The sequence below is a fragment of the Pseudomonas sp. TE21394 genome (assembly GCF_054057835.1).
This window is the reverse complement of the sequence record NZ_JBSRZR010000001.1, coordinates 1,772,501-2,220,525: the sequence shown is the minus strand read 5'-3', so window position 1 is coordinate 2,220,525 and position 448,025 is coordinate 1,772,501. Positions and strand designations below refer to the sequence as shown.

The window sequence follows — 448,025 nt, the reverse complement described above, 5'->3', positions numbered from 1 at the left end:
GACCTGCCAGGCTTTGGACAGCCAGGGCATACACCCTTCAGGCCGCCAGATCCGCATTCGCGCGCGCCACTATGTTCTGGCCGGGGGCGGTATCAACAGCCCGGCGCTACTGCTGCGGTCCGCCGCGCCCGACCCGCACGGCCGCCTGGGCAAGCGCACCTTCCTGCACCTGGTGAACTTCAGCGCAGCGCGCTTCAACGAGCGTATCGACCCTTACTACGGTGCCCCGCAATCCATCTACAGCGACCACTTCCAATGGCAAGGCGGCGTCGACGGCCCGATTGGCTACAAGCTGGAGGTACCGCCGTTGCACCCGGCCCTGGCCAGCACCCTGCTGGGTGGGTATGGCGAGGACAATGCCCGGCGCATGGCCGAGCTACCACATACCCACGTAATGCTGGCGCTGCTGCGCGACGGCTTTCACCCGCAAAGCCAGGGTGGGACGGTGGAGCTGCGCGGTGATGGCTCACCCGTGCTCGACTATCCGCTCACCGGCTACCTGTATGACGGCTTGCGCCGCGCCTATCGCAGCATGACGCAAATCCAGTTCGCCGCCGGCGCCATCCAGGTAACCCCCGTGCACAGCGATGCCAGTGCCGCGTCCAGCCTGCAACAGGCCTTGGCCATGATCGACAGCTTGCGCTTGGAGCCGTTCCGCACGCTCCTGGGCAGCGCCCACGTAATGGGCGGTTGTGCCCTGGGGAACGACCCGCGCCAGGCGGTATGCGACAGCCTGGGCCGCCATCACCAGCTGGAAAACCTGTCGATACACGACGGTTCACTGTTCCCCACCAGCATCGGCGCCAACCCGCAATTGTCGGTGTATGCCATCAGCGCCATGCTCAGCGAGGCGCTGATTGCCCGCCTGACACACAGCGCATGACAACGATCGCGGCCCCTGTCTATAGTGCCATCAGCTGGCCGCATGACTTGGCCGGGCGCAGTCGCTGCGCTACCATCCGACTCCCCAACGCACTCCAGCCAGGATGACGCGATGAACCGAGTGTTGTACCCGGGTACTTTCGACCCCATTACCAAAGGCCATGGCGATCTGGTCGAACGCGCCTCGCGGCTGTTCGACCACGTGATCATCGCCGTGGCGGCCAGCCCCAAGAAGAACCCGCTGTTCCCGCTGGAACAACGGGTGGAGCTCGCCCGTGAGGTCACCAAGCACCTGCCCAATGTCGAAGTCATCGGCTTCTCCTCGCTGCTGGCGCACTTCGCCAAGGAACAGGGCGCGAACGTGTTCCTGCGTGGCCTGCGGGCGGTATCCGACTTCGAGTACGAGTTCCAGTTGGCGAACATGAACCGGCAATTGGCGCCCGATGTCGAGAGCCTGTTCCTCACGCCTTCGGAACGTTATTCGTTCATTTCCTCGACTTTGGTCCGGGAAATCGCCGCACTGGGGGGTGATATCAGCAAATTCGTCCATCCTGCGGTGGCCGAAGCGCTGACCGAACGCTTCAGGAAGTAAGCCAGACAGCTGATTGTCGCGCCCGCGTGCACTGCGGGCGCGAATGCGGCACAATTGTGCCCACTGCGTTGAACATGCCCGGGCGCAGAGCCCCGGCCGGAGTCCCCATGTCCCTGATCATCACCGACGATTGCATCAACTGCGACGTCTGCGAACCCGAGTGCCCGAACGAGGCCATCTCCCAAGGCGAAGAGATCTACGTGATCGACCCGAACCTGTGCACCCAGTGCGTGGGCCATTACGACGAGCCGCAATGCCAGCAGGTTTGCCCTGTCGACTGCATCCCGCTGGATGAGGCGCACCCGGAAACCGAAGAACAGCTGATGGCCAAGTATCGCCGGATCACCGGCAAGGCCTGAATCTGCAGGCCTGCGCGGTACCTGCAGGAGCGCAGCGCCTCAGCGTTGGCAGCGCGGGCAATACACGCTGGCCCGCTGCCCCAGCTTGACCTCGCGCAATTGCGTGCCGCACACCTTGCACGGCTGCCCGCCCCGCCCATACACGAACAATTCCTGCTGGAAGTACCCCGGCTGGCCATCGCCGCCGATGAAGTCGCGCAGGGTCGTGCCGCCCTGCTCGATTGCCGCCGCCAGCACCCGCTTGATCTCTATCGTCAGCTTCAGGTAACGCGCCCGTGAAATCCCGCCGGCCGCGCGGCGTGGGTCGATTCCGGCGGCAAACAGCGCCTCGGTGGCGTAGATGTTGCCCACCCCCACCACCACTGCGTTGTCCATGATGAACGGCTTGACCGCCATCGAACGCCCACGGGACAACTGGAACAACCGCTCGCCGTCGAACAGGTCGGTCAGTGGCTCCGGCCCCAGGCGCAGCAGCAGCTCGTGGTTCAACGGGTCCTGGCTCCACAGCATCGCGCCAAAGCGGCGCGGGTCGGTGTAGCGCAGCATCAGCCCCGACTCCAGTTCGATGTCGACGTGCTCGTGCTTGGCCGCCGGCAAACCCAGCGCGACCAGGCGCAGGTTGCCCGACATGCCCAGGTGGCTGATCAGCGTACCGACCTCGGCATTGATCAGCAGGTATTTCGCGCGCCGCTCGACACTGACGATGCACTGCCCTGACAGGCGCACGTCCAGGTCTTCGGGAACCGGCCAGCGCAGGCGCCGGTCACGCACCACCACCCGGCTGACCCGCTGGCCTACCAGGTGCGGCGCGATACCGCGCCGGGTGGTTTCTACTTCGGGTAATTCCGGCATGTGTCAGTGCCCGCCCAACTCGCGAATGTTCTGCTTGAGGTTTTCGAAATCGTATTCCGACAAGCCGATGTAATCGAGCACCAGCGGGCCGACCACGCGCCATTCATGGTCCAGCGACTGGTTGCCCAGTACCCGGTAGGAGGCACAGATGTGCTCGGCCATTTTCAGTACCGCCAGCAGGTTCTTCAGCTGGCTCTGGGTATTGCGCGAGCTTTCGTCGCGGAATACCGCCAAGGCATTGTGGTGGTTGGCGATGGCCGCGCTGAGGTGCTCGGGCAGGCGCCAGGACTTGGCGGTGAAATAGCCGACCACCGCATGGTTGGTGTTGAAGGCCCGGTTTTCGGTGTCGACGATCCGGGTCTCTCCGTCGGCCGTGGCATAGGCCTGCTCCAGCACTTCCATGTAGTCGGGGAAGCGCTTGAGCATCAGCGGCACGCCACAGTCATGGAACAGGCCGAGGGTGTAGGCCTCGTCCGCCGGCTGGATGCCGGTGCGCTTGGCCAGGGTCAGGCAGGTCATCGCCACATCCTGGGCGGTATCCCAGAAGCGGTTGAGGGTGACGATGGTCTCGTCGCTCATTTCGCCCTTGATCGACTGGGCGTTGATCAGGTTGATGATCGAACGGCTACCTAGCAGGTTCACCGCGCGCTGGATCGAACCGATCTTGTTGGAAAGGCCGAAGTGCGGGGAGTTGACCAGCTTGAGCAAGGCGCCGGAAAGCCCCGGGTCCTGGGCAATCAGCTTGGCGATGGTTTCCAGATCAGGGTCTGGCATGTACTGCTCGAACTGCAGATCGACCATGATTTGCGGTTGCGGCGGGATGGTGATGCCTTGCAAGGCTTGCTGAATCTGTTCGGCGCTGAGTTCCTGGGACATATGTGCACACTCGTTCGGGACGAGCGATTCTAACCCCCCGGACCGGCAAGGGACCAACCACTGAATCGTAACGCCGGAACTTTCCTTGAGCGCCACGGGCCTCTTTTTTCACATCCATCGAAAAAGGAGCAATGACCATGAGTGCGGAACTGAACGGCAAGCGCGTAGCCTTTCTGGTCACCGACGGCTTCGAGCAGGTGGAGCTGACCGGCCCCCGCGAAGCGCTTGAACAGAGCGGCGCGGTGGTGGATATCCTCAGCGACAAGGAGGGCACGGTACGCGGTTGGAACCATGACCAGCCGGCGGATGAGTTCGCCGTGGATGCCACTTTCGAAGGTGCCCACCTGGACCTCTACGATGCGCTGGTGCTCCCTGGCGGCGTGCAAAACTCCGACACGATTCGACTCATACCTGCGGCGCAGAAACTGGTGAAAAGCCACGACGCGGCCGGCAAGCCGCTGGCCGTGATCTGCCACGGTGGCTGGTTGCTGGTGTCATGCGGGCTGGTCAAGGGCAAACGGATGACCAGCTACAAGACCCTGCAGGACGACATTCGCAACGCCGGCGGGGAGTGGGTGGATGAAGAGGTGGTGGTCGATGGCAAGCTGATCAGCAGCCGCCAGCCCGATGACATTCCGGCGTTCAGCCAGCAGTTGATCAAGGCACTCGCGGCCTGATTGTCTCTACCGGCCCGATCACCGACAAGCCGGTGATCGGGCTGGCAGCTTGTCGAGCCTGACACCGATAGGTAGGCAGACAGGCTATAATCCCGCTCTTTTTTCCCGGAGCGACGTCATGTCCCTGCCCAGCCTTCGCCTCAAAGCCAATGCCGATCGCCGCCTGCGCGCCGGCCACCTGTGGGTCTACAGCAACGAAGTCGATGTCACCGCGACCCCGTTGCAGGGCTTTCAGGCCGGCCAGCAGGCCATACTCGAGGCGGCCAACGGCAAGCCGCTGGGCATCGTGGCACTGAGCCCGAACAACCTGATCTGTGCCCGCCTGTTGTCGCGCGATGCCAAACTGCCGCTGGACAAGTCGCTGCTGGTGCACCGCCTGAACGTGGCCCTGTCACTGCGCCAGCGCCTGTTCGAGCAACCCTGCTACCGCCTGGTCTACGGCGATTCCGACCTGCTGCCAGGCCTGGTGGTAGATCGCTTCTTCGACATTCTCGTGGTGCAACTGGCTTCGGCCACCATGGAAGCGCACAAGGACGACGTGATTGCGGCGCTGGTCCAGGTGCTCAAGCCCAGCGGCATCCTGTTCAAGAACGACTCCTCGGCGCGCGACGCCGAAGGCCTGCAGCGCTATGTCGAGACGGTCTATGGTGAAGTCCCGGATTGGGTGCCGCTGGAAGAGAACGGCGTCAGGTTCGAAGCCCCGGTGCGTGACGGCCAGAAGACCGGCTGGTTCTACGACCACCGCATGAACCGTGCCCGCCTGGCACCGTACGTGAAAGGCAAGCGTGTGCTCGACCTGTTCAGCTACATCGGTGGCTGGGGCGTGCAGGCGGGTGCCTTTGGCGCCAGCGAAGTGTTCTGCGTCGATGCCTCGGGCTTTGCCCTGGATGGCGTGGAGCGCAACGCCGCGCTGAACGGCATTAGCGAGAAGCTGACCTGCATCGAAGGCGACGTTTTCGAGGCCCTGCGCGAGCTCAAGGCCGCCGAAGAGCGCTTCGACGTGATCATTGCCGACCCACCCGCGTTCATCAAGCGCAAGAAAGACCTGAAAAACGGTGAAGCGGCCTATCGCCGCCTGAACGAGCAGGCCATGCGCATGCTGACCAAGGACGGTATTCTGGTCAGCGCCTCGTGCTCGATGCACCTGCCTGAAGACGACCTGCACAACATCCTGCTGACCAGCGCCCGCCACCTCGACCGCAACATGCAGTTGCTCGAACGCGGCGGCCAGGGCCCGGACCACCCGGTGCACCCGGCCATCGCCGAAACCCGCTACATCAAGAGCATCACCTGCCGGTTACTGCCCAACAGCTAAGCGCTGGCAACCGGGGGCCTTCATGCCCCCGGTTCGCTTCAGATGCCCAATACCTGCGTCGCAATTCCGAAATACACCAGCACGCCTGCGGCATCAGCAATCGATGTGATCAACGGGCCACTGGCCGTGGCCGGGTCCAGCTTGAAGCGGCTGAGCAGGAACGGCAGGCTCATACCGATCAGGCTGCCGACCAGCACGATCAACACCATGCTGCTGGCAACGATCAGGGCAATCTGCGGCCCCCCGCGTAGTACCCCAAGGGACGCTACGGCCACCGCCATGGTGCATCCAAGCAGCAGCGCCACCGCGAATTCCCGCCCCAGCATGCGCCACCAGTCACGCATGACCACTTCACCTGTGGCCAAGCCCCGCACCATCAAAGTTGCAGACTGGGCACCGGCATTACCGCCGCTGTCCACCAGCAGTGGCAGAAAGAACACCAGAGCGATGTGGGCGGCGATGGTTTCCTCGAAGGCAGCAATGCCCGCCCCGGAAAAGAGGTTGCCGAACACCAGCAGAACCAGCCAGAACACGCGTTTGCGGTAAAGCAGACCAAGGGTCGCGTGTCGCAGATTGCCTATGTGATTGGTGATCGAGGCGCCCTTGTGGAAATCTTCGGTCGCCTCACGCCGTTGTGCCTCCAGGGCTGCCTGGGTGTTCAGATCGGAGGTATTTCTATCGAGCGATTGTTGCATGAGTTTCTCCAGGCGCCGACCCAGGCGCCCACAGACCTCAGCCCCTTGGACTCAAGCCTTCGGCAGCCCTGGCGACGGCGCGCTCAGTGCCAGATTTCAGGTTCGTGTGGAACCGGTAACTGGGAAGGTCCATTGAGTGTTTTCTCGCAAAGCCGCACATGCGGCGCCGGCATGATAGAAGCTCGGGAACTGCTGGTCAGCCCCGTCAGCAGCGATTCAGAAAGGTCCTACAAGCAACCGACCAACAGGCCAAAGCCACCGCCTGGCCACATCGCCATTCCCTCACCGCCTCAGCGGTGTAGAATCGGCCTATTCATCGCCAGTCATCCCCGGCGGGTTTATGAGCTCTGGCCAGGCACGCGGCGATCCCGCGCAGTCCTCGGCCCCATCCGTGCCAGTGGCAACCGGCCTGCGGTACAAAGGACAAGAGAAGCTCACTCCCCTTTCTGTGACCTGATTAAGCCGCCAGGAGTGTTTCATGCCTGATTACCGTTCAAAGACTTCCACCCAAGGCCGCAACATGGCCGGCGCCCGTGCCCTGTGGCGCGCCACCGGGATGAAGGACGAAGACTTCAAGAAACCCATCATCGCCATCGCCAACTCGTTCACCCAGTTCGTCCCAGGCCACGTGCACCTGAAGGACCTGGGCCAGCTGGTCGCCCGCGAAATCGAACGCGCCGGTGGCGTGGCCAAGGAATTCAACACCATCGCGGTCGATGACGGCATCGCCATGGGCCACGACGGCATGCTGTACTCGCTGCCAAGCCGCGAGATCATCGCCGACGCCGTTGAATACATGGTCAACGCCCACTGCGCCGACGCCATCGTGTGCATCTCCAACTGCGACAAGATCACCCCCGGCATGCTGATGGCCGCACTGCGTCTGAACATCCCGGTGATCTTCGTATCCGGCGGCCCGATGGAAGCCGGCAAGACCAAGCTGGCCAACCATGGCCTGGACCTGGTCGACGCCATGGTCATCGCTGCAGACTCTTCGGCCTCCGACGAAAAGGTCGCCGAATACGAGCGCAGCGCCTGCCCGACCTGCGGCTCGTGCTCCGGGATGTTCACCGCCAACTCGATGAACTGCCTGACCGAAGCCCTGGGCCTGGCCCTGCCGGGCAACGGCTCGACCCTGGCCACCCACGCCGACCGCGAGCAACTGTTCCTCACTGCCGGCCGCACCATCGTCGAGCTGTGCAAGCGTTACTACGGCGACAACGACGAGTCGGTCCTGCCGCGCAACATCGCCAACTTCAAGGCGTTCGAGAACGCCATGATGCTCGACATCGCCATGGGCGGCTCGACCAACACCATCCTGCACCTGCTGGCCGCAGCCCAGGAGGCCGAGGTGGCGTTCGACCTGCGCGACATCGACCGCCTGTCGCGCAAAGTACCGCAGCTGTGCAAGGTGGCGCCGAACATCCAGAAATACCACATGGAAGACGTGCACCGCGCCGGCGGCATCTTCAGCATCCTCGGCTCGCTGGCCCGTGGCGGCCTGCTGCACACCGACCTGCCGACCGTGCACAGCCGCAGCATGGAAGAAGCCATCGCCAAGTGGGACATTACCCAGACCGATGACGAAGCCGTGCATACCTTCTTCAAGGCAGGCCCTGCCGGCATCCCGACCCAGACTGCATTCAGCCAGTCGACCCGCTGGCCGAGCCTGGACCTGGACCGCGCCGAAGGCTGCATCCGCAGCGTCGAGCACGCCTACTCGCAGGAAGGCGGCCTGGCCGTGCTGTACGGCAACATCGCGCTGGATGGTTGCGTGGTGAAGACCGCCGGCGTCGACGAATCGATCCTGGTGTTCGAAGGCACCGCGAAGATCTTCGAGAGCCAGGACAGCGCCGTGCGCGGCATCCTCGCTGACGAAGTGAAGGCCGGCGACATCGTGATCATCCGCTATGAAGGCCCGAAAGGTGGCCCGGGCATGCAAGAGATGCTGTACCCGACCTCGTACCTGAAGTCCAAAGGCCTGGGCAAGGCCTGCGCCCTGCTCACCGATGGCCGCTTCTCGGGCGGTACCTCGGGCCTGTCGATCGGCCACGCCTCGCCGGAAGCCGCGGCTGGCGGTGCCATCGGCCTGGTGCGCGACGGCGACAAGGTGCTGATCGATATCCCCAACCGTTCGATCAACCTGCAAGTCAGCGACGAAGAACTGGCCCAACGCCGCGTCGAGCAGGACAAGAAGGGCTGGAAGCCAGCCGAAGTGCGCCCACGCAAGGTGACCACTGCGCTGAAGGCCTATGCCCTGCTGGCAACCAGTGCCGACAAGGGTGCTGTGCGTAACAAGGCGATGCTGGAAGGGTTCTAAGGCCTGACAGAGAGAAAAAACCGGCGTCCTGGGCGCCGGTTTTTTTATGCCTGTGAGGTTCCTTCGCAGGTAAACCCACACAGGTGCGGCACAGCATCGGAAACCTGTGCAGTACCTGTGGGAGCGGGTTCACCCGCGAAGAGGCCGGAGCTGGCAGCGCAAGGCTTACTGAATCTGCTCCGGCGTCACGATCACCCAGTTCTTGTCCGCTGTAACCGGCAAGCCCTCCTTGGCCTGCGCTGCCGCATTCCTGGCAATCATCCCGTTGATCTGCTCCATGTACTTGGCTTTGCGGTTGATCCACAGGTGGATGCCGCCCTTGTCCACGTCCACGCCATGGAATTGCATGTAGCCGTCACTGGTTGGCGTATCACCTCCCACCAGTACCGGTTTCTTCCACTCATCGATATAGGTCAGGATGGCCGCGTGCTTGCCGGCCATCCAGGTGGCCGGAGTCCATAGGTATGGGGTCAGCTCCAGCCCGACGTTGGCCTTGGCATCGTAGTGCCCGGCAGTGATCTGCTTGCGAGCCGTGGTCAGTTGGCCGCTGGCCCGGTCCTTCAGCAGCAGGCTCACACCAATTACATTCTCTGGTTTCACGTTGTAGCCATACTTGGGGTCGGACGCGACCATCCGTACCAGCTCCTCGGAGGCAGCGGAAATCACGTAGACCTCGATACCGTTCTCCATCAGCTTGTTGTACAGCTCAGTCTGGCCCTTGAAGACCTTGGGCGGCTGCACTTCGATGGTCTTGACCTGGTCGCCTTCGTAGTAAGTGCTGGGGATCGGCTTGCCGGAGGCCATCATTTCATCCACCTGCACCTTCAGTTCCTGCAGGGTGAAGCCCGAGAACACCTGAGCTACCCACGGGTAGCAGACCATGTCGTCGACTTCACACAGCCGGTAGTAATAACTGAACAGGCTTTCCTTGTGGTCGGCGGTGTCCTTGAATGGCATCAGCTTCAACGAGGGGTCGAGCTTGTCGCGGCTCAGCAGGCCCTTGTTTTCCATGAATGGCAGCAAGGCCTCTTCAAGGTCATAGCGGTAACTGGTGTTATCCATGTCGAACACCGCGTAATTACCCTTGTTGGCGTTGGCGGTGATCAGGGTATCGAGTTGCTTGGCAGCCTCGGCCGGCCAGTGCTTGAGCTCGGTGGCGAAGGTTTCGATACTGAACAGCAGGGACAGGGCGACAGCGACAGCCTTCGGAGCAGATTTCATCGACGAATCTCCTGAAATGACCCCGAAACGCTAGTGCAACGAGGGTGGCAGGCGGCCTTTCATAACGACCCTCATACAACTGCAAACGCCGCGTTCATTGCAATGCGCGACATAGCGTTATTCCATAAACGACTATGCACATTCCATATGTGTATAAATTCGTTTGTTTTCAGGCTGTTAGCATTTCCGTTCGCAATCGCTCACAGAGGCGATGCCTCTATTGCCTTTTTTCCGCTGGAGCTTCAATGAACCTGCCGCTGTCCCTTAATCTGCTGGCATTCCTGGCCCTGTTGCTGGGCCTGGCACAAACCCGCCGCACCCACTGGAGCCTGGCCAGGAAGGTACTGCTGGGCCTGGTGCTGGGTGTGGTCTTCGGGCTGGCCCTGCACACCCTGTATGGCGCAGGCCACCCGGTGCTCAAGGCCACCATCGGCTGGCTCGACCTGGTCGGCAACGGCTATGTTGGCCTGTTGCAGATGATCGTCATGCCGCTGATCTTCGCCTCGATCCTCAGCGCTGTAGCGCGCCTGCACAATGCCTCGTCGCTGGGCCGCATCAGCGTGCTGAGCATTGGCACCCTGCTGCTGACTACCGCCATCGCTGCATTGATCGGCATCGTCCTGACCAACCTGTTCGGCCTCAGCGCCGAAGGCCTGGTGGCTGGTGCCCAGGAAAGCGCACGCATGCAGGTAATCCACAGCGACTATGCCGGCAAGGTCGCCGACCTCAACATCCCGCAGCTGCTGCTGTCGTTCATTCCCAGCAACCCGGTGGCTGACCTGGCGCGGGCGAAACCGACCTCGATCATCAGTGTGGTGATCTTTGCCGTATTCCTCGGCCTGGCCGCGTTGCAACTGATCAAGGACGATGCCGAGAAAGGCCAGCGCGCGCTGTTGGCCGTCGACACCCTGCAGGCCTGGGTGATGCGCCTGGTGCGGGTGGTGATGAAGTTGACCCCATATGGCGTGCTGGCGTTGATGGCCAAGGTAGTGGCCAGCTCGAACATGCAAGACATCCTCAAGCTGGGCAGCTTCGTGGTGGTGTCGTACCTGGGCCTGGGGCTGATGTTCGTGGTGCACGGCGTTATCCTCGCTGTCACCGGCGTGAACCCGCTGCGCTTCCTGCGCAAGGTGTGGCCGGTGTTGACCTTCGCCTTCACCAGCCGCTCCAGCGCCGCCAGCATTCCGCTGAACATCGAAGCGCAAACCCGCCGCCTGGGCGTGCCGCAGTCGATTGCCAGCTTCAGCGCCTCGTTCGGTACCACCATCGGGCAGAATGGCTGTGCCGGCCTCTACCCTGCCATGTTGGCGGTGATGGTGGCGCCGGCGATCGGCATCGATACCTTCGATCCGCTGTGGATCGCCACCCTGGTGGCCATCGTTACCCTGAGTTCGGCAGGGGTTGCCGGCGTAGGTGGCGGTGCCACGTTCGCCGCCCTGATCGTGCTACCGGCCATGGGCCTGCCGGTGGAACTGGTGGCGTTGCTGATTTCGGTAGAACCGCTGATCGACATGGGCCGCACGGCATTGAACGTGAATGGCTCGATGACCGCGGGCGTGGTGACCAGCCAACTGCTGAAAGAGACCGACAAGAATGTGCTGGCCGACGATGAGCATGTCGAGCTGAGCCATACCTGACAGATCGACGGGGCTGCGTTGCAGCCCCAAAACCTCAAACCTTGTCCCAAACCTCGAAGTGATACCCAGGCTTGCCTTCTTCGGCCTGAGCCTCGCTCGACACCAGTTTCCACTGCCCGTCATCAAACTCGGGGAACCAGGCATCTCCTTCCGGCGCCAACTCTACCCGTGTCAGGTACATCCGGCTGACCAACCCCTTCTCCAGGGCCTGCGCATACAGCTGTGCCCCACCAATCAGCATCAATTCACCGGCACCTTTCTCACGTGCCCACTGCTCGGCTCGCACCAGGGCTTCCTCCAGCGACCCAAACACCTCGGCACCGGCCAGCTCCAGCCCTGCCTGGCGGCTGACCACGATGTTCAGCCGCCCGGGCAGTGGCCGCCCCAGCGAATCCCAGGTCTTGCGCCCCATGATGATCGGCTTGCCCAGGGTGGTGGCCTTGAAGTACTTGAAATCCCCCGGCAGATGCCAGGGCATGGAATTGTCGATGCCGATCACGCGGTTTTCGGCGTGCGCCGCGATCAGGCTGAGGGGGAGTGATGTATTCATGCCAGCGAGGATAGCATCGGGCGTGTGGGTTATGCTTCTGCCCTGACCTGTGCAATGGAAGACCTTGTGACTGCTCCGACTTCCCTGGACAAGCGCTGGCTCACCGAAGCGGTACGCCTGCGCGAGGAACATGCTGGCCCCCTGGAGGACCAGGAAGCCAACCGTCGCGCCCGCCAGGCAGGCGGTGACCTGACGACCCGCCTTGAAACCCGTGCGTTGTTCCTGGCTGAACGCGATGGTATGAGCACCGCCCTGCGCCACTGGAAACAGGGTGCGCGCCTGGCGCTGCTGGCCTTGCTGATAATGGCCATGCTCAGCGGCGCAGGGCTGGCCCTGGCGGCCCTCGGTGATGGGCAACGCCCGGTGAATGTGTTCTGGGCACTGGGCAGCCTGCTCGGGCTTGACCTTCTGATGCTGCTGGGCTGGGCCATCGGCTTTGCCGCCAGCGGCGAATATAGCGCCGGGCTGGGCCGCCTGTGGCTTTGGCTGAGCGAACGCTTCGCCCGTGACGCCAAGGCCGCGCACCTGGCCCCGGCACTGCTGGTGCTGTTGCAGCGCCAGCGTCTCAGCCGCTGGTTGCTCGGCCTGCTGGTGCACGGCCTGTGGCTGCTGGCAATGCTGAGCGCGCTGGGCATGCTGTTGGCCTTGCTGGCCACCCGACGCTATGGTTTTGTCTGGGAAACCACCCTGCTCGCCGCCGACCCGTTCATCGAACTGACCCAGGCCCTGGGCGCCCTGCCCTCGCTGCTGGGCTTCGGCGTACCCGACGAAACCATGATCCGCGCGAGCGGCGGCAGCCTGCCGGCCCTGGACCCGGCCCGCCAGGCCTGGGCTAGCTGGCTGCTCGGCGTGGTGCTGGTTTATGGCCTGCTGCCACGTCTGCTGCTGGCCGGGTTGTGCCTGTGGCGCTGGCGCCAGGGCCGTGAACGCCTGGCCCTGGATCTCAGCCTGCCCGGCTACGCGCAGCTGCGTGATGCGCTGATGCCACGCAGCGAACGCATCGGCGTACAGGACGCCGCGCCCGAAGCCTTGCCGCAGTTCACCGCCGGCCAGTTGGAAAGCGGCAGCAGCGGCGCGCTGCTGGTCGGCCTGGAGCTGGATGATCAGCGGCCTTGGCCACCAGCCTTGCCGAAAGGCGTCACCGATGCCGGCGTGCTCGACAGCCGTGAATCGCGTAACCGGCTGCTGGAGCAGCTCGGCCGCTTCCCTCCGGCACGCCTGGCCATTGCCTGCGACCCACGCCGCTCGCCCGACCGGGGCAGCTTGGCGTTGCTCGCCGAACTGGCGCGCAATGCCGGCGCAACCCGCATCTGGCTGTTACAGACCGCACCGGGCCAGGCCCTCGACGCCCAGCGTCTGGGTGACTGGCACGAAGCCCTCGACCGGCTTGGCTTGCCACATGCCGATACCTCGCCCCTGACCTGGCTGGAGCATGGCCATGACTGAGCCGCTGAAACTGGCCGTGGTCGGCCACACCAACGTCGGCAAGACCTCGCTGCTGCGTACCCTGACCCGCGACGTCGGCTTTGGCGAGGTGTCCCATCGTCCCAGCACCACCCGCCATGTGGAAGGGGCGCGGCTGTCGGTGGACGGTGAGCCCCTGTTGGAGCTGTACGACACCCCAGGGCTGGAAGACGCCATCGCCCTGCTCGACTACCTTGAGCGCCTGGACCGTCCTGGCGAGCGCCTGGACGGCCCGGCCCGTCTGGAGCGATTTCTGCAAGGCAGCGAAGCGCGCCAGCGTTTCGAGCAGGAGGCCAAGGTGCTGCGCCAGCTGTTGGCCAGCAATGCCGGCCTGTATGTGATCGATGCCCGTGAGCCGGTACTGGCCAAGTACCGTGACGAGCTGGAGGTACTGGCCAGCTGCGGCAAGCCGCTGCTACCCGTGCTCAACTTCGTCGCCAGCCACTCGCATCGCGAAGCGCAATGGCGTGAAGCCCTTGCCCGGCTTGGCCTTCACGCATTGGTGCGGTTCGACAGCGTGGCGCCGCCAGAGGATGGCGAGCGCCGGTTGTACGAAAGCCTGGCGCTGCTGCTGGAAAACGCTCGCCCGGCCCTGCAGCGGCTGATCGACGATCAGCAAGCGCAGCGCCTGGCTCGCCGGCACAGCGGCAAGCGCCTGATCGCCGAACTGCTGCTGGACTGCGCCGCCTGCCGACGCAGTGTCGAGGCCGAGCCGGCTGCCGAAGCCCGGGCCATCGAGGCACTGCGTCAGGATGTGCGTCAGCGCGAACAGCGCTGTGTCGAAGCATTGCTCAAGCTGTACGCCTTCCGCCGCGAGGATGCCCATGCAGGCGAACTGCCGTTGCTGGATGGCCGCTGGGGCGATGACCTGTTCAATCCGGAGACCTTGAAACAGCTCGGCGTACGCCTTGGCAGCGGAGTGGCGGCGGGTGCTGCAGCCGGGGCCGGGGTCGACTTGCTGGTGGGTGGCCTGACCCTGGGCGCGGCGGCCCTCGCCGGGGCGATTGCCGGAGGCGCGCTGCAGACCGCTCGCAACTATGGGTCACGGCTGATAGGCAAGTTGAAAGGCAAGCGTGAGTTGACCGTGGACGATACGGTGTTGCGTTTGCTGGCCTTGCGTCAGCAGCAGTTGCTGGTCGCGTTGGAAAATCGCGGGCATGCAGCGCAGGACAGCATCAGGCTGGGCGAGCTGAAAGAACAAGCCTGGCGCGAGGGCAAGTTGCCGGAGGCCCTGGTAAAGGCCCGGGCGCATCCGCAATGGTCCACGCTGAATCCTGGGGCGAAGCTGAACCAGGCGGAGCGGCAGGCGCAGTTAGAGATGCTGGTTTCACAGATCTGAGCCAGCAGGCGGGCAAGCCCGCTCCCACAGCTACGCGCAAGCGTGATGCCTGTGCGATCCCTGTGGGTGCGGGCGTGCCCGTGAAGAGGCCTGGGGCAGCTTACTGCTGGGCCACCTTCTCCGACTTGCCGTCATAGCGCTTGCGCCATTCGGCCAGGATCTGGTCACGGTTCTGCGAAGCCCAGGCAAAGTCGTTCTTGATCAACCGCTGTTCATAATCCGCCGGCAACTCGGTCTGTGGCTTGGCGATACCCGGCGCGGCCAGCACGGCAAAGTTCTCCTTGTACAGCTCCATGGCCGCCGGGCTGGCCGAGAAATCAGCCAGGCGCCTGGCCGCATCCGCCTTGGGCGAACCCTTGATCACTGCGGTCGCCTCGATCTCCCAGCCCAGGCCTTCCTTCGGCAGCACGATGTCCAGCGGCGCGCCCTGGCGCTTGAGCTGCACGGCCGGATACTCGAACGAGATACCGATCGGGAACTCGCCCGCCGCGGCCAGCTTGCACGGTTTGGACCCGGAATGAACGTACTGACCGATGTTCTGGTGCAAGGCATCCATGTAAGCCCAGCCCTGCGGCTCGCCAAAGGTCTGCAACCAGGCACTGACATCCAGGAAACCGGTGCCGGACGAGGCCGGGTTGGGCATGACGATCTTGCCCTTGTACTCGGGCTTGGTCAGGTCCTGCCAGCTGACCGGCTTGCTCAGGCCCTGTTTCTCGGCCTCGATGGTATTGAAGCAAAGGGTGGCAGCCCACACGTCCATGCCGACCCAGGCTGGCGGGTTGGCCGCATCGCGATAGTTGTTGGCGATCTTGTCCAGGTCCTTGGGTGCATAGGCTTCGAGCATGCCGTTGTGATCGAGGATGGCCAGGCTCGATGCCGCCAGTCCCCATACGGCGTCAGCTTGCGGGCGATCTTTCTCGGCCAGCAGCTTGGCGGTGATGATGCCGGTGGAGTCACGGACCCACTTGATCTCGATGTCCGGGTTGGCCTTCTCGAAGGCCTGCTTGTAGCTCTTCAGCTGTTCGGCTTCCAGCGCGGTGTAGACCGTCAACTGGGTGGCCGCGGCCGAAGCCTGCAGGCTGAACACGGCAGAGACAGCAGCGGCAAGTGCAAGGTGCTTGTGCATGGGTAGGTTCCTTACAGGTCAGACGGTCGCGGCGCGTTGGCGCCAGGCTTGGGAGCGGCGCAGCAGGCCGCGTGAGGCTGCAGCCAGCAACAGTGAAGCGCCGGCACTGGTCAGCAGGATCAGGGTGGACATGGCGGCGGCTCCGCCGACGTTGCCAGCATCGTCCATGTTCAGCACGGCGACGGCAGCCAGGATGGTGTCGGGGCTGTACAGGAAGATCGCCGCCGATACCGTGGTCATCGCCGAGACGAACAGGTAGCGGATGATGTCCAGCAGCGCCGGCAGGCAGATCGGCACGGTCACCCGCAGGAAGTGCCGGTACAGCGGGGCCTTCAGCGACAGCGCGGCGGCCTCGAACTCGTCGTCGAGCTGGCGCAGGGCGGTGGCCGCGGTCATCTGCGCGGTGGTCAGGTAATGGGCAATGGTGCACACCACCAACAGCCCCATGCCGCCATAGAACACGTGCAGGGGGTTGCCGTTCAGGTTGAAGAAGAACACGTAGCCCAGGCCCAGGACCAGGCCCGGCACAGCCATGGGGATGAAACTGAGCAAGCGCAGCGCCTGGTTGAGCGGGCGTTGGCCCTGGGTCTTTTCCATCAGGTAGGCACCAGTAAAGATCACGATACTGCCGATCAGCGCAGTACCGATGGCCATTGTCACGCTGTTGCGGTAGGCCAGCCAGCCGCCCCCGGCGGTGTCCTCGAACAGGTAGTGACGCAGCGACAACGTCAGGTTGTAGGGCCAGAAGGTAACCAGGGAGGAATACACCGCCATGCCGATCACCAGCAGCAACGCCGCGCACACCAGCAGCACGATCGCCAGGAAGCAGGCATCGCGACTGCGCGACGGCTTGGGCTCGAACACCTGGGCGCGGCCACTCATGGCCTCGCCCTGGCGTCGGCGCAGCCAGGCGTCGACGGAAAAGCTCAAGAGCGCCGGCACCAGCAGCACCATGCCAATCAGCGCTCCACGGCCAAACTGTTGCTGGCCGACCACTGCCTTGTAGGCTTCCAGCGCCAGTACCTGATAATCGCCGCCGACCACGACAGGGACACCGAAGTCGGTGATGGTCAGGGTGAACACCAGGCAGAACGCCGCGAACACTGCCTGGCGCGTGGCCGGCCAGGTAACACTGGTGAAGGCCCGCCACGGCCCGGCGCCCATGCTGGACGCGGCGTCGAACAGGCGTGCATCGGCCAGCGACAAGGCTGACAGCAGGATCATCAGCGCATGCGGAAAGGTGTAGATTGCCTCGCCCAGCACGATCCCCCAGAAGCCGTAGATGTTGTCGTCGAGCAAGCCGCGCAGCAGGCCCTGGTTGCCGAACAGGTAGACCAGGGCAATGGCCGGCAGCATCGATGGCGCCAGCAGCGGTAGCAGGGAAATCCCCCGCCACAGGCCCTTCCCCGGGATCAATGTGCGTTGCAGGGCATAGGCGAACACATAGGCCAGTGGCACGACGATGGCCGCGACGGTGAAGGCTACTGCCAGGCTGTTGCCCAACAACCAGTGGAAGTTGGCGCTGGTAAACAGCTCGCGCGCTGCCACCAGGCCGCCTCCCTGGCCCGCTTCAGCGCTGAAGCCGCGCCAGAAGATCGCCAGCAGCGGCATCAGCACCGCCACCAGCAGAAGGATCAGCAGCAGGCTCTTGCCGCCGACGACGAACAACCGGTCACCCCGGGCGACGCCAGCGTTGTGAGCGGCCTGGGCCTGGTTCAACGGCAGGGACATGGGCGCGGCCATCTCAGGCAAACACCTGCAGGCGCTGCGGCGGCAGTGCCACCCAGATGTCCTGCGAGCCCAGCCGTGGCATGGCCTCGGGGGCCAGCTCGGCCAGCAGCGCATGACCTGGCAGGGCCTTGAGTTCGAAGCTCATGCGGCAGCGGTTGCCGAGAAAAGTGATCTCGCGGACCAACGCCGGGAACAGGTTGTCTTCGTGCACCGTCGGGTTGACCGTGATCGCCTCCGGGCGACAGAACAACCGGCCACTGTTGGCCAGGGCTGAACCCGGCACCAGGCGCATGTTCATGTCACCAACCCGGGCATGGCTGTCGCCACTGCGCCGGAACGGCAACCAGTTGCCCTGGCCGACGAATTCGGCGACGAATGGCGTGGCGGGCCTATCGTAGATGTCCTGTGGCGTGGCGTACTGCTCGACCTGGCCGTTGTTCATCACCGCAATGCGGTCGGCCATCAGCATGGCTTCGTCCTGGTTGTGGGTCACCATCAACGTAGTGATGCCCAGCTGGCGCTGCAGCTGGCGCAGTTCGCTGCACAGGTGCTCACGCACCCTGGCATCCAGCGCCGACATCGGCTCGTCGAGCAGCAGCAGGGAGGGCGACGGCGCCAGCGCGCGGGCCAGGGCCACGCGCTGCTGCTGGCCACCCGAGAGCTGGCCGGGATACTTTTTCTCGCTACCGACCAGGCCTACCAGCGCCAGCATTTCCGCCACCCGTTGACGCGCCTGGTCGCGGCCGTTACCGGTCAGCCCGTAGGCAATGTTGGCTTCGACGGTCAGGTTGGGAAACAACGCGTAGGACTGGAACAGGATGCCGTAGTCACGTGCCTGGGGTGGCAGCCTCGAGACATCGCGCGCGCCGATGTACAGCGTGCCGCTGTCCTGGCGCTCCAACCCGGCGATGCAGCGCAGCAGGGTGGTCTTGCCGCAGCCGGACGGGCCCAGCAGGCACACCAGCTCGCCGGCGGCGATGTCCAGCGAGACATCATTGAGCGCGGTGAAGGCACCGAAGCGCTTGTGGATGTTGCGCACTTTCATCTGTGCGCCAGGGGTGGAGGAATTCATGGCAGGGCCTCATCGAAGAGATGGGGGCCATGCTAGGAAGGCTGTGCGAAGGTTCTGTGGCTTTAGGGCAAAAGCCGGTGATAGTGATATAGGCAGATTTTGCAGTGGCCTTCGCGGGCCTCTTCGCGGGTAAACCCGCTCCCACGGGGATCGCGCCGGATCTGAAGGCTGTGCAGTACCTGGGGAGCGGGTTTACCCGCGAAGAAGCCAACACAAATCTAGAACTGTGAACCGGCCACTTCCTGCGCAACCCCGAGGAAGGCCGCCGGCAACCGGGCCTGGCGCCGCTCCTTCAGGCAATACAGGTACTCGTGCATCACCGGCGCGTTTTCCAGCGTCAGCACGCGCAACTCGGGGTTGTGCGGCACCTCGTGCCGGGCAATCACACTGATGCCGATATTGCGCAAAACCGCCTCGCGGATCGACTCACGGCTGCCGATTTCCAGCAACGTTCCAGCCATCACCCCTGCGTCCCGCAGCATCTGTTCGGTCAGCTTGCGTGTGGTCGAACCCTTTTCGCGCAGCAGCAGGCAATGCCCGGCCACCGCCTCGATCGACACCGCCTGGCGTTGGGCCAATGGATGATTGCGGTGCACCGCCACCACCAACGGGTCGGTCCCCAGCACCCGCCGCACCAACCGCGCATCCTCCACCAGCTGCGACGAAGCAGCAATATCCACTCGGTACTCCTCGAGCATTTCCAGTACCTGCTGCGAGTTGCCGATTTCCACCGCCACATCCACCTGCGGCAGGCGTTCACGGTAGATTTTCACCAGGTCGAGAATGTAGTAAGGCGCCGTGGCGGCAATGCGCAAGCTGCCCTGAGCCTGGCCGCTGTTGCGCAATTCGAACTCGATGTCGGCCTCCTGCTGCAGCAGCGCCTTGACCATCGGCAGCAGGCGCCCGCCCTCCTCGCTCAACACCAGGCGCCGTCCGCCGCGGTAGAACAGCTCCACCGCGTACTGGCTTTCCAGGTTACGAATCTGCGTGGTCACCGTGGGCTGGCTGAGTCCGAGCTTCTTCGCCGCAAGGGTGATGCTGCCCAGGCGGGCTACCATGTAGAAGGCTTTGAGCTCAGAACTCAGCATGCAGGTCCTCTATTTGCGCAACAGGCGCAAGCCGTTGAATACCACCAGCAGGCTGACGCCCATGTCGGCAAATACCGCCATCCACATGGTGGCCATGCCGGCAAAGGTGATCGCCAGGAATATCGCCTTGATACCCAACGCCAGAACGATGTTCTGCATGAGGATCGCCGCACTTTGCCGCGACAGCCTGACGAAGGCAGGGATTTTCCGCAAGTCGTCGTCCATCAGCGCAACATCGGCGGTTTCGATGGCGGTGTCGGTACCGGCCGCCGCCATGGCAAAACCGATCTCGGCGCGGGCCAGTGCCGGGGCATCGTTGATGCCGTCGCCGACCATGCCCACCCGATGGCCTTGGGCGTACAACGCTTCGATGCTGCTCAGCTTGTCGGCAGGCAGCAGGTTGCCTTCGGCGCGGTCGATCCCGACCACGGCAGCGATGGCCTGTGCGGTGTGCGGATTGTCACCGGTCAACATCACGGTCTTGATGCCCAACTCGTGCAGTTCGACGATGGCCTGACGGCTGCTGTCCTTGACCGTATCGGCCACGGCAAACAAGGCCAAAGGGCCGGTGCGGTCGAGCAGCAGCACCACGGTCTTGCCCTGACGTTCCAGCGCATCCAGCTGAGCTTCCAGCTGCGGCGAGCACAGGCCCAGCTCCTCGACCATGCGGTGGTTGCCCAGGTGGTAGACCTCACCCGCAATGCTGCCTCGCACACCTCGGCCGGCCAGGGCGGCGAAGTTCTCGACCTCGGCCAGGGCCAGGCCTTGTTGCTTGCCGAACTGGGCGATGGCGCGGGACACCGGGTGGTCCGAACGCTCGCCCAGGCTGGCGGCCAGGGCCTGGGCGCGGCCTTCGTACAGCGGCTCCAGCACCTTGGCGTCGGTCTGCACGGGCTTGCCATGGGTGATCGTGCCGGTCTTGTCCAGCGCCAGTAAGTCCAGATGGCGGCCGCCCTCCAGATACACGCCGCCCTTGATCAGGATGCCTTTGCGCGCGGCGGCGGCCAGCCCGCTGACGATGGTTACCGGGGTCGAGATCACCAATGCACACGGGCATGCCACCACCAGCAGCACCAGGGCGCGATAGACCCAGTCGAACCAGGCGCCGGCCATGAACAGCGGCGGTATTACCGCCACGGCCAATGCAATGGCGAATACCACCGGCGTGTAGATGCGCGAGAAGCGGTCGACGAACCGCTGGGTAGGCGCCCGAGCACCTTGCGCTTGCTCGACCGCCTTGATGATCCGCGCCAGGGTCGATTGCCCGGCAGCTGCGGTAACGCGAAACTCCAGTGCGCCCGCCTGGTTGATGGTGCCGGCGAACAGTTTGTCCCCCACCGCCTTCTCCACTGGCAGGCTTTCGCCGGTGATCGGCGCCTGATCGACGCTGGATTGCCCGCTGGTCACTTCGCCGTCCAGGCCAATCCGCTCGCCGGGGCGCACCCGCACCAAGGCACCGATGGTCACCTCACGCACCTCCACTTCACGCCATTGGCCATCGGCTTGGCGCACGGTGGCCATGTCCGGGGCGAGCTGCATCAGGCCGCCGATGGCATTGCGCGCCCGGTCCAACGAACGGGCTTCGATCAGTTCGGCGACGGTGAACAGCACCATCACCATGGCGGCTTCCGGCCACTGACCGATCAGCACGGCGCCGGTCACGGCAATGCTCATCAGCGCGTTGATATTGAGGTTGCGGTTCTTGAGAGCGATCCAGCCCTTCTTGTAGGTACCCAGGCCACAGCCAAGGATTGCCGCCAGCGCCAGTGCCGCCACCACCCATTCCGGGGCTAGCGCCGCAAAGTGCACAATTTCGGCGGCGAGCGCGGCGACAGCCGACAAAGCCAGCGGCCACCAGCGAGCCCTGGCCGATTGCGGCGCGCTGGCGGTGCCGTCATCTGCACTGCCAAGCGGCTCGGCTTTCATGCCCAGGCTGTCGATCGCCTGCTCGATTTCGGCAGTGCCGTTCAAGGTGTGACGCACGCCGAGTACGCGATTTATCAGGTTGAATTCCAGCTGCTCGACACCCGCAAGCTTGCCCAGCTTGTCCTGGATCAGCGTTTGCTCGGTCGGGCAGTCCATGGCCTCGATGCGGAAGCGGCTGAGCTGGGCATGGCTGCTGGCCTTTCCGCTCACCTGTACCTTGGCGGGCGCAACGGTGGCTCCACAGCAGCTGTGGGCGTGGTGGTGATGCTTGTGTTCGTGGCTGACAGGCTGGTTCATGGGTTCGTCCTTAATATGAGCCTGTTGCCAAGTGAACACCCTGTAGCCACTATAGGGTCAAGCCACTTGCTGGAGATTTGCTGATGAAGATCGGAGAACTGGCCAAGGCCACTGATTGCGCCGTGGAAACCATCCGCTACTACGAACGCGAACAGCTGCTGCCGGAGCCGGCACGTACAGAAGGCAACTACCGGTTGTACACCCAGGCTCACGTCGAGCGGCTGACCTTCATCCGCAACTGCCGCACCCTGGACATGACCCTCGACGAAATCCGCAGCCTGCTACGCCTGCGCGACAGCCCGGAGGGTTCTTGCGGCAGCGTAAATGCGTTGATCGACGAGCACATCGAGCACGTGCAGGCGCGGATCGATGGTCTGGTGGCGCTGCAGCAGCAACTTGTGGAATTGCGCAGGCGCTGCAATACGCAAGGGGCAGAATGCGCGATTTTGCAGCAGCTGGAGACGAATGGGGCAGTATCGGTGCCGGATACCGAGCATTCGCATGTGGGGCGAAGCCACGGGCATTGAGAATTCCGGGGCTGCTTCTGCGCCCCGGCGATTCAGAACATCACACCGCCATCGGCGCCGTCATCGGCGCATGGTGCTCATACCCTTCCAGCCAGAAATCACTCGGCTCGATCTTCTCCAGCCACTCCGGCTCGTACCTGCCCGTATCGGCGAACGCCGGCACGCGGTCGCTGATCACCAGCTTCGGCGCTTCCAGCGGCTCGCGCCTGAGCTGCTCGTTGAGCATGTCGAGGTGGTTTTCATACACATGGGCATCGCCGATGAAGTAGGTGAACCAACGCGGGGTGTAGCCGGTCAGGCGGCCGAACAGCGACAGCAGCGCCGCACCTTCGGTGAGATTGAACGGTGTACCCACGCTCTTCCTCCGACGCCTTTTCTGCACCAGCAGCCGCAACTCGTGGGCTGCACAGGAGAACTCCCCGTGTGCATTTCCAATTATGCACATTTCGATAAGCACTGTCCAGCTTTCTCTATATAAGTCAGTAGCTTAGGCAGCCAAGGCCCCAGCCCATGTGGGCTGGGGCCGCTTGGTCGGTCGGTTTGTATTATCATCGTGCCAGCACTGGATTGCGTAACGGTAGAAATGATGAAAATTGACGTAATGATGAGGGATATCCGAGTCATCCCTCTGGACAAGATCAAGCTCGACCAGGAGAACGTCCGCTTCGGCAACGACGTCGCACAGAACCAACGCGAGGCGATCAAGCTCATGCTGTCCGCCCCGGAAGACGCGAAGAAGCTGCTCCGTCTGGCCGAACACATCGCTGAGCATGGCCTGGATCCGACAGAGCTCCAGCTCGTAACCCCCGACGACGATGGCAACTTCATTGTTCTGGAAGGAAACCGCCGCCTCACGGCATTGAAGCTTCTGCAACGACCTGATCTCTGCCCCTCAGATCGTGGCTATAAAGGCTTTCTAAAAGCTCATAACTCGCTGGCGAATGGCGTACCTGAAAGCCTGCAGTGCAGTGTTGTAGCAACGCGTGTTGATGGAGACATGTGGATTGAGCTTAAACATACCGGCGAAAATCGTGGTGTAGGCCGGGTAGGCTGGGACAGCGACATCCGAGACGAACGACGGGCCCGAACTACCGGTATTGAATCCATCGGTCGACAAGTTCGCAACTTGATCACTGAGAACCAGCACATCTTCTCCAGCAAAGCGGAACTCGATGTATTCGAGGTCGACGTCACGACCCTTACACGTATTTTTTCCTCCAGCCTGGGGCAAAGCACCTTCCGCCTGAAAGTCGAGAATAAGCTGCTTGTGCCACAGCTCCCACTCGAACATATCGCTCCATCCCTGGAGTTCTTGCTGGACATGTTTGTATCTCATGGATACAACGTCAACGATGTCCGCAAACACGAAAACCAAGTAATTACACTTGGTCACATCCCCCCTGAAATTTTGCCACACAAACTGGCGGAAGCTGCAAAGGTTAAACCTGCTCCATTACCCCGGCCAACTCCGGAACCAACAAAGCCCGAAGTAAGCCCAGCTACCGGAACGACTGACCAGGGAACTTCAGACGTCAATAGCCCGCCGCCTGAAATCACTCCGAGCGCGCCCAGCGGAGATAATAGCCAAGTTATTCCCCCTAATGTCGGCGTACCTACTGAAGGGAAAGGCACCGAGCAGGAAAATGGAAGTAAGGGTGTAGATGCCAACACACCTCCAGCTCAACCAGGCGTACCTCAAGCACCTCAACTTCCGGCTGGCGGCTCAGGCACTCAAGGTGGTAACGCTAAGCCTGTTCCTGAACCACAGCAAGAGCCTGGCATACGTGCAAAGCCACAGGTTCGCGCCCGGAAGTATTTGACCCCATTCTCTTTGAAGATTACCAACTCGAGAATTAACTCGATCTACAATGAGCTTCGCACTGTACTGCGTGTTGATGAATGCCCCAATGCGACCGCAATTACTTTCCGAGTCTTCATGGAAACTACTTGCGACGAGTACATTCAACTTCAGAAAGATGCAGGCACGCCGATCAAACGCTGGGATACTAACCAGGAATTAAGAGGTGGTGGCAATGGCGACAAACTGGTGCTAAAGGTACAGTCGGTCGTTAAACATTTAGAGGCGGAAAAACGCATGCCCGCGCCGGCAGCCAAAGCCATCTTCAAGCGTGCCAGCTCCTATGATCAGCCAGGATCTGTAGACCACTTCAACCTATTCGTTCATGGCACGCATAGTATCCCTTTGCCATCAGAATTGAAGGACATTGCGGAAGAATACCGCCCAATGCTTGAAGCTATCTGGAGATAAGGCATTGGAAAATACCTTGTTATGTGTTTTCATGTGCGGCTTGATAGGCTGGGGTCAGATTCATGGGCGCTTCTAAGGTATTTTCCACTCCGCTACGCTACCCTGGTGGTAAAGGAAAATTTGCTCACTTCATTAAACGCATGTTTGAAGTGAACAACTTGCTGGACGGCCATTACGCTGAGCCATATGCAGGTGGTGCTGGAGTTGCCTTGGAATTGATGTTCCATGAGTACGCTTCAGTTATTCACATCAATGATCTTGATCCGGCCATTTACGCGTTCTGGAAATCGGTGGTTCATCATACCGACGAGATCAGCAAAGTTATCCATGACACACCCGTCACCATGGAAAACTGGCACAAATTCAAGGCAGTCCTGGCTAATCCTCAGGACTGCTCTGTCGTCGACCTGGCCATGGCCACCTTTTTCCTGAATCGCACCAACCGCTCTGGAATTCTCAAAGCTGGCGTTATTGGCGGCCAAGAGCAAGCCGGAAAATGGAAACTCGATGTACGCTTTAATAAACCCGAACTCATCAAGCGAATTGAGCTGATCGGCAAGTTCAAGAATCGCATCAAGATCTATAATGAAGACGCTCTGAGCTTCATCAATAACGTAATACCCACCCTCCCCCAGAAATCCCTCACGTATCTCGACCCGCCCTACTACATCAAGGGATCCGGACTCTACCGTAACTTCTACGTTCACGACGACCACGTTCAGATTGCCAAGGCACTTGGCAGTGCTGACAAGCCGTGGATCGTTTCCTACGACAACGTGGATGAAATCAAAGAGATCTATGCCGATTACCGGCAGGATGAGTATTTCCTGAGCTACACAGCCCAAGAAAAGAAGAAGGGTTCGGAAGTGATGATTTACGGGCCGGGGATTGTTGCCCCAGAGAGCGGCCTGAACAGAAAGGCGTCCTAGACCAATTGAAACGATAAGTCAGCCCTGGCGCACCATCTGATGCAGTGCGCCAGGAACCGTGGTCATTGCTGAGCGTTAGGTACTGCTTCTAACGTAGGCCGCGCCTCTTCCGCCTCTGCGGAAGCCGACTTCTGGGCCGACTGAACCACGGTCACAAGCTCACCGATAGCCTTGACCAACTGGTCTTTAGCAGCCTTCTCCTTCGCAGCGTCCTCGCTCTCCCTCTCCGCATCAAGGCGCTTGAACGTCTCGCGGATCTCTTCGCTGAACACGCTGACGGAGACGATGTTCTCCTGCCGGAATCCAACAGGCTCCAGCGGGATATCGCCCGGATAGTCGGTGGTGTACACCACTTTGAGGGTGTCCTTGTCCCGATAGCCGCTGACGGTCGGAATGAGCAGAATCTCAAGATTCACGCCCGTCACCTCGGTCGGAGCCCCTACGTCCATGATGTAGCCGACGTAGACCTTCCGATCCTCCATCGTGATCATCACTTCGTTTTTGGTAACAAAGGCCTCAACGAGAGTCGAGCCGATAGGGCTATGCTGCGCCGACTCGCCCAGCAGATAGGCCGCGATGGCGTCATCCCTGGAAACGCCCAGCTGCCACTTCATGATCCGGACGGTTAAAAACTCCCAGATGCTCGGCATGAGGAGCGTCAGTAGCCCGGAGAGCATAAGGAACACCGCGACAGGACTAAATTTGTCGCCGGCAATGTCCCACTCTTTCACCAGGGCAGACAATTTACCCATAAAGTCGGTGTTTACGGGGTAGCAGGAGGCAGCTGCTGCCTCCGCGCCTTGGGCCCATTTGGGGCAGAACGTACCCCAGTCATGAGAGACGAGCCCAATCAGCACCGCCGTAAGCATCATGGCCGACAGGAAGCAGTAAATGCCGTAGCGCCCTACCTGTAGATACAGCAGCTGACCGTCATAGCGGTGCAGCTTGCAGTACACCATGGGATCTTTCAGGCACACCAAAAAGCCACTCACCAGGAGCGGCAGGAGGAGTAATAGAGCCATTTAGTCGGTATCAGCGTCCGTGTTAACCAGTTTCTTGGCTTTCTCGCGAGAGGAGCGAACCAAGTCTTCGATCTCTTTGACGTCCATGGACATGCGACCATCCCTCACCACAAGGGTGTCGATGTTCTTGATCGCTTTCATGAAGGCCTCGTCTTCGGCCTTCTTCGCATCGCTACGATGTCCAATTCGATTGAAAAACATAAGTGATTCCAGTGAAAAGGATCAGGGGACTTGCGCCCGGATTATAGCATATGCAGTAAAAATGCGTTTTTAAGGCTTCGGTAGCGCTCCGGCGAAGCTCTTCAGCACCGCTTCCACCTGCGGAGGCACCTCGAATGGGTGCTTAGTGAACGCATTGCTGAGGTGCCCCAGGATGAAATCGTAAATGCGCCCGCGACTCGCCCTATGCACCAGCAGGTCGTGCTGAGCGATACCGGTTGCATCGAAAAGCAGATCGATCTGGAGCTCATCGTCTGTCCGCATGATGACTCGCCACATGAAGCGCGGCAGGCTTTTGTACAGCGTGTCGTGAAGCGGAATGCCCAACGCCGGGTACTCTTCGCGAGCCGACGTCTTGTAGTCACTCGCGTTGGTCAGGAAGATATCCCACTCCACTCGTGGGATGTCAGTGTCGGCACGAACTTCCTCGATCAACGTATCCAGATACAAAATCGCTGCATGGATCTCGCCGTATGGGATTCGGATTTTGTGGTACAGCGGAATCATGACAAAGCGGTTATGAATATCCGCGAACACCTCCCCTGGCCACGACGTCTTCAGCATCGTCATGTCACTGGAGTGAGATGGGCCAACCATGCTCGCCGCACACCAGGTCATCCGAGCAAATGGCCCAGCCTGGTCGTCGTGCGCGTACAGCCTGTCGATTCGCTCAGCACGCAACTGGAAACCAGTAGTCCGCTGAGGCAGAGGAGGCCCGTCGCTGAGCGAGTAGCCGGTGATCGCCACCGCGTGCAGCCCCTCAAACGAGAACCTGTCATCACCCTGGTATTCCCTGAGCGCGAATGCGAGCACGCAGGGGATTTTGCCCTTGAGGAAAGCGTATGCCACGCCGTTAAGGGTATGGCGATCAATGGTACTGATGACCATTGGCTCGAGCTCTAGCTTCCGAACCGCTGCAGCCATTTGGCTCGCTGTCAGGCCGTTGTTCGGGAATGCACGAGCGCTGGCCAAAGCCAGGTTCTCAGGCATGTGTTCCGCAGCCCAGTCGGTGATCACTACCGGAGGCGGGATTTGATGCTGGAACAGCTTCCCGGTGCCCTGGAAGCATGACCACAAGGCGCTGGTAGCACATGCCGCAACCACAGTGTCCTGCTCTTGGTAGGCCAGGCTTTGAACCTCGAGCCTCAAACCGAAAAGGTGAACCTCGTAGGTACGCAGACTCGGGAAATGGCGCCGTCCGCCATCTGAGGGATAAGTCCGCAAGCAGGTACGACCGATGATCGATTGCGGTAGCGGCTTGACCACCACAAAACCAAGGTAGGCATCACTAAGCGCTTGCTCGCTTAGCCCACCCTCGCCGACAGTGATGCAGTTGTCGAAATCTTCGGAGCTGAAGGCAATATCGAAGAAATGCAGACGATGCGTCCGCCGCTCATAGGCGCGGAAGCATCGATCATAGTAAGCCGCGTAATCCTCAAGGTAGTCCTTGTCGATGTACTCGGTCTCGACAACTATGGTTTTGGCCTTGAGCTCTTTGAAATATTCTTCGAAGTAGTTTCGATGAATTTTCCGACCAATCTGACCATGAGATGCTCCGGCAGAGCCGTTAGCAAAGCACTGGATCAGGTTTGAGATAGTGTAAGGGTGGACTGCAAACGCCAAAGATCACCTGCCGACGTCAAGCCAGGGTGATCGGGCGGTTCAGCTCCTCAGGGGGAATGACGCTAGCCCTGTTGAAGTCCTCGATAACACCTCGAGCAAACGCAGCGGCTTGAGCCAGCTGACGCCCGGCATCCTCAGACTGAAACCAACGAGCTACAGCCTCACGGTCTGTAGCAGACACGAGTGGAGCGGGCGCGAGGGCATCCAACTGATTATTGACCATGGCTATCAACCGTCCTAAAAAATGATTTCAGGGATCTCGGTACAATATCATTGCACCGTGCAAACCAACAAGTAGACCCCACGTGCTAGCTAAGTAACAGGTAGGGAAAATCTGACGAAAGGCGTGCGGAGCCTAGAACAAAAAGCAAAATGCCGCCATAAAATTTTTCGCCACCCGACCAGTAACCGCTTACCAAATGTATCGACCGTCGCTGAGCACGCTTTAGACGGCTTACCACCACCATCTTCGTACTTCTAACGACCACGCTCGATGGGGAAATGCTCCCAGAATCGTTCGAAGCAGGCTCCGTCATCGCACCGCGTAGTGATCCCATCTGGGAACATTAGGGGCCAGAATCAAGGCTAATGTGCCTTTTCGGGAACATAGCAGGGTGGCCTGGCTGCTTGGCCCTTCGGGCACGGCTGTGGTGAACCAAACCCGGCTGCGCCGGTTTTGGCCCTCCGGGCGTGCATCCTCAAGTCTTTGGCCCATCTTGGGCCGGCGCGCTCCGCTTGCGATTTGCCCACAAACCTCAGGGTAGCAAGCTTAAAGAACGGCTGTGGCGCAAGGGCGGAGACAGCACTCGAAACCTACGAAAAAATTAAATCGGATTCCTTGAGCGAAAGCGAATGGCGGTTCGGACGACACTGGCGTCGCAATTCCAACCAACCGAAACGCTGAGGTAATTCATGATCAAGAAAACCCTTTCCTTTGCCTGGACAGCAGGTAGCGACTCCTACCATCTCCAGCAAGCGCGCCAGAACCACTCGGAGCCCGAGTACCTGAACGCCCTTGCTCAGGCGATCCAGGAAGTGAAGCCGGACACCTGCTTCCGTGATGCCATGCGCCAAGCCATCACGGTGGATGAGTACACTGTGGGCGTGCTCGGCGGCCAGGAGCTGGGCAAGCGCACTCGGGCGATCCTCGAAGCGCAACCTGAAGCGATTCCTGCCGTTTAACAAAATCCGGTGAAGACAAATGCATGACAAGGGAACCCAGAAGCTCGCTGATGGAGAGCTGGCTCGAAAGAGCCGCGCTATCCAGAGCCTCAAAGAAATCCTTGGCCTTGATGAGGGCGCCTACCAGGCGCACCTCGACAGCCTGAATGAAGCTGAGCGAGCGACCTACGAAACTGAGCTCAAAGCGTATATCGAGACATGCACGATCATGTCCGGTGAATACCTGCAGTGGTCGAGCCAACTGCTACTAGCGGCCCCGGAAGGCGTAGAGTCAGAACGCAGCTACCAATCGAGCCTCCTAGCACCAATGGGCGCCATCCTGCTCAACGTGCTGCAGAAGAACCCTGACAAGTCGGTGCCACAGTACCTCCGTGGCGCTGCTGGCAAAATCGAGAGGCTGGTAAAGGCCAAACAACGCTTCCTCTCAGAGCTTCACAAGCTTCTGCGTGATGACGAAAAGAAGGATTACGGCGACTTACTGGAGCTTTGCGAGCCCTTCCTCTGCGCAATGCCAGATCTCAAGCTCTATGAGACGTTCTACAGGTTGAACCTTGCCTGGGACACTCGAGCCAAGACGCTTGTGAAACCACAGGTTGGCGTACCCGAACATGAAATCGATGCTGCTATTGCCAAGGCCTACCGACGCACAACCGAGATCTGCAGTGGCTTGTTACAGCCGATGCTCAATGCTGCGGCCACTCCGGCAACAAACTCGCTTGCCGCAAGGCTGATGCTGGCAAGCATGGTGAATCGCTCCCATTGGGAGCTCCTTGAATACGAACGTTTGGAGCAGGTAGCGACCCAAAGCCTGTCCAGTTTAGTCCAAGGGCTCCAGCAGAAGGGAAACCGGCTCACACCGGCCCACCTCACAAAAAATGCCTTCAAAGATTGGCTGATTAAGCAGTTCTCCCAAACCGACTTCCCTGGCGAAGATAAGTGGCGCCCGCTGAAGCCTCATCACCTGGAGCGGTTCTATACCCAGGCAACGTGGGTTCTCCAGTGGGAAAAGCTAAATTTCGTGAAGCACGAGGAAACGAAAGAGGAACTGCTCAACATGTGCGTCCTCCACCTTGCCTGGAGCTACTGCACTGATGAAAAGCATGACCTCAGGGTGCCAGACGTAAAAGACTTCGATCTCGTAAACGGTCGCGACATTGAGACCGGTGAGCAGGTGCCGTTTACTCGGATCATCTACCAACAGCGACAACTGAATACGATGCTCAAGAGCTACCAGCATTTCGAACTCGACGTGCACAAGCTGGAAACTTATACAAAGTGCAACAGCGATGGCCGGCGTCAGAAAATGCACTACCTCCGCTCGAACCTGCACAACGTGTCCTTAGCTCAGTGGAAACGCCTTAAGCAGGGCGTATGGGAACTGCTGCCTCTCTACAGCTGAATACCGACGAATCGAGATCACGCCCCGGCGAGAGGCTATGCCCAATCGCCAGCGGACTAATACATCAGGGCCAAAAGCATGTACCAGAAAGACCACTCCCCTCACGAAACTCCCAGCGAAACGCTTGATGAAAACGGCAATCGCGTCAGAAACCCGAACAGAATCACGGTCAATCAGCACGTAATTCCCCAAGCCCACCTGAAAGAATGGCTGGGAGATGAGAACCTCCTCACCATCCACAAAAAGGGGGGTGGCGACCCCATAGCACGCTCACCCAAGAGCGCCTTTGTAGTTGCTAGGCTATGGGATCAGCCTGCTGAGCAGGGAATGATCAAGTCGACCGAAGACAACTACCTAAAGCAGATAGATGGTTTCCGTAGGAGCGGGAGCATCGAGAGATCCCCCATCGTCACCGAGTATTTCGTCATGTTGGCAGCACGGGCTTACTGCGTAGCCAAAGAAAGGCCGCTCTACGACTCGATCATGGAGCCGCCGCCATGCATACCCTCGCAAGCACAGCTTGAAAAAGATGAGGTTGAGCAGGTAAATGATACCGTCCGAATCTTCAACGGAACTGGTGACCCACATGCTACAGCCCGCATGGTTGTGGGTATGGCGCTCACACAGTTCTTCATCAGGGGGCGCGAGCTGCTGAAGGACACTGTATGGGTGCCCTTTACGACGACGGAGGAGAAATTCATTCTTCCCGACTCAAACGTTGCACTTTACGTGCAAGGTTTCCCAGCACTGCCCGTGAGCCCGGAGCTCGTGCTGCTTGACGAGAGGCTACTTGCCAAACTCCAAAAGGCCGGCAAGCTCACGCCGGAGTACCTCAACGAGCGCTTTTTGGAGTCGTCGGTTCGCTACTACGTTTCCCCCAAGTGAATCCTGCAGGCCCTCCGCGCTTCTCTCGCAGCCAGAACAATTACACTCTGGCTGCTCGCTCCATCTCCTGCCTACTTCTAGCTTGTCGTACTACTCCTTAAAATCTCCACGCGACGTTCATTCCCTGAGCATGAGCCGCTGAGCTACCATCGAGATACACCTGATCAGCCAGGCTCCAGGGAGGGAATACATGCCGAGCGTATGGTCGAAGTTGCCAGAGATCATTGGCGCCTGGCTTGGCCTGGCAATAGGCCTATTCCTGGCGCCGCTCTTCCTCATCCTCTTCTTCTTGTTCGGCTGGATCATGTGGGACTGGGCTTCGCCGGCAGCGATCTACTCGTTCATCTACGACAAGACCTTCATGACCGTCGTTGGGGTAGCCCTGCTGCTGCTCCTGATCTGGACGGAGGGGTTCAAGGCATCGCTGGACGAGGCACCGGCCTTGGCCAAATTCCAATACGATACGCCGAACCCCAATTGGCTGTGGCGCTACTACCTTCGCCGGAACAAGGATCTCATCGAGGCCTACTGGCGCGTCTACAACTTCGAGGTGAAGGAAGACTCGCTCGCGGTGTACCTGCAGCAGTACATGCCCGAGGTTTATCGGCGCCACACACAGGCGATGTCCTTTTTCCCTGAGTGGTTGAGGCTTCAGCATGTCAGCGGTCATTACCGGAGCGGTCACGTTCGATACACGCGTAACGGGCCGGTGAATGTGAGGTCGCACTACGTGAGCGACCACTCGAGATCAAGACGTCGCTGAACGGGCGCATGAACAGGAAAATGTCGAGATGCAGGTGCTTAGCGTGACGCAGGCGAGAAGGCGCTTCAGGCGGCTCATGAAGCTCCTGCAGCAGGGGCACTCGTTCGTGATCACCAAGAACGGTAAGCCGGCCTGCAAGCTTGTGCCGCCTGAGGTTCCGTGACAAGCGCACGGTGTGCGGAAAAACCCGCAAAAAATCCAAAAAGACGGGGAGAATTCCTCGCTGTAAACCCGGCGTGGCGAGGGCTCCAGGGATTTCTTGAATCCGCAAACCTGCTGGCTCGCCCCTGCGGGGACAGCTGTCGTGAACCAAACCCCGGCTGCGCCCGGTTTTGGCCCTGCGGGCGTCCATCTTCGAGCCTCTGGCCCACTGGGCCGGCGCGCTCCGCTTGCAAATTTGACGACAACCGCAAATCACCACTGCCCGGTGATCACAGCCGCTCGCTTCCCCTGAGCCAATGGGAGCGATAATCAGCCCAAAACAAAGAAAGCCCTTGATAGGGCTTTCCCGGCAGCTCCGCCACCGATGATCAGGCGGCGCGCCAATGATCGGGCTTACCGATATCGGTATGGCGCACCCTGGCTACGTTGGGGCTATGGCCAAGCTCCCGCGCCTTATCAATGGCTTCTTTCTGGGTTTTAAAAGTGGTTTCCACCAACTTCTTACCACCGGCCAACTTCAAGTGATACCCCGTGATAGGGTCACCTTCTGGACGGCCTGTCGGCTGCGGTTCAACATAAACGTTAGGCATGGTTCGATCTCATATTTGCCAAAATTGGCTATCCGAATATCCGACAGGAGCACCTTACTTACAACTAGGCATTATCCCAACCTACGTACTATTGACAACAGCCTGGCGCAACCGCTTGAGTTGAGCGGCAAGCTGAAAGCACTCATTCAGATTTATTCTAGCCGACAGGACAGCCAGTCGTTCTTGATCACTAAAACAGTAGACCAACCTGCAAGTTAGTGCCACCTAGTGTTCCGTCTCAGATAAAACGTTCTCTTTTATCGTGCCCGTCATCGCCTCTTTGGCGCGATGAATCTTGCGCAAAATGTCCTCACCTTTTGCGCTCCAGACGTATCGGCAGGGTTGAGCGTTGTGCAGCGCTAAAAACGTCGTGATTGAGGTGGCCAGTTCGCGTGTGGAGCTGAAGCTGCCGTCACGTAAGTAAACGGTGATGTCCCGGAAGAAGCGCTCAACCATGTTCATCCAGGAGCTTGAGGTCGGGGTGAAATGCATGTGGAATCGTGGGTGCCGCTTGAGCCAGTCCTTGACCACCGGGTGCTTGTGCGTGGCGTAGTTATCCACGATCAAATGCAGTTGCAGCGTTTTCGGAGTTTCCCGATTGACCTTTTTCAGGAAAGCCAGCCACTCCTGATGTCGGTGCTGTGTTTCGATGCTGCTGATCAGCCGGCCTTGCAAATAGTCCATGGCGGCGAATAGCGTGAGGGTGCCGTGACGGACATAGTCGTGGGTTTGCGTGCGGATATGGCCAATGCCCAGTGGTAGACCGGGCTGCGTGCGTTGCAGGGCTTGAACCTGGCTCTTTTCATCGCAACATAGCACCAGCGCTTTTTCAGGAGGCGCCAGATATAGCCCGATGACGTCCCAGAATTTCTCTTCGAAGTCAGGATCATTGGACAGCTTGAAGGTGCGGGTCAGGTGCGGCTTGATGTCGTTGGCCGCCCAGATTCGCTGAACGCTGGCCGGAGAAATACCCGCGACACGGGCCATGCTGCGACAGCTCCAACGGGGCTGACCAATACGAGGTTGGGTCACTTGCTCAAGGGTTCGCTTCAAGGCTTCGGCAGGTAATGATGGCTTGCGACCTCGTCCCGGCAGATCCACCAATCCTTCCAGGCGTAGTGCCTGGAAACGCTTGCACCAGCGAGTGACGGAAACAAGTGAGAGCCCCGTCAGCTCGGCGATTTCTTTACGTGAATGACCTTGGACTGCCAACAGAATCACGCGTGCTCGACGACCGTCGCGTTGGCTAATGGTGGCCGAGCGAACTCGCCGATTTAACTCGACCTGCTCATCATCACTGAGCACGATGTCTTGAGAATTCATAGTTCACCCCACACCCCGGCTGACTATGGAAGCGTAGCTCAAATGGAATATTTATTTTTGAGACAGAACACTAGCCTCCGGCCATGCTTAGGCCTTTCCCTTATTTCTCTTTTTCGACTCTTTGTCCTTCGCATCTTTAGCGACAACTTCCTTTGCCTTTGTGACATCCTTGTTCAAGCTTGGGAGCGCTTCAATCTTCTCCAGGAAACCCGGAAATTTAGTTCTAGTAGAATGATTACTAGGAAAACCCAAGAACGACTCTCGGGCTAACCGGTAGCGTTCATGCATCCAGATATATTTAGCCAATACTCCGGGAGCCTCATGCTTCAAGCCACTGCTTATCAGGCCAGCTATTGTAGCAAGATACTGAGGGTAGAAATCGAACTCACCCGCAACCCTTTCTGCTACTGACTCGCATGAAAAATAGTCGAAGTACCAGATCCCATCAGTCGTCTTGCACGAGAATTTGCTTAATCGTCTCCACCGCCTCTTCATCTGAGTGTTCCAATAGCTCGTTGAAAACCTCAGGATCGAGAATCACCCGTGGGCTCTTTGCGACCACTGACTCTAGATGATATGCACGGTTCATGGCTGGCCCTAGGATCGCTTTATCAGAGTGATATAGCTTCCCAAAGGTGAGCCCCCCACGTAACAGGTAGCCCCGGCCAATTATCCTAATCACAATCAGACTGAGCTTATTCACGATATCGAACAAAGCAGCCCAACTCTTAATTTTATAAGAAATTACAAGACAATCAGAGAACTGAGAAACGTGAAAGTCAGACTTATTTCCGATTTTCGCTGTGCTTGCTGCATCTTCTAGAGCAGCGACCAGCTTGTTCAGCGCCTCATTATCTATCGCTGTTTCTTCAACGATATCCTTGAAACCCAGGAAATCAATGAACAGAGCCAGACGTTCTTCGTACTCAACAGCGCTAGCCATACACCCCCCGATAAACCTTGCAGCTTTCATTCATTTAGCTATCCGCTTTAACGGCGAGTAGAACTTGCTTGTGAAACAATACCATTTTCACGAACGGGTTAAAGACTGGACAACCTGAAAATGACCATGGTAGGTTTGCCGCCCCCTGATCTCCCCCCTGGATCAAACGGTCGGCTCGTGAAGGCTTAGCCACAGGGCGCTCTAACCTCTTCTCTCGCACGCATCTCATCGAGTCAGCGGGCAGCCGGCACCCTGACGACCGGAGATTTGCATGCGCATTCCTGTCCACCCCGACGACCTCACCAGCAACCGTGGCTTCAAGAGCATGGCCAAGCAGCTACGCAAAATCTTGCATGGGCCAACGAGAATCCAGCTCGCGTTTGCTCAAGACGTTCTCGCGAAAGGCTTCGGTTATGAGAATTACCACGACCTGGAGAAAACGGCGCAAGCAGCCACACCGGCTGTGACGGCCATGGAGCACAGTACCGCGAGGCAAGTAATTCTCTCCGGCCTCCAAGCTGCCCTTGCCCATGGCGATGTGAGCACCAGCGAAGAGGAGTTGCAGGGCCTGATACGTTCGCTCCCCCTCAACTCGCTGACTGCGTTTCGCCGCACGCCCGCGCGTCCATCATCGGCGAGACAAGGACTCACCAAAGCCAGCGTCGAGGCGATTGGACGAGTAGCCAACGCCTCTGGCAGCCTGCGAGACAAAGCCTTGTTCGCCTGTATGCAAGCAGGTGTTCGACCTGTGGAATATTGTTCGGCGATTTACCTCAACCGCATCGGGGTGTACCAGAGGGCCAAGGCAGAGTTCGGGCACACACCACTCCCTAATAGCTGCCAGGGTGCGATCAAGAAGTACGCCCGGGTGACAAAGCTTTCGAAGGGTGATTTTCTTTTCCCATCCGCCGAGGATTCGAGGCGCCCGATGTCCGCTCATGAACTGAACAAGCTGCTGCGCACCTGGGCTCGGAGCGCTGACATTGAAGACGGGGTTGTGACTGCTCACGGCATTCGGACAGCCACTGTGGCTTACGAAGTGGACATGCTGGCTCGCATCCGTGAATTGACAGGCCACTTCCCAATCCGCGCTACGCTCAACTACATCGACCGATCCCTGTTGCCGCTGCAGCGCGACTAAGGCTCGACCATCGTCCTGCGCGGATTAGTTGATCAGTGCAAGGCCTCATCACGTGTGCCGGCCTTGTGCAATTGGTAGTCGATAACGGTTTGGTACAGATGCTCCGCCTCGGATGCGAAGCCGCTCCACCACATCGGCTGGTTGCCCCTCGTCCACAGCCTGCTGATGGTCACGGATCGCTTGGAGGGCTTGCCGTAGTAGCGGCTCTCCTGCGTCGGCCATTCCCAGAATCGTCCTCTTCACTTCGAGCACCTATCCTGCCGACTGGAACGGTGTGCGTTCAGGTGCTCAAGCTCTCTCTGCCAGGCCAGAACAAATTTCTCGAAGTCGAGGAAGTACGCCCCCGCAGTCAGGCGAGTGGATCCCACACTCGCTGCCCTAAAGCGCTGACGCCATGGCTCTGGAATACTGTCATCAACGACTAGGTGAATACCGTTGTGGTACTGAGTTGTAACGGCTGCCATGAGCTCATGGCTCGAAAGTTCACGACCCGTCACCAAGCCCTCGAGAGCCTGATCAACCTCATCGAGCTCCACCAACACCTTCACAGCGGCGGGGTCGCCAGGCTTCAACTCGGCAAGGGCCCACAAGGCTCTGCGCTTCGCAACTTCGAGTTTGCGCAGTTGGTCGTCGGTCATCACGCAGCACCTCGGTTTGTAACCAGCATCACCTCATATGCCCATTTCATCATTGATGCGGTCTCCCTTCATCCTGTGAGTGAGCTGGTTCATCGGCAGTCGAGCCATGAGGCCATCGGCCAAATCACTGGCGTGTCGTGAGTACAGCGTGACAGTGCCAGGTACTGCATCACGTAGCGGTACGAATGCTCCGACTCTGCCTTGGGCAATTTTCAGTATATTCAACACCTGGTGGCCCAACGTAACCGTGGACAGATGATCAACCGTGGCATGCTCCGGGTAATCAAAAGTGCCCCACAGCTCCACGACGATCTCGAGCAGTAACTCAGGGCCAAAGTGTTCCAGGGCAATCTCCCAAAGCAGGCGCTCCTGCGCGAGGGATAGGCGTTTGCTAGGCATAGAGGATATTCGACTGTGAGACTCTTTCTGGACTGCGAATTCACCGGACTCAGCCAGCAGGCCAGGCTCATCTCCCTGGCGTTAGTCGCCGAGGATGGCCGGGAGTTCTACGTGGAAGTGGTCGACGCATGGCGAGAAGAGGACTGCAGTGATTTCGTGAAGGAGATCGTACTGCCGCAACTCTGGGGAGGTGAGTACGCCATGCCGATCCTCGAGGCAAGGTCGGCGCTCCTCCGGTTCTTGGCTACCTACGACGAAGAGCTCGAGATTGCCACTGACGCACCTGCCTACGACTGGGAGCTGTTCTGCGAGCTCGCCTATGACAATGGGAAATGGCCCCAGAACGTCAGAAATTTCCCCACCGATGCCACGACCCTAACTGCGACGAACGATGGGGAGGAATTGCCTCACCATGCCCTGCTGGACGCCAGGATCATCGCAAGCATGTTCACAGCTAGAGCGTAACCATCTCCCGCTCGATGGATGGCCTGAGGTGCTCAGGCATGTTGTTACGGACGTGGAAGTCGACCGGTACGCCCAGCATGGCCTGAAGCTCGTCTTCGAGCTCGGCGATGTCGAACAAGGAAATTTTGCCAGCCATTGCTGGAGGAATAGTGGCGAGCAGATCGAGATCACTCCCTTCGTGATCATCGCCTCGAGCGGCAGAGCCGAAGAGTTTGGGCTCAATAAAGCCATAGGCCTCGATTAGGTGCCGGATGTCCCCTTCCTTGCCTCGTATCGCGTCAGTGGGCCTCATACCTTTTTCCTTGAGCCACAGGCGCTCATCGATGCCCCCGGCGAATCAGCATTTTGGGGCCCGCCTTTCCGGAGCTCAAGCGGCTCGTTAGACTCGGTATAGCGATGCGAGGTGTTCAAAACTGCTTTGGTAGAGCCCCATCCGTAGGGCCATGAACCGTTAAGTAGTGGCCCCACCCCAGGCCCAATTCTCGCCCACGACAATGAAGATTTCGGAGGTGAACCCCCGGTTGGCGAACGCCTTTTGAACAGAGCTGCAAACCGAATCGCGCACGGCACCTGCTCCCGATCCGTTGAAGAAGCCCATCGTCGAAGTCGTTGGAATCACCACGTTTTGGCCAGCATCTGCTTTAACAACCTTGGCTAGGCCAATCGCATTCAAATCCTCATACGCCTTCTCATAATCTCTCGAGGACGCATTCTTCAGATCAAACGTGCAGTAAACGAGATAGCTCATGGAATTTTCTCCCCGGTGAGCTCGGCGGTCGTAGGTGGGCCCGCCATGAAGCGGGCAGCACCTGGTTTGGTCTTCAGCTAGGCCACGACTACTGCGTATGGCACACGGAAGAACAGGTTTTGCAGCCGTTGGACTGGGGGTATGTGTTGCGAGCCTGGCGCACAGCGGTCAAACACGTTGTGTGGTAACCGAGGTCGAGGCGGTTGTGAGGAGCAGGCAGGTACACGCAAGAACTGGTATGCACCTCATGGTCGCCATTGGCCTGCTTGTTCCGGTTCACGAAATACTGGGCCATGTCAGTTGCCTCGCTCTTTGTTCGATTGAGAAAGCACCGACCCCGCAAGGGCTTTGGTGGTGGCGTTGTACTTGTCGCTTTCCAGAACCCGGCTGGCTTTGGTCTCCATTTCGGCACTCGTTTGCTTACCAGTGGATGCCTGCGACATAGCCGAGCCGGCCAGCTCCTTCTGGATCGCAGACGAACTGCCGCTGCGAAGGACTTCGGAAGCCAGAGTGGCTACAGTGGAGGAGGTTTGCTTCGTATTTTTCGGCACGATGAAGTGCTCCTGTATTGATATTGGATCAGATAGGCAGGAGCAACCCTTGAGCGGAAAACCGGGCTGGATGGTTGACAGCCAGACTCGGTTTTTCTCTAATGCGCGTCCCACCAATGTCCGCATTGGCTCAGGGAAGGCGGTTATGCGTGCTCGGCGACCAAACTTTGCACGCATACCCGCTGCCTTTCTGAATCCGCAGCGTGCCCGCCAAAAACACAAGATGTGGGGTTTCTGGCGGAACGAGATACAAGATAATGGGGTCATTTTGGCAATGCAAGGTATCCCCCTTGTGGATAACTTGTGCGCAAATTGTTAGTTGGATCCAAAAATCGTGCTGTATGGATGCACAGCCCTTCAAACATGCGGGTTTCAGCCTCGCCGGGCTGTAACATTTGGCAATACTTTCCCGTTTTGTCCCCTACCAGAGCTCCGCGATATGGCGAACTTTCGCAACCGTGTCGGCCCTGAGCCTGCAGTTCGACATCTACATCCGCATGTTTGTGAAGCCAAATGACTACTGGCCAAGAGAGTGCCTCGTCCTGGCTCGAATTGGCATCACAAAGGAACGTGCAGGCCATGGGTGAGCGCTGGTGCAGCCTGGTGGAGCTGGCTCCCCAATTAGGCTATCGATACCTGGCCATCGAGTCTGCTAATGCCCACGCATCAACGTTCGCCGAAAGGCTGGGATTCAGCCCACGCGACAATGGCCGGCACTGGATCGGTGCGGTCGACGACGTGCAGAAAGTCTTGAATAACTGATAGGTAGGACGTGGTCGGCCAGAGCTCAATGGCCTTTCTCTGCCGGCCCGCCAAGGGCTCAAAGCTGATAATCAGTGACGGCTTGAAAACGATGCTCAGCCATTAACCGCAGACGCTCCAGCTCAATCCCCACGACTCCATCAGCCTGGGCCTGATGGTAAACCTTCAGCGCTTCCACAGCCTCGGTGTACAAGGGGTGGTCGGGCATAAGCACCTTGCTCAGATCTCTTTTCACGATCTCTCCCTTTCGCCGTGGCAATCCCACTCGCTGCCATGCCAGCATTGCGCAATCCAAGCAACGTGAGCCTGGGAAGGATAGTCGATGAAGAACGTCAGGTTGATACGCCATGGTGAGAGCGCCGCCAACGCTGGCGAGCCTACCAGGGATCACGCAAGCATTCCTTTGACGGCAAAAGGCCTGGAGCAGGCCCGAATCGTCGCTCACTCTCATACGAGCGCTCCTGGTCTAATCATTGCCTCGCCGTTCCTGCGCGCCCAAGCGACCGCGCTGGCCACCACGGCCCTCTATCCAGGCGCCGCTTTCGAAACTTGGCCTATTCACGAGTTTACCTACCTGGCGCCGGCACGTTGCGTAGATACTACGGTTTCACAGCGGCGGAGCTGGGTCGATGCTTACTGGCAGAGATCAGATTCTGCCTTTTCGGACGGTGAAGGCGCAGAGTCGTTCCGCGATCTCGTGGCCAGGGCGATGGAATTCCTCGAGCGGCTGGAGAAGCAATCGGCGAATGCAATTTTGGTGTTTACGCATGGGCAGTTCATGAACACCGTGCGCTGGCTACTCGAGAGAAGGCCCCAGGAGATCAACAGTGACGCGATGCTGGATTGGCGCCAGTATGAGATCGCGAACCATGTTCCGAACTGTCAAGGGTTCAAGCTCAGCAGGGATGTGAACGAAAAACTTTGGGCCCTCGTTCGTTGAGCATCCTGGGCCGCCTTCAGGATTTTGATGATGGGAAACCACCAAAATCCAGGCACAAAAAAACCGCCTTTAAGGGGCGATTCAAACTTCTTCGGCCCTCGGAGGAAAAATTGCGTCTTGCAGGAGATCAGCTCATCTCAGACACAGCTCTGAAAGTCCATTGTGGGTTTTGAGCATTTTGCAAAATCATGCAAACCCTGCCCGATGACACAGCTTGGAGGCTGTGAAAATTGCACTCGCAACTGGTCGTGACAGCACGATCAGCAGTTCACACAGCAAGCGAGGCCATGATGGCGATACAACCGAAAAAAAATCTCGATTTACCCTGGTCGGAAAAAATTCTGCCGTTAAACCGATTGTTGTCCCCGAAAAAAAAGGAGGTGGGCAACTGATGGGTAAGAACGTATTGAAGAGCGCCCTGATTGATATCGTCGTAGGCGTGGTAATCGGGCACATCCTGGCATTGAGCACAGGCTATGGTGACATGCCACCCACACATCATGAGGCTCAGCCGAAACTGATGTATGTGGAACGCCAGGCGCCGGCATCTGACGGCGACCTAGCCATGGTGGCACGACGTTGGTAGCCCTTGACCGGATCCTTGGAGTGATTTCAGACTCAGGCCAACTCTCGATAGTGATGGGCAAGCATGCTTCGACTGGTTGGCAATATTGAGGACATCGCCTCTGCAATCGATGATTTCAGACCGTCCTACCACCTGGACTTCAGCAATGTGCAGGTGATCGCTGAGCGATACCTTCAGGCTGAGCCAACCTCTGAGCATGTCGCATTGCTCGCTCAGGCACTCTGCACGGCTCTTCGTAACTGGGGAGCTTGCAGGCGTAGGAGCCCGAGACTTCGACCTTCTGCGCAGATTGAGAGCTTCCTGAGGAATAAGCAGGTACATAAGAGCTTGGTTAAGCTCAGTCAGCACAGCCTCGAATCGTTCAGCCTGAGTCGAGGGGGTGACCGAGTTTTTAACCCAGGCGCTTCTTTCAGCGATGCCAGAAAGTTCGACATCGAGATCCTGAACACACTCGCTTGTTTGGCATCCGGGCTTTTTATCAACAACACCAGCGTCACCTATCCCATGAAAGCGCTGCTGCTGATCACGGGGCTGATGCCTGCACTGGATAGCCAGGTAAGGAAAGGGTTGAGGCTCGCGGGAAAAGTGGGTTTCACAGGCCAGCAGCTACTGCCCAAGAGCACGTATCAGGCCGGGGGGCGCCGAATCTGTCACCTGCCATTTGAGCTTGGTCAATGCTGGGAACTGAACCGCGTAACGCTGAGAGAGGGAGTCAGAAACAGCCTCCACCCTGAGCTCGAGTCAGCACTTGGCAGAGTCTTCGATATCCTGCTTTTCATGCAGGCTCAGACTAAACGAAGATTGATTTTGAAGGCTGATAGGTAATGGTAGGAGCTACTGCGATAGAGCCATCAGATCGAGTCATAAAATCTGTCTGATGACCAAATAGAAAAAACCGCCGTATAGGCGGTTTTCAGGGTCTTGCTCGGGGTCTCCGACTCTCCACGGAGGGGTTTAAGGTGCCGTTAAAGAGGTCTTTTCCTCAGAGAGGCTTTGGTGTCGGACACGTACACGATGAGGCTACCTATCGTGAACTCATCGCGTCAAGGCTCAATACTTACTGACGCCAGGACTCGACGGTTTCAGCGCCGTGCTCAGCTTTCCACGCCTTCAGAACTGCGTGATTCCCACCCTTGGTCTGAACCAGCTCGCCGTTGTGCGGGTTTTTATAGACCTTCAACTCACGAGGCTTACGGCTGCCTTTCTCTTGTGCGCCTGGGGCCGCAACACGAGTCATTGCCTTGGGATCGAGGATGCTGATCACGTCGCGCAAGCTGTAGCCATACTCACCGAGCAGGGCACGCAGCTTCTCTTCGAACTCCATCTCAGCCTTGATGGCCGAGTCACCTTTCATGGCTTCGAGTTCTGCCAATTGCTGAGCGAGTTGCTGCTCTAGACGACGGAATTCAGCGAGGCGGGACATTGTTAGCTTCCTAATTGGTTGGACGTCAAAGAGTATATGCTGAGACCCGCGACCGCCACCCCAGGCTTGAAGATAACTCGGCCTAGAACAGGTCTGTCACCTCGACAAATACCAGGCCAGTCTCAGCAGCAGCTCTAACTTTGCGGTCGATAACGTCAGCAAATGGGATCTGCTTATCGAGAGCGTCGCGGATATCCTTGCCGGAAATGCATACCAGGCTCTTCCCACGACCGAAGGCTTGCAACCCAACATCGGTGAAGCCGTAATAGCTGATAAACACCCCTCGTGTCCAAGTTGCCTTTTCGCTGATCTTGCCCTGAAGGATATGAAGTTCACCAGCTCCAACTCGACTGGTTACCCACTTCGCCTCGACGAGGTAGATATCACCGCGACAGAGGAAGCTCCCGTCAATCTGCTCACCTGTATTCCGGAATGGTGCGCGAGGCTGCAAATTGGAGGCCTCAAACAGCTGCTGTAGGAATGTTTCGAATGCATACCCACGTACCTGGGGGGCAAGCTTATGGATACTCAGCAAGTCCTGTTTCAGCTTGGTCGCTTGATCGATGCTCACTTTGCGTACTGCGGCAAATGGATCGCCCGCAACGCCATTACCGGAGGTGCCTGACTCTAGGTCTTGGATGAGGGTCAAAAAACGCCCCTCGGCATTTGCTATGGGATCATCTCGACCTTCGTGCAACAGGAGAGCCTGTCGATGCGCCCACATCGCTTTCAATGCTCGAACACACGTCGGTGTATCTGCAAGCGCAAGGAAACTACGGAAACGCTTTGCCTTAGACGTGCCGTCCGCTGTGAAAAGTGGATCGTCTATATCGATCTCCAGCTCACCGAGGAAAAACCGGCTGAACGTAGCGTTCGAAAAATCCAAAACGTACCCCCCTTCCATTTCGAAGAGGAGATCCAGAAGCTTCATATCAAACGGTTTTATCTTCGGCATGCCCAGCGTCCTTGATCAAGCACAGCGAATCGAGCATACGACATCGCTGTGAAAGACCCAACGGGCTACCGAGCTCAAAGCCCACCATCCGGAACGTTAGTACGCCTGGGCTTCGGCTAAGAAGTCAGAGAAGAATTGCTGCTATGTGCGGAGCAGAGCGTACTGACCCAGGTCGTACCCACCTGCCTTCCAGGAGAGCCACAGTAGGAGCAAGTCTTCAGCGATAGCTCGGTGGCAACATCCACCGCTCCTCGGCAGTAGGCATCCCCGCCATCGTAGAAGAAGTGCAGCTCGCCGAACTTTGATTTGATCTGCGCGACGGTCACCGGGACAACCTCTGGATGCCGAGCTAGGTGATCCCGCAGCGTATCGCACAGTGCGAGGAGGAGGTTTTTCCAGCCAGGCCCGCAGTAGATCACATCGACGCCAGGATCAGAAAACAGCTGCGGATAGCGCTGACGGAACTCTCCAATGTCGATCTCGGGTAGGGCTTCAGGCGGCGTCTTCATAGTGCTTAAGGTTCACTGTAGGGGTAGAGGCTCGGCCATGTGATTTGCGATCAAACCGCAAGCGGAGCGCGCCGGCCCACGACGGGCCATAGGCGTGAGGATGGAAGCCCGCAGGGCCAGGCCGCACGAACGTGTGGCCTGGTTCACGACAGCCGTCCGCGAATGCGGCACGCCCGACAGTTAGCGGTGCAGTTTGCTGAAGCGCTCTACCAGCGTGGCGGGTGCAATCGACTGCCAGGTATCGAGGACTGAAGTTTTATGGAAGAGGTAGATACCGCACCCGACAAAGAACCCTCCAGTCAGAATTCCTATGACCGAGGCTCCCGAATTTACAAAAGCCCACTGTTGTGACATCGAGCGGCTGCCGCCGATCAAAAAGTCTGCCCCGAAGACCAACGCAATCCAGCTTGCAACAAATGCCACCGCAGCCCAAATCGCCGCGATCACCCAGAAGTGAAGCTGCACCTTGTAGCGCATGCTCGGCACACGCAGGAGCCTTCCGCTCGCGGTCTTGGCTGCAAGGACAATTGCCGTGTTCTTCACTTTGTTTTTTGAGTTCTGCACGAGAGCATAGAACTCAACATGAGACCCTTGCTCCAGGTCTTCATAGATCTGGATTGGGATCTTGCAGTTAGGGATTAACACCCCGTCGATTTTCATGATGACTTGCACGAAACCCGAGAGATGCTCGAAAACTCGTATGTCCTCTAGGCAGCCAGCAAATTTCAGGTATTCAAACTTTATAAACACTTACAGCTCCTTGCTCGGGCCCAAATTTCAGGCAGGGGGAGGCCTTGGGCACACCTTGGCGTGCTCAGCCTCGATCTAAATCAGTGCAGTTGAGTATTGGGGAAGCGGTCACCCACCAAGCGGCAAAAATCCCTCAGGCTGCGGCGCCCACCATCACGGCGAAAGGTAGCCACGACGTACTTGGAGTTCATGGTCGTGATCACCCAGAACTTACCTTCTTTCTTGATAGCCACGATGTCGGAGGTTTGGATCAAGTGCCCATCGGCGAATCGGCCATCAGGCCCTTGCCGCACATGCCCGAAGACGACGCCAACGGCACTGAGTCGATGAATGTGGACATTCACCAGAAACGCAGTGATGTCGTCCTCGTACACTTGGCCTACAGCTCGAGCAATACGCAACAGGTCGAAGTCCGAGTAGCGCTTCACATAGTAGTCCACCTTCACCGTGTTGACCTCTGACATCCCTAAGCCCTCCGAGGCTCCGCTGCAGCACCGGCCTGAGCCATACCGCGTCGATAGAGCTCTTTGACCCCGTTTAGCGAGTCGACACCGAGACCCTGCTCATGCGTATCGATGTACACAGCACCACCCTCTACTTCCAGAACGCAGACGGCCACACCAGCCTGGTTGTGTCCCATCGAGAGCGACGTGAGCTTCTCCATCTTCCAACAGCCATCCTTGTTCATCCAGGATGGGGTGACGGATTGGACTTCCTGCACCACCAGGCTCTCGTCTTGCGCTACCAGCAGCTCGACGAGGCGCATCTCATCGTTGAGCATCTCTTCATAGGCAACGAACCGATCCTCATGCCGGCGCTTGAGGCTGACGTGATACCAGTGAGTGGCCAGAGATCGTGTGACGGCATGGAAATGAGCCAGACCGTCTCCAAACATGCCTACCGGGCCGGCTTGATCTTGCGTGCTAATGCGGAACATCGTGAATCTCATCAGGGCAAGCCCGCCAGGCGGAACCTGCGATTAACATAAAGCGAAAATTGCCTTCAGCGTCGCAGTGATCTCGCGTCCTTGCCCCATGAGCACGTAGACCGTGTTGCACAACGTCGAGCGCACCCAGCCTCCTGGCGGAAATCGACCCTGCTCGTCATAGATGACGCAGTGGGCGTACATGAAGATCGGCTCAAGGCCTAAAGATCGCACCCTGGCCAACGACTCAGGTGGCTCGTCCACGTGGAAGAGGATCCAGTCCTCAACCAGGCAGTAGGCCTTCCTGGGAAACCGCTCAGCGACCATCGCCTCGATCTCTGCCCTCGGCAACAACGTGCCGGCAGACGAGACCTCACCTTCCGGGAGCTCTTCACGCTCCGGGGAATTACCCATCAATTGAGGCTCCTCAGGGCTGCCCAAAAATATCCACAGGCACCCACGCACGGGCGCTCTGCACCCTGGGCCAGGGACCAAATTCCCATTCCCATGACTATATACATTTGAATGGGAACGATCAAACCCGGCATACCGTCTCCTTTTAGGGGAGGGCTGCCTGGATGTCCTTGCGGAAGGCATACGCAGCAACGTTGCAGTGGCTTAGAATTCGGAGGGGCTTATCGCAGTCCGACCTTCAAAAACAGGCTGACCAGGCCCACATCAGCCGCCTGGAGGCATCGACGACCTCGGCCACGGTCGACCTCACCTCCGATCTAGCAGATGCCCTAGGGGTCACGCCGCTGTCGTTCTTTACGCTGCTCGCCGCAGCGAATGAAGGTAAAACGCCGCGCGCGGCCTTGATCGAGACCCTCGCCGAGTTGCAGATCCAGGGTCTCCTGGATGAGAAGCTTCCCGCCGAGCCGCAGAAGCTCCCTCCCCCGCGCCAGGCAGCTGCGGCTGAGAAGATCAGGGCGATACGAGAGTTGAAGGAAGCCGGCCTCAGTCAGGCCGAGGTCTGCAAGAAACTGGGGCTGCCAAGTAGCACGGTTGGGCGCATGTGGCATAGCGGCGAGTAGCTAAACAGGCTTCCCCCCGATGCCACACTATCCCCGCCATACGATGTAGCGACGGATAGGTTATGGAACAGCCTTTTCGTCGAAGTCGCCGGGTTTTGCTCTCAGAAGCGTCATTGCTGTGCGGGACTGCAGGCAGTTGTCCGCCTGCTCATGTAGCAGCTCGTGACAATCGCGATCTGCCCAGATTTGCACCACACCCTCTCGCCGGAATACCTCTAGGGGCAAAGGGTTCGTGGCGTAGGGATTGTGATAAATCCTCAAGCCATCGGTGATCTTCTCTGGGCCTTCGCTGGCTTTGACCACAACAGGCCTCATCCCGTCAGGCGTCGACCAGATTGAGCGAATGATCGCGTCAGGGTTTCCACACATGGCGTCCACCTTCCCCCAGGTTGCCAAATGACTGAAGGCCACCGCGCTGATGTGGCTGAACCTTGGGTCGAGAAAAAGACCCAGCTCGATCTTCGCGCCGTTATCCTTCGCCACAGTGCCGAGGGATCTCGCTACAGGCCCATCTGGGAAGCGTTCGGGGTTAGCCAGGTACTCAGCCTCGTTCACGTAATAGTCGAACAGCAACGCCTCAATAGGCCGATAAGCCTGAAGGTGAAACCCTGGCTGCTCAAAAGGCGCAACGGCCAGGACAAACGGGCGTCCTTTCACGTGGCCGTGATTCGCATACTTGTCCAGGTATTTCTTGGACTTGCTCATGAACGCGTTGGCCAGGCGAATAATCGCAATCCGATTGAGCTCGTTGAAATCGACGTTATCGTAGAACTCTGGCGTGAGGGGCTCCCCCCACTCAGGGGTTCCATCGGCTGCGTGATTCGCCGTGGTGGCCTCTACCGTAAATGTCGTGTCTGCTGCGGTGACCAAAAAGTCAGGCGCGGCGTGCTTCCAGTCAAACGAGAAACCGTACTCGCGGAAAGCCGCGTACAGATAGATCTCCCAAAAGCTCGAGTTGAAGGTGGTCTGAAACTCATTGACGAACTTTTTATCCCTGTCCGGGAAACCTTCAAGCCACCGCAAAATTTCATCGCGCTGGTAGTGCCGACCAATGCGTCCATCAGAAATCGTCTTGAAGTGCTGATGAAGCTTGTCTTGATCGAAAAGAGGCGTAAGTAAGTCCATTTTACGTCACCAAGTCTAAACTAAGTTAGGATTAATGCTCTCTAGTGCAAGCTTACTCCTCACGAACAGACTTTGGAAAGGTCTCGAATATTAGCTCACGGCTTATGATCACCACCAAGCCTCTCACACACCCATAAGTCCAACGTATAGTGAAACTGCGAGTCGGACTACGACCAATGGTGTAGACACCAGAGAGTACACTAGCAAATCGTAGCATGTAGTGGCATATTGCCCAGTAACGAAGCACCCTTTGACATAAACCTGGCGGAGACGGAGAACTCGAAACGTCTCCCAAGAAATCTAGCAGACAAGGATCATCACCGATGCGATTTCAAATTGAAAAAGTCCAAGCTGATGGAGAGTGGGTTCCATTAAGTGACAGGCGCATCAGCAGCGAAAACGAAAACATATTTACTATGGTTGTCGGACAAAACGCAGTTGGAAAAAGCCGGCTACTACGAAAAATCGTTAGCAACTACATATTTTCACATGTAGAAGCCGGTCAACATCATTCAGAAAGTGCCGAAAATTACGTTAGTCTACTTCCTCGACCAGTTGAGAGTTTATTCACCTACGAACAACTCCCCAGCCATATCTCCATACCTAAAACAGATGATATTGCTTTAACAATACAGCCGGGCATTCATAGAAAGGAAATTCCTTGGAGCATACCACCAACAGAAATTCGATCAATAAGCTCTTACAGAATGCCAAAAGAACTCGCCGTAGACTCACATGGGATACATAAGGGTGAGGTTTTGCCTTCACTCGACTCCAAGTGGCACCCAGCCCATGTAATAGCCGTATCAACCGGTAGACATGATAGATTCCCAAGCACTCTGCAGTATAAAAGACGCGCGGCACCCATTAATTATAGCTACATTGGTACAGAGCGGCCTCATGGCAGCAGCGTCCCGAGCAGTCTGGCCTCATTAATCGACGGTCTAATTAAAGGCCATCAGAACATAAAGAAACTTTCTAAAATATTTGAATACCTTGGATTTATTCCCTACCTTGATTTAAAAATATCTTTAGACATCAAGCAACTATACAAGCTATCCGAAGCTGAAAGACTAGAAATCTACCAAAATTGCGACTACGAAATACTGGCATACTTATCTGAATATGGTGATTACCCACCGCATGTTTCGCCACAAGAACTACACTTTTATGAGTCTTTAAAAAGACAGAAGAGATCGCATATAGAAGTAAACTTCTGGAATATAGAGTCAGGAAGGGGGCACGGAGTTCTGGGCAACATCGCCCCACTTCTGAAAGCCGGTCTTATTAAAATCTATGATGTCACGCTAATCAAGAGCGCAGACAAGTCACGCTTGCGATTAAGCCAAGCCAGCTCTGGCCAACAATGCATGATCACCATCATGCTCGGAATTGCTGGATCTATTCAAAACTGCTCACTGATTTGCATCGACGAACCGGAAATTAGCTTACACCCACAATGGCAATCGAATATGGTACAACAACTGCAGGAGGTTTTCTCAGACTTTCACGGTTGCCATTTTGTCATAGCCACCCACTCTCCACAACTTGTATCCGGGCTTGTCACGGAGAGTGGCTATGTATTGAATTTGGAAGAAAAAAAACTATACCACTCATTCGAGTATGCTCAGAGATCTGCTGATTTTCAGTTAGCAGAAATTTTCCATACACCTGGTAAAAATAACGAGTACCTGCTGCGCATAACGCTGCTATTGCTTACAAAAATAACAAGGCGCGAACAGCTTAACAAAGAAGACATTGAAACAATCAGCAAGCTATACCAACTAAGAGGAAAAATGAGTGACACCGATCCAGTATATCACCTAATCGGCCAGATCGAGGCGCTCTATTAATGCGCCCTATAATATTTGAAGGATCAAATTTAGAATTCGTATCCTGCTATGACGGCATAAATCATAGCATCTGGAATACCATTACAGGCCCCATGGTTCCACTTAGAGCGGCCATTCGCGATCATTACATAAGAGAACAAGGTTACAAATGCGCTTACTGCAGACAGATAAAACGAGAGACACATGGTTCAAGCTGGGACGTTGAGCATATTATTGCAAAATCCGAACATCCTAGGTTTTTATTTGAACCAGAAAACCTAGCTCTGGTATGCAAAGAATGCAACTTGAGCAAAAGCAATAAAGACGTCCTAACTAAACGACTAAGAAAAAAATCACCCTATCCGAGAGACAAAGAAAGCTTCAGCATTATACACCCTCACTATGACACATACTCCGACCACATGGATATATCTATATTATCTGGCAAGATAATATTTATCCCAAAGAACAAACACAAGGGCAGGGAAACATTTGACATGTGTAACCTAGTCAGATTTTCTTATGAGTATGGTGGGTGGGACAGCTTTAATTACGGACTAACTAAAGAGGTTAGTAACTTTCTGAAAAACTGCCCCGCAAATGCAACACCACAGAAAATCTCAGAACTTTTAGGCTTTCTGAACACTACGGTAGACTCAAGCTTTTCCGAGCTGATTTCTACCTAGGTATTAATTTAGATTTATATCCCAACTTCTTAGAAAAAATTTACATTTATGCATGGATCCAAAAAACCGGCCCTAAGGCCGGTTTTGGGTTTGCTGCTAGGTGAATCAGACAGAGACCGCACCCGCGATGTGCGGATGAGGATCGTAGCCAACGAGCTCGAAGTCTTCGAACTTGTAGTCGTAGATCGACGCCGGCTTGCGCTTGAACTGCAGGATCGGCAGAGCACGCGGCTCACGAGCCAACTGAGTCTGCACCTGCTCCAGATGGTTGGAGTAGATGTGAGCATCGCTCAGCGTGATGACGATCTCGCCCACGTCCAGGTCGCACTGCTGGGCAAGCATGTGGGTCAGGCAGGCCAGGGACGCCGTGTTGTATGGCAAGCCAAGGAACATGTCCGAAGACCGGATGTAGAGGTGCGAGGAGAGCTTTCCGTTGACCACATAGAACTGGTACAGCAGGTGGCACGGAGGTAGGGCCATCTTGCCGTTCTTGGCGTTTTCCTGCGGGCTGACCTTCTCGTCGGGCAGGTACTCAACATTCCAGCCGTGGAAGATGATCCTCCGGCTGTTCGGGTTGTTCTTGATTGCGTCAACCACGTAGTCGATCTGGTTGATCGAGCCGCCATCTTTGGTTGGCCAAGCTGTCCACTGCTTGCCATAGACTGGGCCCAGGTCACCTTCTTCGGTGGCCCACTCGTTCCAAATTTTGACGCCGTTCTCGTTGAGCCACTTGATATTGGTATCGCCATTCAAGAACCAGATCAGTTCATTGACGATACTTTTGAAGTGCAACTTCTTAGTAGTGAGCAGCGGAAAACCTTTGGATAGATCGTGACGGTACTGCCGACCAAAAACACTTACAGTGCCAGTCCCAGTACGATCCCCTTTCCGAGCACCACTCTCTAAAACATCTTTCAACAAATCTAAATAACTTCTCATAAACTCTTCTCCGCCTGCTCGGACTGCAAGACATCGATAACCTGCCGGAGTCTAGCAATTTCACCCCTCAGCTCCAACAGCTCGTCGTCCTTTCGATCCTTTGCCGCCTCTAGCCTAGGGACGGCGTCCTTGATGAAATTGACACGCGCGTCCAGCTGATCGGCGCGATCATTGGCTTTGTGGTACATGTCAAACCAGTGGAGCACCTCCCGCCGGGAGGCTTCCAGCTTGGAGGTAAGCACGCTCACTGGATCGGCGGCTTTGGCCTTTGTCTGGCGTCGACGAATCTCCTCGATCACCCGGTTTTCTTTGATCGCCTTGAGGCGCTGCAGAGGCCAGATGCGCTGACGCAGAGTATTCCGGTGAATCCCGGTGATGCGGCTCAGCTCTGCTGCAGTCGCTTTTATCGAGCCGTTAGCCGCGATGGCCATCAACCCCTTAGTGATAACCTCTGTGTTCCGGTCAAAATCTTCCTGGTTCTTCTTATCAAATGCATTACCAGCAGTGACTACATCCGTCATTCTTCTACCTCGATTCCGAGACTCAGCAATACCATCCTGGCCTCCTCCATAGCCGCTTTATAGTTTTCATAACTTGCCTTAAAAGAAGGATCAGAAAGCTTACTTTTGTTCTCGTCGTAGATATTTTTCCAAGCCGGCGCATGGGCCTCAGTTACAACTGCCTCTTTGCATCGAGTTGGATTACAGCGAAGACCACCAATACAAGGCAAACTTGGATCAAAAGATTCGTTCTTCTTACCATAGCAAAGAGTGCTACCAATACTCACGACAGCAATATTTTGCTCTGCCATAAACTGAAAGACTTCTTCCTTTGTGTAGCCTGCCGCCATATAACCCGAAAAAGCCTTCTCCAGAGAAGCTTTATGCTCCCCCGCCAAAGGCCCCGTGTAGTTACCATCAGGGTCGTAAGAGGCTCGGATAAGCTCGTCCTCGGCTTGACGTTTAATCGCACCTACGCTGTTACGGGTGCCACCCTTAGATAAAACTTCCCCGATTTCGCCATATGAAAGAGTAGTTTTACTGAACGACCTGCCAATTTCAACTTGACCTACAAGCTCACCAAAGTGCTTCAATTGGTGCGAAATAAAAGGCAGCCCAAGACCTGCCCTACGCATCTGAAAAGCAAGCGTATGTCTTAACATGTACGGAAAAAAGCCAATTTCTTCAACTTCCTGCTCGCTCAAAAACCCCTTGAAGAACTTATTCATAGGATAATCAAATCCAGCACCGCAGAGTGCGAGAGGAATTTCTCCGTTAGGAATGGTATAGGCTCGAGAGAAAACGTATGGGTTGTTTTTAAGACTACTGAGAATCGCGCTCGCCCGGATCGCATCTTGAACAATCGGGATTGCCACCCAGTAATCATCGAAGAGAGCTGTCAAATTTTGCTGGTGTTTCTCGACCTTGCCTGCAATCAACCAAAAACCAGTCTGGCTATCTTTTTTGAGGCACGAAGCCCCCACCAGTCGCACCAACTCTCCTGGCCTCATACCTGTGTATTGGGCAACAACGTACATGCAAGCATAACCGACGTAATTGACATATTCTTTAAAAGAAACATCAAACTTTGAGCCGATCAATTTTTCACATCGTCGCCTTAAAGAAGTTCTATCATCTCCTATAAAAATTTCATTCAACACCCCTAGCCTGCCAGGCCAGAACTCCTCAAATGAACTCAAAGGATAGCCAGCTATATAAAGCCTGTAACACGCATACACATTGAATTTATCGAGCGACAAATCATTATCCGCACTCAAATAAAAGCGCTTGCTATTTCGCACTCCTAAACTTTCTTTATCTTCAACTGCTTCCCCAACAGCTTCGAGAAAATCCACGACAACCATAGAGGCTACGTGTGACGAGTGCTCGAACAGATCATTGCGAAGCAACTTCCCCTTTTTTTCCTCGTCTGCTTTCGCTGATGGATTTTTTTCAGCAGACAAACGAAGCCAAGGTAGATTATCAAAGATCACCGTTGGAACGGTTTCAGGGAATAGCGTCCCCTGGAGTCCGGGGGACTGAATAGCCCGAAAAAAAAGTTCAATATTCGAATGGTAGGCCCACGGATACCTAGCTGCAGCGACATGGTAGTAGTGCGACGGAATCAGGGACAGAGATTGCAACGTAGTATCGATGTAGAAGTTACCCAACTCCTCCCGCAAAACCAGGTAAAGCTGCTCGATAAATTTCAGAGCCTGATCAACGCTAGGAACATTTGTTTGCGGCTTACGCAGCTTAACTGGTTTTTTATCAAGCTCATACTTGAAAAAGCCAGGCACATAAATATATAAGTAGGCAACGCACTTAATTTCGAGAATCACAGATTCCGGAATACTGCGATAGCGGCCAAAATCGATTTTTAGACGACCCCCTTTTACCAGACGAGATACATTAGGATTATCTTCATTAAAATCCCACACCATATCGTTGAATAGCGAAACCTTCGAAACTCTAGTCGAGTTCAAAGCATTCAGAATCTGGAGGGCGTAAGCAGATTCATCTTGCACCTCCGCCCCTGAGAGGAGGCCAATGATGCCTTTGTTGTGAGCGCCAACTGACAACAAAGCCTTCACTGCAGGCTCGCTAAAATTCACAATCCAACCCCGTCTACCAAAACCGTACTACTAATATAATCCGAACGGCGCTTCGCCTCAGAAAGCTCCTCTTCAGAAAAGTCTGATATGCTCGGATCTAAAATACCCTTCAAAATACTCATATTTTCGCGAACGACCGCCCCATATGGAGTATCCATCACTCTCGAAACTTCAACAAGCCTACTGTAATCGCGATATAGCGCGAAAAGTTGTGGCAAATGGGCCACTGTGATCATCGCATTTTCACAAGACAAACACTTATTGTAGAGTGAGCATGGAGTACCAGGGACATAAGAGCTGAGACTTTTGACAAAGTCCGGTGGATTCAAGATATTCTTGCAATCTGCCAAAGGGGTTCTGAATACAACACCATAAGTATTCTCCACCAACGACCTTGCCGCAACATCTTCGACCTGCACCACCTTAATCAAACTCTGTTGCCTTTGATTAACCGCATCAGAGTGAATAGACGTAAGTGCTTCATTAAGCTTGGTTCGCGCTACTCGGTTAAAATCCATACGATCCAGATAGGCCATCGTCGTTCGAAGATTGGCATGCCCCATGATGACCTGAATTTCTTTGGCCGTAACACCTTTATCAACCAACTCACTTACGAAGCTTGGCCGCAAACGAGAGGCCGAAAGACTCAGCGGCGTACCATCGTCTGCCAAGATACATTTGGACTTCGTGTAAGTCGATAGAAGCCTTGAAACAATACTATGGCCAGCAGACGCCAAGCTTATTATTGTACCCCTAGTACGACCGGTGCCTGACCTCCAGATGAATAGTTTTTTTGCAATTTCATCGGGTGCTTCACGCCGAACGCCTTTAGTAAGCGCAATAACAGATGCAAAGACCTTGGCAACTTCGGCTGACTGAGCGCCTGTCAACCAAGCTATATCGGCGTTAACCAAATCAAGATGCTGCTCTTTCTCACCAGTCGACCGCTCTTTCCAAAACTTAAGGCATGGTCGCCGGGTAATAGGATGGCATGGCTGATAGTCATCAACATCCAATCCTTTAAGAGAATCCGCGTTCAGACCGGTAACCTGCGCCAACTTAACGAGATACGGCGTAATGAAATTATTATCGACATTCGTCTGAACTCCCCAAGAGCGGTAAACATCGACGGGACTAAGTCGTAGTTTACTCAGGGTATGCATGAATGTCCTTGCGTACCGGCATTGCTTCATACCTTCCCGCGTAGGCGGCGTACAATTCAGTCGATTCTCGAAAACCCAACGCATGTTATCAAGCGTCGCTAATCCTCGACAAATCTGTGTTTGATCTTCCTGGAACGGATCAACGCCTATACCTGACTTTACGTAAGGTTTGATCAAAGAGTCGTAGACCTTGATGTCCCCATTAACTGTTTCAGCAATACGCTCGCGCTCTCCTGGAGAGTATGGACGATACGTATCCGTCGCTCTTTGCGTATCAAACCCTCCAACATCATAAAATGCGAATCCGTCTAACTCAGAGATAGCGCGCAGACTTTTAAAAACCGTGCGCGTCTTGCTGAGTATAGAGTTGGCATAGTGAGAAGATATTTCTCCGACAATCAACAAGCCCTCGAGCCAAGAGCGAAATTTAATCAATGCATACGGGCCAATCAATACGAATATAGGCTCAGCACCACTATACCCACTACTGGCTAAGAAACTGGCAAAAAACATATAGGACTGCATCGCCATCCGCCATGTTGGCTTGCCAGCATTGAAAGATGATGCATAGGCAAATAAATGCATTACACAAAGGAACGGTTTGTTTTCTACTGAAACCTCAAGCTCAGATGATGTAACTACACGAGCCTCACGGAGCCTCGTGAACTCGTCACTTAGCCGCTCCTCTGATTCTTGGCCTTCAATCCCGGCTTCGCCGCCTCGCTCTTTGACCGGCACATACTCATCTGATAGGTAACCTGAATCCTTATGACTCTGGTTTATGATCTCAAGCGCCGCTTTGACACCCGGATAATCAACCAGCTTCGAAAGCTTTGAGAATCGGGACTCGTAATCAGCAAGTCCTCGCACACCAATTTTATTACCAAAAATTGGAATCTCGTTTTTATCACCATCGGACAGGCCTTCATACCAACCCAAAAGCTTTAGGCCCCAGTTATGACCTGCGGCAGATCTCTCATCAAGACTGAGAAAACCACTCACGAACAGTTGTGTTATGAGGCAGCGCTCAGCCAGAGCAAATAGCTCTTCGTTTTCCGGGAGACCCAACTTAGAAATATATTCGTCAGTGAGGTAAAGCTCATTATCGTATGCGTCCCGCTCCAGCTCTAGGTCGAAAAGAGCAGGAAGGGAATCTTTAGTCCCGTCATATCACTTCAAGACTTTCGCCTTATCTAAAATAGGGACACTCATTTCTTAGCTCTCAGATCGATACGGACGGACGTTCGCTTCCATAACTGAGCCATCATCTCGGCTCGTGTCATAAGCCCCGATTCATCAGTACAAAGGTAACGGTACGCTTCTAGGGTAATCTGGGTATAGATATCAGTCGTATCCATATGTGCATGACCCAGTGATCGCTGTACAGCCAGCATTCTTTCCAGAACATCATTACCCATATCAGGGCTTCTTAGAATTGCATAAGCATGTCCATGACGGAGTTTATGCGGTGCGACTGGCTTTTGAAGGAGGCCTAATTTTACCCCTCGCTCAGAGATACGCCGAAGGACGCCGCTGACCGAGTCGGCGTTATAAGCATCGCCATCGGCATTGAAGAAGGCGGGAGTAGTCTCCGGGCTTTCAAATCGGGATGCATGCCGCTTATACAACGGCGTTGCTTGGTACTTGGCAATACGCTCCAGAGTTGCCCGACTTACGATTGCATACCGGGCCTTATACTCATCCCCACGCCCCTTGCTGCCGTAAACAAACAATGGGCAATAGGCGGGCTTACTTGCGGCCTCTGCCTGATACACCATCTGAGTTTGAGAGAAACGCAGAGCATCTTTTATGGACTGAAGACTAACGCGCCCAACTTCTGATCGACGTAGGCCAGCATCGAAAATGAACTGGAGTAAGCAGCGCTCCCGCTCGCTATCGGTTGACTGGATAAGCCCGCTCAAATCTTCAGGTGAACAGGCATGAACCAATTTACGATTTGGACTGGGAGAGATAAACCCTAACGCGTAGGGATTATCCTTTCTACGTGCTGGCTGATCTGCGTCGGCAACGCATAGAAACTTATTGAAGAATGAACGAAAGCAAGCATCGCGATTTCGAATGGTGACAGGGTCAATCCCATCGAGTCTACGAAGATCAGCTATGTAGGCGGCAAGTGTAGGCCGAGTGACTGTGAGTAAGATTTCGTCCGGCGAGCTGCCTTTGAACTGAGGCAATTGAGCCAAACTACCCACCAGATAACCCAGGTTACGACCGTAGGTCTCTTGCGAATCCCGCGAAAGGGCAGATGTTTTAGCCGCTCGTGTTAGGTACTCGGACACCAGCGGCAGAAGACGCTCATGCTCATCGAAAACCCCGCACCCAGTGACTGTGACCTTCCCCGAGACCACTGGCGCTTCATCGTTCAGGGCTGAGGCGCTTAGATCCAGCACCGAATCGTTTTCTACCACTACCTTCACTGCTACCCCCTTCGACAAGGCGGCACATACTATTCAGACTGTGCGCAATGTCAACATCCAGATAAAGCCGGAGGGGTAGGCAAATTTTTTTATGCAGCCGCTAGGTAATGTGCATTTTCCTGGCCGTCTGATAAAAGGCCCAGGTCGTTGGAACGGATGTAGAGGGTCAGGGAAATTTCCTTTGTCTCTACATTCGGGTGGAACTGGTACAGCAGGTGGCAGGGCGGCAGCGCCATTTCGTCCAGCTGCGCGCAGTTCCAGCCGTGGAACAGGATGCGCCGGCTGCCCGGGTCATTGGCGATGGTGTCCAGGCACTGACGCACCTGGTCGATGGCTTTGTACAGGATGACGAAGGCGACGCCGTTTTCCTCGTCCTGGGCGATGCGGCGGAAACCCGCCTTCTCGGCCATCTCGATGGCTGCCGGGTTGCTCAACGGGATGCGCTTGTAGCCAGGCCACTGGCGCCACTGCACGCCGTAGATCTCGCCCAGGTCATCCTCGCCCTGGCGGAACGGGTTGGCCAGCCACTGGGCGTTTTCGTTGGCGTTCTGGTCCCAGACCTTGCAGCCGAGCTCGCGGAATTCACCGGCGTTCTTCACACCGCGCAGGAAACCGACCATTTCGCCGATCGCCGACTTGAACGCCAGCTTGCGCGTGGTGATGGCCGGGAAGCCCTTCTGCAAATCGAAACGCAGCATGGCGCCCGGCAGGCTGATGGTGCGGATGCCGGTGCGGTTGCCCTGCAGCGTGCCGTTTTCGATGACGTCGCGGACCAGGTCCAGATACTGTTTCATGGCTTACCTGTAGCAAGAACGGCTGGGGGATCGCCCCAGCCGTGGGATTAGTCAGGCGGGTTTCGCCGTGGGCTTGCGATTATAAGCCCACCAGATCAGGCCGAGGCCAGCGAGGACCATCGGTACGCACAGAATCTGACCCATGGTCAGCCAGCCCCAGGCCAGGTAGCCGAGCTGGGCATCCGGTACGCGGACGAATTCGACGATGAAGCGGAAGATGCCGTAGAACAACGCGAACATCCCGGAAACCGCCATGGTCGGTCGCGGCTTGCGCGAGAACAGCCAGAGGATGACAAACAGCGCCACGCCCTCAAGGGCGAACTGGTACAGCTGCGACGGATGGCGCGGCAACTGTGCAGGGTCGCTGAACGGCGGGAAGATCATCGCCCATGGCACATCGGTCGGCTTGCCCCACAGTTCGGCGTTGATGAAGTTGCCGATGCGCCCGGCGCCGAGGCCGATTGGTACCAACGGGGCGACGAAGTCCATCAGTTCGAAGAACGACTTGTTGTTGCGCTTGCCGAACCACAAGGCCGCCAGCATCACGCCAATGAAGCCGCCGTGGAACGACATGCCGCCTTTCCAGACCTCGAAGATCAGCGTCGGGTTGGCCAGGTAGGCGTGCAGGTCGTAGAACAGCACATAGCCCAGCCGGCCACCGACGATCACCCCCATCGACAGCCAGAACACCAGGTCGGAGAGTTTTTCGCGCGTCCAGGTGGGGTCGAAACGGTTCAGCCGGCGCGAGGCGAGCAGCCAGGCACCCCCTATGCCGATCAGGTACATCAGGCCATACCAATGGATTTTCAGCGGCCCGATGGCTACGGCCACGGGATCTATCTGCGGGTAAGGCAGCATGGAACTTCCTCTCGGTTCAAATCAGAAAGCTGAGCCCGACGCAGAACAGCAAGGCTGCGAACAGGCGCTTCAACAAACGTGGCGACAACTTGTGCGCCAGGCGCGCGCCGAAGCGGGCGAAAAACATGCTGGTCACGGCAATGCCGACCAGCGCCGGCAGATACACGTAACCCAGGCTATGGGCCGGCAGGTGCGCCTCGTTCCAGCCCAGCAGCATGAAACTCAGGGCACTGGCCACGGCAATCGGCAGGCCGCAGGCCGAAGACGTGGCCACTGCCTGCTGCATGGGCAGGCTGCGCCAGGTCAGGAACGGCACGGTCAGCGAACCACCGCCGATGCCGAAAATCGCCGAAGCCCAGCCGATCACCCCGCCGGCACCGACAAGCGCAGGTTTGCCGGGGATGCCACGGCTGGCCTTGGGCTTGAGGTCGAGCGCCATCTGCGCGGCAATGACCAGGGCGAACACACCAATGATCTTTTGCAGCAGCGGCCCCTGGATCAGCGAGGCGGTCTTGGCGCCGACACCGGCGCCGATGAGGATGCCCAGGGTCATCCAGGCGAAGATTGGCCACTGCACCGCACCTTTGCGGTGGTGTTCGAGCACGGCGTTGATCGAGGTGAAGACGATGGTTGCCAGCGATGTGCCGACCGCCAGGTGAGTCAGCACCGACGCATCAAACCCCTGCAAGGTGAAGCTGAACACCAGCACCGGCACGATGATGATGCCACCACCCACACCGAACAACCCGGCCAGCACACCGGCACAGGCGCCCAACACCAGATAGAGCACGAATTCCATTCGTCTTCCCCGAAAAATCAATCCGGCATGGTAACGGAAGCCGGGCTCGGCGCTCTAGTGAAGTCTGTGTCAGGATGGATCAGTCCCGCCGCTGTGAGTACAGTGGCAAAAACACACAGAGGCTCGAACGATGTGCCTGATCGTATTCGCCTGGCGACCAGGGCATGCCCTGCCATTGGTCGTGGCGGCCAACCGCGACGAGTTCTATGCTCGCCCTACCCAGGCCCTGGCAGCCTGGGAAGACGCGCCGGGGGTATATGCCGGGCGTGATCTGGAAGCCGGCGGAACCTGGTTGGGGGTGGGGCCGCAAGGGCGTTTCGCGGCGCTGACCAACATCCGCGACCCACGGCAACCGTTGGGTCCACGTTCACGCGGCGAACTGGTAGCCGCCTACTTGCAGGGTGAGCTGGAGGTCGAGGCCTACCTGGATCAGGTGGCCAGCCGTAGCGATCAGTATTCGGGGTTCAACCTGTTGGTCGGCGATGGCCGACAGCTTGGCTACCTGCATGCGCGGGATGCCGCACCGTGTTTGCTTGAGGCCGGGGTGTACGGGGTATCCAACGCCGGGCTGGATACGCCGTGGCCGAAGCTGCTGAAGGCGCGTAGCGGGCTGCAGCGGTTGCTGGAGACGGCAGACCCGCAGCGGTTGCTGGCCTTGCTGGCCGATGCCGAACCTGCGCCGGAGGGCGAGCTGCCGGAGACCGGGGTGGGATTGGCGACCGAGAAACTGTTGTCGAGCGTGTTCATTGCCAGCCACAACTATGGAACCCGGGCGAGTACCGTGCTATTGGTCGATGATCAAGGCAGAAGGCGGCTGATTGAGCGCAGTTTCGGCCCGTTTGGCGGGCATCTTGGAGAAGTTGACCTTTTGCTTTGAGGGCCATGGGGCTGTTTTGCAGCCCCAGCACTTCAGAGGGTTTTATTGGCTCCAGGCCCGATCATGCGCGCCAGCCCCAGGTTCTTCAGGGCCAGCTGCAGCGAGCTGTGGATAACCTGCGGGTTGTCATGGCTCAGGGCTTCCACCAGCAGCTCCTTGGCCTTGCTCAGGTTCACCTGACGCAACATCCATTTCACTTTCGGCAGGTTGGTGGCGTTCATCGACAGACTGTCGAAGCCCATTGCCATCAACAGGATCGCCGCCGCCGGGTCACCGGCCATCTCGCCACAGATACTCACCGGCTTGCCTTCGCCATGAGCGTCGCGCACCACCGTGTTGAGCGCTTGCAGCACCGCCGGGTGCAGGTAATCGTACAAATCAGCCACTCGCGGGTTGTTACGGTCTACGGCCAGCAGGTACTGGGTCAGGTCGTTGGAGCCGACCGACAGGAAGTCGACCTGCCGCGCCAGCTCCTTGGTCTGGTACACCGCCGCAGGAATTTCCACCATCACGCCCACCGGCGGCATGGGCACATCAGTACCTTCATCACGCACCTCGCCCCAGGCGCGGTGGATCAGGTGCAGCGCCTCTTCCAGCTCATGGATGCTGGAGATCATCGGCAACAGGATGCGCAGGTTGTTCAGGCCCTCGCTGGCCTTGAGCATGGCGCGGGTCTGCACCAGGAAGATTTCCGGGTGGTCGAGGGTGACGCGGATGCCACGCCAGCCGAGGAACGGGTTTTCTTCCTTGATCGGGAAGTACGACAGCGATTTGTCACCGCCGATGTCGAGGGTACGCATGGTCACCGGGAGCGGATGGAATGCCGCCAGCTGCTCGCGGTAGATGGCCAGTTGCTCCTTCTCGCTGGGGAAGCGCTGGTTGATCATGAACGGCACTTCGGTGCGGTACAGGCCTACCCCTTCGGCGCCGCGCTGCTGGGCACGGGCCACGTCGGCGAGCAGGCCGGTGTTGACCCACAGCGGCATGCGGTGGCCATCCGGGGTCACGCATGGCAGTTCGCGCAAGGCATCCAGGCCGCGCGCCAGCTGGCGTTCTTCTTCGACCACATCGCTGTACTGCTTGCGCAGTACTTCGCTGGGGTTGGTGAACACTTCGCCCTTGTAGCCGTCGACGATCATCTCGATGCCGTCGACCTTGGAATAGGGCAAATCGACCAGGCCCATCACCGTCGGGATGCCCATGGCACGGGCCAGGATGGCGACGTGGGAGTTGCCCGAGCCCAGCACCGAGACCAGGCCGACCAGCTTGCCTTCCGGCACTTCGCCGAGCATCGCCGGGGTCAGCTCTTCACTGACCAGAATGGTGTTGTCGGCATACACCAGCGACTGGGAGCGGGCTTCCTGCAGGTAGGCCAGCAGGCGTCGGCCAAGGTCCTTGACGTCGGAGGCGCGCTCGCGCAGGTAGTCATCGTCCATCAGCTCGAAGCGGTTGACGTGCTCACCCACCACCTGGCGCAGCGCGCCCTGGGCCCACTGGCCGGTCTTGATGACTTCGGTCACTTCACCGCCCAGGGCCGCGTCTTCGAGCATCATCAGGTAAACGTCGAACAACGCGCGTTCTTCCGGGCGCAGCTGGGTGGCCAGCTTGGCGGACAGCTTGCGCATGTCGTCGCGCACGCCTTCAAGGGCGTTCTGGAACAGGTTCAGTTCGGCGTCGATGTCATCGACGGTCTTGTCCGGCACCACTTCCAGGTCGGCCGGCGGCAGCATCACCACGGCGCGCCCCACGGCGGCGCCAGGCGAGCCCGGCACACCGACGAAGCGCGCTTCCTGGATGCCCTTGCCCTGGCGGCCCAGGCCGCGGATCGAGCCGGTCGCCTCGGCGTGGGCGATAACCCCGGCCAGTTGCGCGCTCATGGTGACCAGGAAGGCTTCTTCGCCCTCGTCGAACTGGCGCCGCTCCTTTTGCTGAATGACCAGTACCCCGACCACGCGGCGGTGGTGGATGATCGGCGCACCAAGGAAGGAGGCGAATTTCTCTTCACCGGTTTCGGCGAAGTAGCGGTAACGCGGGTGATCGGCAGCGTTTTCCAGGTTCAGCGGCTCTTCCCGGGTACCGACAAGGCCAACCAGGCCTTCGTTCGGGGCCATGCTGACCTTGCCGATGGAGCGCTTGTTCAAGCCTTCGCTGGCCATCAGCACGAAGCGGTTGGTTTCCGGGTCGAGCAGGTAGACCGAGCAGACCTGACTGCCCATGGCCTCCTTGACACGCAAGACAATGATCCCCAACGCCGACTTGAGATCTTTGGCGGAGTTTACTTCCTGGACGATCTTGCGCAGCGTATTGAGCATGGCTCGGGGTCGAACTCCGTCGTCAGTCGCGCGTCAGCAGACGCGGTGCTAGCTCTTTCAGGGCGCGTCGGTACACCTCGCGCTTGAATGTCACAACCTGGCCCAGCGGGTACCAATAGCTGACCCAACGCCAGCCGTCGAACTCCGGCTTGCCGGTCAGGTCCATCCGCACCCGCTGTTCGTTGCTGACCAGGCGCAGCAGGAACCACTTCTGCTTCTGGCCGATGCACAGCGGCTGGCTATGCGTACGCACCAGCCGCTGAGGTAAACGATAACGCAACCAGCCACGGGTGCAGGCAAGAATTTCCACATCATCGCGTTCCAGGCCAACTTCTTCGTTCAGCTCGCGGTACAGGGCGTCTTCCGGCGTCTCGTCAGGGTTGATGCCACCCTGGGGAAATTGCCAGGCATCCTGGTTGATCCGTCGAGCCCATAGCACCTGCCCGGCATCATTCGTGAGAATGATCCCGACATTGGGGCGAAAACCATCCGGGTCGATCACGGCAGCAACCTCGCAAACGCATGTCACCGCATTGTTCCACAAAGCTTGCGAGCGCAGCAACGCGCCCGCCAAGCTTATGTGCAGCCGTGCGAAAACTCCGTATTCTGCGGGCCTATCTTGTGGCTGATGCGAGTGACCGCAATGCGCCTGGCTTTATTCGACCTGGACAATACCCTCCTCGGTGGCGACAGCGACCATGCCTGGGGTGATTACCTGTGCCAACGCGGCATCGTCGACCCGCTTGCCTACAAGCAACGCAACGATGCTTTCTACCAGAACTACCTGAACGGCACGCTGGACCTGCAGGCCTACCTGGCCTTTTCCATGGAGATCCTGGCGGCAACGCCCGTGGCCCAGCTCGACGAATGGCACCGCGACTTCATGCGCGACTGCATCGAGCCGATCATCCTGCCCAAGGCGCTGGCCTTGCTGGAGCAGCACCGTGAAGCGGGCGACCAGCCGGTGATCATCACCGCCACCAACCGCTTCGTCACCGCGCCGATTGCCCGGCGCCTGGGTGTTCGCGTATTGCTGGCGACTGAATGCGAGATGCGTGATGGCCGTTATACCGGGCGTAGTACCGATATACCCTGTTTCCGTGAAGGCAAGGTGACGCGGCTGGAACGCTGGATGCTGGAGAACGGCTTCGATCTTGAGGACAGCTACTTCTATAGCGACTCGATGAATGACTTGCCGTTGCTGCGGCGGGTGACGCATGCGGTGGCGGTGGACCCGGACCCGAAGCTGCGGGCCGAGGCCGAGAAGCGCGGGTGGCCGGTGGTCTCGTTGCGGGATTGAGGTTTTCCTGTTCCGGCCTTCAGACTGGCTTGGCCCCCATCAGCCCGGCAATGGACAGGAAGCAAACCGCACTGAACACCGCCAGTGCCAAGGTAAAACGCAACCCTGCCACCTCAGCCTTGCGCAGCCGGTTCAGCCGCACCAGCAGCCACCATACGGCAAACGCGCCGAATATATAGATGACGCTGGAAGCCAGCACCCAGGCTTGCCCCAGCGGCCAGCCCACCAGGTGTACCAGCCACCAGCCGGTGATCGGCATGCTTGCCAGGCACAGGCCCATCACCAGCCAGACGAACACCAGCGGCCGGCGCAGCAGCTTGGCGTAGGCCTCGGCATCGCCCTGGCGACGGGCGCGTACAGTCCAGATCGCCAGGCCCAGGGCACCCAGCAACAGGATTGCGCTGGCGAGGATGTGCAGGGTCTTGAAGGTGGTCAGGTGTTCCATGTCCGAATTGTCCTTTATCAGGCCATGTTGGCAGCAGCCTTTTTCCTTGCAGGAGCAGCCTTGCGGCCCTTTCGCGACACAAGGTCGCTCCTGCAAGGCGAGAGATCTGGCTTAGCTTAGCCGCTCAGCCCAAAAACAGCTTGTAGGCCGGGTTATCAGTCTCGTCCCAGTACGGGTAGCCGATCTTGGCCAGCGCCGCCGGTACCAGGTGGCGCTCGTCCTCCGGTACCTGCAACCCTGCCACCACGCGCCCGTCTGCCGCGCCATGGTTGCGGTAGTGGAACATCGAGATGTTCCAGCGCCCGCCCAGCTTGTTGAGGAAGTTGAATAGCGCCCCCGGCCGTTCGGGAAACTCGAAGCGCAGGACCATTTCGTCGCTGGCACCCGCCGAATGCCCACCGACCATGTGGCGAATATGCAGCTTGGCCAGTTCGTTGTCGGTCAGGTCGGTCACCGGGAAGCCCTGCTCGGTCAGCTGCTGTACCAACGCCGCGCGCGGGTCGTTTTCCGGGTGGGTCTGCACGCCAACGAAGATGTGCGCTTCGTCAGAGGTATGCTTGCGGTAGTTGAATTCAGTGATCTGACGCTTGCCGACAGCCTCGCAGAATGCCTTGAAGCTACCCGGGCGCTCCGGGATGGTGACGGCAATGATCGCTTCGCGCTTTTCCCCCAGCTCGGCACGTTCGGCCACATGGCGCAGGCGGTCAAAATTGACGTTGGCGCCCGAGTCGATGGCCACCAGGGTCTGGCCGGTGACGCCGTACAGCTCGACGTACTTCTTGATGCCGGCCACGCCCAGGGCCCCGGCAGGTTCGGTGATCGAGCGGGTATCGTCATAGATATCCTTGATTGCGGCACAGATCTCGTCGGTGCTGACAGTCACCACCTCGTCTACATGATGACGGCAGATATCGAAGGTGTGCTGGCCGATCTGCGCCACCGCCACGCCGTCGGCAAACAGCCCGACCTGCGGCAGTACCACGCGTTCGCCAGCCGCCATGGCAGCCTGCAAGCAGTTGGAATCATCCGGCTCGACACCGATCACCTTGATTTCCGGGCGCAGGTACTTCACGTAAGCAGCAATACCGGCGATCAGGCCGCCACCGCCCACGGGCACGAAGATCGCATCCAGCTGGCCAGGGTGCTGACGCAGGATCTCCATGGCCACGGTGCCCTGCCCGGCAATGGTGTGCGGGTCATCGTAGGGGTGGATGTAGACAAAGCCCTTTTCATCCACCAGCTTCAGCGAATAGGCCAGTGCCTCGGGGAAGGAGTCGCCATGCAGCACCACCTTGCCGCCGCGCGAGCGCACGCCTTCGATCTTGATCTCCGGGGTGGTCTTGGGCATCACGATGGTGGCCTTGATACCCATTTCACGCGCAGCCAGGGCCAAGCCCTGGGCGTGGTTGCCGGCCGAGGCGGTGACCACGCCACGGGCCAGTTCTTGCGCAGTCAGTTGGGCCAGCTTGTTGTAGGCCCCGCGGATCTTGAACGAGAACACTGGCTGCAGGTCTTCACGCTTGAGCAGGATCTGGTTGCCCAGGCGCTTGCTCAGCTGCCCGGCGCTCTGCAGCGGGGTTTCGACCGCAACGTCGTAGACGCGCGAGGTGAGGATCTTCTTGACGTACTGTTCGAGCATCGGGAAAGCATCACTGGGCCGCGGGACAAGGGCTTGGAGTCTACCCCAGCGCTACGTCGGGCGACCACAGCAAAGCCGTGCGAGCCGTTATACTAGGCTCCTTTCAAAACCGCCCTGCCCCTCTCGGAGCCCGCATGACCCAGGACCAACTCAAACAGGCCGTCGCCCAGGCCGCTGTCGACTTCATTCTGCCCAAGCTGGATGAAAAGAGCGTTGTCGGCGTCGGTACCGGTTCGACCGCCAACTTCTTCATCGACGCCCTGGCTCAGCACAAGACCGCCTTCGACGGAGCGGTCGCCAGCTCCGAAGCCACCGCCCAGCGCCTGAAAGGCCATGGTATCCCGGTCTACGAACTCAACAGTGTCAGCGAACTGGAGTTCTACGTGGACGGTGCCGACGAGAGCGACGCGCACCTGAACCTGATCAAGGGCGGTGGTGCAGCCCTGACCCGCGAGAAGATCGTTGCCGCGGTGGCCAAGACCTTCATCTGCATCGCCGATGCCAGCAAGCTGGTACCAGTGCTGGGCGCGTTCCCGTTGCCGGTCGAAGTGATACCCATGGCCCGCAGCCACGTGGCGCGCCAGTTGGTCAAGCTGGGCGGCGACCCGGTGTATCGCGAGGGTGTGGTCACCGATAACGGCAACGTGATCCTCGATGTGCACAACCTGCAGATCACCAACCCGGTGGAGCTGGAAGCACAGATCAACGCCATCGTTGGCGTGGTCACCAACGGCCTGTTCGCTGCGCGGCCGGCGGACCTGCTGCTGCTGGGCACCTCCGAGGGCGTGAAAAGCCTGAAGGCCGAGTAACCCTCCGCGAGGGCCCTCGTGTCGCGACACAAGGCCGCTCCTTGTGTCGCGATGGGCTGCACAGCAGCCCCGCCCCTTACTCTACGACCTGCTTGAACACATAGAACAGGTTCGGCTCACTGACCAGGTAAATGGTCCCCGCTTCATCCATCGCAATCCCCTCCGCCTGCGGCACCGTCGCCTGCAACCCTTGGAAACCCTTGCGCAACGACAGGGTGCTCAGCGGTCGGCCTTCCACATCCAGCTCCAGCACCAGCCGCGACTCGTCAGACAACGCCAGCAGATGCCCGCTGCGCTCATCGAACTGCAAACTCGACAGGTCGCGCACGAACAGCCGTGAATCACGCTTGCTGTCCTGCACCACGTGTACCGCATAAGGCTGGTCGGGCTTGTCATGCGGAAAACCATGCACTTCGTAGATCAGCATCGGATCGCGCTCCTTGGCCACGAACAGGCGCTTGCCTGCCGAATCGTAGGCCAGCCCCTCGAAGCCCTTGTTGCCGTTCAGGCCTATGCCCAAGGTCAGCTGCTCGGCATCGCCGGCATCGAGGAACGTGGTGTCATCATCGAGGCGCACGCGAATCAGCCGTTGCTGGCGCTCGTCGGTAATGACATAGCTGTTCGGCCCGACATACTCGACGGCTTCCGGGTCGCCGAAACCGGTCAGCGGTACCCGGCGCAGGATGCGACCGTCCAGCGACAGTTCGATCAGTTCGGAACGGGCATTGGTGACCGTGAACAGGGTCTTGCGGTCGGGGTCGTAGGTCAGCGCCGAAAGGTCATCATCCAGGCCTTCGACCGGCTGCGCCTCGACCACTACCCGGTAGCGGTCCAGGCCGATGCCCTGCTGCGCAGGCTGCCACCAGGCCTTGAGGTTGAACCAGCCACGCTCGAACAGGCGGAACTCCTGCCCGGCCCATCCGAGCAGAAGGAAGCCGGCAACGGCTACGACAAGAGAAAGGCGAACAAAACGACGCATGCGTACAGACTCGACATAGGGGTGACGAATCTAACCACGAACAACTGAAACAAAGCTTAATGCCAGCATCCGAAAAGTCGGATGTTCAGGCTAGTTTTTTCTGAAGCGATAGAACAGGGCCGGCTCGCTGACCATGTACAGGTTGCCCTTGTCGTCCATGGCCACCCCTTCGGCGCGCGGGATGGTATCTCGCAGGCCATTGAAACCGCCCAGCAAGGTCATGAAGCTGACCTGCTGGCCCTGCTCGTCCAGTTCCAGCAGTATGTTCGAATCCGCCGACAGCACCAGCAGATGGCCAGTTCGCGGGTCGACACTCAGCGCCGAGAGGTTGCGCAGGTCCAGTTCATCGCTGGGCAACACCTGCTTGTCACCCGTGAGCGGGCTGCGGCCATCGGTGTTCCAGGTGTGCAGCTTGGGCGGGCGCTCCTCGCCGATGACCAGGCGCTGGCGCAGCGGGTCCCAGGCAACCGCCTCGAAGCCCTTGTTGCTTTTCACCGACTGGCCCAGGTCGTGGCTCTGGAAGTCATCATGGTTCAGGGCGGTGGTCTGGGCATCCACCTTGACCACGGTCAGGTCGTGCAGGCGCTCGTCGGTAATGGCCAGGTAGCCGTCCTCCAGCACCGCGACGCCTTCCGGGTTGTTCCAGCCGTTGAGCGGGATCTTGCGCAGGACCTCGCCATCCAGGTTCAGCTCGACCAGGAACGGGTTCTTGCCCATCACTGCAAACAGGGTGCGGGTATGCGGGTTGAAGGCCACATCGGAGGCTTCGTCATCGTCCATCCCCGGCAGCGGCTTGGCATCGATGTCGACACGGTAATCCGGCAACCACACGCTTTCGCTGCGCTCGGCGGTGCTTTCAAAGCTTTCCTTGAGCCACAGCGCGCCGCGGTCATCCCAGTGCATGGCCACAGCCACGCCATAGCCAATCACGGCCGCCACGGCCAGGCCGAAGGGCCAGCGCAGGTAGAAACGACGCTTGGGTGTTGCCGAGGCGCTGGAGGGTGATGACATGCGGGGTTCCTGGGGTAATGGGCGGAGATCCGCGCATTATCCGGATGAGGTGTGAAAAAACGGTCAACAGCGCTGGCTTCTTCGCGGGTGTACCCGCGAAGAAAGCGATGCGGTTTCGCTTCAGAGCACCCGGCTTTCGAAGCGGCTCACACCTGGCAGCTCCAGCACCAGTTCGTCACCGACATTGAACGGCCCCACCCCCGCCGGGGTACCGGTAAGGATCACATCCCCCGCCTGTAGCGAGAAGTGCGCGGATATGTGCTGAATCATCGGCACGATCGGGTTGAGCATCATCTTGCTGTTGCCGTCCTGGCGTACTTCGCCGTTGACGGTCAAGCGCAGCGGAATGTCGGCCAGGTCTTCGAAGCTGGCAGCCGATACGAACGGCGGCAGCACACAGGCGCCGTCGAAGCATTTGGCCAGTTCCCAGGGTAGGCCCTTTTCCTTCAGCCTGGCCTGCACGTCACGCAAGGTCAGGTCCAGCGCAGGGGCGTAGCCCGATATGGCGTCCAGTACCTCTTCTTCGGTCGGGTGGGTCGACAGCGGCTTGCCCAGCAGCACTGCGATTTCAGCCTCATAGTGCACCGAACCTCGTTCGGCCGGGATCTTGAAGCCACCTTCGGCCGGTACCACGCAACTGCCCGGCTTGATGAACAACAGCGGTTCGGTGGGGATGGGGTTGTCCAGTTCCTTGGCATGCTCGGCATAGTTACGGCCGATGCACACCACCTTGCCCAGCGGGAAGTGAATGCGCGTGCCGTCTACGTACTGGTGCTGGTAACTCATGGCCGACTCCTCTGGATACTGCTTTTATTCGGGTGGGAAGATCTTACCCGGATTCATGATGCCGTTAGGGTCGAACACGGCCTTTATTGCCTTCATGCAGGCGATTTCCTCGGCTGAGCGGCTGTAGCCCAGGTAGTCGCGCTTGGTCATGCCCACCCCATGCTCGGCGGAGATCGAGCCGTTGTAGCGTTCGACGATCTCGAACACCCATTTGTTGACCTTGGTGCACGAGGCAAAGAAATCGTCCTTGCTCATGTGCTCGGGTTTGAGGATGTTCAGGTGCAAGTTGCCGTCGCCAATGTGGCCGTACCACACCACTTCGTAATCCGGATAATGTTCGGCGACGATAGCGTCGATGTCGCGCAGGAATGCTGGAACTTTCGCAACGGTTACCGAGATATCGTTCTTGTAGGGCGTCCAGTGCGAGATGGTTTCCGACAGGTATTCGCGCAGCTTCCACAGGTTTTTCAGCTGGGTCTCGCTCTGGCTCATCACGCCATCCAGCACCCAGCCTTGCTCGACGCAGTGCTCGAAGGTGGTCAAGGCTTCGTTGGCCACCTCTTCGGTACTGGCCTCGAACTCCAGCAGCGCATAGAACCGGCAAGAAGTCTCGAACGGTGCCGGCACGTCGCCGCGTGCCAGGATCCTGGCCAGGCCCTTGTCGGAGAAGAACTCGAAGGCGGTCAGGTCCAGCTTGCCCTGGAAGGCATGCAGCACCGGCATGATCGAATCGAAGTCCGGGGTGCCCAGAACCATGGCGGTGAGGTTGCGCGGCATGCGGTCCAGGCGCATGGTGGCTTCGACCACGAAGCCCAGCGTGCCCTCGGCACCGATAAACAGCTGGCGCAGGTCGTAACCGGTGGCGTTCTTGACCAGGCCCTTGTTCAGCTCAAGCAATTCGCCCTTGCCGGTGACCACCTTCAGTCCGGCCACCCAGTTGCGGGTCATGCCGTAGCGAATCACCTTGATTCCGCCGGCATTGGTGCCGATATTGCCGCCAATCTGGCTCGACCCACTGGAAGCGAAGTCCACCGGGTAATACAGGCCCTGCTCTTCGGCGAAGCTTTGCAACTGCCGGGTGATCACCCCAGGCTGGCAGACCACGGTGCGGTCGAAGGCATTGAAGCCGAGAATCTGGTTCATGTAGTCGAAGGCGACCACCACTTCGCCATTGGCCGCCACGGCCCCTGCGGAAAGCCCGGTGCGCCCGCCAGACGGCACCAAGGCTACCTTGTGGGTATTGGCCCAGCGAACAATCGCCTGCACCTGCTCCACTGTCTTGGGAAACACGATGGCGCTGGGTGCCGGTGGGTAATGCTTGGTCCAGTCCTTGCCATAGGCTTCGAGCGAAGCCGCGTCGGTCAGGACCTTGCCAGGGTCGACCAAGGTCATCAGTTCATCAATTACAGCGGGATGGGTCATCGCTGGAACTCTCGACTTATTCATAGTCACCCTGAGCACTCTTCACCTGTCGGGATAAGCTCAGATTGTGTCGCGTATGCTAGCATAGCCCTCCCGCTGTTCATGCTAAGGCAGCCCTGGCGCCTGGCATCACCCCTCGCCATTTTTTCTCCGGGATACAGGTTTACGCAGATGAGCAAGACTTCTCTCGACAAGAGCAAGATCCGGTTCCTTCTTCTTGAAGGTGTGCACCAGAACGCGGTCGATACCCTCAAGGCCGCCGGCTACACCAACATCGAATACCTCACTGGTTCGCTGCCGGAAGCCGAGCTGAAGGAAAAGATCGCCGATGCCCATTTCATTGGCATCCGTTCGCGTACCCAGCTGACCGAAGAAATCTTCGACTGCGCCAAGAAGCTGGTCGCGGTTGGCTGCTTCTGCATCGGCACCAACCAGGTCGACCTGGAAGCTGCCCGCGAGCGCGGTATCGCCGTATTCAACGCGCCGTACTCCAACACCCGTTCGGTAGCCGAGCTGGTACTGGCCGAAGCTATCCTGCTGTTGCGCGGCATCCCTGAGAAAAACGCCTCCTGCCATCGTGGCGGCTGGATCAAGAGCGCGGCCAACTCGTTCGAGATCCGTGGCAAGAAGCTGGGCATCGTCGGCTACGGCTCGATCGGTACCCAATTGTCGGTCCTGGCCGAGAGCCTGGGCATGCAGGTGTACTTCTTCGACCCGCTGACCAAGCTGCCGCTGGGCAACGCAGTACAGGTGACCAGCCTGCACGAACTGCTGGGCCTGGCCGACATCGTCTCGCTGCACGTGCCTGAGCTGCCGTCCACCCAGTGGATGATCGGCGAGAAGGAAATCCGTGCAATGAAGAAGGGCTCGATTTTGATCAACGCTGCCCGTGGCACCGTGGTCGAGCTGGACCACCTGGCCGCCGCGATCAAGGACAAGCACCTGATCGGCGCCGCCATCGACGTTTTCCCGGTCGAGCCGCGCTCCAACGACGAAGAGTTCGAAAGCCCGCTGCGTGGCCTGGACAATGTGATCCTGACCCCGCACATCGGTGGCTCCACCGCCGAAGCTCAGGCCAACATTGGCCTGGAAGTAGCCGAGAAGCTGGTCAAGTACAGCGACAACGGCACCTCGGTGTCCTCGGTCAACTTCCCTGAAGTGGCCCTGCCGGCGCACCCGGGCAAGCACCGCCTGCTGCACATCCACGAAAACATCCCGGGCGTGCTCAGCGAGATCAACAAGGTCTTCGCCGAGAACGGTATCAACATCTCGGGCCAGTTCCTGCAGACCAACGAGAAGGTCGGCTACGTGGTGATCGACGTCGACGCCGAGTACTCGGACCTGGCGCAAGAGAAGCTGCAACAGGTCAAGGGCACCATCCGTTCCCGCGTCCTGTTCTGATTTGCTGGCAGCATGAGAAAGGGAGGCCCTGGTGGCCTCCCTTTTTTTATTTCACTTCGACAGTGATCTTCTGCGACTCGACGCTCGGCTTGAACGGCACATGATACTGGTCACCCAGTATTAGTTGCAGGGTGTGCTTGCCGGGGGTCAGGGTGATGGTGGTTTCGGTCTGCGCCTTGCCGAAGTGCAGCACCTGCGGCCCATCTGGCAGGGCCACGCCGTTTTCCGGCATCAGGCTGGTCGGCAGCGGCATATCGGCCACCGGCTCCTTGTCCACGTCAACCAGCAGGTGGTGATGGCCGGAATGCGGGGTGTGATCACCGGCCGGCTTGAGTGCAATGCCCTCGATACCGAACTTGACGGTGAAGGTCTTGTCCACCGTAGCGCCGTCGGCGGGGGAAACGATGAAGACCTTGGCCTCCTTGGGCGGTTCCTGGCTCGTCAGGGCGTCTGCTGCACTGGCCAGCACCGATGCCCCCATCAGCAGACCCGCAACGGCAGCACGCGAAAATAGGCTGTTCATTCACTTCTCCTGTGATTCACTTGTCGGCCCCCGCCTGCGATCCAACGGCGGCGGTGATTCACCTTAGTTGATGTGAACGCCCATATGTTCAAATCGACAGTAGAAATATTTCAGTCACGGTTAAACATCGCCGAGGCTTCAAGGTCATAGGCTGCGCCCGACCATGGCGAGGAAAAAAGCCGTGGCGGGCGTTATTCACCTGCCAAAGAAAAAAAGGGGCTTTCATGCGTTCGACCATTGGACTACTGCTGGCGGTACTGGTCTCGCCATTGGCTCAAGCCGAGCTGATAGATGAAATCGCCGACCGGGGCGAACTGCGCATTGCCGTACAGGCTGACAACTCGCCGTACGCCTTCAAGGAAAACGACCACCTGACCGGTTTCGAAGTGGAGTTTGGCCAGGACCTGGCCAAGGAGCTGGACCTGCGCGCCGAATTCATCGAAGCCCCCGCAGCCGAAGTTCTGCCTGGTGTCGAGAGTGGCAAGTACGACATTGCACTGACCCCGCCGAATGAGTCGCCCCAGGCTGACGGCCCCCTCGACGTGAGCTTGCCATTTGGCCAGAAGCAGCTGGTGATCCCGTTCCAGAAGGACAATCCGGCTTTCGAAAGTGCGGTGAACAACGCATTGCAGCGGCTCAAGGACAGTGGGCGGACTGCCGAGCTTGAGCAGAAGTGGTTCAAGGGCGTGCCGACGACGGCAGCCGGGCAGTAATTTCCTTGTCGCTGCACCGGCCCTTTCAAGGGCGCCCGCGAAAGGGCTGGTACAGGCTCAAACTGAAAACGCAGCCAGCGCCTGTTCCGCCAGTTCCAGCTCCAGTTCGCTGAACACCTGCACCCCAGCCCGCCGCAGCAGTGCCGTGGTTACTCCCTCCCCGGCCACCTTCACGCCACTGAACGTGCCGTCATAGGTCAAGCGGTTACCACACGAGGGGCTGCCGGCCTTCAGCACCGCCACGCGAATGCCATGCCGACGCACCAGTTCCAGCGCCTGCTGCGCCCCGGCAATGAACTGCTCGCTGACATCCTCACCGCTCACCGTCAGCACCTGTACAGCACCATCAAGCACCGCTGCCCCCTGCCCGCCGGTTATCTCTGCAGCCGGGCGAGGGGTCGGCAGGCCGCCTGCCATCTCTGGGCACAATGGCACCACACGCCCTTCGGCCTGCCAACGCTGCAACAGGTCGGGGTAGCCACTGGTACGGCCGTCATAACGCACCGGCTGCCCCAGCAGGCAGGCGCTGACCAGCACCTTGGGCAGGTCAGAACGGGTCATTGCCACGGCGCCGGAACCAGCCGGTCAACGACAGCCGCTCGCGCCCGGCCGGCAGCACTTCGTGCGGCACCTCACCAGACAGGAACACCACCAGGCAACCGGCCACCGGTTGCACATCGTGCTCGACGCCGTCCGCCAGGAACATGCGCAACTGGCCACCGTCGTTTGGCTGCCAGCCTTCATTCAAGTACAGCACCGCTGACACCATGCGCCGGTCATCGTCGCGAAAGCGGTCCAGGTGGCGACGATAGAATGCCCCCGGCGGGTACAGGGCGAAATGGCACTCGAAATCCTCCAGGCCGAGGAACAGGCCCCGGTTGATGGCCTGACGCAGCTGCTCCATGGCGGCCAGGTACTGGTCGCAAGCCTCGGCCTGCCCAGGGTCGATCCACTGAATCTGGTCGCCGCGAATGGCTTCGCGTACCTCTTGGGCAACACCGCGCCCAACCCCCGCAGGGTTGAGTTCGCCTTCGGCATCACGACGCCGGCATTCGGCCGCCAGCGCACGCACCAGGTCGGCAGGCAGAAACAGCGCCTGCTGCGACCAGCCACGGGTGGCCAGATCGTCGACGACGGCCGCAAGCATCGGGTGTTCGGGGGTAATGTGCATGGCGCGCATCATATCCATTAGCCATGCCGCCGCACAGCGCCACTTGGCCGAGAAGCACGCAGATATCTCGACAAACCAGCGCCAGGCCAAGGACAATAGCCGCCTGCCGACAGGAGTCCTGAATGCGCCGTCTGTTTTCCCTGATTCTGTTGATGATCTGCACCGTGCCTGTCTGGGCAGACAACCTGGATCAACTGTACAAGGCTGCTGGCTGGCCCGACCAGCGTGCCCATTTCAACGATGCCCTGACCGCTGCCCAGGAACGCTACCGCAACAGTTTGCCACCCGCCGTGTACCAGGCGCTGGTCAACAACAGCAACCAGCGCTTCCAGGCCCAGGCCGTGGACCGTCGCGCCCAGGCAAAACTGCGTGCCAGCCTGGCCGACCCGGCACCGGCGCTGGCCTTCTTCCAGTCGCCGCTGGGGCGCAAGGTGGTGGCAGCCGAACTCAAGGCCACACGCAAGGATGAACTGGCCAGAAATGCCAAAGGCCTGCCGAAGATCCAGGCCAGCGACGACCGTCTGCTGATCATCGGCCACCTGGCCCAGGCCCTGCCGGCACGTGAGGCCGGCGCCGAAGTCAGCCTGGCCATCGCTGGCGTGGCGGCCGACAGCCTCAGTTCGATGATCCCCGGGCTGTTCGGTAACGGCCAGGCCCAGAGCCTGCTCGATGGCCAGCGCCAGCGCCTGATGAGCCAGATCGGCGAAGACCTCAACAATACCCTGTTGTATGTCTACCGCGACCTGTCCGACGCCGAGCTGGAAGAGTTCGCGACCTTTGCCGAATCGCCTGACGGCAAGGCCTATTACCAGGCCGCCCTGGCAGCCGTGCGCGCAGGCCTGGCAGTGGGCCAGAGCAGCAGCGACCTGAAGTGATCAGCCCAGGCGCTGGTCGATGAAGTCGAAGTAGCGCTGGCGAATCCCCGGCAGCTCGTTGGCCAAGTGGTGGCGAGCTTCGGGCAGCAGCAGAATCTGCGGCTCGGCGAACTTGGCCTTGAGTACTTCGAGGTTGTAGGGCCAGTCCACCGTGCCATCCGCCTCCCCTTGCACGATCAATGGCCGCCGCGTACTGCACGGGGCGGCTTCGATGCGTTTGACCCAGGCGATCAAGGCACCGACCCAGGCCGTTGGCAGGCGACGGGGTTGCAGCGGGTCGGCCTCTAGAAACGGCAGGAAGGCCGGGTCATTGGTGTTCTCGCTGAAGCGTCGCTCGATGCCATTGACGAAGTGGCGCAGCAGGCGATAGCTCAACTTCGACCAACGCCAGGCACAGGGCCGCACCAATGGCGCCAACAGGATGACCTGGCCATCGATGGGGCTCTGTGCGCCCTGGTACAGCAGATGGTCCACGGCAATCGCACCACCGGTGCTCTGCCCGCACAGATGCCACGGGCGTGGCAGTTGCAGCATGCGCGCTTGCTCGAACAAAGCCTCCAGCGCCTGCTGGTACAGCGCAAAATCACTGATGCTGGCTCGCTCGCCGCTGGACAGGCCATGGCCGGGCAGGTCGCAGCTGATGACGGCGAACCCCTGCTCGAGCGCCCACTCGATCACGTGCCGATAGAGGCCCATATGGTCGTAATAGCCGTGCAGCAAAAACAGCGTCGCGTTGGCCCGCTCGGGTAACCAGACCTGCCCGACCAGATCGAATCCCGCAGCCTGGAAGCCGCCCAGCCAGCTTTGTGCCGGCAGGTTCAGGCCATAGAAGCGCTGGTATTCCTGAGCCTGGGCCGACAGCGGCTGGCGAGCGGTCAGCGCCGCCAGGCTGGTGCGCAGGAGGTCGGGATGAAAGGCAGCGGGCATCGGTACATCCAAAGCGAAGCAATGTATTGATCTGCGATATTCAGCTCTGGCCGGCGTCGTGGCAAGCTTGCTCAGCGTCGAACGACCAGCACCGCTCCTAAATGGGCACCGCGGAAGAACTGCATGAATAACCGGATCATCAAACCGCTGTGCACAGCAATCGCCCTCCTGGCCGGTGCCGCCATCCTCTGGCAGGCCTACACCACGTTCCAGGCTCGTTACCTGCGGCCGTTCGACAACCAGGCCACGCTGTTCGACGGCAGCCTCCTGCAACTCCCCGCCAAACTGGCCGGCCCCGGCCCGATCCGCGTGGTGCACTTCTGGGACCCGACCTGCCCGTGCAACGTCGGTAACCAGCAACACCTGGGCGAACTGGTCAGCCAGTTTGCCGAGCGCGGGGTGACCTTCCACGTACTGCAAAAGCCAGGCAGCCATGGCCAGTTGCCTGCCAACCTGAGCAGCCTGCAGCCCATCGCCGGTTTGCCCGGCAGCGAACGGCTGCCGGCCTCTCCGGCCGTGGCCATCTGGGACCGGCAAGGCCGCCTGGCTTACTTCGGCCCGTACAGCGAAGGTGCGGTGTGCAACTCCAGCAACAGTTTCATCGAGCCCATCCTGAAGGCCCTGCTCGACGGTCGACAGGTGAGCGCCTCGAATACCCTTGCCGTGGGCTGCTACTGCCCCTGGCGCGGTTGACGCACCCGCGCCGGGTTACCCATCACCGTCGCCCCGGCCGGTACATCCCGCGTGACCACGCTACCGGCACCCACCACGGCGTTGTCGCCAATGCTCACGCCGGGCAGGATGATCGCCGCACCACCAATCCACACATTGTTGCCGATTGTCACCGGCCGCCCGCTTTCCAACCCTGTGCGTCGCACCTCGGGGTCGAGCGGATGGTCGGCGGTGTAGATCTGCACGTTGGGGCCGATCTGGCAGTCGTCGCCGATCCGCACCGGCAACACATCGAGAATCACGCAGTTGAAGTTCATGAAGGTATTGCGGCCGACACTGATGTTGTAGCCATAGTCGCAATGGAACGGTGGGCGGATCACCGCGCCTTCGCCAACCTGGGCAAAATGCTCGGCCAACAGCCCATGCCGTGCTTCGTTGAGCAGCTCGACACTGTTGTTGTAACGGTGCATCCAGTGCTTGTTGGCGATCTGCTCGGCCTGCAGCTCGGGGCAACCGGCATGGTAGAGCTGGCCTGCAAGCATTTTCTGTTTTTCGCTGAGGGACATGGAAACTCCTTCCTGGGACTATGCTCTGTTCGCGAATCCGCCGATCATCGGACCACACTTTTCGCTGGAATGCACAAGGAGCCTGAATGAAGCGCAGCCTGACCCTGTTGGCGGTGGTGGTTACCGTGGCCGCCGGCGCTGGATACTGGTATGTGCAGGGCAAACTACCGCAGCGCGAGGGCGAGGTGGCCGTCGCCGGCCTGCAGGCGCCGGTCAGCGTACGCTACGACGCCCGCGGCGTGCCGCACCTGCAGGCGCAGAGCGAGACGGACCTGTACCGGGCACTGGGCTATGTGCATGCCCAGGACCGGCTGTTCCAGATGGAGATCCTGCGCCGCCTGGCCCGTGGCGAACTGGCCGAGGTGCTGGGCGCCAAGCTGCTACCCACCGACACCCTGTTCCGCAGCCTGCGCATTCGCGAACAGGCCGCCCTGATGGCCAAGCGTCAGGATCGTCAGTCCCCGGCCTGGCAGGCCTTGCAGGCCTACCTCGATGGCGTGAACAGCTGGCAGGCCGGCCATCCCAAGCCCGTCGAATTCGACCTGCTCGGTATCACCCCGCGCGCGTTCACCGCAGAAGACACGCTCAGCATCGCCGGCTACCTGGCCTACAGTTTCGCCGCCGCCTTTCGTACCGAGCCGGCACTGACCTATATCCGTGACCAGCTGGGCCCCGAGTACCTGGGCATCTTCGATCTCGGCTGGCAGCCGGAGGGCGCCCTGGGTACACCACTGGCCGCTGGCGACTGGCACAGCCTCGAGGCCCTCGCCCGCCTTGGTCGTGACGCGCTAGGCGAGGCCGGTATCCCCCAGTTCGAAGGCAGCAACGCCTGGGCCGTGGCCGGCAGCCGCACCCGCAGCGGCAAGCCGCTGCTGGCCGGCGACCCGCACATCGGCTTTGCCGTGCCGGCAGTGTGGTACGAGGCCGAACTGTCAGCGCCCGGTTTCAACCTGTATGGGTACTTCCAGGCCCTTAACCCGTTCGCCCTGCTCGGCCACAATCGCGACTTCGGCTGGAGCCTGACCATGTTCCAGAACGATGACGTCGACCTGGTCGCCGAACGCAGCAACCCGGCCGACGCCAACCAGGTCATGATCGATGGCCAATGGCAGGCGCTGGAAAAGACCGAACAACAGATCGCCGTGAAAGGCGAAGCACCGGTCACCCTGAGCCTGCGCCGCTCACCCCACGGCCCGATCGTCAACGACGTGCTGGGCGCCACCGCCGGCCCCACGCCGATCGCCATGTGGTGGGCATTCCTGGAAACCGAAAACCCGATCCTCGATGGTTTCTACCAGATCAACCGTGCCGACACCCTGAGCAAAATGCGCGAAGCCGCCGCCAAGGTGCACGCGCCTGGGCTGAACTTCGTCTGGGCCAATGCCCGTGGCGACATTGGCTGGTGGGCGGCGGCGCAGCTGCCGATCCGCCCCGACGGGGTCGACCCGGCCTTCATTCTCGACGGCGCCAGCGCCCAGGCCAACAAGCTCGGCTTCTACCCCTTCAGCGTCAACCCGCAGCAGGAGAACCCAGCGCGCGGCTATATCGTGTCGGCCAATTACCAACCGCCGGCAGCGGTGCCGATACCGGGTTACTACAACCTGCCGGACCGCGGCCGTCAGCTCGACAACCAGCTGGCCAACCCCGAGGTGAAGTGGGACACGCAAAACAGCCAGACGTTGCAGCTGGGCACCGCCAGCGATTATGGCCCGCGAACCCTTGCCCCGCTGCTGGCAACGTTGCGCGCGGTAGCCGAGGGTGACGAAGAGAAGGAGCTGGTGGAGCAACTGGCCGCCTGGGCAGGTGACTATCCGCTGGATTCGGTCAGTGCCACGCTCTTCAACCAGTTCCTCTACGAACTGGCATTCGCCGCACTGCATGACGAATTGGGCGATACCTGGTTCCCGGTGCTGATCAGCACCCGCGTCATCGACGCCGCCCTGCCACGCCTGGCGGTGGATGCCGATTCGCCCTGGTGGAACACCCGTGGTGGCAACCAGCGCACCGACCGCAGCGCCATCGTGCGCGCGGCCTGGCAGAACAGCCTGAAGCACCTGCGCGACACCATGGGCAACGACTCGGCCAGCTGGCAGTGGGGCAAGGCGCACACCCTGACCCACAACCACCCGCTTGGGGTGAAGAAGCCACTTCACCTGCTATTCAACGTCGGCCCGTTCGCCGCGCCGGGTACCCACGAGGTGCCGAACAATCTTTCGGCGAAGATCGGCCCAGCGCCATGGCCGGTGAACTATGGGCCGTCTACCCGACGGCTGATCGACTTCGCCGATGCCGGGCTGGCGCTGACCAGCAACCCGGTCGGGCAGAGTGGCGTGCCGTTCGATGAGCACTACGCGGACCAGGCCGGGGGCTATGTGCAGGGGCAGTACCAACGGGCGCAGATGGGCATAATTCCGGCGCAGAGCACCTTGCGATTGGTGCCAGAGCCTTAAGGGCGGCACAGCGGCCCCGACAATTTCGAATACTCTACAGACCTTCCAGCCGAGACCCACTCCATGCAAAGACATTTCATCGAAATCGACGGCGCCCGCATGAGCTACGTCGACCAGGGCCAGGGCTTCCCGGTGCTGCTCGGCCATAGCTACCTGTGGTCCGCCGACATGTGGCGGCCACAGATCGAGGCACTGTCGGCCCACTTTCGCGTCATCGTGCCCGAGCTGTGGGGCCACGGCAGCTCCGACGCTCCGCCTGCCACGACCACCGACATGAGCGCCCTGGCCCGCCAGCACCTGGCGCTGCTGGATGCCCTGGATATTGGCCAATGCCACCTGGTCGGCCTGTCGGTCGGTGGCATGTGGGGTGCACAGCTGGCCCTGGAGCACCCCCAGCGGGTCGACCGCCTGGTATTGATGGATACCTACCTCGGCGCAGAACCGGAGGCGACCCGGCTCAAGTATTTCGGCCTGCTGGACGCGGCCAGTGGCGCAGGCATGTTCCCGGAGCCGTTGCTGGATATCGTCGTGCCGATGTTCTTCCACGCGGGTGGGCAGACGGTGCCGCAGGTCAGGGAAAGCTTCCGGGCAGCGCTGAAGGCGAGCAGTGCCGAAGTCATTCGGCAAAGCCTCGATCCACTGGGGCGGGTGATTTTTGGCCGACCGGACCTGCTGTCGCGGTTGGGTGAGCTGGCCAGCGAGCGGACCATCGTGGTCTGTGGCGACCGGGACATTCCACGGCCGCCTGCAGAATCCAACGAAATGGCCCAGGTCATTGGTTGCCTGGCGGCGCAGATCCCCTTTGCCGGGCATATCTCCAGCCTGGAGAACCCACGGGTGGTCAATGAATTCCTGTTGAACTGGTTGCCGCGCAATCAGTGAAATTACCGGGCCTGCTTTGCAGTGCATCACCGGCAAACCAGCTATCACCCTGCAGCTTCCCTCAGGCCTGTGAATATCCTGGGGAGCTGGCTTGGCGGCGATAAGGCCATCACAGGCAACACAAGACAGGTGCCGCCGCAGGATCTCCTCAATGTTCAAGCGTGTGGTAGTCCTGTAGATACAAAAACGCCGACATGAATGCGTCGGCGTTATCTCCATACAGCTTGCGGATCAGAAGGCCGGCAGTACCGCACCTTCATACTTCTTGGCGATGAAGGCCTTCACTTCCGGGCTGGTCAGGGCCTTGGCCAGTTTCTGGATGGCTTCGCTGTCCTTGTTGTCCGGGCGGGCGACCAGGAAGTTCACGTACGGCGAGTCGCTGCCTTCGATCACCAACGCATCCTTGGCCGGGTTCAGGCCGGCTTCCAGGGCGTAGTTGGTGTTGATCATGTCCAGGTCGACCTGGTCCAGCACGCGCGGCAGCATGGCCGATTCAAGCTCGCGGAACTTCAGCTTTTTCGGGTTCTCGGCGATGTCCTTGGGTGTGGCCAGGGCATTTTTCGGGTCTTTCAGGGTGATCAGGCCAGCCTTCTGCAGCAGCAGCAAGGCACGGCCGCTGTTGCTACCTTCGTTGGGAATGGCAACGGTGGCGCCGTCTTTCAGCTCGCTCAGGTTCTTGACCTTCTTCGAGTAGCCACCGAACGGCTCGACGTGAACGCCGATCACGGTTTCCAGGTGGGTGCCCTTGCCTTCGTTGAAGTTCTGCAAGTACGGCAGGGTCTGGAAGTAGTTGGCGTCCAGGCGTTTCTGGTCAACTTGCACGTTGGGCTGCACGTAGTCGGTGAACACCTTGATCTGCAGGTCCACGCCTTCCTTGGCCAGGGTCGGCTTGATCAACTCGAGAATTTCAGCGTGCGGTACCGGGGTGGCGGCAACCACCAGTTTCTCGGCGGCAGCAGCCAGGCCGGCGAACGACAGGGCGGCAGCCAGGGCGGTGGTCAGCAGGGTCTTCTTCATGGTGGTCCTTGTTCTGGTTCTGGCCATCGACGATGGCGAATCGGGTGCCCAACCGGTTCATCAGCGGGCATAAGGCGGACAATACCTAGATTTTTTATTCCGCAACAATATCTTTTATTTAGCTGCTTATGCCAAAAGCAAATCGCCATCAGCGACTTTGTTCATGAGCGTCGTCTAGCGCGCAGGGCTGGGCAAATCCAGGTCCTTCGGCAGAATTTCCTCGCCGTCATTCACCAGCAGGGCGAAGTGAATAATGTTCTCCAGCTCGCGGGTATTGCCCGGCCAGAAGTGCGCTTCCAGTAGCTGTTGTGCGGCCTCGCTCAGCAGCGGCACCGGCCTTTGCAGGCGCGCGCTGTAGATACCGACGAAATATTCGGCCAACGGCAGGATGTCGCCCGGCCGCTCACGCAGTGGCGGCAGCTCCAGCGCCCCTTCGCGCAGGTACTGGTACAAGCGCTCGTTGAAGCGCCCCGCGCTTACCACCCGGGCCAGGTCGATGCTGGTGGCGGCTACCAGGCGTACATCCACCGGCTGCGGCTGCTGCGCGCCTACCCGGGTAACCTCGCGGTTTTCCAGGGCGGCTAGCAGCTTGCCCTGAATGGCCAGCGGCAGGTCGGCGATCTCGTCCAGGTACAGCGTGCCGCCGTTGGCCGAGCCAAACCAGCCGGCGCGGCTGCTGGCCGTGCCTGCGTGGCTACCGGCGCTGTAGCCGAACAGCTCGGCATCGGCATAGGTGGGGCTGATGGCCGCGCAGTTGACCGACACGAACAACCCTCCGCGGTCGCTGGCGCGGTGAATTTGCCGAGCCAGCAGCTCCTTGCCGGTGCCGGTTTCGCCACGGATCAGCACCGGCAGGGGCTGTGGCGCCAGGCGCTCGAGTTGCTCGCGCAGCCGTTGGGAACGCGGGTCGATGAATACCAGCGCCTTGGCGCGTATGCTCAGCGGGCTTTTGTCCAGTTCGGGGAAAGTCAGCAACGGCTGGCCAAACGGGTTTTGAAAAGTCATGACGAACTCCCGCCCCTGGCCTGCAGTGGCCGGGCGTCGCAAACGGTAAACAGTAGGGTGATCAGGCGCGGCGCAGCGCGCGCTGCTCGACCCGGTTCTGCAAGCGATACAGGTAAGCGAACCCCTGCTCCCAACGCTCATGGCCGGACTTGACGTTGATGTGTCCGGCGTTGGTCAGCAGCCCCGCTTCGGCGCCCCACGCCTGGGCCAGGTACAACGCCCGTGGCACGCTCACGGCCGGGTCGTTGTCCGAGCTGACCACCTGGCTGGGGAACGGCAGCGCCTCGGTCGGGATCGGCGCGAAGTTGCGCAAGGCGGGTGCGCAACCGGGCCGTTCGACATCCGCCGGCGCCACCAGCAAGGCACCACGCACCCGCCGTAGCAAGGCCGGGCTGGCTTGGGCGGCCCAATGGGCGACCGTGACGCAGCCCAGGCTGTGGGCAATAAGGATGACCGGCGAGCGCTCGGCGGCAATCGCCTGCTCCAGCGCCTGCACCCAGTCCTGGCGCTGCGGGGTCAACCAGTCCTGTTGCTCGACCCGCGCACTGTTGGGCAGGGTGCGCTGCCAGTGGCTTTGCCAATGATTGTCTGGCGATCCTTGCCAGCCCGGCACAATCAGGTAACGGATCGACTCGTTGCGCATGGGGACGCCTCCAGTAAGTTTGCGTGCTTGGAGACCAGTATAGGGCGGCAGTTATATCGGTAAAGGAATAAGAAGCTATTTGTTAATAACCAAATAACAAATCGAAGCGATCGTTGGACGGGCGCTTATGGCAAAAAAAATGGGCCATCCCCTGCCAAGAGATATGGCCCATAAGCACTTGCCTGAAGGGGGTTGCCGGGGTTCAGCGCGCGGTAATCACCGCCAGCTTGCTGATGCCCGCACGTTCGATCGCCGCCATGGCCCGTGCCACTTCGCCGTAGTTGACACCGTCGTCGGCCTGCAGCTGCACACGCACTTGCGCGTCCTTGTCCTTGGCGGCCTTGAGGCTGGTTTCCAGCAGATCTGGCTGGATCGGGTCCTTGTTGATGAACAGCTTGCCACCACCATCGATGCTGACCACCAGCGGGTCCTTCTGCTCCACCGGCGCCACGGCCTCGGTCTTGGGCAGGTTCACAGGAATCGCGTTGGTCAGCAGCGGCGCGGTGACGATGAATACCACCAGCAGCACCAACATCACATCCACCAGGGGCGTAACGTTGATTTCACTGAGGACTTCGTCATTGTCCTGGGTCGAGAAGGCCATATCAGGAAGCCTCCTTGACTGGCTGGGTGAACCCACCCTGGTGCGCGTGCACGGCCGGGTGCACCAGTACGCGGAAAGCACTCTTCTGCGCCAGGCTGTAGAAATCATGGGCGAAGTCATCGAGGTCGGCTGCAGTGAGCTTGAGCCGGCGCAGGAAATAGTTGTAGACCAGCACCGCCGGTACCGCGACGGCGATACCCACACCGGTGGCCACCAGTGCCGCACCAATCGGCCCGGCGACGGTTTCCAGGCTGGCAGAGCCGGCCGCACTGATGCCCTTGAGCGCTTCCATGATGCCCCACACGGTGCCGAACAGGCCGATGAAGGGCGACGTGCTGCCGATACTGGCGACTACCGCCAGGCCGGTTTCCAGCGAGCGGCGCTCCCGCACGATCTGCTGGCGCAGTGCACGCTCCAGGCGGTCCTGGTGGTTGATGGCGTGGCTCAAGTCGCTGGCCTGGGTATCGCCCACAGCGATGGCGGCGTAGCCGGCCTGGGCCACGCGTGCAGCCGGGCCCGGCAGCTCGTGGCTGGGCTCGGCGGCCGAGTCCAGGCTCGAGGCGGCCCAGAACTGCTGGTGGAAGCGCTTGTCCTGGTGCTTCAAGCGCACGAACTGAGAGGCCTTGACCAGGGCCAGGCCCCAAGTGACGACAGAGAAACCAACCAACAGCCAGATGACTGCGCTTTCAACGGACTCGAGTGGGGATGCCAGCAGGCTCATGATGATGTCTTCCTGTGTTCTGCGGAATAGTTAGCGAAGCTTGAAATCGATCGGCACACTGACCCAGCCGGTCTGGGCCACGTCGCCCTGCCTGGCCGGAACGAAACTCCAGCGCTTGACTGCCGCCAGCGCGGCGGCGTCGAGGGCATCGCGGCCACTGCTCTTCTGGATCTGGATCTGTCCGGGCGCGCCACTGGGCAGCACCTCGACGCGCAACAGCACGGTGCCCTCCCAGCCACGGCGCTGGGCCAACTGCGGATATTCCGGCGCCGGGTTCTTCAGGTACGCGGCGTTCGCCGATGCCGGGGTTATCGGGGCGGGCACGGCAGGCGCGGGTGCCGGTGCTGCCGGGGCGGCTACGGGGACCGACGGCGCAGCTTCGACCGGCTTGGGTTGTTGCTTTACCACCGGCTTGGGCACGGGTTTGGGCTTGGCCTTGGGTTTGCTGGCCAGTTCGTCGATCACTTCAGGCGCTGGCGGCTGGACCACAGGCGGTGCCGGGGCAGGTGGCGGCGGCTCGACCACAGGCGGGGCAGGCGCGGCGAATTCGATGGTCATGGGCAGCACCTGCGGCGGGACTACCGGTAGCTCGGGCGTAGGCGCCCGGCTGATCCAGTAGGCCACCGCAGCATGCAGTGCCAGCACCAGCAGGCCCAGCGCCAGCTTGTCGCGGCGCTTGAGCGCGCTGACAGGCGTGCGTTGCAGGCGCAGCTGGCCGAGCGGGAGGCGAAGCGTGCGCCCAAGCTCGATCAGGTCACCCGGAGCGGTGCGCCATGGCTGGGCGTAGGCCTTCATGGCCGACTGGACATTACCCATTGATAAAACTCCCAGGGTCTCGATTCAGGGTGTGTCTGAATCATGGAACCAGGGTCTTATCCCTTAAAGGAATGTTTAAAATTAAACTTAGAACTTAAATGAATATCTCTTTTTCGCGATGACTTCGACGCCGCGGATTCCGTGGGCTGTGGCTGTGGCGGGAAAAAACGGTGCATCAGGCGCATGCAAAATATGCGCGCAATGCATGGGATTTCCAGGCCTGCGAAGCGGCCACGGACACCCGCCAGGCATGAAAAACCCGGGACAGAGCCCGGGTTTTTCATGTTCGAAGGCGGCTCAGATATCCGCCACTTTCTGCCAGACCTTCGGCCGGAAGAACAATGTCTCGCCCCGCGCCAACCCGGTCAGGCTGTCATGGTCCTTGACCACCTCGGCCTCGATCAGCTCGCTCTGCCCTTCCACCTTCAGGGTCACCCGCGTGGTAGCGCCCAGCGGTCGGATATCGCGCACCTCGGCGGCATGGTGCCCCTCGGTCTCGTGCCGCGACAACGACACTTCGTGCGGGCGGAACAGCACATGGTGTCCCTCACTCAAGGCCAGGCGGTTGGAGTCACCCAGGAAGTGGTAGACGAAATCGTTGGCCGGGTGCTCGTACACCTCGCCCGGCGAGCCGATCTGCTCGATCACACCCTTGTTCATCACCACGATGCGGTCAGCCACTTCCATGGCTTCTTCCTGGTCGTGGGTGACGAATACCGACGTCAGGTTGATGTCCTCGTGCAGACGCGCCAGCCACCGGCGCAGTTCCTTGCGCACCTTGGCATCCAGGGCACCGAACGGCTCGTCCAGCAGCAGTACCTTGGGCTCCACCGCCAGCGCACGGGCCAGGGCGATACGCTGGCGCTGGCCACCGGACAACTGTTCGGGGTAGCGGTCGGACAGCCAGTCCAGCTGCACCATGTTCAGCAGCTCATGCACCTTTTCGGCAATCCTGCTTTCGCTCGGGCGCTCGCCCTTGGGCTTCATGCGCAGGCCGAAGGCGACGTTGTCGAACACGCTCATGTGACGGAACAAGGCGTAGTGCTGGAACACGAAACCGACGTTGCGGTCACGCACGTCATGGCCGGACACGTCTTCGCCATGGAACACGATATTGCCCTGGTCGGGGGTTTCCAGCCCGGCAATGATGCGCAGCAGGGTGGTCTTGCCACAGCCGGACGGGCCAAGCAGGGCCACCAGCTCGCCGCTGTTGATGTCCAGGTTGATGTTGTCCAGTGCCTGGAAGCTGTTGAAGCGCTTGCTGACGTTACGAACTTCGATCGACATGAATCATTCCTCCGCGGCGCTGTGGCGCAGGCGGTTAATACGGTTCTCGCTCCACTGCTTGAGCAGCAGGATGAAGAGCGCCATGATCAGCAGCAGGCTGGCCACGCTGAAGGCCGCCACGTGGTTGTACTCGTTGTAGAGGATCTCCACGTGCAGCGGCAGGGTATTGGTCACGCCACGAATATGGCCCGACACCACCGACACGGCGCCAAACTCGCCCATGGCCCGCGCGGTGCACAGCACCACGCCGTAGATCAGGCCCCATTTGATGTTCGGCAGGGTCACATGCCAGAACATCTGCCAGCCATTGGCGCCGAGCAGGCGCGCAGCCTCCTCCTCTTGCGTGCCCTGTTCCTGCATCAACGGGATCAGTTCACGGGCCACGAACGGCACGGTGACGAATATGGTGGCGAGGACGATACCCGGCAAAGCGAACACGATCTGGATGTCGTGGTCCTGCAGCCACGGCCCGAACAGGCCCTGCGCGCCGAACATCAGCACGTACACCAGGCCGGCGATCACCGGCGACACCGAGAACGGCAGGTCGATCAGCGTGACCAGCAGGCTCTTGCCGCGGAACGTGTACTTGCTCACGCACCAGGCGGCGCTGACCCCGAACACCAGGTTGAGCGGTACCGAAATGACCACCGCGATCAAGGTCAGCTTCAGCGCCGACAAAGCATCCGGCTCGAGGATCGCCTCGAAGAACGTGCCAAAGCCGTTCTTCAGTGCCTGCGATACCACGATCACCAGCGGCAGCAGCAGGAACAGCGCGAATACCAGCCAGCCAAGGCTGATCAGGACGCGCCGCGAAGTCGCACTGCCACGGCGGGCGGCGTTGGCGGCGGCGGTTGCATTCAGGGTTGAACTGGACATGCCGGCCTCCTTCAAGGGGTTTCGATGCGGCGCTGCAGCAGATTGATCAGCAGCAGCAGGATGAAGGAAACCACCAGCATCAATACGCCGATGGAGGTCGCGCCGGTGTAGTCGTACTGGTCGAGCTTGACCATGATCAGCAACGGCAGGATCTCGGTCTTCATCGGCATGTTGCCGGCAATGAAGATCACCGATCCATACTCGCCCACACCGCGGGCAAAGGCCAGGGCAAAGCCGGTGAGCCAGGCGGGCAGCAGCGCCGGCGCCAGCACATGGCGGAACACCTGCAACGGCTTGGCGCCCAGGCAGGCAGCGGCCTCCTCGACTTCGCGCGGGATGTCGGCCAGCACCGGTTGTACCGTGCGCACCACAAACGGCAGGGTGACGAAGGTCAGGGCCAGGGTGATGCCCAGCGGGGTGTAGGCGATCTTGAAGCCAAGGTCGGTGGCGAACTGGCCGACCCAGCCCGAAGGCGCGTACAGGGCAGTCAGGGCGATGCCGGCAACGGCGGTGGGCAGGGCAAATGGCAGGTCGATCATCGCATCGATGACCTTGCGCCCAGGGAAGGTGTAGCGCACCAGCACCCAGGCCAGCAAGGTGCCGATCAGGCCGTTGATGATGGCGGCGAACAGGGCGGTGCCGAAACTCAGCTTGAGCGCGGCGATCACCCGCGGAGCGCTGATGACATTCCAGAACTGCTCCCAGGTCAGCTGCGCGGCATGCACGAACATGGCGGCCAGCGGTATCAGCACGATCAGGCTGAGGTACACCAAGGTGTAGCCCAGCGTCAGCCCGAAGCCGGGTATGACGGGGGAAATGCGACGTGACATAAATATCCCTGGTTGAACGCACGAAGCCCGGGATCAATCCCGGGCCGGTGCAGGCTTGTGAATCCTGGGGCTGCCTTGCAGCCCCGCTTTTCCCTGGCGCTTACTGTGCCTGATAGATCTGGTCGAACACACCGCCATCATTGAAGAACTTGGGCTGTGCAGTTTTCCAGCCACCGAAGTCCTTGTCGATAGTCACCAGGTCCAGTTTCGGGAACTGCTTGCCGAACTCGGCGGCTACCTTGGCATCACGCGGACGGTAGAAGTTCTCGGCAGCAATCTTCTGCCCGGCCGGGCTGTACAGGTGCTTGAGGTATTCGCTGGCAATCTCGGTATTGCCCTTCTTCTCGGCGTTCTTGTCGACCACCGCCACCGGCGGCTCGGCCAGGATCGACAGCGACGGCACGACGATTTCGAACTTGTCGGCGCCACCGTCCTCCTTCAGCGCCAGGAAGGCCTCGTTTTCCCAGGCCAGCAGGACGTCGCCCTGGCCGTTGTTGACGAAGGTGATGGTCGAGCCACGCGCACCGGTGTCCAGCACCGGCACGTGCTTGAACAGCTCCTGCACGTAGGCCTTGGCCTTGTCTTCGCTCCCCCCGGTCTTCAGGCCGTAGGCCCACGCGGCGAGGAAGTTCCAGCGGGCGCCGCCGGAAGTCTTCGGGTTCGGGGTAATGACCGATACATCCTTCTTGATCAGGTCGCCCCAGTCCTTGATGCCTTTCGGGTTGCCCTTGCGCACCAGGAACACGATGGTCGAAGTATAGGGCGTGCTGGCGTCCGGCAGACGCTTCTGCCAGTCCTCGGGCAAACTCTTGCCGAGCTTGGCAACTTCGTCGATGTCGCCGGCCAGGGCCAGGGTCACCACGTCGGCGCGCAGGCCGTCGATCACCGCACGGGCCTGCTTGCCCGAGCCACCATGGGATTGCTGGATCTTCACCGTGTCGCCCGGGTGGGCCTGTTGCCAGTGCTTGATGAACTCGGCGTTGTACTGCTGGTAAAGCTCACGGGTCGGGTCGTAGGACACGTTGAGCAGTTCGTAGTCCTTGGCGATGGCGGAACCGGCAAAAACAGCGCTGGCCAGGGCGGCGAGCGCATAACGGCGGATGGACATGGTGAAGCTCCCAATTGGCATTTTTCTAGTTTTGAATGGGTGGCGCGTCAGCCGGTCTTGTTGCCGGGCTGTTGCAAGCGGAATTTCTCCTTGCGCTCGATCTGTACGACCTGAGCGTTGTGCACAGTGATCTCCACCGCACCGAAACGCAGGTCGCGCAGGGCGCTCTGGATTTCCCGCAGAATGGTGGCTTCGTCCTGACCGTCGATGCTACGCAGGGATGCACTCATGCTCGTTCTCCTTGGAGTGAGGTTGCCGGGCTGAGGTTTGAATGGGGGATTACGCCTGGCTTGGGGCAATAGTAGTGAGGCAAGGTTATTCTTAAAAATACTGTTTAAGAATTTTTATATAACCAAATTCAGACACTCACTTTTAGCCCCACAAAAACCCTGTGGGAGCGGGTTCACCCGCGAATGCGGCGGTAAATCCACCATCGCATTCGCGGGTAAACCCGCTCCCACAGGGTTTGTGCAGGGGGCTTCAGTTTTGTTTCTGTGGCTCGCGGATCTTGTACCAGGCCACATACAGCGCTGGCAGGAACAGCAGTGTCAGCAGGGTGGCCACGATGATCCCACCAATCATGGCGTAGGCCATCGGCCCCCAGAACACCTCGCGGGCGATCGGGATCATGCCCAGGCTCGCCGCCGCTGCAGTCAACAGGATCGGTCGGCGGCGGTGATTGGTAGCCTCCACCACCGCATCCCAGGGCGACAGGCCTTGTGCCTCGAACTCGTCGATCTGGGTCACCAGGATCACCGAGTTACGAATGATGATGCCCGCCAGCGCGAGAATCCCGAGAATCGCCACGAAGCCCATCGGCGTGCCGGTGGGCACCAGCGCCAGCACCACGCCGATAAGCCCAAGCGGTGCCACGCTGACCACCAGGAACAGCTTCTGCACACTGTGCAGCTGAATCATCAGGAAGGTCGCCATCAGGAACAGCATCAGCGGGATCACCTTGCGGATCGGGCCTTGCGCCTTGGCACTCTCTTCCACCGTACCGCCAGTGGCCACTTCGAAGCCCACCGGCAGCTTGCTGGCGAACTCGTCGATCTTCGGCTTCAGCTGGGCAACCAGGTCGGTGGGCTGGATGTCGCCATTGACCGAGGCCTTGATGGTAATGGTCGGCTTGCGGTCACGGCGCCACACCAGCGGCTGCTCCAGCTCGTAGCGCACCGTGGCAAACGACAGCAGCGGGATCGCGGTGCCGTTGGGGGTAAGGATCTGCAGGTTCTGCAGGGTATCGGGCGATCCACGCTCGCTGTCCTGCGCACGGGCAACCACGTCGACCAGGTAGATGTTGTCATTGACCTGGGTGATCTGGACGCCGCTGACGATGCTGTTCATCACATTAGCCACGTCTTCCGATGACAGGCCCAGCTGGCGCGCCTTGTCCTGGGCAATTTCCACCCGTAGCACCTTACCTGGCTCGTTCCAGTCGTAGATCATCTCGCCAATGTATTGGTTCTGGTCGAGCAGGGTGGCCAGCTCGATGGCATGCTTGCGCACCTCGTCGATATTGGCGCCGCTGACCCGGTACTGGATCGGCCGGCCCACCGGCGGGCCCATTTCCAACGACTGCACGTTGGTACCGATGCCGACGAATTCCTCATGCAGGATCTTCTGCAGCCGCTCCATCATGCCTTGGCGCTCTTCGAAGCTCTTGCTGACGATCACCAGCTGCGCGTAGTAAGGGTTCTGCAGTTGCTGGTCGAGCGGCAGGTAGAAGCGGACAGCGCCCTGGCCGATGTAGGTACTCCAGTGCACCAGAGCCGGGTCGTCCTTGATCCGCGCCTCGAAGCGGTCGACCACCTTGCGTGTCTCTTCGATCGAGGCGTTCTGCGGCAGGTTGAGGTCGACAAGGATTTCCGGGCGGTCCGAGGACGGGAAGAACTGGTTCTGCACGAAGCGCTGGCAGAAGATCGCCAGGGCGAATAGCAGCACGGTGCCGATGATGGTCAGCCAGCGGTTGCGCATGCACCACAGCAAGCCGTGCTCGAAGGCCCGGCCGAGCCTTCCAGGCTCGGCATCATGCGCCTTGAGGTTGCTGCTTAGCATATGCACACCCAACACCGGGGCAAAGAACACCGCCACGATCCACGACACCAGCAGGGCCACGGCAATCACCGCGAACAGGGTGAAGGTATATTCGCCCGCCGAGCTGGCGTTGAGGCCAATGGGCACGAACCCGGCCACGGTGACCAAGGTGCCGGTGAGCATCGGGAACGCCGTCGAGGTGTAGGCGAAGGTCGCCGCCTGCTCCTTGCTCTCGCCCATTTCCAGCCGCGTGACCATGACCTCCACGGTGATCATCGCGTCGTCCACCAGCAGGCCCAGGGCGATGATCAGCGCACCCAGCGAAATACGCTGCATGGTGATACCGCTGTATTCCATGAACACGAATACCATGGCCAGCACCAGCGGGATCGAACAGGCCACCACCAGGCCGGCGCGCACCCCCAGGCTGACAAAGCTCACCCCGAGCACGATCACCACTGCCTCGAACAACGCGCTGGTGAAGCCACCCACCGCCTGCTTGACCACCACGGCCTGGTCGGAAACGGTATGCACCCCGACGCCAATAGGCAGGTCTTCGACCACCCGATCCATGCGTTTTTTCAGTGCCGCGCCGAACACCTCGATGTTGCCACCGGCTTTCATGCCGATAGCCAGGCCCAGCGCTGTCTGGCCGTTGTAGCGGAACATCGGTGAAGGTGGGTCGACGTAGCCGCGCTCGATGTCGGCGATGTCGGCCAGGCGGAAGAAGCGGTCGTTGATCTTCAGGTTGACGGTTTGCAGGTCCTTTTCCGAGGCGAACTGTCCGGTGGTGCGCACGGAAATGCGCTCCGGGCCCGCCTCGATCACACCGGCCGGAGTCACCGCGTTCTGCGATTGCAAGGCCTGCATCACCTGGCGCTGGTCGATGCCCAAGGCTGCCAGCTTGCGGGTGGAGAAGTTCAGGTACAGCACTTCGTCCTGAGTGCCGATCAGCTCGATCTTGCCGATGTTGGGTACGTCGCGCACCTCAGCCCGCGCCTGCTCCACATAGTCACGCAGCTGACGCAGGGTCAGGCCGTCGGCGGTGAAGGCATAGATCGAACCAAACACGTCGCCGAACTCGTCGTTGAACCCCGGGCCCTGGATGCCTGCCGGGAACTCACCGCGGATGTCCTGGATCTTCTTGCGTACCTGGTACCAGATTTCCGGAATGTCCTTGGCCTTGGTGGTGTCGCGCAGGTACACGTAGACCGTGGATTCACCCGGGCGGGTGTAGCTTTTGGTGTAGTCGAGCGAGTCGAGTTCCTCGAGCTTCTTCTCGATGCGGTCGGTGACCTGGTACAGGGTCTCGTCCTGGGTCGCACCCGGCCAGCGAGTCTGGATCACCATGGTCTTGATGGTGAACGACGGGTCTTCCTCACGGCCCAGGTTGAAGTAGGAGAAGATCCCCATCAGCAGCCCAACGAACATCAGGTACCAGACGAACGATTGATGCTTGAGTGCCCAGTCGGACAGGTTGAAGCTTCCTTTCATCGCGCATCCTCGTCGAAGGTGACCTTCTGGCCAGGCTTGAGGCTGTTCACGCCCGCCGTCACCACCCGCTCACCGGGCTGCACCCCGGAGGTCAGGATGATGCTCTGGTCGGTGCGGTCGATCAGGGCCACGTCACGGGTGGCCACGGTTTTCTGTTGCGGGTCGATCACCCACACCTGGGTCTTGCCATCCCGTTCGAGCAAGGCACTCAGGGGCAGCTCGCTGCGCGGCGTCACCGCCGAACTCAGGGTCACGCTGATGGCGGTACCCAGGTGGAACGCCGCCGGCGTGCTGGCCAGGGTCAGGCGGGCGCGGCGGGTACGGGTGGTGGCGTCGGCCTGGGGTTCCAGTTCGCGCAGACTGGCCGTGGTGTTGATGCTCGGGTCGAGTTGCGAGGCAACGGTAAAGGTCAGGCCTTTGTTCAACTGCTCGGCCAGGCCGATCGGCAGGTCGATTACCGCTTCCTTGACGTCCGGCCGGGCCAGGGTCACCACGGCCTGGCCAGCGGTGACGGTTTGCCCGGCTTCGGCTTTCCAGTTGGTAATCACCGCGGCATGGTCGCTGCGCAGGGTGCTGTAGTCGAGCTGGTCACGGGCCTGGCTGACGGCCGAGCGCGCCTGCTCCAACGCGGCACTGGTGGTTTTCAGGTTGGTCTGGGCGATGTCCAGTTGGGCCTGGGCGCCAACACCCCGGTCGTACAACTGTTGCTGGCGGCGAGCATCGGCCTGGGCGTTGATCCATTGCGCCTGCACCTTGGCCAGGTCGCCTTCGGCGGCGCGCAACTGGTTCTGCTGGTCGGTTGGATCGAGCGTGGCAAGCGTGTCACCCGCCTTTACCTGGGCGCCCACATCCAGCCAGCGCCGGGCGATGCGCCCGGACACGCGAAAGCCCAGGGTGCTTTCGAAACGCGCCTGGATAGAACCGGCAAAGCGGCCCAGTTGCGATTGAACCTGGGGCTCGACCTTGACCGACAGCACTGGCCGAATCGGCTCCGGCGCCTCGTCCTCGCTACTGCAGCCGACCAACAGCATGCCGGCCGACACCATCATCAGCAGGCGCTTCATAGCTCACCCCCCTTGGCCTTGGCATCGATCTTCTGTACCTGCATGCCGGGGTGCAGCAACTGCCCGCCATTGACCACCACGGTTTCGCCACCTTTCAGGCCGCTGGCGACCACGATCCTGCCGGTGAGGTAGCGACTGACTTCAACCTTGCGCAGTTCCACCTTGTCGCCCTCGCCTACCACCCACACCGCGGGTTCATGCAGTGCCTTGGTCAAGGCGGACCAGGGCAGCTCGATGCTGGGCCGCCCCTCGGCATTGGTAGTGGCGGTAACCGGTGCACCCAGCTGCATCGCCGCAGGCACGTCCCTGAGGCCGACCTTGATCTGAACCGTGCCGCTTTGCTCGGACACCGTAGGGGTGATTTCGCGGACAAAGCCATGCGCCTTTACCTTGGGATCGTCCAGCAGGCTGACGATCACCCCGGCGTCGCTGGCCGGCGCCACCAGCAGCGACTCATAGACGTTGAACACGGCATCGCGGTCGCCGTCGCGGGCCAGGCTGAAGATCGGCATGGTTGCTTGCACCACTTGGCCAACCTCGGCCTGGCGCTCAGTGATTACGCCATCGGCTTCGGACACCAGGGCGGTGTAGCCGAGTTGCTCATTGGCATCGGCCAATTGCGCCTGGGCGGCCTTGAGTGCGCTCTGGTCGCTGCGCAGGGCGGCCTCGGCAGCGTCGTATTCGCTCTGGCTGGTGTAGCCCTTGGGAAGCAGTTTTTGCTGGCGTACGAAAGCGGCGCTGCTCTGGGTGACCCGCGCCTGCGCAGCGAACACCTCGGCCTTGGCCGAGTAGACGTTGTTCTGCAGGTCTTTCGGGTCCAGGCGCGCCAGTACCTGGTTGGCCTTGACGTGGTCGCCGACATCGACGCTGCGCGAGATGATCTTGCCGCCGACGCGGAACGACAGGTCGGTCTGCACGCGTGCCTGTACGTCGCCAGTCAGGGTGACCCTGGCGGCGAAGTCGGTCGGCTGGACCTGCTGCACGCCCACCCGGGGCAGTGTCTTGGGGACTTCTTCCTTGCTACAACCCGTGAGCATGTACAACAGCCCCAGGCAAACGACCGACAGCGGACGCAACAACGTCATGCAGGCTCCTTGCTTGCGCACAAATGATGTGTGGGATGCGACTGTCAGCGTAGTTCAGGGTTCGATAAACAGCACTGACAGGAGCCAGATGTGGCCAGTTCAGGTGCATGCCATGGCATTTTCGATGCCTGTGAAATCGAGCGCCGCGCGGGCGGCGCTCACAGTTGCAGAAGATGTTGTGCCAGGCCCCTGGCGGCCCAAACACACAAGACAGGCCAACAAGGCCTTCAATGACCAGGCGCTCCACAGAGTCAACCCCTGCAGGGCGCCCTCAAGATCAGGCCGAAGCAGCCACCGACGCCGGACGCTTGACCTGCGGTTGCGAAGCGTTGGCTGCCGCACCCTCCTCGATCGCCTGCTGAATCGCCTTGCGGCGACGCTCTTCGGCCTGGCGGCTGAAGTACCAGACCAGGAAGGTCACCAGGGACACCGACAGCAGGATCAGGCTGGCCACGGCATTGATCTCCGGCTTCACACCCAGGCGCACCGCCGAGAACACCTCCATCGGCAAGGTAGTCGAGCCCGGGCCGGAGACGAAGCTGGCCAGCACCAAGTCATCCAGCGACAGCGCGAACGACATCATGCCGCCCGCCGCCAGCGACGGCGCAATCATCGGGATGGTGATGAGGAAGAATACCTTCCACGGCTTGGCACCCAGGTCCATCGCCGCTTCTTCGATCGACAGGTCCAGCTCACGCAGGCGCGCCGACACCACCACCGCCACATAAGCCGCACAGAACGTGGTGTGGGCGATCCAGATAGTGACAATGCCCCGCTCCTGCGGCCAGCCGATCATCTGCGCCATGGCCACGAACAGCAGCAACAGCGACAGACCGGTGATCACCTCGGGCATCACCAGCGGCGCGGTGACCAGGCCGCCGAACAACGTGCGGCCCTTGAAGCGGGTGACGCGGGTCAGCACGAATGCCGCCAGGGTACCCAGCGCGACTGCCGCCACCGCCGTGTAGCAGGCGATTTCCAGCGAACGCATCACCGACCCCATCAGCTGGGTGTTGTCGAGCAGGCCGACGTACCACTTCACCGACCAGCCGCCCCACACGGTCACCAGCTTGGAGGCGTTGAACGAGTAGATCACCAGGATCAGCATCGGCAGGTAGATGAACAGCAAGCCGAGCACCAGCATCAGCTTGGAGAAACTGAAGCGCTTCATGCCCTGCCCTCCATTTCCTTGGCCTGGCTGCGGTTGAACAGCAGGATCGGCACGATCAGGATCGCCAGCATCACCACCGCCAGCGCGGATGCCACCGGCCAGTCACGGTTGTTGAAGAATTCCTGCCACAGCACCTTGCCGATCATCAGGGTTTCCGGGCCGCCAAGCAGTTCCGGAATCACGAACTCGCCCACCACCGGGATGAACACCAGCATGCAGCCGGCGATGATGCCGTTCTTCGACAGCGGCACGGTAATCTTCCAGAAGCTGTTGAAGGTGCTCGAACCCAGGTCGGATGCGGCCTCGAGCAAGCTCGGGTCGTGCTTCACCAGGTTGGCGAACAGCGGCAGGATCATGAACGGCAGGTACGAGTAGACCACGCCGATATAGACCGCCAGGTTGGTGTTGAGGATCTGCAGCGGCTGGTCGATCAGCCCGGTCCACAACAGGAAGCCGTTGAGCAGGCCGTTGTTGCTGAGGATGCCCATCCAGGCATAGACGCGGATCAGGATCGCGGTCCAGGTCGGCATCATGATCAGCAGCAGCAGGACCGTCTGGGTCTCCTTCCTGGCATTGGCGATGGCATAGGCCATCGGGTAGCCGATCAACAGGCACAGCAGGGTGCTGAAGAAGGCCATCTTCAGCGAACCCAGGTAGGCCGAAATGTACAGCTCGTCTTCGGTCAGCAGGCCATAGTTGGCCAGGTTGAGCACGAGCTGGACCTTGTCCTCGACGTAGCTGTAGATCTCGGTGTAGGGCGGGATCGCCACATCGGCTTCGGCGAAGCTGATCTTCAGCACGATGAAGAACGGCAGCATGAAGAACAGGAACAGCCAGATGAACGGCACGCCTATCACCAGGTGCCGCCCCTCCGGAATGATGCGCTGGAAGGCTCGCTTGAGCTTGCGAAGTTTCATGACCGCAGTACCACGCCGCTGTCGTCTTCCCACCACACGTACACTTCATCGCCCCAGGTCGGCCGGGTGCCCTGGCGCTCGGTGTTGGCCACGAACGACTGGACGACCTTGCCGCTCGGCAGCTCGACATAGAACACCGAGTGGCCACCGAGGTAGGCGATGTCGTGGACCTTGCCGCGCGACCAGTTATGCTCGCAGGTTGGTTGCTGGGTGGTGACCAGCATCTTTTCCGGGCGCAGGGCGTAGGTGATGTGCTTGTCTTCCACCGAGGTGGTGATGCCATGGCCCACGTAGATCTTGCGCTCAAGCTCGGGGCTGGCAATGATCGCGTGGCCCTCGGCGTCGTCCACCACTTCACCGTCGAACAGGTTGACGCTGCCGATGAACTCGCACACCAGGCGGCTGGTAGGGGTCTCGTAGATGTCTACCGGCGAGCCGATCTGGGCGATCCAGCCCAGGTGCATGATGGCGATGCGCTGGGCCATGGTCATGGCCTCTTCCTGGTCGTGGGTCACCATCACGCAGGTCACGCCCACGCGCTCGATGATTTCCACCAGCTCCAGTTGCATCTGCGAACGCAGCTTCTTGTCCAGCGCGCCCATCGGCTCGTCGAGCAGCAGCAGCTTGGGGCGCTTGGCCAGCGAGCGGGCCAGGGCCACGCGCTGGCGCTGGCCACCGGACAACTGGTGCGGCTTGCGCTTGGCATACTGGGTCATGTGCACCAGCTTGAGCATCTCAGCCACGCGGGCATCGATCTCGGCTTTGGGCATCTTGTCCTGCTGCAGGCCGAAGGCGATGTTCTGCGCCACGGTCATGTGCGGGAACAGTGCATAGGACTGGAACATCATGTTGATCGGCCGCTCGTAGGGCGGCATGTCGGTGATGTCGACGCCATCGAGGAAAATCCGCCCTTCGGTCGGGCGCTCGAAACCGGCGAGCATGCGCAGCAAGGTGGACTTGCCGGAACCGGAGCCACCCAGCAGGGCAAAAATCTCACCCTTGCGGATTTCCAGGGACACATCGTCCACGGCTACCGTTTCGTCGAATTTTTTCGTGACCCGGTCGATCTTGACCAGCACCTGCTTGGGTTGCTGGCCACCCTCGAGGGCTTTTTTATAGGCACCGGAGGCAACTGCCATGAGTGAAACTCCCAACAAGATTTTTGTGCCCGCGTGGCCTGCTCTGCAGGTGCCGCCACGGGTCTGGATTTTTACTTGCCCGACTTGACCTTGGTCCAGCTACGGGTCATCAGCCGTTGCACCTTGGGTGGCAACTCTGCATTCACGAACATCTTGTCCAGCACTTCCTGCGGTGGGTAAACCGCGGCGTCAGTCCTCACGGCCTGGTCCATCAGGTCGCCAGCCTTGGGGTTCGGGTTGGCGTAACCGACATAATCACTGACCTGGGCGATAACCTCAGGCTTCAGCAAATAGTTGATGAAGGCGTGCGCCTCTTTGACATTCCTGGCGTCCTTGGGGATCGCCAGCACGTCGAACCAGAGGTTGCCGCCTTCCTTGGGAATGGCGTAGGCCAGGTTCACACCCTTTTTCGCTTCTTCAGCGCGGGTCCTGGCCTGGAACACATCACCCGAGAATCCTGCCGCGACGCAGATGTCGCCGTTGGCCAGGTCGGTGATGTACTTGGACGAGTGGAAATAGGTCACGTATGGGCGTACCGCCAGCAACTTCTTCTCGGCGGCCTGGTAGTCCTTGGCGTTGCTGCTGTTGGGGTCCAGCCCCATGTAGTTGAGCACCGCCGGCAACATTTCGTCAGCCGAGTCGAGGAACGCAACGCCGCACTTGGCGAGCTTCTTCATGTTCTCCGGTTCGAACAGCACGGCCCAGGAGTCGATGGTGTCCACGCCCAGCGCGGCCTTCACCTTGTCGACGTTGTAACCGATGCCGTTGGTGCCCCACAGGTACGGCACGGCGTACTGATTGCCCGGGTCGTTCTTTTCCAGGCGCTTCATCAGCGCCGGGTCGAGGTTGGCGTAATTGGGCAGCAGGCTCTTGTCGAGCTTCTGAAACGCGCCCGCCTTGATCTGCTTGCCGAGGAAATGATTGGACGGCACCACCACGTCATAGCCGGTGTTGCCGGCCAGCAGTTTGCCTTCCAGGGTTTCGTTGGAATCGAATACGTCCTGCACGGGCTTGATGCCCGTCGCCTTTTCGAAGTCCGCGAGTGTGGTCGGGCCGATATAGTCGGACCAGTTGTAGAAGTGCACCGTAGGCGCCGCTTGGACGCTGCATGCCAGCGTCAGGCCCGCACCAGCCATCAAGGCTTTGCGGAATACAGAAATGGACAAGTGGGTGCTCCTTTACAATCAGTGTCCGGGTAGCGACAGTGCTGCCGCACACGCAAAACCGGCGCGCAACTTACCTTCGCAGCTTCGATGCCGCAATCATCAATTGCCTTTTACTGGCTCTGGGCCGGGTATCCCGGCCCAGAGGTGCTGCATCGGGCTTACTTGCCCGACTTGATCTTGGTCCAGCTACGGGTGATGTCACGCTGGGCCTTGGCTTCAGGAGCAGCGATGGCATACAGCTGTTTCTTCACTTCAGCTGGCGGATAGATGCTTGGATCGCTGGTGATCTCCTTGTCCACGAACTGGGTGGCGGCAGCGTTGCCGTTCGGGAAGCGCACAGCGTTGGTGATCTCGGCCATGATTTCCGGCTGCATCAGGAAGTTCATGAACTGGTAGGCAGCATCTTTGTGCTCGGCATCCTTGGGGATGGCGACCATGTCGTAGAAGGTACCGGCACCTTCCTTCGGAATGACGTATTCGACCTTGACCTTGTCGCCGGCTTCGTGGGCACGGGCCTTGGACTGCTCCAGGTCACCCGAGTAACCGACGGCTACGCAGATGTTACCGTTGGCCATGTCGCCGATGTACTTGGACGAGTGGAAGTAGGTGATCGAAGGACGGATCTTGAGGAACAGGTCCTCGGCGGCCTTCAGGTCTTCCTTACTGGTGCTGTCGGTCGGCTTGCCCAGGTAGTGCAGCGCAGCCGGAAGCATTTCGGTCGGGGCATCGAGGAAGCTCACGCCGCAGCTCTTGAGCTTGGCGATGTTCTCAGGCTTGAACACCACGTCCCACGAGTCGATCTTGTCCACGCCCAGCGCGGCCTTGACCTTCTCCGGGTTGTAGCCGATGCCGATCGAGCCCCACATGTACGGGAAGGCGTGCTTGTTGTCCTTGTCGCTGGCATCGCCAACGGCCTTGAGCAGGTCCGGGTCGAGGTTCTTCCAGTTCGGCAGTTTGGAGCGGTCCAGTTCCTCGTATACGCCAGCCTTGATCTGCTTGGCCAGGAAGTTGTTGGACGGCACCACGATGTCGTAACCCGACTTGCCGGCCAGCAGCTTGGCCTCGAGGGTTTCGTTGCTGTCGAACACGTCGTACTTGACCTTGATACCGGTCTGCTTCTCGAACTTGGCGATGGTGTCCGGCGCGATATAGTCCGACCAGTTGTAGACGTTCAACACCTTGTCTTCAGCCTGAACAGCGGTGGCCATGGCACCCATCAGGGCTGCGGCCAGCAACGTCTTGCCCATTTTATTCATGCGTAATGCTCCGGAATTTTTATTTAGCCATCTGTTCAGTAGCCAGGACCCACGGTGCAGAGCGCGCGGCGACTGGAACAGCCGCTAGTCTGGCAAGTTACAAGGCTCTGTTTCAACAAAAGCAGGGCCTTGTAACCACTTAATGTCACACCGCTAGCCTAGCAAACGCCTAGCGAATCGCTTCAAGCGTCAAGTCGAGACATTTGCGCGCCTTTTCCACCAGCTCATCGATCTCTGCGTGGCTGATGACCAGCGGTGGCGCAATGATCATGGTGTCACCCACTGCGCGCATGATCAGGCCGTTTTCAAAGCAGAACGTGCGGCAGATCATGCCTACGCCCTTGCCTTCATGACGGCTACGGGTGGCCTTGTCCTTGACCAGCTCGATCGCGCCGAGCAAGCCCAGGCCGCGCACTTCGCCCACCAGCGGGTGGTCCTGCAACTCACGCAAACGCTTTTGCAAATACGGTGCCGCTTCGCTGCGCGCCTTCTCGACGACGTGCTCGTCGCGCAGGATGCGCAGGTTTTCCAGGCCCACTGCAGCCGCCACCGGGTGTCCGGAGTAGGTGAAGCCGTGGTTGAAGTCGCCACCTTCGCTCAAGACCTGGGCCACCTTGTCACGGACGATCACACCACCCATGGGGATGTAACCGGAGGTCAGGCCTTTGGCAATGGTCATCAGGTCCGGCTTGAGGTCATAGTAGTCGGAGCCGAACCACTCGCCGGTACGCCCGAAGCCGCAGATCACTTCGTCGGCGACGAACAGGATGTCGTAACGGGCGAGAATCTCCTTCACCTTCGGCCAGTAGGTGTCCGGCGGAATGATCACGCCACCGGCGCCCTGGATAGGCTCGGCGATGAAGGCAGCGACGTTGTCTTCGCCAACTTCGAGAATCTTCTTCTCAAGCCGCTCGGCCGCCCACACCCCGAACTGGTCCGGGGTCATGTCGCCGCCTTCGCCGAACCAGTACGGCTGCGGAATATGCACGATGCCGGGAATCGGCAGGCCGCCCTGCTCGTGCATGCCGCTCATGCCGCCCAGGCTGGCACCGGCCACGGTGGAACCGTGGTAACCGTTGATACGACCGATGATGGTCTGCTTCTGCGGTTTGCCTTTCAGCGCCCAGTAGTGGCGGACCATGCGCAGCACGGTGTCGTTGCCTTCGGAGCCGGAGCCGGTGAAGAACACATGGGTCATGCCTGGCGGTGCCACGTCGGTGATCGCCTTGGCCAGCTCCAGCGCCGGCGGGTGGGCGGTCTGGAAGAACAGGTTGTAGTACGGCAGCTCGCGCATCTGCCTTTCTGCCGCCTGCACCAGTTCTTCACGGCCATAGCCCACCGCCACGCACCACAGGCCAGCCATGCCGTCGAGAATCTTGTGCCCCTCGCTGTCCCACAAATGCACACCTTGCGCCTTGGTGATGATGCGCGGTCCCTTCTCCTTCAGTTGCTTGTAGTCAGAGAAGGGGGCCAGGTGGTGCTCGCCGCTCAGGGTTTGCCATTCACGGGTTTGCGGGTTGTTGACGCTCATGTGCCTCTCCAGTTTCCGGCGGCCGCGCGGCGGCCTCAGGGTTGATCAGACAGCGAACAGCAGGAACTCACGCTCCCAGGAGCTGATGACGCGTTTGAAGTTCTCGTGCTCGGCGCGCTTGGTGGCGACGTAGCCGGTGATGAATTTCTTGCCCAGGTACTGCACCAGTGCGCGGCTGTTTTCCATGCGCTCCAAGGCGTCCTCGATCGTCAGCGGCAGGCGCAGGTTGCGGCGTTCATAGCCACGGCCCTGCACCGGCGCACTGGCCTCGATGCCTTCGACCATGCCGATGTAGCCACACAGCAGGCTGGCGGCAATCGCCAGGTACGGGTTGGCGTCAGCGCCCGGCAAGCGGTTCTCGACCCGGCGGCTTTGTGGGCCGGCATCCGGCACGCGCAGGCCGACGGTGCGGTTCTCTTCGCCCCATTCCACATTCACCGGAGCCGAGGTGTCGGGCAGGAAGCGGCGGAACGAGTTGACGTTGGGCGCAAACAGCGGCAGCGCCTCGGGGATGAACTTCTGCAGCCCGCCGATGTGGTGCAGGAACAGCTCGCTCATGCTGCCATCTTCATTGCTGAAGATGTTCTTGCCGGTGGTCACGTCGACCACGCTCTGGTGCAGGTGCATGGCACTGCCTGGCTCGCCGGTCATGGGCTTGGCCATGAAGGTGGCAGCCACGTTGTGCTTGAGCGCGGCCTCGCGCATGGTGCGCTTGAACACCAGGATCTGGTCGGCCAGGTGCAGGGCATTGCCATGACGGAAGTTGATCTCCATCTGCGCCGTGCCGTCTTCGTGGATCAGCGTGTCCAGGTCCAGTTGCTGCAGTTCGCACCAGTCGTAGACATCTTCGAACAGCGGGTCGAACTCGTTGGCGGCTTCGATAGAGAACGACTGGCGGCCGGTTTCCGGGCGGCCCGAACGGCCTACCGGGGGCTGCAGGGGGAAGTCCGGGTCTTCGCTACGCTTGGTCAGGTAGAACTCCATCTCCGGCGCGACAATCGGCTGCCAGCCCTTGTCAGCGTAGAGCTTGAGGACTTTCTTCAGCACGTTGCGCGGCGACAGTTCGACCGGGTTGCCCTTCTTGTCGTAGGTATCGTGAATGACCTGCGCGGTCGGCTCGATGGCCCACGGCACCAGGAACACGGCGTTCTCGTCGGGACGGCAGATCATGTCGATGTCGGCCGGGTCGAGCAGTTCGTAATAGATGTCGTCGTCAACGTAGTCGCCGGTCACGGTCTGCAGCAGCACGCTCTCGGGCAGGCGCATGCCTTTTTCGGCGATGAACTTGTTGGTGGGCGAGATCTTGCCGCGCGTGATGCCGGTCAGGTCGCTGATCATGCATTCGACTTCGGTGATCTTGTGCTCTTTCAACCAATCGGTGAGCTGGTCGAGGTTGTTACTCATAAATACCTCAGGAGGTAAGGTGGGCCGCGCACTGATTCTGGATGGAGTAGATTGCTAAAGCAAAAACCCCCGCGCAGAGCCACACTGGATACACTGAAAACAAGTGCATCGGTAATGAGTTCGAAGGGCAGGAAGACGAAACGAAGGGCGGCAAGCCGCTGCGAGGGCGAGTCCGGAGCTGCCAAACGTCAATTATTGCGGCCATGGCGGCCACGCCATTGACGAAGCTTGCAAAATTGACGGAGGTACCCGATGGCACTGCGCAGGCAGCGCTTTCAGGTCGCGGCAAGCGGACCATGTGACCCTCGTATTATTGTGTTCTGGGTTGAGACCGAGCTTAGCCTTGTTCATTTTTTTACACAACACCTCCGTAAAAAATAAAACACGGCTTGTCGGAGATAGCCCTTCATGAGGGAAATAGCGGATAATGGCTTGCCCCGATATGCAGCAAATCTGCCGTCGATGAGCCATTTCAGGGCATCATGGGGTTGGCTTGACATCAGTTTGGGTTTTCGATTGACTGGTCCTGCAAGCCCCCCTTGATTGATATTTTTAACAACAAAGGTGTTGCATCATGTCGGTACCCCCGCGTGCCGTTCAGCTTAACGAAGCGAACGCGTTCCTTAAGGAACATCCTGAGGTTCTCTACGTTGACCTTCTGATTGCAGATATGAATGGTGTGGTGCGTGGCAAGCGCATCGAGCGCACCAGCCTCCACAAGGTTTACGAGAAGGGCATCAACCTGCCTGCCTCCCTTTTCGCCCTGGACATCAACGGTTCCACCGTCGAAAGCACAGGGCTTGGCCTGGACATCGGCGATGCCGACCGCATCTGCTACCCGATCCCTGGCACCCTCTCCAACGAACCCTGGCAGAAGCGCCCGACCGCCCAGCTGCTGATGACCATGCACGAGCTCGAAGGCGAACCGTTCTTCGCCGACCCGCGTGAAGTACTGCGCCAGGTCGTGAGCAAGTTCACCGAGATGGGCCTGACCATCTGTGCCGCGTTCGAGCTGGAGTTCTACCTGATCGACCAGGAGAACGTGAACGGCCGCCCGCAGCCGCCGCGCTCGCCAATTTCCGGCAAACGCCCCCAGTCGACCCAGGTCTACCTGATCGACGACCTCGACGAATATGCCGACTGCCTCCAGGACATCCTCGAAGGCGCGAAGGAACAAGGCATCCCGGCCGACGCCATCGTCAAGGAAAGCGCCCCGGCGCAGTTCGAAGTCAACCTGCACCACGTGGCCGACCCACTCAAGGCCTGCGACTATGCCGTACTGCTGAAGCGGTTGATCAAGAACATCGCCTACGACCATGAAATGGACACCACCTTCATGGCCAAGCCCTACCCGGGCCAGGCAGGCAACGGCTTGCATGTACACATTTCCGTGCTGGACAAAGATGGCAACAACATCTTCACCAGCGAGGATCCCGAGCAGAACGCCGCGCTACGTCACGCTGTCGGCGGTGTGCTCGAGACCCTGCCCGCGTCCATGGCGTTCCTGTGCCCGAACGTCAACTCGTACCGGCGCTTCGGTGCGCAGTTCTATGTACCGAACGCGCCAAGCTGGGGCCTGGACAACCGCACCGTGGCCCTGCGCGTGCCGACCGGCTCGCCGGACGCCGTGCGCATCGAGCACCGCGTGGCCGGTGCCGACGCCAACCCTTACCTGATGATGGCTGCCGTGCTGGCTGGTGTGCACCATGGCCTGACCAATCAGATCGAGCCAGGTGAGCCGATCGAAGGCAACTCGTACGAGCAGCTGGAGCAAAGCCTGCCGAACAACCTGCGCGACGCCCTGCGCGAGCTGGACGACAGCGAAATCCTCAACAAGTACATCGATCCGAAGTACATCGACATCTTCGTCGCGTGCAAGGAGAGCGAGCTGGAGGAATTCGAGCATTCGATTTCCGACCTCGAGTACAACTGGTACCTGCATACCGTGTAAACGAAAACGCCGCCCATCAGGGCGGCGTTTTTTTTGGATCGAAGTCGCCGGCTTACAGCGGTTTCTCGAAGATCTTCGAATTGCGCTGGTAGTTGTACAGCGACGCCCGCGCCGCCGGCAGCCGTTCCACGCCACTCGGCGCAAACCCGCGCTCGCGGAACCAGTGCGCAGTGCGCGTAGTCAGCACGAACAGGGTCTTTAGCCCTGCCTGCCGCGCCCGGCCCTCGATTCGCGCCAGCAGCTCATCGCCGCGCCCGCCATGGCGGTACTCCGGGTTCACCGCCAGGCACGCCAGCTCACCGGCGTCAGAATCGGCAATCGGGTACAACGCCGCGCAAGCGATGATCATCCCTTCGCGCTCAACCACGCTGAACTGTTCGATCTCCCGCTCCAGCACCTCGCGCGAACGGCGTACCAGAATGCCCTGCTCTTCCAGCGGGCTGATCAGTTCCAGCAGACCGCCGACATCATCGATGCTCGCCTCACGCACCACTTCGAACTGCTCCTGCGAAACCAGCGTACCGCCACCGCCACGGGTAAACAGCTCGGTCAGCAGGGCACCGTCCTCGGCATAGCTGACGATATGACTGCGCGCCACCCCGCCTTTGCAGGCTTCTGCGGCAGCATCCAGCAGTTCGGCCTGGTAATCATTGCCCAGGCGCTGCAGATGCGGGGCAACCTGCTGGGGGCGCAACTCGCGCACCAGCTTGCCGTCCTCGTCCAGCAGGCCTGGCTCGGCGCCGAACAGCAGCAGCTTGTCGGCACCCAGCTCGATCGCGGCTCGAGTGGCCACGTCCTCGCAGGCAAGGTTGAAGATCTCCCCCGTGGGCGAATAGCCCAACGGCGACAGCAGTACGATGGAACGCTCATCGAGCAGGCGGCTGATGCCCTTGCGGTCGACCCGGCGTACTTCGCCGGTGTGGTGGTAGTCCACCCCTTCCAGCACGCCGATCGGCCGCGCCGTGACCAGGTTGCCGGACGCCACGCGCAGGCGCGAACCCTGCATCGGCGACGCGGCGATATCCATCGACAGGCGCGCCTCGATGGCCAGGCGCAGGGCGCCCACGGCATCGATCACGCAATCCAGGGTAGCGGCATCGGTGATGCGCAGGCCGCGGTGGTAGTGCGGGGTCAGGCCGCGATCAGCCAGGCGGCTTTCGATCTGCGGGCGCGAGCCATGCACCAGCACCAGGCGCACGCCCAGGCTGTGCAGCAACACCAGGTCGTGGACGATGTTGCCGAAATTAGGGTGTTCCACCCCATCGCCAGGAAGCATGACCACGAAGGTGCAGTCGCGATGGGCATTGATATACGGGGAGGCATGACGCAGCCAGTTGACGTAGTCGGGCATGACAGGGCCTGTGGATAAGTGGACGGAGAACGGCGATACAGGGGGCGTTCAGGATCATCGTCGGAACAGGCTTGCGGTCACGCGCGGTCTCCTCTAGGCAGGAACGTATAAACTCGGTTGACGTTTAGTTCAGGCAGTAATGCCGGATCAGGTCACGCAATAGACGCACGGTAGGCTCGATTCGTGACATTTCAAGGTATTCGCCGGGCTGGTGGGCACAGGCAATGTCGCCAGGCCCCAGCACGATGGTCTGGCAGCCCAGCTGCTGAAGATAAGGTGCTTCGGTGCCGAACGCCACCGCTTCGGCACGATGGCCGGTGAGGCGCTCCGCCACTTGCACCAGTTCGGCGTCGGCAGCCTGCTCGAAAGGCGGCACCTCCGGGAACAGCGGCGCATAGTCGATGCGCACCTCGAAGCGCTCTGCCACGGGCGCCAGCTTGTCACGGATGGCCGCGCGCAGTTGCTCCACGTCCATGCCCGGCAACGGACGCAGGTCGAATTCCAGGACGCACTGGCCGCAGATGCGGTTGGGGTTGTCACCGCCATGGATGCAGCCGAAGTTCAGGGTCGGGGTCGGCACCGTGAATTGCGGGTTGCAGTAGCGTTGCTGCCATTGCTGGCGCAGGCCCAGCAACTCGCCCATCACGGCGTGCATGGCCTCCATGGCGCTGCGGCCCAGGCTTGGGTCCGAAGAATGGCCGCTGCGCCCCAGGATGTCGATGCGGTCCATCAGGATGCCTTTGTGCATGCGGATCGGCCGCAGCCCGGTGGGCTCACCGATAACCGCCGCCCGGCCGAGCGGCTGGCCGGCTTCGGCCAGGGCGCGGGCCCCGGACATCGAGCTTTCTTCATCACAGGTAGCGAGGATCAGCAGCGGCTGCTTGAAGTCGTGCTCCAGCAGCGGGATGAGCGCTTCGATGACCAGGGCGAAGAACCCCTTCATGTCGCAGCTGCCCAGGCCGACCCAGCGGCCATCGACTTCGGTCAGCCGCAGCGGGTCGCTGGCCCATAGCTGATCGTCGTATGGTACGGTGTCGCTGTGCCCCGCCAGCACCAGGCCGCCTGGGCCGCTGCCCCGGCTGGCCAGCAGGTTGAACTTGCCGGGGCTGACCTGGCGGATGTCGCAGTTGAAGCCAAGGTCGTCCAGCCAGCCGGCCAGCAGGTCGATGACCTGGCGGTTGGACTGGTCCAGTGCAGGCTGGGTGCAACTGACCGAGGGCGCGGCGATCAAGGCGGCGAACTGGTCTTTCAACGTTGGCAACGGCATGCCCGTACTCCTTGGAAACGTGACCCATCATAGGACTATCCGCTGTCTGGAATAAACCGTTGGCGGCCGACTGCTGTAGACTCTCCGCCAACCACGCCCCCTTTCGAGCCTGTGATGCACAAAGAAACCGAACTCAAGCTCCGCGCCAGCCGCGAGACCCTTGCCGCCCTGCGCGAGCACCCTCTGCTGAAAAAGCGCAACAAGTCCGGCTGGCAGACCCGCGAACTGCTCAACCAGTACTTCGACACCCCTGAGCGCGAGCTTTCCGCCGCCCGTGTCGCCCTGCGCCTGCGCCGCGACGGCGAGGCCATCATCCAGACCCTCAAGTGCCGCGGCCAGAGCGTCGCCGGCCTGTCCGAGCGCAATGAGTACGAATGGCAGCTGGACAAGGTCAAGCTCGACCTGAAAAAGCTCGACGCCACCTGCTGGCCCGCGCAACTGGCCAACCTCGACAAGAAAACCATCAAACCGCTGTTCACTACCGACTTCAGCCGTGAATACGCCGAAATCGCCTGGGGCCGTGGCAAGGGCAAGGTGGTGATCGAGGCGGCGCTTGACCAAGGCTTCGTGATCGCCGGCAAGCGCAAGGAAGAGATCTGCGAGCTGGAGCTGGAACTGCGCGAAGGTGAACCGCAGGCCCTGCTGGAACTGGCTGCCGAACTGGCCGCCAGCCTGCCGCTGATGCCCTGCGATATCAGCAAGGCCGAGCGTGGCTACCGCCTGCTGGAGCCGGACAGCTACGAGCTGGGCCTGCCACACGCCGAGCTGGAAGCCGAAACCGCCGTGGACGATGCCTATGCCGCACTGGCCTGGCAACTGCTGGGCAGCAGCCAGCGCCTGGCCGAGCAGTACCGCCACAACGGTCACTGGCGCCTGCTGCAGGACTGGGTCGAGTGCCTGAGCGAACTGCGTGCCCTGACCGCCAGCCTGGGCCAGGCCGCCCCGCGCGCTACCACCCGCGACCTGCGCAGCAGCCTCGATGCCCTGCTGGAAGACTGGCGCCCGCTGGTGCAGGCCGGTAACGATGACGAAGATATCCGCCGCGCGGCACCCGAGCAGTTCGCCGAGGAGCTGGAAGACGTGCGCTGGGGCCTGTTCTCGCTGGAAACCTCGCGCTGGCTGCTGGCCCGTGCCTGGACCGTTGAACGCAAAGGCCGTGGCGAACGCCAGGGCAAGGCGCAACTGGCCAGCTGGCTGGCACACCTGCTGGGTGAAGAGGGCCGTGCGTTGAAGCTGCCGCTGTACACCCAGCGCCCGGAAGACCTGGCCGAGCAATTGCCACGTATCGAGCAGCTGCTGGCTTGGCTGCACCATGCCCGCCAGGTGCTGGAGGCGCCACAGATGGACCGCCTGTATGGCGACCTGAAGAAACTGCACGAGCTGGCCGAGCAGCCGATCAGCGATGAGGTGCTGGAAGCCCGTGTCGACCAGGCCCGGGTAGTCGATCAGAGCCGCGGCTGGAAGCACTTGCTCAAGGCTTGAAAGCGTGTCGCCTTCTTCGCGGGCTTGCCCGCGAATGGCCTCACCGCGACAGGGGCAGGCTGGTGGTGGACTTGATCTCCGACAGTGCCACGATCGAGTTCACCTCCTGGATACCCGGCACGTTCGACAGTTTTTCGAAGAAGAACCGCTCGTAAGCCTCGATATCCGACGTGACGATCCGCAGCAGAAAGTCCACCGAGCCCATCAGCACATAACACTCCAGCACTTCCGGAAACCCGCGGATCGCCTCGGTGAACTCGGTGAAATTTGAGCGCCCGTGAGCATTCAGCTTCACTTCGGCGAAGATCTGCGTATTCAGGCCGACCTTCTTGCGATCCAGCAACGTCACCTGCCCGCGGATCACCCCCTCCTCCTTCAAACGCTGGATGCGTCGCCAGCACGGCGATTGCGACAGCCCCACGCGTTCGGCGATCTGCGCGCTGGAAAGCGAAGCGTCCTCCTGCAAGAGTTCGAGAATACGGCGGTCGTAGGCGTCCAGCTCGCTGTGCATTGACTATTCTCCAAAACGTCAAAATATGAATATCTCTATTCGAAAATACCTCTAAAACTACGAATCATAGCGAAAAAATACCCCTGCCAACGTGCAAGAATTTCTCCCACATCTGCGGAGACCAGCATGAACGCACAACCCCGTACCGACGCCTGGGCCGCCACCAACGCCCATAGCACCGTGCACTACCGCCTGCAGGCCGAAGCCGAGCCTGACAGCCTGTGCCGGGTCCTGAATCTGTTTGCCTTGCAGTTCCTCACACCGCACAGCGTGCAGGTCAGCCAACAGGATGACTGGCTGGATATCGAAGTCGGCATCGGCGGGCTGAGCTGGCACCGGGCCGAGGTGATCGCGCAGAAGCTGCGCAATCTGGTGTGTGTGAGCGAGGTGAGCCTGTCCAACCTGCAGCGGGTGGAGCTGGCAGTGGTTTGAACGGTTCGCTGTACTGGTTTATTTGCGAAGGGGTATCACCACGACGGCAAACAGCAAGATTCAGAAACCCTTCACTCCAGTCACTTTCCAGCGCCCGGCTAGGCTTGATCAGCACTTCCCCATCAAGCACGGACGCTCCCAATGCACACTCCCGACAATCCGGCCCTCGACCTCAGGCGGGTGCTCCAGGCCCTGCTCGCCGACCGGCACCTGCACGCTAACGACACCCTGCCAGTACTTGAACACGCCAACACCCACCCCGGCACCCACCCACTGGAGCAGATCGCCGCCTGCGCCCTGGAGGACCGCCTGCACCCCGGCCAGCCCCTGGACCTGGATCGTCTTTGCCGATGGCTGGCCCACAGGGTTGGCCAGCCCTACCTGCGCATCGACCCGATGCAACTTGACCTGACCCAGATCAGCGGCCTGATCTCCCCTGCCTTCGCCCAGCGCCATGGCATTCTCATCGTCGCCGCAGACGACACCGGTGTCACAGTCGCCAGCGCCCAGCCCTACCAGGATGACTGGCAGGCAGACCTGGCGCGCAGCCTGGGCCGGCCGATACGTCGCGTGCTGGCCAGCCCGTTGCAGATTCGTCAGGCAGGGCAGTCATTCCACCGTCTGGCTCAGTCGGTCAAAGGTGCGCAAAACCAGCAGTCGGCCAGCCTCGGTGAACTCGAACAGCTACTGGAGCTGGGCAAGCGCCAGGCCGAGGCCAGCGCCGACGACGCCCATATCGTGCATATCGTCGACTGGCTGCTGCAGTACGCCATCGAACAGCGCGCCAGCGATATCCACCTGGAGCCCCGCCGCGAGCAGGGCCAGCTGCGCTACCGCATCGATGGTTTGCTGCACTGCGTGTATGCCTTCCCCGCCGGGGTCACTCTGGCGCTGGTCAGCCGTCTGAAACATCTGGCGCGTATGGACGTCGCGGAAAAACGCCGGCCACAGGATGGCCGCCTGCAAAGCAGCCTGCCGGGTGGCGCCGAGGTAGAACTGAGGCTGTCGACCTTGCCCACCCCGTTCGGCGAGAAACTGGTGTTGCGCCTGTTCGACCCGCACCAACTGCAGGAAGGTTTCGATCGCCTTGGCCTGGAAGGACCGCAACTGGCCCAGTGGCAGGGCCTGCTGCGACAGCGCCAGGGCATCATCCTGGTTACCGGGCCGACCGGCTCCGGCAAGACCAGCACGCTATATGCCAGCCTCAAACTGCTGGCCACACCACAAGTCAACCTGTGCACCATCGAGGACCCAATCGAGCGCCTGGAACCTGCATTCAACCAGCTGCAGGTGCAGCCCGCGCTGGACCTGGGCTTTGCCAACGGTGTACGGGCACTGCTGCGTCAGGACCCGGATATCATCATGATCGGCGAGATCCGCGACCGCGAGACGGCCCTGGTGGCGGTCCAGGCGGCACTGACCGGTCATCTGGTGCTGTCCACCCTGCATACCAACGATGCCTGTAGTGCAATCACCCGCCTGCAAGAGTTGGGCGTGGCCGACTACCTGATCAAGGCGACGCTGGTCGGCGTGATGGCCCAGCGCCTGGTGCGTACCTTGTGCGCGGATTGTCGCGGCGCGCTGACTGCACCCGGCGGCCAACCATGCCGTACCTGTCGAGGCACCGGGTTTCACGGCCGTACCGGGTTGTTCGAGCTGCTGGTGCCCAGCGACAGCCTGCGTGCCCTGATAGGGCCAGGCAGCGATCTGGCCAGCCTGCGTCACCAGGCAAAAGCCGATGGCCTGCTCGACTTGCGCACTTGCGGGGCCGCCAAGGTGGCCTGCGGGCAGACCCGAGAGGAGGAAGTGCTACGGGCCTGTTCATGAGAAAAAACGCCTTGTATTCAAGGAACTTACCTCTTTACCGCCAATCCAACCGCGCATCTTCAACACCCCACCCCTTCGAGGTTTTCCAACATGCGTCTCAAAACCGCCATCGCCGCCGCTGCCTTGCTTTTGCTGCCTATTGGCTCGGCCATGGCCGATACCTTCTGGCGTAACGTGATGACCACCGGTGCCACCACAGCATCGAGCTATCTGACCTCGGGGGACCACAAGCTGGTGATGGCGGCGCAGGATGACGCCGGCAGCTTCGTGGCCAGCGAAGGCGCGATCCGTGGGCCATTCCTGGAGGCGGCAATTCATCAGGCCCGCACAGAGAACCCAGGCCTGCAGGCCACCGACATGGAACTGGCCAATGCCATTCTGGCCAAGAACGCGGTAGCCGAGTAACCGCGTCGCCTGCTTCGCGGGGGATCCCGCTCCCACGGGTACTGCACAGTATTCAATACTTGTACAAGCCCTGTGGGAGCGGGCCCGCGAAGAGGCCGGCACGGGCAAACCACAATCAGCGATAAGCCTCCACCGGCACACAAGCACAGAACAGATTCCTGTCCCCATAAACGTTGTCGACCCGGTTCACCGCCGGCCAGTACTTGTGCTGGCGTACGTGACCACTGGGTGCCACCGCCTGCTCCAGGCTATAAGGCCGGTCCCACGCCCCGAGCACGTCAGCCAGCGTATGCGGCGCATGCTTGAGCGGATTGTTTTGCGCCGGCCAGTTACCCTCCTGCACTTCGCCGATTTCTGCGCGAATCGCCAGCATCGCCTCGACGAACCGGTCCAGTTCGGCCTTCGACTCACTCTCGGTGGGCTCGACCATCAGCGTACCCGGCACCGGGAAGGACATGGTCGGCGCATGAAAGCCGTAATCCATCAGGCGCTTGGCCACGTCCTCTTCACTGATGCCGGTCAGCGTTTTCAACGGCCGCAAGTCAAGGATGCACTCATGCGCCACACGCTGGTTGCGACCACGGTAGAGCACCGGAAAGGCGCCGCTCAACTGGCTGGCCAGGTAGTTGGCCGAAAGGATCGCCACTTCGCTGGCATCAGCCAGCTGCGGGCCCATCATGGCGATGTACATCCAGCTGATCGGCAGGATGCTCGCGCTACCCCAGGGGGCGGCGCTTACCGCACCGTTGTTCGGGTCCAGGCCGGGCACCGGCACCACCGGGTGGCTGGCGACAAACGGCTTGAGATGCTCGCGGATGCCGATCGGGCCCATGCCGGGGCCACCACCGCCGTGGGGGATGCAGAAGGTCTTGTGCAAGTTCATGTGGGAAACGTCGGCGCCAATATCCGCTGGGCGTGCCAAGCCCACCTGGGCGTTGAGGTTGGCACCGTCCATGTACACCTGGCCGCCGTGCTGATGCACCACTTCACAGATTTCGCGGATGCCCTCTTCGTATACACCGTGGGTCGACGGGTAGGTGATCATCAGGCACGACAGGCGGTCTGCGGCGGCATGCGCCTTGGCCTTGAGGTCGGCTAGGTCAACGTTGCCATGGTCATCGCAATCAACGATCACCACCTCCATGCCGGCCATCTGCGCCGAGGCCGGATTGGTACCGTGGGCTGACGACGGGATCAGGCACAAGGTGCGTTGCGGCTGGTGACGGCTGCGGTGGTAGCGGGTTATGGCCATCAGGCCGGCATATTCACCCTGGGCACCGGAATTGGGCTGCATGCAGATGGCATCGAAGCCGGTAATGGCGCACAGCCAACTTTCCAGTTCGTCGATCATCGCCTTGTAACCGGTGGCCTGGGTGGCCGGGACAAACGGGTGCAACTGGGCAAAGCCCGGCCAGGTGATAGGGATCATCTCGCTGGTGGCGTTGAGTTTCATGGTGCACGAGCCCAGCGGGATCATCGACTGGTTCAGCGCCAGGTCCTTGTTCTCCAGCTGCTTGAGGTAGCGCAACATCTCGGTTTCGCTGTGGTGCAGGTTGAATACCGGGTGGGCAAGGAATGGCGTGCGCCGCACCAGACTCGCTGGAATCCCTTCAGGCAGGGCGAGTTGGTCGAGAGCGGCAATGTCCAGGCCGTGATCCACCCCCAGGAAGATGTCTAACAGGCGCAGTACCGTCTGCTCCGAGCAGGTCTCGTCGAGGCTCACACCGAGACGCCCGCGGCCGAGAATACGCAAGTTGATCTGCGCAGCTTCGGCGCTTTCGATAATGGCCGCCTGGGCGCCGCCTACCTCCACAGTAAGCGTGTCGAAGAAATGCTGGTTAAGCCGCGGGATCCCCTTGGCTTCGAGGCCGGCTGCCAGGATGAAGGTCAGCCGATGCACGCGCTGGGCGATGCGTCGCAGGCCTTCAGGGCCATGGTAAACCGCGTAGAAGCCGGCAATGTTGGCCAGCAGCACCTGCGCCGTGCAGATGTTGGAGTTGGCCTTCTCGCGGCGGATATGTTGCTCGCGGGTTTGCAAGGCCATGCGCAGGGCGATGTTGCCACGCGCATCGCGTGACACGCCGATGATGCGCCCCGGCATCGCCCGCTTGTAGTCGTCGCGACAAGCGAAATAGGCCGCGTGGGGGCCGCCGTAACCCATTGGCACGCCAAAGCGCTGGGTCGAGCCCAGTACCACGTCGGCACCCTGTTCCCCCGGCGGCGCAAGCACCACCAGGCTGAGCAGGTCCGCTGCCACGCAGGCCAGTGCATGCTGGCTGTGCAACTGGTCGATCAACGGACGCAGGTCGCGTACTTCGCCATGAGTGTCGGGGTACTGCAGCAAAGCACCGAATACCGCGTGTTTGCCAAGGTTATCCACAGAGTCGACGATCAGCTCGAAGCCGAACCCCTCCGCCCGTGTCTTCAGCACCGAAAGGGTCTGCGGGTGGCAATGCTCGTCGGCAAAGAATGCATTGCTCTGGTTTCGCGCCACCCGCTTGGCCAACGCCATGGCTTCGGCGGCGGCAGTCGCCTCGTCGAGCAGCGAGGCATTGGCCAGGGCCAGCCCGGTAAGGTCGATGACCATCTGCTGGAAGTTCAGCAACGCCTCCAGCCGACCTTGGGCGATTTCGGGTTGATAGGGGGTATAGGCAGTGTACCAGCCGGGGTTTTCCAGCACGTTGCGCAGGATGACCGTGGGCGTGATGGTACCGTGGTAACCCATGCCGATCAGGCTGGTCCAGACCTGGTTCTGTTCGGCGTAGCCGGCGAGTTTGGCCAAGGCGGCCTGTTCGTCCAGCGCAGCGGGCAAGTCGAGCGGGCGATCGAAACGGATGTCCGGCGGTACGGTCTGCTCGATCAGCTCACTGCGGCTGGCAACGCCAAGCGCGTTGAGCATGGCCTGCTGCTCGGCAGCATCGGGGCCCAGATGGCGATGCAGGAAAGGATTGGGCTCTTGCAGTTGATGCAGGGATGGCGACTGGGACATGACGACGCTCTCTTCCTAGGCCAGCTCTCATGGAGACTTACAAGTCTAGGAAGGGATTGCCGATTGTGCGGGGAAACTTGATCTCAACGTCGGGGCTGCTTCGCAGCCCCAAGAATCCCTCGGTTACTCGCCAATCGTTGCCTTGTAGCCTGCAGCATCCAGCAGCTTGTCCAGCTCGGCCAGGTTGCTTGGCTTCAGCTTGAAGATCCACGCCCCGTAAGGGTTCTCATTGAGCAGTTCCGGGCTGTCGGCCAGCTCATCGTTGACCGCGATCACTTCGCCAGCCACCGGGGCGTAGATGTCCGAGGCGGCCTTCACCGATTCGACCACACCGGCAGCGTCGCCAGCGCCGAACACCTTGCCGACCTCGGCCAGTTCGACGAATACCACGTCACCCAGGGCTTGCTGGGCGTGGTCGCTGATACCCACGGTCACGGTGCCATCGGTTTCCAGGCGGGCCCACTCATGGCTTTCGGCAAAACGCAGTTCGCTAGGGATATCGCTCATGTCTTGAATTCCTCGATTGGCTCAGCGGTACGCCCGCCGGTTATAAATGGTTCAGATCAGGATCTTGCCGTGGCGCACGAAGGTCGGTTTGACCACCCGCACCGGGTACCACTTACCGCGAATTTCCACCTCGGCCCGGTCGCCGGTGGCCATGGGTACGCGTGCAAGGGCAATGGACTTGCTCAGCGTAGGCGAGAAACTACCACTGGTGATCTCCCCTTCGCCAATCCCCGCCACCCGGACCACCTGGTGGGCGCGCAATACGCCGCGCTCCTCCAGTACCAGGCCGACCAGTTTTTCCTGCACACCTTGTTCGATTTCCGCCAGCAGGGCGGCACGGCCGATGAAGTTGCGCTCGGCTGGCTGCCAGGCAATGCTCCAGCCCAGATTGGAGGTAAGCGGTGTGTGCGTTTCGTCGATGTCCTGGCCGTACAGGTTCATGCCGGCTTCCAGGCGCAGGGTGTCGCGGGCGCCAAGGCCACTTGGGGCAATACCGGCGCCGACCAGGTCGTTGAAGAAGGCCACGGCCTGCTCGCCAGGAAGAATGATCTCCAGGCCGTCTTCACCGGTATAACCGGTGCGGGCAATGAACCAGTCGCCTTCGGCGATGCCCTCGAACGGGCGCAGTTCGCGAATCAGCGCGGCGCGCGCGGGGCTGAGCAAGGCGGCCACCTTCTCGCGCGCATGCGGCCCCTGGATGGCGAGGATGGCCAGGTCAGGGCGGACCCGAAAATCCACGGCAAAACCGGTACGCTGTACTGCCAGCCAATCGAGTACCCTGGCCCGGGTGGCGGCGTTGGTGACCAGACGGTAGCCGGTTTCGGTGCGGTAGACGATCAGGTCGTCGATGACAGTGCCCTGCTCCTGCAGCAGCGGGCTGTACAGCGCCTTGCCGATATCGTCGAGGCGGGCTACATCGTTGGCCAGCAGGCGCTGCAACCAGGCAGTAGCGTCACTGCCGTCGACATCGATCACGGTCATGTGGGAAACATCGAATACCCCGCAATCGCTGCGCACCTGATGGTGCTCCTCGACCTGCGAGCCATAGTGCAGGGGCATGTCCCAGCCACCGAAATCGACCGTCTTGGCGCCCAGCGCCAGGTGCAGGTCATACAAAAGCGTGCGCTGTCCCATGGGTTTCTCCTTCCGGGCGTGGCGAAGCGGCGGCGGTCGATGACGTTAGGTCGTCAGCTCTTCTTGTGTAGGACCCGCCGCGCGAGTGCCGCGCATTGTAGCCGCAAGGGCGCGGGCTGACACCCTTAGCGACTGTGACCGGGTCGACGGGCCGAACGGCGGATCAGGCCGATGACCGGCAGCAGTCCCACCAGCACCAGGGTCAGCGCCGGCAGCGATGCACGCGCCCACTCACCCTCGCTGGTCATCTCGAACACCCGCACGGCCAGGGTGTCCCAGCCGAACGGGCGCATCAGCAGGGTCGCCGGCATTTCCTTGAGTACATCGACGAATACCAGCAAGGCGGCGCTGAGGGCACCCGGTACCAGCAGCGGCAGATACACCTTGAAAAACAATCCCACGCCTCCGACACCCAGGCTGCGCGACGCCTCGGGCAGTGACGGACGGATACGCTCCAGGCTGCTTTCCAGCGGCCCGTAGGCCACCGCGATGAAGCGCACCAGATACGCCAGCAGCAAAGCGGCAAGACTGCCCAGCAACAGCGGCTTGCCGGCCCCACCCAGCCAGCTGGACAGCGGGATGACCAGCTGGTTGTCGAGGTAGCTGAAGGCCAGCATGATCGACACCGCCAGCACCGACCCGGGCAAGGCGTAGCCCAGGTTGGCCAGCCCGACTCCAGCGCGAATAGTCCCCGTCGGCGCCTGGCGCCTTGCGAAGGCCAGCAGCAGCGCCACGCTCACCGTGACCAGTGCTGCCATGCCGCCCAGGTACAGGGTATGCAGGACCAGGCCGACATAACGCTCGTCCAGGTCCTGTCGGCCACGCTGCCAGAACCAGGTCAGCAGTTGCAGCAGCGGGATGATGAAAGCGCAGGCAAACACCAGCAGGCACCAGCCACTGGCCAGCAACGCCTTGACCCCGCGCAGGTGGTACAGCGCCTGGCCGCGCGGCCGCTCATTGCCGCTGCGGCTGGCGCCCCGTGCCCGGCGTTCGCCGTACAGCACCAGCATCACCGCCAGCAGCAGCAGGCTGGCCAGCTGGGCTGCGCTGGACAGGCTGAAGAAGCCGTACCAGGTCTTGTAGATGGCGGTGGTGAAGGTGTCGAAGTTGAACACCGCCACGGCACCGAAATCCGCCAGGGTTTCCATCAGCGCCAGGGCGATCCCGGCACCGATAGCCGGCCGCGCCATGGGCAGCGCCACGCGCCAGAAGGCTTGCAAGGGCGACAGACCGAGCACCCGGGCCGCCTCCATGAGGCCCTTGCCCTGGGCCAGGAAGGCAGTGCGCGCCAGCAGGTAGACATAGGGGTAGAACACCAGCACCAGCACGATGATCACCCCACCGGTGGAGCGCACCCGCGGCAGGCGCATGGGCCCGAACACCTCGCGCAAGGCACTTTGCACCGGGCCGGCGAAGTCCAGCAGGCCGACGAAGACGAACGCCAGCACGTAGGCAGGAATCGCGAACGGGAGCATCAGCGCCCAATCGAGCCAGCGCCGGCCGGGGAACTCGCAGAGGCTGGTCAGCCAGGCCAGGCTGACGCCCAGCAGGGTGACGCCAATGCCAACACCCGCCACCAGCGTCAAAGTATTGCCCAAAAGGCGGCTCATCTGGGTGTCGAGCAGGTGCGACCAGATCTGCAGGTCGATCGACTGCCACGACAGCAGCAGCACGCTCAGGGGCAGGAGCACCAGGGCGGCGGTCAGGACGACCGGGAGGTACCAGCGGCGTTGCGGGGTGTGGGGCAAGGCTGAATTCTCGAGTGCGATGGCGACCGCTGTGCGGTCGTTCGCGGCTAGGACCCGCTCCAACAGGGAACGCACAATGCCTGAATCCTGTGCAGTTCCTGCGGGAGCGTAACTAGCCGCGAGGAGGCCCTTGCAGGCCCCTGAAGGATAAAGCCTGGCGCTTAGTTCCAGCCAGCCCGGTCCATCAAGCGAATCGCTTCAGCCTGGCGCTTGCCGGCGATTTCCACCGGAATGCTGTCGGCCTTGAAACTCCCCCACGCTGCCACTTCGTCCGATGGCTTGACCTTCGGGTTGGCCGGGAACTCCTGGTTGATGTCGGCAAACAGCTTTTGCGCCTCTTCACCGGTCATCCATTCCACCAGCTTCTTCGCCGCCTCCGGGTGTGGCGCATGCCTGGTCAGGCCGATGCCGGAGAGGTTCACGTGCACGCCACGGTCCCCCTGGTTGGGCCAGAAGATCTTCACCGGCAGTTCCGGGTTCTGCTTGTGCAGCCGACCGTAGTAATAGGTGTTTACCACGCCCACGTCGCACTGGCCGGCCTCGATGGCCTGGATGACTGCGTTGTCATCGGAGAACACGTCGGTGGACAGGTTGTTGACCCAGCCTTTGACGATCTGCTCGGTCTTCGCCTCGCCGTGGGTCTCGATCAGGGTGGCAGTCAGCGACTGGTTGTACACCTTCTTCGCCGTACGCAGGCACAGGCGGCCTTCCCACTGCTTGTCGGCCAGCGCTTCATAGGTGCTCAACTCCTCCGGCTTGACCCGCTCGGTGGAATAGATGATGGTGCGCGCGCGCAGGCTCAGGCCGGTCCAGTCATGCGACGACGCGCGGTACTGCGGCGGGATGTTCTGGTCGATGGTCTCGGACTTGATCGGCTGCAGGATGCCCATCTGCTCGGCCTGCCACAGGTTGCCGGCATCGACGGTCAGCAGCAGGTCGGCCACGCCGTTGTCACCCTCGGCTTTGATGCGTTGCATCAGCGGGGCTTCCTTGTCGGTGATGAACTTGATCTTCACCCCGGTCTTGGCGGTATAGGCATCGAACACCGGCTTGATCAGCTCGTCGATACGCGAGGAGTACACCACCACTTCTTCCGCCGCCTGGGCAGTGCCGCCCAACAATGTCAGGGCCAGGGCGGCCAGTAGGGGCTTGCGTGGCAACATGGAAAGCGCTCCTCGGATCGTGTGAGAGGCGCAAATGGTAGTGAATCCCATTTTCCGGCTCATCTACCTAGCCGTTACTGGATGTTGCAAAGCGGCCCCGACAATCTCAAGCCTTGGCCAATTCCGGCAGATCACCACTCAAGCCCAACGCCTGGCGCACGAACAGCGCCTTGGCCTCCGGCATCTGTTGCACCAGCTTCAGGCCAGTGTTACGCAACCAGCGCAACGGCAGCGGATTGGCCTGGAACAACCGCTCGAACCCTTCCATCGCTGCCATCAGCGCCAGGTTGTGCGGCATGCGTCGGCGCTCGTAACGGCTGAGCACCTTCACATCCGCCAGCCGCTCGCCACGCTCGCAGGCACTGACCAGCACCTCGGCCAGCACGGCAGCCATCGAGAAAGCCCAGGTTGACACCCTGCCCAGCCAACGGGTGAATGGTATGCGCAGCATCGCCGATCAAGGCCAGGCCTTCATCCACATAGCGCTTGGCATGGCGCTGGCGCAGTGGCACGCACACCCGCGGGTCGGCCTGCAGCACATCCCCCAGGCGCCCCTCGAACGCCTGCTGCAGGGCCTTCACGAAGGCCACTTCATCCAATGCCATCAACTGCTCGGCATGCTCCGGCGTAGTCGACCAGACGATCGAGCACCAGTCCTGCTGGCCATCGCGGGTCAACGGCAGGAACGCCAACGGCCCTTCATCGGTGAACCGCTGCCAGGCCGTGGCCTGGTGCCCGGCGCTGCAGCGCACGCTGGTGACGATGGCCTGGTGCAGGTAATCCCACTCGCGGGTTTCGCAGCCAGCCAGGCGCCGCACTGCCGAGTTGGCGCCGTCGGCCGCAATCACCAGCGGCGCGCGCAGCCGGCGGCCATCGGCCAGGCTCAGCAGCCATTCATCGCCCGAGCGGCGCAGCTGTTCGAGCCGCGCGTTGGGCAGCAGACCGATGTCGCTGTCATGCAGGCGCTCCAGCAGGCCATCCTGCACCACCCGATTCTCGACGATATGGCCAAGTACCTGGGCATGCACGCTGGCGGCCGAGAAGTGAATCTGGCCGGTACCGCTGCCATCCCATACATGCATGTCCGAGTACGGCGTGACACGCCGCCGGGCAATGCCATCCCAGGCACCCAGGCGCTCGAGGATGCGCTGGCTGGCCGCCGACAGCGCGCTGACACGCGGTTCGAACGGGGCCTGGGCATCGAACGGCTTGACCGCCAGCGGGCCACCGTCGAGCAAGAGGACTTGCAGGCCGCTGTGGCGTAACGCCAGAGCCAGGGCGCTGCCGACCATACCGGCACCGACAATCAACAAATCTGCGCGCATTTCCATGCCTTACGCCAGCCTCGCTTGCGGCTTGAGCCGCACATATAGGGTTTTATCGACCCGCGCCACCAGCTCGCCGGCGCCGTCGCGAATATCGACCTGCAGCCGCGGCAGGCACTTCTTGCCGGTGGCGGTCTGCTGACGGATCTCGTCCAGCAACGCGTCATCGACGTGGAGCTCGGCATACACCGGGCCTTTGCCCGGTGAAATGAAATCGATGCTGGCGGCCTTGTCCCAGACGATGTAGTCGCGTCCCAGCTGCTCGATCAGCAACAACATGTAGAACGGGTCGACCATGCCGTACAGGCTGCCGCCGCACTGGGTACCGACGTAGTTGCGGTTCCAGCGGGTCAGCTTCATCGCCACCTTGACGCTACGCAGGTCTGCGCTGATGTGCTGCACGCGGATACCGGCACCGAGGTGCGGCGGGAACAGGTTCAGGCGCCAGCGCAACAGGCGCGCGCGGCGCGCCAGCCGGCGCGCATCACCGGTCATGGCTGCCCCCGCGAATCGGGGCGGGTACCCAGGCCCATGGCCTGGCGGGCAAACCAGCTTTTCGCCGGCGGCAGCAGGTCGAGCCCGAGCAGCCCGAAGTTTCGTCCGGCAGCCAGCAACGGCTGGCTGCTGCCAAACAGGCGGGTAACCTGATCGGAAAAACCGATGGTCAGGGCCTGGTCCAGGCGCTGGCGCTGCTGATAAGCCAGCAAGGTGGTCAGGTCGCCAGGCCGCTGCGGGCCGGCCAGCAGTGCCTCGGCCAGCGCCTGCACGTCACGCAGCGACAGGTTGAAGCCCTGCCCGGCGATGGGGTGCAGGCTGTGCGCGGCGTTGCCCAGCACCACCAGATGCGGCCGCACCTGCTCCTCGGACTCGATCAGCGACAGCGGATAGAGGTACCGCGCGCCGACCTGGCGCAGCGCGCCCAGGCGGTAGCCGAACACTGCCTGCAACTCGCGCAGGAAATGGCGCTCGTCGATATCGGCCAGGCGCCGCGCATCCATGCCCTGGCGGGTCCAGACCAGGGCGCAACGGTTTTCCGGCATCGGCAGCAAGGCCATGGGGCCGTCTTCGGTGAAACGCTCGAAGGCCTGGCCGCCGTGGGCCTCGCCGGGGGTGATATTGGCGATCAACGCGCTTTGTTGATAAGGCGTGTGGCGCACATGGATGCCCAGCTGTTCACGCAGGCCGGAGCGACCGCCGTCGGCGAGCACCGCCAGGTCGCATTCCAGCGTGGTGTCGTCGTTCAGCATCAACCGGTAGCCACCTTCGATTGCCTGCATCGAGGTCACTTCCGCCGGGCAGCGCCAGCTCACCACTTCGCTGTCCAGCCCTTGCCACAGGCATTGGCCCAGCCAGGCGTTCTCCACCACGTAGCCCAGCGCCGGCACGCCTTCTTCCTGGGCATCCAGGCGAGTAGCGCCGAAGCGGCCACGGTCGGAAACATGGATCTGCCGGATTGGCTCGGCGCGGCGCTCGATCACCTGCCACAAGCCCAACTGCTGGTAGATCTGCCGGGTGCCGAACGACAGCGCCGACGAGCGCGCATCGTAGCTGGGCTGAAAACTGTCGCCGGGGGCGAACGGCTCGATCAGCAGGATATTCCAGCCGCGCGCCTTGGCCCCGGCCTGCAGGGCCAGCGCCAGGCTTGCCCCGACCAGGCCGCCACCGATGATCGCCAGGTTCACCCGGTTCATGCGACGTCCTTGCGCGCAGCCTGCATCAGCGCCTCGATCTCGGCGACCGTGCGCGGCACACCCGAAGTCAGGATTTCACAGCCTTGCCTGGTCACTACCACATCGTCCTCGATTCTTACACCGATGCCGCGCCACTTCTTCGCCACGGCCTGATTGTCGGCACCGATGTAGATGCCCGGCTCGACGGTCAGCGCCATGCCGGGTTCAAGCACCCGCCATTCGCCGCCGACCTTGTACTCGCCCACGTCGTGCACATCCATGCCCAGCCAGTGCCCGGCGCGGTGCATGTAGAAGGCGCGGTAAGCCTCACTGTCGATCAGCTCCTGCACTTTGCCTTCGAGCAGGCCCAGTTCCACCAGGCCCTCGGTGATGACCCGCACGGTCGCCTCGTGGGCGTGGTTCCAGTGCTTGCCCGGGGCGATCTCGGCAAACGCCGCGGCCTGGGCCTTGAGCACCAGCTCGTAGATGGCCTTCTGCTCGGGCGAAAAACGCCCGCTGACCGGGAAGGTACGGGTGATGTCGCTGGCGTAGCAGTCGATCTCGCAGCCGGCGTCGATCAGCACCAGGTCGCCATCCTTGAGCGGGGCGTCGTTCTGCTGATAATGCAGGATGCAGGCATTGCGCCCGGCCGCGACGATCGAGCCGTAGGCCGGCATCTTCGCCCCGCCCTTGCGGAACTCGTAATCCAGTTCGGCTTCCAGGCTGTATTCATGCAGCCCGGCTCGACAGGCCTGCATGGCCCGCACGTGGGCGCGTGCCGAGATGTCTGCGGCAGCGCGCATCACCTTCACTTCCGCCGCTGATTTATACAGACGCATGTCGTGCAGCAGATGATCCAGCGCAACGAACTCGTTCGGCGGCTGGGCGCCCAGGCGTGCCTTGGAGCGGATCACGTTGATCCAGTCCATCAGCCGGCGGTCGAATTCAGGGTTGCTGCCCATGGCGCTGTAGACCCGCTCACGGCCTTCGATCAGGCCCGGCAGGATCTCGTCGATGTCGGTGATGGGGAAAGCGTCGTCGGCGCCGAAGTCGCGCACCGCGCCCTCCTGGCCGGCGCGCAGGCCATCCCACAGTTCGCGTTCGGGGTTGCGTTCACGGCAGAACAGCACGTATTCGCCATGCTCGCGCCCCGGAATCAGCGCAATCACCGCCTCCGGCTCGGGGAAGCCGCTGAGGTACTGGAAGTCGCTGTCCTGGCGGTACACGTGCTCGACGTCGCGGTTACGGATGGCAACCGCGGCGGCGGGCAGGATGGCGATGCTGTTGGGGACCATCTGCGCCATCAGCGCCTTGCGCCGACGGGCATATTCGGCCTTGGGAATGTGGCTCATGGGCAGACTACCCCGGTTGATCAGTGCAACGATGGCTTGGGCGCGGGAGCGGCCGGCTTGGCCAGCTCGGAGAACAGCAGCAACGGCGCCACACGCAGGTACTCCATGACCTCCATGTAGTCGCTCTCGCCGTCTTCGGACTCTTCGAGGGCTTCCTGGACCTGGGAGATGGCCACCAGGTCCTGCAGCACTTCCTTGGCCTCGCTGGACAGGTCCTTGCCACCGGCATTCAGACCGAACCCGGTAATGAAGCCCTGGCACCACTGGCCCAGCGCGGTGGCGCGGTCGCCCAGGGCGGCGTCGTCGGAAGGCAGCAGCAGGACGATCGCCATGTCGTCGCTGGTCAGCTCGCCCTTGACCATTTCCTGCAGGCCGACCAGCGCGTTGCGCACAGTGTCGCCAGGCTCCGTTTCCAGCAGCTGGGCGGCATCGGCCAGCCAGCCTTCGGCGTCGAAGCCGGCACCGGCGCAACTGCGGCCGATCAGCAGGCCGTGCAGTTCGGCCGGGGTGACAGGATGGCCATTGCTGGACAGCAGCATGGCGAAGGCAACGTAAGGCGATTGGGTATTGGGCATGGGCAGCTAGGCGCCAGACGGCGCAATGACTAGAATGGAGACCTTGTATCCTAGCACCGGCAGGCGCGCCAAGACCATCGGCACTGGCCGTCGCCGCCCGGGCAGAGGCATCACATCGCCACGGTGACTCAACGACGGAGCGAATCGAGTGCAACCCACGCAAGAGAACGACCTGCAGGCACTGATGAGCCGATTCGAGTTGCTGATCCAACGCGTCGAGCAACTAAAACGGCAAAATGCACTCCTAGTAGCTCAGGAAAAATCCTGGCGCGAAGAGCGCGCCCACCTCATCGAAAAGAACGAGATCGCCAGGCGCAAGGTCGAGTCGATGATTTTACGCCTCAAGGCTCTGGAGCAAGACTCATGAGTTCAAGCAATAGCGTCACCGTGCAGATCCTCGACAAGGAATACTCGATCATCTGCCCGCCGGAAGAGCGCAACAACCTGGTCAGCGCGGCGCGCTACCTGGACGGCAAGATGCGCGAGATCCGCAGCAGCGGCAAGGTGATCGGCGCCGACCGCATCGCGGTCATGGCTGCGTTGAACATCACCCACGAAATGCTGCACCGCCAGGACGAGCGCAACGATGCGCCGGCTGGCGGCACCACCCGCGAACAGGTGCGCGACCTGCTGGAGCGGGTCGACCAGGCGCTGTCCGACGATGCGGATACCAAAATCGGCTGAGGTTGGTATACTGGCGCCACTCCCTGGGGGATGCGCCAGTCGGTTATGTCCCTGAGCCGATACGCACAACCACGGGGGTTGCACGCTGGGGCCGGTGTGCATGTCCGCCCGACGGAAAGCCTTAACGCCCCCTGCAATCTCCACCTTGAACTTTCGGGTTCAAGGGCTACACCGATAGCGGTCTTGTCGGGGAGCCTGAATTCTCTTGCCCGCCTCTACCGGCGGGCAATTCGTTTTGGCCGGCCATGCCGGCCAACGCACTTGGGACCGCTCGTGCCATGACCGACACCGCGCCGCTCACCCGCCCCCAGCTTCGTCGCCTGCTGCGCAATGCCCGCCGCGCCCTGACCCCGGCCCAGCAACGCCAGGCCGCTGTCGGCCTGTATCGCCAGCTGGCGCAACACCCGCTGTTCCGCCGGGCCCGGCACATTGCCCTGTACCTGCCCAATGACGGCGAGATCGACCCTGCCCTGCTGCTGCGCGAGGCCCTGCGCCGTGGCAAGCGCGTCTACCTGCCGGTACTCCACGCCTGGCCACGCACACGGATGGTATTCCAGCGCTTCGAACAGGGTGAAAAACTCCTGCCCAACCGCTTTCGCATTCCCGAGCCTGTCACCGAGCGCAAGCGCCAACGCCCGATCTGGGCGCTGGACCTGATTCTGCTACCGCTGGTCGGTTTCGATGAAGTGGGTGGGCGCCTGGGAATGGGCGGCGGCTTCTATGATCGCAGCCTGGCCTACCAGGCGCGTCGCCAGACCTGGAAAAAGCCATTGCTGCTAGGGCTGGCGCATGAATGCCAGAAGGTCGAGCGGCTGGCCCAGGCCAGCTGGGATGTTCCACTGCAGGGCACCGTCTCGGACCGTGGCTGGTACCTGGCGCCACGCTGAAGGGTGCCAGCGAGGGGTATCAACGTGGTGGCTGGCTGGCGTCGACCGGCATCTGGTAGGCGTTGTCCAGCTTGCGCTCCCAGAACCCTTGCGCATAACCGGTAGTGACCACGCCCAGGCCGAAAATGAACACCAGGACCCACAGCAAGTCTGGCTTGTTGCGTTGATTCATCGAAGATTGCCCCCCCGGCAAACTGTTCAGTACTCGGCGATTTTCTGGGTACCGCCGGAGCATCGCGCTTTTATCGGGGCGCATTTTCCGACAACCTGCGTCTACACGCAAACCTTGACGTCAACCGGCTGTCGGTTTCGTGCAACAGGTTATTTCAAACTTTTTCAGGAGCACTTTCATGGCCTACTGGCTGATGAAGTCCGAGCCCGACGAGCTCTCCATCGAAGCCCTTGGCCGCCTCGGCGAAGCGCGCTGGGACGGCGTGCGCAACTACCAGGCACGTAACTTTCTGCGCGCGATGAGCGTTGGCGACGAATTTTTCTTCTACCACTCCAGCTGCCCGCAACCGGGCATTGCCGGCATTGCCAGAATCACCCGCGCGGCCTATCCGGACCCGACCGCACTGGACCCGCAAAGTCCTTATTACGACGCCAAGGCCACGCCGGAAAAGAACCCGTGGAGTGCAGTGGATGTGGCCCATGTGCAGTCGCTGCCACGGGTGCTGGAACTGGGCTGGCTGAAACAGCAGGCCGGCCTGGCCGACTTGCCGCTGGTACAGAAGGGCAGCCGTCTGTCGGTGATGCCGGTGACTGCGGAGCAATGGGCGGTGATTGTCGCGTTGCGTTGAAACTGCGGCTAAGGTCATAAACCAAACGGGCCGCCCTGCGGCCCAGTCATGGACTTGACCGATATCAACACACCAATTATGGCCGCAGACCATGATGGAGTGTGCATGACCGCAAGGATGCAGAACGATGAACCGATACGCTCCCAGAATCTTCGCCATCGCGCTGCTGGCCCTGCTTGCGGCGGCCGCCGGGCTGGGGTACTGGAAGTCGCTGCACGACCAGTTGCCTGAAGGCCTGAGCATGGGCAACGGCCGCCTCGAAGCCACCGAAGTACAAATCGCCAGCAAAATCCCCGGCCGCCTGGCCGAAGTGCTGGTCGATGAAGGCGACAAGGTTACCCGCGGGCAATTGCTTGCACGTATCGATACGCGCACCATGGAAGCCCAACGCAGCCAGGCCGAGGCCGAAGTGCTGCGCGCGCGCGAAAACTACGCCGCCGCCCAGGCCAGCGTGCAGTTGCGCCAGAGCGAACTGCTGCTGGCCAGCCAGGAACTCAAGCGTGTGCGCGAGATTTTCCAGCGCAAATATGCCAGCCAGCAGTTGCTCGACCAGCAACAGGCGCGCTTCGACACGGCAAACGCAGCGGTAGTCGCCGCTCGCGCGCAACTGGCCGCCATCAAGGCTGCCATCGGTGCTGCCGAGGCGCAGGTGGCGCAGCTCAGCAGCGAGATCGACGACAGCAGCCTGCGTGCGCCCATCGACGGCATCATCCAACTGCGCCTGGCCGAACCCGGTGAAGTACTGGGTGCCGGCGGTCGCGTATTGATGCTGATCGACCCCAGCGACCAGTACATGAACCTGTACCTGCCGGCCTCTACCAGCGGTCGCCTGACAGTCGGCGATCAGGCACGCATCGTGCTCGACGCCCTGCCCGAGCAGGCGCTGCCGGCGAAGGTAGCCTTCGTCGCCGCCAAGGCCCAGTTCACCCCCAAACAGGTAGAAACCCGCGACGAACGGCAGAAGCTGATGTTCCGGGTGAAACTGCGCCTGAGTGACCCGGGCGCCGTGCCGCAGGCCAAACCGGGCATGCCAGGCGCCGGCTATGTACGCACGGCTGAGGTCGACTGGCCGGCCAGCCTGCAATGAACACCCCGGCACTGCTGGCTGAAGGCATCAGCCATTGCTATGGCGACCTGGTTGCCCTGCAAACCGTCGGCTTCAGCCTGCCAGCCGGCACCCGCTGCGCGCTGATCGGCCCGGACGGAGCTGGCAAGTCGACGCTGCTGGGCCTGATCGCCGGGGTCAAGCGCCTGCAAAAGGGTGAACTGCAGGTGTTGGGTGGTTCAATCCGCCAGCGACACCACCGCGCGGCGCTGTACCCTAAAGTGGCGTTCATGCCGCAAGGGCTGGGCAACAACCTCTATCCAGAACTGTCGATCAGCGAGAACATCCGCTTTTTTGCCACCCTTTTCGGCCTGGGCCGCCGTGAATGCGAGCAGCGCATGGCCAAACTGCTACAGGCTACCGACCTGCAGCGCTTCGCCGAGCGCCCGGCGGGCAAGTTGTCAGGCGGCATGAAACAGAAACTGGGCCTGTGTTGCGCGTTGATCCACGAGCCGGACCTGCTGATCCTCGATGAGCCGACCACCGGCGTCGACCCGCTGTCACGGCGGCGCTTCTGGGAGCTGGTCGAACAGGTTCGCGCACAACGCCCGCAGCTCACCCTGTTGGTGGCCACCGCCTACATGGAGGAAGCCGAACAGTTCGAACATTGCCTGATGCTCGATGGCGGCCGCTTGCTGGCCGCCGGGCCTAGCCACGAACTGGCTGCGGCCACCCCCAGCGGCAAGCTGGATGACGCCTTCACCCATTACCAGGGCACGGGCAAGGCGCAACACCCGCCGTTGAGGATCCCGCCACGTCCGGCGTCTGACGGCCCGGTGGCGATCGAGGCCCATGACCTGACCTTGCGTTTTGGCGACTTCACGGCGGTGAACAAGGTGAGTTTCGCCATTGGCCGCGGGGAAATCTTCGGCTTTCTAGGCTCCAACGGCTGCGGCAAGACCACCACCATGAAAGTGCTCACCGGGCTGATGCCGGCCAGTGAAGGCAGCGCCAGCCTGCTTGGCCGCCCGGTGGATGCCAGCGACCTGGCCACACGCAAGCGGGTCGGTTTCATGTCGCAGAGTTTTTCGCTGTATGGTGAACTCAGCACCCGGCAGAACCTGACCCTGCACGCGCGCCTGTTCGACCTGCCCAAGGCAGAAAGCGCCCAACGCATCGATGAGCTGATCGAGCGCTTCGACCTCGGCTCCATTGCCGACCAGCCGTCCGGCGCCCTGCCCCTCGGCCTGCGCCAGCGCCTGTCGCTGGCGGTCGCGGTATTGCACCGTCCGGAAGTGCTGATCCTCGACGAACCCACCTCCGGTGTCGACCCGGCCGCCCGCGACGACTTCTGGCGTCTGCTGGTGGAACTGTCGCGCGGGCAGGGCGTAACCATTTTCCTGTCCACCCACTTCATGAACGAAGCCCAGCGCTGCGACCGCATCTCACTGATGCATGCCGGTCGGGTACTGGCTTGCGACACACCCGATGCCCTGCAACGCCAGTACCAGGGCGACACCTTGGAAGACGCGTTCGTACGCTGCCTGGAACAGGCCCAGGAGCTGGCCCCGCAAGCCACCGACATCAGCGTGCTGGAGCAGGCTGCCACGCCAGTACCAGCGTTACGCCAGCGCTTCAGTCTGCGGCGCCTGCTGGCCGTGGCCAGCCGCGAGGGCAAGGAATTGCTGCGCGACAAGGTGCGCCTGGCATTTGCCCTGCTGGGCGCGATGTTCATGATGGTGATCTTTGGCTACGGCATTTCGCTGGATGTGGAAAACCTCGCCTTCGCCGTATACGACCAGGACCAGAGCCCGCAAAGCCGCGCCTACCTCGAAGCCTTCCGTGGCTCTCGCTATTTCGCCGAGCAACCGCTCATCAGCGACGCCCGCGACATGCACCAGCGCCTGCAGCGCTCGGAAATCAAGCTGGCGCTGGAAATTCCGCCCGGCTTTGGCCGCGACCTGTATGCCGGTCGCCAACCGGTGGTGGCCGCCTGGCTCGACGGCGGCATGCCGTTCCGTGCCGAAACCAGCCGCAACTACGTGGAAGCCGTGCACCAGGCCAACCTCGAACAACTGGCGAAGGCCAGCAGACAGCCACAGCCACGCCAGGACCTGGTGCGCCTGGAAACACGTTTTCGCTACAACCAGGACGTGGTCAGCGTGAATGCCATCGGCCCGGGTGTGATGGCACTGATCCTGGCCTTCATCCCGGCCATGCTTACGGCGCTGGGCATCGTCCGCGAGAAGGAGCTTGGCGCCATCACCAACTTCTACGCCACACCGCTCACCCGCCTGGAGTTCCTGCTCGGCAAACAGATGCCCTACCTGGCCGTGAGCCTGGTCAACCTGGCGCTGCTGGTGGCGATGAACCGCTGGCTGTTCGCCGTACCGCTCAAGGGCAGCGTGCTGGCCCTGGCCTGTGGCGGCGTGGCATACCTGCTGGCAACCACCAGCCTGGGCCTGCTGATATCGGCCTTCACTCGCACCCAGATCGCCGCCATCCTTGGCACCATGATCATCACCAGCCTGCCGACCATCCAGTTTTCCGGCCTGATCGTGCCACGCTCGTCGCTGGACGGTGCAGCGGCAGTAATGGGCCAGCTGTTCCCGGCGGGCTACTTTCTCGATATTGCGGTGGGCACCTTCACCAAGGCGCTGGGCCTGCGCGAACTGTGGCCGCAGTGCCTGATCCTGCTGGGCTTCTTCGCCGCATTCACCGGCCTCAGCCTGGCCATGCTGAAGAAGCAGGAAGCCTGACATGTCGCACCTCAGCCACACCCTGCGCCTGGGCCTCAAGGAACTGAGCAGCCTGCGCCATGACAGCGTATTGCTGCTGTTCCTGCTGTACGCCTTCAGCGTAGCCATCTACATGCCGGCAGCCGGTTCGGTGATCGGCGTGCACAATGCCAGCGTCGCGGTGGTCGACGAAGACCACAGCCTGCTATCCCGCAAGCTCAGCGAAGCCTTGCAACCACCCGAGTTCCAGCCTGCCGTGGCGCTGGCTCCGGAGCGCCTGGACCAGGCCATGGACAGCGGCCAGTACACCTTCGTCGTCAATGTGCCGGTGAACTTCCAGAGCGACCTGCTGGCCGGGCGCTCGCCGGAGCTGCAGATCAACGTCGATGCCACCGCCATGAGCCAGGCGTTCATGGGCGCCGGCTATATCAACCGCATCTTCGAACGCGAGTTGCTCGACTACGGCCAGCGGGCGGATATCCAGAGCCCGATAGCAATCAATGCCAAGGCCCTGTTCAATCCCAACCTGGAGGGTGGCTGGTTCCTGGCGGTGATCCAGATTGTCAACAACATCACCATCCTGGCGATCGTCCTCACAGGCACCGCACTACTGCGCGAGCGCGAACATGGCACCCTCGACCACCTGCTGGTGCTGCCGCTGACCGCCCTGGAAATCATGCTGGCGAAAATCGCCAGCAATGCGCTGGTGGTGGTGATCTGCACCTGGATTTCGCTGGTGGTGGTGGTCAAGGGGGCACTGGGTGTGCCGCTGGCCGGCTCGATGGGGTTGTTTCTGGCGGTGACCGCGCTGTACTTGTTCGCCAGCACAGCCTTGGGCATCTTCCTCGCCACCCTGGCGCGTTCGACACCGCAGTTCGGCCTGCTGGCGATCCCGGTGATCATTCCGATGCTATTGCTGTCTGGTGGCAGCACACCACTGGACAGCATGCCGCAATGGTTGCAATGGGTGATGCAGGGTTCGCCATCGACGCACTTCGTCAGCCTTGGCGCGGCGATCCTGTTCCGTGATGCCGGGTGGACAGTAGTGTGGCCGGACATCCTGGCACTGGCCGTGATTGGCCTGGTGTTCTTCGGCGTGGCCCTGGCACGGTTTCGCCGTAGCCTGGCGTCCTGAACAGGGCGCCAGGCCTATGCAGGCCCCCGTAGTCGCACGGGGACCAGGGCTCGCAGGTCACTGCACGATCAGGTTGTTGAACAGCAGGTCTTCGACGATCGGTTTGCCCTCTTCCGCTTCCATCACCTGTTGCACCTGCTTCAGCGCCTCCTGGCGCAGATGCTCCTTGGCCTCGACATTGCTCATGCTTTCCACCGACTGCTGGGTGAACAGCGCCACCAGCTGGTTGCGGATCAGCGGCTCGTGGTGCTTCACCGCCTTGGCGGCTTCGTCGCCGGTCACGCGCAGGGCCACATCGGCCTTGTACACGCGCAGCCGCGGGCTGCCGTCGAGGGCATAGTTGCCGACAAAGGGCGGGCTCAGGCTGATGTAGGCGACCTTGGGCGCCCCTTCCTTGGCTTCCTCGGCCATGGCCGCAGCCGGCAGCAGCAGCGCCAGCACCATCAAGATCCACGCTTTCACGAATTCGCTCCTCAATACAGTTGTCGCCAGCTTACCCAGCACACCGCGCAAACCCAAGCCCGGGCTTATGCCGCGCCATCAGGGCGGGCCATGCTCGTTGACCGGTCAGGCGGCCCTCCTACACTTATCGGCCACTACCCGCAAAGGAATAGCCCTGATGAAAGCTGTGTTGTGCAAAACCCTGGGCCCGGCGCGCAACCTGGTGCTGGAAGAGGTGGCCAGCCCGGTGCCGAAGAAGAACGAGATCCTGCTCGATGTGCAGGCTGCCGGGGTCAATTTTCCCGACACCCTGATCATCGAAGGCAAGTACCAGTTCCAGCCACCGTTGCCATTCTCCCCAGGCGGTGAGGCGGCAGGTGTGGTGGCCGCGGTCGGGGAAAAGGCCGGCGCCTTCCGGGTCGGCGACCGGGTCATGGCACTCACCGGCTGGGGGGCATTCGCTGAACAGGTGGCGGTGCCGTTCTACAACGTGATGCCGATGCCGCCAAGCATGGACTTCACCACTGCTGCCGCATTTGGCATGACCTACGGCACCTCCATGCATGCCCTGCGCCAGCGGGGCCAGTTGCAGGCGGGCGAAACCCTGCTGGTGCTGGGCGCGTCCGGCGGGGTTGGCCTGGCGGCGGTGGAAATTGGCAAAGCCATGGGCGCGCGAGTGATCGCGGCAGCCAGCAGTGCGGAAAAGCTGGCCGTGGCCAAGGCGGCCGGGGCCGATGAGCTGATCGATTACAGCCAGGCCAGCCTGCGTGACGAGATCAAGCGGCTGACCGGCGGCCAGGGCGTCGACGTGATCTATGACCCGGTGGGCGGTGGGCTGTTCGAGCAGGCGGTGCGCGGGCTGGCCTGGAATGGCCGGCTGTTGGTGGTGGGCTTTGCCAGCGGGACCATCCCGCAACTTGCAGCCAACCTGGTGCTGCTCAAGGGCGCAGCGGTGCTGGGGGTGTTCTGGGGGGCGTTTGCCCAACGCCAGCCACAGGACAACGCGGCCAACTTCCAGCAACTGTTTGCCTGGCATGCCGAAGGCAAGCTGAAGCCGCTGGTGTCGCAGACTTATCCACTGGCTGAGGCGGGTGCGGCCATTGAAAGGCTGGGGCAGCGGCAGGCTGTGGGTAAGTTGGTGGTGCTGGCGCGGTAAGGCTGCAGAACTTGATCCGCAGTTCCGGCCCTTCGCGGGCATGCCCGCGAAGTTGATCAGTGCAGGTTGTCAGACTTCGCGCAGGTTATGGCAACGGCGGAACCGTGCTTCGAGGTTGCGATCGGGCATCTGGTGACTACGCAAGGCATTCAAGGTCTGCTCGACATAGTCACGCGTAGTGCCATAGCGCCCCTTGGCGCTGGCCAGGATCTGGCTCAGCAGGGTGTCGGGCAGGTTCCCGGCATAGCACGGCAGGTGCCGCTCCAGCACAAAACCCAAGGCCTGCACCTTGCTGCCATCACTCAGCCGGCAGTTGAGCCAGTGCGGCCGATAAGCCGGGTACGGCATCTCGCGTTGCCACAGGGCCATCAGCGAGTCGTCCAGGTTGCTTTCATCCAGCCGGTAGGCAAAGCCGCTGCAGGAACCGCCCCGGTCCAGGCCGAACACCAGCCCAGGGGTTTCCGGGGTGCCGCGGTGTTCGTGCGACCACAGATACAAGCCCCGATGGTAACCATGCACCCGGGCGCGCTGGCGCTCCACCGAGTTGCACTCCGGTCGCCAGATCAAAGAACCATAGGCAAACAGCCAGACCGGCCCACCCTGATGGCGCGACATGGTGCTCTGCATGGAGTTGTACAATTGCTCGCGGGTCAGTTGCTGACCGAAGTCGAGCGAAGGGGGGTAACTAACTTTCCAGGACGAACTTTCAAGTGCCGACATAAGCTGCCGCCATGATTCCCTGTGAACTACACATGTAGCGGAAAAACGATTCGAAGCAGTCGCAGTGTACTGCCCGCGCCAGCACTGTCGCCGGCAAGCCAGCTCCCACGAGGGAGACATGCATAACCTAAGGCAGACCGGTGCGTTAGCTCAAGTATATGTCGAGATTTTCAACGGGCATTCCGACGATTGGGAATTATTATTCCAGGCGGCGTGAAAGTTAGTGGCCAAGGCGGTAACAATTACCGCCTTATACCCGCACTTTTAAACTTCGGTTATTAACCGCGTGGTGCGTAGGCAAACACATCTGCGCGCATGCGGTGCGCATCCATGCCAGCTTCGACCAAGGCGTCGAGGGTGGCATAGATCATGTTTGGCGAGCCGCTGGCATACACATGCACGGCATTAAGGTCGGCGATGTCTTCGCAGACCGCCTCATGCAGCATCCCGCATCGCCCCTCCCAGCCGCAGAGGTCGCTGACGACCTGGTGCAAGAACAGGTTGGGCAGACGCTGCCATTCGTCCCAGTGTTCGATCTGATAGAAGTCCTCCGGCCGGCGCACGCCCCAGTACAGATGCACCGGGTGACGGAAACCCTGGGCCCGGCAATGCTCGACCAGGCTGTGCATCTGGCCCATGCCCGTGCCGGCGGCGATGAGCACCAGTGGCCCGTCAGGCAGCTCGGCCAGGTGGGTGTCGCCAAACGGCATTTCGATGCGCGCCAGGCGATCGCGCTGTAACTGGGCGATCAGTTGCAGGGCGCTGGGCTCGCGTGCCAGCACATGCAGCTCCAGCTCACGCCCGGAATGAGGCGCGGAAGCCAGTGAAAACGCCGCCTGCTTGCCGCCGTCGCGCTCGATCATCAGGTATTGCCCGGCGTGATAGCGCGGCGCCCTGCCGGCCGGTGCGAGCAAACGCACGCGCCAGACATCGCCGCCCACCTCGACGCACTCGCTGACACTGCACGCCAGCTTGCGCACCGGCAGCTCGCCCAGGGCGAGCACACCATCCCAGAGCAATACGCAGTCCTCCAGCGGTTCGGCAATGCAGGTAAACAGCTCACCATGGTCACGGACCGCGCCGTCCTGGCGGACCCTGCCTTCAACCAACAATGCGGCGCAGACATGGCAATTGCCATTGCGGCAGCTGTTCGGGCAGTCATAGCCCAGCCGCCGCGCTCCATCGAGGATCCGTTCCCCGGGTTCGAGCGCCAGCACCGCCCCGGACGGCTGCAACGTTACCTGCATCAATCTATTCCCAACTGATCCCACAGCTCATCAATACGGCGGGTAACGGCTTCGTCCTTGACGATGACCCGCCCCCATTCGCGCGTCGTCTCGCCCGGCCACTTGTGTGTGGCGTCCAGGCCCATCTTCGATCCCAGGCCCGATACCGGCGAGGCAAAGTCCAGGTAGTCGATAGGCGTGTTGTCGATCATTACCGTATCACGCTTGGGGTCCATGCGCGTGGTGATGGCCCAGATCACATCGTTCCAGTCGCGGGCGTTGATATCGTCGTCGGTGACAATAACGAACTTGGTGTACATGAACTGTCGCAGGAACGACCATACACCCAGCATTACGCGCTTGGCGTGGCCTGGGTACTGCTTTTTCATGGTGACCACCGCCATGCGGTACGAACATCCCTCCGGCGGCAGGTAGAAGTCGACGATTTCCGGGAACTGCTTTTGCAGGATCGGCACGAACACTTCGTTCAGCGCCACGCCGAGAATCGCCGGCTCATCCGGCGGACGGCCGGTGTAGGTGCTGTGGTAGATCGGTTTCTGCCGGTGAGTGATGCGCTCGACGGTGAACACCGGGAAGCTGTCCACTTCGTTGTAGTAACCGGTGTGGTCGCCATACGGGCCTTCCGGGGCCATCTCGCCCGGGTGGATCACCCCTTCCAGGATGATTTCGGCGGTAGCCGGTACCTGCAGGCTGCTGCCCCGGCACTTGACCAGCTCGGTACGGTTGCCACGCAGCAGGCCGGCAAAGGCGTATTCGGAAAGAGTGTCCGGCACCGGGGTCACCGCGCCAAGGATGGTTGCCGGGTCCGCCCCCAGGGCGACGGCAACCGGGAACGGCTGGCCGGGGTGTTTCTCGCACCACTCGCGGTAGTCCAGGGCACCGCCACGGTGGCTGAGCCAGCGCATGATGACCTTGTTGCGGCCGATCACCTGCTGACGGTAGATGCCCAGGTTCTGGCGGTCCTTGTTCGGGCCGCGGGTGACGGTGAGCCCCCAGGTGATCAGCGGTGCGACGTCGCCCGGCCAGCAGTGCTGGATCGGCAGCGCCCCGAGGTCGACATCGTCACCCTCGACCACTACCTCTTGGCACACCGCGTCCTTGACTACCTTTGGCGCCATCGACACGACTTTCTTGAAGATCGGCAGCTTGGACCAGGCGTCCTTGAGCCCCTTCGGCGGCTCGGGCTCCTTGAGGAAGGCCAGCAGCTTGCCGATTTCGCGCAGTTCCGCCACCGATTCGGCGCCCATGCCCATGGCCACGCGCTCCGGGGTGCCGAACAGGTTGCCCAGCACCGGCATGTCGAAACCGGTGGGCTTTTCGAACAGCAATGCGGGGCCCCTGGCGCGCAGGGTGCGGTCGCAGACCTCGGTCATTTCCAGCACAGGGGAGATCGGTACCTGGATGCGCTTGAGTTCGCCGCGCTGTTCCAGGCCACGGATGAAGTCGCGCAAGTCGCGATACTGCATGCAGGAGCCTCATGTTGGCCGTATCGGTCGGGGTGCAGAGTGTAGCGCCGTTCAGTGCCCAAAGGCCAAAAATGACTTGGGGCCGCTTCGCGCCCCATCGTCGGCAAGCCAGTTCCACAGGTTTTGCACAAGCTTCGAAAGCTGTGCAGTTGCCGTGGGCGCTGGCTTGCCGGCGATGGGCTGCGAAGCAGCCCCATTCAATACCTGGCTGGGAAGCTTACTTGCGCTTCATCGACAGGAAGAACTCGTCGTTGGTCTTGGTCTGCTTGAGCTTGTCGACCAGGAACTCGATGGCGGCGATTTCGTCCATCGGGTGCAGCAGCTTGCGCAGGATCCACATGCGCTGCAGTTCGTCGTCGGCGGTCAGCAGCTCTTCGCGACGGGTACCGGAGCGGTTGATGTTGATGGCCGGGAACACACGCTTCTCGGCGATACGACGGTCAAGTGGCAGTTCCATGTTGCCGGTGCCCTTGAACTCTTCGTAGATCACTTCATCCATCTTCGAGCCGGTTTCGACCAGCGCGGTAGCGATGATGGTCAGCGAGCCGCCTTCCTCGATGTTACGCGCGGCACCGAAGAAGCGCTTCGGCTTCTCCAGGGCATGGGCGTCGACACCACCGGTCAGTACCTTGCCGGAGCTCGGGATCACGGTGTTGTAGGCACGCGCCAGACGGGTGATGGAATCCAGCAGGATGACCACATCCTTCTTGTGCTCGACCAGACGCTTGGCCTTCTCGATCACCATCTCGGCAACCTGCACGTGGCGGGTGGGTGGCTCGTCGAAGGTGGAGGCAACCACTTCGCCGCGCACGGTGCGCTGCATTTCGGTCACTTCTTCCGGGCGCTCGTCGATCAGCAGGACGATCAGGTGGCACTCAGGGTTGTTACGGGTGATGTTGGCCGCGATGTTCTGCAGCATGATCGTCTTGCCGGCCTTTGGCGGCGCCACGATCAGGCCACGCTGGCCTTTGCCGATCGGGGCGCACAGGTCGATGACGCGGCCAGTCAGGTCTTCAGTGGAGCCGTTGCCGGCTTCCATCTTCAGGCGCTTGTTCGGGAACAGCGGCGTCAGGTTTTCGAACAGGATCTTGTTCTTCGCGTTTTCCGGGCGGTCGAAGTTGATGGTGTCGACCTTCAGCAGGGCGAAGTAACGCTCCCCTTCCTTCGGTGGGCGGATCTTGCCGACGATGGTGTCGCCGGTACGCAGGTTGAAGCGGCGGATCTGGCTGGGCGAGACGTAGATATCGTCGGGGCCGGCCAGGTAGGACGCATCAGCCGAACGCAGGAAACCGAAACCATCCTGGAGAATCTCCAGCACGCCGTCACCCGAGATCTCTTCGCCGCTTTTCGCGTGCTTCTTCAGCAGGGCGAAAATCACGTCCTGTTTGCGCGAACGGGCCATGTTTTCGATGCCCATCTGTTCGGCCATTTCCAAAAGATCGGTAATCGGCTTTTGCTTGAGTTCAGTCAGGTTCATAAGGGGAGTGACGTAATCATGTAAGAAGGGAGAATTAAGCTTCTGGCTTAATGAGGCCGCGCCGCTAGATGGCGACAGGATCGCGTACTGATTCGAATTAGGGATGCTTCGGCGACGGCGTGTAGAGGGCACTGGAGAAGCAGTGCGAGGCCGAATGTAACACTTGCTTTTTTCGACGTCTAGTGGTTTTGACAGGGTAAATCGTACCCCTGCAGACCTTTGCGCGCAAAAAAAACCCCGCATTCGCGGGGCTTTTCGCTATCACAGGTGGGCGTCGAGGAACGCGGCCAGCTGCGATTTGGACAGGGCGCCGACCTTGGTGGCCTCGACGTTGCCGTTCTTGAACAGCATCAGGGTCGGGATACCACGCACGCCGTGCTTGGCCGGGGTTTCCTGGTTCTCGTCGATGTTCAGCTTGGCGACAGTCAGTTTGCCCTCGTAGGTGGCAGCGATGTCGTCCAGAACCGGAGCGATCATCTTGCATGGGCCGCACCATTCAGCCCAGTAGTCGACCAGAACCGGGCCCTGAGCCTGCAGTACTTCGGCTTCGAAGCTGGCGTCGGTGACGTGTTTGATTTTGTCGCTCATGGAAATCTCCAAGGTCGTAAGCAATAAAAAACGTTGCCCATCATAGCCGCACCCGTCTCCTACAGGAAGTCGCGGGCGATTGAGTGTAACTATAGTTGTGCAAGACGCAGCGAATCGGAACTGTCATGCCAGTGTCATAACATCGAATGACCTGTTGCCTTGCATCAAGGCCAGCTCAACGGCTGGGTGCGACGCGTTGGCGATAGCCTGCTATCGTGGCACGATTGCCGGGTTAACGACCGAGAACAACCAGATCATGCCGCATACTATCGCGAAGAACCTGTCCCTGATTGCCGCCATCGACCTTGGCTCCAACAGCTTTCACATGGTCGTGGCCAAGGCCCACCATACCGAAATCCGCATTCTCGAGCGGCTCGGCGAGAAGGTGCAGTTGGCCGCCGGCATCGACGAGGGCCGCATGCTCAGCGAAGAAGCCATGGAACGGGGCCTGGACTGCCTCAAGCGCTTTTCCCAGCTGATCAACGGCATGCCCGCCGGCTCGGTGCGCATCGTGGGCACCAACGCCTTGCGCGAAGCGCGCAACCGCAACGAATTCATCCAGCGCGCCGAAGCCATCCTCGGCCACCCGGTGGAGGTCATCTCCGGCCGCGAAGAAGCGCGCCTGATCTACCTCGGCGTGTCGCACACCCTCGCCGATACGCCGGGCAAGCGCCTGGTCGCCGACATCGGCGGCGGCAGTACCGAGTTCATCATCGGCCAGCGCTTCGAACCGCTGCTGCGCGAAAGCCTGCAGATGGGCTGCGTCAGCTTCACCCAGCGCTACTTCCGCGACGGCAAGATCACCCCGGCCCGCTACGCCCAGGCCTATACCGCCGCGCGCCTGGAGCTGATGAGCATCGAGAATGCCCTGCATCGCCTGACCTGGGACGAGGCCATCGGCTCCTCCGGCACCATCCGCGCCATCGGCGCAGCCATCAAGGCCGGTGGCCTGGGCAATGGCGAGGTCAACGCCGAAGGCCTGGCCTGGGTCAAGCGCAAGCTGTTCAAGCTGGGTGAGGCCGACAAGATCGACTTCGACGGCGTCAAACCTGACCGCCGGACCATCTTCCCGGCAGGCCTGGCGATACTCGAAGCGATTTTCGATGCGCTGGAACTGCAGCGCATGGACCACTGCGACGGCGCCCTGCGCGAAGGCGTGCTGTTCGACCTGCTAGGCCGCCACCATCACGAAGATGTGCGCGAGCGCACCCTCAACTCGCTGATGGAACGTTACCACGTCGACCAGGGCCAGGCCGCTCGCGTCGAGCGCAAGGCCTTGCACGCGTTCGACCAGGTCGCCGATGCCTGGGACCTGAAGGACGGGAACTGGCGCGACCTGCTGGGTTGGGCAGCGAAGGTGCACGAGATCGGCCTGGACATAGCCCACTACCATTATCACAAGCACGGGGCCTACCTGATCGAGCATTCCGACCTGTCGGGCTTCTCGCGCGAGGACCAGCAGATGATGGCCTTGCTGGTACGCGGCCACCGCCGCAACATCCCCAAGGACAAATACGCCGAACTGGGCGAGGAAGGGGTGAAGCTCCTGCGCCTGTGCGTGCTGCTGCGCTTCGCCATCCTGTTCCATCATATCCGTGGCAACCAGCAGATGCCGAAGGTGGAACTGAAGGCAGCCGGTGATAGCCTCGATGTGGTATTCCCGCAAGGCTGGCTGGAACAGAACCAGCTGACCCAGGCCGACTTCGCCAACGAGGCGGAATGGCTGGCCCGGGTCGGTTTCGTCCTCAGCGTACGTTGAGGACCGGGTTGCTCAGGCGCTCCAGCAAGGTCGCCTGGGCACTGCGCGGGTTCTGGTTGCCGGTCGGCGTGCTGCGCACGTAGCGCCCGTCCGGCTGCAGGGTCCAGGCGTGGGTGTTGTCGGTCAGGTAGCCTTCCAGCTCTTTCTTCACCCGCAACAGCAGTTTCTTGCCTTCCACTGGGAAGCAGGTCTCGACACGCTTGTCGAGGTTGCGCTCCATCCAGTCGGCACTGGACAGGTAGATCTGCTCTTCGCCGCCATTGAGGAAATAGAACACCCGCGTGTGCTCGAGGAAACGGCCGATGATCGAGCGCACCTGGATGTTGTGCGAAACCCCCGGGATGCCTGGGCGCAGACAGCACATGCCACGCACCACCAGGTCGATCTTCACGCCCGACTGGCTGGCCTTGTACAGCGCCTTGATCACCTTGGCATCGGTCAACGAGTTGAATTTGGCAATGATGTGCGCCGGCTTGCCTTCGAGGGCGAACTGGGTTTCCCGCGCAATCATGTCGAGCATGCCCTTCTTCAGGGTGAACGGCGCGTGCAGCAGCTTCTTCATGCGCAGGGTCTTGCCCATGCCGATCAGCTGGCTGAACAGTTTGCCGACGTCCTCGGTGAGGGCGTCGTCGGAAGTCAGCAGGCTGTAGTCGGTGTACAGGCGGGCGTTGCCGGCGTGGTAGTTGCCGGTGCCCAGGTGCGCATAGCGCACGATCTCGCCGTGCTCGCGGCGCAGGATCAGCATCATCTTGGCGTGGGTCTTGAAGCCGACCACACCGTAGATCACCACTGCACCGGCGGCCTGCAGGCGGCTGGCCATCTGCAGGTTGGACTCTTCGTCGAAACGGGCACGCAATTCGATCACCGCAGTGACCTCCTTGCCGTTGCGCGCCGCGTCGACCAGGGCGTCGACGATTTCCGAGTTGGCACCGGAGCGGTACAGGGTCTGGCGCACGGCGAGCACGTGCGGGTCCTTGGCCGCCTGGCGCAGCAGGTCAATCACCGGGGTGAACGACTCGAACGGGTGCATCAGCAGGATGTCCTGCTTGCCGATCACGCTAAAGATGTTGTCAGCGTTCTGCAGCAGCTTGGGAATCGCCGGGGTGAATGGCGTGTACTGCAGCTCCGGGTGGCTGTCCAGGCCAGTAATGCTGAACAGGCGGGTGAGGTTGACCGGGCCGTTGACCTGATACAGCTCGCTTTCGCTGAGGCTGAACTGCTTGAGCAGGTAGTCCGACAGGTGTTTCGGGCAGGTATCGGCCACTTCCAGGCGCACGGCATCGCCATAGCGGCGCGAGAACAACTCGCCGCGCAGCGCGCGTGCCAGGTCATCGACCTCTTCGGAGTCCAGCGCCAGGTCGGCGTTACGGGTCAGGCGGAACTGGTAGCAGCCCTTTACCTTCATGCCCTGGAACAGGTCGTCGGCGTGCGCGTGGATCATCGACGACAGGAACACATAGTTGTCCCCTGCGCCACCCACCTCTTCCGGCACGCGGATGACCCGCGGCAGCAGGCGCGGGGCCGGGATGATCGCCAGGCCCGAATCGCGGCCGAAGGCATCGACACCCTCGAGCTCGACGATGAAGTTGAGGCTCTTGTTCACCAGCAGCGGGAACGGGTGGGTCGGGTCGAGGCCGATCGGGGTGATGATCGGGGCGATTTCGTCGCGGAAGTAGCGGCGCACCCAGGTCTTGAGCTTGGGTGTCCAGTAACGGCGGCGGATGAAGCGGATCTGGTGCTTTTCCAGCTCTGGCAGCAGCACATCGTTAAGGATCGCGTACTGGCGCTCCACTTCGCTGTGCACCAGCTCGCTGATGCGCGCCAGCGCCTGGTGCGGCTGCAGGCCGTCGGCGCCGGCCAGTTCACGGGCAAAATTGATCTGCTTCTTCAGGCCGGCCACGCGGATCTCGAAGAACTCGTCGAGGTTGCTGGAAAAGATCAGCAGGAACTTGAGGCGTTCGAGCAGCGGGTAGCTCTCGTCCAGCGCCTGTTCCAGCACGCGGATGTTGAACTGCAGCTGCGAAAGTTCGCGATGAATGTACAGGCTGCTGTCGTCCAGGCCGGGGACGGCAATGGCCGGGGCCGCGGCCGGTGCTGGCGCCGGGGCCACGGGCCCGGCCGCTGGCTCTACGGCAGGCGCAGGCGTCGGCGGCAGGTCTGGCGGGGTCTGCACCATCTCTTCGGGGAGTTCCTGAGCATCCTTGATCGCGACAGGGGTTAGCACTTCATTATTCATCTGGCGTTCCTGAGGACGTTAACGCCCTATCATCAATTGAGCGGCAAGATAAGCGCCCATTATGACGCCTGTGTTACACGCCAGGGCAAGCGATGGCGCGCGCCTTCGGGCATTCTCGATGCAGGAAATGTTCACGTCGAGACACATTTGGACACTTTCATGAATGCGCGCGAAGGGGTAGGCTGCGCGTTCATTTCGCCAGCACCTCAGAAAATGCTTCAACAATTCCTGCAGGATTTCGGCTACTTCGCCCTTTTTCTTGGCACCTTCTTCGAAGGCGAGACCATTCTGGTGCTTGCGGGATTCCTTGCGTTCCGCGGTTACATGGACATCAACCTGGTGTGCCTGGTGGCCTTTTTCGGCAGTTATGCCGGCGATCAGCTGTGGTACTTCATGGGCCGTCGCCACGGCCGCAGGATTCTGGCGCGCAGGCCACGCTGGCAGGCGATGGGCGACCGGGCACTGGACCACATCCGTCGCCACCCTGACATCTGGGTTCTGAGCTTCCGCTTCGTCTATGGCCTGCGCACGGTCATGCCGGTGGCGATCGGCCTGTCCGGCTACCCGCCGCGCCGCTACCTGCTGCTGAACGGTCTGGGCGCGGCGATCTGGGCAGTCGCCCTGGGCGCGGCCGCGTACCACTTCGGCGCCATTCTCGAAGGCCTGCTGGGCAACGTGAAGCGCTACGAGCTCTGGGTACTGGGTGGCCTGCTGGCGCTGGGGGGCCTGTTATGGCTGCGCCGGCGCTTCCGCACCCTGCGGGCGGAGCGCAAGGCGGCGGACCAGGCCCAGGCCCCAGAGACTGAGCAGGCCGTAAGCCACGAGCAGGAACCAGGCAAGCGGCACGACCACCGCTAGGCCCGATGCACCGGCCAGGTACAGCGCCGGCGCGCTTGCCACCAGCCGTACCAGTTCCAGGCGCGTGGCCCATGGCCGGTTTTCCAGGAGCGTGCCCAGTACGAACAAGCCAAACGCCATCAGCAACCAGCCGAGCACCAGTGCGGCGGTTGGCACGCGCTCGGCCACGCCCATCAGATAGCTGCCCAGCGCCAGGTAAACCACAAATTGTGCCGCCACGTAGGCCTGCTGGGGGCGGCCCAGAGCAACCTCGAACTTGCGGAACAACACCAGGTCCTGCTTGCCATGCGGGTAGCGGGCGGCTACATCGGCCGGGCGCCACCCCGTGGGCATGAACCAGATGCGCAGCTTGTCCCACACGTTGCCGGCACGCCGGGCGTCATGCCAGAGCTGGGCATAGAACTGCAGGTTGGCCCATAGCGGGTTCCAGCTGGCCAGCGGCGTGGTCACGCCGAACACTACCGGCTCGGCCGGGTCCTCCTCCTGGTATGTGCCGAACAGACGGTCCCAGAGAATGAACACACCGCCGTAGTTGCGATCCAAGTAAGCAGGATTTTGCGCATGGTGGACGCGATGGTTGGATGGCGTGATCAACACCCACTCGAGCCAGCCAAGCTTGGCGATATGCCGGGTATGTACCCAGAACTGGTACAACAGGTTGAGCGACGCCACAGTGATGAACACCACTGGCGGCACCCCGACCAGCGCCAACGGCAGGTAGAAGATCCAGGAAAAGATGAAGCCGCTGCTGGTCTGGCGCAGCGCGGTGGTGAGGTTGTACTCCTCGCTCTGGTGATGCACCGAGTGCGCGGCCCACAGCACGTTGCGCTCGTGACCGAGGCGGTGCAGCCAGTAATAACAGAAGTCGTACAGGACGAAAGCCAGCAACCACACCCACCAGGCCTGCGCCGGCAAGCGCAGCAGCGCCAGATGCTCGAATGCGAGTGCGTAGGTCAGCAGCCCCAGCCCCTTGGTCAGCAGCCCGGTGCTGGTCGACAGTGCACCTGTGCTGAGGCTGTTGATCGAGTCGGCCAGGGTGTAATTGCGCTGCCCACGCACGCGGTCGGCCGCCAGCTCCACGGCGATCAACACGAAGAAGAACGGCACGGCCAGCAATATCAGGTCCATGGGCATGAGCTCAGGCGTTATCCACCAAGATTAGGCCGTAGCCGCAGGAATCCCTATGGCGACATCTGCCAAACTAGAGGACATTTAGCGCCTCGACACTGGAGTAATGAGCATGACAAAAAAAGTAGCGGTGATTCTTTCCGGCTGTGGCGTGTATGACGGCGCCGAAATCCACGAAAGCGTGATCACCCTGCTGCGCCTCGACCAGCGCGGTGCGCAAGTGCAGTGCTTTGCGCCCAACATTGCGCAGCTGCATGTGATCAACCACCTGACCGGCGAAGAAATGCCCGAGTCGCGCAATGTACTGGTGGAGTCGGCGCGCATTGCCCGCGGCCAGGTCAAGGACATTCGCGAGGCCAAGGCCGAGGACTTCGATGCGCTGATCGTCCCGGGCGGGTTCGGTGCGGCGAAGAACCTCTCCAACTTTGCCGTGGAGGGCGCCAACTGCAGCGTCAACCCGGATGTGCTGGCCCTGGCCGAAGCCTTTGCAACGGCATGCAAGCCGGTTGGCCTGATCTGTATTTCGCCGGCGCTGGCAGCGAAGATCTACGGACCGGGAGTGGTCTGCACCATCGGTACTGACGCAGACACCGCAGCGGCCGTGGTGAAAATGGGCGGTACCCATGAACAATGTGACGTGCACGATATCGTCGAAGACTCCCAGCGCAAGCTGGTTACTACCCCGGCATACATGGAGGCCAAGTCGATCAGCGAGGCGGCTGGCGGCATCTACAAGCTGGTGGATCGGGTGCTGGAGCTGACCCACGAGTAACGGGTGCAAGATTCAGAATCTGACGGGGTCCCTGTAGGAGCGGCCTTGTGCCGCGAAAGGGCGGCGAAGCGGCCCGGAATTTCAGCTTCGCCGCATGAATTGCCGGGGCCGCGCTGCGGCACTTTCGCGGCACAAGGCCGCTCCCACATGGCGCGTTCATCCCGCCAGCCGGGTTGCTTCAGGGTTTGGAAAGCCGGGCAATGATACGGTCCAGCGCATTGGCAAACGCCTGCTTCTCGCGCTCGCCATACGGCGCCTGCCCTCCCCCCACCTGGCCCTGCTCGCGCAGTTCGGTGAACAGATTGCGCGCCGCCAGCCGGTCACCCATGTTGCGCTCGTCGAACTCGCGCCCACGCGGGTCCAGCGCTGCCACGCCCTTTTTCACCAGGCGGTCGGCCAATGGTACGTCACTGCAGATCACCAGTTCGCCGGGCACGGCGTGCTCCACCAGATAATCGTCCGCCGCGTCCATGCCGCTGGGTACAACGATCAGGCGTACGGTGGCGAATGCCGGCTTGGCCACAGCCTGGCCCGCGACCATGACCACTTCAAACTTGCGCTTGAGGGCGAACTTGACGACCAGATCCTTGGCCGCCTTGGGGCAGGCGTCGGCATCGATCCACACACGCATCGGGTAACCTCATCATTCTTCCAAGGCAGCCATCATGCCTCAACGGCAGCAAAAGCTGGAGCTTGCCGCCCATCGGCGATGGCAAAATGGCGTCAATTTTTCAACTGACGCTTATCCACTGCCGATCCCTCAGGCTACACTCGCCACAGCTCCGTTGGCCTGCCCGAGTGCGCAATGAACCACCCCCACGAAATCCGCCCCGACCTGGATGAAGGCATCGACCGCAAGGAGCTGGCGACCTTGCGCGCGCGTTTCCTGCGGCTCAACCAGGGCCGGCTGCAGCGGGCAATGGAAGGCCTGTCGACGCGCCAGCAACAGGTGCTGACGCTGTTGCCGTTGCTGTTCCACATAAACCATCCGCTGCTGCCAGGCTATGTTTCGGGCAGCACCCCTGCCGGCGTATCGGGTTACGAGCCAGGCGCCGAGCTGCTGCTCGAAGCCCAGCGCCTGGCCCGCTCGTTCACCTACAAGGCCCGTCACGGCAACCCGCCGCGGCCGATCCATGGCCTGTTCCTGATGGGCAGCCTGGGCTCGCTGGCGCAGGCCGAGCACAGCGACATGGACCTGTGGGTGTGCCATGCGCCCGACCTGGCCGATGAACAGCTGGGCGAACTGCGACGCAAGTGCCAGTTGCTGGAAGCATGGGCGGAAAGCCTGGGCGCCGAGGCGCATTTCTTCCTGATCGACACGCAAGGTTTCGCCCAGGGCCAACGCGCGGGCCAGCTCGGCTCCGACGACTGCGGTACCACCCAGCACTACCTGCTGCTGGACGAGTTCTACCGCACCACCATCTGGCTGGCCGGGCGCACGCCGTTGTGGTGGATGGTGCCGGTGTACCAGGAACAGCACTATCACAACTACACCCAGACCCTGCTGTCCAAGCGCTTCATCCGCAGCCAGGACGCGCTCGACCTCGGCAGCCTGGCGAACATTCCGCCGGGCGAGTTCGTTGGCGCCGGCATGTGGCAGCTGTTCAAAGCTATCGACTCGCCCTACAAGTCGCTGCTCAAGCTGTTGCTGACCGAGGCCTATGCCAGCGAACACCCCGCCGTGCGCTGCCTGAGCCTGGACTACAAGCAAGCCGTGTTCGCCAACCAGCTCGACCTCGACGCGTTGGACCCCTACGTGATGGTCTACCGGCGCATCGAACACTACCTGCTGCAGCGTGGCGAACGGGCCCGCCTGGAGTTGGTACGCCGCAGCCTGTACCTGAAGGTCAACAAGAAGCTCAGCGATGCATCCCGGACCAATGGCTGGCAACGCCGACTGCTGCAACGCCTGACTGACGAATGGGGCTGGGACACGCGCCAGCTGGCACTGCTGGACAGCCGCAACCAGTGGAAAGTCCAGCACGTCGCCGTGGAACGCCGCGACCTGGTAGCCGAGCTGAATCACAGTTACCGCTTTCTCAACCAGTTCGCCCGCACGCAGAACGCCAGCAGCCGCGCCGACCAGCGTGACCTAAACGTGCTGGGTCGACGCCTGTATGCGGCTTTCGAGCGCCGTGCCGGCAAGGTCGAGGTGATCAACCCAGGCATCGCCCCGGATCTCGCCGAAGGGACGCTGACCCTGGTCCAGGCGCCCAACCGCAAGGAGCCCGGTAGCCACCACTGGGGGCTGTACACCGGCAACCTGAGCACGCATGACGTGGAGCATTTCAGCCCGTTGAAACGCTGCCGCGAGCTGATCGAGCTGCTGACCTGGGCGCACCGCAACGGGGTGATCGACAGCAGCACGCGCCTGGCCTTGCACCCCGGTGTCAGCGACCTCAGCGAAATCGAGCTGTTCAACCTGGTGGGCTGCCTGCAGCAGAGCATTCCCCTGCCCTTGCCGATCGTCAGCGAGGTGCGCCTGCTGCAACCCAGTGTTGCCGACGAAGTACTGCTACTGGTCAACGTCGCGGTCGACCCGCTGCGCCACCACCGCGACCTGAACATCCTGATGACCACCGAGCGCACCGACTCGCTAAGCTACGCCGGTGTGCGCGAAAACCTGGTGCTGACCCTGGACCAGGTCACCCTCAACAGCTGGAACGAGGTGCTGGTCCAGCGCTATGACGGCGAACATGCACTGGTGCGCTGCCTGCGCGATTTTCTCAACGGCCCGGTGCTGCATGGCCAGCGGCCACGGGTGCGGGTACGCTGCTTCTGCCAGAGCCGCGCCCAGGCCATCAGCCAGCGCGTGGAGGAAATATTCGACACGGTGCAGTTGCTGCTTGACCAGGGCCAGAACCACCGCTACCTGCTGCAGGTTGCCCAGCATACCCATGTGCTTGAACTGCTTGCAGGGCACGTAAGCCTGACGACCCTGGCCGACCACGAGGCATTACTGGCCTACCTTGGCGAAGAACGCAGTACCTACAGCCCCCTGTACCTGGACGCCAACGCCCTGCCGGACCACGACCTGCGCCTGGTCCTGGAACAAGGCCAGCCAGCCTGCATCCAGGTGTTCTACCGCCTGCAGGGAGGCTGGGCCGAGTTGTATGTGCTGGATGAGTACAACGCCTTGTGGCAACAGCGCCTGCCACTGCACGACGAAGCACACCTGCTGCTGCCGCTGCAGCGCTTTCTGCGCTCGGTGGTGATGCGCCGCGATGCCCGGTTGCCGATGGACACCCTGCGGCCGGCGTCATCGGACATCCATTACGCCCAGTTGCTGCCATCCGGCCCGGGCAAGGCGCGCAGCAGCGAGCCGCGTCCGGCCCCTTTCGAAGGCAGCAACCAGCCCTACTACGAGGTACAGGCCATTATCCAGGCCGGGGTGGCGGGTGCTGCGCATGTAACGCTGTACTGCGACCAGCAGGAGTTTTCCGAACTGGAGCATGGCGAGCAGCTGTATGCGGTAGTAGCCCGACAGATCCTGGGCCAACGCCGCAGTGCCGGCCAGTATCGTTGCTACATCACCGACCTTGACCTGTCGGCGCTGCTCGAGGACGAGCAAGGGTCGACCATCCTTTATCTGCGTTACAAGGAGCACCTGGAGCTGGCGCTCAATCAGGGCCTGGCGCAGCTGCAGCCGCCTGTCTCAGCGTTACGCTAGAGCATTTCCCTCTGCTCCACGCTCCGCCAGCTAAACATGCTTGCCACTCGACTAACGAGTAGAGCTGAACATGAACAAACAGAGCTGGATGGGAGCGTTGCCCGAATTGGGCCGACTACGGGTTGATCAGTTGATTCTCCCCGGGAGTCATGACTCGGGCATGGACAAACAAGCCGACAACATCGTGCCGCTGCAGGAAGTGACCCAGGATGTATCGTGCATCGAGCAGATCCGCAACGGCATTCGCGTTCTTGACCTGCGAGTGCGCGCCAACCGCGAATACACGCCCGATTCGCCTCACCGTTACAAGCTTTATCACTTGAGTACTTCGGGGCGTACCGTGCTCGGCGACGTCGTGCTGGAGTTGAACCGTTTTTATGACGACCCTGCCACTCAGCGGGAGATCATCATTCTCAACTTCCACCAGTTCGACAACTTCACTGACAAGGAACACGAGTGGATGCTGGGAATGCTGGAAAAGCACATGGGACAGCGGATCATCCCATGGGCGCTGCACGAACTCACCCTGGATGACTTGTGGAACGCGCACCCCGGCAAGACCGTGGTCATTGCGTACAACCACCACGCCCGGGCGCAGCATTGGCCGGGCGTGAAGCACCACTGGTTCGGGGAGAACACGCCATCCACCGAAGAGCTGAAAACATTCATGGACCAGTGCGCGCAACGCTACAGGACCGGTGATAGGCTACGTTCGATTCAGTGTGCAAAATACAACAAGGTTGTATTCACACCCGACGATTTCAGCGACAAGATCGACGAATGGTTCGCCTCGAAAGACATCGACAGCTACATCCAGGGCTTCGACATCATCAACACCGATTGGTCACTGCGCAGCCGCATCGTCGAGAACTGCATCCACGCCTGCCAAGTCAGGGCGCGGAACATGCAATGAAGTAGCCGGGCGGGCGATCAGAGGTCGAAATCGCCCGCCGCTTCCGGCTGGTACTCGACTTCCAGCAGCTTCAGCTTGAGGGTCTTGCCCCCCGGTGCCGGCCAGTCGATCTGCTCGCCCACCGACAACCCCAGCAAGGCGCAACCAATCGGCGCGAGGATCGAAACCGTGCCTTCAGGCCCTGAGTCCTTCGGGTACACCAAGGTCAGGTGGTAGTCCTTGCCGCTGGCTTCTTCACGGCAATGCACGCGCGAGTTCATGGTCACCACGCCAGCCGGCACCTCCTCATGACCGACTACCTGCTCGGCACGGTCCAGCTCGCCCATCAAGGCAAGCACACCCGGCGTACTCTCGTCGAGGCTGTCGATCAGACGCTCCAGACGCTGTACGTCCAATCGGGTGAGGATGAGGGAAGGCTTGGTGCTCATGATCCAGTCAGACTCCTTTGAACAGGCGGTTTTCAACATGCAGATAAAGCAAAACCCCGCCCAAGGGCGGGGTTTGTAATGGCATTGCGTCACTGACGCAGAACCCGACACTACCACAGCCGGGCAAATACTCAAGCCCCTGCGATCAGTGTGCCTTAGCCTGATCGCGCAGGGCCCGGGCTTCGCGGCAGATCTGCCGGCGCCGCTCGTCATCGGCCGAGCGCCATTCGCGAATGTGCTCTACATGCCGGTGGCAGCCGGTACAGATACGCTGCTCGTCCAGCCGGCACACGCTGATGCACGGCGACGGCACGGCAGGGCTGACGTTGCTGTAGAGCGGCCTGGGCGGCCGGGCCTGGGTACTGCTCATGTCAGATCTCGTCGAAGTCCAGCTTTTCGCCGGCCCGTTCCCAGACGATGCGTTCGAGCATTTCGCCGAGCAGCTCCTCGCTCTTCTCGCACACCCACTTGCCGCTCTCTTCGTCGTAGTCGAAGTGGAAACCACCGGAACGGTCGGCAAGCCACAACTGGCGCAGCGGTTCCTGACGGCTGAAGATCAGCGTGCTGCCGTTGTCGAACTTGATGGTCAGGACACCCGCCGAGTTTTCCATGTCCAGGTCCAGGCCGCTCTCGTCGAACAGGTCTTCCAGGGCCTGTTGGGTAGTGTCGACCAGATCATGGAAACGCGCTTCACTCAAACTCATTACAGGAACCTCGAAATTGGCTGCGTTACTGGCATGCCGGGCAAGATACGGGCGCTTGCCGCCGAATGCAAAGTTTTACCCATTGCCTGCAGCGGCGCGAACTCGAAGCCCGTGCAGTGCCTGCGGGATTGGGAACGGGCCGCTGCAAGCGCCAAGAATAGCCCGCCCGGCGGGCCTGCCCTTGCATAGGCAAGCCGTCGGTCGCTCGGTATACTCGGCGCAATACTGCAAATTTCTAAGGATTTCACCCATGAAGCGCCTGATTTCCTCCTTCGCGGCGCTGGTCGCTGTTGCCTGCCTCGTTTCGGCCTGCGGCCAGAAAGGTCCACTGTACCTGCCTGAAGACGGCGATAACGGCAAAGCGCACAAGTCGCACCAGCACTCGCCAAAAGCCAAGCCGGCCACGACGCAGGAACAGCAGCCCGAGCTGCAGTCCGAGCCCGAGCAGTTGCCAGCGCAGTAAGGAAACCAGATGAACGCTTTCAACTACCGCGACGGCGAGCTGTTCGCGGAGGGCGTGGGCCTGTCGGCCATCGCCGAACGTTACGGCACTCCCACCTACGTGTATTCGCGTGCCCACATCGAGGCCCAGTACCGCAGCTACACCGACGCCCTGCAAGGCACCGAGCACCTGGTGTGCTTCGCGGTCAAGGCCAACTCCAACCTGGGCGTGCTGAACGTGCTGGCGCGCCTGGGCGCCGGTTTCGATATCGTCTCCGGCGGCGAGCTGGAGCGCGTGCTGGCCGCTGGCGGCCGCGCTGACCGCGTGGTGTTCTCCGGTGTCGGCAAAACCCGCGAGGACATGCGCCGCGCCCTGGAAGTCGGGGTGCACTGTTTCAACGTCGAATCCACCGACGAGCTGGAACGCCTGCAAGTGGTGGCCGCCGAAATGGGCAAGGTTGCCCCGGTCTCGCTGCGGGTCAACCCGGACGTCGACGCCGGCACCCACCCGTACATCTCCACGGGCCTCAAGGAAAACAAGTTCGGCATCGCCATCGCCGACGCCGAGGCCATCTATGTGCGCGCCGCGCAGTTGCCGAACCTGGAAGTGGTCGGGGTCGACTGCCACATCGGTTCGCAACTGACCAGCGTCGAGCCTTTCCTCGACGCCCTCGACCGCCTGCTGGTGCTGGTCGACCGCCTGGCCGAATGCGGTATCCACCTGCGCCACCTGGACCTGGGCGGCGGTGTCGGTGTGCGCTATCGCGATGAACAGCCACCCCTGGTGGCCGACTATATCAAAGCCATCCGCGAGCGCATCGGCGACCGCGACCTGGCCCTGGTGTTCGAACCGGGTCGCTACATCGTGGCCAATGCCGGCGTGCTGCTGACCCGCGTGGAATACCTCAAGCACACCGAACACAAGGACTTCGCCATCGTCGATGCGGCGATGAACGACCTGATCCGCCCGGCCCTGTACCAGGCCTGGATGGGCGTCAGCGCGGTCATCCCACGTGAAGGTGAAGGCCGTGCCTACGACCTGGTCGGGCCGATCTGCGAGACCGGTGACTTCCTTGCCAAGGACCGTGTGCTGAACCTGGCCGAAGGCGATCTGCTGGCTGTTCAGTCTGCGGGCGCCTATGGTTTTGTCATGAGTTCCAACTACAACACCCGCGGCCGTTGCGCTGAAATCCTGGTCGACGGCGACCAGGCCTTCGAAGTTCGCCGCCGCGAGACCATCGCCGAATTGTACGCTGGCGAAAGCCTGCTGCCGGAGTAAGCCCATGCTGCTGCGTTTTACCAAGATGCATGGGTTGGGCAACGACTTCATGGTCCTCGACCTGGTCAGCCAGCACGCGCACATCCAGCCCAAGCACGCCAAACAATGGGGCGATCGCCATACCGGCATCGGTTTCGACCAGTTGCTGATCGTCGAGGCGCCGAACAACCCGGAGGTGGACTTCCGCTACCGCATCTTCAATGCCGACGGCTCTGAGGTCGAGCAGTGCGGCAACGGTGCGCGCTGCTTCGCCCGCTTCGTGCTGGACAAGCGCCTGACCGCGAAGAAGCGCATTCGCGTGGAAACCAAGAGCGGCATCATCGAACTGGACGTGCAGAACGACGGCCAGGTCAGTGTCGACATGGGCCCGCCACGCTTCAACCCGGCGGACATTCCGTTCGTCGCCGACGAGCAGGCGCTGAGCTACCCACTGGAAGTCGACGGCCAGGTGTATCCGATCGCCGCCCTGTCCATGGGTAACCCGCATGCCGTGCTGCGGGTCGACGACGTGCGTAGCGCCCCTGTGCACCAGCTGGGGCCGAAAATCGAAAACCACCCACGCTTCCCACAGCGGGTGAATGCCGGCTTCCTTCAGGTTGTCGACCGTCACCGCGCCAACCTGCGCGTGTGGGAACGCGGCGCGGGCGAAACCCAGGCCTGCGGCACCGGCGCCTGCGCCGCTGCCGTGGCGGCGATCAGCCAGGGCTGGATGGACTCTCCGGTGTCCCTCGAGCTGCCCGGTGGCCGCCTGCACATCGAATGGGCCGGCCCTGGCAAGCCTGTGCTGATGACCGGCCCAGCCGTACGCGTCTACGAAGGACAGGTTCGTCTCTAAGCGAGTAACCGCCATGACCGATCAGCCAAAGGTTGTACCCAAGCAGTCCGCCGAGCTCGATGCCGATGCAGTTGTCGCCTACCTGCGCGCCCACCCTACTTTCTTCGCCGAGCACGACGAACTGCTGATCGAACAGCGCATCCCGCACCAACGCGGCGACAGCGTGTCGCTGGTCGAGCGCCAGCTCAAGCTGTTGCGCGACCGCAACATCGAAATGCGCCATCGCCTGTCACAACTGATGGATGTGGCCCGTGACAATGACCGGCTGTTCGACAAGACCCGTCGGCTGATCCTCGACCTGCTGGATGCCGGCAGCCTGGAGGAAGTGGTAATGGCGGTCGAAGACAGCCTGCGCCAGGAATTCCAGGTGCCCTTCGTCAGCCTGATCCTGTTCGGGGAGAACGTTGCGCCGGTCGGGCGCTGGGTCAGCAATGCCGAAGCGCAGCAGGCCATCGGCGCCCTGCTGGGCGGCGGCAAGACCGTCAGCGGCAACCTGCGCGAGCACGAGCTGGCATTCCTGTTTGGCGAAGAACAGCGCCGAGAGGTTGGCTCCAGCGCGGTGGCTGCCCTGGAATATCAAGGCCTGCACGGCGTGCTGGCGATCGGCAGCCGCGACCCGCAGCACTACAAGAGCAGCGTCGGCACCCTGTTCCTCGGCTATATCGCCGAGGTACTTGGCCGCGTTGTACCGCGCGTTACCCAGACCCTGCGCCCGGTGCGCTGATGGAACGCCAGCTGGAGGCTTATTGCGCACACCTGCGCAATGAGCGCCAGGTTTCCGAGCATACCCTGCTGGGCTACCGTCGCGACCTGGACAAGGTTGTCGCCTACTGCAAGGAACATGGCATTGCCGGCTGGCAAGCGCTGCAGATCCAGCAGCTACGCCAGCTGATCGCTCGCCAGCACCATCATGGCCAGTCCTCGCGCAGCCTGGCGCGGCTGTTGTCGGCGGTGCGCGGCCTGTACCGCTATCTCAACCGCGAGGGCCTGTGCCAGCATGACCCGGCCAGCGGCCTGAGCGCGCCCAAGGGCGAGCGCCGGCTGCCCAAGGTCCTGGACACCGACCGCGCCCTGCAGCTGCTGGATGGTGGCGTCGATGACGATTTCATCGCTCGCCGTGACCAGGCCATGCTCGAACTGTTCTATTCATCGGGCCTGCGCCTGTCCGAGCTGACCAACCTCGACCTCGACCACCTCGACCTCGCTGCCGGCCTGGTACAGGTGCTGGGCAAGGGCAGCAAGACGCGCGTATTGCCAGTAGGTCGCAAGGCCCGTGAAGCGCTGCAGGCCTGGTACCGCCTGCGCGGCCTCGGCAACCCGCGCGACCGCGCGGTGTTCATTACCCGCCAGGGCAACCGCATCAGCCCAAGGGCGGTCCAGCAACGGGTGAAGGTGGCTGGCGAGCGCGAGTTGGGCCAGCACCTGCACCCACACATGCTTCGCCATTCCTTCGCCAGCCATGTGCTGGAATCGTCCCAGGACCTGCGCGCGGTGCAGGAGATGCTCGGCCATGCCGACATCGGCACCACACAGATCTACACCCACCTGGACTTCCAGCACCTGGCCGCGGTGTACGACAGCGCCCACCCTCGGGCCAAACGCAGCAAAGGCACAGACTCATGAGCATCAAGCTGATCACCTTCGACCTCGACGACACCTTGTGGGATACCGCGCCGGTAATTGCCAGCGCGGAAGTGGTGCTGCGCGATTGGCTCGAAGCCAACGCCCCAATCCTCGGAGGCGTGCCGGTGGAGCACCTGTTCGCCATTCGTGAGCGCCTGGTGCAGGCCGAACCCGGTCTGAAACACCGCATCAGCGCCCTGCGCCGACGCGTGCTGTTCCATGCCCTGGAAGAAGTCGGCTACAGCGAAAAACATGCGCAGGAACTGGCCAACGAAGGCTTCGAAGTATTCCTGCATGCCCGCCACCAAGTGGAGATTTTCCCGGAGGTGCAGCCGGTGCTGGAGATCCTGCGCCACCACTACACCTTGGGCGTGGTCACCAACGGCAATGCCGACGTGAGCCGGCTGGGCCTGGCCGATTACTTCCGCTTTGCCCTGTGTGCCGAAGACCTCGGCATCGGCAAGCCCGACCCGGCACCCTTCCTGGAGGCGCTGCGCCGCGGTGAAGTGGACGCCAGTGCCGCCGTGCACATCGGCGATCACCCCGGCGACGATATCGCCGGCGCCCAGCGCGCCGGGCTACGGGCGGTATGGTTCAACCCGCAGGGCAAGGCCTGGGCCGGTGAACAGGCACCGGATGCCGAGATCCAGCGGCTGTCGCAGCTACCTGACGTGCTCGCGCGCTGGCGCTGACAGGTACCGCTCTGCGGCCCATTCCCGGGTAAACCAGGCCATGCGCCGTTCCTGTGGGAGCGGGGTTACCCGCGAATAGGCCGATACAGGCCACATAAGACGCCGCAGAGATGGTGGGCAGCCTTGCTCAACTTCCAGCAAACCCGGGAGGCATGCTTTTTTGACGCAGGAACCATATCAACGTGCCCCCTTTGAAGAGCTCTGAAATCAAAATCAAACCGAACATCAACCATAGGTTGTAGTCAGGTGCCAGGCTGGCCCAAACCAACAGCACCGAAAGCGAAGGAACAGAGAACAGCAACCGCCAAGGTATTTGCGCAAGCGCAATATAGATTCCCGCCTTTCGGGCGCACAGCAAAAGCGCCGCGCTAAAGATGATTGACGCTTGCAGAACCAGGTTGATCACCATCAGGATCACGGTGGGCAAGCCTTGCTCACTGGGTGGCGCAAAGAAGATCCATCAGATGCGCCCTCTTTTCTTGTGGCAAATTTCTCTTATTTACCGACGCCCACAAAAAAGCCCGCAGCGACGGCGGGCTTTCTTTGCGATCAGCCACTCAGATAGGGCGGCTGCCGTACTTGTTGTCCGGCTTCTTGGGTGGGTCGGCGACAACGTTGGCCTCGACTTCCTGAACCTTGCCGCCGCGAGCGAGGAACTCTTCCATGGCCTTGGCCAGGGCATCACGTTCCTTCTGCTTGGCTTCCATGCTCGGCATCTCGTCTACCGAGACAGCCGCCTTGGACTTGCCCTTGGCAGTGGGTGCCGGGCTGCTGTCATCATCGCCGGCATCTTCGGCGACTTCATCAGCCGCTGCTTCGAGGCCCTCGTCAGCCTCGTCTTCGTCGCCTACTTCGAGGTCATCATTTTCCAGATCGTCGTCGCTCATGTTCTACCTCATGACTTGCGAAAAGCAGGTTAGTTATAGACCAGTGCAGCCGTAGACCGGCAGCCACCAGTGAAAATTCAACTGGCCGTGGTAAGGCCACTGCCCTAGGGCCGGCGCTCCTGATGGGAGGCGGTACCCAGCAGACCCTGCTCCTGGCAGGACCTGACAAATCCATAAGCCCCTGCTGGCCACTCGCTATTGGCAAGCCTAGCAAAGGCTGGCGAAGCGTGCGGACAACAGTCAAACACCCTTCGGCGCGCATTCTAGCGCGCCAGAAGAAAAAGCAAAGCACCCTGAACGCTCTACGTTTTGTAAGTTTTATGCCCACGTCGCAAACGTACCGAATAAACCGTTTGCCGAACGCGAAATGCTAAAAATCTGGCAAAAAAATGCCCGGCAAGCCGGGCAAGTTTTTTACCGCGCCGCGGTTACAGGTTGTAGCCGCGTTCGTTGTGCTGAGCCAGGTCGAGGCCGACCGACTCTTCTTCTTCATTGACCCGCAGGCCCATCACCAGGTCCAGCACCTTGAGAATCACATAGGTGACGATGGCGGTGTAGAGCACGGTCAGGATCACACCTTTGGCCTGGATCCAGACCTGCATGCCGATGTCGGTCACGGTACCGAAGCCACCCAGTGCCGGGGCAGCGAACACACCGGTGAGAATGGCGCCGACGATACCGCCGATGCCGTGCACGCCGAAGGCATCCAGCGAGTCGTCATAGCCCAGCTTGCGTTTCAGGCTGGTGGCGCAGAAGTAGCAGATCACACCAGCGGCCAGGCCGATCACCAGGGCACCCATCGGGCCGACGGTACCGGCAGCCGGGGTAATCGCGACCAGGCCGGCGACCACGCCCGAGGCGATACCCAGGGCACTCGGTTTGCCGTGGCCAACCCACTCGGCGAACATCCAGCTCAGTGCAGCGGCGGCAGTTGCGATCTGAGTCACCAGCATGGCCATGCCCGCAGTACCGTTGGCGGCAGCGGCAGAACCTGCGTTGAAGCCGAACCAGCCAACCCACAGCATCGCCGCGCCGACAAGGGTGTAGCCCAGGTTGTGCGGAGCCATCGGGGTGGTCGGGTAGCCCTTGCGCTTGCCCAGCACCAGGCAGCAGACCAGGCCAGCGACACCGGCGTTGATGTGCACCACGGTGCCGCCAGCGAAGTCCAGTACGCCCCAGTCCCACATCAGCGCACCGTCACCGCTCCACACCATGTGGGCGATCGGCGCGTAGACCAGGGTGAACCAGATGCCCATGAACACCAGCATCGCGGAGAACTTCATGCGCTCGGCAAAGGCACCGACGATCAGCGCCGGGGTGATGATGGCGAAGGTCATCTGGAAGGTGATGAACACCGCCTCGGGGAACAGCGCGGTGGCCGAGGTCAGGTTACCGGGCGTGACGCCGCTGAGGAACGCCTTGGAGAAGCCACCGACGAAGGAATTGAAGTTGAGCACGCCCTTTTCCATACCGGTGGTATCGAAGGCCATGCTGTAGCCGTAGACGACCCACAGAATGCTCATCAGGCCAGTGATTGCAAAGCATTGCATCATCACCGACAGCACGTTCTTGGAGCGCACCATGCCGCCATAGAACAAGGCCAGGCCTGGGATGGTCATGAACAGCACCAGCGCCGTTGCGGTCAGCATCCAGGCGGTGTCGCCGGAGTTCAGCGCTGGGGCAGCTTCCTCTGCCAGGGCAAGCCCGGGCATGACGAGGGACAATAGGGCTCCTAGCCCTGCGATTTTACGCAGAGTCATGTTGTTTTCTCCTGGGGCGTTGGGTTTGGTGAGGCTTTTTTGCTGTTAGATCGCGTCGGTATCGGTTTCGCCGGTACGGATACGGATCGCCTGCTCCAGATTCACCACGAAAATCTTGCCGTCACCGATCTTGCCGGTGTTGGCTGCCTTGGTGATGGCTTCGATTACCCGATCAAGGTCCTTGTCATCGATGGCGACATCGATCTTCACCTTGGGCAGGAAATCGACCACGTATTCAGCACCGCGATACAGCTCGGTGTGGCCTTTCTGCCGACCGAAGCCTTTGACTTCGGTGACGGTGATGCCTTGCACGCCGATTTCCGACAACGACTCGCGCACGTCGTCTAGCTTGAACGGCTTGATGATGGCTGTGACTAGCTTCATGAAACTCTCTCCCGATTTGGTGGACTTGCCCCAGGAAAACAAACCCGTCTCAAGTCTAAGCGCAGCAGTTGGCTTTGTAACGCGTCGTCGGCATCCGGCTCCGCATGCGCACTGCCTGGTCACAAGGAACCGCATCAGTGCATGGCTCGTACTGGTCTTTGCAGAAACCTTGCCAGTTCTACCAAGGCACCCGGAAAACAGCGGCTTATGTCAGTGAAGCGTGATTGGCCAGTCGCCAGCACGGGATACACGCACCAACCTGGGGCGCGACAGCCCGGCATATTGCTCGAAATGTGTGCAACCACGCGCTCCTGTGGAAGCGAACAATGCGCACTCTAAAGGCGAGGTAGGTGCGTGATACACTGCGGGCCATTTCCCAGTACCAGTGGACAGCCGAACCATGCTCGCGCCAAAAGCCCTCCTCGACGCCCTGAGCGACCAGGCCTCGCGCCTGTTCAGCAGCGATACCACCCAGCCCCGTGCCGAACTGGAAAGCCAGTTCAAGGTGCTGATGCAAGGTGCCTTCAGCAAGCTGGACCTGGTCAGCCGCGATGAATTCGACAGCCAGATGGTTGTGCTGGCGCGCACCCGTGCCCGCCTCGAAGCCCTGGAACAACAAGTAGCCGAGCTGGAAGCGCGGCTGACCCCGACATCACAGGACAAGTGAATGCAGCCTTCCGATGCCTACCCGGTACTGCTGTTCTCATACGGCACCTTGCAGGACAAGGCCGTGCAACTGGCCAACTTCGGCCGTGAGCTGACCGGCCAGGCCGACCGGATGCCCGGCTATCGCCAGGACTGGGTCGAGATAACCGACCCGGCCGTGTTGGCGACCAGCGGCAAGTCCCACCATCCCATCGTCTCCCCCAGCAACCAGGCCGACGACAGCGTGGCCGGCATGGTCTTCCAGATCAACGAAGAAGAGCTGGCGGCTGCCGACCGCTATGAAGTTGCCGACTACAAGCGCATCGCCGTCACCCTCGCGTCGGGGCTCACTGCCTGGGTCTATGTGCGCGCCTGAATCCCTCCAGGCCGCCTCCACATTCACCCGGGCGGCAACTCGCTGGCATGCAGGGTGCCGCGGAACAAGGCCGCGCCGCACTGGGTGAACAACGTCTTCACCCGATTGCGTGAATTGAGCACCTTGGCCTGTATTTCGCCAATGGCCGAATCATCCGGCTGCAAGGTGGCGGCTCGGTTCACCCATTCGATGGCGGCAAAACGGCTTTGTTTGCGGGTGCCGCGCCCTTGCATCCAGGCCAGCCCCAGCTCGGCACTGGCCCGCCCGGCAATCCCGGCTTCAGGATGCTCGACCAGGCTCAGCAGGTAGGCCACCGCTTCGGCCCGCTCCTGCGGCTCGCCAAACCGACGCAACAGGATCCCCAGGTGCAGCCGCGCTTGTGCGTTGGTCTGCGCATTGCCCAGCGCATCAACCAGCAGCTGCCGGACCGCCAGCATGGCGCTGCGATCGTTGAGGTCTTCATCGCCATCCATGCGCAACCGGGCCAGGTGGTACTTGGCTTGCTGGCTGCCAGCCTGCACCGCACGCTGCAGCCAGTACTTGGCCGCCTCGTCATCCAGATATTGCTCAGGGGTGTCGCCCAGCTCGCCGTGATGCAATTCGTACAAAGCAAGGGCAGCCCCTGGCAGATTCAGCTCGGCGCACCGCTCATACAGATAGCAGGCCACCTCATGCCGGTTGCCCGCCCACAGCAGCCGTGCCACGTCGAGCACCCCGAAGCCCGGCGACAGGCCGGCGCACTGGCGCCTTACCGCAATTTGCGCCCAGGCCCTGGCCTGCTCGGCAGAACGCGGCAGGCCCCACAGGCCGAAGCGGTGCCCGGCGGCACGCAATGCGCAGGCCGCCGCATGCGAATGACCCTCACACAAGTACTCGATAGCCGTACGCAGCAGCTGCTTTTCATCTGTCATGCCATCTAGCAGTACCAATTCCGCCAGACAGCGAAATGGCTCGGCCATGGCCGGAATGGCAGCGTGATCTGCCTGGCACGCGAGGCTGGCGGCGATATCACTCATGCCGCCAACGTGGTCGTGCAACGCATGGCTGCGCAACGCCCCACGCCAGGCCAGCAGAATGGCTTGCTCCCTTGGCCTTAACGGGCGCTGCGACCAGGCTTCGAACACTTGTTGCCACTCGGCGACAGCCTGCTGCTGATCGGCATGTGGCAGTGTCAGCCGGTCTTCGACAGGCATCCAGCGCAACGCATTACGCAATGTCTCGCCCCACGCTTCGCACAACGGACCATTGGCCAGCAACTCGATCGCATCCAGGCTGGCACCCCGGCGCGGCTGCAGGTACAACGCCAACGCCTGGATCGCTTCGAAGCAGCCGGGCCGTGCGGCCAGCGCGTGGCGTAACCAGTAGTGGCAGGTATCCTTGCTTTCGCTGTCGGCCCGCCTGTCCAGGCATGCCGGCAACGCTTGCGGCAGCTCGGCCAGAGGCAGCAGCCCATGCTTCACCAGAAACGGTGCCGCAGCCTCTTGCACCTCGACATCGGCACGGGCACTGGGCCGGAAGCGCGCCGGCTGACCTTGGAACAATTCGGCCAGCCAGCCGGGCTCACCGAATTGCGCACTGATGTGCAGCATGCCAATGGCTGCGGCCACGGGCTGGGTGGAGCGGTCCATGGCCCGTAGCAGGTGTGCGGTCGCGGTTTCGCAGATTTGCTCGACGGCGAGCGAGCGCGCCGCGTTGCGCCCGCCGCTGGCCTGCACCTGGCAAGCGCGCTGAAAGCAGTGCAAGCCCATTACCACCTGCGGGTGATAAGCCTTGGGGCAAGCATCTGTCCAGGCCCTGAGCACCTGGCTCAGGGCACGGTCGCCGTTGCAGTCGAGGTCGGCGAGCAAGTGCCCTTCGATAGCTGCAAGGTAGTCGGGGAACTCACCGGGCGGAGCCTGCCGCCATTGCCCTTCAAGGCTATCGTAAAAGCGGTTGAGTTCAGTGAATGCGTTGGCCTGCACCAGTTCGCGGATTACCTGGCGCGTGCGGGTGAGCGTTTGCACGGGGCACCACCTCAAGTCCATTTGAAGGAAGCTGCGGTGCCATCCCATGGCAACCGCTGATGCCCACCAACACTAAGCCATACGAGGCGCCTGCGCAAAAGTTATTGGATCCATTCTTGCCATACGGCATCAAGGCTGGGGACGATGCCTGGCCTGAAAAACCCGGACGCACACTTCCTGCTCCGTCCTGGAGAGCGCTCGCTATGCTTGCAGCAGCCGCAGGAAGCGGCCCTTATCAGCGACAACGGAGCGTCCATGTCCCTAGCCCTCGTCCACAGCCGCGCCCAGGTGGGCGTGCAGGCACCGGCGGTAAGCGTCGAAACTCACCTGGCCAATGGCTTGCCCCATCTCACCCTGGTTGGCCTGCCGGAAACCACGGTCAAGGAAAGCAAGGACCGGGTGCGCAGCGCCATCGTCAATTCCGGGCTGAACTACCCGCCACGGCGCATTACCCAGAACCTTGCACCCGCCGACCTGCCCAAGGACGGTGGGCGTTACGACCTGGCCATCGCCCTGGGCATCCTGGCCGCCGATGGCCAGGTGCCAACGCCCCCTCTCGCCGAGCTCGAATGCCTGGGTGAGCTGGCCTTGTCGGGCAAACTGCGCCCCGTGCAGGGGGTGCTGCCTGCGGCATTGGCAGCACGCGAAGCAGGCAGGGCGCTGGTGGTGCCATGCGAGAATGCCGAGGAAGCCAGCCTGGCCGGCGGGCTGGTGGTGTATGCGGTGGGGCACCTGCTGGAACTGGTCGCCCACCTGAACGGCCAGGTACCGCTGCCGCCCTATGCCGCCAACGGCCTGATACTGCAGCAACGCCCCTACCCGGACCTGAGCGAGGTGCAAGGCCAACTGGCTGCCAAGCGCGCACTGCTACTGGCCGCGGCCGGGGCGCATAACCTCTTGTTCACCGGCCCACCCGGCACTGGCAAGACCTTGCTCGCCAGCCGCCTGCCGGGGCTGCTGCCACCGCTGGATGAGCATGAGGCACTGGAAGTGGCTGCGATCCAGTCGGTGAGCGGTCACACACCGTTGAGCAGCTGGCCGCAGCGGCCTTTTCGCCATCCGCACCACTCCGCCTCCGGCCCGGCACTGGTCGGTGGCGGCAGCCGACCACAACCGGGCGAAATTACCCTCGCCCACCATGGCGTGCTGTTTCTGGACGAGCTGCCGGAGTTCGAGCGGCGGGTGCTGGAAGTGCTGCGCGAACCGTTGGAATCCGGCGAGATCGTGATTGCCCGAGCCCGCGACAAGGTGCGCTTCCCTGCCCGTTTCCAACTGGTGGCGGCAATGAACCCGTGCCCTTGCGGCTACCTGGGCGATCCCACCGGGCGCTGCCGCTGCAGCACCGAGCAGATAGCGCGGTATCGCAACAAGCTGTCCGGGCCGTTGCTGGACCGAATTGACCTGCACCTGACCGTGGCCCGCGAGAGCACCACGCTGAATAACCAGCCGTGTGGTGAGACCAGTGCCGATGTCGCCGCCAATGTTGCCAAGGCACGGGACGTTCAGCAAAGGCGACAGGGGTGCGCGAATGCGTTTCTCGACCTTGAGGGGTTGCGCCGCCACTGCGGGCTGGCAGCAGCGGAGCAGGCCTGGCTGGAGGGAGCTTGTGAGCGACTGACCCTGTCGTTGCGCGCGGCGCACCGGTTATTGAAGGTGGCGCGAACGCTGGCCGATCTGGAAGGTAGCCAGGCGATTGGCCGGGCGCACCTGGCCGAGGCCCTGCAGTACCGGCCGGGGAGCAGCTAGCGGGTCAGCGTTGCGCTTTACCTGTGGGGGCTGGCTCGCCGGCGATGGGCAGCACAGCGGCCTCGACATTCATCAGGCAGCCTTGCTCCGACAGCAAAGCCCGGCAACCGAATAGCCCCCCGGCCCCGTCAAGGCAAGCCCGCCATAAAGCGCCACCAGCAACCAGGCAAACTGCCCCTGCTCCAGCGTCCAGTCCGGGTGCACCACCACCAGCGCTATCAGCAGTACCGCCAGCACCGGCAAGCAAGCCAGACGTGCGGCAACCCCCAGTATCAGCAGCAGCGGGCAGACCACTTCGGCAAATACCGCCAGCCCCAACGTCAGCGCCGCGCCCAGGCCGAAGGGATCTTCAATGCGCTGCAGCTCTGTGTTCCAGTTCAACAACTTGGGCAGGCCATGGATGAACAGCAGCAGCAAGGCGGCCATGACCCGCAGGAACAACAAGCCGCTGGCGGTCAGGCGTGGCGATGGGGCGTCGAGGAAGGGCTTCAGGCGAGGCATGACGATGGCTCTCTGGTCGATCAGCCCAAGAGCATTGCGCAGCGCCAGGTAAGTTGATTGTGCAGGTGTGCTGAGTTGCCATGCAGCATCTGCACAGGAACCTGGGCATCACAGGCTGTCGGCCAGTGCCTCTTCTACCGCCTTGAGCAATACTTCTTCAGAAAACGGCTTGCCCAGGCAGGCCAGCGCCCCCTGCCCCATCGCCGCCTGCACCGAGCCATCATCCCAATGCGCCGACATGCAGATCACCGGCAAGCGCCAGCTTCGCTGCGCCAGCTCACGCTGTACCTCCAGCCCGCTCATGCCCGGCATCTTCAGGTCCAGCAACACACAGCCCGCCTCGCCCGACAGGGGCGAGGCCAGGAAGGCTTCCCCAGCGGCAAACGTCAAGGTGTCGAACCCCGCCGAACGCAGCAGATTGGCCAGGCTTTTGCGCACTGACGCATCGTCGTCGACGATGCACACCCCTCTGCTCATGCGCCGCCCAGGCCCTCAGGTCGTGCTCCGAGGACGTTGTGCATGGCCACCAGCTCCAGCAGCGAGCGGGACTGCATCTTGTTCATGATGTTCTTCTTGTGCACCTTGGTGGTCACCTCGCTGGTGCCGATCTGCCTGGCGATCTGCTTGTGCGACAAACCGCCAACCACCAGCGAGAAAACCTGGCGTTCACGCTGGGTCAGGCGCTGGTACTTTTCCTCGACCTGCCGCGCATGGTGCCACTTGCGGCCTTCGACCACAGCGCGGGCACGCACCGCCTGCAACAGGGCCAGCAGCTGGTCCTCGTCGAACGGCTTGGTGAGAAACTCCAGCGCCCCACCACGCATGGCCTGGACGGTCATCGGGATGGTGCCGAAGCCGGTCATGAACACAATCGGCCAGGGCAACGCCAGCCGGCGCAGCGCGTCTTGAACCTCCAGGCCGCTGGTACCGGGCAGGTGCATGTCCAGCAGCAGGCAGGCACAGGGGGTTTCCAGGCGGGCTTCGAACAGCGCCTCGGCACTGGCGAACAAGTGATGCGGGATGTCCTGCGAGCGTAACAGGCGGCCCAAGGCGCTGCGCACCGACGGGTCGTCATCCACCACCAGCACCGGCACCGGCACGCTCAAACGCTCATCGAGTGGCTCGACAGGTTCAGCCACGCTGCGCAGCACCGACTTGCCCAGTGCCTGGCCTGGCACCTCGAGGCTGATTTCGGCAGCCAGACGGTAGCCGCGACGCGGCACGGTCTGGATCAGGCTGCGGTCACCAAAGGCCTTGCGCAGCATGGACACCTGCACCTGCAGATTGTTGTCCTCGACCACCGTGCCGGCCCATACCTGGCTGAACAGCTCGTCCTTGCCGACTACCCGGCCGTTGGCCCTGATCAGCGTGGCGAGTACCTCGAAAGCACGCCCACCCAACAGGATCGGCTTGCCGTCGACAAACACTTCGCGCCGCTCCAGCGACACCTGGGCATTGCCTATTCGGATCATGGCTTCCTCGCGCGGGCACGGGCATTTTCGCTGCCTGGGCAGCCTAGGCCAGCGAAAGCGTTCAGGCAATTATCCCGAGGGATAGGTTGGCCTGAGGACTATACAAAAGCCAGCCAGCTGCCAGGGGACGATAACGGACAACAGCGTGCCCGTTCCTGCCAAACAAGCTGTAACCCGCATCAGCACTGGGCCCGCTGCGTATACTCGCGCCTCAGGATGTCGCTAGCGGGGGTGCTTTATGCTCGATGAACGCCTTGCCCACAGGCCCATCGATTACGACCAGTCGATTGACGAGGGCTGGCTGAACCGATGCGAGATCAGCGCGCTGGGCCAGGAAGGCGAGCTCAGCTACTTCCGTCTGCGCGACGCGGCCACCCGTCAGGCCTGGATCGCCGTGCGCGCCCCGATCGAAGCACCCGCCGCCTGCCAGCGCCTGGAACGTGACTACCGCCTGCAACTGGACCCCTTGTGGGCGGTAATCCCGTCGGCGTTCGTGCGCTCGGCTGAAGGCCCATTGCTGGTGTACCCGGCCGGCCGGTCGGTCGCCGACCTGCTCGCCGACGGCCCGTTGGCGTTGACGCCGTTTCTGGACATCGCGGTAAATGCTGCCCATGCCTTGGCACAGGCGCACGAACACAATGTGCTGCACGGTGCGCTGCAGCCCGGGCATGTGTGCCTGCATGCCAACCAGCGGGTGCGGCTGTGCTTCTTTCGCGCCGACCACGCGCAGCGTATCAGCGACCAGGGCGCCCCGCTCGGCAACTGGGCGTACCTGGCGCCAGAACAGGTTTGCCCGCACGGCAGCAGCAGCGACCGCCGCAGTGACATCTATGCCCTGGGCGCCATCCTCTACCAGCTATTGCTGGGCGAGCTGCCACTGGCCGGCCGCGATATCCAGCACTGGCGGCAGCTGCATGCCGGCGTACAGCCGCGGGCGGCCTGCGAAGTGAACGGCAAGGTGCCACAGCCCCTCAGCCTGATCCTGGCCAAGGCTTTGGCCAAAGAACCGGACACCCGCTACCAGAGCGCCCGCGCCCTGGCGGTAGATCTGGCTCACTGCCAGCGGCAGTGGGCTGCCACCCGGACCATGGCGCCCTTCACCCCAGGTTGCGCCGACCCGGTCGTGCCCAGCCGCGTGCGCCTGTATGGCCGCCGCACCGAGCAGCAGGCAATCGCCCTTCTGTTCAAGGCCATGCGCCGCGACAGCGCACCACAAGTCCTGCTCGTCAACGGCGCTGCCGGCATGGGCAAGTCGAGCCTGGTCGAAGCCGCCCTCAAGGCCGACACCGAGGGCTACCACGCAATCGGCAAGTGCAACAGCCTGGCCCAGGCCGTGCCCTACACGCCCTGGGTTGAGATACTCGGTGCGCTGACCACCCAGTTGCTGGCCAAGAACAGCCAGGCCCTGGACACCCTGCGCCGCGAGATCCTGCAGCGCATCAAAGGCCATGGCCGCCTGCTCGGCAAACTGGCCCCGGACCTGCAGCTCATTCTCGGCCCGCAGCCGCAACTGCCGGCCAAACTCACGCGCCTCGAGTTGCACAAGGAATTGCACGCAATCATTGAATTCCTCCAGGTTTTCAGCCGCCCTGGACAACCGCTGGTACTGTTCTTCGACGACCTGCAATGGGCCGACGACGCCTCCCGGCAGTTGCTGGCCCAAACGCTGGCGGAGGCGCCCGATAACCTGCTGCTGATGTTCGCCAGCAACAACGACGCGCCCACCAGCAGCGCGCCACTGGCCATACCCGCAACGCTGCGCAGCACTACGCTGAACCTGCAACCGCTGGTTGTCGAGGCGGTAACCGAACTGATTGGCGAGCGCTACCACGTCACCCCCGAGGAGGCGTTGCCGCTGGCCGAAAGGGTTCATGACAAGACGGCCGGCAACCCGTTCTTCATCAACCAGATCCTCAAGGCCATGGTCGAAGACCAGCTGTTCACCTTCGACACTCATGCCATGCGCTGGTCGTGGTGCCTGCAAGCCGTGACCCGACACTGCTACGCCGACAATGTCGCCGACCTGATGATCCAGCGTCTGGGGCGCCTGCCCGTAGCGCAACGCGACCTGCTACGGGTCGCCGGCGCGGCGGGCAGCCGCTGCGATCAGCGCCTGCTGCGGCAGGTACTCGCCCAACCGCCAGGCGAACCGTTGAAAGCCTTGATTGGCGCGGGTTTCCTGCAGCCAGGCGCGAACGGTTTGAGCTTCACCCATGACCGGGTGATGGAGGCCGCTTACGCTCTTACCCCGGCGTCCGAGCGCGCCTCGCTGCATGCACGTATTGTCCTGGCCATGCGCCAGGTCTGGGCTGGTCACCTGCACGAGGTACTGTTCGAACTCGCCAGCCAGCTGCAACGCGCCAGCCCGTGCGGGTTTGCAGCGGACGACTGCGAAGCGTTCCTGCAGCTTCTCCGCGAAGCGGCATCACGCACACGCGACCGTGGCGCCTTCGAGCAAGCCGCTGACTACCTGCATACCGCCGAGCAGTTGCTGCAGCACGGTGCTTCGCTGCAAAGCCGCACCACGCATGGCTTTGCCATCGCCTGCAAAGCGACGGAATGCGACATTCAGCTATCACGGACGAACAGCGCCGAAGCCCGTCTCAAGGTATGCCGCCAGCGCGCACAATCGGCGTTGGACCTGGCACGGGCGTGCCGCCTGCAAGCATTGCTGCACACCTTGCGCGGCGACTATCAGGCGGCCATCGACAGCGCCCTTTCCGGCCTGGACCTGCTGGGTATAAACCCGACACGGGGCGTCGACTGGCAACAGGTCGAGGCCTGCCATGCCCACGTACAGAGCCTGGTCGAACAGAAAGGTCGGCATTGCCTGGAGTCGCTGCCGCGCACCGACTCGGAGGAAGTGACGGTTGCCATAAGCCTGCTCGCCACGCTGTCATCATCGTTCTTCGTAAAGGACGACATCTGTTTCCTGCACTTGGCCAAGCTCATGGAAATGTCGCTGCAGCATGGCGTCGCCCCGGGCAGCATCTACGGCATGGCCTGGTACGGGGTGATGATTGCCGAGCGTTTCGGTGCCTACCATGACGGCCATGCCTATTGCCTGGCCGCACTCAAGCTGATCGAGCGGCACGGTCTGGAGGCCGACCTGACCAGCGCCCTGCTGGCCCTGGACCAGGTCAGCGCCTGGACCTCGCCCATGGAGTTCGCCCGCCGTACCGCGCTGGACGCAGTCGGCTCGACGCGCCTGAGCGGCGACCTGGCGATGAGCTGCTATGCCTGCAACCACCTGGTTTCCGACTCACTGTTCATGGGCCGCTACCTGCCGGAAGTGGTCGAAGAAGTGGCGCAAGGCCTGGCCACCGTGCGGCGCCACGGCTACCGCGATATCGAACTGATCCTGCAGGCCCAGCAAGCGTTCGTCGCGACCCTTGGCGGCATGCCTTGCCCGGCCTCGCCCGCCTCGTCGAAATCGCCTACCACGCGGTTCTTCCAGCACCTGTTCGCCGGCATGGGCGCCTTCTACATGGGCAATATTGCGCAGGCCATGCGCAATCTCGCGTTGGCCGCTGACTACGCCTGGGCTGCACCGGCACACATCAACCTGGCCGACTACCACTTGTTCCGCGGCCTGGCCCTGGGCAGCCCGGAGGCCCCCGGCAACCTGGCCGACAAGCTGCGCGAGCTGCGCACCCTGCGCGAGCGCTTCAGCTGCTGGGCCGGCTTCAACCCGGGCACCTTCCGCAACAAGCTGCTGCTGATCGAGGGCGTGATCGCCAAGCTCGAAGGCGACGGCCTGGCTGCGATCCGCTGCTTCGACCAGGCGCAGATCGCTGCTACTGCTGCCGGTTTCATCCACGAGCAGGCGCTGGCCCATGAACAACTGGCCGAGGTGTGCATCCCCAGCGGCCTGATTTCCGGCGCCAACCTGCACCTGCGTATCGCCCGCGACTGCTTCCATATCTGGGGCGCGAGCGGCAAGGTGCACCAATTGGAGACGCTGCATCCGTTCCTGCGCACCCAGCCGGTCCAGGAGACCTATCGCGCCACCCAGCAGGCCAGCCTGGACCTGGAAGCCGGTATCGAAGCCGCGCGGGCGTTGTCCGAGGAAGTGCTGCTCGAAGGCCTGATCGAAACCCTGATGGGCCACCTGACCCAGCACTCCGGCGCCGACCACGGCGCGCTGCTGATCGTCAGTGGTGCCGAGTTCCAGATGGCCGCCCTTGCCTACATTGATGATGACGGGCTGCACGTGAGCATGGACAACTGCCAGAGGTTCATGACCCAGGCGCCGCTGTCGGTCATCAACGCCACCATGCGCACCCGCAAACCGTTGGTAATCAGCGATGCCCTCAGCGATTGCCCGGAGGCTTTCCGCCAGCAGTTGCAGGCGCGCAATGCCCGCTCGGTGCTGTGCCTGCCGCTGGTGATCCAGGGCGTGCTGATCGGCCTGGTGTACCTGGAAAACCGCCTGGTGCCGAACCTGTTCGGCAGCCAGCGCCTGGCCATGCTGGAAATCCTCGCCTCACAGGCAGCGGTATCGCTGCAAACCGCCAAGTTCTATACCCGCCTGGCCGAAGACAACCAGACCCGCGCCCAGATGGAAGACGAGTTGCGCCGCTCGCGGGCCGAACTGGCGCGCAGCGCGCACTTGCAGGTGATGAACGAGTTGTCGGCTTCGATCGCCCATGAAATCAGCCAGCCGTTGCTGGGCATTGCCTCCAATGCCGCGGCCAGCCTGCGCTGGCTGAAGCGCGCCAAACCCGACCTGGAAGAAGCGATTGCCGGCCTGGAAGACATCCGCAACGACAGCGAACGGGCCGCCAACATCGTGCGGGCGCTGCGGGCACTGGCCAAGCAGTCGCCGATGCAGCTCAAGGCGGTGAAACTGGACGAGCTGATCCGCGAGGTGGTGCGCCTGACCTCGGCCGATGCCCGCAAAGGCAGGGTCGACGTGCAGACGCAACTACAGGCCGGGGTATGCGTGACAGCCGACCCGGTGCAGTTGCAACAGTTGGTATTCAATCTGATCACCAATGCCCTTGAGGCACTGGCGGGGTATCGCAGTGATGGCGTGCTGCGGATTGCCTCGGCGCTGGTCGAGGATGGCGTGGAAATCTGCGTGGACGACAATGGGCCGGGGATTGCCGCGGACGAGCGCGAGCGTGTCTTCGATGCGTTTCATACCACCAAGACCGGTGGCATGGGCATGGGTCTGGCGATCTGCAGCTCGGTGGCTCAGGCGCACGGCGGGCAATTGCAGGCGCTGGTGTCGCAGCTGGGTGGGTGCCGGATTCGTTTCACCCTGCCGGTGAATCCCTCCTAGACTGTACCGGCGGCTTCGCGAATAAGCCCGCGAAGCCGTCGGCGCAGGCTTACCTCAACGCGCGCTCAAGACCGCATAGCTGTTCATCAGGTTGCGGTAGTTGGGGATGCGCTGCGACAGCAGGTTGCCCAGCCCTTCGATGTCGTTGCGCCAGTCGCGGTGCAGCTCACAGGCCACCGAGAACCAGTTCATCATCTGCGCACCCGCCTGGGTCATGCGCACCCAGGCCGCCTGCTGCACCGTCTCGTTGAAGGTGCCCGAGGCATCGGTCACCACGAACACTTCAAAGCCTTCTGCCAGCGCCGACAGGGCCGGGAAGGCCACGCACACATCGGTGACCACACCGGCGATGATCAGCTGCTTGCGGCCAGTGGCCTTGATTGCCTTGACGAAGTCTTCGTTGTCCCAGGCGTTGATCTGGCCTGGTCGGGCAATGTATGGCGCGTCCGGGAACATTTCCTTCAGCTCGGGCACCAGCGGGCCGTTGGGGCCTTGCTCGAAGCTGGTGGTGAGGATGGTCGGCAGGCCGAAAAACTTGGCCAGGTCGCCCAGCGCCAGCACGTTGTTCTTGAACTCGTTGGGCGAAAAGTCCTGCACCAGCGAGATCAGGCCGGTCTGGTGATCGACCAGCAGCACCACCGCGTCGTCTTTGTTCAAGCGCTTGTAATCGGGTTGGCTCATGGGGGTGACTCCTTGGGTTGGGATAAAGGGCCGGCACTGTCCGCGGGGGTTATACCGGCGGATAGCTACGGTTTAAGAAAGTACCTGCGCCTGGCGCCACGCCTTCGGCGGCTGGCCAACCAGACGGCTGAAAGCGCGGGTGAAATGGGCCTGGTCGCAAAAGCCGCACTCCAGGCTCACGTGGGTGATGGGCGCCTCGGTGGCGAGCAGGCGCTTGGCCTTTTCCATGCGCGCCAGCAGGCGCCAGGCCTGGGGCGAAAGGCCGGTAGTCACTTTGAACGCGCGGGAGAAATGGCTGCGGGTGAGGTTGCATACCGCAGCGATCTCGATGATCGACAACGAGCTGTGCAACATCAGTTCCTTGGCCCGGCGCAGCCGCGCGGGCGTTAGTGCGCCGGGGGTTTGCAGCGGCGCTTCGGGCGTCCCAGGGTGCATGGCGACTCTCCTGTTCAATGGCGGAAAGTCTCGCCCCCGGCGCATGACAAAGTCCTGAGCCAAAGCTGAATTGTTATTAATTGTGCGCTGCTGGCCCAGGCTGTTTTGCCGATACCATAAGATACGTTTCGTATTCAGCTTCTGGCCGCTGCCAGCGGCCGACATTCAAGGCGAAAGAGGTATGCAGGAAAAACCCGCCCACCGCACCGTGGCCATGGTGCTGTTCAACGATGTGTTGCTGCTGGATGTCACCGGCCCCATGGATGCATTCGCCATCGCCAATCGGTTCCTGCCCGCAGAACGGCAGTACCGGCTGCTGACCTTGGCCGAGGGGCAGGCAGCGGTGCGCGGCTCATGCGGCCTGAAAGTGGTCGCTGACCGGCGCCTGGAAGACCTGCCGGAGACCGTCGACCTGTTGCTGGTACCAGGTGGCCCGGGCGCCTATGACATTGCCCTGCCCGGGATCGAGCGCTGGCTGCCCCAGGCCGTGCGCCAGGCCAGGCGCTTCGGTGCGATCTGCACCGGGGTGTTCCTGCTGGGCCGGGCCGGGTTGCTGGATGGCTATCGCTGCACCACCCACTGGAACTACGTGGAGCGCCTGGCCCAAGCGTTCCCCCAGGCCAAGGTCGAAACCGAGCAGATCTACGTGATCGACCGCTGCCTGATCACTTCGGGCGGCATCACTGCAGGTATCGACCTGGCGCTGGCGGTGGTCGCCGAGGATCACGGCAAGGCGCTGGCCCTGGACGTGGCCAAAGTGCTGCTGGTCGCCCGCCATCGCCAGGGCGGGCAGACGCCCTACGGGCCGTTGCTGGCAGCGGTGCCACGGGATGATTCACCGATCGCCCGGGTACAGGCGTACATCGTCGACCATATCGAGCAGGCGTTCACCGTACAGAAAATGGCCGACCTGGTGGCCATGAGCGGGCGCAACTTCGCCCGCACGTTCCAGCGCGAGGTGGGCATCACACCATTGCAGTATCTGCAGAACGCGCGCATCGACCGGGCGCGCAAACTGCTGGAAGGCAGCGATTTGCCATTGAAGGTGGTGGCGGCGCGGTGCGGGTTCGGCAGCGATCGGCATATGCGCAAGGTGTTCTGTGAGCGGATCGGCATGACGCCGGCGCAGTATCGGGCGCAGTTCGGAGGCGATGAATAGCTGGATCAGCGCTGCGTTCTTCGCGGGGCATGCCGGCCAGGAGGCCGGCACAGGCTGTCATCAAATTCGGGACAATCTTTCTCCGCCCAGGCGGATTGTCTGCCTTCACCCCAGCCCCCAGAATTGTCCGCCAAACTGGTCTAATGCTGCCCCGGCAGCTCATGGAGTACGAGCCAATGCCACACGACGGCAGCCTTCTGCAAACTGCGGTGATCTTCCTGTTCGCCGCAGTCCTCGCGGTCCCCCTGGCCAAGCGCCTGCAACTGGGGGCCGTGCTCGGCTACCTGCTTGCCGGGGTGATCATCGGCCCGCAAGCACTCGGCCTGATCCGCGACACCGAAAGCGTGGCGCACATTTCCGAACTGGGCGTGGTCCTGCTGCTGTTCATCATCGGCCTGGAATTGTCGCCCAAGCGCTTGTGGCTGATGCGCAAGGCGGTGTTCGGTGTCGGTACTGCCCAGGTTCTGCTGACCGGCGCAGTGATCGGCGCCATTGCCCTGTTCGGCTTCAGCCAGACGCTACCAGCAGCCCTCGTGCTCGGCCTGGGCCTGGCGTTGTCGTCTACCGCCCTCGGCCTGCAGAGCCTGGCCGAGAGCAAGCAGCTCAACGCGCCACACGGCCGCCTGGCGTTCGCCATCCTGTTGTTCCAGGACATTGCCGCGATCCCGCTGATCGCCCTGGTCCCGCTGCTGGCCGCCAGCGGCCCGGACACCAGCAGCGGCGACAGTCTGGGGCATGGCCTGAAGGTGTTCGCCAGCATTGCCGTGGTCATTGTCGGTGGCCGTTACCTGCTGCGGCCGGTGTTTCGCACCGTGGCCCGCACGCGCCTGCCGGAAGTATCCACGGCCACCGCGCTGCTGGTGGTGATCGGCACCGCCTGGCTGATGGAACAAGCCGGTATCTCCATGGCCCTGGGTGCCTTCCTTGCCGGCCTGCTGCTGGCCGATTCGGAATACCGCCACGAGCTGGAATCGCAGATCGAACCGTTCAAGGGCTTGCTGCTGGGGCTGTTCTTCATCAGCGTCGGCATGGGTGCCAACCTGCGCCTGCTGCTGGAGATGCCGCTGGTGCTGCTGGGCCTGACCCTGTCGCTGGTGGCGGTGAAGCTGATGCTGCTGATCGGGGTCGGCCGCCTGGCCGGTGGCCTGAACAGCGCCAGCGCGCTGCGCCTGGGTATGGTGCTGGCCGCAGGTGGCGAGTTCGCCTTCGTGGTGTTCAAGCTGGGCAAGGACCAGGGCCTGTTCGACACCCAGACCTACGACCTGCTGTTGATGACCATCACCTTGTCGATGGCGATTACCCCGCTGTTGATGATTGGCTGCGCCCGCGCCCTCAAGCGCCCGCAAGCGGTGCGTGAAGTGCCCGAGCAGTACAAGCAGATCCAGACCGACACGCCACGGGTGGTAATCGTCGGCATGGGCCGCATGGGCCAGATCGTCGCGCGCATCCTGCGCGCCCAGAAGATCCCGTTCGTTGCCCTGGAAACGTCGGTGGATGCCATCGAGATGACGCGCATGTTCGAGCAGGTGCCGGTTTTCTACGGCGACCCGCTGCGCCCCGAGGTGCTGCATGCGGCCAAGGTGGGTGAGGCGGAGTACTTCATCATCACCATCGATGACCCGGAGGCCGCCATCCATACGGCAGAGCGGGTCAAACGCCTGTACCCGCACCTGAAAGTGCTCGCCCGAGCGCGTAACCGCCAGCATGTGCACAAACTGGTGGATGCGGGTGCCGAACCGATTCGCGAGACGTTCTACTCCAGCCTCGAGATGACCCGCCGGGCATTGGTGGGGCTGGGCTTGAGCGACGAGCAGGCGGCGGACCGCATCGAGCGCTTTACCCAACATGACGAAGAGGTGCTGTTGGCCCAGGGGCAGGTGCGCGATGACCGGGCCAAGGTGATGCAGACGGCCAAGGAGGCGCGGGTGGAGTTGGAGCGGTTGTTTGCTTCGGATGCGGATTGAGGCAGGTACAGCGAAACGACAAGAGGGCTTAGGCCCTCTTCTTGTTTCTGGAATTCAGAAGGCATGAGACGTGCCTGGCGGGCTGTTGAGTCAATGCTACCAAGCGCATGCCTTGAGGTTTTCAGCGTCGGTCAGTCGAGCGCCCCCCGCGCGGCGCATCGCGGATAAATCCGCTCCTACCTCTGTGTCGGGCCAGTTATTCCTGCACCATTGGCGCTCGCACCCTTGGCGCATGGCGGGAGATAGGTGGAACGGCAGCAGCGATGCCTTCGATTATGAATGGGACAAACAAGGCGGACACCGGTGACCTCACAGGAGGTACTGGCCCGAAACAGATGTAGGAGGTACAGCGAAACGACAAGAGGGCTTAGGCCCTGTTCTTGTTTCTGGAATTCAGAACGCATGAGGTGCCTGGCGGGTTGTTGAGTCAATGCTACCAAGCGCATGCCTTGAGCTTTTCAGCGTCGGTCAGTCGAGCGCCGCCCGCGCGGCGCTCGATCTCACAGGCGCTGCAAATCTCAAGGCGAGCCCTTGGCGGCTCTGGTATGCCATCAAGGCGGGCACATCGCAGCCATCCACTGACAAAAAAAAAGGCCGACCCTGCAATCAGGGTCGGCCTCTTGAACCAGAATCCTCGCTGTTACTTACCAACAGTCAGGGCGTTATAGCTGGTAATCAGATTGCGGTAGTCCGGAATATGGTTGGAGCACAGCGCCGCCAGCCCTTCAATGTCATTGCGCCAGTCGCGGTGCAGTTCACAGGCTACGCCGAACCAGGTCATCAGCTGCGCACCTGCCCGGCTCATACGGTCGTGTGCGGCATCACGGGTCATTTCGTTGAAGGTGCCGGAAGCATCGGTCACCACGAACACGTCGAACTCTTCCTCCAGAGCCGCCAGAGCCGGGAACGCTACGCACACTTCAGTCACCACACCGGCAATGATCAGTTGCTTCTTGCCAGTCGCCTTCACCGCCTTGACGAAGTCTTCGTTGTCCCAGGCGTTGATCTGGCCAGGGCGGGCAATGTACGGGGCGTCCGGGAACAGCGCTTTCAGCTCGGGTACCAGCGGGCCGTTCGGGCCTTGCTCGAAGCTGGTGGTGAGGATGGTCGGCAGGTTGAAGAACTTGGCCAGGTCAGCCAGGGCCAGCACGTTGTTCTTGAACTTGTCTGGCTCGATATCACGCACCAGCGACAGCAGGCCAGCCTGGTGGTCGACCAGCAGGACTGCGGCGTCGTCTTTGTTCAGGCGGTTGTAGGTGAATTTGCTCATGGTCTGTGCTCCTAAGGGTTTATGAATTTTTCAGCATTTGAAGGTGTTTCGTGTTGATGAGCACAGATTAAAATCATCACCTTTACGGCGGTAGATAGCAGAATTTGGCTTTAGCGTTCTAATTTATGAACGACAGATTTGTCGGGGCTGTGCCGGCCCTTCGCGGCTGAAGCCGCTCCTACAGGGATCGCGCCGGAGCTGAACCTGCGCTGCGCCTGTAGGAGCGGCTTCAGCCGCGAAGAGGCCGGCACAGGCAACCACATGCCTGGAGACCGATCATTGGAAGACCTCAACTCGCTCTACTACTTCACCCAAGTCGTGGAGCATGGCGGCTTCGCCCCGGCCGGGCGCGCGCTGGACATGCCCAAGTCAAAACTCAGCCGGCGCATCGCCGACCTCGAAGACCGCCTGGGCGTGCGCCTGCTGCACCGCACCAGCCGCCATTGTTCGCTCACCGAGATCGGCCAGGCCTACTACAACCGCTGCCTGGCCATGCGCGTGGAAGCCGAGGGCGCGGCGGAGATCATCGAGCGCAACCGCAGCGAACCGCGCGGCCTGGTTCGCATCAGCTGCCCGACCACACTGCTCAACTCCTGGGTCGGGCCGATGCTGACCCGCTACATGCTCAAGTACCCCCAGGTGGAACTGTTCATCGAGAGCACCAACCGCCGCGTCGACCTGCTGCACGAAGGTTTCGACGTCGCCCTGCGGGTGCGCTTCCCGCCACTGGAAAACACCGACATGGTGATGAAGGTGCTGAGCAACAGTACCCAGTGCCTGGTCGGCCAGCCGCAATATCTGGAGCGACTGCCCAAGGACTTCGACCCGCAGCTGCTCGGCACGTTGCCCAGCCTGCACTGGGGCAGCGCCCAACGCGAATACCACTGGCAGTTGTTCCAGGGCGAGGACACCAGCCACAGCATCGTCATCCCGCATACGCCACGCATGGTCACCGACGACCTGTTCGCCCTGCGTCATTTCGTAGTCGCTGGTGTGGGCATCGCGCACCTGCCGCGGGTGGCAGTGCGCGAGGACCTGGCGTCCGGGCGGCTGGTGGAACTGTTGCCGGGTTGGCACCCGCGCTGCGGTATCGTGCATGCGATCTTCCCGTCACGGCGGGGGTTGCTGCCGTCGGTACGGGCGTTGATCGATCACCTGGCCGAGGAGTTCGCGATCAGCGACATGGCCTGAGCTCAAGGTTGTCTGTACCGGCCTCTTCGCGGGACAAGCCCGCTCCTACAGGGGAACGCGACCTTTTGTAGGAGCGGGCTTGCCCCGCGAAGAGGCCGGCACAGGCAAACCCACGCCAGCACACACTTACAAGACCCCTGACCTATCCTTGCCCCACAGTCTCGGATCATCGCCCCCCCGGAGCCCCCATGATCCGCGCCACCCACGGACCAGGCCGCGCCCTGCTCGCCACCCTCGCCCTCTGCCCGGCCCTCAGCCAGGCCGACGAACCCGGCTGGTCGCTGCTCAGCCGCAACTATTTCCTGCACAGCGACTTCCGCTCGCCATCCGGTAGCGGCCAGAACTACCGCCAGGAATGGGCCCAGGGTTTCATCGGCGACATCCGTTCCGGCTTCACCGAGGGCACCCTCGGCGTCGGTATCGATGCCCACGGTTTTCTCGGCTTCAAGCTCGACGGCGGTCGCGGCCATGCCGGTACCGGCCTGCTGCCGCGCGACAGTGATGGCCGCGCCGAGTCCGGCTACTCCAGTGCCGGCGCTGCACTCAAGCTGCGCCTGGGCGACACCCAGGTGCGCTACGGCGAGATGACCGTGGAAACCCCGGTGTTCGATACCGCCGACAAACGCCTGCACCCGGAATACGCCACCGGCTGGTTGCTGGAGAACCGCAGCCTGCCCGACTGGCGCCTGCAGGCCGGGCGCTTCACCGCGTTCAACAACCAGGACAACAGCGCTACCCATGATGATTTCAGTGGCTACGGCGCCAGCACCGCCAACCGCGCCATCAGCCTGGCCGGCGCCACCTTCGCGCCCCCAGGCCCATTCGGCGCTGCGCTGTACGCCGGGCAGTTGCAGGACACCTGGCGCCAGGCCTATCTCAACCTGAACCTCGCCGAGGGCAACTGGCGCCTGGACGGTAACCTGTACAAGACCCGCGACACCGGCAACGCCAGCGCCGGGGCGATCGACACCCTCGCCTACAGCTTGCTGGCCAGGTACAGCTTCGGCGCCCAGGCGCTGAGCCTGGGCTATCAGAAGGTCAAAGGCGATACCCCGTTCGACTTCGTCGGTGGCGACTCCATCTACCTGGCCAACTCGATCAAGTACGCCGACTTCAACGGCCCCGGCGAGCGCTCCTGGCAACTGCGCCATGACCTCGATTTCGCCACCCTCGGCGTGCCCGGCCTGAGCCTGATGGGCCGCTACGTCAGCGGCCGCGGCATCGACGGCAGCCACGCCCCGGCGCGCGGCGCCTACGTAGGCCAATATGGCAAGGGCGGCAAGCACTGGGAGCGCGACATCGACCTGAAATACGTGGTGCAGTCGGGGGCCGCCAAAGACTTGAGCCTGTCGCTCTCGCATGTCAGCCACCGCGCCAACCAGGCCCAGGCCGGCGATGACATCGATCGCCTCTACCTGATCATCGAATACCCACTCAAAGGCAGCTTCTGACATGAGCACTTCCCCTTCAGGCGCCTGGAGCCCGTTGCGCAACACCACCTTCCGCATGCTGTGGATCGCCACCATTGCCTCGAACATCGGCACCTGGATGCACGAGGTGGGCGCCGGCTGGCTGATGACCACGCTGTCGGCCAGCCCGTTGCACGTGGCGCTGATCCAGGTGGCCGGCTCGCTGCCGATGTTCTTCCTGGCCCTGCCGGCCGGCGCCGCAGCAGATATCGTCGACAAGCGCCGCTACCTGTTGCTGGTGCAGCTGTGGATGTCCGGCGTGGCCGTGGTGCTGGCGGCCTTGACCTTGCTCGGGCTGATGAACGTCGCCTTGCTGCTGGTACTGACCCTGGCGCTGGGCATCGGTACGGCACTGATGATGCCGGCGTGGAGCGCGCTGACGCCAGAGCTGGTAGGCAAGCAGGACCTGGCCAACGCAGTGGCGCTTTCCAGTGTCGGCATCAACGTATCCCGCGCCATCGGCCCGGCATTGGCGGGGTTGGTAGTGAGCATGGTCGGCCCATGGTTGACTTTTGCCCTGAATGCCGTCTCGTTCGCCGGCGTGATCCTGGTGTTGTTGCTGTGGAAACGCGAGGTGAAGGAGCCACTGCTGCCGGCCGAGCGCTTCATTGGCGCCATGCGCACCGGGCTGCGCTTTGCCCGCAGCGCCAAGCCGTTGCAGGCGGTGATGCTGCGCGCGCTGGCGTTCTTTTTCTGCGCCAGTGCCGGTACTTCACTACTGCCGCTGATCGTGCGTGGCGAGATGCGCGGCAGCGCAGCAGATTTCGGCTTGCTGCTGGCGGCCATCGGTATTGGCGCCGTAGCTGGCGCCACCTTGCTGCCACGCCTGCGCGAACGCATCAGCCGCGACCGTCTGGTGATGCTGGCCAGCCTGCTGTATGCCCTGTTCCTCTTGGCCCTGGCGCTGGTGCGCGACTTCTATGTACTACTCCCGGCGATGCTGCTCAGCGGCGCGGCGTGGATCGCCGTGCTGTCCAACCTGCAAGTGGCGGCGCAGACCGCGGTGCCGGCCTGGGTGCGAGCGCGGGCGTTGTCGGTATACATCCTGATCTTCTTTGGCGCCATGGCCGCTGGCGGGCTGCTGTGGGGCACGCTGGCCAGTCATGCATCGATCACCCTGAGCCTGCTGCTGGCCGCAGGCGGGCTGGCATTCGGCACCTTGCTGACCTGCAGGGTGACGCTGCCGGAAACCGAAGCCGAAGAGCTGACACCGTCGCTGCACTGGCCGGTGCCGGTGCTGAGCGACGACCTGGACCAGGACCATGGGCCAGTGATGGTCACCGTCGAATACCACATCGAACCGCCAAAGGCCGCAGCTTTCCAGCGGGCAGCGCGGGAGCTGGAGGCGATGCGCAAGCGTAATGGCGCATTGTCGTGGGGGTTGATGCGCGACAGTGCCGATCCAGCGTTGTGGCTGGAGTTCTTCTTCGAGGAGTCGTGGCTGGAGCATCTGCGCCATCACCATCGGGTGACACGGGGCGAACTGAAGATCGAGGCGCGGGTGCGGATGCTGCAGACCGTTGGAGTGGAAGTGAAGATCCGGCATCTGCTGGCAGGCGGTGAGCACAAAGCTCACCATTGACGCCGGCACCGAAGGAGTGAAGAAGGGGCCCGATTACCGGCCCCTTTTTCACATCTGCTCAGCTTAGAAAGCGAAGCACGAACAACCCAGCGCGCCCCAGAAACCCTGGAAGTCATTCACCGGCACATTGGAGTGCCGCGCCTTCTCATGGCTGTGCGCATGCACCCCGCAAGGCCCGACGCACTGGTGCGCCACTGCCGCCAGCGATGGCGTACCCACGCGCCAGTGGCCCGGCACCTTGGTCACCGGCGACCACTCCGGCAGCACCGGCACCTGTGGCGGGCCGAGCTTGTCGAATTCTGCCGCGGCGTATACCACCTTGCCGTCGACCACGGTCAGCACCGACTCGATGCCCTTGATCGCTTCTTCGTCGACGCTGAAGAAGTCCAGCGACAATGCCGCCAGGTCGGCCAGTTGGCCCACCTTGATCTGCCCCTTCTTGCCCTGCTCGCTGGAGAACCAGGCGCTGCCCTGGGTAAACAGCTGCAATGCGGTGTCGCGACTGAGGCCTTCAGGGTACAGCTCCATGCCTCCGACGGTCTTGCCGCTGACCAGCCAGTACAACGAGGTCCATGGGTTGTAGCTGGACACGCGGGTGGCGTCGGTACCGGCACCCACCGGAACGCCCATGTCGAGCATGCGCTTGATCGGCGGGGTCTGTTCGGCAGCCTTGGCGCCGTAGCGGTCGACGAAGTATTCACCCTGGAAGGCCATGCGGTCCTGGATGGCGATACCACCGCCCAGCGCACGCACGCGTTCGATGTTGTGCGGGGTGATGGTTTCGGCATGGTCGAAGAACCACGGCAGGCCATTGAACGGAATGTCGCGGTTGACCTTCTCGAACACGTCGAGCATGCGCGTGATCGATTCGTTGTAGGTGGCATGCAGGCGGAATGGCCAGCGCTGCTCGACCAGGTGGCGCACCACCGGCTCCAGCTCTTGCTCCATGGTCTGCGGCAGGTCCGGGCGCGGCTCGAGGAAGTCCTCGAAGTCGGCGGCAGAGAACACCAGCATCTCGCCGGCGCCGTTATGGCGCAGGAAGTCGGTGCCGCTGTGCAGCTTGACGCTGGAGGTCCATTTACGGAAGTCGTCCAGCTCTTCCTTGGGCTTCTGGGTGAACAGGTTGTAGGCGATGCGCACGGTCAACTGGTTGTTGTCGGCCAGTTGCTGAATCACCTGATAGTCGTCCGGGAAGTTCTGGTAGCCACCACCGGCATCGATGGCGCTGGTCAGGCCCAGGCGGTTGAGTTCGCGCATGAACTGGCGGGTAGAGTTGACCTGGTACTCCAGCGGCAACTTCGGCCCCTTGGCCAGGGTGGCGTAGAGAATCATAGCGTTGGGGCGGGCGATCAGCATGCCGGTCGGGTTGCCGAACTTGTCACGCTGGATCTCGCCACCCGGCGGGTTGGGCGTGTCCTTGGTGTAGCCGACGGCCTTGAGCGCAGCGCGGTTGAGCAATGCGCGATCATACAGGTGCAGCAGGAACACCGGCGTGTCCGGCGCGGCCTGGTTGATTTCTTCCAGGGTGGGCATGCGTTTTTCGGCGAACTGGAATTCGTTCCAGCCACCGACCACGCGCACCCACTGCGGGGTGGGCGTGCGCGCGGCCTGGTCCTTGAGCATGCGCAGGGCGTCGGCTACCGACGGCACGCCCTCCCAGCGCAGCTCCAGGTTGTAGTTCAGGCCACCACGGATCAGGTGCAGGTGCGAGTCGTTCAGGCCCGGAATGACCGTGCGCTGCCTGAGGTCGATGATTTGCGTGGAGGCGCCCTTGTGGGCCATGGCCTCGGCGTCGTTGCCCACGGCGATGAAACGGCCATCCTTGATGGCGACGGCGGTCGCGGTGGGCTTTTCACGATCAACGGTGTGCAGTTTGCCGTTGAACAGAATCAGGTCGGCGGTCATGGAACCTCCTTGAGTGGATGCGTAAGCGGAACCGGTAAAAGGCAATGCGGACCAGAGCGCGCCGGCGGCACCGAGCACGGTGCTGGTGGCGAGGAACTGGCGACGGGTCTTGTCGTTGCGGTCCTGGGACATGGTCTTCTCCGTCTGGTGGGGGCGCCGGCAGGCGCAACTGCGAAGCATGCCGGTGAGTGCAGGGCCAGGGCTTGGATGGATGTGCGGTGGGTTGTAGAAGGTTAGCCCTGTTCAAGCTTTGTGCTGCCTGGGCAAGCCCCCGAATGCTGCCCACAATTACTTCTGCAGGAACGCCAACAGGTCCTCGTTCAGCTGCTGTGCATGCGTCACGGCAAACCCGTGCGGCGCCCCGGCATACACTTTCAGTTCAGCCCCACGAATCAGCTCCGCCGCCTGCTTGCCGGTGGTTTCCAGCGGCACGATCTGGTCGTCGTCGCCATGGATTACCAGCGTCGGCACATCGACCTTGGCCATGTCGGGGCGGAAGTCGGTCTCGGAAAACGCCGTCACGCAGTCCAGGGTGCCCTTGATCGACGCCATCAGCGCGATGTTCAAGGTTTGGGTCTGCACGCCCTGGGACACCTGCTGCCCATGGTTCAGGCCATAGAACGGCGTGGCAAAATCGGCGATGAACTGCGCCCGGTCGGCACGCAGACCGGCGCGGATACCTTCGAACACCGACAGGTCGACACCCTGCGGGTTGTCGTCACGCTTGCCGAAGATTGGCGTCACTGCCCCCAGCAAGACCAGGCCGGCCACACGCTCGCTACCGTGACGGGCGATGTAGCGGCTGACATCGCCACCGCCCATCGAGAAGCCCACCAGGGTCACGTCGCGCAGGTCGAGATGCTCGATCAGCTGGGCAATATCGTCGGCGAACGTGTCGTAGTCGTAGCCACTCCACGGCTGGCTCGAACGGCCGAAGCCACGGCGGTCGAAGGCGATGGTGCGGTAACCGCGACTGGCCAGGAACTCCATCTGCGAATCCCACATGTCGGCATCCAGTGGCCAGCCATGGCTGAACAGCACGGGCTTGCCACTGCCCCAGTCCTTGAAGTAGATCGAGGTGCCATCGCGGGTAACGAACGTGCTCATGTCGGTATCTCCTTGAAAATGTAGAGGTGAAGGCTTGCTCAGCCGCGCAACCAGTTGGCGCAGCGACGGGTGACCCAGGGCATGATGTAGAACACCACAGGCAGGATGACGAACAGGTTGGTGAACAGGTTGCCGATGATCGCGCCGCCCAATTGCGGAAAGCGCACGAACAGCGGCGCCAGCAGATGCGGAATGACCAGGGTCATCGGGCAGATCACCAGGTAGGTCAGCAGCGCCTGCTTCCAGCGCGGCGGTTGCGCTACGCGGGTGTTCGGCGGGGTGAACCAGAACTCCGGGTCGTCATGCACCTGGGTGTGGTCACCGCCTTCGAGCAACGGCAGCACCTCGTTGACCAGTGCCTGGCGTTCGGTCGAATTGACCCAGGCCTGCAGCAGGCTGGCGTCGGCGAAACGCACCACCGTGGTGAAGTGCAGCCCGCCGTCGTCGGGGCGGATGACGTTGACGTCCAGGTGCCCCGGCTGTCGCCGAGCAGTACTGACCGTGCGCTTGAGCCAGGCTTCGTAGGCGGCCAGCGACGCGGCGCGGACCTTGTGCTGGATGACCAGGGTCACCACGTTGCGGTTGTCTTGGAATGCGGTGTTCATCGGCGTTCCTTGGGATGAGCTTGCCCGCATCCACTGTGCAACGGCGGACGGGCGGAGGATTGGACGGGTGTGCTGCACTGGCCGGGCACCGACTGGCGGTGCCCGGAACCGTGGCTTATTTGTTGGCGTTGAACGCGTTGTAGCTGGTCATCAGGTTGCGGTAGTCGGGGATGTGGTTGGAGCACAGCGCCGCCAGGCCTTCGATGTCGTTGCGCCAGTCGCGGTGCAGCTCGCAGGCTACGCCGAACCAGGTCATCAGCTGCGCACCAGCCTGGCTCATGCGGTCGTGCGCGGCGTCGCGGGTCATGGCGTTGAAGGTGCCGGAAGCGTCGGTCACCACGAACACGTCGAACTCTTCTTCCAGCGCCGCCAGCGCCGGGAAGGCTACACAGACCTCGGTCACCACACCGGCGATGATCAGTTGCTTCTTGCCGGTGGCCTTCACCGCCTTGACGAAGTCTTCGTTGTCCCAGGCGTTGATCTGGCCTGGGCGGGCGATGTACGGGGCATCCGGGAACAGCGCTTTCAGCTCGGGTACCAGCGGGCCGTTGGGGCCTTGCTCGAAGCTGGTGGTGAGGATGGTCGGCAGGTTGAAGAACTTGGCCAGGTCGGCCAGGGCCAGGACATTGTTCTTGAACGCGTCCGGCTCGATGTCGCGCACCAGCGACAGCAGGCCAGCCTGGTGGTCGACCAGCAGGACTGCGGCGTCGTCTTTGTTCAGGCGGTTGTATTTGAAGTTGGTCATGGTCGTAGCTCCGAAGGTGTTGAAGTCAGTAAGTTGGGTGTTTCGCGTTGATGGGATAAGATTAAAACCATCACCTTTGAAGCGGTAGACAGCGTTTTCTGGCTTTAGCGTTCTATTTTATGAACGATCCATTGGCTTTGGATTTGCTGCCCTCTTCGCGGCTAAACCCGCTTCCACACGTACTGCACTGGCTTTGCTATTTGCGCGATCCCTATGCAAGCCAGGTTTGCAGGCGCCCATTGCCTGCAACGACAACCTGCTCTATTACTACCCACAGCCCTCCCCTGACACCCGAGACCTCCATGCTGGCGTTCATCCAGTCATACCCGCTGTTGCTCGGCATCGCCTTGATCCTGCTCGACCTTGTGCTCTGGCAGCTCATTCCCCTCCAGCACCGGGCCTGGCGCATCGGTGCGCGGCTGGTGCTGTTCCTGCTGTTCAGCTCGGTACTGGTGGCCGCCGGCATGAGCCCACTGCAACCGCCCCCCTGGGCCGACGATGTTTCACGCAACCTGTTGGCCACGGTATTGGCCATCGGCTGGTGGCTGTTCGGCGCGCGCACGGTAACGGTGGTGTTCGGCCTGTTGCTGGTGGCCCGTGGCAGCCACGGCGGGCGCTTGCTGCAGGACGTGCTGGGGGCGTTGATCTTCCTGGCCGCCGTGGTCGCCGCGGCAGGTTATGTGCTGCAACTGCCGGTGAAGGGGCTGCTGGCCACCTCCGGGGTGATGGCCATCGTCATCGGCCTGGCACTGCAAAGTACGTTGGCCGACGTCTTCAGTGGCATCATCCTGAACACCACGCGGCCCTACCAGATTGGCGATTCGATCTCGATTGACGGCACTGAAGGCAAGGTGCTGGAAATCGACTGGCGGGCTACCCGCTTGCTCACTGGCAGCGGCAGCCTGGCGGTGATCCCCAACTCGGTGGCAGCCAAGGCGCGGCTGCTCAACCACAGCCGCCCGGCTGACGTACACGGCGTATCGATCAGCGTGGTGGTGCCGGCCAAGGTACGCCCCAAGCGGGTGTTCGATGCACTGGAAAAGGCCTTGCAGGGTGTCAGCGCCATTCTTGCCACGCCAAGGCCGAAGGTCGCGGTGAAGGCGTCGACGCTGGAATCAGTGGAGTACGAGGCCAGCGGCTTCGTAGCCGACGCAGGCGTCAAGGGTGATGCGCGCAACCAGCTGTTCGACCTGGCGCACCGGCACCTGGAGGCCAGCGGGGTGATGTGGAACGTAGACCTGGCCATGCCGCCGCGCAGCCGTCAGCGCGAGGTGCTGGACGAAGTACGAGTGTTCCGCTCGCTGACCGATGAAGAACGCGATGCCCTGAGCCAGCGCATGACAGCGGTGGAATATCTGGCGGACCAGGTCATCCTGGGCGTGGGCGAGCAATCCGAGCACTTGCTGGTGATAGGCAGCGGCGTCGTATCGGCGTCGATCCGCGATGGCGACAGGCTGGTGGAGGCCGGGCGCATGGGGCCCGGTGAGGTGCTGGGGATCGAGGGCATCATCGATGAGGACGACTCGTTTGCCGAGTTCCGTACGTTGACCAGTTGCGTCCTGTATCGCATCGACAAGGAACAGGTAAAAAACTGCCTGGTGCAACGTGGCGAGGTGCAGGCAGCGTTTGGCAAGTTGCAGCGGTTCAGGCGGCAGAGCCGGGAGTCGCTGTTGCTGCAGAAGCCGGCTTCGATCAAGAGAGGCGGCTTCCTGAGCTGGTTGCACAAGTAAGCCTGTGCCGCCGCGCTCCTGCGAACCCGGCGCAGAGCTTACAGCACAACCCTCAGGCATTGCCCCGCGTGGTACAGCGAGAACCCGGACTCGTAGAACGCAGTGCGCAGAGAAGGCGCACTCACACCCTTCATTGGCGAGAACGGAATCGGCAGGCTGCCCACCTCACCCTTCAGCAGGAATTCGGCAAATGCCCGACCGATCACGGTCCCGGTGGTATTGCCGCGCCCGTTGTAACCGGTGACTGCCACCAGCCCCGGTGCCGGCTCGAACAGGCGCATCAGGTGGTCGGGAGTGAAGTCGATGCAGCCGGTCCAGTGCATCTCCCATTCGACCTTGCCCAGTTCGGGGTAGTAGTGGCTCTGGATCCGGTCGGCCCAGCTGCGTACGAACCAGGCCGGCTTGTTGTCGACCCGGCCGAGGCTGCCCAACAGCAGGCGGCCCTCGTCGTCGCGGCGGATGCTGCTGAGCACGGTGCGGGTGTCCCACGAACCCTGCCCATGCGGCAGTACCTTGTCGGCGGCAGCGCCATGCAACGGCTTGGACGCCACCTGGTAGTAGTAACCACGGAAGAACTGCTTCTGCAGGTTGCTCCAGTCGCCTTCGGTATAGGCACCGGTGGAAATCACCACCTTGTCGGCGCGCACCGAGCCACGTGCGGTCTTCACTCGCCAGGCATCGCCATCACGCTCCAGGCCTTCGACCGAGGACTGCTGGAACAGCTTGCCGCCCAGGCGCGCCACCGCAGCGGCCAGGCCCTGGGTGTAGCCCATCGGGTTGATGGTGCCGGCGCGGCGGTCGAGCAGCGCGGCGGAAATCTTGTCGGTGCCGCAGTATTCCTGGCATTGGGCGCCGGTCAGCAGCTCCACATCGGCACCCCGGCGGCGCCATTGCTCGTGGCGAGCTTCAAGGTCGGCGATGCCGGTGGCGTTGTGCGCCATGTGCAAGGTGCCTTTGTGCTGCGCCTGGCAGTCGATGCCAAGGCGCTCGATCATGGCAAACACTTCAGCCGGAGCCTCACCCAGCACCTTGTTCAGGCGGCTGCCCTGCTGCACGCCGAGGGTGGCTTCGACATCGTCAGGGCGAATCCAGGTGCCGGCGTTGACCAGGCCGACGTTACGCCCGGAGCCGCCATGGCCGATCTTCCAGGCCTCCAGCAGGATCACCGACTTGCCCTGCTCGAGCAGGTGGATGGCCGCCGACAGGCCAGTAATGCCACCACCGATCACACAGACATCGGCCTTGTGCTCACCGGCCAGGGCCTGGATGGCGACGCTCGGTTCTGTGATGAATTCCCACAAGCATTGTTGACGCAGTTCGGACATGGCCCGGCTCCAGCAATTTGTTCTTGTTTGGGGCCGCGTTAGGGCCCATTCGCGGGCAAGCCCGCTCCCCCAGGATGTACACAGGTTTCGAAATCTGTGGGGACCTGTGGGAGCGGGCTTGCCCGCGAACCGGGGGCCAAGCCCCCGGCCATGCAGCATCAGCCCATCAGTCGAACACGATACCCTGCGCCAGCGGCAGCTCGCGCGAGTAATTCACGGTGTTGGTCTGGCGACGCATGTAGCCTTTCCAGGCGTCGGAACCGGACTCACGGCCACCGCCGGTTTCCTTCTCGCCACCGAACGCACCACCGATCTCGGCACCGCTGGTGCCGATGTTGACGTTGGCGATACCGCAGTCGCTGCCCGAAGCACTCTGGAAGCGCTCGGCTTCACGGATGTCGGTGGTGAAGATGCACGACGACAGGCCTTGTGGCACTTCGTTGTTCAGGCGCAGGGCCTCTTCGAAATCGTCGTAGGCGAGCACGTACAGGATCGGTGCGAAGGTCTCGTGGCGCACCACGTCGCTCTGCGCCGGCATTTCGGCAATGGCAGGCGATACGTAGTAGGCGTTCGGGTACTGGTCGGCCAGCTGGCGCTCGCCGCCAAACACCTGGCCGCCCTCGTCACGGGCCTTGGCCAGCGCACCTTGCATGGCATCGAACGACTGCTTGTCGATCAGCGGGCCCACCAGGTTGTCCTTGCGTGGGTCGCCGATGCGCACCTTGCCGTAGGCGGCTTTGACGCGGGCAACCACTTCATCCTTGATCGAGCGATGCACGATCAGGCGGCGCAAGGTGGTGCAACGCTGGCCAGCGGTACCGACAGCGGAGAACAGGATGCCGCGCACGGCCAGGTCCAGGTCGGCACTCGGGGCCAGGATCATGGCGTTGTTGCCGCCCAGTTCCAGGATGCTGCGGCCGAAGCGGGCAGCCACGCGCGGGCCTACTTCACGGCCCATGCGGGTGCTGCCAGTGGCGCTGACCAGCGGGACGCGCGCGTCGTCGACCAGGGCTTCGCCAGCTTCACGGCCGCCGATCACCAGCTGCGCCAGCCCGGCCGGGGCATCGCCGAAGGCTTTCAGGGCTTTCTCGAACAGTGCCTGGCAGGCCAGGGCGGTCAGCGGAGTCTTTTCCGACGGTTTCCACACCACAGCGTTACCGGCGACCAGGGCCAGGGCGGCGTTCCAGGCCCAGACTGCAACCGGGAAGTTGAACGCACTGATCACACCGACCACACCCAGCGGGTGCCAGGTTTCACGCATGTGGTGGCCGGGGCGCTCGGAGGCGATGGTCAGGCCGTACAACTGGCGCGACAGGCCAACAGCGAAATCGCAAATGTCGATCATTTCCTGCACTTCGCCCAGGCCTTCCTGGGTGATCTTGCCGGCTTCGATCGATACCAGCTCGCCGAGGTCAGCCTTGTGCTCACGCAGCACTTCGCCGAACAGCCGCACCAGTTCGCCACGGCGCGGGGCCGGTACGCTGCGCCAGGCTTCGAAGGCGCCTTGCGCCTGGTCGATGCAAGCGATGGTCTCGGCCTTGCCGAGCAATTTCACCGAGGCGATCTGGCTGCCGTCGATCGGCGTGTGAACAGGGTAGTCGCCCTGGGTGTAAGCCTCGGCGGCAACGCCAAGGCGCTCGAGCAATCCAGCAACCATTGTGCTTCTCCTACATCGGGTGATGGGGTGGAAAAATGATATGGATCAGTATTAATCCGATCACATAGCTACAACAAACGACCTTTATTCCGCATATCATTCCGTCAGGTAATGATTTGAGCCGCAGAGACCGCTATGTCCAAACGCCTGGTGCCGTCCATGACTGCCCTGCAGTGCTTTGAAGCTGCAGCCCGCCATTTGAGTTTTACCCGTGCCGCCGAAGAACTGCACCTGACCCAGAGCGCGGTCAGCAAGCAGGTGGCGCAGCTGGAAGACATGCTGCGCCACCACCTGTTCCTGCGCATCCGCCGCCGCCTGCAGCTGACACCCGCCGGCAGCCTGTACCTGGCCGAGGTCAACAAGATCCTCACCCAGGTCGACATGTCCAGCCGCTACGTACTCACCTACGGCGAGCAGACCGAGATATTGAAGGTAGCCACCCAGCCGAGTTTCGGCGTGCGCTGGCTGATTCCGCACCTCAAGGGTTTTGGCAAGCGCCACGGCAATATCCACCTCGACATCCGCAACGAGATGGAGCCGTTCGCCTTGCTGCAGGGTTCGGCGGACGTGGTGTTCTTCTATGGCCAGGGCACTTGGCCAGGAGCCACCTGCATGGCGCTGTTCGGTGAAGAGGTGGTACCGGTGTGCGCACCGGAGCTACTGGCTGGCCGCGAACTGGTCGACGCCGGGCAACTGGCCGAACTGGTGTTGCTGCAAAGCACCTCGCGACCAGAGGCGTGGCACGAGTGGTTCCTGGAGCTGGGCCTGGAAAGCGTCAGCGCCTACCATGGTCCGCGCTTCGATACCTTCTATATGGCCTTGAGTGCGGCGCAGTCCGGGTGCGGGGTGGCATTGGTGCCACGCTACCTGGCGGCGAAGGAACTGGCCGAGGGTAGCCTGGTGATGCCGTGGAACCATGCGATGCCCAGTGCAGGGGCGCATTACCTGGCGTATGCCGAGCATGCAGCGGAGGTACCCAAGGTCCGGGCATTGGTGGAGTGGATTCGCGAGCAGCTTGCGGATTGAGACCGCCAGGGGCGCTTGGCGGCCCTTTAGATCGATCAAAAAAGGAATGACACACTCACTTTTTTTCGCTTGTAAGCCAAGTGCATTCCCCGCTTTCATGTAAGCGTCCGAACCCAACCAGGAAGCTAGCGATGCCCGCCCACGATTTCGTCAGCCCCGACAACATCCGCGCGCAGTTCTCCGCCGCCATGTCGCTCATGTACAAACAGGAAGTGCCCCTGTACGGCACGCTGCTGGAGCTGGTGAGCGAAATCAACCAGCAGGTCATGGCCCGGCAACCCGAAGTCGCCGAGGCCCTGCGCTGGACCGGCGAGATCGAACGGCTGGATCAGGAGCGCCACGGGGCCATCCGCGTCGGCACCGCGCAAGAGCTGGCAACCATTGCCCGCTTGTTCGCAGTGATGGGCATGCAGCCGGTTGGCTACTACGACCTCAGCTCCGCCGGGGTGCCGGTTCATTCCACCGCCTTCCGCGCGGTGCACGAACAGTCACTGCACGTCAGCCCGTTCCGCGTATTCACCTCGCTGCTGCGCCTGGAACTGATCGACAACCCGCAACTGCGCGCGCTGGCAGAGAGCATCCTGGCCAAACGCAAGATCTTCACTGACCGCGCCCTTGAACTGATTGCCCAGTGCGAACGTGACGGAGGCCTGAACGCGGCAGATGCCGAGGCATTCGTGCAGGAAGCGCTGCACACCTTCCGTTGGCACCATGACGCCACCGTCACTGCCGAGCAGTACCAGCAGCTGCACGACCAGCATCGCCTGATCGCCGACGTGGTGGCCTTCAAGGGCCCGCACATCAACCACCTGACCCCGCGCACGCTGGACATCGATGCGATCCAGGCCGGCATGCCGGCCAAGGGCATCCCGCCGAAGGCCGTGGTCGAGGGCCCGCCCACCCGCCGCCATCCGATCCTGCTGCGCCAGACCAGCTTCAAGGCCCTGCAGGAAAAGGTCGCCTTCAGCGACCAGCAGGGCAGCGAAGGCAGCCACACCGCGCGCTTCGGCGAAATCGAACAGCGCGGTGCGGCCCTGACGCCGAAAGGCCGCCAGCTGTACGACAAGCTGCTCGATGCCACTCGAGCCGCCCTGGGTGGCGTGCCGGCCGAGGCCAATGCCGAACGCTACATGGCGCTGCTGAAGGAGACCTTCGCCGAATTCCCGGACGACCTGGCACAGATGCGCCAGCAGGGGCTGGCGTACTTCCGTTACTTCGCTACCGAGAAAGGCCTGGCCGCGCGTGACCAGGCTCACCGCCCGAGCACTCTGGAAGGGCTGATCGAAGCCGGTCATGTGCACTACGAAGCGCTGGTTTACGAGGACTTCCTGCCGGTGAGTGCGGCAGGGATCTTCCAGTCCAACCTGGGTGACGATGCGCACGCCGAATACGGTAGCAATGCCAACCGCGCTGCGTTCGAAGCGGCGCTGGGCATGCAGGTGCAGGACGAACTGGCCCTGTATGCGCTGAGCGAGCGACGGTCGCTGCAGGCCTGTGCGCAGGCGTTGAACCTGGGTTCGATGTAAGGTCTCAGATTGTCGGGGCGCTCTGCGCCCCTTGCGGTTTCAGCGGAAGCGGTCCACTTCCTGGCGCAACTGTGCCGCCAACCCTTCCAGTTCACGCGCGGTGAAGGCCAGCTCATTAGCCACTTCGCGTTGCTCGCCGTTGGCCTGGGCAATGCTCTGCAAGTTGCGACTGAGCAACGTCGCGGTGCTGCTCTGCTCCTGGGTCGCCGTGCTGATTACAGCAAACTGCTCACCGGCCGCACGGCTCTGCTCGTCGATACGCGCCAACGCCTGGGCCACCTTGTCGTTGCGTTCCAGGCCTTCCTGCATCAGCTGGTTGCCTTGCTCCAGCGTGGTGATGGCGTGGCCGGTCTGCTGCTGGATGCTGGTGATCATGCTGGAAATCTCGTCCGTGGCCTGACGGGTTCGTGCGGCCAGCCCCCGCACTTCGTCGGCCACCACGGCAAAGCCACGCCCCTGCTCGCCGGCACGGGCCGCCTCGATGGCAGCGTTCAAAGCCAGCAGGTTGGTCTGCTCGGCGATCGCGGTGATCACGCTGATGATGCCGCCAATTTCCTGCGAGCGAGCCCCCAGGCTGTCCATCACCGTGGCGGTACCGCCAAGCGCCTCGGCAATCTGCGTCAGCGAGCGCGACGCCTCGTCCATGGCATTGCGGCCGATGCGGGTCTGCTGGGCGTTGTCACGGGCCATGCGCTCGGTGCCGGCCATGTTGTCGGCGATGTTCATCGAGGTGGCGCTGAACTCTTCCACCGCGCCGGCCATGCTGGTGATTTCGCCGGACTGCTGGTCCATGCCCTCGCACGCGCCGGCCGACAGGCCGGCCAGCGAGCGTGCACGGGTACTGACCTGCTCGGAGGCGCCGCGGATATGCTCGACCATGGTCGCCAATGCTTCGCCCATCTTGTTGAAGCTGCGCGCCAGCTGGCCGATCTCGTCATCGCTGGTCACGCTCAGGCGTGCCCCCAGGTCTCCCGCCCCAAGCGCTTCTGCCTGGCGCACCAAGTCATCCAGCGGGCGCAGCTTGCGGCGCAACAGCCATAGCGTGGCGGCAACAGCCAGCAGCATCGCCAGCAGGCTGCCGACGGCCAGGCGCAGGCCAACGCTCCAGGTCACCTGGCGAATCTCTGCCATCGGCATGCTGGCGACCACGGTCCAGGGGCCTTCGGCGAAGGGGGCGGTGGCGCTGTACAACTGCTGGTCGGCATTGGCCGGTGGCACCAGCCAGGCGCCCTTCTCGTCGCGCAAGGCCAACGAGCCGGTCTGGCCAATGCGGAAACGCGCCAAGTTGGCGAACTGGGCATTCTGCGCGTCGGTGTAGTCGAAGCCGACGAACAGCACGGCGATCACCCGGCCGCTGGCATCGGTCACCGGCACATAGCGGGTCATGTAGTTGCGCTCGAACAGCACGGCGCGGCCCACATACATCTGCCCGGCCAGCAGTCGCGCATAGGCCGGGTGCTGGCGATCGAGCAGGGTACCGATGGCACGGCTGCCGTCCTGCTTCTTCAGGTTGGTGCTGATGCGCACGAAATCGTCACCGTTGCGCACGAACAGCGTGGCGATGCCGGCGGTCATCTGCTGGAAATCATCGACCACCTGGAAGTCGTTGTTCAGCAGCTGGTTACCCAGGTACAGGGCAGGCGTGGCCTGGCCGGCGACCTGCACGGTCTCGCCTGCATGCAGCGACAGGCCCGAGGCGAAGCGCCGCTCGAACAGCCCGCTGAGGCGCTGGGTGTTGTCCTTGAGCGAGCCGTGGAAGGTGTCAAGCTGGTCGGCCAGCAAACGCGCCTCGCTGGCCAGGTGGGCCTGGCGGGTGGCGAGGTTGGCATCGTCCAGCGAGCGCAAGGCGAACAGGGTACTGCCGGAAATCACCAGCGCCAGCACGATGGCGAGGGCAACCCCCAGTTGCGAGGCGATTCGGGCACGCGGTTGAGACATGGTCAAGCTCCTGGCAAGAGGCCGGGATCGTCCTGATCACGTGGGCCACCCGCTTGTTGTCGTCGGGAAGCGCGCCCTCTTCCGGGACGCTGGTGCCACTTGATCGGCGTCGCCGGGGAATACTTGAGTGTCGGACCGGGATATTCGCAAACCTTTGCGCCTGGCATTCAAAGCGACGGCAGGATTCGCACATCGGGCAGATCCACCGCCGCCGCTTCGTCCTGCAGGAACCGGCTCAGGCGCCGCAAGCGCTCCCCACCCGGGCGGGTGCGCGGCCACACCATGTAATAGTCCATGCCGCTGGGAACGGCGGTCGGCCACGGCAGGCTCAGGCGCCCCTGCGCCACGTCCTCGGCGACCATCAGCAGGTCTCCCATGGAGATGCCGTAGCCACGCGCGGCCGCGATCATGCCGAGTTCCAGGGTATCGAATACCTGCCCGCCCTTGAGCGAAACCTGGTTAGCGAGCCCCATGCGCTCGAGCCAGGCACGCCAGTCGCGCTTGTCCGGCGTCGGGTGCAGCAGCTCGATGCCGGCCAGCCGGCGTTCGTCCCATGGGCCATCTGCGAGCAGGTCCGGCGCCCCTACCGGGATCAGCAGTTCGGCGAACAACCGGCGCACCTCCCAGTCCGGCGGGAACACACCGTCACTGAGCAGCACCGCACAGTCGAACGGTTCGTTGCTGAAGTCCACATGGTCAACGTCCATCCAGGCACTGGTCAGCTGAACTTCGTTGCCGGGTTGCAGGTGCCGGAAGCGGCTCAGCCGCGCCAGCAGCCAGCGCATGGTCAGGGTCGAAGGCGCCTTCATGCGCAGGATTCCGTCTTCGCCACGCAAGCTATCGCAGGCCCGCTCCAGTGCGGCGAAGCCTTCCCGCACGCCTGGCAGCAGCACCCGCGCTGCTTCAGTCAGTTGCAGGCTGCGGCCGTTGCGCATGAACAGGCGACAGGCGAAATGGTCTTCCAGTGTACGGATATGCCGGCTGACCGCACTCTGGGTGATCGACAACTCCTCACCGGCACGGGTGAACGAACTCAGCCGGGCGGCGGCTTCGAATGCGCGCAAGGCATACAACGGAGGGAGCTGACGTGACATGAGGCGCCTGCCATGCGGGGAAACGGATCACCGGCAAGCATATATGCATGAGTCATACTCATGCCAACGATCGCTTTTATCCTTTTGTGCAAAGTTGACCAAAGCCCCAGAATCGCCCTTCGTTGATCGCCCCGAAAAAAGGATCGTCCCATGCATGTCGCGCCCACTACAGAACTGAAGGCTTTGTTGCGCCTGGCCGGGCCGCTGATCGCCTCGCAACTGGCGCACATGCTGATGGTGCTCACCGACACTCTGATGATGGCGCGCATCAGCCCGCAGGCTTTGGCCGGCGGCGGCCTGGGTGCGGCGAGCTATTCGTTCGTGTCGATCTTCTGCCTGGGCGTGATCGCTGCAGTCGGCACGCTGGTGGCGATCCGCAAGGGTGCCAACGACATCGACGGCGCCACGCGCCTGGCGCAGAACGGCCTGTGGCTGGCCTGGGGCCTGGCGCTGTGCGCCGGTCTGGTGCTGTGGAACCTAGAGCCGGTGCTGTTGCTGTTCGGGCAAAAACCCGAAAACGTCGCTTCGGCCGCCGAATTCCTCACCCTGCTGCCGCTGGCCCTGCCCGGCTACCTGACCTTCATGGCCTTGCGCGGCTTCACCAGCGCCCTGGGCCGCTCGACCCCGGTGATGGTCATCAGCCTGGTGGGCACGGTGCTCAACTACCTGCTCAACGTGGCGCTGATCGAAGGCATGTTCGGCCTGCCCAAGCTGGGCCTGATGGGCATCGGCCTGGTCACCGCAGTAGTATCTATGGGCATGGCCATCGCCCTGGCGCTGTACATCCGCTGGCACCCGGCCTATGCCGCCTACCCGCTGCGCAAGGGCCTGTCGCGCCCGTCGCTGCCGGCCTTGCGCGAACTGTGGCGGCTGGGCTTGCCGATTGGTGGTACTTACACGGTGGAAGTCGGCCTGTTCGCCTTCGCCGCGCTGTGCATGGGAGTGCTGGGCAGTACCGAGCTGGCGGCGCACCAGATCGCCCTGCAGATCGTTTCCACGGCGTTCATGGTGCCGACCGGCTTGTCGTACGCGGTGACCATGCGGGTGGGGCTGTACTTCGGCGCCGGCAACCTGTTGGCGGCGCGCAGCGCCGGGCGGGTGGGCATCGGCTTCGGGGCGATGATCATGTTCGCCTTCGCCGCGTTGTTCTGGCTGCTGCCCGATGCGCTGGTGGGGCTGTTCATCGACCGCAACGACCCGGCTTTCGCCGCGATCTTCCAGCTGGCGGTGCAGCTGCTGGCGGTGGCGGCATGGTTCGAGCTGTTCGACGGCATGCAGACCATCGCCATGGGTTCGATCCGCGGGCTGAAGGACGCCAAGACCACCTTCCTGATCGGGCTGGTGTGCTATTGGCTGGTGGGGGCACCGAGCGCCTGGCTGTTCACCTTTACCCTGGGCGGTGGCGCGGTCGGGGTGTGGTGGGGGCTGGCGCTGGGGCTGGCGTGTGCGGCGGTGGCCCTGACCTTTGGCTTTGAGTGGCGGATGAAGCGGTTGCTGGGAAAGGCCGGGCTGGCTGACAGGTCTGCAGTGTCTATATGACCGTTGGGGCTGCTTTGCAGCCCATGCCTCGCGATGGAGGGCAAAGCCCTCCCCCAGGTTGTCACAGACTGACCAGCTTCGGCTTGCTGGAATCCAGCAAGAACTCCATCAACTCGCCCACCGGCAGCGGCTTGCTGACCAAAAACCCTTGCACCTGGTCACAACCGAACCCGCGCAACAAGGCCAGTTGCTCTTCACTCTCCACCCCCTCGGCAACCACCTCGAGGTTGAGGTTGTGCGCCAGGTTGATCATGGCGTGCACCAGCTTGCGGTTCTCCTCACGCATTTCCATTTCGGCCACAAAGCTGCGATCCACCTTGAGCAAGGTGATCGGCAGGCTGTTGAGGTGCACGAACGAAGAGAACCCGGTGCCGAAGTCATCAAGCGAGAAACGAACGCCCAGGCGCCCCAGGGCATCCATGGTCTGGCGTACCAGCTCGTTGCGGCGCATCACTGCTGTTTCGGTCAGTTCGAATTCCAGCCAGCGGGCATCGACACCATGCTCGATAATCAGGCGGCTCAGGGTCGCCAGCAACTGGCTGTCCTGGAACTGCCGGAAACTCAGGTTGACCGCCATGTGCAGCGGCTCCAGCCCGCCCTCGCACAGCGCCTGCATGTCACGCAGAGCACGGGAAATGACCCAGTAGCCCAACGGTACGATCAGCCCGCTCTGCTCGGCCAGCGGCACGAACTCGCTGGGCGGCAACAGGCCACGCTCGGCGTGGCGCCAGCGCACCAGCGCCTCCAGACCGACGATGCGCCCGTCGGCCAGGTTCAGTCGGGGCTGGTAGTGCAGCTCCAGCTCGTCACGGCGCAAGGCGCGACGCAGTTCGCTCTCTAAATCGGCAAGGCTGCGGGCATTGCGGTTGATGCGCTCGTTGAACACGTGGAAAGTACAACCCTGGCTACCCTTGGCCTGGCGCATGGCAATGTGCGCATGCCACATCAGCGGGTCCGCCCCGCCCTGGACACGCGCATGGGCCAGGCCCAGGCTGCAACCCAGCAGCAGGCTTTCGCCGTCGATCCAGTACGGCTCGGCCAACGCCTCGACAATGCGCTCGGCAATCCACTCGGCGCGGTTGGCGTCACGGCGGGTGTCGATCAGCAGGGCAAATTCATCACTGCCCAGGCGTGCCAGCTGGTCGCCCGCCTCCAGCTGCTGCTTCAGGCGGGCCACCACTTGCAGGATCAGGCGGTCACCGCTCTGGTGGCCAAGCGCATCATTGACGTGGCGGAAGTTGTCCAGGTCCAGATGGCCCAGAGCAACGCCACGGCCTTCGTTCTCGGCCAGGCGCGCGGTGAGCAAGGCCTGGAAGCCCTGGCGGTTGGCGATGCCGGTCAATGGGTCCTGCTCGGCCAGGCGTTGCAAGGTGGCCACCAGCACGCCGCGCTCGCGGACATGGCGCAGCGAGCGGCGCAAGGTGTCGGCATTGAGTTGTTCGCGCACCAGCCAATCGCTGACGGCGCTGGGTGGCAGCTCGGGCTCGTGCTCGAGCAGCAGGATGGTCGGCAGGTCGCAACGCGCGGGTGCCGGCTGTAGCGCCGGGGTCGCGAGTACGACAGCCTGGCGGTCATGGCTGGACAGGCTGTCTACCGCCTCCCAGTTGGGCGCAGTCAGTAGCACTGCAGTACCGTCCAATGCCTGCACGCAGTCGCGCAGCAATACGGTCCATTCCGGCTCATCAGCCAACAGCAGCAAACGCAGAGGTTCGACAGGCGTGGACAAGCGGGCTCCTTAGGGCTTCACGGTGCAACGGAAGAGTTCGGGTATGCTACTGCACAAATGAGAATGATTTTTAAATTTGTGAGCGCAAAAGCTGTCGTAGCGTCCCGACGCATTTTGTCGTGCATCCTGCGCGAAACGGACTCAGCCGGCAAATACGTTTTTTTCAGTACCTTGCATTAGTCGCACTAATACCGGGGCTCCCACAAAAGTCTGACTCAGACGTCAGACGGTCGCGCCACAACGGCCCCATGCCTGATAGAATGCGCGGCTATTTTCTGGCGACCCCGGTTTCTAGCATGTCCCGACTCAATCCCCGGCAGCAGGAAGCCCGTGACTATGTCGGCGGCCCTCTCTTGGTGCTCGCCGGCGCAGGCTCGGGCAAGACCAGCGTGATCACGCGCAAGATTGCCCACCTCATCCAGAACTGCGGCATCCGTGCCCAGTACATCGTGGCGATGACCTTCACCAACAAGGCCGCCCGCGAGATGAAGGAACGGGTCGCCACCCTGCTGCGTCCGGGCGAAGGCCGTGGCCTGACGGTGTGCACCTTCCACAACCTTGGCCTGAACATCATCCGCAGGGAGCACGAGCGCCTGGGTTACAAGCCAGGCTTCTCGATCTTCGACGAATCCGACATCAAGGCGTTGCTGTCGGACATCATGCAGAAGGAATACTCCGGCGACGACGGCATCGACGAGATCAAGAACATGATCGGTGCCTGGAAGAACGACCTGATCCTGCCGCCCGAGGCCCTGGAAAAAGCGCGCAACCCGCGCGAGCAGACCGCCGCCATTGTCTACACCCATTACCAGCGTACGCTCAAGGCGTTCAACGCGGTGGACTTCGACGACCTGATCCTGCTGCCGGTCAAGCTGTTCCAGGAGCACCCCGACGTACTGGAGCGCTGGCAGAACCGCGTGCGCTACCTGCTGGTGGACGAATACCAGGACACCAACGCCAGCCAGTACCTGCTGGTGAAGATGCTGATCGGCATGCGCAACCAATTCACCGTGGTCGGCGACGACGACCAGTCGATCTATGCCTGGCGTGGCGCCCGGCCAGAAAACCTCATGCTGCTCAAGGAGGACTACCCCTCCCTGAAGGTGGTGATGCTGGAGCAGAACTACCGCTCCACCAGCCGCATCCTGCGCTGTGCCAACGTGCTGATCGCCAACAACCCGCACGCGTTCGAGAAGCAGTTGTGGAGCGAGATGGGTGTAGGCGACGAGATCCGCGTGATCCGCTGCAAGAACGAGGAAGCCGAGGCCGAACGCGTGGCCATGGAAATCCTCACCCTGCACCTGCGCACCAACCGCCCCTACAGCGACTTTGCCATCCTCTACCGGGGTAACTACCAGGCCAAGCTGATCGAGCTGAAGCTGCAGCATCACCAGGTGCCGTATCGCCTGTCGGGCGGCAACAGCTTCTTTGGCCGCCAGGAAGTCAAGGACCTGATGGCCTACCTGCGCCTGCTGGTGAATCCGGACGATGACAACGCCTACCTGCGGGTCATCAACGTACCACGCCGGGAAATCGGCTCCACCACCCTGGAAAAGCTCGGCAACTACGCTACCGAACGCGGCATCTCGATGTATGCCGCCAGCGAGGAGCTGGGCCTGGGCGAGCACCTGGACGCCCGCTACACCGAGCGTCTGCAGCGCTTCAAGCACTGGCTGGACGGGGTGCGCCAAAAGGTCGCCCTGGAAGACCCGATTGCCGCACTGCATGAGATGATCCGTGATATCGACTACGAGAACTGGATCCGCCAGCAGACCGCCAGCGACAAGGCTGCCGAGTTCCGTATCAGCAACGTCTGGTTCCTGGTCGAAGCGCTGAAGAACACCCTCGAGAAGGACGAAGAGGGTGACATGACCATCGAGGACGCCATCGGCAAGCTGGTGCTGCGCGACATGCTCGAGCGCCAGCAGGAAGAGGAAGAGAACGCCGAAGGCGTGCAAATGATGACTTTGCATGCTTCCAAGGGCCTGGAGTTCCCCTACGTGTTCATCATGGGCATGGAAGAGGAAATCCTCCCGCACCGTTCCAGTATCGAGGCCGACACCATCGAAGAGGAACGCCGCCTGGCCTATGTGGGCATCACTCGCGCGCGCCAGACCTTGGCCTTCACCTTCGCCGCCAAACGCAAGCAGTACGGTGAAATCATCGATTGCACGCCCAGCCGGTTCCTCGATGAACTGCCACCGGAAGACCTGGCCTGGGAGGGCCTGGACGACGCGCCGGTCGAGGTCAAGGCTGCACGCGGCAACAACGCCCTGGCCGATATCCGGGCGATGCTCAAACGCTGATCAACCATTACTCTTTACTATTGCCGCGTACAGCGGCCACCTTTGTTTCGAGGTAAACACAGTGGAAGCACTGCACCAGAAGATTCGCGAAGAAGGCATCGTGCTTTCCGATCAGGTTCTCAAAGTCGATGCGTTTCTCAACCACCAGATCGACCCAGCGCTGATGCAGCTGATCGGTGACGAGTTCGCCCGCCTGTTCGCCGACGCCCGGCGTGACCAAGATCGTCACCATCGAGGCCTCAGGGATAGCCCCGGCGGTGATGACCGGCCTGAAGCTGGGCGTGCCAGTGATCTTCGCCCGCAAGCACCAGTCGCTGACCCTGACCGAAAACCTGCTGACCGCCTCGGTGTATTCCTTCACCAAGCAGACCGAGAACACCGTGGCCATTTCGCCACGCCACCTCAACAGCAGCGACCGGGTCCTGGTGATCGACGACTTCCTGGCCAACGGCAAGGCGTCGCAAGCACTGATCTCGATCATCAAGCAGGCCGGAGCGACCGTGGCCGGCCTGGGCATCGTTATCGAGAAGTCGTTCCAGGGCGGCCGTGCCGAGCTGGACAGCCAGGGCTACCGCGTTGAATCGCTGGCTCGGGTGAAGTCGCTGGAAGGTGGTGTAGTGACTTTCATCGAGTAATGCCCATCGGGGCCGCTGCGCGGCCCCGTGCTTCAGGTCGCCGCCAACCCTGCCAGCAGCAGCCGCACATACAGCTCGTCCTTCAGCCCCTGCGTCCGTTCCAGGCCCATGCGCGCCAGATGCCGCTCGTACCCTTCGGGCCCCGGCGCATCCAGTGCTGCCTTGCCCAGCTCCAGCACCTCGCTCAGCTTGAACTTGCTCTTCAACCAGTTCAGCGCGCGCAGCAGATCCCGCTCTTCAGCCGTAAAGTCCGTGCCCAGCGGATACTCCGGGAACAGCCGTGCATGCCGCGCCCTGATCGCCTCCAGGCGCTGCGGCGTGTTGTCGGTAAAGCGTGCTTCCAGTTGAAAATCCCAGGCGAGCTTGCCGGCCTCCTTGGCCTGTTCGATCAGCCCCTGCTGGAACCGTGAATCACACACCGCCAGCAAACGGGCAATCACCTCGCTGTCGGTCTGCCCGCGCAAGTCGGCAATGCCATATTCGGTCACCACGATATCGCGCAGGTGCCGGGGTATGGTGCAGTGGCCATAGGTCCAGAACAGATTCGAGGTCACCTCTCCGCCTGCCTCGCGCCAGCTACGCAGCAGCAGGATCGAGCGCCCACCCTCCAGCGCATGCCCCTGGGCAACGAAGTTGTACTGGCCACCCACGCCGCTGAGTACGCGACCGTCTTCCAGCTGGTCGGCCACTCCGGCACCGAGCAAGGTCATGCCGAACACAGTATTGATGAAGCGCGCGTCGCGGCGCTGACGGCGCTTGAGTTGCTCCTGACCGTACAGCTCGTTGATAAAGCTGATGCGGGTCATGGCAAACCGTGCGCGCTGTTCCAGCGTCATGTCGCGCAGGCGCTGGTAGAAGGCCTGAGGGCCGAGGAAGAAGCCGCCGTGCAGCACGCTGCCCTGCGCATCCGCCGCGCGCCGCAGCAGGCCCGCTTCAGCCAGCACCAGCAGGCCGTTGACGAACATCTCGCTACAGCCATACAGCCCCTCGGCGAAAGCACCCAGCCCGCCTTCGCGCTCGACCAGCGCTTGCCATGGGCCTATATCCAGATCATCGAGTACGGCACGGTACCCGCCGTTGTCGCCCTGGCGCGCCAGCAGGGCGGCGGCTACCGCGTCGCCCATGGCACCAATGCCGATCTGCAGGGTCCCGCCATCGCGTACCAGGCTGCTGGCGTACAGGCCAATGCAATGATCCTGGGTGCTGACCGGCATGTTCGGCGTGGAGAACAGGCGACGCTGTTCGGCTTCGTCGAGCAACAAGTCGAAGGCATCCATGGGCAGCTCGGCGTCGCCTGGCATGTACGGCAGCTCGGCATGCACCTGGCCGAGCATGAGGATGGTTTCACCTGCGGCACGGCGCCTGGCGATCATCGGCAGCAGGTCGAGGGTGATGTCGGGGTTGCAGGCCAGGCTCAGATGCACCGGCCGCTCCGGGGTAGCCGCCACCAGTTGCGCAATCAGGTTCAGGCCCTTGGCGTTGATATCGCGCGCGGCGTGGCTGTAGTTGCTGCTGATGTAGTCTTGCTGGGCAGCCTCGCTGTGCAGCAGGCTGCCGGGTTGCATGAAGAACTGTTCGACACGGATGTTCGGCGGCAGGCTGCCGTTACGCAGGTCGGCGAGGTAGCCGAGCTCTTCGTAGTCGGCGAAGACCCGCTCGACGAAGGGCTCGAGAAAGCGCCGCTGCAGCCCATCACCCAGTGGCGGCCGACCGAGGGACAGCGCGGTGTAGATGGTCAGTTGCCGTTCCGGCAGCTCACGGATGCGGGCATAGAGCGCGTTGACGAAGGCGTTGGGCTTGCCCAGGCCCAGCGGCAGGCCCATGTGGATATGAGCTGGCAGGCGCGCCAGGACCTGCTCGACAGCCTGGTCGATGGAGCAGAGGTGCATCGGGGCCTCCTGAGACATCCATGGGTTCAGGGGGTTGGACATGGGCCGGAAGTCGTTGGTTGCCGGTACAGGCACGATAAAAACAAAGCCCGCCAGAATCAGGCGGGCCTTGTGCAATTCAGCTGATACTCACAGCCCGGACATCTTCTTGATGGCTCCTTTGAGGTCATCATCCGAACAATCCGCGCAGGTGCCTTTCGGCGGCATGGCGTTGATACCGGTAATGGCCTTGGCCAGGATGCCGTCCAGGCCGCCCTGATGGTCGGCACGCTCTTTCCAGGCTGCGGTGTCGCCGATCTTCGGCGCGCCGAGCAGGCCAGAGCCATGGCAGGCGTTGCAGTGCTTGGCGATAATCTCGTCCGGTGTCTTGGCGCCCCCGCCACCTGCGGCAGCGGCCACTTCCATGCCCTTGCATTCCTGGCCCTGCACACACACCTGGCCAACCGGCTCCAGGCGCTTGGCGATGTCGTCATTGGTCGCAGCGGTTGCGCTCATTGCCCAGAGGGCGAATACGGCTGCTGGTACGGCCAGCATCTTCTTGATTTGGTTCACGCGAACACCCTCATGGTGGCTAATCACGCTCGCGGCCACGAATCGGCGAGCGCTGAAAAGTATAGCGGGAACCCGGAGGCCGTGAAACGACCCTACACGGGAAAGGGGTATTGCCGAATCAATGCACTGCGCTGGATCAAAAGTTCGATGGGGTCGCCGCGCTGATCAACCGCGCCGGCCGGTCGAACGGGTTGCGGAAGCGGTGCGGGCGGGTGCTTTCGAAGTAGTAGCTGTCGCCTTCCTCGAGGATGAAGATTTCGTTGCCGACCACCAGCTCCAGGCGGCCTTCCAGCAGGATGCCGGTTTCCTCGCCATCGTGGGTGAGCATTTCGGCACCGGTGTCGGCACCTGGTGGGTACACCTCGGTGAGAAAAGCGATGGCACGGTTGGGGTGCGACTTGCCGACCAGCTTCATGGTCACTGCACCGTCCGAGATATCGATCAGCTCATGGGCCTTGTAGACGATCTGCGTGGGGCTTTCAGGTTCCAGCTCGACCGAGAAGAACTCGACCATGGACATGGGGATGCCACTCAACACCTTGCGCAGCGAGCTGATCGAAGGGCTCACGCTGTTCTTCTCGATCATCGAGATTGTGCTGTTGGTCACCCCGGCACGCTTGGCGAGCTCACGCTGGGACAGGCCCTTGAGCTTGCGGATGGCTTGCAGTCGTTCGCCGACGTCCAAAGCTGGAGCCTCCTGAAACGGTGGAAAAGGGGGTGGATGTGAACGATATCATGGCAATGCCGTTCAGTATTTACAACACACAGTCCCCTGACCTGTCCGCTTCAGCGTCTCATTCGCCGCAGTAGTCCCGCGGTACCCGCTTCAGGTTGCAGAAGATCTGGTAAGGAATGGTGCCAGCCTGGGCTGCCACCTCGCTGGCCAGCACATGCTTGCCCCACAGTTCGACGGGGCTGCCGACGGTCGCTTCCGGTATGTCGGTCAGGTCGACGTTGAGCATGTCCATCGACACACGGCCGATCAGCTGCGTGCGCTTGCCGGCGACCAGCACCGGGGTGCCATTCGGTGCCTGGCGTGGGTAACCATCGGCATAACCCATGGCGACCACGCCCACGCGGGTCGGCCGCGGGCTGATGAACCTGGCGCCATAGCCCACCGGCTCGCCAGCCGGCAGCTCGCGCACGCTGATCACCCGCGATTGCAGGGTCATCACTGGCTGCAGGCGCTCGGCTTCGGCCTGGACCACTTCGAACGGCGTGGCCCCGTACAGCATCAGGCCCGGGCGTACCCAGTCACTGGGTGCCTGCGGCCAACCCAGCACACCGGGCGAGTTGCGCAGGCTGCATTCGGCGGCCAGGCCCTGGCGGGCGGCCTCGAATACGGCGATCTGCTGGGCGGTGGCGTCAGCATCCAGCTCGTCGGCACGGGCGAAGTGGCTCATCAGCACAATGCGCGCGACCTTGCCACTGGCCAGCAGACGCTGGTAGGCCTCGTGGTAGTCCTTGGGATGCAGGCCGACACGGTGCATGCCGCTGTCGAGCTTGAGCCAGACGGTGAGCGGCTTGTGCAACTGGGTTTGCTCGATCGCTTCCAGCTGCCATAGCGAATGCACCACGCACCACAGGTTGTGCTCGGCGATCAGCGCCAGTTCGCTGGCCTCGAAAAAACCTTCCAGCAGCAGCACCGGCGCCTTGATACCGGCGGCGCGTAGCTCCAGCGCCTCCTCGATACAGGCCACGGCAAAGCCATCGGCTTCTGCTTCCAGGGCCAGCGCACAGCGCACGGCACCATGGCCGTAGGCATCGGCCTTGATCACGGCGAGAGCTTTGGCACCGGTCAGTTCACGGGCCAGACGGTAGTTGTGGCGCAGGGCCTGGAGGTCGATCAGGGCGCGGGCGGGACGCATGGCGGCTGCCTTATGGTTCACAGGGTTAAAACGGTGTCGGGTTCTTCGTGGCCGAAGCCGCTCCTACAAGGGACACACTGTCCGGGGGCATGCGGCCCCCTGTGGGAGCGGCTTTAAGCCGCGAACAGGCCGGTACAGGCTGTTACTGCTGGTGGACCGGCGCAGTCTGCCCATGCTTGGCCACTTCCCGGCTGTTGCCATAGCGGAAGATGTCCAGGCCTTCGGCACTGATCTGCGGCTTCTTGCGCGCAATCAGGTCGGCCAGCAGGCGACCGGAGCCGCACGCCATGGTCCAGCCCAAGGTACCGTGGCCGGTATTCAGGAACAGGTTGCGGAACGCCGTGGCACCGACGATCGGCGTACCGTCCGGCGTTGCCGGGCGCAGGCCGGTCCAGAAGCTGGCCTGGCTCAAGTCACCGCCGCGAGGATAAAGGTCGTTGACGATCATCTCCAGCGTTTCGCGCCGACGCGGGTTCAGTGACAGGTCAAAACCGGCAATTTCAGCCATGCCGCCAACACGGATACGGTTGTCGAACCGGGTAATCGCGACTTTGTAGGTCTCGTCGAGAATGGTCGATGTCGGGGCCATGTCGGCGTTGGTGATCGGCACGGTCAGCGAATAGCCCTTCAGTGGATACACCGGGGCCTTGATACCCAGCGGCTTGAGCATCTGCGGCGAGTAGCTGCCCAGCGCCAGCACGTAGCGGTCGGCGGTTTCCAGCTTACCGTCGATCCATACGCCATTGATGCGGTCGCCGGCGAAGTCCAGGCGCTGGATATCCTGGCCGAAGCGGAACTCCACGCCGAGCTTGGTAGCCATGTCGGCCAGCTTGGTGGTGAACAGCTGGCAGTCGCCGGTCTGGTCGTTGGGCAGGCGCAGGGCGCCGGCCAAAATGTCTTTCACGCCAGCCAGGGCCGGCTCGACACGAGCAATGCCGTCGCGGTCGAGCAACTCGTAAGGCACGCCGGACTGTTCGAGCACGGCAATGTCCTTGGCTGCGGCATCTACCTGAGCCTGGGTCCGGAACAACTGGGTGGTGCCCAGGCTGCGGTTTTCATAGGCGATGCCGGTTTCGGCCCGCAGCTCGTCGAGGCAGTCACGGCTGTACTCGGACAGGCGCACCATGCGCTCCTTGTTCACCGCGTAACGGCTGGCTGTGCAGTTGCGCAACATCTGCGCCATCCACAGGTACTGGTCGACGTCGCCGGTGAGCTTGATGGCCAATGGGGCGTGGCGCTCCAGCAGCCATTTGATGGCCTTCAGCGGCACGCCCGGTGCAGCCCAGGGCGAGGCATAGCCGGGCGAGATCTGGCCAGCGTTGGCAAAACTGGTTTCCATGGCCACCGCCGGTTGGCGGTCGACCACTGTCACTTCGAAACCTTGCCGGGCCAGGTAGTAGGCACTGGCGGTTCCGATCACACCGCTACCAAGTACCAGAACTCGCATCGTTTTATTCCTCGCACGCGGCGCACCGCAGTCTTTTGTTGAAATGGCATGGATGCGCGCAGTATAGAAATTTGAAGGCAGTGCAATTCACTATATAAAAGCCTATTATTGGCGAGAATTCTCGGCAAAATCGCCTTTCACGGAGGGGCATCCCCTATGCGAACCCAGCACCAGAGCAAGCGTGAGCTGGACAAGATCGACCGCAACATCCTGCGTATCCTGCAGAACGACGGGCGTATTTCCTTCACTGAACTGGGCGAGAAAGTCGGGCTGTCCACTACCCCTTGCACCGAGCGGGTTCGCCGCCTGGAGCGCGAGGGCATCATCATGGGCTACAACGCCCGCCTGAACCCGCAGCACCTCAAGGGCAGCCTGCTGGTGTTCGTGGAAATCAGCCTGGACTACAAGTCGGGGGATACCTTCGAGGAGTTCCGCCGTGCGGTGTTGAAACTGCCACACGTGCTGGAGTGTCACCTGGTTTCGGGCGATTTCGACTACCTGGTGAAGGCGCGCATTTCGGAAATGGCCTCGTACCGCAAGCTGCTTGGCGACATCCTGCTGAAGCTGCCGCACGTGCGCGAATCGAAGAGCTATATCGTAATGGAAGAGGTGAAGGAAAGCCTCTGCCTGCCGATCCCGGACTGAAGCTAGACCAACACCTGGCGGGTGGTGGCGATGAACTGATGGACCAGTTGCTCGGCGGCAGGGTCGATCATATGCTCCGGGCCACGGCCACGCGGGCAGGCCAGGCGCGGAGTGGTGCCGAACAACCGGCAGATCATTGGCCGCTCTTCGTAGACGGTGCAGCCATTGGGGCCCAGGTGCACGCAGTCTAGGCGCTCCAGGGCAGCGTCCTGCTCGGCCTGCGACTTGCGCGGCAGGCGGGCCATTTCTTCCGCCGAGGTGGTGACCGGGCCGCAGCAGTCATGGCATCCGGGTTCGCATTCGAATGAAGGGATGAGTTCGCGCAGGAAATGGATCTTGTGGCGGTTGCAGGACATGGCTGAATACAAAACAGGAACTTGGCCGGATTATAGGCTCACCGGGCCGCTCCTACACTGACGGCGTAAACCAGGCCAAGCGGTTGCCCCCCCCTGAGCCCCGGCTTATCCTCCCCCCTTGCCCACCAGCTTCAGGACCGAGCCAATGATTCACAGCGCGCAGCACGCCGCCTCCTACTACACCGCCAGCAGCGCGCAACACCCTGACCACTCTTTCCTGCAAGGCGCACACAGCGCCGATGTGTGCATTGTCGGTGGTGGCTATTCGGGCCTGAACACCGCCATCGAACTGGCCGAGCGTGGCTTCTCGGTCATCCTGCTGGAAGCTCGCAAGCTTGGTTGGGGCGCCAGTGGACGCAATGGCGGGCAACTGATCCGCGGCGTCGGTCATGGCCTGGAGCAGTTCGTCCCGGTGATCGGTGAGGAAGGCGTACGCAGCATGAAGCTGATGGGCCTGGAGGCCGTGCAGATCGTTCGTGAGCGGATCGAGAAACATGCCATCGCCTGCGACCTGACCTGGGGCTACTGCGATCTGGCCAACAAACCTGCCGAGTTGCAGGGGTTTGCCGAAGACGCCGAAGAACTGCGCAGCCTGGGCTATGCCCATGAGCTACGCCTGGTCGGCAAGGACGATATCCACAGCGTGGTCGGCGCCGACTGCTATGCGGGCGGGCTGATCGACATGGGCTCCGGGCACCTGCACCCGCTCAACCTAGCTCTGGGTGAAGCGGCCGTGGCCAGCCGACTGGGCGTCAAGCTGTTCGAGCAGTCCGAGGTCACCCGCATCGATTATGGCCCTGAAGTGCAGGTACATACCGCCCAGGGCAGGGTGCGGGCCAAGACCTTGGTCCTGTGCTGCAATGCCTACCACAACAACCTCAACCGCGAACTGGGCGGCAAGGTACTGCCGGCTGGCAGCTACATCATCGCCACCGAACCGCTGGGTGAAGAGCGTGCCCGCACACTGTTGCCGCAGAACATGGCGGTGTGTGACCAAAGGGTAGCGTTGGACTATTACCGCCTGTCCGCCGACCACCGCCTGCTGTTCGGCGGCGCGTGCCATTATTCAGGGCGAGACCCCAAAGACATTGCCGCCTACATGCGGCCGAAGATGCTCAAGGTATTCCCGCAACTGGCCGATGTCCGCATCGATTACCAGTGGGGCGGCATGATCGGCATCGGAGCCAACCGCCTGCCGCAGGTCGGCCGCCTGGCCAGCCAGCCGAATGTCTATTACGCCCAGGCCTACTCCGGCCATGGGCTGAATGCCACCCACCTGGCTGCACGCCTGCTGGGCGAGGCCATCAGTGGCCAGGAGAGCGGGCGCTTCGAGCTGTTCGCCAAGGTGCCGCACATCACCTTCCCGGGCGGCCAGCACCTGCGCTCTCCATTGCTGGCGTTGGGGATGCTGTGGCATCGCCTGAAAGAGCTGATCTGAAACCCCGGAGCGGCCCGCGCGACACCTGCCGATTAGTCTTTCCAGAAGGGTTTGCGCCCTTCTGTACGCGCCTGCTCCCAGCTCAGCCCGACGTCGCGCAACTCATCGTCAGTCAACTGCAGCAGCGCCCTGCGGGTATGCCAGCGATGCAGCATCAGCCCCCAACGCCCTAGCCCTTGCGGCGCGTTGAACACCTTGGCCTGCTGCCCGGCTTCCAGTTCCCTGGCCAACAGTTGCAAGCGCACATCGCTCATGCCCCCCATCGCTGCATCCTCCGTTCGATTGATACCGTGGAGAAAGCATGCGCGTTGCAGGCACCGGCAATACAGATCCAATACAGGCCTATTATTCCCATACAGAATTGGCCGCCTGCCAACTGAATGCTGTATTTTCAACGCAACTGTACCGGTCGCTATGCCAATGCAGCGCAGGAGTATGCCGTGACCCTCTACCTGAACCTCGCCGAGCTGCTCGGCGCCCGTATCGAGCAGGGCCTCTATCGTCCCGGCCAGCGCCTGCCGTCGGTGCGCGCCCTGAGCGTGGAGCACGGCGTCAGCCTGAGCACGGTGCAGCAGGCCTATCGCATGCTGGAGGACAGCGGCATGGTCTCGCCGCGGCCCAAGTCCGGCTACTTCGTCAGCAACCTTCGTCAGTTGCCCGCTCTTCCCGCCGTCAGCCGTCCGGCTCAGCGCCCGGTGGACATTTCGCAGTGGGAACAGGTGCTGGAACTGGTGCGCAGCACGCCGCGCCAGGATGTTGTCCAGCTCGGTCGCGGCATGCCCGACGTCGATAGCCCCACCCTCAAGCCACTGTTGCGCAGCCTCGCCCAGTTGAGCAGAAGGCAGGATATGCCTGGCCTGTACTACGACAACATCCACGGCAACCTCGCCCTGCGCGAACAGGTAGCGCGGCTGATGCTCGACTCTGGCTGCCGCCTGGGCCCGGCCGACCTGGTGGTGACCACTGGCTGCCATGAGGCGTTGTCGTGCAGCATCCGGGCAGTATGTGAACCCGGCGACATCGTCGCAGTCGACTCGCCGAGCTTCCATGGCGCCATGCAGACCCTCAAGGGCCTGGGCATGAAAGCCCTGGAAATTCCCACCGACCCGGTCACCGGCATCAGCCTGGAGGCGCTGGAGCTGGCCCTGGAGCAGTGGCCGATCAAGCTCATCCAGATCACCCCCAGCTGCAACAACCCGCTCGGCTACATCATGCCCGAAGCCCGCAAGAAGGCCCTGCTGAGCCTGGCCCAGCGCTACGACGTGGCCATTCTGGAGGACGATGTCTACGGCGACCTGGCCTATACCTACCCGCGCCCGCGCACCCTCAAGTCCTTCGACGACGATGGCCGCGTGCTGCTGTGCAGCTCGTTCTCCAAGACCCTGGCTCCCGGCCTGCGCATAGGCTGGGTGGCACCCGGGCGTTACCTGGAACGGGTGCTGCACATGAAATACATCAGCACCGGCAGTACCGCCAGCCAACCGCAACTGGCGATTGCCGACTTCATCGCTGCCGGGCACTACCAACCCCATGTGCGACGCATGCGCAGCCAGTACCAGCGTGGCCGCGACCTGATGAGCGACTGGGTGACCCGTTACTTCCCGGCGGGCACGCGGGTCAGCCGGCCCCAGGGCGGTTTCATGCTGTGGGTGGAGTTACCCGAACATTTCGACACGTTGCGGCTGAACCGCGCTTTACTGGAACAAGGCGTGCAGGTTGCCGTAGGCAGCATCTTCTCGGCCTCGGGCAAATTCCGCCACTGCCTGCGCATGAACTTCGCGGCGCGGCCGACACCGCAGGTCGAAGCTGCGGTGCGCAAGGTCGGCGAAACCGCCCTTCGTCTACTGGATGAAGAACACGCTGGCGCGTAACTTTGCGCCGCTTGCTACGGTCCAACCCTTTAAGCCTTCGTTGCACAGGACGATCCAACCTTGAGACTCCAGCGAGCCCTGCCAATGCTGCTGGTGCTATTGCTCGGCCTTGCCGGCTGTGCCAGCGTCGGCGCGCCCCGCGAAACCAGCCAGGCGCTGCCTGCCAGCGATTCGGCCTTCGGCCGTTCGATACAGCGCCAGGCCGCGCCCTACAGCGGCCGCTCGGGCTTTCGCCTGCTCCCCAACAGCAACGAGGCCTTCCGCGCCCGCGCCGAACTGATCCGCAATGCCCAGGCGAGCATTGACCTGCAGTATTACATCGTCCACGACGGCCTCAGCACCCGCGCACTGGTGCATGAGCTGCTGCGCGCGGCCGACCGGGGCGTGCGCATACGCATTCTGCTCGACGACACCACCAGCGACGGCCTTGACACCATCATGGGCACCCTCGATGCCCACCCGAACATCCACATCCGTGTGTTCAACCCGCTGCACCTGGGCCGTAGCACTGGCGTGACGCGCGCCGTGGGCCGCCTGTTCAACCTGTCGCGCCAGCACCGACGCATGCACAACAAACTGTTCCTGGTAGATAACAGCATGGCCATCGTCGGCGGGCGCAACCTGGGCGATGAGTATTTCGACGCCGAACCCAACCTCAATTTCACCGACATCGACCTGCTGGGGGTAGGCCCGATCGCCGAACAACTGGGGCACAGTTTCGACCAGTACTGGAACAGTGCCCTCAGCCGGCCGATCACCGACTTCCTCTGGCACGACCCGGATACCAGCGACCTGCGCGCCAGCCGCCAACGCCTGGAAGTATCGCTGGCCGAAGCCAGGACCCAACGCAAAGCCCTGTATGACCGCTTGATGGCCTACCAGTCACAGCCGCGCCTGGATGTGTGGCGCAATGAACTGATCTGGGCCCATGCCCAGGCACTCTGGGATGCGCCAAGCAAGGTACTGGCCGACGACGAACCGGACCCGCAACTGTTGCTGAGCCAGCAATTGGCGCCAGACCTGGCAAACGTGCACCGTGAACTTATCCTGATGTCGGCGTATTTCGTGCCGCGCGAGCCGGGCCTGCTGTACCTCACCGGTCGTGCCGACGCCGGCACTTCGGTGAAGCTGCTGACCAACTCGCTGGAAGCCACCGACGTGCCGGCGGTACATGGCGGCTATGCGCCCTACCGCCGGGCCTTGCTTGAGCACGGCGTGCAGCTCTACGAGCTGCGTCGGCAACCTGGTGACCCCAGCTCCGGGCGTTTGAGTTACCACGGCAGCTCGGATTCGAGCCTGCATACCAAGGCGATCGTGTTCGACCGCCGCAAGACCTTTATCGGCTCGTTCAACTTCGACCCACGCTCGGTGTTGTGGAATACCGAGGTCGGTGTGCTGGTGGACAGCCCGGAACTGGCCGAGTACACCCGTGAGCTGGCCCAGCAGGGTATGGCGCCTGCGTTGAGCTACCAGGTGAAGCTGGTGGGCGACAAACTGGTGTGGGCAACCGAGGACAATGGCCAGCAACACATGCTGACCTCCGAGCCGGGCGGGATATGGCGGCGGTTCAATGCCTGGATCAGCAAGGCGGTCGGGCTGGAGAAGATGTTGTGACCGGATGGGGCTGCAAAGCGGCCCCAATGCTTCAGGCAGATGCCGGCTCGAAAGCCCCACGCTGCCGGGTCAACACCACCAACCCGGCAGCCCCCAGCGCCATCAGCAACGGCAGCGCGTGGCCACTGAGCCACTGGCTTCCAGCCCCTGCAAGCAACGGCCCGAGCAGGCAGCCAATACCCCACAGTTGTGCCACATGGGCATTGGCCCGCACCAGTTCATCATCGCGGTAGCGCTCGCCGATCAACACCAGCGACAAGGTGAACAGGCCCCCGGCACTGGCCCCGAACAACACCCACAACGGCCAGATCAGCGGCGTTTGCAGCAGCAGCGGAATGACCAGGCTGGACACCAGCAAGGTCACCGCACAGCCAGTGAACAAGGCACGTCGCGACATACGGTCGGCCATTGCGCCAATAGGCAGCTGCAACACCGCATCGCCGACCACCACGGTACTGACCATGAACAGGGCAATTTCGGTACTGAAGCCCTGCTGCAGGCAGTACACCGGCAACAAGGTCAGGATCATTGCCTCGAACGAGGCGAACAGGGCGATGGCCCAGGCAATCACCGGCAAACGCCGGCAGAAGGTGAATAGGTCGCTGAAGGTGACATTGCAGGCTTCGGTGCTCGGTGCGCCGCCACGCCCCAGGAGAATCAGCGGTGCCACCAGTAGCAAGCCGGTAGCGGCCCAGAAGCCAAAGTCATCATCGGAGCCGAGAAAGCCGAGCACCAACGGCCCGGCCAGCTGGCTGAGGGCATAGCTGCTGCCATACAGCGCCACCAGGCGGCCACGCCACTGCTCGACCACCAACTGGTTGATCCAGCTCTCGCCGAGGATGAACACCACGGTCAGCGACATACCGATCAGCAGGCGCAGCAGCAGCCACAGCGGATAACTGGGCAGCAAGGCGACCAGGCCGATCGACAGCGCCCCGCCCCACAGGCACAGGCGCATGGCTGAAGGGACGCCGACCCAGCCGGCCAGGCGGCTGGCCAGGCTGGCGCCGACCAGTACACCCAGCGCCGGCATCGCGGCCATCACGCCAATGGCGAAGCTACCGTAGCCCCACGCCTCCAGGCGCAGGGATACCAGCGGCATGCTCACGCCGAGCGCCAGCCCGACGCTGAGCACTGATGCCAGTACGGCGAAGTAGGTCCCCCAACGCATTGCAGCCTCCCAGGCAGACATTCGAACAGCAGAAACGACGAAGCCGGGCAGCGTGAGCCAACCCGGCTATTGTTGGGGCTGCCGTGCAGACCATCGCCGGCAAGCCTGCTCCCGCCGGTACTGCACAAACCTGAAGGTAGCGCGGTCAAGTGGGAGCTGGCTTGCCGACGATCGGGCCGCAAAGCGGCCCCCTGGGGTTACAGCTTGATCCAGGTCGCCTTCAGCTCGGTGTACTTCTCCAGCGCGTGCAGCGACTTGTCACGGCCGTTACCCGACTGCTTGAAGCCACCGAACGGCGCGGTCATGTCGCCGCCATCGTACTGGTTGACCCAGACGCTGCCAGCGCGTACGGCACGAGCGGTCTTGTGCGCCTTGGAGATGTCCGAGGTCCAGATACCCGCCGCCAGGCCATACGGCGTGTCGTTGGCGATGGCCACGGCCTCTTCGGCGGTATCAAAGGCGATCACCGACAGTACCGGGCCGAAGATCTCTTCCTGGGCGATCTTCATGGCATTGGTCACGCCGTCGAAGATGGTCGGCTCGACATAGGTGCCGCCGGTCTCTTCCAGGGTGCGCTTGCCGCCAGCCAGCAGCTTGGCGCCGTCCTTGTGACCAGCCTCGATGTACGACAGCACGGTGTTCATTTGCTGGGTATCGACCAGGGCACCGACAGTGGTCTGTGGGTCCAGCGGGTTGCCCGGCTTCCAGCCTTTCAGGGCCTCGACCACCATGGGCAGAAACTTGTCCTTGATCGAACGCTCGACCAGCAGACGCGAACCTGCGGTGCACACCTCACCTTGGTTGAAGGCGATGGCACTGGCTGCGGCCTCGGCAGCGGCTTGCAGGTCCGGGGCGTCGGCGAAGACGATGTTCGGGCTCTTGCCGCCCGCCTCCAGCCAGATGCGCTTCATGTTCGATTCGCCGGCATAGACCATCAGCTGCTTGGCGATCTTGGTCGAGCCGGTGAACACCAGGGTATCGACATCCATGTGCAGGGCCAGGGCCTTGCCCACGGTGTGGCCGTAGCCTGGCAGTACGTTCAGTACGCCAGCCGGAATACCGGCTTCGATGGCCAGTTGGGCGATACGGATGGCGGTCAGCGGCGATTTTTCGGACGGCTTGAGCACCACCGAGTTACCGGTGGCCAGGGCCGGGCCGAGTTTCCAGCAAGCCATCAGCAGGGGGAAGTTCCACGGTACGATGGCACCGACCACGCCCACTGGCTCGCGGGTGACCAGGCCAAGCTGGTCATGCGGAGTCGGGGCGACTTCGTCGTAGACCTTGTCGATGGCTTCGGCGGTCCAGTGGATGGCATTGGCAGCGCCCGGGATGTCGATGCTGGAGGAGTCGCCGATGGGCTTGCCCATGTCCAGGGTTTCCAGCAGCGCCAGTTCTTCGACGTTCTTGCGCAGCAGGTCGGCGAAGCGGATCAGCTTGGCCTTGCGCTTGGCCGGGGCCAGTTGCGACCACACGCCGGAGTTGAAGGTGGCACGGGCGTTTTCCACAGCGCGGTTGGCATCGGCCAGGTCGCAGCTGGCAACCTTGGCCAGGAAGCGTCCGTCGACCGGACTCAGGCACTCGAAGGTTTCACCGGATGCGGCATCGGTGTATTCGCCGTTGATGAAGGCACGGCCTTCGATCTTCAGTTGCTGGGCACGCTGTTCCCAGTCCGCACGAGTCAGGGTGGTCATACGAAACTCCTCCTCTTGTTTAGGTGCAACGCCGCACTGAGGACTCGCTGGCGTTGTCAGAATTCTGGCCGGGCGACAAGCGCACACTGGCAGGCAATACCCTAAACCAGGCCGGGCAAACTATCAATATATTTGACACGGAGGCCTCAAAAGCCTACTGATGTGCATTTTATTAAACAACAACAGGAGCCGAACCATGAGCATTGCCAGCATCATCGACTTCGCCCAGGTCATCACCGAGGCCGAACGCTACCGCCCGGCGGCGGAAAAAATCCTCAAGGGCGAGCCGGACCAGGCGGTCTATAACCATTATTTCAGCCCGTGCGGGCAGTTTGCCGCCGGCGTATGGGAAGGCGAAGTGGGACAGTGGACAGTGAACTATACCGAGCATGAATACTGCGAGATCGTCCAGGGCGTGTCGGTGCTGCGCGACCAGGACGGCGCGGCCAAGACCCTGCGCGCCGGTGACCGGTTCGTGATCCCGGCTGGCTTCAAGGGCACCTGGGAGGTGCTGGAGCCTTGCCGCAAGATTTATGTCATGTTCGAGCAGAAGTAAGACCCTGGGGCTGCTTGCAGCCCGGGCTTCTGCAGGCATAAAAAAACCCGCCTCCTTTCGGAAGCGGGTTTTTTCAGGTCGCCGATCAATTACTTGATCTTGGCTTCCTTGTACACCACGTGCTTGCGAACAACCGGATCGTATTTCTTGATCTCGATTTTGTCCGGAGTGGTGCGCTTGTTCTTGTCGGTGGTGTAGAAGTGGCCAGTGCCAGCACTCGAAACCAGACGGATCAATTCACGCATGACGTTCTCCTTAGAACTTTTCGCCGCGAGCGCGCAGCTCGGCCAGCACTACGTCGATACCACGCTTGTCAATGACGCGCATGCCTTTGGCGGATACGCGCAGACGCACGAAACGCTTCTCGGACTCAACCCAGAAACGGTGGTGCTGCAGGTTCGGCAGGAAACGACGACGGGTTTTGTTGTTTGCGTGGGAAATGTTGTTCCCGGTTACTGGACCCTTACCAGTAACTTGACAGACTCTCGACATGACTCAGCCCTCTAAAACCACATGCCCAACCCGGCATGGGTTGGCCGCTTAATCTCTCAGTCTTTGGCGCCTGGGCGCCGTGATTCTGGAGGTCTTACCGACCGGATACGCTGACGCGACAGGCCGAGCCCCTAGAAAAGAGCGCTGCTTTATACCAGAAAGACTTGGCCACAACAACAGAAGATACATTTCCGGCGCCGGCCAAGCGCGCCGGGGCAGCATAGCGGCAGGCGCCGCCAGCCGTCGACCGCTCGTCGCCAGTTTTGTAAAAAAGGGTGTGGTCATTTTCCGACAGCCGCACTAGGGTAGGCCTTTTCCAGACTGCACTGGCAGATGGGCCACTGACAGCCAAGGAGCCACCATGCGTGCCGCCGCCCTTTCCTTATTGTTCAACTCCGTGTTCGCCGCCAGCGCCCTGTTCGCCGCCGGCGTTGCCCAGGCTGCACCGCTGAGCGTGTGCAGCGAGGCCAGCCCCGAAGGCTTCGACGTGGTGCAGTACAACTCGCTGACTACCACCAACGCCACTGCCGACGTGCTGATGAACCGGCTGGTGGAGTTCGATGCGCAGCAAGGCAAGGTGGTGCCAAGCCTGGCGGCCAGCTGGACGGTATCGGCCGACGGCCTGGTCTATGACTTCACCCTGCGCAACGACGTGAAGTTCCACACCACCGCCTACTTCAAGCCCAGCCGGGAGCTGAACGCCGACGATGTGTTGTTCAGCTTCCAGCGCATGCTCTACCCCGCGCACGCCTGGCACAAGACCGCAGCGGGTGGTTATCCGCATGCCCAATCGCTACAGCTAGGCAGCCTGATCAAGGCAATCGAGGCACCGGCACCGAACACCGTACGCTTCACCCTCAACCACCCGGACGCCACGTTCCTTGCCACCCTGAGCATGGGCTTCGCCTCGATCTACTCCGCCGAATATGCCGACAAGCTGCTCAAGGCCGGCACACCAGAGAAGCTCAACAGCCAGCCGGTCGGCACCGGGCCATTCGTGTTCCAGCGCTTTCAGAAAGACGCCGTGGTGCGCTACCGCGCCAACCCTGACTATTTCGCCGGCAAGCCGACGGTCGACCCGCTGATCTTCGCCATTACCACGGACGCCAACGTCCGCCTGCAGAAGCTCAAGCGCGGCGAATGCCAGGTGGCCTTGTCGCCCAAGCCACTGGACATTGCCGAAGCCGGCACGGATGGCAACCTCAAGGTGGCGACTACCCCGGCCTTCATGACGGCCTTCGTCGCCATCAACAGCCAGCACCCGCCGCTGGACAAGCCGGAGGTGCGTCAGGCCATCAACCTGGCCTTCGACAAGCAGGCCTACCTCAAGGCCGTGTTCGAGGACTCCGCAGTGGCCGCCAATGGCCCCTACCCGCCCAACACCTGGAGCTACGCCAAGGACCTGCCCGGCTACCCGCTGGACCTGAAGAAAGCCAAGGCCCTGCTGACCAAGGCTGGCCTGGCGGAAGGCTTCAGCACCACGATCTGGACCCGCCCGTCGGGCAGCCTGCTCAACCCCAACCCCAGCCTCGGTGCGCAGATGCTGCAGGCAGACCTGGCCAAGGTTGGTATCAAGGCAGAAATCCGTGTGATCGAGTGGGGCGAGCTGATCCGCCGCGCCAAGGCCGGCGAACATGACTTGCTGTTCATGGGTTGGGCTGGTGACAACGGCGACCCGGACAACTTCCTCAGCCCGCAGTTTTCTTGCGCGGCGGTGCAGTCCGGGACCAATTTCGCCCGCTTCTGCGACAGCCGCCTGGACCAGCTGATCAGCGCCGGCCGCACCACCAATGACCAGAGCGTGCGCAGCCGGCTGTACCAGCAGGCGCAAACGTTGATTCAGCAACAGGCGCTGTGGGTGCCATTGGCGCACCCGACGGCAGCGACCTTGCTGCGCCGGGACGTCGAGGGGTACCAGGTGAGCCCGTTCGGGCGGCTGGATTTCAGCAAGGTGTCGGTCACCAGATAAGCTTGCACCGGCCCCTTCGCGGATAACCCCGCGACGGGGTCGGCGCTGGTAGCCACAAGACTACCAGCTTGCCTCAGGCCACAATCCACCCATGCTCGACCATCGAAAGCGGCTCACCGTCGCCAATGATGATGTGGTCCAGCACCCGCACATCGATCAACGCCAGCCCGCGCTTCAACGACAGGGTCAGATGCACATCGTCCTGGCTCGGCTCACTGTTGCCCGAAGGATGGTTATGGCAAAGGATCAATGCCGCCGCGTTATGCAGCAAGGCACGCCGTACCACCTCTCGCGGGTAGACACTGGCCCGGTCGATCGTGCCCCGGAACAGGATCTCGAACGCCAATGGCCTGTGCCTGGTATCGAGAAACAGGCAGCCGAACACCTCACTGGCCTCATGTCGCAGCATGGCTTTCAAATAGCGCCGCACCGTTTCCGGGCTGTCCATGGCAGACTCACGTTCGATCGAAGTTGCAAGGTGCCTGCGCCCGATCTCGAGCAACGCCTGCAACTGGCTGTACCTCACCGGGCCAAGTCCAAGCTCGCCCACGAAAGCCTCACGATCAGCCTCCAGCAATTGGCGCAAGCTACCGAACTTCACCAGCAACCCTCGCGACAGCTCCACGACATTGCGCCCGCGCACGCCCGAGCCGAGAAAGACAGCCAGCAACTCTGTATCTGTCAGGCTCCCCGCCCCGCGCTGCAACAATTTCTCCCTCGGCCGCTCTTCAGCCGGCCACTCCCTGATATTCATCCCGTCCCGTTACCCTTGCTGCGGCCGATTTCGGCCCTGTGTTAATCTATTTCGCCTCGTACATGCGACGTTCTGCCGCAGGCATTCCCAAACGTCGTCGCCCGCTCTCACTGGAAAAAGGCAAGCCTATGCAGCGGCTGTATCGCAAGCGCATCGTTCTCGGCGTAGGTGGCGGCATTGCCGCCTACAAAAGCGCCGAACTGATTCGCCGACTCCTGGAGCACGGCGCGCAGGTGCGCGTCGTCATGACCCGTGGTGGTGCAGAGTTCATCACCCCGCTGACCCTGCAGGCGCTGTCAGGCCACCCGGTGCACATGGACCTGCTCGACCCGGCGGCCGAAGCGGCCATGGGCCATATCGAACTGGCCAAGTGGGCCGACCTGGTACTCATCGCCCCGGCTACCGCCGACCTCATGGCGCGCATGGCCCAGGGCATGGCCGATGACCTGCTGACCACCCTGGTGCTGGCGACCGACGCCACCGTCGCCGTGGCGCCGGCCATGAACCAGGCCATGTGGCGCGACCCGGCCACCCAGGCCAACCTCGAGCTGCTCAAGAGCCGCGGCATTCAGGTATTCGGTCCGGCGTCCGGCAGCCAGGCCTGTGGCGATGTGGGCCTGGGCCGCATGCTCGAAGCCACCGACCTGGCCTGGTGCGCCGCGGAAAGCTTCAAGCGCCAGGCATTGACCGGCAAACACGTGCTGATCACCGCCGGCCCGACCCAGGAAAACATCGACCCGGTGCGCTACATCACCAATCATAGCTCCGGCAAGATGGGCTTCGCCCTGGCCGAAGCGGCTGCGGAAGCCGGGGCCCGGGTCACCCTCGTCACCGGCCCGGTGCACCTGGCAACCCCCGACCGGGTCAGCCGCATCGACGTGGTCAGCGCGCGGGACATGCTCGCCGCCTGTGAAGCAGCCATGCCGTGCGACCTGTTCATCGCCTCGGCGGCGGTTGCGGACTACCGCCCTGAAGTCGTTGCCACACAAAAACTCAAGAAGGATCCTACGACCGGCGACGGCATGCTGCTGCAGATGGTGCGCAATCCCGATATCCTTGCCACCCTCGCCGGCCGTGCCGACCGCCCGTTCAGCGTCGGCTTCGCTGCCGAAACCGAACACTTGCTCGATTACGCTACGCGCAAGCTCAAGGACAAGAATCTCGACCTGATCGTCGCCAATGATGTGGCCAACCCCAGCATCGGCTTCAACAGCGAGGAAAACGCCTTGACCGTGATCGACCGCCAGCAGCACCAGACCCTCTTCGCGCAGACCAGCAAGGGCAAGATTGCCCGGCAACTGGTCGCCTTCATCGCCGAACGGCTCAATCAGGTTCAATAAGTTACATGCACGCTCTTCAAGCCAAGATCCTCGACCCACGCCTGGGCAGCGAATTCCCGCTGCCAACCTACGCCACCCCCGGCTCCGCCGGCCTCGACCTGCGCGCCCTGCTCAAGCAAGACACCGTCATCGAGCCAGGCCAGACCCTGCTGATTCCGACCGGCCTGTCGATCTACATCGGCGACCCGGGCCTGGCGGCGGTGATCCTGCCGCGCTCGGGCCTGGGCCATAAGCACGGCATCGTGCTCGGCAACCTGGTCGGCCTGATCGACTCGGACTACCAGGGCGAGCTGATGGTGTCGTGCTGGAACCGTGGCGACACCCCATTCACCATAGCGGTGGGCGAACGTATCGCCCAACTGGTGCTGGTACCGGTGGTACAGGCCCATTTCGACATCGTCGAAGCGTTCGATGAAAGCCAGCGCGGTGCTGGCGGTTTCGGCCACTCTGGCAGCCACTGAGCCGACAGGTGACCGTTCAGGCCAAGGATGGCGAACTCTCTGGCAAAACTACCGTCCAAGCGTTCAGTTTGCGCCTGCCCAGTAAGCCTTTGACTAATGGAGCTTCCAGAGATGAACGACATGGCCCACCTGGTACCCGCCGCACTGCCAGACAGCATTTTCCGCGCGTATGACATCCGCGGCGTGGTCGGCAAGACCCTTCACGCCGAAACCGCCTACTGGATCGGCCGCGCCATCGGCGCACAGAGCCTGGCCCAGGGCGAACCGCAGGTTTCGGTCGGCCGCGACGGCCGCCTGTCCGGCCCGATGCTGGTCGAAGAGCTGATCAGGGGCCTGGCCGACGCCGGTTGCCACGTCAGTGATGTCGGCCTGGTGCCCACCCCGGCCCTGTATTACGCGGCCAATGTGCTGGCGGGCAAGTCCGGGGTGATGCTCACCGGCAGCCACAACCCGTCGGACTACAACGGTTTCAAGATCGTCATTGCTGGCGACACCCTGGCCAACGAACAGATCCAGGCCCTGCTGACGCGCCTGAAAACCAACAACCTGAGCCGCGCCGATGGCCGCGTGGAAAAAGTCGAGATCCTTGATCGTTACTTCAAGCAGATTGTCGATGACGTGAAGCTGGCGAAAAAGCTCAAGGTGGTGGTGGATTGCGGCAACGGTGCCGCTGGCGTGATCGCCCCGCAATTGATCGAGGCCCTGGGCTGCGAGGTGATCCCGCTGTTCTGCGAGGTCGACGGCAACTTCCCCAACCACCACCCGGACCCGGGCAAGCCGGAAAACCTCGAAGACCTGATCGCCAAGGTCAAGGAAACCGGCGCCGACATCGGCCTGGCCTTTGACGGTGACGGCGACCGTGTCGGCGTGGTGACCAACACCGGCAGCATCGTCTACCCCGATCGTCTGCTGATGCTGTTTGCCCAGGACGTGCTGTCGCGCAATCCCGGTGCCGAGATCATCTTCGACGTCAAATGCACCCGCCGCCTGACCCCGCTGATCAAACAGCACGGCGGCCGCGCACTGATGTGGAAAACCGGCCATTCGCTGATCAAGAAGAAGATGAAACAGACCGGCTCGCTGCTGGCAGGCGAGATGAGCGGTCACATCTTCATCAAGGAACGCTGGTACGGTTTCGATGACGGCATCTACAGCGCCGCGCGACTGCTGGAGATCCTCAGCAAGGCCGGGCAGAGTGCCGAAAACCTGTTCGCCGCCTTCCCGAACGATATTTCCACGCCGGAAATCAATATTGATGTGACCGACGAGGGTAAATTCAGCATCATTGATGCACTGCAACGCGACGCCGACTGGGGCGAAGCCAACCTGACCACCATCGACGGTGTGCGGGTGGATTACGCCCACGGCTGGGGCCTGGTTCGCGCCTCCAACACCACCCCGGTGCTGGTGCTGCGCTTCGAGGCCGACAGCGACGCCGAATTGCAACGTATCAAGGATGTTTTCCGTACCCAGTTGCTGCGGGTAGAGCCTGAGCTGCAACTGCCGTTCTGACCGACTATCTGTTCCTTACAGGAGCCCTGCATGACCCTCGATCGCGATGCCGCTTCCCATGTAGCCGAGGTTTTGTCCGAAGCACTGCCTTACATTCGCCGCTTTGTCGGCAAGACCCTGGTGATCAAGTACGGCGGCAACGCGATGGAGAGCGAGGAGCTCAAGACCGGCTTCGCCCGTGACATCGTGCTGATGAAGGCGGTAGGCATCAACCCGGTGGTGGTCCACGGTGGCGGCCCGCAGATCGGCGACCTGCTCAAGCGCCTGTCGATCGAAAGCCATTTCATCGACGGCATGCGTGTCACCGACGCGGCGACCATGGATGTGGTGGAAATGGTACTGGGTGGCCAGGTCAACAAGGACATCGTCAACCTGATCAACCGCCACGGCGGCAGCGCCATCGGCCTGACCGGCAAGGATGCGGAGCTGATCCGCGCCCGCAAGTTGACCGTCAGCCGCAAGACGCCAGAGATGACCACCCCGGAAATCATCGACATCGGTCATGTGGGTGAGGTGGTGAGTGTGAACACCGACCTGCTGAACATGCTGGTCAAGGGTGACTTCATCCCGGTGATCGCGCCAATCGGTGTGGGCGCCGACGGTGAGTCGTACAACATCAACGCCGACCTGGTGGCGGGCAAGGTGGCCGAGGCGCTGAAGGCCGAGAAGCTGATGCTGCTGACCAATATTGCTGGCCTGATGGACAAGCAGGGCCAGGTACTGACCGGCCTGACCACCGAGCAGGTCAACGAACTGATCGCCGACGGCACCATCTACGGTGGCATGCTGCCGAAGATCAAATGCGCGCTGGATGCGGTGCAGGGCGGCGTGAACAGCTCGCACATCATCGACGGTCGTGTGCCGAATGCGGTGCTGCTGGAGATCTTCACCGACAGCGGCGTGGGTACCCTGATCACTAACCGCAAGCCACGCTGACAGCCTGCAACGCCCTATCGCCGGCAAGCCGGCTCCCACCGCTATTGCACTGACCCCGGTTGGTGCAGAGCCTGGGAGCGGGCTTGCCGGCGATGCTTTTTGCCGCAAATACTGGCAAACTGCTGCCTCGCTACAACTTTGATCTTTTCTGGAGAAACTGCGTGAAATACGCATCACAAGGACTCGTGCTGGCAGCCGCCCTGGCTGTCGGGTCCCTCGCCGGCTGCGCCACCGAAACATCCACCGCTGTTGCCGTGCAACAGGTTGAAAGCGTCAGCCGCCCCTACAGCGGTGTGCGCGCACCGATCGCGGTCGGCAAGTTCGACAACCGTTCCAGCTACATGCGCGGCATCTTTTCCGATGGCGTCGACCGCCTCGGCGGCCAGGCCAAGACGATCCTCATCACCCACCTGCAGCAAACCAACCGCTTCAACGTACTCGATCGCGACAACATGGGCGAGATCCAGCAGGAAGCCGCAATCAAGGGCCAGGCCCAGCGCCTGAAAGGTGCCGACTTCGTGGTCACTGGCGACGTTACCGAGTTCGGCCGCAAAGAGGTTGGCGATCACCAGCTGTTCGGCATTCTCGGCCGCGGCAAGACCCAGATCGCCTACGCCAAGGTGGCGCTGAACATCGTCAACATCAGCACCTCGGAAGTCGTCTACTCCAGCCAGGGTGCCGGTGAATACGCCCTGTCCAACCGCGAGATCATCGGCTTTGGCGGCACCGCCAGCTATGACTCCACGCTCAACGGCAAGGTACTCGACCTGGCCATGCGCGAAGCCGTCAACAAGCTGGTGAACGCCGTCGAAAGCGGTCAGTGGAATCCGAAGGCCCAGTAACAGACTCTTCCAGGAAGGACTCCTACATGAGCATCACCCTCTCGGCCGTGCGCAGCTGCGCCGGCCTGGTGCTGGGCAGCATCCTGCTGGCCGGCTGCATCGCGCCCAAACCGCTGTACCAGTGGGAAAGCTACCAACCCCAGGTGTATGGCTACCTCAAAGGCGATTCGAAAGAGGAACAGGTCACCGCGCTGGAGCGCGACCTGGAAAAGATCAAGGCCAAGAACGGCGCCGTACCACCCGGCTACCATGCGCAGCTGGGCCTGCTGTATTCCAGCCTCGGCAAGGATGACCAGATGATCCAGCAGTTCCGCACCGAAAAGGCGCTGTTCCCGGAATCGGCGACGTACATGGACTTCCTGATGAACAACGCGAGCAAGGGGGCCAAGCAATGATCAAGCGCCTGAGCCAACTGATCACCGCCGCTTGCGTGCTGGCCCTGTTCGCTGGCTGCGCCGAGCGCAAGACCATCGACTATTCGGCCTACAAGCAGAGCCGGCCGAAGTCGATCCTGATTCTCCCGCCACTGAACGAGTCGCCGGATGTGAAGGCGACCTACAGCATGTTGTCGCAGGTCACCTACCCGCTGGCCGAGGCAGGCTACTACGTGATGCCCGTGGCGCTGGTGGACGAGACTTTCCGCCAGAACGGCCTGACCACGCCGGCCGACATCCACCAGCTGCCAATGCCCAAACTGCGTGAGATCTTCGGCGCCGATGCCGCGCTGTATGTGACCGTATCGGACTACGGTACCCGTTACATGGTGCTGAGCAGTGCGACTATCGTCACGGCCAATGCCAAGCTGGTCGACCTGAAGACCGGCACCACGTTGTGGACTGGCAGCGCCACGGCTTCCAGCCAGGAGAATCAGCAGAACCAGGGTGGCCTGGTCGGCATGTTGATCGTTGCGGCAGTCAACCAGATCGTCAGCAGCGTGCAGGAAGATGCCGGCTACCCCATCGCCGGCATGACCAGCGCACGCCTGCTGACGCCACATCCGAACGGCGGCATTCTCTACGGGCCGCGTTCGCCCAAGTACGGCACTGACTGACTGCTGCCTGTGCCGGTTCCTCGTGGGCATGCCCGCGCATAACCCGCACAGATGACACAAAAAAGGCGACCTACACGCGAAGGTCGCCTTTTTCATTTCCAGGCCAGGATCAGATCCCGTATTGCGCCCGGTAGGCCTCGACAGCTGGCAGGTGCTGCTTCAGCTGCGGGTCATCGGCGAGGAATTCCAGCACCTGGGTCAGCGAAACGATGCTGACGACCGGGATACCGAAATCACGCTCCACTTCCTGGATCGCCGACAGTTCGCCATTGCCGCGTTCTTCACGATTCAACGCAATCAACACGCCGGCGGCCTTGGCCTGCTGGGCGTTGATGATCTGCATGACTTCACGGATAGCCGTACCGGCAGTGATCACGTCGTCGATGATCAGCACTTCACCGGCCAACGGCGCGCCAACCAGGCTGCCGCCTTCGCCGTGGTCCTTGGCTTCCTTGCGGTTGAAGCACCATGGCACGTCGAGCTGGTGCTGCTCGGCCAGGGCTACAGCAGTCGCCGCCGCCAGCGGGATACCCTTGTAGGCCGGGCCGAACAGCACGTCGAACGGGATCTTGCTGTCGACGATGGCCGCCGCATAGCAACGGCCCAGCTGAGCCAAGGCAGAACCGCTGTTGAACAGGCCGGCATTGAAGAAATACGGGCTGGTACGCCCCGATTTCAGGGTGAACTCACCGAAACGCAGTACCCCGCGATCGATGGCAAAACGGATGAAGTCGCGCTGATACGGCTGCATGGATAGTCCCGGACACCACGGATTTAGCTAAATGGGTTGAGCTCGGGTATCATACACGCACGAGATTTTTGGGGCCATTTATGCGGATCATCAGTGTGAACGTAAATGGCATTCAGGCTGCGGCCGAGCGTGGTTTGCTCAGCTGGCTGCAAGCCCAGAATGCCGACGTCATCTGCCTTCAGGATACCCGCGCCTCGGCCTTTGAACTCGATGACCCAGCTTTCCAGCTCGATGGCTATTTCCTTTATGCCTGCGACGCGGAGGTGCCTGCCCAAGGTGGTGTGGCCCTGTATTCGCGAATGCAGCCCAAGGCAGTCATCACCGGCCTGGGCTTCGAGACAGCCGACCGCTACGGGCGTTACCTGCAAGCAGATTTCGACAAAGTCAGTATTGCCAGCCTGCTGCTGCCTTCAGGCATGAACGGCGACGAGGACTTGAACCAGAAGTTCAAGTTGATGGACGACTTCGCCAAGTACCTGGACAAGCAGCGTCGCAAGCGTCGTGAATATATCTACTGCGGCTCGTTCTACGTGGCGCAGCAGAAGCTCGACATCAAGAACTGGCGTGACAGCCAGCAATCGCCGGGCTTCCTGGCACCGGAACGCGCCTGGATGGATGCGATCACCGGCGAGATGGGTTACGTCGATGCCCTGCGCGAAGTCAGCCGTGAAGGCGACCAGTACAGCTGGTGGCCAGACAACGAGCAGGCCGAGATGCTCAACCTGGGCTACCGGTTCGACTACCAGATCCTCACGCCGGGCCTGCGCCGCTTCGTGCGCAACGCCCGCCTGCCGCGTCAGCCGCGCTTCTCCCAGCATGCGCCGCTGATTGTCGACTATGACTGGACGTTGACCATCTAAAAGCCGATTGGGGCCGCATTGCGGCCCCAATTGCTATTTGATCGGTCGCCAGATCATTGGGTAGCGATACGGCTTGCCTTCATTGGCCCGCACCGCCGCAATGATGATCAGCACCAGCACCGCGACCATCAGCATGGCGAACAGCATCAGCCCAATGAACACGAACATCAGCAGGAAGCAGATGAACCCGGCAATGGTCACGCTGATCTGGAAGTTCAGCGCCTCCTTGCCCTGGGCATCGATGAATGGGTCTTGCTCGCGCTTGAGGTGCCACAGCACCAGCGGGCCCAGCAGGTGCCCGAGCGGCACCACCAGGCCCAGCAGCGCAGAAAGGTGACAGAACATCGCCCATTGCCGGACCTCGGCATTGGGCGGGGTGATCGACACGTTGGAATCGCTCATGCCCCGCACCTCCCTGGCTGGATTCAGTCGGCCAGTGCGGCCTGTTGCAGCTCGAAGATTTCCGCCATGCCCTTCTGTGCCAGGGCCAGCATGGCATTGAAGTCTTCGGGCTGGAATGGCGCACCTTCAGCGGTGCCCTGCACTTCGATGAAACCACCGGCGCTGGTCATCACCACGTTCAGGTCGGTTTCGGCGGCAGAGTCTTCCAGGTAGTCCAGGTCGAGCACGGCTTCGCCCTGGTACATGCCCACCGATACGGCGGCGATCATGTGCTTCAGCGGGTTACCGGCCTTCAGGCCGCCGCGCTTCTTGATCACTGCCAGCGCATCGCACAGGGCGACCATGGCACCGGTGATGGATGCAGTGCGGGTACCGCCATCGGCCTGAATCACGTCGCAGTCGATGTACAGGGTGATGTCGCCGAGCTTGCTCATGTCCAGCGCGGCGCGCAGCGAACGGCCGATCAGGCGCTGGATTTCCAGGGTGCGGCCACCCTGCTTGCCACGGCTGGCTTCGCGCTGGTTACGCTCCCCGGTGGAACGCGGCAGCATGCCGTACTCGGCGGTCAGCCAGCCCTGGCCCTGGCCCTTGAGGAAGCGTGGGACACCGTTTTCCACGCTGACCGTGCAGATGACCTTGGTGTCACCGAACTCGACCAGTACCGACCCTTCGGCGTGCTTGGTGTAGTTGCGGGTGATGCGGATCGAGCGGAGCTGATCGGCGGCGCGACCACTTGGACGTTTCATCTGGGATACCTGTACTGGGACTTTGAATCTGCCGAGCATTATAGAGCCCATGGCCCGGGGAGGACATGCCTATTGTCGTGCGCAGCGCTCTCCGTCGCCTTTTCCTACTGCCACAGCTGGCCCTCGGTAAGATGGTGGATTGGGCGCCAAGACGCCACTGCGCTACAATCCTGCACCTTGCAGCCGAGAGGCTCCCACCGTTCATTCATCTACGCGAGGTACTCCCATGGTGCACAGCATGACCGCTTTTGCTCGTGTCGAGCGCGCCGGCAGCCAGGGCACCCTGGTCTGGGAGCTGCGCTCGGTCAACCACCGTTACCTGGAGCCGCACCTGCGCCTGCCCGAAGCCCTGCGCGACCTTGAAGGCGGCGTGCGTGAAGGCCTGCGCCAGGGCCTGTCGCGGGGCAAGGTAGAATGTACCTTGCGCCTCAACGAAGACAGCAATGGCAAACCGCTGAAGGTCGACCGCGAACGCGCCGCGCAACTGGTCGCCGCCGCCGAGGAGGTGGCCGGCCTGATCAAGCAACCGGCACCGCTGAACCCGCTGGAAGTGTTGTCGTGGCCGGGCGTGCTGGTGGCCGACGCCAGCGACCCGCAAGCCCTTAATGCCGAAGCCATGGCCCTCTTCGACGAGGCGCTGGTCGAGCTCAAGGCCGGGCGCCAGCGTGAAGGCCAGGAGCTGGCCCGGCTGATCAACGAACGCCTGGACCAGATGGCCAGTGAGGTCACCACCCTGCGCGCCCTGGTACCGCAGATGCTGGCAGCACAGCGGCAGAAGATCCTCGACCGCTTTGGCGACATTCAGGCCGAACTTGATCCGCAGCGCCTGGAGCAGGAACTGGTACTGCTGGCCCAGAAAAGCGACGTGGCCGAAGAACTCGACCGCCTGAGCACCCACGTTACCGAGGTGCGTCGGGTACTCAAGGGTGGCGGCGCCGCCGGCCGGCGCCTGGACTTCCTGATGCAGGAACTCAACCGCGAGGCCAACACCCTCGGCTCCAAGGCCTTCGACCCACGCAGCACGCAAGCGGCGGTCAACCTGAAGGTATTGATCGAACAGATGCGTGAACAAGTACAGAACATCGAGTAAGGCCACCCCGACCATGAACCACAGCAGCGGCACCCTCTACATCGTTTCGGCCCCTTCGGGCGCCGGCAAGACCAGCCTGGTCACCGCCCTGACCAAGGACGACCCGCAGATCCGCGTCTCGGTCTCGCACACCACCCGTGCCATGCGCCCGGGCGAGCAGCACGGGGTGAACTATCACTTCGTCGTTCACGAGGAATTCAAGGCCCTGATCGCGCAAGGCGACTTCCTTGAGCACGCCGAGGTGTTCGGCAACTTCTACGGCACCTCGCGCAGTGCGCTGCAGCAAACGCTGGACCAGGGTTACGACCTGATCCTGGAAATCGACTGGCAAGGCGCCCAGCAGGTACGCAAGCTGATGCCGCAGGCGTTGTCGGTATTCATCCTGCCGCCGAGCCAGCAGGCCTTGCGCCAGCGCCTGGACGGTCGCGGGCAGGACAGTGAAGAGATCATTGTCGGGCGCATGAAGGAAGCGGTCAGCGAGATGGTGCACTACGACGAATATGATTACGTGATCATCAACGATGATTTCGACGTAGCGCTGGAGGATCTGAAGGCAGTGTTCCGCTCCAATCGCCTGCTGCTGAAGAAACAGCAACAGCGCAACAGCGGGCTGCTCAAAGAGCTGCTCTCCTGACAGACCGCGCGGGGCTGCTTTGTAGCCCAATCGCCAGCTTGCCGGCGATTGGGCCGTAACGCGGCTCTTTGCTTATTCCTGCAGTGGCAAGGTAGCCTGCTGACGCAGGGTAGCCCCGAGGAAATACGCCGGGGCGCGCATGCGCGACAGCATCATCAGCCCGATGCCGAGCACCGAAATGATCGCGGCGATCACGAATACCAACCCCAGTCCGCCCACATGCGAGCCACTGCCGAAGTCTGGCGAAGCGCTGTCGATGGCGGTACGCACGAAGATCACCGACAGTATCACCCCACCCACCAACGGGCACAGGCCACGCATGATGAAGTGGCGCAGGCTGTCGAACAGACTGTCGCGGAAATACCAGACGCAGGCGAATGCGGTCAGCGAATAATAGAAGCAGATCATCATGCCCAGGGCGGTAATGGTATCCGCCAGCACGTTCTCGCTCAGGGTACGCATGGTCACGTAGAACAGGCCCGCAGCCAGGCCGGCGCAGATCGTGGCGTAGCGCGGGGTTTGCGAGCGCGGGCAGACGCTGGCGAACTTTTGCGGCACCGCACCGTAGTAGCCCATGGCCAACAGCGTGCGCGCGGGCGCTACGAAGGTCGACTGCAGCGAGGCTGCGGTACTGGCCAGCACGGCAATGGACATCAGGATCGCCAGTGGCCCCATGACCGGCCCGGCCAGGTGAGCGAACACGTTTTCCTGAATGCGCGGGTTGTTCAGGCCCAGGCCAGACTCGCTGATCCCGGCAAACTGAAGGGTGGCGATCGCAGTGAACAGGTACAGGCCGAGAATCAACATCACCGTCCAGGTGGCCGCTTTGCCTGGCACCTCTTCACTGCCAACCGACTCTTCGCTGACGGTCAGGCAGGTGTCCCACCCCCAAAAGATGAAGATCGACAGCGACAGCCCGGCGGCGAAGGCCGAGAACGACTCGACACCGAACGGGTTGAACCAGGCGAAATCGAATTCCAGCGGCGGCGGCGCGGTGGCACCGTCGAAGGCGGCAAAGGCAAAGCCGATCAGCACCACCAACTGCAGCGCCACCAAGCCGTACTGCACGGTCATGGTGGTGGCGATGCCCCGACAGCAGATCCACACCGCCAGGGCAATGAACACGCAACAGGTCACCACGTTGATCAACAGATTGTCGGCCAGTGCCGCCAGCTCGTGGTGGCCGGTGATCTGGCCGAGGAACAGGTAGAAGAAGTCGACGGCCACGCCCGCCAGGTTCGACAGCACGATAGTGGTGGCGACTACTAACCCCCAACCTCCGATCCAGCCGATCATCGGGCCGAAGGCACGCGCCGACCAGGTAAATGATGTACCGCTGTCCGGCTCGGCCGAGTTCAGCTCGCGGTAGCCGAGGGCGACCAGCAGCATCGGCAGGAAGCCGACGATGAACACCGCTGGCAGGTGGGCACCGACCTCGCGCACGGTGGGGCCAAGTGCGCCGGTCAGGGTATAGACCGGGGCGATGGTCGAAATGCCCAGTACCACGCTGGCCAGCAAGCCCAGCCGGCCTTTGGCCAGGCCTTTGCTGCGCTGGGTATTGCCCGCGTCGGTCGCCACGTCGGGTGGGCGGCCGGCTTCTGTGTAATCGCTCATGAGTATTTGCCGTATATTTTGGAATTGTTTTCACTGGCCTTGCGCACAAGGCCCGCTTTCACTCATTGAAAGCTTGCTGCCGGGAACCAGTCATCCGAGACCTTCGGGTAACGTCAGAATGCCTTCTGCCGTGCGCCCTCCCGTGCTGCGTAGGCAATGCAAGCCTCGCGAAACGCCTGGAACAGACGCAGCGAGACCGGGTTTTCGGTAAATCGCCATTCCGGGTGCCATTGCACGCCAAGGACAAAGCCCGGCGCCGCAGGCATGGATACCGCTTCGATCAGGCCATCCGGGGCCCGTGCCTCGACGCGCAGGCCAGGGGCCAGGCGGTCGATGCCCTGGCTGTGCAGCGAGTTGACCTCGAACTGCGCAGCCAGGCCCAGGCGCTCGAACAACCCACCAGGCTCGATGCCGACGGGGTGGCGAGGGCCATATTGCACTTCCAGAGCTGCGTCCTCGGGTTCGCGGTGGTCCTGGTAACCGGGCAGCTCCTGCACGCGTTGGTGCAGGCTGCCACCCAGGGCCACGTTCAATTCCTGAAAACCACGACAGATGCAGAACACCGGCACCCCGGCAGCGATGGCCGCCTGCAGCAGTGGCAGGGTCAGGCGATCGCGTGCCAGATCGTGCCGGGTACCGGCCGCGCTGGGGGCGCCATTGTAATGATGTGGTTCGATATTTGAAGGCGAGCCGGTAAAGACGATGCCGTCCAGACGGGCCAGCAGCGCCTGCGTGTCGCTGCCACCGTCACGCGCCGGCAGGATCAGCGGCAGGCCAGCAAAGCCGGCCGCCTCGACATACTTGTCGCCCACCGTGTGCGACGGGTTCTTCCCCACCTGCTGGCGGCAGGCGCTGACACCGATCAAGGGGACCGCATTTGCGCTCATGGGCTTACACCGTGTGCAGGTACCAGTTGTACTCGAGGTCGGAGATCGACACTTCGAATTCGGCCAGTTCGCTTTCCTTGCAGGCCACGAAGATATCGATGTAGTCCGGGCTGATGTATTGGTTGAGCACTTCGCTGTCATCCAGCGCGCGCAGGGCGTCGCGCAGGTTGTTCGGCAGGCTCTGCTCCAGCTGCTCGTAGGAGTTGCCTTCGATCGGCTGACCCGGCTCAACCTGGTTGGTCAGGCCGTGGTGTACACCGGCGAGGATCGCCGCGAGCATCAGGTAGGGGTTGGCGTCAGCTCCGGCCACGCGGTGCTCGAGGCGGACATTGTCGCTGCTGTCGGTGGGCACGCGCACGGCCACGGTGCGGTTGTCCAGGCCCCAGCTTGGCGCATTGGGTACGTAGAACTGCGCGCCGAAACGGCGGTAGGAGTTGATGTTCGGGCAGAGGAAGGCCATCGACGCTGGCATGGTCTCCAGCACGCCGCCGATGGCATGGCGCAGCGCAGCGCTTTGCAGCGGGTCATCGCTGGCAAAGATGTTCTTGCCGGTCTTCCTGTCCAGCAACGAAATGTGCACGTGCAGGCCGTTGCCGGCCTGGCCCGGGTAGGGCTTGGCCATGAAGGTGGTGTCCATTTCATGGTCGTAGGCCACGTTCTTGATCAGGCGCTTGAGCAGGATCGCGTAGTCGCAGGCCTTCAGCGGATCAGCCACATGGTGCAGGTTGACTTCGAACTGCGCCGGGGCGCTTTCCTTGACGATGGCGTCGGCGGGCAGGCCTTGTTCCTTGGCTGCTTCGAGCATGTCCTGCAGGCAGTCGGCGTATTCGTCGAGGTCGTCGATCAGGTACACCTGGGTCGACTGCGGACGCTTGCCCGAAATAGGCGAGCGCGGCGGCTGCGGGCGACCGTTGAGGTTGTCCTGATCGATCAGGTAGAACTCCAGCTCGAACGCGGCGCAGATATCCAGGCCCAGGTCGTCGAACCGGCTCACCACCTGGCGCAGCACCTCGCGCGGGTCGGCGAAGAATGGTTCGCCTTCGAGCTCGTGCATGGTCATCAGCAGCTGGGCGGTCGGGCGCTTCTGCCAGGGCTCGTTGGAGAGGGTGCCAGGGATCGGGTAGCAGATGCGGTCGGCATCGCCGATATCCAGGCCAAGCCCGGTGCTCTCGACGGTGGAGCCGTTGATATCCAGGGCAAACAGCGACGCGGGCAGGTTGATACCCTTCTCGTACACCTTGTGCAGGCTGGCCCGCTCGATGCGCTTGCCACGTACCACGCCGTTCATGTCGGAAATCAGCAGGTCGACGTACTGCGTATCCGGATGGGCCTGGAGGAAGTCACTCATCTCGCTGGAAGAACTGGCGCACGGGATTACCGACGTCATGGCTGTACATCCTATGATTTGCTGCGGCGATGTGGGGATACGGCTGGCGCCTCAGGGGCGACGATGGTTGCAGCTGTTGTTCTTTTCACTTTCCCATCGTGGGGATTGGTTACCCGACCGGGCGCATTGATTCCCGGGGGCCGATTCACTATAAAATGGCCAAAACGCAACAGACATTGGCAATCCGGCAAGCAGAGCGTGCACCAATGCAATATCAGATTACCCATGCCGACCTTTCCCTGGTCCTGGCGCTGGAACGTGGTCGCTCACTGGCCAAGGCTGCCGAGCTGCTAAAGGTCGATGTCTCGACAGTGTTCCGCTCGATCCGCCGGCTGGAGTCGGCGCTGGGCACGGCCCTGTTCGTCAAGAGCCGCAAGGGCTACCTGCCGACCGATACTGCCCAGGCCCTGGCCGAGCAGGCCGAACGCGCCGAGCAGGCGCTGGAGGCGGCGCGTATTGCCATGACCAGTGGCGAGCAGGTGGTGAGTGGTACGGTACGGCTGACTTGCACCGAAGCGGTGATGCACAGCCTGCTGCTGCCGGCGCTGGCCGAGTTCATGCCCAACTACCCGGCGCTGTCGCTGGAAATGGGCACGTCCAACACCTTCGCCAACCTCAGCCGGCGCGATGCCGACATTGCCCTGCGCCTGACCAACACGCCGCCGGAGCACCTGGTCGGGCGCAATCTGGGATCTACTTCCTATGTGGTCTGCGGCCAGCCGCAGTGGCGCGAGCGCCTGGCCGAATCGCCGGCCGGCGTGCCATGGATCGCCCCGGACGATTCGATGCAGGACCACCCCACGGTGGTGTGGCGCAACCAGCAGCACCCGGGGTTGAGCCCACGCTATCAGTGCAGCGGCATGTCGACCATCGCCCAGCTGGTCACGGCCGGGTTGGGCGTTGCGGCGTTGCCGGATTACATGGTGCATGCACTGCCCGGGGTGGATGCGTTGAGCGGACCGCTGCCCGGCTGCGATACCCAGCTGTGGCTGCTGACCCGGCCGGACTGCCGGGCGTTGCGCTCGGTCCAGACCCTGTTCGAGGAGCTGACCCCGCGGTTGCGTGACGCGATGCTCTGAGGGTATCGTCAGGGTCATGCATCCAGGGTGTCTGTCCTGGCCCTTTCGCGGCTGAAGCCGCTTCCACAAGGGGGGTGGGGATGACCACGCGGCAAAACAGCGCTTCCCTATTGGCTGGTGATTTTTTAAACTATCGAGTCCGCCTGCCCATTATCGGGCTGCACGCCCACCGCAATTGCTACTGAGGAAGACCATGGCCCGCGTAACTGTTGAAGACTGCCTGGAACACGTGGATAACCGCTTTGAGCTGGTCATGCTCTCGACCAAGCGCGCTCGCCAGCTGGCGACCGGCGGCAAAGAGCCACGCGTTGCGTGGGAAAACGACAAGCCGACCGTTGTTGCCCTGCGTGAAATCGCCGAAGGCATCGTCACCAACGAATTCATCGCCGCAGAAGAGATCGTCACCGAGGATCCGGTGTTCGCCGCGTTCGAGGACGAGAACAACGAGGCTGTCTGATTGATGCCTGGTCGACGTCGCGCGGCGCAAGGCCCTCTTCCTCGGCAGGAGGTGAACCCATGCCGGGTATAGAAGCTTTGGCCGAACGGCTGTCGACCTACCTTGGCCCCGAACAGGTCAACCTGGTCCGGCGTGCCTATTTCTATGCCGAACAGGCTCACGACGGGCAGCGCCGCCGTAGCGGCGAGCCCTACGTGACCCATCCGCTGGCCGTGGCCAGCATCCTCGCCGACATGCACATGGACCATCAGAGCCTGATGGCCGCCATGCTGCACGATGTGATCGAAGACACTGGCATCGCCAAGGAAGCACTCAGCCAGCAATTCGGCGAGACCGTGGCCGAACTGGTCGATGGCGTCAGCAAGCTGACCCAGATGAACTTCGAGACCAAGGCCGAGGCGCAAGCCGAAAACTTCCAGAAGATGGCCATGGCCATGGCCCGCGATATCCGCGTGATCCTGGTCAAGCTGGCCGACCGCCTGCACAACATGCGCACCCTGGAAGTGCTGTCGGGCGAAAAGCGCCGGCGCATCGCCAAGGAAACCCTCGAAATCTACGCCCCCATCGCCAACCGCCTGGGCATGCACACCGTGCGCGTGGAATTCGAGGACCTCGGTTTCAAGGCCATGCACCCGATGCGCTCGTCGCTGATTCACCGGGCGGTGAAAAGCGCGCGCGGCAACCGTAAGGAGATCGTCGCCAAGATCGAGCACTCGCTGGCCAATTGCCTGGCCGCCGACGGCATCGAAGGCGAGGTCAGTGGCCGGCAGAAACACCTCTATGGCATCTACAAGAAGATGCGCGGCAAGCGTCGCGCCTTCAACGAGATCATGGATGTGTATGCCTTCCGCATCGTCGTCGACAAGGTCGACACCTGTTACCGCGTGCTGGGCGCCGTGCACAACCTGTACAAGCCGCTGCCCGGTCGCTTCAAGGATTACATCGCGATTCCCAAGGCCAACGGCTACCAGTCGTTGCACACCACGCTTTTCGGCATGCACGGCGTGCCCATCGAAATCCAGATCCGCACCCGCGAGATGGAAGAGATGGCCAACAACGGTATCGCCGCACACTGGTTGTACAAGTCCAACGACGACGAGCAGCCCAAGGGCAGCCACGCGCGAGCGCGTCAGTGGGTCAAGGGGATTCTCGAACTGCAGCAACGTGCCGGCAACTCGCTGGAGTTCATCGAGAGCGTGAAGATCGACCTGTTCCCGGACGAGGTCTACGTGTTCACGCCCAAGGGCCGCATCATGGAGCTGCCCAAAGGCTCCACGGCCGTCGACTTCGCCTACGCGGTGCACACCGACGTCGGCAACAGTTGCATCGCCTGCCGCATCAACCGCCGCCTGGCACCGTTGTCCGAACCGCTGCAAAGCGGCTCGACGGTGGAAATCGTCAGCGCCCCGGGCGCACGGCCGAACCCGGCCTGGCTCAACTTCGTGGTCACCGGCAAGGCACGTACGCACATCCGTCACGCCCTCAAGCAGCAGCGCCGTTCCGAGTCCATCAGCCTGGGCGAGCGCCTGCTGAACAAGGTGCTGGCCGGCTTCGACAGCAGCCTCGAAAGCATTCCGCCGGAGCGCATCCAGGCGATTCTCGCCGAGTACCGCCTGGAGCTGATCGAAGACCTGCTGGAAGACATTGGCCTTGGCAACCGCATGGCCTACGTGGTCGCACGCCGCCTGCTGTCGGCGGAAGGCGAACAACTGCCAGCGCCGGAAGGCCCGCTGGCAATCCGCGGTACCGAAGGCCTGGTGCTGAGCTACGCCAAGTGCTGCACGCCGATCCCCGGCGACCCGATCGTCGGCCACCTCTCCGCTGGCAAGGGCATGGTCGTGCACCTGGAAAATTGCCGCAACATCAGTGAAATCCGCCACAACCCGGAGAAGTGCGTGCAGCTCTCCTGGGCCAAGGACATCACCGGTGAGTTCAATGTCGAGCTGCGTGTCGAACTGGAGCACCAGCGCGGCCTGATCGCGCTGCTGGCCAGCAGCGTCAATGCCGCCGACGGCAACATCGAGAAAATCAGCATGGACGAACGCGACGGCCGTATCAGCGTGGTCCAACTGGTGGTCAGCGTGCACGACCGCGTGCACCTGGCGCGTGTGATCAAGAAGCTGCGTACCCTGACCGGTGTGGTCCGCATAACCCGCATGCGTACGTAGTCCGCCAACCGCAAGGAGTCATCATGAGCAAGACCGTCATCAACAGCGACAAGGCCCCTGCCGCCATCGGCACCTACTCGCAGGCGATCAAGGCCGGCAATACCGTGTACATGTCGGGCCAGATCCCGCTGGACCCGAAGACCATGGAACTGGTCGACGGCTTCGAAGCCCAGACCGTGCAGGTCTTCGAGAACCTCAAGGCCGTGGCTGAAGCCGCTGGCGGCTCGTTCAAGGACATCGTCAAGCTGAACATCTTCCTCACCGACCTGAGCCACTTTGCCAAGGTCAACGAGGTAATGGGCCGCTACTTCGAGCAGCCGTACCCGGCCCGCGCTGCCATCGGCGTTGCCGCGCTACCAAAAGGCGCCCAGGTTGAAATGGACGCCATCCTGGTCATCGAATGATGCCCCGGTGACGGGCGCCCCTGCCCGTCACCCTCCCTTCCTTTGCAAGGTTACCCGTCATGCGTCAAGCATTGCCTCTCGCGCTGGCAGCCCTGCTTCTGGGCGGCTGCGCAAGCCACAAACCCGAAGACTTCAACGGTACCTGGATCAACCAGGACGCCATCAACGCGGCCGTCAAGAGCGGCAGCCTGCGCCAGGCGCTCAGTGAGCACGGCCCGGTGTTCGAGTGGAAGCTCGACGTCGCCAGCCAGCAGGCCAGCTACAGCAATGGTTTCGAGGCGGCTGACGGCCAACTGAGGGCCAACGACAAGCAATGGCAGGCCAGTTTCCAGGGCGGCCAGACCGAACAGCTGTCGCTCGATGGCGACGAATTGCAGGCCATCGATCAGAACGGCGGCAAGCAGACCTTCGTGCGCGCCAAGGCGCCAGCAGCAGCCAGCGCGCCACTGGGTAGCAGCTTCGAGAAGGCGTTGTACCAGGCTTACCTGGGCGGCACCTGGAAGATCGTCGACGGCCAGGGCAAAGGTGCCAGCGTGCGCTTCAGCGATACCGGCAACGTCACTGGCCTGCCGGGGCCAGACCGCTTCGCCCTGTGCCTGGCGGGAGATTGCGCCACCATGGGTGGCAGCAATGACAGCCTGTGGCTGGAACGCAACCAGCGTGGCGCACCCTTCATCCTCAAGCGCGATGGCGACAAGCTGGAGATCTTCCAGGCGGTGAACCGTGCGCAGCCCGACGAAATGCCCGTGTTGGCGGCCGGCAAGCGCCAGTGGCTGCTGGAGCAGGACTGAGCCCCTTTAGCGGGCTTGTCGGTGTAGCCTTGTGTCGCGCCCCATCGCGACACAACGCCGTTCCTACAGGTACCGCTCGCGCCTGAGGACTAGTTTGTTCCCGCCAGGATAGCTGCGTAGCCCTCCTTGTAACTCGGATACACCGGCGCCCAGCCCAGCGCCCGCACCCGCGCATTACTGCAGCGCTTGCTACCGGTACGCCGCACCCGCTGTTGATCGGACCACGCGGTAACCCCCATGTAATCACGCAGCCAGGCCACCACATCGGCCAGCGGCGCGGGGTCGTCGTCGACCCCGATGTAACAGTCGTCCAGCGCCCTGCCATCGGCATCGGCCTGCAGCAGAAAAGCCAGCAGGCTGGCGGCATCCTCGGCATGAATGCGGTTGCCATAAAGCGGCGGCTCTGCGGCCACGCGGTAACCTTGGCGCACCTGGCTGAGCAACCATTCCCGGCCGGGGCCGTAAATACCGGTCAAACGCACCACAGTCGCCGGAATGCCGCTGGCCAAGGCAAGCCGCTCAGCTTCCAGCATCACCTGCCCGGAATAACCTTCAGGCTCGGTGGCTGCATGCTCGTCAATCCATTCCCCGCCCTTTTGCGCATAAACGCTGCTGCTGGAGACGAACAACAGGCGCCGTGGGCGCTGGCCGCGTTCGGCCAGCCAGGCCAGTACATGGCGCAGCCCCTCGACATAGGCTGCCTGGTAACCGGCCTCGTCGTGCTGGCTGGCCGCTACGCAATACACCAGGTAGTCCGGCGCGCGCTGCGGCCAGGCGTGCGGAATGGATGGCTCGGCCAAGTCTGCAGCCACCGGTACAACACCCGCCGGCAGTTGCCCGACCGAGCGACGCAGGCCGCTGACCTGCCAGCCGCGCGCCAGCATCTGCCGGGCAAGACGCCCGCCTACATCACCACAACCAACAACCATCACGGAAAGGTCTGACATCTTTGAACTCCCTAGACCAACTGATCAACCTGGCCACGCTACCCGACGGGCGACTAGACCATAGGCGAAAAAAGCAACAAGATTACTTTTGTTAACAAGAATTACTTGCAATAATGGCGGCAAAATTGTTCTCGGCCTACCTCGAGGCCTTGGAGAACGCTCACTTTTTTCTTCATCAGGTCCGGCCAGCATGACACGTATTCAACCTTCCGCTTCGCCAACCCCGTCGCGCGCCTGGCGCGCCATCGCCGCGCTGACGCTCAGCCTGGTGCTGGCCCCGGTGGCCATGGCCGATGAGCCAACCGCCAGCCCCGCCGCGCCTGCTGCCGCCAGCGCACCCGCTGCTCCAGCCGCAACGCCGACGACCGACACCCCTACCGCCACTCCGGCTCAAGCCTCGAGCGCGGCAGACCCGAGCGTCGAGGCCCTGGTTGAAGACACCTCGCTGGGCATGGCCCACGACCTGTCCCCATGGGGCATGTACAAGAACGCCGATGTGGTGGTGAAGGCGGTCATGATCGGCCTGGCCATCGCCTCCATCATCACCTGGACCATCTGGATTGCCAAAGGCTTCGAGCTGCTGGGCGCCAAGCGGCGCCTGCGTGGTGAAATCGCCCTGCTGAAAAAATCCGCCAGCCTGAAAGAGGCCAGTGACCATTCCAACAAGGAAGGCACCTTGGCTCATACCCTGGTCCAGGACGCGCTGGAAGAGATGCGCCTGTCGGCCAATGCCCGGGAAAAGGAAGGCATCAAGGAGCGTGTCAGCTTCCGCCTGGAGCGCCTGGTACACGCCAGCGGTCGCACCATGAGCAGCGGCACCGGGGTGCTCGCCACCATCGGTTCCACCGCGCCATTCGTCGGCCTGTTCGGTACCGTATGGGGCATCATGAACAGCTTCATCGGCATCGCCAAGACCCAGACCACCAACCTGGCGGTAGTCGCCCCCGGTATTGCCGAAGCCCTGCTGGCCACCGCCCTGGGTCTGGTCGCGGCAATCCCGGCCGTAGTCATCTACAACGTCTTCGCCCGCTCCATCGCCGGCTACAAGGCCCAGGTGTCCGACGCCTCCGCCCAGGTGCTGCTGCTGGTCAGCCGTGACCTGGACCACCAGGGCAGCGAGCGCGCCGCCCCGCACATGGTGAAAGTGGGGTAAGCCATGGGCCTGCATCTCAACGAAGGTGGCGACGACCTCGTCGAAAACCACGAAATCAACGTTACGCCCTTCATCGACGTGATGCTGGTGCTGCTGATCATTTTCATGGTCGCAGCCCCGCTCGCCACGGTCGACATCAAGGTCGACCTGCCGGCCTCGACTGCCAAACCGGCGCCGCGGCCGGAAAAGCCGGTGTTCGTCAGCGTCAAGGCCGACCAGAAGCTCTACGTCGGTGACGATCAGGTCCCTGCCCCCGACCAGCTTGGCCCGATGCTCGACGCCAAGACCAAGGGCGATAAGGAAACCACCATCTTCTTCCAGGCCGACAAAGGCGTGGATTATGGTGACCTGATGGAAGTGATGAACAGCATGCGTGCGGCCGGCTATTTGAAAGTCGGTCTGGTAGGTCTAGAGACGGCAGCCAAGAAATGACGAAGACGCGCTCGAACATGGCGCGCTACGGTGGCAGCCTGGCGATCGTGCTGGGTGTGCACGTGGTCGCCGTGCTGCTGACGCTCAACTGGTCGGTGCCCCAGGCCATCGAGCTGCCCCCGGCAGCCATGATGGTCGAACTGGCGCCGTTGCCGGAGCCTGCGCCACCACCACCCCCGAAAGCAGCGCCGCAGCCGCCGGCACCGGTCGAAGAGCCTCCGCTGCCGAAGCTCGCTGAGGCCCCCAAACCGAAGATCGCCATCCCCAAGCCGCCCAAGCCGAAGGCCAAGCCGCAACCGCAGCCGCCCAAGCCCGAGAAAAAGCCTGAGCCGCCGAAGGAAGCCCCGCCGACCGAACAGACGGTGGACGCACCGCCCAGCAACACGCCGCCGCAAAAGTCCGCGGCGCCGGCACCGAGCATTGCGTCCAACAGCAAAGCCCTGCCAACCTGGCAGAGCGACCTGCTGCGCCACCTGGGCAAGTACAAGCGTTACCCGGAAGACGCACGCCGTCGCGGCTTGCAAGGCATCAACCGCCTGCGCTTCGTGGTCGACGCCGAAGGCAAGGTGCTGTCGTATTCCATGGTCGGTGGCTCAGGCAGTGCCGCCCTGGACCGGGCGACCCTGGAGATGATCCGTCGCGCCGGCACGGTACCCAAGCCGCCACCCGAGTTGCTGAACAACGGCACGATCGAAGTCGTGGCGCCGTTCGTCTACTCGCTGGACCGCCGCTGAGGCTTTTGTTTCTGTCACAAATCGGCAAGTCTGATAACGTGCGTCTATCGATTGCAGCCGCTATGCTGGGCTCGCAACTTCATGGACGCACGTTATGACCCTCACAGAATTACGCTACATCGTCACACTCGCCCAGGAACAGCATTTCGGCCATGCAGCCGAACGCTGTCATGTGAGCCAGCCGACCCTTTCGGTCGGGGTGAAAAAGCTCGAGGACGAGCTTGGCGTGCTGATCTTCGAGCGCAGCAAGAGCGCGGTACGCCTGACCCCGGTCGGCGAAAGCATCGTCGCCCAGGCGCAGAAGGTGCTGGAACAGGCCCAGGGTATTCGCGAACTCGCCCAGGCCGGCAAGAACCAGCTGACTGCCCCGCTCAAGGTCGGCGCCATCTACACCGTCGGCCCGTACCTGTTCCCACACCTGATTCCGCAGCTGCACCGGGTAGCGCCGCAGATGCCGCTGTACATCGAAGAGAACTTCACCCACGTCCTGCGCGAAAAGCTGCGCAACGGCGAGCTGGACGCAGTGATCATCGCCCTGCCGTTCAACGAAGCCGACGTGCTGACCCTGCCGCTGTACGATGAGCCATTCTGCGCCCTGATGCCGGCCGATCACCCGTGGACAGCGAAAAAGACCATCGACACCGCCATGCTCAACGACAAGAGCCTGCTGCTGCTCGGTGAAGGCCACTGCTTCCGCGACCAGGTGCTGGAAGCCTGCCCGACCCTGAACAAGGGCGGCGAAGGGGCCAGGCACACCACGGTCGAGTCCAGCTCGCTGGAAACCATCCGCCACATGGTGGCCTCAGGCCTTGGCGTGTCGATCCTGCCCCTGTCGGCAGTGCACAGCCACCATTACGCCCCCGGTGTCATCGAGGTCCGCCCGCTGACCGCACCGGCGCCATTCCGTACCGTGGCCATTGCCTGGCGCGCCAGCTTCCCGCGGCCGAAGGCCATCGAGATCCTCGCCGACTCGATCCGCCTCTGCTCGGTCGCCAAAGCCCCTGTGGAACAACCGGCCTGAGTCATGAGTGAGCTGTCGAAGGTCCCGGTCACGGTACTCAAGGGGGTTGGCGAGGCCATGGCCGAGAAACTCGCCAAGGTCGGCCTGGAAAACCTCCAGGACGTGCTGTTTCACCTACCCCTGCGTTATCAGGACCGCACCCGCGTGGTGCCGATCGGCCAGCTCCGCCCCGGCCAGGACGCAGTGATCGAGGGCGTGGTCAGCGGCGCTGACGTGACCATGGGCAAACGCCGCAGCCTGGTGGTGCGCCTGGGCGACGGCAGCGGTGTGCTGAGCCTGCGCTTCTATCATTTCAGTAACGCGCAGAAGGAAGGCCTCAAGCGCGGCACCCACCTGCGTTGTTACGGCGAAGCCCGCCCCGGTGCCTCGGGCCTGGAAATCTACCACCCGGAATACCGCGCGTTGAACGGCGATGAGCCGCCCCCCCCGGTGGAGCAGACCCTGACGCCGATCTACCCGTCCACTGAAGGCCTTACCCAGCAACGCCTGCGTCTGCTGTGCCAACAGAGCCTGGCCATGCTCGGCCCACGCAGCCTGCCTGACTGGCTGCCCGAAGAGCTGGCCCGCGACTACCAGCTGGCACCGCTGGACGATGCTATCCGCTACCTGCACAACCCGCCGGCCGATGCTGATCTTGACGAGCTTGCCGAAGGCCAGCACTGGGCCCAGCACCGCCTGGCTTTCGAAGAGCTGCTGACCCACCAGCTGTCGCAGCAACGCCTGCGTGAAAGCCTGCGCAGCCTGCGCGCGCCGGTATTGCCCAAGGCCCAGCGCCTGCAGGCGCAATACCTGGCCAACCTTGGCTTTCAGCCAACCGGCGCGCAGCAGCGGGTGGCCAACGAAATTGCCTATGATCTCAGCCAGCACGAGCCAATGATGCGCCTGGTTCAGGGTGATGTCGGTGCCGGCAAGACCGTGGTCGCCGCCCTCGCCGCGCTGCAGGCGCTGGAAGCCGGTTACCAGGTGGCGCTGATGGCACCCACTGAGATTCTCGCCGAACAGCACTACCTGACCTTCAAGCGCTGGCTCGAGCCGCTGGGCATCGAAGTGGCCTGGCTGGCCGGCAAGCTCAAGGGCAAGGCCCGGGCCGCCGCCCTGGAGCAGATCGCCAACGGTGCACCGATGGTGGTGGGCACCCACGCGCTGTTCCAGGAAGAGGTGAAATTCAAGCACCTGGCCCTGGCGATCATCGACGAGCAGCACCGGTTTGGCGTGCAGCAACGCCTGGCCCTGCGCAAGAAGGGCGTAGCTGGCGAGCTATGTCCGCACCAGTTGATCATGACCGCCACACCGATTCCGCGGACCCTGGCCATGAGTGCCTATGCCGACCTGGACACTTCGGTGCTCGACGAACTGCCGCCCGGGCGTACCCCGGTGAATACCGTACTGGTGGCCGACAGCCGCCGCTTCGAAGTGGTCGAACGGGTACGCGCCGCCTGCGCCGAAGGGCGCCAGGCCTATTGGGTGTGCACGCTGATCGAAGAATCCGAAGAATTGACCTGCCAGGCTGCCGAAAGCACCTACGAGGAGCTGGGCAGCGCCCTGGGCGAGCTGCGCGTGGGGCTGATCCATGGGCGCATGAAACCGGCGGAAAAGGCCGAGGTCATGGCCGAGTTCAAGGCCGGCAACCTGCAGTTGCTGGTTGCAACCACTGTCATCGAGGTCGGCGTGGACGTGCCCAACGCCAGCCTGATGATCATCGAGAACCCCGAGCGCCTGGGCCTGGCCCAGTTGCACCAGCTGCGTGGCCGGGTTGGCCGGGGCAGCGCCGTCAGCCATTGCGTGCTGCTGTACCACCCGCCGCTGTCGCAGATCGGTCGCGAGCGCCTGGGCATCATGCGGGAAACCAACGACGGCTTCATCATCGCCGAGAAGGACTTGGAGCTACGCGGTCCGGGCGAGATGCTCGGTACCCGCCAGACCGGCCTGTTACAGTTCAAGGTCGCCGACCTGATGCGCGATGCCGATCTGTTGCCGGCAGTGCGTGACGCGGCCCAGGCCCTGCTTGCACGCTGGCCGGACCATGTCAGCCCACTGCTGGACCGCTGGCTGCGCCACGGCCAGCAATATGGCCAAGTGTGACGACGGTTCCATAATGGATCCAGATTTTTCCCAAGGCTGGTTATACTTCGCGTTTAACGGAATCAGTGGATACGGACCATGACTGAAGTCGCCCTGGATACCGCAACCCCACATGCACCCTCGGTCATCAGGCTGCTGCTCGACAAGCTCGGCGTGGCCTACAGCGAGGTCGTGGAGCACCCGCAACTGCCGGCGGCGTCAAGGGTACAGGCCGTGCTGCTCGACGACGAGATCGGTGCCCTGCTGGTGCTGTTCCCGCAGAGCCAGCTGCTGGACCTCAACCGCCTGGCTGAGCTGACCGGGCGCCAGCTTACTGCGGTGTCGGTGGCGCGCCTGAAGCAGATGCTCGACAAGCACAACCTCAAGGCCCTGCCGGGCATTCCGGCCTTGACCAGTTCGCCGTGCCAGTATGAAAAGAGCCTGCTCGACGCCGAACGCGTGTATATCCAGTCCGGCGAAACCGGGCTGTTGCTGGAAATCGAGCGCGCGTACTTCAAGCGCATGCTGGTAAAGGCCAGCGCCAGCAGCTTCGGCCTCAAGGTCGAGGACATCAGCCCCAATCTCGACCGCCCGCATGACGACACCCGGGAAATCAGCCAGGCAGTGCAGGCTTTCACCGCCAGACGCATTCAGAAGCGCCTGGAGGAAACCATCGAGATCCCGCCTCTGGCCGACACCGCGCAAAAGATCATCAAACTGCGGGTAGACCCCAACGCCAGCATTGACGACATCACCGGCGTGGTCGAAACCGACCCGGCGCTGGCGGCGCAGGTGGTCAGCTGGGCGGCATCGCCCTACTACGGCTCGACGCACAAGATTCGCTCGGTGGAAGATGCCATCGTGCGCGTACTGGGCTTCGACCTGGTGATCAACCTGGCCCTGGGCCTGGCGCTGGGCAAGACCCTGAGCCTGCCGAAAGACCACCCGCAACAGGCCACGCCGTACTGGCAGCAGTCAATCTACACCGCTGCGGTCATCGATGGCCTGACCCGTGCCATGCCGCGCACTGAGCGCCCAGAGGCTGGCCTGACCTACCTGGCCGGGCTGCTGCACAATTTTGGCTACCTGCTGCTGGCGCATGTGTTTCCACCGCACTTTTCGCTGATCTGCCGGCACCTGGAGGTCAACCCGCACCTGTGCCACACCTATGTGGAACAGCACCTGCTGGGTATCAGCCGCGAACAGATCGGTGCCTGGCTGATGAAACTGTGGGACATGCCGGAGGAGCTGTCAGCCGCGCTGCGTTTCCAGCACGACCCGGCCTATGACGGCGAATATTCGGCGTTCCCCAACCTGGTATGCCTGACCACCCGCCTGCTGCGCGCGCGGGGAATTGGCACGGGGCCGCAGGAGGAAATACCCGAGGAACTGCTGGAGCGCCTGGGGATTACCCGCGACAAGGCCGAGGAAGTCGTGAACAAGGTGCTCGAGGCCGAGAACCTGTTGCGTGAACTGGCTTCGCAGTTCCAAGCACCGCATTAAGAGCCTGGGGCCGCTTTGCGGTCCCCATTGTTTCGGCCCTGCTTCTTCGGCTTCAGGTACTTCATCAACCCCTGGAACCACATCACCAACGCCGGGTTGCCCTTGATCTGGATGTGCTTGTCCTGAATCCCCTGCATGAATGCCAGCTGCTTGTTACGCGCCTGCATCGTGGCAAAACCGTAGGCGGCGTCCTTGAAGGCAATGGCGAAGGCCGGCTGCGGGTGGGCACCGCCCTTGCTGCTGATGCGCTCGTTGTTGACGATGAAGTGCCGGGCGACCTTGCCATCCAGGGTCTGTATCTGGAACACCAGGTCCTTGCCCTTGAGCTGCTGCTGGAATGCCGGGTTGTTACGGCTGGCCCTGGTCATCAACCATCCCATGGCCCAGAGAAGAAAGCGGAACTTCATCAACGCGCCTCGATTTAAACGTGACTAAAGCGCGCATTCTATCCTTTTTCAGAGCTTTTTATGCAGGTACGAAACATTTTGCCTGCAGAATGCATAACGGGCGCCTTGCGGCGCCCGTCTGGCTGGGACTGAAAAGTCAGCGCACGATCATTTGCCTTTCTTGGCTGGTTTGGCAGGCACGTTGACGCTGTCCCGCAGGTTCTTGCCTGGCTTGAAGGCAACGGTATTGCTGGCCTTGATCTTGACCGGTTGGCCGGTTTGCGGGTTCTTGCCGGTACGCGCGCCACGATGACGTTTTTCGAAGGTGCCGAAGCCGACCAGGGTCACGGTGTCCTTGTCCAAGGCACCGGTGATGCTGTCGAGAATCGCATTCAACACCTGATTGGCCTTTTCCTTGGTCAGATCGGCCTTTTCGGCGATGACGGCGGCGAGTTCTGGTTTGCGCATAGTGAAGCCTCTTTGACGGAATTCTTGTTGTTATGCCGTGCTGCCTCTGGGAGCAGCGCTCAAGGCACCGCAGGCTCTAATCTGCGGCAGACGGGACTGAGGATGGCACGTGCACGGGGGCCGCGCCAGTATCTGGGCGGCCATTGTGCAGGCAACAACAGGATAAATCCGACAGAACGCCAGCTATTTACGCCATTACAGCCGGTAACTGGCGATTCAACGCCAGCTTGTCCATGACTGCTGATCCGGTCAGGGCATAGCCCAGCAGCTTGCCGTCGGCATCGAAGCAGAGCACTTTGAGGTCGCTGCCCTGCCCCTCGAGCTGCCAGGTGCCTTCGTGGCCCTGGGGTGGCGGCGAGACTACGAGTGGGCAGGCCGGGGTTTTTACCGTGACCGGCATCGGCCCGTAGGCGACCGTTGTTGGCTTACCGGCCAGGGTTTGCGCCAGCGCCCGGGCACAGCTCATCAGTGGCATGACATACAGCAGGTTGATGCCATCGACCTCGGCACAATCGCCAAGGGCGAAGATATTGGCGTGGGAGGTGCGCAACTGGCGGTCCACGCTGATGCCGCGGTTGGTTCGCAGGCCGGCGGCGGCAGCCAGGTCGGTGCGCGGGCGCAGGCCGATGGCCGAGACCACCAGGTCGCAGGCGATCACGCAGCCATCAGACAGGTGGGCTTCCAGGCCCTGGCCGACCTTTTCCAGACGAGCCAGCACCGGGCCCAGGTGGAAGCGGACACCCAAGCCTTCCAGCCCGGCCTGCACGGCTGCGGCCGCTGCCGGGTGCAGCAAGGTCGGCATGACTTGCTCGCACGGCGCCACCACATCGACCTGGAAGCCGCCCAGGCTCAGGTCGTTGGCAAATTCACAGCCAATCAGGCCGGCACCGAGGATCAGCACTCGCTGCTTGCCAGAGGCTGCGGCGCGAAAACGCGCGTAGTCTTCCAGGTCATTGATCGGGAACACCTGTTCGCCGCCATCACCCTCGATCGGTACCTGTACCGTCTGCGCACCCACAGCCAGCACCAGGTCGCGGTATTCCACCGCCTCCTCACCGATCCACAGCCGCTTGTGGCCAGGGTCGATGCCGCTGATACGGGTATGGGTACGGATTTCGGCATTCAGTTGTTCGGCCATGGCACCCGGTTCGGCCATGCACAAGCCATCCGCATCCTTCTGCTTGGCGAAGCCGGTGGAGAGCATGGGCTTGGAGTAGGAGCGACCGTCATCGGCAGTGATCAGCAGCAACGGGGTCTGTGTATCGAGCTTGCGAAACTCACGGGCCAGGTTGTAGCCCGCCAGGCCGGTACCGATGATTACTACAGGGGACGTCATGTCGTGCTTTCCTTGATTAGCCGATGGAGATCATTTCAAAGTCGCTCTTGCCGACACCACAGTCGGGACAAAGCCAGTCTTCCGGTACATCTTCCCAGCGGGTGCCAGGGGCGATGCCGTCGTCGGGCCAGCCTTCGGCCTCGTCGTAGATCAGGCCGCAGACAATACATTGCCACTTTTTCATCAGGTCTCTTTCCTCGGTTCGGGCTGGAGCTTGGTGTTGGCTGCTGAGCGCCTCTTCGTGGCTGAAGCCGCTCCTAGAGCGACCGCGTAGCCTGTGGGGACGGGTTCACCGGCGAAGAACCAGCGCAATTCGTGGTGGCTTTGTATCGGCCCCGCCAGCAGTATGCAAGCAGTCGGGGCAATCATGCTAAGCTCGCCGCCTCTCTGGTTGTAACAAGCAGACCGACGTGTCGTACGAATCCCCGCAAGCAGCCGCTGTCGCGTGGCTGCCGTATTCACAGCTGGCGACCGGCATCGACCAGCCCACCCTGGATTGGCTGTTCGACGAGGGCTCCCTCACCCGCCGCCTGACCCGCCTGTCCGACGATCACTTCACTGTCACGCCGCTGTTCGAGGGCTGGCAACCGCTGCGCGATGACGAATGCGAGGCCCTGGGCATCGCCGCAGGGGCAGAAGGCTGGGTGCGCGAGGTGTACCTGCGTGGCCATGAGCAACCTTGGGTGTTCGCCCGCAGCGTCGCCAGCCGCAGCGCCCTGGAGCGTGGCGGGCTGGACCTGGAAACCCTGGGCAGTCGTTCGCTGGGCGAGCTGCTGTTCTGCGACCAGGCATTCATCCGCCATCCCATTGAGGTGTGCAGTTATCCGCAGGCCTGGCTACCAGGCGAAGCCGCCCATGCCGCGCTGTGGGGCCGCCGCTCACGCTTCGAACGTGGCGGCCTGGAGCTGCTGGTGGCGGAAGTGTTCCTGCCAGCCCTGTGGCAAGCGGCCAAGGAGGAAAACCGCTGATGTACCTGCACCTGCTCAAGTCGCTCAATCGCCTGCATCCGCGGGCCTGGGACTTTGTCCAGCTCAGCCGCATGGACCGGCCGATCGGGATCTACCTGCTGCTGTGGCCAACCTTGTCGGCGGTCTGGATTGCCGGGAACGGTTCGCCAACCCTGGCCAACGTGCTGATTTTCGGCCTCGGTGTGGTGCTGATGCGCGCCGCAGGCTGCTGCATCAACGACTTTGCCGACCGCAAGGTGGACGGCCACGTCAAACGCACCGCCGACCGTCCCCTGGCCAGTGGCCGGGTCCGTCCGCGCGAGGCGCTGGCGCTGTTCGCTATCCTGGTCGGAGTCAGCTTCCTGCTGGTGCTGTGTACCAACAGCCGCACGGTGTGGCTATCGTTCGGCGCGGTGGCGCTGGCGTTCTGCTACCCATTCATGAAGCGCTACACCTACTACCCGCAGGTGGTGCTCGGGGCGGCCTATTCCTGGGGCATTCCCATGGCCTTTACCGCAGCAGGTGGTGAACTGCCAGCCAGTGCCTGGCTGTTGTACATCGCCAATCTGCTGTGGACGGTAGGTTACGACACCTACTACGCCATGGTCGACCGGGATGACGATTTGAAGATTGGCGTGAAATCGACCGCGATACTGTTCGGCGACGCCGACCGCACAATCATCCTGACCTTGCAGCTGCTTTCGCTGGGCTGCCTGTTGCTGGCGGGTAACCGTTTCGAACTGGGCGGCTGGTTCCATCTGGGCCTGCTGGGCGCGGCGGCGTGCTTTGCCTGGGAGTACTGGTCGACCCGCAAGCTGGACCGGGAGTCATGCTTCAAGGCGTTCCTGCACAACCACTGGGCGGGGATGCTGGTGTTTATCGCAGTGGTGCTGGATTACGCGTTGCGCTGAGGAATGTGGGGCTGCTGTGCAGCCCCGACAATTTCAGGGCTTGGCGACGTGCCAGACGTCCTTCATGCCGTCACCGGTCATATCCCCGGCCTTCTTGTCCTTGATGAAGGTGTACAGCGGCTTGCCGTCATAGGCCCACTGCTTGGCGCCGTCATCGCGCATCACCACGCTCCACTTGCCCTTGGCCGGTTCGTCATTGGCCTTGACCATCAAGGGCGGCCAGTTCTTGGCACATTCGCCATTGCACATCGACTTGCCGCCCGCATCCTTGTCGAAGGTGTACAGGGTCATGCCGGCATGGTCGACCAACATGCCATCCTTCTCCATCGCATGCTCGGCACAGGCCACCCCCGGTAGCGCCAGCGCAGTGAAAAGGGCCATCCAGCTCAGCGTTTGTCGTGTCATTGGATTCACCATTGTTTCGGGGGATTGGGTTCGGAATGCCGCAAAAGCGGCTCTTTCAAGCCTAGTTCAGTCATGGAATGTCGCCAGAATGGCCAACGGCCTGTCACACAGCTGCAATAATTCCGTTATCTAATGCGGGCCAAGACATCGTATCCAGGAGAGGTTTTGAGCATGGTTGGCAGGAACATACTGATCGTCGACGACGAAGCGCCTATTCGCGAGATGATCGCCGTTGCCCTGGAAATGGCCGGCTATGACTGCCTGGAAGCAGAAAACTCCCAACAGGCCCATGCGATCATCGTCGACCGCAAACCGGACCTGATCCTGCTCGACTGGATGCTGCCAGGCACCTCCGGCATCGAGTTGGCCCGCCGCCTCAAGCGCGACGAGCTGACCGGCGACATTCCGATCATCATGCTCACCGCCAAGGGTGAAGAGGACAACAAGATCCAGGGCCTGGAGGTGGGCGCCGACGACTACATCACCAAACCGTTCTCGCCACGTGAACTGGTTGCCCGCCTGAAAGCCGTGCTGCGCCGCACCGGCCCCAGCGACAGCGAGGCACCGATCGAGGTCGGCGGCCTGCTGCTGGACCCGATCAGCCATCGCGTGACCATCGACGGCAAGCCGGCCGAGATGGGCCCCACCGAATACCGCCTGCTGCAGTTTTTCATGACCCACCAGGAGCGCGCCTACACCCGTGGCCAGTTGCTGGACCAGGTGTGGGGTGGCAACGTCTATGTCGAAGAGCGCACCGTCGACGTACACATCCGCCGCCTGCGCAAGGCGTTGGGTGAGGCCTACGAAAATCTGGTACAAACCGTCCGGGGCACCGGCTACCGCTTCTCGACCAAGAGCTGATCGAGTTCAAAAGCGCCAAGCTGCATGTAGTTGTACAAGGACCGTCAATTGAACCAGAACTGGCACGCCACCCTGATTCGCCACCTGCTGCTGCTGATTACCGTCTGCCTGATCGGCGGGCTGGTCAGCGGCTACTATGGCTGGAGCCTGGCCATCGGCCTGGCGCTCTACCTGGGTTGGACCCTCAAGCAACTGTTACGCCTGCACGACTGGCTGCGCAACCACCAACCCGATGAAGCACCGCCCGATGGCTACGGTCTGTGGGGCGAGGTGTTCGACAGCATCTATCACCTGCAACGCCGCGACCAGCGCGTGCGCGGCCGCCTGCAGGCGGTGATCGACCGGGTACAGGAGTCCACCGCCGCGCTGCGTGACGCGGTGATCATGCTCGACAGCGACGGCAACCTGGAATGGTGGAACCGCGCCGCCGAAACCTTGCTGGGCTTCAAGACCCCACAGGACGGTGGCCAGCAGGTCACCAACCTGGTGCGCCACCCGCGCTTCAAGGAATACTTCGAGGCGGAGAACTACCTAGAACCGCTGGAAATCCCGTCGCCAATCAACGACCGCATGCGCTTGCAGCTGCACATCACGCGCTATGGCAACAACGAACACCTGATGCTGGTGCGTGACGTCACCCGCATCCACCAGCTGGAACAGATGCGCAAGGACTTCGTCGCCAACGTGTCCCACGAGCTGCGCACACCGCTGACGGTAATCACCGGTTACCTGGAAACCCTGCTCGACAACGTCGAAGACGTGAACCCGCGCTGGAACCGTGCCCTGCAGCAGATGAGCCAGCAGGGGTCACGCATGCAGACCCTGCTCAACGACCTGCTGCTACTGGCCAAGCTGGAGGCCACCGACTACCCGTCAGACAACCAGCCGGTGGCGGTCGATGCCTTGCTCGCGGCGATCAAGAATGACGCCCAGGCCCTGTCCGGGCCGCGCAACCAGCGGATTAGCCTTGAAGCCGCACCCGGGGTGAAGCTCAAGGGCAGCGAATCGGAGCTGCGCAGTGCCTTCTCCAACCTGGTATTCAACGCGGTGAAGTATACCCAGGACGAGGGCAGCATCCGTATTCGCTGGTGGGCCGACGCCCAGGGCGCGCACCTGTCGGTGCAGGACACTGGGGTAGGGATCGATGCCAAGCACCTGCCGCGCCTGACCGAACGCTTCTACCGGGTCGACTCCAGCCGCGCATCGAATACCGGCGGCACCGGGCTGGGGCTGGCGATCGTCAAGCATGTGTTGATGCGCCACCGCGGCCGGCTGGAGATCAGCAGCGTGCCGGGGCACGGCAGCACCTTTACCTGTCATTTTGCACCAGCACAATTGGCTAACCCGAAGGGCTGATATCGCCGCTGCAGCGCAGCCCTTGGCGGGCACGCCCGTTCCTGCAGCGGCCCTGATAAGACCACCACCCTTTGCTTTTGCCGCCCCAGCCGCTACATTGGACCCCCTGTGCCAGCCAGAGCTGGCACTTTTTTTCTCTCTATCCCAAAGACGGAACCCGTAAAAACTCCATCATGGACCCTTCCCCTGGTTTCAGCCTCACCTCGTTATTCGCCGACTTCGGCATGATCATCTTTGCCCTGCTGCTGGTGCTGCTCAACGGTTTCTTCGTTGCCGCCGAATTCGCCATGGTCAAGCTGCGGGCCACCCGCGTCGAGTCCATCGCCGAGCTGCATGGCTGGCGCGGCAACATCCTGCGCAAGGTACACAACCAGCTTGACGCCTACCTGTCGGCCTGCCAGCTCGGCATTACCCTCGCATCCCTTGGCCTGGGTTGGGTCGGCGAGCCCGCCTTCGCCCACTTGCTGGAACCTTTGCTGGCCTACCTGGGCGTCGACACGCCCGAGCTGGTCAAGGCCATCTCGTTCTTCGTCGCGTTCTTCGTCATCTCGTACCTGCACATCGTGGTCGGCGAACTGGCGCCCAAGTCCTGGGCAATCCGCAAGCCCGAGCTGCTGTCACTGTGGACCGCCGTGCCGCTGTACCTGTTCTACTGGGCAATGTACCCGGCCATCTACCTGCTCAATGCCAGCGCCAACACCATCCTGCGCATCGCCGGCCAGGGTGAACCCGGCCCGCATCACGAGCACCACTACAGCCGTGAAGAACTGAAGCTGATCCTGCACTCCAGCCGTGGCCAGGACCCCAGCGACCAGGGCATGCGCGTGCTGGCCTCGGCTGTGGAAATGGGCGAGCTGGAGGTGGTCGACTGGGCCAACTCGCGCGAGGACATGGTCAGCATCGATGCCCATGCGCCGCTGAAGCAGATACTGGCGCTGGTGCGTCGCCACAAGTTCAGCCGCTACCCGGTGTACGACGCCGAGCGCGAGGAATTCACCGGCCTGCTGCACATCAAGGACTTGCTGCTGGAGCTGGCAGAACTGGAGCACCTGCCCGAAACCATCGACCTGGACGACCTCGCCAGGCCACTGGAGCGTGTGTCGCGGCACATGCCGCTGGCGCAGTTGCTGGAGCAGTTCCGCAAGGGCGGCGCGCATTTCGTGCTGGTGGAAGAGGCCGATGGCAAGGTGATTGGTTACCTGACCATGGAAGACGTGCTGGAAGTGCTGGTCGGCGACATCCAGGACGAGCACCGCAAGGCCGAGCGCGGCATTCTCGCCTACCAGCCGGGCAAGCTGCTGGTTCGCGGCGACACGCCGCTGTTCAAGGTCGAGCGCCTGCTGGGTGTCGACCTTGACCACATCGAGGCTGAGACCCTGGCCGGGCTGGTGTATGAGACGCTCAAGCGCGTGCCTGAAGAAGAGGAAGTGCTGGAGGTCGAAGGGCTGCGCATCATCATCAAGAAGATGAAAGGGCCGAAGATCGTGCTGGCCAAGGTGCTCAAGCTGGATTAGTGCCCATGGGCCTGCGAAGCAGGCCCGGCAGTCTCAAGGGTTGCCCGCAGTGAAGTCGGGTAACCCGTTGATCGGCCTGTCGAACTGATAGGGTATCGATTCAAGCGCCAGCCCCACATTGCGCTGCACCACGAAGTGCAGGTGCGGCCCGGTACTGTTGCCAGTATTGCCGGACTTGGCCAGCATCTGCCCCTGTCGCACCCGCTGCCCCTCCGCCACGATCACCGAGCCACGCATCAGATGCAGGTACACACCCATGGTGCCGTCCGGGTGCAGAATCCGCACGAAATTGCCCGACGGGTTCGGCCCGCGCCCGTTCTGGCGGTTTTCCGTCTTCACCACTACACCTTCCCGCGCGGCAATGATGGGGGTGCCTTCGGGCATGGCGATGTCCATGGCATAGCGCCCTTTCGGCCCGAAATGGCTGACTCGGCCATTGGGGCCCTGGGTCACACGGAACGGTCCGCCGACCCAAGGGAAGGCATAGCGAAAGCTCTTCGGCCGCTTGCCCGGCTCGCCCATGGCCTGCAGCAAGGTCGAGCGGTAATTCAGCAACATCCCGGGCCGCCCCCTGAGCACGCTGAGCATCTGCGTGGTATGCGGCGGCAACACCCGGCGCACGATACGCGGCGCATTACCGCCTTGCGCGTTCACCAGGTTGTCCAGCCGCAACTCCACTTCTACCGGCACATGCAGCTGGTTGCGGGCCGAGAAGCTGACGCCACCGTCGAAGGTTATCGCATTCAGCTGCACCTGGCCTTCGTGCATCTCGACCATGGGCTCGCGCTGTACCAAGGGTCTGGCACCAGGACCAGGCCGGTCGGTATAGGAAGTTACACGGCCATCATCGGTGATCGTGTAGATCGTCATGCCTTGGCTCGACACCGAAGCCATGAGCATTGCACAGAACAGCAGCAGGCGGGCGGGCATGATGGTGGCTTTTTGACAGTTATGGTCTGTCGAAGACTAGCAGCCGGTTTTACGGCGGGTATGGCAGTTGGTCGGATGGCCCAGGGGTCCTTTTACAGGAGCGGCCTTGCAGCTCTCGCGCGACCCAAGGCCGCACCTACAGAGAGGGCGGCCTGGAACTGGCGTCAGGCGCCGGGGGTAAAGTGCTTTTGGGCAGTTCCACGAGCAATCAGGCGCGACAGATAGTCGAGCTTCTGCGCATCCTGGTCGACGAACTTGAACGTCAATTGCAGCCAGTCACTGTCGGGCTTGGGCTCCAGTGCCACCACGGCATGCAGGTAACCGTTCAGACGCGCGACTTCGGCGTTCTCACCCTGCTCCAGGTTCAGCACGGCGCCTTCCAGCACCTGCGGCAGCGTTTCGCCACGGCGAACCACCAGCAAGGCCTCTTTCAGGCTCAACGCCTTGATCACGCAGGCCTGCATGCCACTGGCCAGGCGTAACTGGCCCTGGCCACGGCCGGTCGGCACTGGCGCAGCGGCGGCAGGGGCACTGACCGATGGCCTGGCAGGTGCCGGTGCCGCTGCCGATGCGGTGACTTTCGCCACTTCCGGTTTGCCGCCAGTCAAGGCACTCAGCGAATCGTTGGCGAACGCCGAGTTGATGCGCGCCGGGCCGCTGGACATCAGGCCATCGAGCTTGCCGATCTTGGTCAGGGCCTTTTTCACCTTGGTCAGCAATTGCTCGTTGGTGAACGGCTTGCCGACGAAATCGGACACGCCGGCCTGGATCGCCTGGATGACGTTTTCCTTGTCGCCACGGCTGGTCACCATGATGAACTGCAGGTTTTTCAGCTCAGGCTGCTGACGGCACCAGGTGAGCAGTTCCAGGCCGGACATTTCCGGCATCTCCCAGTCGCACAGGACCAGGTCGAACGCTTCCTTGCCCAGCATCGCCATTGCCTTGCGACCGTTGACGGCATCGTCGATGGTCATGCCCGGGAAGGCGTTGCGCAGGCATTTGCGGACCAGGTCGCGGATGAACGGGGCGTCATCCACAACCAGCACATTCACTTTACTCATCGATACTCCTTCTGAATCCCGGCTAGCCTACCGCCGAATAATGGCCATTCGCTACAACCTGGTCACGCCGGGACTTCTTCATATCGTTCGCGGGTGCCTGCCGGCTCCTCGACCGCAAACGAAAACGCCCGGCCAAGGCCGGGCGTCGATGCTCGGGAGCAACCTTACTTATCGTCAGGTTCAGCCGGAACATTAGCTTTTTCGCCATCTTCGAGCGCGGTGCCCTGCACTTCCGCGGTCATGCGCTTGAGGCCCATGTGGCGTACATCGGTGCCGCGCACCAGGTAGATCACCAGCTCGGAGATGTTGCGCGCGTGGTCGCCGATCCGCTCCAGCGAACGCAACACCCAGATCACACTGAGCACCCGCGAGATCGAGCGCGGGTCTTCCATCATGTAGGTCACCAGCTCGCGCAGGGCGGTCTTGTATTCGCGGTCGATGGTCTTGTCGTACTGGGCCACCGACAGCGCCAGGTCGGCGTCGAAACGGGCAAAGGCGTCCAGCGCGTCGCGGACCATGTTACGCACCTGGTCGCCGATGTGGCGCACCTCGACGTAGCCGCGCGGTGACTCGCCTTCCTCGCATAGCTGGATGGCGCGGCGGGCGATCTTGGTCGACTCGTCACCAATACGCTCCAGGTCGATCACCGACTTGGAGATGCTGATGATCAGGCGCAGGTCGGACGCTGCCGGCTGACGACGGGCCAGGATGCGCAGGCACTCCTCGTCGATGTTGCGCTCCATCTGGTTGATCTGCTCGTCGACTTCGCGCACTTGCTGGGCCAGGCCGGAGTCGGCCTCGATCAGCGCGGTGACCGCGTCGTTGACCTGTTTCTCGACCAGCCCGCCCATGGCCAGCAGGTGGCTGCGCACCTCTTCGAGCTCGGCGTTGAACTGCTGGGAAATGTGATGGGTAAGGCTTTCTTTGTTGATCATCATTCGCTCCGCGAAGAAGCTCAAAGCTTCCAGTAATCGTCTGGTTCCTGTGCCGCAGGGCTGCTAGCCGTAGCGACCGGTGATGTAGTCTTCGGTCTGCTTCTTCGCCGGGTTGGTGAACAGGGTGTCGGTATCGCCGAACTCGACCAGCTTGCCCATGTACATGAACGCGGTGTAGTCGGACACCCGCGCCGCCTGTTGCATGTTGTGGGTCACGATGACGATGGTGTACTTGGATTTCAATTCGTAGATCAGTTCCTCGACTTTCAGGGTCGAGATCGGATCCAGCGCCGAGCACGGTTCGTCGAGCAACAGCACTTCCGGCTCCACGGCGATGGTACGGGCGATGACCAGACGCTGCTGCTGGCCGCCCGACAGGCCCAGGGCCGAGTCGTGCAGGCGGTCCTTGACCTCGTCCCACAGGGCCGCGCCCTTGAGCGCCCACTCGACCGCTTCGTCGAGCACGCGCTTCTTGTTGATGCCCTGGATACGCAGGCCGTAGACCACGTTCTCGTAGATGGTCTTGGGGAACGGGTTGGGCTTCTGGAACACCATGCCGACACGGCGGCGCAGCTCGGCCACGTCTTCGCCCTTGCGGTAGATGTTGTGGCCGTACAGGTTGATGGCGCCTTCCACGCGGCAGCCGTCAACCAGGTCGTTCATGCGGTTGAAAGTGCGCAGCAGGGTCGACTTGCCGCAGCCGGACGGGCCGATGAAAGCGGTCACGCGCTGCTTGGGAATGTTCATCTGCACGTCGAACAGTGCTTGCTTGTCGCCATAGAACAGGCTCAAGCCCGGTACTTCGATGGCCACGGTTTCTTCGGCCAGGCGCAGGCTTTGCTTGTCGCGACCCAGGGCAGACATGTCGATGCCGTGGGCGTGGGATTCTTGCTGCATGGTCAACTCCATACGCTAACAATTCGTTTCAAAGGGCCGCGCCACTTCGGCGCGGCACGCTTGCGATCAGGATCAGCTGTCGAGGGCTTTGTACTTCTCGCGCAAATGGTTGCGGATCCACACGGCCGAGAGGTTGAGGGCCGCGATCACCAGCACCAGCAGCAGCGCCGTGGCGTACACCAGTGGCCGCGCGGCTTCGACGTTGGGGCTCTGGAAGCCGACGTCATAGATGTGGAAGCCCAGGTGCATGATCTTCTGGTCCAGGTGCAGGTACGGGTAGTTCCCGTCCACCGGCAGCGACGGTGCCAGCTTGACCACGCCCACCAGCATCAGCGGCGCCACTTCACCGGCGGCGCGGGCCACGGCCAGGATCATGCCGGTCATCATGGCCGGGCTGGCCATGGGCAGGACGATCTTCCACAGGGTCTCGGCCTTGGTCGCACCCAGGGCCAGCGAACCCTCGCGCACGGTGCGCGGAATGCGCGCCAGGCCTTCCTCGGTGGCCACGATCACCACCGGCACTGCCAGCAGCGCCAAGGTCAGCGAAGCCCACAGCAGGCCCGGGGTACCCAGGGTGGGTGCCGGCAGCGCCTCGGGGAAGAAAAGACGGTCGATCGAGCCACCCAGCACGTAGACGAAGAAACCCAGGCCGAACACGCCGTAGACGATCGCCGGCACACCGGCCAGGTTGTTCACCGCGATGCGGATCAGCCGGGTTACCGGGCCCTGCCTGGCGTATTCACGCAGGTAGACAGCCGCCAGCACACCAAACGGGGTAACGATGACTGCCATGATCAAGGTCATCATCACGGTACCGAAGATGGCCGGGAAGATACCGCCCTCGGTGTTGGCTTCACGCGGGTCATCGCTGAGGAACTCCCAGACCTTGGTGAAATAGCTGCCCAGCTTGGTGAAACCTGACATGGCGTTCGGCTGGATCGCATGCACCACCTTGCTCAGGTTGATTTCCACTTCACGGCCATTGGCATCACGGGCCACCAGGCTGTCACGGGCGAAGTCCTGGTGCAGGCCGGTCAGGCGCTCCTCGATGGCCTTGTAGCGGCTGTTCAGCTCGGCGCGGTCGGCGTCCAGGTCAGCCTGAGCGGCGGCATCCAGCTTGCCGTCCAGCTCCAGCTTGCGCGCTTGCAGGCGCAGGCGCTCGAGGCCATGGTTGATGGCGCCGATATCTTTCTTCTCCAGGCTTTGCAGCTCGCTGCTCAGTTGACTGGCGCGTTTGAGGCGGGCCTGCAGCTCGTTCCAGGCCGCGGGCCCCTCGGCGACCACGCGGCCTTGTTCCTTGACGCTGACCAGGTAGCCATAGAAGTTGCCCCACTCGCGGCGCTCCAGCGCCATCAGGTCGGCTGGGTGCTGTTCATCGACCAGCCACTCGCCGACCACCCAGGTGAAGTCGCTGCCGTTAAGGTCGCGGTTACCGACCTTGATCAGTTCCCTGGTCATGAACTCCGGGCCCTGATCAGGCACCGGCAGGCCGGCGCCCTTCAGGCGCGCCCGGGGTACTTCCTCCTTCTGCACCACTTCGCCGATGACGACGTGATCGGCCTGGCCCGGCACCTTGTAGGTGGCCTGGACAAGATCGGCCGGCCAGAAGTGGCCCAGGCCGCGCACGGTGATCACCGCGAGCAGGCCGACGGTCATGATCACCGCCATGGCCACCGCGCCGCCGCTCATCCAGACGCCCGGGGCGCCACTCTTGAACCAGCCTTTGAGGGAATCCTTTTTCACGGATCGCTACCTTTCTATCAAAGCGACGAGTATTTCTTGCGCAGACGCTGGCGAATCAGCTCGGCCAAGGTGTTCATGATGAACGTGAACATCAACAGCACCAGCGCGGCCAGGAACAGCACGCGATAGTGGCTGCCGCCGACTTCCGATTCCGGCATTTCCACGGCCACGTTGGCGGCCAGGGTACGCATGCCCTCGAACAGGTTCAGCTCCATCACCGGGGTGTTGCCGGTGGCCATCAACACGATCATGGTCTCACCCACCGCCCGGCCCATACCGATCATCAACGCCGAGAAGATACCCGGGCTGGCGGTAAGGATGACCACACGGGTCAGGGTCTGCCAGGGCGTGGCACCGAGCGCCAGGGAGCCCAGAGTCAGGCTGCGCGGCACGCTGAACACTGCATCTTCGGCGATGGAGTAGATGTTCGGGATAACCGCAAAGCCCATGGCAATCCCCACCACCAGGGCGTTGCGCTGGTCATAGGTGATACCCAGGTCGTTGGTGATCCACAGGCGCATGTCCCCGCCGAAGAACCAGGTTTCCAGGAGCGGGCTCATGTACAAGGCGAACCAGCCGATCACCAGGATTACAGGAATCAGGATGGCCGCTTCCCAGCCGTCCGGAATGCGCAGGCGGATCGACTCGGGCAGCCGGCTCCAGGCGAAACCTGCTGCCAAAATGCCGATCGGCATGATCACGAACAGGCTGAACACGCCCGGCAGGTGGCCTTCCAGGTAGGGCGCGAGGAACAGGCCGGCGAAGAAACCGAGGATCACTGTCGGCATCGCTTCCATCAGTTCGATCACCGGCTTGACCTTGCGGCGCATGCCCGGGGCCATGAAGTAAGCGGTGTAGATGGCGGCGGCAATCGCCAGCGGGGCCGCCAGCACCATGGCGTAGAACGCCGCCTTGAGGGTACCGAAGGTCAGCGGCGACAGGCTCAGCTTGGGCTCGAAGTCAGTGTTCGAAGCAGTCGACTGCCAGACGTACTTCGGCTCGTCATAGTTCTCGTACCAGACCTTGCCCCACAGCGCGCTGAAGGAAATTTCCGGATGCGGGTTGCGCAGGCTCAGCGGCAGCAGCTTGCCGCCCTCTTCGATGATGATGCGGTTGGCACGTGGCGACAGGGCCAGGATGCCCGCGCCTTCGGCAGCCTGCTCGACCAGCAGGGTACGGTGCGCGGTGCTGTGGAACACGCCCAGTTTGCCCTCGGCATCCAGGGCGATGAAGCCCTTGCGGCGCTCTTCGGCGTCGATCTGCACGATCGGGGCCTTGCCCAGCTGGAAGCTGCGAATCTGCTTGAAGCGCGATTCGCCATCCGGGTCACGGGCCATGAACCACTGGGTCAATCCACCTTTGGAGTCACCCATGATCAGCGAGATGCCGCCGACCAGCTGGGCCGTGGCGGTGATCTCGGTGTCCGCACTTTCAGACAGCTTGTAACGGCCGTTTAGGCTCTTGGCGCGCAGGTTGAAGACATCGGCAGTGGCGCGGCCGTTGATCACGTACAGCCAATGCTGACGCGGGTCGATGAAGATGTTCTTCACCACTTCGGTCATCTGCGGCAGTTCGATGCGGTTCTGTTCGGTAGTGACCTCGCCGGTCATCATGTTTTCGCTGCGGGTCAGCTCGACCACCTGCAGGTGCGCGCCGGTGGAACCGGCCAGCACCAGGGCATCACCATTGACGTTGACGCTGACATGTTCCAGCGCGCGGCCCTGGTCATCGAGCACGACCGGTTGCTCGCCGTACGGGTAGTCGATGCCGGGGTCGATGGTTTTCTTGTTGTCTGGGTAGGTGACCTTGTAGCTGTGCTGGAACACCAGGGCCTGACCATTGGACAAGCCCAACACCACCAGCGGGCTTCCCGGCTGGTCGGCACTGATCGAGGTGACCTGCGTACCTGCCGGCAGCGGCAGGGTGATCTGCTTGAGCGCGTTACCGGTCTTGGTATCGAAGAACAGTGCCTGGCCCTTGTCCGAAACGCGCATACCCACCAGGTTCTGCTCTTCAAGCGCGATCATCAGCGGCTTGCCGGCATCCTGTTGCAGCCAGGTCGGCTCCAGGGCCTTCTTGCTGGTCAGCTCGGCGCCCTGGAACAGCGGCAGCACCACATAGGCCAGGTAGAAGAAGATCAAGGTGATTGCCGCCAATACGGCAAGCCCGCCCACCAGTACATACCAGCGGGTCAGGCGGTCCTTGAGTGCGCGCATGCGGCGCTTGCGTTGCAACTCCGGCGTATTGAAGTCAATCCGCTCGGGCTGGGTATTTTGGGTCATGGTGGAGTTGGCCAGATCATTCATGCGCACACCGTAGCGATCCCGTATGACAAAAACATTACAAAGTAGTGACGCACGAAAGCCCGCCGCACAGTAAGCCTGGCTTCGGGCTGAGGAATCGTGGAAGAGGCCGGCTATTGACGCCGGCCTCCGCCTCAGTCAGTTACTTTTTTGCGACGTTATCCGAATGGGACAGGCCCAGGTCAGCCAGGGTCTTGTCGACGACCTTGGCCGGCAGCGGGATGTAGCCATCCTTCACCACCACCTGCTGGCCAGCTTGCGACAGCACCAGCTTGACGAACTCGGCCTCCAGCGGAGCCAGCGGTTTGTTCGGCGCCTTGTTGACGTACACGTACAGGAAGCGCGACAGCGGGTAGCTGCCGTTCAGGGCGTTGGCTTCGTTATCTTCGACGAACTCGCCGCCCTCTTTCTTGGCAAGGGCAACAGTCTTGACGCTGGCGGTCTTGTAGCCAATGCCCGAGTAGCCGATGCCGTTCAGCGAGGAGCTGATCGACTGCACGACCGAAGCCGAACCAGGCTGTTCGTTGACGTTAGGCTTGAAGTCGCCTTTGCACAGGGCTTCTTCCTTGAAGTAGCCATAGGTGCCGGATACCGAGTTGCGGCCGAACAGCTGGATTGGCTTGTTGGCCAGGTCGCCGGTCACGCCCAGGTCACCCCAGGTCTTGACGTCGGCCTTGCCACCGCACAGGCGGGTGGAGGAGAAGATAGCGTCGACCTGGGCCATGGTCAGGCCTTTGATAGGGTTGTCCTTGTGCACGAACACGGCCAGGGCATCGACGGCAACCGGGATGGCGGTCGGTTTGTAGCCGTACTTCTGCTCGAAGGCCTGCAGCTCGACATCCTTCATCTTGCGGCTCATCGGGCCGAGGTTGGCGGTGCCTTCGGTCAGCGCGGGTGGCGCGGTGGAGGAGCCGGCCGCCTGGATCTGGATGTTTACGTTCGGGTATTCCTTCTTGTAGGCCTCGGCCCACAGAGTCATCAGGTTCGCGAGGGTGTCGGAACCTACGCTGGAGAGGTTGCCCGAAACACCGGTGGTCTTGGTGTAGGTCGGGATTGCAGGATCGACAGCGGCCACCGCGTTGGCGGTTGCAACGCCAGCGGCGGCAAAGGTGAGGGCCGCCATCAAACGCTTCAGTTTCATGCCTTGCTCCTAGCAGGAATAGGGGGTGTTGGATGGAACGGGCCCAAGTATCTGCAGGCCGCATGAATACGATATGACTTGAATGTGACAATTGGATGAAATGCCATCACCCATCAGTTGACTGGCAACACGTGTCTCGCGATGCGCTGCGCAGCAGCTCCAGAAATAGCAACCACGGCACAGATTGCCGGGGGTTGCTGCGCAGCCCATCGTGCACAATGCCGCTCCTGCAAAAGGTCAGCGCTTGTTGGCGAGCAGGTAAAGGCCCACCACCAGGCCAACGGCACACAACCCCGCTACATAGTAGGCAGGCGCCATCGGGCTCACTTTCAACAACGCAGTCACCACCATCGGCGTCAACCCGCCAAAGATCGCGTAGGCCACGTTGTACGAGAACGACAGCCCGCTGAACCGCACCGCCGCTGGAAATGCCTTGACCATCACATAGGGCACTGCACCAATGACACCCACGCACAATCCGGTCACCGCATACAGCGGGAACAGCAGCTCAGGCCGCGTCGGCAGGCTGTGGTAGAAGGTCCAGGAACTCACCAGCAGCAGCAGGCTACCGATCACGAACACCCGGCCCGCGCCAAAGCGGTCGGCCAGGCTGCCAGCGCCGATGCAGCCGAAGCTGAGCAGCACGATCGCCAAGCTGTTGGCCTTGAGAGAGTCGGTCGGGCTAATGTGATAGATGCTCTGCAGCAACGCCGGGGTCATCAGGATGACCACCACGATGCCGGCAGACAGCATCCAGGTCAGCAGCATCGACAGCACGATCGGGCCACGATGATCACGCAGCACGGCACGCAGCGGCAGCTCCTCGGCCAGGGCCTTGCGCTGCTGCATCTCGGCAAATACCGGGGTTTCGTGCAACCAGCGGCGCAGGTACACCGAGAACAGCCCGAACACACCGCCCAGCAGGAACGGAATACGCCAGGCGTAATCGGCCACTTCGTCCGCGCTGTAGACGCTGTTGATCAGCGTTGCCACCAGCGAGCCAAGCAAGATACCCGCAGTCAGGCCGGCCGTGAGAGTACCGCAGGCGTAGCCGGTGTTGCGCGCTGGCACGTGCTCCGACACGAACACCCATGCACCCGGAACCTCGCCACCGATTGCCGCGCCCTGGATCACCCGCATCAGCAGCAGCAGGATCGGCGCCCACAGGCCGATCTGTGCGTAAGTCGGCAACAGGCCCATGATCAGTGTCGGCAACGCCATCATGAAGATGCTCAGGGTGAACATCTTCTTGCGCCCGAGCAGGTCGCCGAAATGGGCCATGATGATGCCTCCCAGCGGTCGCGCCAGGTAGCCGGCGGCGAAGATCCCGAAGGTTTGCATCAGGCGCAGCCATTCGGGCATGTCGGCGGGGAAGAACAACTTGCCGACGACAGTGGCGAAGAACACGAAGATGATGAAGTCGTAGAACTCCAGCGCGCCGCCCAGCGCGGACAGTGAAAGGGTCTTGTAGTCACTGCGGGTCAGTGGCCGCGAGGGCTGCTCGATACTGCTCGGCACGGAAGTCATCGCTGATTGTTCTCTTTGTAGGGCACGCAGGCCGCGTGGCACGCGGCTTCTGGATTGGTGACAGAGGAAGATAGCAAATTGCCGAGCTGCGCCGAAAGCGATACAAAATCCATACACATATTCATGAATGCGCGGTCGTCGCTGGCCAATATGCTCTATATACTGCCGATTCGTAGGAAAAGGTTGCTCCTAACGTGGGATGTTGTGCGAAAACGCCGGTCATTACTGTCAGGCGGTTTCGCAGAGTTTCCCTACGGCCGCCCAGTGAAACGAAATCGGCGTAGTATGTGTCAAGCTGAATCGTTTACCCGGCCTTTGCGCCACACCAACGAAAAGCGTCACGGGTCAGAGGCCCCATCGCATGATTGAGCTCGAACAAGAAGATCCTATCCCGCAGGGCGACCTGGCCTTGCAGATCACTGCACTCCCGCGCGAGACCAACGGGTTTGGCGATATCTTTGGCGGCTGGTTGGTCGCCCAGATGGACCTGGCCGGTACCGCCATGGCCAGCCGTGTCGCCGGAGGCCGCGTGGCCACCGTAGCCATCGACCGCATGGCTTTCCTGGTGCCAGTGGCCGTTGGCGCACAGTTGTCTTTCTATACCCAGACCTTGGAAATTGGCCGCAGCTCGATCCAGATGATGGTTGAAGTGTGGAGCGACGACCCGTTGTCCAGCGAATGGCGCAAGGTTACCGAAGCGGTGTTTGTCTTCGTCGCCATCGACGGCAGTGGCCGTACCCGCTCCGTACCTCGTCGCTGAGCCTCGGCGGCGGTAAACTCATTGCATGTGCCCGGGTCCAAGGCCCACTGGCAATCAATGAGATGAACACAATGGCTTCCTTCCAGGTCGTAACCGAGCAACATGGCGAACTCAACTGCTGGCGCATCAGCAGCAACCACGCTGAACTCCTGATCGCCCAGCAAGGTGCGCAGATCCTCAGCTACCAGTGCGTTGGCCAGCCACCACTGCTGTGGCTGAGCGACCAGGCCATCTTCCGCCAGGGCAAATCGGTACGCGCCGGGGTGCCGGTGTGCTGGCCGTGGTTCGGCAACCTGCAGCGCAACCCACAGGCCGTGCAGGCCATGTACCACGGTGAACAGCCCCCCGCCCACGGCTTGGCGCGGACCCGTGACTGGCAATTGTTGGGCATCGAGGAGGCGGGCGACGGGCTGCGTATCGAGTTCGAGCTGCCCGAAGCGCAGGGCAACCTGGCCGATTGGCCCCACGATGTAGAGCTGAAGTTGCTGGTGGAACTGGGGGTGGATCTGAAGCTGAGCCTTACCAGCCGCAACATGGGCAACACGCCGGTCATCCTCAGCCAGGCCCTGCACAGTTACTTTGCGGTCAGCGATGTACGGCAGGTGCGGGTGGAGGGTGTAGAAGGGCTGGGCTACATCGAGACCCTGGCCGACTGGCAGCAGCGCCAGCAACACGGCGCGCTGGCGTTCGCCGGTGAAACTGACCGGATATACCTCGCCACCCCGCCGCAACTGAGCATTGTCGACCCGCACTGGAACCGGCGGATTACCCTGACCAGCAGCGGGTCACGTTCGGCGGTGATCTGGAACCCCTGGACCGAGCGGGCCAAGGAGTTGCCGGACATGGCCGATGATGGCTGGCAGCGGATGCTGTGCATCGAGACGGCGAATGTGTGGGATGACCTGGTGGAATTGAAACCAGGGGCAACTCATTCGCTTGGCCTGGTGGTAGCTAGCAAAGCGCTTTGATCTGCAGCACTTGGGACCGCTGCGCGGTCCTTTGGCCACACAGGGCCGCTCCTGCAAGGAGTCAGGTGCGCCCTTGTGTTTTCAAGGCATCAGAGGTCGGCATCCTCCACCACCCTCACCTTCTGTGCATCCAGCGCATAGGCCGCATCGGCCAGGTCGTTGCTGACCTTTTCCACCTTCAGCGTGCCGCTGACCCACAGCGGTGTGTAGATGTCGTCAATCTTCAGGCCTTTCGGGTAGCGCACCAGCACCAGCTGGTTCGGCGGCGGTGGCGGCACATGGATGCAGGCGCCCGGGTATGGCACCAGGAAGAACAACGTACTATTGCCCCTGGCGTCACTTTCCAGCGGCACTGGGTAGCCGCCCAGACGGATGTCCTTGCCGTTCATGGCTGCCACTGTCCTGGTCGAGTACATAACCGCGGGCAGGCCCTTGCTCTGCTTCAAGCCGCCCTTGGCGGTAAAGGTACCCATGGCTTCCGGCGAATTGTGGTCGATCTCGGGCATCTGCTCGAGCGCCTTCTGGTCCGACTTGGGCATCAGCTCAAGCCAGTCGGTTTCCGGCAGTTCGGCATGGGCCAGGGCGCTGGCCAACAGTAAGGGGGCGAGGAAAAAGGCACGCATGAAAATGCTCGGCAACTCGAAGGAATTGCCGGGCATTCTAACCAGTATTCAGCGTTTCTTGATGAATCCGTAGATCACCAGCAGGACGACCGCACCCACCAGTGCGCCAAGGAAGCCTGCAGCCTGCCCGGCCTGGTAGATGCCCAGCGCCTGGCCACCATAGGTTGCCAGCAGGGAGCCGGCGATACCCAGCAGGATGGTCATGATCCAGCCCATGCTGTCGTCGCCCGGCTTGATGAAGCGAGCCAGCAGGCCGACGATGAGGCCGATGAAGATGGTTCCAATGATGCCCATGGCGATCCCTCTGCAGTGAAGAATGGAACAAGCCAAAGCCTAGACAGCGCTTCGGCTTGTTGCCATTTCAGAGGGTATGTGGCGGGTAGAAGTTCGATCAGTTGCCGATCAGGGCTTCTACTTCGGCAATCTTGCGCTTCAGGGTAGCCATGTCGTGGCAACGCAGGGTGGCGTGGCCGACCTTGCGCCCGGCCTTGAATGCCTTGCCGTAGTGGTGCAGATGGCAATCGTCAATGGCGATCACCTTGTCCACAGCCGGCACTTCACCGATGAAGTTGAGCATCGCGCTTTCGCCCACCTTGGCAGTCGAACCCAGTGGCAGGCCGGCGACGGCACGCAGGTGGTTCTCGAACTGGCTGCACTCGGCGCCTTCGATGGTCCAGTGCCCGGAGTTGTGCACGCGCGGGGCGATTTCGTTGGCCTTCAGGCCGCCGTCGACTTCGAAGAACTCGAAGGCCAGCACGCCGACATAGTCGAGTTGCTTGAGCACGCGGCCCACGTAGTCTTCGGCCAGGGCCTGCAGTGGGTGCGCCTGGCTGGCAACCGACAGACGCAGGATGCCGCTTTCATGGGTGTTGTGCACCAGCGGGTAGAAACGGGTTTCACCATCACGGGCACGCACGGCTACCAGCGAAACTTCGCCGGTGAACGGGACGAAGCCTTCCAGCAAGCACGGCACGCTGCCCAGCTCGGCAAAGGTACCGACCACGTCCTCAGGCGTGCGCAGTACCTTCTGGCCCTTGCCGTCGTAACCCAAGGTACGGGTTTTCAGCACGGCCGGCAGGCCGATGCTGGCCACCGCGGCGTCCAGGTCTGCCTGCGAGAGAATGTCAGCGAAGGCCGGGGTGGGGATACCCAGGTCGCGGAACATGCTTTTCTCGAACAGGCGGTCGCGGGCGATGCGCAGCGCCTCGGCACTGGGGTAAACCGGCACGAACTGCGAAAGAAAGGCCACGGTTTCGGCCGGCACGCTTTCGAACTCGAAGGTGACCAGGTCGACTTCGTCGGCCAGTTGGCGCAGGTGGTCCTGGTCACCGTAGTCGGCGCGCAGATGCTCGCCCAATGGCGCGGCGCAGGCGTCCGGGGCCGGGTCGAGGAAGGCGAAATTCATGCCCAGCGGGGTACCCGCCAGGGCCAGCATGCGGCCCAGCTGGCCGCCACCAATTACACCGATCTTCATGGGTAAAGCCTCAAGCCTGGCGCGGGTCTGGGTTGTCCAGTACGGTCTCGGTCTGCTCCGTGCGGAACTGCTTGAGCGCCGTATGGTACTGCGGGTATTTGGCACCGAGGATGCTGGCCGACAGCAGCGCAGCGTTGACTGCACCTGCACGGCCGATGGCAAGGGTGGCAACCGGGACGCCAGCAGGCATCTGCACGATCGACAGCAGCGAATCGACACCCGACAGCATCGACGATTGCACCGGCACGCCCAGCACCGGCAGGTGGGTCTTGGCCGCACACATGCCTGGCAGGTGGGCAGCGCCACCGGCACCGGCGATGATAACCTCGATGCCCCGCCCTTCGGCCTCTTCGGCGTACTGGAACAGCAAGTCCGGGGTGCGGTGGGCGGAAACCACCTTCACTTCGTAGGGAATGCCGAGTTTTTCCAGCATATCGGCGGTGTGGCTAAGGGTGGACCAATCGGACTTGGAGCCCATGATCACGCCAACCAGTGCACTCATCGTCGAGCCTCTTCGCTTGTGCGCCCTTGGGCGCGTCAAAAAACAACAAGCCACGCGGGACGGCCGGCGTGGCTTGTTTGCTGATCAGGACCGGACACATCCGGTCGAAAGGCCGCGCAGTATACCGTAAGGAGGTGCGTTTAAGGCACCCCGGCGACCAACTGTAGGCCCTTATTTTTCGGGGCTTTGGCTGACTTTCGAGTCAACCACTGCAGCCCCCTCGAGCTTGCGCCACAGCAGCCTTACGTTGGCCTTGCGTACCAGGGCGCAGCGATACAGGCGGATTTCCAGCGGCACATGCCACTGGCTGCCGCCGCAGACTGCCAGTTCACCCCGTTCGAGCTCGCCACGCATCGACAGGCGCGGTACCCAGGCGATACCCATGCCCTCCAGCGCCATGCTCTTGAGGCTGTCGGCCATGGCGGTTTCATAGACGGTGGTATAACGCAGGTTGCGCTGGCGCAGCAGCAAGTTGACCGAGCGGCCGAGGAATGCGCCAGCGGTATAGGCCAGCAAGGGTACGCTGCCCTCGCCTTCAAGATCGAACAAAGGCTTGCCATCGGCATCTACGGCGCACACCGGCAACATTTCGGTGGTGCCCATGTGCAGCGACGGGAAGATTTCGGCGTCCATCTGCAGTGCCGCATCCGGGTCATAGAAGGCCAGCATCAGGTCGCAGCCGCCTTCGCGCAAGGCATGCACGGCATCGCCCACGTTGGTCGCAACCAGGCGCGTGGCGATGTTCAAGCCGTCATTGCGCAGCTGGGCCACCCAACGCGGGAAAAAGCCCGAAGCCAGGGAGTGCGCAGCAGCCACCTGCACCACCTCGCCTTGCCCGCCCTCAAGATGATGCAAATGGCGAAGAATTTCGCTCAACTGGTCGACAACCGTACGTGCCGTGACCAGAAACAGCTGGCCAGCTTCGGTCAGTTCTATCGGAGTGCGGGAACGGTTCACCAACTGCAGGCCCAACGCCGCTTCCAGGCTACGGATGCGCCGGCTGAACGCGGGTTGGGTAACGAAACGCCGCTCTGCCGCCTGGGAAAAACTGCGGGTAGCCGCCAACGCGCTGAAGTCTTCCAGCCATTTGCTTTCCAGGTTCACGAAGCACATCTCCTGGCATGCACCAAAATGGAACACGCTCGAATATCAATTGGCGTCACATGAAACACTATGCCGTTTGTGCATAGGTTAGCGTGCAACAGCATTTGCCGCAAAATCGCCTTCAGGCCTAGGATTGGCGCCATTCCGGCATGTGCCGGGTCAAAATCGAGATGATACCCATCATGTCCTCCGCTGCATCGTTCCGCGTCGAAAAAGATCTGCTTGGTACCCTTGAAGTCCCTGCCGATGCCTACTACGGCATCCAGACCCTGCGCGCTGCCAACAACTTCCACCTCTCCGGTGTTCCGCTGTCGCACTACCCGAAGCTGGTCGTGGCCCTGGCCATGGTCAAGCAGGCCGCTGCCGACGCCAACCGTGAGCTGGGTCACCTGAGCGATGCCAAGCACGCTGCCATTACCGCAGCCTGCGCCCGCCTGATCAAAGGCGACTACCACGACCAGTTCGTGGTCGACATGATCCAGGGCGGTGCTGGTACTTCCACCAACATGAACGCGAACGAAGTCATTGCCAACGTCGCGCTGGAGGCCATGGGCCACCAGAAGGGTGAATATCAGTACCTGCACCCGAACAACGACGTGAACATGGCGCAGTCGACCAACGACGCCTACCCGACGGCCATCCGTCTGGGCCTGCTGCTGGGCCACGACGCCCTGCTGGCCAGCCTCGACAGCCTGATCCAGGCCTTCGCTGCCAAAGGTAAAGAGTTCGACCACGTACTGAAGATGGGCCGTACCCAGCTGCAGGACGCCGTGCCGATGACCCTGGGCCAGGAATTCCGCGCCTTCGCCACCACCATGACCGAAGACCTGCAGCGCCTGCGTTCGCTGGCGCCGGAACTGCTGACCGAAATCAACCTGGGCGGTACCGCCATCGGCACCGGCATCAACGCCGACCCGGGTTACCAGGCCCTGGCCGTACAACGCCTGGCTGCCATCAGCGGCCAACCGCTGGTACCGGCTGCCGACCTGATCGAAGCTACCTCCGACATGGGCGCCTTCGTGCTGTTCTCCGGCATGCTCAAGCGTACCGCCGTCAAGCTGTCGAAGATCTGCAACGACCTGCGCCTGCTGTCCAGCGGCCCGCGCACCGGCATCAACGAGATCAACCTGCCGGCGCGTCAGCCAGGCAGCTCGATCATGCCAGGCAAGGTCAACCCGGTTATTCCGGAAGCGGTCAACCAGGTGGCCTTCGCCATCATGGGTAACGACCTGGCCCTGACCGTCGCCGCTGAAGGTGGCCAACTGCAGCTGAACGTGATGGAACCGCTGATCGCCTACAAGATCTTCGACTCGATCCGCCTGCTCCAGCGCGCCATGGACATGCTGCGCGAGCACTGCATCGTCGGCATCACTGCCAACGAACAGCGCTGCCGTGAACTGGTCGAACACTCGATCGGCCTGGTCACCGCCCTGAACCCGTACATCGGCTACGAAAACGCCACCCGTATCGCCCGCGTTGCCCTGGAAACTGGCCGTGGTGTGCTGGAACTGGTGCGCGAGGAGAAGCTGCTGGACGATGCGATGCTCGACGACATCCTGCGTCCGGAAAACATGATCGCTCCCCGTCTGGTTCCGCTGAAGGCGTAACCAGGACGCTGTAAACAGTCTCACCAGGTCGAGGGACTAGACACCTCTCAACCTTTACAGGGCCCGAGCCTATGCTTCGGGCCTTTTTTTTGCCTACGCATTCCGGGGTTCCTGCGCAGCCCCCGGGATATCGGCACACAACTTGCTCCAAAATGCGTCCCAGGCCAACGGGATGACCCAGCATGCTGCACAGCCACCTGACTACCCTCAACGCGGTTTCGCTGATCCTCAACGTTTTCCAGGCAGACGGTTGCGAGGCAGCGGCGCTGTTGGCCGGCAGCGGTATCGGCCCGGCGGACCTGGGGCATGCCGATGCGCGCATCACCACCCAGCAGGAACTTCAGGTATGCGCCAACGCCGTTGCCCGGCGCGAGGACATCGGCCTGGAACTGGGCCGGCGCATGCATGTGTCGTGCTACGGCATGCTCGGTTACGCCCTGCTCTCCAGTGCCACTTTGGGTGACGCCTTGCGCCTGGCGTTGCAGTATCCGGCACTGCTGGGAACAGTTTTCAAGCTGCGTTTGCTCGACGACGGCCAGCGGGTCTGGTTCAGCGCCAGCGAGTGCCATGACAGCCCGGCACTGAACGCCTTCAATGCCGAGTTCTGCCTGGTGTCGCTGAAGGTGATCTGCGACGACTTGCTCGGCCGCCCACTGCCGCTGCTGGGCGCCCGCTTCGAACACCCTCGGCCCGGCTATCACATGCTCTATGCCGGTGCGTTCCAGTGCCCGGTCGGGTTCGACGCCGAGGACAATGCCTTTGCTTTCGAACGTCGCTGGCTGGACATGCCGTTGCCGCTGGCCGACCCGATTACCCACAAGGCGATGAGCGAACGTTGCCGGCGCCTGAACCTGGAATTCACTGGCCGCCAAGCCTGGCTGGGGCGGATTCGCCAGCTGCTGGCACAGCAACTGGACGCAGCACCCGGGCTGGAGGGCCTGGCGCGGCAGATGAACTGTTCATCGCGCACCCTGCGTCGGCATTTGCAAGCCTTGGGCAGCAGTTATCAACAACTGCTGGATGAGCTGAGGTTCGAGCGGGCCAAGCAGCTGCTGGCTGAGCAACAGATGCCGATCTACCGGATTGCCGAGGCGCTGGGGTTCAGCGAAACCGCCAGTTTCCGACATGCGTTTCAGCGCTGGAGTGGCGTCGCACCCAGCCATTTCCGCGGTTGACCTGTAGCGGGCAGGCCCGCGAAAAAACCCGCCCCGATAAACCTGGCCGACCACCTTGGCCATATCGATCCCCTTTTGGCCGTTTGTGTCGTTCTCCCCACTGGCTTCGCCCTTGAAAATGGGTCCACGCCAGTGTCCAAGGGAGAACAACAATGCTGACGATCTATTCCGATGACCACCGCCTGCACCATGGCCGCTGCGAGCTGATAGACGGTAAGCTGATGCCCTGCTTCGAAATGCCGTCGCGCGCCGACCACGTGCTCGAACAGGTTAAAAAGCGCAACCTTGGCGACATCCAGAGCCCTACCGACTTCGGTCGCGCGCCGATACTACGTGTCCACAGCGCCGCCTACCTGGATTTCTTCGAAGGCGCCTGGGCGCGCTGGGCGGCACTGGGCCAGGAAGGTGACCTGCTGCCCTTTACCTGGCCCGCCCGCACCCTGCGTCAGAAAAAGCCCAGCGGCCTGCACGGTGAGCTGGGCTACTACAGCTTCGATGCCGGGGCACCGATCACCGCCGGTACCTGGCAGGCCGCCTACAGCGCCGCCCAGGTGGCCCTCACCGCCCAGGCCGCCATCCAGCAGGGCGCCCATTCGGCCTTTGCCCTGTGCCGCCCGCCAGGGCACCACGCCGCCGGTGAAGTCATGGGTGGCTATTGCTACCTGAACAACGCCGCCATCGCCGCCCAGGCGTTCCTCGACCAGGGTCGGCACAAAGTCGCCATCCTTGACGTCGATTACCACCATGGCAATGGCACCCAGGACATCTTCTACCACCGCGGTGATGTGTTCTTCGCTTCGATCCATGGTGACCCGCAGGACGAATTCCCGTTCTTCCTCGGCTATGCCGACGAAACCGGCGAGGGTGCCGGAGCAGGCTGCAACATCAACTATCCACTGCCCGCCGGCAGCGACTGGGCTGCCTGGAGCGCTGCCCTGGAGGACGCGTGCCAGCGCATCGCCGTCTATGACGCCGACGTACTGGTGATCTCGCTGGGCGTTGACACCTTCAAGGACGACCCGATCTCGCAGTTCAAACTGGATAGCCCGGACTACCTGGAGATGGGCAAGCGCATCGGGCAGCTCGGCAAGCCGACCCTGTTCGTGATGGAGGGCGGCTACGCTGTGGAGGAAATCGGTATCAACGCGGTCAATGTGCTGGAAGGCTTCCAGCGCAGCCAAACAGGAGCCCGGTAAATGGTCCGACTCAAGCGTCTGCTCGCCCCGTTCATCGCCGCCACGCTGTTCACCGGCGCCCTGCAGGCCCAGGCGGAACAGCGCACCCTGCGGGTATACAACTGGTTCGACTACATCACCCCGCAAACCCTCACCGAGTACCAGAAGGACAGCGGTGTAAAGCTGATCTATGACATCTTCGACACCAACGAGGCGCTGGAAGCCAAGCTGCTCACCGGTAACTCCGGGTATGACGTGGTGGTGCCGTCCAACGTGTTCCTCGCCAAGCAGATCGAAGCAGGGGTATTCCAGCCACTGGACCGCAGCAAGCTACCGAACTGGCAACACCTGGACCCGTCCCTGATGAAGCTGATCGAAGCCAACGACCCGGGCAACAAGTTTGCCGTACCCTACATGTACGGTACCGTGCTGATCGGCTTCAACCCGGCCAAGGTCAAAGCTGCGCTGGGCGACGACGCGCCAGTCGACAGCTGGGACCTGATCTTCAAGGAAGAGAACATCGCCAAGCTCAAGCAGTGTGGCGTGGCGCTGCTCGACTCGCCGTCGGAGATCCTGCCACTGGCCCTGCAGCACCTGGGCCTGCCGCCTAACAGCGACAAGCCGGCCGACTACAAGCAGGCCGAGGCACTGATGTTGAAAATCCGCCCCTACATCACCTATTTCCACTCCTCGAAATACATGGCGGACATAGCCAACGGTGACATCTGCGTGGCGGTAGGCTACAGCGGCAGCTTCTCCCAGGCCGCCAACCGCGCCCGCGATGCAAAGAATGGCGTGGTGGTAGATATGCGTCTGCCCAAGGAGGGTGCGCCAATCTGGTTCGACATGCTGGCAATTCCGAAGAATGCAGCCAACCCCGAGGATGCGCATGCATTCATCAACTACCTGCTGCGGCCCGAGGTGATTGCGCCGATCAGCGATTTTGTCGGCTACCCGAACCCCAACAAGGATGCCACCGACAAGGTGAACCCGGCGATTCGCAACAACCCCAACCTCTATCCGACGGCGGAGGCGATGACCAAGCTGTATACCCTCACGCCTTTGGCGCGGGATGCCGAGCGGGCACGCACCAGGGCCTGGACGCGGATCAAGTCCGGAACCTGAGTCGCACGCTTCGCGGCAAGCCCTCTCCCCACAGGCATAGCGCTGGCCCAAGGTGCGGTGCAGAGCCTGTGGAGAGGGTTTATCCGCGAAGCAGTCGCCAAGCCTTGCGTAATTTCAGCAAAGCCTCGGCAATCTCACCCTCCGGCACCGCCGCGAACCCGAGCACCAATCCTGCCCGTTTATCCACAGGCTCGGCGCTGTTCGCGAGCCAGAAATTACTCAGCGGGGTCATCTCCACCCCCACTCCCTCAGCCTTGGCCACCAGCTCTTGCTCCAGGACAAAGTTATCCACATTCACCTTGACGTGAAGCCCTGCCGCCACTTCCGGCATGCTGCCTAACCCCGGAATATCCACCGGCCAACCGGCCTTGAGCACGTTGCGTCGGCTCAAGGCCGCCTTGCGCATGCGCCGGATATGCCGCTGGAAGTGCCCCCGCGCCATGAATTCAGCCATCACGCACTGGCTACTGACTTCCGAGTGCCGCATCGCCAGCGCCCTACCCTGGCTGAACGCCTGCACCAGCGACGGCGGCAGCACCAGGTAGCCAAGGCGCAATGCCGGGAAAGCGATCTTGCCGAAGGTACCGACATACAGCACCCGCCCGGTGCGGTCGAGCGAGGCCAGCGGGGCCAAGGGCGCGCCGCTATAGCGATACTCTCCGTCATAATCGTCTTCGATGATCCAGCCGCCACTGCGCTCGGCCCAGGCCAGCAGTTCCAGGCGCCGCGCCAAGCTCATGGTCACCCCGGTCGGGTACTGGTGCGCCGGGGTGACGTAGGCGAGCCGGCAGTCCGTCAGTTGCCCGAGCCGCTGGCAATCCATGCCGTCCTCGTCCACCGGCACACCATGCAACCTGCCACCGGCCAGCGCGAAAGCATGCCCGGCCGCACGATAACCCGGGTTTTCCACAGCCACGCCATCTCCCGGCTGCAACAGCAACTGTGCACAAAGGCTGATGGCCTGCTGCGCTCCACTGGTGATCACAATTTGTTCAGCGGCACAGCTGAGCCCACGCGAGCTACGCAGGTAGGCGGCTATCAGTTCGCGCAGCAGCGGCTCGCCAGCCGGGTCGCCGTAACCCAACTGCGCGGGGTCTGGATTACGCCAGAAGCCCGCCTGGAGCTTGGCCCAGACGTCGAAAGGGAACAAATCGAAAGCTGGAACGCCGAGCCGAAACGCTCGTGGTGCGCCTGTCCTCGGCCGCGATAAATGGTGGCTTTCGAGCCGCTGCAATGGTCCGCTGGAAAATACCTGGCTGTATATATCCTCAGTGCCGCATTCAGAAAATGTGGATAAACCTGTTGATAAACCACGGGATAACCCTGTGGACAAGTGTGTGGATAGTTTTGGAAGCTGGGTCACATAAGTGCCGTCACCGACCCGGCTTTCGATGAAGCCCTCGGCATACAGTTGATCATAGGCCCGCACCACGCTGTTGCGTGACAGCGCCAGCATGCCAGCCAGGTCGCGGGTAGCAGGCAGCCGCGTGCCGCTGCGCAAACGCCCGTCCAGAATTCGTCCACGCAATGCCTGGTACAACTGCTGACTGAGCCCACGGCGTCGATCCAGCGCAATCCCGGCAGGGTCGAAAGGCAACACAAGGGACTGCTCGTTCATGACATTGGACCTATGAAAACAGTAGTCAATGGCTCTTACCCGGAACCAATAGCCTGCCTAGGATGGAGCCATTGCACAAGGAAACCGGCATGTACAACAGCAAACCCCACCAGGAACACGACCTCGGTCGCCTGCACCAGCACATGCACGAAACCCGCCTGGCCGTATTGGTCAGCCACGGCGAGCACGGCCTGCTGGCGACTCACCTGCCGGTACTGATCGATACCAGCGAAGGCGAGTTCGGCACGGTCTATGCCCACCTGGCTCGGGCCAACCAGCAGTGGCAGGACCTGGCGCAAGGTGCCGAGGCCCTGCTGGTGTTTCCCGGTGCCGATGCCTATGTCAGCCCCAGCTATTATCCGAGCAAAGCTGACAACCCGAGGGTCGTGCCGACCTGGAACTACCTGGCCGTGCATGCCTATGGCACCGCCGAAGTGCTCCACGATGGTCCCGCGCTGCTGGCTATCGTAAGCAGCCTGACCGAACGTCACGAACAAGGCCGCAGCGAACCGTGGAAAGTCACTGACGCCCCGGCAGAGTATATCGATGGCATGCTCCGTGCGATTGTCGGCGTCCGCTTGCCCATCGCTCGCCTGCAAGGCGCGCGCAAGCTCAGCCAGAACCGCTCGGAGCACGACATTGCCGGGGTGCGTGAAGGTCTGAACGCCAGCCCTGATTACCTGGATAACCAACTCGCGGCGCACATGCGCCCACTCTGAAGGAATAGCCCATGTCCAGCGTCACCCTGCGTCCTGTCACTGCCCAGGACCATGCTGCCTGGATTGCCTTGTGGCAGGCCTATCTGCACTTCTATGAAACGGAACTGGCCGATGAGGTCAGCCTCAGTACCTGGCAACGCCTGCTCGACCCGAACGAACCGACTTGTTCAGCGCTGGCCTGGGTCGATGGCCAGGCAGTGGGCATGGTCAACTACATCTACCATCGCACCAACTGGAGTGTCGCGAACTCATGCTACCTGCAAGACCTGTACGTGGGCAGCAAGCAACGTGGCCTGGGCATCGGTCGCCAGCTGATCGAACACGTCTACGCAGCGGCCAAGGCCGCCGGCTGCAGCAAGGTCCACTGGCTGACCCACGAGACCAACGCCACCGCCATCAGCCTGTACCAGCAGGTTGCCGAGCGATCCGGCTTCATCCAGTTCCGCAAAGGGTTGTAAGCCAGCCATGACTGACACATTGAACTGGAAGCCCGCCGCCACGCCCAAGGCCGACGCCATCGATGGCCGTTTCATCCGCCTGGAAAAGCTCGACCCGGCGCGCCATGGCGATGATCTTTGGGAAGCGCTGCAAGGCCCGGCGGCTGACCGCGCATTGTGGGACTACCTGCCCTATGGCCCGTTTGCCGAACGTGGTGCCTTCGACCGTTGGCTGGAAGGCCATGCCGCCGGTCGCGACCCACTGTGCTACACGGTCATCGACCGCCTTGGTGGGCAGGCCCAAGGCATTCTCAGCCTGATGTCGATCGTGCCCGAGCATGGCCGCATCGAAATCGGCCACGTCGCCTTCGGCGCCGCCATGCAGCGCACCCCCAAGGGCACCGAGGCCGTGTACCTGCTGGGCAAGCTGGCCTTTGCACTGGGCAACCGCCGGCTGGAATGGAAGTGCAACAACGCCAACGCCCGTTCCAAGCGTGCGGCAGAGCGGTTTGGGTTTGTCTACGAAGGGGTGTTCCGCAAACATCTGGTGGTGAAGAACCACAACCGCGATACCGCCTGGTATTCGATTACCGATGACGAGTGGCCAACAGTCGCTGCCGGGTTCGAGCGCTGGTTGAGTGAGGAAAACCAGCAGCCGACAGGCCAGGTCGAGACCCTTGAGGCATGTCGCAAGAGCTGAGGGCGGTTTTGCAGCAGCCGGCCTCTTCCGGGTAAACCCGCTCCCAGAGAGGCCGGTCGAGCCCACACGAAAAAAAGGGGAGCATCCGCTCCCCAGAGGTTAACCGCTTGTAGATGAAGGCTTCAGCCTTCGATCTCGATCAGGATCTCGCCCGGCGTCACGCGGTCGCCCTTGGCCACGTGAATAGCCACGACCTTGCCAGCGATAGCCGCCTGCACTTCAGTTTCCATCTTCATGGCTTCGGTGATCAGCACGGCCTGGCCGACCTTGACCATGTCGCCTTCCTTGACCAGCACATCCACGATGTTGCCTGGCATGGTGGTGCTGACGTGGCCCGGAGCGCTGGCCTGCTTGCGCTTGCTGCTGCCGCTACCGACGAATTCGTTGAGCGGCTCGAACACCACCTCTTCCGGCATGCCGTCGATCGACAGGTAGAAGTGACGCTTGCCTTCTGCCTTCACGCCTACGCCTGTGATGTCGACGCGGTAGGTTTCGCCGTGCACGTCGATGACGAACTCGGTCGGCACACCTTCGCCGCTATGAGACGCTACTGCACCCGCCTCGGGAATTGGCAGCAGAACTTCAGGCGTCAGGGTGCCAGCTTCGCGTTCCTCGAGGAACTTGCGGCCAATGTCCGGGAACATGGCAAAAGTCAGCACATCTTCTTCACAACGCGCCAGGGCACCGATGTCGGCACGCAGCTTGGCCATTTCCGGCTTCAGCAGGTCGGCCGGGCGTACGTCGATCACCTCCTCGCTGCCGATCGCCTGGCGACGCAGTTGTTCGTTGACCACACCCGGGGCCTTGCCATAGCCGCCTTGCAGGTACAGCTTCACCTCGTTGGTGATGGTCTTGTAACGCTCGCCAGCCAGCACGTTGAAGAACGCCTGGGTACCGACGATCTGCGAGGTCGGGGTCACCAGCGGCGGGAAGCCGAGGTCTTCACGCACACGCGGGATCTCTGCCAGCACTTCGTTCATGCGGTTGAGCGCGCCTTGCTCCTTGAGCTGGTTGGCCAGGTTGGAAATCATGCCGCCCGGTACCTGGTTGACCTGTACGCGGGTATCCACGGCGGTGAACTCGCTCTCGAACTGGTGGTACTTCTTGCGTACCGCGTAGAAGTACAGGCCGATTTCCTGCAGCAATTCCAGATCCAGGCCGGTGTCGAACTCGCTGCCCTTGAGCGCGGCAACCATCGACTCGGTGCCCGGGTGGCTGGTGCCCCAGGCAAAGCTGGAGATGGCGGTGTCGATGTGGTCGGCGCCGTTTTCCACGGCCTTCAGCTGACACATCGCGGCCAGGCCGGCAGTGTCGTGGGAGTGGATGAACACCGGCAGCGACTGCTCGGCCTTCAGCGCCTTGACCAGTTCGCCGGTGGCGTACGGGGTCAACAGGCCGGCCATGTCCTTGATCGCCACCGAGTCGCAACCCATGGCTTCCATCTGCTTGGCCTGGTTGACGAAGGCTTCGATGGTGTGCACCGGGCTGGTGGTGTAGGCGATGGTGCCTTGGGCGTGCTTGCCGGCAGCCTTGACCGCTTCGATGGCCACGCGCAGGTTACGTACGTCGTTCATGGCGTCGAAGATGCGGAACACGTCGATGCCGTTGACCGCGGCCTTGGCGACGAAGGCCTTGACCACATCGTCGCTGTAGTGGCGGTAGCCCAGCAGGTTCTGGCCGCGCAGCAGCATTTGCAGGCGCGTGTTGGGCAGCGCTGCACGCAGCTTGCGCAGGCGCTCCCACGGGTCTTCCTTAAGGAAGCGCACGCAGGCGTCGAAGGTGGCACCGCCCCAGACTTCCAGCGACCAGTAGCCGACCTTGTCGAGCTTGTCGCAGATCGGCAGCATGTCTTCGGTACGCATGCGGGTGGCCAGCAGGGACTGGTGGGCGTCGCGCAGGATCGTGTCGGTTACATGAATTTTCTTGGACATTATGGGGGTTCCTCACAGGCCTGCGTGGGCGGCGATGGCGGCGGCGATGGCCAGGGCCAGCTCTTCGGGTTTGCGCTTGATCGAGTAGTTGGTCAGTTCGGGGTGGCTTTCGACGAAGCTGGTATTGAACTGGCCGCTACGGAATTCGGGATTGCGCAGGATTTCCTGATAGTACGCGGCGGTGGTCTTCACCCCTTGCACGCGCATGTCGTCCAAGGCCCGCAGCCCGCGGTCCATGGCTTCTTCCCAGGTCAATGCCCAGACCACCAGCTTCAGGCACATGGAGTCGTAGAACGGTGGAATGGTGTAGCCGGTATAGATCGCCGTGTCGGTACGCACGCCAGGACCACCGGGGGCGTAGTAACGGGTGATCTTGCCGAAGCTGGGCAGGAAGTTGTTTTTCGGGTCTTCGGCGTTGATCCGGAACTGCAGCGCGTAGCCGCGGTGCTGGATGTCTTCCTGCTTGACCGACAGCGGCAGGCCCGAGGCAATGCGGATCTGCTCACGGACGATATCGATACCGGTGATTTCCTCGGTGATGGTGTGCTCCACCTGCACCCGGGTGTTCATTTCCATGAAGTACACCTCGCCATCGGCGAGCAGGAACTCCACGGTACCAGCGTTCTCGTAGTTCACCGCCTTGGCGGCACGTACCGCGAGATCACCGATGTAGGCACGCTGCTCGGGAGTGAGCTGCGGGCTTGGAGCGATTTCGATGAGCTTCTGGTTACGGCGCTGGATAGAGCAGTCGCGCTCGAACAGATGCACCACGTTGCCGAAGCTGTCACCGAGGATCTGCGCCTCGATGTGCTTGGGGTTGACGATGCACTTTTCCAGGAATACTTCAGCCGAGCCAAAGGCCTTGGTGGCCTCGGAGATGACGCGGGGAAAGTTCTGTTCCAGTTCTTCGCGGCTGTTGCAACGGCGGATACCACGCCCACCACCGCCAGAGGTAGCCTTGAGCATGACCGGGTAACCGATGCGGTCACCTTCGCTCAAGGCTTCATGAATGTCGGCAACGTTACCTTCGGTGCCCGGCGTCACCGGCACACCGGCAGCGATCATGGTACGGCGTGCTTCGGTCTTGTCGCCCATGCGGCGAATGACATCGGCGGCCGGGCCAATGAACTTGATCCCGCGTTCAGCGCAGATCTCTGCCAGCTCGGCGTTTTCCGACAGGAAACCGTAGCCCGGGTGCAAGGCATCACAGCCGGTTTCCACAGCCAGGTTGACCAGCTTGCGCGGGTTCAGGTAGCCGGCCAGCGGCTCGGCACCGATGCTGTGGGCTTCGTCGGCGCGCTTGACGTGCAACGCATGCCGGTCGGCGTCGGAATAGATCGCCACCGAGCGAATGCCCATCTCGGCGCAGGCGCGCACGATCCGAACTGCAATTTCACCTCGGTTGGCGATCAGGATTTTTTTTATCACTGGAGTCTTCCCAAAGCCGTAGGAACAGTCGAGCCGGTTCTACCGGTCGGCGCGTGACCAGGCGTAGCTGGCCAGTCGCACATTCACCCTAGCGCTGTAGGTTGATAAACAAAAATCAATATTTGTTAGAGGCTGTATAAGCAAAAGCTTATAGTTCGGTAACAAGGTTTTGCCAAAGGGCCGAAAAAAATGCGTAAGTCATTGATGCGTATGACGTTACGTCAACTGCAGATCTTCAACGAGGTGTGCGATTTGCGCTCGTACAGCCGCGCTGCGGAAGAGATGGCGCTGACACAACCCGCCGTTAGTCTGCAGATCCGCCAGCTGGAAGAGCTGATCGGTCAGCCACTGTTCGAGTACGTGGGCAAGAAGCTCTACCTGACCGAAGCTGCCGAAGCCCTGCAACGCGCCAGCCGCGATATCTTCGGCCGCCTGGAGAGCCTGGACATGCAATTGTCGGACATGCAGGGCTCACTCCAGGGGCAGCTGAAGCTGGCGATCGAGTCCAGTGCCAAGTATTTCGTGCCACACCTGTTCGCCGCCTTCAAGCAGCGCCACCCGGAGGTCAACCTGACCCTGACGGTGGTCAACCGGGCCCAGGCCATCCGCCGCCTTTCGGACAACCGCGACGACCTGATCATCATGTCCATGGTGCCACAGGACATGGGCCTGGAGTTTCTGCCGTTCCTCAACAACCCGATCATCGCGGTGGCCCCGCCCGAACACCCGTTGTGCAAGCTGGAACAGCTACGCCTGCAGGACCTTGAGCCTCATACTCTGCTGGTTCGGGAACAAGGTTCAGGTACGCGCAAAGCTTGCGAGGAGTACTTCAAGGACAAGCGCGTGCACTTTACCCAGACCCTGGAAGTTGCCTCGGCCGATGCCCAGCGTGAATGCGTGATCGCCGGCCTGGGTATTGCCCTGCTCACCCGCCACGCAGTCAACCTTGAACTGGCTACCGGTGTGTTGCAGGAGCTGCCGGTGGAGGAGCTGCCGCTGTACCGCAGCTGGTGCGTGGTGCAGTCCAAGGCCAAACGGCAGTCACCGGTCGCCTTGGCATTCCTGGCGTTCATCCGCGGCGAACGTGCGCTGATCAGCGGCCTGGTTGAGCGCTTTTCGGGGAAGTTGCCGCAGACGCCTGCCACACCGTGAGGTCCTGCAACTCGGGGTAGTCCACGAGGTCGCGCAGCAGTTGACGTTGGTCGCAATAGCTTTCGATCGCGCGACGGTATTCCATGCGGCGCTGATCCTTTTCCTGCTGCTTGCGAGCCTTGGCGCTGGGTTGGTAAGTACCGTCGTAGTCACGAGCCATTGCCTGTCTCCCAGATAGGATGCGAGGACTTCAGACTGGCCTTGGTGGTTTACGGTTTAGCGTTGAAACGGTGACAAAATGGTGAATTTGCCCAGCCTGTACCGGCCTCTCACGGGCTTGACCGCGAAGAGGCCGGTACAGGAAGTATTCAGTCGTCGGTAGCCTTGATCGACTTGGGCGACAGACGCAGGCTGCGCAAGCTGCGCTTCACGCTCTTCAGGTGGTTGACCAGGCTCGGCCCGCGCGCCATGGCCACGCCCATGGCCAACACGTCGATCACCACAAGGTGGGCGATACGTGAGGTCAGCGGCGTGTAGATTTCGGTGTCTTCATGCACGTCGATCGCCAGGTTGACCGTTGACAGCTCGGCCAGTGGCGTCTGGCTGGGGCACAGGGTGATCAGGTTGGCGCCGCTCTCGCGCACCAGATTGGCGGTAATCAGCAGGTCCTTGGAGCGGCCCGACTGGGAAATGCACACCGCCACATCACCTGGCTTGAGGGTCACCGCCGACATCGCCTGCATGTGCGGGTCGGAATAGGCTGCCGCGCTGAGCAGCAGGCGGAAGAACTTGTGCTGGGCATCGGCCGCCACCGCGCCGGAGGCGCCAAAGCCATAGAACTCCACACGCTGCGCCTGTGCCATTGCGGTTACTGCCCGCTGCAGCGCCTGGGGGTCGAGGTGCTCACGCACTTCCATCAAGGTATGCAAGGTGGTATCGAAGATCTTCAGGCTGTAGTCGGCTACCGAGTCGTCTTCATGGATGGCGAACTGACCGAAACTGGCCCCGGCGGCCAGGCTTTGTGCCAGTTTCAGTTTCAGGTCCTGGAAACCCGAGCAACCGATGGCGCGGCAGAAGCGCACGATGGTCGGTTCACTGATCCCTACGCTGTGCGCCAGGTCGGCCATGGAGCTGTGCATGACCGCAGCCGGGTCGAGTAGCACATGGTCGGCTACCTTGAGTTCCGATTTGCGCAGCAGGTGGCGCGATTGGGCGATATGTTGCAACAGATTCACAGGCTGGACTCGGTTATGATCGGCTGGCCGGGTTGTAGCTTTCTTGTAGTTATACTACATGGACGCCAACCCGCCCAGTTAAACGAACGTGGAGAGTGGTGGTTTGACTATTCCTTGCGACATTCTGGTTTTCGGCGGCACTGGCGATCTGGCCCTGCACAAATTGCTTCCGGCGCTCTACCACCTGTTTCGCGAGGCCCGTCTGAACAATGCCGTGCGGATCATCGCGCTGGCGCGACGCAATTTGCCACGTAACGAATATCTCAAGCTCGTCGAGCGTCATTGCCGGGCACAGATTGCCCGCAACGACTTCGATGAAGATGTCTGGCGACGGTTTTCCGCGCGGGTCGACTATTTTCCCATGGACGCTTCGCAAAGCGCCGATTTCGGCCGCTTGGCGCGCTACCTGGGTGAGCCCGGCGGCTTGACGCGGATTTTCTACCTGGCCACTGCTCCCAATCTGTTCGTGCCCATCGCCAATCACCTGCGTAACGCAGGCCTGGTCGACACCGAAGCACGCATTGTGCTGGAAAAGCCCATCGGCCACTCGCTGCAATCAGCCACCGCCATCAACGAAGCAATTGGCGCGGTGCTGGAGGAAAACCAGGTATTTCGCATCGATCATTACCTGGGCAAGGAAACCGTGCAGAACCTGATGGCCTTGCGCTTTGCCAATGCACTGCTGGAACCCGTGTGGCGCAATAGCCAGGTCGACCACGTGCAGATCAGCGTTTGCGAGACCTTGGGGGTAGAGAACCGCGGTGCCTACTATGACCGCGCCGGAGCGATCCGCGACATGTTGCAGAACCATCTGCTGCAGTTGCTGTGTCTGGTGGCCATGGAGCCACCCGCGCAGTTCGAGGCTGAAGCGGTGCGTGACGAAAAGGTGAAGATCCTTCGCGCTCTCAAGCCCATCACCGGCCAGGACGTGCAAGACAAGACCGTACGCGGCCAATATGGCGCCGGGCGCATCGGCGGCCAGGAAGTACCGGCCTATTATTTCGAAAAGGATGTCGACAACGACAGCGATACCGAAACCTTCGTCGCTATCGAGGCGCACATCGACAATTGGCGTTGGGCAGGTGTGCCCTTCTACCTGCGCACCGGCAAACGCATGGCACGACGCTCGTCGCAGATCGTGATCCAGTTCAAGCCAGTGCCACACGAGCTGTTCATGGGTGGCCAGGTCAACCAGTTGCTGATCCAGTTGCAACCGGACGAACGCATCAGCCTGCGCATGATGACCAAGAGCCCCGGCAAGGGCATGCGCCTGGAACCTGTGGACCTGGATCTGAACCTGGCCCAGGTATTCAGCCAGACCCGCCGCTGGGAGGCCTACGAGCGCCTGCTGCTGGATGTGCTGGAGGGCGACTCGACACTGTTCATGCGCCGCGACGAAGTGGAAGCGGCCTGGGCGTGGATCGACCCGATCATCAAGGGTTGCGAAGAACACTTCCAGGCGCCGCGACCGTACCCGGCAGGCACTAACGGGCCGGACCAGGCCAACAGCCTGCTTGCCAGGCAGGGCAGGCATTGGCATAGCTGAAGCCTTGCCCGGCTCCTGTGGAGAAAGGAAGGGATGACAGTGGCGCCGACGCTACTTTCAACCCACTACAGGAGCAGACAATGTCCAATATCGCCAACCTCGTCGCAATCAATGACACCGTCAACGGCGAGCAGGTCTTCAGCGTCCATGGCACCGTTATGGTCGCCTCCCCGGCTATCGAGCCGGTGCTGGTCGAACCCAGGATACGCCACCGGGGTGGCTGGGAGGTGCTGGAGCTTCAGCTGCTGGACAGCGGCGCGATTGCCCCGCAAGTGCTGACAGAAAAAACCGTGACGTTCGAACGCGCGGGTGGCACCCGCTGGAAAATGCTGGAAATCACTCACGCCGGTTCCCAGCAGCGCTGTGAAATACGCACCCTTGAGATGAACGACTGAACCCTGGTTGAGCGCGCCGCCCGAGTGGCGGCCTGGCGCCTGCCATCAGGTCGATGAACGGCCGCTGGCAAGGTGAATATTTATACAGTAGAGGTTTGCCCGTTCCCGTGCCGCGCCCTAGAATGGCCCGATGCACACAGACGACCTCTCCCTCCTGCTGAATTCCCTCAACGATGCCCAACGCCAGGCCGTAGCGGCCACGCTCGGGCGTCAACTGGTGCTTGCCGGCGCCGGTTCCGGTAAAACCCGCGTGCTGGTGCACCGCATCGCCTGGCTGATCCAGGTGGAGCAGGCATCGCCGCACTCGATCCTGTCGGTGACCTTCACCAACAAGGCTGCGGCGGAAATGCGCCAGCGGATCGAGCAACTGCTGGGGATCAACCCGGCAGGCATGTGGGTCGGCACCTTCCACGGCCTGGCCCACCGCCTGTTGCGGGCACATTGGCAGGAGGCGCGGCTGGTACAGAATTTCCAGATCCTCGACAGCGACGACCAGCAGCGCCTGATCAAGCGAGTGATGCGCGAGCTGGGTCTGGATGAACAGAAATGGCCGGCACGCCAGGCCCAGTGGTTTATCAACGGGCAGAAGGACGAGGGTCTTCGACCACAGCATATCCAGGCCGGCGGCGACCTGTTCCTGTCGACCATGCGCGACGTCTACAGCGCCTACGAACTGGCCTGCGAGCGCGCCGGGGTCATCGACTTCTCCGAGCTGCTGCTGCGCGCCCTGGACCTTTGGCGTGACCACCCTGGCCTGCTGGAACATTACCAGCGGCGCTTCCGCCACGTGCTGGTGGATGAGTTCCAGGACACCAACGCCGTGCAGTATGCCTGGCTGCGCCTGTTGGCGCGCGGTGGTGACAGCCTGATGGCGGTCGGCGATGACGACCAGTCGATCTACGGCTGGCGCGGGGCCAAGATCGAGAACATTCATCAATACACTGCCGACTTCCCTGACGCCGAAATGATCCGCCTGGAGCAGAACTACCGCTCCACCGGCGGCATCCTCAAGGCCGCCAACGCGCTGATCGCCAACAACAGCGGGCGCCTGGGCAAGGAACTGTGGACCGACATGGGCGAAGGCGAACCGCTGACCCTGTACGCGGCCTACAACGAGCACGACGAGGCGCGCTACGTGGTGGAAACCATCGAGAGCCTGGTCAAGCAGGGCAATGCGCGCAACGAAATTGCCATTCTGTACCGCTCCAACGCCCAGTCGCGGGTGCTGGAAGAAGCCTTGCTGCGCGAGCGTATCCCCTACCGCATCTACGGTGGCCAACGCTTCTTCGAGCGCGCCGAGATCAAGAACGCCATGGCCTACCTGCGCCTGATCGAAGGCCGTGGCAACGATGCCGCCCTTGAACGGGTGATCAACGTACCGCCACGCGGGATTGGCGAGAAAACCGTCGAAGCCATCCGCGAGCATGCCCGCCACGCCCAGCTGTCGATGTGGGAGGCCATGTGCCAACTGCTGGCGGCGAAGGCGCTGAAAGGCCGCGCGGCCAGTGCCCTGGGTGCGTTCATCGAGTTGATCGAGGGGTTGGCGACCAAGGTTGTGGACATGCCGCTGCATACCATGACCCAGACCACCATCGAGCAGTCCGGGCTGATCATCTACCACCAGGAGGAAAAAGGTGAGAAGGGCCAGGCACGGGTAGAAAACCTTGAAGAACTGGTCAGCGCGGCGCGCAACTTCGAGTCCACCGAAGAAGACGCCGACCTCTCGCCATTGTCTGCATTCCTCGGCCACGCCTCGCTCGAGGCTGGCGATGCCCAGGCCGACGAGCACGAAGACAGCATCCAGCTGATGACCTTGCACAGCGCCAAGGGCCTGGAGTTCCCCTATGTATTCCTGGTGGGCATGGAAGAAGGCCTGTTCCCGCACAAGATGAGCCTGGAAGAGCCCGGCCGTCTGGAAGAGGAACGCCGCCTGGCCTACGTCGGCATCACCCGTGCCATGCGCCAGCTGGTCATGACCTATGCCGAAACGCGCCGGCTGTATGGCAGCGAAACCTACAACAAGGTGTCACGATTCGTACGTGAAATTCCGACGGGTCTGGTTCAGGAAGTGCGCCTGTCCAACAGTGTCAGCCGCCCGTTCGGCGGGGCCAAGGCTACTACCAACAGCAACCTGTTCGCCAATGCCAGCATCCCGCAGACAACATTCAACCTGGGCCAACGCGTGCAGCATGCGGTGTTTGGCGAAGGCGTGATCCTGAATTTCGAAGGCTCCGGCGCACAGGCACGGGTGCAGGTGAATTTCGCCGAAGGCAGCAAGTGGCTGATGCTGGGCTATGCCAAGCTCGAAGCCATCTGAAACCTGCGCCGGCCCTTGTAGGAGCGGCCAGCGCTGCCAGCTTGGTAATAGTCAGGCAAAAGCTAGAAACATTATGTCGCTGGTCATGTGCTCGGGAACCTGTGCACCATGACGCGCGTGTAATCCACAACAGGGGATATCCCATTTATGCAACGTTTTCTTAGCATCGCTCTGGCGCTCTGCGTCGGTCTGACGCTGAGCCTGGATGCCAACGCCAAGCGTTTCGGCGGCGGCAAGAGCTCGGGCTCCGCGCCTATCCACCAGACCCGTCAAGCCACGCCAACCACGCCAACTGCGCCTGCTGCCGCGCCGACCGCACCTGGCCGCGCCGCACCGGCCGCCAGCGGTGCTTCGCGCTGGCTGGGCCCACTGGCCGGCCTCGCCGCCGGTGGTCTGCTGGCATCCATGTTCATGGGCGACGGTTTCGAAGGTTTCCAGATCCTGGACTTCCTGATCGTGGCGCTCATCGCCTTCCTGGTATTCCGCTTCATCGCCGCGCGCCGCCGTCAACAGCAGCCGCAAATGGCCATGCCAGGCCACGCACCAATGCAGCGTGAGGTCCACGCCCAACCTGCCCAGCCTTCGATCTTCGGTGGTTCGGCCGCACCTGCAGCCGCAGCTGCGCCGGTGATCAACGCTCCGGCGTGGTTCAACGAGCAAAGCTTCCTGGCCGCCGCCCGCAACCACTTCCAGGCGCTGCAGCAACACTGGGACGCCAACGAAATGGACAAGATCGCCGAGTTCGTTACCCCGCAAATGCTCGAATTCCTCAAGCGCGAGCGGGCTGACCTGGGTGACGGTTTCCAGTCCACCTACATCGAAAACCTCGATGTGCAACTGGACGGTGTCGACGACCGTGCCGACCGCACCGACGCTACCTTGACCTTCCGTGGCGTGTCGAAGACCTCGCGCTTCGACCAGGGCGAGGTGTTCAGCGAAAGCTGGCACATGGTCCGCGCCCAGGGCGAAAACCAGCCTTGGCTGGTGGCCGGTATCCGTCAAAACGGCTAACTGCTGCATGCTGTACCAAAACCCCGGGCTTCCCCGGGGTTTTTGCTTTTGCCAGACTGGGCTACTAGGGTATAACGCGCAGCGTTGTCATCTAGGTCAGAGGAAGTGAACCGTGGAAGAAGTGATCGAACAACTCCGTGAAGCCAATGAGCCAGTGCCGGTGCCACTTGAGCTTCCCGACGAGGACCTGCTGGTCGAAATCGAAGAAGAGCTGTTCATCAACATTCCGTTCGTGTTCAAGGAGTTTCTGCTGACCGTCAGCGATGTGGTGTACGGCTCGCTGGAGCCGGTGACCGTCACCGACCCGCAGTCGCATACCTACCTGCCTGACGTTGCCGCCAATGCCTGGGATGCCGGCGTGCCACGCGACCTTATCCCACTGTGCCAGGACGGCGATAATTACTACTGCGTCGAAGAAGACGGCACCGTGGTGCTGTGGGACGCAGAAGAGGAGATGGTCGGCGAGGACAGCTGGGAGTCGGTGTGGCACTGGGCGCGGGATGTCTGGCTGGAAAGCTGACCACCCGCGCTTCGGCAAATTAGTAGCCCAGTGCCATTAATGCAGTTAACATCGCCAGGCTTCCTGCGCTTGGCGACATCGCTACCGCTCCATCCCCTCGGACGACGGTGAAATCTGGCGCAGAAAGCGTTGCCGGTTCAATGCGAATTCTCGTGGCTATTCTCCAGCGTCTCCAGCAAGGCAATCTGCATCCGGGTGTGCACCCGGATAAACCATCGCCACAGCAACGCCACCACTGACGCCGCCACTACGGCAATTACCAGCAGCAGTTCGCTGGTCGGCAGAATGCTTGCCGACAGCGCTGACAACAGCAGGAAGATAACCAGCAGCGACAGCAGCGGAATCACCTCGGCAACCACACGGCGCACGCGCTGGGTATGCCGCCCGGCCATCTCTGGTTTTACACTCATCTCCGCCAGCACCATCGATAGCGCTTTGAGCTTGCGATAGGCAGCAATCAGGAACGGCAGCGACAGCAGCAAGGCTGCGCCCCAGATCAATGCCTTCTGCTGGCTGGCATCGCTGACCCACTCACTGAGCCAGTCACCGATATGCCCAGCGAAATAGCCACCACTGAAAAATATCGCGATCACCAGCGCCAGGTTGACCGCCACCTGCAACAGGATGCGCCGGATCATTGCCGCCAGCATGGCGCCTTCCCCCTGGGGCTGGATGCTGCGCAACCATTCGCCGTACAACGACAGCACCCGCGCCAGTCGGCTGGGCACGGCCTTGCCGAGCTTGTGCGACAGCGGGTCGGCCGCGCGGATCAGGTACGGTGTCAACAGCGTGGTAATTGCCGATACAGCCACAGCCACCGGGTAGAGGAAGTCGCTGGTCACCTGCAATGTCATGCCAAGTGCGGCGATGATGAAGGAAAATTCGCCAATCTGCGAAAGCCCCATGCCGACCCGCAGTGACGTGCGCCCGTCATTTCCGGCGATGAATGCGCCCATGCCACACGACAGCATCTTGCCCAGGACCACCGCCAGGGTAATCACCACGATCGGCCATGCGTAGTCCACGAGCACCTGGGGGTCGATCATCAGGCCGATGGCGACGAAGAAAATGGCGCTGAACAGGTCGCGCACCGGTTCGATCAAGCGCTCGATCTTCAGCAACTGGCGCGACTCCGCCATTATCGCGCCAATCAGGAAGGCGCCCAGCACCATGCTGTATTCGAGCTTCACCACCAGCAGACAGAAGCCGAAGCACAGGCCTAGCACAGTAATAAGCAACATCTCGTCGCTCTCGAACCTGGCCACATAGGCCAGCAGCCGCGGCACCAACAGGATGCCGATGACCAGCGCGACGATCATGAACAGCGACAGCTTGCCAACGGTGGAGAAAACCTCGCCCGAACTGACCGTACCGCTGACGGCGATACCGGACAGCAGGGCAATGATGCCGATGCCGAGAATATCCTCGACGATCAGTACACCGAAGATTAGCTGGGCGAAGCGCTCGTTCTTCATCTTCAGGTCGTTCAGCGCCTTGACGATGATGGTGGTCGAAGAAATCGCCAAAATGGCACCGAGGAACAACGAGTCCATGGTGGTCCAGCCAAACCAGCGGCCAATCTCGAAACCGATCCAGATCATCAGCACGATTTCCAGAAACGCCGCGATGAAGGCAGTGGCACCGACCTTGAACAGCTTGCGCAAACTGAATTCCAGCCCCAGGCAGAACATCAGGAAGATCACACCCAGTTCGGCAAGCGTCTTGATGGTGTCTTCATCGTGTATCAGGCCAAACGGCGGCGTGTGCGGGCCAATGATGAAGCCGGCGACGATATAGCCCAGCACGACGGGTTGCCTGAATCGATGAAAAAGAATGGTGACCATGCCAGCGACCAGCATGATCACAGCCAGGTCCTGGATGAAGCTGATGGCATGCATGGCGCGATCCTTCTTCTCGTCTGTTTTTCCCCATGTTGCATGGGCTTCGTCAGGTTAACATCGCACCCTGCCGCAAAAAGGCGATGCAATATGAAGAAACAGATCGGCAGGAAAGGCGCCGCCAGTGGCATGATCAGCGTGACGATGGAACGTCAGCCAACGTCCCGTATCAGGAAGGTCAATTCCAAGAGGGGAAACAGAAGTGTCTTCAGATGATCATCCCCAACGACCCCATTCGCCCGATTCAGCGCAACCTCACCGTGAGCACACTATGGAACCTGGAAACGCCCAGCTGAGCATGACCGTCCTGATGACCCCGGATATGGCCAACTTTTCTGGCAACGTACATGGCGGCACCCTGCTCAAGTACCTCGACGAAGTGGCCTACGCGTGCGCAAGCCGCTATGCCGGCAGCTATGTGGTTACCCTCTCGGTCGACCAGGTGATCTTCCGCGAGCCGGTACACGTGGGGGAACTGGTGACCTTCCTGGCGTCGGTCAACTACACCGGCAACACCTCGATGGAGGTGGGCATCAAGGTGGTCACCGAGAATATCCGCGAACGCTCGGTGCGCCATTCCAACAGCTGCTTCTTCACCATGGTCGCGGTCGACGACAACCGTCGCCCGGTACCGGTCCCACCCCGCCAGCCGCAGAGCAGCGAGGAAAAGCGTCGTTTCCTGCAGGGCCAGCAACGCCGGCAGATCCGCCAGGAACTGGAAAAGCGCTATCAGGACCTGAAAACCGACGCCATCTAAAGCGCCAGCGGCTGTGCCTCGAAGCGCACCCGTGGGTGCGCGATGCGGTCCTGGGCCCGCACCAGCTGCAATTCGTAGCTGGCGCAGGCCTGGGTTTCCAGCAGCACTTCGTGCACGGCGGCAGCGGTGTATTCGAACGCCTGTACCCAACTGTCACCGAGCAGCACGCGTGCCAGGAACAGGCCTGATGTCAGGTCCCCGACGCCCACCGGCTGCCGCGGGAACGCCAACAGCGGGCGGCGCAGGTGCCAACTGTGCTCGGCAGTCACCAGCAGCATTTCGAACTGATCCTCGGCACGCCCGGGGTAGGCCAGGTGCTTGACCAGCACCACCTGCGGCCCGCGCTGCAGCAGGCTGCGCGCCATGCGCAGACAGTCATCCAGTGACTGCGCACGGTGCCCGCAGAAACTGTCCAGCTCCAGCTGGTTGGGGCACAGTATGTCAGCTGTGGCGACCGCCTCGTCGAGCAGGAACTCGCTGACTTCCGCCGGCACGATACAGCCCTTTTCCGGGTGCCCCATGACCGGGTCGCACAAGTACAGAGCCTTTGGGTTCACCGCCTTGATCCGCGCGACACCAGCCAGAATCGCCCGGCCTTGCTCGGCACTGCCCAGATACCCTGACAGCACCGCATCGCAGTGGCCCAGCTCGCCAATGTTGGAAATGCCTTCCACCAACGCAGGAATTTGCGCCGGAGCAAGCACTTCACCTGCCCACTGGCCATACTGTGTGTGATTGGAAAATTGCACCGTATTGAGCGGCCAGACATTGACCCCGATACGCTGCATGGGAAACACCGCCGCGCTGTTGCCGGCGTGGCCGAATACCACGTGGGACTGGATGGCGAGCAGGTGCGGGGTACGTTTCATGCGGAAGATTTCCAAAGCTGTTTCAAGGAATTGTGCGCAGCGCAGTATGGACTCGATTGCCACCTGTACGACAGGCCAGGGACGCAGTTAAGCTGGATCGACCTGTTTGGAGCAGATGTAAATGTTGACCCTGGAAAACCTCTTCGTCCTGATGCTGGTAGCTACGGCAGGCGCCTGGCTGTGGCACAACCACGGTTTGCGTGAAAAAGCCCTGGAGCGGGTCAAACAGCACTGCGCCAAGCTCGACCTCGAGTTGCTCGACGATGCCGTCGCGCTCAAGCGCATCACCCTTGTTCCGGATGCCAATGGCCGCAAACGCCTGGCGCGTGTCTATGCCTTCGAGTTCACGGTTACCGGCGAGCAACGTCATCCCGGTACCATAACCCAGTTCGGCGCCCACAGCGTGCAGATCGAACTGGCGCCCTACCCGTTCGAAATCAAGACCTCGCCACGCGCCGACAACGTCATCGAGATGCAGCAATGGCGTCAGGAGCACAACCGTTGGCGCAACTGATCAGCTAACGCGGCATTCGCTTAAACCGGCTTGCAACGCGGATTGCGACTGTGGCTGGTCGAAAATCAGCTCGATGCGGGTATCCCGGCGCCAATCGCTGGGCTGCCAGATGGGCATGTCGCCGTCGAGGGCATTGAATGATTGCCAGCCTTCCACACTGTGGATAACGCCTTTCGCACGCCGCCATGGCCAAGCTCGCAGGAACGCCAGCAGGCGTTGTGGATAAAACTGTTGGTCGGGATGCCAGCGCCAGCCGATGCTCCAGCCTCCCTCGCCCTGCTGGGCGAGGCAGATCGGTTGGTTCGGAGCTGCCCAAAGGGCTGGGGGAACAGCAACAGTGTCGAGCATGCGATTATCCACAAGCGCAGAGGCGGCCTTGGCGCCGGCTACCATCGGAAGGTCGGACACTGGCAACTTTCCATCGATGGTCCAGAACACGTTCTTTTCAGAAAACCTGTTGGTGATAGATGCCTTGTTACCCTCATCCACCGACTCGGCCTTGTTGAAAACAACATGCTTCGAAGCATCGAGCGCCTGCTGTTGAGCATCCGGCAGCCGCTCGTTGCGAGCCATCGCCTGTGCATCCACGACCATCAACAACGGCTGTACTGCGAGCACCCCAGCCCATGGAGCCTGTTGCAACTGAACAAGCAGCTGCAGTGGATGACCCAGCCCGGATGGCTCTATGAACAGCCGGTCAGGCCGGGACTTGCGCAGCAGCCGGCCCAGGCCGACCTGAAACGGCATGCCATTGACGCAGCACAGACAGCCACCCGCGACCTCGCCAATGGCGACACCGTCCTCGTCACGGTTGAGCAAGGCCGCATCAAGACCAACCAGGCCGAACTCGTTGATCAGCACTGCCCAGCGCTCATGAGCCGGGCGCTGGGCCAACAGATGGCGGATCAGGGTGGTCTTGCCCGCACCGAGCGGGCCGGCGATCACATGGGTAGGAATATTCTGCAGCATGGGGGACTTCAGGCGATGGTGATGCCTCACTATGCGCCGTCAGGCCAGCCAGTCAAGGCTGAGCAGCAGCCGCCCCTGCTGCCCCGGCGGCGAACGATGCATCAAGCCAGCGCCTTCGTTGCCCTGCCACTTCTCGCCCTTGAGCAGCGCTACGTCGCCTGCTTGCAGATGCTGGATGTTATCCACAGGAGGCTGGGCTGTGCGTAAATCCACGCCCTTACTCGCCTGCAGGGGCAACCATTCGGTACCCGGCCCAGCGTAAGTGGTAAGCAAGCGCAGCGGCACGTTATCCACATGGAAGCGTGGGCACATGGGTTCTGCCAGTATCCGTAAACGCAATCCGACCCGCCGTGCGCCAACCAGGCAGGTATAGGCCGCGACCAGCCAGGTCACATCGGCAACGAATGCTTCATAGCCGTGCAGATCCGCTGTTTCCCGCAACAGCTCGGTCAATACCGGCCTGTGCCGCTCGTCGACGTCTATTACGCGTTGGTCTGCCAAAGGCCGGCCAAGGCTGACGGCCAGAGCGGCAAAGTCCTCCAGTTGCGCAGGCAAGCGTCGACGCCATACAGCCAGGTTGACACCATCATGCAGCACGTCGGTCAGCACCTGTGGTGTGTCACCAAATGCCTGAAAGATATCCACAGATTTGCGTACGGCGATCACGCTGCGACCTCCTCCTGCCAGGGTCCGAACGGATCAGGCAGGCGCAACCAGCCCATGGGACCCAGTGCCATCTCCTCGTCGGTCAACAGGCATGCATCGAGTGCTGTGGATAATTCCGCGAAATCGATATTCTGCCCGATGAACACCAGCTCCTGGCGGCAGTCACCGCTGTCGGCAGTCCATTGTTCAAGGATAGCAGCGGTGTTATCCGCATCCTGCGGCCAATGCTCGCGCGGAACGAAGCGCCACCAGCGGCCGGCCAGGCCATGTCGCATCATGCCACCCGCCTGCGACCAGCTCCCGGCCTCCTGGAACTTGCTAGCCAACCAGAAAAAGCCTTTTGAACGTAGCAGCCGGCCATTACTCCAGGGCGTGTGGATAAAATCGAAAAAGCGCTGTGGATGAAGCGGCCGCCGAGCCTGCCAAGTGGTGGCCGCGATACCGTACTCTTCAGTTTCAGGGACATGTTCACCGCGTAGTTCCTGCAACCAGCCAGGAGCCTGGGCGGCCTGGTCGAAGTCGAACAGGCCGGTATCGAGGATACGCGCCAGCGGGACCTCGCCCATGACCATCGGTATGATCTGCGCACGCGCGTTAAGGCTACGCAGGATGGCCATGAGCTCTTCGCGCTGGTGCTGGCTGATCAGGTCGATCTTGCTCAGCAACAACACATCGGCGAACTCGACCTGCTCGATCAGCAGATCGCTGATCGAACGCTCGTCTTCATCACCCAGGGTTTCGCCGCGGCTGGCCAGGCTGTCGGCTGCCTGGTAATCACGCATGAAGTTCAGCCCATCGACCACAGTGACCATGGTGTCCAGCCGCGCCATGTCGGAAAGGCTGCGGCCCTGTTCGTCGCGAAAGGTAAAGGTCTCGGCCACTGGCAGCGGCTCGGAGATCCCAGTGGATTCGATCAGCAAGTAGTCGAACCGACCTTCTTCAGCCAGCCGTGCCACTTCCTCGAGCAAGTCTTCACGCAACGTGCAGCAGATACAGCCATTGCTCATCTCCACCAGCTTTTCTTCAGCACGGTTGAGGCTGACATTGCGCTGTACCTCGTTGGCGTCGATGTTGATTTCGCTCATGTCATTGACAATGACCGCGACCCGCAGGTTATCGCGGTTGCGCAGCACATGGTTGAGCAATGTGCTCTTGCCGGCGCCAAGGAAGCCGGACAGCACGGTAACAGGGAGACGATTGAACATGGCAAAACCTCTTCAGGCGAAGCGCATTCACAACGATGCATTGCACAATGTTATAAAGTAACAATACAATTTCGCCAAGCCGTTCTCGACGAACATGTGCTGATAAAGGATGGAAATGAATCCGCTACGCGCCTCGATGCTGCTATTGCTCGCGCTGCCCACCTCGCTGCTCGCCATGCCACAGGGCGGCTCGTTGGTGCTCTGTACCCGCAGCGCGACACTGCTCGCCTGTCAGGATGGCAAGGGCAGTTTCTATAGCGTCCGCAGCGAAAGCAGCGTCTTTTACCTTCGGGGTTACGACTTCAACAGCCGCCGTCTCTGGGCACAGACCAACAGCCGCTACGGCACATTGACCTTTTTTACCGGCCTGGCCAGTGACGGTGAAGCCTGGGTGGGTTACAGCCGACGCATCGGCTGGACCACCGTTAACCGCGTTTCCAGTTCCAGTGGGCAACGCTTCAACCTGCATTGCAGCTTGATTGCCGGCTGCCGTTGAAACTCTATTATTTGGAATGCCAGATGACTCAGCTCAAGCTCCCCGACATTGCGACCCAGACCCAGGACTATGCCTTACCATTGGACTGGGTGGGGATGTGCGGGATCGCCTTGCCGGTCCACTTCGACGCACGCCAAACGGCGGCTACCGTTGATGCTGGCGTAAGCCTGGTGGACGGCAGCTCACGTGGTATCCATATGTCACGGCTATACCTTGCCCTGCAAGCCTTGGAACACCAGCCGCTTACAACGCTCACCATTCGCCAGCTACTGTCTGATTTCCTCGACAGCCATGAAGGACTGTCTGCAGCGGCCTATCTGCGTCTGCGCTTCGAGCATCTGCTGAAAAGGCGTGCTCTGGTCAGCCCTGTGCACGGCTGGAAAGCCTATCCTGTATCGATCGATGCAAGGATCGAAAAAGGAATGTTCCACGTGGAACTATCTGTTTCCATTCCCTACTCTTCGACCTGCCCATGCTCGGCTGCGCTTTCACGGCAGCTGATCCAGCATCAGTTCCAGGCGGACTTCCCCGCCGCGCAGGTCGACAAGGCTGCGGTGTTACGGTGGCTTGGCAGCGCCGAGGGCATCGTCGCGACACCCCATAGCCAACGCAGTAGCGCGCACATTCAGGTGAGGTTACGCAGCAGTCAGCAGCATCTGCCAATCACCGAACTGATCGATCGCATGGAAGCGAGCCTGGCGACAGCGGTACAGACCGCAGTCAAGCGTGCCGATGAACAAGCGTTCGCCTTGGCCAATGGCCAGAATCTTATGTTCTGTGAAGACGCTGCTCGGCGTTTGCATAAGGCGTTGCGACAAGTTGAATGGAGCACAGCCTTCAAACTGCGAGTGGAACATGCAGAAAGCCTGCATGCCCACGATGCTGTCGCTTCCAGCCAGTGGCAGTGGGATATCAGCTACGCGGCTTGACCGAACCGCAGTCATTCCCCAACCACACGGCACGGGTATTCATACTGCCTTGCTGCTGCACACCCGAAGCGTTGAACGTGCCGTTCACTTGTGTAGTGAACTCGCGGTCGCTTAGGAACGTCGCCTGACCAGTGCCCTGTGCACGCGGGCAACTGAACTGGAACTTCCACACATTGCCGGTGCGGTCGGTAATTTTCTGGGTGCAACCTGACTTAGGGTCCTGCAACGGAATGTCATTGGTGGCTACTTGCTCCGGGGTCAGGCAAGAACGCACCCCCTTACCGCCGACAGTGACACCTTGCTTAGCCAGCACGCCTTCCATCATCGCGCGCTGTTCCGGCGGCAGGTTCTTCAACTGGCCGAGCATGAATTCCATATCAGGTAACGGCTTGCCATCGACCTGCATGTTGCTGGTGGTCAGCTCCCACAAACCTGGCTGCAGCATTTGCGCATGCACCAGTGGGCTGCTCATAGCTAGGGCCAAAGCCAACAGTGGCAGACGAATCTTCATGGACGAACGCTCCTGGGGAAAGCCGGCCAACCGGGCCGGGCTGAGCCTTAGACGCCAAATCCACCTGCAGGTTGCAAGGCAGAGCGGGAACGTGTTCTGTTACTCAATGTATACTCGGCAAGCAGGATGCATATGGATTACCACAGCCCCTACTTCTTCGGTTATCTACTCGGCCTGATTCACCTGCTGGGTATCGTCGCAGCACTTCATGCACTATTCACCGTGCGCACTGCCCAAGGTGCAATTGCCTGGGCCATGCCATTGTTCTTCATTCCCTACCTCACCTTGATTCCCTACCTGGTTTTCGGTGCACGCTCGTTCTATGCCTACATCAAGGCCAGGCGCCAAGCCAACCAGGAAATGCACGTTGCCATGGCCAACCTGAACTGGCGGCCATGGGTAGAAGAGGCTCTCACCGCCCGCGAGTCGGAAAGCTACGCAGCCTTGCGTGCCATGCCCAAGCTTGGCCGCATGCCTTGCCTGGCGAACAACCAGGTGAAGCTGCTGATCGACGGGAAAGCAACGTTCGATGCCATCTTCACTGCCATCGAAAAAGCCCGCGATGTGGTGCTGGTCCAGTTCTTCATCATCCACGACGACAGCCTCGGTAAGGCGCTGCAGCAACTGCTGCTGCGCAAGGCTGCCGAAGGCGTGCAGATATTCGTCCTGTACGACCGGGTCGGCAGCCACGCCCTGCCGGCAAGCTACAGTCAGGTCTTGCGTGAAGGTGGTGTGCAGATCCATGCCTTTGCCACTCGCCGAGGCTGGTTCAACCGCTTCCAGGTAAACTTTCGCAACCACCGCAAGATCGTGGTGGTGGATGGCCTGCTTGGTTTCGTCGGTGGCCATAACGTGGGCGATGAATACCTGGGCGCACGCCCGCAGCTCTCGCCCTGGCGCGATACCCATGTCCAGATCACCGGGCCGGTGTTGGCGTGCCTGCAAGAGTCATTCGCCGAGGATTGGTATTGGGCCACGCGCCAGTTGCCTCCACTGATCCTGCCGGACGCCTACCCGGACGACGGCGTGCTCTGTCAGGCCTTGGCAAGTGGTCCGGCAGACCCACAGGAAACCTGCTCGTTGTTCTTCATCGAAGCGATTCATTCAGCCACCCGGCGAGTGTGGATCACCAGCCCGTACTTCATCCCCGACGAAGCGGTATTCGCCGCGTTGCGCCTGGCGGTACTGCGCGGGGTAGACGTACGCGTGTTGATACCGTCACGCCCCGATCACCGCATCGTCTATGCCGCGTCCAGCCTGTTTGCCTTCGAAGCGGTGCGTGCCGGGGTGCGCATGTTCCGCTACCAACCCGGCTTCCTGCACCAGAAGGTGGTGCTGGTGGATGACGAGATCAGCGCGATCGGCAGTGCCAACCTCGATAACCGCTCGTTCCGCCTGAACTTCGAAATAACTCTGTTGACGGTAGACCGCAGCTTCGCCGACCAGGTCGAGACCATGTTGATCAATGACTTTGAACAGGCCCGGGAAATAACCGCGGAGGACAGCCGTGACACCCATCGGCTACAGCAACTGGGGATGCGGATAGCGCGGCTGATTTCGCCGATCCTGTAAGGAGTGGACGCAATTTCTGCTGCGCGTCACGAGCCTTGCGGGAACGGGTATACGCGTAAATACGCCGGTACAATCACTGGCGCTTTCACGAGTAAACCCGCCCCACGGTGAAGCAGGCAAAGTCAGCGATAAAGGTCTTCACGCGTCCAGGGCAGGTCGTGATGCCCATCGGCGTATGGCTTCACTGCCAGAATCTGGTGCAGGTTGATCCAGCCCTTTTCGAAGGCGTAGGCACACCCGGCCAGGTACAGGCGCCAGATGCGCAAAGTCTTCTCAGGCACCAGATCCGCGGCCTTGTGCAGCTGGTTTTCCAGGTTCTCGCTCCAGTGGTGCAGGGTCTTGGCGTAGTGCAGACGCAAGCTTTCCACGTCTACCACTTCCAATCCCGCTTCACAAATGCTGGCACTGATCATCGACAGGTGCGGCAGTTCGCCATGAGGGAACACGTAGCGGTCGATGAAGTCGCCAGCACCACGCCCGACCGGGCGGCCATCGACGTGCTTGGCGGTGATGCCGTGGTTCATCACCAGGCCGCCTTCCCTCACGGCACCGAACAGCTTATTGCAATACAGCGCCAGGTTGGCGTGGCCCACATGCTCGAACATGCCAACGCTGACCACCTTGTCGAAGCGGCCGTCCTGCGGCAGGTCACGGTAGTCAAGGATCTTCAGTTCGACCTTGCCGTCGAGGCCTTCTGCCTTGACACGCTCCTGGCCGAGCTTCAGCTGCTCCTTGCTCAAGGTGATGCCGAACACCTTGGCGCCATACTCACGGGCAGCGAAACGCGCCAGCCCACCCCAGCCACAGCCAACGTCGAGCAGATAGTCGCCGGCGTCCAGGCGCAACTTGCGACACAAGTGATCGAACTTGTCCTGCTGCGCCTGATCGAGCGTGTTGTCCGGCTCGCGGAAATAGGCGCACGAGTAGGCCATGTCCTGATCCAGCCACAACTGGTAGAACGCGTTGGAAACGTCATAGTGGTAGGAAATGGCTTCGGCGTCAGTGCTCTTGTCGTGGGCTTGCCGTTGCGGTGGCGCCTGATCCTCCTCGGTCAGCAGCGCTTCGCTCAGCTCATCGCACACGCGTATGGCTTCACCGATATCCCCTTCCAGCTCCAGCTTGCCCTCGACGAATGCCGTGCCCAACTGGTCCATGCTTGGGTGGCTCAACTGGCTGATCAGCTGTGGCTCCTTGACCAGGATTGTGACCTGCGGGCTGGGCCCCAGATCGAACTGGTTACCGTCCCACAGTTTCAGCCGCAGCGGCAGATGCAGGCTCTGCAGTGCCGGTGGAAGTTGCGCAAGCATGAACGACCCTCCTGTCCGTATTTGGCCACGACGCCTTAAATTTCGAACGTCGCCGGAACAGAGTAGTTCATTCGTGGGATGTTTCCTTTATACGAGACCATGGTCTAGAACCAGCTGATCTTACCTAGCCTGCAGATTGTATACAATTCGCACATCTCAGCTTACCCTTGTGCCCCTAGCCCACTTCTTCATCCTGGAGTTGAACCCATGAAATCCTATGACGTGGTGATCATTGGCGGCGGCCCTGGCGGCTACAACGCAGCCATCCGTGCCGGCCAACTAGGCCTGAGCGTTGCCTGCGTGGAAGGCCGCTCGACCCTCGGCGGCACCTGCCTGAACGTCGGTTGCATGCCTTCCAAGGCATTGCTGCATGCGTCCGAGCTCTACGAAGCCGCCAGCGGTGGCGAATTTGCTCACCTCGGTATCGAGGTAAAACCTAACCTCAACCTCGGCCAGATGATGAAGCAGAAGGACGAGAGCGTGACCGGCCTGACCAAGGGCATCGAGTACCTGTTTCGCAAGAACAAGGTTGACTGGATCAAGGGCTGGGGTCGCCTGGATGGCATTGGCAAGGTCGTGGTCAAGGCCGAGGACGGCAGCGAAACTGCATTACAGGCCAAGGACATCGTGATTGCCACTGGCTCCGAGCCGACACCGTTGCCAGGCGTGACCATTGACAACCAGCGCATCATCGACTCGACCGGCGCACTGTCGCTGCCACAGGTACCCAAGCACCTGATAGTCATCGGTGCCGGCGTCATCGGCCTAGAGCTGGGTTCGGTATGGCGACGCTTGGGCAGCCAGGTAACGGTCATCGAATACCTCGACCGCATCTGCCCGGGCACCGACGAGGAAACCGCCAAGACCCTGCAGAAGGCACTGGCCAAGCAAGGCATGGTGTTCAAGTTGGGCAGCAAGGTGACCCAGGCCAACGCCAGCGCAGAAGGCGTCAGCCTGACCCTGGAGCCCGCCGCTGGCGGCAACGCAGAAACGCTGCAGGCCGACTACGTACTGGTTGCCATCGGCCGCCGTCCCTATACCCAAGGGCTGAACCTGGAAAGCGTGGGCCTGGCAACCGACCAGCGCGGCATGCTCGGCAACGACAACCACCGCACGTCCGTGCCGGGAATCTGGGTCATTGGCGACGTCACTTCTGGCCCGATGCTGGCGCACAAGGCCGAAGACGAAGCGGTGGCCTGCATCGAACGCATCGCCGGCAAGCCCCATGAGGTCAACTACAACCTTATCCCGGGTGTGATCTACACGCGCCCGGAGCTGGCCAGCGTGGGCAAGACCGAAGAGCAACTCAAGGCCGAAGGCCGTGCCTACAAGGTCGGCAAGTTCCCCTTCACTGCAAACAGCCGTGCCAAGATCAACCATGAGACCGAAGGTTTCGCCAAGGTCATCGCTGATGCCCAGACCGATGAAGTGCTGGGGGTTCACCTGGTCGGCCCAAGTGTCAGCGAGATGATTGGTGAGTTCTGCGTGGCCATGGAATTCTCGGCCTCGGCAGAGGACATCGCCCTCACCTGCCACCCCCACCCGACCCGCTCCGAGGCCTTGCGCCAGGCAGCGATGAATGTGGATGGCATGGCGATGCAGATCTGAGGCTGGGCTGCGAGGGGCTGCATTGCGGCCCTTTCACGACCCGAGGCTGCTATGGCCCTGCATTGGCCTGAGCGGCGTTGTGCTTGGAATGTTGTTGGGCGGTGTTCCGTCAGCAGGAGTGCATTGCCAGTGCCTTCCAGTTGCATCGCCAGAAGACACCGGGGTGTTTGGGGCTAAATCGAGGAGCAGACCTATGAATCCTTGATTCAAGGACCGAGAGGACTCTGTTTCTGCTACCGCAGTCCAGCCCGAAAGCTGGACTTGGGCTAGCCGGTGCAACCACAGCATTGATCGCCCCCGGCTTGCGCCTTACTCGACCGTAACCGACTTCGCCAGATTCCGCGGCTGGTCCACGTCAGTGCCCTTGAGCACTGCAACGTAGTACGACAACAACTGCAGCGGAATGGTGTAGAGAATCGGTGCCAAGGCGTCCGCAATGTGCGGCACCTTGATCACGTGGGTACCTTCGCCGTTGGTCATGCCAGCCTGTTCGTCGGCGAACACCACCAGCTCACCACCACGCGCACGCACTTCCTGCAGGTTGGATTTGAGCTTTTCCAGCAGTTCATTGTTCGGCGCCACGGTGACCACTGGCATGTCATTGTCCACCAGGGCCAGCGGGCCGTGCTTCAGTTCGCCAGCCGGGTAAGCTTCAGCATGGATGTAGGAGATTTCCTTGAGCTTGAGCGCACCTTCCATTGCTACCGGGTATTGCGCACCGCGGCCGAGGAACAAGGTGTGGTGCTTGTCGGCGAACAGTTCGGCGATTTTCTCGACGGTTGCATCCATGGCCAACGCTTCACCCAGGCGTGCCGGCAGGCGACGCAGCTCCTCTACCAGCCCGGCTTCGACCCCGGCTTCCAGGGTACCCCGCACTTGGCCCAGGGCCAAGGTCAGCAGCATCAGCGATACCAGCTGGGTGGTGAAGGCTTTGGTCGAGGCCACGCCGATTTCCGGGCCAGCCAGGGTAAGCAGGGTCAGGTCCGACTCACGCACCAGCGAGCTGATGCCCACGTTGCAGATTGCCAGGCTGCCGAGGAAGCCCAGCTCCTTGGCGTTACGCAGCGCGGCCAGGGTATCGGCGGTTTCCCCAGACTGCGAAATGGAGACGAACAGCGTGTCTGGCTGCACCACTACCTTGCGGTAGCGGAACTCGCTGGCCACTTCAACTTGGCACGGGATGCCGGCCAGGCTTTCCAGCCAGTAACGGGCGACCATGCCAGCATGATAGCTGGTGCCGCAGGCAACGATCTGCACGTTGCGCACCTTGGCGAACAGTTCAGCAGCCTGCGGGCCGAAGGCCTGGACCATCACGCTGTCCTTGCCCAGGCGGCCTTCCAGGGTACGCTGCACCACGCTTGGCTGCTCGTGAATTTCCTTGAGCATGAAGTGACGGTAGGTTCCCTTGTCGGCGGCTTCGGCACCTTCGTGGTACTGCACGGTTTCGCGCTGGACCTTGTGGCCGTCCTGGTCCCAGATGGAAACCTGATCACGGCGAATTTCGGCGATGTCGCCCTCTTCCAGGTACATGAAGCGGTCGGTGACCTGGCGCAGGGCCAGCTGGTCGGAGGCAAGGAAGTTCTCACCCAGGCCCAGGCCGATGACCAGCGGGCTGCCGCTGCGGGCCGCTACCAGGCGGTCAGGCTGGCTGGCACTGATCAGCGCCAGGCCGTAGGCACCACGCAGGCGCTTCACAGCGGCCTTCAGCGCATCGGTCAGGTCCGGGGTGGTCTTCAGGGTATGGTGGATCAAGTGGACGATGACTTCGGTATCGGTCTGCGAAGTGAAGACATAGCCAAGGCCCTTCAGCTCTTCGCGCAGTTCTTCATGGTTCTCGATGATGCCGTTGTGCACCACGGCCACTTCATTGTTCGAGAAGTGCGGGTGGGCATTGCCCTCGGTTGGCGCACCGTGGGTGGCCCAGCGGGTGTGGGCGATGCCCAGCTGGCCAGACAGCGGTTCGGCAGCAACCGCGGCCTCCAGTTCGCTGACCTTGCCGATACGACGGCGGCGCTGCAATTCACCACTCGAAGTGAGCACGGCCAGGCCGGCGCTGTCGTACCCGCGGTACTCAAGACGCTTGAGACCTTCGATCAGGATGGCTGTGATGTTGCGCTCGGCTACGGCACCAACGATTCCACACATGGTTTATTGCTCCTGGCTGATCGCGGCGCAGATCAGGTTGATGCCGCGGGCTTGAATTTGTTCGCGTGCCGCTGCGGGCAGGCGCTCGTCAGTAATAAGGGTGTGTACGCTGCCCCAGGGCAGCTCGAGGTTGGGGATCTTGCGCCCCACTTTGTCCGACTCGACCATCACGATCACTTCACGGGCAACTTCGGCCATGACCCGGCTCAGCCCGAGCAACTCGTTGAACGTGGTGGTGCCACGGCCGAGATCGATGCCGTCGGCACCGATGAACAGCTGGTCGAAATCGTAGGAACGCAATACCTGCTCGGCCACCTGGCCCTGGAACGATTCGGAATGAGGGTCCCAGGTTCCGCCCGTCATCAACAGCACCGGTTCGTGTTCGAGGTCGCAGATGGCACGTGCAACGTTCAGCGAATTGGTCATCACCACCAGGCCAGGCTGGCGCCCCAGTTCGGGAATCATGGCTGCGGTGGTGCTGCCGCTGTCGATGATGATCCGCGCATGTTCGCGAATGCGCCCGACGGCGGCACGTGCTATCGCCCTTTTATAGGAAGACACAGGCTGGGCGGGTTCACCGAGCAGCTCTTGCGGCACCGGAACTGCGCCACCGTAGCGGCGTAGCAGCAGACCATTGGTCTCGAGGGCGGCGAGGTCCTTGCGAATGGTAACTTCCGAGGTGGCGAAACGCTTGGCCAAGGCGTCAACACTCACCTCGCCCTGCTCGCTGAGCAACGCCAGAATGTTGTGCCTGCGCTGTGGAGTGTTTCGTTTCGACATGAGCGCTTAAGTTTCGGTTCGAAAGATAATGAAGGCAATCAAAACCTAAGACGGACGATTCGTCAAGCTGTGGATAAAGCTCAGGGACAAATGGGCACCCAGTTGGAACGACATTCTTCAGAAAGGGTGCACTGCTAATAAAAAAACCGACTTATTCACATAAGTCGGCTTTCCATCAAAACAGCTGTGTATAACTCAGCTTTTCTTGATCTTCTCTGGTCGCTTCCAGCCCGCGATGTTGCGCTGGCGCGCCCGGGCCACCGCCAGGTCGCCAGCTTCAACGGTCTGGGTGATGGTCGAACCGGCTGCAGTGGTAGCACCCGTCTGGATTTCCACTGGCGCGACCAGCGAGTTGTTCGAGCCGATGAAGACGTCTTCGCCCATCACGGTCTTGAACTTGTTGGCCCCATCGTAGTTGCAGGTGATAGTGCCGGCACCAATGTTGGTACGCGCGCCGATTTCGGCATCACCCAGATAGGTCAGGTGCCCGGCCTTGGCTCCTTCGCCCAAATGGGCGTTTTTCAGTTCGACGAAGTTACCCACATGGGCCTTGGCGTCCAGCACGCTGCCCGGGCGCAGGCGGGCGAACGGGCCGGCGTCGCTGCCCTCGCCCATCACGGCGCCTTCAAGGTGGCTGTTGGCCTTGACCACTGCGCCTTTGCGCAGGGTAGTATTCTTGATCACGCAGTTCGGGCCGATCTGTACGTCATCCTCGATGACGACCTTGCCTTCGAGAATCACATTGATGTCGATCAGCACGTCGCGGCCGACGGTCACTTCACCGCGGACATCGAAGCGTGCCGGGTCGCGCAGGGTCACCCCTTGGGCCATCAAGCGACGGCCTTCGCGCAACTGGTAGTGACGTTCCAGCTCGGACAGCTGGCGACGGTCATTGGCGCCTTGCACTTCCATCGGGTCGTGCGGCTGTTCGGTAGCCACCACCAGGCCATCGGCCACTGCCATGGCAATGACATCGGTCAGGTAGTACTCGCCCTGGGCATTGTTGTTCGACAGACGCCCCATCCAGTCCGCCAGCCGGGCGGCCGGCAGGGCCAGAATGCCAGTGTTGCCTTCCTTGATCGCTTTCTGCGCATCGTTGGCGTCCTTGTGCTCAACGATAGCGGTCACCTTGCCGTGCTCGTCCCGCACAATACGGCCATAACCGGTCGGATCTTCCAGAGTGACCGTGAGCAGGCCCAGTTGCTGGGGGTTGGCCTTGGCCAGCAGCCGCTGCAGCGTTTCCACCTCGATCAGAGGCACGTCGCCATATAGCACCAGCACGGTGTCGGCAGTGAGGGCCGGCAATGCCTGGGCAACCGCATGACCGGTGCCCAGCTGCTTGTCCTGCATGACGAAATCAAGATCGTCAGCGGCCAGGCGCTCGCGTACCAGCTCGGCTCCATGGCCAATGACCACGTGGATACCTTGCGGCTGAAGCTGACGCGCAGTGTGGATAACATGGCCGAGCATGGAATTGCCGGCTACCGGGTGCAGCACCTTGGGCAGCGCCGAGCGCATGCGGGTGCCTTGGCCGGCAGCGAGAATAACGATATCGAGTGACATTACTGGCTACCAATCCTGGGCGGTCAGTGGAATGACCGGTTTTATGGTTTACAAAAAAGAAAAAGGGTAGCCGATGGCTACCCTTGTTCTCAATCTACATGAAGCCTGCGGAATTAACCGCCGAACTTCTTGCGGATCTGCTGGACGGTACGCAGCTGAGCTGCGGCCTCGGCCAGACGTGCGGATGCGGCACTGTAGTCGAAATCCGCGCCTTTCTCATGCAGGGCCTTCTCAGCTGCCTTGACGGCATCCTGAGCGGAGGCTTCGTCCAGGTCGGCTGCACGTTGCACGGTATCGGCGAGTACCTTGACCATGTTCGGCTGCACTTCCAGGAAGCCACCGGAGATGTAGAACACCTCGCGCTCGCCGCCCTGCTTGGTCAGCGTGATCGGACCTGGCTTCAGATTGGTGATCAGCGGCGCATGGCCTGGAGCGATACCCAGATCGCCCAGGTTGCCGTGCGCAACCACCATCTCGACCAGACCAGAGAAGATTTCTCCTTCCGCGCTGACGATATCGCAATGGACTGTCATAGCCATCTGCTTGCCTCAACCTGATTAGCGCCCCTTTCGGGGCGCCGGGATTACAGTTTCTTGGCTTTCTCGATCGCTTCGTCGATGCTGCCGACCATGTAGAACGCTTGTTCTGGCAGGTGGTCGTAGTCACCTTTGAGGATGCCGCTGAAGCCAGCGATGGTGTCTTTCAGGGAAACGTACTTGCCTGGCGAACCGGTGAAGACTTCGGCCACGAAGAACGGCTGCGACAGGAAGCGCTGGATCTTACGAGCGCGGGCTACCAATTGCTTGTCGGCTTCGGACAGTTCGTCCATACCCAGGATCGCAATGATGTCCTTCAGCTCTTTGTAGCGCTGCAGAACATACTGAACCTGGCGGGCAGTTTCGTAGTGCTCGTTGCCGATCACGTTCGGGTCCAGCTGGCGCGAAGTCGAGTCCAGTGGGTCGACCGCCGGGTAGATACCCAGGGAAGCGATGTCACGGGACAGAACGACGGTGGCGTCCAGGTGGGCGAAGGTGGTGGCTGGCGACGGGTCGGTCAGGTCGTCCGCAGGTACGTATACGGCCTGGATCGAGGTGATCGAACCTTCTTTGGTCGAAGTGATACGCTCTTGCAGAACGCCCATCTCTTCGGCCAGGGTCGGCTGGTAACCTACTGCGGAAGGCATACGGCCCAGCAGTGCGGATACTTCGGTACCGGCCAGGGTGTAACGGTAGATGTTGTCGACGAACAGCAGAACGTCGTTACCTTCGTCACGGAACTTCTCAGCCATGGTCAGGCCGGTCAGCGCTACGCGCAGACGGTTTCCTGGTGGCTCGTTCATCTGACCGTAGACCAGTGCTACTTTGTCGAGAACGTTGGAGTCCTTCATCTCGTGGTAGAAGTCGTTACCCTCACGAGTACGCTCACCCACACCGGCGAACACGGAATAACCGCTGTGCTCGATGGCGATGTTACGGATCAGTTCCATCATGTTGACGGTCTTGCCAACACCGGCACCACCGAACAGACCAACCTTACCACCCTTGGCGAACGGGCAAACCAGGTCGATAACCTTGATGCCGGTTTCCAGCAGGTCGTTGCCGCCTGCCTGGTCAGCGAAGGAAGGTGCCTTCTGGTGAATACCACGACGCTCTTCTTCGCCGATCGGGCCGGCTTCGTCGATCGGGTTGCCCAGAACGTCCATGATGCGGCCCAGGGTGGCCTTACCAACAGGAACGGAGATGGCAGCGCCGGTGTCGACGACATCCAGACCGCGCTTCAGGCCTTCGGTCGAGCCCATTGCAATGGTACGAACCACGCCGTCGCCCAGCTGCTGCTGAACTTCCAGGGTGGTGTCCGCGCCTTGTACTTTCAGCGCGTTGTAAACACTCGGCACGACGTCACGTGGGAATTCCACGTCGATGACGGCGCCGATGATTTGAACGATACGTCCGCTACTCATAGCTGGATCCTCTGAATATGTGAACCGTTAAACCGCGGCAGCGCCGCCGACGATTTCCGAGATCTCCTGGGTGATCGCAGCCTGACGCGCCTTGTTGTAGATCAGCTGGAGTTCGCTGATCAAATCACCGGCGTTGTCTGTGGCGTTCTTCATGGCGATCATCCGGGCCGCTTGTTCAGCAGCGTTGTTCTCGACCACCGCCTGGTACACCTGCGACTCCACGTAACGCACCATCAAGCCGTCCAGCAGCTCTTTTGCGTCGGGTTCGTACAGGTAGTCCCAGTGATGCTTGAGATCCTGATCCGGGGTTGCCACCAACGGTACCAATTGCTCGACCGTCGGTTTTTGGGTCATGGTGTTGATGAACTTGTTCGAAACCACCGAGAGGCGATCGATGCGGCCGTCCAGGTAGGCGTCCAGCATCACTTTGACGGAGCCGATCAGATCGTTGATCGATGGCTCTTCGCCCAAGTGGCTGATCGCGGCTACGACGTTGCCGCCAAAGTTGCGGAAGAATGCCGCACCCTTGCTGCCGATCACGCACAGGTCGATTTCAACGCCCTGTTCGCGGTTTTCGTTCATGTCCTTGACCAGGGCCTTGAACAGGTTGGTGTTCAAGCCACCGCACAGACCACGGTCACTGCTCACCACGATATAACCGGCGCGCTTTACAGGGCGCTCGATCATGAACGGGTGGCGGTATTCCGGGTTGGCGTTGGCCAGATGACCGATCACCTGGCGGATACGCTCCGCGTAGGGACGGCTAGCAGCCATGCGCAGTTGTGCCTTGCGCATTTTGCTGACCGCCACTTTTTCCATGGCGCTGGTAATTTTTTGCGTGCTTTTGATGCTCGCAATCTTACTGCGGATCTCTTTTGCGCCTGCCATGTATCACCTATCAGGTTAGCAAGCGGGGGCCAGGGCCCCCGCTGCGGCTTACCAGGTCTGGGTGGCCTTGAACTTCTCGATACCAGCTTTCATGCCAGCATCGATTTCGTCGTTGAAGTCACCCTTCACGTTGATCTTGGCCATCAGTTCGGCGTGATCACGGTTGAAGTAGGCGATCAGAGCTTGCTCGAAGCTGCCGACCTTGGAGACTTCTACGTCGGTCAGGAAGCCACGCTCAGCGGCGTACAGCGACAGGGCCATGTCCGCGATGGACATTGGCGCGTACTGCTTCTGCTTCATCAGCTCGGTAACGCGCTGACCATGCTCCAGCTGCTTGCGGGTCGCTTCGTCCAGATCAGAAGCGAACTGGGCGAATGCAGCCAGTTCACGGTACTGAGCCAGAGCGGTACGGATACCACCGGACAGCTTCTTGATGATCTTGGTCTGAGCGGCACCACCTACGCGGGATACCGAAACACCGGCGTTAACTGCAGGACGGATGCCCGAGTTGAACATGGCCGATTCCAGGAAGATCTGACCGTCGGTGATGGAAATCACGTTGGTCGGAACGAACGCGGAAACGTCGCCAGCCTGGGTTTCGATGATCGGCAGGGCGGTCAGGGAACCGGTCTTGCCAGTGACTGCGCCGTTGGTGAACTTCTCGACGTATTCTTCCGAAACGCGCGATGCACGCTCCAGCAGACGGGAGTGGAGATAGAACACGTCACCTGGGTAGGCTTCACGTCCTGGCGGACGGCGCAGCAGCAGGGAGATCTGACGGTAGGCAACAGCCTGCTTGGACAGGTCATCGTATACGATCAGGGCGTCTTCACCGCGGTCACGGAAGTATTCGCCCATGGTGCAGCCGGCGTAAGGCGCCAGGAACTGCAGCGCGGCCGATTCCGAGGCGCTGGCGGCAACAACGATGGTGTTGGCCAGGGCGCCGGCTTCTTCCAGCTTGCGCACAACGTTGGCAATGGTCGACTGCTTCTGGCCTACGGCCACGTATACGCAGAAGATGCCGCTGTTTTTCTGGTTGATGATCGCGTCGACCGCCATGGCAGTCTTACCGATCTGACGGTCACCGATGATCAGCTCGCGCTGGCCACGGCCAACCGGGATCATGGCGTCAACCGACTTGTAGCCAGTCTGTACAGGCTGGTCTACCGACTTACGCCAGATCACACCCGGAGCGACCTTTTCGACCGCGTCGGTTTCGGTGGTGGCCAGAGGACCTTTGCCATCGATCGGGTTACCCAGAGCGTCGACGACGCGGCCCAGCAGGCCTTTGCCGACCGGAACTTCCAGGATGCGACCGGTGCACTTGGCGCTCATGCCCTCGGCGAGGGAGGTGTACGCACCCAGTACCACCGCACCAACGGAGTCTTGCTCCAGGTTCAGTGCCATACCGTATACGCCGCCCGGGAACTCGATCATTTCGCCGTACATAGCGTCGGCCAGACCGTGGATCCGTACGATACCGTCGGAAACGCTTACGACGGTACCTTCGTTACGGGCTTGGGAGCCGACATCGAGCTTCTCGATGCGACCCTTGATGATTTCACTAATTTCGGAAGGATTGAGTTGCTGCATTGCTCTGCTGCCCCTTCAAACTCAAGATTTCAATGCTTCGGCCAGTTTCGCGATCTTGCCGCGAACCGAGCCATCGATTACCAGGTCGCCGGCGCGGATGACGACGCCGCCGATCAGGCTGGCATCCTCCGACGCGTGCAGGCGCACTTCCCGGCTGAGCCGTGCACTGAGAACCTTGGCGAGTTTGTCTTGCTGTTCTTGGTTCAACGCAAAAGCACTGGTGACTTCCACGTCCACGGATTTCTCTTGCTCGGCCTTGTACAGGTCGAACAGGGCGGCAATCTCCGGCAGGAGCAGGAGACGGTCGTTTTCCGCGGCAACATGAATGAAATTCTGTGCCTGTGCATCGAACTTGTCACCGCACACTTCAATGAATGCGGCGGCCTTTTCTGCGCTTGTCAGTCGCGGGGCCTTGAGCAGGCGCTGCATGGTGTCGTCTTCCGACACCGCAGCAGCCAGGCCGAGCATGGCTGACCAATTGGCCAGTTGCTGATGGGCCTGGGCATGCTCAAAGGCAGCCTTAGCGTAAGGTCGGGCCAACGTGGTCAGTTCTGCCATGATCGCCCTCGCTTAAATTTCAGCGGCCAGTTTGTTAACCAGCTCCGCATGCGCGTTTTGATCGATTGTGGCGCCAAGGATCTTTTCAGCACCGCCAACAGCCAGGGCACCCACTTGGGCACGCAGGGCGTCTTTGACGCTGTTCAGTTCCTGTTCGATCTCGGCTTGAGCCTGAGCCTTCACACGGTCAGCTTCGACGCGAGCCTGTTCACGGGCCTCCTCGACAAGCTGAGCAGCGCGTTTCTTGCTTTGCTCAATGATTTCGGCTGCCTGTGCCTTTGCTTCACGCAGTTGCTGACCCGCTTTCTCTTGGGCCAGCTCCAGGTCGCGAGCTGCGCGGTTGGCAGCGTCCAAGCCGTCGGCAATCTTCTTTTGGCGCTCTTGCAGGGCAGTGATGACCGGAGGCCATACATACTTCATGCAGAAGAGTACAAAAATCAGAAAAGCAACGGATTGGCCAATCAGGGTTGCATTAATGTTCACGCCAACACCTCGCTCGGTCTTTGTCCATCACACCAATCAACTCGTGGAAACGAGTGATTAGCCGGCGATCTGACCAACGAAGGGGTTCGCGAAGGTGAAGAACAGAGCGATACCAACACCGATCATGGTTACGGCGTCGAGCAGACCGGCAACGATGAACATTTTGACCTGCAGCATCGGAACCATCTCAGGCTGACGAGCAGCGCCTTCCAGGAACTTGCCGCCCAGCAGGCCGAAACCAATGGCGGTACCCAGAGCACCCAGGCCGATCAGCAGAGCAACAGCGATAGCGGTCAGACCAACTACAGTTTCCATCTTTCCTCCCGACTTTTACGTCGTATTGGTTAGGTTTTTAGTTTGAAGCGGTAAAACAAATCGTTTGGTACAGCATGCCCTTGCGGACTTTTTAAGCCCTCCCCCCAAACGAGCGGGGAAGGCTATCAGACACGCCAGGCGGTCTTAATGGTTATCTTCGTGAGCCATCGACAGGTAGACGATGGTAAGCATCATGAAGATGAAGGCTTGCAGGGTGATGATCAGGATGTGGAACACAGCCCACGCCCACTGCAGCACCACACCCAGGCCGCTGAGCCACAGGATGCCGGCGCCGAACATCACGGCGATCAGGATGAACACCAGTTCGCCGGCGTACATGTTGCCGAACAGACGCAGTGCCAGCGAGATCGGCTTGGCGATCAGGGTGACGAATTCCAGCAGGAAGTTGACCGGAATCAGCAGGATCTGCACGAAGATGTTCTTGCTGCCGAACGGGTGCAGGGTCAGCTCACCGATGAAGCCACCCAGGCCCTTGACCTTGATGCTGTAGAAGATGATCAGGGCGAACACGCAGAAGGCCATGGCCAGGGTCGCGTTCGGGTCGGTGGTCGACACGGCGCGGAACGGGATGTGCGGATCACCGGAGATCAGGATGGCCAGCTGAGGAATCCAGTCGACCGGTACCAGGTCGATGGCGTTCATCAGGAACACCCAGACGAAAATGGTCAGCGCCAGCGGGGCGATTACCGGGCTACGGCCGTGGAAGGAGTCCTTCACGCTGCCGTTGACGAAATCCACCAGCACTTCAACGAAGTTCTGCAAGCCGCCAGGTTGGCCGGAAGTCGCCTTCCGGGCCGCCATGCGGAAGATGAACAGGAAGATCAGACCCAGCGCGACGGACCAACCCAGGGTGTCCAGGTGGAACGCCCAGAAGCCCATTGCCTTGGCTTCTGCAGCCGAATGGGCGAAGCCCCAGCTGCCGTCTGGTAGTTGACCGTAGGTCAGGTTCTGCAAGTGGTGCTGGATATAGCCCGAAGCGGTTTCTGCTGCCATGGTTGCCTCAAACGCCCTAAGGTCTCGAAAGTCTTTTATTCATCAGCAGGGGCGCGAACCAGCTGACCAAAAGGGTCAGCACGAAGACGCCGAATACTGCTAGCGGCGCCAATGGTTTCACTCCTGCGAAGGTCAGTGCAAAAAGCACTGCCGTCAAAATCATCTTGCCTGCCTCGCCAGCGTAAAACGACTTGACGATGGCTTGTGCCGCCCGTGCTCCGCTGAAGCGAAAAGCCTTCCAGGCGAAATACACATTGGGTAGCCAGGCAATCAAGCCTCCGCAAAGGCCTGAATATCCACTGACCGCCCCTTTCCACTGCCACAACACCAAGGTTGCCAGCAGCAGTACGACAAATTGAGCCAGCAGTACCGGAAAAACCGCCCAGCGATGGAAAGGCAGGCGGTTTGGCGTGCGGATTTCCATCACAACTGCTCCTCGGAAGTCGACCAACAAGTCAGCTATGACTTGGCATAATTTGTGCCGACAAAATGCGCGCAGAGTATAGGGGTGGATTAACCCCTATTCAACTCTTCGTAGTGATTTCCGGTTGCACGCTACAACAGGAATTGTTTCAGCGGATGTGAGCAAGCACGCCTTGCAACTCGTCAAGCGAGTTGTAGCGAATAACCAGCTGGCCTTTGCCCTTGTTGCCATGGCGAATCTGCACCGCCGAGCCCAGGCGCTCTGCGAGACGCTGTTCAAGGCGCGCGATATCCGGATCAGGTTTGCTCGGTTCGACCGGATCAGGCTTGTCGCTGAGCCACTGACGAACCAGTGCCTCGGTTTGGCGCACGGTGAGGCCACGTGCGACAACATGACGCGCCCCCTCTTCCTGACGATGTTCTTCCAACCCGAGCAGTGCACGTGCGTGGCCCATCTCCAGGTCACCATGGGCAAGCATGGTCTTGATCGCATCAGGCAGGGTGATCAGGCGCAGCAGGTTGGCCACGGTTACCCGCGACTTGCCCACGGCGTCGGCCACCTGTTGCTGAGTGAGCTCGAACTCCTGCTGCAGGCGCTGCAGTGCCAGGGCTTCCTCCAGCGGGTTGAGGTCTTCACGCTGGATATTCTCGATCAGCGCCATGGCGATGGCAGCTTCGTCGGGCACTTCGCGGACCATGGCCGGAATCTTGTCCAGCCCAGCCTGCTGGGTAGCACGCCAGCGACGCTCACCGGCGATGATCTCGTAGCGGTCGTCACCAATCGGGCGCACCACGATCGGCTGCATCACGCCATGGTTGCGAATCGAATGCGCAAGCTCTTCCAGCGCCTCAGGGTCCATGTCCCGGCGCGGCTGGTACTTGCCACGCTGGATCAGCTCGACGGGCAGGTTTTGCAGTTCTTTCTGGTCGACCTTCACAGCCTGCTCTTCGAGCGCGCTGACGGAAGGACCACTGAGCAGTGCATCCAACCCACGTCCGAGACCCCGTTTCTTGACGGCCATACGGATTCCTTAAGTTGTTTGTGCAGTGCGGGATTGACGGCGTTGGCGGCGGACCAGTTCCCCGGCCAGGGCCAGATAGGCCAGCGCGCCGCGAGATTGCTTGTCGTAGGCCAGGGCCGGCATGCCGAAGCTGGGGGCTTCGGCCAGGCGAATGTTGCGCGGAATGACCGTGTCGTAAAGCTGCGGTCCAAAGTGTTCCTTCAGCTGCGCCGAGACATCGTTGTTCAGGCTCAGACGCGGGTCGTACATGGTCCGCAACAGACCTTCGATCTTCAGTTCGGGGTTCAACCGGGCAGCAATGCGCTTGATGTTATCCACAAGGTCGCTGAGACCTTCCAGCGCATAGTATTCGCATTGCATCGGGATGATCACGCCATCCGAGGCGACCAAGGCGTTGAGCGTCAGCATCGACAACGACGGCGGGCAGTCGATGAGGATGTAGTCGTAGTTGTCGCGGATGGGTGCCAGGGCGTTGCGCAGGCGGCTTTCCTTGACCTGCATTTCCAGAAGCACCACTTCGGCGGCGGTCAGGTCACGGTTTGCCGGCAACAACTGGAAACCACCGTGTTCGGAGTAATGCATGGCCTGGGCCAGGTCGCATTCCCCGATCAACAGGTCGTAGACCGAGTGCTCGAGCTCGTGCTTGTCCACACCGCTGCCCATGGTGGCGTTGCCTTGCGGATCGAGGTCGATCAGCAGCACACGACGCTTGGTTGCGGCCAGCGAGGCAGCGAGATTGATACAGGTGGTGGTCTTGCCTACACCACCTTTCTGGTTCGCGATTGCGAATACCTTAGCCATTGTTGCGTGTGTTCCCAGTCATGCCTTGCGGCGCAGTATCAGCAGATGGCGCTGGCCCTGGCAACCCGGAACGGTCAGGGCCTGCTCGCTTTCCACTGTGAAGTCTGCGGGCAATGCTACCAGTTCATCGGCAGGATGCAGCCCCTTCATTGCAAGCCATTGCGTCCCGGTGTCGCCCAGGTGGCGGGTCCAGTTGGTGAAGTTGTCCATGCTGCTGAACGCGCGGGAAATGATCCCGTCGAACGGTGGTGCCGGCTGGAAGGCCTCGACCCGGCTGTGGATAACCGTGAGGTTGTCCAGCTTGAGTTCCATTTTCACCTGGGTCAGAAAGCGCGTCTTCTTGCCATTGGCATCCAGCACCGTCACCCGTTTGTGTGGATGCAGGATAGCCAACGGAATGCCAGGCATACCGCCGCCACTGCCGACATCCAGCCAGTTGCCACGTTCGCTGTGGATAAACGGCATGACGCTGAGGCTATCGAGCAGATGACGCGACACCATTTCGTCAGGGTCGCGGACGGCGGTCAGATTGTAGGCTTTGTTCCATTTGATCAACAGGGCCAGGTAGCCGAGCAGTTTTGCATGATGCTCGGCACTCAGCTCGACACCGAGCTGGCGCGCACCTGTGGACAACTCTTCAGCGTGTTGCGGGGTGACCAGGGAACTCAAGCGCTTTGCTCCAATTCGCGGCCAGCGCCGCGTTTCTTCAAGTGAATCAGCAACAGGGAGATCGCTGCCGGGGTTACCCCAGGGATACGCGACGCCTGGCCCAGGGTTTCCGGACGGGTCTGGCCCAGCTTGCCCTGAATTTCCTTGGACAGGCCGGAAATGCTCGAGTAATCGATATCCACAGGCAGGCGCGTGTCTTCGCTGGCACGCAGGCGAGCGATTTCATCCTGCTGGCGATCGATATAGCCGGCGTACTTGGTGCGGATCTCGACCTGTTCGGCGACCTGTGGATCGATCGCTTCACCGCCAGTCGCCTCGATCAGCCCGGCGTAGTCGATTTCCGGGCGGGCCAGCAGGTTGAGCAGACTGTATTCGTGGCTGAGTGGGGTACCGAACTTATCCACAATGGCCTGGCCTTGTTCGGTATTTGGCCGTACCCAGGTCGATTTCAGGCGTTGTTCCTCACGCTCGATGCCGTCGCGCTTGGCGCAGAAGGCGGCCCAGCGCTGGTCGTCGATCAGGCCAAGTTCACGGCCCTTTTCGGTCAGACGCAAGTCGGCGTTGTCCTCACGCAGGATCAAGCGGTACTCGGCACGTGATGTGAACATGCGGTACGGCTCCTGGGTACCCAGGGTGATCAGGTCGTCGACCAGTACACCGATGTAGGCCTCGTCGCGACGCGGGCACCAGCTTTCACGGCCCTGCGCCCGCAGGGCGGCGTTGGTACCGGCCAGCAGGCCCTGGGCGCCGGCTTCTTCGTAACCGGTGGTGCCGTTGATCTGGCCAGCGAAGAACAGGCCGCCGATGACTTTGGTCTCGAGGCTGTACTTGAGGTCACGCGGGTCGAAGTAGTCGTACTCGATGGCATAGCCTGGGCGCACGATGTGGGCGTTTTCCATGCCGCGGATCGAACGCACCAGTTCCAGCTGCACGTCGAACGGCAGCGAAGTGGAAATACCGTTGGGGTACAGCTCATGGGTGGTCAGGCCTTCCGGCTCGATGAACACCTGGTGGCTTTCCTTGTCGGCGAAGCGGTGGATCTTGTCTTCGATCGACGGGCAGTAGCGCGGGCCGACCCCTTCGATCACACCCGAGTACATCGGCGAACGGTCGAGGTTCGAGGCAATGATCTCGTGGGTGCGGGCATTGGTATGGGTAATCCAGCAGCTCACTTGGCGCGGATGCATTTCGGCATTGCCCATGAACGACATCACCGGGATCGGCGTATCGCCCGGCTGTTCGGTCATGACCGAAAAGTCCACCGAACGGCCGTCGATGCGTGGCGGAGTACCGGTTTTCAGGCGGCCAACGCGCAGCGGTAGTTCACGCATCCGGTGGGCCAGGGCGATCGAAGGCGGATCACCGGCGCGACCGCCGGAATGGTTCTGCAGGCCTATGTGGATAAGACCGCCGAGGAAGGTACCGGTGGTCAGTACCACCGAGTCGGCGAAGAAACGCAGGCCCATCTGGGTAACAACGCCTTTGACCTGATCCTGTTCGACGATCAGGTCGTCGCAGGATTGCTGGAATATCCACAGGTTTGGCTGGTTTTCCAGAATTTCACGTACCACTGCCTTGTAGATGGCGCGGTCGGCCTGTGCACGGGTAGCGCGTACGGCCGGGCCCTTGCGGTTGTTCAGGACACGGAACTGGATGCCGCTCTTGTCGGTGGCCAACGCCATGGCGCCACCGAGCGCATCGATCTCTTTGACCAGATGGCTTTTGCCAATACCGCCAATGGCGGGGTTGCAGCTCATGTGACCGAGGGTTTCCACGTTATGGGTCAGCAGCAGGGTTTTCACACCCATGCGTGCTGACGCAAGCGCAGCCTCGGTACCGGCATGGCCGCCGCCGATGACGATCACTTCAAAACGGGAAGGGAAATCCACCACGCACCTCGTGCCTGTTTTTGCGAATAGAGAAGGTAAGCCGACAAGTATAGGGACTTAACCCCCTTTAAAGAAACCGTCTGAGCAAATTTTGACCAGTCTGTGGATGAGTGGCAGACAACAGAAATCAAAGAGGAGAAATTTAAAAAAGCTTTGTTTTTATGTTTATTCTTATGCACAGCCCTATCTGTGGATAAACGGCTACGGGCCTTTATTCACGCAGCATAGAGAGAAATTAAACCCTGTGGCTGGAGCGCCCTGAGGGCTATGGATAACGTGATTTAGCCTGTGGATTAAAAGGCACTTTACCCACAGGCGGGTTTGTCCTCAGAAAAACAGCCTGCTTATCAACGGAGCTGAAGGGGAGTTTTCCACAGGGCTCCTGAGTGAGTATTCCGGGCTGGGTGTGGGAAAATCGAGGAGGTAGCGGCCAGCTCCGGACAAGGTGAAAGCGGGCGAGCCAGCAACAACATCGTTACAGCCGCGGAAAAGCCGGACTTGGCGAGCTCTTCTACGCCGGCATTCCCCGCTCCTGTAAATTCAGGCAAAAAAAACCGCTCCCGAAGGAGCGGCTCTTGGCCTAGCCTGGCTGTGGATTACTTGCCGATGCAGAAGCTGGAGAAAATCCGCCCAAGCAGGTCGTCCGAACTGAATGCCCCGGTTATCTCGCCCAAGGCCTGCTGCGCTTGACGCAGGTCTTCTGCCAGCAGCTCACCTGCACCCGCCAGGGTCAGCTGGGCATGGCCATGCTCCAGATGCTCGCTGGCCTGGCGCAGGGCCTCCAGATGGCGCCTACGGGCGCTGAAACCACTTTCGGCGGTCTGCTCATAGCCCATGCAGGCCTTCAGGTGATCACGCAACAGTTGCAACCCTGCGTCGTCGCCTTTGGCGCTGAGGGTTATCGTCACATGGCCGTCATCGCATTGTTCCAGCGCTACCCGCTCACCACTCAGGTCGGCCTTGTTGCGGATCAGCGTGACCTTGGTTGGGTCTGGCCGCTGGTCGAGAAATTCTGGCCACAGTGCGAAGGGATCGCTGGCTTCGGGTGCGGTCGAGTCCACCACCAGCAGAACTCGGTCGGCCTCGCCAATGGCTTTCAGTGCGCGTTCCACACCGATCTTTTCCACATGGTCGTCGGTGTCGCGCAGACCAGCGGTATCGACAACATGCAGCGGCATGCCATCGATGTGGATATGTTCGCGCAGGATGTCCCGGGTGGTACCGGCGATATCGGTGACAATCGCAGCTTCCCGCCCGGCCAGTTGGTTTAGCAGGCTCGATTTACCGGCATTCGGTCGCCCAGCGATGACTACGGTCATGCCCTCACGCAACAAGGCGCCCTGCCCGGCTTCGCGCTGCACTGTGGACAACTCCTGGCGTACCGCATCGAGCATCGACAGGACGTGGCCATCGGCCAGGAAGTCGATCTCCTCCTCAGGGAAGTCGATCGCCGCCTCGACGTAAATACGCAGGGCAATCAACGCTTCGGTCAGGGCATGCACACGCTTAGAGAATTCCCCCTGCAGTGAACGCAGGGCATTGCGTGCCGCCTGGCTTGAGCTGGCCTCGATCAGGTCAGCGATGGCTTCGGCCTGGGCCAGGTCGAGTTTGTCGTTGAGGAACGCGCGCTCGCTGAATTCGCCCGGACGGGCCAAACGGCAGCCAACTTGTACACAGCGCTGCAGCAACATGTCCAGGACCACCGGGCCACCGTGGCCCTGCAGTTCGAGCACATCTTCACCGGTGAACGAATTCGGTCCGGGGAAGAACAGGGCGATCCCTTCGTCCAGCACCATCCCTTCCTCGTCGCGGAACGGGCCATAGTGCGCATGGCGCGGGGTCAGCGTACGGCCGGTTATCAGCTGCCCGGCCTTGGCAGCCAGAGGTCCGGACAACCTGACAATACCGACACCGCCGCGGCCCTGGGCGGTGGCGATGGCGGCGATGGTTTCACGCACAGTGTTCATGCTCGAAAGCCTCTACGACAAAAACGACAGATAGCAAAAACGCCCCACTAGGGGGCGTTTTTTATTCACAGGCTAGCGCAGTAGCCCGTCAAGCAGCAGCTTTTTTGGCGGCTGCTTCGATGCTGCGGGTGATGTACCACTGCTGCGCGATCGACAGGCAGTTGTTCACAACCCAGTACAGCACCAGACCGGCCGGGAACCACAGGAAGAAGAAGGTGAAAATGATCGGCATCATTTTCATCACCTTGGCCTGCATCGGGTCCGGTGGAGTCGGATTCAGGCGCTGCTGGATGAACATGGTGGCGCCCATGATGATCGGCAGGATGAAGAACGGATCCTTGATCGACAGGTCGGTAATCCACAGCATCCACGGCGCCTGGCGCATTTCCACGCTTTCCAGCAGTACCCAGTACAGGGCCAGGAATACCGGCATCTGTACCAGGATCGGCAGGCAGCCGCCCAGCGGGTTGATTTTCTCTTTCTTGTACAGCTCCATCATCGCCTGGGACATCTTCTGGCGGTCATCACCGAAGCGTTCCTTGAGCGCGGCAAGTTTCGGCGCAACAGCACGCATGCGCGCCATCGAACGGTAGCTGGCAGCCGACAGCGGGAAGAACAGGCCCTTGATGAGCATGGTCAGGACGATAATCGACCAGCCCCAGTTACCCAACAGGCTGTGGATATGTTGCAGCAGCCAGAAGATCGGCTGGGCGATGAACCACAGGAAGCCATAATCGACGGTCAGTTCCAGGCCTGGGGACAACTCTTTCAGCTTGGCCTGGATCTTCGGGCCGGCGTACAGCATGGCGCTGGTTTCGACCTTGCCGCCAGCAGGAACGCTGATAGCCGGGCCGGTGTAGCCGATGATGTAGTTGCCTTGGCTGTCCTTGCGGGTCTGAACAACGTTGCTGTCCGACTTGGCCGGAATCCAGGCGGTCACGAAGTAATGCTGCAGCCAGGCGACCCAGCCGCCGGACACATTTTCTTTCAAACTACCTTTGTCGATGTCCTTCATCGAGACCTTTTTGTAAGGCTCGGAAGCAGTCCACAGGGCTGCACCCAGGTAGGTCGCGGTGCCAGTGGCAGTACTTGAAGACGGATCAGAGCTGGCATCACGCTTGAGCTGGGCAAACATGTTGCCGCTCCAGGCCTGGCCGCTCTGGTTGTCGATCAGGTAGCTGACGGTCAGGTCATACTCGCCACGCTTGAAGCTGAAGCGCTTGATGTAGTTGACGCCGTTGTCGCTGAACTTCAGGTCGACCACCAGTTGGTCCTGGCCATCAGCCAACTGGTAGCCCTTCTGCTCGGTCGCGTACAGCGGGCGGCCGGCTGGGCGGGCGTCCGGGCCGTTGACACCGGTCAAGCCGCTTTGTGCCAGGTAGACACGCTCGCCACCGTTATCGAACAGCTGGAACGGAATTTCCGGGTGGTCCTGACGACGTGGAAACTTCGGCAGGTTCAGCTGGACGATGTCACCACCGACCGGATCGATAGCCAGGTCCAGGACATCGGTCTTGACCCGGATCAGGTCCTTGCTAACCGCGACCGGCGCCAGTTCGGCAGCGCTGGTTTCGGCGTTGGCGCTCGGCACATCGGCGCTGGCGCCGGCATTACCGGCCGGTACGCCGTCCGGCAGGCCCGGGGCAACAGTGCTGGCAGCAGTATTCTGAGTCGGCAGGGCAGCCTGGCCGTAGTCCTGGTTCCACTTGAGGACCATGACGTAGGACACGATTGCCAGGGCGACGATCAGGATCGTGCGTTTAATATCCATGATTACTCGGCTATCGAAGAAGTTCGGGAGGAAGGAGCGGGAGGAACGGGATCGAAACCGCCGTCGTTCCACGGATGACAACGCCCCAGGCGACGAACGGCTAGCCACCCACCACGCCAGAGGCCGTGGTTTTCAATGGCTTCATAAGCGTAACAGGAGCAACTGGGGAAAAAACCGACAGTGATTGGCCATCAGAGGACTAATGGCGTAACGGTAAAACTGGATCGGAACGAGGGCCAGTTTACGCATCTTGGCTGTCTACCCCTGCGGAATCGGCGGTTACTGCTGGAGTGGGCCGGCTGCGCGCCAGGCGTTTCCATAGCTTGCCAAAGTGTTGGTGCAATTCCGGGTTTTCTATCTCACCCAATCCCTTGCGCGCGACGATCACTATGTCCAGCCCGGCAAGCAAATGCTGGTGTAGACGAAAGGAATCGCGCATCAAGCGCTTGAGGCGGTTGCGTTGAACGGCGAGCTTGACGCTCTTCTTTCCGATCACCAGGCCTAGGCGTGGGTGATCGAGGCCGTTCTCGCGAGCAAGGATAAGCAGGTTTTTCCCTGGAACCTTGCCGGTTGGGGAGTCGAAGACCGCTTTGAAATGCCGGGGAATAAGCAGTCGCTTTTCCCGACTGAAGTCCTGACTCACCACCTGTGCCGAAAAATCAAATGGCCAGACGCTTACGGCCTTTGGCACGACGACGCGACAGAACAGCGCGGCCGTTCTTGGTAGCCATACGGGCACGGAAGCCGTGGGTGCGCGCGCGCTTGATGGTGCTTGGTTGGAAAGTACGTTTCATGGCGTGTTACCTGGTTTGTCGACGACGGGCCGGGATGGCCCCCTTTTTAAGAGACCGGCGATTCTAGAGAAAGCAAGCCCATAGGTCAATTTCCAACCAGCCTTTCCATATTGAGCGTGTGATGGACGGTGACCTGCCCAGGCATCCTTGAGGAGTGCTTGATCGGACACCGGCATTGGGGACAACATGAAAAAAGAAGAGACATATAAAAAGCTTTTCTGAAGAACTTATAGATCTTAGATGAATGCTCATCTGTGGATAACCGCGTTTGGCCCCGTATATTCGGGCTATGCAGCGATTCACAACCGTGTTTTCAACCGGTGCTGCGCCTGTTTTGATCGTGAGTGCAAGCTGTGGATGAAAAGCCACATTATCCACAGGCGAGTTATCAACAGGGCCGACCTCAGGGTTGTGCATAGCCCTCAAGGCAGCTTATCCACAGGGCTTATTCACAGCGAGGAAAAGCCTTTCTGGTCGATAAATGGCTGTTTTGTCATGGCTCGGAACGTGTCCACATGTGGATAACTGAACGCTCGACCGGTACAATGGCGGTTTGTTTTTGCCTCATCCGGCTTTCAAACTCAGGGGAAATCCGTGTCAGTGGAACTTTGGCAGCAGTGCGTGGAGCTTCTGCGCGATGAACTGCCTGCCCAGCAATTCAACACCTGGATCCGTCCGCTACAGGTCGAAGCCGAAGGCGACGAGTTGCGCGTCTATGCGCCTAACCGTTTCGTTCTCGATTGGGTCAATGAAAAGTACCTGGGGCGCTTGCTCGAGCTGTTAGGTGAAAACGGCAGTGGCATTGCGCCTGCCCTTTCCTTATTGATTGGTAGCCGTCGTAGCTCGGCACCGCGTGCTGCGCCCAATGCGCCAGTCAGTGCCGCCGTGGCCGCTTCGTTGGCCAATACCCAGGCACAGAAGGCGGTGCCGGCGGCAGTCGAGCCGGTCGCAGTAGCAGCCGCTGAGCCTGCGCTGGTCGATGAATTGGCCGAGCCGTCCCTGCGTGACAGTTTTGATGCCATGGCCGAGCCGGCTGCAGCATCGACCGGCAGCACCCGGACCGAACAACGTACCGTGCAGGTTGAAGGTGCGCTCAAGCACACCAGCTACCTGAACCGCACCTTTACCTTCGACACGTTCGTGGAAGGCAAGTCCAACCAGCTGGCACGAGCGGCCGCCTGGCAGGTGGCCGATAACCCCAAGCATGGCTATAACCCGCTCTTCCTTTATGGGGGCGTTGGCCTGGGTAAGACCCACCTCATGCATGCTGTGGGTAACCACCTGCTGAAAAAGAACCCGAACGCCAAGGTCGTGTACCTTCATTCGGAGCGTTTCGTCGCGGATATGGTCAAGGCACTGCAGCTCAACGCCATAAACGAATTCAAGCGCTTCTATCGTTCGGTGGATGCGTTGCTGATCGACGATATCCAGTTCTTCGCCCGGAAGGAGCGCTCGCAGGAAGAGTTTTTCCACACCTTCAACGCCCTGCTAGAGGGCGGTCAGCAGGTCATTCTAACCTCCGACCGCTATCCCAAGGAGATCGAGGGCCTGGAAGAACGCTTGAAGTCGCGCTTTGGTTGGGGGCTGACGGTGGCAGTCGAGCCACCCGAGCTGGAAACCCGCGTGGCGATCCTGATGAAGAAAGCCGACCAGGCCAAGGTCGAGCTGCCGCATGATGCCGCCTTCTTCATTGCCCAGCGTATCCGCTCCAACGTACGTGAGCTGGAAGGCGCATTGAAGCGGGTGATCGCTCACTCGCACTTCATGGGCCGCGATATCACCATCGAGCTGATCCGTGAGTCGCTGAAGGACTTGTTGGCGCTGCAGGACAAACTGGTCAGTGTGGATAACATTCAACGTACCGTCGCCGAATACTACAAGATCAAGATCTCCGATCTGTTGTCCAAGCGGCGTTCGCGATCTGTTGCGCGGCCGCGTCAGGTGGCCATGGCGCTGTCCAAAGAGCTGACCAACCACAGTCTGCCCGAAATCGGCGACATGTTCGGTGGTCGCGACCATACGACCGTGCTGCACGCCTGCCGCAAGATCAATGAACTTAAGGAATCCGACGCGGACATCCGCGAGGACTACAAGAACCTGCTGCGGACGCTGACGACCTGATGGCCGTTTGCGCAGCTAATTGAAGGCAAGGGACTAGACCATGCATTTCACCATTCAACGCGAAGCCCTGTTGAAACCCCTGCAACTGGTCGCCGGTGTCGTCGAGCGCCGTCAGACCTTGCCGGTGCTGTCCAACGTATTGCTGGTCGTGCAAGGCCAGCAACTGTCGTTGACCGGTACCGACCTGGAAGTCGAACTGGTAGGCCGCGTGCAACTGGAAGAGCCAGCCGAGCCTGGCGAAATCACTGTTCCGGCTCGCAAGCTGATGGACATCTGCAAAAGCCTGCCAAACGACGCCCTGATCGATATCAAGGTTGACGAGCAGAAACTGTTGGTCAAGGCCGGCCGCAGCCGCTTTACCCTGTCGACCCTGCCAGCCAACGACTTCCCGACCGTTGAAGAAGGCCCGGGCTCGCTGACCTGCAACCTGGAACAGAGCAAGCTGCGGCGCTTGATCGAACGCACCAGCTTTGCCATGGCTCAGCAGGATGTGCGCTATTACCTCAATGGCATGCTGCTGGAAGTGTCCCGCAACACCCTGCGCGCGGTTTCGACCGACGGACACCGCCTCGCGCTGTGCTCCATGAGTGCGCCGATCGAGCAGGATGAGCGTCATCAAGTGATCGTCCCGCGTAAAGGTATCCTCGAACTGGCGCGCCTGCTCACCGACCCGGAAGGCATGGTCAGCATCGTTCTGGGCCAGCACCACATCCGCGCCACCACCGGCGAATTCACCTTCACCTCCAAGCTGGTGGACGGCAAATTCCCGGACTACGAGCGGGTTCTGCCAAAAGGTGGTGACAAGATTGTTGTTGGCGACCGCCAGGCGCTGCGTGAAGCGTTCAGCCGTACTGCAATTCTTTCCAACGAAAAGTATCGCGGTATTCGGCTGCAGTTGGCTGCTGGTCAGCTGAAAATCCAGGCCAACAACCCTGAGCAGGAAGAAGCTGAAGAAGAAATCAGCGTGGACTACGACGGCAGCTCGCTGGAGATCGGCTTCAACGTCAGCTACCTGCTGGATGTGCTGGGCGTAATGACTACCGAGCAAGTTCGTCTGATCTTGTCCGACTCCAACAGCAGTGCACTGCTGCAGGAAGCGGGTAACGACGATTCTTCCTACGTTGTCATGCCGATGCGCCTGTAACCCGTAGCAGGCGAAATGTCCCTTCGACGTATCATGGTCACCGCGGTGCGCAACTTGCACCCGGTGACACTCTTACCCTCCCCCCGCATCAACATCCTTTACGGCGCCAACGGCAGCGGCAAGACCAGCGTGCTTGAAGCTGTGTATCTGCTTGGGCTGGCGCGGTCTTTCCGCAGCACGCGCCTGAACCCGGTCATCCAGTACGAACAAGCTGCATGCACCGTGTTTGGTGAAGTGCAGTTGGCCGAAGGTGGCAGCAGCAACCTTGGTGTATCTCGGGAACGGCAAGGGGAGTTCACTATTCGCATCGATGGGCAGAATGCGCGTAGCGCAGCGCAGCTGGCTGAATTGCTGCCGCTACAGCTCATCAACCCGGACAGCTTCCGCCTCTTGGAAGGTGCACCCAAAATTCGTCGCCAGTTCCTGGATTGGGGAGTGTTCCACGTGGAACCACGTTTCCTGCCAGCCTGGAAGCGGCTGCAGAAGGCACTGCGGCAGCGGAACTCATGGTTGCGTCATGGTACACTTGACCCAGCTTCGCAAGCCGCCTGGGATCGGGAATTATGCCTGGCCAGCGCGGAAATAGATGAATACCGTCGCAACTACATCAAGGCCTTGAAGCCCGTCTTCGAGCGAACCCTGAGCGAATTGGTCGAGCTGGACGGGTTGACCCTGAGCTACTACCGAGGCTGGGATAAGGACCGGGAACTGCAAGAAGTACTCGCCTCCTCTCTCCTTCGCGATCAGCAGATGGGCCATACCCAGGCCGGTCCGCAGCGCGCTGATCTGCGTCTTCGTCTGGCTGCCAACAATGCAGCCGACATTCTGTCGCGTGGTCAGCAAAAGCTGGTGGTCTGCGCTTTGCGCATTGCCCAAGGCCATCTTGTCAGCCAGGCTCGCCGCGGTCACTGTATTTATCTTGTTGATGACTTGCCGTCCGAACTGGACGACCAGCATCGCCGCGCGTTATGCCGCTTGCTGGAAGAATTACGCTGCCAAGTGTTTATCACTTGTGTAGATCACGAATTACTGAGGGAAGGCTGGCAGACGGAAACGCCAGTTGCTTTGTTCCACGTGGAACAAGGCCGTATCACCCAGACCCACGACCATCGGGAGTGAAGGCATGAGCGAAAATCAAACGTACGACTCCTCCAGCATCAAGGTGCTGAAAGGTTTGGATGCCGTACGCAAGCGTCCCGGCATGTACATTGGCGACACCGATGATGGTAGCGGCCTGCACCACATGGTCTTCGAGGTGGTCGACAACTCCATCGACGAAGCCCTCGCCGGTCACTGCGATGACATCACCGTCATTATCCACCCGGACGAATCCATCAGTGTGCGCGACAACGGTCGCGGCATTCCGGTCGACGTGCACAAAGAAGAAGGCGTATCCGCAGCCGAGGTCATCATGACCGTACTGCACGCCGGCGGTAAGTTCGACGACAACTCCTATAAGGTTTCCGGCGGTCTCCACGGTGTAGGTGTTTCCGTGGTCAATGCCCTGTCTGAAAAACTGGTATTGACCGTTCGCCGTAGCGGCAAGATCTGGGAACAGACCTACGTCCATGGGGTTCCCCAAGCGCCGATGGCGGTGGTTGGTGACAGCGAAACCACGGGTACGCACATCCACTTCAAGCCGTCGGCCGAAACCTTCAAGAACATTCACTTCAGCTGGGATATCCTGGCCAAGCGTATCCGTGAGTTGTCGTTCCTAAACTCGGGCGTGGGCATCCTGCTGAAAGATGAGCGCAGCGGCAAGGAAGAGTTCTTCAAGTACGAAGGCGGCCTGCGTGCCTTCGTCGAATACCTGAACACCAACAAGACCCCGGTTAACTCTCAGGTGTTCCACTTCAATGTCCAGCGCGATGATGGCGTGGGCGTGGAAGTAGCCCTGCAGTGGAATGACAGCTTCAACGAAAACCTGCTGTGCTTCACCAACAACATTCCGCAACGTGACGGTGGTACGCACCTGGTGGGCTTCCGTTCCTCTCTGACGCGTAGCCTTAATAGTTATATCGAGCAGGAAGGCCTGGCCAAGAAGAACAAGGTGGCAACCACTGGCGATGACGCCCGTGAAGGCCTGACCGCGATCATCTCGGTAAAGGTGCCTGACCCGAAGTTCAGTTCGCAGACCAAGGACAAGCTGGTCTCCTCGGAGGTTAAAACCGCCGTGGAACAGGAAATGAACAAGTATTTCGCCGACTTCCTCCTGGAAAATCCGAACGAGGCCAAGGCTGTCGTTGGAAAGATGATCGACGCTGCCCGTGCCCGTGAAGCCGCCCGTAAAGCTCGCGAAATGACTCGCCGCAAAGGCGCGCTGGATATCGCCGGCCTGCCGGGCAAGCTGGCGGACTGCCAGGAGAAGGACCCTGCACTCTCCGAGCTGTACCTGGTGGAGGGTGACTCTGCAGGTGGTTCGGCCAAGCAAGGCCGCAACCGTCGTACCCAGGCGATCCTGCCGTTGAAGGGCAAGATCCTAAACGTCGAGAAAGCGCGCTTTGACAAGATGATCTCGTCCCAGGAAGTGGGCACGCTGATCACTGCACTGGGTTGTGGTATTGGCCGCGAAGAGTACAACATCGACAAGCTGCGTTATCACAACATCATCATCATGACCGATGCTGACGTTGACGGTTCGCACATCCGTACCCTGCTGCTGACCTTCTTCTTCCGTCAATTGCCAGAGCTGGTCGAGCGTGGCTATATCTACATTGCCCAGCCGCCGCTGTACAAAGTGAAGAAGGGTAAGCAAGAGCAGTACATCAAGGACGACGAGGCCATGGAAGAGTACATGACCCAGTCGGCCCTGGAAGATGCCAGCCTGCACCTGGACGAGTCGGCGCCAGCGGTTTCCGGTGTACAACTGGAAGCGTTGGTCAACGAATTCCGTAGCGTCATGAAGACCCTCAAGCGTCTGTCGCGCCTGTACCCGGAAGAGCTGACCGAGCACTTCATCTACTTGCCGGAAGTGACACTTGAGCAGTTGGGTGACCACGCGGTGATGCAAGCCTGGCTGGCCAAGTTCCAGGAGCGTCTGAGCAACAGCCAGAAGTCTGGCCTGGTTTACAAAGCCAGCCTGCGTGAAGACAAGGAACGCAATGTATGGCTGCCAGAGGTGGAAATCACCTCTCACGGCTTGGCCAGCTATGTCACCTTCAACCGCGACTTCTTCGGCAGCAATGACTACCGGACCGTGGTCAATATCGGTGCCAAGCTGTCCAGCCTGTTGGGTGAAGGCGCCTATGTACAGCGTGGTGAGCGCCGCAAAGCGATCGTCGAATTCAAGGAAGGCCTGGACTGGCTGATGAACGAGACCACCAAGCGCCACACCATCCAGCGATACAAAGGGCTGGGTGAGATGAACCCGGACCAACTGTGGGAAACCACCATGGATCCGGCTGTTCGTCGCATGCTCAAGGTGACCATCGAAGACGCCATCGCTGCCGACCAGATCTTCAACACCCTGATGGGCGATGCGGTCGAGCCGCGTCGTGACTTCATCGAAAGCAACGCGTTGTCGGTATCGAACCTGGACTTCTGATCAGGTGTAGGTTCGAAGAAAAGGCCCGCATCAGCGGGCCTTTTTTTGTCGACTGTCCCGTCCTGAATAAGGTTCACACCTCCCATCCCGAATGCTCGATCAATTCAGGCCAAGCTCCTTCAAACGCCGGTACAGCGTGCGCTCGCTCAAGCCAAGGTGACGGGCCAGTTCACTGCGCGACCCCTTGAACTGTTCCAGCGCCTGGGCCAGCTCACCCAGATGACTGCGCCGACCGCCGCTTGGAACCGCTGCAGCCGGCCCTATATCCTCCGGAAGATGCTCCGGCCGAATCAGCCCGTCATCGGCGAACAGCCGTGCCCTTTCAAGGATGTTGCGCAGTTCGCGGATATTGCCCGGGAAAGGATGCAGCCGAAGCTGCTGCAAGGCATCGTCGCTCAGCCTGGGTGCCGGCTTGCCTGCCATGCGCTGAAGCAAGCTCTGCGCAAGCAAGGGCAGATCTTCCACTCGCTCGCGCAGGGCTGGCAGGCGGATCGGGAAGCCGCTGATGCGGTAGTACAGGTCTTCGCGAAAGCTGCCATTTGCAACCATTTGCCTGAGCGGTTTGTGGGTGGCCGACACCAGGCGGAAGTCCGAATGTACCGTGCGCAAGCTACCCACCGGGCGGAAGCTACCAGACTCGATCAGGCGCAGCAGCTTCACCTGCATCGCCAGCGGCACTTCACCTATTTCATCGAGGAACAGGGTTCCGCCATGGGCCGCTTCAGCAAGGCCGATCTTGCGTTGGTTGGCCCCGGTGAATGCCCCCTTCTCGTAGCCGAACAACTCGCTCTCGAACAGGGATTCAGTCAGGCCGGTACAGTCGACCACCACCAATGGCCCATTTGCCCTGGGGCTGCCCATGTGCACCGCGTGAGCAAACAGTTCCTTGCCGGTACCCGACTCACCATGCAGCAACACCGGAATCTGCGCCGGCGCTGCCCGTTGCAGGCTGGCCAGGGCAGCCTTGAATGCAGGGGCGCACCCCACCAGCCCTTGTTCCTGTGGCTGTGCCGAGGCCAGGGTAATGCTGGTCAGGCGTTCGACGAAGGCCACTACCCTGCCCTGTTCATCCAGGATCGGACGTAACTCGACATCCACATGCTCGGGCCCGCGTGGCGTGTGATGAATGTGCAAGACCCGCTCTGGCTGCTTGCTGTGCCATGCCTTGCGCATCGGGCAATGCTCGCCGGCCTGGTCACAAGGCACGGCATAGTGATGCGAGACCTTATGGCATTTTTCACCCAGCGGCGCCTGGTCGTGGTGCCCGAACTGGCGGCGATAGGCGGCATTGGCAGCGAGGATGTTGTAGTCGGTGTCCAGCACGATGGTTGGCAGGGCATCGTGCTCGAGATAGGAAACCAGGGCGAGGATGAGCGGGTGGGTTTCAGGCATGGGGACACCGGTAGGTTTACCGGCGCAGGGTAACAAGGACTGCCAAATACTGCCATTGGCTGACAGTCGACTGCCAGCCCGTGCTGCCAGTAGCAGTAAGCGCTGTCAGTAACAAGCCGATTTCATTGGTCTGCTCATAGGAAAATGCCTGGCATGCATCTTGATAAAGCTCCTTTCACTGCCTACGCCTGTACAAGGCTGGGCGGAAAATTTGGAGAACGTGATGATCATCGGCAACAACCTGCACGTAGACGCCTTCTATGACCAGGCGACCTCGACCATCAGCTACCTGGTCATGGACCGTGAAACACGCCACTGCGCTTTGATCGACAGTGTGCTGGACTACGACCCGAAGTCCGGACGCACCTGCACCGCTTCGGCAGACCGCCTGGTCCAGCGCGTGGCCGAGCTTGAAGCCAGCGTGCAATGGATACTGGAAACCCATGTACACGCCGACCACCTTTCGGCAGCGGCTTACCTGAAGGCGAAACTGGGTGGCCACACCGGCATCGGCGCACACATCACCCAGGTGCAGAAAGTGTTTGGTGCGTTGTTCAACGCCGAACCTGGCTTCGCTCGCGATGGCAGCCAGTTCGATGCGTTGTTCGAGGACGAAGAAGGCTTTCGCATCGGCAACCTGCATGCCCGTGCCTTGCACACCCCGGGGCACACTCCCGCGTGCATGAGTTTCATGATCGAGGATGCAGGCGAGATCGCCGTGTTTGTCGGCGATACGCTGTTCATGCCCGACTACGGCACCGCTCGTTGTGACTTCCCTGGGGCTGATGCGCGCACCCTGTACCGCTCGATACGCCGCCTGCTGGCCTTCCCTGACCAGACGCTGCTGTTCATGTGCCATGACTACCTGCCCGGTGGCCGCGACATGCAATACGTCACCACGGTGGCCGAGCAACGCGCCAGCAATATCCACATCCACCAAGGGATCGACGAGGACAGCTTTGTCGCCATGCGCGAAGCCCGCGACAAGACCCTCGATATGCCTGTGCTGATCCTGCCGTCGGTGCAGGTGAACATGCGCAGCGGCCAGTTGCCCGCGCCAGAAGAGAACGGTGTCAGCTACCTGAAGATTCCGCTGAACACGCTGTGACCGCCCTGCCCCATAACCAGATTTCCAGGATTTACCGCCATGCCTGCCTTGTTGTCCCCTGCCAATAGCGACCACCACACCGTGGTCATCGTCGGTGCCGGTGCCGCCGGTATTGCCACCGCCTCCAGCCTGATCAGCCGTGACCCGTCGCTGGACGTGGCGTTGATCGACCCTGCCGAGGTGCATTACTACCAGCCCGGCTGGACCATGGTCGGTGCCGGCGTGTTCACCGCACCGAGCACGGCCCGCACCATGGCCTCGACCATTCCGCGCGGTGTGCGCTGGATAAAGGCACGGGTGCAAGGCTTCGACCCGTACGGCCAACAGGTCATCCTCGACGATGGGCGCACCATCGGTTACCAACAGCTGGTGGTTTGCCCTGGGCTCAAGCTGGACTGGGCTGCCATCGAGGGGCTCAGCGAAACCTTGGGGAGCAATGGCGTCACTTCGAACTATCGCTATGACCTGGCGCCCTATACCTGGGAGCTGGTGCAGAAGCTCAAGCAAGGCCGCGCCCTGTTCTGTCAGCCGCCCATGCCGATCAAATGCGCGGGCGCTCCGCAGAAGGCGCTTTACCTGTCTTGCGACCACTGGCTGCGCCATGGCCGGCTGGGTGCAGTGAAAGCCAGTTTCTTCAATGCCGGTGCGGGGTTGTTCGGCGTGCCGGACTACGTACCCGCGCTGATGAAGTACATCGAAAAGTACGCGGTGGACCTCAACTTTGCTGACCGCCTGGTCGCCGTGGATGGCGCCAACAAGCGCGCCACCTTTGTGCGGACCATGGCTGATGGCAGCAGTGAAACCCACACCGAGGCTTTCGACATGCTGCATGTGGTGCCGCCACAAGTGGCGCCGGACTTCATCCGCGAAAGCCCACTGGCCGACGGCGCCGGCTGGGTTGATGTCGACCCGTACACCCTGCGACATCGCCGGTTCGCCAATATCCATGCCCTGGGTGACGTGGCCAACACCAGCAATGCCAAGACCGCTGCGGCTGCCCGCAAGCAGGCGCCGGTGGTAGCCAACAACGTGCTGGTGGCACTGGGCAGGCTGCCAACCCTGGCCCACTATGACGGGTATGGCTCCTGCCCGCTGACTGTTGAGCGCGGCAAGACCGTCCTGGCCGAGTTCACCTATGGCGGCAAACTGGCGCCGAGTTTCCCCAGCTGGTTGCTGGATGGTCGCAAGCCGACGCGCCTGGCCTGGTTGCTCAAGGCGCAAGTGCTGCCACCCTTGTATTGGAAAGGCATGCTCAAGGGGCGCGAGTGGTTGGCGCGGCCGCAGCCGCTGGTAGCCGAGGGTGGCCAGTGATCGAACATCAACTGTTGGGTGCTGGCCTGGGGGCAATCATTGGCGCCGTACTGGCGTTGACCGGCGCAGGGGGTGGCATCCTGGCTGTGCCATTGCTGGTGTTCGGCCTCGGGCTGTCGATGGTCGAGGCGGCACCGGTTGGCCTGCTGGCCGTTGGCCTGGCGGCTGCAGTCGGGGCTGTGCTGGGCTTGCGCCAGGGCCTGGTGCGCTACCGGGCGGCATTGTTCATCGCCTTGGTGGGTGTGGCCACGGCACCGTTCGGGTTGATGCTGGCGCACCGCGTGCCCAATTCACCCTTGCAGTTGGTATTCGCCGGGGTACTGGTATACGCGTGCCTACGTATCTGGCGCAAGGCGGCCAAGGAATTGCGTGGCGAAGCCAATGACGCCCATCGCTACATCGAACCCTGTGTGCTCAACCCGCTGCAGGGGCGTTTGCGCTGGACGCTGCCCTGCGCGCGCGCCCTGGCGTTCACCGGGGCATTGTCCGGCCTGCTGTCCGGGCTGCTCGGTGTGGGCGGTGGCTTTGTCATCATCCCGGCGCTGAACCGCTATACCAATCTGCGCATGGCTAGCATCGTCACCACCTCATTGGCGGTGATCGCCCTGGTGTCTACCGGCAGTGTTGTCAGCGCCAGCCTGGCGGGGGTGATGCGCTGGCAGGTCGGTGCCCCGTTTGCCGTTGGTGCAGTGCTCGGCTTGCTGCTGGCGCGGCCTTTGGCGGCCAGGCAGGCCGGGCCGCGTTTGCAGCAGATGTTCGCCGTGGCGGGGTGGGTGGCGGCGGCGCTGCTGGCCGGCAAGGCGCTACTGGGCTAGCAGCTCGCTTTGTTCGGCCGCACACAGCGCCAGCAGGTAGTCCCACACGACCCGCAGGCGCACCGACTTGTGCAGCTCGCGACGGGTGCAGATCCAGTAGCTGCGCTGGATGGTCTCGCCAGGCAGCACCCGTACCAGTGTCGGGTCGTGGCGGGCCATGTAGTTGGGTAATACGGCAATGCCCAGCCCGGCGCGGGCGGCGGCCTGCTGAGCGATCACGCTGGTGCTGCGAAATACGACATTGGGTGTGCGGCAGAAGCTGTTGAGAAACAACAGCTCCTGGCTGAACAGCAAGTCGTCGACGTAGCCAATCCAGCTGTGCCGGGCCAGGTCCTCGCGGTTGCGCAACGCTGGCGCACGGTCCAGGTAAGCCTGGCTGGCGTACAGGGCCAGGCGATAGTCGGTGAGCTTGCGGGTGATCAACAAATCGGCGTTGGGCCGTTCCAGGTGGATGCTGATCTCCGCTTCGCGGTTGAGAATGCTGACGAAGCGCGGTACCGCCACCAATTCCACTTCCAGGCCGGGGTAGCGTTCGAACAGGGCATTCATGCGCGGGGTGAAGAACATGATGCCGATGCCTTCGGTCACCCCAAGGCGAATCTTGCCCAGCGGAGTGATGGCCTGGGTGATTTCTTCCTGCGCCAGCAGGGCGACATTTTCCATGGCTTCGGCGTGTTTGAGCAGGGCCTGGCCTGAGGGGGTCAGCTCGTAGCCTTGGGCATGCTGTACGAATAGCGCAGTGCCCAGGCTCTGCTCGATATTCTCGATATGCCGGGCCACGGTGCTGTGGGTGGTGTTGAGGCGCTTGGCGGCGGTAAGCAGACGGCCGCTGCGCTGCAACTCGAGGAAAAACCGCAGATCGTTCCAGTCGAACATGCTGATCCTTTTTGGCAGTTCGTTCCGGCCTCTTGGCGGGCATGCCCGCCATGAGGCCAGCACAGGCTTACCTTTGTGCTAAAACGCACAGCGGCTGCGCGAAATCTCGTGTTTCCTCCACGAAATTACTCACTAAGATGGTTCGGGACAAGAATAAAAAACAGGCGCGAGGTTGCACATGCCATCAGCCGATTCTGTCTTCGATTACGTGGTTGTGGGCGCCGGCCCCGCCGGATGCCTGCTGGCCAATCGTTTATCTGCCGATCCCTCCTGCCGGGTACTGTTGCTGGAAGCCGGTGGCCGCGACAATTATCCGTGGATTCACATCCCTGTCGGTTACCTCTATTGCATTGGCAACCCGCGCACCGACTGGTGCTTCAAGACCGAGGCACAGCCCGGCCTGGGCGGCCGGGCGTTGGGTTACCCGCGAGGCAAGGTGCTGGGTGGCTGTTCCTCGATCAACGGCATGATCTACATGCGCGGCCAGGCGGCCGACTATGACCATTGGGCCGAGCAAGGCAACGACGGCTGGGCCTGGAAGGACGTATTGCCGCTGTTCAAGACCAGCGAGAGCCACTTCGCCGGTGCCAGCGAGCACCATGGCGCTGACGGCGAATGGCGGGTCGAGTGCCAGCGCTACAGCTGGCCGATCCTCGATGCCTTTCGCGATGCCGCCGAGCAGAATGGCATCGGCAAGGTCGCTGATTTCAACACCGGTGACAACCAAGGCTGTGGATACTTTCAGGTAAACCAGCGCAGCGGTGTGCGCTGGAATGCCTCCAAGGCTTTCCTGCGGCCAGTCATGAATCGCCCCAACCTCACCGTACTGACCGGCGTCCAGGTTGACCGGGTGCTGCTCAACAACACCCGGGCGCGGGCGGTGGAGGCGTTGTGGCAAGGCGCCTGGCATGAATTTGCGGCACGACGCGAGATTGTTCTGTGCGCGGGGGCGGTGGGTTCGCCCGGTATCCTGCAGCGCTCGGGCATCGGCCCACGTCCGTTGCTGGAAAGCTTGGGCATTGGTGTGCGTCATGAAATGCCAGGTGTGGGTGGCAACCTGCAGGACCACCTGCAATTGCGGCTGATCTACCAGGTTCGCAATACCCGCACCCTGAACCAGATGGCCAACAGTCTGTTGGGCAAGATGGGCATGGGCCTGCGTTATCTCTACGACCGCAGCGGCCCTCTGGCCATGGCTCCGAGCCAGTTGGGGGCTTTCGTGCGCTCCGGGCCGGAGCAGGCCACCGCCAACCTGCAGTATCACGTGCAGCCTCTGTCACTGGAGCGCTTCGGCGAGCCATTGCACACGTTTCCGGCCTTTACCGCATCGGTGTGCAACCTGCGCCCGGCCAGCCGCGGACGTATCGATATCCGCAGCGCCGACATGAGCAGCGCGCCCCTGATCGACCCCAACTACCTCAGTGCCCCCGAGGACCTGCGCGTCGCCGCCGATGCCATTCGCCTTACCCGACGTATCGTCCAGGCCCCTGCCCTCGCCGCTTTCGAACCCAGGGAATATTTGCCAGGCCCAGCCCTGCAAACCGAGGAAGAGTTGTTCGAAGCCGCCGGCAAGATCGGCACTACCATTTTCCATCCGGTCGGCACCTGCCGCATGGGCAACGGCGAAATGGACGTTGTGGATAACCAGTTGCGGGTGCATGGCATCCCCGGCCTGCGCATCGCCGATGCCTCGATCATGCCGCAGATCACTTCCGGCAATACCTGTTCACCCACCCTGATGATCGCTGAAAAGGCGGCGCAACTGATCCTCAAAGGAGCGGCTACCCAGATCCATCTGAACGAAGGCGCGATACCGACGCCCTGACCAGGGTGCGTGCGAATGAACGGCGGCTTGCGGTCAGAAGCCACCGACAGTGGAACAACAACAATAATCACTGTGGCCTGCGGGCCGAGGACAGCAACGATGTCGGATTACATCCAAGAGCAGAGTGCGGCGGCGAGCAGCTCCAGCCGTCGTGAAGAGCGCAAGATCATTTTCGCGTCATCCCTCGGGACGGTGTTCGAGTGGTATGACTTTTTTCTCTACGGCGCGCTGGCAGCGGTCATCAGCAAGCAGTTCTTTGCCGGTGTGAACGACACCACTGCGTTCATCTTTGCCCTGATGGCCTTTGCCGCCGGCTTCCTGGTACGGCCATTCGGTGCATTGGTGTTTGGTCGCCTGGGCGACATGATCGGGCGCAAGTACACCTTCCTGGTCACCATCGTGCTGATGGGCCTGTCCACCTTCGCTGTCGGGCTGTTGCCCACCTACGCCAGCATTGGCATTGCCGCACCGATCATCCTGGTGGTGCTGCGCATGCTGCAGGGGTTGGCGCTGGGCGGTGAGTACGGCGGTGCCGCCACTTACGTGGCCGAACATGCACCACCCGGCAAGCGCGGCTTCCACACCGGCTTCATCCAGTCCACCGCCACGCTCGGCCTGTTGCTGTCGCTGGTGGTCGTGCTCGGCAGCCGCTACATCAGTGGCGACCAATTCGAGACCTGGGGCTGGCGCCTGCCGTTCCTGTTGTCGATCGTGCTGCTGGCCATTTCCACCTGGATCCGCATGAGCATGCACGAGTCGCCGGCCTTCGTGAAAATGAAGGCCCAGGGCAAGGTCAGCAAATCACCGATCCGTGAGTCGTTCACCTCCTGGCCAAACCTGAAGGTGGTACTCACCGCCTTGTTCAGCATCAACGCCGGGCAAGCCGTGACCTTCTATACGGCGCAGTTCTATGTGCTGTTCTTCATGACCCAGATGCTGAAGATGGACCCGGCCCAGGCCAACACCCTGTTGATCATCAGCGTGGTGATTGGTGCGCCGTTCTTCGTGTTCTTCGGCTGGTTGTCGGACCGCATTGGCCGCAAGCCGATCCTGATGCTTGGCCTGTTGCTGGCCACTTTGCTGTACTTCCCGCTGTTCAAGGCGCTGAGCCATTACGCCAACCCACAGATCGACGCCGCCAGCCGCCAGGCGCCGATCGTGGTCACTGCCGATCCGCAAGGCTGCACCTTCCAGTTCGACCCGGTGGGCAAGGCGCGTTTCGACAGCCCCTGTGACAAGGTCAAGACTTTCCTGGTCAAGCAGGGCCTGCCCTACAGCTCGGTGGATGTAGCCGGCAGCGAAGTGGTGGTGAACATTGGTGACAAGACCATCAACGGCTTTGACGAAGCCGCCATGCGCGCGGCGGTGGAGCAGGCCGGCTACCCCGCCAAGGCTGACCCGTCGCAGGTCAACCAGGTGATGGTGGTGGTGCTGATCGTGGCAATGATCCTGATCGCGACCATGACCTACGGCCCGCTGGCGGCGGTGATGGTCGAGCTGTTCCCGACCCGTATCCGCTACACCTCGATGTCGCTGCCCTACCACATCGGTAATGGCTGGTTCGGGGGCTTCCTGCCGACGGTGTCGTTCGCGCTGGTGGTGTATACCGGGGACATCTTCTATGGGCTGTGGTACCCGGTGCTGGTGACGGGGATCAGCCTGGTGGTGGGAATCTTCTGCCTGAAAGAAACCAAGGATGTGGATATCGACAAGGTCTGACGTTAACGCGGGCCTGCTCTAAGCACACTTGAATCACCTATAAAAAAACCGGCTGTAAAAGCCGGTTTTTTTATGCTCTGAAAAAACTTATGCACGATTTTCAGAAAAACGTCATACAGAAAAATAAGCAGCTAATTCAATATGTTAGCGCTTACTTCGAGCATTTAATCCAAAAATTGCACACAAGTTATCCACAGATGATCAGGCCATTTGTTCCTGAGGGGTTTCCTCTGTTGGAGGCAGCGAACCCATGGCCCGCTGGGTCGCTTCATTCCATGCTGCGGCGCGGTCATTCAGTTCGGCGATTGCACGTGGCCCAGTGCCGTTGGCGTACATCGGTTCGCCAATGACCACCTCGATCGTGCCTGCGCGTTTGCCCCAACCGGTCTTTGGCCAGAATTTGCCGGCGTTGTGCGCAATCGGCAGCACCGGCAGCCCGGCATTTACCGCCAAGGCAGTGCCGCCACGGGAAAACTTGCCCATGGTGCCGAACGGTACACGGGTGCCTTCCGGGAAGATCAGCACCCAGACTTTCTGCTTGAGCAGTTCATCACCTTTGCTCGCGACCTGGCGCAGGGCTTCCTTGGGGTTGTCGCGGTTGATCGCGATCGGCCGCAGCATGGCCATGGCCCAACCGAAGAACGGCACGTACAACAGCTCGCGCTTGAGCACCTGGCTTAACGGCGAGAAGTACTGGGAAAGGAAGAAAGTTTCCCACGTGCTCTGGTGGTTGGACAGTATCACGCAAGGCTCATTCGGCACGTTTTCGGCGCCGGTGACCTTGTAATCGATGCCCAGGATGGTGCGTACCAGGAACAAGGCGCAGCGGCACCAGTACACATTGATGAACGTGTAGCGCTTGGGGAAGGACAGGAACGGCGCGACGAAGAAGCTCAGCGAGCACCACAGCAGCGAACTGGTGCCCAGCAGCAGGTAAAAAAGAAAGATTCTGATCGCCTGCAGGATCGACATAGTGGCTTGTACCATTGCGGGCATGCCCGCCTGAGAAAAATGCGCCAAAAGGCGCACTGTTTAAATTAGTTCTCTGGCGATAGCTGCCAGATCGTCGAAAATCAGTGTAGTTTCCGGGACGCCTTTTTCCAGGGTCCGCTCGCCCTTGCCGGTTTTCACCAACACCGGTTGGGCACCGACAGCCAAGGCAGCCTCCAGGTCACCCTTGCTGTCGCCGACGAACCAGACGCCTTCAAGGCCCACCTGGTAGTGCTCGGCAATGGCCCGCAGCATGCCAGGCTTGGGTTTACGGCAATCGCAGCCTTCGTCCGGCCCGTGCGGGCAATACACGATGTGGCCCACCTCGCCACCTTGCTCGGCTACCAGTTCGCGCAGACGCGTGTGCATGGCCTCGAGGGTGGCCAGCGGGTAGTAGCCGCGAGCAATGCCGGACTGGTTGGTGGCGACAGCCACCGTCCAGCCCGCCTTGCTCAACTGCGCGATCGCTGCGACCGAGCCAGGGATCGGAACCCATTCTTCCAGCGTCTTGATGTAGGCGTCGGAGTCATGGTTGATCACCCCGTCACGGTCGAGAATCAGCAGTTTCAAGGCTTACCCCAGCAACGAGATATCGGCCACACCCAGGAACAGGCCGCGCAGGCGGCTGAGCAGGGCATAACGGTTGGCACGTACCTTGGCGTCCTCGGCATTGACCATCACCGCCTCGAAGAAGGCGTCGACCGGATCACGCAGGGCTGCCAGGCGGGCCAGCGATTCGCTGTACTGGCGTGCAGCAGCCATCGGTTGCACGGCCTGGTCGGCCTGCTGGATGGCCGAGTACAGGGAGAACTCGTTGGCGTTGTCGAAGTACTTCGGCTCGACCTGCTCGGCGATGGCGCCTTCGGCTTTGCTCAGCAGGTTCGAAACGCGCTTGTTCACCGCCGCCAGGGCCTCGGCTTCCGGCAGCTTGCGGAACGCCTGCACGGCCTGCACGCGCTGGTCGAAGTCCAGCGCCGAGCGTGGCTGCAGGGCTCGTACCGACAGGTAGGTGGCAACGTCGATGCCTTCGTCCTCGTAGCGTGCACGCAGGCGGTCGAAGATGAACTCCAGCACCTGCTCGCCCAGGCCGGCAGCCTTGACCTTGGTACCGTACTGCTTGACTGCGAAGTCGACTGCAGCGGTCAGGTCGAGGTCCAGCTGCTTCTCGATCAGGATGCGCAACACGCCCAGGGCGGCTCGGCGCAGGGCGTAGGGGTCCTTGCTGCCGGTGGGCAGCATGCCGATACCGAAGATGCCGACCAAGGTGTCGAGCTTGTCGGCGATGGCCACGGCAGCACCGGTGAGGGTCTGCGGCAGCTCGGCGCCAGCACCGCGCGGCATGTACTGCTCGTTCAGGGCCAGGGCGACGTCTTCCGGCTCACCGTCGTTGAGCGCGTAGTAGTAACCAGCGACACCCTGCATTTCAGGGAATTCGCCGACCATCTCGGTGGCCAGGTCGCATTTCGACAGCAAGCCGGCGCGGCCGGCGCGCTGGGCGTCGCCGCCGATCAGCGGGGCGATGAAGGCAGAAAGCCTGGAGACGCGTTCGGCCTTGTCGTACACGGTACCCAGCTGGGCCTGGAAGACCACGTTCTTCAGACGCTCGTTGAAGGTTTCCAGCGGCTGCTTCTTGTCCTGCTTGAAGAAGAACTCGGCGTCGGTCAGGCGTGGGCGCACGACTTTCTCGTTACCCTGCACGATCTGCTTCGGATCACGGCTCTCGACGTTGGCCACGGTGATGAAGCGCGGCAGCAGCTTGCCTTCGCTGTCCAGCAGGCAGAAGTACTTCTGGTTGTCCTGCATGGTGGTGATAAGGGCTTCTTGCGGCACCTCGAGGAAACGCTCCTCGAACGAGCACACCAGTGGTACCGGCCACTCGACCAGGGCGGTCACTTCGTCCAGCAGTGCCGGTGGCACGATGGCGGTACCTTCCTGTTGCATGGCCAGCTCGGCGGTACGCTTGCTGATCAGCTCGCGGCGCTCGGCGAAATCGGCCAGCACGTAGGCTTTGCGCAGGTCTTCGACGTAGTTGCCCGGGGTGGTGATGAGTACGTTCTCCGGGTGGTGGAAGCGGTGGCCACGGGATTCGCGGCCAGCCTTCTGCGACAGGATGGTGCAGTCGATCACCTGGTCGCCCAGCAGCATCACCAGCCACTGGGTCGGGCGCACGAACTCTTCGCGACTGGCCGCCCAGCGCATGCGCTTGGGAATCGGCAGGTCGTTCAGCGAATCTTCGACGATGGTCGGCAGCAGGCCGGCAGTGGCCTTGCCTGGAATGTGCTGGGAGAAACGCAGCTTGGGGCCGCTCTGGTCGATTTCGGCCAGTTCCACACCGCACTTCTTGGCAAAGCCCAGGGCCGCCTGGGTCGGCTCGCCTTCGGCGTTGAATGCCGCTTGCAGGGGCGGCCCATCGATGTTGATGCTGCGGTCAGGCTGCTGCACGTCCAGCTGGCGGATCAGCACGGCCAGGCGGCGCGGCGCGGCATAGACCTGCTTGCCGGTGTAATTCAGGCCGGCCGCCTGCAGGCCTTTCTCGATGCCGGCCAGGAAGGCTTCGCCGAGGCTGGCGAGGGCTTTCGGTGGCAGCTCTTCGGTGCCCAGTTCTACCAGGAAATCTTGAGCACTCATTGTGCAGCCTCCAGCTTAGCCAACACTTCGTCACGCAGTTCAGGGGTGGCCATCGGGAAGCCCAGGCGTGCACGGGCTTGCAGATAGCTTTGCGCCACGTCCCGGGCCAGGGTACGTACACGCAGAATGTAGCGCTGGCGCTCGGTTACCGAGATGGCGCGGCGGGCGTCCAGCAGGTTGAAGGTATGCGAGGCCTTCAGGACCATTTCATAGGTTGGCAGCGGCAGCTCCAGCTTGATCAGGCGGTTGGCTTCGCTTTCGTAGAAATCGAACAGCTCGAACAGTTTCTCGACGTTGGCGTGTTCGAAGTTGTAGGTCGACTGCTCCACTTCGTTCTGGTGGAACACGTCGCCGTAGGTGACCTTGCCGAACGGGCCGTCGGCCCACACCAGGTCGTACACCGAGTCGACGCCCTGGATGTACATGGCCAGGCGCTCCAGGCCGTAGGTGATTTCACCAGTGACCGGGTAGCACTCGATGCCGCCCACCTGCTGGAAGTAGGTGAACTGGGTGACTTCCATGCCGTTGAGCCAGATTTCCCAGCCCAGGCCCCAGGCGCCCAGGGTCGGCGATTCCCAGTTGTCTTCGACGAAGCGAATGTCGTGCACCAGCGGGTCCAGGCCGATGGCTTTCAGCGAGCCGAGGTACAGCTCCTGGAAGTTGGCCGGGTTCGGCTTCAGTACTACCTGGAACTGGTAGTAGTGCTGCAGGCGGTTGGGGTTTTCGCCATACCGCCCGTCGGCAGGGCGACGGCTAGGCTGCACATAGGCGGCGTTCCAGGTTTCTGGACCCACGGCGCGCAGGAATGTAGCGGTGTGGAACGTGCCGGCGCCTACTTCCATATCGTAGGGCTGAAGCACCACACAACCTTGCTCGGCCCAGTAGTTCTGCAGGGCGAGGATCAGGTCTTGGAAGGTACGCACGGCTGGCGTAGGCTGGCTCACGAAATTCACCTGTATCTGGGGATGCGGATGTAAAGAGCGGGAGTATAACCTGATTCGCCTCGCCCTCTACTCATTGGAGCCTTATGCCACGCTGCTTTTGGTGTACCGACGATCCGTTGTACCAGGCCTACCATGACCAGGAATGGGGAACGCCACAGCGTGACCCGGCGTTGCTGTTCGAGATGCTTTTGCTCGAAGGGTTCCAGGCCGGGCTTTCCTGGATCACCGTCCTGCGCAAGCGCGAGCGTTATCGCGAGGTGCTGTACGGCTTCGATCCCGTGCAACTGGCGTCAATGAGCGACGAGCGAATCGAAGCGCTGATGCAGGACGCCGGCATCATCCGCAATCGCCTCAAGCTCAAGGCCGCCCGGCGCAATGCCCAGGCCTGGCTGGCTGTGGATAACCCTGCGCAATGGCTCTGGTCGTTCGTCGGCGGGCAACCGAAGATCAACCACTTCAATAGCCGCAGCGAGGTGCCAGCGGTCACCGAGGAGGCCAAGGCCATGAGCAAGGCCTTGCAGAAGGCCGGCTTTACCTTCGTCGGCCCGACCATCTGTTACGCCTTCATGCAGGCCACCGGGATGGTCATGGACCACACCACCGATTGCGATCGCTACGCCGCCTTGTTGCGCTGAGGGGTTACAATGCGCGCCTTGCTGAAATAAGGAATTCGCCTGTGGAAAAGTTCAAGGGCGCCCTGATGGTCGGGGTGCTGCGTCTGTTTGCCAAGCTGCCCTGGGGCGCTGTGCAGCGCGTCGGCGCGGGTATCGGTTGGCTGATGTGGAAAATCCCCAATGGCTCGCGCAATGTCGTGCGCATCAACCTGGCCAAGTGCTTCCCGGAGATGGACCCGGCCGAGCGTGAGCAACTGGTCGGCCGTGCGCTGAAAGATATCGGCAAATCCTTCGTCGAAAGTGCCTGTGCCTGGATCTGGCCGCCGCAACGCTCGCTGGCGCTGGTCAAGGAAGTGCATGGCCTGGAAGTGCTGGAGCAGGCCCTGGCTTCGGGCAAGGGGGTGGTCGGTATCACCAGCCACTTGGGCAACTGGGAAGTGCTGAATCACTTCTACTGCAACCAATGCAAGCCGATCATCTTCTACCGCCCGCCGAAGCTCAAGGCGGTGGACGACCTGCTGCGCGAGCAGCGGGTGCAGATGGGCAACCGTGTGGCGCCTTCGACCAAGGAAGGCATTCTCAGCGTCATCAAGGAAGTGCGCCGTGGCGGTCAGGTGGGCATTCCTGCCGACCCGGAACCGGCGGAGTCGGCTGGGGTGTTCGTGCCGTTTCTCGGGACCCAGGCTTTGACCAGCAAGTTCGTGCCGAACATGCTGGCCGGTGGCAAGGCGGTGGGAGTGTTCCTGCATGCGCTGCGGTTGCCGGACGGTTCGGGCTTCAAGGTGTTCCTCGAAGCGGCGCCGGAAGAGATGTACAGCACCGACGTAACGGTATCGGCGGCGGCGATGAGCAAGGTGGTGGAGCGTTACGTGCGCGAGTACCCGAGCCAGTACATGTGGAGCATGAAGCGCTTCAAGAAGCGCCCGGCGGGGGAACCGCGCTGGTATTGAGACCCTGGGGGCGCTTCGCGCCCCATTCGCGGGGCAAGCCCGCTCCCACAATAGATCGGTTTGACCAAGGCCACTGTGGGAGCGGGCTTGTCCCGCGAATGGGCTGCAAGACAGCCCCGGCGATCTCAAATCTTGTTGAGCTTCTTCAGGAACACCGTCATCTCTTTCTCGGCCTGCTTGTCGCCATGCGCCTGAGCCGCCACGATCCCGTCCTCCCAGGCCTTGCGCGCCGCCGCCAGGTCCCCCTGCAACTGATACGCCTTGCCCAGCAGTTTCCACGCCGCAGAGTACTTCGGGTCCTGCTCCACGCAGCGCGCCAGGTGCACGGCCGCTTCAGCGCCATTGCCCTCGTCCAGCCAGGCTTTGCCCAGGCCAAACCTCAGCAAAGGGTTATCCACACCCTTGGCCAGCATCTTTTCCAGCGATTCGCGCATGCCTTGTCTTCCTAGAAGAAACTCAAGCCGACGTGGAACAGCTTCTCCACATCGCGGATATGTTTTTTATCCACAACGAACAGGATCACGTGGTCGCCCGATTCGATCCGCGTGTCGTCGTGGGCGATGATCACCTCTTCAGCGCGAATGATCGCGCCGATGGTGGTGCCCGGCGGCAGGGCGATGTCTTCGATGGCCTTGCCGACCACCTTGCTCGACTTCGCATCCCCGTGCGCGACTGCCTCGATGGCTTCGGCCGCCCCGCGCCGCAGCGAATGCACACTGACGATGTCGCCCCGGCGCACATGCGCCAGCAGGGTGCCGATGGTGGCCAGCTGCGGGCTGATGGCGATGTCGATCTCGCCGCCCTGCACCAGGTCGACATAGGCCGGGTTGTTGATGATGGTCATCACCTTGCGCGCACCCAGGCGCTTGGCCAACAGCGACGACATGATGTTGGCTTCGTCATCGTTGGTCAGGGCCAGGAAGATGTCGGCGTCGGCGATGTTCTCCTCGAGCATCAGGTCCTTGTCCGAGGCGCTGCCCTGCAGCACCACGGTGCTTTCCAGGGTGTCGGAAAGGTGCCGGCAACGGGCCGGGCTCATCTCGATGATCTTCACCTGGTAACGGCTTTCGATGGCTTCGGCCAGGCGTTCGCCGATCTGCCCGCCGCCGGCGATGACCACCCGCTTGTTGGTCTCGTCGATGCGGCGCAGTTCACCCATCACCGCGCGGATGTCCTTCTTCGCGGCGATGAAGAACACTTCGTCGTCGGCCTCGATCACCGTGTCACCCCGTGGCGTGATGGGGCGGTCGCGGCGGAAGATGGCCGCCACGCGGGTATCGACATTGGGCATGTGGGCCCGGATCTGGCGCAGTTGCTGGCCCACCAGCGGGCCGCCGTAGTAGGCCTTTACCGCCACCAGCTGTGCCTTGCCTTCGGCAAAGTCGATCACCTGCAGCGAGCCGGGGTGTTCGATCAGGCGCTTGATGTAGTTGGTTACCACTTGTTCCGGGCTGATCAGCACGTCGACCGGAATATGGTCGTTGTCGAACAGCTCTTCGCGGGTGAGGTAGGCCGATTCGCGCACCCGGGCGATCTTGGTCGGCGTATGGAACAGCGAATAGGCCACCTGGCAGGCGACCATGTTGGTCTCGTCGCTGTTGGTCACCGCCACCAGCATGTCGGCGTCGTCGGCGCCAGCCTGACGCAGCACCGTGGGCAGCGAGCCGCGGCCCTGCACGGTGCGGATATCCAGGCGGTCGCCCAGGTCACGCAGGCGGTCGCCGTCGGTGTCGACCACGGTAATGTCGTTGGCTTCGCTCGCCAGGTGCTCTGCGAGCGTACCGCCTACCTGCCCTGCACCGAGGATGATGATCTTCATCCGCTACTCCCTACCTTGTTTTCCTATCCGCGCGAAGCGGCGATCTTGATCAGCTTGGCATAGTAGAAACCGTCGTGGCCGCCCTCCTGGGCCAGCAACTGACGGCCATGGGGCTGACGCAGGCCGGCCGCGGTGGCCAGGTCCAGCTCGCGGGCACCAGGGGTGCGGGCGAGGAACGCGTCGATCACTTCGGTATTCTCGGTAGGCAGGCTGGAGCAGGTGGCATACAGCAGCATGCCGCCGACTTCCAGGGTCGGCCACAGGGCATCGAGGAGTTCGCCCTGCAGCATGGCCAAGGCCGGGATGTCCTCGGCCTGACGGGTCAGCTTGATGTCCGGGTGACGGCGGATCACGCCGGTGGCCGAGCACGGTGCGTCGAGCAGGATGCGCTGGAACGGCTTGCCATCCCACCAGCTGGCGGTATCGCGGGCGTCGCAGGCGATCAGCTCGGCGTCAAGCTGGAGGCGGTCGAGGTTCTCGCGCACCCGGCTCAGGCGCTTGGCTTCGAGGTCGATGGCCACCACCTGGGCCAGGCCGGCTTCGGCCTCCAACAGGTGACAGGTCTTGCCGCCGGGTGCGCAGCAGGCATCCAGCACGCGCTGGCCGGGGGCCAGTTCCAGCAGGTCGGCGGCCAGCTGCGCGGCTTCGTCCTGCACGCTCACCCAGCCCTCTGCAAAGCCCGGCAAGCCACGCACATCGCAGGCTTCGGCCAGCACGATGCCGTCACGGCTGTACTGGCAGGCGCTGGCGCCAACGCCCGCCTCGGCCAGCAGCGCCAGGTAGGCGTCGCGGCTGTGGTGTCGACGGTTGACCCGCAGAATCATGGGCGGGTGGGCGTTGTTGGCGGCGCAGATGGCTTCCCACCGCTCCGGCCAGAACGCTTTCAGCGATTTTTGCAGCCAGCGTGGATGGGCGGTGCGCACCACCGGGTCGCGCTCCATTCCAGCCAGCAATTCCTCGCCTTCGCGTTGGGCGCGACGCAGCACGGCATTGAGCAAGCCCTTGGCCCAGGGCTTCTTCAGCTTGTCGGCACAACCTACGGTTTCGCCAATGGCGGCATGCGCTGGAATACGGGTGTAGAACAGTTGATACAAGCCAACCAGCAACAGCGCCTGGACATCAGCGTCAGCGGTTTTGAATGGCTTTTGCAGCAGCTGCGCGGCCAGCAGGTCAAGGCGCGGTTGCCAGCGTGCGGTGCCAAAGGCGAGATCCTGGGTCAGGCCACGGTCGCGCTCGTCGACCTTGTCCAGCTGCGCCGGCAGCGAACTGTTCAGCGAGGCCTTGCCGCTGAGTACGGCGGCAAGGGCGCGGGCGGCGGCGAGGCGTGGGTTCATTGGCCCAGCACCTTGCCGCTGGCGAATTTCTCGCGGCGGCTGTTGAACAGGTCGCTGAAGTTCAGCGCCTTGCCGCCGGGCAGCTGCAGGCGGGTGAGGCTCAGCGCCTGGTCACCGCAGGCGACCACCAGGCCGTCCTTGCTGGCCGACAGGATCTCGCCCGGCTCACCCTGGCCGGTGGACAGGCTGGCGGCCAGTACTTTCACACTTTCGCCATCGAGGGTGCTGTGGCAAACCGGCCATGGGTTGAACGCACGGATCAGACGCTCCAGCTCGACCGCCGGGCGGCTCCAGTCAATGCGGGCTTCGTCCTTGTTCAGCTTGTGCGCGTAGGTGGCCAGGGCATCGTCCTGGACTTGTCCCTGCAGCGACCCGTCGGCCAGGCCGGCGATGGCCTGCACCACGGCGGGCGGGCCCAGTTCGGCGAGGCGGTCATGCAGGCTGCCGCCGGTGTCTTCGGCACTGATCGGGGTGACCACCTTGAGCAGCATCGGGCCGGTGTCCAGGCCTGCTTCCATGCGCATCACGGTCACACCGCTCTCGGCGTCGCCGGCTTCGACGGCGCGCTGGATCGGTGCGGCACCGCGCCAGCGTGGCAACAGCGAGGCGTGGCTGTTGATGCAACCCAGGCGCGGGATATCCAGTACTGCTTGCGGCAGGATCAGGCCGTAGGCCACTACCACCATCAGGTCTGGCTTCAGCGCAGCCAGTTCGGCCTGGGCTTCGGCGTTGCGCAGCGACGGCGGCTGAAATACCGGAATGTCATGGGCCACCGCCAGTGCCTTGACCGCGCTCGGCATGAGCTTCTGGCCACGGCCGGCGGGGCGGTCGGGCTGGGTGTAGACGGCCACGATCTCGTACGGGCTGTCGAGCAGGGCCTTGAGGTGTTCGGCGGCAAACTCTGGAGTGCCTGCAAAGACGATGCGCATGGAGTTCTCGCTTCAAAAAAGAAAAAGGCTTGCCGGAGCAAGCCTTCTGGAAGGTAGGGATCAGGCTTGCTGGCGGTGCTGCTTTTCCAGCTTCTTCTTGATCCGGTCGCGCTTGAGCTGCGACAGGTAATCGACGAACAGCTTGCCATTGAGGTGATCGAATTCGTGCTGCACGCACACCGCCAGCAGACCTTCGCATTCCAGCTCGTACGGCTTGCCATCACGGTCCTGGGCCTTGACCCGCACACGCAGCGGGCGATCGACGTTCTCGTAGAAGCCCGGTACCGACAGGCAGCCTTCCTGGTACTGGCCCATGTCATGGGTCAGCTCTTCGACCGTGGGGTTGATGAAGACGCGCGGCTCGCTGCGGTCCTCGCTGAGGTCCATGACCACCACCTGCTTGTGCACATTCACCTGGGTGGCGGCGAGACCGATGCCGGGGGCTTCGTACATGGTTTCAAACATGTCGTCGATCAGCTGATGCAGAGCGTCGTCGAACTCCGTCACCGGTTTGGCGATGGTGCGCAGGCGCGGGTCCGGGAATTCGAGAATGTTCAAGATGGCCATAAGGTCAGGCAGTCACTGTGCGTTCGGTTGAAAACTGAGCACACATAATAAAGGGAAACGGGGATTTCAGCACCTGGCAAAGCTCGGCTAGGGTTTTCAAGGCCCGTTTATAGGGCGTTCGATGGACAGGTTGTCAAAGCGTTATCAACAAAGTTATCCACAGTTTGTGCCACGCCGATGGCCCCGTTTCGATCAAGGATGATCCCCATGACTGATTACCATTCGTCGCCTCTCCCGCCAGCAGAACTGGAAGCACGATTACGCCTGCACCGCCTGCCGGAAACCGGGTTGCGACGCTTTCGCAGCTTGCTGGAAACCTTTGGCAGTGCCTCGTCGGCCCTGTGCGCGCCGGCCGCTGCCTGGCGAGCACTGGGCATACCGCAGGCCACCATCGATGCCCGACGCAGCGTCGAAGTACGTGACGGCGCATTGGCTGCAATGGCCTGGCTAGAGGGCCCTGGCCAGCATTTACTGATGTGGGACGGCCCTGGCTACCCGCCGTTGCTGGCCGAGATCGATGATGCTCCACCGTTGCTTTTCGTCGCCGGTGAGCCGGCCTTGCTCGAGCGCCCACAGTTGGCGATTGTGGGTAGCAGGCGTGCTTCACCCCCGGCAATCGACAACGCCGGTGCATTTTCCCGGTATCTGGCGCATGCCGGTTTTACCATCACCAGCGGGCTGGCCGTGGGTGTCGATGGTGCCGCTCATCGGGCCGCATTGCAGGCTGGAGGAAGTACCATCGGGGTACTCGGTACAGGTTTGCAAAAACTTTATCCACAGCGCCACAAGGCACTTGCGCAGGCGATGATCGAAAACGGCAGCACGCTGGTGTCCGAATACCCGCTGGATGCGGAACCACTGCCGGGAAACTTCCCGCGGCGCAATCGCATCATCAGCGGTCTGTCGCTGGGGGTGCTGGTCGTCGAAGCGAGTCTGGCCAGTGGTTCGCTGATCACTGCACGCCTGGCGGCTGAGCAAGGACGCGAGGTGTATGCGATCCCCGGCTCCATTCACCACCCAGGGGCCAAGGGGTGCCACCAGTTGATCCGTGACGGTGCACTGTTGGTGGAAAGTGTGGAACAGATTCTGGAAAGCCTGCAGGGCTGGCAAAATCTGCCGCCAGCGGCTGTGGACAAGTTCGACCATCCGCTGCTTGCCCTGCTGCATGCTGCACCTCAGACCAGCGAAAGCCTGGCGCATTGCAGCGAGCAGCCGCTGGCCGATGTGCTCGCGCAGCTTACCGAACTCGAGCTGGAAGGGCGGGTCAGCAATGAAGCCGGACGTTGGTTTGCCCGCGCGGGCTAAGTACACTGCTCACAAGCAAGTTTGATAGGTGGAGTGACAGAAATGGTGAGCAGTTTTCGAGTGCAACAAGCCGCACGTGAAATCCGGGCGGGCGCAGTGATCGCCTACCCGACGGAAGCGGTCTGGGGCCTGGGCTGCGATCCGTGGAACGAGGACGCGGTGTATCGCCTGCTGGCGCTGAAGTCGCGGCCTGTGGATAAAGGGCTGATCCTGGTGGCCGACAACATCCGCCAGTTCGACTTCCTGTTCGAGGACTTCCCCGAAGACTGGATCGACCGCATGGGCAGCACCTGGCCGGGGCCGAACACTTGGCTGGTGCCGCACCAGGACCTGTTGCCAGAATGGGTGACCGGGCAGCATGACACGGTGGCGCTGCGGGTCAGCGACCACCCGTTGGTGCGTGAGCTGTGTGCATTGGTGGGGCCATTGATTTCCACCTCGTGCAACCCCGGCGGACGCCCGGCGGCCAAGACCCGGTTGCGGGTGGAGCAATACTTCCATGGCCAGCTGGACCTGGTGCTGGGCGGGGCGCTGGGTGGGCGGAAGAACCCGAGCGTGATTCGTAACCTGGCAACTGGCGAGGTTGTGCGTCCGGGCTAATAGCGTTGGCGAAGGCTTGCCTTTGGGTTTTCAGCGCCTGTGAGACCGAGCACCGCGGCGCTCGGTCTCACAGGCGCTGAAAACCTCAGGGCGTACACATCGTCGTCCTACCGCGCTCCCAACCATTCAAGGCAACAATACCGTTGACCCCACCGTCCTGCGCGCCGACAACTCCGTCTGCGCCTTGGCCGCCTCGCTCAGCGGATACCGCTGCTGGATATCCACAACCAGCTTGCCACTGCCAATCATCGCAAACAGATCATCGGCCATGGCCTGGGTGTTCTCGGCATTGTTGGCATAGCTCGCCAGTGTCGGCCGAGTCACGTACAGCGAACCCTTCTGCGCCAGAATGCCCAGGTTCACCCCGCTCACTGCGCCCGAGGCATTGCCGAAGCTCACCATCAAACCACGCGGCTGCAAACAATCCAGCGAGGTCAACCAGGTATCCGCACCCACGCCGTCATACACCACCGGGCATTTCTTGCCGTCGGTCAGTTCCAGCACCCGCTTGGCCACATCCTCATGGCTGTAGTCGATGGTCGCCCACGCGCCCAACGCCTTGGCCCGTTCGGCCTTTTCGGCAGAGCTGACGGTGCCGATCAGCTTGGCGCCCAGCGCCTTGGCCCACTGGCACGCCAACGAACCCACGCCGCCGGCCGCTGCGTGGAACAGGATCACGTCGCCTGGCTTCACCGCGTAGGTCTGCTTCAACAGGTACTGCACGGTCAGACCCTTGAGCATCACCGCCGCCGCCTGCTCGAAGCTGATGTTGTCGGGTAGCTTGACCAGGTTGGCCTCCGGCAGCGTATGCACTTCGCTGTACGCACCCAGCGGCCCACCGGCATGGGCGACGCGATCGCCCACTTTCAGGCGGGTCACGCCCTCGCCCACGGCCTCGACCACCCCCGCCGCCTCGGTACCCAGCCCGGAGGGCAGCGATGGCGGTGCATACAGCCCACTGCGGAAGTAGGTGTCGATGAAGTTCAGGCCGATCGCATGGTTACGCACGCGCACCTGCTGCGGCCCGGGCGGAGCGGGTTCGAATTCTACAAACTGCAGTACTTCCGGGCCGCCATGCTGGCTGAACTGGATACGCTTGGCCATCTCGCACTCCTGTAGTCGGGATCGGGAAAGGCCTTCTATCGGACGCCTTTGCCTGATCCCCGTCAACTGCGGCGCACGCCCTGGCGGTGGTATGCTACGCGGCGAATTGTTCCCTGCCCGTTCCTGGTGACCCGATGACTAGCCGCACCGAGGCCGTGAAAGCCTATCTGCTCGACCTGCAAGACCGCATCTGCTCTGCCCTTGAAACAGAAGACGGCGGTGCCCGCTTCGTCGAGGATGCTTGGGTGCGCGAGGCCGGTGGCGGGGGGCGCACACGGGTGATCGGCGATGGCAAGGTGATCGAGAAAGGCGGGGTCAACTTCTCTCACGTATTCGGTGCCGGCCTGCCGCCTTCGGCCAGTGCCCATCGCCCCGAGCTGGCGGGCCGTGGCTTCGAGGCTCTGGGTGTATCGCTGGTGATCCACCCGCACAACCCGCATGTGCCTACCTCGCATGCCAACGTGCGCTTCTTCATTGCCGAAAAGGAAGGTGAAGAAGCCGTGTGGTGGTTCGGCGGTGGTTTCGACCTGACCCCCTATTACGGCAACGAGGAAGACTGTATCCACTGGCACCGCGTCGCCGAGCAGGCCTGCGCGCCGTTCGGTGCCGACGTGTACCCGCGCTACAAGGCCTGGTGTGACCGTTACTTCCACCTCAAGCACCGTGGCGAGCCGCGTGGTATTGGCGGCCTGTTCTTCGATGACCTGAACGAGTGGGACTTCGACACCTGCTTTGCCTTCATCCGTGCCATCGGCGATGCCTACATCAACGCCTACCTGCCGATCGTCCAGCGCCGCAAGAACACGCCTTACACCCCGCAACAGCGTGAGTTCCAGGAATATCGCCGTGGCCGCTATGTGGAGTTCAACCTGGTCTACGACCGTGGCACCCTGTTCGGCCTGCAGTCGGGCGGGCGTACCGAGTCCATTCTCATGTCGCTGCCGCCGCAGGTCCGCTGGGGCTACGACTGGAAGGCCGCCCCTGGCAGCGAAGAAGCACGCCTGACTGACTACTTCCTGCAGGACCGCGACTGGCTCAGCCAGTAAGCCCCTGCACAACAAAGGAATCGCCATGGACCAGTACGTCGTTTTCGGTAACCCCATCGGCCACAGCAAGTCGCCGTTGATCCACCGTCTGTTTGCCGAGCAGACCGGTCAGGACCTGGAATACGCTACCCTGCTGGCGCCGCTGGACGAGTTCAGTGACTGTGCGCGTGGCTTTTTCAAGCAAGGCCGCGGCGCCAACGTCACTGTGCCGTTCAAGGAAGAGGCCTACCGCCTGTGTGACAGCCTGACCCCACGCGCCCAGCGCGCGGGCGCGGTGAACACGCTGTGCAAGCTGGCCGACGGTACCTTGCAGGGCGACAACACCGACGGCGCGGGCCTGGTGCGTGACCTGACGGTGAATGCCGGTGTCGCGCTGGCGGGCAAGCGCATCCTGATCCTCGGTGCTGGCGGCGCCGTGCGGGGCGTGCTGGAGCCGCTGCTGGCACACAAGCCGCAGTCGCTGGTCATTGCCAACCGCACTGTGGAAAAGGCCGAGCAGCTGGCGCGGGAATTCGATGAACTGGGGCCGGTGGTGGCCAGTGGTTTTGCCTGGTTGCAGGAGCCGGTGGACGTGATCATCAATGCCACTTCGGCGAGCCTGGCCGGTGAATTGCCACCGATTGCCGACAGCCTGGTCGAGGCGGGGCGTACGGTGTGCTACGACATGATGTATGGCAAGGAGCCGACGCCGTTTTGCCAGTGGGCTACCAGGCTTGGGGCGGCTCAGGTGCTGGACGGGCTGGGGATGCTGGCTGAGCAGGCGGCTGAAGCCTTCTTTGTCTGGCGAGGCGTGCGCCCGGATACGGCGCCGGTTTTGGCGGAGTTGCGCCGACAGCTCGCTCGGGGCTGAAATTGTCGGGGCTGCAAAGCAGCCCCAGGATTCACAGCTCATTCGTCAAACCGGATCGGGCATAACTCCGCCCCTTCCAGCTTCTGCAGTTCCTCGATCACCTGCGGCCTGGCCCGGTGCAAGGTCAGGCTTCCCCCCGCCCGCCTCAACCGGCGCGCCTCGCGGTGCAACATATCCACACCGGAATAGTCGATAAAGTTCACCTGCCGCGCATCGATCACCACATGTGGCCCCTGGCAGCGCTGCAAGCGCACCTGCAGGTAAGGCGCTGCACCAAAGAAGATCGACCCGCCTACCCGCAGCACGTCCGCCTCCCCTTCACGCGTTTGCTGCACCCTTGGCCGTGACGTGCGCTTGAGGTAGAAGAATAGCGATGCCAATACCCCGGCATAGATCGCGGTTTGCAGCTCCAGCAACAACGTCGCCGCCGCTGTCAGTGCCATGACCAGGAATTCCGAACGGCTGACCCGGAACAGCGCACGAATCGCGCGGTGGTCCACCAACCCCCAGCAGATCAACAGAATGCTGCCGGCCATGGCCGGAATCGGCAGATGCGCAATCAGCCCGGCCCCGGCAACGGCGAATAGCGCCACCCACAATGCCGAGAACACCCCGGCCAGGGGGGAGCGGGCGCCAGCGTCATAGCTCAACCCAGAGCGGGTGAAGGAGCCGGAAGACAGGTAGCCGGAAAAGAACGCCCCAATGATGTTCGACAGGCCTTGGGCCCGAATTTCCTGGTCAGCGTTGATCAGCTGCTCCGAACGTGCCGACAACGAGCGAGCAATCGACAGGCTGGTGACCAGCCCGAGCATGCCCACCGCCACGGCGCTGGGCAGTAGCCGCAGAACCAGTTCCACATCCAGCAAGGGCAGCGGGCTGAAGGGTGGCAGTTGGCCGGTGAATGCTGGCACTCGCGGTACATGGCCAAACAAGCCGGGTAGCAGCCAGGCCAGCAGGCTGACCAGGATCAGGGCGAGCAACAGGCTCGGCCAACGGGGGCGCCAGAGCTTGATGGCCACGCCGATCGCGACGGTGGCCAGGCCCAGCACCAAGGAAGGCAGGTCTACCTCACCGGCGTGGCTGGCCAGGTCCTGCGCCGTCTTCAACGCAGTGGCCTGACTGGGCAGGTCCATGCCCAGCAGGTTGGGTAGTTGGCCCAGGGCAATGACGATGGCAGCGCCCAGGGTGAAGCCAAGCACCACGGAATGGGAGACAAAGTTGACCAGCGCGCCGAAGCGCAAAAGCCCGAGCAGCAACTGGAACAGGCCGCCGAGGAAGGTCAGCAACAACACTAGGGTTACGTAGTCGGCGCTGCCGGCCACGGCCAACGGGCTGATGCTGGCGTAGAGCACGATGGAAATGGCGGCGGTCGGGCCACAGATCAGGTGCCAGGACGAGCCCCACAGGCAGGCGATCAGCACCGGCACGATGGCGGCGTACAGGCCGTATTCGGCAGGCAGGCCGGCGATCAGGGCATAGGCGATGGATTGTGGCAGGGCGAGGATGGCACCGCTCAGGCCCACCAGCAGGTCCTGGCGCAGGCTGCGGCCCGATTGGCGCGGCAGCCATGTGAGGAAGGGCAGCAGGTGAGCGAGGCGATGCATGAGATATCCAGATTTCCGAAGGTGCACTGTCCTGTGTGGGAGCGGGTCTACCCGCGAATGCATTGGTAGCCTCACTGACGCATTCGCGGGTGAACCCGCTCCCACAGGATCGGTTTAGAGCTTGGTTTTTACTGCTTTGCCAGCATCCTCGCCACTTCTGGTGCTCACCCCGGCCAACCACCCATCCAGCACCTCGGGATGCGCTTTCACCCAGGCCTTGGCCGCTTCGTCGAAGCTGATTTTCTTATCCACAACCTCGGCCATGATGCTGTTTTCCATATCCAGCGTGAACTTCAGGTTTTCCAGCAGCTTCGCCGCATTGGGGCAGGCTTGTGGATAACCTTTGCGGGTCAAGGTATAGACGTCGCCTTTACTGCCGAACCACTTCTCCCCGCCGGTCAGGTAATGCATTTTCAACTTCACGTTCATCGGGTGCGGGGTCCAGCCGAGGAAGGTGATGAACTGCTGTTTTTTCACCGCTCGGTCAACCTGCGCCAGCATCGCCTGCTCGCTGGATTCCACCAGCTTCCATTGGCCAAGGTTGAACTCATTCTTGTCGATGATTTCCTTCAGTGACAGGTTGGCCGGGGCGCCGGAGCCAATCCCGTAAAGCTTCTTGTCAAACTGGTCGGCGTGTTTCTGCAGGTCGGCAAAGTCCCTGACCCCGGCATTCCATACATAATCGGGCACTGCCAGGGTGAACTCGGTTCCCTCCAGATTGCGTGACAGCTGCTTCACGTCGCCATTGGCGATGAACTTGTCATGAAAGCCCTGGTGCGCGGGCATCCAGTTGCCGAGGAAAGCATCTACGCGACCATCCTTGAGGCCGCCATAGATGATCGGTACAGCCAGGCTGTCGATCTTGACCTGATAACCCAGGCTTTCCAGCAGCAGGCGGGCCACGGCGTTGGTCGAGGCAATGTCGCTCCAGCCGGGGTCGGCCAATTTCACGGTAGTGCATTGCGTGTCGCTGTCGGCGGCGTAAACGGTGCTCGTGCCCAGGCTGATGGCCAGGGCGAACACGGCGGCGGAGAACTGATGCATGGCGGCCTCTCTTTACTCATTCCAAGGGTGCGGGCTGTGGATAACGTGCCTTGCGCTCGAGGTCGTCGAGATCGATGTGGTTGCGCATGTACTGTTGGCTGGCGTCCACCCAGGGTTGGTGGTCCCAGCTTTTCAGCTTGCCGATGGCCAGCGCCTCGGCCACCAGGCGGCGGCGGCGTTGGCTGGCCAGCACCTGCTGGCGCAGGCTGGGAATATCCCAGCGTTGCCGTGCTTCATCGACAAATGCCTGCAGCAGCGCCTGGTGGTCCGGGCTGCTGGTGAGGTTCTCCCGCTCGTGCGGGTCGCGGCTCAGGTCATAGAGTAGGCATGGGTCGTCTTCGCTGTACACGAACTTGTACGGGCCACGGCGAATCATCATCAGCGGCCCAACCGTGCCTTCGGCCATGTACTCGCCGATGACCTCGTCGTGGCCGCCCTGCCCTTGCAAATGGCCAAGCAGCGAGCGGCCGTCCAGGTGCAGGTTTTTATCCACAGACCCGCCTGCCAGCTCGACCAGCGTCGGCAGCAAGTCGCAGGTCGACACCGAGGCGTCCACCCGGCATGCGGCGAAACGCTTGGGCGCGTGTATCAGCAGCGGTACCCGCGCCGACATCTCGAACCAGTGCATCTTGTACCAGAGGCCCCGCTCACCGAGCATGTCGCCGTGGTCGCCAGAGAACACGATCACGGTGTTGTCGGCCAGGTGGCATTCCTCGAGGGTTTGCAACAACTGGCCGATATTGTCGTCGATGTAGCTGCAGGCGCCGAAGTAGGCGCGGCGGGCATCGCGGATCTTGTCCACCGGCAGGGGCTTGTTCCACAGGTCGTACACCTTCAGCAGGCGCTGCGAGTGGGGGTCAAGTTCCGCCTGCGCGAACTCGGCGCGCGGCATCGGGATATCCACACCCTCGTAGCGATCCCAGTAGCGCCTGGGGATGGTGTACGGGTCGTGCGGGTGGGTCATCGACACAGTCAGGCAGAACGGCCGGCCATCGTTTTCGCGGACGTGGTCGTACAGGTACTGGCGCGCCTTGAACAGCACTTCTTCGTCGAAATCCAGCTGGTTGGTACGCACGCACGGGCCGGCCTGCAGCACCGAGGACATGTTGTGGTACCAGCTTGGGCGCACGTCCGGTTCATCCCAGTTCACCGCCCAGCCATAGTCCGCTGGGTAGATATCGCTGGTCAGACGTTCTTCGTAGCCATGCAACTGGTCCGGGCCACAGAAGTGCATCTTGCCTGACAGCGCGGTGCTGTAGCCAAGGCGGCGCAGGTAGTGGGCGTAGGTCGGTACATCGGCGGGGAAGTCGGCGGCGTTGTCGTAGGCGCCGATGCGGCTGGGCAACTGGCCACTGACCAGGGTGAAACGGGACGGGGCGCACAATGGGCTGTTGCAGTAGGCAGCGTTGAACACCACCGCCTGCTCGGCCAGGCGGCTCAGGTGCGGCATCTGGATCGGCGACGGGCTGTAGATCGGCAGCAAGGGCGCGGCCATCTGGTCGGCCATGATGAACAGGATATTCGGGCGCGTCATGGTGGCTTCCATCGTTGAGAATTATGCGAACCGCTTGCCTACCAAAATGCGTCTGTGGATAACATGGGTAAAGCCCATGGCGAACAATGAATAGGATTAGCCACGCTTATGTTTGAGCACCTTGCCGACTTGTCGCTGGACACCTTGCGCGTGTTCGAGGCCGCCGCACGGCTGCGTGGCTTCACTGCGGCGGCCCTGGAGCTTGGCACCACGCAGCCGGCAGTGAGCCAGCAGATCAAACGGCTGGAGGCTCAGTTGGGCACGCGCTTGTTCGACCGCATTTACCGGGGCATCGTGCTGACCGAGGCTGGCCAGGCGTTGTTCGAACAGGTGTATCAGGGCCTGCAGGCCATGGATGACGGCATCGCTGAGGTCTGCGGGAGAGGCCAGCGCGAGGTGCTGCAGGTAGCGACCGACTTCGCTTTTGCGGCGTTCTGGCTGATGCCACGGTTGCAGCGCTTTCACCAGGCTTATCCACAGGTGGATGTAAGCCTGGTGACGGGTGAACGCAGCCTGGGCATGTTGCGCCCGGACATCGATGTGGCAGTGCTGTTTGGTGACGGGCGCTTTCACCAAGGTGAGAGCCGCTGGTTGTTCGATGAGGAAGTTTTCCCGGTCTGCAGCCCTCGGCTGATTCATGGCAAGCCCTTGTCAGCCGAGGATTTGCAACGGTTGCCGTTGCTGCACTTGAAGGGCGAGCAGGCCAGCCGCTGGTTCGACTGGGCGGGGGTATTCCGTGGGTTTGGCGTGGCCAGCCCGCCGCCGCCGGGACAGTTGCGGTTCGATAACTATACCTTGCTGATTCAGGCGGCGATCGCCGGCCAAGGCGTGGCGATTGGCTGGGGCCACCTGGTGGACGGGCTGGTGGACCAGGGGCTGCTGTGCCGGCCACTAGAAGGGAGCTTGCGTTCGGCCCGGGGGTATTACGTGGTGCTGCCGCCGCGCAAGCGGCGCGGGGCGCTGATCCAGCGGTTTGTGGATTGGCTGGAGCGTGAGCGCAGCCTTTGAGGTCGCCGTAGCAGCTCCGGCAGTCTAGACCACGAAGTTCAGATGCTCGCCCCGGTGCAAACCCAGCTCCAGCATATCCACCATTCCTGCCGCGACCCTGGCCAGCTGCCGCAAAGGCTCACCCAACCCCGGCTCCAACGTGCCCTCGGTACTGCGAAAATGCTCCATCCCCAACCCTGGCAGCTCCGGCGGCGTATTGATCAACGTCCAGTGCAAGGCGCTGCGCTGCAAGCCATCGACCACCTGGTTCACGCATTCCCGCTCCACTTCACTGTACTTGCCTGGCTTGTCCAGCACAGCGAAATCGCCCACCAGTAGCAGCTGGCGTATAGTCGTGCGCTTGAGCCCCGCCAGCAGCGCCTCGCTCATGTGCGCCTGACCGGGCAGGTCGCCCGGCGCCAGTGTCGACAACAGGGCAATCACCGCCGAACCGCCTGCTGCACCCTGTTCCGCCTGGTCCGCATCGCCCAGCCCGCCTAGCTTGAAATGCAGGCCCGGGCGCGGCGCGTGGCGGTTGAGATCATTCACCACGGCCGTGACTTCGTGCTGGCGCGACAGCAGCTCGACCATCAGGGCATTGCCCAAGCTGCTTTCAGGCCCGAACAGGACCAGCTTGAATACGGGGGGTTCGGCGTTTTTCACGGCATCACTTCCTTTGCAGGTGGTGAGGTTTGGACCGTAAACAGGAGTTATCGTGCAGAGAATCAAGGGTTACCACGCCCATGTGTACTACGACGCAGCGACCATGGCGCAGGCCCGTGAGTTGTGCGAGGAGGCTGCGCGACTGTTCCCGGTGACCATGGGGCGCATGCACCAGAAGCCGGTGGGGCCGCACCCGGACTGGAGCTGCCAGTTGGCGTTCGGGCCGGAGGTGATAGGTGTGGTGTTGCCTTGGTTGGCGTTGTACCGCAAGGGGTTGGTGGTGTTCATGCACCCGCTGACCGGGGATGAACTGGCGGACCATCGGGACCATGCGATCTGGATGGGGGCTGTGCGGCCGCTGGATTTGTCGATCTTCGGGGGATAGTTTTCTGTATTGCTTGTATCGACGCTGTTCGCGGGCAAGCCCACTCCCCCAGGTCCACAGCTTTCAGCATCGTGTGGTTCCTGTGGAAGCGGGCGGGCCCGCGAAGCATTCGGCGTGGATCAGCGGCGGGCGCCGCGCACCCCTTCAGCCAGTGTCGAGCAGAGGCTCAGCACATCGTTCACCGCCTGTTCGGCACTCTTGGCCTGGGCGATCTTGTCGACCAGCGCCGAACCCACCACCACACCGTCCGCCAGGCGGGCGATGTTCGCCGCCTGCTCCGGCGTACGAATGCCGAAGCCAACGCTGATCGGCAGGTCGGTATGCCGACGCAGGCGGGCAATGGCTTCGGTCACGTGTTCGCTGGTGGCCGAGCCGGCGCCGGTCACACCGGCCACCGACACGTAGTAGACGAACCCGGAGCTGCGCTCCAGCACGCGTGGCAGGCGCACATCGTCGGTGGTCGGGGTGGTCAGGCGGATGAAGTCGATACCTGCGGCCTGGGCCGGGGTGGCCAGTTCGGCATCGTGCTCCGGCGGCAGGTCGACGATGATCAGGCCATCGACGCCCGCTTGCCTGGCCTCGGTCACGAACTGTTCCACGCCAAAGCGGTGAATCGGGTTGTAGTAGCCCATCAGCACGATCGGCGTGGCTTGGTCATCCACACGGAAATCGCGAACCATCTGCAGGGTCTTGGCCAGGGTCTGGCCGGCTTCCAGGGCACGCAGAGTGGCCAGCTGGATGGCCACGCCATCGGCCATCGGGTCGGTGAACGGCATGCCCAGTTCGATCACGTCGGCACCGGCTGCCGGCAGGCCCTTGAGGATCTGCAGCGAGGCGTCATAGCCCGGGTCACCCGCGGTAATGAAGGTGACCAGTGCCGAGCGGCCTTCGGCCTTCAGCTCGGCGAAGCGTTGTTCAAGACGGCTCATGCCTGTTTCTCCTGGGCAGCCATGTGGTTCATGACGGTTTGCATGTCTTTGTCGCCGCGGCCCGACAGGCACACGACCATCAGGTGGTCCCTGGGCAGCTTCGGCGCGCGCTTGATCGCCTCGGCCAAGGCATGGGAGCTCTCCAGGGCCGGGATGATGCCTTCCAGGCGGCAGGTGGCGTGGAACGCATCCAACGCTTCGTCGTCGGTGATGCTGACGTATTCCACACGTTTCACTTCGTGCAGGTAGGCATGTTCAGGACCGATGCCCGGGTAGTCCAGGCCGGCGGAGATCGAATGGGCGTCGGTAATCTGGCCGTCTGCATCCTGCAGCAGGTAGGTACGGTTGCCGTGCAGCACGCCTGGGACGCCGCCGTTGAGGCTGGCGGCATGTTTGTCGGTGTGTACGCCGTGGCCACCGGCTTCGACGCCAATGATCTGCACGCTCGGCTCTTCGAGGAATTCATGGAACAGGCCCATGGCGTTGGAACCGCCACCGACGCAGGCGACCAGGCTGTCTGGCAGGCGGCCTTCCTTCTCTTGCAACTGGGCGCGGGTTTCCTTGCCGATGATTGACTGGAAGTCGCGGACCATGGCCGGGTACGGGTGTGGGCCGGCGACGGTACCGATCAGGTAGAAGGTGTCTTCGACGTTGGTGACCCAGTCGCGCAGTGCCTCGTTCATGGCGTCTTTCAGGGTGCCAGTACCCGCGGTGACCGGGACAATTTCGGCGCCGAGCAGCTTCATGCGGAATACGTTGGCCTGCTGGCGCTCGATGTCGGTGGCGCCCATGTAGATTACGCAAGGCAGGCCGAAGCGGGCGGCGACGGTAGCGGTCGCCACGCCGTGCATGCCGGCACCGGTTTCGGCGATCAGGCGTTTCTTGCCCATGCGCTTGGCCAGCAGTACCTGGCCGATGCAGTTGTTCACCTTGTGCGCGCCGGTGTGGTTCAGCTCTTCACGCTTGAAGAAAATCTTGGCGCCGCCGCAGTGTTGGGTCAGACGCTCGGCGAAGTACAGCGGGTTGGGTCTGCCAATGTAGTCGCGCTGGAAATAAGCCAGCTCTTCAAGGAATTTCGGATCAGCCTTGGCTGCTTCGTATTCGCGGGCCAGGTCCAGCACCAGAGGCATCAGCGTTTCGGCTACGTAGCGGCCGCCGAACGAGCCGAACAGGCCGTTGGCGTCGGGGCCGGGGCGGTATTGGGACTGGGTCATGGGGCGCTCCAGGGCGTAATGGATGAGTGATGGGCTTTACTCTAACCACGACAGGCCCGGCTGAAAACCGATAAGATTGCGCAAACTTGTCAGGAAAACTCACAGGTAACATGGCCCACGACCTTCCTCCCCTGAACGCCCTGCGGGCCTTCGAGGCCACCGCCCGGTTGAATAGCGTCAGCCAGGCGGCTGAAGCGCTGCACGTTACCCATGGCGCAGTCAGCCGGCAACTCAAGGTGCTTGAGGAACACTTGGGCGTGGTGCTGTTCGTCAAGGACGGGCGCGGCATCAAACTCACAGATGCAGGTGTGCGCCTGCGTGATGCCAGCGGCGAAGCCTTCGACCGGCTGCGCAGCGTATGTGCCGAACTCAGCCGTGATGTGAGCGAGGCGCCGTTCGTGCTGGGTTGCTCGGGTAGCCTCCTGGCGCGCTGGTTCATTCCACGGTTGGGGCGACTGAAGGCCGATTTACCCGCGTTGCGCCTGCACCTCTCGGCAGGCGAAGGCGACCTCGACCCACGTCGGCCGGGGCTGGATGCGCTGTTGGTGTATGCCGAACCGCCGTGGCCGGCGGACATGCAGGTACACATGCTGGCCGAGGAGCGCATCGGGCCAGTGCTCAGTCCGCACTATTCCGGTTTCGAGCGCTTGCAGGGTGCGCCTGCCAGCGCCCTGCTCGACGAAGCCCTGCTTCACACCACCTCGCGCCCGCAGGCTTGGCCGACCTGGGCGGCGGAACAAGGGCTGAACCCGGCGGCACTGCATCATGGGCAGGCCTTCGAGCATTTGTATTACCTGCTGGAAGCAGCGGTGGCAGGTCTGGGCGTTGCGATTGCACCGCAGCCGCTGGTCGCCGATGACCTGCGAGCCGGGCGCCTGTGTGCGCCTTGGGGCTTTTCCCCCACCTCCGCAGTGCTGGCGTTGTGGGTGCCCCGGCGCGCCGCGGACGGGCGCGCCGAGCAGTTGGCGCAGTGGCTACGTGCCGAACTGGCCAGCCAAGGCGCTTAGTTGCGCTTGCACAGCAGGTAGGCCGCCAGCAGGCCCAGTGCGCCGACGGCGACGCCGGCAGTGGTGTAGGGGTGCTGCTGGGCATAATCACGGGTAGCAATGCCGGTCTGGCGGGTACGTTGCTTCACTTCTTCGTAGGCGTCGCTCAGCAGGCTACGGGAATGACGAAGGGCGCTTTCGGCGCTGCTGCGGATGGCCTTGACCGACTTCTGGGACTCTTCCGAAGCGTCATGCTTGAGGCTTTCCAGGCTCTTCAGCAGGCTTTCGATCTCGGCTTCCATGCTTTCCAGGGACGCTTTACGCAGCGAATTGCGGTGCATGTTGACTCTCCTTCGCGTTGTGGGCTGTAGAGGTTGCGACTGCCAAGCGAAGCGAAAGTGCGATCGAACTTTCCATATTCGTGGCGGCTCGCAGGTAAACCCTGCCTGCGCTGCTAGGCTCAATCACACTGATATCCAAGGAGAGCGCTCATGACCGACCATCACACGTACAAGAAGATCGAGCTGGTAGGGTCTTCGACCACCAGCATCGAAGAGGCGATCAACAATGCCCTCGCTGAAGCCGGCAAGAGCATCAAGCACCTTGAGTGGTTCGAGGTGGTCGACACCCGTGGCCATATCCGCGACAACAAGGCGGCGCACTTCCAGGTCACGCTGAAGGTCGGCTTCCGTATCGCCAACAGCTGAAATGTTACCGGGCTGGATGAGTCCGGCAGGATGGGATATTCAAGAAGCGGGCGCCTCGGCAGGCGCCCTTTCTGATCGCGTCTGCACAAGGAAAGTAATTGATGAACAAAATGATTCTGGCGCTGGGCCTGATGAGCCTGGCCGGTGGTGCGTTGGCAGCAGGCAAGCCCTGCGAGGAGCTGCAGGCGGAGATTGCCGCCAAGCTGGATGCCAAGGGTGTTCAGGGCTACACCCTGGAGGTCGTGAAAAAGGGCGAACCGGCGGGCAAGGTGATTGGTAGCTGCGAGGCCGGCACCAAGGAGATCGTGTACCGCCGTGGCTGATGGCATGGCGTCATCGCCGGCCAGACAGGCGTTGACTGTGGCGCTGTCCGTGTAGACGCGGCCTTGTGTCGCGAAGGGCCGCGCCTACAGCTGACCGCGCCGGGTCTGCCGGCGCTGAAGGTCACTCGGCCCTGAGGGCCTGCGCCAGCAGTTCATAGGACCGCACCCGGTCGGCATGCTCATACAGGTCACAGGTAAAGATCAGCTCGTCCGCTCCGGTCTGCTCCAGCAGCACTTCCACCTTGGCCCGCACTTTCTGCGGGCTACCAATCATTGCCAGGCCAAGGAAGCTGCCCACCGCATCCCGCTCATGCGGTAGCCACAGGCCATCCATGCTTGCCACCGGCGGCTTCTGCATCAGGCTTTGCCCGCGTATCAGCGCCAGGATGCGCTGATACACCGACGTGGCCAGGTATTCGGCCTTTTCATCGGTTTCAGCCACGACCATGGGAATGCCCAGCATCACGTACGGCTTGGCCAGCGTGGTCGAGGGCTTGAAGTGATTGCGGTACACGCGGATCGCCTCGTGCATGTAACGCGGTGCGAAGTGCGAGGCGAAGGCGTAGGGCATGCCGCGCGTGCCGGCCAACTGGGCACTGAACAGGCTGGAGCCAAGCAGCCACATTGGGACATCGGTATCGTGACCTGGCACCGCGATGACTTTCTGATCATCGGTACGCGGGCCGAGATAACGCGACAGCTCCTCGACGTCGTCCGGGAAGTCGTCCGGGCCGCCAGCACGGTCGCGGCGCAGGGCATAGGCGGTCATCTGGTCGGAACCCGGTGCACGGCCCAGACCCAGGTCGATGCGCCCCGGGTACAGGCTGGCCAGGGTGCCGAACTGTTCGGCGATCACCAGCGGTGCATGGTTCGGCAGCATGACCCCGCCGGAGCCCACGCGAATGCTCGAAGTACCGCCGGCCAGGTAGCCGATCAGTACTGAAGTAGCCGAGCTGGCGATGCCGTCCATGTTGTGGTGCTCGGCCACCCAGAAGCGGTGGTAGCCAAAGCGTTCGACGTGTTGTGCCAGGTCCAGCGAGTTGCGTAGCGACTGCGCCGGGCCGGCGTCGGCGCGCACCGGCACCAGGTCGAGGGTGGATATTTTCAGGTCATTCAGCTGGGTCATGGAGCCTCCGCGGAAGTGGTTGGCCAGAGGCCTTTTTGGTTCTGTATGGGCGCATTCGTTGGATTCAATGCCTGCGGTCAGATTGCGCTGAACTTGCCTGGCGCGACAGGCCTCTGAACCGTAGACGTATGTAACCCAGTGACCAGGAGGTAGCATGAAAAAGACAGCATCGGCGATCTGGCAAGGTGGCCTGAAGGACGGCAAAGGCCTGCTTTCCACGGAAAGCGGGGCGCTCAAGCAGAACCCCTATGGCTTCAATACCCGTTTCGAAGGGGTGCCCGGCACCAACCCCGAGGAGCTGATCGGTGCAGCACATGCTGGCTGTTTCTCGATGGCGCTGTCGATGATGCTGGGTGAAGCGGGGCTGACCGCCGAGCGGATCGACACGGCTGCCGAGGTGACACTCGACAAGCAGCCTGATGGCTTTGCCATTACTGCCGTACACCTGGTGTTGCGGGCAAAGGTGCCCGGGGCAAGCGAGGCACAGTTCCTGGATATCGCCAACAAGGCCAAGGCCGGCTGCCCGGTGTCCAAGGTGCTGAACGCCAGGATCAGCCTGGATGCGGCACTGGTGGTTTGAAGCGGTGCAATGTGGGCAGTTTGCTGTAGGCTAGACAGCGTCGGCAGCATTGCTGCCCCTTTCAGGAGCCGTTTCATGATACGCGTAGCAATCGCCGTGTTGGCTTCCCTGGTCGCCGCCTCTGCGTTGGCGGCGGTAAAGCCGTGCGAGGAGCTCAAGGCCGAGATCGAGGCCAAGATACAGGCCCAGGGGGTTGCCTCCTACACCTTGGAGATCGTGCCCAACAGCGAGGTCAAGGACCCGAACATGGTGGTCGGGTCCTGCGATGGCGGGACCAGGAAGATCATCTACCAGAAGAATGATCAGTAGCTCCGGAACCTGGGTGCGCTGCAGCCCCGGATTCAGGGGATGCAGAACACTTCGCTGGGCTTGTTGACCACCACCTTGCGATTGCCGTCATACAGCAGCACCTGCGGCTCCATCACAGGTGCCCTTGCCTCCAGGCGATAGCGTTCACCGGCCTTGAAGTCGTCGAAGCGCACGGTCAGGTAGCAGGTGCGGTCTCTGGGGTCGGTAGTGAGGCCGCCGGAGTAGATCTCGTAATCGAAGCGCACGACCAGTTCGTGCTTGCCGGGTGTTACCTGGAAGTAACGGCCATCATCCAGACGCTTGCCGTCCAGGCGGTCGGCCATGATTACCCTGCCTGGAGTCATGGTGTAGAGGTCGACCCAGGCCTGCTTGGGATCGACGGGTGGCAAGGGGCTGGCGCAGGCCCCCAGGGTACTGAGAGCGATCAGCATCATCGGCTGGCGCATGGCAAGACTCCCGCTTGCGATTCACAAGGTACAAGCATAGCGCCATTTGTGCGTATCAGCTGTGCTGGCAGCCCGCAGGCAAGCCCTGCCCGACCAACCTTTGCTGATGATCATAGAGCTTGATCCAGGGACGGAAACCGATGCTGCCCGCCTGCAGCTGGTAACGCTGGCCAGCGCTGAAGTCCTTGAAGGTCAGCTTGACCTGGCAGTCTCGCCACAGCGGCTCGTCGACCGGGCCGATATTGCTGGGGGTGACCGGGAACTGGTAGCGCACGGTCAACTCGTGGCTGCCGGGCGGCACTTCGAAATAACGGCTGTCGGCCCAGTCTCGTTCATCGACTTGCAGTGCATGCAGCGAGGTATTGTCGTAGGGGGTGAGGTCTATCCAGGCCTGGTTCGGGTCTGGGTCCGGCAAGGTCGAGCAGGCGGATATCAGCAACAGTGAGCCGGCGACCAACAGTACGCGCATGGCGAAACTCCCCCTTGGCGAGATAGTCTTGAAGTGAAACGGCCTAGAGCGAGTCTGACGTAACGGATGCTTCGATTTTTTCTTGTTCAGCGCTCGGGCCCTGGGGCACTCGACCGCATTTTCACCCGTTTGGTTCCCGCGCTTGCCGTGCTCCTGCTGAACGGTTGCGCCAGTACGGCCTATTACGGGCAGTTGGCCGAAGGCCAGTGGCAACTGCTGCGCGCTCGTCAGTCGGTGGAGCACGTAGTGGCCGATCCTGCTACCCCGCCGCAATTGCGTGAGCGCCTGACGCATGCTGAACAGGCGCGTGCGTTTGCCAGCCAGCAGCTGAGACTGCCGGATAATCGCAGCTACCGGGTCTATGTGGAACTCGGTCGGCCCTACGTGGTGTGGAATGTGTTCGCCACGCCCGAGCTTTCGTTGCAGCCGGTCACGCACTGCTTCCCGATCGCAGGTTGCGTGGCGTATCGCGGCTATTACCAGCTCGGTGCCGCGCGTGGAGCGGCGGCGTTGATGCGCCAGGACGGCATGGATGTGTACGTGAGTGGCGTGGAAGCCTACTCGACCCTGGGCTGGTTCGATGACCCGATCCTGTCGTCGATGGTGGGCTGGGGGGATGAGCGCCTGGCCACGCTGATTTTCCATGAACTGGCGCACCAGCGCTTCTATGTGCAGGACGACACCGAGTTCAACGAATCATTCGCCTCCTTCGTAGAGCAGGAAGGTACGCGGCAATGGCGCATGGCGCGTGGGCTTGCAGCGGTTGATCGGGCCCAGGGGCAGCAGCGCGACCAGTTCACCCGGCTCGTGCTGGCCAGCCGCGAGCGATTGCAGGCCATTTATGCCGGGCCGATGGATGATGCGCACAAGCGAGTGGCCAAGCAGGCTGAGTTCGCGCGGCTAAGGCGCGAGTATCGGCTGCTGCGTGATGGCCCGTGGGGCGGTGACACGCGTTACGACGCCTGGATATATGGGCCGATGAACAATGCCAAGTTGTTGCCGTTCGGGTTGTATGACCAGTGGGTGCCAGCGTTTGCGGCACTGTTCCGCGAGATGGATGGGGACTGGGCGCGGTTTTACGAGCGGGTGGAGCATTTGGGACGGCTGCCGATCGAAACGCGGAAAGAGGCGTTGCGGCGGTTGCTGGTTAACCGATGAGACCAGGGAGCCGCAACGCGGCCCCATGGCCATCAAGCGTTGAGGAATGCCTGATGCATTTCGGCCAAGGTTGCAAAGTGATAGGCCGGCTCCTCCGCCATCAACTCCTCCTGGCTGCCAAACCCATACCCCACCGCTACCGCTTGCAAGCCGTTGCTGCGTGCACCGATCAGGTCATGCTTGCGGTCACCGATCATCAGCGTCTGCGCAGGATCCAGCCTTTCTTCGTCCAGCAGATGGCGAATCAGCTCGACCTTGTTGGTGCGCGTACCATCCAGCTCACTGCCGTAGATCACTTTGAAATGGTGGTCGAAGGCGAAGTGGCGGGCGATTTCACGGGCGAATTCCCAAGGCTTGGAGGTGGCGATATACAGTGTGCGACCTTGGCTGTTCAGGGCAGCGAGCAGTTCCGGAACACCTTCGAACACCAGGTTTTCGTACAGGCCGGTGACGCGGAAGCGCTCCCGGTAGAAGTTCACCGCCTCCCAGGCCTTGGCCTCGTCGAAGCTGTAGAACTGCATGAACGCCTGCAGCAAGGGCGGGCCGATGAAGTGCTCGAGGCGGGCCAGGTCCGGCTCGTCGATGCCCAGCTTGGCCAGGGCGTACTGGATCGAGCGGGTGATGCCCTGGCGGGGGTCGGTCAGGGTACCGTCGAGGTCGAAGAGGATGTTCTGCTGGTGCATTTACATAGGTTCCACTTGAGTGCTGCAAAGCCTTCTTCGCGGGCTCGCCCGCGAAGCGGTCATTCAGGTTGATCGTAGCCTTCGGCCAGATGCTGGTCCTTGAGCTTCACATAGTTGCTGGCGCTGTAGGCAAAGAACGCATGCTCCTTGTCGCTCAGCAGCCGGACCTGTTTCACCGGGCTGCCCATGTACAGGTAGCCACTGACCAGGCGCTTGCCCGGCGGTACCAGGCTGCCGGCGCCAATGATCACTTCGTCCTCGACGATGGCGCCGTCCATGATGGTGCTGCCCATGCCGACCAGGATGCGGTTGCCCAGGGTGCAGCCATGCAACATGACCTTGTGACCGACGGTCACCTCGTCGCCGATTATCAGTGGGAAACCGTCAGGGTTGAACGGACTGGCGTGGGTGATGTGCAGGACACTGCCGTCCTGCACGCTGGTACGTGCGCCGATGCGGATACGGTGCATGTCGCCGCGCACCACGGTCAGCGGCCACACCGAGCTGTCTTCGCCGATCTCCACGTCGCCCAGCACTACCGCCGAACGGTCGACGAAGACCCGTGGTCCAACTTTCGGAGTGTGTTGCTGGAAGCTTCGGATGGCCATGATAGCGTCTCTCATCTGTGCCGATAGGCAGGCTGCCTGCTGCGGTCGGCGTCGATTGTAATTAAGATGGGGCAGTGTTTCTTCTGCCAAGGTATCCAAACCGTGAGTGCGAACAACCCGCTTCTGCAGTCCTACGATCTGCCGCCCTTCTCGCAAATCCGTGCCGAACACGTGTTGCCGGCGATCGAAGCGATCCTGGCCGACAACCGTAAAGCCATTGCCGAGATCCTCGAAAAGCAAGGCAAGAACCCCACCTGGGCTGGCCTGGTGCTGGCCATGGACGAACTGAACGACCGCCTGGGGGCCGCCTGGAGCCCGGTCAGCCACCTCAATGCGGTGTGCAACAGCCCGGAGCTGCGCGAGGCTTATGAGTCGTGCCTGCCGGCGCTCAGCGCCTACTCTACCGAACTCGGGCAGAACCGTGCGCTGTTCGAAGCCTACCAGGCGCTGATCGACAGCCCGGAAGCCAGCGGCTTCGACGCGGCGCAAAAGACTATCCTCGAGCATGCCCTGCGTGACTTCCGCCTGTCGGGTATCGACCTGCCGGCGGACAAGCAGCAGCGTTACGCCGAAGTACAGAGCAAGCTCAGCGAGCTGGGCAGCCGCTTCTCCAACCAGTTGCTCGACGCCACCCAGGCCTGGACCAAGCACGTGACCGACGAAGCCGCACTCGCCGGCCTGACCGACTCGGCCAAGGCGCAGATGGCGGCGGCAGCCCAGGCCAAGGGGCTCGACGGCTGGCTGATCACCCTGGAGTTCCCCAGCTACTACGCGGTGATGACCTACGCCGACGACCGCGCCCTGCGCGAAGAGCTGTATGCCGCGTACTGCACCCGTGCCTCGGATCAGGGGCCGAATGCCGGTCAGTTCGACAACGGCCCGGTGATGCAGGAAATCCTCGCCCTGCGCCAGGAGCTGGCCGAACTGCTGGGCTACAAGAACTATGCCGAACTGAGCCTGGCCACCAAGATGGCCGAGTCCAGCGACCAGGTGCTGGGCTTCCTGCGCGACCTGGCCAAGCGTTCCAAGCCGTTCGCCGCAGAGGACCTGGCGCAGCTCAAGGCCTATGCCGCCGGGCAGGGTTGCCCGGAACTGGCCAGCTGGGACGCCGGTTATTTCGGCGAAAAACTACGCGAGCAGCGCTACAGCGTGTCGCAGGAAGCCTTGCGCGCCTACTTCCCGATCGACAAGGTCCTGGGCGGCCTGTTCAGCATCGTGCAGCGTCTGTACGGCATTGAAATCGTTGAGCTCAAGGGTTTCGACAGCTGGCACCCGGACGTGCGTCTGTTCGAGATCAAGGAAAACGGCCAGCACGTCGGCCGCTTCTTCTTCGACCTGTACGCGCGCGCCAACAAGCGCGGCGGTGCCTGGATGGACGGCGCGCGTGACCGCCGTCGCACCGCCGATGGCCGGTTGCAGAGCCCGGTGGCCAACCTGGTCTGCAACTTCACTCCGGCAGCCCCTGGCAAGCCGGCCTTGCTGACCCACGACGAAGTGACCACACTGTTCCACGAATTCGGGCACGGCCTGCATCACCTGCTGACCCGTATCGAGCATGCCGGTGTTTCCGGCATCAACGGTGTGGCCTGGGACGCTGTCGAGCTGCCCAGCCAGTTCATGGAAAACTGGTGCTGGGAGCCTGAAGGCCTGGCGCTGATCTCCGGCCACTTCGAAACCGGCGCGCCGCTGCCGCAAGACCTGCTGGACAAGATGCTGGCGGCGAAGAACTTCCAGTCGGGCATGATGATGGTGCGTCAGCTGGAGTTCTCGCTGTTCGACTTCGAACTGCACGCCAGCCATGGTGATGGCCGCAGTGTGCTGCAGGTGCTCGAGGGCGTACGCGATGAGGTCTCGGTGATGCGCCCACCAGCTTACAACCGCTTCCCCAATAGCTTTGCGCACATCTTCGCGGGCGGCTATGCGGCCGGTTACTACAGTTACAAGTGGGCCGAAGTGCTGTCGGCCGATGCCTTCTCGCGCTTCGAGGAAGAGGGCGTGCTGAATGCCGAGACCGGTCGCGCCTTCCGCGAGGCGATTCTGGCTCGTGGCGGTTCGCGTGAGCCGATGGTGCTGTTCGTCGACTTCCGTGGCCGTGAACCCTCCATAGATGCCTTGCTGCGCCACAGTGGCCTGAGCGAGGACGCTGCAGCATGAGCGAGGTAGCCGTGACCAAGACCAAGAAGCGCTTCATTGCCGGGGCGGTGTGCCCGGCATGCAGCGAGACCGACAAGCTGATGATGTGGAACGAAGACGGCGTACCGCACCGCGAGTGCGTCGCTTGCGGTTTTACCGACACCCTCAACGAGCAGGGCCTGTCGGTACCGAAGGAGCTCGGTACGCGGGTCAACCAGCTGGCACCGAAAGCGGCGCCAGCCAAGGTTCAGACCGTGCAGTTTTTCCCTAACCCGAAGCTGAAGAAACCGGCTGAATAACGCCTTCGTGCCGCCCGGGCGCAATGCCCGGGTGGTAGATAGTCAGGCCACCTGTGGTGCACCGGCCATGCAAGCTCCCCTGCTCTTCTCTACGAGCAAGGCGTTGCACCATGGACAACCCGCTTCTGCAAAATAGCAACATCCCCGTCGATTACCCGGCGATTACGCTGGAAAACATGCAAATTGCCTTCGACCATGTGCTGCTGGCGCACCGGCAGGGCATCGAACACATCATCCGCAACCAGCAGGCATTGCCAACCTGGGATGACATGGTGTTGGCGGTGGATGGGCTGGATGCCCAGCTTTTGGCAGTGTTGTATGCGGCGTCGCCACTGGTGGGCCGGGATGACGTCTGGGCCGCTGCCATTGTCGACTTTTTCGCCAAGGCCACCGAGCGGTTCGAGCAGAAATTCACCAACTCCGTACTGCAGGCCTTGTATGAGCGCTTGGCCAATAGCGACATCGGCAAGCAGCTGGATGCCCAGAAACGCGCCACGCTGCGCTGGCATCTGGACAAGTTCGCCTCCAGCGGTGCCTCGCTCGACCCCGCAGGCAAGTTACGCCTGGCCGAACTCCTGAAACAGATCGGCGCGGCGAGCGAGGCGTTTCGCAGCAATATTAACCGGCCAGGGCTGAGCATCACGGATGAATCCGAACTGAGTGGCGTACCTCAGCGCATCCGTGACGAGCTGGCTACAAGGGCGCAAGAGGCGGGTGAACCCGGTTGGTTGATTGCCTGCGAAAGCGTGACCACCGACGCTGTGCTCAAACATGCCGATAACCGGCAGCTGCGTGAGCGTGTGTACCGGGCATACAACACCCGGGGCGTCGGCCCTGGCCAACAGCAGGACAATCGCTCTCACCTGGAACAACTGGCGAGGCTGCGCGAAGAAAAGGCCCACCTGCTCGGCTTTGCCAGCCATCTGCAGCAGAGCCTGCAGGTAAAGAGCGGGGGATCGGTTGCTCAGGTGCGCGGCTTTCTTCATGACCTGGCCGACCAGGTACGGCCGGCCATGCTGCGGTGGCGCGTCGACATGCAGCGCCAAGCCACAGCCCAGGGGCTGGGCAATGTCCAACCCTGGGACATCGCCTACCTGCAGGCCTCGTCAAGCACGGCGCTTTCCACCGAAGCACTGCGCGAATACTTCCCGCTGAATGCTGTGGTCAGTGCGTTACGGCAGTTGATGGAGAAGCTGTTTGGCGTGATGTTGCAGGCCAGGCCACTGCCCACCTGGGATGACAGCGTGCAAGCGTTCGAGGTTTGGCAGGACAATGCCTTGATCGGCTTCCTGTACCTGGACGCCGTGCAGCATGTCGGCAAGCAGCCTGATTCGGTATTCACCACCTATGTACGTAACCGCCGGGTCGATGCCGAAGGCATCTACCAGGCGGCCTCGGTGGTGGTCTACTGCGACGTGCCAGCAGCGTTGCCGGGTAGCCAGCCGTTGCTCGACCACCTGTCGCTGCGCAAGCTGTTCCATGAGTTTGGCCACGCCCTGCACCATTTGTTGGTGCGCACGACCAATCATGTGATGTCCAACGTTACCGAACTTGGTACCGATGGCGTGGAACTGGTCGGCAAGTTGTTCGAGCGCTGGGTCTGGGACGCGGATTACCTGGTGGCGATCTCGGCGCACCAGCTGGATGGCAGCCCGCTTGACCGTGCACGCGTCGGTGAATGTCTGGATCGCATGCGGCAGCTAGGCGTGGAGGAGATTGCACGAGATCTGAGCCTGGCCTTGTTCGACTTCGACCTGCATGCCACCCCGAACGATGGCAGGACGCTTGAGCAACGCCTGGGGGAGGCCCGCGAACGGTGTGGTTACTGGCCGCTGGCCGACTTCGAGCACCCGGCGCATGCTTTCGACCACCTGGTGGATGGCTACGATGCAGGTTATTACGCGTACCTGTGGTCGGATGTCCATGCCTTCGACCTGTTCACCCGCTTTGAAGCGGCAGGGCTGCTGGACCGCGCGACTGGCCGTGAACTGCAGGAGGCGTTGTTTGCTCCCGGGGCATCGCGGCCGCTGCGCGAAGGTATCGAAGCATTCCTGGGCCGAGCGGCAAGCCATGTGCCGTACCTGCGCTGGCATGGCCTGGGCTGAAGGTTCGCTGACCAGAGGTGCTGGAAAGAGGGTTGCGCGCATTGTACTGTATAAGAATACAGTATTCCGGGGCGCAGCCATGATTCACCCAGCACCGCAAAAGGGCCGCGGTACGGCACACAATCCACACAACCGCTTTGCCCCCAGCCACTCGGTGGCGGAGGATGACGGCTGGTACCAGGAGGTGCCGCAAACCCAGGGCACCGAGGTGCGGGTCGAGGTGGCCAAATCGGTGATCAGCCGTAATACCTCCCCCGACTTGCCGTTCGATCGGTCCATCAATCCTTATCGAGGGTGCGAGCACGGCTGCATCTACTGCTACGCTCGCCCTTCGCATGCCTACTGGGACCTTTCGCCCGGCCTGGATTTCGAGACCAGACTGATCGCCAAGACCAACGCTGCCGAGGTACTTGCGCAACAACTGAGCAAGCCGGGTTATGTGTGCTCGCCGATCAATCTGGGCTCCAATACCGACCCGTACCAGCCGATCGAGCGGGAACAGATGTTGACCCGGCGCCTGCTCGAAGTGCTGCTGCGCTTTCGCCACCCGGTGACCATCGTCACCAAGGGGGCGCTTGTCCTGCGCGACCTCGACCTGCTGGCTGAAATGGCCAGGCAGGGGCTGGCGCGGGTGATGATCAGCCTCACCACCCTGGACGACGACCTCAAGCGAGTACTCGAGCCCCGTGCGGCCTCGCCCAAGGCCAGGTTGCGCGCCATCCGCGTATTGCGCGAAGCCGGGGTGCCGGTGGGCGTGCTGTGTTCGCCGATGATTCCGATGATCAACGACAGTGAACTGGAGCGCCTGCTAGAAGCGGCCCGGGATGCAGGCGCACAGAGTGCCGCCTACATGATGCTGCGGCTGCCGCTGGAAGTGGCGCCGCTGTTCGAACAATGGCTGCAGGACCATTACCCGCAGCGGGCGTCCCATGTGCTCAGTCTGATTCGCCAGAGCCGTGGCGGCGAATTGTACGACAGCCGCTTCGGCACACGAATGCGTGGTGAAGGCGTATTTGCCGAGTTGCTGGCACAACGCTTTGCCAAGGCCATGAAGCGGCTGGCGTTCGAAGGGCGGGAAGCGCAAGCGCTGGATTGTTCGGCATTTTGCCCGCCCGGTGGGCAGATGGCCTTGTTCTAGGTAGCCAAAAGGGCGAATTGCCAGCCTTCAATGCGACTAATCCAAGCAAATAATTGCAGTAATGGCTCTTGGCAGCTGATGGTTTTTTGCTATTATCCAGATCCCGCCTCTCTCATCTGGAACACGCGTTCTAGAGCCTCCGAATTAAGTTTCAGTTAAGTTTTCCCCGCTAGCGTAGGAAATCAGTCTCCACCGACTGTGATTTATGGCCCGTGCGCGTCATCTAAAACCCTGCATAGCCAGAATCTTTCACCGGTAAAATGGATTTACCTACACACCGTCAAGAGGATGAATCATGCCCGTCAAGGACCCATCCAAGGTCGTTCCGCAGGTCCCCGCGGAGAGCGCCGATGCCGCCCTTAAGCACATCGTCGACGGCTTCCTGCGTTTTCACCATGACGTTTTCCCCGAGCAGCAAGAGCTGTTCAAGAAGCTCGCCACCGCGCAGACCCCGCGCGCCATGTTCATCACCTGTGCCGACTCGCGCATCGTTCCCGAGCTGATCACCCAGAGCTCGCCGGGCGACCTGTTCGTGACCCGTAACGTCGGTAACGTGGTACCGCCCTACGGCCAGATGAACGGCGGTGTTTCCAGTGCCATCGAGTACGCCGTGCTGGCGTTGAAAGTGCACCACATCATCGTCTGTGGCCACTCCGACTGCGGTGCCATGCGTGCGGTGCTCAACCCGCAGTCGCTGACCAAGATGCCGACCGTTTCCGCCTGGTTGCGCCACGCCGAGGTGGCCCGCACCGTGGTCGAGAACAATTGCTCGTGCGGTAGCGAACACGAAACGATGCAGGTGCTGACCAAGGAAAACGTCATCGCCCAGCTGCATCACCTTCGCACCCATCCGTCGGTGGCTTCGCGCCTGGCGGCCGGTGAGCTGTTCATCCATGGCTGGGTCTACGACATCGAGACCAGCAAGATCGAAGCCTACGACGCCGCCAGCGATAGCTTCCTGCCGCTGGCCGCTGGCGAGCCGGTCCCCTGCGCTACTCCAAGAGGCCGCTACTAAGCGACCCATCCGCCAGCTGAAACCTTGATCGCCGGCTGCACCCTACCAGGGTGTGGCGCGGCTTTCGGCTGCCTTTAATTCCCTGACTCCCTGCCGGCATGCCTGCTGGCGGCCTGCGCCTGCGCGCTTGTCAGGGGCAAACGTGCCCATAGCCAGGGGAATGGCTATGTGACAGAGAATGGAGAAACAACGGTGAACATTACACAGTTGAAAGCGGCCCTGCCGCGTGAGTTGCTGGCGTCGGTAGTGGTCTTCCTGGTGGCCTTGCCACTGTGCATGGGTATTGCCATCGCCTCGGGCATGCCGCCGGCCAAGGGCTTGATTACCGGCATCATCGGAGGCATCGTCGTGGGTTTCCTGGCCGGTTCACCACTACAGGTGAGTGGCCCGGCCGCCGGCCTGGCCGTGCTGGTGTTCGAGCTGGTGCGCCAGCATGGCATGGCCATGCTCGGGCCGATCCTGCTGCTGGCTGGCCTGCTGCAATTGCTGGCCGGGCGCCTGCGCCTGGGCTGCTGGTTTCGCGTGACCGCGCCGGCGGTGGTGTACGGCATGCTGGCAGGGATCGGCGTGCTGATCGTGTTGTCGCAGGTGCACGTGATGTTCGATACCGCTCCTCAACCCTCGGGAATACAGAACCTGCTGGCGTTTCCTGCGACCCTGACCTCTGCCCTGCCGCTGGAAAGTTCAGGCTCAGGCTGGCAAGCCGGAGCCCTGGGTTTGGGTACCATCGCCATCATGTGGTGCTGGGAGCGCTGGCGGCCACAAACGCTGCGTTTTCTGCCCGGTGCTCTGCTGGGTGTGGCAACGATGACAGTGATCAGCCTGTGGCTGGCGCTGCCGGTGAACCGTGTGCAGGTCCCGGCAGACCTTTCCCAGGCGATCGACTGGATCCGCCCGGATGATCTGATGAAGCTGGCTGACCCCACCTTGCTGGTTGCCGCCATCGCCCTGGCCTTTATCGCCAGCGCCGAAACCTTGCTGTCGGCCGCCGCGGTCGACCGTATGCACAGTGGCCAGCGTTCGGATTTCGACCGTGAACTGTCGGCCCAAGGCATCGGCAACATGCTTTGCGGTGTGCTGGGCGCGTTACCGATGACGGGGGTGATCGTGCGCAGTTCGGCCAATGTTCAGGCGGGCGCGCAGACCCGAGCCTCGGCTATCCTGCATGGTCTGTGGTTGTTGGCGTTCGTCGTGGTGCTGAGCAGTGTACTGCAGCAGATCCCGGTGGCGAGCCTGGCGGGCGTGCTGGTATTCACTGGTATCAAACTGGTGGATTTCAAAGCGCTTCGTAGTCTGGGCCGGTACGGCCGCATACCGATGTTCACCTACGCCGCCACCGCGTTGGCGATCATCCTCACGGACCTGTTGACCGGCGTGCTGCTTGGCTTTGCCCTGACCTTGCTGAAGCTGGCGTTGCAGGCGGCGCGGTTGAAGATCAACCTGGTCAGCCTGGAAAAGCCTCGGCACATGGAGCTGCGGCTCAGTGGCGCAGCCACCTTCCTCAAAGTGCCTGCGTTGACCCAGGTGCTGGACAGGGTGCCAGCGGGTACACAGCTGCACGTGCCGTTGGCCAACATTCGTTACATCGACCATTCCGTGTTGGAGATGTTCGAGGATTGGGGGCGTGCCCAACGCAGTGTCGGGTCACGCCTGATTATCGAACAGCGCGGTTTCAAACGTCGTATCGAAGGTCGTGTGCGTACTGCAGCAGAGTGCTGAACTCAGTCTTCTTCTACTACGTGAATGGAGGGGGAGCCGGGCCAGGTACCATACAGGTTGATGGTTCGGCATCCGCCCACCCACTGGCTCAGTGGAGTTGTCCAACGCCTTGTTAGCACCTGGTTCTGGCCGATGTTGACAAATTCGGCCTTGAACTCGAGGTTCCTTGCCTCCAACGGGATGGTGAAGCTGTTCGACAGGCCGCCGACAATGCTAACCGGTCCCTGTGTCTGACCAGGTTGGCCTGGCAAGTCATAGGTAATCGATGCTTTGGTGATATAGGTGGTCATGGAACTGGCCTTGCTGTCCACAGCCAGTAGCAGGCTGCTCATTTTCCGCACCCAGTTAGGAATGATCAGCTTGTCCGGGCCAAATGAAGCAAAGCTGTAGGCCACCGGCAGTGGCTGGGCTGCAATCTGGCCATCCTGGGCGGGCAGCGTGTGGGTTTCCACAGCCGAACTGTCGCGTCGGGAAATGAACGTTGCCCCACCCTTGCCAGAACTGCCGCTTTCGCCAAGCAAGGTGTTCAGACCGCTCGCTGAGCCTGAGAGGGAGAACTTGGCATTCTTGGTTTTCGCCCCGGCATTCACGCCGCTGTCGGCGAGGATCACACTGGTGACCACGCCAAACCCTTCTGAAATCCTGCCGTTGTCGGTCATGCCTACCTTCCCGGCCTGGGTATAAAGCCAGTCGAACTGATCATGGATCAAGGTCAGGTCGCTGAGACGTTGCTCTCCGTTCAGGGCAAACTCTGAGGCAATCGACTCTTCTTTGCCGAAGGTCCACTCCATCGTCAATTCTGGTTTTACCTGCGCGCCAGTGGTTGGGTCCAGCACGGTGCCGGATATATTGGCCTTGCTCTCCTTACGAATTACGTCCTTGGAACTGATGACCCAGCGGCGCTCCTGTTGGTGCTCGGTAATTTTCACAGTGGGCAAGGCCTCGCAGACGAGGGTGAAATCGCCGGAGGTGGGGTCGATCATGCCCACTGCGCCTGGTTTGATCATGGGATTGAGCGCCCAGTTGCCCCAAAGGGTCGAGCGACTGGCGCGTAGCAGGTCGGTGTAGACCCGGTTCCATTTGATACTCATAGATTCTTCCTCGCTAAATATGGGGGTGCCTGTCCAAAGGAGGGCAGGAAGAATCTATCCGTACGCGCTGGCGCCCGATCAGCTGGTGACGATTCCCTTGATCAGGCCGACTGGCCTAATTCCACGCCCAGCTGGCGTGACAGACACGGCCAGCGCTTCCAGGCTGCGCCGGTTTCCGGGCTACTTAGCTTTTCGCGGTAGGCCTCCACCGATTCCACGGCAAAGCTTTCTTCATCGAGCATTTCGTCGACAGAGTGATGCACCACCTCGTCCAGCTGGTTGGCAAATTCCTCGCCGATCAACTGGTGGGCGATCAGGTTGGCAACGGTAGTGTCGACCGGGATCAGCGGCTGCTGGAAGTGGCGGATATAGAGGTCGTTGACCTCTTCCACCAGGCGGTGCGCCAGATAAGCCTCGTCCAGCAGGCAATCCAGGCCCACATGACCCTCCATCACGCTCGGTGGCTGGAGGAAATAGGCTTCGGCAATCTTCAGTACAGGTTTGATTTGCGACTCGATGCCGGCTTCCCGCGCCACTTCGTGGGCAGCCTCCAGCAACTCCGGAACCTGGTCGATATAGGCGCTGACGAAGCGCGCCAAAGTACCCTGGGCGTCCTGCTCAGGCAGTTGGATCGAGGGGTGCAGATGGGGCAGTTGCAACTCGAGACGCTTTTTCAGTTGGCCGGTCTGGCCTTCGTGTTGGTGGGCTTGGCTTACCTGCTCGCGTACAGCAGCGATGTTCATGACAACTCCAGGGACATTACGTTTCAAACGGAAGACACTAAATTAGCTCGGTATACAGAATACCTAAGACGCATTTGTTATAAGTGGCGCAAAGCTGCGCATGCTCAGGCATATCGAAATGCCATTATCGCGCCACGCGTTGTCAAGCGCGCGGTTTTCCGACGGTTTCGGCCATTTCATGAAGTTCATTTCACCGGTGTCGTTGCGTGCCATTGGTCGCTGTCTATACTCCCGGTGAACGTGATTCGTTGATGAGGCCCGACTGCTTTTAGCAGGGGCTCGGTCGTCGAAGCCAGGCAGTCTTGACCGCCGTTCCCTCTTGCCGCAGGCCACGCCTCCGGGACTACAAGAACGAGAAGGGGAACCCGCAATGATGCGACATCCACATGTCTGGATGGGCCTCCTGTTGTGGTCGGTTTTTGGTCAGGCCAACGCAGCCTGGACCGTGAACATGCACCCGGGGGCGACGGAAGTCTCCAACGCCGTCTTCGACCTGCACATGACCATCTTCTGGATCTGCGTGATCATCGGCGTCGTTGTGTTCGGCGCGATGTTCTGGTCCATGGTCATCCACCGCCGCTCCACCGGCCAGCAGGCTGCGCATTTCCACGAGCATACCTGGGTGGAGATCCTCTGGACCGTAGTCCCGTTCCTGATTCTGGTGGCGATGGCGATCCCGGCCACCAAGACCCTGATCGACATCTACGACGCCAGCGAGTCGGACATCGACATTCAGGTCACCGGCTACCAGTGGAAATGGCACTACAAATACCTTGGCCAGGACGTGGAGTTCTTCAGCAACCTGGCCACGCCTGCCGATCAGATCCATAACCAGGCACCCAAGGACGAACACTACCTGCTCGAAGTCGACCAGCCGCTGGTGTTGCCGGTCGGCGCCAAGGTGCGCTTTCTGGTGACCGCCGCCGACGTCATCCACTCTTGGTGGGTACCGGCGTTCGCGGTCAAGCGTGATGCCATCCCCGGTTTCGTCAACGAAGCCTGGACCCGTATCGACCAGCCCGGCATCTACCGTGGTCAGTGCACCGAGCTGTGCGGCAAGGACCATGGCTTCATGCCGGTGGTGGTCGAGGTCAAGTCCAAGGCCGATTACGACGCCTGGCTCGGCGAGCGCAAGGCCGAAGCCGCCAAGCTCAAGGAGCTGACCAGCAAGGAATGGACCCTGCAAGAGCTGGTGGAGCGTGGCGACAAGGTCTACCACACCACCTGCGTGGCCTGTCACCAGGCCGAAGGCCAGGGCTTGCCGCCGATGTTCCCGGCGCTCAAGGGCTCGAAGATCGCTACCGGGCCGAAGGAAGCCCACCTGGGCATCGTCTTCCATGGCAAGCCCGGCACTGCCATGGCCGCGTTTGGCAAGCAGCTTTCGGAAGTCGACATCGCCGCCGTCGTCACCTACGAGCGCAACGCCTGGGGCAACAACAAAGGCGACATGGTCACGCCGAAGGACGTGTTGGCACTGAAGCAGGCAGAAGCGCAATGAACCGGGTTACTCGCGGCAATCAATGGATTGCAGGAGACAGGACATGAGTGCAGTGATCGACGACCACGCCCACGGCCATGAGCATGCACACGGGCCGGCCAAGGGCCTGATGCGCTGGGTGCTGACCACCAACCACAAGGACATCGGCACGATGTACCTGTGGTTCAGCTTCATCATGTTCCTGCTCGGCGGCTCGTTCGCCATGGTAATCCGCGCCGAGCTGTTCCAGCCCGGGTTGCAGATCGTGGAACCGGCATTCTTCAACCAGATGACCACCATGCACGGCCTGATCATGGTGTTCGGCGCCGTGATGCCGGCCTTCGTCGGCCTGGCCAACTGGATGATCCCGCTGATGATCGGTGCGCCCGACATGGCCCTGCCACGAATGAACAACTTCAGTTTCTGGTTGTTGCCGGCGGCCTTCCTGTTGCTGGTGTCGACTTTGTTCAGCCCGGGAGGCGGGCCGAATTTCGGCTGGACCTTCTACGCCCCGCTGTCCACCACCTATGCCCCGGCCAGCGTCACCTTCTTCATATTCGCCATCCATCTGATGGGTATCAGCTCGATCATGGGCGCGATCAACGTGATCGCCACCATCCTCAACCTGCGTGCGCCGGGCATGACCCTGATGAAAATGCCGCTGTTCGTCTGGACCTGGCTGATCACCGCGTTCCTGCTGATTGCAGTGATGCCGGTGCTGGCCGGTGTGGTGACCATGATGCTGATGGACATCCACTTCGGCACCAGCTTCTTCAGTGCCGCCGGCGGCGGTGACCCGGTGCTGTTCCAGCACGTGTTCTGGTTCTTCGGCCACCCAGAGGTCTACATCATGATCCTGCCGGCCTTCGGCGCGGTCAGTTCGATCATCCCGGCGTTCTCGCGCAAGCCGCTGTTCGGCTACACCTCCATGGTTTACGCCACCGGTGCGATCGCCTTCCTGTCATTCATCGTCTGGGCCCACCACATGTTCGTGGTCGGCATCCCGGTGGTCGGCGAACTGTTCTTCATGTACGCAACCATGCTGATTGCCGTGCCCACCGGGGTGAAAGTGTTCAACTGGGTCAGCACCATGTGGGAGGGCTCGCTCACCTTCGAGACGCCGATGCTGTTTGCCATCGCCTTCGTCATCCTGTTCACCATCGGCGGCTTCAGCGGGTTGATGCTGGCCATCGCGCCGGCCGACTTCCAGTACCACGACACCTACTTCGTGGTGGCGCACTTCCACTATGTGCTGGTGCCCGGGGCCATCTTTGGAATCTTCGCCTCGGCCTATTACTGGCTGCCGAAATGGACCGGCCACATGTACGACGAAACCCTCGGCAAGCTGCACTTCTGGCTGTCGTTCATCGGCATGAACCTGGCGTTCTTCCCCATGCACTTCGTAGGGCTGGCCGGCATGCCGCGGCGAATTCCCGACTACAACCTGCAGTTCGCCGACTTCAACATGGTGTCGTCGATAGGCGCCTTCATGTTCGGCGCCACGCAGATTTTCTTCCTGTTCATCGTCATCAAGTGTATCCGTGGCGGCGCGCCGGCGCCGGCCAAACCCTGGGATGGCGCGGAGGGCCTGGAGTGGTCGGTCCCCTCGCCTGCGCCCTACCACACCTTCCAGACGCCACCGGAAGTGAAATAGGAACGCTGCCATGAATGGCCTTTCGCTCAGACGCCTGGTGCTGCGCCTGCTGATGCTGACGGTGGTGATGTTCGCCTTCGGCTTTGCATTGGTGCCGATCTACGACGTGATGTGCAAGGCCTTCGGCATCAATGGCAAGACTGGCGGGCAGTATGAAGGCAGCCAGCTTGCCGACCCGACGCGTTCGGTGCGGGTGCAGTTCATGTCGACCAATGCCGGCGACATGGTCTGGGACTTCTACTCCACGGCGGATCAGCTGGAAGTCAACCCCGGCGCGGTGAACCAGATGATCTTCATCGCCCATAACCCGACCGACCGACCAATGAGTGCCCAGGCCATCCCCAGCATCACCCCGGCCGAGGCCGCAGCATACTTCCACAAGACCGAGTGCTTCTGCTTTACCCAGCAGGTGCTGCAACCCGGCGAACGCATCGAGATGCCGGTGCGCTTCATCGTCGACCGCGACCTGCCGGCCAGCGTGAAGCATCTGACCCTGGCCTACACCTTGTTCGACATCACCGCTCGCCACCCGCCGGTCGCGCATATCGCGGCGCAGGACGTCCAGGGCGCCCGTTAAGGGAAGGAGAACAGCAATGGCAAGTCACGAGCACTACTACGTCCCGGCACAGAGCAAATGGCCGATCATCGCCACCATTGGCATGTTCATCACGGTGTTCGGCCTGGGCACCTGGTTCAACGACATGAAGGCCGGCCACCCCGAGTCGCACGGGCCGCTGATCTTCTTCGTTGGCGCATTGTTCCTGGCCTACATGTTGTTTGGCTGGTTCGGCTCGGTGGTGCGGGAGAGCCGCGCGGGGCTGTACAGCCCGCAGCTGGACCGTTCGTTCCGCTGGGGCATGAGTTGGTTCATCTTTTCCGAGGTGATGTTCTTCCTGGCGTTCTTCGGTGCGCTGTTCTATGTGCGCGTACTGGCCGGCCCGTGGTTGGGGGGTGAAGGGGCCAAAGGGGTGACGCACATGCTGTGGCCGACTTTCGAGTTCACCTGGCCGCTACTGCACACGCCGGACCCGAAACTGTTCCCACCGCCCAAGGAAGTCATCGACCCGTGGCACCTACCGCTGATCAATACCATCCTGCTGGTGAGCTCCAGCGTGACCATCACCATTGCCCACCATGCGCTGCGCCGTGACAACCGCGGCGCGCTGAAATTGTGGATGGCGCTGACCATCATCCTGGGGGCCAGCTTCATTGCGCTGCAGGCCTACGAGTACCACGAGGCCTACACCCAGCTGGGGCTGACGCTGGGTTCGGGGATCTACGGCGCGACGTTCTTCATGCTGACCGGCTTCCACGGGGCCCACGTGACACTTGGCACGATCATTCTGATCGTGATGTTCCTGCGCATCCTGCGCGGGCACTTCAACCCAGACAAACACTTTGGTTTCGAAGCCGCCAGTTGGTACTGGCACTTCGTCGATGTGGTGTGGGTGGGGCTATTCATCTTTGTGTACGTGCTTTGACAGACGGCGCGGTCCCTGTAGGAGCGGCCTTGCGCCGCGAAGGGCCGCCAATGCGGGCTATCAGAGGTATCGGCGTCGCCGGATTGGGGCCGCTACACGGCCCTTCACGACGCAAGGCCGCTCCTACAAGGCGTCTCCTAGGATCAGAAAGGGGCGTGAGAAACCAGCTGGCCACTGATGAAGCCCCAGGCGACCAGGCCGATGGTCAGGGCTGCCAGGGTCACCCGCACGGTCAGCGCCTTCAGCAGGCGGGTCGAGTTCTCGTCGTCCTTGACCAGAAACACCAGCCCACTGAACAGGCTGGCAATCGTGGCCAACAGCATCAGGACAATCGCGGCCTTGAGCATGGCGGTACTCCAGGGGGGATGCGGTGATGTGGACAAGTATAGCGAGCGCCCTGGCGAGGCACCGATGAGGCCGTTTCGCCCGGGCTGGGTGCCAACCCTGGTAGTGCTTGCGCTACTGCCGGGGCTGATCGCGCTGGGTTGCTGGCAGCTCGGCCGCGCCACGGAAAAGCGTTTGCTGCTGGCTACCTATGCCGAGCGCCGGGCCGAGGCTCCCCTGGCCATGGCCCAGTTGACCGCGAACCAGGACAACGCCTTTCGCCGCGTGCGCCTGTATGGCCGTTTCGATGGCGAGCACAGCCTTTTGCTCGACAACCGCCTGCGTGATGGCCGGGCCGGTGTCGAGTTGCTGCAACCTTTCCATGACCATGCCAGCGGCCTGTGGCTGCTGGTCAATCGCGGCTGGTTGCCATGGTCGGATCGCCGTGTGCCGGTGCACTTCGATACTCCGGCCCAAGCACTGGCGCTGGATGCTGCGGTGTATGTCACGCCCGGCAGCACGTTCCAGTTGCACCCCGACCCGGCAGGCGGCCAGTGGCCGCTCTTGCTGACCGCTGTCGATGCCGCCCAGTTGTGGCAGCAGCTCGACCGCGAAGGCTTTGCCCAAGAACTGCGCCTGGAACCTGGCCCGGCAGCCTACCGCCTGGACTGGCCGGTTGTCGCCATGGGCCCGGAAAAACACCTGGGGTACGCCGTGCAGTGGTTCGCCCTCGCGGCTGCGCTGGTACTGCTCTACCTCTACTTCGGCTGGCACCACAACAAGGAGAAACGCCATGGCCACCGCCACTCCACTGGACGTGCCTGAACGCAGCAAGCCCAGAGCCCGTGGGCGTTTGCAGCTGATCCTGATCCTTCTGGTGGTGCTCGGGCCGATGATCCTTGCCACCAGCATGTACAAGCTCAAGTTCTGGGTGCCGGAGGGTCGCAGCTACCACGGCGTGATGATTGGCAATGGTGAAAGCCGTGCCGATCTCGGCGTGGCGGGCCAGGACCAGCGCTGGCAATTGCTGGTAAGCGCCCCGGAAGCCTGTGCCGAAGATTGCCAGCGCCTGGTGTACCTGGCCCGGCAGATCCAGGTGGGCCTGGGCCGTGACGCCAGCCGTGCCAGCCATGCGCTGGCTAGCGCCCAGCCGCTGAGCGCCGATTACCAGGCGTTGCTTGGCCGCGAGTATCCACAGTTGCAGCGTTACCCACTGGATGCGCAACGCTACCTGCAGAAGGTCGGCGAGGCCGGCCCGCAGCTGTGGATCGTCGACCCGCACGGCAACCTGGTGCTGCGCTACGATGCCAAGGTCAACGGCAAGCATGTGCTGGACGACCTGCGCCACCTGCTCAAGCTGTCCAACATCGGCTAGGAGCCTGTCATGGCCAGACCCGGATTCCGCCTTGCTGTGTTTGCCACTTTGCTGGCACTGCTGGTCGTCCTGCTCGGTGCCTATACCCGCCTGACCCACGCAGGGCTCGGTTGCCCCGACTGGCCAGGTTGCTATGGCTTCATCAGCGTGCCCAAGAGCGAAGCGCAGCTGGCCCATGCCGAGCTGCATTTTCCCGATCATCCCGTGGAAGCCGCCAAGGGCTGGGCCGAGATGGTGCATCGCTACTTCGCCGGCACGCTGGCGCTGGTAATCGCCCTGCTCGCCTTCCAGGCAGTGCGCCGTCATACCCGCGATGGCCGGCCTTATCGTCTGCCCTTGCTGCTGCTGGGCGTGGTGCTGGCCCAGGCCGCTTTCGGCATGTGGACCGTTACCCTGCAACTCTGGCCGCAAGTGGTAACTGCACACCTGTTGGGCGGCTTCACCACGCTGAGCTTGCTGTTCCTGCTATCCCTGCGTCTGTCCCGGGCATTTGCGCCTTTGCCAAAATTGCCGCTGAGCCTTCGCCGGGTCGCTGCGCTGGGGTTGCTGGTAGTGATCGGCCAGGTCGCCCTTGGCGGTTGGGTCAGTTCCAATTACGCCGCCGTGGCCTGCATCGACTTGCCGACCTGTCACGGTGAGTGGTGGCCGGCAGCCGACTTCAGCAATGGCTTCCACCTGACCCAGCAGGTCGGCCCGAATTACCTGGGCGGCCAGCTCGACAGCGACGCTCGCACCGCTATCCACATCAGCCACCGCCTGGGAGCGCTGGCCGTGACGCTTGTGCTGTTGCTGCTCAGCTGGAAGCTGCACCGCAACCAGCTCAATGGCCTGGCGCGCCTGGTGTTGCTGGCGTTGGCGCTACAGGTGAGCCTGGGCCTGGCCAACGTGGTGCTGCACCTGCCACTGGCCGTCGCCGTGGCTCACAACGCTGGCGGGGCGCTGCTGCTGCTGACCATGGTTTTCCTGAACTACCGCATCCGGGTGGCTGACCAAATTCATATCAGCCATGGCTGGCGCCTGACGCCGATGGCCGGCGCGGGTGTCGCCCCACACGCGAGGAATGCACTGTGGCGCCGCTTCTGAACGCACAGGGACAACGTGCCGGCTGGCGCGACTACATCGAACTGACCAAGCCCAAGGTGGTGGTGCTGATGTTGATCACCTCGCTGGTGGGCATGTTGCTCGCCAGCCGTGCCGGCGTGGCGTGGCAGGTGCTGGTGTTCGGCAACCTCGGCATCGGCTTGTGCGCAGGCGGTGCAGCGGTGGTCAATCACGTCGTGGACCGGCGTATCGATGCCCTGATGGCGCGCACCCACAAGCGCCCCGTGGCCCAAGGGCGCGTCGAGCCGCTGCCGGCGCTGCTGTTTGCCTTGGGCCTGGCGCTGGCGGGCATGGCCTTGTTGCTGGTGTTCACCAATCCCCTCACGGCCTGGCTGACGCTGGCTTCGCTGGTAGGTTATGCGGTGATCTATACCGGCTTTCTCAAGCGTGCCACGCCACAGAACATCGTTATCGGCGGCCTGGCCGGGGCCGCCCCGCCGCTGCTTGGCTGGGTCGCGGTCAGCGGGCACGTCAGTGCCGAACCGCTGTTGCTGGTGCTGATCATATTTGCCTGGACGCCACCGCATTTCTGGGCCCTGGCCATTCACCGCAAAGCGGAATATGCCAAGGCCGACATCCCGATGCTGCCGGTGACCCACGGCGAGCGCTACACCAAGCTGCATATCCTGCTGTACACCCTGGTGCTGCTGGCGATCACCCTGCTGCCCTATGTCATCCACATGAGTGGCCCGCTCTACCTGGCCTGTGCCGTCCTGCTGGGTGCACGCTTCCTGCAATGGGCCTGGGTGTTGTACCGTGGCAGCCGGCCGCACGCGGCGATCGGCACCTTCAAGTACTCTATCGGCTACCTGTTCGCGCTGTTCATCGCGTTGCTCGTTGACCACTACCTGTTGCTGAACCTATGACCCGAACCCAGAAAACTGTCTTCATCCTCGTTGCCCTGGTCGCGCTGATTCTGGGCCTGACCGTCAACAAGGTGCTCAATGGCCGCGACCAACCCAATCCGACCGAGCTGATCGATGCCGGTATTATCCTGCTGCCACAGAGCCGCGCCGTGGCCGATGTCACCATGACCAACCAGGACGGCCAGGCGGTGCGCATGGATGACCTGAAAGGCAAATGGTCGCTGCTGTTTTTTGGCTACACCTATTGCCCGGATATCTGCCCGACCACCCTGGCACAGCTGCGCCAGGTCAAGAGCGAGCTGCCCAAGGAGGCGTTAGACCGGCTGCAGGTGGTGCTGGTGAGCGTTGACCCGAACCGTGACACACCGAACCAGCTGAAACAGTACCTGGGTTATTTCGACAAGGACTTCGTCGGGGTGGCGGGGTCGATCGAGGATACCCAGAAGCTGGCCAATGCCTTGAGCATCCCGTTCATTCCGGCGGATACCAGCAAGCCGGGGTATACCGTGGATCACAGCGGCAACCTGGCGGTTGTGGGGCCGGACGGGCGCCAGCGCGGGTTCATTCGGGCGCCGTTCAACAACCAGAAGCTGGTGGCGCAGTTGCCGGGGCTGGTCAAGCGGGATTGAGTTAGCCCCAGAAGCTTCGCGGGTAAACCCGTTCCCACAGGTACAGCGTAGGCCGTGAGCCTTGCGCTATCCCTGTGGGAGCGGGTTCACCCGCGAAAAGTCCAGCGCGATGTGACGGCTTAGAACGCCGGTACCACAGCGCCCTTGTACTTCTCATTGATGAATTGCTTCACCTCAGGCGAGTGCAGCGCAGCGGCCAGCTTCTTCATCGCCTCCGAGTCCTTGTTGTCCGGGCGGGCAACCAGGATGTTCACGTACGGCGAATCGCTGCCTTCGATGACCAGCGCGTCTTTCTCCGGGTTCAGCTTGGCTTCCAGCGCATAGTTGGTGTTGATCAGAGCGGCATCGACCTGGGTCAGCACGCGCGGGATGGTGGCGGCTTCCAGCTCACGGAATTTCAGGCTTTTCGGGTTTTCGGCAACATCCTTCACGGTGGACAGGATGTTCTTGTTGTCCTTCAGCTTGATCACGCCGGCCTTGTCCAGCAGCAGCAGGGCGCGGCCACCGTTGGTGGCGTCGTTGGGGATGACCACGGTGGCGCCGGAGGACAGCTCGTCCAGCTTCTTGATCTTGGCCGAGTACACGCCCAGTGGCTCGATGTGCACGCCAGTCACGCTTACCAGCTGGGTGCCCTTGGCCTTGTTGAATTCATCCAGATACGGCTGGTGCTGGAAGAAGTTGGCATCCAGGCGCTTTTCCGCCACTTGCACGTTCGGCTGGATGTAATCGGTGAATTCCTTGACCTTCAGCTCCACGCCCTCTTTTGCCAGCGCAGGTTTGACGAAGTTGAGGATTTCGGCGTGTGGCACCGGGGTGGCGGCGACCGTCAGGGACTCGGCGTTGGCCGAGAAGGCCGCGACAGCGGCGACAACAGCAAGCAGCTTCTTCATTGATTCACTCCTTGTGAGGGCCGCGACGGCCCCCGAACGGGTCGGCCAGGCCGACCCCATTGGGGTTATTTACGGGAAAAATGCACGACCAGTTTGTCGCCGACGCTTTGCAGTACTTGAACCAGTACCAGCAGCAGCACCACGGTTACCACCATCACATCGGTCTGGAAACGCTGGTAACCGAAGCGGATGGCCAGGTCGCCCAGGCCGCCGGCACCCACCACGCCGGCCATGGCGGTGTACGACACCAGGGTGATGGCAGTCACGGTAATGGCCGCGAAGATGCCCGGGCGGGCCTCCGGCAGCAATGCGTTGGTGATGATCTGGCGGGTGGTGGCGCCCATCGACTGGGTGGCTTCGATGATGCCGCGGTCCACTTCACGCAGGGCCGTTTCCACCAGGCGTGCGAAGAACGGTGTGGCGCCAACGACCAGCGGCGGGATGGCACCCGCGACGCCGAGCGAAGTGCCGGTGATCAGCACGGTGATCGGGATCATCACGATCAGCAGGATGATGAACGGCAGCGAACGCAGGATGTTCACGATCAGCGACAGCAACGCATAAACGCCCTTCTGCTCGAACATCTGCCTGGGCCCGCAGAGGAACAGCAGCACGCCCAGCGGCAAGCCCAGCAGCACAGTGAAGAACAGCGAGCCGAACAGCATGATCATGGTATCGACAGTGGCCAGCCAGATTTCGGCCCAGTCGACGTTGGCGAAGAAATTCAGGGCGTCCATCAACGCAATACCTCCATATGTACGTCAGCTGCCTTGAAGCGGGTGAACGCCGCTTCCATGTCACCGCCGATCAGGGCGAGGGTCAGCTGGCCATAGGGCACGTCCTTGATGCGGTCGATACGCCCGGCGAGGATGCTGTAGTCCACACCGGTCTCGCGGGCAACGGTGCCCAGCAGTGGCGCGTAGGTGGCGTCGCCCTGGAAGGTCAGGCGCACGATGCGCCCTGGCACGTGGGCAAAGTCGTCGCGCTGCTCGCCCTCGTCGACCTGCTCGTCTTCCTGGACGAAACGTTTGGTGGTGGGATGCTGCGGGTGCAGGAACACCTCGGCTACCGGGCCTTGCTCGACGATCTGACCGGCATCCATCACCGCCACGCGGTCGCATACCCGGCGAATCACGTCCATCTCGTGGGTGATCAGCACGATAGTCAGCTTCAGCTCGCGGTTGATCTCGGCCAGCAACTGCAGGACCGAGGCCGTGGTCTGCGGGTCGAGGGCGCTGGTGGCCTCGTCGCACAACAGGATCTTCGGGTTGGTGGACAAGGCGCGGGCGATGCCGACGCGCTGCTTCTGGCCACCGGACAATTGTGCCGGGTACTTCCTGGCATGGTCGGAAAGGCCGACCCGGGCCAGCAGCTCGGTGACCCGCTTGTCGATTTCGCTGCGCGACAGCTCGCCCGCCAGCGTCAGCGGCAGGCCGACGTTATCGGCGACGGTCTTGGAAGCCAGCAGGTTGAAGTGCTGGAAAATCATCCCGACCTGCTGGCGGAAGCCGCGCAACTGGCTGGCGTTGAACGCGGTGACATCTTCGCCGTCGACGATGATCTTGCCGCCGGAAGGTTCTTCCAGGCGGTTGATCAGGCGCAGCATGGTGCTCTTGCCGGCGCCGGAATGGCCGATCAGGCCGAACACCTGGCCATTCTCGATGGCCAAGGTGGTCGGATTCAGTGCGGGAATTTCCCTACCGGCAACGCGGTAGGTCTTGTGTACCTGTTGGAACTCGATCACGTAGCGAACCTTGTGGGGCGCATTGAAATTGGGGTCAGCGGTTGGCTGGGGTCGCGCATTTTAGCCTTTTCCAATAGCTGTTCTTAGCATTTATTTCGTATTGCACCAATCCTTCGGGCATATCGCGACAACCGGTAAAGTCAATTGAACGCAACCAAGCGGCCTCCAGTCACTACTTGAACATGCCCTGCAGGGCAGCCTGAAGACGGATGAGGAGAGCCAACGATGCCCAGCAAGAAGACGGATTCGCCCAAACACAGCCAGCTCGCCGGCACCGACACGCCAGACCGTGCCAACACCAATGCCAAGGTGCAAAGCCTGGAAGACGTGCGCAGTGACGCCACGGGCCAGGCGCTGCGTACCAATCAGGGTGTACGCATCGCTGACAACCAGAACACCCTGAAGGCTGGCGACCGTGGCCCCTCGTTGCTCGAAGACTTCATCATGCGCGAGAAGATCACCCACTTCGACCACGAGCGTATTCCGGAGCGCATCGTGCATGCCCGGGGCACTGGCGCACATGGCTATTTCCAGAGCTATGGCAACCATTCAGCGCTGACCAAGGCGGGCTTTTTGCAGGACCCTGCCAAAATTACGCCTGTTTTCGTGCGCTTTTCCACGGTACAGGGGCCGCGTGGGTCGGCCGACACAGTGCGTGACGTACGTGGTTTCGCGGTGAAGTTCTACACCGACGAAGGCAACTTCGACCTGGTGGGCAACAACATGCCGGTGTTCTTCATTCAGGATGCGATCAAGTTTCCGGATTTCGTACACGCCGTGAAGCCGGAGCCGCACAACGAGATTCCCACCGGTGCTTCGGCCCACGACACCTTCTGGGATTTTGTCTCGCTGGTACCGGAGTCGGCACATATGGTGATGTGGGCAATGTCGGACCGCGCGATTCCACGCAGCCTGCGGATGATGGAAGGGTTCGGCGTGCATACCTTCCGCCTGATCAACGACCAGGGCGTCGCCAGTTTCGTCAAGTTTCACTGGAAACCGCGTCAGGGCGTGCATTCCCTGCTGTGGGACGAAGCGCAGAAGCTGGCGGGGAAAGACGCCGACTTCCAGCGCCGCGACCTGTGGGAAGCCATCGAGACGGGTGACTACCCGGAGTGGGAACTGGGCGTGCAGATCGTGCCGGAAGCCGACGAACACAAGTTCGACTTCGACTTGCTGGACCCGACCAAGATCATCCCGGAAGAACTGGTCCCGGTTACGCCGCTGGGCAAGATGGTGCTGAACCGCAACCCGGACAACTTCTTTGCCGAAGTGGAACAGGTGGCGTTCTGCCCGGGCCATATCGTGCCCGGTATCGACTTCACCAATGACCCGTTGCTGCAGGGCCGGCTGTTCTCCTACACCGACACCCAGCTTAGCCGCCTGGGCGGGCCGAATTTCCACCAGATCCCGATCAACCGCCCGGTTGCCCCCAACCACAACAACCAGCGCGATGCCTTGCACCAGCATGTAGTGCACAAGGGGCGCGCCTCGTACGAGCCAAATTCCATCGATGGCGGCTGGCCGAAAGAAACCCCGCCAGCTGCGCAGGATGGCGGTTTCGAGAGTTACCAGGAGCGCATCGATGCACACAAGATCCGCCAGCGCAGCGAATCGTTCGGCGACCATTTTTCCCAGGCGCGGCTGTTCTTCCAGAGCATGAGCCCGACCGAACAGCACCACATCATCAAGGCTTACAGTTTCGAACTGGGCAAGGTCGAGCGTGAGGCGATCCGGGCGCGGGAAGTGAACGAAATCCTGGCCAACATCGACCTGAAGCTGGCTGCGGCGGTGGCGGCAAACCTCGGCCTCCCCGCACCGACGGCGGGTACCGTGCAGGTGAAGGGCAGCCAGTTGGCTCAGTCGCCCGCGCTGAGCCAACTGAATCACCCTGGGGTGGTCGGTATCAAGGGGCGCAAGATCGCGGTACTGGTGGCGGATGGCGTGGACGCCGGTAGTGTCGACCGGTTGGTGAAGGCGCTGGAGGCGCACAGTGCCCGGCCGCTGCTGCTGGGGCCGACTTCAGCGCCGGTGAAAGCCGCGGACGGCACGCAGCTGCCGGTTGCTGCTTCGATGGAAGGCATGCCATCGATCATGTTCGACGGAATAGTCGTACCGGGTGGCAAGGCCTCGACCGATGCGCTTGCGGCCAGCGGGTTGGCCAAGCATTTCCTGCTCGAGGGTTACAAGCATCTGAAGGCCATGGTGCTGACCAGGGAGCTGTCTGGCAGCCTGGGCCTCAAGGAAGACAAGGGCTTGGTGCTGGGGGATGACCAAGGCGCGGTGGATGCCTTCGTCAAAGCGGTCGAAGGGCACCGGGTGTGGGAGCGAGAGGCGGCTGCGGAGGCTGTACCGGCCTGAGGGGCTGCTGTGCAGCCCATTGCGACACAAGGGCGGTCCTACAGGGAAGCGCATTGCGCTGTAGGAGCGGCCTTGTGTCGCGAAAGGAGCGCGAAGCGGCCCCGTTGTTCAACGCTGATGTGGAACCAGCACCACTTGTGCCGGCAGCGCGCGCTGGATCTCATGCTTCTGCTTCAGCTCGAACCCGCTGTCGATCTTGCGCACGCGCTTCTCCAGCAAGGTTTTCAGCCAAGGCCCATCCTCGGTACGCGGCACCTGGAACACCACGTCACACTGGTAGCTGACCACGTCGGCGGCGATATCATCCAGCTGGCGGCGCATGGCGCGGCTGTCGGTAGTCTTCAAGGCCACCACAGTGCTGGGGGCGGCCGGGTCGATGATGCGTGCCTTGGGCTTGGCTTCGGCGGCCTTCAACGCTGCCTCCGCTTTCTCCAGCTCGGCTTTGCGGGCCTGGGTAACGGCATCGCCACCGGTGACTGCCGGGGCCTGCGGCATCAGCGCGCGGGCGCGGGCCAGGGCGGTGGCCGCAGCGTTCACGTCGCCCTTTTGCAGGAAGACCTGGCTGCGCTGCAGGTAGGCTTCGGCCAACTGGCGCTGGTATTGCTCCAGGCGCGCGTCATCCGGCGACTGCGCCTGCAGAGCGGCCAGCTGGTCTTCGGCGGTTGCCAGCTCGTTGCTGGCGATGTTCTGTTGCAACTGCTGCCAGGCATCGGCTTGGGCAGGTACGGCGGCCTGTTCGACCGGTGCGCTGGAACAGGCAGCCAGGAACAGGGAAAACGCGGCAACAAGCAGATAACGGGAGGCGAACGGCTTCATTCCTGCGACTCTCTATTTGCGCAAAAAGCGAGCAAGTCTACACCCAGGTGCGCACGCTCGAAAACAAGTCTTACAGACCCTTTACGTGCGAAAAGGTTGCAGGGCGCGCCTTCACGCGCCCAGATTTTCAGCGTTTAGGCAGGGCCAGGCTCAGCAAGAATAGCACTGCCGCACAAACCACGATCGACGGGCCGGCGGGGGTGTCCTTGAACCAGGACATGGCCAGGCCGCCGCATACCGCGGTCACGCCCAGCAGGCTCGCGCCGACGGCCATCTGCTCCGGGGAGCGGGCGTGGCGCTGTGCCGCAGCGGCGGGGATGATCAGCAGCGAGGTGATCAGCAATACGCCGACGATCTTCATGGCCACGGCGATCACTACCGCGATCAGCAACATCAGCGCCATGCGCAGGCCTGCTACAGGCAGGCCTTCGACCATGGCCAGCTCTTCGTGCACGGTGACGGCCAGCAGCGGCCGCCACAGCATGGCGAGCAGCGCCAGCACCAGCACGCTGCCGCCGAGGATCCAGGCCAGGTCGGCGGTGCTGATGGCCAGCAGGTCGCCGAACAGATAAGCCATCAGGTCGATGCGCACGTCGTGCATGAAACTCAGCACCACAAGGCCGAGCGACAGGGTGCTGGGGGCGAGGATGCCGAGCAGGGTGTCGGAGGCCAGCGGTTGGCGTTGCTGCAAGGTGACCAGAAGGATCGCCAGCAGCAGGCAGCCCACGGTTACCGCCAGCGCCGGGCTGACGTCCAGGGCAAAGCCCAGGGCTACACCGAGCAGGGCGGCGTGAGACAGGGTGTCGCCAAAATAGGCCATGCGCCGCCACACCACGAAGGAGCCCAGCGGGCCGGCCACCAGCGCCAGGGACAAACCGGCAAGCAGGGCGTAGAGAAGAAAATCAGCCATGCTTGCAGTGCGCTCCGTGAACATGGGTGCCAGGGTTGACCACCGAGCCATGCAGGTCGTGGCTGTGGTCGTGATGGTGGTGATAGATGGCCAGGCTGGGTGCGGCGGCCTGGCCGAACAGCTCGACAAATGCCGGGTCGCCGCTGACCTGCTCAGGGTGGCCTGAACAGCAGACGTGGCGGTTCAGGCATACCACCTGGTCGGTGGCGCTCATGACCAGGTGCAGGTCGTGGGAAACCATCAGCACGCCACAGCCGTGGCGGTCGCGCAGGCGGGTAATGAGGTTGTACAGCTCGGCCTGGCCGACCACGTCGACGCCCTGCACCGGCTCGTCGAGCACCAGTAGCTGGGGTTCACGCAACAAGGCACGGGCGAGCAGCACGCGCTGCATCTCACCGCCAGAAATGGTCTGGATCGGGCTGTCGATTACCTGCTCGGCGCCCACTTCCTGCAGCGCCGACAAGGCGGCCGCTCGGTCTACTCCGGGAACCAGGCGCAGGAAGCGCAGCACCGACAGCGGCAGCGTGGCATCCACCTGGATCTTCTGCGGCATGTAGCCGATGCGCAGTTTCGGTTTGCGCCATACTTTGCCGTGATGCGGCTTGAGCAAACCGAGTACGGCACGCACCAGGGTGGTCTTGCCCGCGCCGTTCGGGCCGATCAGGGTGACGATCTGGCCGGGAGCGACCGACAGGTCGATGCTGTCGAGCACCGCCTCGCCGCCGAAGGTGACGCCGACCTGCTCCAGGCGGATCAGTGCATCGCTCATGCCACGCTCCGGCAGTTGCCGCACAGGCCGACCACTTCCACGGTCTGGCTCTCGACCGTGAAACTTACGCCTTTGGCGCTGTCGACGATGGCTTGGCTGATACTGTCCTGCTCCAGCTCGATGGCCACGTGGCAAACCCGGCAGATCAGGAACTGACCCTGATGCACGTGTTCGGGGTGGCTGCAGCCGATGAAGGCGTTGAGCGAGGCGATACGGTGCACCAGGCCGTTCTCCAACAGGAAATCCAGCGCACGGTACACCGTGGGTGGTGCGGCGCGGCGGCCGTCCTGCTCGCTGAGCACGGCAAGGATGTCGTAGGCACCCAGCGGCTTGTGGCTTTGCCACACCAGCTCCAGCACGCGGCGGCGCAGCGCGGTCAGGCGCAGGCCCTGGCGGGTGCACAAGGCGTCGGCTTCAGCCAATGCGCTGTGCACGCAATGGGAATGATCGTGAGGGCGGTTGGCCAGCGGCGTGATGGACATGGGCAGCGACGGTTCTGGATGGAGACGTTATTATGTTACCTGTTTCTGACGAATCGAGTACTCACCGTGTCCCGATTACTAGCCCTGTTTGTCGCTTTCATCGCATTTTCCGCCCAGGCCGACGTGCGCGTGCTGACCACCATCAAGCCTTTGCAGCAGATTGCCGCCGCCGTGCAGGACGGGCTCGGCAGCCCTGAGGCACTACTGCCGCCGGGGGCGTCGCCGCACCACTACGCGCTGCGCCCGTCTGATGTTCGGCGGGTAGCGGACGCTGACCTGCTGTACTGGGTCGGCCCTGACATGGAGAACTTCCTGCCTCGGGTATTGAGCAATCGCAGCAAGCCCACGGTGGCCGTGCAGTCGCTGCCCGGCATGAAGTTGCGTCATTTTGGCGAGGACAGCCAGTCGCATGAAGAGGAAGACCACGACGACCATGACCATGACCATCGCCCAGGCAGCCTGGACGCGCACTTGTGGCTATCGTCGGTCAACGCGCGGGTGATCGCCGGGAAAATGGCTGCGGACCTGACGCGGGTCGACCCGGGTAATGCAGCACGCTACCAAAGCAACCTGAAAGCTTTCGATGAACGCCTGGACGCACTGGACGGGCGGATCAAGGCGCGGGTGGCCGGTGTCGCTGGCAAGCCGTACTTCGTGTTCCACGAAGCGTTCGATTATTTCGAAGCCGAGTACGGCCTCAAGCATACCGGGGTGTTCACCGTGGCAGCCGAGGTGCAGCCCGGCGCGCAGCATGTGGCCGCGATGCGCAAACGCCTGCAGGAAGTGGGCAAGACCTGCGTGTTCAGCGAGCCGCCGTTGCGGCCGCGCCTGGCCGAGACGCTGACTGCCGGCCTGCCGGTGCGCCTGGCCGAGCTGGATGCCCTGGGTGGTAGCGACCCGGTGGATGGCAAGGGTTATGAGCGTTTGCTGGAAAAACTGGCTGGCGACCTGGCTGGGTGCCTGGACCAACTGTAAGCCTGGTCCGGCTTCTTCGCGGGCATACCCGCGAAGAAGCCGGCGTGGTCTAGAGGGCAAATGGCAGGTGCAAGGTCACCTGCTGGCGCTGCGCCAGGCGCACTTCGAACTCGCTCGGGTCGTGGATCATCACATCCATGCCGGCAAACGACTCGGCGGCGATCAGGCGCGACAGCCAGAAGCGCACGCACCCTACCCGCAACATTTCCGGCCACAGCTCAGCCTCGGCAGCGGTAAACGGCCGCAACGCCGCGTACGCGGCCAGCAGCGCCTGGGCGCGCGGTACATTCACGGCGCCGTGCTCATCCAGGCACCAGTCGTTCACGGTGATGGCGATGTCATACAGCATCGGCCCGGAACAGGCATTGTAGAAGTCGATCACACCGGTCAGGTGGGTGCCTTCGAACATCACGTTGTCGCGGAACAGGTCGGCGTGCAGGTTGGCGCGTGGCAGGGCCAGAATCTGCGTCTTGTGTGCGCGGATTTCATCCAGTGCCGGCTGCAGCAACGCGGCTTGCTCGGCGGTCAGGCGCGGCAGCAGTTCGGCACCCGAAGCCAGCATCCAGTCCAGGCCGCGGTCGGTACGGCGCTCGATGATGTGCTCCCTGGTAGCCAGGTGGATATGCGCCAGCAATTCGCCTACCTGGGCGCAATGCTGGGCGTTCGGTGCCTTGATGTGCTTGCCCGACAACCGTGGCTGCAGCAGTGCCGGCTTGCCACACAGCTCACGCAGGCCGTTGCCATGGCGGTCCCGTATCGCATAGGGCACTGGCATGTCGGCGGCGTGCAAGGTATCGAGCAGCTCGATGAAGAACGGCATGTCCTCGCTGGGCCCGCGCTCGATCAGTGTCAGGACGAACTCCCCCTGTTCGAGGCTGACGAAGAAGTTGCTGTTCTCGGTGCCGGCGGCGATGCCCTGGAAGTCGAGCAGACGGCCCAGCTCGTACGGCGCCAGAAAGGTTTCCAGCTCAGGCCGGGTCACGGGGGTGAAGACTGACATGATGAAAAGTTGCCCATACGGGCACTTCCGCCGGGAAGTGCCAGGTTGATGTGAACGGTGCGCGTCAGATTACCACTCGAAGATCTTCCAGGACGGGATCAGCATGTCCGGCTGGTCGGATCGAATGAAATTGCCATCAGAGCCATCGGCGCGTACCAGGAAATAAGGCTTGCCGTTTTTCGGCGTGATCTTGATCGCATACAGGAACCCGTTCTGCCGGTACTCCTGGATGGTTTTGTCGCCTTCCGTGCGAATGGTCACCTCGGGATCGGCCGAGGGGGCGTCTTCCGCCGCCAGGGTGACGACAGGCATGGTTGCCAACAGACCGAGCAGTAACAGGCGATTGAGTGTACGCATGATAACCTTGTCCCTTTGTCGTCAATGATTCTGGCTATTCTAGCGCCGGACCCGTCGAAAAGGTTGATTCTGCTCATGAGCCAAGCGCCCCTCGTCCTGGTGGACGGTTCCTCCTACCTTTACCGCGCCTTCCATGCGCTGCCGCCGTTGACCACCTCCAAGGGCATGCCCACCGGCGCGGTGAAAGGAGTGCTGAACATGCTCAAGAGCCTGCGCAAGCAATACCCCGACAGCCCGTTCGCGGTGGTATTCGACGCCAAGGGCGGCACCTTCCGCGACGCCATGTTCGCCGAGTACAAGGCCAACCGCCCGAGCATGCCGGACGACCTGCGCTTGCAGATCGAGCCGTTGCACGCCAGCGTCAAGGCGCTGGGCTACCCGTTGCTGTGCGTCGAGGGTGTCGAAGCCGACGACGTGATCGGCACTCTGGCACGCAGCAGTGCGGCCCTCGGGCGCCCGGTGATCATCTCGACCGGTGACAAGGACATGGCGCAGTTGGTGGACGGGCACATTACCCTGGTCAACACCATGACCGGAAGCGTGCTGGATGTCGCTGGCGTACACGAGAAATTTGGCGTCGGCCCGGAACACATCATCGATTTCCTGGCCCTGATGGGTGACAAGGTCGATAACATTCCCGGCGTACCGGGCGTGGGCGAAAAAACCGCTGTCGGCCTGCTGACCGGCATCGGCGGTGGCCTCAGTGACCTTTATGCCAACCTGGACAAGGTACCGACACTGGCCATTCGCGGCGCCAAGACCCTGCCGGCCAAGCTTGAGGAGCACCGCGACGCAGCGTTCCTGTCGTATGAACTGGCCACCATCAAGGTCGACGTACCGCTGGATATCGAAGTCGATGCCCTGGTATGCGGCGAGCCTGACCGCGAAGCGCTGCTGGCGCTGTATACCGAAATGGAGTTCAAGAGCTGGATTGCCGAAGTGCAGCGCGACGCGGCCGAGGCCGGTGACGATATCGCATCGACCGTCGAACCGGTGGCCAAGGTCGAGGCCAGGTACGAAACCATCCTCGACCCGGCCCGTTTCGAATACTGGCTGGAGAAGCTGCGCCAGGCACCGCTGTTCGCCTTTGACACCGAGACCACCAGCCTGGATGCCCAGCAGGCGCAACTGGTTGGCCTGTCGTTCGCCGTCGAGCCGCATGAAGCGGCCTATGTACCGCTGGCCCATGATTACGAAGGTGCACCGGTGCAGCTGGACCGCGAGACCGTGCTGCTGGCACTCAAACCGTTGCTCGAAGACCCGGCCAAGGCCAAGGTCGGGCAGAATGCCAAGTACGATATCAACATCCTCGCCAACGGCTCGCCGGCCATCGAGATGCGCGGTGTGGCCTACGACACCATGCTCGAGTCGTATGTACTGAACTCCACGGCCACCCGTCATGACATGGATAGCCTGGCGCAGAAGTACCTGGACCACACCACCATCGCCTTCGAGGACATCGCTGGCAAAGGTGCCAAGCAGCTGACCTTCAACCAGATCCACCTGGACAAGGCCGGCCCCTATGCCGCGGAGGACGCCGACATCACCCTGCGCCTGCACCACGCGCTGCAGGCGCGCCTGGCGCAGACGCCGAGCGTACAGCCGGTATTGATGGACATCGAGATGCCGCTGGTGCCGGTACTGGCCCGGATCGAGCGCCAGGGTGCGCTGGTCGATGCTGCGCTGCTGCGGGTGCAAAGTGGTGAACTGGGGGTGAAGATGGCCGAACTGGAGCAGCGCGCCTATGAGCTGGCCGGTGAGGAATTCAACCTCGGCTCGCCCAAGCAACTGGGCGCGATCCTCTACGACAAGCTGGGCATGCCGGTGCTGAGCAAGACCACCAAGGGCCAGCCGTCCACCGCGGAAGCGGTGCTCGACGAACTGGCCGAGCAAGGCTACCCGTTGCCCGAGGTACTGATGCAGTACCGCAGCCTGAGCAAGCTCAAAAGTACCTATACGGACAAACTGCCAGGACAGATCAACCCGCGTACCGGGCGTATCCATACCTCCTACCAGCAGGCGGTGGCGGCTACCGGCCGGCTGTCCTCGAGTGACCCGAACCTGCAGAATATCCCGATCCGGACCGCCGAAGGGCGGCGTATCCGCCAGGCCTTCGTTGCCAGCCCGGGCTACAAGCTGCTAGCCGCCGACTATTCGCAGATCGAGCTGCGCATCATGGCCCACCTGGCCAAGGACGAAGGCTTGCTGCATGCCTTCCGCAATGGCCTGGACGTGCACCGGGCCACGGCGGCGGAAGTGTTCGGCGTCGCTCTGGCAGATGTCACCACCGACCAGCGTCGCAGCGCCAAGGCCATCAATTTCGGCCTGATCTATGGCATGAGCGCGTTTGGCCTGGCCAAGCAGATCGGCGTAGACCGCAAGCAGTCGCAGGATTACATCGACCGCTATTTCGCTCGCTACCCGGGCGTGCTGGCCTACATGGAGCGCACCCGCGCCCAGGCCGCCGAGCAAGGCTTCGTCGAAACCCTGTTTGGCCGACGCCTGTACCTGCCGGATATCAATGCCAAGAACCCTGCCTTGCGCAAAGGTGCCGAGCGAACCGCGATCAACGCGCCAATGCAGGGCACTGCGGCGGACATTATCAAGCGGGCCATGGTCAACGTGGATAACTGGCTGAGCCAAAGCGGGCTGGATGCGCGGGTGATCCTTCAGGTTCACGACGAACTGGTGCTGGAGGTGCGCGAGGACCTGGTAGACCAGGTGAAAGATGAAATTCGCCAGCACATGAGCCAGGCGGCGCAGCTGGATGTGCCGTTGCTGGTCGAGGCAGGCGTTGGCGCGAATTGGGACGAAGCTCACTGATCGCGCGGGCGAAGCTGGGTAGAACCTGCGCCTGGAGTGGCGCGGGTTCTGGTGCCGCTCAGTGCCGTTGATGCTGAAGCTTCATGAAACTATCGCAAATAGTTTCCAAAGCTTCGGAACTAAACCGGTGAAGCGGGACTCAGAGTAACTGAATGGCTGGTGAAGCCCTTCGATGCTCCTATGTTGTGTTAAGTGTTGGCAGATATCTGGACCCCGCCCTAGCGGTCCGGACTTGGACCCCGAACTTCCCCCCTCCCCATATGAAGTCCGGGGTTTTTTTTGCCCGCAATTTCTTGGCGTGGTCTGGTGCAGGAGCGGCCTTGTGTCGCGACAGGCTGCCCCTACAGAAGACGAGCAGGGCTTCAGGCCACTGGCCTGTCCTCCAGTTCCATCCAGTCTGCGAGCACCCGATAGGCGTCTTCCACGCCCAGCCGCTTGGGTGCCGAGAACAGCTGGATGGTCACGCCATCGCCCCAGCCCTTGCGAATTTCCGACTGCACCTTGAGCAGGGTGTTCTTGCCCGCCCCGTGGGTCAGCTTGTCGGCCTTGGTCAGCAAGATGTGCATCGGCATGCTGCTGGCCTTGGCCCAGTCGAGCATCATCTTGTCGAAGTCGGTCATTGGATGGCGTACGTCCATCATCAGGATGACGCCACGCAGGCATTCACGGCTGCCCAGGTAGGCTTCCAGGTGTTTCTGCCAGTGTTGCTTCAGCGGAATCGGTACTTTTGCATAACCGTAGCCGGGCAGGTCGACCAAACGCCGTTCATCGTCCAGACTGAAGAAATTCAACAGCTGGGTGCGCCCGGGGGTTTTCGAGGTACGCGCCAGGCTGGCATGAGTCAGGGTGTTGAGGGCGCTGGACTTGCCGGCGTTTGAGCGGCCGGCGAAAGCCACCTCGTAACCCTGGTCGTCCGGGCATTGTTCGACCTTGGCGGCGCTGAGGGCGAATTTGGCTTTCTGGCAGAGGCCGAGGATGGGGTTCTTGACTTGCATGGGATATCCGATGTGGGTGTTGCCTGACTCTGTAGGCCCGAGCCGGGCAAGCGGTGTCGTTTCCGTTTGGATGGCGGAAGTATATAATGCCCCAGTTTTTGTGTGCTCATTCTCCCAACGAAGGGGAACGGGCATGGGGTGTCGAACAATAGCTCGCGCAACAGAACGCAGCGCGGCCCCCAACCCTGAAGGTCGTTCCGCATGGCGAAATGGCTGCTTGCTGTCGGTATGTTCCTGCCGTTTTTCAGCGCACAGGCTACACAGGATCCCGAGGTGTTGTACAACCGCACTTGTGCGGCCTGTCACGCCGGGCAGTTGCCACAGGCACCCAGGCAGGGTGACCGGGCAGCATGGGAGCCAAGGCTGGCGCAAGGCATGGATGTACTGGTGACGCACGTGACCCAGGGTTTCAAGGCTATGCCGCCGCGTGGATTGTGCATGGACTGCAGTGCCGAGGACTACCGTTTGGTCATCCTTTGGATGAGCGGCAGTCCCGATACATAACATTTCACCCTTAGCCGTGTTGGATTAGCTGATGAACAAACTAGTCGTGAGTCTGCTGTTGACCCTGGGTGTCGCAGGTGCGGCCACTGCTGCGCAACCCGTCAAAGGCGATGCCGCCGCCGGCCAGGCCAAGACCGCCGTCTGTGGCGCCTGCCACAACCCCGACGGCAACAGCCTGGCACCGAACTTCCCGAAACTGGCCGGCCAGGGCCAGCGCTACCTCGAAAAGCAGCTGCACGATATCAAGTCGGGCAAGCGCACCGTGCTGGAAATGACCGGCATGCTGGCCAACTTCAATGACCAGGACCTGGCCGACATCGCCGCGTACTTCTCCAGCCAGAAAGGCAGCGTGGGCGCCGCTGATCCCAAGTTGGTCGAACGTGGCCGTGCGCTGTTCAACGGCGGCGACCTGGAGAAAGGCATGCCTGCCTGCACCGGCTGCCACTCGCCAAACGGCGCAGGCATCGCCCTGGCCGGCTTCCCGCACCTGGGCGGCCAACACGCGCAATATGTGACCAAGCAGCTCACTGATTTCCGCGAAGGCAACCGCACCAATGATGGCGATGCCATGACCATGCGCACCATCGCCAGCAAGCTGAGCAACCACGACATCGAGGCGTTGGCCAGCTACATCCAGGGCCTGCATTAACTTTCAGTTAATGTTGTCTACCAATGATGAAAGGGCGGCCGGACCGCCCTTTTTTCTGTCCGCAGCCGTTACACTACAGAACTCGAGCCCTTCCCGGCCTGTCTCATTGCAGGTCGCGTCGTGGCGACCCATGACTGCTCAGGAGTAAAGCATGCGTAAACTGATTCTCAGCGCTGCGCTGGTCGCCGCCAGCGTATTCGGTATGACTGCCGTCCAGGCCGCAGAGCCTGTCGCTGGCAAGGAATACATCGAGCTGAGCAACCCGGTTCCGGTTTCCGTGCCTGGCAAGATCGAAGTGGTCGAGTTGTTCTGGTACGGCTGCCCACACTGCTACCACTTCGAACCGACCATCAACCCCTGGGCTGAAAAACTGCCCAAGGATGTCAACTTCAAGCGCGTACCCGCCATGTTCGGTGGCGCATGGGATGCCCACGGCCAGATGTTCCTGACCCTCGAAGCCATGGGCGTCGAGCACAAGGTGCACGCCGCAGTGTTCGACGCTATCCAGAACCAGCGCAAGCGCCTGACCGATCCGCAGGATATGGCCGACTTCCTCGCCACCCAGGGCGTGGACAAGGACAAGTTCCTCGCTACCTTCAACTCGTTTGCCATCAAGGGCCAGGTCAACCAGGCCAAGGAATTGGCCAAGAAGTACGAAATCACCGGCGTACCGAGCATGGTGGTCAACGGCAAGTACCGCTTTGACCTGGGTACCGCCGGCGGGCCGGAAGGCGTACTGAACGTTGCCGACCAGTTGATCGCCAAGGAGCGCGCCGCCAAGTAGGCGGCGTAACCATGCCCCGCTTCAGGTCCACGCGTGGCATTGGCCTGCACCAGCCGCAGGTCAACGAACATCACTTGCACGCCCCTGGCCTGCCGGAAGATGGACGCTTGCGGCTACTCAGTTTCAACATCCAGGTGGGCATCAGCACCGAGCGCTATCGGCATTACCTGACCCGCAGCTGGCAGCACCTGCTGCCGCACCAAAGCCGTGCCGGCAACTTGCAGAAGATCGGCAAGCTGCTGGGCGACTTCGACCTGGTGGCGTTGCAGGAGGCCGATGGTGGCAGCTTGCGTTCGGGCTATGTCAACCAGGTCGAGCACCTTGCCCACCTGGGCGCCTTCCCCTACTGGTATCAGCAACTCAACCGCAACCTTGGGCGTTTTGCCCAGCACAGCAATGGCGTGCTCAGTCGTCTGAAGCCACACCTGCTCGAGGATCATCCATTACCTGGCCCGGCCGGGCGCGGTGCGATCCTGGTGCGTTTTGGCGAGGGTGAAGACGCGCTCATCGTGGTGATGATGCATCTTGCCCTGGGCGCCAAGACCCGCGCATTGCAGCTGGGCTACATTCGCGAGTTGATCGGCGGCTATCGCCACCAGATCCTGATGGGCGACATGAATACCCATGCCACCGACCTGCTGGAGCATTCGCCGCTGCGCGACCTGGGCCTGGTTGCACCGCAAGTCGAGGCCACCTTCCCGAGCTGGCGGCCACAGCGTTGTCTGGACCACATCCTGCTCAGCCCAAGCCTCACGCTGGAGCGTGTCGAGGTGCTGGCACAGCCGATTTCAGATCACCTTCCCGTTGCCGTCGAGATTCGATTGCCTGATGCATTGACTGTGGATACGCTGCCGGTCCCGAGCTAAATTGCCATCACCGTTTGCGGACCCGGGCATGACTGAAGACGCTGAGCGCTGGAAAGAAAAATACCTGAAAAGCATCGAGCAGCAGGAAAGGCTCGAGCGCCGCTGGGAGGCCCGTCTCGACTTGCTGCGTCGCGGCCTGGTCCGCAGTACCTTGGCGGCCGAGGGCAGTGACAAGGTGGTGGACCAGTGCATGAAGGAAATGCGCGAGGTCATCCGCAGCGACAACATGGACGCTGGCCTCGCCGGCCTGATTCCGCGTCTGGAGAAAGCGGTACTGGATTCAGAGCAGCGCCGGGAAACCCGCATGAACCAGGTCGGTGACGCGCTGACTGCTCTGGTTGGCCAGCTGCAAGGCCTGCCGTTGCCAAACGATGTCTCCAGGCCGTTGAAGAAACTGGCGAAGAAGCTCGAAGGTGGCGTTGCCCAGTCACGCGATCTGCCGCCTTTGCTGGGCGAACTTAGCGGCCTGCAAGGCCGTGCGCTGTCCGCTCTGGGCAAGCCCGGTGACGAGTCCCGGCCGGGGTTGCTGCAGCGCCTGTTCGGCGGCCGTGAAGAAGGCACCCCAGGCGCGCCGACGCCGGTAGCGGTGGCGCTGCCTGCTGTAACCGCGCAGCCCCAGGCGTTAGAAGCCGCGCAGGCCGACGATGTGGATGCGTTGCAGCCGCTGCCAGCCCCTCCAGCCGCTGTTGACGAAGTACCCGTGTCGGCGGAGGCCGAGCTGGATGTACCTGGCCCTGAGTTGATCGAAACGGCCGAGCTGTCGCCAACCCCGGTGCCGCCGCACGCTGCGCACGAGGTACCTGTACCGGAAACCTCCGGTGGCGGGTCGCTGGTTCAAGCAGAACCGCCACAAACACCTGAGGTAACCCCTGGTGAAGACGGCACCTATGCCCTGCCCGACGCGGTCGAGCCGCCCTACAGCCAGGTGGCTGCGCATATCGAACAGACCCTGCTCGGCCTGCTTGATGATCTCAGCCTGCCCGAGCGGCACAAGGCCCAGGCGCTGCAGATGCGCGAACGGGTTGCCCGTGGCTTGAACTGGTATGAACTGATCCCGGTGCTGGACGACCTGGCCGTGCTCATGTTGGCGATCACCGACAGCGGCCAGCATGAATTCGAAACCTACCTGCAGCAGCTCAACGAGCGTTTGGAAGGCTTCCAGAGCCACCTGCACGAGGCCAGTGTTGGCCATGCCGACAACAGTTCTGCTGCCCGCGAACTGGATAACCAGCTGCGCGAGCACGTAGACGGGCTGCAAAGCAGCGTGCAAGGTGCTGTCGATGTGGACAGCCTCAAGCACATCCTGGACAACCGTCTGGAGGGCTTGCTGGTAACCATGGACCAGCACAAGCATGAGCGCGATCGCCGCGAGCAGGAACTGGCAGGGCGCCTGCAAGGGTTGTCGGAGCGGGTGGCGAACATGGAGCAGGAGGCGCTCGGCTATCGCGAGCACCTGGAAGAGCAACGGCAGAAAGCGTTGCTCGACCCTCTTACCGGCCTGCCCAACCGTGCGGCGTGGAGCGAGCGGGTCGAGCGCGAAATGACCGATTGGCAGGACAAAGGTGGCCACCTGACGATGGCGATCCTTGACCTCGACCATTTCAAACGCATCAACGACAGCTACGGGCACCTGGCAGGGGACAAGGTTTTGAAAATTGTCGCCGACCAGTTGCGCAAGCGCCTGAGTGGTCGCGGTTTCATCGCCCGGTTTGGTGGCGAGGAGTTTGTCCTGTTGCTGCCGCAGACCTCGCTGGCAGCGGCTACCGAGGTGGCCGAGGCACTGCGTGCTGCCGTCGAGGCGTGCCCGTTCCACTTCAAGGGCGAACGGGTGGTAATCACCACGTCGATCGGTCTGAGTGCGTTCCGTTCCGGGGAGCGTGGTGACCAGGTGCTCAAGCGCGCCGATGCGGCGCTGTACCGGGCCAAGGACCTGGGGCGCAATCGCGTCGAGCAGGCCTAGTCGGCTGCTGCTGAATCGCGGCACGCACCGTATCGGGCGAGCACGTTATACTGTAGCGCTCATTCGCTGAGGCCACTGACGTGCTTTCCACGCTTAAAACAACGCTGATTTCCTTCTTGCTGTTGTCTGTTGCCGGTTGTTCGACGGGCTTGCGCATCGATCGTAGCCATCCTTCGGCCAATCAGGACAACCGTATCCAGTTTGTTGTCCTGCACTACACCAATGCTTCGCTGGAGCGGTCCCTGGCCTTACTGACCCATGGCGAAGTCAGCAGCCACTACCTGATTGGTGACGGCCCGGGCACGATTTACCAGTTAGTGGACGAAAGCCGGCGCGCCTGGCATGCAGGGGATAGCCAGTGGCAGGGCCGCACCTGGCTGAATTCGTCTTCCATTGGTATCGAAATCGTCAACCCGGGTTTCACCGATACGCCGAACGGCCGGGTCTGGCACCCCTACAGCGAAGCGCAGATCCAGTCATTGATCGCGCTGCTCAAGGACATCGTGAAACGTAACAACATCGAGCCACGACACATCATTGGCCACAGCGACATCGCACCGCTGCGCAAACTGGACCCGGGGCCGCTGTTCCCCTGGAAACGCCTGGCCGATGCCGGGTTGGGTATCTGGCCGGATGCCAATGCAGTGGCGCGGCAGCAGGCCTATTTCAACGTCAACCCACCGAGCGTCGGCTGGTATCAGCAGGAACTGGCGCGGTTTGGCTACGCGATCGAGCAGACCGGGGTGCTGGACGTTGCCACCCGCCATGTGATCGCCGCATTCCAGATGCGTTTCCGCCCGCAGCGTTTCGATGGCATGCCCGATGCCCAGACGGCGGCGATGCTGCAGGTGCTCAACCACATGCGTTAAGGTTGCGCGAGAGACTTTCCAGGTTTGGTCCAGGCGCCAAACGGCAAGGGTGAATCCTGATCCAGTTGCTATACCTTAGTAATCAACTGGATGCCTTCGATGCCAGCCTTCATCGCCTTGCTGCGCCAAATTTTTCACCATCCCTGGATGCTGGCCATAATGGCCGCATTGGCCAGTGCCGCACTGTTGCTGTCCGCCAGCATCGGCATTGCCTTGCAGCAGATGAAGCAAAGCGAGAGCGAACAGATGAATGCCCAGGGCGAGCGCTTTCTCGAGCGTCTCGAACAGGTGTTCGGCCAGTTGCGTGAAGGGGTTGACCTGTTGCAGGCGCAGCCCGTGCGCGGTTGCAGCCCGGCGATGCTCACGGCATTGCAACAAGTCAGTCTGGGGTCGCGCTTCATTTATGAAGCAGCATACGTGGACGGCGACATCGCCTGTTCCAGCCGCGGTGACGAGCGGGCCTTCGAACCCTTGCGCGCGCCCGACATCCAGGGGCCGACCTACAGTTATTGGTTGAACACCACGACCGAGCCGAACGAGAACCTGGCCGCGTTGATGCTGGGGCGAGGCAAGTTCGTGGTGTCCACATCTCGCGGGCACCTCACCGATGTGGTCGACCTGCCCCCGGGTGGCAGCCTGGTGGTGGTCCTGGACAATGGCACCCGGGCCATTCCGGTATTGGGCCCGCCACAGGTGTGGCCACCACCCTCGGCCTGGTCGGCAAGCCACAAGTCCCTACTGGAACTCAGCGACCGGTTGATCTATCGCATGCCGACCAAGTCACCAGATTACCAACTGGTGCTGATCGCCCCACGGGCAAAATTGCCGTTGAAGATGAATGGCATGCTCTGGCTGCTGTTTCCCGGCAGCCTGCTGGCAGCCTGCTGCATCGGCTGGCTGGTGCTGCAACTGATCCTGCAAAAACGGTCAATGAGTTCGGAGCTGCAGAATGCCTTGCGCCGTGGCGAGCTGCAGGTGCTCTACCAGCCGATCTTCGAGCTCGATACCCGGCGCTGCGTGGGAGCCGAGGCGCTGGTGCGCTGGCGCCGCCCGGACGGCACGCTGACCAGCCCGGACCTGTTCATTCCGCTGGCGGAGAACACCGGGCAGATTCGCCAGATCACCGACTTTGTCCTGCAACGCGTGCTGGAGCAGCTAGGGCAACTGCTGCGCTCGCACCCCAACTTGTACATTTCGGTCAACCTGGCGGCCTGCGATGTGATGGTGCCGCGGATTGGCCGGGTGGCGGCACGCCTGTTGGCGTTGCACAAAGTGGCTGCCAGCCAGATCGCTTTCGAGGTGACCGAGCGCGGCCTGATTGATGTAGTAGTGGCGCGCGATAACCTGCAGGCGCTACGGGCGGTGGGGCATCAGGTACTGATCGACGATTTCGGCACCGGTTATTCCAGCCTGGCCTACCTGCAGACCCTGCCGGTGGACTGCCTGAAGATCGACAAGGCGTTCATCGATGCTCTGGGGCATGATGCTGCCAGTAGCGGCGTTGCCCCGCATATCATCCGCATGGCCCATGACCTGCATCTGCGGGTGATTGCCGAAGGTATCGAGTGTGAAGACCAGGCGGTGCTGCTCAGCAGCGAAGGGGTCCATTATGGCCAGGGCTGGCTGTTCGCACGGCCGTTGAATGCCCGGCAGTTCGCCGAGTTGGTGGCACGTGGGCATCAGACCGGCAGCGCCATGTAGAACTGGGTACCCTGCCCCGGCCTGGAAAATACACCCATGCGCCCGCCATGCAGTTGTACGATTTCCTTGCACAATGCCAGCCCCAGCCCCGCGCCGCCTTTCTTGCGGCCTACCTGAACGAAGGGCTCGAAGATGCGTCCTTGCTGGCCATAGGCAATGCCCTCGCCGTTATCCTCGACACTGATGATCACCCGTTCCGCGTGGCGTCGCGCATGCAGGCGGATCCGCCCGCCACTGGCGGTATGGCGGATTGCATTGTGCAGCAGGTTGTCCAGGACCCGGTCAAGCTGGGCGACGTCAGCCTGAATGCGTGGTAGTGGCGGTTCCAGCTCCCTGATCAGCTCGACCTGCTTGTGCGCAGCCTGCTCGGCAAAGCGCAGCTGGGCGCGTTCAAGCAGCTCATCGATGGCGCACGGGGCCAGTTCGAGCTTTTGCAGCCCGCTCTGATAGCGGCTGAAATTGAGCAGGTCATTTATCAACTGGGTCAGGCGCTGCATTTCCTCGCCAATGGTTTCCAGCAAGTCATGCTCGCGGGCCTCTGGCGGGAACTTGAGGCGCTCGCGCAACAGGCCGAACGCCATGTGCATGCCGGTTACCGGGGTACGTAACTCGTGCGAGGCACGCAGTACGAACTCGCTGCGTACGCGCTCGAAGGCCCGCTGCTCGGTGACATCATGCAAAACCATTACCGCGCCAAGGATCGGCCCTTGCGGGTGGCTGACCGGGGTCAGGCTGTAGGTGAGCAGGCGGGTTTCTTCATCGACCTCAATGTTCAGGTCATCTGGCGGACGATCGAGGTTGCCGCCGCGCAGCACCTGGCGTAGCTGTTGTTCAAGTTCCGGGCGCTGCAAGGCCTCTGCCAGGCTGCTTCCGACCCGGCTGTCGGCCCAGCCCAGCTGGCGCTGGGCCACAGGGTTGAGATGCTCCAGGCGGCCTTGGCGGTCAATGATCAACAGGCCATCGTCGATGCTGTCCAGAACGGCCTGCAGGCGCTGCTGGCCGGCCAGCAGCTCATCGATATTGGTAGCCTGATGTTTGCGCAAGGCTTCGGCCATCAGGCCGAAGCTGCGGGTCAGCTGTTTCAGCTCGACGGCCTGGGTAACCGGCAGGGTCACATCGAAATTGCCCTTGCCAAGCTGGTCGGCTGCCTGGGCCAGGGCTTCGATCGGCTGGCCGAAGCGCCGTGCGATGTTATGCGCGGTGACGAAGCCGAGGGCCAGCACGACCAGACCCATCATGCCCATCATGCCGCTGATCAGCAGGGCGTGGTCGCGGGTGCGTTCTTCGCTGCGGGTGATATGTTCCAAGGCCTGTTTGTGGGAGTCGATCAGGTCGCTGCGCACCTGATTGAAGGCTGCACCCAACGGTTGCTCCGCTCCCATGCTGCGGGCAGGCGCGGTGCTTTCTCGGTAGGCCTGGAGGAAGGCCTGGTAATTGCTGCTGGCCTTGCTGAAGCTGGTACGCTCGCCGCCTTGCTCCAGGGCCTGGTTGAGCAGGGTCTGGAAGTCCTCCTGCAGCAACCGCAGGCTCTCTGGGGTAGTGTCCTCGTCAAGAATCAGGGTCAGCTGTTCACCAAGGTTCTGGCGCAGCTTCAGCCCGACTTCCAGGACATGGGTCGTGTCGCGCACCAGCTGCTGTTGCACCGTAGCCATCTGCAGTACGCTGACCAACCCCAGCAGCAGGCCCAGCAGCGCCACGGTAACCAGCGCCGAGATACTGAGGAAAAGCCGCGTGCGCAGCTTCATGGGTGGCCACTTCATAGGTTGTACTGCTTGCGCTTGCGATACAGGGTGGAGGCATCAATCCCGAGGGTCTTGGCTGCCTGGTCCAGGGTATCGCTGGCCGCCAGCACTGCGCCGATGTGGGCGCGCTCCAGCTCATCCAGGCTCAGGGCAGCGCCAACCCGTGGGGTGTTGCCTGCAGGCTGCTCGCCCATGCCCAGGTGGCTGACTTCCACGCGTTCCTGAGGGCAGATGATACTGGCCCGCTCTACCACGTTGCGCAGTTCACGAATGTTGCCAGGCCAGCGATAGTTGAGCAGCGCCGCCCGGGCTTCGTCACTGAATCCTCGGGCGGGTCGGGAGTACTCCTTGACGAAGCGGGCGAGGAAGCGGTCGGCCAGAGTCAGGATGTCTTCACTGCGCTCGCGTAGCGGCGGCAGGTGCAGGGTGATGACGTTCAGGCGGTACAGCAAGTCCTCGCGGAAGCGGCTTTCGCGCACCATCTCTTCAAGATTGAGGTTGGTGGCGGCCAGGATACGCACATCGGCACGGCGGGTGACCGGGTCGCCGACGCGTTCGTATTCCTTGTCCTGAATGAAGCGCAGCAGTTTTGGCTGCAAGGTCAGGGGGAAATCGCCGATCTCGTCAAGGAACAAGGTTCCGCCGTCGGCCTGGTTGACCCGCCCGAGGGTGCTCTCGCTAGCACCGGTGAACGCGCCGCGAGTGTGACCGAACAGCTCGCTCTCCATCAATTCGGCATTCAGCGACGGGCAGTTGATGGTCACGCAGGCTTTGCGTGCCCGCTTGCTCCAGCCATGGATGGCCCGGGCAAGTTCGCCTTTACCGGTACCGGACTCCCCCAGAATGAGGATGTTGGCGTCGGTGGTGGCAACCTGACGGGCGGTTTCCAGCACTGCCATCATGGCCGGGCTGTGCGAGTCGAGGCCGTCCTTGGGCTTGCGTACTTCGCCTTCAAGAGCCTCGAGGCGGGCCGACAGTTGGCGCACTTCCAGCTGCTTGGCGGTAGCCAGGCGCAACTGGTCGGGGCTGCACGGCTTCACCAGATAGTCGGCGGCACCGGCCTGGATCGCGTCCACTGCCGTGTCGATCGCCGAGTGCGCCGTCACGATCACCACTCGCATCCAGGGGGCCTGGATACGCATCTGGGCCAGCACGTCGAGGCCGTTATCTTCGCCCAGGCGCAAATCGAGGAAGCACAGGTCGAATACCTGACGCTGCAGCAGGTTTTCGGCCTGCGCTGCGCTGTTGGCCGTGGCCACGCTATAGCCCTCGTCCTCCAGGCAGTAGCGGAAGGTGCGCAGGATCGCCGACTCGTCATCCACCAGCAGAATGCGGCCTTGATTGTCCTGAGCTGATTCCATGTCCTGCGCTCCTTAGGGTTAGGTCTTCAAATTAGTGTGGGAAAAATCGGGCAAGTTGCATGGTCAATTCTGAAGGAATCGGACCTTTGCATGCTAGCCAATGGCCAATCAATGCCCAGAGGCCCCGCTATACCGATGATTTGCTTAGAGGTAGCGGATGGCACATTGGTTGCGATGATTTTCAGTATTTGCCTACAGAAAGGAGGCACCGCCATGACCTTTTACCTGCGGACCGCCGTATTGGCAGCCGTTTTGCTGCCAGCGTTCACCCCGGTATTTGCCGACCCTGTACAGGACGCGCGTCTCGAAGGCGCGCTGCAAACGGCGCTGTCGCTGAACCGCATGCTCGACCTGTTCCGTATTGACGTCGAGGTGCATGGCAAGCAGGCGCGGCTTTCCGGTGAAGTGGAGAACGACGTCGAACGTCAGCTGGCCGAGCATATCGCCCTGGCCACGGGCGGTATCGAAAAGGTGGACAACCAGCTGCGGGTCAACGCCCAGCTGGTGGAGCGCCCGCTCGAATTGCGTGCCTACGCCCAGCGTCTGGAGGACGCCACACTGGCGGCGGTGATCCGTGCCCGGCTGTTGTGGAGCCGCACCACCGAGAACGCTCCTATAGATGTACAAAGCAGTGAGGGGGTGGTCACCCTGCGGGGCAGGGTCGACAGTGCCGAAGCCAAGGAACTCGCCGGCGTGGTAGCGCGTACCACCGACGGTGTGCACCTGGTCAACAACCTGGTCAGTCTTGATTCCGCGACCATGGCCAAGGCCGCGGAAGCCCCCGTGGGCCTGCCGAGCGGACCGCAACCGAGCGACAGCTGGATCATCGACAAGATCCAGAACAGCTACCGTTTCAGCCGCAACCTTGACGGCCTGAACCTCAAGGTAGCCAGTGAAGAGGGCCTGGTGCGGCTGGCAGGTGAGGTGGTCAGCAGCGAGCAGAAAACCATTGCCGTGGAGATAGCCCGGCAGATCGTGGGTGTGCGTGGTGTGGACGCAGACCTGCTCAAGGTGGCCACCAAGGTAGAAGGCTGAGCGATCGTGCAATTCGCACGACACCAGGGATGGCATCGTGCAGGATACGTGCTGGCCTGGCGGAGGGTTCTCCAGTAACTCATTGAATTAAAAGGAATTAATTTAAATTCTCAAGCTGGCATGCAGGCTGCAATTACCTGTTCAGGTTTGAACAAAAATTACAGCAGGAGGAGCCGGCATGAACCGTCAATCCGTCAACCGCTCGCAGAACGCCGCATTGCCCCTGCCCCAGGTGCTGACACTTGGCATGGCGCTGCTGCTGACATTGGCTGCCGGCCTCTTCTACTACAGCTGGCAGACCTCGCGCCTCGCCGAGCAAGTGGCGGCGCAGACCGCCCTGTTGACCCAGATTCAGGCGACCCATGCCAATACCTTGGTCAAAGCCACCGGCCCAGTGTCTGGCAGCCAGGCCAAGGCTTCACCGGCCACTGTGGAAACTGTCGTGCCGCAGGATCGCTGGGTCTTCTGACTCAGAGAACGGACCGATTTCGAAAAAGAAAGGAGAACCATCATGCTGAGCTGGGCTATCACTTTCCTCATCATCGCCATTGTCGCTGCGGTACTGGGCTTCGGTGGCATCGCAGGCGCTGCCACGGGCATCGCGAAGATTCTATTCATTGTCTTCTTGGTGCTGTTCGTAGCCTCCTTCTTCTTTGGACGTGGACGAGGTTAAAGATGGGCAGGAAGCGTAGGACAGCCCTGGCTGCCGCCCTTTTGCTGGGCGGCAGTGCGGCGGCAATGGCGGCCAATGACGGCCAGTTCCGGGTCGACCAGTTGCTCGGCTCGGACCCTGAGTATCGGGAAACCTGGCAGGACGCAATCAAAGGCGAGGAACGCCTGCCAGATTGGGTGATCAATCTGACCGGCAGTTCCCAGCAGCAGATGTCGGCCGTGACCGAGGATGGCGACAAGTATCTGGTCGGTCCATTGTGCGAACGGCAGGATAACTGCACCTACAAACGCCTGATCGTGGCGTTCAGCTGGGACAAGGACGATGCCTACGGGATGCTCGTCGAAGTGCCCGAAGGCCTGCCCAAGGACAAGTCGCCTACCCGCCACGCGCAGTATCGCTGGCTGGGCAAGCCGGATGACGGCATGAAGGCGATGCTGCAAGAGCAGCTCAAGCGTGACCCGAACTGGTACTGAGAGTGCTGCGGTACGGGTACAAGGTCATGCACTGTCACGTAATGGAAGCCGAACCTTTCTATAGTTCGGCCTTCCAAGATGCGCCGCCCCGAGGAGGGGCAGCACATGACCAGGGGGCCGGGCCGTTCTGATTGTTACAGGATCGGAGTGGCCTAGGGGTACAGGGAGTGCCTCCAGCAATGGGCCGGGTCAGGAAGGCGGAATCGGAAGCATCAGGTCGGCGGTGCCACATGGGTACTTGGCCAGACCTGGCTTCCGAGGAGCCATGCAACCCCTTCCCTGCACGAACAGCCCTTCGAGACACATTTTGTTTCGACCGTACATCATTTTTTTCTCACGTTGTCTGGCCTTCGTTCAGGCGACATTTCCGCCATTCGGATAGTCGAACAGGCCATATCGACCGCACTTTAGACCCTGTCAAATCTGCCTAATTATGGCGGTTTGGTCTTGTTCGGAATTCCGAACGTTATAAATCAAGCACTTGCAAACTCCTCTCAGGGGTCAAAAATCATATGCGTAAACGGCATGGGTCATGCGTTTCCGGCATTAGATTTCCCCCTTTGCCATCGCAATAGTTGCGGCCTTTTTCGCTGGCCGAGCGTTCTTCGTTCGCCTGCGTGTCCTTACATGAACTCGTCGGATGCGCATCCGCTGCCCGTCAACAGGGCAATGGCTTCGTTACAAGTGTTCCGCCGGGTGCCCATGACCACTAGAACAAAGGGTAAAGACATGAAGAAGGCAAAACTCAGCCTCGCCTGGCAGATCGTCATCGGTCTGATTCTGGGTGTTGCAATCGGCGCGCTACTGAATCATTTCAGTGCAGAAAAGGCATGGTGGATCAGCAACGTCCTCCAGCCCGCTGGTGACATCTTCATTCGCCTGATCAAGATGATCGTCGTCCCGATCGTGATTTCGTCGCTGATCGTGGGCATCGCCGGGGTTGGCGACGCGAAAAAACTCGGCAGTATCGGCCTGAAGACCATCATCTACTTCGAAGTGGTAACCACCATCGCGATTCTCGTGGGGCTGGTGCTGGCGAACCTGTTCCACCCTGGTGCCGGCATCGACATGAGCACCCTGGGTACCGTGGACATTTCCAAGTACCAGGCGACCGCCGCCGAAGTACAGCATGAGCACGCTTTCATCGAGACGCTGCTCAACCTGATTCCGTCGAATATCTTTGCAGCGCTGATGCGCGGCGAGATGCTGCCGATCATCTTCTTCTCGGTGATGTTCGGCCTGGGCCTGTCGAGCCTCCAGGCAGAGCTGCGCGATCCGCTGGTGCGCACCTTCCAGGCGGTTTCCGAGACCATGTTCAAGGTCACCCACATGATCATGAACTACGCCCCGATCGGCGTGTTCGCCCTGATCGCGGTGACCGTGGCCAACTTCGGCTTCAGCTCGCTGCTGCCGCTGGCCAAGCTGGTGCTGCTGGTGTACTTCGCCATCGCCTTCTTCGCCTTCATGGTGCTGGGCCTGGTCGCCCGCCTGTTCGGCTTCTCGGTGATCAAGATCATGCGCATCATGAAAGATGAGCTGATCCTCGCCTACTCCACCTCCAGCTCGGAAACCGTGCTGCCGCGCGTGATCGAGAAGATGGAGAAGTACGGTGCGCCGAAGTCGATCTGCTCGTTCGTGGTACCGACCGGCTACTCCTTCAACCTCGACGGTTCGACCCTGTACCAGAGCATCGCGGCCATCTTCATCGCCCAGCTGTACGGTATCGACCTGTCGTGGAGCCAACAGCTGTTGCTGGTCCTGACCCTGATGGTCACCTCCAAAGGTATCGCGGGCGTACCGGGCGTGTCCTTCGTGGTCCTGCTGGCTACCTTGGGCAGCGTGGGCATTCCGCTCGAAGGGCTGGCCTTCATCGCCGGTGTCGACCGCATCATGGACATGGCCCGTACCGCCTTGAACGTTGTGGGCAACGCCCTGGCAGCCCTGGTCATCGCGCGGTGGGAAGGCATGTACGATGCCGCCAAGGGCGAGAAGTACTACGCCTCGCTGATGGCCGACAAACAGGAAGCTGCGGTGGTTGGCGAAGCTGCCAAGCGCTAAGCCTCACTCACGTTTGACCAGAAGCCCCGACTTGTCGGGGCTTTTTGTTTTACGCAGTGGTCACGGCTTCCGGTAGGAGCGGTCGCGAGGGGCCCGATACGCTATCATTCGGGCATTTTTCAGGGGGAATACACGGATGCTCAACGGCCTTTGGCTTGGTTTTTTCCTGGTGGCGGCCGTGTCCGCGCTGGCGCAGTGGCTGGTTGGCGGCAACCCCGGTATCTTCGCGGCCATGGTCGAGAGCATCTTTGCCATGGCCAAGCTGTCGGTCGAAGTCATGGTGCTGTTGTTCGGCACACTGACCCTTTGGCTGGGCTTTCTCAAGATTGCCGAAAAGGCTGGCATCGTCGAATGGCTGGCCCGGATGCTTGGCCCGCTATTCGCGCGGCTGATGCCCGAGGTCCCACCCGGCCACCCGGCCCTGGGCCTGATCACCATGAACTTTGCCGCCAACGGCCTGGGGCTGGATAACGCCGCCACCCCGATCGGCCTCAAGGCCATGCGTGCGCTGCAGGAGCTGAACCCCAGCAGTACCACAGCGAGCAATGCCCAGATCCTGTTCCTGGTACTTAATGCTTCTTCGTTGACCCTGCTGCCGGTGACCATCTTCATGTACCGGGCCCAGCAGGGGGCAGCGGACCCGACCATGGTGTTCCTGCCCATCCTGCTGGCTACCAGCGTCTCGACTCTGGTCGGCCTGCTGTCGGTGGCGGTTATGCAGCGCTTGCGCCTGTGGGACCCGGTGGTGCTCGCCTACCTGATTCCCGGCGCCTTGCTGCTGGGTGGCTTCATGGCGTTCCTTGGCACCCTGTCCGCGGCTGCACTGGCCAGCCTGTCGTCGATCCTGGGCAATCTCACCTTGTTTGGCGTGATCATGGTCTTTCTGGTAATTGGCGCCCTGAGACGGGTACAGGTGTACGAAGCGTTCGTGGACGGCGCCAAGGAAGGGTTCGATGTCGCCAAAGGGCTATTGCCCTACCTGGTGGCGATGTTGGTGGCGGTGGGCGTGCTGCGTGCGTCCGGCGCCCTGGAGATGGCCCTGGACGGCATCCGCCATCTGGTCACCTGGATGGGCCTGGACACCCGTTTCGTCGAGGGTTTGCCCACGGCGCTGGTCAAGCCGTTCTCCGGCAGTGCCGCTCGGGCGATGCTGATCGAGACCATGCAGACCCACGGCGTCGACAGCTTCCCCGCGCTGGTGGCAGCAACCATCCAGGGCAGCACCGAAACCACCTTCTATGTGCTGGCGGTGTACTTCGGTGCCGTGGGTATCCAGCGGGTGCGCCATGCGGTCGGCTGCGCATTGCTGGCGGAATTGAGCGGCGTGATTGCGGCGATTTTCGTCTGCTACTGGTTCTTCGCCTGAGTCATCTGCTCTACGGGCCGCTCCTGCACCACGCGGGACAGCTTTCAGGAAGCGGGAGCGCTACCTGCCTGGGCAATGGTCCAACCCACCACCTGCCCTGTCAGTTGGTCACAAGCCTGGCCAAAGCCTGCGACTACCGCTGACACCTGCCGGTCGACCAACGGTTTGCGGATTTCGAAGCGCTTGCTGGCAAGGATGCGCTGGGTGCGCCCCTGTACCAGCCGCGCGTCATAGCGGACCACCACTTCCACCACCCCATCTGCTCGGTATTCACTCTGGAAGGCCTGCAGCTCGCCAGCCAGTTCAAAGTCGGCCTGCAGGTTGCTGTCGTCAGCGCTCAGCCGCTGTACCCGGCCATCACGCTGAAAACCGTCCAGCAGGCGGTTGCGCAGCAGCACCGGCACCGCATCGCTCCAGCGCGCGCCCTTGTAGCTGCTGACCACATTACCTTGAGGAACCACGGCAATCCGCGGGCCGGCCAGCACCTCGCTGGCCAGCGGCTTGTTCAGGCGCAGTGACCAGTCCAGCGCTGGCGTGATACGGCTGGGTTGGTTGACTGGCAGGCGATAGAGGTCGACGGGTTCGCTCTGCGGCAGAATCGAGCAAGCACTGGCCAGGCTCAGCGCGGCCGCCAGGGCCAGCAGGCGCAGCGACGGTTTCATGGCTGGAACTCCTTGTTGTTGTCGCGGCCTAGCAGGTAACCGCTGGGGTCGGCCTCCAGTTGCCGGGAGATACCCTTGAGTGCGTTGAGCGTTTCGCGCAGTTCGCGAATCGCCGGGTTGAGCTGGTTCAGGCCCTGGGCGCCGTCGCCGATCGCTTCGCGATTGTCTTCCAGCAGGCGGTTGATGGTGGCGGTGCTCTCGGCCAGCGACTGCATGGCCTGCTCGGCACTGCCGATCGCTTGTTTGCCCTCGCTGCCCAGCAGGCCGTTGGCATTGCGCATCAGCGCCTGGGTTTCGGCCAAGGTGGCGCTGGCCTGTTTGCCCACCTGCACCAGTTGCTCGATGGCCTCGGCGATGCTGCCGTGCTCGCCGGCGAAGGCACCGGTAGTCTTGTCGAGGTTGGCCAGGGTGTTGCTCAGGTGGCCGATGTTGTCCTCGGAGAACATCTGGTTGGCGTTGTGCAGCAGCAGGTTGATGTTGGTCACCAGGTCGCTGCTGTCATTGAGCAGGCGCGAGATCGGTGAGGGTGAAGCGATGATCACCGGCAGCTTGCCGTCCTTGCCTTTCAGTTCCGGGCTTTGTGGGGTACCGCCGCTGAGCTGGATGAACGAGTTGCCGGTTACCCCGGCCAGGGTCAGCTTGGCCTGGGTGTCTTCCTTTACTGGGGTGTCGGCACTCAGGCGCACCCGTGCCAGTACCCGGCGCGGGTCTTTCGGGTCCAGACGCAGGGTCGACACATCACCCACCTTGATACCGTTGTACTGCACCGGGCTGCCGCGCGACAGGCCGGAGACAGCTTCGTTGAACACCACCTCGTAGTCTTTGAAGGCATCGTCGACACTGGATTTGGTCAGCCACAGGCCGAACAGCATGGCGCCGGCTACCACCAGAACGGTGACCAGGCCGATGAGGACGTGATGGGCTCGGGTTTCCATTGCTCAGCGCTCCTGCCCGGCACGGATCGCAGCCTGCTCGGCTGCGCGCCCGCGTGGGCCATGAAAGTAATCTTGGATCCAGGTGTCGCTGGCCTGCTCGACCTCGGCCAGCGGGCCGGCGACCAGGACCTTTTTCTGCGACAGTACGGCGATGCGGTCGGTGATGGTGTACAGGGTGTCGAGGTCATGGGTAATGAGGAACACCGACAGGCCCAGCGCATCACGCAGCGTCAGGATCAACTGGTCGAAGGCGGCGGCGCCAATCGGGTCCAGGCCGGCGGTGGGTTCGTCGAGGAACAGGATGTCAGGGTCCAGGGCCAAGGCGCGGGCCAGTGCCGCACGTTTGATCATGCCGCCGGACAGCGAGGCCGGGTACTTGTCGGCGGCCGAGATCGGCAGGCCGGCCAGGGCCAGTTTCACCCCGGCCAGATGCTCGGCATCGGCGCGGGACAGCCCGGCGTGTTCAATCAGTGGCAATGCCACGTTCTCGGTCACCGTCAACGAGGAAAACAGTGCGCCCTTCTGGAACAGCACCCCGAAGCGCCGCTCGATCAGTGAGCGTTGCTCTTCGCGCAGGCCGGCGAGATCCTGGCCGAACACCTTGATCTGGCCCTCATTGGGCCGCCGCAGGCCGATGATACTGCGCAGCAACACAGATTTACCGCTGCCCGAGCCGCCGACCACGGCGAGGATCTCGCCACGGTAGAGGTCCAGATCGAGGTTCTCGTGCACGCTCTGGCGGCCAAAGCGGTTGCAGATGCCACGCGCCTCGATCACGCTCTCCTGGCCACTCACCAGCCCATCTCCATGAAGAACAGGGCGGCCACCGCGTCCAGCACGATGACCACGAATATCGACTGCACCACCGCTGAGGTGGTGTGCGCCCCCACCGATTCGGCGCTGCCGCTGACCTTGAAGCCTTCCAGGCAACCGATGGCGGCTATCAGGAAGGCGAAGAACGGCGCCTTGGCCAGGCCGACCAGGAAATGCTGCACGCCAATGTCGCTTTGCAGCAGCGACAGGAACATGGCTGGCGAAATATCCAGCGACAGCGCACATACCACCGCACCGCCGACGATCCCGCAGATCATCGCCACAAACGTGAGCAAGGGCAGCGATATCAGCAAGGCCAGCACCCGCGGCACTACCAGCAGCTCCATGGGGTTGAGGCCCAGGGTGCGGATGGCGTCGATTTCCTCGTTGGCCTTCATCGAGCCGATCTGTGCGGTAAATGCACTGGCGGTACGGCCGGCCATGAGGATGGCGGTCAGCAGGACGGCGAACTCACGCAGGAACGAGAAGGCCACCAGGTCGACCGTGAAGACGGTTGCGCCGAAATCGGCCAGCACCGTGGCACCGAGGAAGGCCACCACCGCGCCCACCAGGAAGGTCAGCAAGGCGACGATGGGCGCAGCATCCAGGCCAGTCTGTTCGATGTGCGCCACGACCGGGGTCCAGCGCCAGCGATGCGGTTGCAAGGCGCGGCGCAGCAGGGTTTCGAGAATAACGCCGACGAAGCCAAGCAACTGCAGGCTGTCTTGCCACAAGGCACCGACGGCGCAGCCGATGCGTTCCAGCAGCAACAGCAGCACGTTGCGCTCGGGTTCCTTGACCGGAATGCAGTAGTCCTGCACGGAGCAATAGACGTTCCTGAGCAGTGCGCGGCTGGCTTCGGGCAGTTCGTTGGTGCAGAGCGACAGGCGCTCGGCACCGAGCAATTCGGCCAGCAGTGAGGCCCCGGCAGTATCCAGGCGCCCAAGTTGGCTGAGGTCGGCAACGGTGTCGGCGGCATACTGCGTGCGCAGGCGCTCGCTGTCACGCTTGAGGCTGGCGTAATGCGCCAGCGTCCAGTCACCGGCAATGCGCAGGCAGGCCGGCCGGCTACTGGTGTCCAGGGTGGCGCTGGGTTGGGTCATCGGCTCCATGCTCCTGACTCGGCAGTGAGGCTCAGGGGCTGATCATAGCGCAGCGGGCCAGGGCTGTTTGGTGATTATGTGCTGTGTGGGGCACGGGGGCTGCTTTGCGGCCCATCGCGACGCGAGGCTGCTGCTACAGGGGCGAAGTTACCTCAATCATTGTGTCGGCGTATCGTCGACTACTTTGAAGCGCAGTACGCCAATCACCTGCCCATCTTCGGTCAGCACCCTCACCTGCCACTTGCCTACCGGGTTGGGCGCGGGAAGTTCTGCTTGTGCGTCCACGCGCGATAGCCTTCCTTGCGGCCACCATGGATATCCAGCGCAATGCGATCGACTTCCCGGCCGTCCTTTTGCCATACGTGGTAGATCCGTTCGTTCAGGCCGCGTGGTGCGTTGATTGCCGTGTATGCATACAGGCCTTGGCTGCTGATGCGACTGGCAGCGATTTCCTTCAGCGAAGCGCCTGGCTGGCGATTCTGCACCTCGGTGCTGACCGCGACGTCGGTCATCCACAGGGTCGCCGGCGGCACCCATGAGCGCAGCAGCCACCCGCCGCCGCCAACCGACAGAGTAACTAGCACCAGCGCCACGGCGCGCCGCCAGTTATTGATCGGGAAGCTGCTGGCCAGGCTGGGGAACGACAGCGCCATGGCGATGATCAGTGCGAGCTTGAAGCTTTGCGCGGTGGTCAGGTGCAGGATGATCGGCAGCGCGGTGAGCAGGGCGGCGAACAGGGTCAGGGTATGTAGCGCCAGGAACAACCAGCGCCGCGGTGCCAGCCACTTGTAGTAAAGCGGGTCGATGATCGAGATCAGGCCGGCAGCGCCGAGCAGGCCGGTGAACACCAGTTGGCTGCTATTCCAGGTGGTGGTGACAAAGAAGAACGGCAGCACGAAGAACAGTGATTCCTGGTGAATCATCTGCGTCGCGTAGCGCAATAGCGGTTGTGGGATTTCGCGGTTGAAGATGCGCGCGAACAGTCCGGTGAGGGTGTTTTCCAGCATCAGCCAGACCCAGCTGATGAGCATCAGCACGGCTACCCAGCTGGCCAGGCTGGCTTGGCGGTCAACCAGGATGAAGCTGCCGATGCCGGAAAGGAAACCGCCAAGCGCAATGATGCCGGGGTAGCGTTTAAGCAAATCGATGATGCGCTGGACGATGCGGGGTATTTGAGGCATTGGCTCTACAACAGGGAGGATGAGGGGGCGGTGGTGGCAAAAGAATACCGCCGATTCACCGCTAGCGTGTAGCGTCGTCCGGTTTTACCGGGGCATGCCGACGCCAGCGTAACAGCCCTGCTGCAAGGATCAGCCCCAACAGCAAGGCCGCCAGACCATACAGATCATCATAGCCAAGCAATGGCTTCTCGATGCGCGTATAGCCATCCTCCTTGAGCAATGCCCTGAGCGCCTCATTGGCCTGCTCCAGGCTCACCTGGCGCAGTTTGCGCGCAGGGTCGGTGAAGCGCCCGTCGTTATAGTCGTTCAGCGCCCCCCAGTAATAGTCGGCCAAGGCACTGTTGCCCTGGGTGCTCCAGCTCTCCTTGGCGATGCTGGCGTCCTTGATTCGGGCAAAGGTGTCCGGGTCGAGGCCTTCCTTGCGCAGGTGGTCGAACAACGCTTGCATCACCTTGACCGCCCGGTTGATGTCTTCGCGTTCAAGGTCGGCATTGAGGCTGAGCAGGCCGGTGTCGCCAAAGCTTTCACGTTGCGCCGAAGGGCCATAGGACAGCCCGTTGCGCAGCCGCAGCTGGTCATACAGCGCCCATTCCAGGTAATGCGACAGCAGGTCAAGGGTGGCCTGGTGGTCGTTGTCCAACACCGGCTCGACGAACAGCCAGTGCAGCTTGACGTTGTCACCCAGCCAGCCACGGGTCAGGTCGCGGCGCTGCTCGGCCTGCTGGCTGATACTTTCCAGGGTGCGGCGCTCTTCCGGCTCGGTGGCAGGCAGTTCGCCAAAGGTACGTTCCAGATAGGCGGGCAACAGGCGGTCAAGGCCGCCGACCATGATCAGGGTCATGTTGTTGGCCGCATACCAGTGGTCACGCAAGGTTTGCACCTGCTCCAGGGTCATGTCGTCGAGGTTGGAGCGCTCCGGGCACTTCAGGCCCAGTTCGGTGGCCAGCTGGTCGCTGGCGGGATGGCCGATGTCCTGGCGGTCGAGCCAGCGCTGCAGGTGGCCATAATGGCCGCCATCCTCGCGTTCGATGATGCGCTTGGCGGTGGCCAGGGTCCTGGCGTCGATCCGAGTGTCACGGATTACCGCCAGGAGCAGGTCGAGGACCTTGCGCTGGTTGCGCGCCGGCGCTTCGATGACGAACGTGGTGTCGGCGCTGCTGGTGTAGGCATTCCATTCGCCGCCCAGCGACTGCAGGCGTTCTTCCAGGCCACCTTCGCCGGTTTCATCGATGCCGCTGAACAACAGGTGCTCAAGCAGGTGCGGCAGCTCTTTCTGCTCGCAATTGAAATCGTCCAGGCCTACGCCGATCACCAGGCGGATCGCCACATGGTCCCGTTCATAGCCGTTTTTCAAGATGACCTGCAGGCCGTTAGGCAGCAGGTAGCCTTCAACACGCGAGCGGTCAAGGGCAAAGGAGGGCAGGCTGCAGATCAGCAGGCAAATGAACATCAGGCAACGCATGGGCGAGCTTGGGTCCTCAGGTAGGAGTCACGGCAGGCGGGCTTCGTCCGGCACGCTGTCGAGCATCAGTCCGCCGGTGTCCGAGCCGCCCAGTACCACATAGGCACTGCTACAGAACAAAGAGTTCAACCGCTTCATGTCGGCGATCAGTTCCAAGTGTAGCGAACTGGTCTCGATACTTTGCACGACCTTGCGCTGCAGGCGGCTGACATGGGCATGTGCCAGGCGCCGTTCCTGGGCGCGGAAGCGGCGCTTTTCCCGCAGCAGCAAGCGGGCGCTTTCCGGGTCGGCACTGAGGAACACCGACAGGCCCAGACGCAAGTTGGCCAGCAGCTGCTCCTGCAGACCGGTCAGCTCTTCCAGGCCCACCTGGGAAAATTCCCGGCGCTGGCTGGTCTTCTGCTGCTGGACCTTGCGCAGCATGCGCTCGATCAGGTCGCAGGCCAGCTTGAGGTTGATCGCCAGCTCGATGATTTCTGCCCAGCGCCGGTTGTCCTGCTCACTGAGGTCCTCACGCGACATCTGCGCCAGGTACAGCTTGATCGCGTTGTACAAGGCGTCGGCGTCCTCACCGAGGGCGCGGACCTGCTGGGGCAAGGCGGTCTGGGTACCGCGCAGGGCGCCAAGCATGGCTTCGAGCAGACTGTCGACGATGTCACCGAGGCGCAAGGTTTCACGGGCAGCGTTGGCCAGGGCCAGGCTGGGCGTTTCCAGTGCCGAGGTATCGAGGTGGCGTGGACGTATCTGGCCGTTGCCGTTTTCCCGGTCGGGGAGCAAGGTGTTGCACAGGCGGCCCATCGGCTTGACCGTGGGCAGCATGATCAGGCAGCGCAGGGTGTTGTAGAGCAGGTGAAAGCCGATGACCAGCTCCTGGGCGCTGAAGCTCAGGGAGTCCATCCAGGCCACCAGCGGGTGCAGCACGGGGATGATCAGCAGCAGGCCAATCAGCTTGTACAACAGGCTGCCCAGCGCCACGCGACGGCCAGCGGCGTTCTGCATGCTGGTGCTGATGAAGGCCAGCAGCCCACTGCCAATATTGGCGCCGACCACCAGGCCGATGGCCACCGGCAAGCTGATCACTTCGGCGCCGGCCAGCGTCGCGGTGAGCAGCACGGCGGCCCAGGCTGGAATAGGAAATCATGGCGAACAGCGCCCCGACCAGGGCGTCCAGCATGATGTCGCCGGTCAGCGAGGCGAACAGCACCTTCACGCCCTGGGCGTGGGTAATCGGCGTGGCGGCCTGCACGATCAGCTCGAGTGCCAGGATGATCAGGCCAAGTCCGATGCCCACCCTGCCCAGCTGGCCGGCCCGCGTCTGTTTGCGCGAGAGGAAGAAGATCACGCCCAGGAAGATCAGCAGCGGCGACAACCAGGACAGGTCCAGCGTCAGTACCCGGGCCATCAACGCGGTCCCCACGTCAGCTCCGAGCATGATCGCCAGGGCCGGGGTCATGGCCATCAGGCCCTGGCCGACGAACGAGGTGACCAGCATGGCGGTGGCGTTGCTGCTTTGCACCATGGCTGTGACCAGGATACCGGCGACGAACGCCAACGGGCGCTTGTTCATGTTCTGGCCGATGATGCGCCGCAGGCTCGAGCCGAATACCCGAAGGATGCCGGTACGTACGATGTGGGTGCCCCAGACCAGAAGCGTTACGGACGAGAGCAGGTTGAGCAGGGTCAGCATGGCGACGGCCCCCTGATACATTGGCCCAGCGAGCCAAGAGATGAAGCGCGAGCGGTTGAAGAAATTTCAGTGCTCACTCAAAGCTTTAGTCGTTTTGCGTAGCTGTCGCCAGCTTCGCATGGCTGCCATTTATTTGAAACACGCTGGCAATGAATCATTTCCGGCATGAAAAAAAGGGCCCCGCAGGGCCCTTATCGTACTGCGCTTCCTGAGCTTATTGACCCGGAATATCCTTGCGCAGTTTCACCGGCTCATGCGCTTTGCCTTCCTTGCGGGCCAGTGCGGTGCGCATGCGAATGTTGATGGCTTCCACCGCCAGCGAGAATGCCATGGCGAAGTAGACGTAGCCCTTCGGCACGTGCACGTCGAAAGATTCGGCGATCAGCACGGTACCGACCACGATCAGGAACGACAGTGCGAGCATTTTCAAGGAGCGGGTGCTTGTCGATGAATTCGCTGATGGTGCCAGCGCACAGCATCATTACCAGCACCGCGACGACGATGGCGGCGATCATCACCGGTACGTGGGATACCATGCCGACTGCGGTAATGACCGAGTCCAGCGAGAACACGATATCGATGATGGCGATCTGGATGATGGTATAGAAGAACTTGCCACCCGCCCCTTTCGGCTCTTCAGCGTCCTCGTCCTCGCCTTCCAGGCCGTGATAGATCTCTTGCGAGCTTTTCCACAGCAGGAACAGACCACCGAAGAACAGAATCAGGTCACGCCCGGAAATGCCTTGGCCGAATACCTCGAACAGGTCGGCGGTAAGGCGCATGACCCAAGTGATCGACAGCAGCAACATGATGCGGGTGACCATGGCCAGGGCGAGGCCGAAGATCCGGGTGCGCGGCTGCATGTGCTTGGGCATGCGGCTGACCAGGATAGAGATCATGATGATGTTGTCGATACCGAGGACGATCTCAAGCGCGGTAAGGGTGAAAAAGGCAACCCAGATTTCCGGGCTGGTCAGCCATTCCATGTGTTTTCCTTCGAACGATAAAGGCGACGTGCCCATAACCGGGCACGTCGCGTTAGGGTAATACGCGTTTATTAAAGACTACTGAACAGCGGGAAAATCCCCATCAGCAGCGCGGCGATCATTATGCACAGGCACACCAGCACTGCCCACTTCAAGGTGAAGCGCTGATGATCACCGAACTCGATGCCGGCCAGGGCTACCAGCAGGTAGGTGGAGGGTACCAGGGGGCTGAGCAGGTGTACCGGCTGCCCGACGATCGACGCACGGGCCATTTCCACCGGGCTGATGCCGTAATGGCTGGCGGCTTCGGCCAGTACTGGCAACACGCCGTAGTAGAACGCGTCGTTGGACATGAAGAAGGTGAACGGCATGCTCACGATCGCGGTGATCACCGCCAGGTAGGGGCCGAGCGCTTCGGGGATGACCGCCAGCAGGCTCTTGGACATGGCGTCGACCATGCCGGTGCCTGACAGGATGCCGGTGAAGATCCCGGCGGCAAAGATCAGCCCGGTGACAGCCAGCACGCTGCCGGCGTGGGCGGCGATGCGGTCCTTCTGCTGCTGCAGGCAAGGATAATTGACGATCATGGCAATGCTGAAGGCGATCATGAACAGCACCGGCAGCGGCAGCACGCCGGCGATCAGCGCCGCCATCAGCGCGGCGGTCAGGGCGCCGTTGAAGTACAGCAGTTTCGGCCGGCGGGCATCCGGGTACTGTGAAACGGTGATTTCGCTGTGGTCGATGTCGTCGGTGGGCAGATGCAGTTCACCCAGGCGGGCACGCTCGCGCTTGCCGTACAGGTAGGCGATGGCCAGGATCGCCAGGACCCCGAACAGCATTGCCGGGATCATCGGCACGAAGATGTCCGACGGGTCCACATGCAGGGCGCTGGCGGCACGGGCGGTCGGGCCGCCCCACGGGGTCATGTTCATCACCCCCCCTGCCAGGATGATCAGGCCGGCCATGATCCGCGGGCTCATGCCCAGGCGGCTGTACATGGGCAGCATGGCGGCACAGCAGATCATGTAGGTGGTGGCGCCGTCACCGTCCAGGGATACCACCAGAGCCAGCACGGCGGTGCCGATGGAGACTTTCAGCGGGTCACCCTTGACCAGCTTGAGGATCTTGCGCACGGCCGGGTCGAACAGGCCGGAGTCGATCATCAGGGCAAAATAGAGAATGGCGAACATCAGCATTACGCCGGTAGGCGCGAGCTTGCTGATGCCCTCGAGCATCATGGGGCCGATCTTGGCGGAAAAGCCGCCGAACAGGGCGAACAGGATCGGTACCAGGATCAACGCGATCAAGGCCGACAGGCGCTTGGTCATGATCAGGTACATGAAGGTGATGACCATGGCAAAGCCGAGAAAGGTCAGCATGGCAATACTCCAGGCGTGGCGCGGCGAAAGGAAGTCGATTCGGGCGGGTCAGCGCGTCGGGCGCTGCACAGGGAGCATGCGGAGAGGAACTGCGTAAAGGCGGGCACAAGCGTACATCGGAGTCACCATTGTTGTTGTTGATCGGGCCGGGCTCGGTAGTTACCGGTGCCCTGGCTGACCGGTCTGCTGCCGGTAGTGGTGGCTATCCTATGAGGGCAAGCTTTCAGCCAGCTTTCGCCGCAGCAAAGGCGACGGGAGGTAGGGGAATGCAGGATATGACCGCAGGTGCGGGCCAAGTGAACCTGTGAGCCGGGTGCTGCTTTGCTGGTGCTTACGCGGGGGAACCCGCGAAGGGCCTAGTACGGCAACCATCATAACTGCAGACCACCCGCAGCCTTGTGCAATGTCCGCAAATGCTCGCCGATCTTTTTTACGTTGGCTTCGACGGCGGCAATTTCCCTGGCCCGCGACGGTTCCAGCAGCGCCCTCACCTCTTTGTCCAGGTTGGTGCTCAAGCGCAACAGCTGCGCCTGCCGCTCGCTGCTGACTCGCTCCAGGTGCTTGCGCTCCTGCGGTTGCGGCAGTCCGTAGCCCTGGGCGTCGAGCAGCTCTGCCGGGCGGCTGAGGAAGCCACTATTGGCGAGCATCTGCCTCAGGGTGGCGTCGGCCTTGCTGATGCTGCCGTCCTTGAGCGCAGCGGCATTCAGGTAACGCTGCTTGACCTCGTCCTGGGCCATCAGCAATTGCCGGCGCAGGCTGGCCTGCTCAAGCAGCAGCAAGGCGGCGCTGGTGCGCAGGTCGGCCTGCGGGAACCAGGCCCGCCGTTGTTCAGCGTCAAGCGCCAGCCAGTCTTCGACCGTGTCCTGCCTGATGGGCAACTGCTTCTTCAATACCTCGAACATGGCCTGGTAACGGTCGCGGTAGGAGTCGAAACGGTAGCCGAGGCGCAGCGCCTCGCGCGGGTCGTCGAGCACGCTGGTATCAGCCAGCCCCCTACCCTTGAGCACCGCCAGCAAGCCGTTGGGCATGATGCTGTCGAGGTCGTTCAGGCGCGGGTTGGCAGTGCCGCTGCGCAGCAGTTTCAACGACTCCACTGCGCAGTTGTTGGACAGGAACCAGTAATTGCCGTCATAACTCCAGTGCATTTCGGCGGCCTGGCGTACCAGGTTCTCTATTTCCTCCCGGCTGAGCCGCAGGGGCACCGAGGCCAGGCTGCGCAGTTCGGTCTTGGTGTACTCGTCGACCACCTGACCCAGCGGCAGCACGAACAACCGCGACGGGTAGGCACCGACGAGGCCGTCCCAGCTCGACAGCTGCACGTCATTGACGAAGGCGCGGTACGACAACACCAGGCTCTGGTCGAGGTCGAGGCGACAGTCCGGCCCGCGTGGGCGCCCTGGCTTGCAGATAACCAGGCGCAACATGCTGTGGCCCCAGCGGCTGACCAGATTCTGGTTGGCTTCAGCCAGCAGATAATCCACTTCATAGACCCGCTCAGGGTCAATCTCGCCGAGTGGCTGGCGGGCGAAATCGCTGCCGGCATTGATGAACGGCAGGCCTTTGGCGCAGGTGTCCTGTTGCGGTGCCCAGCCAAAGTGCTCGCGCAGGTACTGGTTCAGTGCCGGGCGGCGGCAACCGTAGCTCGGGTCGAGGAGGAAATACTCCATGTTGACCGCGATGTATTCCTTGGGGTTGGTCAGCTCATAGCTGTCCGGGCTGCGCACGAACTGGCCATTGTGCTGCTCGCGCTCGCCGCGTCGGCCCACGTATTGCTGCCAGCCGGCCAGGTCGAGCAGGCGCGGATCGTCGCTGAGGGTGAAGCGACGCTCTGCCTGGCCACGACATGCCTCGGGCAGGCCGATCTTGCCGAGCGTGGCTTGCTGGCGTTTGCAACGGGCAATCAGCGAGCTTACGGCGCTAGGCCATAGCCGGGAGCGGTCGTAGATATGGGTGAGCTCGTGCAGCACGGTGGCCAGCAGTTCTTCACGCACCGTGCCATGCGGGCGGTTGGTACGTTCGCTGGCAGCACTGCCATCAGCGAGGCTGGGCAGCAGGCGACGATTGAGCTCCAGGGTAGAGACCAGCGATGCCTGACCGTAGGCGTCGGCCGGCATGTTGTAGCTCCAGCTGACCCGCACGCGGCGGTCCAGCTGTTGCTTGAAGCGGGGTGGGAGCTTGCCCAGGGCCTCGTCGAGCAGAGCCTGGGTAGCTTTGGTTTGTTGCGAATCAAGGCCGGACGCCTGCAGCTCGAGCTGCAGGTCGGCCAGGGCGGGCGTGCCGAGCAGCGTCAGGGCGCAGCCGAGCAGCCAGGCGCGCACGCGGTTCACAGCGCGAGGATGGCTTCAGCCAGTACCTGGTCACTGGCGCCGCGTGCTTCCGGCAAGCGCTCGCGCAAGGTATTGAAGGCTGCCTCGAGCTGGGCGCCGCGGATATCACCGTTGCTTGCAACGAAGCTGGCAGCGTCGTCGTGGGCTTCGCGCACCACTTTGGAGTCGCGGATCGAGGTGGTGGTATCAGACGTGAAATCGATCGAGCGGCCAAAGGCACGCACGATGATGTTGCTGGTGGCCACCAGGGTTTGTGCCTGGGCCAGGTCGGCCAGCAGGAGCATGCCGAGGGTAGCGGCAATCAGCGGTTTACGCATGGAACATCTCCGAAAATACAAGGAGCCAGATGGGTTATTGGACGAGAATTGCTTGCGCCAGTTCCAGGTCGCCGACAGCCTGCCGTGCGCAGTGGTGGCGTAACGAATGCAATGCTGCCTCAAGCCGCGCGCCGCGGATCTGGCCGTCGCTGGCAACGAAGGCGGCCGCATCGTCGCGGGCCTGGCGGACCAGTTTGCGGTCGAACGGTGCGGTGGTGACCTGGCTGGTGACATAGCCTGTAATGACCAGACCTTGCGTGGTGGTGTCCATGGCATGGGCACTGGCCATGCCAACAACGGAGAACAACAGCGGCAACAGATAACGCATGGGCTTTACGACAGCTGGAAACGTGGGAGCAACGGCGTACGGCCGTGCCGGCGGTAACCGGCACAGCCGCACGAATCAGTCGGGTCAGAGCGCCAGGATGGCCTGGGCCAGTTGTGCGTCACTGGCCTGCAAAGCTGGCATCTGCGAACGGATGTGCAGGAACGCGCTCTCCAGCTTGGCACCGCGGATATCGCCCTGGCTGCCAACGAAGCTGGCGGCGTCGTCACGGGCGGCCTGGACAATCTTGTCGTCACGGAACGAAGAAGAAATGTCGGAAGTGGCATCGGTGGAAGCGGCCACCGCGCCAACAACGGCGTCAGTGGTGACAACGAAGCTGGTGGCGCTTGCGGTGCCGGCCAGGCTCAGCATCAGGGCTGCGCCAATCAGGTATTTACGAGACATGATGGTGGACTCCTGGACTAGGGTCGGGTGGTTCTGCTTATCGGACGCTCGCACAGCTCGTCGCGGTACTTTTTAACAGTGGGTTCTACCAAACTGTTAAGCCAAGCGTATCACGCGCTGGTGTTTCCAGAAGTTTAATGAAAGGTGGAGCGGGAATTGTACTGCTCGATTTTAAAGTCATGAGAACTGTACTGGTTATGCCTGTAAAGGCTCTAGCATGGGCCTTACAAACAAAAACCCGTCGCAGTCTCCTGCGACGGGTTTTGAGAATTCGCGGTGCCGGCCGAAGCCGGCAAGCCGGAGCTTAGCGCCAGAAAGGCTTGCTCAGCTCTTCGTAACGCTGCGATTCGCTGATACCAGCATCGGCCAGCAGGCGGGCGTCCAGACGAGCCAGTTGACGGCGGCTGGCCATGCGGCGCTGCCACAGCATCAGGGTGGACAGGGCGCGCAGCGGCAGCGAAGCGTTGGGTTGTTGGGCGTTGCTTTCAAAAACCAGACCGGAACTGAGGGTACGTTCCATGATGTTTCATCCTTCCGCTTATGGCGGGATTAGGTAGTGATTTAACTGATGCCAATGATCCTCCTCTGTCGTCCATAACAGTAGATACAGTTCAGTGGAAAGACGATGGCTCAGTTAACTGTGTAACCCTACTGTTGCACCCGAAATAGGCTTAACTGTACCGGTCTGCACATATCTGGTGCATTTTTGGATGGGGATAGGATTTGGAGCGGCTTACAGCGGTAAAAACACCATTACAGTAGTACAGTTTCTGATGCTTAAGGTGATTGGGCTGTAGAGCACAGTCTTTAGGAGTGGCTTGGTGTCGCGACAGGGCCGCAATGCGGCCCGGTGCCATGTACAGCTGAAATTGCGCAGGCTGCTGCGCAGTCCATCGCGATCCACGGCTGAGCCTACAGATATAAGGACCGGAACAGCGCCAGCGGGCCGCCGTTCCGGAAGCGGTGGGTCAGCCAGCCAGCATGCGCCCGGTTTCTTCCAGGTTTTCGTGCCAGCTCAGCGCTTCACGCAGGATATGCGGAGTGTGGCCACCGCGCTGGCAGGCGCGTTCGAAGTAATCGTTCAGCGCAGCGCGATAGTCTGGGTGCACACAGTTGTCGATGATCGCCCTTGCCCGCTCACGCGGCGCCAGGCCACGCAGGTCGGCCAGGCCTTGCTCGGTTACCAGGATGTCGACGTCGTGCTCGGTGTGGTCGACGTGGCTGACCATCGGTACCACGCTGGAAATCGCGCCGCCTTTGGCAATCGACTTGGTGACGAATACCGCCAGGTGAGCGTTTCGGGCGAAGTCCCCAGAACCGCCGATACCGTTCATCATCCTGGTACCGCAAACGTGGGTAGAGTTGACATTGCCATAGATGTCGAACTCCAGTGCGGTGTTGATACCGATGATGCCCAGGCGACGAACCACTTCCGGGTGGTTGGAGATTTCCTGCGGGCGCAGCACCAGCTTGTCCTTGTAGCGCTCCAGGTTACCGAACACATCGGCGTTGCGGCGGGTGGACAAGGTGATCGAGCTGCCCGAGGCGAAGCTCAGTTTGCCGGCATCGATCAGGTCGAAGGTGGAGTCCTGCAGTACTTCGGAGTACATGGTCAGGTCTTCGAACGGTGACTCGATCAGGCCGCACATCACCGCGTTGGCGATGCTGCCGATACCGGCCTGCAGCGGGCCGAGCCTGTTGCTCATGCGGCCAGCTTCCACTTCTTTCTTGAAGAAGCTGATCAGGTGGTCGGCGATGCCCTGAGTTTCGTCATCCGGCGGCAGTACGGTGGATGGCGAGTCCGGCTGGTCGCTGATGACGATACCAACGATCTTGGCTGGGTCGATCGGGATGGCAGTGCTGCCGATCCGGTCGTCTACCTTGACCAGCGGAATAGGTGTGCGGGTCGGGCGGTAGGTCGGGATATAGATGTCGTGCAGGCCTTCGAGGTTGGTGTTGTGCGAGAGGTTGATCTCGACAATTACCTGCTTGGCGAAGATCGCGAAGCTGGCCGAGTTGCCCACCGATGTGGTTGGCACGATATGGCCTTGCTCGGTGATAGCCACGGCTTCGATGACCGCGATGTCCGGCAGCTTCAACTGCTGGTTGCGCAGTTGTTCGACGGTTTCCGACAGGTGCTGGTCGATGAACATTACCTTGCCGTCGTTGATGGCCTTGCGCAGTGTGCTGTCGACCTGGAACGGCATGCGGCGAGCCAGCACGCCGGCCTCGGTCAGTTGCTTGTCCAGGTCGTTGCCCAGGCTGGCACCGGTCATCAGGCTGATTTTCAGTGGCGACTGCTTGGCGCGCTCGGCCAGGGCATGCGGCACGGCCTTGGCTTCGCCGGCGCGGGTGAAGCCGCTCATGCCGACGGTCATGCCGTCCTCGATCAGACCAGCGGCATCAGCCGCACTCATTACCTTGGTGTCCAGGGAGGACAAGCGGATACGATCACGGTACATGGATTGTTATCTCGGGCTACTGAAACTACTGCAGCGCAGTCTAGAGACTTCGCCACTTGCCGTCCCACGACCATGGTCGTATGAGAAGGCTTGGAGTAGAGCCGTTGATCCGGATCAAGCAAAAAAGCCCCGGCAGTGTCCGACCGGGGCTTTCTTTATATCAGCTGGTTTGCAGCAGCGGTTGTCACTCGACCGCTTTGACCATGTCCTCGATGACCTTCTTGGCATCGCCAAACACCATCATGGTCTTGTCGAGGTAGAACAGTTCGTTGTCCAGCCCGGCATAGCCGCTGGCCATGGAGCGCTTGTTGACGATGATGGTCTTGGCCTTGAAGGCCTCGAGGATCGGCATACCGGCAATCGGCGACTTGGGGTCGTTCTTCGCCGCCGGGTTGACCACGTCGTTGGCGCCCAGCACCAAAACCACGTCAGCCTGTCCGAACTCGGCGTTGATATCTTCCATCTCGAACACTTGGTCGTAAGGCACTTCCGCCTCGGCCAGCAACACGTTCATATGCCCGGGCATGCGGCCGGCCACCGGGTGGATCGCATACTTCACGGTCACGCCGTTGTGGCTCAGCTTCTCGGTCAGCTCCTTCAGCGCGTGTTGCGCGCGAGCCACCGCCAGGCCGTAGCCCGGGACGATGATCACGCTGTCGGCATTGCTGAGCAGGAAGGTGGCATCGTCAGCCGAACCGGATTTCACCGGGCGCTGCTCTTTCGAGCCTTGCGCTGCGCCAGCATCGGTATCGCCGCCGAAACCGCCGAGGATGACGTTGAAGAATGAACGGTTCATTGCCTTGCACATGATGTACGAGAGGATGGCACCGGACGAACCGACCAGTGAGCCCGCAATGATCAGCATCGAGTTGTTCAGCGAGAAGCCGATGCCGGCCGCTGCCCAGCCCGAATAACTGTTGAGCATCGACACTACCACCGGCATGTCGGCGCCGCCGATCGGAATAATGATCAGCACGCCCATGATGAAGGCCAGGGCCAGCATCAGGGTGAAGGCGCTGTAGTGCCCGGTGAAGGTGAACAGCAGGCCCAGGGCGATGGTGGTCAGGCCGAGGATCAGGTTCAGCTTGTGCTGGCCGGCGAACTGTACCGGTGCGCCTTGGAACAGGCGGAACTTGTACTTGCCCGACAGCTTGCCAAAGGCGATCACCGAACCGGAGAAGGTAATGGCACCGATGGCCGCGCCGAGGAACAGCTCCAGGCGGTTGCCAGTGGGAATCGGGTCGCTGATTGCGGTGACGATGCCCATCGATTGCGGCTCCAGCACCGCAGCGATGGCGATGAACACCGCGGCCAGGCCGATCATGCTATGCATGAAGGCGACCAGCTCCGGCATCTTGGTCATCTCGACACGTTTGGCCATGATCGAGCCAGCGGTACCGCCAACCAGCAGGCCAACCATGACGTAGCCGATGCCGGCGGTAGCCAGCTCTGCGCCAAGCTTGTAAATGAGGCCAACCGTGGTGAGGATGGCGATCCCCATGCCGATCATACCGAACAGGTTGCCGCGCCGCGAGGTGGTCGGATGCGACAGGCCTTTGAGCGCCTGGATGAAGCAGACCGAGGCGACAAGGTAGAGAAGTGTTACCAGATTCATGCTCATGCTTACTTCTGCCCCTCGTTCTTGGCTTTCTTCTTGAACATCTCAAGCATGCGGCGGGTGACCAGGAAGCCACCGAACACATTGACCGCGGCCAGGGCCACGGCGAGGGTACCCATCAGTTTGCCGGCCGGGGTCACGGTCAGTGCGGCGGCCAGCATGGCGCCGACGATGACGATGGCGGAAATGGCGTTGGTGACGGCCATCAGCGGGGTGTGCAGCGCCGGCGTGACGTTCCAGACCACGTGGTAGCCCACATAGATGGCCAACACGAAGATGATCAGGTTGTAGATGCCATGGGAAATCAGCATGTCTTCCATTGTCGTGCTCCTTAGCCGTTCTTGCGGACGATCTGACCATCGCGGCACATCAGGCAGGCCGCGACGATGTCGTCTTCGAGGTTGATGGCCAACGCGCCGTCCTTGTCGAACAGCAGCTTCATGAAGTCCAGCAGGTTGCGCGCATACAGTGCCGAGGCATCGGCAGCCACCTGGGCTGGCAGGTTGGTCGGGCCGACGATGATCACGCCGTTGTGCTGCACCACCTGGTCGGCGACAGTCAGCGGGCAATTGCCACCTTGGGCTGCTGCCAGGTCGATGACCACCGAGCCGGGCTTCATCTGGGCGACAGTCTCGGCGCTGAGCAGCGTTGGCGCCTTGCGTCCCGGTATAAGCGCGGTGGTGATGACGATATCCGCTTGCTTGGCGCGCTCGTGTACGGCCAGGGCCTGGCGCTGCATCCAGCTGGCCGGCATTGGCCGGGCATACCCGCCCACGCCTTCGGCGCACTCGCGTTCCTCATCGGTCTCGTAAGGCACGTCGATGAATTTCGCGCCCAGCGACTCGATCTGCTCTTTCACCGCCGGGCGTACGTCCGACGCCTCGATCACTGCACCCAGGCGTTTGGCCGTGGCGATGGCCTGCAGGCCGGCGACGCCCGCACCCAGGATCAGCACGCGTGCGGCCTTAACGGTACCGGCGGCGGTCATCAGCATGGGCATGAAGCGGGGATAGTGATGGGCTGCCAGCAATACGGCCTTGTAACCGGCGATGTTGGCTTGCGACGACAGCACATCCAGGCTCTGGGCCCGCGAGGTGCGCGGCGCGGCTTCCAGGGCGAAGGCGGTGATACCGCGTTCGGCCATCTTGCCGATCAGTTCGTTGTTGAAGGGATTGAGCATGCCGACCAGGAGGCTGCCGCCGTTGATGAGGGCCAGTTCCTGGTCGTTGGGGGCGACCACCTTGAGCACCAATTGGGCGCCGTAGGCATCGGCTGCGCTCCCCAGGGAAGCGCCCACGGCCTCATAGGCACTGTCCGGAATGCTGGCATTGAGCCCTGCCCCCCGTTGGACGGTAACCTGATGGCCCTGGCCAATCAGTTTCTTGATGGTTTCGGGGGTCGCAGCGACCCTTGTCTCACCGGTCTGCGTCTCGAGAGGAACACCAATGTGCACGACTATTTCTCCTGCGGTGACCTTTTGTCTTTGTAAAAGCCAACACACTGCGGATGGTGCGCTGGGGCGGCTGTGGAGCGCCGGCCCGCCGAATCCTGGGCGGGCGAAGCATTTTGCAGACGAAGCCAGAGGCCTTCAACCGGTTCTGGAGCGAAACGAAGTCAAAACTACAAGTCACCCTGTGACCGTATGTCGCAACGGTCAGGCTGCGGCCCGTCAAGCAAGGGCTTTTGGCAGACTAGGCGAAAAAAACAAAAATTTTCCGGCCAATTCGCTTACAGCTTGGTGAATGTCGCAAAATAACCCGCAAAGCCGCGCGTTAAGCCGGATCGAACAAGATTTTTGCACTCGCATAACAGTTTATGTGTATGCGACAAATGCATACATCTGTAGGCGTTCAAAATAATTGACTACGAAGTCAAGTCGCGCGGTTTCGTCTAGATTTTTGCTGTGTATGCCTGGGCTTGGCCAACTAGCCAGTCGCGGAAAGCGCGCAGCGAAGCCGACTCCACCTTGCGCTCCGGAATCATCAGATAGTAGGCCTTGTCACTGCTGAGGGCATGCCTGTTAGCGACCACCAACCTACCCTCCTCCAACTCGCGCTGGATCAGGAATGGCGGAATCAGAGCAATGCCCATTTCATGCATGGCAGCCTGAGCGAGCATCGAGAATAGCTCGTAGCGTGGGCCTGTCATGTCGCGTTCCACGTTCATGCCGATGCTGCTGAACCATTGGCGCCAGGCATAGGGGCGCGTGCTTTGTTGCAGCAACGGCAGCTGGGCGATGCGTTGTGGGGCGAGCGTACCCTGGTTGCACAGCAGCGCCGGGCTGCATACAGGTACCGGGTTCTCTCCCATCAACCGATGCGACTGGGTGCCGGACCAGTCGGCATCGCCATAGTAGATAGCTGCATCGAAGGTCGTGTCGGCAAACAGGAAAGGCCGGGTGCGATTGGTGAGGTTGACCGTGACCTCCGGGTGCTGCTGCTGGAAATCCTTGAGCCTCGGTAGCAGCCACTGGGTGCCGAAGGTAGGCACTACGGCCAGCTCGATGACGTTGGCGCCCTGCTGGCGCATTACCGACAAGGTGTCGCGTTCGACAGCGTCCAGTTGGGTGGCCACCTGGCGGCTATAGGAAAGGCCGGCTTCAGTCAGTTTTACGCCGCGTCGCGAGCGGCGGAACAATTCCACATTGAGGAACGCTTCCAGGCCGCCTATCTGCCGACACACGGCACCCTGAGTCAGGGCGAGTTCTTGGGCCGCCTTGGTAAAGCTTTCATTGCGTGCGGCGGCTTCGAAGCAAACCAGGGCGGTAGTACTTGGAATCTTGCGGCGCATGTACGTCAACCTCACTTGTAAGGCTGTCAATGTGGCGTTTGGTCAATTTACGAAGTGACAAAATATCACTAATTGGTGCGCAATCCTCGTTTGTCCCGACAGTCGATCCGGCCTAGGCTCAAGGGCACAAGAAACTGACCCAATTTCGAGGAATCGCTCATGGCCGGTAAAGCAAGCTTCAACTGGATCGACCCGCTGCTGCTCGATCAGCAGCTCACTGAGGAAGAGCGCATGGTGCGCGACAGCGCTTATCAGTTCGCCCAGGACAAGCTGGCACCGCGGGTGCTCGAAGCCTTCCGTCATGAGCAGACCGACCCTGCTATCTTCCGTGAGATGGGAGAGGTCGGGCTGCTGGGTGCCACCATTCCCGAGCAATACGGTGGTAGCGGCCTGAACTACGTATGCTATGGCCTGATTGCGCGCGAGGTGGAGCGTATCGACTCGGGCTACCGTTCGATGATGAGCGTGCAATCGTCGCTGGTGATGGTGCCGATCAACGAATTCGGCACCGAGGCGCAAAAGCAGAAGTACCTGCCCAAGCTGGCCAGCGGCGAGTGGATCGGTTGCTTCGGCCTGACCGAACCTAACCACGGCTCCGATCCGGGTTCGATGATCACCCGTGCGCGCAAGGTCGACGGCGGCTACCGCCTGACTGGCAGCAAGATGTGGATCACCAACAGTCCGATCGCTGACGTATTCGTGGTCTGGGCCAAGGATGATGAGGGTGATATTCGCGGCTTCGTCCTGGAAAAGGGCTGGGAGGGCCTCAGTGCCCCGGCGATCCATGGCAAGGTCGGCTTGCGCGCCTCGATCACCGGCGAAATCGTCATGGACAATGTGTTTGTGCCCGAAAAGAACATTTTTCCCGATGTGCGCGGCCTCAAAGGCCCGTTCACCTGCCTGAACTCGGCACGCTACGGCATCTCCTGGGGTGCTCTGGGAGCCGCCGAGGCCTGCTGGCACACCGCGCGGCAGTACACCCTGGATCGGCAGCAGTTCGGTCGTCCATTGGCGGCAAACCAGTTGATCCAGAAGAAACTGGCCGACATGCAGACCGAAATCACCTTGGCGCTGCAGGGCTGCCTGCGCCTAGGGCGGATGAAAGACGAAGGCACCGCTGCAGTGGAAATCACCTCGATCATGAAGCGCAACTCCTGTGGCAAGGCACTGGATATCGCCCGTATGGCGCGTGACATGCTTGGCGGTAACGGCATTTCCGATGAGTTCGGGGTAGCCCGCCACCTGGTCAACCTCGAGGTGGTCAACACCTATGAAGGTACCCATGACGTACATGCGCTGATCCTGGGGCGTGCACAGACCGGTATCCAGGCCTTCTATTGATAAGGAGCCAGCCCATGGGCGCGTTATCACATCTGCGGGTGCTGGACCTTTCGCGTGTGTTGGCCGGCCCTTGGTCTGGCCAGATTCTCGCTGACCTTGGCGCTGATGTGATCAAGGTCGAGCGCCCGGGTAGCGGCGACGACACGCGCTCGTGGGGGCCGCCCTTCCTCAAGGATGCCGAGGGGCAGAATACCAGCGAGGCCGCTTATTACCTGTCGGCCAATCGCAACAAGCGCTCGGTGACCATCGACTTCACCCAGCCAGAGGGGCAACGTCTGGTGCGTGAATTGGCGGCGAAGTCCGATATCGTCATCGAGAACTTCAAGGTAGGTGGTTTGGCTGCCTACGGTCTGGACTACCCAAGCCTCAAGGTTATCAACCCTCGGCTTATCTATTGTTCCATCACCGGGTTCGGCCAGACTGGCCCCTATGCCAAGCGCGCCGGTTATGACTTCATGATCCAGGGGCTGGGCGGGCTGATGAGCCTGACCGGCCGCCCGGAGGGTGAAGAAGGCGCGGGACCGGTCAAAGTGGGAGTAGCGCTGACCGACATTCTGACCGGGCTTTATTCCACGGTGGCCGTCCTCGCTGCCCTCGCTCATCGAGAGCAGACCGGGGTCGGCCAGCACGTCGACATGGCTTTGCTAGACGTACAAGTCGCCTGTCTGGCGAACCAGGCGATGAACTACCTGACCACGGGCGTTGCCCCTCGTCGTCTGGGTAATGCGCATCCGAATATCGTGCCATATCAGGATTTCCCGACGGCTGATGGCGATTTCATCCTCACCGTGGGCAACGATAGCCAGTTCCGCAAGTTCGCCGAAGTGGCCGGTCAGCCACATTGGGCGGACGACCCGCGTTTCGTTACCAATAAGATGCGCGTGGCCAACCGGGCGGAACTCATTCCCCTGATTCGTCAGGCCACGGTGTTCAAGACCACGGCCGAGTGGGTAAGCCAGTTGGAGGCCGCGGGGGTGCCCTGTGGGG

At 61.8% G+C, this 448,025-nt stretch carries 420 protein-coding genes, 1 other RNA gene and 11 pseudogenes (2 of these 432 running past the window's edge); 184 read left to right on the top strand and 248 right to left on the bottom strand.

From position 1 onward, the window contains the following. The 3 genes from ACVWZT_RS10340 to ACVWZT_RS10330 all read left to right on the top strand — a co-directional run. Positions 1-883: the 3' portion of a GMC family oxidoreductase N-terminal domain-containing protein gene (locus ACVWZT_RS10340; protein WP_457469208.1), read on the top strand. The gene continues 716 nt to the left of window position 1, outside the view; the window shows 883 of its 1,599 coding nt (coding positions 717-1,599); its start codon lies beyond the left edge, outside the window; its stop codon occupies positions 881-883. A gap of 111 nt (positions 884-994) precedes the next feature. Then, positions 995-1,474, top strand: coding sequence for a pantetheine-phosphate adenylyltransferase (gene coaD, locus ACVWZT_RS10335; protein ID WP_296232664.1), 480 nt, complete (start codon positions 995-997; stop codon positions 1,472-1,474). A gap of 107 nt (positions 1,475-1,581) precedes the next feature. Then, on the top strand, positions 1,582-1,833 hold the full coding sequence (locus tag ACVWZT_RS10330) for a YfhL family 4Fe-4S dicluster ferredoxin (RefSeq protein WP_009683359.1): 252 nt from the start codon (positions 1,582-1,584) through the stop codon (positions 1,831-1,833). Between the two features lie 39 nt (positions 1,834-1,872). On the opposite strand, the gene mutM is transcribed toward ACVWZT_RS10330, so the two are convergent. Together mutM and ACVWZT_RS10320 are read right to left on the bottom strand one after the other, a co-directional pair. Then, a complete protein-coding gene (mutM, locus tag ACVWZT_RS10325; protein WP_457469206.1) occupies positions 1,873-2,685 on the bottom strand; it encodes a bifunctional DNA-formamidopyrimidine glycosylase/DNA-(apurinic or apyrimidinic site) lyase in 813 nt (270 codons plus the stop codon). Positions 2,686-2,688: 3 nt separating this feature from the next. Further along, on the bottom strand, positions 2,689-3,507 hold the full coding sequence (locus tag ACVWZT_RS10320) for an HDOD domain-containing protein (protein WP_289134205.1): 819 nt from the start codon (positions 3,505-3,507) through the stop codon (positions 2,689-2,691). 191 nt (positions 3,508-3,698) lie between these two features. Between ACVWZT_RS10320 and ACVWZT_RS10315 the strand changes: the two genes are divergently transcribed. Then, entirely contained in the window at positions 3,699-4,238 is a 540-nt protein-coding gene (locus ACVWZT_RS10315) for a type 1 glutamine amidotransferase domain-containing protein (RefSeq protein ID WP_296232657.1), read from the top strand. Positions 4,239-4,356: 118 nt separating this feature from the next. Beyond that, positions 4,357-5,553: a class I SAM-dependent rRNA methyltransferase gene (locus ACVWZT_RS10310; RefSeq protein WP_296232656.1), complete on the top strand. Its 1,197-nt coding sequence runs from the start codon at positions 4,357-4,359 to the stop codon at positions 5,551-5,553. 38 nt (positions 5,554-5,591) lie between these two features. On the opposite strand, the gene ACVWZT_RS10305 is transcribed toward ACVWZT_RS10310, so the two are convergent. Further along, a complete protein-coding gene (locus ACVWZT_RS10305; RefSeq protein WP_296232654.1) occupies positions 5,592-6,248 on the bottom strand; it encodes a magnesium transporter in 657 nt (218 codons plus the stop codon). A gap of 478 nt (positions 6,249-6,726) precedes the next feature. Here ACVWZT_RS10305 and ilvD point away from each other — a divergent pair, with 478 nt between their 5' ends. Next, positions 6,727-8,568, top strand: coding sequence for a dihydroxy-acid dehydratase (gene ilvD, locus ACVWZT_RS10300; RefSeq protein ID WP_296232652.1), 1,842 nt, complete (start codon positions 6,727-6,729; stop codon positions 8,566-8,568). A gap of 165 nt (positions 8,569-8,733) precedes the next feature. Here the strand turns inward: ilvD and ACVWZT_RS10295 are convergent, their stop codons facing one another. Further along, entirely contained in the window at positions 8,734-9,789 is a 1,056-nt protein-coding gene (locus ACVWZT_RS10295) for a haloacid dehalogenase-like hydrolase (RefSeq protein WP_457469204.1), read from the bottom strand. A 245-nt stretch (positions 9,790-10,034) separates the two neighbouring features. Here ACVWZT_RS10295 and ACVWZT_RS10290 point away from each other — a divergent pair, with 245 nt between their 5' ends. Then, positions 10,035-11,426, top strand: a complete 1,392-nt coding sequence (locus tag ACVWZT_RS10290; protein WP_457469202.1) for an L-cystine transporter — start codon at positions 10,035-10,037, stop codon at positions 11,424-11,426. A gap of 34 nt (positions 11,427-11,460) precedes the next feature. Here the strand turns inward: ACVWZT_RS10290 and ACVWZT_RS10285 are convergent, their stop codons facing one another. After that, positions 11,461-11,976 (bottom strand): dihydrofolate reductase, encoded by a 516-nt coding sequence (locus ACVWZT_RS10285; protein WP_296232646.1) that lies wholly within the window; start codon positions 11,974-11,976, stop codon positions 11,461-11,463. 54 nt (positions 11,977-12,030) lie between these two features. Between ACVWZT_RS10285 and ACVWZT_RS10280 the strand changes: the two genes are divergently transcribed. After that, positions 12,031-13,422 carry a DUF2868 domain-containing protein gene (locus ACVWZT_RS10280; RefSeq protein WP_457469201.1) on the top strand — a complete coding sequence of 464 codons (1,392 nt, stop codon included), beginning with the start codon at positions 12,031-12,033 and terminating at the stop codon, positions 13,420-13,422. Further along, positions 13,415-14,779, top strand: a complete 1,365-nt coding sequence (locus ACVWZT_RS10275) for a GTPase/DUF3482 domain-containing protein (RefSeq protein WP_296232642.1) — start codon at positions 13,415-13,417, stop codon at positions 14,777-14,779. Before ACVWZT_RS10280 ends, ACVWZT_RS10275 begins: the two co-directional genes overlap by 8 nt. 100 nt (positions 14,780-14,879) lie before the next feature. Here the strand turns inward: ACVWZT_RS10275 and ACVWZT_RS10270 are convergent, their stop codons facing one another. From ACVWZT_RS10270 to ACVWZT_RS10250, 5 genes are all read right to left on the bottom strand, one after another. Beyond that, positions 14,880-15,905, bottom strand: coding sequence for a putative 2-aminoethylphosphonate ABC transporter substrate-binding protein (locus ACVWZT_RS10270; protein WP_457469199.1), 1,026 nt, complete (start codon positions 15,903-15,905; stop codon positions 14,880-14,882). Between the two features lie 18 nt (positions 15,906-15,923). Continuing rightward, a complete protein-coding gene (locus ACVWZT_RS10265; RefSeq protein WP_457469197.1) occupies positions 15,924-17,648 on the bottom strand; it encodes a putative 2-aminoethylphosphonate ABC transporter permease subunit in 1,725 nt (574 codons plus the stop codon). A 1-nt stretch (position 17,649) separates the two neighbouring features. Then, positions 17,650-18,708 carry a putative 2-aminoethylphosphonate ABC transporter ATP-binding protein gene (locus ACVWZT_RS10260; protein WP_457469195.1) on the bottom strand — a complete coding sequence of 353 codons (1,059 nt, stop codon included), beginning with the start codon at positions 18,706-18,708 and terminating at the stop codon, positions 17,650-17,652. 218 nt (positions 18,709-18,926) lie between these two features. Further along, the gene (locus ACVWZT_RS10255; protein WP_457469193.1) at positions 18,927-19,796 is read right to left on the bottom strand and encodes a LysR family transcriptional regulator; all 870 of its coding nucleotides are present in this window, start codon (positions 19,794-19,796) and stop codon (positions 18,927-18,929) included. A gap of 9 nt (positions 19,797-19,805) precedes the next feature. Then, positions 19,806-22,019 (bottom strand): heavy metal translocating P-type ATPase, encoded by a 2,214-nt coding sequence (locus ACVWZT_RS10250; protein ID WP_457469191.1) that lies wholly within the window; start codon positions 22,017-22,019, stop codon positions 19,806-19,808. Positions 22,020-22,102: 83 nt separating this feature from the next. Here ACVWZT_RS10250 and cadR point away from each other — a divergent pair, with 83 nt between their 5' ends. After that, the gene (gene cadR / locus ACVWZT_RS10245; RefSeq protein WP_296232633.1) at positions 22,103-22,546 is read left to right on the top strand and encodes a cadmium resistance transcriptional regulator CadR; all 444 of its coding nucleotides are present in this window, start codon (positions 22,103-22,105) and stop codon (positions 22,544-22,546) included. A gap of 40 nt (positions 22,547-22,586) precedes the next feature. Here cadR and ACVWZT_RS10240 read toward each other — a convergent pair whose 3' ends face one another. Beyond that, positions 22,587-22,991, bottom strand: coding sequence for a thymidylate synthase (locus tag ACVWZT_RS10240; RefSeq protein ID WP_457469190.1), 405 nt, complete (start codon positions 22,989-22,991; stop codon positions 22,587-22,589). Between the two features lie 141 nt (positions 22,992-23,132). Here ACVWZT_RS10240 and ACVWZT_RS10235 point away from each other — a divergent pair, with 141 nt between their 5' ends. After that, a complete protein-coding gene (locus ACVWZT_RS10235; protein ID WP_457469189.1) occupies positions 23,133-24,815 on the top strand; it encodes a hypothetical protein in 1,683 nt (560 codons plus the stop codon). Between the two features lie 62 nt (positions 24,816-24,877). Beyond that, a complete protein-coding gene (locus ACVWZT_RS10230) occupies positions 24,878-25,744 on the top strand; it encodes a DNA adenine methylase (protein ID WP_457469188.1) in 867 nt (288 codons plus the stop codon). A 62-nt stretch (positions 25,745-25,806) separates the two neighbouring features. Here ACVWZT_RS10230 and ACVWZT_RS10225 read toward each other — a convergent pair whose 3' ends face one another. The 3 genes from ACVWZT_RS10225 to ACVWZT_RS10215 all read right to left on the bottom strand — a co-directional run bounded on the left by ACVWZT_RS10225 (position 25,807) and on the right by ACVWZT_RS10215 (position 28,608). Beyond that, positions 25,807-26,766, bottom strand: a complete 960-nt coding sequence (locus tag ACVWZT_RS10225) for a hypothetical protein (RefSeq protein ID WP_457469187.1) — start codon at positions 26,764-26,766, stop codon at positions 25,807-25,809. Further along, positions 26,767-26,967 (bottom strand): hypothetical protein, encoded by a 201-nt coding sequence (locus tag ACVWZT_RS10220; RefSeq protein WP_192907625.1) that lies wholly within the window; start codon positions 26,965-26,967, stop codon positions 26,767-26,769. A 69-nt stretch (positions 26,968-27,036) separates the two neighbouring features. After that, on the bottom strand, positions 27,037-28,608 hold the full coding sequence (locus tag ACVWZT_RS10215) for a hypothetical protein (RefSeq protein WP_457469186.1): 1,572 nt from the start codon (positions 28,606-28,608) through the stop codon (positions 27,037-27,039). Positions 28,609-29,520: 912 nt separating this feature from the next. On the opposite strand from ACVWZT_RS10215, the gene ACVWZT_RS10210 reads away from it, so the two are divergent. The 5 genes from ACVWZT_RS10210 to ACVWZT_RS10190 all read left to right on the top strand — a co-directional run bounded on the left by ACVWZT_RS10210 (position 29,521) and on the right by ACVWZT_RS10190 (position 33,000). Continuing rightward, on the top strand, positions 29,521-29,790 hold the full coding sequence (locus ACVWZT_RS10210) for a hypothetical protein (protein ID WP_457469185.1): 270 nt from the start codon (positions 29,521-29,523) through the stop codon (positions 29,788-29,790). A gap of 19 nt (positions 29,791-29,809) precedes the next feature. After that, positions 29,810-31,189 carry a hypothetical protein gene (locus tag ACVWZT_RS10205; RefSeq protein WP_457469183.1) on the top strand — a complete coding sequence of 460 codons (1,380 nt, stop codon included), beginning with the start codon at positions 29,810-29,812 and terminating at the stop codon, positions 31,187-31,189. A 78-nt stretch (positions 31,190-31,267) separates the two neighbouring features. Continuing rightward, positions 31,268-32,074, top strand: coding sequence for a hypothetical protein (locus tag ACVWZT_RS10200; RefSeq protein ID WP_457469181.1), 807 nt, complete (start codon positions 31,268-31,270; stop codon positions 32,072-32,074). Between the two features lie 190 nt (positions 32,075-32,264). Next, entirely contained in the window at positions 32,265-32,837 is a 573-nt protein-coding gene (locus ACVWZT_RS10195; RefSeq protein ID WP_457469180.1) for a hypothetical protein, read from the top strand. 28 nt (positions 32,838-32,865) lie between these two features. Continuing rightward, positions 32,866-33,000, top strand: coding sequence for a type II toxin-antitoxin system Phd/YefM family antitoxin (locus ACVWZT_RS10190; RefSeq protein WP_457469179.1), 135 nt, complete (start codon positions 32,866-32,868; stop codon positions 32,998-33,000). A gap of 367 nt (positions 33,001-33,367) precedes the next feature. On the opposite strand, the gene ACVWZT_RS10185 is transcribed toward ACVWZT_RS10190, so the two are convergent. The 3 genes from ACVWZT_RS10185 to ACVWZT_RS10175 all read right to left on the bottom strand — a co-directional run bounded on the left by ACVWZT_RS10185 (position 33,368) and on the right by ACVWZT_RS10175 (position 35,885). Beyond that, positions 33,368-33,589 (bottom strand): DUF2188 domain-containing protein, encoded by a 222-nt coding sequence (locus ACVWZT_RS10185; RefSeq protein WP_457469178.1) that lies wholly within the window; start codon positions 33,587-33,589, stop codon positions 33,368-33,370. A 225-nt stretch (positions 33,590-33,814) separates the two neighbouring features. Further along, positions 33,815-34,912, bottom strand: a complete 1,098-nt coding sequence (locus ACVWZT_RS10180) for an IS630 family transposase (RefSeq protein ID WP_457469177.1) — start codon at positions 34,910-34,912, stop codon at positions 33,815-33,817. 445 nt (positions 34,913-35,357) lie between these two features. Then, the gene (locus ACVWZT_RS10175; RefSeq protein ID WP_457469175.1) at positions 35,358-35,885 is read right to left on the bottom strand and encodes a hypothetical protein; all 528 of its coding nucleotides are present in this window, start codon (positions 35,883-35,885) and stop codon (positions 35,358-35,360) included. Between the two features lie 241 nt (positions 35,886-36,126). On the opposite strand from ACVWZT_RS10175, the gene ACVWZT_RS10170 reads away from it, so the two are divergent. After that, entirely contained in the window at positions 36,127-36,996 is an 870-nt protein-coding gene (locus ACVWZT_RS10170; protein WP_457469173.1) for a tyrosine-type recombinase/integrase, read from the top strand. A 239-nt stretch (positions 36,997-37,235) separates the two neighbouring features. Here ACVWZT_RS10170 and ACVWZT_RS10165 read toward each other — a convergent pair whose 3' ends face one another. Beyond that, positions 37,236-37,634: a hypothetical protein gene (locus tag ACVWZT_RS10165; protein ID WP_457469172.1), complete on the bottom strand. Its 399-nt coding sequence runs from the start codon at positions 37,632-37,634 to the stop codon at positions 37,236-37,238. Positions 37,635-37,667: 33 nt separating this feature from the next. Further along, complete coding sequence (locus ACVWZT_RS10160; protein WP_457469170.1) at positions 37,668-38,033, bottom strand: hypothetical protein; 366 nt, start codon at positions 38,031-38,033, stop codon at positions 37,668-37,670. A gap of 15 nt (positions 38,034-38,048) precedes the next feature. Here ACVWZT_RS10160 and ACVWZT_RS10155 point away from each other — a divergent pair, with 15 nt between their 5' ends. Further along, positions 38,049-38,498 (top strand): hypothetical protein, encoded by a 450-nt coding sequence (locus ACVWZT_RS10155; protein ID WP_457469168.1) that lies wholly within the window; start codon positions 38,049-38,051, stop codon positions 38,496-38,498. Here the strand turns inward: ACVWZT_RS10155 and ACVWZT_RS10150 are convergent. The 3 genes from ACVWZT_RS10150 to ACVWZT_RS10140 all read right to left on the bottom strand — a co-directional run bounded on the left by ACVWZT_RS10150 (position 38,488) and on the right by ACVWZT_RS10140 (position 39,797). Continuing rightward, the gene (locus tag ACVWZT_RS10150; RefSeq protein ID WP_457469166.1) at positions 38,488-38,790 is read right to left on the bottom strand and encodes a nucleotidyltransferase family protein; all 303 of its coding nucleotides are present in this window, start codon (positions 38,788-38,790) and stop codon (positions 38,488-38,490) included. The genes ACVWZT_RS10155 and ACVWZT_RS10150 overlap by 11 nt on opposite strands. Before the next feature lie 159 nt (positions 38,791-38,949). Continuing rightward, positions 38,950-39,246 (bottom strand): hypothetical protein, encoded by a 297-nt coding sequence (locus ACVWZT_RS10145; RefSeq protein ID WP_319903169.1) that lies wholly within the window; start codon positions 39,244-39,246, stop codon positions 38,950-38,952. Positions 39,247-39,542: 296 nt separating this feature from the next. Beyond that, positions 39,543-39,797, bottom strand: a complete 255-nt coding sequence (locus ACVWZT_RS10140; RefSeq protein WP_023128610.1) for a hypothetical protein — start codon at positions 39,795-39,797, stop codon at positions 39,543-39,545. A 579-nt stretch (positions 39,798-40,376) separates the two neighbouring features. Here ACVWZT_RS10140 and ACVWZT_RS10135 point away from each other — a divergent pair. Further along, positions 40,377-40,559: a hypothetical protein gene (locus ACVWZT_RS10135; RefSeq protein ID WP_025752867.1), complete on the top strand. Its 183-nt coding sequence runs from the start codon at positions 40,377-40,379 to the stop codon at positions 40,557-40,559. 58 nt (positions 40,560-40,617) lie between these two features. Here the strand turns inward: ACVWZT_RS10135 and ACVWZT_RS10130 are convergent, their stop codons facing one another. After that, positions 40,618-40,842, bottom strand: a complete 225-nt coding sequence (locus tag ACVWZT_RS10130; RefSeq protein ID WP_457469163.1) for a hypothetical protein — start codon at positions 40,840-40,842, stop codon at positions 40,618-40,620. A gap of 39 nt (positions 40,843-40,881) precedes the next feature. Between ACVWZT_RS10130 and ACVWZT_RS10125 the strand changes: the two genes are divergently transcribed. From ACVWZT_RS10125 to ACVWZT_RS10115, 3 genes are all read left to right on the top strand, one after another. After that, the gene (locus ACVWZT_RS10125) at positions 40,882-41,499 is read left to right on the top strand and encodes a histidine phosphatase family protein (protein ID WP_457469162.1); all 618 of its coding nucleotides are present in this window, start codon (positions 40,882-40,884) and stop codon (positions 41,497-41,499) included. A gap of 223 nt (positions 41,500-41,722) precedes the next feature. After that, complete coding sequence (locus ACVWZT_RS10120; protein WP_457469161.1) at positions 41,723-42,085, top strand: hypothetical protein; 363 nt, start codon at positions 41,723-41,725, stop codon at positions 42,083-42,085. Positions 42,086-42,148: 63 nt separating this feature from the next. Further along, on the top strand, positions 42,149-42,910 hold the full coding sequence (locus tag ACVWZT_RS10115; protein WP_457469159.1) for a hypothetical protein: 762 nt from the start codon (positions 42,149-42,151) through the stop codon (positions 42,908-42,910). Between the two features lie 232 nt (positions 42,911-43,142). Here the strand turns inward: ACVWZT_RS10115 and ACVWZT_RS10110 are convergent, their stop codons facing one another. The 7 genes from ACVWZT_RS10110 to ACVWZT_RS10080 all read right to left on the bottom strand — a co-directional run bounded on the left by ACVWZT_RS10110 (position 43,143) and on the right by ACVWZT_RS10080 (position 47,061). After that, positions 43,143-43,508, bottom strand: a complete 366-nt coding sequence (locus ACVWZT_RS10110; protein WP_371041559.1) for a histone-like nucleoid-structuring protein, MvaT/MvaU family — start codon at positions 43,506-43,508, stop codon at positions 43,143-43,145. Positions 43,509-43,590: 82 nt separating this feature from the next. After that, positions 43,591-44,463 (bottom strand): restriction endonuclease, encoded by an 873-nt coding sequence (locus ACVWZT_RS10105; protein ID WP_457469157.1) that lies wholly within the window; start codon positions 44,461-44,463, stop codon positions 43,591-43,593. 116 nt (positions 44,464-44,579) lie between these two features. Then, positions 44,580-44,972 carry a hypothetical protein gene (locus tag ACVWZT_RS10100; RefSeq protein ID WP_457469155.1) on the bottom strand — a complete coding sequence of 131 codons (393 nt, stop codon included), beginning with the start codon at positions 44,970-44,972 and terminating at the stop codon, positions 44,580-44,582. Between the two features lie 180 nt (positions 44,973-45,152). Further along, positions 45,153-45,722: a hypothetical protein gene (locus ACVWZT_RS10095; RefSeq protein WP_457469154.1), complete on the bottom strand. Its 570-nt coding sequence runs from the start codon at positions 45,720-45,722 to the stop codon at positions 45,153-45,155. An 80-nt stretch (positions 45,723-45,802) separates the two neighbouring features. Then, positions 45,803-46,186 carry a hypothetical protein gene (locus tag ACVWZT_RS10090; RefSeq protein WP_457469153.1) on the bottom strand — a complete coding sequence of 128 codons (384 nt, stop codon included), beginning with the start codon at positions 46,184-46,186 and terminating at the stop codon, positions 45,803-45,805. A gap of 2 nt (positions 46,187-46,188) precedes the next feature. Next, positions 46,189-46,659 carry a hypothetical protein gene (locus tag ACVWZT_RS10085; RefSeq protein ID WP_457469152.1) on the bottom strand — a complete coding sequence of 157 codons (471 nt, stop codon included), beginning with the start codon at positions 46,657-46,659 and terminating at the stop codon, positions 46,189-46,191. Between the two features lie 42 nt (positions 46,660-46,701). Beyond that, positions 46,702-47,061, bottom strand: a complete 360-nt coding sequence (locus ACVWZT_RS10080) for a DUF6957 family protein (RefSeq protein ID WP_457469150.1) — start codon at positions 47,059-47,061, stop codon at positions 46,702-46,704. Positions 47,062-47,225: 164 nt separating this feature from the next. Between ACVWZT_RS10080 and ACVWZT_RS10075 the strand changes: the two genes are divergently transcribed. Next, on the top strand, positions 47,226-47,681 hold the full coding sequence (locus ACVWZT_RS10075; protein WP_457469148.1) for a helix-turn-helix domain-containing protein: 456 nt from the start codon (positions 47,226-47,228) through the stop codon (positions 47,679-47,681). Between the two features lie 60 nt (positions 47,682-47,741). On the opposite strand, the gene ACVWZT_RS10070 is transcribed toward ACVWZT_RS10075, so the two are convergent. Continuing rightward, entirely contained in the window at positions 47,742-48,806 is a 1,065-nt protein-coding gene (locus ACVWZT_RS10070) for a hypothetical protein (protein WP_457469147.1), read from the bottom strand. 323 nt (positions 48,807-49,129) lie between these two features. Between ACVWZT_RS10070 and ACVWZT_RS10065 the strand changes: the two genes are divergently transcribed. Both ACVWZT_RS10065 and ACVWZT_RS10060 read left to right on the top strand, forming a co-directional pair. Continuing rightward, the gene (locus ACVWZT_RS10065) at positions 49,130-50,659 is read left to right on the top strand and encodes an AAA family ATPase (protein WP_457469146.1); all 1,530 of its coding nucleotides are present in this window, start codon (positions 49,130-49,132) and stop codon (positions 50,657-50,659) included. Continuing rightward, positions 50,659-51,324: an HNH endonuclease gene (locus ACVWZT_RS10060; protein ID WP_457469145.1), complete on the top strand. Its 666-nt coding sequence runs from the start codon at positions 50,659-50,661 to the stop codon at positions 51,322-51,324. The genes ACVWZT_RS10065 and ACVWZT_RS10060 overlap by 1 nt, the downstream gene beginning before the upstream one ends. Positions 51,325-51,429: 105 nt before the next feature. Here ACVWZT_RS10060 and ACVWZT_RS10055 read toward each other — a convergent pair whose 3' ends face one another. The 8 genes and pseudogenes from ACVWZT_RS10055 to ACVWZT_RS10020 form a co-directional block, all read right to left on the bottom strand. After that, positions 51,430-52,263, bottom strand: a complete 834-nt coding sequence (locus ACVWZT_RS10055) for a thymidylate synthase (RefSeq protein ID WP_457469143.1) — start codon at positions 52,261-52,263, stop codon at positions 51,430-51,432. Beyond that, positions 52,260-52,784, bottom strand: a complete 525-nt coding sequence (locus ACVWZT_RS10050; RefSeq protein WP_457469141.1) for a hypothetical protein — start codon at positions 52,782-52,784, stop codon at positions 52,260-52,262. Before ACVWZT_RS10050 ends, ACVWZT_RS10055 begins: the two co-directional genes overlap by 4 nt. Next, complete coding sequence (locus tag ACVWZT_RS10045; protein ID WP_457469140.1) at positions 52,781-54,856, bottom strand: tyrosine-type recombinase/integrase; 2,076 nt, start codon at positions 54,854-54,856, stop codon at positions 52,781-52,783. The genes ACVWZT_RS10050 and ACVWZT_RS10045 overlap by 4 nt, the downstream gene beginning before the upstream one ends. A 17-nt stretch (positions 54,857-54,873) precedes the next feature. Beyond that, positions 54,874-57,042 carry a site-specific integrase gene (locus tag ACVWZT_RS10040; protein ID WP_457469138.1) on the bottom strand — a complete coding sequence of 723 codons (2,169 nt, stop codon included), beginning with the start codon at positions 57,040-57,042 and terminating at the stop codon, positions 54,874-54,876. A 206-nt stretch (positions 57,043-57,248) separates the two neighbouring features. After that, positions 57,249-58,478, bottom strand: a complete 1,230-nt coding sequence (locus tag ACVWZT_RS10035) for a tyrosine-type recombinase/integrase (RefSeq protein WP_457469137.1) — start codon at positions 58,476-58,478, stop codon at positions 57,249-57,251. Positions 58,479-58,612: 134 nt separating this feature from the next. Then, positions 58,613-59,272: pseudogene (locus ACVWZT_RS10030) on the bottom strand (thymidylate synthase); the annotation flags it as partial. A 51-nt stretch (positions 59,273-59,323) separates the two neighbouring features. Next, positions 59,324-60,130: a prolipoprotein diacylglyceryl transferase gene (lgt, locus tag ACVWZT_RS10025; RefSeq protein ID WP_457469135.1), complete on the bottom strand. Its 807-nt coding sequence runs from the start codon at positions 60,128-60,130 to the stop codon at positions 59,324-59,326. 16 nt (positions 60,131-60,146) lie between these two features. Next, positions 60,147-60,929: a sulfite exporter TauE/SafE family protein gene (locus ACVWZT_RS10020; protein ID WP_225779641.1), complete on the bottom strand. Its 783-nt coding sequence runs from the start codon at positions 60,927-60,929 to the stop codon at positions 60,147-60,149. A gap of 130 nt (positions 60,930-61,059) precedes the next feature. On the opposite strand from ACVWZT_RS10020, the gene ACVWZT_RS10015 reads away from it, so the two are divergent. Further along, on the top strand, positions 61,060-61,806 hold the full coding sequence (locus tag ACVWZT_RS10015) for an NRDE family protein (RefSeq protein WP_457469133.1): 747 nt from the start codon (positions 61,060-61,062) through the stop codon (positions 61,804-61,806). A gap of 32 nt (positions 61,807-61,838) precedes the next feature. Here the strand turns inward: ACVWZT_RS10015 and ptsP are convergent, their stop codons facing one another. Together ptsP and ACVWZT_RS10005 are read right to left on the bottom strand one after the other, a co-directional pair. Then, positions 61,839-64,118, bottom strand: coding sequence for a phosphoenolpyruvate--protein phosphotransferase (gene ptsP / locus ACVWZT_RS10010; protein ID WP_296232626.1), 2,280 nt, complete (start codon positions 64,116-64,118; stop codon positions 61,839-61,841). Between the two features lie 22 nt (positions 64,119-64,140). After that, complete coding sequence (locus ACVWZT_RS10005; RefSeq protein WP_003249017.1) at positions 64,141-64,620, bottom strand: RNA pyrophosphohydrolase; 480 nt, start codon at positions 64,618-64,620, stop codon at positions 64,141-64,143. A gap of 141 nt (positions 64,621-64,761) precedes the next feature. Here ACVWZT_RS10005 and ACVWZT_RS10000 point away from each other — a divergent pair, with 141 nt between their 5' ends. Continuing rightward, complete coding sequence (locus tag ACVWZT_RS10000; RefSeq protein ID WP_296232617.1) at positions 64,762-65,418, top strand: histidinol-phosphatase; 657 nt, start codon at positions 64,762-64,764, stop codon at positions 65,416-65,418. Positions 65,419-65,437: 19 nt separating this feature from the next. Here the strand turns inward: ACVWZT_RS10000 and ACVWZT_RS09995 are convergent, their stop codons facing one another. Together ACVWZT_RS09995 and ilvA are read right to left on the bottom strand one after the other, a co-directional pair. Beyond that, on the bottom strand, positions 65,438-65,863 hold the full coding sequence (locus ACVWZT_RS09995; protein ID WP_457469131.1) for a DUF2269 domain-containing protein: 426 nt from the start codon (positions 65,861-65,863) through the stop codon (positions 65,438-65,440). 124 nt (positions 65,864-65,987) lie between these two features. Then, complete coding sequence (ilvA, locus tag ACVWZT_RS09990) at positions 65,988-67,502, bottom strand: threonine ammonia-lyase, biosynthetic (protein ID WP_457469129.1); 1,515 nt, start codon at positions 67,500-67,502, stop codon at positions 65,988-65,990. Positions 67,503-67,636: 134 nt separating this feature from the next. On the opposite strand from ilvA, the gene rpiA reads away from it, so the two are divergent. Then, complete coding sequence (rpiA, locus tag ACVWZT_RS09985; RefSeq protein ID WP_013974672.1) at positions 67,637-68,311, top strand: ribose-5-phosphate isomerase RpiA; 675 nt, start codon at positions 67,637-67,639, stop codon at positions 68,309-68,311. Between the two features lie 76 nt (positions 68,312-68,387). Here rpiA and ACVWZT_RS09980 read toward each other — a convergent pair whose 3' ends face one another. The 4 genes from ACVWZT_RS09980 to ACVWZT_RS09965 all read right to left on the bottom strand — a co-directional run bounded on the left by ACVWZT_RS09980 (position 68,388) and on the right by ACVWZT_RS09965 (position 72,509). Further along, positions 68,388-69,290 carry an SdiA-regulated domain-containing protein gene (locus ACVWZT_RS09980; RefSeq protein WP_457469127.1) on the bottom strand — a complete coding sequence of 301 codons (903 nt, stop codon included), beginning with the start codon at positions 69,288-69,290 and terminating at the stop codon, positions 68,388-68,390. 90 nt (positions 69,291-69,380) lie between these two features. After that, the gene (locus tag ACVWZT_RS09975; RefSeq protein WP_457469125.1) at positions 69,381-70,301 is read right to left on the bottom strand and encodes an SdiA-regulated domain-containing protein; all 921 of its coding nucleotides are present in this window, start codon (positions 70,299-70,301) and stop codon (positions 69,381-69,383) included. A gap of 120 nt (positions 70,302-70,421) precedes the next feature. Continuing rightward, the gene (locus ACVWZT_RS09970; RefSeq protein WP_296232608.1) at positions 70,422-71,087 is read right to left on the bottom strand and encodes a fumarylacetoacetate hydrolase family protein; all 666 of its coding nucleotides are present in this window, start codon (positions 71,085-71,087) and stop codon (positions 70,422-70,424) included. Positions 71,088-71,111: 24 nt separating this feature from the next. Beyond that, the gene (locus ACVWZT_RS09965) at positions 71,112-72,509 is read right to left on the bottom strand and encodes an FAD-binding oxidoreductase (protein WP_457469123.1); all 1,398 of its coding nucleotides are present in this window, start codon (positions 72,507-72,509) and stop codon (positions 71,112-71,114) included. A gap of 171 nt (positions 72,510-72,680) precedes the next feature. On the opposite strand from ACVWZT_RS09965, the gene serA reads away from it, so the two are divergent. Next, positions 72,681-73,910, top strand: a complete 1,230-nt coding sequence (gene serA, locus ACVWZT_RS09960; protein WP_207838165.1) for a phosphoglycerate dehydrogenase — start codon at positions 72,681-72,683, stop codon at positions 73,908-73,910. A 46-nt stretch (positions 73,911-73,956) separates the two neighbouring features. Here serA and ACVWZT_RS09955 read toward each other — a convergent pair whose 3' ends face one another. Then, positions 73,957-74,433 (bottom strand): DUF4399 domain-containing protein, encoded by a 477-nt coding sequence (locus ACVWZT_RS09955; protein WP_296232604.1) that lies wholly within the window; start codon positions 74,431-74,433, stop codon positions 73,957-73,959. 224 nt (positions 74,434-74,657) lie between these two features. Between ACVWZT_RS09955 and ACVWZT_RS09950 the strand changes: the two genes are divergently transcribed. Next, positions 74,658-75,146: a substrate-binding periplasmic protein gene (locus tag ACVWZT_RS09950; RefSeq protein ID WP_296232602.1), complete on the top strand. Its 489-nt coding sequence runs from the start codon at positions 74,658-74,660 to the stop codon at positions 75,144-75,146. A 57-nt stretch (positions 75,147-75,203) separates the two neighbouring features. On the opposite strand, the gene ACVWZT_RS09945 is transcribed toward ACVWZT_RS09950, so the two are convergent. Continuing rightward, the gene (locus ACVWZT_RS09945; RefSeq protein WP_296232601.1) at positions 75,204-75,707 is read right to left on the bottom strand and encodes a DUF523 domain-containing protein; all 504 of its coding nucleotides are present in this window, start codon (positions 75,705-75,707) and stop codon (positions 75,204-75,206) included. Then, positions 75,694-76,326: a 2OG-Fe(II) oxygenase gene (locus ACVWZT_RS09940; protein WP_296232811.1), complete on the bottom strand. Its 633-nt coding sequence runs from the start codon at positions 76,324-76,326 to the stop codon at positions 75,694-75,696. Before ACVWZT_RS09940 ends, ACVWZT_RS09945 begins: the two co-directional genes overlap by 14 nt. Positions 76,327-76,439: 113 nt before the next feature. Between ACVWZT_RS09940 and ACVWZT_RS09935 the strand changes: the two genes are divergently transcribed. Continuing rightward, complete coding sequence (locus ACVWZT_RS09935) at positions 76,440-77,192, top strand: DUF2059 domain-containing protein (protein ID WP_296232600.1); 753 nt, start codon at positions 76,440-76,442, stop codon at positions 77,190-77,192. Here ACVWZT_RS09935 and bipL read toward each other — a convergent pair whose 3' ends face one another. Continuing rightward, a complete protein-coding gene (bipL, locus tag ACVWZT_RS09930; RefSeq protein ID WP_296232599.1) occupies positions 77,193-78,119 on the bottom strand; it encodes a phospholipase BipL in 927 nt (308 codons plus the stop codon). A 123-nt stretch (positions 78,120-78,242) separates the two neighbouring features. On the opposite strand from bipL, the gene ACVWZT_RS09925 reads away from it, so the two are divergent. Then, positions 78,243-78,812 (top strand): DUF6436 domain-containing protein, encoded by a 570-nt coding sequence (locus ACVWZT_RS09925; protein ID WP_457469119.1) that lies wholly within the window; start codon positions 78,243-78,245, stop codon positions 78,810-78,812. On the opposite strand, the gene ACVWZT_RS09920 is transcribed toward ACVWZT_RS09925, so the two are convergent. After that, positions 78,791-79,357, bottom strand: coding sequence for a sugar O-acetyltransferase (locus ACVWZT_RS09920; RefSeq protein WP_457469118.1), 567 nt, complete (start codon positions 79,355-79,357; stop codon positions 78,791-78,793). The two genes, ACVWZT_RS09925 and ACVWZT_RS09920, sit on opposite strands and share 22 nt — an antisense overlap. An 86-nt stretch (positions 79,358-79,443) precedes the next feature. On the opposite strand from ACVWZT_RS09920, the gene ACVWZT_RS09915 reads away from it, so the two are divergent. Continuing rightward, entirely contained in the window at positions 79,444-81,807 is a 2,364-nt protein-coding gene (locus ACVWZT_RS09915) for a penicillin acylase family protein (RefSeq protein ID WP_457469116.1), read from the top strand. Positions 81,808-81,870: 63 nt separating this feature from the next. Then, positions 81,871-82,689, top strand: coding sequence for an alpha/beta fold hydrolase (locus tag ACVWZT_RS09910; protein ID WP_296232594.1), 819 nt, complete (start codon positions 81,871-81,873; stop codon positions 82,687-82,689). A gap of 231 nt (positions 82,690-82,920) precedes the next feature. Here the strand turns inward: ACVWZT_RS09910 and ACVWZT_RS09905 are convergent, their stop codons facing one another. The 21 genes from ACVWZT_RS09905 to ACVWZT_RS09805 form a co-directional block, all read right to left on the bottom strand. Further along, on the bottom strand, positions 82,921-83,706 hold the full coding sequence (locus tag ACVWZT_RS09905; protein WP_457469115.1) for a MetQ/NlpA family ABC transporter substrate-binding protein: 786 nt from the start codon (positions 83,704-83,706) through the stop codon (positions 82,921-82,923). A gap of 174 nt (positions 83,707-83,880) precedes the next feature. Beyond that, a complete protein-coding gene (locus ACVWZT_RS09900) occupies positions 83,881-84,711 on the bottom strand; it encodes a sigma 54-interacting transcriptional regulator (RefSeq protein WP_457469114.1) in 831 nt (276 codons plus the stop codon). Positions 84,712-84,772: 61 nt separating this feature from the next. Beyond that, positions 84,773-85,354, bottom strand: coding sequence for an alpha/beta hydrolase (locus ACVWZT_RS09895; protein WP_296232590.1), 582 nt, complete (start codon positions 85,352-85,354; stop codon positions 84,773-84,775). Between the two features lie 202 nt (positions 85,355-85,556). Then, a complete protein-coding gene (locus tag ACVWZT_RS09890) occupies positions 85,557-85,958 on the bottom strand; it encodes an ExbD/TolR family protein (RefSeq protein ID WP_296232589.1) in 402 nt (133 codons plus the stop codon). 1 nt (position 85,959) lies between these two features. Continuing rightward, positions 85,960-86,679: a MotA/TolQ/ExbB proton channel family protein gene (locus ACVWZT_RS09885; protein ID WP_457469112.1), complete on the bottom strand. Its 720-nt coding sequence runs from the start codon at positions 86,677-86,679 to the stop codon at positions 85,960-85,962. 30 nt (positions 86,680-86,709) lie between these two features. Further along, positions 86,710-87,495, bottom strand: coding sequence for an energy transducer TonB (locus ACVWZT_RS09880; protein WP_296232587.1), 786 nt, complete (start codon positions 87,493-87,495; stop codon positions 86,710-86,712). Positions 87,496-87,792: 297 nt separating this feature from the next. After that, positions 87,793-88,782 carry a sulfate/molybdate ABC transporter ATP-binding protein gene (locus ACVWZT_RS09875; RefSeq protein WP_114171931.1) on the bottom strand — a complete coding sequence of 330 codons (990 nt, stop codon included), beginning with the start codon at positions 88,780-88,782 and terminating at the stop codon, positions 87,793-87,795. A 3-nt stretch (positions 88,783-88,785) separates the two neighbouring features. Then, positions 88,786-89,658 (bottom strand): sulfate ABC transporter permease subunit CysW, encoded by an 873-nt coding sequence (cysW, locus tag ACVWZT_RS09870; RefSeq protein ID WP_225779670.1) that lies wholly within the window; start codon positions 89,656-89,658, stop codon positions 88,786-88,788. Positions 89,659-89,669: 11 nt separating this feature from the next. Continuing rightward, positions 89,670-90,488 (bottom strand): sulfate ABC transporter permease subunit CysT, encoded by an 819-nt coding sequence (cysT, locus tag ACVWZT_RS09865; protein ID WP_289133489.1) that lies wholly within the window; start codon positions 90,486-90,488, stop codon positions 89,670-89,672. A 100-nt stretch (positions 90,489-90,588) separates the two neighbouring features. Next, entirely contained in the window at positions 90,589-91,596 is a 1,008-nt protein-coding gene (locus tag ACVWZT_RS09860) for a sulfate ABC transporter substrate-binding protein (RefSeq protein WP_296232584.1), read from the bottom strand. A 47-nt stretch (positions 91,597-91,643) separates the two neighbouring features. After that, a complete protein-coding gene (gene oscA, locus ACVWZT_RS09855) occupies positions 91,644-91,826 on the bottom strand; it encodes a sulfur starvation response protein OscA (protein ID WP_003258557.1) in 183 nt (60 codons plus the stop codon). 250 nt (positions 91,827-92,076) lie between these two features. Then, positions 92,077-95,127 carry an efflux RND transporter permease subunit gene (locus tag ACVWZT_RS09850; protein WP_296232580.1) on the bottom strand — a complete coding sequence of 1,017 codons (3,051 nt, stop codon included), beginning with the start codon at positions 95,125-95,127 and terminating at the stop codon, positions 92,077-92,079. Then, positions 95,124-96,191, bottom strand: a complete 1,068-nt coding sequence (locus ACVWZT_RS09845; RefSeq protein ID WP_296232578.1) for an efflux RND transporter periplasmic adaptor subunit — start codon at positions 96,189-96,191, stop codon at positions 95,124-95,126. The genes ACVWZT_RS09850 and ACVWZT_RS09845 overlap by 4 nt, the downstream gene beginning before the upstream one ends. Further along, entirely contained in the window at positions 96,188-97,276 is a 1,089-nt protein-coding gene (locus tag ACVWZT_RS09840) for an efflux RND transporter periplasmic adaptor subunit (RefSeq protein WP_457469110.1), read from the bottom strand. Before ACVWZT_RS09840 ends, ACVWZT_RS09845 begins: the two co-directional genes overlap by 4 nt. A 277-nt stretch (positions 97,277-97,553) precedes the next feature. After that, positions 97,554-98,447 carry an ABC transporter permease subunit gene (locus ACVWZT_RS09835; RefSeq protein WP_296232575.1) on the bottom strand — a complete coding sequence of 298 codons (894 nt, stop codon included), beginning with the start codon at positions 98,445-98,447 and terminating at the stop codon, positions 97,554-97,556. Then, on the bottom strand, positions 98,444-99,325 hold the full coding sequence (locus tag ACVWZT_RS09830; RefSeq protein ID WP_225780768.1) for an ABC transporter permease subunit: 882 nt from the start codon (positions 99,323-99,325) through the stop codon (positions 98,444-98,446). The genes ACVWZT_RS09835 and ACVWZT_RS09830 overlap by 4 nt, the downstream gene beginning before the upstream one ends. Positions 99,326-99,360: 35 nt before the next feature. After that, positions 99,361-100,503: a polyamine ABC transporter ATP-binding protein gene (potA, locus tag ACVWZT_RS09825; RefSeq protein ID WP_296232572.1), complete on the bottom strand. Its 1,143-nt coding sequence runs from the start codon at positions 100,501-100,503 to the stop codon at positions 99,361-99,363. A gap of 71 nt (positions 100,504-100,574) precedes the next feature. Beyond that, positions 100,575-101,669 (bottom strand): polyamine ABC transporter substrate-binding protein, encoded by a 1,095-nt coding sequence (locus tag ACVWZT_RS09820; protein ID WP_457469108.1) that lies wholly within the window; start codon positions 101,667-101,669, stop codon positions 100,575-100,577. A gap of 158 nt (positions 101,670-101,827) precedes the next feature. Continuing rightward, positions 101,828-102,925 carry a polyamine ABC transporter substrate-binding protein gene (locus tag ACVWZT_RS09815; RefSeq protein WP_296232569.1) on the bottom strand — a complete coding sequence of 366 codons (1,098 nt, stop codon included), beginning with the start codon at positions 102,923-102,925 and terminating at the stop codon, positions 101,828-101,830. Positions 102,926-103,094: 169 nt separating this feature from the next. Then, on the bottom strand, positions 103,095-104,456 hold the full coding sequence (locus ACVWZT_RS09810; protein WP_457469107.1) for an aspartate aminotransferase family protein: 1,362 nt from the start codon (positions 104,454-104,456) through the stop codon (positions 103,095-103,097). Positions 104,457-104,501: 45 nt separating this feature from the next. Next, a complete protein-coding gene (locus ACVWZT_RS09805; RefSeq protein WP_457469106.1) occupies positions 104,502-105,860 on the bottom strand; it encodes a glutamine synthetase family protein in 1,359 nt (452 codons plus the stop codon). A 574-nt stretch (positions 105,861-106,434) separates the two neighbouring features. On the opposite strand from ACVWZT_RS09805, the gene ACVWZT_RS09800 reads away from it, so the two are divergent. Further along, complete coding sequence (locus ACVWZT_RS09800; protein WP_084856533.1) at positions 106,435-107,811, top strand: glutamine synthetase family protein; 1,377 nt, start codon at positions 106,435-106,437, stop codon at positions 107,809-107,811. Positions 107,812-107,863: 52 nt separating this feature from the next. Here ACVWZT_RS09800 and argA read toward each other — a convergent pair whose 3' ends face one another. Further along, positions 107,864-109,162 (bottom strand): amino-acid N-acetyltransferase, encoded by a 1,299-nt coding sequence (gene argA / locus ACVWZT_RS09795; protein ID WP_296232563.1) that lies wholly within the window; start codon positions 109,160-109,162, stop codon positions 107,864-107,866. A gap of 124 nt (positions 109,163-109,286) precedes the next feature. Further along, positions 109,287-110,429, bottom strand: coding sequence for an acetylornithine deacetylase (gene argE / locus ACVWZT_RS09790; RefSeq protein ID WP_457469104.1), 1,143 nt, complete (start codon positions 110,427-110,429; stop codon positions 109,287-109,289). 114 nt (positions 110,430-110,543) lie between these two features. Here argE and ACVWZT_RS09785 point away from each other — a divergent pair, with 114 nt between their 5' ends. Further along, positions 110,544-111,911 (top strand): CYTH domain-containing protein, encoded by a 1,368-nt coding sequence (locus ACVWZT_RS09785; protein WP_296232561.1) that lies wholly within the window; start codon positions 110,544-110,546, stop codon positions 111,909-111,911. Positions 111,912-111,951: 40 nt separating this feature from the next. On the opposite strand, the gene ACVWZT_RS09780 is transcribed toward ACVWZT_RS09785, so the two are convergent. Then, a complete protein-coding gene (locus ACVWZT_RS09780; protein WP_043198918.1) occupies positions 111,952-112,422 on the bottom strand; it encodes an Lrp/AsnC family transcriptional regulator in 471 nt (156 codons plus the stop codon). Between the two features lie 126 nt (positions 112,423-112,548). Between ACVWZT_RS09780 and ACVWZT_RS09775 the strand changes: the two genes are divergently transcribed. The 3 genes from ACVWZT_RS09775 (at position 112,549) to ACVWZT_RS09765 (ending at position 115,086) form a co-directional block, all read left to right on the top strand. Then, positions 112,549-112,854 (top strand): hypothetical protein, encoded by a 306-nt coding sequence (locus ACVWZT_RS09775; RefSeq protein ID WP_296232557.1) that lies wholly within the window; start codon positions 112,549-112,551, stop codon positions 112,852-112,854. 141 nt (positions 112,855-112,995) lie between these two features. Next, the gene (locus tag ACVWZT_RS09770; protein WP_457469102.1) at positions 112,996-114,681 is read left to right on the top strand and encodes a GspE/PulE family protein; all 1,686 of its coding nucleotides are present in this window, start codon (positions 112,996-112,998) and stop codon (positions 114,679-114,681) included. A 90-nt stretch (positions 114,682-114,771) separates the two neighbouring features. Then, the gene (locus tag ACVWZT_RS09765) at positions 114,772-115,086 is read left to right on the top strand and encodes a DUF2388 domain-containing protein (RefSeq protein ID WP_457469101.1); all 315 of its coding nucleotides are present in this window, start codon (positions 114,772-114,774) and stop codon (positions 115,084-115,086) included. Positions 115,087-115,201: 115 nt separating this feature from the next. On the opposite strand, the gene gcvP is transcribed toward ACVWZT_RS09765, so the two are convergent. The 10 genes and pseudogenes from gcvP to ACVWZT_RS09715 all read right to left on the bottom strand — a co-directional run bounded on the left by gcvP (position 115,202) and on the right by ACVWZT_RS09715 (position 127,549). Next, positions 115,202-118,075, bottom strand: coding sequence for an aminomethyl-transferring glycine dehydrogenase (gene gcvP / locus ACVWZT_RS09760; protein ID WP_457469100.1), 2,874 nt, complete (start codon positions 118,073-118,075; stop codon positions 115,202-115,204). Positions 118,076-118,198: 123 nt separating this feature from the next. Next, the gene (gcvH, locus tag ACVWZT_RS09755; RefSeq protein WP_457469098.1) at positions 118,199-118,582 is read right to left on the bottom strand and encodes a glycine cleavage system protein GcvH; all 384 of its coding nucleotides are present in this window, start codon (positions 118,580-118,582) and stop codon (positions 118,199-118,201) included. A 51-nt stretch (positions 118,583-118,633) separates the two neighbouring features. Next, positions 118,634-119,716, bottom strand: a complete 1,083-nt coding sequence (gene gcvT, locus ACVWZT_RS09750; protein WP_457469096.1) for a glycine cleavage system aminomethyltransferase GcvT — start codon at positions 119,714-119,716, stop codon at positions 118,634-118,636. 125 nt (positions 119,717-119,841) lie between these two features. Continuing rightward, a complete protein-coding gene (locus ACVWZT_RS09745; RefSeq protein WP_296232548.1) occupies positions 119,842-121,464 on the bottom strand; it encodes an ABC transporter permease in 1,623 nt (540 codons plus the stop codon). Positions 121,465-121,625: 161 nt separating this feature from the next. Continuing rightward, positions 121,626-122,627 carry an extracellular solute-binding protein gene (locus tag ACVWZT_RS09740; protein ID WP_296232546.1) on the bottom strand — a complete coding sequence of 334 codons (1,002 nt, stop codon included), beginning with the start codon at positions 122,625-122,627 and terminating at the stop codon, positions 121,626-121,628. Between the two features lie 106 nt (positions 122,628-122,733). Beyond that, a pseudogene (locus ACVWZT_RS09735) lies at positions 122,734-123,952 on the bottom strand (2-octaprenyl-3-methyl-6-methoxy-1,4-benzoquinol hydroxylase). Positions 123,953-123,961: 9 nt separating this feature from the next. Beyond that, a complete protein-coding gene (locus tag ACVWZT_RS09730) occupies positions 123,962-124,447 on the bottom strand; it encodes a DUF4442 domain-containing protein (protein WP_296232542.1) in 486 nt (161 codons plus the stop codon). After that, positions 124,444-125,643, bottom strand: a complete 1,200-nt coding sequence (ubiH, locus tag ACVWZT_RS09725) for a 2-octaprenyl-6-methoxyphenyl hydroxylase (protein ID WP_457469095.1) — start codon at positions 125,641-125,643, stop codon at positions 124,444-124,446. Before ubiH ends, ACVWZT_RS09730 begins: the two co-directional genes overlap by 4 nt. Further along, positions 125,640-126,974: a Xaa-Pro aminopeptidase gene (pepP, locus tag ACVWZT_RS09720; RefSeq protein ID WP_457469094.1), complete on the bottom strand. Its 1,335-nt coding sequence runs from the start codon at positions 126,972-126,974 to the stop codon at positions 125,640-125,642. The genes ubiH and pepP overlap by 4 nt, the downstream gene beginning before the upstream one ends. A 20-nt stretch (positions 126,975-126,994) precedes the next feature. Next, the gene (locus ACVWZT_RS09715) at positions 126,995-127,549 is read right to left on the bottom strand and encodes a YecA/YgfB family protein (protein WP_225779697.1); all 555 of its coding nucleotides are present in this window, start codon (positions 127,547-127,549) and stop codon (positions 126,995-126,997) included. A gap of 184 nt (positions 127,550-127,733) precedes the next feature. Between ACVWZT_RS09715 and ACVWZT_RS09710 the strand changes: the two genes are divergently transcribed. From ACVWZT_RS09710 to ACVWZT_RS09695, 4 genes are all read left to right on the top strand, one after another. Beyond that, positions 127,734-127,916 carry a TIGR02449 family protein gene (locus ACVWZT_RS09710; RefSeq protein WP_170034340.1) on the top strand — a complete coding sequence of 61 codons (183 nt, stop codon included), beginning with the start codon at positions 127,734-127,736 and terminating at the stop codon, positions 127,914-127,916. Beyond that, on the top strand, positions 127,913-128,233 hold the full coding sequence (locus ACVWZT_RS09705; protein ID WP_296232539.1) for a cell division protein ZapA: 321 nt from the start codon (positions 127,913-127,915) through the stop codon (positions 128,231-128,233). Before ACVWZT_RS09710 ends, ACVWZT_RS09705 begins: the two co-directional genes overlap by 4 nt. A gap of 17 nt (positions 128,234-128,250) precedes the next feature. Further along, a non-coding RNA gene (ssrS, locus tag ACVWZT_RS09700) (6S RNA) lies at positions 128,251-128,430 on the top strand. 81 nt (positions 128,431-128,511) lie between these two features. After that, entirely contained in the window at positions 128,512-129,120 is a 609-nt protein-coding gene (locus tag ACVWZT_RS09695) for a 5-formyltetrahydrofolate cyclo-ligase (protein WP_296232537.1), read from the top strand. A gap of 19 nt (positions 129,121-129,139) precedes the next feature. Here the strand turns inward: ACVWZT_RS09695 and ACVWZT_RS09690 are convergent, their stop codons facing one another. Next, a complete protein-coding gene (locus ACVWZT_RS09690) occupies positions 129,140-129,292 on the bottom strand; it encodes a hypothetical protein (protein WP_457469090.1) in 153 nt (50 codons plus the stop codon). Between the two features lie 178 nt (positions 129,293-129,470). On the opposite strand from ACVWZT_RS09690, the gene ACVWZT_RS09685 reads away from it, so the two are divergent. The 4 genes from ACVWZT_RS09685 (at position 129,471) to ACVWZT_RS09670 (ending at position 134,838) form a co-directional block, all read left to right on the top strand. Beyond that, a complete protein-coding gene (locus tag ACVWZT_RS09685) occupies positions 129,471-129,920 on the top strand; it encodes an EVE domain-containing protein (protein ID WP_457469089.1) in 450 nt (149 codons plus the stop codon). 127 nt (positions 129,921-130,047) lie between these two features. After that, entirely contained in the window at positions 130,048-131,007 is a 960-nt protein-coding gene (locus ACVWZT_RS09680; RefSeq protein WP_457469087.1) for an HlyD family secretion protein, read from the top strand. Further along, a complete protein-coding gene (rbbA, locus tag ACVWZT_RS09675; RefSeq protein WP_457469086.1) occupies positions 131,004-133,724 on the top strand; it encodes a ribosome-associated ATPase/putative transporter RbbA in 2,721 nt (906 codons plus the stop codon). The genes ACVWZT_RS09680 and rbbA overlap by 4 nt, the downstream gene beginning before the upstream one ends. A 1-nt stretch (position 133,725) precedes the next feature. After that, positions 133,726-134,838 (top strand): ABC transporter permease, encoded by a 1,113-nt coding sequence (locus ACVWZT_RS09670; protein WP_296232530.1) that lies wholly within the window; start codon positions 133,726-133,728, stop codon positions 134,836-134,838. A gap of 57 nt (positions 134,839-134,895) precedes the next feature. Here ACVWZT_RS09670 and ACVWZT_RS09665 read toward each other — a convergent pair whose 3' ends face one another. Beyond that, positions 134,896-135,300, bottom strand: a complete 405-nt coding sequence (locus tag ACVWZT_RS09665; protein ID WP_170033661.1) for a flagellar basal body-associated protein FliL — start codon at positions 135,298-135,300, stop codon at positions 134,896-134,898. A gap of 157 nt (positions 135,301-135,457) precedes the next feature. Here ACVWZT_RS09665 and ACVWZT_RS09660 point away from each other — a divergent pair, with 157 nt between their 5' ends. Continuing rightward, positions 135,458-136,435, top strand: a complete 978-nt coding sequence (locus ACVWZT_RS09660) for an NADPH:quinone oxidoreductase family protein (RefSeq protein WP_457469085.1) — start codon at positions 135,458-135,460, stop codon at positions 136,433-136,435. A 69-nt stretch (positions 136,436-136,504) separates the two neighbouring features. Here the strand turns inward: ACVWZT_RS09660 and ACVWZT_RS09655 are convergent, their stop codons facing one another. The 5 genes from ACVWZT_RS09655 to trxA all read right to left on the bottom strand — a co-directional run bounded on the left by ACVWZT_RS09655 (position 136,505) and on the right by trxA (position 141,933). Further along, complete coding sequence (locus tag ACVWZT_RS09655) at positions 136,505-137,155, bottom strand: gamma-glutamylcyclotransferase (protein ID WP_296232527.1); 651 nt, start codon at positions 137,153-137,155, stop codon at positions 136,505-136,507. A 278-nt stretch (positions 137,156-137,433) separates the two neighbouring features. Next, positions 137,434-138,402 carry a CDP-6-deoxy-delta-3,4-glucoseen reductase gene (locus ACVWZT_RS09650; protein ID WP_296232526.1) on the bottom strand — a complete coding sequence of 323 codons (969 nt, stop codon included), beginning with the start codon at positions 138,400-138,402 and terminating at the stop codon, positions 137,434-137,436. After that, positions 138,402-139,868 carry a 4-hydroxy-3-polyprenylbenzoate decarboxylase gene (gene ubiD / locus ACVWZT_RS09645; RefSeq protein WP_296232525.1) on the bottom strand — a complete coding sequence of 489 codons (1,467 nt, stop codon included), beginning with the start codon at positions 139,866-139,868 and terminating at the stop codon, positions 138,402-138,404. The genes ACVWZT_RS09650 and ubiD overlap by 1 nt, the downstream gene beginning before the upstream one ends. Before the next feature lie 217 nt (positions 139,869-140,085). Continuing rightward, the gene (rho, locus tag ACVWZT_RS09640) at positions 140,086-141,345 is read right to left on the bottom strand and encodes a transcription termination factor Rho (protein WP_003253661.1); all 1,260 of its coding nucleotides are present in this window, start codon (positions 141,343-141,345) and stop codon (positions 140,086-140,088) included. A 261-nt stretch (positions 141,346-141,606) separates the two neighbouring features. Beyond that, the gene (trxA, locus tag ACVWZT_RS09635) at positions 141,607-141,933 is read right to left on the bottom strand and encodes a thioredoxin TrxA (protein ID WP_056794137.1); all 327 of its coding nucleotides are present in this window, start codon (positions 141,931-141,933) and stop codon (positions 141,607-141,609) included. A 256-nt stretch (positions 141,934-142,189) separates the two neighbouring features. Here trxA and ppx point away from each other — a divergent pair, with 256 nt between their 5' ends. Next, entirely contained in the window at positions 142,190-143,692 is a 1,503-nt protein-coding gene (ppx, locus tag ACVWZT_RS09630; RefSeq protein WP_296232518.1) for an exopolyphosphatase, read from the top strand. Here the strand turns inward: ppx and ppk1 are convergent. Beyond that, the gene (gene ppk1, locus ACVWZT_RS09625; protein ID WP_296232516.1) at positions 143,679-145,928 is read right to left on the bottom strand and encodes a polyphosphate kinase 1; all 2,250 of its coding nucleotides are present in this window, start codon (positions 145,926-145,928) and stop codon (positions 143,679-143,681) included. The two genes, ppx and ppk1, sit on opposite strands and share 14 nt — an antisense overlap. 213 nt (positions 145,929-146,141) lie before the next feature. Here ppk1 and ACVWZT_RS09620 point away from each other — a divergent pair, with 213 nt between their 5' ends. Continuing rightward, complete coding sequence (locus ACVWZT_RS09620; RefSeq protein ID WP_296232514.1) at positions 146,142-146,786, top strand: DedA family protein; 645 nt, start codon at positions 146,142-146,144, stop codon at positions 146,784-146,786. 501 nt (positions 146,787-147,287) lie between these two features. On the opposite strand, the pseudogene ACVWZT_RS09615 reads toward ACVWZT_RS09620, so the two are convergent. After that, positions 147,288-147,914: pseudogene (locus ACVWZT_RS09615) on the bottom strand (sterol desaturase family protein); the annotation flags it as partial. A 112-nt stretch (positions 147,915-148,026) separates the two neighbouring features. Between ACVWZT_RS09615 and elbB the strand changes: the two are divergent. Beyond that, positions 148,027-148,686 carry an isoprenoid biosynthesis glyoxalase ElbB gene (gene elbB, locus ACVWZT_RS09610; RefSeq protein ID WP_296232512.1) on the top strand — a complete coding sequence of 220 codons (660 nt, stop codon included), beginning with the start codon at positions 148,027-148,029 and terminating at the stop codon, positions 148,684-148,686. A gap of 178 nt (positions 148,687-148,864) precedes the next feature. Here elbB and ACVWZT_RS09605 read toward each other — a convergent pair whose 3' ends face one another. Next, entirely contained in the window at positions 148,865-149,317 is a 453-nt protein-coding gene (locus tag ACVWZT_RS09605) for a YaiI/YqxD family protein (protein WP_296232510.1), read from the bottom strand. Positions 149,318-149,491: 174 nt separating this feature from the next. Between ACVWZT_RS09605 and ACVWZT_RS09600 the strand changes: the two genes are divergently transcribed. Beyond that, positions 149,492-152,356 (top strand): class I adenylate cyclase, encoded by a 2,865-nt coding sequence (locus tag ACVWZT_RS09600; RefSeq protein ID WP_457469081.1) that lies wholly within the window; start codon positions 149,492-149,494, stop codon positions 152,354-152,356. A gap of 70 nt (positions 152,357-152,426) precedes the next feature. Beyond that, complete coding sequence (locus tag ACVWZT_RS09595) at positions 152,427-153,269, top strand: hypothetical protein (RefSeq protein ID WP_457469079.1); 843 nt, start codon at positions 152,427-152,429, stop codon at positions 153,267-153,269. A gap of 17 nt (positions 153,270-153,286) precedes the next feature. Here ACVWZT_RS09595 and rnk read toward each other — a convergent pair whose 3' ends face one another. From rnk to cyaY, 3 genes are all read right to left on the bottom strand, one after another. Further along, entirely contained in the window at positions 153,287-153,697 is a 411-nt protein-coding gene (rnk, locus tag ACVWZT_RS09590; protein WP_296232502.1) for a nucleoside diphosphate kinase regulator, read from the bottom strand. 145 nt (positions 153,698-153,842) lie between these two features. Then, the gene (locus ACVWZT_RS09585) at positions 153,843-154,067 is read right to left on the bottom strand and encodes a DUF1289 domain-containing protein (RefSeq protein WP_296232500.1); all 225 of its coding nucleotides are present in this window, start codon (positions 154,065-154,067) and stop codon (positions 153,843-153,845) included. A 1-nt stretch (position 154,068) separates the two neighbouring features. Next, entirely contained in the window at positions 154,069-154,401 is a 333-nt protein-coding gene (gene cyaY / locus ACVWZT_RS09580; RefSeq protein ID WP_170033689.1) for an iron donor protein CyaY, read from the bottom strand. Between the two features lie 250 nt (positions 154,402-154,651). Here cyaY and lptM point away from each other — a divergent pair, with 250 nt between their 5' ends. From lptM to ACVWZT_RS09550, 6 genes are read left to right on the top strand one after another with little or no spacing between them, the layout of a single operon-like run. After that, entirely contained in the window at positions 154,652-154,864 is a 213-nt protein-coding gene (lptM, locus tag ACVWZT_RS09575) for an LPS translocon maturation chaperone LptM (protein WP_296232498.1), read from the top strand. Positions 154,865-154,873: 9 nt separating this feature from the next. Further along, the gene (gene lysA / locus ACVWZT_RS09570) at positions 154,874-156,121 is read left to right on the top strand and encodes a diaminopimelate decarboxylase (RefSeq protein ID WP_296232496.1); all 1,248 of its coding nucleotides are present in this window, start codon (positions 154,874-154,876) and stop codon (positions 156,119-156,121) included. Positions 156,122-156,125: 4 nt separating this feature from the next. Next, on the top strand, positions 156,126-156,956 hold the full coding sequence (gene dapF / locus ACVWZT_RS09565; protein ID WP_296232494.1) for a diaminopimelate epimerase: 831 nt from the start codon (positions 156,126-156,128) through the stop codon (positions 156,954-156,956). 13 nt (positions 156,957-156,969) lie between these two features. After that, on the top strand, positions 156,970-157,680 hold the full coding sequence (locus ACVWZT_RS09560; protein ID WP_296232493.1) for a DUF484 family protein: 711 nt from the start codon (positions 156,970-156,972) through the stop codon (positions 157,678-157,680). After that, the gene (xerC, locus tag ACVWZT_RS09555) at positions 157,680-158,579 is read left to right on the top strand and encodes a tyrosine recombinase XerC (RefSeq protein WP_296232491.1); all 900 of its coding nucleotides are present in this window, start codon (positions 157,680-157,682) and stop codon (positions 158,577-158,579) included. Before ACVWZT_RS09560 ends, xerC begins: the two co-directional genes overlap by 1 nt. Then, the gene (locus ACVWZT_RS09550) at positions 158,576-159,271 is read left to right on the top strand and encodes an HAD family hydrolase (protein WP_296232490.1); all 696 of its coding nucleotides are present in this window, start codon (positions 158,576-158,578) and stop codon (positions 159,269-159,271) included. Before xerC ends, ACVWZT_RS09550 begins: the two co-directional genes overlap by 4 nt. Before the next feature lie 127 nt (positions 159,272-159,398). On the opposite strand, the gene ACVWZT_RS09545 is transcribed toward ACVWZT_RS09550, so the two are convergent. From ACVWZT_RS09545 to glnK, 4 genes are all read right to left on the bottom strand, one after another. Further along, the gene (locus tag ACVWZT_RS09545; protein WP_457469077.1) at positions 159,399-159,698 is read right to left on the bottom strand and encodes a hypothetical protein; all 300 of its coding nucleotides are present in this window, start codon (positions 159,696-159,698) and stop codon (positions 159,399-159,401) included. A gap of 130 nt (positions 159,699-159,828) precedes the next feature. Next, a complete protein-coding gene (gene sutA, locus ACVWZT_RS09540) occupies positions 159,829-160,158 on the bottom strand; it encodes a transcriptional regulator SutA (protein ID WP_296232489.1) in 330 nt (109 codons plus the stop codon). Positions 160,159-160,586: 428 nt separating this feature from the next. Further along, positions 160,587-161,918 (bottom strand): ammonium transporter, encoded by a 1,332-nt coding sequence (locus ACVWZT_RS09535; RefSeq protein WP_225779718.1) that lies wholly within the window; start codon positions 161,916-161,918, stop codon positions 160,587-160,589. Between the two features lie 45 nt (positions 161,919-161,963). Then, positions 161,964-162,302, bottom strand: a complete 339-nt coding sequence (gene glnK / locus ACVWZT_RS09530; protein ID WP_002555808.1) for a P-II family nitrogen regulator — start codon at positions 162,300-162,302, stop codon at positions 161,964-161,966. 400 nt (positions 162,303-162,702) lie between these two features. Between glnK and ACVWZT_RS09525 the strand changes: the two genes are divergently transcribed. Both ACVWZT_RS09525 and ACVWZT_RS09520 read left to right on the top strand, forming a co-directional pair. Continuing rightward, positions 162,703-162,969, top strand: a complete 267-nt coding sequence (locus ACVWZT_RS09525) for an accessory factor UbiK family protein (protein WP_296232488.1) — start codon at positions 162,703-162,705, stop codon at positions 162,967-162,969. After that, positions 162,970-163,323 carry a gamma-glutamylcyclotransferase family protein gene (locus ACVWZT_RS09520; RefSeq protein WP_296232487.1) on the top strand — a complete coding sequence of 118 codons (354 nt, stop codon included), beginning with the start codon at positions 162,970-162,972 and terminating at the stop codon, positions 163,321-163,323. A 23-nt stretch (positions 163,324-163,346) separates the two neighbouring features. Here the strand turns inward: ACVWZT_RS09520 and ACVWZT_RS09515 are convergent, their stop codons facing one another. After that, on the bottom strand, positions 163,347-165,326 hold the full coding sequence (locus ACVWZT_RS09515) for a DUF4034 domain-containing protein (protein WP_457469074.1): 1,980 nt from the start codon (positions 165,324-165,326) through the stop codon (positions 163,347-163,349). A 255-nt stretch (positions 165,327-165,581) separates the two neighbouring features. On the opposite strand from ACVWZT_RS09515, the gene ACVWZT_RS09510 reads away from it, so the two are divergent. Further along, entirely contained in the window at positions 165,582-167,072 is a 1,491-nt protein-coding gene (locus ACVWZT_RS09510; RefSeq protein WP_296232485.1) for a YifB family Mg chelatase-like AAA ATPase, read from the top strand. A gap of 72 nt (positions 167,073-167,144) precedes the next feature. On the opposite strand, the gene ACVWZT_RS09505 is transcribed toward ACVWZT_RS09510, so the two are convergent. The 3 genes from ACVWZT_RS09505 to ACVWZT_RS09495 all read right to left on the bottom strand — a co-directional run bounded on the left by ACVWZT_RS09505 (position 167,145) and on the right by ACVWZT_RS09495 (position 169,045). Then, positions 167,145-167,573, bottom strand: a complete 429-nt coding sequence (locus tag ACVWZT_RS09505; RefSeq protein ID WP_457469072.1) for a DoxX family protein — start codon at positions 167,571-167,573, stop codon at positions 167,145-167,147. 108 nt (positions 167,574-167,681) lie between these two features. Next, on the bottom strand, positions 167,682-168,050 hold the full coding sequence (locus ACVWZT_RS09500) for a response regulator transcription factor (protein ID WP_457469070.1): 369 nt from the start codon (positions 168,048-168,050) through the stop codon (positions 167,682-167,684). Then, positions 168,047-169,045, bottom strand: a complete 999-nt coding sequence (locus tag ACVWZT_RS09495) for a response regulator (RefSeq protein ID WP_296232482.1) — start codon at positions 169,043-169,045, stop codon at positions 168,047-168,049. The genes ACVWZT_RS09500 and ACVWZT_RS09495 overlap by 4 nt, the downstream gene beginning before the upstream one ends. Positions 169,046-169,283: 238 nt before the next feature. Between ACVWZT_RS09495 and ACVWZT_RS09490 the strand changes: the two genes are divergently transcribed. Next, positions 169,284-174,332: a trifunctional serine/threonine-protein kinase/ATP-binding protein/sensor histidine kinase gene (locus ACVWZT_RS09490; RefSeq protein WP_457469068.1), complete on the top strand. Its 5,049-nt coding sequence runs from the start codon at positions 169,284-169,286 to the stop codon at positions 174,330-174,332. A 54-nt stretch (positions 174,333-174,386) separates the two neighbouring features. Here ACVWZT_RS09490 and ycaC (ACVWZT_RS09485) read toward each other — a convergent pair whose 3' ends face one another. Together ycaC (ACVWZT_RS09485) and ACVWZT_RS09480 are read right to left on the bottom strand one after the other, a co-directional pair. Then, positions 174,387-175,013 (bottom strand): isochorismate family cysteine hydrolase YcaC, encoded by a 627-nt coding sequence (gene ycaC, locus ACVWZT_RS09485; protein ID WP_296232479.1) that lies wholly within the window; start codon positions 175,011-175,013, stop codon positions 174,387-174,389. Positions 175,014-175,085: 72 nt separating this feature from the next. Then, positions 175,086-175,448 carry a helix-turn-helix domain-containing protein gene (locus ACVWZT_RS09480; protein WP_296232478.1) on the bottom strand — a complete coding sequence of 121 codons (363 nt, stop codon included), beginning with the start codon at positions 175,446-175,448 and terminating at the stop codon, positions 175,086-175,088. 181 nt (positions 175,449-175,629) lie between these two features. On the opposite strand from ACVWZT_RS09480, the gene ACVWZT_RS09475 reads away from it, so the two are divergent. Further along, positions 175,630-176,607 carry a GlxA family transcriptional regulator gene (locus ACVWZT_RS09475; protein WP_457469067.1) on the top strand — a complete coding sequence of 326 codons (978 nt, stop codon included), beginning with the start codon at positions 175,630-175,632 and terminating at the stop codon, positions 176,605-176,607. A 176-nt stretch (positions 176,608-176,783) separates the two neighbouring features. Further along, positions 176,784-178,571 carry a monovalent cation:proton antiporter-2 (CPA2) family protein gene (locus ACVWZT_RS09470; RefSeq protein ID WP_457469065.1) on the top strand — a complete coding sequence of 596 codons (1,788 nt, stop codon included), beginning with the start codon at positions 176,784-176,786 and terminating at the stop codon, positions 178,569-178,571. 640 nt (positions 178,572-179,211) lie between these two features. Here ACVWZT_RS09470 and ycaC (ACVWZT_RS09465) read toward each other — a convergent pair. Further along, positions 179,212-179,841, bottom strand: coding sequence for an isochorismate family cysteine hydrolase YcaC (ycaC, locus tag ACVWZT_RS09465; RefSeq protein WP_296232474.1), 630 nt, complete (start codon positions 179,839-179,841; stop codon positions 179,212-179,214). Positions 179,842-180,120: 279 nt separating this feature from the next. Between ycaC (ACVWZT_RS09465) and ACVWZT_RS09460 the strand changes: the two genes are divergently transcribed. The 3 genes from ACVWZT_RS09460 (at position 180,121) to ACVWZT_RS09450 (ending at position 184,083) form a co-directional block, all read left to right on the top strand. After that, positions 180,121-181,032, top strand: coding sequence for a LysR substrate-binding domain-containing protein (locus ACVWZT_RS09460; protein WP_296232809.1), 912 nt, complete (start codon positions 180,121-180,123; stop codon positions 181,030-181,032). Between the two features lie 188 nt (positions 181,033-181,220). Beyond that, entirely contained in the window at positions 181,221-182,483 is a 1,263-nt protein-coding gene (locus ACVWZT_RS09455; protein WP_457469063.1) for an OprD family porin, read from the top strand. A gap of 1 nt (position 182,484) precedes the next feature. Further along, entirely contained in the window at positions 182,485-184,083 is a 1,599-nt protein-coding gene (locus tag ACVWZT_RS09450) for an MFS transporter (RefSeq protein ID WP_457469061.1), read from the top strand. Positions 184,084-184,146: 63 nt separating this feature from the next. Here ACVWZT_RS09450 and ACVWZT_RS09445 read toward each other — a convergent pair whose 3' ends face one another. The 4 genes from ACVWZT_RS09445 to ycaC (ACVWZT_RS09430) all read right to left on the bottom strand — a co-directional run bounded on the left by ACVWZT_RS09445 (position 184,147) and on the right by ycaC (ACVWZT_RS09430) (position 188,445). After that, positions 184,147-186,120 carry an amidohydrolase gene (locus ACVWZT_RS09445; protein WP_457469060.1) on the bottom strand — a complete coding sequence of 658 codons (1,974 nt, stop codon included), beginning with the start codon at positions 186,118-186,120 and terminating at the stop codon, positions 184,147-184,149. Positions 186,121-186,276: 156 nt separating this feature from the next. Beyond that, on the bottom strand, positions 186,277-187,095 hold the full coding sequence (locus ACVWZT_RS09440) for an alpha/beta fold hydrolase (RefSeq protein ID WP_296235033.1): 819 nt from the start codon (positions 187,093-187,095) through the stop codon (positions 186,277-186,279). Positions 187,096-187,133: 38 nt separating this feature from the next. Further along, positions 187,134-187,700, bottom strand: coding sequence for an antibiotic biosynthesis monooxygenase (locus ACVWZT_RS09435; protein ID WP_457469059.1), 567 nt, complete (start codon positions 187,698-187,700; stop codon positions 187,134-187,136). A gap of 115 nt (positions 187,701-187,815) precedes the next feature. Then, a complete protein-coding gene (gene ycaC / locus ACVWZT_RS09430) occupies positions 187,816-188,445 on the bottom strand; it encodes an isochorismate family cysteine hydrolase YcaC (protein ID WP_110639869.1) in 630 nt (209 codons plus the stop codon). A 302-nt stretch (positions 188,446-188,747) separates the two neighbouring features. Between ycaC (ACVWZT_RS09430) and ACVWZT_RS09425 the strand changes: the two genes are divergently transcribed. Next, positions 188,748-190,175, top strand: coding sequence for a mechanosensitive ion channel domain-containing protein (locus tag ACVWZT_RS09425; RefSeq protein WP_457469058.1), 1,428 nt, complete (start codon positions 188,748-188,750; stop codon positions 190,173-190,175). A gap of 38 nt (positions 190,176-190,213) precedes the next feature. On the opposite strand, the gene amaA is transcribed toward ACVWZT_RS09425, so the two are convergent. Then, a complete protein-coding gene (gene amaA / locus ACVWZT_RS09420; RefSeq protein ID WP_457469057.1) occupies positions 190,214-191,500 on the bottom strand; it encodes an L-pipecolate oxidase in 1,287 nt (428 codons plus the stop codon). Positions 191,501-191,666: 166 nt separating this feature from the next. Beyond that, on the bottom strand, positions 191,667-193,157 hold the full coding sequence (gene amaB / locus ACVWZT_RS09415; protein WP_296235029.1) for an L-piperidine-6-carboxylate dehydrogenase: 1,491 nt from the start codon (positions 193,155-193,157) through the stop codon (positions 191,667-191,669). A gap of 135 nt (positions 193,158-193,292) precedes the next feature. On the opposite strand from amaB, the gene ACVWZT_RS09410 reads away from it, so the two are divergent. Both ACVWZT_RS09410 and hglS read left to right on the top strand, forming a co-directional pair. Continuing rightward, positions 193,293-194,183: a LysR family transcriptional regulator gene (locus ACVWZT_RS09410; RefSeq protein ID WP_296235028.1), complete on the top strand. Its 891-nt coding sequence runs from the start codon at positions 193,293-193,295 to the stop codon at positions 194,181-194,183. Between the two features lie 131 nt (positions 194,184-194,314). Then, complete coding sequence (hglS, locus tag ACVWZT_RS09405) at positions 194,315-195,709, top strand: 2-oxoadipate dioxygenase/decarboxylase HglS (RefSeq protein ID WP_457469056.1); 1,395 nt, start codon at positions 194,315-194,317, stop codon at positions 195,707-195,709. Positions 195,710-195,748: 39 nt separating this feature from the next. On the opposite strand, the gene ACVWZT_RS09400 is transcribed toward hglS, so the two are convergent. The 3 genes and pseudogenes from ACVWZT_RS09400 to ACVWZT_RS09390 form a co-directional block, all read right to left on the bottom strand. Further along, the gene (locus ACVWZT_RS09400; protein ID WP_414707249.1) at positions 195,749-196,471 is read right to left on the bottom strand and encodes a methyl-accepting chemotaxis protein; all 723 of its coding nucleotides are present in this window, start codon (positions 196,469-196,471) and stop codon (positions 195,749-195,751) included. Positions 196,472-196,606: 135 nt separating this feature from the next. Then, positions 196,607-197,647 (bottom strand): annotated as a pseudogene (locus ACVWZT_RS09395) (Cache 3/Cache 2 fusion domain-containing protein); the annotation flags it as partial. Positions 197,648-197,814: 167 nt separating this feature from the next. After that, complete coding sequence (locus tag ACVWZT_RS09390) at positions 197,815-198,741, bottom strand: LysR substrate-binding domain-containing protein (RefSeq protein ID WP_457469055.1); 927 nt, start codon at positions 198,739-198,741, stop codon at positions 197,815-197,817. A gap of 150 nt (positions 198,742-198,891) precedes the next feature. Between ACVWZT_RS09390 and ACVWZT_RS09385 the strand changes: the two genes are divergently transcribed. After that, positions 198,892-200,280, top strand: a complete 1,389-nt coding sequence (locus tag ACVWZT_RS09385) for a NorM family multidrug efflux MATE transporter (RefSeq protein WP_457469054.1) — start codon at positions 198,892-198,894, stop codon at positions 200,278-200,280. A 61-nt stretch (positions 200,281-200,341) separates the two neighbouring features. On the opposite strand, the gene ACVWZT_RS09380 is transcribed toward ACVWZT_RS09385, so the two are convergent. After that, complete coding sequence (locus ACVWZT_RS09380) at positions 200,342-201,898, bottom strand: putative bifunctional diguanylate cyclase/phosphodiesterase (RefSeq protein ID WP_457472045.1); 1,557 nt, start codon at positions 201,896-201,898, stop codon at positions 200,342-200,344. A 404-nt stretch (positions 201,899-202,302) separates the two neighbouring features. Between ACVWZT_RS09380 and rep the strand changes: the two genes are divergently transcribed. Next, positions 202,303-204,312: a DNA helicase Rep gene (rep, locus tag ACVWZT_RS09375; RefSeq protein WP_296235022.1), complete on the top strand. Its 2,010-nt coding sequence runs from the start codon at positions 202,303-202,305 to the stop codon at positions 204,310-204,312. Between the two features lie 61 nt (positions 204,313-204,373). Further along, a pseudogene (locus ACVWZT_RS09370) lies at positions 204,374-204,947 on the top strand (xanthine phosphoribosyltransferase). A 32-nt stretch (positions 204,948-204,979) separates the two neighbouring features. Here ACVWZT_RS09370 and ACVWZT_RS09365 read toward each other — a convergent pair. The 5 genes from ACVWZT_RS09365 to dadA form a co-directional block, all read right to left on the bottom strand. Next, a complete protein-coding gene (locus ACVWZT_RS09365) occupies positions 204,980-206,836 on the bottom strand; it encodes an acetyl-CoA hydrolase/transferase C-terminal domain-containing protein (RefSeq protein WP_457469053.1) in 1,857 nt (618 codons plus the stop codon). A gap of 129 nt (positions 206,837-206,965) precedes the next feature. Further along, entirely contained in the window at positions 206,966-207,370 is a 405-nt protein-coding gene (locus ACVWZT_RS09360) for a c-type cytochrome (RefSeq protein ID WP_038408395.1), read from the bottom strand. Positions 207,371-207,524: 154 nt separating this feature from the next. After that, entirely contained in the window at positions 207,525-208,073 is a 549-nt protein-coding gene (locus tag ACVWZT_RS09355) for a cupin domain-containing protein (protein ID WP_013974777.1), read from the bottom strand. 109 nt (positions 208,074-208,182) lie between these two features. Then, on the bottom strand, positions 208,183-209,256 hold the full coding sequence (gene alr, locus ACVWZT_RS09350; protein WP_296235020.1) for an alanine racemase: 1,074 nt from the start codon (positions 209,254-209,256) through the stop codon (positions 208,183-208,185). Positions 209,257-209,398: 142 nt separating this feature from the next. Beyond that, a complete protein-coding gene (dadA, locus tag ACVWZT_RS09345) occupies positions 209,399-210,703 on the bottom strand; it encodes a D-amino acid dehydrogenase (RefSeq protein WP_296235019.1) in 1,305 nt (434 codons plus the stop codon). Between the two features lie 156 nt (positions 210,704-210,859). On the opposite strand from dadA, the gene dadR reads away from it, so the two are divergent. After that, complete coding sequence (gene dadR / locus ACVWZT_RS09340; RefSeq protein ID WP_003258963.1) at positions 210,860-211,348, top strand: transcriptional regulator DadR; 489 nt, start codon at positions 210,860-210,862, stop codon at positions 211,346-211,348. Positions 211,349-211,350: 2 nt separating this feature from the next. Here the strand turns inward: dadR and ACVWZT_RS09335 are convergent, their stop codons facing one another. Continuing rightward, positions 211,351-211,704, bottom strand: coding sequence for a YkgJ family cysteine cluster protein (locus ACVWZT_RS09335; protein WP_296235018.1), 354 nt, complete (start codon positions 211,702-211,704; stop codon positions 211,351-211,353). A 145-nt stretch (positions 211,705-211,849) separates the two neighbouring features. Between ACVWZT_RS09335 and ACVWZT_RS09330 the strand changes: the two genes are divergently transcribed. Continuing rightward, complete coding sequence (locus ACVWZT_RS09330; protein ID WP_296235017.1) at positions 211,850-213,142, top strand: NAD(P)/FAD-dependent oxidoreductase; 1,293 nt, start codon at positions 211,850-211,852, stop codon at positions 213,140-213,142. A gap of 32 nt (positions 213,143-213,174) precedes the next feature. Here ACVWZT_RS09330 and ACVWZT_RS09325 read toward each other — a convergent pair whose 3' ends face one another. After that, positions 213,175-213,405 (bottom strand): DUF1127 domain-containing protein, encoded by a 231-nt coding sequence (locus ACVWZT_RS09325; RefSeq protein ID WP_296235016.1) that lies wholly within the window; start codon positions 213,403-213,405, stop codon positions 213,175-213,177. 177 nt (positions 213,406-213,582) lie between these two features. Between ACVWZT_RS09325 and ACVWZT_RS09320 the strand changes: the two genes are divergently transcribed. Beyond that, positions 213,583-215,013 (top strand): aminotransferase-like domain-containing protein, encoded by a 1,431-nt coding sequence (locus ACVWZT_RS09320; protein ID WP_296235015.1) that lies wholly within the window; start codon positions 213,583-213,585, stop codon positions 215,011-215,013. Positions 215,014-215,073: 60 nt separating this feature from the next. Beyond that, the gene (locus tag ACVWZT_RS09315) at positions 215,074-216,627 is read left to right on the top strand and encodes a phospholipase D family protein (RefSeq protein ID WP_296235014.1); all 1,554 of its coding nucleotides are present in this window, start codon (positions 215,074-215,076) and stop codon (positions 216,625-216,627) included. Between the two features lie 31 nt (positions 216,628-216,658). On the opposite strand, the gene ACVWZT_RS09310 is transcribed toward ACVWZT_RS09315, so the two are convergent. Further along, complete coding sequence (locus tag ACVWZT_RS09310) at positions 216,659-217,798, bottom strand: MFS transporter (RefSeq protein ID WP_296235013.1); 1,140 nt, start codon at positions 217,796-217,798, stop codon at positions 216,659-216,661. A 197-nt stretch (positions 217,799-217,995) separates the two neighbouring features. Next, a complete protein-coding gene (locus tag ACVWZT_RS09305) occupies positions 217,996-219,489 on the bottom strand; it encodes an aldehyde dehydrogenase (RefSeq protein WP_186671873.1) in 1,494 nt (497 codons plus the stop codon). Between the two features lie 196 nt (positions 219,490-219,685). Between ACVWZT_RS09305 and ACVWZT_RS09300 the strand changes: the two genes are divergently transcribed. Next, positions 219,686-220,045 (top strand): cupin domain-containing protein, encoded by a 360-nt coding sequence (locus ACVWZT_RS09300; protein ID WP_457469050.1) that lies wholly within the window; start codon positions 219,686-219,688, stop codon positions 220,043-220,045. Between the two features lie 89 nt (positions 220,046-220,134). Here ACVWZT_RS09300 and rpmG read toward each other — a convergent pair whose 3' ends face one another. Both rpmG and rpmB read right to left on the bottom strand, forming a co-directional pair. Then, positions 220,135-220,290, bottom strand: coding sequence for a 50S ribosomal protein L33 (gene rpmG / locus ACVWZT_RS09295; protein WP_003253507.1), 156 nt, complete (start codon positions 220,288-220,290; stop codon positions 220,135-220,137). A gap of 10 nt (positions 220,291-220,300) precedes the next feature. Beyond that, positions 220,301-220,537 (bottom strand): 50S ribosomal protein L28, encoded by a 237-nt coding sequence (gene rpmB, locus ACVWZT_RS09290; protein WP_003258972.1) that lies wholly within the window; start codon positions 220,535-220,537, stop codon positions 220,301-220,303. Between the two features lie 361 nt (positions 220,538-220,898). Between rpmB and ACVWZT_RS09285 the strand changes: the two genes are divergently transcribed. Then, positions 220,899-222,506 carry an ABC transporter substrate-binding protein gene (locus tag ACVWZT_RS09285; protein ID WP_296235011.1) on the top strand — a complete coding sequence of 536 codons (1,608 nt, stop codon included), beginning with the start codon at positions 220,899-220,901 and terminating at the stop codon, positions 222,504-222,506. A gap of 73 nt (positions 222,507-222,579) precedes the next feature. Here the strand turns inward: ACVWZT_RS09285 and radC are convergent, their stop codons facing one another. Further along, complete coding sequence (radC, locus tag ACVWZT_RS09280; RefSeq protein WP_296235010.1) at positions 222,580-223,260, bottom strand: RadC family protein; 681 nt, start codon at positions 223,258-223,260, stop codon at positions 222,580-222,582. 128 nt (positions 223,261-223,388) lie between these two features. Between radC and coaBC the strand changes: the two genes are divergently transcribed. The 7 genes and pseudogenes from coaBC to ACVWZT_RS09245 all read left to right on the top strand — a co-directional run bounded on the left by coaBC (position 223,389) and on the right by ACVWZT_RS09245 (position 229,402). Continuing rightward, positions 223,389-224,600, top strand: coding sequence for a bifunctional phosphopantothenoylcysteine decarboxylase/phosphopantothenate--cysteine ligase CoaBC (gene coaBC, locus ACVWZT_RS09275; protein ID WP_225779756.1), 1,212 nt, complete (start codon positions 223,389-223,391; stop codon positions 224,598-224,600). Positions 224,601-224,605: 5 nt separating this feature from the next. Continuing rightward, complete coding sequence (gene dut / locus ACVWZT_RS09270) at positions 224,606-225,061, top strand: dUTP diphosphatase (protein WP_457469048.1); 456 nt, start codon at positions 224,606-224,608, stop codon at positions 225,059-225,061. A 144-nt stretch (positions 225,062-225,205) separates the two neighbouring features. Next, positions 225,206-226,573, top strand: a pseudogene (locus ACVWZT_RS09265) (phosphomannomutase/phosphoglucomutase); the annotation flags it as partial. A gap of 30 nt (positions 226,574-226,603) precedes the next feature. Then, positions 226,604-227,509: an acetylglutamate kinase gene (argB, locus tag ACVWZT_RS09260; RefSeq protein WP_170033798.1), complete on the top strand. Its 906-nt coding sequence runs from the start codon at positions 226,604-226,606 to the stop codon at positions 227,507-227,509. Between the two features lie 161 nt (positions 227,510-227,670). Continuing rightward, a complete protein-coding gene (locus ACVWZT_RS09255) occupies positions 227,671-228,351 on the top strand; it encodes a CsgG/HfaB family protein (protein WP_296235008.1) in 681 nt (226 codons plus the stop codon). Positions 228,352-228,377: 26 nt separating this feature from the next. Beyond that, the gene (locus tag ACVWZT_RS09250; protein WP_457469046.1) at positions 228,378-228,746 is read left to right on the top strand and encodes a DUF4810 domain-containing protein; all 369 of its coding nucleotides are present in this window, start codon (positions 228,378-228,380) and stop codon (positions 228,744-228,746) included. Next, complete coding sequence (locus ACVWZT_RS09245; RefSeq protein ID WP_296235006.1) at positions 228,743-229,402, top strand: DUF799 domain-containing protein; 660 nt, start codon at positions 228,743-228,745, stop codon at positions 229,400-229,402. Before ACVWZT_RS09250 ends, ACVWZT_RS09245 begins: the two co-directional genes overlap by 4 nt. Positions 229,403-229,511: 109 nt before the next feature. Here ACVWZT_RS09245 and pyrE read toward each other — a convergent pair whose 3' ends face one another. Continuing rightward, positions 229,512-230,153, bottom strand: coding sequence for an orotate phosphoribosyltransferase (pyrE, locus tag ACVWZT_RS09240; protein ID WP_170033799.1), 642 nt, complete (start codon positions 230,151-230,153; stop codon positions 229,512-229,514). 80 nt (positions 230,154-230,233) lie between these two features. Between pyrE and ACVWZT_RS09235 the strand changes: the two genes are divergently transcribed. Next, positions 230,234-231,013, top strand: coding sequence for an exodeoxyribonuclease III (locus ACVWZT_RS09235; protein ID WP_003253401.1), 780 nt, complete (start codon positions 230,234-230,236; stop codon positions 231,011-231,013). A gap of 33 nt (positions 231,014-231,046) precedes the next feature. Here ACVWZT_RS09235 and ACVWZT_RS09230 read toward each other — a convergent pair whose 3' ends face one another. Further along, entirely contained in the window at positions 231,047-231,415 is a 369-nt protein-coding gene (locus ACVWZT_RS09230; protein WP_296235005.1) for a DUF4870 domain-containing protein, read from the bottom strand. A 23-nt stretch (positions 231,416-231,438) separates the two neighbouring features. Then, positions 231,439-232,161: a ribonuclease PH gene (gene rph, locus ACVWZT_RS09225; RefSeq protein WP_225779760.1), complete on the bottom strand. Its 723-nt coding sequence runs from the start codon at positions 232,159-232,161 to the stop codon at positions 231,439-231,441. A 226-nt stretch (positions 232,162-232,387) separates the two neighbouring features. On the opposite strand from rph, the gene ACVWZT_RS09220 reads away from it, so the two are divergent. Then, the gene (locus ACVWZT_RS09220) at positions 232,388-233,251 is read left to right on the top strand and encodes a YicC/YloC family endoribonuclease (RefSeq protein ID WP_296235003.1); all 864 of its coding nucleotides are present in this window, start codon (positions 232,388-232,390) and stop codon (positions 233,249-233,251) included. Positions 233,252-233,264: 13 nt separating this feature from the next. Beyond that, positions 233,265-233,885 (top strand): guanylate kinase, encoded by a 621-nt coding sequence (gmk, locus tag ACVWZT_RS09215; RefSeq protein ID WP_457469044.1) that lies wholly within the window; start codon positions 233,265-233,267, stop codon positions 233,883-233,885. Positions 233,886-233,957: 72 nt separating this feature from the next. Here gmk and ACVWZT_RS09210 read toward each other — a convergent pair whose 3' ends face one another. From ACVWZT_RS09210 to ACVWZT_RS09200, 3 genes are all read right to left on the bottom strand, one after another. Next, entirely contained in the window at positions 233,958-235,499 is a 1,542-nt protein-coding gene (locus ACVWZT_RS09210; protein ID WP_406820389.1) for an APC family permease, read from the bottom strand. Between the two features lie 113 nt (positions 235,500-235,612). After that, positions 235,613-236,386 (bottom strand): gamma-glutamyl-gamma-aminobutyrate hydrolase family protein, encoded by a 774-nt coding sequence (locus tag ACVWZT_RS09205; protein WP_457469042.1) that lies wholly within the window; start codon positions 236,384-236,386, stop codon positions 235,613-235,615. 4 nt (positions 236,387-236,390) lie between these two features. After that, positions 236,391-237,734, bottom strand: a complete 1,344-nt coding sequence (locus ACVWZT_RS09200; RefSeq protein ID WP_457472043.1) for a glutamine synthetase family protein — start codon at positions 237,732-237,734, stop codon at positions 236,391-236,393. Between the two features lie 245 nt (positions 237,735-237,979). Here ACVWZT_RS09200 and ACVWZT_RS09195 point away from each other — a divergent pair, with 245 nt between their 5' ends. The 5 genes from ACVWZT_RS09195 to ACVWZT_RS09175 all read left to right on the top strand — a co-directional run bounded on the left by ACVWZT_RS09195 (position 237,980) and on the right by ACVWZT_RS09175 (position 242,672). Continuing rightward, entirely contained in the window at positions 237,980-238,852 is an 873-nt protein-coding gene (locus ACVWZT_RS09195; RefSeq protein ID WP_296234998.1) for a LysR family transcriptional regulator, read from the top strand. 193 nt (positions 238,853-239,045) lie between these two features. Continuing rightward, the gene (gene rpoZ / locus ACVWZT_RS09190; protein WP_003253383.1) at positions 239,046-239,309 is read left to right on the top strand and encodes a DNA-directed RNA polymerase subunit omega; all 264 of its coding nucleotides are present in this window, start codon (positions 239,046-239,048) and stop codon (positions 239,307-239,309) included. A 59-nt stretch (positions 239,310-239,368) separates the two neighbouring features. After that, positions 239,369-241,477, top strand: a complete 2,109-nt coding sequence (gene spoT / locus ACVWZT_RS09185; protein WP_457469040.1) for a bifunctional GTP diphosphokinase/guanosine-3',5'-bis pyrophosphate 3'-pyrophosphohydrolase — start codon at positions 239,369-239,371, stop codon at positions 241,475-241,477. A gap of 23 nt (positions 241,478-241,500) precedes the next feature. Further along, positions 241,501-241,881: a RidA family protein gene (locus ACVWZT_RS09180; RefSeq protein ID WP_085621514.1), complete on the top strand. Its 381-nt coding sequence runs from the start codon at positions 241,501-241,503 to the stop codon at positions 241,879-241,881. 59 nt (positions 241,882-241,940) lie between these two features. Then, on the top strand, positions 241,941-242,672 hold the full coding sequence (locus ACVWZT_RS09175) for a hypothetical protein (protein ID WP_296234997.1): 732 nt from the start codon (positions 241,941-241,943) through the stop codon (positions 242,670-242,672). Positions 242,673-242,761: 89 nt separating this feature from the next. On the opposite strand, the gene ACVWZT_RS09170 is transcribed toward ACVWZT_RS09175, so the two are convergent. Beyond that, positions 242,762-243,619: an SDR family oxidoreductase gene (locus tag ACVWZT_RS09170; RefSeq protein ID WP_457469038.1), complete on the bottom strand. Its 858-nt coding sequence runs from the start codon at positions 243,617-243,619 to the stop codon at positions 242,762-242,764. Between the two features lie 190 nt (positions 243,620-243,809). Between ACVWZT_RS09170 and exbB the strand changes: the two genes are divergently transcribed. The 6 genes from exbB (at position 243,810) to ACVWZT_RS09140 (ending at position 250,523) form a co-directional block, all read left to right on the top strand. After that, positions 243,810-244,772, top strand: a complete 963-nt coding sequence (exbB, locus tag ACVWZT_RS09165; protein WP_296234995.1) for a tonB-system energizer ExbB — start codon at positions 243,810-243,812, stop codon at positions 244,770-244,772. 3 nt (positions 244,773-244,775) lie between these two features. Next, entirely contained in the window at positions 244,776-245,204 is a 429-nt protein-coding gene (gene exbD, locus ACVWZT_RS09160; RefSeq protein WP_225779771.1) for a TonB system transport protein ExbD, read from the top strand. Further along, on the top strand, positions 245,201-245,938 hold the full coding sequence (locus ACVWZT_RS09155) for an energy transducer TonB (RefSeq protein WP_296234993.1): 738 nt from the start codon (positions 245,201-245,203) through the stop codon (positions 245,936-245,938). The genes exbD and ACVWZT_RS09155 overlap by 4 nt, the downstream gene beginning before the upstream one ends. 94 nt (positions 245,939-246,032) lie before the next feature. Then, positions 246,033-246,959, top strand: a complete 927-nt coding sequence (locus ACVWZT_RS09150; RefSeq protein ID WP_296234992.1) for a hydrogen peroxide-inducible genes activator — start codon at positions 246,033-246,035, stop codon at positions 246,957-246,959. Positions 246,960-246,962: 3 nt separating this feature from the next. Next, positions 246,963-249,041, top strand: a complete 2,079-nt coding sequence (gene recG / locus ACVWZT_RS09145; protein ID WP_296234991.1) for an ATP-dependent DNA helicase RecG — start codon at positions 246,963-246,965, stop codon at positions 249,039-249,041. Positions 249,042-249,119: 78 nt separating this feature from the next. Then, on the top strand, positions 249,120-250,523 hold the full coding sequence (locus ACVWZT_RS09140; protein ID WP_457469035.1) for an HDOD domain-containing protein: 1,404 nt from the start codon (positions 249,120-249,122) through the stop codon (positions 250,521-250,523). Here the strand turns inward: ACVWZT_RS09140 and ACVWZT_RS09135 are convergent. The 4 genes from ACVWZT_RS09135 to ACVWZT_RS09120 all read right to left on the bottom strand — a co-directional run bounded on the left by ACVWZT_RS09135 (position 250,520) and on the right by ACVWZT_RS09120 (position 252,897). After that, on the bottom strand, positions 250,520-250,930 hold the full coding sequence (locus ACVWZT_RS09135; RefSeq protein WP_457469034.1) for an SCP2 sterol-binding domain-containing protein: 411 nt from the start codon (positions 250,928-250,930) through the stop codon (positions 250,520-250,522). The two genes, ACVWZT_RS09140 and ACVWZT_RS09135, sit on opposite strands and share 4 nt — an antisense overlap. Before the next feature lie 147 nt (positions 250,931-251,077). After that, positions 251,078-251,377, bottom strand: coding sequence for an HU family DNA-binding protein (locus ACVWZT_RS09130; protein ID WP_054894882.1), 300 nt, complete (start codon positions 251,375-251,377; stop codon positions 251,078-251,080). A gap of 187 nt (positions 251,378-251,564) precedes the next feature. Continuing rightward, positions 251,565-252,713: an NAD(P)/FAD-dependent oxidoreductase gene (locus ACVWZT_RS09125; RefSeq protein WP_457469032.1), complete on the bottom strand. Its 1,149-nt coding sequence runs from the start codon at positions 252,711-252,713 to the stop codon at positions 251,565-251,567. Between the two features lie 16 nt (positions 252,714-252,729). Continuing rightward, positions 252,730-252,897, bottom strand: a complete 168-nt coding sequence (locus ACVWZT_RS09120) for a rubredoxin (RefSeq protein WP_003253349.1) — start codon at positions 252,895-252,897, stop codon at positions 252,730-252,732. A gap of 226 nt (positions 252,898-253,123) precedes the next feature. Here ACVWZT_RS09120 and ACVWZT_RS09115 point away from each other — a divergent pair, with 226 nt between their 5' ends. Together ACVWZT_RS09115 and ubiA are read left to right on the top strand one after the other, a co-directional pair. Further along, a complete protein-coding gene (locus tag ACVWZT_RS09115; protein ID WP_296234987.1) occupies positions 253,124-253,681 on the top strand; it encodes a chorismate--pyruvate lyase family protein in 558 nt (185 codons plus the stop codon). Beyond that, the gene (ubiA, locus tag ACVWZT_RS09110) at positions 253,681-254,571 is read left to right on the top strand and encodes a 4-hydroxybenzoate octaprenyltransferase (protein WP_296234986.1); all 891 of its coding nucleotides are present in this window, start codon (positions 253,681-253,683) and stop codon (positions 254,569-254,571) included. The genes ACVWZT_RS09115 and ubiA overlap by 1 nt, the downstream gene beginning before the upstream one ends. A gap of 33 nt (positions 254,572-254,604) precedes the next feature. Here ubiA and ACVWZT_RS09105 read toward each other — a convergent pair whose 3' ends face one another. Further along, the gene (locus ACVWZT_RS09105; RefSeq protein ID WP_457469029.1) at positions 254,605-254,976 is read right to left on the bottom strand and encodes a COG4315 family predicted lipoprotein; all 372 of its coding nucleotides are present in this window, start codon (positions 254,974-254,976) and stop codon (positions 254,605-254,607) included. Positions 254,977-255,147: 171 nt separating this feature from the next. Here ACVWZT_RS09105 and phoB point away from each other — a divergent pair, with 171 nt between their 5' ends. From phoB to ACVWZT_RS09090, 3 genes are all read left to right on the top strand, one after another. After that, the gene (gene phoB, locus ACVWZT_RS09100; RefSeq protein WP_003253341.1) at positions 255,148-255,837 is read left to right on the top strand and encodes a phosphate regulon transcriptional regulator PhoB; all 690 of its coding nucleotides are present in this window, start codon (positions 255,148-255,150) and stop codon (positions 255,835-255,837) included. Positions 255,838-255,885: 48 nt separating this feature from the next. Beyond that, a complete protein-coding gene (gene phoR / locus ACVWZT_RS09095; protein ID WP_457469027.1) occupies positions 255,886-257,193 on the top strand; it encodes a phosphate regulon sensor histidine kinase PhoR in 1,308 nt (435 codons plus the stop codon). Between the two features lie 173 nt (positions 257,194-257,366). Beyond that, positions 257,367-258,707 (top strand): hemolysin family protein, encoded by a 1,341-nt coding sequence (locus ACVWZT_RS09090; RefSeq protein ID WP_296234983.1) that lies wholly within the window; start codon positions 257,367-257,369, stop codon positions 258,705-258,707. A 33-nt stretch (positions 258,708-258,740) separates the two neighbouring features. On the opposite strand, the gene ACVWZT_RS09085 is transcribed toward ACVWZT_RS09090, so the two are convergent. The 8 genes from ACVWZT_RS09085 to ACVWZT_RS09050 all read right to left on the bottom strand — a co-directional run bounded on the left by ACVWZT_RS09085 (position 258,741) and on the right by ACVWZT_RS09050 (position 269,244). Next, the gene (locus ACVWZT_RS09085; protein WP_457469026.1) at positions 258,741-259,637 is read right to left on the bottom strand and encodes a M23 family metallopeptidase; all 897 of its coding nucleotides are present in this window, start codon (positions 259,635-259,637) and stop codon (positions 258,741-258,743) included. 164 nt (positions 259,638-259,801) lie between these two features. After that, on the bottom strand, positions 259,802-260,698 hold the full coding sequence (locus tag ACVWZT_RS09080) for a response regulator (RefSeq protein WP_457469024.1): 897 nt from the start codon (positions 260,696-260,698) through the stop codon (positions 259,802-259,804). A gap of 164 nt (positions 260,699-260,862) precedes the next feature. Beyond that, a complete protein-coding gene (phoU, locus tag ACVWZT_RS09075) occupies positions 260,863-261,633 on the bottom strand; it encodes a phosphate signaling complex protein PhoU (protein WP_225779785.1) in 771 nt (256 codons plus the stop codon). A gap of 63 nt (positions 261,634-261,696) precedes the next feature. Beyond that, entirely contained in the window at positions 261,697-262,530 is an 834-nt protein-coding gene (pstB, locus tag ACVWZT_RS09070; RefSeq protein WP_084855420.1) for a phosphate ABC transporter ATP-binding protein PstB, read from the bottom strand. A 72-nt stretch (positions 262,531-262,602) separates the two neighbouring features. Then, the gene (gene pstA / locus ACVWZT_RS09065; protein ID WP_457472041.1) at positions 262,603-264,219 is read right to left on the bottom strand and encodes a phosphate ABC transporter permease PstA; all 1,617 of its coding nucleotides are present in this window, start codon (positions 264,217-264,219) and stop codon (positions 262,603-262,605) included. 71 nt (positions 264,220-264,290) lie between these two features. Next, positions 264,291-266,579 (bottom strand): ABC transporter permease subunit, encoded by a 2,289-nt coding sequence (locus ACVWZT_RS09060; protein ID WP_457469022.1) that lies wholly within the window; start codon positions 266,577-266,579, stop codon positions 264,291-264,293. A gap of 139 nt (positions 266,580-266,718) precedes the next feature. Then, positions 266,719-267,717, bottom strand: coding sequence for a phosphate ABC transporter substrate-binding protein PstS (locus tag ACVWZT_RS09055; protein WP_457469021.1), 999 nt, complete (start codon positions 267,715-267,717; stop codon positions 266,719-266,721). A gap of 237 nt (positions 267,718-267,954) precedes the next feature. Next, complete coding sequence (locus ACVWZT_RS09050; RefSeq protein ID WP_457469019.1) at positions 267,955-269,244, bottom strand: MFS transporter; 1,290 nt, start codon at positions 269,242-269,244, stop codon at positions 267,955-267,957. A 361-nt stretch (positions 269,245-269,605) separates the two neighbouring features. On the opposite strand from ACVWZT_RS09050, the gene ACVWZT_RS09045 reads away from it, so the two are divergent. Both ACVWZT_RS09045 and ACVWZT_RS09040 read left to right on the top strand, forming a co-directional pair. Further along, entirely contained in the window at positions 269,606-270,004 is a 399-nt protein-coding gene (locus tag ACVWZT_RS09045) for an acyl-CoA thioesterase (protein WP_003253317.1), read from the top strand. A gap of 71 nt (positions 270,005-270,075) precedes the next feature. Further along, on the top strand, positions 270,076-270,972 hold the full coding sequence (locus ACVWZT_RS09040) for a D-hexose-6-phosphate mutarotase (RefSeq protein ID WP_457469018.1): 897 nt from the start codon (positions 270,076-270,078) through the stop codon (positions 270,970-270,972). An 89-nt stretch (positions 270,973-271,061) separates the two neighbouring features. On the opposite strand, the gene ACVWZT_RS09035 is transcribed toward ACVWZT_RS09040, so the two are convergent. From ACVWZT_RS09035 to ACVWZT_RS09015, 5 genes are all read right to left on the bottom strand, one after another. Then, positions 271,062-271,595 carry a DUF3299 domain-containing protein gene (locus tag ACVWZT_RS09035; RefSeq protein ID WP_457469016.1) on the bottom strand — a complete coding sequence of 178 codons (534 nt, stop codon included), beginning with the start codon at positions 271,593-271,595 and terminating at the stop codon, positions 271,062-271,064. A gap of 48 nt (positions 271,596-271,643) precedes the next feature. Further along, complete coding sequence (locus ACVWZT_RS09030; RefSeq protein ID WP_003253308.1) at positions 271,644-271,889, bottom strand: GlsB/YeaQ/YmgE family stress response membrane protein; 246 nt, start codon at positions 271,887-271,889, stop codon at positions 271,644-271,646. A gap of 97 nt (positions 271,890-271,986) precedes the next feature. Continuing rightward, entirely contained in the window at positions 271,987-273,069 is a 1,083-nt protein-coding gene (locus tag ACVWZT_RS09025; protein ID WP_296234975.1) for a 5-(carboxyamino)imidazole ribonucleotide synthase, read from the bottom strand. Between the two features lie 10 nt (positions 273,070-273,079). Then, on the bottom strand, positions 273,080-273,571 hold the full coding sequence (gene purE / locus ACVWZT_RS09020; protein WP_170033866.1) for a 5-(carboxyamino)imidazole ribonucleotide mutase: 492 nt from the start codon (positions 273,569-273,571) through the stop codon (positions 273,080-273,082). A gap of 171 nt (positions 273,572-273,742) precedes the next feature. Beyond that, complete coding sequence (locus ACVWZT_RS09015; RefSeq protein WP_457469014.1) at positions 273,743-274,675, bottom strand: LysR substrate-binding domain-containing protein; 933 nt, start codon at positions 274,673-274,675, stop codon at positions 273,743-273,745. 182 nt (positions 274,676-274,857) lie between these two features. On the opposite strand from ACVWZT_RS09015, the gene aspA reads away from it, so the two are divergent. The 4 genes from aspA (at position 274,858) to ACVWZT_RS08995 (ending at position 279,757) form a co-directional block, all read left to right on the top strand. Continuing rightward, a complete protein-coding gene (gene aspA, locus ACVWZT_RS09010) occupies positions 274,858-276,282 on the top strand; it encodes an aspartate ammonia-lyase (RefSeq protein WP_003260072.1) in 1,425 nt (474 codons plus the stop codon). A gap of 182 nt (positions 276,283-276,464) precedes the next feature. Next, positions 276,465-277,457 carry an AraC family transcriptional regulator gene (locus tag ACVWZT_RS09005; protein WP_296234973.1) on the top strand — a complete coding sequence of 331 codons (993 nt, stop codon included), beginning with the start codon at positions 276,465-276,467 and terminating at the stop codon, positions 277,455-277,457. A gap of 152 nt (positions 277,458-277,609) precedes the next feature. Beyond that, the gene (locus tag ACVWZT_RS09000; protein ID WP_457469013.1) at positions 277,610-278,653 is read left to right on the top strand and encodes a histone deacetylase family protein; all 1,044 of its coding nucleotides are present in this window, start codon (positions 277,610-277,612) and stop codon (positions 278,651-278,653) included. Next, on the top strand, positions 278,654-279,757 hold the full coding sequence (locus tag ACVWZT_RS08995; protein ID WP_457469011.1) for a polyamine ABC transporter substrate-binding protein: 1,104 nt from the start codon (positions 278,654-278,656) through the stop codon (positions 279,755-279,757). It begins immediately after the preceding gene. Between the two features lie 79 nt (positions 279,758-279,836). Here ACVWZT_RS08995 and pdxR read toward each other — a convergent pair whose 3' ends face one another. After that, positions 279,837-281,375, bottom strand: a complete 1,539-nt coding sequence (pdxR, locus tag ACVWZT_RS08990; protein ID WP_457469009.1) for a MocR-like pyridoxine biosynthesis transcription factor PdxR — start codon at positions 281,373-281,375, stop codon at positions 279,837-279,839. 89 nt (positions 281,376-281,464) lie between these two features. On the opposite strand from pdxR, the gene ACVWZT_RS08985 reads away from it, so the two are divergent. The 3 genes from ACVWZT_RS08985 to ACVWZT_RS08975 are packed head-to-tail and all read left to right on the top strand — an operon-like array spanning position 281,465 to position 283,231. Further along, a complete protein-coding gene (locus tag ACVWZT_RS08985) occupies positions 281,465-282,094 on the top strand; it encodes an FMN-binding negative transcriptional regulator (protein ID WP_457469008.1) in 630 nt (209 codons plus the stop codon). Between the two features lie 11 nt (positions 282,095-282,105). Continuing rightward, a complete protein-coding gene (locus tag ACVWZT_RS08980; protein ID WP_457469007.1) occupies positions 282,106-282,552 on the top strand; it encodes an N-acetyltransferase family protein in 447 nt (148 codons plus the stop codon). A gap of 7 nt (positions 282,553-282,559) precedes the next feature. Continuing rightward, a complete protein-coding gene (locus ACVWZT_RS08975; protein ID WP_296234967.1) occupies positions 282,560-283,231 on the top strand; it encodes a GNAT family N-acetyltransferase in 672 nt (223 codons plus the stop codon). Positions 283,232-283,353: 122 nt separating this feature from the next. Here ACVWZT_RS08975 and oadA read toward each other — a convergent pair whose 3' ends face one another. After that, positions 283,354-285,162 carry a sodium-extruding oxaloacetate decarboxylase subunit alpha gene (gene oadA / locus ACVWZT_RS08970; RefSeq protein WP_457469005.1) on the bottom strand — a complete coding sequence of 603 codons (1,809 nt, stop codon included), beginning with the start codon at positions 285,160-285,162 and terminating at the stop codon, positions 283,354-283,356. A 12-nt stretch (positions 285,163-285,174) separates the two neighbouring features. Next, positions 285,175-286,590 (bottom strand): acetyl-CoA carboxylase biotin carboxylase subunit, encoded by a 1,416-nt coding sequence (locus tag ACVWZT_RS08965; RefSeq protein ID WP_016712746.1) that lies wholly within the window; start codon positions 286,588-286,590, stop codon positions 285,175-285,177. Positions 286,591-286,779: 189 nt separating this feature from the next. Here ACVWZT_RS08965 and ACVWZT_RS08960 point away from each other — a divergent pair, with 189 nt between their 5' ends. Continuing rightward, positions 286,780-287,742 carry a LysR family transcriptional regulator gene (locus tag ACVWZT_RS08960; RefSeq protein WP_296234965.1) on the top strand — a complete coding sequence of 321 codons (963 nt, stop codon included), beginning with the start codon at positions 286,780-286,782 and terminating at the stop codon, positions 287,740-287,742. Here ACVWZT_RS08960 and ACVWZT_RS08955 read toward each other — a convergent pair. Together ACVWZT_RS08955 and hexR are read right to left on the bottom strand one after the other, a co-directional pair. Further along, positions 287,684-287,902: a PA3496 family putative envelope integrity protein gene (locus tag ACVWZT_RS08955; RefSeq protein ID WP_296234964.1), complete on the bottom strand. Its 219-nt coding sequence runs from the start codon at positions 287,900-287,902 to the stop codon at positions 287,684-287,686. The genes ACVWZT_RS08960 and ACVWZT_RS08955 overlap by 59 nt on opposite strands. Before the next feature lie 148 nt (positions 287,903-288,050). Beyond that, on the bottom strand, positions 288,051-288,917 hold the full coding sequence (gene hexR, locus ACVWZT_RS08950; RefSeq protein WP_296234963.1) for a transcriptional regulator HexR: 867 nt from the start codon (positions 288,915-288,917) through the stop codon (positions 288,051-288,053). A 103-nt stretch (positions 288,918-289,020) separates the two neighbouring features. Here hexR and zwf point away from each other — a divergent pair, with 103 nt between their 5' ends. The 5 genes from zwf to ACVWZT_RS08925 all read left to right on the top strand — a co-directional run bounded on the left by zwf (position 289,021) and on the right by ACVWZT_RS08925 (position 294,706). Beyond that, the gene (gene zwf, locus ACVWZT_RS08945; RefSeq protein ID WP_457469004.1) at positions 289,021-290,463 is read left to right on the top strand and encodes a glucose-6-phosphate dehydrogenase; all 1,443 of its coding nucleotides are present in this window, start codon (positions 289,021-289,023) and stop codon (positions 290,461-290,463) included. 80 nt (positions 290,464-290,543) lie between these two features. Beyond that, a complete protein-coding gene (locus ACVWZT_RS08940) occupies positions 290,544-290,858 on the top strand; it encodes a hypothetical protein (protein ID WP_296234961.1) in 315 nt (104 codons plus the stop codon). Positions 290,859-290,988: 130 nt separating this feature from the next. Next, a complete protein-coding gene (gene uvrD, locus ACVWZT_RS08935) occupies positions 290,989-293,175 on the top strand; it encodes a DNA helicase II (RefSeq protein WP_457469003.1) in 2,187 nt (728 codons plus the stop codon). A 147-nt stretch (positions 293,176-293,322) separates the two neighbouring features. Continuing rightward, complete coding sequence (locus ACVWZT_RS08930; protein WP_296234959.1) at positions 293,323-294,186, top strand: Tim44 domain-containing protein; 864 nt, start codon at positions 293,323-293,325, stop codon at positions 294,184-294,186. A 112-nt stretch (positions 294,187-294,298) separates the two neighbouring features. Next, positions 294,299-294,706 (top strand): SMI1/KNR4 family protein, encoded by a 408-nt coding sequence (locus ACVWZT_RS08925; protein ID WP_296234958.1) that lies wholly within the window; start codon positions 294,299-294,301, stop codon positions 294,704-294,706. Positions 294,707-294,843: 137 nt separating this feature from the next. Here ACVWZT_RS08925 and ACVWZT_RS08920 read toward each other — a convergent pair whose 3' ends face one another. Beyond that, on the bottom strand, positions 294,844-296,604 hold the full coding sequence (locus ACVWZT_RS08920; RefSeq protein ID WP_296234957.1) for a cation:proton antiporter: 1,761 nt from the start codon (positions 296,602-296,604) through the stop codon (positions 294,844-294,846). 271 nt (positions 296,605-296,875) lie between these two features. Here ACVWZT_RS08920 and ACVWZT_RS08915 point away from each other — a divergent pair, with 271 nt between their 5' ends. Beyond that, complete coding sequence (locus ACVWZT_RS08915) at positions 296,876-297,361, top strand: acyl-CoA thioesterase (protein ID WP_009683536.1); 486 nt, start codon at positions 296,876-296,878, stop codon at positions 297,359-297,361. Here ACVWZT_RS08915 and pdxY read toward each other — a convergent pair. Next, positions 297,358-298,230, bottom strand: a complete 873-nt coding sequence (pdxY, locus tag ACVWZT_RS08910) for a pyridoxal kinase PdxY (RefSeq protein ID WP_457469001.1) — start codon at positions 298,228-298,230, stop codon at positions 297,358-297,360. The two genes, ACVWZT_RS08915 and pdxY, sit on opposite strands and share 4 nt — an antisense overlap. A 121-nt stretch (positions 298,231-298,351) precedes the next feature. Between pdxY and ACVWZT_RS08905 the strand changes: the two genes are divergently transcribed. Continuing rightward, complete coding sequence (locus tag ACVWZT_RS08905) at positions 298,352-298,744, top strand: DUF3301 domain-containing protein (protein WP_457469000.1); 393 nt, start codon at positions 298,352-298,354, stop codon at positions 298,742-298,744. On the opposite strand, the gene ACVWZT_RS08900 is transcribed toward ACVWZT_RS08905, so the two are convergent. Genes ACVWZT_RS08900 through zigA form a run of 3 tightly spaced genes read right to left on the bottom strand, consistent with a single transcriptional unit; the run spans position 298,745 to position 301,584 of the window. After that, positions 298,745-299,713, bottom strand: coding sequence for a CobW family GTP-binding protein (locus ACVWZT_RS08900; RefSeq protein ID WP_457468999.1), 969 nt, complete (start codon positions 299,711-299,713; stop codon positions 298,745-298,747). A 39-nt stretch (positions 299,714-299,752) separates the two neighbouring features. Further along, positions 299,753-300,379, bottom strand: a complete 627-nt coding sequence (locus tag ACVWZT_RS08895; RefSeq protein ID WP_296234953.1) for a DUF1826 domain-containing protein — start codon at positions 300,377-300,379, stop codon at positions 299,753-299,755. Beyond that, positions 300,376-301,584 carry a zinc metallochaperone GTPase ZigA gene (zigA, locus tag ACVWZT_RS08890; RefSeq protein WP_457468997.1) on the bottom strand — a complete coding sequence of 403 codons (1,209 nt, stop codon included), beginning with the start codon at positions 301,582-301,584 and terminating at the stop codon, positions 300,376-300,378. Before zigA ends, ACVWZT_RS08895 begins: the two co-directional genes overlap by 4 nt. A gap of 109 nt (positions 301,585-301,693) precedes the next feature. Between zigA and ACVWZT_RS08885 the strand changes: the two genes are divergently transcribed. After that, complete coding sequence (locus tag ACVWZT_RS08885) at positions 301,694-302,080, top strand: glutamine synthetase (protein ID WP_457468996.1); 387 nt, start codon at positions 301,694-301,696, stop codon at positions 302,078-302,080. A 23-nt stretch (positions 302,081-302,103) separates the two neighbouring features. Beyond that, positions 302,104-303,009, top strand: coding sequence for a GTP cyclohydrolase FolE2 (gene folE2 / locus ACVWZT_RS08880; protein ID WP_457468994.1), 906 nt, complete (start codon positions 302,104-302,106; stop codon positions 303,007-303,009). Here folE2 and ACVWZT_RS08875 read toward each other — a convergent pair. Continuing rightward, positions 302,993-303,520 (bottom strand): DUF3617 domain-containing protein, encoded by a 528-nt coding sequence (locus ACVWZT_RS08875; protein WP_296234949.1) that lies wholly within the window; start codon positions 303,518-303,520, stop codon positions 302,993-302,995. The genes folE2 and ACVWZT_RS08875 overlap by 17 nt on opposite strands. 132 nt (positions 303,521-303,652) lie before the next feature. On the opposite strand from ACVWZT_RS08875, the gene cls reads away from it, so the two are divergent. Beyond that, positions 303,653-305,092 carry a cardiolipin synthase gene (cls, locus tag ACVWZT_RS08870; RefSeq protein ID WP_457468993.1) on the top strand — a complete coding sequence of 480 codons (1,440 nt, stop codon included), beginning with the start codon at positions 303,653-303,655 and terminating at the stop codon, positions 305,090-305,092. Between the two features lie 122 nt (positions 305,093-305,214). On the opposite strand, the gene cfaB is transcribed toward cls, so the two are convergent. Then, positions 305,215-306,399, bottom strand: coding sequence for a C17 cyclopropane fatty acid synthase CfaB (gene cfaB, locus ACVWZT_RS08865; RefSeq protein ID WP_457468992.1), 1,185 nt, complete (start codon positions 306,397-306,399; stop codon positions 305,215-305,217). Between the two features lie 207 nt (positions 306,400-306,606). Here cfaB and lpdA point away from each other — a divergent pair, with 207 nt between their 5' ends. Continuing rightward, positions 306,607-308,007 (top strand): dihydrolipoyl dehydrogenase, encoded by a 1,401-nt coding sequence (gene lpdA, locus ACVWZT_RS08860; RefSeq protein ID WP_296234946.1) that lies wholly within the window; start codon positions 306,607-306,609, stop codon positions 308,005-308,007. A 309-nt stretch (positions 308,008-308,316) separates the two neighbouring features. Here lpdA and glmS read toward each other — a convergent pair whose 3' ends face one another. The 21 genes and pseudogenes from glmS to rpmH form a co-directional block, all read right to left on the bottom strand. Beyond that, a complete protein-coding gene (glmS, locus tag ACVWZT_RS08855) occupies positions 308,317-310,152 on the bottom strand; it encodes a glutamine--fructose-6-phosphate transaminase (isomerizing) (RefSeq protein ID WP_457468991.1) in 1,836 nt (611 codons plus the stop codon). 3 nt (positions 310,153-310,155) lie between these two features. Next, entirely contained in the window at positions 310,156-310,932 is a 777-nt protein-coding gene (locus tag ACVWZT_RS08850; RefSeq protein ID WP_457468990.1) for a DeoR/GlpR family DNA-binding transcription regulator, read from the bottom strand. 195 nt (positions 310,933-311,127) lie between these two features. Then, a complete protein-coding gene (glmU, locus tag ACVWZT_RS08845; protein ID WP_457468988.1) occupies positions 311,128-312,495 on the bottom strand; it encodes a bifunctional UDP-N-acetylglucosamine diphosphorylase/glucosamine-1-phosphate N-acetyltransferase GlmU in 1,368 nt (455 codons plus the stop codon). Positions 312,496-312,608: 113 nt separating this feature from the next. Beyond that, positions 312,609-313,034 carry a F0F1 ATP synthase subunit epsilon gene (locus tag ACVWZT_RS08840; protein ID WP_023383131.1) on the bottom strand — a complete coding sequence of 142 codons (426 nt, stop codon included), beginning with the start codon at positions 313,032-313,034 and terminating at the stop codon, positions 312,609-312,611. Between the two features lie 44 nt (positions 313,035-313,078). Beyond that, the gene (atpD, locus tag ACVWZT_RS08835) at positions 313,079-314,455 is read right to left on the bottom strand and encodes a F0F1 ATP synthase subunit beta (RefSeq protein WP_170033980.1); all 1,377 of its coding nucleotides are present in this window, start codon (positions 314,453-314,455) and stop codon (positions 313,079-313,081) included. A 27-nt stretch (positions 314,456-314,482) separates the two neighbouring features. Beyond that, positions 314,483-315,343 carry a F0F1 ATP synthase subunit gamma gene (atpG, locus tag ACVWZT_RS08830; protein ID WP_186671701.1) on the bottom strand — a complete coding sequence of 287 codons (861 nt, stop codon included), beginning with the start codon at positions 315,341-315,343 and terminating at the stop codon, positions 314,483-314,485. Positions 315,344-315,391: 48 nt separating this feature from the next. Next, on the bottom strand, positions 315,392-316,936 hold the full coding sequence (gene atpA / locus ACVWZT_RS08825) for a F0F1 ATP synthase subunit alpha (RefSeq protein ID WP_186671700.1): 1,545 nt from the start codon (positions 316,934-316,936) through the stop codon (positions 315,392-315,394). Positions 316,937-316,957: 21 nt separating this feature from the next. After that, positions 316,958-317,494, bottom strand: a complete 537-nt coding sequence (locus tag ACVWZT_RS08820) for a F0F1 ATP synthase subunit delta (RefSeq protein ID WP_043214190.1) — start codon at positions 317,492-317,494, stop codon at positions 316,958-316,960. A 12-nt stretch (positions 317,495-317,506) separates the two neighbouring features. Beyond that, positions 317,507-317,977 (bottom strand): F0F1 ATP synthase subunit B, encoded by a 471-nt coding sequence (locus ACVWZT_RS08815; protein ID WP_023383136.1) that lies wholly within the window; start codon positions 317,975-317,977, stop codon positions 317,507-317,509. Between the two features lie 57 nt (positions 317,978-318,034). Continuing rightward, positions 318,035-318,292 (bottom strand): F0F1 ATP synthase subunit C, encoded by a 258-nt coding sequence (gene atpE, locus ACVWZT_RS08810; protein WP_003097235.1) that lies wholly within the window; start codon positions 318,290-318,292, stop codon positions 318,035-318,037. Positions 318,293-318,436: 144 nt separating this feature from the next. Further along, the gene (atpB, locus tag ACVWZT_RS08805) at positions 318,437-319,306 is read right to left on the bottom strand and encodes a F0F1 ATP synthase subunit A (protein ID WP_225779822.1); all 870 of its coding nucleotides are present in this window, start codon (positions 319,304-319,306) and stop codon (positions 318,437-318,439) included. Positions 319,307-319,322: 16 nt separating this feature from the next. Then, entirely contained in the window at positions 319,323-319,730 is a 408-nt protein-coding gene (locus tag ACVWZT_RS08800) for a F0F1 ATP synthase subunit I (protein WP_008092225.1), read from the bottom strand. A 148-nt stretch (positions 319,731-319,878) separates the two neighbouring features. Beyond that, entirely contained in the window at positions 319,879-320,751 is an 873-nt protein-coding gene (locus tag ACVWZT_RS08795; protein WP_296234942.1) for a ParB/RepB/Spo0J family partition protein, read from the bottom strand. Positions 320,752-320,760: 9 nt separating this feature from the next. After that, positions 320,761-321,552 carry a ParA family protein gene (locus ACVWZT_RS08790; protein WP_060499722.1) on the bottom strand — a complete coding sequence of 264 codons (792 nt, stop codon included), beginning with the start codon at positions 321,550-321,552 and terminating at the stop codon, positions 320,761-320,763. A gap of 18 nt (positions 321,553-321,570) precedes the next feature. Next, the gene (gene rsmG, locus ACVWZT_RS08785; RefSeq protein WP_457468987.1) at positions 321,571-322,221 is read right to left on the bottom strand and encodes a 16S rRNA (guanine(527)-N(7))-methyltransferase RsmG; all 651 of its coding nucleotides are present in this window, start codon (positions 322,219-322,221) and stop codon (positions 321,571-321,573) included. Then, positions 322,218-324,110, bottom strand: a complete 1,893-nt coding sequence (gene mnmG / locus ACVWZT_RS08780; protein WP_296234940.1) for a tRNA uridine-5-carboxymethylaminomethyl(34) synthesis enzyme MnmG — start codon at positions 324,108-324,110, stop codon at positions 322,218-322,220. Before mnmG ends, rsmG begins: the two co-directional genes overlap by 4 nt. Positions 324,111-324,706: 596 nt before the next feature. Next, positions 324,707-326,077: a tRNA uridine-5-carboxymethylaminomethyl(34) synthesis GTPase MnmE gene (gene mnmE, locus ACVWZT_RS08775; RefSeq protein WP_457468986.1), complete on the bottom strand. Its 1,371-nt coding sequence runs from the start codon at positions 326,075-326,077 to the stop codon at positions 324,707-324,709. 88 nt (positions 326,078-326,165) lie between these two features. After that, a complete protein-coding gene (gene yidC / locus ACVWZT_RS08770; RefSeq protein ID WP_457468985.1) occupies positions 326,166-327,848 on the bottom strand; it encodes a membrane protein insertase YidC in 1,683 nt (560 codons plus the stop codon). A 2-nt stretch (positions 327,849-327,850) separates the two neighbouring features. Continuing rightward, positions 327,851-328,097: pseudogene (gene yidD / locus ACVWZT_RS08765) on the bottom strand (membrane protein insertion efficiency factor YidD). Beyond that, positions 328,090-328,494, bottom strand: a complete 405-nt coding sequence (gene rnpA / locus ACVWZT_RS08760) for a ribonuclease P protein component (protein ID WP_296235036.1) — start codon at positions 328,492-328,494, stop codon at positions 328,090-328,092. Before rnpA ends, yidD begins: the two are co-directional and overlap by 8 nt. 13 nt (positions 328,495-328,507) lie before the next feature. Further along, positions 328,508-328,642 carry a 50S ribosomal protein L34 gene (rpmH, locus tag ACVWZT_RS08755; protein ID WP_003253163.1) on the bottom strand — a complete coding sequence of 45 codons (135 nt, stop codon included), beginning with the start codon at positions 328,640-328,642 and terminating at the stop codon, positions 328,508-328,510. Between the two features lie 594 nt (positions 328,643-329,236). On the opposite strand from rpmH, the gene dnaA reads away from it, so the two are divergent. Genes dnaA through gyrB form a run of 4 tightly spaced genes read left to right on the top strand, consistent with a single transcriptional unit; the run spans position 329,237 to position 335,451 of the window. After that, on the top strand, positions 329,237-330,763 hold the full coding sequence (gene dnaA / locus ACVWZT_RS08750; protein WP_296234937.1) for a chromosomal replication initiator protein DnaA: 1,527 nt from the start codon (positions 329,237-329,239) through the stop codon (positions 330,761-330,763). Positions 330,764-330,803: 40 nt separating this feature from the next. Beyond that, complete coding sequence (dnaN, locus tag ACVWZT_RS08745) at positions 330,804-331,907, top strand: DNA polymerase III subunit beta (protein WP_296234936.1); 1,104 nt, start codon at positions 330,804-330,806, stop codon at positions 331,905-331,907. Positions 331,908-331,922: 15 nt separating this feature from the next. Then, positions 331,923-333,026 carry a DNA replication/repair protein RecF gene (gene recF / locus ACVWZT_RS08740; RefSeq protein WP_457468982.1) on the top strand — a complete coding sequence of 368 codons (1,104 nt, stop codon included), beginning with the start codon at positions 331,923-331,925 and terminating at the stop codon, positions 333,024-333,026. Positions 333,027-333,030: 4 nt separating this feature from the next. Beyond that, positions 333,031-335,451: a DNA topoisomerase (ATP-hydrolyzing) subunit B gene (gene gyrB, locus ACVWZT_RS08735; RefSeq protein WP_170027529.1), complete on the top strand. Its 2,421-nt coding sequence runs from the start codon at positions 333,031-333,033 to the stop codon at positions 335,449-335,451. A gap of 99 nt (positions 335,452-335,550) precedes the next feature. Here the strand turns inward: gyrB and ACVWZT_RS08730 are convergent, their stop codons facing one another. Then, a complete protein-coding gene (locus ACVWZT_RS08730; RefSeq protein WP_457468980.1) occupies positions 335,551-336,843 on the bottom strand; it encodes a sigma-54 interaction domain-containing protein in 1,293 nt (430 codons plus the stop codon). Between the two features lie 223 nt (positions 336,844-337,066). On the opposite strand from ACVWZT_RS08730, the gene ACVWZT_RS08725 reads away from it, so the two are divergent. Genes ACVWZT_RS08725 through ACVWZT_RS08715 form a run of 3 tightly spaced genes read left to right on the top strand, consistent with a single transcriptional unit; the run spans position 337,067 to position 340,077 of the window. Then, positions 337,067-337,951 (top strand): MBL fold metallo-hydrolase, encoded by an 885-nt coding sequence (locus ACVWZT_RS08725; RefSeq protein WP_457468979.1) that lies wholly within the window; start codon positions 337,067-337,069, stop codon positions 337,949-337,951. A 39-nt stretch (positions 337,952-337,990) separates the two neighbouring features. Continuing rightward, a complete protein-coding gene (locus ACVWZT_RS08720; RefSeq protein WP_457468977.1) occupies positions 337,991-339,262 on the top strand; it encodes an NAD(P)/FAD-dependent oxidoreductase in 1,272 nt (423 codons plus the stop codon). After that, positions 339,259-340,077: a sulfite exporter TauE/SafE family protein gene (locus ACVWZT_RS08715; RefSeq protein WP_457468976.1), complete on the top strand. Its 819-nt coding sequence runs from the start codon at positions 339,259-339,261 to the stop codon at positions 340,075-340,077. The genes ACVWZT_RS08720 and ACVWZT_RS08715 overlap by 4 nt, the downstream gene beginning before the upstream one ends. On the opposite strand, the gene ACVWZT_RS08710 is transcribed toward ACVWZT_RS08715, so the two are convergent. After that, on the bottom strand, positions 340,066-340,953 hold the full coding sequence (locus ACVWZT_RS08710; RefSeq protein ID WP_170027552.1) for a LysR family transcriptional regulator: 888 nt from the start codon (positions 340,951-340,953) through the stop codon (positions 340,066-340,068). The two genes, ACVWZT_RS08715 and ACVWZT_RS08710, sit on opposite strands and share 12 nt — an antisense overlap. 178 nt (positions 340,954-341,131) lie before the next feature. On the opposite strand from ACVWZT_RS08710, the gene ACVWZT_RS08705 reads away from it, so the two are divergent. Together ACVWZT_RS08705 and ACVWZT_RS08700 are read left to right on the top strand one after the other, a co-directional pair. Continuing rightward, on the top strand, positions 341,132-342,778 hold the full coding sequence (locus ACVWZT_RS08705; RefSeq protein WP_457468974.1) for a GMC family oxidoreductase: 1,647 nt from the start codon (positions 341,132-341,134) through the stop codon (positions 342,776-342,778). 99 nt (positions 342,779-342,877) lie between these two features. After that, complete coding sequence (locus ACVWZT_RS08700; protein WP_457468972.1) at positions 342,878-344,497, top strand: MFS transporter; 1,620 nt, start codon at positions 342,878-342,880, stop codon at positions 344,495-344,497. Positions 344,498-344,698: 201 nt separating this feature from the next. On the opposite strand, the gene ACVWZT_RS08695 is transcribed toward ACVWZT_RS08700, so the two are convergent. From ACVWZT_RS08695 to glyQ, 4 genes are read right to left on the bottom strand one after another with little or no spacing between them, the layout of a single operon-like run. Beyond that, a complete protein-coding gene (locus tag ACVWZT_RS08695; protein WP_457468971.1) occupies positions 344,699-345,484 on the bottom strand; it encodes a lysophospholipid acyltransferase family protein in 786 nt (261 codons plus the stop codon). A gap of 45 nt (positions 345,485-345,529) precedes the next feature. Beyond that, the gene (gene gmhB / locus ACVWZT_RS08690; RefSeq protein ID WP_457468970.1) at positions 345,530-346,057 is read right to left on the bottom strand and encodes a D-glycero-beta-D-manno-heptose 1,7-bisphosphate 7-phosphatase; all 528 of its coding nucleotides are present in this window, start codon (positions 346,055-346,057) and stop codon (positions 345,530-345,532) included. Positions 346,058-346,060: 3 nt separating this feature from the next. Next, positions 346,061-348,115, bottom strand: coding sequence for a glycine--tRNA ligase subunit beta (gene glyS, locus ACVWZT_RS08685; RefSeq protein ID WP_457468968.1), 2,055 nt, complete (start codon positions 348,113-348,115; stop codon positions 346,061-346,063). After that, entirely contained in the window at positions 348,112-349,059 is a 948-nt protein-coding gene (gene glyQ / locus ACVWZT_RS08680; RefSeq protein WP_023377955.1) for a glycine--tRNA ligase subunit alpha, read from the bottom strand. The genes glyS and glyQ overlap by 4 nt, the downstream gene beginning before the upstream one ends. An 83-nt stretch (positions 349,060-349,142) precedes the next feature. Here glyQ and ACVWZT_RS08675 point away from each other — a divergent pair, with 83 nt between their 5' ends. Both ACVWZT_RS08675 and ACVWZT_RS08670 read left to right on the top strand, forming a co-directional pair. Continuing rightward, positions 349,143-349,694: a DNA-3-methyladenine glycosylase I gene (locus ACVWZT_RS08675; RefSeq protein WP_457468966.1), complete on the top strand. Its 552-nt coding sequence runs from the start codon at positions 349,143-349,145 to the stop codon at positions 349,692-349,694. Positions 349,695-349,735: 41 nt separating this feature from the next. Continuing rightward, positions 349,736-350,623 carry a lysophospholipid acyltransferase gene (locus ACVWZT_RS08670; protein ID WP_170027565.1) on the top strand — a complete coding sequence of 296 codons (888 nt, stop codon included), beginning with the start codon at positions 349,736-349,738 and terminating at the stop codon, positions 350,621-350,623. 125 nt (positions 350,624-350,748) lie between these two features. Here ACVWZT_RS08670 and ACVWZT_RS08665 read toward each other — a convergent pair whose 3' ends face one another. The 5 genes from ACVWZT_RS08665 to def are packed head-to-tail and all read right to left on the bottom strand — an operon-like array spanning position 350,749 to position 355,272. Further along, the gene (locus ACVWZT_RS08665) at positions 350,749-351,057 is read right to left on the bottom strand and encodes a tetratricopeptide repeat protein (protein WP_457468964.1); all 309 of its coding nucleotides are present in this window, start codon (positions 351,055-351,057) and stop codon (positions 350,749-350,751) included. Between the two features lie 11 nt (positions 351,058-351,068). Continuing rightward, positions 351,069-352,442 (bottom strand): Trk system potassium transporter TrkA, encoded by a 1,374-nt coding sequence (gene trkA / locus ACVWZT_RS08660; RefSeq protein ID WP_457468962.1) that lies wholly within the window; start codon positions 352,440-352,442, stop codon positions 351,069-351,071. A gap of 23 nt (positions 352,443-352,465) precedes the next feature. After that, complete coding sequence (gene rsmB / locus ACVWZT_RS08655) at positions 352,466-353,776, bottom strand: 16S rRNA (cytosine(967)-C(5))-methyltransferase RsmB (RefSeq protein WP_457468961.1); 1,311 nt, start codon at positions 353,774-353,776, stop codon at positions 352,466-352,468. Further along, entirely contained in the window at positions 353,773-354,705 is a 933-nt protein-coding gene (gene fmt / locus ACVWZT_RS08650; protein ID WP_457468959.1) for a methionyl-tRNA formyltransferase, read from the bottom strand. Before fmt ends, rsmB begins: the two co-directional genes overlap by 4 nt. Before the next feature lie 60 nt (positions 354,706-354,765). Then, positions 354,766-355,272, bottom strand: coding sequence for a peptide deformylase (gene def, locus ACVWZT_RS08645; protein ID WP_225779845.1), 507 nt, complete (start codon positions 355,270-355,272; stop codon positions 354,766-354,768). 207 nt (positions 355,273-355,479) lie between these two features. Between def and dprA the strand changes: the two genes are divergently transcribed. Together dprA and ACVWZT_RS08635 are read left to right on the top strand one after the other, a co-directional pair. Further along, positions 355,480-356,577 (top strand): DNA-processing protein DprA, encoded by a 1,098-nt coding sequence (gene dprA, locus ACVWZT_RS08640; RefSeq protein WP_457468957.1) that lies wholly within the window; start codon positions 355,480-355,482, stop codon positions 356,575-356,577. Between the two features lie 42 nt (positions 356,578-356,619). Further along, positions 356,620-357,177, top strand: coding sequence for an L-threonylcarbamoyladenylate synthase (locus ACVWZT_RS08635; protein WP_225779847.1), 558 nt, complete (start codon positions 356,620-356,622; stop codon positions 357,175-357,177). A gap of 126 nt (positions 357,178-357,303) precedes the next feature. Here ACVWZT_RS08635 and ACVWZT_RS08630 read toward each other — a convergent pair whose 3' ends face one another. Then, complete coding sequence (locus ACVWZT_RS08630) at positions 357,304-358,281, bottom strand: NADPH:quinone reductase (protein WP_296235142.1); 978 nt, start codon at positions 358,279-358,281, stop codon at positions 357,304-357,306. A gap of 134 nt (positions 358,282-358,415) precedes the next feature. Between ACVWZT_RS08630 and hemF the strand changes: the two genes are divergently transcribed. Both hemF and aroE read left to right on the top strand, forming a co-directional pair. Then, the gene (hemF, locus tag ACVWZT_RS08625; RefSeq protein ID WP_296235141.1) at positions 358,416-359,327 is read left to right on the top strand and encodes an oxygen-dependent coproporphyrinogen oxidase; all 912 of its coding nucleotides are present in this window, start codon (positions 358,416-358,418) and stop codon (positions 359,325-359,327) included. Between the two features lie 25 nt (positions 359,328-359,352). After that, positions 359,353-360,177, top strand: a complete 825-nt coding sequence (gene aroE, locus ACVWZT_RS08620; protein WP_296235140.1) for a shikimate dehydrogenase — start codon at positions 359,353-359,355, stop codon at positions 360,175-360,177. A 38-nt stretch (positions 360,178-360,215) separates the two neighbouring features. On the opposite strand, the gene ACVWZT_RS08615 is transcribed toward aroE, so the two are convergent. From ACVWZT_RS08615 to betC, 3 genes are all read right to left on the bottom strand, one after another. Continuing rightward, positions 360,216-361,781, bottom strand: coding sequence for a SulP family inorganic anion transporter (locus tag ACVWZT_RS08615; protein ID WP_457468954.1), 1,566 nt, complete (start codon positions 361,779-361,781; stop codon positions 360,216-360,218). 114 nt (positions 361,782-361,895) lie between these two features. Then, entirely contained in the window at positions 361,896-362,825 is a 930-nt protein-coding gene (gene choX, locus ACVWZT_RS08610) for a choline ABC transporter substrate-binding protein (protein WP_457468952.1), read from the bottom strand. A 16-nt stretch (positions 362,826-362,841) separates the two neighbouring features. Then, the gene (gene betC, locus ACVWZT_RS08605; RefSeq protein ID WP_457468951.1) at positions 362,842-364,359 is read right to left on the bottom strand and encodes a choline-sulfatase; all 1,518 of its coding nucleotides are present in this window, start codon (positions 364,357-364,359) and stop codon (positions 362,842-362,844) included. A gap of 108 nt (positions 364,360-364,467) precedes the next feature. On the opposite strand from betC, the gene ACVWZT_RS08600 reads away from it, so the two are divergent. Further along, on the top strand, positions 364,468-365,367 hold the full coding sequence (locus ACVWZT_RS08600; protein ID WP_457468950.1) for a choline sulfate utilization transcriptional regulator: 900 nt from the start codon (positions 364,468-364,470) through the stop codon (positions 365,365-365,367). Between the two features lie 24 nt (positions 365,368-365,391). Here ACVWZT_RS08600 and ACVWZT_RS08595 read toward each other — a convergent pair whose 3' ends face one another. Beyond that, positions 365,392-366,009 (bottom strand): NAD(P)-dependent oxidoreductase, encoded by a 618-nt coding sequence (locus ACVWZT_RS08595; RefSeq protein WP_457468948.1) that lies wholly within the window; start codon positions 366,007-366,009, stop codon positions 365,392-365,394. Between the two features lie 52 nt (positions 366,010-366,061). Between ACVWZT_RS08595 and ACVWZT_RS08590 the strand changes: the two genes are divergently transcribed. After that, positions 366,062-366,394 carry a DOPA 4,5-dioxygenase family protein gene (locus ACVWZT_RS08590; RefSeq protein ID WP_457468946.1) on the top strand — a complete coding sequence of 111 codons (333 nt, stop codon included), beginning with the start codon at positions 366,062-366,064 and terminating at the stop codon, positions 366,392-366,394. A gap of 119 nt (positions 366,395-366,513) precedes the next feature. On the opposite strand, the gene trpA is transcribed toward ACVWZT_RS08590, so the two are convergent. Further along, the gene (gene trpA, locus ACVWZT_RS08585) at positions 366,514-367,323 is read right to left on the bottom strand and encodes a tryptophan synthase subunit alpha (RefSeq protein ID WP_457468944.1); all 810 of its coding nucleotides are present in this window, start codon (positions 367,321-367,323) and stop codon (positions 366,514-366,516) included. Then, positions 367,320-368,537 (bottom strand): tryptophan synthase subunit beta, encoded by a 1,218-nt coding sequence (trpB, locus tag ACVWZT_RS08580; RefSeq protein WP_457468943.1) that lies wholly within the window; start codon positions 368,535-368,537, stop codon positions 367,320-367,322. The genes trpA and trpB overlap by 4 nt, the downstream gene beginning before the upstream one ends. 110 nt (positions 368,538-368,647) lie before the next feature. Here trpB and ACVWZT_RS08575 point away from each other — a divergent pair, with 110 nt between their 5' ends. Continuing rightward, positions 368,648-369,544 carry a LysR family transcriptional regulator gene (locus tag ACVWZT_RS08575; RefSeq protein WP_296235131.1) on the top strand — a complete coding sequence of 299 codons (897 nt, stop codon included), beginning with the start codon at positions 368,648-368,650 and terminating at the stop codon, positions 369,542-369,544. Here the strand turns inward: ACVWZT_RS08575 and ACVWZT_RS08570 are convergent. After that, positions 369,541-369,864, bottom strand: coding sequence for a DUF883 family protein (locus ACVWZT_RS08570; protein WP_296235130.1), 324 nt, complete (start codon positions 369,862-369,864; stop codon positions 369,541-369,543). The two genes, ACVWZT_RS08575 and ACVWZT_RS08570, sit on opposite strands and share 4 nt — an antisense overlap. A 150-nt stretch (positions 369,865-370,014) precedes the next feature. Between ACVWZT_RS08570 and ACVWZT_RS08565 the strand changes: the two genes are divergently transcribed. Further along, the gene (locus ACVWZT_RS08565) at positions 370,015-370,230 is read left to right on the top strand and encodes a dodecin (RefSeq protein ID WP_170027603.1); all 216 of its coding nucleotides are present in this window, start codon (positions 370,015-370,017) and stop codon (positions 370,228-370,230) included. A gap of 101 nt (positions 370,231-370,331) precedes the next feature. Then, entirely contained in the window at positions 370,332-370,553 is a 222-nt protein-coding gene (locus tag ACVWZT_RS08560; RefSeq protein WP_457468940.1) for a DUF1161 domain-containing protein, read from the top strand. A 121-nt stretch (positions 370,554-370,674) separates the two neighbouring features. On the opposite strand, the gene ACVWZT_RS08555 is transcribed toward ACVWZT_RS08560, so the two are convergent. Continuing rightward, complete coding sequence (locus ACVWZT_RS08555) at positions 370,675-371,679, bottom strand: LLM class flavin-dependent oxidoreductase (protein WP_296235128.1); 1,005 nt, start codon at positions 371,677-371,679, stop codon at positions 370,675-370,677. Positions 371,680-371,833: 154 nt separating this feature from the next. Here ACVWZT_RS08555 and ACVWZT_RS08550 point away from each other — a divergent pair, with 154 nt between their 5' ends. After that, positions 371,834-372,259, top strand: coding sequence for an OsmC family protein (locus tag ACVWZT_RS08550; protein WP_296235127.1), 426 nt, complete (start codon positions 371,834-371,836; stop codon positions 372,257-372,259). Positions 372,260-372,334: 75 nt separating this feature from the next. Further along, complete coding sequence (locus ACVWZT_RS08545) at positions 372,335-372,568, top strand: DUF1161 domain-containing protein (RefSeq protein ID WP_457468939.1); 234 nt, start codon at positions 372,335-372,337, stop codon at positions 372,566-372,568. 32 nt (positions 372,569-372,600) lie between these two features. Here ACVWZT_RS08545 and ACVWZT_RS08540 read toward each other — a convergent pair whose 3' ends face one another. Then, a complete protein-coding gene (locus ACVWZT_RS08540; protein ID WP_296235125.1) occupies positions 372,601-373,014 on the bottom strand; it encodes a PA0061/PA0062 family lipoprotein in 414 nt (137 codons plus the stop codon). Positions 373,015-373,069: 55 nt separating this feature from the next. Further along, positions 373,070-373,483, bottom strand: coding sequence for a PA0061/PA0062 family lipoprotein (locus ACVWZT_RS08535; RefSeq protein ID WP_457468937.1), 414 nt, complete (start codon positions 373,481-373,483; stop codon positions 373,070-373,072). A 66-nt stretch (positions 373,484-373,549) separates the two neighbouring features. Between ACVWZT_RS08535 and ACVWZT_RS08530 the strand changes: the two genes are divergently transcribed. Further along, positions 373,550-374,641 (top strand): aminopeptidase, encoded by a 1,092-nt coding sequence (locus ACVWZT_RS08530; protein WP_457468936.1) that lies wholly within the window; start codon positions 373,550-373,552, stop codon positions 374,639-374,641. A gap of 32 nt (positions 374,642-374,673) precedes the next feature. Here the strand turns inward: ACVWZT_RS08530 and ACVWZT_RS08525 are convergent, their stop codons facing one another. After that, positions 374,674-375,324: an HAD family hydrolase gene (locus ACVWZT_RS08525; protein WP_296235122.1), complete on the bottom strand. Its 651-nt coding sequence runs from the start codon at positions 375,322-375,324 to the stop codon at positions 374,674-374,676. 59 nt (positions 375,325-375,383) lie between these two features. Continuing rightward, positions 375,384-375,932 (bottom strand): gamma carbonic anhydrase family protein, encoded by a 549-nt coding sequence (locus tag ACVWZT_RS08520; protein ID WP_296235121.1) that lies wholly within the window; start codon positions 375,930-375,932, stop codon positions 375,384-375,386. 102 nt (positions 375,933-376,034) lie between these two features. Between ACVWZT_RS08520 and prlC the strand changes: the two genes are divergently transcribed. The 6 genes from prlC to ACVWZT_RS08490 all read left to right on the top strand — a co-directional run bounded on the left by prlC (position 376,035) and on the right by ACVWZT_RS08490 (position 384,341). Then, positions 376,035-378,086 (top strand): oligopeptidase A, encoded by a 2,052-nt coding sequence (prlC, locus tag ACVWZT_RS08515; protein WP_296235120.1) that lies wholly within the window; start codon positions 376,035-376,037, stop codon positions 378,084-378,086. After that, positions 378,083-378,364: a YheV family putative zinc ribbon protein gene (locus ACVWZT_RS08510; protein ID WP_296235119.1), complete on the top strand. Its 282-nt coding sequence runs from the start codon at positions 378,083-378,085 to the stop codon at positions 378,362-378,364. The genes prlC and ACVWZT_RS08510 overlap by 4 nt, the downstream gene beginning before the upstream one ends. Before the next feature lie 110 nt (positions 378,365-378,474). After that, positions 378,475-380,469 carry a M3 family metallopeptidase gene (locus ACVWZT_RS08505; protein ID WP_457468934.1) on the top strand — a complete coding sequence of 665 codons (1,995 nt, stop codon included), beginning with the start codon at positions 378,475-378,477 and terminating at the stop codon, positions 380,467-380,469. Positions 380,470-380,548: 79 nt separating this feature from the next. Next, positions 380,549-381,607: a PA0069 family radical SAM protein gene (locus ACVWZT_RS08500; RefSeq protein WP_457468932.1), complete on the top strand. Its 1,059-nt coding sequence runs from the start codon at positions 380,549-380,551 to the stop codon at positions 381,605-381,607. Positions 381,608-381,902: 295 nt separating this feature from the next. Beyond that, the gene (locus ACVWZT_RS08495) at positions 381,903-382,622 is read left to right on the top strand and encodes a carbonic anhydrase (protein WP_085621386.1); all 720 of its coding nucleotides are present in this window, start codon (positions 381,903-381,905) and stop codon (positions 382,620-382,622) included. Between the two features lie 192 nt (positions 382,623-382,814). Beyond that, a complete protein-coding gene (locus ACVWZT_RS08490) occupies positions 382,815-384,341 on the top strand; it encodes a SulP family inorganic anion transporter (RefSeq protein ID WP_457468930.1) in 1,527 nt (508 codons plus the stop codon). A 2-nt stretch (positions 384,342-384,343) separates the two neighbouring features. Here the strand turns inward: ACVWZT_RS08490 and ACVWZT_RS08485 are convergent, their stop codons facing one another. Both ACVWZT_RS08485 and ACVWZT_RS08480 read right to left on the bottom strand, forming a co-directional pair. Continuing rightward, positions 384,344-385,432: a hypothetical protein gene (locus tag ACVWZT_RS08485; RefSeq protein WP_457468928.1), complete on the bottom strand. Its 1,089-nt coding sequence runs from the start codon at positions 385,430-385,432 to the stop codon at positions 384,344-384,346. Positions 385,433-385,533: 101 nt separating this feature from the next. Beyond that, on the bottom strand, positions 385,534-386,175 hold the full coding sequence (locus ACVWZT_RS08480) for a hypothetical protein (RefSeq protein ID WP_457468926.1): 642 nt from the start codon (positions 386,173-386,175) through the stop codon (positions 385,534-385,536). A 370-nt stretch (positions 386,176-386,545) separates the two neighbouring features. On the opposite strand from ACVWZT_RS08480, the gene coxB reads away from it, so the two are divergent. Genes coxB through ACVWZT_RS08460 form a run of 4 tightly spaced genes read left to right on the top strand, consistent with a single transcriptional unit; the run spans position 386,546 to position 390,787 of the window. Beyond that, positions 386,546-387,673, top strand: a complete 1,128-nt coding sequence (gene coxB, locus ACVWZT_RS08475) for a cytochrome c oxidase subunit II (RefSeq protein ID WP_457468925.1) — start codon at positions 386,546-386,548, stop codon at positions 387,671-387,673. A gap of 43 nt (positions 387,674-387,716) precedes the next feature. Then, complete coding sequence (gene ctaD, locus ACVWZT_RS08470; protein ID WP_457468923.1) at positions 387,717-389,306, top strand: cytochrome c oxidase subunit I; 1,590 nt, start codon at positions 387,717-387,719, stop codon at positions 389,304-389,306. Between the two features lie 10 nt (positions 389,307-389,316). After that, positions 389,317-389,883 carry a cytochrome c oxidase assembly protein gene (locus ACVWZT_RS08465; RefSeq protein ID WP_225779878.1) on the top strand — a complete coding sequence of 189 codons (567 nt, stop codon included), beginning with the start codon at positions 389,317-389,319 and terminating at the stop codon, positions 389,881-389,883. Positions 389,884-389,899: 16 nt separating this feature from the next. Beyond that, positions 389,900-390,787, top strand: a complete 888-nt coding sequence (locus ACVWZT_RS08460; protein ID WP_296235112.1) for a cytochrome c oxidase subunit 3 — start codon at positions 389,900-389,902, stop codon at positions 390,785-390,787. A gap of 143 nt (positions 390,788-390,930) precedes the next feature. On the opposite strand, the gene ACVWZT_RS08455 is transcribed toward ACVWZT_RS08460, so the two are convergent. Then, positions 390,931-391,134, bottom strand: a complete 204-nt coding sequence (locus ACVWZT_RS08455) for a twin transmembrane helix small protein (protein WP_003258925.1) — start codon at positions 391,132-391,134, stop codon at positions 390,931-390,933. A 64-nt stretch (positions 391,135-391,198) separates the two neighbouring features. Here ACVWZT_RS08455 and ACVWZT_RS08450 point away from each other — a divergent pair, with 64 nt between their 5' ends. Genes ACVWZT_RS08450 through ACVWZT_RS08430 form a run of 5 tightly spaced genes read left to right on the top strand, consistent with a single transcriptional unit; the run spans position 391,199 to position 395,082 of the window. Beyond that, positions 391,199-391,936 (top strand): SURF1 family protein, encoded by a 738-nt coding sequence (locus ACVWZT_RS08450; RefSeq protein ID WP_457472039.1) that lies wholly within the window; start codon positions 391,199-391,201, stop codon positions 391,934-391,936. After that, on the top strand, positions 391,905-392,486 hold the full coding sequence (locus ACVWZT_RS08445) for a hypothetical protein (RefSeq protein ID WP_296235111.1): 582 nt from the start codon (positions 391,905-391,907) through the stop codon (positions 392,484-392,486). The genes ACVWZT_RS08450 and ACVWZT_RS08445 overlap by 32 nt, the downstream gene beginning before the upstream one ends. Before the next feature lie 9 nt (positions 392,487-392,495). Beyond that, entirely contained in the window at positions 392,496-393,569 is a 1,074-nt protein-coding gene (locus ACVWZT_RS08440) for a COX15/CtaA family protein (protein ID WP_457468920.1), read from the top strand. Further along, complete coding sequence (cyoE, locus tag ACVWZT_RS08435; RefSeq protein WP_296235109.1) at positions 393,554-394,453, top strand: heme o synthase; 900 nt, start codon at positions 393,554-393,556, stop codon at positions 394,451-394,453. The genes ACVWZT_RS08440 and cyoE overlap by 16 nt, the downstream gene beginning before the upstream one ends. Continuing rightward, on the top strand, positions 394,450-395,082 hold the full coding sequence (locus tag ACVWZT_RS08430; protein WP_296235108.1) for an SCO family protein: 633 nt from the start codon (positions 394,450-394,452) through the stop codon (positions 395,080-395,082). The genes cyoE and ACVWZT_RS08430 overlap by 4 nt, the downstream gene beginning before the upstream one ends. 119 nt (positions 395,083-395,201) lie before the next feature. On the opposite strand, the gene ACVWZT_RS08425 is transcribed toward ACVWZT_RS08430, so the two are convergent. From ACVWZT_RS08425 to ACVWZT_RS08415, 3 genes are all read right to left on the bottom strand, one after another. Then, positions 395,202-395,972, bottom strand: a complete 771-nt coding sequence (locus ACVWZT_RS08425) for a MetQ/NlpA family ABC transporter substrate-binding protein (protein ID WP_457468919.1) — start codon at positions 395,970-395,972, stop codon at positions 395,202-395,204. 65 nt (positions 395,973-396,037) lie between these two features. Continuing rightward, a complete protein-coding gene (locus ACVWZT_RS08420; protein WP_296235106.1) occupies positions 396,038-396,709 on the bottom strand; it encodes a methionine ABC transporter permease in 672 nt (223 codons plus the stop codon). Continuing rightward, on the bottom strand, positions 396,709-397,716 hold the full coding sequence (locus ACVWZT_RS08415; protein WP_457468918.1) for a methionine ABC transporter ATP-binding protein: 1,008 nt from the start codon (positions 397,714-397,716) through the stop codon (positions 396,709-396,711). The genes ACVWZT_RS08420 and ACVWZT_RS08415 overlap by 1 nt, the downstream gene beginning before the upstream one ends. A gap of 225 nt (positions 397,717-397,941) precedes the next feature. Between ACVWZT_RS08415 and katE the strand changes: the two genes are divergently transcribed. Further along, positions 397,942-400,077: a catalase HPII gene (gene katE, locus ACVWZT_RS08410; protein WP_457468916.1), complete on the top strand. Its 2,136-nt coding sequence runs from the start codon at positions 397,942-397,944 to the stop codon at positions 400,075-400,077. 108 nt (positions 400,078-400,185) lie between these two features. Here the strand turns inward: katE and ACVWZT_RS08405 are convergent, their stop codons facing one another. From ACVWZT_RS08405 to zur, 4 genes are all read right to left on the bottom strand, one after another. Then, on the bottom strand, positions 400,186-400,893 hold the full coding sequence (locus ACVWZT_RS08405; protein ID WP_296235103.1) for a PA5502 family lipoprotein: 708 nt from the start codon (positions 400,891-400,893) through the stop codon (positions 400,186-400,188). 127 nt (positions 400,894-401,020) lie between these two features. Further along, positions 401,021-401,803 carry a zinc ABC transporter permease subunit ZnuB gene (gene znuB / locus ACVWZT_RS08400; RefSeq protein WP_296235102.1) on the bottom strand — a complete coding sequence of 261 codons (783 nt, stop codon included), beginning with the start codon at positions 401,801-401,803 and terminating at the stop codon, positions 401,021-401,023. Further along, entirely contained in the window at positions 401,796-402,572 is a 777-nt protein-coding gene (znuC, locus tag ACVWZT_RS08395; protein ID WP_457468913.1) for a zinc ABC transporter ATP-binding protein ZnuC, read from the bottom strand. Before znuC ends, znuB begins: the two co-directional genes overlap by 8 nt. Further along, positions 402,569-403,054, bottom strand: coding sequence for a zinc uptake transcriptional repressor Zur (zur, locus tag ACVWZT_RS08390; protein ID WP_296235100.1), 486 nt, complete (start codon positions 403,052-403,054; stop codon positions 402,569-402,571). The genes znuC and zur overlap by 4 nt, the downstream gene beginning before the upstream one ends. A gap of 18 nt (positions 403,055-403,072) precedes the next feature. On the opposite strand from zur, the gene ACVWZT_RS08385 reads away from it, so the two are divergent. Next, the gene (locus tag ACVWZT_RS08385) at positions 403,073-404,029 is read left to right on the top strand and encodes a zinc ABC transporter substrate-binding protein (RefSeq protein ID WP_457468911.1); all 957 of its coding nucleotides are present in this window, start codon (positions 403,073-403,075) and stop codon (positions 404,027-404,029) included. A gap of 49 nt (positions 404,030-404,078) precedes the next feature. On the opposite strand, the gene ACVWZT_RS08380 is transcribed toward ACVWZT_RS08385, so the two are convergent. Together ACVWZT_RS08380 and ACVWZT_RS08375 are read right to left on the bottom strand one after the other, a co-directional pair. Next, positions 404,079-405,029: a homoserine kinase gene (locus ACVWZT_RS08380; protein WP_457468910.1), complete on the bottom strand. Its 951-nt coding sequence runs from the start codon at positions 405,027-405,029 to the stop codon at positions 404,079-404,081. Positions 405,030-405,098: 69 nt separating this feature from the next. After that, complete coding sequence (locus ACVWZT_RS08375; RefSeq protein ID WP_015268476.1) at positions 405,099-405,386, bottom strand: DUF2782 domain-containing protein; 288 nt, start codon at positions 405,384-405,386, stop codon at positions 405,099-405,101. Between the two features lie 75 nt (positions 405,387-405,461). Between ACVWZT_RS08375 and polA the strand changes: the two genes are divergently transcribed. Continuing rightward, positions 405,462-408,209 carry a DNA polymerase I gene (polA, locus tag ACVWZT_RS08370; protein ID WP_457468907.1) on the top strand — a complete coding sequence of 916 codons (2,748 nt, stop codon included), beginning with the start codon at positions 405,462-405,464 and terminating at the stop codon, positions 408,207-408,209. Positions 408,210-408,571: 362 nt separating this feature from the next. Here polA and yihA read toward each other — a convergent pair whose 3' ends face one another. Beyond that, positions 408,572-409,204 (bottom strand): ribosome biogenesis GTP-binding protein YihA/YsxC, encoded by a 633-nt coding sequence (gene yihA / locus ACVWZT_RS08365; RefSeq protein ID WP_114167647.1) that lies wholly within the window; start codon positions 409,202-409,204, stop codon positions 408,572-408,574. Positions 409,205-409,405: 201 nt separating this feature from the next. On the opposite strand from yihA, the gene ACVWZT_RS08360 reads away from it, so the two are divergent. From ACVWZT_RS08360 to ACVWZT_RS08330, 7 genes are all read left to right on the top strand, one after another. Further along, the gene (locus ACVWZT_RS08360; protein WP_225779895.1) at positions 409,406-409,708 is read left to right on the top strand and encodes a c-type cytochrome; all 303 of its coding nucleotides are present in this window, start codon (positions 409,406-409,408) and stop codon (positions 409,706-409,708) included. 31 nt (positions 409,709-409,739) lie between these two features. Continuing rightward, positions 409,740-410,357 (top strand): c-type cytochrome, encoded by a 618-nt coding sequence (locus ACVWZT_RS08355; protein WP_457468905.1) that lies wholly within the window; start codon positions 409,740-409,742, stop codon positions 410,355-410,357. A 151-nt stretch (positions 410,358-410,508) separates the two neighbouring features. Next, positions 410,509-411,141 carry a thiol:disulfide interchange protein DsbA gene (dsbA, locus tag ACVWZT_RS08350; RefSeq protein WP_296235095.1) on the top strand — a complete coding sequence of 211 codons (633 nt, stop codon included), beginning with the start codon at positions 410,509-410,511 and terminating at the stop codon, positions 411,139-411,141. A gap of 11 nt (positions 411,142-411,152) precedes the next feature. After that, positions 411,153-412,007, top strand: a complete 855-nt coding sequence (locus ACVWZT_RS08345; protein ID WP_296235094.1) for an endonuclease/exonuclease/phosphatase family protein — start codon at positions 411,153-411,155, stop codon at positions 412,005-412,007. 28 nt (positions 412,008-412,035) lie between these two features. Continuing rightward, entirely contained in the window at positions 412,036-413,967 is a 1,932-nt protein-coding gene (locus ACVWZT_RS08340; RefSeq protein WP_457468903.1) for a diguanylate cyclase, read from the top strand. Between the two features lie 80 nt (positions 413,968-414,047). Then, positions 414,048-414,836, top strand: coding sequence for an N-acetylmuramoyl-L-alanine amidase (locus ACVWZT_RS08335; RefSeq protein WP_457468901.1), 789 nt, complete (start codon positions 414,048-414,050; stop codon positions 414,834-414,836). A 99-nt stretch (positions 414,837-414,935) separates the two neighbouring features. Further along, positions 414,936-416,537: an EAL domain-containing protein gene (locus tag ACVWZT_RS08330; RefSeq protein WP_296235091.1), complete on the top strand. Its 1,602-nt coding sequence runs from the start codon at positions 414,936-414,938 to the stop codon at positions 416,535-416,537. On the opposite strand, the gene ACVWZT_RS08325 is transcribed toward ACVWZT_RS08330, so the two are convergent. Further along, positions 416,516-418,297, bottom strand: coding sequence for a KinB sensor domain-containing domain (locus ACVWZT_RS08325; protein WP_457468900.1), 1,782 nt, complete (start codon positions 418,295-418,297; stop codon positions 416,516-416,518). The two genes, ACVWZT_RS08330 and ACVWZT_RS08325, sit on opposite strands and share 22 nt — an antisense overlap. Beyond that, positions 418,294-419,640: a sigma-54-dependent response regulator transcription factor AlgB gene (gene algB / locus ACVWZT_RS08320; RefSeq protein ID WP_296235089.1), complete on the bottom strand. Its 1,347-nt coding sequence runs from the start codon at positions 419,638-419,640 to the stop codon at positions 418,294-418,296. The genes ACVWZT_RS08325 and algB overlap by 4 nt, the downstream gene beginning before the upstream one ends. 213 nt (positions 419,641-419,853) lie before the next feature. Here algB and ACVWZT_RS08315 point away from each other — a divergent pair, with 213 nt between their 5' ends. The 6 genes from ACVWZT_RS08315 to ACVWZT_RS08290 all read left to right on the top strand — a co-directional run bounded on the left by ACVWZT_RS08315 (position 419,854) and on the right by ACVWZT_RS08290 (position 425,245). Beyond that, on the top strand, positions 419,854-420,675 hold the full coding sequence (locus ACVWZT_RS08315; RefSeq protein ID WP_296235088.1) for a BON domain-containing protein: 822 nt from the start codon (positions 419,854-419,856) through the stop codon (positions 420,673-420,675). A gap of 178 nt (positions 420,676-420,853) precedes the next feature. Next, on the top strand, positions 420,854-421,144 hold the full coding sequence (locus ACVWZT_RS08310) for a hypothetical protein (protein ID WP_457468898.1): 291 nt from the start codon (positions 420,854-420,856) through the stop codon (positions 421,142-421,144). Between the two features lie 42 nt (positions 421,145-421,186). Beyond that, positions 421,187-421,348 (top strand): DUF1328 domain-containing protein, encoded by a 162-nt coding sequence (locus tag ACVWZT_RS08305; protein WP_003252966.1) that lies wholly within the window; start codon positions 421,187-421,189, stop codon positions 421,346-421,348. A 2-nt stretch (positions 421,349-421,350) separates the two neighbouring features. Beyond that, positions 421,351-421,821 (top strand): inhibitor of vertebrate lysozyme family protein, encoded by a 471-nt coding sequence (locus ACVWZT_RS08300; RefSeq protein ID WP_296235086.1) that lies wholly within the window; start codon positions 421,351-421,353, stop codon positions 421,819-421,821. A 729-nt stretch (positions 421,822-422,550) separates the two neighbouring features. Further along, positions 422,551-423,879, top strand: a complete 1,329-nt coding sequence (gene gltP / locus ACVWZT_RS08295) for a glutamate/aspartate:proton symporter GltP (protein ID WP_296235085.1) — start codon at positions 422,551-422,553, stop codon at positions 423,877-423,879. A 136-nt stretch (positions 423,880-424,015) separates the two neighbouring features. Further along, complete coding sequence (locus ACVWZT_RS08290; protein ID WP_296235084.1) at positions 424,016-425,245, top strand: nucleoside recognition domain-containing protein; 1,230 nt, start codon at positions 424,016-424,018, stop codon at positions 425,243-425,245. Positions 425,246-425,289: 44 nt separating this feature from the next. Here the strand turns inward: ACVWZT_RS08290 and ACVWZT_RS08285 are convergent, their stop codons facing one another. The 19 genes and pseudogenes from ACVWZT_RS08285 to ACVWZT_RS08195 form a co-directional block, all read right to left on the bottom strand. After that, positions 425,290-425,907 carry an ABC-type transport auxiliary lipoprotein family protein gene (locus ACVWZT_RS08285; protein ID WP_296235083.1) on the bottom strand — a complete coding sequence of 206 codons (618 nt, stop codon included), beginning with the start codon at positions 425,905-425,907 and terminating at the stop codon, positions 425,290-425,292. After that, entirely contained in the window at positions 425,904-426,842 is a 939-nt protein-coding gene (locus tag ACVWZT_RS08280) for an MlaD family protein (protein ID WP_296235082.1), read from the bottom strand. The genes ACVWZT_RS08285 and ACVWZT_RS08280 overlap by 4 nt, the downstream gene beginning before the upstream one ends. Positions 426,843-426,845: 3 nt before the next feature. Next, complete coding sequence (locus ACVWZT_RS08275; RefSeq protein WP_296235081.1) at positions 426,846-427,637, bottom strand: ABC transporter ATP-binding protein; 792 nt, start codon at positions 427,635-427,637, stop codon at positions 426,846-426,848. Beyond that, on the bottom strand, positions 427,634-428,767 hold the full coding sequence (locus ACVWZT_RS08270; protein WP_457468895.1) for an MlaE family lipid ABC transporter permease subunit: 1,134 nt from the start codon (positions 428,765-428,767) through the stop codon (positions 427,634-427,636). Before ACVWZT_RS08270 ends, ACVWZT_RS08275 begins: the two co-directional genes overlap by 4 nt. 147 nt (positions 428,768-428,914) lie before the next feature. Beyond that, positions 428,915-429,939 (bottom strand): annotated as a pseudogene (locus tag ACVWZT_RS08265) (DUF5924 family protein). A gap of 61 nt (positions 429,940-430,000) precedes the next feature. Beyond that, positions 430,001-431,401 (bottom strand): M16 family metallopeptidase, encoded by a 1,401-nt coding sequence (locus tag ACVWZT_RS08260; RefSeq protein ID WP_457468893.1) that lies wholly within the window; start codon positions 431,399-431,401, stop codon positions 430,001-430,003. Positions 431,402-431,428: 27 nt separating this feature from the next. Continuing rightward, positions 431,429-433,088: pseudogene (locus tag ACVWZT_RS08255) on the bottom strand (Na/Pi cotransporter family protein). Positions 433,089-433,302: 214 nt separating this feature from the next. Next, positions 433,303-434,074, bottom strand: a pseudogene (locus ACVWZT_RS08250) (TerC family protein). Between the two features lie 71 nt (positions 434,075-434,145). Continuing rightward, positions 434,146-435,453, bottom strand: a complete 1,308-nt coding sequence (locus tag ACVWZT_RS08245; protein ID WP_296235075.1) for a CitMHS family transporter — start codon at positions 435,451-435,453, stop codon at positions 434,146-434,148. A gap of 371 nt (positions 435,454-435,824) precedes the next feature. Next, positions 435,825-437,780, bottom strand: a complete 1,956-nt coding sequence (locus ACVWZT_RS08240) for a DUF7844 domain-containing protein (protein WP_457468891.1) — start codon at positions 437,778-437,780, stop codon at positions 435,825-435,827. After that, the gene (locus ACVWZT_RS08235) at positions 437,777-438,097 is read right to left on the bottom strand and encodes a DUF2388 domain-containing protein (protein ID WP_027591949.1); all 321 of its coding nucleotides are present in this window, start codon (positions 438,095-438,097) and stop codon (positions 437,777-437,779) included. The genes ACVWZT_RS08240 and ACVWZT_RS08235 overlap by 4 nt, the downstream gene beginning before the upstream one ends. A gap of 34 nt (positions 438,098-438,131) precedes the next feature. Continuing rightward, the gene (locus ACVWZT_RS08230) at positions 438,132-438,425 is read right to left on the bottom strand and encodes a DUF2388 domain-containing protein (protein ID WP_296235073.1); all 294 of its coding nucleotides are present in this window, start codon (positions 438,423-438,425) and stop codon (positions 438,132-438,134) included. Positions 438,426-438,509: 84 nt separating this feature from the next. Beyond that, a complete protein-coding gene (locus tag ACVWZT_RS08225) occupies positions 438,510-438,827 on the bottom strand; it encodes a DUF2388 domain-containing protein (RefSeq protein WP_170027713.1) in 318 nt (105 codons plus the stop codon). Positions 438,828-439,131: 304 nt separating this feature from the next. Then, the gene (locus ACVWZT_RS08220) at positions 439,132-439,347 is read right to left on the bottom strand and encodes a DUF1127 domain-containing protein (RefSeq protein WP_296235072.1); all 216 of its coding nucleotides are present in this window, start codon (positions 439,345-439,347) and stop codon (positions 439,132-439,134) included. 448 nt (positions 439,348-439,795) lie between these two features. Then, entirely contained in the window at positions 439,796-441,289 is a 1,494-nt protein-coding gene (locus ACVWZT_RS08215; protein WP_457468888.1) for an acetyl-CoA hydrolase/transferase family protein, read from the bottom strand. 184 nt (positions 441,290-441,473) lie between these two features. Continuing rightward, positions 441,474-442,910: an NAD(P)(+) transhydrogenase (Re/Si-specific) subunit beta gene (locus tag ACVWZT_RS08210; RefSeq protein ID WP_457468887.1), complete on the bottom strand. Its 1,437-nt coding sequence runs from the start codon at positions 442,908-442,910 to the stop codon at positions 441,474-441,476. A gap of 2 nt (positions 442,911-442,912) precedes the next feature. Further along, complete coding sequence (locus ACVWZT_RS08205) at positions 442,913-443,227, bottom strand: NAD(P) transhydrogenase subunit alpha (protein WP_016484308.1); 315 nt, start codon at positions 443,225-443,227, stop codon at positions 442,913-442,915. A gap of 11 nt (positions 443,228-443,238) precedes the next feature. After that, positions 443,239-444,360, bottom strand: a complete 1,122-nt coding sequence (locus tag ACVWZT_RS08200) for a Re/Si-specific NAD(P)(+) transhydrogenase subunit alpha (protein WP_457468885.1) — start codon at positions 444,358-444,360, stop codon at positions 443,239-443,241. A gap of 437 nt (positions 444,361-444,797) precedes the next feature. Then, positions 444,798-445,697, bottom strand: coding sequence for a LysR family transcriptional regulator (locus tag ACVWZT_RS08195; RefSeq protein ID WP_296235069.1), 900 nt, complete (start codon positions 445,695-445,697; stop codon positions 444,798-444,800). A 159-nt stretch (positions 445,698-445,856) separates the two neighbouring features. Here ACVWZT_RS08195 and ACVWZT_RS08190 point away from each other — a divergent pair, with 159 nt between their 5' ends. Next, a complete protein-coding gene (locus ACVWZT_RS08190) occupies positions 445,857-447,038 on the top strand; it encodes an acyl-CoA dehydrogenase (RefSeq protein ID WP_457468883.1) in 1,182 nt (393 codons plus the stop codon). A gap of 14 nt (positions 447,039-447,052) precedes the next feature. Then, positions 447,053-448,025, top strand: a pseudogene (locus ACVWZT_RS08185) (CaiB/BaiF CoA transferase family protein); it runs 249 nt beyond the window's last position.

Excerpts from the sequence above, each read along its gene's own strand:
- ACVWZT_RS08230 (WP_296235073.1), bottom strand. The coding sequence starts at position 438,425 with ATGCGTTATCTGTTGCCGCTGTTGTTCTCCGTTGTTGGCATGGCCAGT.
- ACVWZT_RS10145 (WP_319903169.1), bottom strand. The coding sequence starts at position 39,246 with ATGAGCTATCTCGTTTACTGCACGTTTGATCTGAAGAATGCGTCCTCG.
- ACVWZT_RS08405 (WP_296235103.1), bottom strand. The coding sequence starts at position 400,893 with ATGAAGCCGTTCGCCTCCCGTTATCTGCTTGTTGCCGCGTTTTCCCTG.
- rnk (WP_296232502.1), bottom strand. The coding sequence starts at position 153,697 with ATGAGCACCAAGCCTTCCCTCATCCTCACCCGATTGGACGTACAGCGT.
- ACVWZT_RS09135 (WP_457469034.1), bottom strand. The coding sequence starts at position 250,930 with ATGAAGTTCCGCTTTCTTCTCTGGGCCATGGGATGGTTGATGACCAGG.
- ACVWZT_RS09975 (WP_457469125.1), bottom strand. The coding sequence starts at position 70,301 with ATGTCATCACCCTCCAGCGCCTCGGCAACACCCAAGCGTCGTTTCTAC.
- ACVWZT_RS08530 (WP_457468936.1), top strand. The coding sequence starts at position 373,550 with ATGCTTCGATTTTTTCTTGTTCAGCGCTCGGGCCCTGGGGCACTCGAC.
- recF (WP_457468982.1), top strand. The coding sequence starts at position 331,923 with ATGTCCCTTCGACGTATCATGGTCACCGCGGTGCGCAACTTGCACCCG.
- ACVWZT_RS09650 (WP_296232526.1), bottom strand. The coding sequence starts at position 138,402 with ATGCAGGTAACGTTGCAGCCGTCCGGGGCGGTGCTGGCGCTCGAACCC.
- ACVWZT_RS09150 (WP_296234992.1), top strand. The coding sequence starts at position 246,033 with ATGACCCTCACAGAATTACGCTACATCGTCACACTCGCCCAGGAACAG.
- ACVWZT_RS10050 (WP_457469141.1), bottom strand. The coding sequence starts at position 52,784 with ATGACGGATGTAGTCACTGCTGGTAATGCATTTGATAAGAAGAACCAG.
- argB (WP_170033798.1), top strand. The coding sequence starts at position 226,604 with ATGACCCTCGATCGCGATGCCGCTTCCCATGTAGCCGAGGTTTTGTCC.
- ACVWZT_RS10150 (WP_457469166.1), bottom strand. The coding sequence starts at position 38,790 with ATGAGGCCCACTGACGCGATACGAGGCAAGGAAGGGGACATCCGGCAC.
- ACVWZT_RS09250 (WP_457469046.1), top strand. The coding sequence starts at position 228,378 with ATGAGCATCACCCTCTCGGCCGTGCGCAGCTGCGCCGGCCTGGTGCTG.
- ACVWZT_RS10290 (WP_457469202.1), top strand. The coding sequence starts at position 10,035 with ATGAACCTGCCGCTGTCCCTTAATCTGCTGGCATTCCTGGCCCTGTTG.
- ACVWZT_RS08985 (WP_457469008.1), top strand. The coding sequence starts at position 281,465 with ATGTACAACAGCAAACCCCACCAGGAACACGACCTCGGTCGCCTGCAC.
- ACVWZT_RS08460 (WP_296235112.1), top strand. The coding sequence starts at position 389,900 with ATGGCAAGTCACGAGCACTACTACGTCCCGGCACAGAGCAAATGGCCG.
- ACVWZT_RS09175 (WP_296234997.1), top strand. The coding sequence starts at position 241,941 with ATGCGTCAAGCATTGCCTCTCGCGCTGGCAGCCCTGCTTCTGGGCGGC.
- ACVWZT_RS08260 (WP_457468893.1), bottom strand. The coding sequence starts at position 431,401 with ATGCGTTGCCTGATGTTCATTTGCCTGCTGATCTGCAGCCTGCCCTCC.
- pyrE (WP_170033799.1), bottom strand. The coding sequence starts at position 230,153 with ATGCAGCCGTATCAGCGCGACTTCATCCGTTTTGCCATCGATCGCGGG.
- ACVWZT_RS10125 (WP_457469162.1), top strand. The coding sequence starts at position 40,882 with ATGAAGAACGTCAGGTTGATACGCCATGGTGAGAGCGCCGCCAACGCT.
- gcvH (WP_457469098.1), bottom strand. The coding sequence starts at position 118,582 with ATGAGCGATATCCCTAGCGAACTGCGTTTTGCCGAAAGCCATGAGTGG.
- ACVWZT_RS09835 (WP_296232575.1), bottom strand. The coding sequence starts at position 98,447 with ATGAAGCGCTTCAGTTTCTCCAAGCTGATGCTGGTGCTCGGCTTGCTG.
- ilvA (WP_457469129.1), bottom strand. The coding sequence starts at position 67,502 with ATGCTCGAACAGTACGTCAAGAAGATCCTCACCTCGCGCGTCTACGAC.
- ACVWZT_RS08700 (WP_457468972.1), top strand. The coding sequence starts at position 342,878 with ATGTCGGATTACATCCAAGAGCAGAGTGCGGCGGCGAGCAGCTCCAGC.
- lpdA (WP_296234946.1), top strand. The coding sequence starts at position 306,607 with ATGAAATCCTATGACGTGGTGATCATTGGCGGCGGCCCTGGCGGCTAC.
- ACVWZT_RS08270 (WP_457468895.1), bottom strand. The coding sequence starts at position 428,767 with ATGGAGCCGATGACCCAACCCAGCGCCACCCTGGACACCAGTAGCCGG.
- ACVWZT_RS08885 (WP_457468996.1), top strand. The coding sequence starts at position 301,694 with ATGGAAATGAATCCGCTACGCGCCTCGATGCTGCTATTGCTCGCGCTG.
- ACVWZT_RS10075 (WP_457469148.1), top strand. The coding sequence starts at position 47,226 with ATGTCCTTGCGGAAGGCATACGCAGCAACGTTGCAGTGGCTTAGAATT.
- ACVWZT_RS09955 (WP_296232604.1), bottom strand. The coding sequence starts at position 74,433 with ATGAACAGCCTATTTTCGCGTGCTGCCGTTGCGGGTCTGCTGATGGGG.
- rpoZ (WP_003253383.1), top strand. The coding sequence starts at position 239,046 with ATGGCCCGCGTAACTGTTGAAGACTGCCTGGAACACGTGGATAACCGC.
- ACVWZT_RS09155 (WP_296234993.1), top strand. The coding sequence starts at position 245,201 with ATGACGAAGACGCGCTCGAACATGGCGCGCTACGGTGGCAGCCTGGCG.
- ACVWZT_RS09200 (WP_457472043.1), bottom strand. The coding sequence starts at position 237,734 with ATGAGTGACTTCCTCCAGGCCCATCCGGATACGCAGTACGTCGACCTG.
- ACVWZT_RS08800 (WP_008092225.1), bottom strand. The coding sequence starts at position 319,730 with ATGGAAATCCGCACGCCAAACCGCCTGCCTTTCCATCGCTGGGCGGTT.
- ACVWZT_RS08555 (WP_296235128.1), bottom strand. The coding sequence starts at position 371,679 with ATGACCCAGCTGAATGACCTGAAAATATCCACCCTCGACCTGGTGCCG.
- glmU (WP_457468988.1), bottom strand. The coding sequence starts at position 312,495 with ATGTCACTCGATATCGTTATTCTCGCTGCCGGCCAAGGCACCCGCATG.
- ACVWZT_RS09450 (WP_457469061.1), top strand. The coding sequence starts at position 182,485 with ATGAGCACTTCCCCTTCAGGCGCCTGGAGCCCGTTGCGCAACACCACC.
- bipL (WP_296232599.1), bottom strand. The coding sequence starts at position 78,119 with ATGCCCGCTGCCTTTCATCCCGACCTCCTGCGCACCAGCCTGGCGGCG.
- ACVWZT_RS08790 (WP_060499722.1), bottom strand. The coding sequence starts at position 321,552 with ATGGCTAAGGTATTCGCAATCGCGAACCAGAAAGGTGGTGTAGGCAAG.
- ACVWZT_RS09805 (WP_457469106.1), bottom strand. The coding sequence starts at position 105,860 with ATGAGTAACAACCTCGACCAGCTCACCGATTGGTTGAAAGAGCACAAG.
- ACVWZT_RS09230 (WP_296235005.1), bottom strand. The coding sequence starts at position 231,415 with ATGAGCGATTCCAACGTGTCGATCACCCCGCCCAATGCCGAGGTCCGG.
- amaA (WP_457469057.1), bottom strand. The coding sequence starts at position 191,500 with ATGTCCGAACTGCGTCAACAATGCTTGTGGGAATTCATCACAGAACCG.
- pepP (WP_457469094.1), bottom strand. The coding sequence starts at position 126,974 with ATGAGCCACATTCCCAAGGCCGAATATGCCCGTCGGCGCAAGGCGCTG.
- ACVWZT_RS09105 (WP_457469029.1), bottom strand. The coding sequence starts at position 254,976 with ATGACACGACAAACGCTGAGCTGGATGGCCCTTTTCACTGCGCTGGCG.
- ACVWZT_RS08905 (WP_457469000.1), top strand. The coding sequence starts at position 298,352 with ATGTTGACCCTGGAAAACCTCTTCGTCCTGATGCTGGTAGCTACGGCA.
- ACVWZT_RS09600 (WP_457469081.1), top strand. The coding sequence starts at position 149,492 with ATGAACCACCCCCACGAAATCCGCCCCGACCTGGATGAAGGCATCGAC.
- hemF (WP_296235141.1), top strand. The coding sequence starts at position 358,416 with ATGACTAGCCGCACCGAGGCCGTGAAAGCCTATCTGCTCGACCTGCAA.
- folE2 (WP_457468994.1), top strand. The coding sequence starts at position 302,104 with ATGACTCAGCTCAAGCTCCCCGACATTGCGACCCAGACCCAGGACTAT.
- ACVWZT_RS10090 (WP_457469153.1), bottom strand. The coding sequence starts at position 46,186 with ATGTCAGAGGTCAACACGGTGAAGGTGGACTACTATGTGAAGCGCTAC.
- ACVWZT_RS08300 (WP_296235086.1), top strand. The coding sequence starts at position 421,351 with ATGGGCAGGAAGCGTAGGACAGCCCTGGCTGCCGCCCTTTTGCTGGGC.
- pstA (WP_457472041.1), bottom strand. The coding sequence starts at position 264,219 with ATGAGCGGCGGCGCGGTGGCCATGGCGGTGATCATGACCGTCGGCCTG.
- ACVWZT_RS08980 (WP_457469007.1), top strand. The coding sequence starts at position 282,106 with ATGTCCAGCGTCACCCTGCGTCCTGTCACTGCCCAGGACCATGCTGCC.
- atpE (WP_003097235.1), bottom strand. The coding sequence starts at position 318,292 with ATGGAAACTGTAGTTGGTCTGACCGCTATCGCTGTTGCTCTGCTGATC.
- amaB (WP_296235029.1), bottom strand. The coding sequence starts at position 193,157 with ATGGTTGCTGGATTGCTCGAGCGCCTTGGCGTTGCCGCCGAGGCTTAC.
- ACVWZT_RS09965 (WP_457469123.1), bottom strand. The coding sequence starts at position 72,509 with ATGACCCATCCCGCTGTAATTGATGAACTGATGACCTTGGTCGACCCT.
- ACVWZT_RS09235 (WP_003253401.1), top strand. The coding sequence starts at position 230,234 with ATGCGGATCATCAGTGTGAACGTAAATGGCATTCAGGCTGCGGCCGAG.
- ppx (WP_296232518.1), top strand. The coding sequence starts at position 142,190 with ATGCCGCATACTATCGCGAAGAACCTGTCCCTGATTGCCGCCATCGAC.
- cyaY (WP_170033689.1), bottom strand. The coding sequence starts at position 154,401 with ATGAGTTTGAGTGAAGCGCGTTTCCATGATCTGGTCGACACTACCCAA.
- ACVWZT_RS08545 (WP_457468939.1), top strand. The coding sequence starts at position 372,335 with ATGATACGCGTAGCAATCGCCGTGTTGGCTTCCCTGGTCGCCGCCTCT.
- ycaC (WP_296232479.1), bottom strand. The coding sequence starts at position 175,013 with ATGAGCCAACCCGATTACAAGCGCTTGAACAAAGACGACGCGGTGGTG.
- ACVWZT_RS08940 (WP_296234961.1), top strand. The coding sequence starts at position 290,544 with ATGTCCAATATCGCCAACCTCGTCGCAATCAATGACACCGTCAACGGC.
- polA (WP_457468907.1), top strand. The coding sequence starts at position 405,462 with ATGAGCCAAGCGCCCCTCGTCCTGGTGGACGGTTCCTCCTACCTTTAC.
- ACVWZT_RS08720 (WP_457468977.1), top strand. The coding sequence starts at position 337,991 with ATGCCTGCCTTGTTGTCCCCTGCCAATAGCGACCACCACACCGTGGTC.
- betC (WP_457468951.1), bottom strand. The coding sequence starts at position 364,359 with ATGACGCGCCCGAATATCCTGTTCATCATGGCCGACCAGATGGCCGCG.
- ACVWZT_RS09040 (WP_457469018.1), top strand. The coding sequence starts at position 270,076 with ATGGCTTCCTTCCAGGTCGTAACCGAGCAACATGGCGAACTCAACTGC.
- ACVWZT_RS08330 (WP_296235091.1), top strand. The coding sequence starts at position 414,936 with ATGCCAGCCTTCATCGCCTTGCTGCGCCAAATTTTTCACCATCCCTGG.
- ACVWZT_RS08820 (WP_043214190.1), bottom strand. The coding sequence starts at position 317,494 with ATGGCAGAACTGACCACGTTGGCCCGACCTTACGCTAAGGCTGCCTTT.
- ACVWZT_RS09055 (WP_457469021.1), bottom strand. The coding sequence starts at position 267,717 with ATGAAACTGAAGCGTTTGATGGCGGCCCTCACCTTTGCCGCCGCTGGC.
- dadA (WP_296235019.1), bottom strand. The coding sequence starts at position 210,703 with ATGCGAGTTCTGGTACTTGGTAGCGGTGTGATCGGAACCGCCAGTGCC.
- ACVWZT_RS08195 (WP_296235069.1), bottom strand. The coding sequence starts at position 445,697 with ATGCGCCGCAAGATTCCAAGTACTACCGCCCTGGTTTGCTTCGAAGCC.
- ACVWZT_RS09845 (WP_296232578.1), bottom strand. The coding sequence starts at position 96,191 with ATGAAGCGCCTGCTGATGATGGTGTCGGCCGGCATGCTGTTGGTCGGC.
- ACVWZT_RS08630 (WP_296235142.1), bottom strand. The coding sequence starts at position 358,281 with ATGGCCAAGCGTATCCAGTTCAGCCAGCATGGCGGCCCGGAAGTACTG.
- ACVWZT_RS08960 (WP_296234965.1), top strand. The coding sequence starts at position 286,780 with ATGCGTAAGTCATTGATGCGTATGACGTTACGTCAACTGCAGATCTTC.
- ACVWZT_RS08305 (WP_003252966.1), top strand. The coding sequence starts at position 421,187 with ATGCTGAGCTGGGCTATCACTTTCCTCATCATCGCCATTGTCGCTGCG.
- ACVWZT_RS08235 (WP_027591949.1), bottom strand. The coding sequence starts at position 438,097 with ATGCGTAAACCGCTGATTGCCGCTACCCTCGGCATGCTCCTGCTGGCC.
- ACVWZT_RS10135 (WP_025752867.1), top strand. The coding sequence starts at position 40,377 with ATGGGTGAGCGCTGGTGCAGCCTGGTGGAGCTGGCTCCCCAATTAGGC.
- coxB (WP_457468925.1), top strand. The coding sequence starts at position 386,546 with ATGATGCGACATCCACATGTCTGGATGGGCCTCCTGTTGTGGTCGGTT.
- ACVWZT_RS08520 (WP_296235121.1), bottom strand. The coding sequence starts at position 375,932 with ATGGCCATCCGAAGCTTCCAGCAACACACTCCGAAAGTTGGACCACGG.
- ACVWZT_RS10275 (WP_296232642.1), top strand. The coding sequence starts at position 13,415 with ATGACTGAGCCGCTGAAACTGGCCGTGGTCGGCCACACCAACGTCGGC.
- ACVWZT_RS10250 (WP_457469191.1), bottom strand. The coding sequence starts at position 22,019 with ATGAACCAGCCTGTCAGCCACGAACACAAGCATCACCACCACGCCCAC.
- ACVWZT_RS10260 (WP_457469195.1), bottom strand. The coding sequence starts at position 18,708 with ATGAATTCCTCCACCCCTGGCGCACAGATGAAAGTGCGCAACATCCAC.
- ACVWZT_RS08725 (WP_457468979.1), top strand. The coding sequence starts at position 337,067 with ATGATCATCGGCAACAACCTGCACGTAGACGCCTTCTATGACCAGGCG.
- ACVWZT_RS09705 (WP_296232539.1), top strand. The coding sequence starts at position 127,913 with ATGAGTTCAAGCAATAGCGTCACCGTGCAGATCCTCGACAAGGAATAC.
- ACVWZT_RS10285 (WP_296232646.1), bottom strand. The coding sequence starts at position 11,976 with ATGAATACATCACTCCCCCTCAGCCTGATCGCGGCGCACGCCGAAAAC.
- ACVWZT_RS08425 (WP_457468919.1), bottom strand. The coding sequence starts at position 395,972 with ATGAAGAAGCTGCTTGCTGTTGTCGCCGCTGTCGCGGCCTTCTCGGCC.
- ACVWZT_RS09945 (WP_296232601.1), bottom strand. The coding sequence starts at position 75,707 with ATGACCCGTTCTGACCTGCCCAAGGTGCTGGTCAGCGCCTGCCTGCTG.
- ACVWZT_RS09670 (WP_296232530.1), top strand. The coding sequence starts at position 133,726 with ATGTCGCACCTCAGCCACACCCTGCGCCTGGGCCTCAAGGAACTGAGC.
- coaD (WP_296232664.1), top strand. The coding sequence starts at position 995 with ATGAACCGAGTGTTGTACCCGGGTACTTTCGACCCCATTACCAAAGGC.
- ACVWZT_RS10220 (WP_192907625.1), bottom strand. The coding sequence starts at position 26,967 with ATGTTTTTCAATCGAATTGGACATCGTAGCGATGCGAAGAAGGCCGAA.
- aroE (WP_296235140.1), top strand. The coding sequence starts at position 359,353 with ATGGACCAGTACGTCGTTTTCGGTAACCCCATCGGCCACAGCAAGTCG.
- ACVWZT_RS10070 (WP_457469147.1), bottom strand. The coding sequence starts at position 48,806 with ATGGACTTACTTACGCCTCTTTTCGATCAAGACAAGCTTCATCAGCAC.
- ACVWZT_RS10195 (WP_457469180.1), top strand. The coding sequence starts at position 32,265 with ATGCCGAGCGTATGGTCGAAGTTGCCAGAGATCATTGGCGCCTGGCTT.
- spoT (WP_457469040.1), top strand. The coding sequence starts at position 239,369 with ATGCCGGGTATAGAAGCTTTGGCCGAACGGCTGTCGACCTACCTTGGC.
- ACVWZT_RS09770 (WP_457469102.1), top strand. The coding sequence starts at position 112,996 with ATGCACACTCCCGACAATCCGGCCCTCGACCTCAGGCGGGTGCTCCAG.
- radC (WP_296235010.1), bottom strand. The coding sequence starts at position 223,260 with ATGAATATCAGGGAGTGGCCGGCTGAAGAGCGGCCGAGGGAGAAATTG.
- glyS (WP_457468968.1), bottom strand. The coding sequence starts at position 348,115 with ATGAGTGCTCAAGATTTCCTGGTAGAACTGGGCACCGAAGAGCTGCCA.
- ACVWZT_RS10185 (WP_457469178.1), bottom strand. The coding sequence starts at position 33,589 with ATGCCTAACGTTTATGTTGAACCGCAGCCGACAGGCCGTCCAGAAGGT.
- ACVWZT_RS09170 (WP_457469038.1), bottom strand. The coding sequence starts at position 243,619 with ATGTCAGACCTTTCCGTGATGGTTGTTGGTTGTGGTGATGTAGGCGGG.
- rsmB (WP_457468961.1), bottom strand. The coding sequence starts at position 353,776 with ATGAACCCACGCCTCGCCGCCGCCCGCGCCCTTGCCGCCGTACTCAGC.
- atpG (WP_186671701.1), bottom strand. The coding sequence starts at position 315,343 with ATGGCAGGCGCAAAAGAGATCCGCAGTAAGATTGCGAGCATCAAAAGC.
- zigA (WP_457468997.1), bottom strand. The coding sequence starts at position 301,584 with ATGTTCAATCGTCTCCCTGTTACCGTGCTGTCCGGCTTCCTTGGCGCC.
- exbD (WP_225779771.1), top strand. The coding sequence starts at position 244,776 with ATGGGCCTGCATCTCAACGAAGGTGGCGACGACCTCGTCGAAAACCAC.
- glmS (WP_457468991.1), bottom strand. The coding sequence starts at position 310,152 with ATGTGTGGAATCGTTGGTGCCGTAGCCGAGCGCAACATCACAGCCATC.
- ACVWZT_RS08285 (WP_296235083.1), bottom strand. The coding sequence starts at position 425,907 with ATGAAACCGTCGCTGCGCCTGCTGGCCCTGGCGGCCGCGCTGAGCCTG.
- katE (WP_457468916.1), top strand. The coding sequence starts at position 397,942 with ATGCCCAGCAAGAAGACGGATTCGCCCAAACACAGCCAGCTCGCCGGC.
- sutA (WP_296232489.1), bottom strand. The coding sequence starts at position 160,158 with ATGAGCGACGACGATCTGGAAAATGATGACCTCGAAGTAGGCGACGAA.
- ACVWZT_RS08225 (WP_170027713.1), bottom strand. The coding sequence starts at position 438,827 with ATGTCTCGTAAATACCTGATTGGCGCAGCCCTGATGCTGAGCCTGGCC.
- ubiA (WP_296234986.1), top strand. The coding sequence starts at position 253,681 with ATGTACCTGCACCTGCTCAAGTCGCTCAATCGCCTGCATCCGCGGGCC.
- oscA (WP_003258557.1), bottom strand. The coding sequence starts at position 91,826 with ATGAGTGCATCCCTGCGTAGCATCGACGGTCAGGACGAAGCCACCATT.
- ACVWZT_RS08705 (WP_457468974.1), top strand. The coding sequence starts at position 341,132 with ATGCCATCAGCCGATTCTGTCTTCGATTACGTGGTTGTGGGCGCCGGC.
- ACVWZT_RS08900 (WP_457468999.1), bottom strand. The coding sequence starts at position 299,713 with ATGCTGCAGAATATTCCTACCCATGTGATCGCCGGCCCGCTCGGTGCG.
- ACVWZT_RS08245 (WP_296235075.1), bottom strand. The coding sequence starts at position 435,453 with ATGCTGACCTTTCTCGGCTTTGCCATGGTCATCACCTTCATGTACCTG.
- ACVWZT_RS10115 (WP_457469159.1), top strand. The coding sequence starts at position 42,149 with ATGCTTCGACTGGTTGGCAATATTGAGGACATCGCCTCTGCAATCGAT.
- atpD (WP_170033980.1), bottom strand. The coding sequence starts at position 314,455 with ATGAGTAGCGGACGTATCGTTCAAATCATCGGCGCCGTCATCGACGTG.
- ACVWZT_RS10080 (WP_457469150.1), bottom strand. The coding sequence starts at position 47,061 with ATGGGTAATTCCCCGGAGCGTGAAGAGCTCCCGGAAGGTGAGGTCTCG.
- uvrD (WP_457469003.1), top strand. The coding sequence starts at position 290,989 with ATGCACACAGACGACCTCTCCCTCCTGCTGAATTCCCTCAACGATGCC.
- ACVWZT_RS08525 (WP_296235122.1), bottom strand. The coding sequence starts at position 375,324 with ATGCACCAGCAGAACATCCTCTTCGACCTCGACGGTACCCTGACCGAC.
- ACVWZT_RS09775 (WP_296232557.1), top strand. The coding sequence starts at position 112,549 with ATGAACGCACAACCCCGTACCGACGCCTGGGCCGCCACCAACGCCCAT.
- ACVWZT_RS09920 (WP_457469118.1), bottom strand. The coding sequence starts at position 79,357 with ATGTCCCTCAGCGAAAAACAGAAAATGCTTGCAGGCCAGCTCTACCAT.
- rpmH (WP_003253163.1), bottom strand. The coding sequence starts at position 328,642 with ATGAAACGTACTTTCCAACCAAGCACCATCAAGCGCGCGCGCACCCAC.
- exbB (WP_296234995.1), top strand. The coding sequence starts at position 243,810 with ATGACACGTATTCAACCTTCCGCTTCGCCAACCCCGTCGCGCGCCTGG.
- ACVWZT_RS09915 (WP_457469116.1), top strand. The coding sequence starts at position 79,444 with ATGAAGCGCAGCCTGACCCTGTTGGCGGTGGTGGTTACCGTGGCCGCC.
- ACVWZT_RS09000 (WP_457469013.1), top strand. The coding sequence starts at position 277,610 with ATGCTGACGATCTATTCCGATGACCACCGCCTGCACCATGGCCGCTGC.
- ppk1 (WP_296232516.1), bottom strand. The coding sequence starts at position 145,928 with ATGAATAATGAAGTGCTAACCCCTGTCGCGATCAAGGATGCTCAGGAA.
- ACVWZT_RS09425 (WP_457469058.1), top strand. The coding sequence starts at position 188,748 with ATGCTGGCGTTCATCCAGTCATACCCGCTGTTGCTCGGCATCGCCTTG.
- ACVWZT_RS09585 (WP_296232500.1), bottom strand. The coding sequence starts at position 154,067 with ATGAGCAGTACCCAGGCCCGGCCGCCCAGGCCGCTCTACAGCAACGTC.
- ycaC (WP_110639869.1), bottom strand. The coding sequence starts at position 188,445 with ATGACCAACTTCAAATACAACCGCCTGAACAAAGACGACGCCGCAGTC.
- ACVWZT_RS08635 (WP_225779847.1), top strand. The coding sequence starts at position 356,620 with ATGGTGAGCAGTTTTCGAGTGCAACAAGCCGCACGTGAAATCCGGGCG.
- ACVWZT_RS09030 (WP_003253308.1), bottom strand. The coding sequence starts at position 271,889 with ATGGGCATCATTGGAACCATCTTCATCGGCCTCATCGTCGGCCTGCTG.
- ACVWZT_RS08795 (WP_296234942.1), bottom strand. The coding sequence starts at position 320,751 with ATGGCCGTCAAGAAACGGGGTCTCGGACGTGGGTTGGATGCACTGCTC.
- trpB (WP_457468943.1), bottom strand. The coding sequence starts at position 368,537 with ATGACCCAGTCCCAATACCGCCCCGGCCCCGACGCCAACGGCCTGTTC.
- ACVWZT_RS09130 (WP_054894882.1), bottom strand. The coding sequence starts at position 251,377 with ATGCGCAAACCAGAACTCGCCGCCGTCATCGCCGAAAAGGCCGATCTG.
- ACVWZT_RS08360 (WP_225779895.1), top strand. The coding sequence starts at position 409,406 with ATGGCGAAATGGCTGCTTGCTGTCGGTATGTTCCTGCCGTTTTTCAGC.
- ACVWZT_RS09535 (WP_225779718.1), bottom strand. The coding sequence starts at position 161,918 with ATGACTCTGCGTAAAATCGCAGGGCTAGGAGCCCTATTGTCCCTCGTC.
- ACVWZT_RS09035 (WP_457469016.1), bottom strand. The coding sequence starts at position 271,595 with ATGCGTGCCTTTTTCCTCGCCCCCTTACTGTTGGCCAGCGCCCTGGCC.
- ACVWZT_RS10280 (WP_457469201.1), top strand. The coding sequence starts at position 12,031 with ATGGAAGACCTTGTGACTGCTCCGACTTCCCTGGACAAGCGCTGGCTC.
- ACVWZT_RS10200 (WP_457469181.1), top strand. The coding sequence starts at position 31,268 with ATGTACCAGAAAGACCACTCCCCTCACGAAACTCCCAGCGAAACGCTT.
- ACVWZT_RS08535 (WP_457468937.1), bottom strand. The coding sequence starts at position 373,483 with ATGCGCGTACTGTTGGTCGCCGGCTCACTGTTGCTGATATCCGCCTGC.
- ACVWZT_RS09480 (WP_296232478.1), bottom strand. The coding sequence starts at position 175,448 with ATGCACCCTGGGACGCCCGAAGCGCCGCTGCAAACCCCCGGCGCACTA.
- phoB (WP_003253341.1), top strand. The coding sequence starts at position 255,148 with ATGGTTGGCAGGAACATACTGATCGTCGACGACGAAGCGCCTATTCGC.
- ACVWZT_RS08450 (WP_457472039.1), top strand. The coding sequence starts at position 391,199 with ATGAGGCCGTTTCGCCCGGGCTGGGTGCCAACCCTGGTAGTGCTTGCG.
- ACVWZT_RS09440 (WP_296235033.1), bottom strand. The coding sequence starts at position 187,095 with ATGAGCACGTTCGTTACCCGCGATGGCACCTCGATCTACTTCAAGGAC.
- ACVWZT_RS09925 (WP_457469119.1), top strand. The coding sequence starts at position 78,243 with ATGAATAACCGGATCATCAAACCGCTGTGCACAGCAATCGCCCTCCTG.
- hglS (WP_457469056.1), top strand. The coding sequence starts at position 194,315 with ATGCCCGCCCACGATTTCGTCAGCCCCGACAACATCCGCGCGCAGTTC.
- ACVWZT_RS09455 (WP_457469063.1), top strand. The coding sequence starts at position 181,221 with ATGATCCGCGCCACCCACGGACCAGGCCGCGCCCTGCTCGCCACCCTC.
- fmt (WP_457468959.1), bottom strand. The coding sequence starts at position 354,705 with ATGCGCATCGTCTTTGCAGGCACTCCAGAGTTTGCCGCCGAACACCTC.
- ACVWZT_RS10310 (WP_296232656.1), top strand. The coding sequence starts at position 4,357 with ATGTCCCTGCCCAGCCTTCGCCTCAAAGCCAATGCCGATCGCCGCCTG.
- dnaN (WP_296234936.1), top strand. The coding sequence starts at position 330,804 with ATGCATTTCACCATTCAACGCGAAGCCCTGTTGAAACCCCTGCAACTG.
- ACVWZT_RS09325 (WP_296235016.1), bottom strand. The coding sequence starts at position 213,405 with ATGGGGGGCATGAGCGATGTGCGCTTGCAACTGTTGGCCAGGGAACTG.
- ACVWZT_RS08315 (WP_296235088.1), top strand. The coding sequence starts at position 419,854 with ATGACCTTTTACCTGCGGACCGCCGTATTGGCAGCCGTTTTGCTGCCA.
- ACVWZT_RS09475 (WP_457469067.1), top strand. The coding sequence starts at position 175,630 with ATGCAGGAAAAACCCGCCCACCGCACCGTGGCCATGGTGCTGTTCAAC.
- ilvD (WP_296232652.1), top strand. The coding sequence starts at position 6,727 with ATGCCTGATTACCGTTCAAAGACTTCCACCCAAGGCCGCAACATGGCC.
- ACVWZT_RS10255 (WP_457469193.1), bottom strand. The coding sequence starts at position 19,796 with ATGCTGAGTTCTGAGCTCAAAGCCTTCTACATGGTAGCCCGCCTGGGC.
- ACVWZT_RS09695 (WP_296232537.1), top strand. The coding sequence starts at position 128,512 with ATGACCGACACCGCGCCGCTCACCCGCCCCCAGCTTCGTCGCCTGCTG.
- ACVWZT_RS09025 (WP_296234975.1), bottom strand. The coding sequence starts at position 273,069 with ATGAAGATCGGTGTAATTGGTGGCGGCCAGCTGGGCCGCATGCTGGCC.
- ACVWZT_RS09120 (WP_003253349.1), bottom strand. The coding sequence starts at position 252,897 with ATGAAAAAGTGGCAATGTATTGTCTGCGGCCTGATCTACGACGAGGCC.
- gcvP (WP_457469100.1), bottom strand. The coding sequence starts at position 118,075 with ATGTCCCAGTCGCCATCCCTGCATCAACTGCAAGAGCCCAATCCTTTC.
- ACVWZT_RS10130 (WP_457469163.1), bottom strand. The coding sequence starts at position 40,842 with ATGCTGGCATGGCAGCGAGTGGGATTGCCACGGCGAAAGGGAGAGATC.
- ACVWZT_RS08210 (WP_457468887.1), bottom strand. The coding sequence starts at position 442,910 with ATGAGCATGAATCTGGTAACACTTCTCTACCTTGTCGCCTCGGTCTGC.
- ACVWZT_RS10180 (WP_457469177.1), bottom strand. The coding sequence starts at position 34,912 with ATGAATTCTCAAGACATCGTGCTCAGTGATGATGAGCAGGTCGAGTTA.
- rho (WP_003253661.1), bottom strand. The coding sequence starts at position 141,345 with ATGAACCTGACTGAACTCAAGCAAAAGCCGATTACCGATCTTTTGGAA.
- ACVWZT_RS09285 (WP_296235011.1), top strand. The coding sequence starts at position 220,899 with ATGCGTGCCGCCGCCCTTTCCTTATTGTTCAACTCCGTGTTCGCCGCC.
- ACVWZT_RS08445 (WP_296235111.1), top strand. The coding sequence starts at position 391,905 with ATGGCCACCGCCACTCCACTGGACGTGCCTGAACGCAGCAAGCCCAGA.
- ACVWZT_RS10105 (WP_457469157.1), bottom strand. The coding sequence starts at position 44,463 with ATGCCGAAGATAAAACCGTTTGATATGAAGCTTCTGGATCTCCTCTTC.
- ACVWZT_RS08695 (WP_457468971.1), bottom strand. The coding sequence starts at position 345,484 with ATGGTACAAGCCACTATGTCGATCCTGCAGGCGATCAGAATCTTTCTT.
- ACVWZT_RS10295 (WP_457469204.1), bottom strand. The coding sequence starts at position 9,789 with ATGAAATCTGCTCCGAAGGCTGTCGCTGTCGCCCTGTCCCTGCTGTTC.
- ACVWZT_RS09660 (WP_457469085.1), top strand. The coding sequence starts at position 135,458 with ATGAAAGCTGTGTTGTGCAAAACCCTGGGCCCGGCGCGCAACCTGGTG.
- ACVWZT_RS08375 (WP_015268476.1), bottom strand. The coding sequence starts at position 405,386 with ATGCGTACACTCAATCGCCTGTTACTGCTCGGTCTGTTGGCAACCATG.
- ACVWZT_RS10205 (WP_457469183.1), top strand. The coding sequence starts at position 29,810 with ATGCATGACAAGGGAACCCAGAAGCTCGCTGATGGAGAGCTGGCTCGA.
- ACVWZT_RS08480 (WP_457468926.1), bottom strand. The coding sequence starts at position 386,175 with ATGAACATCGCTGCTGTACGCGAGCAGGTAAGCCAAGCCCACCAACAC.
- ACVWZT_RS10230 (WP_457469188.1), top strand. The coding sequence starts at position 24,878 with ATGGGCGCTTCTAAGGTATTTTCCACTCCGCTACGCTACCCTGGTGGT.
- ACVWZT_RS09045 (WP_003253317.1), top strand. The coding sequence starts at position 269,606 with ATGATTGAGCTCGAACAAGAAGATCCTATCCCGCAGGGCGACCTGGCC.
- gmk (WP_457469044.1), top strand. The coding sequence starts at position 233,265 with ATGAACCACAGCAGCGGCACCCTCTACATCGTTTCGGCCCCTTCGGGC.
- ACVWZT_RS08440 (WP_457468920.1), top strand. The coding sequence starts at position 392,496 with ATGGCCAGACCCGGATTCCGCCTTGCTGTGTTTGCCACTTTGCTGGCA.
- trxA (WP_056794137.1), bottom strand. The coding sequence starts at position 141,933 with ATGAGCGACAAAATCAAACACGTCACCGACGCCAGCTTCGAAGCCGAA.
- lptM (WP_296232498.1), top strand. The coding sequence starts at position 154,652 with ATGAAGCGCCTGATTTCCTCCTTCGCGGCGCTGGTCGCTGTTGCCTGC.
- ACVWZT_RS09220 (WP_296235003.1), top strand. The coding sequence starts at position 232,388 with ATGGTGCACAGCATGACCGCTTTTGCTCGTGTCGAGCGCGCCGGCAGC.
- ACVWZT_RS10060 (WP_457469145.1), top strand. The coding sequence starts at position 50,659 with ATGCGCCCTATAATATTTGAAGGATCAAATTTAGAATTCGTATCCTGC.
- ACVWZT_RS08975 (WP_296234967.1), top strand. The coding sequence starts at position 282,560 with ATGACTGACACATTGAACTGGAAGCCCGCCGCCACGCCCAAGGCCGAC.
- ACVWZT_RS08500 (WP_457468932.1), top strand. The coding sequence starts at position 380,549 with ATGATTCACCCAGCACCGCAAAAGGGCCGCGGTACGGCACACAATCCA.
- oadA (WP_457469005.1), bottom strand. The coding sequence starts at position 285,162 with ATGTCCAAGAAAATTCATGTAACCGACACGATCCTGCGCGACGCCCAC.
- ACVWZT_RS09525 (WP_296232488.1), top strand. The coding sequence starts at position 162,703 with ATGCTCGCGCCAAAAGCCCTCCTCGACGCCCTGAGCGACCAGGCCTCG.
- mnmE (WP_457468986.1), bottom strand. The coding sequence starts at position 326,077 with ATGAACACTGTGCGTGAAACCATCGCCGCCATCGCCACCGCCCAGGGC.
- ACVWZT_RS08920 (WP_296234957.1), bottom strand. The coding sequence starts at position 296,604 with ATGCATGCCATCAGCTTCATCCAGGACCTGGCTGTGATCATGCTGGTC.
- cadR (WP_296232633.1), top strand. The coding sequence starts at position 22,103 with ATGAAGATCGGAGAACTGGCCAAGGCCACTGATTGCGCCGTGGAAACC.
- phoU (WP_225779785.1), bottom strand. The coding sequence starts at position 261,633 with ATGATCAACAAAGAAAGCCTTACCCATCACATTTCCCAGCAGTTCAAC.
- purE (WP_170033866.1), bottom strand. The coding sequence starts at position 273,571 with ATGAGTGCACTGGTTGGCGTGATCATGGGCTCCAAGTCCGATTGGTCC.
- ACVWZT_RS09085 (WP_457469026.1), bottom strand. The coding sequence starts at position 259,637 with ATGCCCGCCCGCCTGCTGCTGTTCTGTGCAATGCTCATGGCTTCGGTG.
- ACVWZT_RS08455 (WP_003258925.1), bottom strand. The coding sequence starts at position 391,134 with ATGCTCAAGGCCGCGATTGTCCTGATGCTGTTGGCCACGATTGCCAGC.
- elbB (WP_296232512.1), top strand. The coding sequence starts at position 148,027 with ATGACAAAAAAAGTAGCGGTGATTCTTTCCGGCTGTGGCGTGTATGAC.
- ACVWZT_RS08540 (WP_296235125.1), bottom strand. The coding sequence starts at position 373,014 with ATGCGCCAGCCGATGATGCTGATCGCTCTCAGTACCCTGGGGGCCTGC.
- ACVWZT_RS10240 (WP_457469190.1), bottom strand. The coding sequence starts at position 22,991 with ATGTGCATAATTGGAAATGCACACGGGGAGTTCTCCTGTGCAGCCCAC.
- zur (WP_296235100.1), bottom strand. The coding sequence starts at position 403,054 with ATGTCCATCACGCCGCTGGCCAACCGCCCTCACGATCATTCCCATTGC.
- ACVWZT_RS08485 (WP_457468928.1), bottom strand. The coding sequence starts at position 385,432 with ATGAGTATCAAATGGAACCGGGTCTACACCGACCTGCTACGCGCCAGT.
- ACVWZT_RS08355 (WP_457468905.1), top strand. The coding sequence starts at position 409,740 with ATGAACAAACTAGTCGTGAGTCTGCTGTTGACCCTGGGTGTCGCAGGT.
- ACVWZT_RS08345 (WP_296235094.1), top strand. The coding sequence starts at position 411,153 with ATGCCCCGCTTCAGGTCCACGCGTGGCATTGGCCTGCACCAGCCGCAG.
- pdxR (WP_457469009.1), bottom strand. The coding sequence starts at position 281,375 with ATGAACGAGCAGTCCCTTGTGTTGCCTTTCGACCCTGCCGGGATTGCG.
- ACVWZT_RS09885 (WP_457469112.1), bottom strand. The coding sequence starts at position 86,679 with ATGAGCCTGCTGGCATCCCCACTCGAGTCCGTTGAAAGCGCAGTCATC.
- ACVWZT_RS10190 (WP_457469179.1), top strand. The coding sequence starts at position 32,866 with ATGCAGGTGCTTAGCGTGACGCAGGCGAGAAGGCGCTTCAGGCGGCTC.
- ACVWZT_RS09850 (WP_296232580.1), bottom strand. The coding sequence starts at position 95,127 with ATGAAAGGAAGCTTCAACCTGTCCGACTGGGCACTCAAGCATCAATCG.
- ACVWZT_RS08930 (WP_296234959.1), top strand. The coding sequence starts at position 293,323 with ATGCAACGTTTTCTTAGCATCGCTCTGGCGCTCTGCGTCGGTCTGACG.
- ACVWZT_RS09365 (WP_457469053.1), bottom strand. The coding sequence starts at position 206,836 with ATGCACCTCTGCTCCATCGACCAGGCTGTCGAGCAGGTCCTGGCGCGC.
- ACVWZT_RS09400 (WP_414707249.1), bottom strand. The coding sequence starts at position 196,471 with ATGGCCGGCGCGGTGGAAGAGTTCAGCGCCACCTCGATGAACATCGCC.
- ACVWZT_RS08600 (WP_457468950.1), top strand. The coding sequence starts at position 364,468 with ATGTTTGAGCACCTTGCCGACTTGTCGCTGGACACCTTGCGCGTGTTC.
- lgt (WP_457469135.1), bottom strand. The coding sequence starts at position 60,130 with ATGCTGCCTTACCCGCAGATAGATCCCGTGGCCGTAGCCATCGGGCCG.
- ACVWZT_RS10210 (WP_457469185.1), top strand. The coding sequence starts at position 29,521 with ATGATCAAGAAAACCCTTTCCTTTGCCTGGACAGCAGGTAGCGACTCC.
- ACVWZT_RS08615 (WP_457468954.1), bottom strand. The coding sequence starts at position 361,781 with ATGCATCGCCTCGCTCACCTGCTGCCCTTCCTCACATGGCTGCCGCGC.
- ACVWZT_RS10225 (WP_457469187.1), bottom strand. The coding sequence starts at position 26,766 with ATGGCTCTATTACTCCTCCTGCCGCTCCTGGTGAGTGGCTTTTTGGTG.
- ACVWZT_RS09310 (WP_296235013.1), bottom strand. The coding sequence starts at position 217,798 with ATGCGTTGGGGGACCTACTTCGCCGTACTGGCATCAGTGCTCAGCGTC.
- ACVWZT_RS08420 (WP_296235106.1), bottom strand. The coding sequence starts at position 396,709 with ATGGACGCCCTGAATTTCTTCGCCAACGTCGACTGGGCCGAAATCTGG.
- ACVWZT_RS10170 (WP_457469173.1), top strand. The coding sequence starts at position 36,127 with ATGCGCATTCCTGTCCACCCCGACGACCTCACCAGCAACCGTGGCTTC.
- yidC (WP_457468985.1), bottom strand. The coding sequence starts at position 327,848 with ATGGATATTAAACGCACGATCCTGATCGTCGCCCTGGCAATCGTGTCC.
- ACVWZT_RS08190 (WP_457468883.1), top strand. The coding sequence starts at position 445,857 with ATGGCCGGTAAAGCAAGCTTCAACTGGATCGACCCGCTGCTGCTCGAT.
- ACVWZT_RS09330 (WP_296235017.1), top strand. The coding sequence starts at position 211,850 with ATGATTCACAGCGCGCAGCACGCCGCCTCCTACTACACCGCCAGCAGC.
- ACVWZT_RS09435 (WP_457469059.1), bottom strand. The coding sequence starts at position 187,700 with ATGAACACCGCATTCCAAGACAACCGCAACGTGGTGACCCTGGTCATC.
- rpmB (WP_003258972.1), bottom strand. The coding sequence starts at position 220,537 with ATGTCGAGAGTCTGTCAAGTTACTGGTAAGGGTCCAGTAACCGGGAAC.
- ACVWZT_RS08280 (WP_296235082.1), bottom strand. The coding sequence starts at position 426,842 with ATGGAAACCCGAGCCCATCACGTCCTCATCGGCCTGGTCACCGTTCTG.
- potA (WP_296232572.1), bottom strand. The coding sequence starts at position 100,503 with ATGGCAGTTGCCTCCGGTGCCTATAAAAAAGCCCTCGAGGGTGGCCAG.
- ACVWZT_RS09655 (WP_296232527.1), bottom strand. The coding sequence starts at position 137,155 with ATGTCGGCACTTGAAAGTTCGTCCTGGAAAGTTAGTTACCCCCCTTCG.
- ACVWZT_RS10085 (WP_457469152.1), bottom strand. The coding sequence starts at position 46,659 with ATGTTCCGCATTAGCACGCAAGATCAAGCCGGCCCGGTAGGCATGTTT.
- ACVWZT_RS09335 (WP_296235018.1), bottom strand. The coding sequence starts at position 211,704 with ATGTCCTGCAACCGCCACAAGATCCATTTCCTGCGCGAACTCATCCCT.
- ACVWZT_RS10330 (WP_009683359.1), top strand. The coding sequence starts at position 1,582 with ATGTCCCTGATCATCACCGACGATTGCATCAACTGCGACGTCTGCGAA.
- ACVWZT_RS08505 (WP_457468934.1), top strand. The coding sequence starts at position 378,475 with ATGGACAACCCGCTTCTGCAAAATAGCAACATCCCCGTCGATTACCCG.
- ubiD (WP_296232525.1), bottom strand. The coding sequence starts at position 139,868 with ATGCAGTATCGCGACTTGCGCGACTTCATCCGTGGCCTGGAACAGCGC.
- ACVWZT_RS09950 (WP_296232602.1), top strand. The coding sequence starts at position 74,658 with ATGCGTTCGACCATTGGACTACTGCTGGCGGTACTGGTCTCGCCATTG.
- ACVWZT_RS08380 (WP_457468910.1), bottom strand. The coding sequence starts at position 405,029 with ATGTCAGTCTTCACCCCCGTGACCCGGCCTGAGCTGGAAACCTTTCTG.
- ACVWZT_RS10315 (WP_296232657.1), top strand. The coding sequence starts at position 3,699 with ATGAGTGCGGAACTGAACGGCAAGCGCGTAGCCTTTCTGGTCACCGAC.
- ACVWZT_RS08710 (WP_170027552.1), bottom strand. The coding sequence starts at position 340,953 with ATGTTCGACTGGAACGATCTGCGGTTTTTCCTCGAGTTGCAGCGCAGC.
- ACVWZT_RS08850 (WP_457468990.1), bottom strand. The coding sequence starts at position 310,932 with ATGTCGAAACGAAACACTCCACAGCGCAGGCACAACATTCTGGCGTTG.
- ACVWZT_RS09800 (WP_084856533.1), top strand. The coding sequence starts at position 106,435 with ATGTCGGTACCCCCGCGTGCCGTTCAGCTTAACGAAGCGAACGCGTTC.
- ACVWZT_RS09205 (WP_457469042.1), bottom strand. The coding sequence starts at position 236,386 with ATGAGCGCAAATGCGGTCCCCTTGATCGGTGTCAGCGCCTGCCGCCAG.
- ACVWZT_RS08565 (WP_170027603.1), top strand. The coding sequence starts at position 370,015 with ATGACCGACCATCACACGTACAAGAAGATCGAGCTGGTAGGGTCTTCG.
- ACVWZT_RS08325 (WP_457468900.1), bottom strand. The coding sequence starts at position 418,297 with ATGAAGTGGCCACCCATGAAGCTGCGCACGCGGCTTTTCCTCAGTATC.
- ACVWZT_RS10020 (WP_225779641.1), bottom strand. The coding sequence starts at position 60,929 with ATGGAATTCGTGCTCTATCTGGTGTTGGGCGCCTGTGCCGGTGTGCTG.
- gcvT (WP_457469096.1), bottom strand. The coding sequence starts at position 119,716 with ATGGGACAGCGCACGCTTTTGTATGACCTGCACCTGGCGCTGGGCGCC.
- atpA (WP_186671700.1), bottom strand. The coding sequence starts at position 316,936 with ATGCAGCAACTCAATCCTTCCGAAATTAGTGAAATCATCAAGGGTCGC.
- ACVWZT_RS08995 (WP_457469011.1), top strand. The coding sequence starts at position 278,654 with ATGGTCCGACTCAAGCGTCTGCTCGCCCCGTTCATCGCCGCCACGCTG.
- ACVWZT_RS09490 (WP_457469068.1), top strand. The coding sequence starts at position 169,284 with ATGCTCGATGAACGCCTTGCCCACAGGCCCATCGATTACGACCAGTCG.
- ubiH (WP_457469095.1), bottom strand. The coding sequence starts at position 125,643 with ATGAACCGGGTGAACCTGGCGATCATCGGTGGCGGCCTGGTCGGGGCA.
- dapF (WP_296232494.1), top strand. The coding sequence starts at position 156,126 with ATGCTGCTGCGTTTTACCAAGATGCATGGGTTGGGCAACGACTTCATG.
- ACVWZT_RS09245 (WP_296235006.1), top strand. The coding sequence starts at position 228,743 with ATGATCAAGCGCCTGAGCCAACTGATCACCGCCGCTTGCGTGCTGGCC.
- ACVWZT_RS09305 (WP_186671873.1), bottom strand. The coding sequence starts at position 219,489 with ATGACCACCCTGACTCGTGCGGACTGGGAACAGCGTGCCCAGCAACTG.
- ACVWZT_RS10165 (WP_457469172.1), bottom strand. The coding sequence starts at position 37,634 with ATGACCGACGACCAACTGCGCAAACTCGAAGTTGCGAAGCGCAGAGCC.
- ACVWZT_RS09860 (WP_296232584.1), bottom strand. The coding sequence starts at position 91,596 with ATGTCCATCCGCCGTTATGCGCTCGCCGCCCTGGCCAGCGCTGTTTTT.
- rep (WP_296235022.1), top strand. The coding sequence starts at position 202,303 with ATGTCCCGACTCAATCCCCGGCAGCAGGAAGCCCGTGACTATGTCGGC.
- ACVWZT_RS09385 (WP_457469054.1), top strand. The coding sequence starts at position 198,892 with ATGCATGTCGCGCCCACTACAGAACTGAAGGCTTTGTTGCGCCTGGCC.
- ACVWZT_RS08875 (WP_296234949.1), bottom strand. The coding sequence starts at position 303,520 with ATGAAGATTCGTCTGCCACTGTTGGCTTTGGCCCTAGCTATGAGCAGC.
- ACVWZT_RS09410 (WP_296235028.1), top strand. The coding sequence starts at position 193,293 with ATGTCCAAACGCCTGGTGCCGTCCATGACTGCCCTGCAGTGCTTTGAA.
- ACVWZT_RS08560 (WP_457468940.1), top strand. The coding sequence starts at position 370,332 with ATGAACAAAATGATTCTGGCGCTGGGCCTGATGAGCCTGGCCGGTGGT.
- ACVWZT_RS09780 (WP_043198918.1), bottom strand. The coding sequence starts at position 112,422 with ATGCACAGCGAGCTGGACGCCTACGACCGCCGTATTCTCGAACTCTTG.
- ycaC (WP_296232474.1), bottom strand. The coding sequence starts at position 179,841 with ATGAGCAAATTCACCTACAACCGCCTGAACAAAGACGACGCCGCAGTC.
- ACVWZT_RS09195 (WP_296234998.1), top strand. The coding sequence starts at position 237,980 with ATGCAATATCAGATTACCCATGCCGACCTTTCCCTGGTCCTGGCGCTG.
- ACVWZT_RS10265 (WP_457469197.1), bottom strand. The coding sequence starts at position 17,648 with ATGGCCGCGCCCATGTCCCTGCCGTTGAACCAGGCCCAGGCCGCTCAC.
- cysW (WP_225779670.1), bottom strand. The coding sequence starts at position 89,658 with ATGTCCAGTTCAACCCTGAATGCAACCGCCGCCGCCAACGCCGCCCGC.
- ACVWZT_RS09910 (WP_296232594.1), top strand. The coding sequence starts at position 81,871 with ATGCAAAGACATTTCATCGAAATCGACGGCGCCCGCATGAGCTACGTC.
- pstB (WP_084855420.1), bottom strand. The coding sequence starts at position 262,530 with ATGCAGCAAGAATCCCACGCCCACGGCATCGACATGTCTGCCCTGGGT.
- ACVWZT_RS09505 (WP_457469072.1), bottom strand. The coding sequence starts at position 167,573 with ATGCCTCGCCTGAAGCCCTTCCTCGACGCCCCATCGCCACGCCTGACC.
- trpA (WP_457468944.1), bottom strand. The coding sequence starts at position 367,323 with ATGAGCCGTCTTGAACAACGCTTCGCCGAGCTGAAGGCCGAAGGCCGC.
- pdxY (WP_457469001.1), bottom strand. The coding sequence starts at position 298,230 with ATGAAACGTACCCCGCACCTGCTCGCCATCCAGTCCCACGTGGTATTC.
- znuC (WP_457468913.1), bottom strand. The coding sequence starts at position 402,572 with ATGAGCGATGCACTGATCCGCCTGGAGCAGGTCGGCGTCACCTTCGGC.
- ACVWZT_RS08550 (WP_296235127.1), top strand. The coding sequence starts at position 371,834 with ATGAAAAAGACAGCATCGGCGATCTGGCAAGGTGGCCTGAAGGACGGC.
- glnK (WP_002555808.1), bottom strand. The coding sequence starts at position 162,302 with ATGAAGCTAGTCACAGCCATCATCAAGCCGTTCAAGCTAGACGACGTG.
- ACVWZT_RS09300 (WP_457469050.1), top strand. The coding sequence starts at position 219,686 with ATGAGCATTGCCAGCATCATCGACTTCGCCCAGGTCATCACCGAGGCC.
- ACVWZT_RS09090 (WP_296234983.1), top strand. The coding sequence starts at position 257,367 with ATGGACCCTTCCCCTGGTTTCAGCCTCACCTCGTTATTCGCCGACTTC.
- gltP (WP_296235085.1), top strand. The coding sequence starts at position 422,551 with ATGAAGAAGGCAAAACTCAGCCTCGCCTGGCAGATCGTCATCGGTCTG.
- ACVWZT_RS08290 (WP_296235084.1), top strand. The coding sequence starts at position 424,016 with ATGCTCAACGGCCTTTGGCTTGGTTTTTTCCTGGTGGCGGCCGTGTCC.
- ACVWZT_RS09680 (WP_457469087.1), top strand. The coding sequence starts at position 130,048 with ATGAACCGATACGCTCCCAGAATCTTCGCCATCGCGCTGCTGGCCCTG.
- def (WP_225779845.1), bottom strand. The coding sequence starts at position 355,272 with ATGGCCATCTTGAACATTCTCGAATTCCCGGACCCGCGCCTGCGCACC.
- ACVWZT_RS09520 (WP_296232487.1), top strand. The coding sequence starts at position 162,970 with ATGCAGCCTTCCGATGCCTACCCGGTACTGCTGTTCTCATACGGCACC.
- ACVWZT_RS09715 (WP_225779697.1), bottom strand. The coding sequence starts at position 127,549 with ATGCCCAATACCCAATCGCCTTACGTTGCCTTCGCCATGCTGCTGTCC.
- ACVWZT_RS09685 (WP_457469089.1), top strand. The coding sequence starts at position 129,471 with ATGGCCTACTGGCTGATGAAGTCCGAGCCCGACGAGCTCTCCATCGAA.
- ACVWZT_RS08465 (WP_225779878.1), top strand. The coding sequence starts at position 389,317 with ATGAATGGCCTTTCGCTCAGACGCCTGGTGCTGCGCCTGCTGATGCTG.
- ACVWZT_RS09995 (WP_457469131.1), bottom strand. The coding sequence starts at position 65,863 with ATGGAACACCTGACCACCTTCAAGACCCTGCACATCCTCGCCAGCGCA.
- dsbA (WP_296235095.1), top strand. The coding sequence starts at position 410,509 with ATGCGTAAACTGATTCTCAGCGCTGCGCTGGTCGCCGCCAGCGTATTC.
- dut (WP_457469048.1), top strand. The coding sequence starts at position 224,606 with ATGCACGCTCTTCAAGCCAAGATCCTCGACCCACGCCTGGGCAGCGAA.
- ACVWZT_RS08310 (WP_457468898.1), top strand. The coding sequence starts at position 420,854 with ATGAACCGTCAATCCGTCAACCGCTCGCAGAACGCCGCATTGCCCCTG.
- ACVWZT_RS08955 (WP_296234964.1), bottom strand. The coding sequence starts at position 287,902 with ATGGCTCGTGACTACGACGGTACTTACCAACCCAGCGCCAAGGCTCGC.
- ACVWZT_RS10110 (WP_371041559.1), bottom strand. The coding sequence starts at position 43,508 with ATGTCCCGCCTCGCTGAATTCCGTCGTCTAGAGCAGCAACTCGCTCAG.
- ACVWZT_RS10100 (WP_457469155.1), bottom strand. The coding sequence starts at position 44,972 with ATGAAGACGCCGCCTGAAGCCCTACCCGAGATCGACATTGGAGAGTTC.
- ACVWZT_RS10305 (WP_296232654.1), bottom strand. The coding sequence starts at position 6,248 with ATGCAACAATCGCTCGATAGAAATACCTCCGATCTGAACACCCAGGCA.
- ACVWZT_RS09050 (WP_457469019.1), bottom strand. The coding sequence starts at position 269,244 with ATGACTTCCGTGCCGAGCAGTATCGAGCAGCCCTCGCGGCCACTGACC.
- ACVWZT_RS10065 (WP_457469146.1), top strand. The coding sequence starts at position 49,130 with ATGCGATTTCAAATTGAAAAAGTCCAAGCTGATGGAGAGTGGGTTCCA.
- mutM (WP_457469206.1), bottom strand. The coding sequence starts at position 2,685 with ATGCCGGAATTACCCGAAGTAGAAACCACCCGGCGCGGTATCGCGCCG.
- ACVWZT_RS08215 (WP_457468888.1), bottom strand. The coding sequence starts at position 441,289 with ATGTACCGTGATCGTATCCGCTTGTCCTCCCTGGACACCAAGGTAATG.
- ACVWZT_RS10175 (WP_457469175.1), bottom strand. The coding sequence starts at position 35,885 with ATGAAAGCTGCAAGGTTTATCGGGGGGTGTATGGCTAGCGCTGTTGAG.
- ACVWZT_RS08510 (WP_296235119.1), top strand. The coding sequence starts at position 378,083 with ATGAGCGAGGTAGCCGTGACCAAGACCAAGAAGCGCTTCATTGCCGGG.
- ACVWZT_RS08915 (WP_009683536.1), top strand. The coding sequence starts at position 296,876 with ATGGAACCTGGAAACGCCCAGCTGAGCATGACCGTCCTGATGACCCCG.
- ACVWZT_RS09690 (WP_457469090.1), bottom strand. The coding sequence starts at position 129,292 with ATGAATCAACGCAACAAGCCAGACTTGCTGTGGGTCCTGGTGTTCATT.
- ACVWZT_RS09900 (WP_457469114.1), bottom strand. The coding sequence starts at position 84,711 with ATGACTTTTCAAAACCCGTTTGGCCAGCCGTTGCTGACTTTCCCCGAA.
- trkA (WP_457468962.1), bottom strand. The coding sequence starts at position 352,442 with ATGAAGATCATCATCCTCGGTGCAGGGCAGGTAGGCGGTACGCTCGCA.
- ACVWZT_RS08665 (WP_457468964.1), bottom strand. The coding sequence starts at position 351,057 with ATGCGCGAATCGCTGGAAAAGATGCTGGCCAAGGGTGTGGATAACCCT.
- ACVWZT_RS08205 (WP_016484308.1), bottom strand. The coding sequence starts at position 443,227 with ATGGAAGACATGCTGATTTCCCATGGCATCTACAACCTGATCATCTTC.
- ACVWZT_RS08575 (WP_296235131.1), top strand. The coding sequence starts at position 368,648 with ATGGCCCACGACCTTCCTCCCCTGAACGCCCTGCGGGCCTTCGAGGCC.
- ACVWZT_RS09905 (WP_457469115.1), bottom strand. The coding sequence starts at position 83,706 with ATGAAGAAGACCCTGCTGACCACCGCCCTGGCTGCCGCCCTGTCGTTC.
- ACVWZT_RS08570 (WP_296235130.1), bottom strand. The coding sequence starts at position 369,864 with ATGCACCGCAATTCGCTGCGTAAAGCGTCCCTGGAAAGCATGGAAGCC.
- ACVWZT_RS10055 (WP_457469143.1), bottom strand. The coding sequence starts at position 52,263 with ATGAGAAGTTATTTAGATTTGTTGAAAGATGTTTTAGAGAGTGGTGCT.
- ACVWZT_RS10015 (WP_457469133.1), top strand. The coding sequence starts at position 61,060 with ATGTGCCTGATCGTATTCGCCTGGCGACCAGGGCATGCCCTGCCATTG.
- ACVWZT_RS09445 (WP_457469060.1), bottom strand. The coding sequence starts at position 186,120 with ATGTCCCAGGACCGCAACGACAAGACCCGTCGCCAGTTCCTCGCCACC.
- ACVWZT_RS09550 (WP_296232490.1), top strand. The coding sequence starts at position 158,576 with ATGAGCATCAAGCTGATCACCTTCGACCTCGACGACACCTTGTGGGAT.
- ACVWZT_RS09595 (WP_457469079.1), top strand. The coding sequence starts at position 152,427 with ATGAACAAACAGAGCTGGATGGGAGCGTTGCCCGAATTGGGCCGACTA.
- ACVWZT_RS09360 (WP_038408395.1), bottom strand. The coding sequence starts at position 207,370 with ATGCTGGCCGTACCAGCAGCCGTATTCGCCCTCTGGGCAATGAGCGCA.
- ACVWZT_RS09470 (WP_457469065.1), top strand. The coding sequence starts at position 176,784 with ATGCCACACGACGGCAGCCTTCTGCAAACTGCGGTGATCTTCCTGTTC.
- serA (WP_207838165.1), top strand. The coding sequence starts at position 72,681 with ATGAGCAAGACTTCTCTCGACAAGAGCAAGATCCGGTTCCTTCTTCTT.
- ACVWZT_RS09890 (WP_296232589.1), bottom strand. The coding sequence starts at position 85,958 with ATGGCCTTCTCGACCCAGGACAATGACGAAGTCCTCAGTGAAATCAAC.
- ACVWZT_RS08385 (WP_457468911.1), top strand. The coding sequence starts at position 403,073 with ATGGAGACGTTATTATGTTACCTGTTTCTGACGAATCGAGTACTCACC.
- ACVWZT_RS09495 (WP_296232482.1), bottom strand. The coding sequence starts at position 169,045 with ATGATCCGAATAGGCAATGCCCAGGTGTCGCTGGAGCGGCGCGAAGTG.
- ACVWZT_RS09710 (WP_170034340.1), top strand. The coding sequence starts at position 127,734 with ATGAGCCGATTCGAGTTGCTGATCCAACGCGTCGAGCAACTAAAACGG.
- rph (WP_225779760.1), bottom strand. The coding sequence starts at position 232,161 with ATGAAACGTCCAAGTGGTCGCGCCGCCGATCAGCTCCGCTCGATCCGC.
- dadR (WP_003258963.1), top strand. The coding sequence starts at position 210,860 with ATGCGAACCCAGCACCAGAGCAAGCGTGAGCTGGACAAGATCGACCGC.
- ACVWZT_RS08730 (WP_457468980.1), bottom strand. The coding sequence starts at position 336,843 with ATGCCTGAAACCCACCCGCTCATCCTCGCCCTGGTTTCCTATCTCGAG.
- rpiA (WP_013974672.1), top strand. The coding sequence starts at position 67,637 with ATGACCCAGGACCAACTCAAACAGGCCGTCGCCCAGGCCGCTGTCGAC.
- cls (WP_457468993.1), top strand. The coding sequence starts at position 303,653 with ATGGATTACCACAGCCCCTACTTCTTCGGTTATCTACTCGGCCTGATT.
- ACVWZT_RS08430 (WP_296235108.1), top strand. The coding sequence starts at position 394,450 with ATGACCCGAACCCAGAAAACTGTCTTCATCCTCGTTGCCCTGGTCGCG.
- recG (WP_296234991.1), top strand. The coding sequence starts at position 246,963 with ATGAGTGAGCTGTCGAAGGTCCCGGTCACGGTACTCAAGGGGGTTGGC.
- cysT (WP_289133489.1), bottom strand. The coding sequence starts at position 90,488 with ATGTCACGTCGCATTTCCCCCGTCATACCCGGCTTCGGGCTGACGCTG.
- lysA (WP_296232496.1), top strand. The coding sequence starts at position 154,874 with ATGAACGCTTTCAACTACCGCGACGGCGAGCTGTTCGCGGAGGGCGTG.
- rpmG (WP_003253507.1), bottom strand. The coding sequence starts at position 220,290 with ATGCGTGAATTGATCCGTCTGGTTTCGAGTGCTGGCACTGGCCACTTC.
- ACVWZT_RS09080 (WP_457469024.1), bottom strand. The coding sequence starts at position 260,698 with ATGAGTAAAGTGAATGTGCTGGTTGTGGATGACGCCCCGTTCATCCGC.
- ACVWZT_RS09500 (WP_457469070.1), bottom strand. The coding sequence starts at position 168,050 with ATGAGCAGAGGGGTGTGCATCGTCGACGACGATGCGTCAGTGCGCAAA.
- ptsP (WP_296232626.1), bottom strand. The coding sequence starts at position 64,118 with ATGCTCAATACGCTGCGCAAGATCGTCCAGGAAGTAAACTCCGCCAAA.
- ACVWZT_RS10235 (WP_457469189.1), top strand. The coding sequence starts at position 23,133 with ATGAAAATTGACGTAATGATGAGGGATATCCGAGTCATCCCTCTGGAC.
- xerC (WP_296232491.1), top strand. The coding sequence starts at position 157,680 with ATGGAACGCCAGCTGGAGGCTTATTGCGCACACCTGCGCAATGAGCGC.
- argE (WP_457469104.1), bottom strand. The coding sequence starts at position 110,429 with ATGCCGTTGCCAACGTTGAAAGACCAGTTCGCCGCCTTGATCGCCGCG.
- rbbA (WP_457469086.1), top strand. The coding sequence starts at position 131,004 with ATGAACACCCCGGCACTGCTGGCTGAAGGCATCAGCCATTGCTATGGC.
- ACVWZT_RS10270 (WP_457469199.1), bottom strand. The coding sequence starts at position 15,905 with ATGCACAAGCACCTTGCACTTGCCGCTGCTGTCTCTGCCGTGTTCAGC.
- ACVWZT_RS10160 (WP_457469170.1), bottom strand. The coding sequence starts at position 38,033 with ATGCCTAGCAAACGCCTATCCCTCGCGCAGGAGCGCCTGCTTTGGGAG.
- ACVWZT_RS09140 (WP_457469035.1), top strand. The coding sequence starts at position 249,120 with ATGACTGAAGTCGCCCTGGATACCGCAACCCCACATGCACCCTCGGTC.
- ACVWZT_RS09875 (WP_114171931.1), bottom strand. The coding sequence starts at position 88,782 with ATGTCGATCGAAGTTCGTAACGTCAGCAAGCGCTTCAACAGCTTCCAG.
- ACVWZT_RS09785 (WP_296232561.1), top strand. The coding sequence starts at position 110,544 with ATGCACAAAGAAACCGAACTCAAGCTCCGCGCCAGCCGCGAGACCCTT.
- ACVWZT_RS09740 (WP_296232546.1), bottom strand. The coding sequence starts at position 122,627 with ATGTTGCCACGCAAGCCCCTACTGGCCGCCCTGGCCCTGACATTGTTG.
- ACVWZT_RS09935 (WP_296232600.1), top strand. The coding sequence starts at position 76,440 with ATGCGCCGTCTGTTTTCCCTGATTCTGTTGATGATCTGCACCGTGCCT.
- ACVWZT_RS09210 (WP_406820389.1), bottom strand. The coding sequence starts at position 235,499 with ATGAGCGATTACACAGAAGCCGGCCGCCCACCCGACGTGGCGACCGAC.
- ACVWZT_RS09940 (WP_296232811.1), bottom strand. The coding sequence starts at position 76,326 with ATGCGCGCCATGCACATTACCCCCGAACACCCGATGCTTGCGGCCGTC.
- atpB (WP_225779822.1), bottom strand. The coding sequence starts at position 319,306 with ATGGCAGCAGAAACCGCTTCGGGCTATATCCAGCACCACTTGCAGAAC.
- alr (WP_296235020.1), bottom strand. The coding sequence starts at position 209,256 with ATGCGTCCCGCCCGCGCCCTGATCGACCTCCAGGCCCTGCGCCACAAC.
- ACVWZT_RS08675 (WP_457468966.1), top strand. The coding sequence starts at position 349,143 with ATGCCACGCTGCTTTTGGTGTACCGACGATCCGTTGTACCAGGCCTAC.
- ACVWZT_RS09560 (WP_296232493.1), top strand. The coding sequence starts at position 156,970 with ATGACCGATCAGCCAAAGGTTGTACCCAAGCAGTCCGCCGAGCTCGAT.
- znuB (WP_296235102.1), bottom strand. The coding sequence starts at position 401,803 with ATGGCTGATTTTCTTCTCTACGCCCTGCTTGCCGGTTTGTCCCTGGCG.
- ACVWZT_RS09810 (WP_457469107.1), bottom strand. The coding sequence starts at position 104,456 with ATGAGCGTCAACAACCCGCAAACCCGTGAATGGCAAACCCTGAGCGGC.
- ACVWZT_RS08340 (WP_457468903.1), top strand. The coding sequence starts at position 412,036 with ATGACTGAAGACGCTGAGCGCTGGAAAGAAAAATACCTGAAAAGCATC.
- dprA (WP_457468957.1), top strand. The coding sequence starts at position 355,480 with ATGACTGATTACCATTCGTCGCCTCTCCCGCCAGCAGAACTGGAAGCA.
- ACVWZT_RS08495 (WP_085621386.1), top strand. The coding sequence starts at position 381,903 with ATGCCCGTCAAGGACCCATCCAAGGTCGTTCCGCAGGTCCCCGCGGAG.
- choX (WP_457468952.1), bottom strand. The coding sequence starts at position 362,825 with ATGCATCAGTTCTCCGCCGCCGTGTTCGCCCTGGCCATCAGCCTGGGC.
- ACVWZT_RS10000 (WP_296232617.1), top strand. The coding sequence starts at position 64,762 with ATGCGCCTGGCTTTATTCGACCTGGACAATACCCTCCTCGGTGGCGAC.
- ACVWZT_RS09180 (WP_085621514.1), top strand. The coding sequence starts at position 241,501 with ATGAGCAAGACCGTCATCAACAGCGACAAGGCCCCTGCCGCCATCGGC.
- coaBC (WP_225779756.1), top strand. The coding sequence starts at position 223,389 with ATGCAGCGGCTGTATCGCAAGCGCATCGTTCTCGGCGTAGGTGGCGGC.
- ctaD (WP_457468923.1), top strand. The coding sequence starts at position 387,717 with ATGAGTGCAGTGATCGACGACCACGCCCACGGCCATGAGCATGCACAC.
- algB (WP_296235089.1), bottom strand. The coding sequence starts at position 419,640 with ATGGAATCAGCTCAGGACAATCAAGGCCGCATTCTGCTGGTGGATGAC.
- ACVWZT_RS09605 (WP_296232510.1), bottom strand. The coding sequence starts at position 149,317 with ATGCGTGTGTGGATCGATGCCGACGCCTGCCCCAAGGCGGCCAAGGAT.
- ACVWZT_RS09730 (WP_296232542.1), bottom strand. The coding sequence starts at position 124,447 with ATGACCGGTGATGCGCGCCGGCTGGCGCGCCGCGCGCGCCTGTTGCGC.
- ACVWZT_RS09880 (WP_296232587.1), bottom strand. The coding sequence starts at position 87,495 with ATGGGTAATGTCCAGTCGGCCATGAAGGCCTACGCCCAGCCATGGCGC.
- ACVWZT_RS09125 (WP_457469032.1), bottom strand. The coding sequence starts at position 252,713 with ATGACGTCCCCTGTAGTAATCATCGGTACCGGCCTGGCGGGCTACAAC.
- aspA (WP_003260072.1), top strand. The coding sequence starts at position 274,858 with ATGTCCTCCGCTGCATCGTTCCGCGTCGAAAAAGATCTGCTTGGTACC.
- ACVWZT_RS09895 (WP_296232590.1), bottom strand. The coding sequence starts at position 85,354 with ATGCGCAACGAGTCGATCCGTTACCTGATTGTGCCGGGCTGGCAAGGA.
- ACVWZT_RS09765 (WP_457469101.1), top strand. The coding sequence starts at position 114,772 with ATGCGTCTCAAAACCGCCATCGCCGCCGCTGCCTTGCTTTTGCTGCCT.
- ACVWZT_RS09005 (WP_296234973.1), top strand. The coding sequence starts at position 276,465 with ATGCTGCACAGCCACCTGACTACCCTCAACGCGGTTTCGCTGATCCTC.
- argA (WP_296232563.1), bottom strand. The coding sequence starts at position 109,162 with ATGCCCGACTACGTCAACTGGCTGCGTCATGCCTCCCCGTATATCAAT.
- ACVWZT_RS09620 (WP_296232514.1), top strand. The coding sequence starts at position 146,142 with ATGCTTCAACAATTCCTGCAGGATTTCGGCTACTTCGCCCTTTTTCTT.
- ACVWZT_RS09060 (WP_457469022.1), bottom strand. The coding sequence starts at position 266,579 with ATGAATGATCTGGCCAACTCCACCATGACCCAAAATACCCAGCCCGAG.
- ACVWZT_RS09840 (WP_457469110.1), bottom strand. The coding sequence starts at position 97,276 with ATGACGTTGTTGCGTCCGCTGTCGGTCGTTTGCCTGGGGCTGTTGTAC.
- ACVWZT_RS09815 (WP_296232569.1), bottom strand. The coding sequence starts at position 102,925 with ATGAATAAAATGGGCAAGACGTTGCTGGCCGCAGCCCTGATGGGTGCC.
- ACVWZT_RS08220 (WP_296235072.1), bottom strand. The coding sequence starts at position 439,347 with ATGGAACGTACCCTCAGTTCCGGTCTGGTTTTTGAAAGCAACGCCCAA.
- ACVWZT_RS09390 (WP_457469055.1), bottom strand. The coding sequence starts at position 198,741 with ATGTCACGTCAGCTCCCTCCGTTGTATGCCTTGCGCGCATTCGAAGCC.
- yihA (WP_114167647.1), bottom strand. The coding sequence starts at position 409,204 with ATGCAAGTCAAGAACCCCATCCTCGGCCTCTGCCAGAAAGCCAAATTC.
- ACVWZT_RS09980 (WP_457469127.1), bottom strand. The coding sequence starts at position 69,290 with ATGCGTCGTTTTGTTCGCCTTTCTCTTGTCGTAGCCGTTGCCGGCTTC.
- cfaB (WP_457468992.1), bottom strand. The coding sequence starts at position 306,399 with ATGCTTGCGCAACTTCCACCGGCACTGCAGAGCCTGCATCTGCCGCTG.
- ACVWZT_RS09970 (WP_296232608.1), bottom strand. The coding sequence starts at position 71,087 with ATGAGTTACCAGCACCAGTACGTAGACGGCACGCGCATTCACTTCCCG.
- gyrB (WP_170027529.1), top strand. The coding sequence starts at position 333,031 with ATGAGCGAAAATCAAACGTACGACTCCTCCAGCATCAAGGTGCTGAAA.
- ACVWZT_RS09510 (WP_296232485.1), top strand. The coding sequence starts at position 165,582 with ATGTCCCTAGCCCTCGTCCACAGCCGCGCCCAGGTGGGCGTGCAGGCA.
- ACVWZT_RS08840 (WP_023383131.1), bottom strand. The coding sequence starts at position 313,034 with ATGGCTATGACAGTCCATTGCGATATCGTCAGCGCGGAAGGAGAAATC.